Raw genomic sequence first — 452,221 nt, 5'->3', positions numbered from 1 at the left:
GTGGCCTCGTCCTGCGGGATCGCCAGAAGCCAGTCCAGCGCATCGTCCGGGTCGGCGAGGAACCCGTTCACAGTCGAGGCGGTGTAGAAGATCGCGCGTGTCATGGGGGAGACCCTACGTGTGGCCGCCGACATCGGCCTCCGCTGCGCGACGCTTCCGATGCAGCTGCCACTCGCGAGCGGTGAGTGCCACGATGAAGACGTCGAAGAGGGTGAGGGCGAGCATCCACCAGCTGAAGTGGACGACGAGCTCGTAGCCCTGAATGACGATGAAGACGCCGAGCGCCGCGAGCATCCACGGATACGCCCAGAGCTGCTGCTTCAGCAATGCCCAGACCAGCACGACCTTGATGATCCCGTGCAGCAGCAGGTAGGCCGCCGCGAAGAGCGTCGTCCTGGTGCCCCAGGAATCGCCCAGATGGATGGCCCAGTGGAACACGGGGGAGCGCTCGTGCCCGACGAGGACGAACGAGACCACGTCCCCGAGCCAATCGCGCAGCCGGGCCGGCGAGATGAAGAGCAGGGCGAGTCCGCCGATGAGCTCTACGACGCCGTCGAGACCCTTGAGCACGATGCTCACGGCGAAGACCCGATCGAGGGTGCGGTGCTGTCCGGACGCGGCCATGTGCTCGATGCTACGAAGACCGTCTCTTAGACTGCCCTGAGATGAGCGATATCGAGATGCGGGCGCTGCCCGGCGGCACCGTCGGCTTGCATGATGCGCGCACGAAGCGTCGCTGGCAGGTGGCCCTGCAGCCGTTCGAGATCGGTGTCTACGCCGTCACCGAGGAGCAGGTCTCCGAGCTCCTCGGTATCGCGGCGGAGCGGCCGGACCAGCCCGCCGTGGACGTCTCCTGGCAGCGCGCCGTCCGGTTCTGCAACGCCGCCTCGGAGTGGGAGGGGCTGGATCCGGTATATCGGTTCGACGGACCGGAGGTGCGCTGGGACGTCTCGGCGGATGGATTCCGCCTCCCCACGGAGGCGGAGTGGGAGTACGCCTGCCGCGCCGGGTCCACGACCCCGCACTACGGACCGCTTCCGGACATCGCCTGGACAGCCGCCGACGGCGTACGGCATCCGCAGCGTGTGGGGGAGCGGATGCCGAACCTGAACGGACTGTTCGACACGCTCGGCAACGTGTGGGAGTGGTGCTGGGATCTGCTGGATCCGGCCCGCTACGGCGAGTACCGGGTGTTCCGCGGCGGCGGATTCGCCGACGACGCGTGGAACGTGCGTGCCTCGGTGCGCAGGGGCGGGGATCCGCGGACCGCACAGGACGACCTCGGCTTCCGCGTCGCGCGCGGCGGCTTCGACGGTCACGACGCCGCTCAGGGCTGGTCGCTCGCCGCCGACGAGGAACGCGCGCTGTTCTCGGGCCCGCTGCCGACGGGGTGGACCCCGCGGCGCTGACAACCTCTTCGCAGCGACGCTCACCCTCCTGGGCAGTCGCAGACCTCACCGCTCGAACACTGGCACGGGAGCGCCGGATAGTCGGTCTCGTCGACGTGAGACCGCACCTCAAGATCTGTGAGCGGCACGATCGTGGCCTCCCTCAGCGGCTCGGGAGCCCGGCCCGCGGCAGCACCCTCATCGCAGTCCGCAGCCTCAGTGTCGATCCGCGTGCCGTCGGGCGCGACGATGAGCGTCCAGCATGTGCGCAGGGAGACCTGCGCGTAGAACAGCCCGCCGCCGGACTCGCCCCCTGCTGAGGTCGTCAGCGTCATCGCTGTCCCGGAGTCGTCTCGGCGGAGGTCGGTGAGCAGCCAAGATCCTTCCGCGCTGTGCAGGCGGAGGTCTACCAGACCGTCGATGTCCGGCAGCGCGGATTCAGGATCACGCGACAGAAGTGCCCGGAACTGCCAGATCTGATCCTGGGACTTCTCGACCATGGCCGCGAGCCCCTGTCGCGCGCTGCGCTCCGCATCCGCCTGGGGCGACCACGCCGCACAACCGGAGATGAGCGCTGCGCACGCCCCCACCATCAGCGCCCCGATGATCCGGGTCGTCCTCGACCTGTGCATGTCGTCATCGTGACACGGACCACATGCCTCCAGCGGAATCCGTCGGCACGTCACTGTCCGCGTACGCTCTCGAGCACGTCACGGATCGCCGACACGACCAGGGCGGGCCGCTCCACCTGGATCCCGTGGCCGCTGTTCGTCGTGCTGACATGCGTCGCGTGCCATGAGCGTGCGAGATCGTCCTGCGCGGCCAGCCATCCGGGCCAGGTCGACGCGCCGGGCGTCACCCCGAGGTCCCACGGCTGATCCGAGGAGAGCACGGTGGTCGGCACGTCGGGCACCGGTGCGGCTGCGGCGAACTCCTGCATCGTCGGGTCGTAAGCGGGGCTCTCCGCGGTGCCATCCGTACGGGCCGCGGCGATGACGGCCATCCAGGCCCGCCATTGCGCAGGGCTGAACGTCTGGGCGAGCCAGGTGGACGCCGAATCGACGAGGACCAGACCGACGACGCGCTGCGGGTCCTCGCGCGTGAAGAGTTGCGCGATCAAGCCGCCCCAGGACGCACCGACCAGGACGAGCGGACCGTCCTCGCCGGCGGCGCGGAGCAGATCTCGGAGATCGCGGACACCGTCCTCCGCCGTCGTCGGCTGCGTCACGGGCGTCGACGGGGACGTCGCTCCGTCCTCGCGGATCGTGCCGGGGCGATCATAGGCGCAGACGCGCACGTCCGCGGAGAGCGAGGGCAGCACGGCGGTGGGGTCTGCTGCGGGGGTGGCTGTCGTGAGCGGCGTCTGCGGGCGCGGCAGCGTCGTCCACTCGTCGGCCGCACCGCCCGTGCCGGAGATCAGGACGACAGTCGGGGAGCCGGATCCGCGACAGGTCAGGAACACCTCTCGCGACGTCGAGATGCGCACCATTCCTCCGCGATCGGGGGCGGAGGACGGGGACGAGGCGGGCGCGCCGGGAGGCATCGGGGCACAGCCGCACAACAGCACGAACATCAGCACCGCGGCGACCGACGTCACGCCCCTGCACCGCATCACGTGCCTCCCGGAGACGGATGATCCTGGCGGCAGGCTATTCCTCCTCGGGGCGCTCGGGAAGTCAGGGGAGGGCGCGGACGAGGACGAGCGACCCCTCGAACCTCGCCCTGTGGCGCCACTCGCCGTGTCGGCGATCCCACTCACCCGAGTCGAGCGCTCGGCGGAGGCGATCGGCGCAGTCCTCCGCGCTCGTCGGGCTCACGAAGCTCCAGGCCGAGCAGGCCGCCCGTGCACCGGCATCGAGCAGCGCCTCGGGGCGCCCGTAGTAGGCCTCGTTGAACCCGTCGGTGCAGTCCAGCGGGATGGGCACCGGCTCGACGGTGACGCTGCCGCCGAGTCCGTCGGCCAGCGCCGCCAAGGAGGGATAGCGTCGTCGTTCGGTCTCGATGACCTCGGGCGCGTATTCGACGAGCCAGAACCGGTCCAGCAGATCCGGATCGCAGGTGAGGATCGCGACCGGACCGCGGGTGACCCGTCGTATCTCCGCCAGCCCCGCCGGCAGATCCGCCCACTGGTGCACGGAGAAGGTCGTCATCGCCGCGTCGAAGAAAGCATCGGTGAAGGGCAGCGACTCTGCGACGGCGTCGAGCGCAGGGGCGAGGTGGGCCGGTCGTTGCGCGCGCATGCTCGCGGACGGTTCGACCGCCGTGACGTCCAGGCCGACCGGCTCATAGCCGCCCGCACCCGCACCGACGTTGAGCACCGACTGCGCGTCGCCGAGAGCGTCACGCACGATCGCCGCGATCCGAGGATCCGGCCGCCGGAAGTCGCTGTAAGTCCCGCCGATGAGCCCGTAGTCCGCGTCACCCGCGCTGCCGTCCTGAGTCCGTGCACGATCCGTCATGCGTCGATCCTCACACGACGGCACTCGGGAGCACGGGGCGTGCGCGAGCGGTGCGATGATGAGGCCATGCCCGTAGACCCGCGTGCGACGACGCTGACGACCGACCGCTTGGTCCTGCGGCCGCAGCGGGTGCAGGACGCCGCCGTGTTCCATCGGTTGTGGACCGAGCGTGACGAGCGGGTTCCCGCGCACCGCAGACTCGACGCGGACGGGCATCCGACAGAGGCCGAGATCGTCGATGACATCCGTCAGCGGCGGCGCGGCCCTGCGCGCCTGGGACTGCTGACCGTCGTGCAGAAGGAGAGCGGCGAACCGATCGGATACTGCGGCGTGGTCTGGGATGCGGAGGGCGATCGGCCGGAGCTCGCGTTCGAACTGCTGCGCTCCACGCACAACCGCGGGTATGCAACGGAAGCCGGCGGCGCCGTCATCGGCTGGGCCGGCGACGCGGGCATAGCCCGGCTGTGGGCGAGCGTGTGGGATTGGAACATCGCGTCGCGCCGCGCTCTTGAGAAGCTCGGATTCGTCGAGACCGGGACGGTGATCGCCGAGAATGCGCACGGCCGCTCGCTCATGACGATGCGCGAGATCTCGCGCTGATCGGCCTATCGTCGAGCCGGAGGAGGTTGCGCATGGCGACGATCGAGGACGTGCGGGCACTCGGATCCGCACTGGAGCGCTCCTACGAGGTCTACGTCCGCGGGCGGCTGAAGTTCCGGGTGGGACAGCTCGTGTACGTCGCCTTCTCGGCCGACGAGCGCATCATGGAGTTCGGCTTCCCGAAGGAGCTGCGCGAGGGGCTTGTCGGGGGCCAGCCCGAGAAGTTCCAGCTGCCGTCGCCATCGGACATGCGGTTCCACTGGGTGCGATCCGACCTCGCGGCGCTCGAGCCGGGCGAGGCCCGCGAGTTCGTGGTCGACGCCTGGCGCATGGTCGTGCCGAAGAAGCTCGCACGCGCCTACGATCTGGCCTTTCCCGACGGCCCGGCATGATCCGCGCGTCGGCGCGGTGCGCGCGTTCCCGGATCCTGTGGCACCAGAGCCCCGGGACTTCGGGCCGATGTTCAGCCTGGAGGGGATAGGGTTGTGCCCAGGTTGTTGAAGTTGTGGTTTCTGCCGGGGTTCTGCTCCGGACCAGCTTCTGGGCTCGGACATCGGCCGAGCGGGTATTCAGTTCAGTGACTCTGGTTGCGTCAGCCATCGTGATGCGCTCCCCACCGGTTGGTTCTCTGATCTCTCCTGCTGTTCCCACTTCCGTCTCGTCGCCCACGCCGGCGCCGAGACCCATGTGGAGCCCGGCCGACACGTCTGATCGTGGCCGACACCGAGCGCCGAACGGCGCCACCCCAGATTTCCCGACGGCATCGTCGCGGATTCGCGGACCGTTCAACGGGTCCCAGACAAGAAGGAACGACGACATGGCCACTGGCACCGTCAAATGGTTCAACACCGAAAAGGGCTTCGGATTCATCGCCCCCGACGACGGCACCGCTGACGTCTTCGCGCACTTCAGCGCGATCACGGGCGACGGTTACCGCAACCTCGAGGAGAACCAGAAGGTCTCGTTCGATTCCGAGCGTGGCCCCAAGGGCATGCAGGCCGCCAACATCCAGGTGATCTGAGCCTCACGGCAGCGAGCGGGCGTCCCGGCAGTCACATGCCGGGACGCCCGCTTTCTTCTGGGCGCGAGGTTATCCATGTACTGACAGTCCCTGTTCATCCGTTTTCGGCAGGCCTACGGTCGAGTTCATGAGCACCCGCACTCTCACCCTGAACAACGGCGTCATCATGCCGGCCCTCGGCTTCGGCGTCTTCCAGACGCCGCCCGACGAGACCAGGGACGCCGTCGCCACGGCCCTTGCGACCGGGTACCGGCTGATCGACACCGCGGCCGCATATGCGAACGAACGCGGAGTCGGCGATGCGATCCGCGAGTCCGGCGTCGCCCGTGACGATGTCTTCATCGAGACGAAGATCTGGATCAGCGACTACGGCTACGACCGCACCCTGCACGCGTTCGACAAGAGCGCCCGCAAGCTCGGCGTCGACCGGATCGACCTACTCCTGCTGCACCAGGCGCTTCCGGGCGAGTTCGACAGAACTCTCGACGCGTACCGGGCCCTCGAGCGGCTGTACAAGGACGGCCGGGTTCGCGCGATCGGGATCAGCAACTTCATGCCCATCCACCTGAATGCCCTGCTTGCGGAGACCGACGTGGTATCGGCGGTGAACCAGGTCGAGGTGCACCCGTTCTTCACCCAGCCGGTCGTGCAGTCAGCCAACGCCGAGCACGGGATCCTCACCCAGGCCTGGTCTCCGATCGGTGGAATCACGTCCTACCGCGGCGAGGGCGGCATGAGCACGTTCACCGACCCGTCGATCCTCGAGATCGCGGGCAGGTACGGGAAGAGTGCGGCACAGGTGATGCTGCGGTGGCATCTGCAGGAGGGGCGCTCCGCGATCCCCAAGTCCGTCAAGGCCGGCCGCATCGCGGAGAACTTCGACGTGTTCGACTTCGAGCTCACGGGTGATGAGCTGCGCCGTATCGATGCGCTCGACCGGGGCGTGCGTGGTGGCCCGGAACCGGAGATGATCACGCTCGAGGCGTTCGGTCGGGACATCCCCGAAGCTTGAAACGCGGGGGAGAGGCTGTGTCCTCTCTCCCCGGCTCCAGAGACGGAACATGAACACATGAACAATCAGAGCGAGGTGCGCGAGTTCCTGATGACCCGTCGTGCACGTCTCACCCCGGAGCAGGCGGGGATCATCGGCGGCGGCCGCCGCCGCGTCGCAGGTCTGCGGCGGGAGGAGGTCGCGATGCTCGCCGGAATGAGCGTGGACTACTACGCCAAGATGGAGCGCGGAAACCTCTCCGGCGTCTCCCCGGAGGTCCTCAACGCCCTCGCCCGCGCCTTGCGGCTCGACGATGCGGAGATCTCCCACCTGCAGGACCTGGCCGCTGCAGCTGCACCGGTCGGGGTAGTGCGAAGGAGGAAACCGAGGGTGGAAGCGTCGGTGCGACCGACCCTGCAGCGTTTCCTCGACACCATCATCGACACCCCGGTGTACGTGACGAACCCGTGCAAGGACTTCCTCGCGACGAACGTGCTCGGCGCCGCCGTGTTCGCACCGATCATCGATGATCCCGCGAACGGCCGCAACAACGCCCGGTTCGTCTTCCTCAACCCCTTCGCCCGGACCTACTACCCGGACTGGGAGGCGGGCGCCCGCAGCATCGTCGCGACGCTGCGCATCGCCGCGGGCCAGAACCCCCACGACAGAGCACTCACCGATCTCATCGGCGAACTCGTCACCCGCAGCAACACGTTCCGCACCATGTGGGCCGCGCACGACGTCCGCTTCCACCGCTCCGGCACCAAGCGCATCAACCATCCGGTCGTCGGCGACCTCCAGTTCCACTACGAAGCCTTCGACCTTCCCGGCAGCGACGGGCTCGTCATGTACGCCTGCACCGTCGACCCTGCGTCGCCCAGCGCCGAACGACTGCAATTGCTCGGCAGCCTCGCCTCGACCTCCCGAGCAGTGTCGTGATGCGCCTGCAGGGGGATCCGTCGAGCAGCAAGGGCCCGGCGGCGAGGTTCACGGGGGAGGTGCAGGTCCCCCCGATCCCCAGTGGCGATCTGCCCCACGGTGATGGACCGGCCGTCACCTGGGCCGAGCACGTCACCGACCAGGAATACCGCGAGGCTGCACGGGCAGCCGAGAAGGACTGACCCCATGACTGATCCCACCCCTGCGCAGCGGGCGATCGGCGACTTCGCCCCCAAGCTGGTCGAACTCACCGACACCGTCTTGTTCGGCGACGTCTGGGCCCGACCCGAGTTGAACCGACGCGACCGCAGCCTCGTCACCGTCGCCGCGCTCGTCGCGAGCGGCGCATTCGAGCAGCTGCCCAATCACCTCCGCCTCGCCCGCGACAACGGGCTCACCGAAGACGAGGTGAAGGAAGCGATCATCCACCTCGCGTTCTACGCCGGCTGGCCCAAAGCCATGTCAGCGATCCAGATCGCCAAAACCGTCTTCACCGACTGACCGAAGGACCAACCCGCATGGCCTCCACGACCGCTCCGATCGCTGTCATCACCGGCGCATCCTCCGGCATCGGCGCCGCCACGGCCCGGGCCCTCCACGCCACGGGCCATCACGTCGTCCTCCTCGCTCGACGCACTGACCGGATCACCGCCCTCTCCGACGAGCTCGGCGACCGAGCCACCGCCATATCCGCCGACGTCACCGACCACGATGCGCTCCGTGCGGCAGCTGACCACGTCGCCGCTCTCGGGGGAGCGGACGTCCTCGTGAACAACGCCGGGATCATGCTGCTCGGCCCCTTCGCGACCGCGCAGCGCGACGACTACCGCGCGATGATCGAAGTCAACCTCCTCGGCGCGATCTCGGCCACCGAGGTGTTCCTGGATCAGCTCAAGACCAGCGGCGCGGCCGACATCGTCAACATCTCCTCGGTCGCGGGGCGTACTGCGCGTGCCGGCAACGGCGTCTACGCCGCGACCAAATGGGGGATCAACGGCTGGTCCGAATCCCTTCGCCAGGAACTCCTTCCGGACGTGCGGGTCACGCTGATCGAGCCCGGCGTGGTCGCGACCGAATTGCCGACCCACATCACCCATGCGGACACGAACGCCGCCGTCAACGAGCTGTACAGCCACGCCGAGGTCACGGCGGACGACATCGCCGAAGTCATCGCCTTCGCGATCAGCCGACCGAGGCACCTCGCGATCAACGAGATCCTGCTCCGCCCGGCGGGACAGATCTGAACGAGCGACCGCGCCTACCGCGCGGGCGGCGCGGGCGGCGCGTCGTCGTGGTCGTCGTGGTCGTCGTGGTCGTCTTCGAGGATCATCCCGACTGACGTCGCGCAGGCGTCCCCCCGCCACGCTTCGACGCCCTCTCGGACGGCCAATCCGGCGATGACGAGCCCTGCGATCGGATCCGCCCACCACCACCCGAACAGGCTGTTCAGCACGAGCCCGACCAGGACGGCCCCGGAAAGGTAAGTGCAGATGAGCGTCTGCTTGGAGTCCGCGATGGCGGTCGCTGAGCCGAGTTCACGGCCCGCACGCCGTTCCGCGAGAGACAGGAACGGCATGACGAGCACGCTCAGCGCGGTGATGACGATGCCGAGAGTCGAGTGTTGGACATCGACACGGCCGAGCAGCGCCAGTACCGACGTGGTGGTGACGTACGCGGCCAAGGCGAAGAAGGCGACGGCGATGACGCGCAGCGTCCCCTTCTCCCACCTCTCCGGATCACGGCGGGTGAACTGCCATGCGACCGCCGCCGCCGAGAGCACTTCGATCGTGGAGTCCAGACCGAATCCGATGAGCGCCGTGGAGGACGCAACCGTGCCGGCGGAGATCGCCACGGCGGCCTCCACGACGTTGTAACCGATGGTCGCGGCCACGATCCAGCGGATGCGTCGCTGGAGCCGGTGACGGCGGTCGACCGTGAGGCGAGCAGCTGTGCCACTCATGCGCAGTTGCAGCTCTCTCCGGCACAGCACCCCGGCTCGACGAAGAGCACCACGCGCATCAACTCATCGAGTGCCGGCGCGAGATGCGAATCCGCGAGCCGGTACCAGGTGCGCCGGCCGTCGGGAATCGCCTCGACGAGTCCGCAGCCTCTCAAGCAGGCAAGCTGGTTCGACATCACCTGACGTGAAACACCCAGAGCCTCCGCAAGGTCGGAGGGGTACCGGGGCGATTCACGGAGCGCCAGCAGCACACCGGCCCGCGTGGGATCGGACAGCGCGTGTCCGAGACGCGCCAGGGCAGCCGTGTGCGTCGCTGCGGCGAGGGGAGTGGGCATGGGTCAATAGTACACACAGGCGTGAATTAACGAGATTGTGTATCTTCGAGGGAAGCCCCCCGCCCGAAAGCCGTGGCCCGTGCCGCCTGCGCCCTGCCCGACGCCGAGCACAGCGATCACCAGAGACACCCTGGAGACACCTGGGGGACAGGTCACTCGACCGTCGAGGAGCTGAGCATCGGCGCAAAGATGATGATGCCGGCACCCAGAAGGCAGATCGCCGAGCCGACGTAGTCCCACTGCGTGGGCTTGAACCCGTCGACGATGATTCCCCAGGCCAAGGATCCTGCGACGAAGATCCCGCCATACGCGGCCAGCACGCGCCCGAAGTTGGCATCAGGCTGGAACGCCGCGACGAACCCGTAGGCGCCGAGGGCCACGATGCCGAGGAGCGCCAACCACCAACCGCGATTCTCGCGCACCGCCTGCCAGATCAACCATGCTCCGCCGATCTCAGCAGCAGCCGCGACGAGGAACAGGATGATGATTCGAGCGGCCGTCATGCTGCCAGCCTGCCACCTGCGCGGATGGCGATGAGTCGGCAGCAGGGGAGCAAGGCCACCAGATCCATTTGCGGATCGTCGAGGACACGTGCTCCGCGTACTGACATAATGTGCATTATCGGCGATATCCCGAACGAAATCGCGGAACTCATCTGAATCGTGCGATTGCACTGTACGGCCTGCTGTGGGCGATCCCAGGGACTCATTCCGCTCTGCACGCGTACGCCTGCGTGGCTGCGGCACAGCCATCACGCCACGCTGGTCCAGCGCGCTGTCAGCGGCGACGCCCACGAGGCGCCCCACAAGATCCAACTGTTCGACCCTCCAGATCCACGCCGACGAGCCTGAGCCTGAGCCTGAATCGCATCATCGCCCGGGCGGAGCTCTTCCCCGCAGCACTCCGCCTGGGAAAGGAACCCGAAGCTGACATAACAGCGCGGCGTCGTTATCGCGTTCTGCCGATCACCTGGTCGCCGCCCGCTGCCGTACCGCCTCATAGAGCATCAGCGTGGCGGCGCTCGAGGCGTTCAGCGAGCTCGCGGATCCGCTCATCGGCACGCGCACGATCACGTCCGCGGCGTCTCGCCACCCGCGCGCCAATCCGGTCGTCTCGTTGCCGATCAGCACCAGCGAAGGCTGGGTGAAGTCGTAGTCCCACACATCCACGTCGCCGTGCTCGTCGGTCGCGACCAGCGTGAGCGGCGTGCCGTGTGCCCGAACCTCTCGCACCCAGTCGAACACCGGACCACCCGAGGCCGCCCGTACCACGGGCGTCGCGAACAGCGACCCGGTCGACGCGCGGACCGACTTCGGATCGTACGGATCCGCCGCATGCCCCGAGACGATCAGGCCGTGCCCGCCGAGCGCGTCCATCGAGCGCAGGATGGATCCGATGTTGCCGGGTTGCGTGGGGCGGTCGAACACCATCCCCAGGAAGTCCCGCGGCACCGGGATCCGCGACAGCTCATCCGAGGGCATCCTCACGACGGCGATGATCTCCGTGGCGCCCTCGTCCTTGTCGGCCAGCTCAGCCAGCAGCGCCGAGCTCATCGCGATCGTCTCCGGCGCCCGCTGCACCATCTCCCGCGCCCACGGCGACAGCGTGCGCTGCGCGTCGTGGATCACAGTGAGGATCGTCCAGCCATGCTCGACCGCCTGGGAGATCGGACGCACACCCTGCACGACGAACCGATGCTCGCGTGAACGGTGGTTGCGGTTGCGCGTCAGCGCCTCGAGCAGCTGGAACCGCGAGTTGCGCGTCGTGATCCGAAGGTCCGCCATGGTGGATCTCCTCTCAGGCGCCGACGTAGGCGGCGAGGTGCTCGCCCGTCACGGTCGACTTCGCCGCCACCAGGTCGGCCGGGGTGCCTTCGTAGACGATGCGCCCGCCGTCGTGGCCGGCACCCGGACCGACGTCGATGATCCAGTCGGCATGCGCCATCACGGCCTGGTGGTGCTCGATCACGATCACCGACTTGCCGGAGTCGACCAGACGGTCCAGCAGCCCCAGCAGGTTCTGCACATCCGCCAGGTGCAGGCCGGTCGTCGGCTCATCCAGCACGTACGTCGCGGCGCCGTCGGCCATCTGCGTCGCGAGCTTGATGCGCTGACGCTCTCCACCGGACAGCGTCGACAGCGGCTGACCCAGCGAGAGGTAGCCGAGCCCGACGTCCTCGAGGCGGCTCAGGATCGTCACCGCGGCGGGGATCTTGGCCTCTCCCCCGCGGAAGAACTCGTGCGCTTGCGCGACCGGCATGTCCAGCACCTCGGTGATGTCCTTGCCGGCGAGCTTGTACTGGAGAACAGCCGCCTGAAAGCGCTTACCGCCGCAATCCTCGCAGGGGCTCTCCACAGTGTCCATGAAGCCCAGCTCGGTGACGATCACGCCTGCCCCCTTGCACGTCGGGCAAGCGCCCTCGGAATTCGCGCTGAACAGCGCCGGCTTCACGCCGTTCGCCTTCGCGAACGCCTTTCGGATCGGCTCCAGCAGCCCCGTGTACGTGGCGGGGTTGCTGCGTCGCGAGCCCTTGATCGAGGTCTGATCGATCGAGATGACGCCCTCGCCCTTGGCCACGGAACCGTGGATCAGCGAGCTCTTGCCCGAGCCCGCGACACCTGTCACGACCGTCAGGACCCCGAGTGGCACGTCGATGTCGACATCCCGCAGGTTGTTCGTCGTGGCGCCGCGCACCTCGATCGCCCCGGTGCGCTCGCGCACCTCCGGTTTGAGAGCCGCTCGGTCATCGAGATGCCGTCCGGTGAGCGTGCCGCTGGCCCGCAGCCCCTCGACCGTGCCCTCGAAGCAGATCTCGCCGCCGGCGCTTCCCGCGCCGGGCCCGAGGTCGACCACATGGTCGGCGATCGCGATGGTCTCGGGCTTGTGCTCGACCACGAGAACCGTGTTGCCCTTGTCCCGCAGGCGTTCGAGGAGGCCGTTCATTCGTTGGATGTCGTGCGGATGCAGCCCGATCGTGGGCTCGTCGAACACGTAGGTGACATCGGTGAGCGAGGATCCCAGGTGGCGGAGCATCTTGATCCGCTGCGCCTCTCCCCCGCTCAGCGTGCCGCTGGGCCGCTCCAGCGAGAGGTAGCCGAGACCCAGGGTGACGAAGGCATCGAGGTTCGCCCGCAGCGCGTCGAGCAGTGGTCCCGCGCCCGGCAGGTCGAGCGATCGCACCCACGCCGCGAGATCCGTCACCTGCATGCGGCAGGCGTCCGCGATGCTCACGCCGTCGATCTTCGAGGACCGCGCCCCCTCGGTGAGGCGCGTGCCGTCGCACTCCGGGCAGACGGCGAACGTCGCGACCCGCTCGACGAAGGCGCGGATGTGCGGCTGCAGGGCGTCGATGTCCTTCGACAGCATGGACTTCGTGATCTTCGGGATGAGCCCCTCGTACGTGATGTTGATCCCGTTGATCTTGACCTTGGTGATCTCGCCGTACAGGAACAGCTGGCGCTGCTTCTCCGTGAACGTCGAGACCGGCTTCGCCGCCGGGTAGAAGCCCGACTCGGCGAACTGGCGCACCATCCAGCCGTCCGCCGTATAACCCGGCACCATGATCGCACCATCGTTCAGCGACTTGGTCTCGTCGACGATCTGCGTGAGATCCAGATCGGACACCGCTCCCCTGCCTTCGCATCGCGGGCACATGCCGCCGAGGTAGATCGCATCCTTGACGATCTTCTTCTCGCCGCCGGGGCCGGTCATCACGCCGCTGGCCTTCTGCGTCGGGATGTTGAAGGAGAACGCCGTCGGCCCGCCGATGTAGGGGGTTCCGAGCTTCGAGAACAGGATCCGCAGCATCGCGTTCGCGTCGGTGACGGTGCCGACGGTCGAGCGCGGGTTCGCACCGAGGCGCTCCTGATCGACGAGGATCGCGGTGGTCAGACCCTCGAGCACGTCGACGTCCGGGCGGGGCACCGACGGCATGAACCCCTGGACGAAGGCGCTGTAGGTCTCGTCGATCATGCGCCGGGACTCGGCGGCGATCGTATCGAAGACGAGAGAGCTCTTGCCGGAGCCGGACACCCCCGTGAACACCGTCAGTCGGCGTTTCGGCAGCTCGATCGAGACGTCCTTGAGGTTGTTCTCACGGGCGCCCTGCACCCGGATCGCATCGTGGGTGTCGGCGACGTGCTGCTCGGTCATCGGCGTGTCTCTCCGTATCGGACGGGACGGCAAGGGGCGCGTCAAAGGATAGCGGTGCGCCCCGACGTCGTCGCAGGCACCGCGCAGGGTTCAGGCGACCTGCTGCAGACGGATCATGTTGCCCGCCGGGTCGCGGAACGCGCAGTCGCGGATCCCGTAGGGCTGGTCGATCGGCTCCTGCACGACGTCCGCGCCGCGCGCCTCGATCTCAGCGAACGCCGCATCCACGTTCTCCGTGGCGAGCACCACGCCGCCGAAGCTGCCCTTCGCCATGAGCTCCAGGATCGTGCGTCGCTCGTCGTCGTTGATGCCGGGGTCCACGGCGGGAGGCGTGAGCACGATCGAGGTGTCGGGCTGATTCGCCGGTCCTACGGTGAGCCAGCGCATCTGCTGATAGCCGACGTCCTTGCGCAGTTCCCAGCCGAGCACGTCGCGGTAGAAGCGCAGCGACTCCTCGGCGTCGGTGTGCGGGAGGAAGCTGGCGTTGATCATGATGTCCATGCCGCTCACGCTACGCCGGAGGATCCTGCGGGGCTTCTCGATTCCTGATCGGTCTGGTCGCCTGCTTCTCTATCCATGACGGGATCCCCGGTCCCAGACCGGGATCCGCGCGGTAGCGACTCGGCGAGACGCCGACGAGCTCGGAGAATCGGGTGCTGAACGTGCCCAGCGACTGGAACCCGACGGCGAAGCACGCCTCCGTCACCGACACGTCGCCGCGGCGCAGCAGGGCCATGGCCCGCTCGATCCTGCGCGTCATCAGATACGAGTACGGCGGCTCGCCGTAGACCAGCTTGAACTGCCTGCTCAGGTGCCCCGCCGACATGTGCACCCCTGCCGCGAGGGCCTCGACGTCGAGCGGTTGCGCGTACTCCCGGTCGATGCGGTCGCGCACCTTCCGCAGGGCCGCGAGATCGCGCAGGCGATCGTCGTCAGCGGCCGGATTCATCTCACGATCCTCGCACGAGGGGGCCAAGGGACACGGAATCCCCAGATCCGGGCACTCTCACAGGTGCCGCTGTACAGTGAGGGCATCCCCAATTCCCAGGGATTACTCAGAAAGGGTCATCCTCATGTCCGAAGCAGTTTCCGAAGCGAAGAGCCTCGTGAAGTCGCTCCGAGTCTTCCTCGCCGTCTCGGGCGTCATCGCCCTCATCGCAGGCATCGTCATGCTGGTGTGGCCGGTCAAGACCGCGTTCGTCCTCACCGGCATCATCGCCGCCTATCTGATCGTCGCCGGTGTCGTCTACATCGGGCTCGGCATCTTCAGCGCCGGCAAGTCCGGCTGGGCCCGGATCGGTCACATCGTGCTCGGTCTCCTGTACATCGTCGCGGGCGTCATCGCGTTCACGAACATCCAGACCGCCGCGATCGCCTTCGCCCTCGTCACGGTGATCTTCATCGGCGTGAGCTGGATCTTCGACGGCGTCATCTCTCTGACGCTCATGGGCACGGACGGGTCGAAGACCTGGACCCTGCTCTACGCCCTGCTCAGCATCATCGCCGGCATCGCGGTGATCAGCCTCGGACTGGCCGCCGTGCCGTTCTTCTGGCTGTTCCTGGCGATCTCGCTCGTGGTGCTCGGCATCGCGCAGATCGTGCGCGCGATCACCATCGGCAAGGACGCGAAGGCCGTAGCCGCGGCCGCGGGAGTCTGATCCCTCGGATCCACGCGAAAGCGGCCCGGAGCCTCTGAGGCTCCGGGCCGCTTTCGGCGTCTTCGACGCCTATTCGGCGACGAACCCGCTGACGTCGCCGATCAGCCGCGTGTGGTCGGCCGGGACCGGCTCGACGGCGGCCTGCGCGACCTCGGCGGCGAACTCCGCAACGTTGTACAGACGTCCCGCCGACTCGCGCCGCTGGGAGATCGCGCCGGGATTGGCCCGTTCCAGCAGTGTGGCGGTGATGGTCCCCTCGATCATGTCGCCCGAGACGACGACGAACTCGACGCCCTGCGCCTCGACCGCCGGGATCAGCTCGCGCAGCGCGTCCTCGCCCGCGCGCTTGGAGAGCGCCACCGGCTCGTACTCGGGCATGGTCGGCGTGGTGCGGATGAAGTGCGCCTGGTGGCTCGTCACGAAGACGATGCGCCCGCCCTCGCGCAGCAGCGGCAGTGCGGTCTCCAGCACGTTGACCTGCGCATCGCGGTTGAGGCGCAGCGCGTAGTCCTCGCCCATGTTCGCCTCCATGCCGCCGGAGGCGTTCAGGACCAGCACGTCCAGTCCGCCGAACTCCGCCTTGACCGCGTCGAACATCTCGGCGACCGACGCCGGGTCGGTCAGATCGGCACCGACCACCAGAGCGCGGCGGCCGAGCGCTCGCACCTCGCCCGCGAGCTTCTCCGCGCGGGGTGCCTTGTTGCGGAAGTTGATGACGACGTCCGCCCCGGCCTCAGCGAAGTACCGGATCGTGTCGGCGCCGATGCCACGGGAGGATCCGGTGACGAGGGCGACCTTGCCGGTCAGCGAATCGGCGGGAAGGGTCTGAGACACGAGGACTCCTCGAGAGGGTGCGCACGCGGCGCGCGGGTGGGACCAGAACACCCTACCAATCCGCGTGATTCCGCGGCGAGTGACGCGGTGAGGGCACGCTGACCGCGTGATAGGTTGGCAAAAAGAAGGGGCGGTATGGACACGATCCTGCAGATGTTCCAGGACTCGGCGTGGATCGGCTGGCTGGTCCTCATGGTCTTGTTCTTCGTCATCGAGATCTTCACGCTCGACATGACCTTCCTCATGCTCGGGCTCGGCTCCGCGGTGGGCCTGCTCTCGACGCTCACGGGATGGCCGGTCTGGGTGCAGGTGATCATCGCCGCCCTCGCGTCCGTGCTGCTCATCTTCGTCCTGCGACCGCCGCTGCTGCGCCGTCTTCATCGCGGCGAGGACCAGACCCGCTCGAACGTCGACGCACTGATCGGACTGCACGGTACCGTGCTGCTCGAGGTCACGTCGCTCACCGGGCAGGTCAAGCTGAGCAACGGCGAAACCTGGACCGCCCGTCTCGCCTCGGAGGCTCCCGTCATCGCGCCCCTCTCCCCCGGCGCCCCGGTGACGGTGGAGCGGATCGAAGGCGCCACCGCATACGTCCGTTCCGCCCACGTCTAGGAGAAACAGGAGCAGCCCTTCATGGACAGTGCGTCCTTCATCCCCACCGCCATCGGATGGATCCTGGCGATCGCCGTCATCATCTTCGTGCTGGTGACCATCGCCCGATCGGTCAGGATCATCCCCCAGGCCACCGCCGGGGTCGTCGAGCGGCTCGGCAGGTACCACAAGACCCTGATGCCGGGCCTGAACCTGCTCGTGCCGTTCATCGACCGTCTGCGCCCCCTCATCGACATGCGCGAGCAGGTCGTCTCGTTCCCGCCGCAGCCCGTGATCACCGAGGACAACCTGGTGGTGTCGATCGACACGGTCGTGTACTTCCAGGTGACCGACGCCCGCGCCGCGACCTACGAGATCGCCAACTACCTCGGCGCAGTCGAGCAGCTGACGACCACCACACTGCGCAACGTGGTCGGCGGTCTGAACCTCGAGGAAGCGCTGACCAGCCGCGACAACATCAACGGCCAGCTGCGCATCGTTCTCGACGAGGCGACCGGCAAGTGGGGCATCCGGGTCGGGCGCGTCGAGCTGAAGGCCATCGACCCGCCCGTCTCCATCCAGGACTCGATGGAGAAGCAGATGCGCGCCGAGCGCGACCGTCGCGCGGCGATCCTCACCGCGGAGGGCACCAAGCAGTCGCAGATCCTGGAGGCCGAAGGTCAGCGGCAGGCGGACATCCTCCGCGCCGAGGGCGAGAAGCAGGCCGCCGTGCTGCGCGCCGAGGGCGAGGCGGAGGCGATCCAGAACGTCTTCAACGCCATCCACCAGGGCCAGCCCGACGACAAGCTGCTCGCGTACCAGTACCTGCAGATGCTGCCGAAGATCAGCGAGAGCGCATCCAGCAAGCTGTGGATCATCCCGAGCGAGTTCACGGAAGCGCTGAAGAACTTCGGCGGCGCGTTCACGCCGGGTTCCGGCGGATCCACGCCCTTCACCCCGAACGCCCCCGTGGCGCCGGCCGTCCCGACCACGCGCGCGGCGGCTTCCCCTGCCGTGGCTCCCGCACCCGCCTCAGACGGCGCCGCGTGACCCACCCGTACTTCCAGGGCGCCTCGGCGCCGCGAGTCCTCGCTCACCGCGGTCTGGTGGGCGAGGACTCGTCCGTGTTCGACAACTCCGCCCTCGCCCTCGCCGCCGCCGACGCCGCCGGTGCGGAGTACGTGGAGACCGACTGCCGGGCCACCGCCGACGGTGACGCCGTGCTGTTCCACGACGAGACGCTGCAACGTCTGCTCGGAGATCCCCGTCCCGTGGCCGAGGTCCCGACGGCCGAGCTCGTCAAGCTGTTCGCCGCCCACGGCGGCCTGCTCACGCTCGCCGACGCCCTCGAGTCCTTCCCTCTGCTGCGGTTCAACGTCGATGTGAAGTCGCGTGCAGCTGCAGGGGACGTGGGGCGCGCAGTCGCCGCCCACGGGCACCGGGTCCTCCTCACCAGCTTCGACGACCGCAATCGCCGGGCCGCGCTGGAAGCCGCCGCGGAGGCCGGTGCCGATGTGCTGCCGGCGTCCTCGGGAGGGCGGACCGCGATCGCGCTGCTCCTCCTCGCATCCGCGCTGCGTCTGCGCGGGGTGGCCCGTCGGGTCCTGCGGGGACTGGACGCCGTGCAGATCCCCGAGCGGTTCGGCGCGCTGCGCGTGTTCACCCCGGCACTCGTCCGCGCCGCGCACGACGCCGGGGTCGAGGTGCACGTGTGGACCGTGAACGACCCCGAGCGCATGCGGACGCTGGTGTCCGCCGGCGCCGACGGCATCGTCACGGACCGCGCGGACGTGGCGATCAGGACCCTCTCCCCGCGCTGAGATCCAGTCCCACGGTTCTGCGGATCCGGTCCCATCTCTCGCGCCGTGCGCTCCTGGGCTGGGTATCGACTGTGAAAGCGTTCATGGTTTGCCCCCTTCGCACCTTCTGCACAGCCCGGGCCGATATACCTGAGGGCGACGAGAGGACCACACAATGGCAGATCGCAGCCTTCGAGGAATCCGACTCGGCGCCCAGAGCCTTCAGAGCGAAGAGGGCGTCGTCTTCATGGAACGCCAGCAGACCGCATACTCCTGCGACTCCTGCGGCCACGTGACCACCCTGATGTTCGCGGCCGACGCAGAGCCGCCGGCAACCTGGGAGTGCCGCACGTGCGGCGCCGATGCCCGACTTCAGATCGACGGCAAGTCCGTCGAGATCGCGGAGGACGGCGACAAGAGCGGACGCACGCACTGGGACATGCTTCTGGAGCGCCGCACCCGTGCGGAGCTGGAGGAGCTCCTGGAGGAGCGCCTCGCGTTCATCCGCGCGCGTCGCGGTGCCGGCGAGGACCCGACCCGCGAGAGGATCGGCGCCTAAGCCACCCACCGGCCCCGTCGTATGCGGGCGAGCACGCCCGCCACGACGACCAGGAGCAACCCGCCCCACAGCAGGATCTGCTCCAGCCAGGGCCCGATGACAACACCCGCGGTCGCCCCGGTGTGCAGCTCGACATCCTCGAGCAGCGCACCGGGGCGATCCTCGTTCAGCGAGGCCTGCGTCGAGCCGTCTGCGCGGATCACCTGACTGGTTCCGACCGTGGAGATGTTCACGACCGCCCGCCCGGTCTCGACGGCACGCATGCGCGCGATCCCGAGCTGCTGCAGATTCTCCACCGTGCCGCGGAAGTCGGCGTTGTTGGTCTGGAAGACGAGGACCTGCGCGCCGGAGTCGATCCCCTGCGCGATCAGTTCGTCATAGATCACGTCGAAGCAGATCGCAAGCCCCACGGGGGTGTCTCCGACGCGGACGACCGGCGCATCCGTACCCGGCGTGTATTCGCGTCCGATCAGGCCGATGAGATCCGGCACGATCGCGTTGAAGAACGCCCGATCGGGCACATACTCCCCGAACGGCACCGGGTGGCGCTTGGCGTGGGTCTGCACATCGTCCCTCGCCAGTGAACGGTGGTTGTCGGCCGGCCACAGGAACGAGGTGTTGTAGAACAGATCGCCCTTCTGCGTGGCCGCGTTCGCGAGGATCGGTGCGTGCACGCGCGCAGAGATCTCATCGAGCGCATCGGCGAGCACAGGGTACTGGAACGGGTCCCCATCGAGGCCGCCTTCCGGCCAGACCAGGAGATCCATGCGCTTGCCGAACAGGGGCTCCGTCGCCGCCGTCTGCGCATTCAGCACGGCGAGCGGTTCCCGTTCGTCGAAGTACCCGGTCGGACCGTTGCCCTGCACCGCGCCGATGCGCATCGTGCCGTTCGCCGACGTCGGGAAGGCCGGCAGGAAGGCGAGCAGCGCGACGAGCGCTGCGGGCATCACGAGCGCCGCCGCGCGCGGGCGCCGTCCCCTGCGTGCGACCTCGACCAGGAGCGCGACGAGGAGCACCATGAGGAAGCCGAGCCCGCTGATCCCGATCCAGCTCGTCACCCGCGCCGCCGCCGTGTCGGACATCGTGTAGGCGATGCGCGCCCACGGGAATCCGCCGTACGGCCAGTTCCCGAGGAACAGTTCGCGGCCGATCCACAGCGCAGCCACCACCGCGGACACCGCGCCGGCGCGGAGCAGACCCGGACGGACGAGGACGGGGATCCATCGATATGCGAGCGTCACCGGAACCAGAGCGACCGCTGTCAGAGCCGCCTCGAGGAGACCGAGCGCGAGCCACGGAACGGGACCGAGATAGCGCGCCGTCCACGAGACGAGGACCAGGTAGAACACCGCCCCGTACACGAAGCCGACCAGCAGGGCGGACCAGGTGCGGCGGCCGATCAGTGCGACCAGCAGGAGCGCCACGGCGGGGAAGGCCGCGATCCAGATCGAGAGTGCGGGAAACGCCAGGTTGAGGAGTCCGCCGGCCGCCGCCGCGGCGAGCAGCGCCGCCCAGAGCGGGAGCACAGGGCGGGGTGCGGGGGCTGCGGCGCGTGCCTCGGGTGGCGTGATGGTGCGGGTGGTCACGGTCACATCGACGAGTAGGCGACGATGCCACGGCGGACACCGTCGAGTGCGGTACGGGCGGTGCGCGCCGTGTCGGCGTTCGGCGCGACGATGGAGAGCTGGTCCAGCAAGTCGATGGTCTGCTTCGCCCAGCGCACGAAGTCGCCCGCCGCCATGTCCGCGTCTTCCAGGACGGCGTCGAGGGACATCCCGCGCGCCCAGGCGTGCATCGCCCCGGCGAGTCCGGCGGAGGGGCGATCGGATCCGGGCAGCCGGTTGTCGTGCTCGAGGTCGTCGAGTTCCGCCCAGAGTTCCTGCGTGCGCTCCCAGGCGATGCGGAAGCGACCCCGCGGCAGATCCCGGGGGTCGATCGATCCGTCGTCGCGCCGCGGCTCGTAGACGAGGGCGCAGGCCATCGCCGCGAGAGACGGCGCGTCCAGCCCGTCCCACAATCCGCGCCGAAGCGACTCCGCGACGAGCAGGTCGCGCTCCCCGTAGATGCGCTGCATGGTGCGCCCCGCGTCGGTGAGGGTCAGCTGATCCCCGCTCCCCTGCACGTAGCCGACCTCGGTGAGCACATCGAGAACCCGGTCGAAGACACGGGCGACGGTGCCCGTGCGGGTCTCGATCTGCCGACGGGTGCGGTCTGTCTCCCGCTTGAGCTTCCAGTACCGCTCGGCCCACCGCGCATGCTGTTCGCGATCCGGGCAGCGGTGGCAGGCATGACGCTGCATCGCGCGGCGGAGCGACTCGATCTGACGCAGCCGCTTCTCGCGCACCGCGCGCGGGGCCTGCTGATCGGCACGGTTCTTCTTCTCCAGATCGCTGAGCTCCCGCCGGATCCCCGAGTACTCGGTGAAGTCGCCCCGGTCGCAGGTCATCGATCCGAGATAGCCTTCGAGCGACGCCTCGGCCTCGCGAACGGTGCGCGCGAGCCCCACGACGGCGCGATCCGCCTGGAACTGGGCGAACGACGACTCGAGGACCTCCCGGGAGCGGTTGCGCCCGAACCGGTCCAGCAGGTTCACCGCCATGTTGTACGTCGGCCGGAAGCTGGAGTTCAGCGGGTAAGTGCGTCGGGAGGCGAGCGCGGCGACGGCCTGCGGATCCATGCCCTCGGTCCACTGCACGACGGCGTGTCCCTCGACATCGATGCCGCGGCGGCCCGCACGACCGGTCAACTGGGTGTACTCCCCCGACGTGATCGCGACGCGCGCCTCGCCGTTGAACTTCTCCATGCGCTCGAGCACGACGGTGCGCGCCGGCATGTTGATCCCCAAGGCGAGCGTCTCGGTCGCGAAGACGACCTTGAGCAGACGCTGCTGGAAGAGCTCCTCGACGATCTCCTTGAACGCGGGGAGCAATCCCGCATGGTGGGCGGCGACACCGCGTTCGAGATTGTCCAGCCAGTCCCAGTAGCCGAGCACGGCGAGGTCTTCATCGCGCAGCGTGCGCACCCGGTCCTCGACGATCGCGCGGATCTCCTTGCGCTCCTCGGCCGTGGTCAGCCGCAGCCCGGAGCGGCGGACCTGCTGCACCGCGGAGTCGCAGCCGACGCGGCTGAAGATGAAGAAGATCGCGGGCAGCAGGTTCGCACGGTCGAGCAGATCCACGACCTGAGGGCGGTCCAGCCGCTCGATGCGACGCACATTCGCGGAGCGGACCGGGCGCTTTCCGCCGCGTTGCGGGCGCCGTCCCTGCGCTCCCGCATGGCGTGCGCTGCGGAACTGCTGCGCATCGCGGTTGCGCTCGTAGTTCGCACCGCCGAACGAACGGATCCGCAGCAGCTCCTGGTTGACCTGCGCCGTGGCGATGCCGGCGCGGTCGTCGAAGAGCGGGAGCAGGTCGTCCCGCACGAGCACGTGCTGCTCGAGCGGGACCGGACGGGTCTCGGACACGATGACCTCGGTGCCGCCGCGGACCGTGTCCAGCCAGTCGCCGAACTCCTCGGCGTTCGACACCGTCGCGCTGAGCGCCACGATCCGCACGCTCCGCGGCAAGTGGATGATGACCTCTTCCCAAACCGCGCCGCGGAAGCGATCGGCGAGGTAGTGCACCTCGTCCATGATCACGTAGCGGAGATCGTCGAGGGCACGGGAGTCCGCGTAGATCATGTTTCGCAGCACCTCGGTGGTCATCACCACGATGCGCGCGGAGCCGTTGATGTTGACGTCTCCGGTGAGCAGCCCGACCTGGTCCGCCCCGTACACGTCGACCAGTTCACGGAACTTCTGGTTCGACAGCGCCTTCATCGGCGTCGTGTAGAACGCCTTGTCCGACGGGGTCGACATCGCCTGGTGGATCGCGAACTCGCCGACGATCGTCTTGCCGGCGCCGGTCGGCGCCGCCACGAGCACACTGCTGCCGCGCTCCAGGGCGTGGCAGCCTTCGATCTGGAACGGGTCCAGCTGGAAGCGCTGCATCGCCGCGAAGGCGGTCGTGGCGGGGTGGTCCTGAGCGGCGCGGGCGGCGGCGTAGCGATCCGCCGGCGACGTCATGCCGTGGACTCCTCGAGGAACTCCTGCTGACGCTTGTGCTTGCGCCTGTCGAAGAGCAACGACAGGGACGCCGCCGCGAAGTACAGCACGATCAGGATGCCGGCGAGCATCAGCATGCTGACAACGTCGGCGGCGGGGGTCGCCAGGGCCGCGAACAGGCACGCGATCAGGATCGCGATCCGCCAGGCCTTGAGGATCGCCCGCCCTGACATGATGCCGGCGAAATTCAACGCGACGAGAAATACCGGGATGATGAACGAGATCCCGATCACGAGCATCAGCTTGAAGACGAAGTCGTAGTAGTCCTGCGCGTTGTAGAGGTTGGCCGCGCCCTTCGGCGTGAAGCCCCACATGAGTTCGACGATGTGCGGCATGACGAGCACGCCCACATAGCAGCCGGCGAAGAACAGCGGCACGGCGGAGGCGACGAAACCGACCGTGTAGCGGATCTCCTTCTTCGTCAGGCCGGGCATGATGAACGCCCAGATCTGCCACAGCCAGACCGGCGCCGACAGGAAGATGCCGATCGAGAACGCGATCCTCATCCGCATGTCGAATGCGGCAGTCACCGTTCCGAAGTTCAGCGCAGCGAAGTTGTCACCACGTTCCTTCGCAACCTGACGGATCGGTTCGGTGACGAAGCTGATGATCGGGTCCGTCACGAGGAACGCGACGATCATCCCGACGAGGAGAGCGGCGGCTGCGATGACCAGCCGCTTCCTCAGCTCGACGAGGTGCCCCGCGAGGGGCATGGTTTTGTCGCGACGCGGCTTCCGCCCCTTCGTCGCCGGTGACGCGTCGGTCACGCCCGTCAGCGCTGGGTACCGGCGTCGTGCGGCGGGTTGACGGCGGTGGTGTCGGCCGTGTTCTGCACGGGAGTCGGCAGAGCCGTCGTGGCGGGCGCCTGCGTGGATGCGGCGGCGTCGGTCGCGGAGGCCGCGGCATCCTCGTCCTTCATGGCCTTCATCTCACCCTTGAAGACGCGGGCCGACTGCCCCATGCTCTTCGCGAGCGCGGGAAGCTTGGCCGCGCCGAACAACAGCAGGATGACGGCGAGGATGATGACCAGATGCCATCCGTTGAGTCCGGCGAACATGATGATCTCCCTTGATGGATCGGGTGTTGCGCACAGTCTACCGTGACTGCGAGGTGGTTTGTTCGGAGTACAGCGCAAGTGCTGCGGCAGCCCATTCCCGAGCGGCGCAACGCGCCGATGCGGGTTCGAGGATCTCCACCGCGCCGCCGAAACGAGCGGCCAGCCGTTTGAGGCTGAGCGGATCCCCTACATGAAGCGTAGCGGTCATGGAGGCGCCCTGGACGCCGGCATCGGCGCGGCGCAGATAGTCGCGCAGGAGCGGTGCGAGGCGCTCCGGGAAGCGGATCACCGCCTCGTCGCTCTCCCCGTCGCCGGCGAACAGCTCGGGCACGGGCTCGTCGCCGTGCGTGATCGCGATGTCGGTGAGTCGCGGCTCGCTGACACGGTCCAGGTGGAATGTGCGCATCGCGCGGCGCAGGTGGCACCAGCCCTGCAGGTACCACTGCCCGTTCGTGATGAGCACCGTGACCGGGTCGACCGTGCGCGTCGTCGGTGCCGCGTCCGGCGCACGGTAGGTGAACGACACCGCGACGTGCTCGTTCAGAGCGGTCGCGACGACCGTGCGGACCTCGTCGACCGGCCCCGGCGCGACGATGACGTCCGCGGGCAGCCCTGCGGCACCCCGCGAGAGCTTCGTGATGAGAGTCTGCACCACGGTGGAGTCCGCGACACCCGGCACCGCCGAGGCGAGCTGCAGGCCGGCGACCAGCGCGGCGGCCTCGCGAGCGGTGAACTTCGGCACGCGTCGCAGGCCCACGTCGTTGGTGATCTCGATGATGCCCTGCTCGTCCAGCAGGTCCCAGTTGATGTCGAACAGCTCCTGCGGCGCCTGCCAGTAGCCCTCGTCCCCGGGCAGCCCGATCACCGTGAGTTTCTCGACCATGGCCCGCATCTGCGCCTCGGTCATGTCGAACTCCGCCGCGGCCTCGGCCAGCGACACCTCGCCGCGCTCGAGCAGATACGGAACGAGCGTGAGGTAGGCGCGGACGCGGTCCGAGCTCAGCAGAGGTCTGCGCTGCGCCATCATGAACGCTCCTTCAGGTCTGCATGCGCCGCGACCGCCGCACGCAGACGCACGATCACGGCATCGCGGAGCACGGCGGGCTCCACGACGCGCACCTCCGGCCCGTACGAGGCCAGTTCATCCGCGAAGATGTGCAGATCCACGTAGCGCACGCGGATGCCCTGCACGGCCGGCTCAGCGCGCCGGCCGAGACGCAGCGCCGCCTCCGTGCCGGGGGTGACCTCCAGCAGGGCGGAGTGCGCGGCGGCGACGGCTTCCAGGCTCGCGAGCGCCCGCTCCCCGGCGCCCTCCCGCAGCTCGGCGGGGAAGGCATCGTTCGTGACCGTCACGTCTCCCACGATGCGGGTGAGGAGGAACATGCGGTCGCCCTCGGCGTCCACGTCGCGGCCGAACACATGCCAGCGCGCCTCGTACTCCACCAGGGCGAGCGGCTGCACACGGCGCCGACGAGGCGCCTGCTCCCCCGGCTTCAGGTACTCGAAGGCGACGCCGACGCTGCGCTCGATCGCGCCCTGCAGCGGGGCGAAGGCCGCATCGCGCGCGGTGATGCGCGGTGCGAAGCCGATGATCGGCTCATCCACATCGATCCCCAGAGCTCGGATCTTGCGCACTCCGGCCTGGGCATCGGCGGACAGCGACTCCTCGCTCCAGACGCTTCCGGCCAGGCGGAGCACGGCGAGCTCGGCCGGGGTGAACTCGATGTCGACGGGCAGGTCGTATTCCGCTTTCGGAATGCGGTAGCGCGCCTCACGCAGATCATTCGGATCGGCGTGGTCGCCCAGCGTCTCGATCGGGATGCCCAGCGCGCGCAGCTCCTCCTTGTCGCGCTCGAACATCTTGTCCAGTGCGTCCGCCTTGCCCTCCGCACGCTGGCGGTAACCCGAGACGGACGCGAGGATCTGCTGCTTGGTCAGCCCGATCTCCGTGGCCATGAGCGCCACGACGAGATTCGTCAGACGCTCCTCCGCGGGGATCCGTTCCGCCATCTACTGGCCCGTCGTGGAGGAGTTGTCGATGCCGAGGATGTCGACGACGATCGCCTGGGTGCCGTTGCCGTCGCTGCCCGTGCCCGTGCTCGCGTCGGCCGGCGGAATGATCAGGAGCACCTGGGATCCGACGGTCTGCCCCTCGATGCCGGCGGCACCGGAGATCACCGCGGACTGGGAGTCCCACGTGCTGTTGACGACCTTGCGGGTGTCCCAGTCCACACTGGTGAACTGCACGCGGACTCCGTCGGTCTTCTTCACCTTGGGCCCGTCGCCGTGGATGAGGGTCTGGACGACCTGCTTGGTGGGCTTCTTGGCGTCAGGGATGATGATGCCAGGGCGTCCGTCGGGCGCGCGGACGACGGTGGGCAGGCCCAGGGCGTCGTTGTACTCCAGCGAGCCCTCTGCATGCGGCAGGAACACCGTGCGCACGTCGAGCACCGCGACAGCCGCGTCCTCCGCGGCGGTGCCCGCGGGGAAGCCGACGAGCAGACGCGACCCCGCGGTCGCGCACTGGAGCGCGTCGCCGAGCGGCTTCGCCTGGGACGCCAGGCTGTTCACGTCCGAGGCCGCCGTCGTCTTGTCGAAACCGGTCGCGCCGATCTTCTGCCCGGTCCGCGCGTCGTACAGCGCGATGTCCACGACGATCGGCTGGTTCTTCGCGGTGATGGGAGCGCCCGTCCCGACGATGAGGTCGTCGACGCTCGCCTTCTGCACCTTGGTGGGTGACGCGATGGTGACGGTCGGCTCGGCGCCGAAGTCGCCCTTCACCGTCACGGAGTCGGTGAGGCCGGACGATTTCGGCTGCGTCGGGCAGGCCTGTCCGGCGAAGGACGGACCTGCGGAGCAGCCGGCCAACGCGAGGGCGGCCAGGCCGAGGGTGATCAGAGCAGCGGCAGTCTTACGCACGCGCTCCAGTCTATGCGGACGGATCCGCCCCTTCGGTTCCTTCCGCCTCCGCGTCGCCGGACGCCGCCAGTCGCGCACCGCCTGCTGCCCGCTGGGCCTCGCGGACGCGCTTGCGCAGGTTCTTGTCGGTGATCTCGCGATCGCCGACCGCGCCGGGAGTCCACAGCTCCACGTCCTCGTCGCCGTAGCTGGGCTTCTTCGCCGCACGGCGCTTCACATCAGGCGGAATGGCGCCGGGGGCGAGTCGGCGCGCGGTGATGAGGAAGCCCGTGTGCGCGACCATCCGGTGATCCGGCCGCACCGCCAGGCCTTCGACGTGCCAGCCGCGGACCATGGTCTCCGAGGACTCCGGCTCGGTGAACAGGCCCGTACCGCGGACGTACTCGGCGACCCGGGAGAGCTGCGTGGCGGTGGCGATGTAACAGAGCACCACGCCGCCGGGGGCGAGCGCCTCCGCGACCGCGTCGATGCACTCCCACGGCGCGAGCATGTCCAGCACGACCCGATCGACGGTGCCGGCCGAGAACTCGGTGGACAGCTGCTCCTGAAGATCGCCCACGACGACGCTCCAGGTCTCGGGGAGCTCACCCAGGAAGGTCTCCACGTTGGCGCGCGCGACGTCGGCGAAGTCGTCGCGACGCTCGAAGGACACCAGGCGTCCGCTCGGTCCGATCGCTCGCAGCAGGGACAACGAGAGGGCCCCGGACCCGACACCGGCTTCGACGACGGTCGCACCGGGGAAGATGTCGGCCTGGGTCAGGATCTGCGCCGCATCCTTGGGATACACGATGGCCGCGCCGCGCGGCATGGACATGACGAAGTCGCGCAGCAGCGGACGCAGCGCGAGGTATTCGTTGCCCGAGCTGTTGGCGACGACGGAGCCGTCCGGCAGGCCGATGAGATCGCGGTGACGCAGAACGCCGTGGTGCGTGTGCAGCTCGCCCTCCGCGCGCAGCGTGACGGTGTGCATCCGGCCCTTGGGGCCCGTCAGCTGCACGCGATCGCCCTCACGGAACGGGCCGCTGGGCCTCTGCGCGCTCACAGGGCCGCCTCCGCGCGGGCGGCGCGGACACGGGTGAACTCGACGGCGAGGTCATCGACTCCGCGCCCGTCCAGCGAGTCCCAGATGGCATCCGCATCGAGACCGTCGAGGGCGACGATGTGCGGCACGCCGATCGCGACCGTACGGGCGGATACGGCGGCCTGCAATCCGGTGCGCGAATCCTCGAGCGCCACGGTGTCGGCGATGTCGACGCCGAGCGCGTCGGCCGCCTGCAGATAGGGGTCCGGGAAGGGCTTGGGACGTTCGACGTCATCGCCGCCGACGATCACGTCGAACGCGTCGAAACCGATGAGCGACACGATGTCCTCGGCCATGCGACGCAGCGACATGGTGACCAGGGCCGTGCGGATGCCCGCCTCGCGCAGCTCGCGCAGCAGCTCCCGCGCGCCCGGCCGGAACGGCACGCCGTCCTGCTGCAGACGCACGCGCACGCGCTCGGTGAGCTCGTCCACGATCTCCTGGGCACCCATCTCGACACCGGCGCCCTGGAGGATGATCGCGCTGTCGATCAGGCCGTTGCCGACCAGCTGCAGAGCCTGCTCATGGGTCCAGGTGCCGCCGAAGGACTCGATGAGATCGGTCTCGGCGTCCATCCAGTACGGTTCGGTGTCGACAAGGGTTCCGTCCATGTCCCAGAGGACCGCGCGAGGGTGCTGATTCACTCCCCCATCGTACCGGCGGCCCGCGCCGCCGACGGTGGCGGGGACTAGCCTGGACGGAACACACGGCGCAGGTCGCCGCAGGAAGGAACACTGTGCAGGTACTCGGAACCCGGATCGTCGTCGCCGCCTTCGACGGCTGGAACGACGCCGGAGAGGCCGCATCAGCCGCTGCCGAGCAGATCGACGACGGCGGCTACTCCCTCGTGCACGCGGCCGATCCCGAGCTGTACTTCGACTACCAGTGGGCCCGCCCGACGCTCGAACGCGACCAGGCGGGCAATCGCAGCCTCCGCTGGCCCTCGGCACGGATGCTGCGGCCCGCCGGAGCCCCGGAGAGCACCGAGCCGAGGCTGTGGCTGCTGACCGGCACCGAGCCCGCGCGGGCATGGCAGGCGTTCAGCGCCGAGTTCATCGACGCGGCACTCAGCGAGGACGTCACGGGCTTCGTGACACTCGGCGCGATGCTCTCGGACGTGCCGCACACCCGCCCCATCTCGATCTTCGCGTCGAGCGAGAACGCCGAGGTCCGCGAGGCGCTCGGCATCGAGCGCTCGACGTACGAGGGCCCGATCGGAATACTCTCCGCTCTCGAGCACGCTGCGGAGGAGGCCGGGATCCCCGCGCTGTCGCTCTGGGCCAACGTGCCCCATTACGTGCAGACCGGCGGCTCGTCCCCCAAGGCGACGCTGGCCCTGTTGGACCGGCTGCACGAGGTGACCGGGGTCGACGTGCCGCGAGGATCGCTGTCGACCGAAGCCGCCATGTGGGAGGCGACGATCGACGCCGCCGCCGCGGAGGACGAGGAGATGGCCGCCTACATCGCGCAGCTCGAGACGAAGCGCGACACCTGGGAATCCCCCGACGCCTCGGGCGAGGCGATCGCACAGGCCTTCGAGCGGTTCTTCCGTCGCAACGGCGAGGGTCCGGGCGAGCACAAGCGCTGAGCCGTCGCGCCCGCACGGATTCCGATCCGCCCGCGCGGGCGGACGCGCGGTCAGGGCTTGATCACGCCGAGCGCGAGCAGGACGATGAGCACGATGCCGAGCAGGATCCGGTAGACCACGAACGGCAGGAAGCTGCGCTGCGAGATCCAGCGCATGAAGAACGCGATGACGCCCAGGCCCACGACGAAGGCGATGCCCGTGGCGGCGAGGGTCTCGCCCGCGGAGAACACGCTCGGCTCGCCGATGCTCTTGACCGCCTGATAGACGCCGGATCCGAAGACGGCCGGGATCGCGAGCAGGAACGCGTAGCGCGCGGCCGCCTCGCGCTCATAGCCGAGCAGCAGGCCCGCCGTGATCGTGCCGCCCGACCGGGACACGCCGGGGATCAGCGCGAGCGACTGCGCGAGGCCGTACACGATGCCGTGACCGAGGGTGAGGTCCTTGAGGGTGCGCCGACGCGCCCCGATCGCATCCGCGACGCCGAGCAGCACGCCGAACACGATGAGCATGATCGCGACCAGCCACAGCGAACGGAACACGGTCTCGATCTGGTCCTTGAAGACCAGACCGAGCACGACGATCGGGATGCTGCCGATGATGATCAGCCATCCCATCCTGGCATCGGGGTCGTTGCGCGGGATCCGGCCGATCAGGGCGGCCCACCAGTTCCCGATGATCCGGACGATGTCGCGCCAGAAGAACACCACGACGGCCGCCTCGGTGCCGATCTGGGTGATCGCGGTGAACGCGGCGCCGGGATCCTGTGCGCTCGGCAGGAAGGCGCCGACGATGCGGAGGTGCGCGCTGGAGGAGATCGGCAGGAACTCGGTGAGGCCCTGGACGATCCCCAGGAAGATGGCTTCGAGAAGGTGCATGGATCGCTTTCGCGTCGTGCGCAGGCTCGCGCGGGGAGGTCGGTCTGTGGTCGTGAACCGGAGCGGCGGTCAGTAGGTGCGCAGCAGGTCGGTCAGCACGCGCTGCCCGAACACCAGCGAATCGATCGGCACGCGCTCGTCCACGCCGTGGAACATGCCGGTGAAGTCGAGATCGGCGGGCAGTCTCAGCGGCGCGAAGCCGTAGCCCGTGATGCCGAGGAACGCGAGCGCCTTGTTGTCCGTGCCCGCGCCGAGCAGGTACGGGATGACGGGGACGCCCGGATCGTGCCGCTCGAGCGCCGCGACCATGGCGTCGACGAGAGGACCGGCGAACGGCGTCTCCATGCCGATGTCCTGCACCACCATCTCGAGCTCGATGTCGTCGCCGACGAGTGCGCGCAGCTGCCTGAGCACGTCCTCTTCCTGGCCCGGGATCACACGCACGTCGATGAGCGCCTCGGCGCGCTCGGGAATGACGTTGTGCTTGTAACCGGCCTGCAGCACGGTGGGGTTCGTCGTCGTGCGCAGCGTGGAGCGCAGGAACGCCTCGGCGGGGCCCGCCGTCGCGGCCAGGGCATCGGGGTCGTCCACGGGAAGGCCTGTCAGCGCGCTCATCCGGTCGAGGAAGTCGCGAGTGGTGTCGGTGAGCTGGATCGGCCACGAGGTGCGGCCGATCGCGGCGACGGCGTCGGCGAGTTTCGTCACCGCGTTGTCGGGATGGAAGCGGCTGCCGTGCCCGGCACGCCCCTTCGCGATGAGGCGGATCCACATCAGCGCCTTCTCCCCCACCTGCAGCAGGTAGGCGCGCTGGTCTCCGACGGGGATCGAATATCCGCCGACCTCACTGATCGCCTCGGACGCCCCCGCGAACCACTCGGGCCGGTTCTGCACGACAAGAGCGGAGCCCTCGACGCCGCCGTTCTCCTCATCGGCGAAGAACACCAGGATCAGGTCGCGCTCGGGCTGCTCGCCCGCCCGCAGGATCTCCGCCACGGACGTGAGGATCATCGCGTCCATGTTCTTCATGTCGACCGCGCCGCGGCCCCAGAGCATGCCGTCCTGCACGATGCCGGCGAACGGGTCCACGCTCCAATCCCGCGCCATCGCGGGCACGACGTCGAGATGCCCGTGCACGACGAGCGCCGGCTTGTCCTTGTTCCGACCCTCCACCCGCGCCATGACGTTCGTCCGCCGCGGGATCGGCTCGTAGTACTCCGGCTGCAGGCCGAGCGACTCCAGGTAGGCCCCGACGTACTCCGCGGCCTCCCGCTCGCCCTTCGCGTCGCCGCCGCCGAAGTTGGACGTGTCGAAACGGATGAGCTCGGCGGCGATCCGCGCGACCTCGGGAAGTCCGGCATCCGTCTGGGGCATGGCACCAGGCTATCGAACCCCTGCGACGCGCCCGACGTGCACCCTGGTTCGAGCAGGCCCCAGGATCGTGCTAATCTCGATCTTCGGTTGGGAACAGCCGAAAACACCAGCGCGGGTGGCGGAATAGGTAGACGCGCTAGCTTGAGGTGCTAGTGCCCGAATAGGGCGTGGGGGTTCAAGTCCCCCCTCGCGCACGCTGGTAAGAAGGCCCCGGGTCCGAAAGGATCCGGGGCCTTCTTCGTGCCCGGTCAGTCGATGGGCGGATACGAGGAGAGCCGGGATCAGCGATCCCGGCTCTCCTCGTATCCGCCGTGGGTCAGCCGACGCTGACGTTGAACAGCAGACCCAGCACGTAGGTGACGGCGGCGGCGCCGAATCCGATCGCCAACTGGCGCAGACCGCGCCGCAGCGGCGGCCCGCCGGAGAGCACCCCGACGGTCGCACCGGTGCCGAGCAGGGCGATCCCGACGAGCGTGAGGGCCAGGAGCACCGCCGGCGTGCCCTGCATCCCGAAGATCCACGGCAGCACCGGCACGATCGCGCCGGACGCGAAGAGCAGGAAGCTCGAGATCGCGGCCGGCCAGGCGTTGCCGATGATCTCGTGCTCGTCGCCATCGGCGATCGGCACGCGCAGCGGGCCGGTGGCCCGCTGCGCCATTCCGGCCTTGGCCGCGCTCACGACGCGGCGGGCGCGCTGCAGCGACTCGTCGGCGTCCATGCCCCTCGCCCGGTACACGAGCGCGAGCTCGTTCTCATCGAGGTCGAGGTCGCTCGCGGTGGCGTCGCCGTGCCCGTTCTCCTCGGTGGCCTCCAGCAGCTCGCGCTGCGAGCGCACGGACACGAACTCGCCCGCCCCCATCGAGAGCGCCCCGGCGAGCAGGCCCGCGAAGCCGCTGAACAGCACGAACCCGCTGCTCACACCGGTGGCGCCGATGCCGAGCACGAGCGCCAGGTTGCTCACCAGACCATCGTTCGCGCCGAACACCGCGGCCCGGAAGGACCCTGAGAGCTGGCGCCGACCACGCGCGGCGAGCCCGCGGACCACTTCGAAGTGCACCTTCTCATCCGCACGCATGGCCGGTGTGGCGTATGCCTCGGAGTCGTACGGGGATCGCGCTTCGGCGCTCTGCGCGAGTGCGAGCACGAAGATGGATCCGAAGCGCCCCGCCATCCAGCCGAGGATCCGGGTGCGCAGGCCGGGACGCGGAAGACGGTGCGGCTCTCCGCCGAGCAGCTCGAGCCAGTGCGCCTCGTGACGCCCCTCGGCGGCGGCGAGCTCGAGCAGGATCTCGCGTTCCTCGCCTTCGCGGCGCTGGGCGAGCTGTTGATAGACATGCGCCTCCGCGCGCTCCTCGACGAGGTAGCGCGCCCAGCGACGGCGGTCGGCCGCTGTGGGCTCGGCGGGGACAGGAGCAGGGGTGTTCATGACGTCCTTCACGGATCGGGGCAACCGTTCCACGCTATCGATCCAGGCCCCGAGGATCCGCGCCAGGACGGGGATTGACAGCATTTCGGGGATCCGAACCGGGAGATTCCGGGCGCGTCCGTACGACCTGCTCAGCGGCCGATCGCTCCGAGACGGAATCGGCTCAGGAGCGCACGCGTCGGCGCAGCAGATCGATGCGCGACTGCAGCTGCGTCACGGTGGCCTGCGCGACCGCGGGGCCGCCGCACAGCCGACGCAGTTCGGCGTGCACGGCGCCGTGCGGGTCGCCGGTCTGGCGCGCATAGACGCCGACGAGACTGTTCAGCAGCTGCCGCTGCTCGCGCAGGGTGCGGTGCAGCGGCTCCGGCAGCGTCGTGGTCGGCGCCGGGGTGACGGCCTCGCGCGCTTCCCGCAGCCGCGACTGCCGCGACTGCCGCTGCATGAGCAGCTCGTGCACGTGCTCGGGTTCGAGCAGGCCCGGGATCCCGATGAACTCCTCCTCCTCGGGCGTGCCCGGCTCGGCGAGCTGGCCGAACTCCTTGCCGTCGAAGACGACGCGGTCGAAATGCGCGAGCGAGGAGATCGCCTGATAGCTGAACTCCTGGGTGAGTGCATCAGAGGCGTCCTCCTCGCGGTTCGCGTTCTCCAGCAGCGAATCCTCGAGCCCGTCCTCGTCCTTCGACTGCCGATCCAGGGCGTGGTCCCGCTGCCGCTCGAGCTCGTTGGCGAGCTTCATGAGCACGGGGACGTTGGGCAGGAACACGCTCGCCGCCTCGCCGCGACGGCGGGCGCGCACGAAGCGGCCGATGGCCTGCGCGAAGAAGAGCGGCGTCGACGACGACGTGGCGTACACGCCGACCGCGAGGCGGGGCACGTCCACGCCCTCGGACACCATGCGCACGGCCACCATCCAACGGTCGCCCGACGCGCTGAACTTCTCGATCCGCTCCGAGGCGGTCGCATCGTCGCTCAGCACGACGGTGGGGCGCTGCCCCGTGAGCGAGTGCAGGATCTTGGCATACGCGCGGGCGACCGTCTGATCGGTCGCGAGCACGAGACCGCCCGCATCGGGGACATGATGGCGGATCTCGGTGAGCCGCCGATCGGCGGCAGAGAGCACGGCGGGCATCCACTCCCCCTCCGGGTCCAGCGCCGTGCGCCAGGCCTGAGAGGTGACGTCCTTGGTGTTGTCCTGGCCGAGGTGCGCCTCGAGCTCGTCGCCGGCGCTCGTGCGCCAGCGCATCTTTCCCGCGTACATGTGGAACAGCACGGGGCGGACCACGCCGTCCTGCAGCGCCCGCCCGTAGCCGTACGCGTAATCCGTGCTGGAGATCCGGGCACCCGATTCGTCGGGCAGGTACTCGACGAACGGGATCGGCGCAGTGTCGCTGCGGAACGGGGTTCCCGACAGCAGCAGACGTCGCTTCGCCGACCCGTAGGCGTCGCGGATGGCGTCGCCCCAGCTGAGGGCATCACCGCCGTGGTGCACCTCGTCGAGGATGACGAGCGTGCGCGCGTCCTCCGTGAGGTGTTTGTGCACCGATGACTTCGCAGCGACCTGCGCGTACGTGACGACGACGCCGTGGTACTGGCGGGAGGGCGCCCAATGGCTGTTGCGGAACCGCGGATCCAGGCGGATGTGCACCCGCGCGGCGGCGTCGGCCCACTGCGTCTTGAGGTGCTCGGTCGGCGCGACCACGATCACCCGGTCGACCTCGTTCGTGCGCAGCAGCTCGACCGCGAGCGTGAGCGCGAACGTGGTCTTGCCGGCGCCCGGCGTCGCGGCGACGAGGAAGTCCCGGCGCTCGGGGATCCGGAAGTACTCCTCCAGAGCTTCGCGCTGCCATGCCCTCAGCCTGTCTGCGGTGCCCCAGGGCGCGCGCTGAGGGAAGGACGGGGAGAGCATGGGATTCCACGATAGACGAGGCGGCTGACATTCCCGGGCGCGTCGGATCCCCTGACGCCGGTCTCAGCATTCCCAAGGGATCGGCTCAGCGGATCCACGACGGGCGACCCTAGAGTGCGAGCCGGCATTCCATTCGGAGCGCCCTGCCCGAAGGAATCTCTGTGACACGACACCGTTCGGCGCGCCCGATCGCCCAGCACAGCTCTGCACGACGGCCACGCGCTTGGGCGCGAGCACTCCGCGCGCTCGGCATCGCCCTCGCCGTGGTCCTGGTGAGCACCGCGGCCGTGGTCGGATATGTGGTCAGCGATCTCACCGCAGCGGTGGCGCACAACAGCGTGCAGCTCGAAGGCGGTCCCACGACCGCGCCCGACATCGGCGCGTACAAGAACGGCTTCAACCTGCTCGTCGTCGGCATCGACGCCTGCGAACCGAAGTACGCGGACCTGTTCCCCGGCCGTTGCGATGGCCCCGACGCGTCGAGCGTGAACAACGACGTGACCGTGCTCATGCACGTCTCGAACTCACCGCGCCGCATCACGGTCGTGAGCTTCCCGCGCGACATGATCGTGCCCGTGCCGTCGTGCACGACGAAGGACGGCACGAACGTGTCCGCGCAGAGCGCCGCCCAGATCAACACGACCTATGACGAGGGCGGGCTGTCCTGCGTCGCCAAGACGGTGTCGGCGCTGTCCGGGCAGCAGGTCGACTTCGCCGCCGCAGTGAACTTCGGCACCGTGATCGACATAACGAACGCGATCGGCGGAGTCCAGGTCTGCCTCGCCACCCCGATCGACGACGCCTACACGGGCCTCAACCTGAGCACCGGCGAGCACACGATCCAGGGCCTCCAGGCGCTGCAGTTCCTGCGCACCAGGCATGGCCTCGTGAGCGGCAGCGACCTCGCGCGCATCGGCAACCAGCAGCAGTATCTGGCCAGCCTCGCCCGCCAGCTCACGAGTGGGAAGGTGCTGTCGAACGTGCCCGAAGTGCTCAAGATCGCCACGATCGCGCTGACGAACCTCGAGGCCAGCACGACTCTCAAGAACCCGGCCACGATCCTTCAGCTCGCCCTCGCCGTCAAGGACGTGCAGCCCTCAGACATCACGTTCATCCAGTATCCGAACGTCACCGACCCCGACAACCCCAACCGCGTCATCCCGGATGCCCCCTCCGCGCAGACGCTCTGGTCCGCCGTCGCGGCGAACCAACCGGTCCTGATCACGCACCAGAACACGGTGAACGACGGAGTCACGGTCGAACCGACGACGCCCACGGACGCGCCGACGCCCGGTCCCGCCGGCTCGGCGGCTCCGACCTCGACGCCGACGCCGGCCGCTTCTGCGGTCCCGCTCTCCGACAACGTGCGCGGCAGTACGGCGGCCCAGCAGACCTGCACGAACGGCGACACCAGCGGCTGATCCCCACGTGCGCGGGTAGTCTCGGATGCTGTGCCGCGCCGAGCAGGCGCCCGCGAGGAGGAGAGGATCATGTCCGGTCACGAACCGCGCACCCCGTACGTCCCCAATGAGACGCCGCACCCGTGGCATCGCTATGTGGCGATCGGCGACTCGTTCACCGAAGGCATCGGCGACCCCGATCCGACGGCCCCGGGGGGCCACCGCGGCTGGGCCGATCGCGTCGCGGAGGTGCTCGGCGCGCAGAGCGAGGACTTCGCGTACGCCAACCTCGCCGTGCGCGGCAAGCTCATCGGACAGATCAGCGATGAGCAGATCGCCCCGGCGATCGCGCTGAACCCCGATCTGATCACGCTCTGCGCCGGGGGGAACGACGTCATCCGCCCGGGGACCGATCCCGACGAGATCGCCGTGCTGCTCGACGACATGGTCACGCGCCTCGATCGCACGGGCGCCGCGATCGTGCTGTTCACCGGCATCGACACGAACTTCACCCCCGTGTTCCGCCCGTTCCGCGGAAAGGTCGCGATCTACAACGAGAACGTGCGCGCGATCGCCGAGCGGCACGACTGCATCGTCGCCGATCAGTGGGGCCTGAAGATCATCCAGGATCCGCGTTTCTTCGCCGACGACCGGCTGCACATGAACCCGCTCGGCCATCACGAGGTCGCCCGTATGGTGCTGCGCGCCCTGAATGTGCCCAGCGACCTGCGGGAGATGGTCGCCGACCCGTTCCCCGCCCGCACCTGGCGGGAGGCCCGCAGCGAGGACCTGATCTGGGCGCGCACGCACCTGGTGCCGTGGGTGCTGCGACGCCTGCGCCACCAGTCGTCCGGAGACAGCATCGAGGCCAAGCGTCCCGAGCCGCTGCCCGTGGTGCTGCCGCACGACGAGTGACCCGGAGACCGCGTGGGCGGGACGGCGAACGGCCGTTCAGCCGCGCGGCGGATGCTGCAGCGCCCAGAGCGCGACAGCCGCGGTCGAGGCGACGTTGAGCGAGTCCACGCCACCGGCCATGGGGATGGTCACCACGGCGTCCGCGGCCGCCAGCGCCTGGGCGGTCAGGCCGGGCCCCTCGGATCCGAACGCGAGTGCGACACGTTCGGGACGCCGTGCGGCATAGGCGTCGAGCGTCTCGGCGTCGTCCCGCAGCGCCAGTGCGGCGAGCCGGATCCCCTCGCTCCGCAGGATCGGCACCAGCTCGTCCCAGCTGTCGAACCGCGTCCACGGCACCTGGAACACCGTGCCGGTGCTGACCTTCACGCTGCGGCGGTACAGCGGGTCCGCGCAGCGGGCGGAGACCAGCACCGCATCGGCGCCGAGGGCCGCCGCGGCGCGGAAGGCCGATCCGACGTTCTGGTGCTCGATGAGATCCTCCAGCACCAGCATCGTGCGCGACCCGCGCACCACCTCTGCGAGCGGCGGCAGCGAGGGCCGGTGCATGGCCGCCAGCGCGCCGCGGTGCACGGGGAACCCGGCCACGGCCTCGACCACCGCGTCGGGGCAGACGTACGCTTCGACGTCGGCATACCCGAAGAGCGCGCGCAGACCGTCCAGCCAGCGCTCCTGGGTCAGGACGGAGCGCGGGCGATGCCCCGCGCGCACAGCGCGCTCGATGACCTTGAGCGATTCGGCGATGTACAGCCCGCCGTCGACGTCGCCGCGAGTGCGCAACGCCGTGTCGGTGAGCCCGCGGTAGTCGTCGAGTCGAGGATCTGCGGGGTCGTCGATGCGGGTCTCATGCACGGATCCACTCTTCCAGGTCGCTCGGGTCCGACGAGTTCTGCACGCCATCGGCACGCATCGGCGACTCGGCCGCTGTCCGTCAACGCGCCCGTAGACTCGGGCGAGGAGGTCGGATGAACACCAGCACGCCGTCGCTGCACGCGCAGCTCGAGCCCGTCGCGGAACTCCTCGCCGACCGCCGCATCGCGTTCCTCACCGGCGCCGGCCTCTCCACCGACTCGGGCATCCCGGCGTATCGCGGCGCCGGATCGATGCGACGGCGCACGCCCATGACCGTGCAGACGTTCCTGGGCTCGCAGGAGGCGCAGCGTCGGTATTGGCTGGGCAGCCATCTCGGCTGGCGCTCGTTCGGCACCGCTGCGGCGAACCCCGGCCACCACGCCATCGCCGGACTCGAGAGAGACGGGCATGCGGTCGGCGTCATCACGCAGAACGTGGACGGCCTGCATCTGGCCGCCGGTTCCGCACGCGTGGTCGAGCTGCACGGCACCATGCGCACCGTGCTGTGCCTGCAGTGCGGCCAGAGCTTCTCCCGCGACGCCGTGGCCGCGCAGATCGAGAGTCGCAACGCCTGGCTCGACGTTCCGGACGACGTGCTGCTCGGCCCGGACGGCGATGTCAGGCCCGAGACGACCGCGGGCTTCGTCCTGCCGGTCTGCACGGTCTGCGCAGGGCCGCTCAAGCCCGACGTCGTCTTCTTCGGCGAGTTCATCCCGGCCCAGCGGTTCGCGACTGCGGAGGCACTGCTGCGCTCGGGCGACGCATTGGTCGTCGCCGGTTCCTCGCTGGTGGTGAACTCCGGCATCCGCATCATCGAGCGCGCACGCCGCCGCAGCCTCCCCATCGTCATCGTCAACCTCGAGCCCACCAGGGCCGATGCCTGGGCCTCCGCGACCATCGCGGCATCCACGAGCGTCGTCCTCCCCGCCCTCCAGGAGCTGCTCACGTGACCCTCATCACTCTCATCCGCCACGGCCAGACCGACTGGAATCTGGAGGGACGGATCCAGGGGTCCACCGACATCCCGCTGAACGACACCGGTCGCGCCCAGGCGCGCGCCGCCGCCGTGCGCCTCGCCGGCCGGCCCTTCGATCACGTCTATGCGAGCCCGCTCGTCCGCGCCCTCGAGACCGCGGAGATCATCGCCCGCGAGCTCGGGCTCGCGGTGCCGCTGATCACCGTGGGGATGCGCGAGCACGAGTTCGGCGAGGCGGAAGGGCTGCTCTGGGATCAGTACCGGGAGCGGTTCGGAGCACGTCACGATGACGTGCCCGGAGCCGAGACCACCGCACAGCTGACGGACCGCGCGCTCGCCTCGCTCGCCCGTATCGACCTCGCGGCCCGCCGACGCTCCGCCCCGCGAGTGGAGTCCGTGCTCGTGTGCACCCACGGCGGCGTCATCCGCGCCCTGCTCGAGCACGCCTCGGGCGGCACGCTGCCGGCACCCGGCGAGCGGCTCGGCAACGGATCCGTGCACCGCTTCGCGATGGACGGCGGCGGCCTGAGACTGCTCGACGCCGCCGTCGTCTGAACGTGGCTCCCGCGGGGCGGCGCCCCGATCGGGAACGGCGCCGGGCGTAGGATCGAAGACGCCGCCGACCCGAGGAGAGCCGTGAATCCCGCCCCTGCACCGACCTGGCGGATGTGGCTGATCTGGATCGTGGGTGTGTCGGCCTACGTCGTGTCGATCACGAATCGCACGTCGCTGTCCGCGGTCGGGGTGGACGCCGCGCACCTGTTCCAAGCGGATGCGTCGACCCTGTCGCTCTTCGCCGTGCTCCAGCTCGCGGTGTACGGACTCATGCAGATCCCGGTCGGCCTGCTGCTGGACCGCTTCGGTTCCCGGCCGATCATGGTCGCCGGAATGCTGCTGATGGCGGTGGGCCAGCTCGTGATGGCGTTCGCGCCGAATGTCGGCGTCGCGATCGTCGCGCGCATGATCCTCGGCGCCGGCGACGCCGCGATCTTCCCCGGCGTGCTGCGCCTCGTCGCGATCTGGTTCCCGGCGCAACGGGGCCCGCTGATGGCGCAGCTGACCGGCATCGTCGGCCAGCTCGGGCAGCTCGTCGCGCTCCTCCCCCTGCCCGTACTGCTGCACTCGACCTCGTGGTCCGTCACGTTCGGTTCTCTCGCCGGGCTCGGCGTGCTGTTCACCGTGCTCGTGTTCGCGCTGATCCGCAACCGCCCTCCCGAGCTCACCCAGGACGTCTCGGTGAACACCGACACCGGTGCGATCCGCGTCGTCACCTCCCAGGCGGACCTGCGCGTGTCGCTGCGCGAGGCGCTGGCCCACCCCGGCACCCGGCTGGGCTTCTGGACGCACTTCACGACCCCGTTCGCCGGCACGGCCTTCATGATGCTGTGGGGCATCCCGTTCCTCACGAACGGCGAGGGACTCTCGATCGGCGCGGCCTCGCTGGTGACCACGGTCTACGTCATCTTCGGGATCCTGTTCGGTCCCGTCCTCGGTGCACTGTCCGCCCGTCATCCGACGAGCCGGTCCCTCATGCTCGTGCTGCCGACGATCGCGCTCCAGGTGCTCGTCTGGCTCGCCGTGATCCTGTGGCCCGGCACGGCGCCGCTGTGGCTGCTGATCCTGCTGGCGATCGCACTCGCCACCGGCGGACCCGCGTCGATGGTCGCGTTCGACCACGCGCGCACGCACAATCCGCAGCATCGGCTGAGCACCGCCACCGGCGTGGTCAACGGCGGCGGCTTCCTGGCCGCCCTCATCGCGATCTTCCTGATCGGTCTCGCGCTCGATCTGCAGGGCGCGGGCACGCCGGCCACTTACTCGCTCGACGCGTTCCGGTGGGCGTTCCTCACCCAGATCCCGCTCTGGGTGCTCGGCACGGTCTTCATCGTGCGGGAGCGGCGCCTGACCCGGCGGGTCCTGGGTCTGGACCGCCATCCCCGGAACGACTGACCGCGCGATCAGCGACCGCGCGGCCAGCGACGTTCAACCGAGCAGCATCGCCCGGCCGGGCTCCTGCAGCACATCGGCGACGGCCTTGAGGAACTGCGCGCCCTCGGCCCCGTCCACGATCCGGTGATCGAACGACAGGCTGAGCGTCATCACATCGCGCAGCGCGACCTCGCCCTTGTGCTCCCACGGCAGGCGCCGCACCGCGCCGAGCGCGAGGATGCCGGTCTGCCCTGGCGGCAGGATCGGGGTGCCGGCATCGATCCCGAACACGCCGATGTTGGTGAGCGAGAACGTGCCCCCGACGAGGTCGGCCGGCGGAGTCTTGCCGCTGCGCGCCGTACGGGTGAGCTCGGCGACCGCCGCCGCGAGCTCCCCCAGGGGCATGCGCTCGGCATCGCGGATGATCGGCACGATCAGCCCGCGCTCCGTGGCCGCGGCGATGCCCAGATCCACGAAGTGCTGCTGCACGATCTCGCCCGCCTCGCCGTCCCATCGCGAGTTCAGCCCCGGGAAGGCCGAGAGCGCCAGGCACACGGCCTTCGCGACCACGGTGAGCACCCCGATCCGCGGCGCGTCCGGTTTGGCGCTCGCCCGCAGCGAGGCGATGAGGTCGGTCGTCGCGGTGACGTCGACGGTGTGGAACGTGGTCACGTGCGGAGCCGTGAACGCGCTCTGCACCATCGCCTCGGCCGTGTGCTTGCGCACGCCTCTGATGGGGATGCGGGTGGTGGCGCGCTCCCCCCGCACGGCCTGGGCGGGCGCTGCGGACGGAGTCGAGACCTCGACCGTTTCGAGAGGGCCGCCAGCGCCGCGCTGACCGATGCGCTCACGGTAGGCGTCCACGTCGGCACGGGTGATCACCCGGTCGCCGAGTTCGGCGGAGACGAGCACGAGGTCCACGCCCAGGCCCTTCGCGTAGGCGCGTACCGGCGGGGTGGATCGCGGACGCTCGCCGCGCACGGGCGGGGCCGGCATCACGGCGATGTCGTCGTGCGGTGCGGCGACCCGCACGTCGACGTCGGAGGCGACCGCGGTCGCCGCGGAGACGGCCCGGCGTGCTCGGCGCTGCGGCCGACCGGTCGAGGGCGCGGCGCCGTAGCCTACGAGGTTCGGCCCCGAGCCCTCCTCGACCTCGGCGGTCGCCGGAGTCCCGGGCGTCGTCACGGCCTGACCCTCGATCTCGAAGCCGACCAGCGGTGCTCCCACCAGCACGACGTCGCCGGCCGCGGCGTGCAGCGAGGTGATCACACCGGCGTGCGGCGAAGGCAGCTCGACGATCGCCTTGGCGGTCTCGACCTCCGCGAGAGTCTGGTTCAGGGTGACGGTGTCGCCCTCGGCGACGAGCCACTGCACGATCTCGGCCTCGGTGAGACCCTCGCCGAGGTCGGGGAGAAGGAACTCCTGCTTCATCGGTCCACTCCCTCCAGCAGCTGCTCGTCGTCGCAGACGCGGTCGACCGCGTCGAGGATCCTGTCGAGGTCCGGCAGATGGAACTTCTCCAGCTTGGCCGGCGGGTAGGGGATGTCGTGGCCGGTGACGCGAAGCGGCGCCGCCTCGAGCCAGGTGAAGCACTTCTCCGTGATGCTGGCGATGACCTCGGCGGCGACACCCGCCTCGCGCGCGGCCTCGTGCACGACCACGACGCGGCCCGTACGGCGCACCGAGGCGCACACCGTGCCGTAGTCGACCGGCGACAGCGAGCGCAGGTCGATGACCTCGAGCGAACGCCCCTCCGCCTCCGCGGCCTCCGCGGCATCGAGCGCGGTGCGTACCATGGCCCCGTAGGTCACGACCGTGACGTCGGTGCCCTCGCGCACCACCCGGGCGAGCCCCATGGGCGGCGCGTCCGCGAGCGGGGTCTCCAGATCCACCTCGCCCTTGGCGTGATACAGGCGCTTCGGCTCGAAGAAGATCACGGGGTCCTCGCTCGCGATGGCCTGGCGCAGGCACGTGTACGCGTCCTGCGGGTTCGACACGGCGACCACGCGCAGGCCCGCCGTGTGCACGAAGTAGGCCTCGGGCGACTCGGAGTGGTGCTCGGCGGCGCCGATCCCGCCGCCCCAGGGGATCCGGATGGTGATCGGCATGGGAACCGTGCCCTGGGTGCGGTAGTGCAGCTTGGCCACCTGGGACACGATCTGGTCGAACGCGGGGTAGACGAATCCGTCGAACTGGATCTCGACCACGGGCCGGTAGCCGCGCATCGCGAGGCCCACCGCCGTGCCGACGATGCCGGACTCGGCCAGCGGCGTGTCGATCACCCGCTCCGCGCCGAACTCGTCCAGCAGCCCGTCCGTGATGCGGAAGACGCCGCCGAGCTTGCCGATGTCCTCGCCGAGCAGCACGACCTTCGGGTCGTCGGCCAGTGCCTGCGAGAGGGCGGCGCCGAGCGCCTTGCCCATCGTCATCTGCGTCATGTCACGCCTCCGCGAGGGTTGCGAGGTAGCGCTCGTAGTCGGCGCGCTCCTCGGCGATGCCGGTGTGCGGCTCGGCGTACACCCCGTCGAACACGGCGAGCGGGCCGCGAGTCTCGAGGCCGAGGCATGCCGCCCGCATCTGCATGGCGGCTTCGTCCGCCTCCGCCGCGATACCGGCGGCGATCTCGTCGGTGAGCGCGCCCTCGGCGCGCAGCAGGGCCTCGACCCGAGCCAGCGGGTCCTTGCCGCGCCAGTAGTCGAGCTCGGCAGGATCCCGGTAGCGGGTCGGGTCGTCGGCGGTGGTGTGCGGGCCCATCCGATAGGTGACGAGCTCGAGGAACGCCGGTGAGCCGCCGCGGGCCTGCTCCAGTGCCCAGCGGGTCGCGGCGAACACGGCGAGCACGTCGTTGCCGTCCACGCGCATGCTGGGAATGCCGAAGCCCGGGGCCCGCCCGGCGATCGGGTGCTGCGACTGCACGGCGACCGGCTCGGAGATCGCCCAGTGGTTGTTCTGGCAGATGAAGACGACCGGGGCGCGGTAGGAGGACGCGAAGACCATGGCCTCGTTGACGTCGCCCTGGCTGGTGGCCCCGTCGCCGAAGTAGGTGACCGCGACCTGGTCGGAGCCGTCGTGGAGGATGCCGAGCGCGTAGCCGACCGCGTGCAGGGTCTGCGCGCCGATGATGATCTGCAGCGGTGCCATGTGCATCACGGCGGGGTCGTAGGACGCCCCCTCCTCCCCGCGCCACATCCGCACGTAGTCGCCGGGCTGCGCGCCACGCGCCAGCATCACACCGGTCTCACGGTAGCTGGGGAACACCACGTCGTCGTTCTTCAGGGCGCGCGCGGAGCCGATCTGCGCGGCCTCCTGCCCCTGGCACGGTGCCCACAGGCCCAGCTGCCCCTGCCGCTGCAGCGCCACGCCCTCGGTGTCCAGGCGACGCAGCACGATCATGTCGCGCAGCAGTGACAGCAGCTGCGCGGAGCTGACGTCGGCCGCGTACGGGGACAAGCGCGTGTCGTTGCGGCGCCGGCCGTGGGCGTCGATGAGGCCGGCGGGCTCGTCGAGCCCGATACCGGTGACCGTGATCGGATCAAGGTGGGTTGACATCTTCGTCCTCCTCAGTGGATCCGCCCTCGTGAGGAGGATCCGGTGCGTCTTCGCTACGCCTTGAGAGTACGTCCGCTTGACACGTCGCTCAAGCATTCTCAATCGCCTTGAGCATGTTGACAAATGGGCGCCTACGGCAGGGTGCTAGCCTTTGGCAACATGGCAACTCTCGATCGCACCGATCTCGACATCCTCGAGATGCTCTCGGCCGACCCCCGCACCACGGTGGTCGCGATGGCCGAGAAACTGCGGCTCTCGCGCAACACGATCCAGGCCCGGATGGCCCGCCTCGAGGGGACCGGGGTGTTCCTCCCGTACGAGCGGGCCTTCTCCCCCGCCGTGCTCGGCTATCCGCTGCAGGCGTTCGTGAGCATCGGGGTCCGTCAGACCGAGCTACCGCGGATCATCGCCGAGCTGGCGCGCGTGCCGGAGGTCGTGCAGGCGCACGGGCTGAGCGGCTCGATCGATCTGCTCGCCCTGGTCGCGTGCCGCGACGCCCGCCATCTCTTCGACACCGACGCACGGATCCTCTCCATCGACGGCGTCGAGCGGACCGAGACATCGCTCGCGATGGGCGAGGTCATCCCGTTCCGCGTCGGCGGCCTCATGGGGCTGGCACGGCGAGAGGCCGGAGGAACCGCCTGATCGCGCCCGCCGCCTCGGCAGGGGTCTCGTAGTGGATCAGGTGCCCGACATGGGCGATCTCGACCAGCTCGGCGTCGGGGAAGAGGGTGGCCAGGTGGCGCTCGGCCTCGATCGGCGTGATGTCGTCGCGCTGCGCCGCGACGAGCAGCGTCGGCACGGTGATCCGCGGCGCGAACTCTCGGACGTCATGGGAGACGCTCGTGCGGAACGCCTGACTCAGGACCTCGCGGTCCGCGAACCGTGAGAAGTAGGTGTCGTGCTGATCGTGCACGAACCGGCGCAGTTCCGGATCGCTGGTCTTCGCCATCGCGATGCTCATGCCCCGCACGATGATCCTGTTGCGCAGGAGCTCGGTGCCGATGCCCTCCGGAAGCCGCGCCCCGAGGGCGTAGTAGAGGATCGCGAGACGTGTGAGCACCGCCTTCGGGCCCTCCAACGCCGGCGCGCCGATCGGATTGACCAGGATCAGCCGCGGCGTCTCCAGCCCGCGCGAGACGGCAGCCGATGCCACGATCGAGCCGAACGAGTGCCCGAGGACGACCGCGCCCGGGGCCGCCACCGCGGCGAAGTCGATGAGCCACTGCGCGTAGGCGTCGATGTCGTGCACGCGGCCCGGCAGGGGTGCGGTCTCGCCGAATCCCGGGAGATCGGGCATGATCACGCGAATGCCGGGCAGGTGCGCGACCACCGGCTCCAATCCGTGGTGCTCGCCGCGGAAACCGTGCACCGCGAGAACGGTGAGCTCGGCATCGTCAGGGCCGTAGCTCCAGTACGCCGTGCGTCCGCCGAGAACCTCGGCCTCCTGCCGACGCACGGAGATGCGATCCAGGCGTGCGGCATAGGGCGAGGGCGCGGGCATGGTTCGAGTCTACGGGCGGGATCGGCACTGCCTGAGCGCACTGCCGCGTGCCGGGACGGCGATGTCCGGGCCGCACCCTACGGTGGCGTCATGACCGCTTCGACGCCGCTTCCGCCCTGGTTGACCCGCGTCGGGGTGTTCGACCTGGAGACCACGGGAATCGACGTCACCCGGGACCGCATCGTCACCGCGCACGTCGGTGTGCTCGACCACCACGGCGCCGAGATCGCCGCCCGCACCTGGCTGGCCGACCCTGGAATCCCCATCCCCGCCGGCGCCACAGCGATCCACGGCATCACCTCCGAACGCGCCTTCCGCGACGGCGCACCCGCCGCACAGGTCATCGCCGGCGTCGTGACCGCGCTGCGTTCGCTGCTCGATCAGGGTGTGCCGGTGGTGGCGTACAACGCCGCCTTCGACTTCTCGCTGCTCGCGCACGAGGCGCGCCGGCACCGGATCGCCCCTCTGGAGAACCCCGCCCCGGTGATCGATCCTCTGATCATCGACAAGACCTACGACCGGTATCGCCCCGGCAAACGGACGCTGGAGATCGTGGCCGCGCACTACGGCGTCGACCTGACCGGTGCGCACGATGCCTCGGCCGACGCTGTCGCCGCAGGCCGGGTCGCCCAGGCGCTGGCCCAGCGTTTCCCCCTGCCGGCGAGCGCGGGTGAGCTGCACACCCGCCAGATCGGCTGGGCCCGCGCACAGGCCGCGAGCCTGACCGATTATTTCGTGCGGATCGGCCGGATCGAGCCCACCGAACGCGTCGACGGCCGCTGGCCGGTGCGCGACGGCGACGCCGCCCGTCAGAGCGCGCCCACCAGGTCCTTCTGACAGATCCGGATCCTGCGGCGTAGCCTGCAGGGGTGAATGCGACCCTGAACGCGGTGCTGGGCTGGAGCACGGCAGCCCTCCCGGTCGCGCTAGGGCTCTACGTCCTCGGCTATGCCGCCTGGGTGCTCGTTCGTCGCAGGCCGCTCGAGAAGCGCTACGTGGGAGGCGGAGGAGGGATCGGCGGCGCCTTCGACAGCGTGTTCGCACCTTCATCGATGGAGGCCGAGGCCGAACGCGACCGGCAGACGAGGCGGACCGCCCCCGCGCCGGCGCCCGGCGACACTCCCTGGGGCATCGACGGCGACAGGATCCGGATCGACCTCTGACCGGCACGTTCCGCACCGGCAGATCCTCGCGCGGTAAACTGGGCGGTTACCCGACCGAGGGAGGCGCGACCGCCATGACGACCGACACCGCACGCATCGAGATCCTGGAACAGGAGATCGAGAGGATGCAGACCGTCATCGACTTCCTGCAGGTGACGTTCGCCCAGGAGCCGAAGCGCAAGAACCGTTTCCGCCGCGTGATCCGCCATGCCGAGGGCAAGATCGACGGCATCCGGTTCGCCCTCGAGACGATCCGGTCGACGGCGCCCGCCATCGACGGCCCGGGCTCGGCGTAGACAGCAGAAGACCCCCGCCTCGACCGAGGACGGGGGTCTTCGCAGCGGCGATTACTTGGAGGAACCGCCGAAGTTCTTGAAGCGCTGGTTGAACTTCTCGACGCGGCCGGCCGAGTCCATGATGCGCTGCTTGCCCGTGTAGAACGGGTGCGAGGCCGAGGAGATCTCGACGTCGATGACGGGGTACTCCACGCCGTCCAGCTCGATCGTCTTGTCGCTCGTGACCGTCGAACGGGTCAGGAAGGTGTCGCCCGAGCCGAGGTCGCGGAACACGACGGCCTGGTACGTGGGGTGGATGTCAGTCTTCATGGGGTTCCTTACGTGGTGCCCTGGATTGTGCCAGGGGCGAGGGAAGTCTGCGGTGCCGAGAGCACCAAGGATCGATTCTAACAGATCAGGCGGCGCGGGCCGCGTAGCGCCCGTCGGCCCGGTCCAGAGAGATCGGCATGCCGAACGCCTCGCTCAGAGTCTCCGCAGTGAGCGTCTGCTCGATCGGACCCGCCGCGACGATCGCACCGTCGCGCAGCAGCAGCACATGCGTGAAGCCGACGGGGATCTCCTCGACGTGATGCGTCACCATGACCATGGCCGGCGTCGTCGGCGACTGGGCGAATCCACCGAGCAGGCCCAGCAGCTCTTCGCGCGCGCCGAGATCGAGGCTCGCGCTGGGCTCGTCCAGCAGCAGCAGTTCGGGGTCGGTCATCACGGCGCGGGCGATCTGCACACGCTTCTGCTCGCCATCGCTGAGCGTGCCGAAATGGCGCTCGGCGAGGTGCTCCAGGTGCCACTGCTCGAGCACCCGCATCGCACGGCGCTCGTCGATCGACTCGTACGACTCGTTCCAACGACCCATGACCGAGTATGCGGCGGTCATGACGGTGTTCAACACGGTCTCGTCCGCCGGGATCCGGCGCGCCATCGCCGAGGAGGCGAAGCCGATCCGGGGGCGGATCTCGAACACGTCGGTGCGGCCGAGCGTCTCCCCCAGGATGTCCACCTTCCCCTGCGTCGGGTGCATCAGCGTGTCAGCGAGCTGCAGGAGCGTCGTCTTGCCTGCGCCGTTGGGTCCCAGCACCACCCAGCGCTGGTCGTCCTCGACGGTCCAGGAGAGATGATCGACGATGTTGCGGCCGTCGCGGCGCACCACGACGTCCGAGAATTCGAGGACGGCAGACATGCGCCCAGCCTATCGGTCAGGCCGTGAGCTGCTCGTAGAGCGCCCTCGTCGTGTCGGCGATCGCAGCCCAGCTGAACTCCTCCGCGGCGCGACGCCGACCGGCCTCGCCATAGGCGCGCGCCTGCTCCCGGTCCGACACCACCTCGGTCAGCACCGCCGCGAGATCCGCCACGAACCGCTCCGGATCCACCGGCGTCCCCGTGCCGTCCTGCACCTGATCGATCGGCACTAGCCGGCCCGTCACGCCGTCGACGACGACCTCGGGGATCCCGCCCGTCGCGGTGCCCACGACCGCGGCACCGCAGGCCATCGCCTCCAGGTTCACGATGCCCAGCGGCTCGTACACCGACGGGCAGACGAACGTCGTCGCAGCCGTGAGGATGGCGGACAGCTCGTGGCGCGGCAGGAACTCCTCGATCCAGACCACTCCGGTGCGCGTCGCGGTGAGTTCGGCCACCAGACCGCGCACCTCGTCCATGATCTCCGGAGTGTCCGGCGCCCCTGCGCAGAGCACGAGCTGCACCTCGGACGGCAGCTTCTCGGCGGCGCGCAGGAAGTAGGGCAGGCCCTTCTGCCTCGTGATGCGACCGACGAAGACGACCGAAGGGCGCGACGGATCGATGCCGTGCTTCGCGAGCACGCCCGGATCCTCGACGGGACGCCACGCATCGACGTCGATCCCGTTGTAGATCACGTGCACCTTCGCGGGGTCGACCTGCGGATAGGCCCGCAGGATGTCGTTGCGCATGCCCCCGCTCACGGCGATGATCGCGGCCGCGTTCTCGTAGGCGAGCCGCTCGATGCCGCTCGAGACGGCGTAGCCCCCACCGAGCTGCTCGGCCTTCCAAGGACGCAGCGGTTCCAGGCTGTGCGCGGTGAGGACGTGCGGGATGCCGTGCAGCTGCGCGGCGATGTGCCCGGCGAAGTTCGCGTACCAGGTGTGACTGTGCACGACGTCGGCTCCTGCGATGTCCGGCACCATGTCGAGATCCGTGCCGAGCGTCTGCAGCGCGGCGTTCGCACCGGCGAGTTCGACGGGTGTCCGATAAGCCGTAACCCCCTGTTCATCCCGGTCCGCGCCGAACGCCCTGACCCGCACATCCACGCTTCCGCGCAACGCTTTCACCAGTTCCGCGGCGTGCACCCCGGCCCCTCCGTAGATCTCAGGCGGGTACTCCTTGGTGATGATGTCGACGCGCATGTCCTGAAGGTAGTACATCGCGGCGACGGGGCTCTATGGTGGACGCATGTCGGCACCAAAGAAGGTTTTCGGGATCATCCTCGCCGGCGGCGAGGGCAAGCGACTCATGCCTCTGACGGCGGATCGGGCCAAGCCCGCGGTCCCGTTCGGCGGGCAGTACCGACTGATCGATTTCGCGATCTCCAACCTGATCAATTCGGGCCTGCGGCAGATCGTGGTGCTCACCCAGTACAAGTCGCACAGCCTCGATCGGCACATCTCGCAGACGTGGCGGATGTCCGCTCTGCTCGACTCCTACGTGACCTCGGTGCCCGCTCAGCAGCGTCTCGGCAAGCGCTGGTTCTCCGGATCCGCCGACGCGATCCTGCAGAGCCTGAATCTGATCCTGGACGAGAAGCCGGACATCGTCGTCGTGATCGGCGCCGATCACGTCTACCGGATGGACTTCACCCAGATGATCGAGGCGCACATCGCCTCCGGCGCACGGGCCACGGTCGCCGGCATCCGTCAGCCGCTCGCGCTCGCCTCGCAGTTCGGCGTCATCGACGTCGCGGAAGGCGACTCCGGCCGCATCAACGAGTTCCTGGAGAAGCCCTCCGATCCGACGGGGCTGCCGGACTCGCCGCACGAGGTGCTCGCGTCGATGGGCAACTACGTCTTCGACGCCGACGCTCTCATCGAGGCCGTCGAGGCCGACGGCGAGCTCGCCGGGTCCGACCATGACATGGGCGGCGACATCATCCCGTACTTCGTGAACCGCGGCGAGGCGGGGTTCTACGACATGAAGCAGAACGAGGTACCGGGATCCTCCCCGCGCGACCGCTCCTACTGGCGGGACGTGGGCACGATCGAGTCCTTCTTCGACGCGCACATGGATCTCATCTCGACCCTGCCGATCTTCAACCTCTACAACATGGAGTGGCCCATCCACTCCCAGGCGGTGAACTCGCCGCCGGCCAAGTTCGTGCGGGACTCTGTGGGGCGGATCGGCAATGCGATCGATTCCATCGTCTCGCTGGGATCCGTGCTCTCCGGCACGCACCTGGAGCGCAGCGTGGTCGGCCCTTGGACTCTCGCCGCCGGCGGATCGACCATCACCGACTCGGTGCTCTTCGATGGCGTGCGAGTGGGTCAGGGCGCGCGAGTGCACCGGGCGATCCTCGACAAGAACGTGGTGCTGCTCGACGGCGCGACGGTCGGCGTCGATCGCGAACGCGATCTCGAGCGCGGCTTCACGATCACGGAGACCGGGCTCACGGTGGTGGGGAAGGGCCAGCGCATCGAGCGGTGACCGCTCCCCTGCCGCAGCGTCACAGCGGCTCGGGCCTGCCGACGCGGCCGCTACGCTCGTCGGGTGACCACCGCGCGCTTCCTCGTCGTCCTCGATGCAGATTCCACGCTGATCCGCAACGAGGTGATCGAGCTCCTCGCCGAGGAGGCGGGGCGCCGCGCGGAAGTGCAGGCCGCGACCGAGGCCGCCATGCGCGGCGAGGTCGACTTCGCGACGAGCCTGCGCACGCGCGTCGAAGCACTGGCGGGCGTCCCCACGGCGGCGTTCGAGCGTGTGCGCAGCCGTATCGAACCCACCCCCGGCGTGCAGGAGCTCACCGCGGCGGTGCACGCGCGCGGCGGTGTGGTCGGCGTGGTCTCCGGGGGCTTCCACGAGATCCTCGACGCCGTCGCACCCGCCCTCGGTGTGGACCGGTGGCGCGCGAACCGTCTCGAAGTCCGAGGCGACGCCCTGACCGGGCGGGTCGACGGCGCCATCGTGGACGCCGCGGCCAAGGCGGCCTCGCTGCGGGAATGGGCCGCAGAGCTCGGCGTCGCGCCCCGCGCCACGATCGCGATCGGCGACGGCGCGAACGATCTGCAGATGATGGCAGCCGCCGGGCTCGGGCTCGCCTTCAACGCCAAACCCGCCGTCCGCGCGAAGGCTTCGCTCGTGGTCGGGCGCGTGGATCTGTCCGAGGTCATCCCGCTGCTCCCCTGAGCAGGCCCGCGCCCCCCGGCCTGGCGGCATCGACTCTGGCGCTTTGTCGGCGGACCTGCCTAGCGTGGACGCATGGACATCATCCTCGTTCCCGGTCTGTGGCTCGACGCCGATTCGTGGGAGCCGGTGCTCGCACCGCTCCGCGCCGCGGGACACGCACCACGGCCGCTGACCATGCCCGGGGTCGGAGCCCCTGCGGCGGACTCGTCCGAGATCCGCATGAGCGATTGGGTCGATGCGGTGGTCGCCGCGATCGACGAGTCCGTCGGCGAGGTGGTGCTCGTCGGCCACTCCGGAGGCGGCAACGTCATCTGGGGCGCCGTCGATGCCCGCCCCGATCGTGTCCGCCGCGCCGTGTTCGTCGACACCGTGCCTCCGCCGAACGGAATCGGCATCAGCGAGTTTCCCGTGAGCGATGGCGTGATCCCGTTCCCCGGCTGGGACTTCTTCGACGCCGAGGACGTCGCCGATCTCGACGCGAGCACTCGCTCCGCCGCCGCGCGCACGGTGCGGAGCGTGCCCGCGCGTGTGCCGACGGATCCGATCGCGCTCTCCGACCCGCGTCGGTACGACGTCCCGGCGACGCTGCTCATGGGCACGCTCACGCAGGAGGCGCTCGAGGGATACCTCGAACAGTGGGGCTCCTACGGCGACGAGTACCGCAGCATCCGCGACGCCGAGGTCGTGCGCATCGGATCCGGCCACTGGCCGCAGTACTCGGTCCCCGATCGGCTCGCGGAGCTGCTGGTCGCGTCCGCGCGCTGAACCGCCGGGCTTCCTGCGGACCGTGGGTTCAGTGCCCCATGCCGAGGCCGCCGTCGACGGGGATCACCGCACCGGAGATGTATGCGGCGTCGTCGGAGGCGAGCCAGGTGACCACCCCGGCCACCTCGTCGGCCGAGGCGAAGCGCCCCGCGGGGATGCTGGCCTTGTACTGCTTCTGCGTGTCCTCGGGCAGCTCGGAGGTCATGTCCGTCTCGATGAATCCCGGCGCGACCACGTTCGCGGTGATGCCGCGGGCGCCGAGCTCGCGGGTGAGGGAGCGGGCGAAGCCGACCAGCGCGCTCTTCGACGCGGCGTAGTTGATCTGACCCGCGGAACCGTAGAGCCCGACCACGCTGGAGATGAGGATGACCCGGCCGAACCGCGCCTTGAGCATCCCCTTCGACGCGCGCTTCACGACGCGGAAGGATCCGCCCAGGTTCGTCGAGACGACGCTGTCGAAGTCGTCCTCGCTCATCCTCAGCAGGAGCGTGTCCTTCGTGATGCCGGCGTTGGCGACGACGACCTCCACGGGTCCGAGCTTCTGCTCGACCTCCGTGAACGCCGCGTCCACGGCCGCGGCGTCGGTGACGTCGGCGCGCACGGTCAGCGTGCCCTCGGGCCCTTCCCCGCTGCGGGCGGTGACGGCGACGCGGTAGCCGTCACGCACGAAGCGCTCGGCGATCGCGCGACCGATGCCGCGGTTTCCGCCGGTGACGAGGACGACGCGATCAGTGCTCATGCGGGGCTCCCAAGATTCGAGGTGTACGGCACGCAAGCCTATCGAGCAGAAGTGGCGGCAGGAATTGACAGAGCACCGGTGGCACGGAAATCTGTGAGGTGACCATCCGTGTGATCGACCGCGAGGAACAGCATGAGCAACGACAACGGCGGGATCCCGCCCCAAGGCCAGCAGCCCCCCGCCTATCCCGGTGCGCCGGTGCCCCCGCAGCAGCCGGCCTACCCTGCCGCCGCGCCCGCCCCGCAGTCACCGGTCCCGCCGGCTCCGGCCTACCCGGCTTCGGCTCCCCAGCAGCCGGCCGCCCCCGCCTACCCCGGTGCCGCCCCGCAGCAGCCGGCCGCGCCGTCCTATCCGGGTGCCGCTCCGGCGTCTCCCGGGTACCCGGCGCCGTCGTACGCGCAGCCGTACGGGCAGCCCTACCCCGCGCCGTTGAAGTCGAACGGTCTCGCGATCACGGCTCTCATCTGCGGTATCGCGGGTGTGCTCCTGTGCTGGCTCGCCTACATCGTCATCCCCTTCCTCGCGTCGGTCACCGCGATCATCACGGGCCACATGGCGCTCGGGAAGATCAAGCGCGACGCCGCGCTCGGCGGCAAGGGGCTGGCCATCACCGGCCTGGTGCTCGGCTACGTCGGCGCGGTCCTCAACCTGCTCATCGGGGTCGGCTTCCTGCTGCTCATCGCCTACGGCATCTCGCAGGGCAGCAGCTACTGATCCGACGCCCCGCGGCGTCCGGCCCGGTCGCGGCGGCGTAGGCTGGAGTCATCGTGAGAAGGACTCCTGACGCCGCCGTGACCTCCCTGCCGCGCGCACCGCGCGACGAGGCGAGAGACCGCGTGCGCCACTACGTCATCACGATGTCGATCCGCATGATCTGCTTCGTGCTGATGTTCGTGGTGCAGCCGATGGGGTGGTGGACCTGGGCTTTCGGGATCGCCGCCGCGGTGCTGCCGTATATCGCGGTCGTCTTCGCCAACGCCGGTGACGACTCCGTGCCCACCGGGGTCGAGTCCCCGCGGATCGAGATCGAGGCTCCCGCCGAAGCGGCGCCCTCCGCGTCGCAGGAACCCCCGGTGATCACGATCGCCGAGACCGTCGCGCATCCGGCCGAGCCGCGCTCGTGAACGCCCCGGATCCTGCCCTGAAATGCTCGCGCGCCGGCTGCCGGGCGGCGGCGACCCATCGCATCGTGTGGCGCAACCCGCGAATACACGGACCCGAGCGCGAGAAGGTCTGGCTCGCGTGCGGCGAGCACCTGAGATTCCTGTACGACTACCTGCGCGCCCGCGACTTCCCGGCGCGCATCGACACGGCCGTGGGTGAGGGCGAACCCGAATGATGCGACAGCGCCTGCTCCGCTGGAGCGCCTACCTCGCCGTCGCGATCGTCTTCGCGGTCGTGTGCGCCTTTCTGTCGAACTGGCAGTTCTCGCGCAACGACGGCCGACAGACCCAGCTCGAACTGGTGCAGCAGAACTACGACGCCAAGCCCGTCCCCCTCGATCAGCTGCTTGCCCCCGGGGAGACCCTCCCGGAGAAGTCGCAGTGGCACCCCGTGCAACTGCACGGGCAGTACGAGCCGTCGGGGCAGCTCCTGGTGCGCAACCGCCCGCACGGCGGCACCAGCGCCTTCGAGGTGCTCGTGCCGTTCCGCACGGATGACGGGCGCGTCTTCATCGTGAACCGCGGGTGGGCCATCGCCGGAGACGGATCCGACGTGCCGACGTCGATACCCGCGCCGCCCTCGGGAGAGACCACGGTCATCGCCCGGCTGCGTCCGGCCGAGCCTCTCCCGCCGTCCGGCCGAGGTGCGCCCGAAGGGCAGGTGCCCAGCATCAACCTCGCCCTCGTGGCGGACAAGATCGGTGGCGGCAGCGCAGTCGACACCGGGGCCTACGGGGAACTCGTCAGCGAATCCCCCGCGCCCGCCACGCGCCCGCACGCCTTCGAGGCGCCGTCCGACGACCCGGGCCCGTTCCTGTCCTACGCCATCCAGTGGATCCTGTTCGCGATCATGGGCTTCATCTTCATCGGCTACGTGATCCGCACCGAGGTCCACAAGCACCGCGACGAGGCGGCCGGACGGCCCCCACGGGGCCCCCGACGCCGCCGCGACCGCGACATGGACGACGAGGACGCGCTGCTGGACGCCGTGGAGCCGCGCTGAGCCTCTCACCGCGACACCCGGGTCGCCCCGGGGGTCGGCAGCGAGCGAGATTCAGGCGAGCTCGATGAGGTCCTGGTAGTCCTTCGACCAGATGTCCTCGACGCCGTCGGGCAGGATCAGGACGCGCTCCGGGTTCAGCGAGGCGACGGCGCCCGGGTCGTGCGAGACGAGCACCACGGCGCCCTCGTAGTGCGCGAGCGCACCCAGGATCTCCTCGCGGGACGCCGGGTCGAGGTTGTTCGTGGGCTCGTCGAGGAGCAGCATGTTGGCCGAGGAGACGACCAGCGTCGCGAGGGAGAGGCGGGTCTTCTCCCCTCCGGAGAGGACGCCGGCGGGCTTGAGCACGTCATCACCGGTGAATAGGAAGGATCCGAGCACCTTGCGCGCCTCGGTCTCGTTGATGTCGGGCGCGGCCGACATCATGTTCTCCAGCACCGAGCGCGACACATCGAGGTTCTCGTGCTCCTGCGCGTAGTAGCCGACCTTCAGGCCGTGCCCCGGTTCGAGCTGGCCGGTGTCGGGCTCGTCGACGCCGGCGAGGATCCGCAGCAGCGTCGTCTTCCCGGCGCCGTTGAGGCCCAGCACGACCACCTTGGAGCCGCGGTCGATCGCCAGGTCGACGTCGGTGAAGATCTCGAGCGAGCCGTACGACTTCGACAGTCCTGAGGCCATGAGGGGGGTCTTCCCGCACGGGGCGGGCTTGGGGAACCGCAGCTTGGCGACGCGGTCAACCTGACGCACCTCCTCGAGACCGGCGAGCAGCTTCTCGGCGCGGGCGACCATCTGATGCGCGGCGGCCGCCTTGCTCGCCTTCGCGCCGAAGCGCGCGGCCTGCTGCTGCAGGGTCGTCGCCTTCTTCTCGGCGTTGGCGCGCTCCTTCTTGCGCCGCTCCTCGTCTGCCACCCGCTGGCGCAGGTAGTTCTTCCAGTTCATGTTGTAGATGTCGATCATCTGGCGGTTCGCGTCCAGGTAGAACACCCGGTTCACGGTCTCGCCGACCAGCTCGACGTCGTGGCTGATCACGATCAGCCCGCCCTTGTAGCCCTTGAGGAACTCGCGCAGCCAGACCACACTGTCCGCGTCGAGGTGGTTGGTGGGCTCGTCCAGGATCATCGTCTCGGCGTCCGAGAACAGGATCCGGGCGAGCTCGATGCGCCGGCGCTGACCACCGGAGAGCGTCTTCAGCGGCTGGTCGAGGATCCGGTCCGGCAGCGAGAGATTGTTCGCGATCGACGCGGCTTCGGCCTCGGCCGCGTACCCGCCCAGCGCCTCGAACCGCTCGGTGAGGTTGCCGAAGCGCTTCATCGCCTTCTCGGCGACGGCCGGGTCGGCGGAGCCCATCTGCTCGGACGCCTCGCGCATGCCCAGCTGCAGGGAGCCGAGGCCGCGCGCGTCGAGGATCCGGGTGCGCGCGAGCATCTCCGGGTCTCCGGAACGCGGGTCCTGCGGCAGATAGCCCAGCTCGCCACTGCGCTCGACCTTGCCGTCGGCGGAGATCAGGTCCCCCGCCAGCACCTTCGTCAGTGTCGTCTTGCCGGCGCCGTTGCGGCCGACGAGACCGATCTTGTCGCCATCGGCGACGCGGAAGGAGACGTTCTCCATGAGGAGACGCGCTCCCACGCGGATCTCGAGGTCGTGCACGGCGAGCACAGCGGACGTCCGTTCTTCAGAGGGGGGTGAGCGGCCGGATGGCCAGCCTCCCAGTATAGGACGCGCGACGGGACCGGATCTGCGTGTCCGCGGCGGGAGGGACGCTCATCCGAGTCCGCGCGCCGCGAGCGCCTCCCCCACCGCGTCGGCGTGCCGAAGGGTGCGCACGAGCAGCGGAACCGCCACCCTCGGTCCCAGTCGCACGCCTCGGGCGTCCTGGGCCTCGCGGACGGCGCGCACGAAACCGCCGACGACCGGAACCATGGTGAGGGTGAGCGAGAGCACCAGCGCGACCGATTCCGCATCGACGCCGAGCGGCCGCAGTGGTCTGAGGAGCCGCGCGATGACCGCCATCAGGGCGCTTGTCGAGGTAGTACGGGTGAGCAGCTCCGCGAGCAGCAGGAGCGCCACGAGTCTTCCCGTGTTCACGATCGCCGCCGGCACCCCGACGAAGACCACGAGTGCCGCGCCGAGGATGAGCACGAGCCAGCGCAGGCGCCACCATGCCTGTCCCAGGGCGCGCAGGCCGAGTCGCGCGAGCAGGAACAGCGCACTGACCGCCACCGCCGCGCCGCATGCGACGACAGCGGCCCCCTGCGTCGCCGGGAGGAACGAGAGGACGAGCGCGCTCAGTGCCAGCAGCGCGAGCTTCACTCCGGCGGGTGTCCGGTGCAGGAAGCCGGATCCGGGACGGTAGAGCGAGATCATCGCGATGCCTCAGGCGCAGACCTGCAGGTACGCCGAGATCACATCGTCGGGCGCGCCCTGTGCGAGCACCCGCCCCTGCTCGATCAGCACGACCTCATCGCAGCGTCGGGCCAGGTCGAGGTCGTGGGTGACCAGGACGAGGGGCATCTCCAGCCCCAGCAGGGCATCGCCGATGCGACGGCTGTTGCGGAGGTCCAAGCGCGTGGTGGGCTCGTCGGCGACCACGAGATCCGGACGGCCGATCAGCACGGACGCCAGCGCCAGCAGCTGCTTCTGACCGCCGGACAGCTCCGTCGCCGGCGCGTCGCGCAGCGCCCCCAGGCCGCACCATTCCAGCGCCTCCTCCACGCGCGCGGTGCGCTCCGGTGCGGGGACATCGCGCAACGACAGCGCCAGGTCCTCGGCGGGCGTCGGCATCAGGATCTGCGCGTCCGGATCCGCGAACACGAATCCCACTCTGCGTCGCACGTCCCGGGTGTTCCGCACCGGATCGAGCCCGGCCACGCGCACCGACCCGGTGGTCGCCACATGAAGCCCGTTCAGCAGCCGGACCAGACTGGATTTGCCGGATCCGTTCGCGCCGATCACCGCGGTCCGTCGCGCGGTCAGCCGCAGCGAGACGTCCTCGAGGATCCTCCGCCCGTCGAGGTGCAGCGAGACCGCGCTCAGCTCGACGTCAGGCGACACGCGCGGTCGTCCGCAGGAATGCCCGCGGGTACGCGCGCTGCAGCGCGACGCACAGCACGGTGGCGACGACCGCCTTGAGGAGATCGCCCGGGAGGAACGCGAGACTCGACAGCGCCGTCACCCCGAGTGGCACCCCTGTGGCGAACGCCTGCACGGGGATCCCGAACAGATACACGACGCCGATGCCGCCAAGCACCGCGGCGAGACCGGCTCGCCACCACGTGACACGTCGCGCGCCCATGATCAGTCCGATCACGACGACACCCGCGAGCCAGCCGAGGAGGTAGCCGGCGCTCGGCCCGGCGAAGACCGCGAGGCCGCCTCGTCCGCCCGCCAGCACCGGGAGGCCGACCGCGGCGAGAGCGAGCACGGCGAGCACCGACAGCGGGGCCAGACGCGGACCGAGGATGAGTCCTGCGAGCATCACGCCGAGAGTCTGCGCCGTGATCGGCACGCCCCCGGGCAGCGGCACGATCACCAGCCCCAACGCGATGATCAGTGCGGCGAAGACGGCGATGCGGGCGGCGTCCGCGCCCCAGGGCCGGGAGGTCGAGGTCATGGGTTCCCCTTCGGATGTGCATGCGCGACGGATCCGGGCCGGCCGGCGCGCTACCTGAACAGTGTTCACCTGAACGCCGTTCAGTATACTCATCCGCATGACTCCCCCGCGCACCGGACGCCACGACCGCGATCACATCATCGGCGTCGCGCTCGACCTGCTCGACCGCTACGGCTTGCCCGATCTCACGATGCGCCGTCTGGCCACGGAGCTCGACGTGCAGCCCAGCGCCCTCTACTGGCACTTCGACAGCAAGCAGGACCTGCTCGCGGCGGTGTCGGACCGGATCCTCGCAGGCATCCCCGATCCGGCACCCGGCGACGACCTTCTCGGCGCGGCGCACGCGGTGCGGGATGCGCTGCTGTCGTACCGCGACGGCGCCGAGATCGTGATGAGCTCCGCGGCGCTGCGCCCGGGGAACTCTCGCGCGGAGGACGCGCTCCGCGCCGTGCTGTCGCCGACCGTTCCCGATGCAGACCTCGCGGCGACGGCCGTGCTGCAGTTCGTCCTGGGCCACACCACACTCGTGCAGCAGCGCATGCACGGCGAGAGCTACGGCGCTGCGAGCTCCACGGACACCCTGGACGGGCACGGCCGCGACGCGGCGGTGTTCGAAGCGGGCATCGCCCTGCTCAGCCGCGGAGCGGATCGGACGCCGGCACCGCGCTGACGGCATCTGCACGGGCTGCCCCGGGCCCGTCCCCGATGCGCAGTCCGGGGAGCACCGCGATCAGGATCGCCGCAGCCGAGACGGCGAAGACCACGGGGAATCCGGAGCCGGCGATCGGCAGGCTCACGAACAGCAGTCCGGCGAGGGCGATCGTCACCGCGGAGCCCGTCGAATCCGAGATCGAGAGCGCCGACGAGTTGAACCCCTCATCGACCGGCGACGAGTAGGCCAGGGTGAGCACGTTCAGACGGGGGTAGAGCAGCCCGATGCCGCCGCCCGCGATCCCCCAGAGTGCCACGACGGCCCACGGCATCGATCTCGACACGGCCAGGCCGATGAGCCCGAGGAGCGAGACCGACAGCAGCGCCAGGCCGATGACGACCATCCGCCGGCTGCCCAGTCTCTCGCCGTACCGGCCCTGCACCGCGGACGCACCCGACCAGGCGAGAGCAGACATGGTCAGGGCGAGTCCCGCGATCGTGGGGCTGAACTCGAACCGCTCCATGAGCATCCTCGGAACGTAGGCCTCGGCCGCGAAGAAGGCGCCGGCGACGAGCCCGCGCATCAGCACGACGCTGGGAAGCCCCGGTGCCGCGCGCAGCGTGCCGGCCGGCAGCAGCGGCCGGATCGCGAGAGCGATCGCGACGATGGCCGCGAGTGCGACCGGCCAGCCGATCTCCGGGGCGGCGTCGGAGGCGAACCCCACGGCGACAGCGGCGACCGCGACGACGACGGCGAGCAGGATCCGCACCCCGATCCGCCCGGCGGACGGCGGCGCAGGATCCTCGCCGCTGAGATCCCGATGCGTGCGCAGGTCGACCGCGCGGAGCCGGACGATGACCAGCAGGAAGGCGATCACGTTCAGCACGGCGACGCCGAGGAAGGTCCAGCGCCAGTGCAGGAACTGCGCGACGGCGCCGGCGAGGAACGGGCCGATCATCGAAGGGACGACCCAGGCGGCCGCGAAGGCGGCGAAGATGCGCCCGTGCAGCGACGGCGGGTAGACGCGGGCCACCACGACATACAACGCGACCGTCTGGCCACCGCCGCCGAGCCCCTGGATGAGCCGGCCCAGGACCAGCGTGTACATGTCCGTGGCGGCGCCCGCGATCACCAGACCCACGATGAACAGCGCGACCGCGGTGTACAACGGCGCCCGCGGTCCGGCTCTGTCACTCCACGCCCCGCTCGCCACCATGCCGATGACCCCGGTCGCGAGGGTCCCGGCGAAGGCCACCGCGTACAGCGCGTCGCCGTGCAGATCCGCCGCAACCAGGGGCATGACCGTGGTCACGGCCAGCGCCTCGATCGCACCGAGGAAGATGAGCACGACGGACCCGACCGTGATGCCGAGTCGATGCCGGTCCCAGATGGTCGCTGCGGCGACCGGTGCCGTCACCGCTGCACCAGCGCCGCGATCCGGAGCACCGCTTCGGTCAGCACTTCCGGCGAGCAGCCCAGGTTGATGCGGACGTGGCCACGACCTTCCGCGCCGAAGGTCGGGCCGCGGTTGAGCGCGACCTTCGCCTCGCGCAGGATCCGGCCGGCGGGGTCGTCCCCCCAGCCGAGGTCACGGAGGTCGACCCAGGCGAGGTAGCCCGCGTCCGGCAGCCGGTAGCGCGCGCCCGGGATGTGCTCGGCGAGCAGACGACCGAGCAGGCGCCTGTTGTCGTCGAGGGCGACGAGGAGCCCGTCCAGCCAGGCGTCGCTCGCAGGGTCCCAGGCAGCCACGGCCGCCATCGCGCCGAAGAGTCCTGTGCGCCACTCCACCTCGGGCGGGAGCCCGTGCACCATGGCGGCGGTCTGCTCGCTCGCGGTGACCATCACCGCGCACTTCAGGCCGGCGAGATTGTACGCCTTGCTCGCGCTGGTGACCGTGTAGCCGACCTCCGCCGCGAGCGGCGACGCGGCGAGGAACGGGGTGTAGTCGATCCCCGGCTGCACCAAGGGCGCGTGGATCTCGTCGCTCACCACAACCGCACCGTGCGCGGCGGCGATCTCCGCCAGGCGCGCCAGCACGGCGTGGCTGTGCACCGTGCCGGTGGGGTTGTGCGGGTTGCACAGCAGCACGGCGCGCGCGCCGTCGGCGAGAGCCCGTTCGATGCCGTCGAGGTCGAGCGTCCAGGATCCGTCCGCGTCGACGAGCGGGACGCGCTCGACGACGCCGCCGGCCTCCTCGATGCAGTCGAAGAACGGCGGGTACACCGGCGGCGCCACGACCACCCGGTCTCCCGGGGTCAGCACCGCACGCAGGATCTCGACGACGCCCATCATCACGTCGCACGTGGACCTGATGTGGGCGGGCTGCACACTCCAGCCGAAGCGACGCTGCGCATACGCGACGAACGCATCCCGGAGACCGGGGTCTGGAGGGGTGTACCCGGTGTCGCCCTGCTCGACCGCTTCGTGCAGGCGCCGGGTGATCGCGTCGGCGAGGGGGAAGTCCGTCTCCGCCACGAACAGCGGCAGCACGTCGTCAGGATACGTGCGCCATTTGGTGCTGGAGCGGCGGCGGAGCTGATCGAGCGGCAGCGCCCGGAGGGCTGCGGTGCGTGCGGCGGCGAAGGTCACCCTTCGAGCCTATCGACGCGGGAGCGCCGAAGGGCCCGACCCCGTCATACGGCGTCAGACCCTTCGATCGTGCGTGTCAGATCGCGAAGCCGAGCGCGCGCATCTGGTCGCGGCCGTCATCGGTGATCCGCTCCGGACCCCACGGCGGCATCCAGACCCAGTTGATGCGGAATCGGTCGACGACATCGTCCAGCGCCTGACCGGTCTGCTCCTCGAGCACATCGGTCAGGGGGCACCCGGCGCTCGTGAGCGTCATGTGGATGACGAGGGCGTCGTTCTCCTCGTCCCAGGAGAGATCGTAGATGAGGCCGAGGTCGACGACGTTGATCCCGAGCTCCGGGTCCACGACGTCCTTGAGCGCCTCGGTGACCTCGTCGTACTTCTCTCCGGTCAGCGTTGCCGTCATGCCTTCAGCCTACGCTTCGATGGGAGCGGCGGGGTCGAGGAAGCGGTCGTAGCCCTCGTCCTCGAGACGGTCGGCGAGCTCCGCACCGCCCTCTTCCACGATCTTGCCGGCGACGACCACGTGCACGTAGTCGGGGCGGATGTAGCGCAGGATGCGCGTGTAGTGCGTGATCAGCAGCACGCCGAGGTTCGTGTGCTCCTTCGCGCGGTTGACGCCCTCGGAGACGATCTTCAGAGCGTCGACATCGAGGCCGGAATCGGTCTCGTCGAGCACGGCGATCTTCGGCTTGAGCACCTCGAGCTGGAGGATCTCGTGACGCTTCTTCTCTCCACCCGAGAAGCCCTCGTTGACGTTGCGCTGTGCGAACTTCGGGTCCATGCGCAGGTTCGCCATCGACGCCTTGACGTCCTTGGTCCACTGGCGGATGGAGGGTGCCTCGCCATCCAGCGCGGTCTTCGCCGTGCGCAGGAAGTTGGTGACCGTGACGCCGGGGATCTCGACCGGGTACTGCATGGCGAGGAACAGGCCGGCGCGGGCGCGCTCGTCGACGCTCATCGCGAGGACGTCCTCGCCGTCGAGCGTGATCGAACCGCTGGTGACGGTGTACTTGGGGTGGCCGGCGATCGTGTACGCGAGCGTCGACTTGCCGGACCCGTTCGGGCCCATGATCGCGTGGGTCTCCCCCGTGCGCATGGTGAGGGTGATGCCGTTGAGGATCGGCGTGGTGCCCGCCTCGGTCTCGACGGTGACGTGCAGATCGGTGATCTCCAGGACAGTCATGGATGGTTCCTTCGTATTCGTGAAGCTTCGTGTACGGGCGCCGGGCTCAGAGGCCACTGACGTCCTTCGTGACGGTGGGGTCGATCATGAGGTCGTCTCCGACGATCTCCGTGACGTACACCGGGACCGGCTCGTAGGCCGGAAGGTTCAGCGGCTTGCCCGAGCACAGCGAGAACGCCGAGCCGTGCGCCCAGCACTCCAGCGTGGTGCCCTCGACGAACCCCTCGGACAGCGAGATGTCGCCGTGCGTGCAGGTGTCGCCGATCGCGTGGATCTCGCCCTCGGAATCGAGCACGACCGCGATCGGGACGCCGTCCAGCTCGACGCGCAGCGGAGTGTCCTCCTGCAGGTCGCTCACGGCGCAGGCCCGCTGGGGGGTCACGCGTTCACCGCCTGCAGCTCCAGCTCGATCGCGGCGAGCAGCTCCTCCTCCAGGGAGGGCACGCCGAGACGCTGCACGATGTCGCTGAGGAAGCCGAGGACGACGAGGCGACGAGCCTCCTCCTCGGTGATCCCCCGCGCCTGCAGGTAGAACAGCTGCTCGTCGTCGAAGCGTCCGGTCGCGCTCGCGTGGCCCGCACCGAGGATGTCCCCGGTCTCGATCTCGAGGTTCGGGATCGAGTCGGCGCGTGCACCCTCGGTGAGCACCAGGTTGCGGTTGGCCTCGTACGAGTCGGTGCCCGTCGCGTCGGGGCCGATCAGCACGTCGCCGATCCACACGCTGTGCGCGCCTTCGCCCTGCAGCGCGCCCTTGTACAGGACGTCGCCGACCGTGTGAGCGCCCTTGTGGTGCAGGTAGACCTGGCTCTCCAGGTGCTGTCCGGCATCCGCGTAGGACAGGCCGTACAGACGCGTCTCGGATCCGGCCCCCGCGAGCTCGACGTTCGGGTTGACCCGGACGACGCCGCCGCCGAAGCTGACGACGAAGTGCGTGAGCGTGGCGTCGCGGTCGACCCGGGCCTGGTGCGAGGCGGCGTGGATGGCGTCATCGGCCCAGCGCTGCACGCTGACCACGGTGAGCCGGGAGCCGTCGCGGGCGATGATCTCCACGTTCTGCGCGTACTGCGCGGCGCCGTGGTGATCGAGCACGACCGTTGCGCGGGAGTTCGGCATCGCCTCGATGAGGATCTGGCCGAACGCGCGCTTGCCCGCGTCCGTGCCGTCGATGTGGAGCACGATCGGCGCGTCGATCTCGTCGTTCTGCGGGATACGCAGGTGCAGGCCGCGGCGGGCGTGCTTCCAGGCCAGGGCGCTGGGCAGATCCTCCGGACGGAAGAACTCGCCGTAGGCGTCGGCCTCGTCGGGGACGAGGAAGGCCTCGACCCCGTCCAGGTCGATCGCCACGGCGTCATCGTCGCCGGGCTCGTCCGCCAGCAGCCCGGCGAGCTGGGCCACCGGCGTGTGCTTCCAGTTGACCTCGCGCCCCGTGGGAGCGCCGAAGTCGGCCGGGTCGTACGAGTGCGGGCGCTCCGAGCGGGTCTGCACCGGGACGGTCTTGTCCGCAGCCACGAGCTGGGCCGCGGGGTCGATGTGGGCGTGCGTGTCCTGCGCCTCCGCGGGCGCGGCAGTGGGGGCCGTCATCTCAGCCGACCGATCCTTCCATGCCCATCTCGATGAGCTTGTTCAGTTCCATCGCGTACTCCATGGGCAGCTCGCGCGCGATCGGCTCGATGAAGCCGCGCACGATCATCGCCATCGCCTCATCCTCGGGCATGCCGCGGGACTGCAGGTAGAAGAGCTGCTCCTCGCTGACCTTCGACACGGTGGCCTCGTGGCCGAGCTGCACGTCGTCGACGCGGATGTCGATCGCCGGGTAGGTGTCGCTGCGGGACTTCGTGTCCACGAGCAGCGCGTCGCAGCGCACCGTGTTGGCCGAGTGGTGCGCGTTCGCGTCCACCCTGACCTCGCCGCGGTAGCCGGCGCGCCCGCCGCCGCGGGCGATCGACTTCGACACGATCGAGGACTGCGTGTAGGGCGCCATGTGGATCATCTTCGCGCCGGCGTCCTGGTGCTGACCGGGACCGGCGAAGGCCACCGAGAGGGTCTCGCCCTTGGCGTGCTCGCCCATCAGGTAGATCGACGGGTACTTCATCGTCACCTTGGAGCCGATGTTGCCGTCCACCCACTCCATGGTCGCGCCCTCGTGCGCGACCGCGCGCTTGGTGACCAGGTTGTAGACGTTGTTCGACCAGTTCTGGATCGTCGTGTAGCGCACGCGGGCGTTCTTCTTCACGATGATCTCGACGACGGCGGAGTGCAGCGAGTCGCTCTTGTAGATCGGAGCGGTGCAGCCCTCGATGTAGTGCACATAGCTGTCCTCATCGGCGATGATCAGCGTGCGCTCGAACTGGCCCATGTTCTCGGTGTTGATCCGGAAGTAGGCCTGCAGCGGGATCTCCACGTGCACGCCCTTGGGGACGTAGACGAACGAGCCGCCGGACCAGACCGCGGTGTTCAGCGCGGCGAACTTGTTGTCGCCGGCCGGGATCACCGTGCCGAAGTACTCCTCGAAGAACTCGGGGTGCTCGCGCAGCGCGGTATCGGTGTCCATGAAGATGACGCCCTGCGCCTCCAGATCCTCGCGGATCTGGTGGTAGACGACCTCGGACTCGTACTGCGCGGCGACGCCGGCGACGAGGCGCTGACGCTCGGCCTCGGGGATGCCGAGGCGCTCGTAGGTCTCGCGGATGTCCTCCGGGAGGTCCTCCCAGCTCTGCGCCTGCTTCTCCGTGGAGCGCACGAAGTACTTGATGTTGTCGAAGTCGATCTCACTGAGGTCGGCGCCCCAGGTCGGCATCGGCTTGCGGCCGAAGAGCTGCAGACCCTTCAGACGGGTCTTCAGCATCCACTCCGGTTCGCTCTTGAGCGCCGAGATGCCCCGCACCACATCCTCGGACAGACCGCGTCGCGCGGTCGCGCCGGCGGCATCCGTGTCGTGCCAGCCGAACTCGTACACCCCCAGACCATCAAGCTCCGGGCGGTCGATCAGCACATCCGACATCACACTCTCCTCTTGGGCCGTAACGGTTCATCCGCCCCGGCACACCGTCGCTCCCGTCGAGTCTGCGGGGAACGGGTGCCGCTCATGGGCCCTCATCATGGACGCAAAGCATTCGCGCCTAAACTGTGTTGTCGATGGCAGAGCCATGCGCGTTCCGCGCTCCTGCGACCATCGCCAACACCTGAGATTCTACAGGTTCCCTCCGACATCCGGGCCGCAGTGCGCCCGCCGGAAGGGTTCCGGAGGAGCCATGCCCGAGATCGCACCACAGCCCGCCCCCCGCACCCGCTCCGGATTCCTGGGCCGAGTCCATGATTGGCTCCCCGATCGCGTCGACCTCCGCGTGCGGATCGCGGCCTGGGTCTCGCTCATCCTCGAGGTCGCGATCGTCGGCACCGGAGGCGCCGTGCGCCTCACCGATTCGGGCCTCGGCTGCGAGTGGCCGCTGTGCACGCCGGACTCGCTCTTCCCCACTGCCGCACAGAGCTACCACTCGCTCATCGAGTTCGGGAACCGCGGGCTCAGCTTCTTCGTGGGCCTCGCCGCGATCGCGGTGATCGTGCTCGTCTCGCGCCTCCGATCCGAGCGCCGTGATCTCTGGATCATGTCCTGGATCGTCTTCGCGGGCGTGCTCGTTCAGGCCGTCGTCGGCGGGATCCTGGTGATCTTCCAGCTGCACCCGAACATGGTCGCCTTCCACTACCTGGTCTCGCTGGCGCTCGTCGCGGTGTCGGCGGCATTCGTGGTGAGGATGGGACAGCTTCGGGGCGCGCGGGAGCGCGCCGTGCCCAAGGGCGTCGCCATCCTGGTGCACGTCACCTCCTTCGTCCTGGCGCTGACGGTGATCTTCGGCGTGCTCACGACCGGCGCGGGACCGCACTCCGGCGACCCTGCGGTGACGCTGCGGAACGGCTTCGACGCGACGATCCTCGAGCACGTGCACTCGTGGCCCGCCTACGCGCTGTTCGCGCTGACTCTGACGCTGCTCGTGATCGCGCTGACGAACTCGCTCGCCGCGATCCGCAACGCGGTGATCACGCTGCTCGCGATCGAGCTGGTCCAGATCGCCGTCGGCCTCTACCAGGCGCGCAACGCCCTGCCCCCGCTCGCCGTGGGCGTGCACATGGTGCTCGCCGCGATCCTCGTCGCGGCCTGCACGGCCCTCGTGCTGCGGCTGAAGCGCCCCGCCGCGACCTGGCCCGCAGCGGCGAGCGTGCAGGGCGCCGCTGCCGCGGACACCGAGTCCTCGAGCTCTCTCGGCTGAGCTGCTCGTCCGTCAGCCGGCGCTCCGATCGGCGCCCGGGCTGCCGTCCTGCGCCCAGGCGACCCCGAGGGCGAACAGCGTGGCGACACCGTAGCGCTCCATCGCCGCCGCGATCCTGCGCCTGCCGGTGCGCGGCGTGATGCCGAGCGAGCGGGACGCCGCATCGAGGGTCATCCCCCGCCGCATCCGGTGCAGCAGCTGACCGTACCCGCCGGGATCCCTCTCGACGGGACTGGCCTGCTGCCAGAGCTCCGCGAAATAGGCCTTCGCGAGCCCGGCGATCACCGGGCTCGCGACCGCCAGCACGCTCTGCGGCGCCGCCTCGCCCCACACCAGCGGCACCCCCGTGACATCCAGGTCGTCCACCCAGAACCAGCCCGGAGGGTCCGGCAGCATGCGGAACTCCACGCCGGAGTCGCGGAAGGCGCGCACCATGCCGGTCAGGTGCTCGTCGAGCGGCATCGCCGGGATGATCGCCTGCACCGAGGAGTAGGTCGACATCGCCGTGGCGAACGCCCTGCTGCGCTCGGGGCTGCTCGCACGATATCGATCGAGGTCGGTCAGCACCGCCCGCACCCGGCCACCGGACCCCACCCGGGATGCCTGGACGGCGAACCACAGGTCCTCAGCGGCGTGCGGACCGTGCGCGCTCTGCAGTGAGAGCCGGTCCTGGGCGACCGCCTCACCGAAGTTCCAGGACGAGGTGCGGCGCGCGACGGCGTCCAGGATCGCCGCGAGCTGATCGCTGCGGGCCTGCGCCTGGGCGCGTTCCGACTGAAGCACCCGCTCGATCGCGATCGCCGCGGCGTGAACCGGAGGATTGAGCAGGATCACCCCGTCCTGCAGGGCCAGGGCTCCCACGTCCGCGAGCCGCTCCAGGCTCGTCCGCACCGGACCGTGATCGAGTCCTGAACGCGCGACGACCGCATCCACGTCGAAGAGCCGCTCCCGCAGCAGTAGATCCAGCAGTTCGTCGTCGGTCATCTCATGTCCTCTTGCGGACAGTGCACGTATCGGTCCTTGCGCCGTCCTGATCAGGTCAGGTGGAATATGTCCTGGACGCTAGCAGGAGGCACGGGATCAGGGACGGATCCGCACCTGCATGCTGGGGACGCGGGTCCCGGCGCAGGGACGCCGGGACCTCACCTCGTCTCCCCCGGGGCGGCAGTCGACGCACCGGGCGGGCCTCGCCGACGCGACGGACACATACCGCCCTCATAGGCGACGCAGATCGGACGCACGAGTTCGCCGGTGAGGCTGGATCCATGACACGCGCATTGAATCGCAGCCTCCCGTTCTGGATCCTCGTGGTCGCCTCGATCGGCCTCGTCGCCGCAGGGCTTCTCACCGTCCTGGATCACCTCGCCACCATGACCGCCACCCTCAAGGACGGCAGCGCGACCGGACTCGAGGTGTACGGAGGTCAGTCCTGGATCGTGCTCGGTTCAGCCCTGATCGGAGCGGGAGCGCTGGGCGTTCTGCTCGCGCTCGCGCTCGCGGTCGTCTCGACGCTGCTCGGCGCCGCCACGGCACGGCCGGTCGACATCGCGCCGCTCGCGTTCGAGGACGTCGATGACATCGACGACGAGACCGGATCCGAGGCCGCCGACCCCGCAGGAGCGCTCGACGCTCCTGCCGCTCCGCACGAGATCGAGAAGCAGCAGCGGCAGAACCCGGCCGAGGTCGATGACGCGTCGGCCGACGAGGCTCAGAAGGGCAGCAGCGGGTCGACCGCGACGGCCACGAAGATCAGCGTCAAGTAGGTGATGGAGGCGTGGAAGACGCGCATCGGCTTGGCCGATGCGCCCTTCACCGCCTGCGCGTACAGCCGGTGCGACTCGTACACGAACCAGCCGCCGAAGACCAGCGCCGACACCGTGTAGACCAGGCCCATGCCGGCCACGGGGATCAGCAGCAGTGAGCACGCCAGCGTCGCCCACGCGTACAGGATGACCTGCAGGCCCACCTGCGAGGCGGAGCGGGTGACGCCGAGCATGGGCACGTCGACGTCGTCGTAGTCGTCCTTGTACTTCATCGACAGCGGCCAGTAGTGCGCCGGGGTCCACAGGAACACCAGCACGAAGAGCACGAAGGCCGGCCAGTCCAGCGAGCCGGTCACCGCCGCCCAGCCGATGAGGACCGGGAAGCACCCGGCGATGCCGCCCCAGATGATGTTCTGCTCGGTGCGACGCTTGAGGATCATCGTGTAGATGACGACGTAGAAGAAGATCGCGGCGGCCGAGAGCACGGCGGCGACCCAGTTGGTGGTCAGCCAGAGCCACCCGGTGGAGGCGACGGCGAGCACCCAGGAGAACACCAGGGCGCCGCGCGGAGAGACCTCCCCGGTGACCAGCGGGCGCTTCTCGGTGCGGTGCATGTGCGCATCGATGTCACGGTCGATGTACATGTTGAACGCCGCGGCGGATCCGGCGCTCATGGACCCGCCGATCACCGTCGCGGCAACCAGCCACAGGTTCGGCAGACCGTGCTGGGCGAGGAACATCACCGGCACGGTTGAGACGAGCAGGAGCTCGAGAACGCGGGGCTTGGTCAGTTCGACGTAGGCCTTGATGGTCCGCTTCAGAGAGCGCTCAGCGGCGACGGGCTCGATGGTGGTCGCGATGCTGACCGCCTCCTTCATGCGCACAAGGGAACAGTCTCATCCTACGGCACCGGGCGTAACACTCCGCCGCCTGAGAGAGGGGCGCGCAGAGGCGACCACCGTCCCGCGAAGCATGAGTGGACTGCCCTTCGATGGCATCGACACAGTTGGTCGCGACCAGACCCGTGCGGCGCGGGTCCGCACTATGCTGAAATCGCTCGCGCGCCCGTCAACGTGCCTCGCCCTTCCGTGAAGTCGCGGTCTGCGCGCAGACGATCGGGCGCTCTCATGTCTTGGAAAGGACTCCGGAGTGTCGGAACTGCTGTGGGAAGAGATCGATCGGCGCGCGGTAGACACCGCCCGGGTTCTGGCGGCGGACGCCGTGCAGAAGGTCGGCAACGGCCATCCGGGCACGGCCATGAGCCTGGCACCCGTGGCGTATCTGCTCTACCAGCGCGTGCTGCGTCACGACCCGGCCGACACCCACTGGATCGGCCGTGACCGGTTCGTCCTCTCCGTCGGGCACTCCTCGCTCACCCAGTACATCCAGCTCTACCTGGGCGGATTCGGCCTCGAGCTGACCGACCTCGAGGCGCTGCGCACCTGGGGCTCGCTGACCCCGGGCCACCCGGAGTACGGCCACACGAAGGGCGTGGAGATCACGACCGGCCCGCTCGGCCAGGGACTCGCCTCGGCCGTGGGCTTCGCGTACGCCGCCCGCTACGAGCGCGGCCTGTTCGACCCGGACGCCGCAGCGGGCACGAGCCCGTTCGACCACCACGTGTACGTGATCGCCGGCGACGGCGACCTGCAGGAGGGCGTGACCAGCGAGGCGTCCTCGCTCGCGGGCCACCAGCAGCTCGGCAACCTCATCGCCATCTACGACTCCAACCGCATCTCGATCGAGGGCGACACGAACGTCGCCTTCACCGAGGGCGTCCGCGAGCGCTACGAGTCCTACGGCTGGCAGGTGCAGCACGTGGACTGGGTGCGCACCGGCACCTACGTCGAGGACGTGAAGGAGCTCTTCGACGCGATCGAGCAGGCCAAGGCGGAGACCTCCAAGCCGTCCCTGATCATCCTGAACACGATCATCGGCTGGCCGGCGCCCAACAAGAAGGGCACCGAGTCGGTGCACGGGAACGCGCTGGGCGCGGACGAGGTCGCCGAGACCAAGGTCGTCCTGGGCTTCGATCCCGAGAAGTCCTTCGTCGTCGAGGACGCCGTGATCGAGCACACCCGCGAACTCGGCGCACGCGCGGCCGATGGCCGTGCCGCCTGGCAGCAGGACTTCGATGCCTGGGCCGCGGCCAACCCCGAGCGCAAGGCGCTGCTGGACCGCCTCGAGGCGCACGAGCTCCCCGAGGGCATCGAGGACGCACTCCCCGTGTTCGAGGCCGGGACCGAGCTCGCGACCCGCGCGGCCTCCGGCAAGGTCATCAATGCGCTGGCGCCCGAGCTCCCCGAGCTGTGGGGCGGATCCGCGGACCTCGCCGGATCCAACAACACCACGATCGCGGGTGCCAAGTCCTTCATCCCCGAGACCTGGTCCACGCACGACTGGAACGGCAGCCCCTACGGCCGCGTGCTGCACTTCGGCATCCGCGAGCACGCGATGGGCTCGATCCTGAACGGCATCGTGCTGCACGGCCCCACCCGGCCGTTCGGCGGCACGTTCCTGATCTTCAGCGACTACATGCGTCCCGCCGTGCGCCTGGCCGCGCTCATGAACGTGCCGAGCGTGTTCGTGTGGACGCACGACTCGGTCGCCCTCGGCGAGGACGGCCCCACGCACCAGCCGATCGAGCAGCTCGCCTCGCTGCGCGCGATCCCCAACCTCACCGTGGTGCGCCCGGCCGACGGCAACGAGACCGCGGCGGCCTGGCTGGAGATCCTGCGCCGCCACGGCGGCCCCACGGGCATCGCGCTGACCCGCCAGAACGTCCCTAACTTCGCGCGCGGGACCGGAGACGCCACCGGCGACACGTTCGCCGCCGCGTCGAACACGGTCAAGGGCGCATACGTCCTGGCCGAGGCGCCGAGCGGCACCCCGGATGTCATCCTCATCGCCACCGGCTCCGAGGTCCAGCTCGCCGTCGCCGCCCGCGAGACGCTGGCAGCGGAAGGCGTCAACGCCCGCGTGGTGTCCGCGCCGTCGCTGGAGTGGTTCGCCGAGCAGGACGAGGCTTACCGCGAGTCGGTGCTGCCGTCCGGAGTCAGGGCCCGCGTCTCCGTCGAGGCCGGTTCCACGCTGACCTGGCACGGCATCGTGGGCTCGACCGGTCGCTCGGTCGGCATCGACCACTTCGGAGCCTCGGCCGACTACAAGACGCTGTTCCAGAAGTTCGGCATCACCGCCGAGGCCGTCGTCGCCGCGGCCCACGAGACCATCGCCGCCAATGCGGCCGCATAAGCACGGATCCGAGGAGAACGCATGACCACCCCCACCGCCGCACTCGCCGACGCCGGAGTCTCGATCTGGCTGGACGACCTGTCCCGCACCCGGATCCAGTCCGGCAACCTCGCCGAACTCATCGGCACCCGCAACGTCGTGGGCGTGACCACGAACCCGACGATCTTCGCGAACTCGATCACGAACCCCTCCGACACGTCGTACGACGCGCAGGTCGCGGAGCTCGCCGCCCGTGGCGCCACCGCCGAGGAGGCCATCCTGGAGGCGACCACGCAGGACGTCCGCGACGCGCTCGACGTCTTCCGTCCCGTGTGGGAGCAGACCGGGCACGTCGATGGCCGCGTGTCGATCGAGGTCTCCCCCGACCTCGCGCACGACACCGAGGGCACCACCGCGCAGGCCAAGGAGCTGTGGACGAAGGTCGACCGGCCGAACCTGCTCGTGAAGATCCCGGCCACCAAGGCCGGTCTTCCGGCGATCACGGCGGCGATCGCGGAGGGGATCAGCATCAACGTCACGCTGATCTTCAGCCTGGAGCGCTACGCCGAGGTCATCGACGCCTACCTCACCGGCCTCGAGCAGGCCGCGGCGGCCGGCCACGACCTGTCCACGATCCACTCGGTCGCCTCGTTCTTCGTGTCGCGCGTCGACACCGAGACGGACAAGCGCCTCACTGCGATCGGCACCGATGAGGCCACGGCCCTCAAGAGCAAGGCCGGTCTCGCGAACGCCCGCCTCGCCTACGAGCTCTACGAGCAGACCTTCGCCGGCGACCGCGCCGCCGCGCTGCTGGCCGCCGGCGCCAACCGCCAGCGGCCGCTCTGGGCCTCCACCGGCGTGAAGGACCCGGCACTGCCGGACACCCTCTACGTCACCGAGCTGGTCGCCCCGAACGTCGTCAACACGATGCCGGAGAAGACCCTCGAAGCGACCTACGACCACGGTGTGATCACCGGCGACACCGTCACGGGCGCGTACGAGGAGTCCCGCGAGGTGTTCGCGGGACTCGCCGCCGTCGGCGTGGACTTCGCCGACGTGACCCAGGTGCTCGAGGACGAGGGAGTCGAGAAGTTCATCGACTCCTGGCACGGCCTGCTCACCCAGGTTCGTGAGGGTCTGGACGCCCAGCGGTGAGTTTCCAGATCCACACGTCCGGAGCGCCGAAGGCCGCGATCGATGAGGTCGTGCCCCGGCTGGTGGGCGAACTGATCGCGTCCCGGATCACCGGCGGCGACCCCACCGTCTGGGGCGAGGCCGCCGAGGCCGAGGCGAGCGTCCGCCTCGGCTGGGTCGACGCCGTCTCGGTGTCGCGTCCACTGCTGCCGGAGATCCACGCGCTGCGCGACGAGCTGGCGGGCAAGGGCATCACGCGGGTCGTGCTGGCCGGGATGGGAGGATCCTCGCTCGCCCCCGAGGTCATCTCGCAGACCGCGGGCATCGACCTCACGATCCTCGATTCGACGTCGCCGGGGCAGGTGCTGGCCGCGATCGACGCAGGGCTCTCCGACGTGGTTCTGGTGGTGTCGTCCAAGTCCGGATCCACGGTCGAGACGGACTCGCAGCGCCGCACCTTCGAGACTGCGTTCCGCGATGTCGGGATCGACCCCGTCGAGCGCATCGTCGTGGTCACCGACCCCGGATCGCCGCTCGACGAGTCGGCGCGCGCCGCCGGCTACCGGGTCTTCAACGCCGACCCGAACGTCGGCGGCCGATACTCTGCGCTCACCGCCTTCGGACTGGTTCCGTCTGGTCTCGCCGGCGTGGACATCGCGGAGCTGCTCGACGAGGCCGAGGCCACGCTGCTGCAGGTCGCGATCGACTCTGCCGAGAACCCGGCTCTTCTGCTGGGTGCGGCGATCGCCGCCAGCGCGCAGACTCCGGACGGTCCGCGACGGGACAAGCTGGGGCTGATCACCGACGGCACCCACATCGTGGGTCTGCCCGACTGGATCGAGCAGCTCGTCGCCGAGTCGACCGGCAAGGAGGGCACCGGGATCCTTCCCGTCGTGCTGCTCCCCGTCTCCCCCGAGGTGGAGGCGCAGCCCGCAGACCTGCAGCTGGTGCGCCTGGTCGACGAGGCCGACGAGTTCCACCTCCGCGAACGCCACCCCGGCGAGATCCTCGTCAGCGGCACGCTCGGCGCGCAGTTCGTGGTCTGGGAGCACGCCACCGCGATCGCGGGCTACCTGCTCGGGATCAACCCGTTCGACCAGCCCGACGTCGAGTCGGCGAAGGTCGCCACCCGAGGCCTGCTGGACGCGCGGCCGGAGCCGTCGCCGGCGGCCTTCGTGCAGGACGGGGTCGAGGTGCGCGCCTCCGACGCCGCTCTGCTCGCGCCGGGCACGATCGCCGGGGTGCTCGATGCTCTGTGGCGGACGCTGCCGGCAGACGGCTACGTGTCCATCCAGGCCTACGTGAACCGCCTCGAGATGCCGCAGCTGCAGGGCCTCCGCGAGCTCGTGGCCGCCGACTCCGGTCGACCCACCACGTTCGGCTGGGGTCCGCGGTTCCTGCATTCGACGGGCCAGTATCACAAGGGCGGCCCCGCCCAGGGCGTGTTCCTGCAGATCCTGGAGCGCACGGACGTGGACCTGGAGATCCCCGGCCGTCCGTTCACGTTCGGCCAGCTCATCGAGGCACAGGCCGCCGGCGATGCCGGCGTGCTCGCCGCGCACGGCCGCCCCGTCGTCACGCTGACGATCACCGAACCACAGGACGATGTGCTCGACCTCTTCGAGGCCGCGCAGTAGGCATCACCCAGAGAGCACTCAGGAGAATCCCCCACCGATGACTGTTCCCGTCTCCCGCGGCCGCAACCCGCTGCGCGATCCCGACGACCGCCGGCTGAGCCGGATCGCAGGGCCCAGCGCTCTGGTGATCTTCGGCGTCACCGGCGACCTGTCGCGCAAGAAGCTGATGCCCGCCGTCTACGACCTCGCCAATCGCGGCCTCCTGCCCCCCGGGTTCGCCCTGGTCGGGTTCGCCCGCCGCGACTGGGAGGACCAGGACTTCGCCCAGGTCGTCTACGACGCCGTCAAGGAGCACGCGCGCACCCCGTTCCGTGAGGAGACGTGGGCCCAGCTGCTGCAGGGCATCCGCTTCGTCTCCGGCGAGTTCGGCGATCCCGACGCGTTCCGGCGCCTGCGCGAGACCGTCGAGAAGCTCGACGTCGAACGCGGCACCATGGGCAATCACGCGTACTACCTGTCGATCCCGCCGAACCAGTTCCCGCTCGTGGCGCAGCAGCTGCGCGACTCCGGACTCGTCGAGGGCCATGAGGACGCGGATCACTGGCGACGCGTGGTGATCGAGAAGCCGTTCGGGCACGACCTCGCTTCGGCCCGGGCGCTGAACGACGCGCTCGAGGGAACCTTCCCCGCCGACTCGATCTTCCGCATCGATCACTACCTCGGCAAGGAGACGGTGCAGAACATCCTGGCACTGCGCTTCGCGAACGAGCTGTACGAGCCGATCTGGAACCGCAACTACGTCGACCACGTGCAGATCACGATGGCCGAGGACATCGGCGTCGGCGGCCGTGCCGGATACTACGACGGCATCGGCGCGGCCCGGGACGTCATCCAGAACCATCTGCTGCAGCTGCTCGCGCTCACCGCGATGGAGGAGCCGATCAGCCTTTCCGCCGAACACCTGCGTGCCGAGAAGGAGAAGGTGCTGGCGGCGGTGTCACTGCCCGACGATCTCTCCCTCGCGACGGCTCGTGGACAGTATGCGGGTGGCTGGCAGGGCGGCGAGCAGGTCACCGGGTTCCTCGACGAGGACGGCATGGATCCGGAATCCGCCACGGAGACCTACGCCGCGGTGAAGCTCGAGATCAACACCCGGCGCTGGGCGGAAGTGCCCTTCTACCTGCGCACCGGCAAGCGCCTCGGTCGTCGTGTCACCGAGATCGCCGTCGTCTTCAAGCGCGCGCCGGAGCATCTGTTCGGCAGCGGCCAGACCTCCGAACTCGGCCAGAACGCGCTGGTCATCCGCGTGCAGCCGGACGAGGGCGTCACCCTCCGATTCGGTTCGAAGGTTCCGGGCAGCGGCAGCAACGTCCGTGACGTGACGATGGACTTCGGCTACGGCCACGCGTTCACCGAGGCCAGCCCCGAGGCGTACGAGCGGCTCATCCTGGACGTGCTGCTCGGCGACCCGCCGCTGTTCCCGCGCCACGAGGAGGTCGAGCTCAGCTGGAAGATCCTCGACCCGGTGGAGCAGTACTGGGCTGCCGAGGGCGGCCCTGTGGAGCAGTACGCTCCCGGATCCTGGGGTCCGGCCTCCGCCGACGCCCTGCTCGCCCGCGACGGACGTGTCTGGAGGCGCCCGTGATCATCGATCTGCCCGACACCACCACCAGCCAGGTCGCGAAGAACCTGGTGAAGGCGCGCGAGGAGGGCGGCGTCGTCGCCCTCGGCCGCGTGCTGACGCTCATCATCGCCGCGACGGACGACGTCGCCGAATCCGCGATCGACGCCGCCAACGACGCGTCGCGCGAGCACCCGATGCGCGTGATCGTGCTGACCACCAGCGAGGGGGACTCGCGCCTCGACGCGCAGATCCGCGTCGGCGGCGACGCGGGCGCGAGCGAAGTCGTGGTGCTGCACGCCTACGGCGACGCCGCGAGCAACGAGGAGAGCCTCGTCACCGGTCTGCTGCTGCCCGACGCCCCCGTAGTGGTGTGGTGGCCCCGCGAAGCTCCGGAGGCCCCGGCTGCCTCTCCCCTGGGCCGCATCGCGCAGCGCCGCATCACCGATGCCGCGACCGCGCAGGACGTGCGCGCCCAGCTCGAGGTGCTCGGCCGCACGCACGTGCCCGGCGACACCGACCTCGCGTGGACCCGGCTCACGCACTGGCGGGAGCAGCTCGCGGCGGTGCTGGATCAGCCGCCGTACGAAGAGGTCACCGCCGTCGAGGTGCGCGGATCCGCGGCTTCTCCGTCCACGGCGCTGCTGGCCGGCTGGCTGCGTCTCGCGCTGGACGTGCCGGTGCGCTGGGCCTACGAGAGCCCGCAGGTGTGGCAGGAGGGCATCAAGTCGGTGCGTCTGACCCGTGCGAACGGTGACATCCTGCTGGAGCGGCCCGTGCCGGGTTCGGCCGTGCTCACGCAGCCCGGGCAGCCCGACCATGAGCTGCACCTGCCGCGGCGCACCCTCCGCGAGTGCTTGGCGGAGGAGCTGCGTCGCCTCGACCCCGACGTGCTCTACGGGCGCGTGATCACCGAGGGCTGGGAGCGGCTCGAGGCTCCGGAGCCGGTGGCCTGACGATGGCTGCGGATTCGCCCGCCAAGCGGGTCGTCATCAGCGAGGACCCGGCGTCACTCGCCCGGCTCGTCGCCGACCGGTTCCTCGTCCGCGTGCAGGCGCGGATCAGGGACGGACGACTCGCCCACGTCGCTCTCACCGGCGGCAGCATGGGATCCGCCGTGCTGAGGGCCGTCGCGGAGGACGCGCGCACGCCCCAGGTGGACTGGTCGCTCGTGCACTTCTGGTGGGGCGATGAACGTTTCGTGCCGGCGCAGGACCCCGACCGCAACGCAGGACAGGCCAGGACGGCGCTGCTGGACAGGATCCCTGTGCCTGCGGAGAACGTGCACGAGATGGCCGCGAGCGACGCAGGGCTGAGCCTGGATGAGGGCGCCGCGGCCTACGCCGCAGAGCTCGCACGCTTCGGTGATGCGGAGCGCGCCTGGCCGTCGTTCGCCGTGTGCTTCCTCGGAGTCGGGCCGGACGGACACATCGCCTCGCTCTTCCCGGACCACGCGGAGATCAGGGTGACCGATGCCGCGGTGCTGCCCGTGCGGAACTCGCCGAAGCCGCCGCCGGAGCGGATCACGCTGACCCGCCCGGTGATCAACTCCTCGAAGCGGGTGTGGCTCGTGCTCACCGGCGCCGAGAAGGCATCGGCTCTCGGGCTCGCCCTGGCGGGCGCGAACTACGAGAACGTACCGGCCGCGGGCGCCAAGGGACGCAAGCGCACCGTGTTCTTCGTCGATGAGGCAGCGGCCTCCGAGGTCGCGCCCGAGCTCATCGACGTCGACTACTGATGGACCATCGCCGGACCCGGTCCGGCGCCCGTCAGATCCGCGAGGATCCGTTTCCGCGCTCGTCGGCGTCGCCGCCGGTGCGGGGCGGGTCCTCGCGGCGTATCGGCGCGACGTTCGACGGCCACCCGGACTCCTCGAGCGGACTCGCGGGGGGCGTGGGGGGCACTGTGTCGTCGGAGGAGACGCGCGGCGCCGGGGCATCGATCCCAGCGGCCCCGGATGCGCTGACCCCACCGGAGCTCCCCCGCTCGATCGGCAGCTCCTGGCTCTCGCTGACGACCTGCGGATGGTAGCGGGCGAGCGTGACGACGCCCCACCCTGCGATCAGGCCGGAGACCCCGAAGGCGACGAACACCCAGACGGGTGCGGCGGCGCCCTCCTCCAGCACGAGCAGGCCGATCAGCACGGCCACCATCGGATCGATCACGGTGAGCCCGGCGATCACCAGGTCCGGCGGACCGGATCCGTACGCGGTCTGCACGAAATAGGCGCCCGCGGCGCCGGCCGCGATCAGCGCGATCACGCACACGGCGGTCAGCCAGTCGAACTGACCGGACTGGATGCGGCTGATCACCGCCTTCGCGAGCGTCGCCACGAAACCGTACAGGATGCCCGCACCGGTGACGTAGAAGAGCGCGCGCATGCGATGCCGGAGGATCAGCCAGCACGTGCCGAGCAGGATGATCACGAGCAGCAGGATCGTGAGGATCGTGAACAGCTGGGTCTCGCTGATCTTCCGCTCGACGGCGAACAGTGCGGCGAACAGCACGAAGATGAAGATGCCGCCCACGCACGCGAAGATCGACACCACGGAGCGCTTCGTCGGCGCGACGCCGCTCACCCGCGCGTTGAGCAGCGTGGTGATCACGAGCGCGATGGCACCGAGCGGCTGGACCACGATCAGGGGCGCCTTGGTGAGCGCTGCGAGCTGGCAGACGATCGCCAGGGCCAGCATGAGCGTGCCGACGATCCAGGACGGGCGCGTCAGCAGGCCTTTGACCTGCACCCAGCTGAGCCCGGTCGCCGCGTCCGATCCGCTCAGGCGCTCCACCTTCTCGACGCCGCGGTGCTGATACTGCGCACCGAGCGACATGAACACGGCCCCGGCGAGGGCCAGCGGGATGCCCATCAGCAGGCCAGGGTTCGCGAACACGCCGGCGAGGTGTTCGCCGACGTCCGCGGCCCCCATTTCCCTCGTCAGGTCCTCAAGCACCCTTCGAGCCTACCTGCCGTGATGCGCCGACTAGGGTTGACGCGTGGCTGTGCTTCCGATTCGCATCATGGGCGATCCCGTCCTGCATTCCCCCGCCGACCCCGTCGGCGAGATCACCGATGAGATCCGCACCCTGGTGGCGGACATGCACGAGACGATGGACGTGGCCCCCGGCGTCGGGCTCGCCGCGCCGCAGGTCGGTGTCGGCCTGCGGATCTACGTCTACTCGTACGTCGACGACGACGAGAACCCGTGGCGTGGCGAGATCATCAACCCCGTGCTGTGGATGGCGCCCCTGGAGCCCGGCTCCCCCGACCCCGACCTCGAGTCCGAAGGCTGCCTCTCCTTCCCCGGCGAGCGGTTCCCCCTGCGCCGCTCGGAGCGCGTGCTGGTGACGGGCGTGGATCTGAACGGCGACGCCGTGCGCATCGAGGTCGACGGGTGGCGCGCCCGCATCATGCAGCACGAGTTCGATCATCTCGACGGCATTCTCTATGTCGACCGCCTCGACGACGGCGACTGGAAGACCGTGCAGAAGATCGCCCGCAAGCGCGGCTGGGGCCGCCCCGGCGCCAGCTGGCTGCCCGGCGTGGACGATCTCGAGGGCTGACCCCCGAGAAGTTCCACCCTGCACAGAAATTCCCCGGTACAGCGGGGTTTTCACGCAGGTTTGAGATTTCCTCTTCGACACCGGTACGTTCGTAGCGGTCCCGCGTTCTGCGTGGATTCATAGCTTCTAGAGGGGGAATTCCCATGAACGACCGCGCTCTTCTCCGTCGCGCCGCCGTCGTCGGCGCCGCGCTGGCGCTGGCCGCCGGGCTCAGCGGCTGCAGCGTGCTCAACAGCGTCCTCGGCAACGGGGGCGGCGATGCGCCGCGTAACGACAAGGCCGAGGTGACCGAGAGCTCGAGCATCGGCATCTTCAATCTCAAGCTCGGCGACTGCAAGATGAGCGACTCGGGGACCACCGTCAGCGACACCGACGTCGTCCCCTGCGACAAGCCGCACGACGAAGAGGTCTTCTACGAGTTCAAGCTCGAAGGCGCCGAGTACGACTCCGCCGCGATCGACAAGGAGGTCGAGAAGTGCGCCGGTGACGCCTTCACGACGTTCATCGGCATCGCCTTCGACGACTCCACCCTCGACGTCGCCTACATGACGCCCACGAAGGACACCTGGGACGAGATGAACGACCGTCTCGTGCAGTGCATCGTGAGCGACCCGGCCGGGCAGACCACCGGCTCCCTCAAGGGCTCCGCGCGCTGAGCAGGCCGGATCCCGCGTCTTCCGGAGGGGCTCGCCACGGCGGGCCCCTCCGTCGTCTCCGCCGCGGGCGCCGACGCGCCCGGGCGTCGCGCCGTGGCGGAGTCATGACCCAACCTTTGCTATAGTTGACGAGTTGCCCGCGCAGCGGGAAGCATTCCTCGGTAGCTCAATTGGCAGAGCAGCCGGCTGTTAACCGGCAGGTTCTTGGTTCGAGTCCAAGCCGGGGAGCAATCCCCCGAAGGCCCCGTCTCATGACGGGGCCTTCGTCGTTCCCGGGGTCTCCCGGGGCCACCACGCCATCTTCGCCGCATCGGACGCATACCGTGCCCTGATCGCGCTTCGCGGCGGCTCCAGGCTGTGGTGCGGCTGTTGCGATACGCGCAGAGAACTGGCATCTCTTCGTGACGTCGGAAAGCGTACGGAACAGATGAACAGCGACACCGATTCACCTGTCGCGCGTCATTCTCCGCAGAGGATGGGCAGTTCGCGTAATGCAGGCGCATCGGCCCCGTCTCTCCAGTGCACGGAGTCCGCGCTGCGAGGTTCCCAGACGCCGATCAGTGCCACCCAGGGCCGTGCGAACGCCAAGGGGGGTGGCAGGTGCGGCCGGCCCAGCGCCGGCCGCACCGCCGATGACGCGGAATGTCACCGGGGCGGTCGAAGGCGCCGATCGCATCATGGTCCGCAACCCGCCCGATGCATGGTGCCGAAGCCGATGTCCGACGCGGCGTCGTCGAGTGACCGCGCGAGGCTCTGTCGACGATCAGCGCGCGTGCTCGGCACCAGGGGTCCAGAGCAGATCCGCCCCCGCGCCGCGAGCGACCACGTGGCCCTCGCGGATCATGAGCGTCTCCGCGCCCAGCTCTCGCGCGAACGCGGCGTCGTTGCTGACCAGCAGCGCCGCCATCCCCCGTTCGGTGCGGCGCCGCGTGATCGCCGCGAACACCACCGGCCGCACCTCCAGATCGAGGTTCGCGAGGGGCTCGTCGGCGATCAGCACGGTCGGATCGAGCACCAGAGCCCGGGCGATGGCGACGCGCTGGCGCATGCCCGCGCTGAGCTCGTAGGGGAACGAAGCGGCGAGGCCCAGCGGCAGGTGCAGCTCGTCGAGCAGCGTCGCCACCCGGATCGCCAGCGCCTTCACGTTCACGCGGCGCTCACGCTGCAGGATCGGCTCCGCGATGATCTCCTGCACGGTCAGCTGCGGCGTGAGCAGCGCCCCGGCGTTCTGCGGAAGGTAGCCGGCACGATAGGTGAGCTCTCGCAGCCGGCGTCCGGGGTGGCGTACGGAGACGCCGCACACGGTCGCGGAGCCTCCGACGACCCGGATCGAGGGGTCGGCGGCGCCGGCGAGGGCACCGACCAGCGTCGACTTCCCGGCCCCGGTGGCACCGGCGATGCACATCAGCTCCCCCGCGGGCAGCGCGAACGTCACGCCGTCGATCGCCCTGGTGGGCGCGGAGTGCCCGATCCGGTCGATCACGAGGTCCTCGCAGACGATCGCTGTGGATGCATCCGCCGTCGCACGTGCCATGCACCCATCCTGCCCGATGGCCGCCGGCGCCGGGCCCCGTTCCGCGGCGGGCCTCAGTACTCGATGAAGCGCTGTCGCTCGGCGTCGATCTCGACGATGCGGCGTGCGATCGAACGCGCGCCCTCCGAGTCGGCGGGCAGCCGCTGGATCGCTCCCAGCAGCTCGTGCTTCTCCCGCTCCAGCCCCTTCACGATGAGCCGGCGGCACAGATCCGTCGCCGAGGCCCTCGCACCCTGCTCGTCACGCGCGGGAAAAGCCGCCATCAGGAGCTCTCCGCCCAGGGCACGGTACGGCTCCCTCACCGCATCCACCGCCTGCAGCGCCCAGCCCGGTCGCTGCCGGTCCGGGACCTGCGCGACCGCCTCGCGCACCGCATCCAGGGCCGGCACGGAGAACGGCGCGGTCATCGCGCGCTGCAGCAGCTCCGCGTCGAGCTGATGCCCGTACTGCAGCGCCCCCATGAGGGCGTCGCGCTCGAGCGGAGCGTCCCCGGTACGGGGAAGCGTGGCGAGCGTCACGACGGGAGCGGCGGCCGGGGCGGCCTGACCGTCGAGGGCGCCAGGTCGCGAGCCGACGGCCGGAGTCGCCGACCGCTGCTCGTGAGCCGCCGCGTCGCTCTGCCGGCGGCGCTCATGACGACGCACCTCCGCGTGCACGTCCGTGGGATCCATGCCGAGACGGCGGGCGAGGATCCGCTCGTACTCGGGACGCAGCAGAGCGTCGCGGATCTCGGCGACGATCGGCGCCGCCGCACGCAGCGCACCCACGCGCCCCTCCGCGGTGCCGAGATCGAACGACCCGATCTTCCGATCGATGACGAACTCGAACATCGGCACCTTGGCCGACATGAGGCCGCGCACGGCCTGATCGCCGCGCTGCAGACGCAGGTCGCACGGATCCAGGCCGTCCGGCGCCACGGCGACGAAGGTCTGGGCGTTGAACCGGTCGTCCTCCGTGAAGGCGCGCAGTGCGGCCTTCTGTCCTGCCTCGTCGCCGTCGAACGTGAACACGACCTCGCCGGCCGCGGAGTCGTCGCCCATCACCCGGCGCAGGAGCTTGATGTGCTCGGCGCCGAAGGCCGTGCCACAGGTGGCGATGGCCGTGGTGACGCCGGCGAGGTGGCACGCCATCACGTCGGTGTACCCCTCGACCACCACGACCCGCTTGGGATCGCCACGGGAGATGTCGCGTTTGGCCAGATCCAGCCCGTAGAGCACCTGGGCCTTCTTGTAGATCGGCGTCTCCGGGGTGTTCAGGTACTTCGGACCCTGATCGTCGTCGTAGAGCTTGCGCGCGCCGAACCCGATGGTCTGGCCCGTGACGTCGCGGATCGGCCACACCACGCGTCCACGGAACCGGTCGTAGACCCCGCGCTGACCTGCGGAAACGAGTCCGGCCGCGGTGAGCTCGTCGCGGGTGAACCCCTGCGCGCTGAGCGCCTTGAGCATGCCATCCCAGCCGCGCGGCGCATAGCCCACGCCGAAATGGGCTGCGGCGCCCGCGTCGAATCCGCGCTGGCCGAGGAACGCGCGAGCCGACTCGGCCTCCGGGCTGAGCAGCTGACCGCGGAAGAACTCCGCGGCTGCCGTGTTCGCGGCGTAGAGCCGGCTGCGTCCGCTCGTCTCGGGCGCGGGGCCGCCATCCTCGTAGTGCAGGGTGTACCCGACGCGGCCGGCGAGGCGCTCGACCGCCTCGGTGAAGCTGACGTGGTCCATCTCGCGCAGGAACGAGTACACATCGCCCGAGGCGCCGCAGCCGAAGCAGTGGTAGTAGCCGACCTGCGGGCGCACGTGGAAGCTGGGGCTCTTCTCGTCGTGGAACGGGCACAGCCCCTTCATCGAACCCACGCCCGCGGACTTCAGCGAGACCCGCTCCCCCACGATGTCGGCGATGTTGGTGCGCGACTTGACCTCGTCGACGTCGGCCTGCAGGATCCGGGGCATCAGCGCGCGCCGTGTTCTGCGTCGACCAGCGCGGCCCGTGGAGAGTGCGCCGGACGCGGCCGCGCGTGCCGGGGCGACCAGATGCCGACCTCGGCGGGGTCGATGTCCCCGACCAGTCGGTTATGCCAGTCCACCGCGGTCTGGTCCGTCAGGCTGGCGACCTGGTCGACGACCACCCTGGCGCGCTCCGCATCGGATCCGGCCGCGTGGAAGTCCGCGGCGAAGGCGGGCTCGAGCACATCGGCTCCTGCGGTCCACAGCGCGTCCGTCGACCACAGCGCGTCGGCCAGGCGCTTGAGCACCCGGCGCTGCTCCTTGTAGACGCCACGACGGGCATCGATCGTGACGATCGACTGGCCCATGATCCCCTTGAGCACGGCGATCTCGGCCTCGATGACCTTCGGCACCACCACGTGCGCGCTGTACCGGGCGAGGCTCGGGCCGGGATAGGCCTCGCGCGTCGCAGACACCGCGGCCCGCGCGAAACGGCCGATCATGTCGCTGGTCAGGTTCTTCAGTCGCGCCAGATCGCGCCGGGACCGGTCGAACGAGCTCAGCCACATCGGCTGACGGGTGAGCCGGTACAGTGCATCCGCGAGATCCTCGCGGGTGAAGTCGTAGCCGACCCACTGCTGGACGCGCCCGACGAGCGCATGATGCTCAGCCGGATCCGCCAGCTGAGCGACGTCCAGGTAGCCGTTGACGATCGCGTCCTCGAAGTCGTGCACCGAGTAGGCGATGTCGTCGGAGAGATCCATGATCTCGGCCTCGATGCAGCGCAGCCGCCCTGGGGCGCCCTCGCGCATCCAGCGGAACACGTCCTCGTCCTCGGGGTAGACGCCGAACTTGAGCCGGCCGCCGGGATCGGGCAGCGGACTGTCCGCGGTCCACGGGTACTTGCAGGTCGCGTCGAGGCTGGCTCTGGTGAGGTTGAGCCCGACCGAACGATCACGGTCGTCGAGCACCTTCGCCTCGAGGCGCGTGAGGATCCGCAGGGACTGCGCGTTGCCCTCGAAACCCCCGATGTCCTCGGCCCAGTCGTTGAGCGCGCGTTCCCCGTTGTGCCCGAACGGCGGATGCCCGAGATCGTGGCTGAGACACGCGGTGTCGACGACGTCGGCGGAGACGCCGAGGGCGACCGCGAGTTCGCGGCCCACCTGCGCCACCTCGAGCGAGTGCGTGAGCCGGTTGCGTGCGAAGTCCGCGGTGCTCGCCGGGCTCAGCACCTGGGTCTTCGCCGCCAGGCGGCGCAGACCCGCCGAGTGCAGCACGCGGGCGCGGTCGCGGGCGAAGTCGTCCCGTTCCGATCGGTGGGTCTCGGCGAAGAAGCGCGCAGCATCGTGCGCGCCGTAGCCGTCGACGCGCACCGCGGTCTCAGCCGCCACTGTTCTCGACCTCTGCGCCGCGCATCATGTCGGTGACATCGGTGGCGACCTCGCGCGAGTCCAGCCACCCGTCCGGCAGCGCCGTGCGCTTCGGCGTGCCCGCGCGACCACGCTGCCCCTCGGCCGCGGCTCCCGGATACGGCGCGTCGCCGAGGGTGCCCAGGATGTCGTCGATCTCCTGCAGGGTCGACACGCGGGCGAGAGCCGATCGGGTCTCGCCACCGACGGGGTAGCCCTTGAAGTACCAGGCGACGTGCTTGCGGATGTCCTTGCAGCCGCGGTCCTCGTCCTCGAAGAACTCGACCAGGAGCTCGGCATGCCGACGGAACGCGTCCTTGACGAAGCCCAGGGTCGCGTCGACCTGGACCGCGTTCTCATCGCCGAAGGCTCCCGCGAGCTCGCCGAAGAGCCACGGCCGGCCGAGGCAGCCGCGTCCGACCACGACACCGTCGCAGCCTGTCTCCGTCATCATCCGGATGGCGTCGTCCGCGCTCCAGATGTCGCCGTTGCCGAGTACCGGGATCGTGGTCACCGCCTGCTTGAGCTCGCCGATCGCCGACCAGTCCGCGTGGCCGGAGTAGTACTCACCGGCCGTGCGCGCATGCAGCGCCACCGCGGCCGCACCGGCGTCCTCCGCGGCACGTCCCGCATCGAGGAACGTGAGGTGGTCCTTGTTGATGCCCTTGCGCATCTTGACCGTGAGCGGCACGTCGCCCGCCGCCTTCACGGCACGATCGACGATGTCGGCGAACAGCCCGATCTTCCAGGGCAGCGCCGCTCCGCCGCCCTTGCGCGTGACCTTGGGCACCGGACAGCCGAAGTTCAGGTCGATGTGGTCGGCTCTGTCCTCCGCCACGATGATCCGCACGGCCTCGGCGATCGTGGCCGGATCCACCCCGTAGAGCTGGATCGATCGGGGCGTCTCGCTCTCGTGATGCTGGATGAGACGCATGGTGATCGCGTTGCGCTCCACGAGCGCCCGCGAGGTGATCATCTCGCTCACGTAGAGCCCGGCGCCGTACTCGCGGCACAGGCGACGGAACGCGGTGTTGGTGATGCCCGCCATCGGCGCGAGCACGACGGGGACGTCGATGCGCAGCGGGCCGATCTGCAGGGGCCGGACGGAGGCAGGGGCGAGAGTCATATCCTGTCCATTGTCCCAGATCCGAGGCCATCGATCCCCGTCGCTCCTAGGCTTGGGGATATGTCCGACACCGCGCTGCGCCAGATCCCCTTCACCGATGCCGATGGCGGCACCCGCACCCTCGACGACTACGGCACCGGCCCCGTGCTGGTCGTCAACGTCGCCTCGAAGTGCGGGCTGACCCCGCAGTACGCGCAGCTCGAGGAGCTGCAGCGCCGTTTCGGCGAGCGGGGCCTCACCGTGGTCGGCTTCCCCTGCAACCAGTTCTTCGGGCAGGAACCCGGATCCATGGATCAGATCCTCGAGTTCTGCTCCACGACGTACGGGATCTCGTTCCCGATCAACGACAAGGTCAAGGTCAACGGGCGCAGCGCGGCCGACCTCTACAAGAGCCTCAAGCAGACCGAGGACGGTCACGGCAAGGCGGGCCGTGTGGAGTGGAACTTCGAGAAGTTCCTGGTCTCGCCGGACGGATCCGTGCAGCGATTCCGCCCGCGCCAGGTGCCCGACGACCCCGAGATCCTCGCCGCGATCGAGGACGCCCTGGCCTGAACGCCGCCGCGCGGTGATGCGGCGGCGGCCAGGGAGCGCCGTCAGCCCTCGAGCACCTCTGCGGTGTCGCCGCGCTTCGCCCACAGCTCGCGCAGCACGCCGGCGAACGCCTCGGGCGGCTGCGCGCCGCTGACGCCGTACTGGCCGTCGATCACGAAGAACGGCACGCCCTGGATGCCGTACGCCTGGGCCTGAGCCTGGTCCGCGCGCACGTCTTCGAGGTGCCGCTCCGTGTGCAGCGCCTCGAGCGCCGCCTCCCGGTCGAGGCCGATCTCTGCGGCGAGGTCGGCAAGATCGTCGATGCGACCGACGTGGCGCCCCTCGATGAAGTACGCGGACATCAGCCGCTCCTCCATGTCGTGCTGACGTCCCTGCGCCTTCGCGTGGTGCAGCAGCTCGTGCGCCTTGACCGTGTTCGTGTGCTGCAGCAGGTCGAAGCGGTAATCGAGCCCGGCCTCCTTGGCGACCCCGGTCACACGGTCGAGCATCTGCTCCACCTGCGCGCGCGGCATGCCCTTGTGACCGGCGAGGAAGTCGGCCTCGTCGCCCTCGAAGTCGACGGGCGTGTCCGGCGAGAGTTCGAACGAGTGGAACGTGATCGACACCTGCGGTGCGTCGTCATCCTCCGCGGTGGCCGCGAGCCCCGCTTCGAGGTTGCGCTTGCCGATGTAGCACCAGGGGCAGGCGATGTCGGACCAGATGTCGATCGAGATGGGTTCGCTCACACATCGATTCAACCGCATACTCCCACGGATATTCCGGATGCTAGCCTCATCCGATGCCCGACGACGCCGCTCCCGTTCCGGCCGCGCCGCAGCGGATCCTCATCGCGGGCGTGACCGGAAGCGGGAAGACGACGCTGGCGCGCCGCGTGGGGGCGATCCGGGGGCTGCCCCACATCGAGATGGACGCGCTGTTCCACGGGCCCGACTGGACGCCCCGGCCCGCGTTCCTCGACGACGTGCGGGAGTTCGTCCGGACCGACCGCTGGGTGACGGAGTGGCAGTACTCGAGCAAGGGCACGGATCCGATCCTCGCCCCGCGCGCGGACCTGATGATCTGGCTCGACTACCCGTATCGCATCGTGCGCACACGCCTGATCCGGCGCACGATGTCCCGCAGCGTGCGCCGCACCGAACTGTGGAACGGCAACCGCGAGAGGCCGCTCTGGGACATGCTCCGCCGCGGGCCCGAGGAGAACATCCTGCGTTGGCAGACCACGACGCTGCACAAATGGCGCGACCGCATGCCCGCGATCGCCGCCGCGCATCCGGATCTTCCGATCCTGCGGTTCGCGCACCCCCGTGAGGCGGAGCGCTGGATGCGGGCGCTGCCGCCCGGCCCCTGATCGGGTTCGGGAACGGTCAGAACAGCAGCGTGGCGAGGCGCCTGCGCGCCGCGACGACGCGCGCATCCGCGTCGCCGACCAACCCGAACAGCTCGACGAGGCGCTCGCGGACGAGGCCCTTCTCATCCGACGGAACCGCGCTGAAGAGGTCGAGCAGCCGGTCGAACGCGTCAGCGACATGCCCACCCGCGACATCGAGGTCCGCCACCGCGAACTGCGCGGGGATGTCCGTCGGCGCTGCCGCGGCCGCCGCGCGCGCCTCGTTCAGGTCGAGATCCTGCGTGCGGAACAGCAGACGGACCTGTCCGAGACCGGAACGCGCATCCTCGTCGCGCGGATTCTCCGCCAGAGCCTGCTCGTACGCCTCGATGGCCGCGGCGAAGTCGCCGCGCTCGATCGCATCGAACGCCTCCTGGTGCAACGGCGCGAGCGGCTGCTCGACCGGCTCCGCCGACTCGTCATCCGCCGCCGGCTCACCGACCGGGATCGTGCCCGTCACACCGTGCTGTGCGGCCAGCTGCAGCAGTTGCGCGAACACCTCGCGCACCTGCTCCTCCGGCACCGCACCCGTGAACAGCGGCACGGGCTGACCCGCCACGAGCGCGACCACCATCGGGATGGACTGCGCGCGGAAGCCCTGGGCGAGCTGCGGATTGGCGTCCACGTCGACCTTCGCGAGAACCACTCGGCCCGCGAGCTCGGTGACGACCTTCTCCAGCACCGGGCTGAGCTGCTTGCAGGGACCGCACCACTCGGCCCACAGATCGACGACGACGGGCACGCTCTGGGACAGTTCGAGCACCTGCCCGAACGTGGCGTCCGTGACGTCGACGATCAGAGGGACGGCCGTGCCGTCGACCGGCCCCTGCTCCGGCGCGCCCGGTGCCGGAGCGGCGGGACGGTTGCGCAGTGAGGACAGGTCGACGGCGCCGCGGAGGGCGGCGGCGGACAGCTCGGTCATTTGATCTCCGTCACACTCTGAAGCTGCTGAGAGGCCGCCAGCAGCGTGATCTTGGCCTCGGATCCCTGGGCGGGCACCGCGAAGAACAGCTGCATCCCGTACACCGACACGAAGCCCGTCTTCGACTCGTCCACCCCTGTCAGCGCCTTCGCGGGGGCGTTCACGACGGTGCCGTTCGTGTCGACGTTCTTGATCGAGGCGTCGGCGCTGGTCGGCTTGATGGTCTGCGAGTCATCGACGGTCACCGAGACGATCGCGCCGCTGTCGATGCTCGACATCGACACGGGCGCCCCGGCGCCGGCGGTCGCGGCGAAGGCGAGACTCGAGGTGGTATCGGCGCCCTTGTCCTTCAGCGCCTGGAGCACGGTCGCGCGGCTGTCCTGGACGGCCTTCGCGAAGGCGAGCGCGGACTTGTCGAACTTGTCGTAGAACTCGCTCTTGTCGCCCTGGTCGATCACGTTCGCGAACTCCGCGGCCAACTCGTCCGGCGCAGCCACGAGGAACGGCGAATCCGGCGGGGTGAGTTTGGCGCCCAGCCAGGCGGGAGCCATGTTCGGCAGCTTCGCGGACGCCTGCATCTCGGCGACCGAGGAGATCTTGTAGTCGGACCACGGATCCGGCTGGGTCATCATCATGATCAGCGGCGCGACCTTGTCGTCGCTACCGTGCTCGACGAGCATCAGCACCGTACGCGGCCATGAGTCGTATGCCTGGGGCACGAGGATCTTGACCTTGTCGGCCGGGATCTTCGCGGGCAGCGCGAAGTCCGCGACGCTCTTGCGGACGGCGTACGCGGTCTTGCGAGCCTCGAGGGCCGCGCCCTCCAACCGGGTCTCCGCCTTGGCCGCGTCCATGTTCTTGTCGGCGTCGGCCAGCGTGCCGGAGATGCTCTCCAGGATCCGTGCGGCCTGCGCCTCGGTCACGGCGGGAGCCTGCTGGCCCGCCTCGACGGCCTGAGTCTCGGTGGGCGTCGGCGTCGGCGTCGTCGCGGAATGCGGCCAGATGTCCGGCGTGCAGCCGCTGAGCAGGGCGGCGGTCACGCCGACGGCGGGGAGCAGCAGAAGCGCCCGCCGACGTTTCGGGCTCGCCGCACGACGCTCGCGCACGGCGCCGTCCTGGTTCGACGACGCGGGATCGGTCTCCGACGGCGTCTCGCCGTCGGACGGAGCGGCGGCCTCGGGGCCGGCGTCGATGGCGGCGCGGTCCGCCACGTCGATCGGCTCGGTCACGGGGAGGGGCGGCGGCGCCTTGCGACGCGGGCCGCGGCCCCGGCGCGAATGCCGGATCGCGAGCACGTACAGGACCAGCCCGACCAGGAGGAGGATTCCGCCCGCGACCATGAGGGGGCCGGCCCACGGCGTCGCCGTGTCGAGCGGCCATTTCAGCACCACGTCGGTCGGCGCTTCGGCCTTGCCGTCGGACGCGACCAGCACGCTCACCCCGTCCGGCACCTGCATCCGATCGATCAGCGAGTTCTTGTCCGTGAAGCTGTCCAGCCACAGATCGGAGCCGGCGGGGTTGCGCTGTGCGTTCTCGGCGCCGTCGCCCGTGACGGTCGGCTCGACCACCTTCGCCGTGGTGGTGCCGTCCTTCGCCAGGGTGATCCGGTTGTAGCTCGCGTCGCTCAGCCAGGCTTCGAGATCGGCGGTGCGGGCCTGGGCGACGAAGATCGTGCCATCGCCGTGCGCGACGAGCGTCTGCTCCCCCGGGTGCGCGCGGAGGACGGCGGAGTCGATCACCGTGTACGTCTGGGGTGCCTTGACAGTCAACTCGGCTGCGACGTCCTTGGGGCCGAGGAAGATGGTCCGCTGCGCGATGCCCGTCCCGATCAGGACGGCCGCCAGCACGAAGGCTAGAACAGCCCATACAAAACGCACGAAAAGTCTCCTCCGCGATCCACGGGCAGGCGCCCGGGATCTCCGCTCGACGTTTCAGACTAGCGAAACGACCTGTATGGATGCCACGAGAGGCCCCTCGGCGCGCTCAGCCGCGGCCATGCGGCGATGCTCAGGGGCACGGCGGGACGCGCCCGTTACGCTGGAGGACCGAGCCCGAAGGATCCCATGAAGCTGCACAACCCGTTCCGCACCGCCCTCGTGGCGACCCTCGGCGTGGGCCTGGGCATCATGCTCATCCAGGGCGTGCAGTCCCTGTCGACGATCCTCCTGTATGTCGGAACCGCCTTGTTCCTGAGTCTCGGCCTGGATCCGATGGTGAGCTGGCTGACCCGTCGTCGTCTGCCTCGCTGGGCCGCGGTGCTCATCACGATCCTGGTCGTGCTCGGCGTGTTCGCCGGCATCGTGCTGATGGTGATCCCGATCCTGGTGAGCCAGATCTCTCAGCTCGTCCAGCAGATCACGCAGATCGTGAACAGCGGCACCGCGTTGGCCGATTTCAAGCACTGGCTGGAGGGCCTGCTGCCGAATCTCGACGTCGACACCGTGTTCGGCTACATCAACGACTGGCTGAACAAGAACCTCGGCGACATCAGCAGCTCGATCGGACAGGGCGTGATCGTGGTCGGGGGTGCCCTCTTCGCGGGGATCAGCGGCACGTTCATCGTGCTGATCCTGACGATCTACTTCACGGCGGCGATCCCCTCGCTCAAGGGCGCCGTCTACCAGGTGGTTCCGGCCTCCAAGCGCGACCGCTTCATCGACCTCGCCGAGCAGATCACGGCCTCGGTCGGGCACTACGTCATGGGTCAGGTCGCGATGGGCGTGATCAACGGCGTGCTGAGCTTCATCTTCCTGTCGATCATCCAAGCGCCCTTCCCGATCGTGCTCGCCGTGATCGCGTTCTTCTTCTCCCTGATCCCTCTGGTCGGCACGCTGACGGGATCGACGCTCATCGTCCTGCTCTGCCTCATCCCGGGGCTCGGCTCTCCTCCGTGGGCCTGGCTGATCGCCGCGGCCTATTACCTCGTGTACATGCAGGTCGAGGCCTACGTCATCTCGCCCCGCGTGATGAACCGTGCGGTCGCCGTGCCCGGAGCCGTGGTCGTGATCGCGGCACTGTCGGGCGGAGCACTGCTCGGCCTGCTCGGCGCGCTCATCGCGATCCCGGTCGCGGCCAGCGTCCTGATCATCTACCGCCAGGTGCTCATCCCGCGGATGAACGAGAGATAGCCGCTCTCAGGCCGCAGGCCATTCCCGCGCCAGCGGAAGCGCGGCAGGGTTCACGGCCGCGACGATCTCGTCCAGCACCCGACGGGTCTGGGTCTCCCCCACCCAGAGATGCTTGCCGCCGTCCACGGCGATGAGCTCGACGTGCGGGATCGCCGCGAACCGCGTCACGGCCTCGGCCGGACGCAGGTAGTCGTCGAGTTCGGGGACCAGCACCACCACGCGCCGGTCGTCGTGCGCCCAGGCGGCCACCTCTGCGGCGGTGGCGCGATGCAAGGGCGGCGACAGCAGGATCACGCCCTCGACGTCGTGGTCCCGGCCGTACTTGAGCGCCAGTTCCGTGCCGAAGGACCAGCCCACCAGCCACGGCCGGGGCAGACCGCGCTCGCGCACGCATGCCATGGCGGCCGCCACATCGTGGCGCTCCGCCGTCCCGCCGTCGAACGCGCCGTCGCTCGTGCCGCGCGGCGAACTCGTGCCGCGCGTGTTGAAGCGCAGCACGGCGAGGTCGGCGAGAGCCGGCAGCCTCGCCGCCGCCTTGCGCAGGATGTGCGAGTCCATGAAGCCGCCGGCCGTGGGCAGCGGATGCAGGGTGACGAGCGTCGCCACGGGAGCCGCCTGGTCGGGCAGGGCGAGCTCTCCGACCAGTCGCAATCCATCGGCGGTGCGCAGCTCGATGTCCTCGCGCCGTGCGGGCAGAGGGCGCGGTCCTCGGATCTCCACCTCAGCTCCTGTTCCAGCAGCCGTTGTGCCAGTGCCGTCGAGCGGCCAGATCAGCCGCGTCGCCCAGCACGCCGTCCGCGCGCCAGACCACGACATGCGCCGTGCCGGTGGAGATCGCGCCCCTGCACCCCGGGCAGATGTACTCCTTCTGCGCCTGCGCCGCCGTCAGCGGCTGGACGTACCATTCCGCGCCCCCGCGCACCTCGGTGCGCTTCCACCCGGCGATCAGCCGGTCGAGGGAGTCCTCGTGCGGGCGCTCCTGACGTCGTCGATGCGGGCGTGGCATGGGTGAGCGCTGCTCACCACCAGTTGTTGGCCGACCAGAACGCCACCGCGGCGCCCCAGCTGCCGTAGCGACCGACGGCGTAGCCGTTGCCCCAGCGCAGGTTGTCGACGGGGTCGTAGCCGTTGCCGGGCACCTTGCTGCACGGCAGCGCCTGCACCAGACCGCACGCGCCGGATCCGCTGTTGGTGGCGTTCGGGTTCCAACCGCTCTCGCGACTCACGATGTAGTCGACGTAACCCCAGTCGCTGGATGCGATGCCCGCCGCGGCCATCCACTCCGCAGGTGCGCCACCGCCGCTGTAGTACATCGGGCCTGCATCGCCCGATGAGCCGGAGGACGAGGAGGAGGAGTCGCTGGAGGCGACCACGGGCTCAGGGGTCGGGGTCGGCTTCGGGGTGACGTACACCTCGAACGCGTCGCGCGTCTGCGACGTCGGCGTCGCACCGTGCACCGAGACGGTGATGTTCTGCGCGTCGCGCGCCGCCAGCGAGTACGCAGTGGTCACCGCGGCGTGCGCCGGCTCGGAGGCCGACATCGCGAACCCTGCGGGCGCCACGATCGCGACGGAGAATCCCACGACGGCCAGCCCTGCCAGCACCGCGGAAGTCCCCCGCCGATGAGAGTGCGCCTTCGAGGTCGGTCGGGGTGCTGTGGCTGCTGCGTTCTGCACGGCGGTTCGGGGGCGCGCCGCAATCGAATCGTTCTCGGGAGTCACAATGGCTCCGAGTTTAGCCAGCCGAACCTGAATTCGCCATGAGAATCGCTCAACGGATCGCCAGCAGGACGTCGATCGTGGCGTCGAGCAGCGCGTCGACCTGCTCCTCGCGATACCCGCGACGCTGCATCCGGAACGCGGTCTGCCGCACCTGCTCCGCCGTCAGCGCGTCGCCGTCGCGGAGAAAGCGCACGATCCGCTTGGCCACGTGATCGACCTCGTCGATGCGGTAGCCGAAGGTCAGCATCCCGGTCCGTGCGAACTTGTGCCCGGGGGCCCGGGTGAGGTGATCCAGGATCACCTGCGCGTCGGTGCGCGCACGCCCGACCCACGCCGAGGCGCCGTCCGTGGAGACGACGAGGGCGCGCTCGCGCTGTGCGAACGCCTCCTCGACCCTGGCCAGCGCCGCATCCACGGCGGGTACGTCATAGCCGCCGCGCACCATCGGAAACGAGGCCGCGCGGATGTCGGCGGATCCGATCCCCTCGGCATCGTCCTCGAACGCGCGACGCGCACGGGCCAGGAACGTGTCGACGGCGGCGCGCTGATAGCCCTTCTCCCTTCGCGGGAGCACGGGGAAGCTCGGCGCGACGGCCGAGGCGTCGCGGTCGGATCGTGCGGAATCGGTCATGCTGCCGCCAGAGGGGTGAGGAGGAGGTACAGGGCGAGGGCGACCACGGCCGAGGGAAGCATGCTGTCGAGCCGGTCCAGCAGACCGCCATGTCCCGGGATCCAGGAGCTCATGTCCTTGATGCCGAGATCGCGCTTGAGCAGCGACTCCCCCAGGTCTCCGATGGTCGCGGAGGCCACGAGGACGGCGCCGAAGATGAGGCCGGCCCACCACGGCACGCCCAGGAGGTAGACGCCGACCAGGGCGCCGGCGAGCAGGGATCCGACCACCGCGCCGGCGAAGCCCTCCCACGTCTTCTTCGGGCTGACGCGCGGCGCCATCGGATGCCGCCCGCCGCGCCCGAACAGCAGGCCGGACGCGTAGGCGCAGGTATCGGCCACCACGACGACGACGATGAGCGAGAGCACCCACCATTCGCCGCGCGGCTGACGCAGCAGCATGAGCATGAGGGCACCGAGGAACGGCACGTACACCTGGATGAATCCGCCGGCGAGGGCGTCGGTGAGGACGTCGCCGTAGGTGCGTCCGTCCTTCGTGACCATCTGCGCGACCAGGCGCCACACGACGACGCCGAACACGGCGACGAACAGCATCACCCAGGTCAGCCACGGTTCGGCGAAATATCCGCCCGCGGCCAGTGCCGCGCCGAGCACGAGCTGCGGCCACAGGTCGACCTTGCGACCGCCGGAGCGCAGCGCGAGCACGAGCTCCCAGACGGCGATCAGGATGATGGCGAGGCCGATCACCACGAACGACCATTTCGCGAATAGCAGCGAGGCGAGGATCACCCCGCCGATCAGGAGGCCCACGCCGATCGCGACCACCAGGTCGCGCCCGGTGCGCTCCTTGATGCGCTCGTTCGCCTGGTCCAGCTGGTCGCGGGCATGCGAGACGTGCGTCTCGATCTCGGCCTTCTTCGCCCGGAACTGCGCCTGCAGATTCTCACCGCTGCGCGCAGGCGGGTTCTCCTCGCCGCGCGAAGACAGGGTCTCGTCACCGCGCCGCCGCTGCGCGTCGCGCGTGCGCGGCGGAAGAGGCGGTCGTGGGGGGATCCTCGACGCGTCGTCGTCGTCGGACGGGGTGCTCATAGGCGGTCTCAGACCTCGAGCAGCTCGGCCTCTTTGCGCTTGACAGCCTCGTCGATGAGGTCGACGTGCTGGCGCGTGAGGGCATCGAGCTCCTTCTCCCCGCGGGCGATCTCGTCCTCGCCGAGATCGCTCTTCAGGGCGTCCAGCTCATCCTTCGCCTTGCGACGGATGCCGCGGACGTGCACCTTTGCGTCCTCGCCCTTGCTCTTCACGAGCTTCACGTACTCCTTGCGGCGCTCGGCGGTGAGCTCAGGCATCGTGACGCGCACGATGTTGCCGTCGTTGGAGGGGTTGGCCCCCAGGTTCGGCATGTCGCGGATGGCCTGCTCGATGGCCTTGAGTGCCGACTTGTCATAGGGCGTGACGTTGAGCGTGCGAGCCTCGGGGTTGGCCAGCGAGGCAAGCTGCGCGAGAGGCGTCGGCGTGCCGTAGTAGTCCACCAGGACCTTCTGGAACATCTGCGGGTTGGCACGGCCGGTGCGCACCGTGCTGAAGTCCTCCTTGGCGGCCTCGACGGCGCGCTGCATGCGGGAGGTGGTGTCGGCGAGGACATCCGCGATCACGGTGACTCCTATTCGTCAGGGGGTTGCGATGCAAGTCTATCGGGGAGGATGTGCGGATCCCCGGCCCGACGCCCAGCGGCGCGGCCCGGGGATCCGATGACATCAGGCGATGACGCGGGTTCCGATCGGTTCGCCCAGGAGCGCGCGGGTGATGTTGCCGGCGGGCTCCATGCCGAAGACGCGCATGTCCATGCCGTTGTCCATGCACAGGCTGAACGCCGTGGAATCGACGACCTTGAGGCCGCGCACGAGCGCATCCTGGAAGGTGATCTCCTCGATCCGCTCCGCCGAGGCGTCCTTCTTGGGGTCGGCGGTGTAGATCGCGTCCACGCCGTTCTTGGCGACCAGGACCTCGTCGGCGCCGATCTCCAGCGCGCGCTGAGCCGCGACGGTGTCCGTGGAGAAGTACGGCAGGCCGGCGCCGGCGCCGAAGATCACGACGCGGCTCTTCTCCATGTGCCGTTCGGCACGCAGCGGCAGGTACGGCTCGGCGACCTGGGTCATGGCGATCGCGGACTGCACGCGCGGCGACGCTCCCGCCTGCTCGAGGAAGTCCTGCAGGGCGAGCGCGTTCATGACGGTGCCGAGCATTCCCATGTAGTCGGCTCGGGCGCGGTCCATGCCGCGCTGGCTCAGCTCCGCTCCGCGGAAGAAGTTGCCACCGCCGACGACGACCGCGATCTCGACCCGGTCGGTGGCGGCTGCGATCTCTCGCGCGATCTGGCTGACGATGTCCGGGTTGACCCCGAGCTGGCCGCCGCCGAAGGCCTCACCGGAGAGCTTGAGGACGACGCGCCGTCGTCCCTGTCGTTCGGTCATGGAGTACTTCCTCTCGTCTGGGAAAAGATATCGTCTGCAGCCCCCGCACAAGAGCGGGGGCATGACGAAGGGGTCCGGATCCTGGTGGATCCGAACCCCTTCGATGCTGTTACGCGCCGACCTTGAAGCGGGCGAAGCCGGTCACGTTCAGACCGGCGTCCTTCGCGACCTGGCCCACGGACAGCTTGTTGTCCTTGGCGTAGTCCTGCTCGAGCAGGGCGACCTGCTTGAAGAACGCGGTCACGCGACCCTCGACGATCTTCGGCAGGGCGGCCTCGGGCTTGCCCTCGTTGCGGGAGATCTCGGTGACGATCTCGCGCTCCTTCTCCACGTCCGCGGCCGGGACGTCCTCACGGGTGAGGTAGGACGGGTTCGCGAACGAGATGTGCTGCGCGATGCTGCGAGCGGTCTCCGCGTCGTCACCCGTGTAGGCGACGACGACGCCGATCTGCGGCGGGAGGTCCTTGCTCGTGCGGTGCAGGTAGACCTCGGTGCGCTCGCCCGAGATGGTCGCGACGCGACGCAGCTCGACCTTCTCGCCGATGATCGCCGCCTCGTCCGAGATCAGCTGCTCGACGGTCTGACCACCGGCGTCCGCCGCGAGGGCGGCCTCGACGGAGTCGGCCTTGATGGCGGCCGCGGCGTCGGCGACCTTGTCGGCCAGAGCGATGAAGCGCTCGTTCTTCGCGACGAAGTCCGTCTCGCAGGCGAGCTCGACGAGCGTCACGGCGCCGTCCTGCTCGCGCGCGACGACCAGGCCCTCGCTGGTGGAACGGTCAGCGCGCTTGGCGTTGCCCTTCGCACCCTTCAGGCGAAGGATCTCGACGGCCTTCTCGACGTCTCCGTCGGCCTCCTCGAGCGCCTTCTTGGTGTCGACCATTCCCGTTCCGAGCTGCTCACGCAGCGCCTTGATGTCGGCGATGGTGAAGTTGGCCATGTTGTGGTGGCTCCTTGCTTCGTATGTGTGCGTGGTGGTTGCGGGTCGGAGGGCTTACACCCTCCGACGGACCGCGATTACTTGTCGGCCGACTCGGCGTCGGCGACCTCGGTCGCCGTCTCGTCCGCAGCAGCGGCGATCGCCTCGTCGTGCGCCTCGGCGCCGGCCTCGTCCGCAGCGGACTCGGTGGCGGCGGTCTGCGCGTCGACGCCCTCGAGGAGCTCCTGCTCCCACTCGGCGAGCGGCTCGGCGTCGCCGGCGTCCGGGTTGTGCTTGAGCTGCAGGCCCTCGGCCGCGGCGTCGGCGATGATGCGGGTCAGCAGCGAGACGGAGCGGATCGCGTCGTCGTTGCCGGGGATCGGGTACTGGAAGTCATCCGGGTCCGCGTTGGTGTCGAGGATGCCGATCACCGGGATGCCGAGCTTCTTGGCCTCGTCGATGGCGAGGTGCTCGCGCTTGGCGTCGACGACCCACAGGGCCGACGGGGTCTTGGTCAGGTTGCGGATGCCACCCAGCGACTTGTGCAGCTTGTCGAGCTCGCGCTTCTTGAGCAGCAGCTCCTTCTTCGTGAAGCCCGAGGCGGCCGGGTTCTCGTAGTCGAGCTCCTCGAGCTCCTTCATGCGGGCGAGACGCTTCGCGATGGTGGTGAAGTTCGTGAGAAGACCACCGAGCCAGCGCTGGTTGACGTAGGGCTGGCCCACGCGGGTGGCCTGCTCGGCGAGGATCTCCTGCGCCTGCTTCTTGGTGCCCACGAAGAGGATGGTGCCGCCGTGCGCGACCGTCTCCTTGACGAAGTCGTAGGCCTTGTCGATGTAGCCGAGCGACTGCTGCAGGTCGATGATGTGGATTCCGCTGCGCTCCGTGAGGATGAAGCGCTTCACCTTCGGGTTCCACCGGCGGGTCTGGTGTCCGAAGTGAACGCCGCTGTCGAGCAGCTGGCGGATGGTGACGACGGCCATGGTCGTGCTCCTTGCTTGTTGAGGTTGTGCTGCCGATCGGGCGATCGGCGATCCTGGTGCCCGGCGCGCACTCCGCTCTCTTCCGAGAGACCTTTGGAGTGTTCGCCACGTTGAACGCTGTGGGCACGCGTAGTCACCCCGATAGACGGGATGCCCTGCAAGCATATCAGGGTCGCGACGGGGGGGTCGCACCCGATCCGTCCGCACAATCCGGCGGCCGCACCGACTCTGCACCGATCGCGCGGAACGCACGCCGCGCGATCGCCGCGCGGCGCAGGATCAGGGGATGGGCTCCCTTCGCACCCCTCGCTGCTCGGCGGCGATCCGTCGCCGGCCGATCCGGCTGCTCGCGATCGCGGCCGCGCTGCTCGGCGGACTCATCCCTGTGACGCTGCCGGCTGCGGCGCCCACGGCGGCCGCCTGCGGGCATCCTGCCCGGGCGGACGGCGGAGCCCCGCTCCAGAGAGGCGGGCCGTCCCCTGGTCTGACCCCGGCGGCGGGGTCGGGCCCTGCGGCGGGGCGCGGCTCGGGCAGCGCCCCCTCTCCCCTGCCGGACCATGACTGGCTCTGGCCCGCCGAGGGCGCCCGCTCGGTGATCGTGCCGTTCCGAGCTCCCGCGCACGACTACGGACCGGGACACCGCGGCATGGACATCGCCGCGATCGACGACGTCAGGGCTCCGGCCGATGGCGTGGTCGCTTACCTGGGCACGGTCGTCGATCGCCCGCTGCTGACGATCGACCACGGCAACGGCTTGGTCACCACGCTCGAGCCCGCACAGTCGGCGCTCGCTCCCGGCGCGACGGTGCATCGCGGGGACGTGATCGCGACGGTCTCCACCGGCGGGCACACGCCGGCGGGGGCGCTGCACATCGGCGTGCGCTGGAACGGCGCCTACGTCAATCCGATGCTGCTGTTCGGCGACGTGCCGCGGGCGGTGCTGCTGCCCTGCGGCTCCCGTGGCTGCTGACGATCGTCCCGCCGCGACGAGAGCCGTTATCGCCGCCCCGTCACGCCCGTGGATGCGCGAGCCGGTAACTCGCCGCGAGGCGCTCCGCCGAGACGTGCGTGTAGATCTGGGTGGTCCCCAGACTCGCGTGACCGAGGATCTCCTGCACCGCTCGCAGGTCTGCTCCCCCGTCGAGCAGGTGCGTGGCAGCGGAGTGGCGGAGCGCATGCGGTCCGACCGTCTCCGCACCGATGACCGGCGCGAGCACGCGGGCGACCAGCTCGTACACCGCGCGCGATCCCAGCGCTCCCCCGCGCGCGCCGCGGAACAGCGCAGGACCGGTCTCCTCCGCACGAGCGACGAGCACGGGGCGGGCGCGGCGCAGGTACGAGGCGACCGCATCACGAGCCGGGGCGCCGAAGGGGACGACCCGCTCCCTGCCGCCCTTCCCGAGCACGCGAGCAGTGCCGCGGTCGAGGTCGATGTCGTCGACGGCGAGCCCGCACAACTCGGAGACGCGCATGCCCGACCCGTACAGCAGCTCCAGGATCGCGCTGTCCCTCAGTCGGACAGGATCCCCGTCGAGGGCGGCGTCGCGCGCCTCGTCGAGCAGGACGCGCATCGCGTCGGCCGACGCCACCGCCGGCAGCGTGCGTCCGCGCTTGGGCGTCACGAGGCGCAATGCGGGGTCGTGCGGGACCAGCCCCGCCTCGGTGGCCCAGGCGAAGAACGAGCGCACCGCGGCCGTGCGACGCGCCAGCGTCGATCGTGCGTCACCTCTTTGCGTGGCGCGCCACAGCCAGTCCCGCAGCGCTTCGAGATCCACGTCGCCGAGGGGAGCGTCCGCCGTCGCCGCCGCGAGATCGGCGAGATCCGACCGGTACGCGCGCACCGTCGCCGGTGACAGCCGCCGCACCTGAGCGAGGTGCGTCGTGAACGCCGTGGCGGCTTCTGATACGCGCATGGCTCCAGCATGCGCTCCGCAGCCCGGCACCGGCGGGAGCACGCGCGGGACCCATGATCTCGAGCTGCAGGACCTCACTGCACGATGCTGCGCCACCCCCGCTCGGAGCGGACCGCGCTGCCGTCCAGTTCCAGGATGCCGAGGAGCGCCTCGACTCGATCCGCGCTCAGTCCGCTGCGCTGCGCCAATTCGGCGATGCTGCGCGGCGTGCGCACGTTCAGGGCATCGGCGAGGCGCACCATATCCGGATCCTCGGTGGTGATCATCGGCGGCGCAGCCGTGGCGATGCCGAGCAACTCGCGCACGTCGGCGACAGAGGTGATGCAGCGCGCGTCGTAGTCCCGCAGCAGCCGGTGGCAGCCCTCCGACGCCGTCGACGTGATCGGCCCCGGGACGGCGCCGAGCGGTCTGCCGAGCGCGGCCGCGTGCCCCGCCGTGTTCAACGACCCGCTGCGCTGTCCGGCCTCGACCACGACGGTCGCGGCGGAGAGCGCGCTGATCAGACGATTGCGCGCAGGAACCGTAGGCTATATGTATGACCGAATCTGTCAAGGCCGCGATCTACGTTCGCCAGTCTGTAGACCAGGCCGAGGGCATCACCCGCGGTATCAAGCGCTGTGAGGCGCTGCTGAAGTCGCGCGGCTGGACTCTCGTGGAGACCTACGCGGACAACGCCGTGAGCGCGTCCAAGAGCCGCGCTAAGAGCCGTTGGGCGGATCTTCTCCGGGACGCCAAGGCGGGTCGCTTCACGCACATTGTTGGCGTGGACATGGACCGCCTTGTGCGTAGCGTGTCGGATCTCCTCGCGCTCACCGACACGGGGGCCAAGGTGTTGACCGTTGACGGTGAGATCGACCTCACGACGGCTGACGGTGAGTTCCGCGCAACCATGCTCGCCAGCATCGCCCGCTTCGAGGTTCGGCGTAAGGCCGAGCGCCAGAAGCGCGCGAACATCGACCGGGTAACCCGGCGCGGTCTGCCGGTCCCCGGCAAGCGTCGGTTCGGGTATGAGCCGGGGAACATCGAGGAGCGCACCGAGGAGGCCGACCGCGTGCGGTGGGCGTTCGCAGAGGTACTGTCGGGCGGCTCGATCTTCGGTATCGCGAAGGCCTTCGGCAAGCCGCCTGTCCGGATCCGGGAAATGCTCACCAACCCGGCTTACGCGGGCTGGATCCCGTTTGGGGGCGAGCGCTACGAGGCCGCGCCGGAGGTTGCCCGCATCGTGAGCCGCGAGGACTGGGAGAAGGTTCAGGCGGTCCTTGCGGCCCCCGAGCGTCGGACCTCACCGGGCAACACGATTCAGTACCTTGCGAGCGGCATTGCGCGCTGTGGAATCTGTGACGCCCGCATGGTGAAGCAGGGGGCGTATTACTTGTGCAAGGGCGACCTGTCGCACCCGGCGATCAAGCGGGAGATCCTGGACGATGTGCTCATGTGGGAGGCCTTCTCGTACCTGCTGAGGCTCGATCCCGGCGCGGAGCCGGAGGAGCTACAGGAGGCCGTGCAGAAGCTCGCAGAGGCGCAGCGGAAGCGTGGTGCGGTGCAAGCCATGTTTGAGCTGGAGGGCGCAGACACCGCCGCCCTGACCAAGCGGCTTGCTGTGCTCGGGCGTGAGGTCACGCAGCTTACGGCTGAGGTTGACGCCCTGCGCGTGCGCACCGTGGCGGGCGATGTGGTGGGCCGAATCCGCGCCAAGCTCGCCGGGACGCTCAACGACGAGGAGGGCGCGGCATGGTGGGCCGAGGAGTGGGCGGAGCTGCCCCTGTCCGATAAGCGCGAGGTCATCGGCAATCTGACAATCAAGGTGCACAAGGGCCGTGGCCCGGATCGCGTAGAGGTCGCGTAACGAGAAAGACCCCCGGTTTCCCGGGGGTCTTTTCATTCGCCGTAAATCGAGCTGTAACAGCGAGCGGCCTTCGCGTCGAGAGACTCGCCCGTGTTCGCCGTGACGCACGAACGGTAGTCGGCTTCCAAGTTCGCATTGTGCATGTTGACCAAGACGGCGATGAGGATACCGCCGACAACCGCGATGACGACGGCGAGGGAGATTACAGCGGCTTTCAGACTCATGAGCGCACCTTAACAAACAACAGGGCGAGCGCGGAACCGAGCGCCGCGAAGAATCCGATTGCGATCCCGAGGGCGATCACTGGACACCCGCCATTCCTGGAATGTAGACCCGGATCCCGACCACGTAGCGATTACCGTTCGACTTGTGGTCCGTGTTGTATCCCAGGCCCTTGAGGCTCTTGTAGAACTCACCGGAGTTACTGGAGTGCTTGTAGTCGTTCGCCTGGCACCACGTCTTGTAGCGGGCGAAGAGATCCGCGCGCTTCGTGCGCAGGCTCTCATTGCCTCTGTCGGCGTCCACAAGATCATCCTGTGCAAGCCATAGACGCATCGGGTCGGAATCCTGCTCGAACTCTTCGCGTGCCTCTCGTGCGGTCCCGCGTACGTCGAACTCTCCACGTTCGTGGAGGTCGCGCAGGGCGTCCATCGCACGATTGAAGATCCCCGGTGTCTCCGCGTACAGCTTGCCCTCATCGAACCTCTGAGAGCGATCCAGCTTCGTCGTAAACGGCAGGACGGTCCAACGTCGAAAGTAGCCGTCTGAATCGTCAGACGACCGCCAGACCTTATTGGCAGAGAAGACCGGCACCGCATACGGGCGGAACGGGAAAGAGTCGCGGTACTTCCGCTCAGCGGTGAGGGTGTCACCTCCGGTGATCGCCTTGAACAGGCTCGCGTCCTTGAGGTATGAGTCGTCCAGGTCGCCGAGGATATTCGCCGTCTTGCCGTACAGGGAGGCCGCAGCGAACCTGTTTTCGCTGAGGCTCTTAAGGCTCTCGGTCGCGATGTTCTCCCGGCCTAGCATCTCCTCCAACACCCGCAGAAACGTGCTCTTGCCGGTGCCGCCAGGGCCGAGGAGAAGAATCGCCGTCGAAAGCGGGTTACCGATCATGAGCATGTAGCCGATGACCTCCCACACAAGGGCGTGCATGTCACCCGGCACAACCTCATCAAGCCACTTCAGGAAGTTGGGGCAGTCAGCGCCCTTTCGGTATGTGATCGGAAGTTGCAGCGTAGACAGGTGCTCAGGACTGTGGCCCTGGAAGTAGTCCGTCTGCCAGTTGTAGACGCCATTCTTCAGGTTGATAAGCGGAGCCCACTTCACGCCGCCCTGAGGCTCCGCAGGGATACGCGGGATGCCTGAGGACTTCACCGTGTCTTCGACCGAGGCGACATAGCTACGGCGGTAGCGGTTCCCCAACTCAGAGACGATGCGGCGGACAAGCTCTTCCGGGGCCGGACGCCATACGCCGGACTCGTACAGCCACAGCTCACCGTCAGGGCCGACGCCAAGATCGTGCGCAACAGCCTTCGCGAGCTTGAGCGTCATGAATCCGTGCTTCGGGTCGAAGTAGTTGTCGCCACGGTATGCGGGCGTTCCGGCGCTCATCGGGCAACCTCAACTCTCAGGTTGAGGCTCATGCCGTGCATGATCGTCCAGCCGCTCAGCTCAACGCCGAGGCCGTTCGTCCAGGCGTTCAGATAGGGATCGTAGGTGTACGGCTTGTCGTCGATGAGGAGGCGAGTCGGGAGGTTGAACTCCGTGTGTCTGTCCTGCGCGGGCAACTCCCGCGCGGTTGGGTGGGTGTCCATTGTGGACCTTTCAAAGAGAGTGGGGACGCCCTGCTACCGGACCAACAACAGGAGAGCGTCCCCGGCTTGTGGGTTGGTCTTACAGTCCGGGTTTAAGAGGTTCGGAGCGGACTTCCGGCGTTTAGCCCTGGGCGGCTCCGTATAACCATTATGGCACCTATTGCACAATGTGATTCTGGCCGTTTATATAATCAAACGGCGCTTGACATGGTGTATACCCAATATGTAGTGGTGGAGCTCTGGACTACGCGCTAATTGCCAGGATTACAATAGGCAAACTCTCAGCTTCGCGCATTCAGATCCAGGGCAGGCACGGGGCAAGTGAAAGTGCCCTGTAGGGCAGGCGATGGGGCAGGACCTTTCCCTACTCTCCTAAGGCATAGGGCAGGTAGGGCACCCTTTCTCTTAAAGTCTAAGGGGACTATATAAAAAGGGGGTAGTAGAGAGAGGTTGCGCTGTGCCCTGCCCTGCCCTGCTGCCCTTGACAAACAACAAACCCGCCCTACACCGGGGAGCATGTGCGTATGCGTCCCTACTCCGGTTCAGGCGGGTCTGTCTTGTCGAGGTTATTCAACACCGGCCCCGTATCAAGGAGTGTGTTGCAGTACACACTATCCACGGATGGATAATGAGCTTCCATAATATCACCTTGTGCAATTGCCGGTAAAATAGTTCACATGGAAAAGAACAACACTCTGCGCGCATACTACGACAACCCCGGCCCTGAGGCCCTGGCCATGCTGGAAGAGTTTGCGAGACGCGCAATCGCCGCGGGGCTAACGGCACGCGACGTTGCAGTCATGGGATATGAGGCATTCGTAGCCGAGCTAGAGGCTTACGAGGGTGATGCAGCGTGACAGACGACGTTCCACTACCCAGCCGATCCGGGGCGGCTATTCCCCGAGAACCAAGACACGGAACCATCGGCACCTACAACAACCATCGCTGTCGTCAGGATTGCCCTGGCGATCCTGAGACCGGCCTAACGTGCCGACAGGCTAACGCTGCCTACCGCATGGTCTACCGCGCGCGTAAGCGTGAGGCGGTAGCCGAGTGACCCGCTTCCATCGCAGCAAAGAGTGGGCTGCATTCAGCAAGAAGGCGCGGCCCATCCTCGCTGCCTCGCTGCCTGCACCCTGTGTGAACGCCTATCGTGCGCCAGGGTGCCGAGGCGTGGTGTATCCCGGCGAGGCGTTCGACGTGGCGCACATCGTCAGTCACAACGTGGACCCCACGCAGCCCCTGGACATGAGCCGGGTAGGTGCAGCACACCGCGCGTGCAACCGCAGGGCGGGGGCGGCGGAGGGTGGAGCCAAGCGCGCAGCCCAACGCCGTGCTGCTGACGACAAGCGTCTACCTCCTACCGGGTCGGGGTGGTGAGCGTGGAGTACGCACACGACATCACATTCCCTGTGCTGCTCGCTGCTATCAACACCGAGGCCGCAGCTATCCGCGAGAGTACGGACGCTGACGATCAAGCTCGAAGATTCTCGCGCATCCGTATGTATCTCGATGCGTTGAGTGCGTTGGTCGGTGATTCTTTTGAGTGACCGTGACAACCCGCTTAACGCTGCCAGCGAGAAATCCTCACGAGAAACGCTCGAATCCCTCAGGAGCGAAGAGGGCTGGATTTCGTACCGTGAGACCGCGCTGAAGCCACTCAATTGCACAGAGCTTGTGACGACTCAACAGAGCCGGGATGAGTTCATTCGCGGTTGCGAGCTGCTGGGCGTGGAGTTCCCCAAGGCGCACCAGCTCATCATCTCAGACATGCTCACGGCGGGCCGTGAGGAGTCGGCGATCCTGATTCCGCGCCAGGCAGGCAAGACGACAACCCTCGCGATCATCCTTGTGGGCCGGTGCGCCCTGAGACCGCGCTACAACGCAGCGCTGACGCTGACCACGCTCGCGAACAAGACGGGCGAGGTCTTCGAACAGACGATCCAGGACGTGCTGGAGCTTGCGCACGGCGAGGATGTGGACTCCCGCCCCTTCCGGAACTACCGAGGCAAGGGCGCGATGTACGTCAAGTTCCCGAACGGCTCACGCCTCACAGCGAAGACCGCGAAGGGCGCAGCCTTCCGCGGTAGTTCCTACGATGCGGTCTGGATCGATGAGGCTGGAGAGGCGAGCCCCGAGCAGGCCGACGACCTGAAGGGCGCGATCCTCTCCACCTTCGACACCCGAGACGGGCAGATGATCCTCACGGGTACCGCTGGAGACTTCCGCAAGGGGCAGATGCTCTTTGAGGGTCTGGAGAATCCCGAGTACGGCGTAGTCCGCTACGCGATCCCCGAGGACACCGAGCCCGACGCTATGAGCGCATGGGAGCCGGACGACGAACACCCGTTCGCGCGTGGCCGTGAGCTAACCGAGGCAATGCACCCCGGCATCGCATCCGGGCTGACGACCGTGGAGAAGGTGCGTAAGCGCTTTGTGGCGTACCTCAATAGACCGGGACGATTCGCGCGAGAGTACGGCGGCATCTTCGGCACGCTCGGTGAGGGTGCGGGGCCGATCAACGTTCAAGCCTGGATCGACGCTGGACGCACCGATACACCGGACGTGCCTGAGCACTTCGCGTTGGTCATGGGTACGTCCTTCTTCGGTGACTTCGGCTCTCTCGTGGCCGTGTGGCGCGATGACGACGGCAAGGCGTGCGGATACGTCATCGACCATCGCAAGGGCGTTACCTGGCTCGCTGACGCGGCGGCGAAGAAGAGTCGCGAGCACGGGCACCCGGTGATCTTCGACGGCGGCAACAAGAGCACCCGCGCCGAGGTCGAGATTATGGCTCGGTTCGTTCCCGCGCCGCACATGGTGGAGCGAGGTTTCACTGAGGTACCCGTTGCTCACGCGCTGCTGACCAAGGAAATCAACGCGGGCAACGCTGTGCACTGGACGCAAGGCCCGCTTGACACCGCAGCGAAGAGTGCCGTACGCCGGCCCGCTGGCGCTAACTCGTGGGCGTTCGGTCGCGGCAAGCAAGCGGGACTCGACCTCAGCACGCTAGAAGCCTTTGCGCTCGGGCTGCACTATTACGACGAGACTGCGCAAGCGATCTCATTCGGGCCTGTCATGGCTGCATAACCTATTGCACATTTCCAGCAAATAGCCCTGTGCATTATGCCGGATAATTGTATGTAACATGACATGGCTTTCTAACCTCTTCTTCGGCTCCGGGGGCGGTGTGGTTTCTTCCACCGCCTCTGGAGTGCAGGTGCCCTATTCTCTGTGGCCCGTCGAGTCCAATGTCACCACGCTTGTGTACAGTGACCATTTCGCTTCCGTGGACGCAGTGGATCGCAATGCGGCAATGACTGTTCCTCCGGTAAAGCGTGGCCGTGCGATCATCACCGGTTCATGCGCCGATCTTCCCCTTGAGCTTGGCAAGCTCGACGGCAGCGGTTGGACCGCCGCAAAGCGCCAGCCGAATTGGTTCTCTAATACAGGCACGTTTCAGACGCCGTGGCACCGAATGGCGCTCACGCTCGATGACCTGATCTTCAACGGCTGGAGCCTCTGGGGCGTCCGCCGTGGAGCCAAGACTGAGGGGGCAGCACACGCACCGATTCTCGACGCCGTGCGCATTGCCCCTCAGCGCTGGACGTTCGACGCCAATTCTCCGACCGGCGTGAGCGTCAACGGCGCACACGTCCAGGATCCCGACTCCGTGATCCTCTTCCAAGGGCCGGATGAGGGCGTGCTCACGACCAGCGCAGACACGATCCGCGCATGGCGAGCCTTGAGCCGTACCCGCGTTTCCAAGGCCCGCAACCCCATCCCGATGACCGTCCTTCAGGAGACAACGCCGAACACGGTCACACAGGCCGAGGCTGAGGCGTTCGTAGAAGCCTGGGGCAACAAGCGCGCACAGGAAAACGGCATGGTCGGATTCCTGCCTGCCAAGGTCACCATGCAGACGCACGGCGACACAAAGCCGGAGATGTTCGACACGGCATTCAACGCCCTACGTCTGGACGTTGCGAACGCGCTCAATCTCCCCGCATCCCTGCTCGACGGCTCGACCGCTACAGCGTCCCTGACCTACGTGACGACCGAGGGACAGCGCACGAGTCTTATCGACTGGCTGGAGTACTGGCTAGCTCCGATTGAGGCGCGCCTGTCCATGCCGGACGTGACGCCTCTCGGGTCCGTCGTGCGCTTCGACCGTTCCAACCTCATCAATGTCCCGAACGACCGCCACGGCGCAGCGTCGGACGAGACCCAGCCGGTAGAGACTCCCGCGTCTCCCGCCCCTCAGGAGTAACCCCATGTCCGAAGAACTAGCCCCTTCCGACTCTCTTATTGAGAATGATTCCGCTTCTCATCTAGAGAGCTACGGCGATTTCACCTACGACCCCGAGGCGCGCACCCTTCGCGGTCTGCTCGTGCCGTTCGGTGAGCCGAGCCGTACTAACAGCACGGGACAGACGGGCGTGGTCTTCACCGCCGACACCATCAACATCCCGCGTGATGTGTCCGTCGTCACTCTGAACCGCGAGCACGACCGATACGACCCGGTAGGCCGCGCAACCGAGCTGAAGAAGACCGAGCGCGGCGTAGAAGCAACCTTCCAACTCGCCGACACCGATGAGGCCGACTCATGGCTGAGCCGTCAGAAGGACAAGCTCCGCAAGCTCAGCGCCGAAGTGCGGTTCGCCGCTGACGGCTTGAGCGCCCGTATCTCAGGCGCGGCCCTCGTGACCGAAGGCGCATTCGCCTCTGCCGGTCTATTCGCCCTCGCGCCCGACGCCGAGGAAGACCCCGAAACCCCCGAGGCCGAAGAGGCCGAGGACAAGACCCCTGACGCCGCCCCGGCGCAGGAGAACCCAACTAACGAAATGGAGGAAGACACCGTGTCTTCTATCGTTCCTGACGCGCCGGGCGCAGTATCACCGGCAGCCAACGACAACGAGGCCGCACTATTCGCGGCAATTGCCAACCGACAGAGCAACCCTGAAGCTCTCGCCCCGTTCGCAAACGCGGGTGCCGCGTTCGCCGTTCAGAACCTCCAGGCGTCCGGTCCTTCGACCGTGACGATTGAGGCGGACGTTACCGTCCCGCAGGCTGTCCGCGAGCTGTGGCAGCGCCGCCCCTACCGCAGCCGCTACACGCCGCTCATTAACTCCGGAACGCTGCTCTCCCCGACAGTGACCGGCTGGAAGTGGGACGCCACCAAGGAGCCGACCGTAGGCGACTACGCCGGTAACCTCGCCGAGGTTCCCACCAGCGCGCTTGACACCATTCCTGTAACCGCACAGGCCGCGATCATCGCGGGTGGAAACAAGATTGACCGCAAGTACTACGACTTTGGAAACACCGAAGTTATTGCGTCCTACATGCGTCTCCAGACTGAGGATGTCGCTCGCAAGCTCGATGCCAAGGTGCTTTCGACCATTACCGGTGCCGCTACGGTTACCGCGCCCGGAACCGTCCCTGCCGGTGTGCCGAAGGGTCTCGCCGCAATCGTCGACGGTGCTCTCGGTGTTATCAACACGGACAACGCGCCGAGCTTCGCCATTGTCTCGCCTGAGCTGTGGCGCGACATCGTAATGATGGCCGACAAGGACAAGCTGGCATACCTGAACGCTGGATTCGGTCTTGAGGCTGGAGACGTTGAGTCGTTCAGCATTCAGCCCGGAAACGTCGGTACCGGAAAGGTCATCGTCGGTGCCAAGGAAGCGGCCACGTTCTACACCCTGGGTGGCGGAGCTCCGATCCGCGTTGAGGGTCTGGCTGTGCACAACGGTGGAGTTGACGTTGCGGTGTTCGCCTACTGGGCTGCAATCGTTAACAACGCTGCTGCTATCCGCTCTGTGACTGTCGTCTAAACGGCTGGGGCGTAAGCAATGTCGTACACATTCCCGACACCTACAACGGCAGCGCCATACTGGCGCGATATGCCGGGTGATTTGGCGACCGCAGAAATGTATCTGTCGGTGGCCAAATCGCAGTGCCTTGCTTACGCCCCTCCGCTCCCGGTCAACCCCGTCAACGGCACGATCGTTCTCGGTCCGCCTACGGTGATGAGTCGGAACCTCTTCCCGGATCCGTCCATCGGCACGGCGGGCAACACGGTTGTCCTGCGCCAGAACGTCATTCGCAATCCGAGCTTCGAGACCGACGCTTCTCTGTGGACGGTCACAAACTCCGCCACGATCTCGCGCGTCACCACGCAGGCGCACCGAGGCACAGCGTCTCTCCAGGTAGTTACCGCGGGAGCAACGTCGGGTGAGGGTGTGTACTCCAGCACGTACACCGTCCCGGGGATGTACCTGAATCGGCCCTATGCGGCGTCAGTGTGGGTATTCGCCCCGGTCGGCGCGAACATGGAGGCGCTAGGCAACTCCACGGGTGGGCCGAGCACGAGCGTTCCCTTCACCGGCACGGGTGCTTGGCAGCTCGTGACGATGCCGAACAACCGCGCGAACAGCGGACTCAACCCGTACATCATCGTGCGTACGCGCAGCACCGCGCAGGCGATCACGTTCTATGTGGACGAGGCGCTACTAGAGCTAGACGTAGCGACCCCTGGACCGTACTTCGACGGTGCCGGACAGAGCGCGCCGGACGCCGACTTCTCTACTCGGTGGGTCGGTGCGGCGAACGCGAGCATAAGCGAGCTGACCGCCGTTCTCGTGCCTGGTGTCGTCGCATCCAACTGTGTGCCGATCCGTTCCGGTATCTGGGCGACAGACGGCAACATGTCGATGCGGACGATCCCGACCGGCGCGAACCCGACCGTCACGGTAGCGAACATCCCCGGCGCTAATACGCTGCTCGCCACGCGCCGAGACCCCGGGGACGTAATCAGCGAGGTCCGGGAGAACATCAACGGTCCCGCGGTGCTCTACCCGTCCGCGACACAGAACACGTGGTTTGACCAGATCGGCATCTTCGCGGGTGACTATGCGGGGCTGTGGTTCTCCGGAGACACACCCACGCGCCTAGGCCGCACCTACGCATGGGAGGGCGCGGTAAACGCGTCAGCATCCGCCGAGACCTACCGACCGAACGTGTTCGTTCCGGCTCCGCCCGAGATTCCAGAGAACTACTTCCTGGCGATCATCACGCAGGCCCGCAACATGGCGAACGCCGGAGTTGCGCCCGTGTCTGGTGGCGACTTCGACGGCAGCGGATACGGCGTCAACACGTACCCGCTCGACTGGGCAGTTAAGCAGATGCTCCGCCCCGAACAAGGACTAGGAGCAATCGCATGAGCCTTCGTAAGGACATAGAAGCACTGTTCCGCGAGGACTGGGCCGAGGATCCGATCCTCTCTCAGCTCCGCGTCATCGCCACCGAGCGCGAGCTAGACCAGCTCGCACAGGACACCGCACTTATCCGCCTCAAGGGTTTGCGCCGGGAGCCCACCGCGCCGCTGAGAGCTAAGCGCGTGGAGCTTCTTCTCACGATCATCTCTGCACGCACCGATTTGGATCGGGCCGGAGACGACCTTGAGGAATACATGAACGCAGCCGAGGACTATCTAGGCCCGCGGTTCATGCACGATGCGCCGAGCATTGTCGGTTACAACGACCGCCTGGCAATCGACATCCCCCTTTACATCACCACAACCCCCGCAGAGGTATCCCCGATGTTCCTCGCCGCGGACACACCAACAGAGCCGGAGGAATAAATCATGGCCGCAATTCCAGTACAGCCCATCTTTCTAAACGACGTGTCGGTGAAGATCGGAACCGATACATATGAGGCGAGCCTCACAACGGTGCGTTTCGAGCCGACCTCCAACATTGTGCGGTGGAAGGGAATGTCGCCCGCATCTCAGTATGCGTTCATGTCGACACCCGTCTACGACGGAACCCTTACCTTCGCGCAGGACTGGACCACGTCAAACAGCCTGTCTCAGTACCTGAAGACGAATCAGGGTAAGCCCGTAACTATCGAGTTCAAGCCAAAGAAGCCCGCCACAGGAACCGCCGCAACCGTAACCGCGACGATCATTGTTGCCCCGGGAACCATCGGTGGAGATATCGACACTGTCGCAACAGCAACAATTCAGGTTGCCGTTGTCGGTGAGCCGTCCGTAACTATCGCGTAAGGCCCGTCATGAGGATTGACGTTTTCAAGTCTCCAGAGCTTATGGCGACAATCCTCGCGATTCGCGGTCTGGACAAGACGATACAGAAACAGATTCGAGTGCATTCGAAGGCTCTCGCTACTCCCGAGTTCAAGAAGGAACTAGCCGAGCGTTCTAATACAAGGCTCGAATCTGCGGTCATCGTGAACACCGCTGTGGTGTCCGTGTCGAATCAGAACATGCGCCTACAGAGCGCGGCCAAGGGTCGCGCTCTGTCGGGCGGTCTGAACCCGAAGACCGATTACGCAGCCGTGGAGTTCGGACGTGAGCAGAAGCCCGTGACCTATCAGCGCAAGAGCAAGAAGGGCGGATCCCATTCCGTCACCCGCTCTATGCCGCAGATCAAGCCGCGCCGCAGCAAGGGATACGTATTCTTCCCCGCGGTTCGCAATTACATTCCGCGTGCAGCGTCACTGTACGTGCAGACAACCGTTAAGACCATCGCCAAGGCCCTGGAAGGAGTTCAGGAATAATGGCACTCTCCGTTGATATTCTCGCGAACACTCGCCAGGCACAGAGCAACGTCAAGGATCTATCGAAGGAGTTCGACAAGGTAGCCGACTCGCTCGACGACATGGCGCGCGATGCCGACCGGAACGCGGACAAGGTAGAGCGCAGCTTCCGTGAGATGTCTCGCGCAGCCGAGAAGCTGGACGACTCCGTAAGGGACATCAAGCCTGACCCGCTCCGCAAGCTCGGGGACGCGGGTGAAGAGGTCTCCGGCGAGCTGAAGCAGAACCTTGGAGAGACGTTCTCCAGCTTCCGCGGCGACCTTGAAGACCTGCCGCAGGTAGCTCAGGACGTGTTCGGTGGTCTCGCCGGATCGGTCGGCGGGCTCGGTGCGTCCCTCGCGCTCGCGGGTGGAGCCGCAGGTATCGGTCTTCTCATCGCTGGATTCCAAGAGATCCAGAAGCAAGAGGAGGAGCGTCAACAGCGAATCGCGGATTGGACCGCCGCCTACATTGGTGGGCTCTCCACGATGGAGGGCGCGCTAGCCGACTTCGCCACGGTCGAAGCGATCTACACCGACAAGGACCGTTACGCCGAGGCCGTCAAGAACGCCAAGAATTGGCACGTCTCGACCTCTGACGCGATCAACGCTATGGCCGGAGACATGACCGCGCTCGGTGTCGTGGAGGACAACCTAGCGTCCAACTCTCAGACGGTCAGCGATGCTATCGAGACCGTGGGCGGCAACACCCGCGGGCTCAGCCACGAGATGCGCACCCTCAAGGACGAGACATCGCAGGGCTACGACGCATTCAACAAGCTGACCGGCGAGATGTCCGCGGGTGCGGCTCGCGCGGATGAGTACTCGCAGTCGCTTCTAAACATCGTCTCTCACGCCGACAACGCTTCCATCGAGATTGACGCGGTGGGTAATAGCGTCTTCACCCTGCCGGACGGCAAGCAAGTTCTCATCGACGCGCAGACCGGTAAGGCGACCGCGGATCTCTCCAAGTTCAAGGGTGACGCCGACGGCATCATCAACTCTGTCAATGGCCGTGACGTTGTTCTCAATCTGAACGCGGCTGTCTGGAATGCACAGCAGGCCGTCAACCGATTCATGAGCGATAACGACGGACGCAGCTTCACAATGTATGGCCGCGTGAAGGTCGATTCCGGAGGTACCTGGGACTAATGGCTACGACAATCACAGCCGGTGCTACAACCATCACACCTATCCTGATCGATGGTTTCGAGGCGTCCCGCTCGGGCGGCTCTATCGTGCATCCCATCCTTGGGCGCACGAACCCGGACATCACGCTCCGCCCTGCCGGAATGAAGACGGGTACGCTCTCGCTACTCTTCGCCGTCGAGGCCGATGCAAACATGGCATGGAACGCCCTGAGCGATCCCGCCGTGTTCGTGCTGTCCTCTGACGAACGCACCGTGAGCATGTCGTTCGTGGTGCCCGAATCGCAGGCGCTATCCCTGAAGCTCGACCCTGAGACCCGCGATCACTGGACTCTGAGCGTCCCCTTCCAAGAGGTGACGCCTTGACCGTCTCGCTACACACCTACTCCGCCGCTCTCGTGCTCGGGGTGCCGTACGCCAACGTGCCGCTCTCAATCAAGGCCGGACGCATCACACTCGATGTCGCACGCTTTCCGCACGTAGACGCTTCTCTGACGGTGCCCGTCACCGACACGGCGCAGCTCGTGAACTTCGATCCGCGGCTGAAGCGCCGCGTCATCATCACGGCTGGGTCCAAGACCGGTGCCCTCATCAAGAGCCGCACGTTCAATCTGTCACTCCGCAAGGTGCGCCCGAACCGTGCGACCGGTGACGTAGAGCTGTCCCTTGCGTCCGATGAGGCCGTGCTTCAGGATGTGGGGCCGCTCGCGGATGACACCACGCCGCGCCAGTACGCCAGCTCTATCCGCGCTCTGACGAACTATGTGCTCTCCAAGATCGGCGCGAGCCTGGAGCCGGGTACCGACGACGCTAACGTCACGCCCTATTGGGATGCCGTCAACCTCATCAAGGATCCGCGCTACATCGGCACGGCGGGCCAGTGGTCACAGGCGAATGTCACGACAGCCGTTGACACCGCGCAGCCGGGGCCGATCAACGGCGTAGCTCACAACGGTGTGCACATCCACACGCCGACGAGCAATGACGGGTATGTGACGGTCGGCGCGGTCAACGGAATGAACTTCGGCGTCCAGATCGGAAAGACCTACGTATTCTCCGCGAACGGCGCAGTACGAACGGTCATCGGCGGTTCCGGCCCCGTAGACACGGACATGAACACCGGCACCACACTCCCGCGCCAGCGTGCGCTTGTCGTGCACGCGACAGGCGGCGGCTTCTCACCGGCTTACAAGGTCTGGCACAGCCCGCAGGTACCCAACACGGCATCCTCTGGAGCCGTTGCCGGTACTCGCGTCTCGGTCAAGTTCACGGTCCCGCAGGGCACTTCCGATGTGTTCTTCCGCGTCTACCACGGCGGTACCTCGGGCAACATCACATGGTCACAGTTCAGCCTGCAAGAGGTTGATCCCGCCATGCCCGAGGCGGACGGCGCAGAGTACTTCTTCGGTAGCCGCCCGAGCACGCCCGCGTACGGCTACAAGTGGCGCGACACGGCAGACAACAGCCCCTCCGAGCGTGAGGCCGTGGTCGAGCGTCCACGAGAGTTGTTCACATGGCGCGCCGGTCAGGGCGGCGTGGACTTCCTGAGTCCGATTCTCCAGAGCCAAGGCTTCCGCCTTGTGTGTGACGAGAATCAGAAGTGGACCCTGCGCAAGGACGGATACCGTGCGCCGGGTGCCCTGAACCTCTCGTACGGCGTGAACATCATTGCCGCCGACGAGGAGACCTCGCGCGAGTCTGACGATTGGTTCGACGGTGCGGTTTACTCGTACGCCTGGCCAGACGCTAACGGCGCTGAGCGGCGACAGGACGACTCGTACTTCCTCACGCCCACGCCGACCAAGATCGTTCGCCGTGAGGTCCGCAGAGAGTATCCAGGGCCGGGACGCGCCCGCTATGCCGTGGAGCGCGCACAGGCGAAGGGGCGCACTCTGACGCTGGAGACCGTCTCCGACTGGGACGCGCGCGCAGAGCAAGAGCTACTTGTCCGCCTAGACGGCACACCTATCCAGCTCGGTACGACGGACTCCGTTGAGTTCGACCTGAGCAACGACCGTATGCGGATCTCATCCCGAACCGCAGACACCCCCGAGGGCGCAATCGACCTCGCTACAGGAACCATCGATGCCGCTATCGGCTCTATCGACTCGAACTAAGGAGGAACAACATGGCCATTGGAGATGATGCGCTAGCCGAGGGCATGGACCTAGTGCCCGGTAGCGCGCTACTGAACACGATTGACACGGAAGAGAACAAGACCCGTGACTACATCGCACAGGAGAAGCGCCGCATCCGTGTGAGCGCGACCGCGCCGACGACGAACCTTGTCGTAGGCACGCTATGGGCGCAGCCGGTGTAAGCGCATGGCAGACCACGCAGTAGGAGCGGCAGGAACGCTCAGCATCGTAGATAACGGTTGGGACCGTGTGGAGTTGTGGGTACGCTGCTCCGACCCCGCAACCAACGACGGCGGTTATCAGTGGGGCGGTGTCGTCAACGGTGTAGGTGTCGGTGGCACCGTCTCCCTAGGCGCAGGCTTCGGCTCACGCCTACTCGGTGCCTGGACCGTGACGACCTCTCAGAACGTCACCATTTCGCAGTACAACACCGGCACCTACGGCCTCGGTGGAGCCGCGAGCTTCACGGACTTTGTGTTCCGCTCGACCGTGCCCGCAACGCCGGGTGCGCCCGTGGCATCTGAGCTTGGACCGACGTCCATGCGTCTGACGTGGACGATCCCTGGCAACGGCGGTTCGAGCATCGATCAGATGTTGCTCCGCCGCTCAACCGATCCGGCCTTCGGCACCTACACCGACTTCCCGCAGAGCGCTGGCGCGACGACCGCCGTTGTCTCCGGCCTGACACCGGGAACCAAGTACTACTGGAGGGTTTACGCGCACAACGCCCGCGGGTACAGCGCGTCCTCCGCAATCACCAACGCAACAACTCTGTCCGGCTTCAAGCATTGGAACGGCACCACGTGGCAGCCCACGATCCTACGAGCGTGGGACGGCACTCAGTGGAAGGTCTGCCAGCTCAAGGCCTGGGACGGCACTACATGGAAGGTATGCGGATGAACAAGACCGCTGTATTCATCACGTTCGTTTGCCTGGCCGCAGTCGGGCTGCTCGGTGCGGTCGCTATGGCGATCTTCGCGCCAGAGGGCGCCAAGGACTTCGCTACGCTGCTCATCACGATCCTGGGTCTAGCGACCACAGCGGGCGGTACGTTCTATGCCCTGGGCCGTCAGGGTGAGCAGATTCAGAAGATCGACAAGCAAACGAACGGCACCCTCTCCGCGCTCCGCGAGGAGAACGATCGCTTGACGCGGAAGCTTGAGGAGCTGGCCCGCGGAAACACGGGGCCGATCAACACGGCTGACGGCGACTAGTTGACGCTCAAACGCTCATACATATAACTTGCGTTTCTCGGCCAGGAATCGCCATCTGGTCGGCGCGACGCCGCAAGCCACCTCCGTCACCAGCGCACCACTCGACACGATCCGCTCGAACAGCTGCGCATGCCCGCTCGGATAGGGCCGGTCCACTCCTCCCGCGAGCACCGCCACGGTCTCCCCTCCGGCGCGAAGCGCTGCGCGGTGCGCCGTGCCGTCGATCCCGTACGCCCCTCCGGAGAAGATCACGCGCCCCTCGGCGGCGAGCTCCCCGGCCAGTTCTCCCGCGACGTGCTCGCCGTAGCTCGAGGACGCCCTGGCGCCGACGAGCGCGACGCCGTGGCTGGCCAGCACCGCCGCATCTCCGCGCAGCCACAGCGCGAGCGGAGCATGCGCGCCCAGGTCTGCGGCGCACGACGGCCACTCCGCGTCAGCCGGCAGCAGCAGGGTCGCACCGATGCGCGCAGCGGTGCGCAACGCGCCGAGATGCAGCAGAGGGTCGAGCCGGGGCGCCCAGCGGCGCCGCCCGTCCCGCAGCGCTCCCCGTGCGGGCCGAGCCTCGTCCTCCGCCCCGTCGTCGCCGTAGCCGTTCGCCATGACATCCAGCGCCTCCTCGGCTCCGAGCGCCGCCACGAGTGCGCCCGCGACGCCATCGCCGGGCTCCGTGATGAGGCTCCAGATCATGCTGTCCCGCACCGCGGGCAGTTCCGCATCGGGACGGACACGGGCGGCCGCCTCGCGGAAGCGCTCGTCCTCACGCACGGCGCGCAGCCGGGCCACGAGCTCCGCGGCACCGAGTGCGCGCCTCGCCCCATCCGCCGCGTTCGCCGCCGTCGAGCCCCGTTCCGTCATGCTCATGCCGTCATCCCCTTCTTCAGGAACAGGGCGCGCCCCACATGGTCGAGCCCGGGAGCATCCGCCCCTGCCAGATCGGCCACCGACCATGCCAGCCGTAGAACCCTGTCGTATCCGCGCAGCGTGAGCGCCCCGCGCTGCAGCGCGCGGTCCAGGGGCGCACGCGCCTCGACCGGAAGCCGGAAGTCGCCCTGCCGCAACCATGTCCCCGGCACATGCGCGTTGAGCCGCCAGGGCGTGCCCTTCCAGCGCCGCGCCGCGCGGTGGCGGGCCTCCTCGACCTGTCCTCGTGCGTCGAGTGTCGAGAGCGCGCCGCGCTCCTGCGTGCTGACCTGAGCGGCGGAGACGCGGGCGACCCGCACCTCGATGTCGAGCCGGTCCCGAATCGGACCGGAGAGTCGCCCCGCATAGCGCCGGATCGCGGAGGGCGGGCAGATGCACTCCTCACCGACCACGCCGAAGACCCCGCACGGACACGGGTTCGTGGCCAACACGAGCTGGAACCGCGCGGGGAAGCGCGTGGTGAACTCCGCACGATGGATCTCGATCATGCCCGCCTCCAGCGGCTGCCGGAGTGCGTCCAGGACGCCGCCCGGTGCCTCGGCCGCCTCGTCGAGGAAGAGCAGCCCACCGTGTGCGCGGGCGATCGCACCCGGCCGGGCCGCCCGGGATCCGCCCCCGATCATGGCCGCGACCGACGCGCTGTGATGAGGCGCCACGAACGGCGGGCGCCGGTCCAGCCGGGTCAGGTTCTCCCCCATCAAGGAGCGGATCGACGCCGCCTCGAGTGCCAGTTCCTCGTCGAGGTCGGGCAGGATCCCCGCGAGTCTGCGCGCGAGCATGGTCTTGCCGGCACCGGGCGGACCGGACAGGAGCAGATGGTGCCCTCCCGCCGCCGCGGCCACGAGGGCGGCGACCGCCTCGTCCTGCCCGATCACATCCGCCAGCTCCGGCGCGGGGCCGCTCGTCGCCGGCGTGACCGCGGCGAGCACCGGTTCCGGCTCGCCGAGGTCCGCGAGGTCGGCGCCGTGCAGCAGCGCCACGTGGGCGAGGCTCACCGCAGCATGCACGTCGAGGCCCGGCACCAGTCGCGCCTCCGCCTCGTTCGCCACGGGCACCACCGCCCGCTCGAAGCCGGCCTCCCGTGCCGCGTGCAGGGCCGGCAGCACGCCCGGAATCGGACGCAGCCGCCCGTCCAGTCCGAGTTCGCCGAGGTGCACGGTGCGGGCGAGGGAGACCTCGTCGAGCGCCCCGGTCGTACCGAACGCCGCGATCGCGATAGCGAGGTCGAACGCCGAGCCGTGTTTGGGCAGGCTCGCAGGTGACAGGTTCACCGTGAGCTTGCGCCGCGGCAGGTCGAGACCGCTGTTGCGGCAGGCGTTGTGCACGCGACGCACGGCCTCGCCGAGCGCGCGATCCGCCAGCCCGATGAGATCGAACCCGGGGGTCTGCTGGGAGAGGTCGGCCTCGACGTCGACCATGTGCCCGTTCAGCCCGGTCAGGGCCACCGCCCAGGTGCGCGCGGTCATCGCAGGTCCTGCAGGTGCTCGAGGGATCCGATCGCCGGGTCCGCGCCCACGATCCCGATGGCCTCGAGCCGCAGCGCCCGCCCCCTGCTCGCCATCGGGTGCTCCCGCACCCACACGTGCACGAGCCGCCACAGTCGCTGTCGTTTGCGCTCGTCGATCGCCTCGAACGGGTGGCCGTAGTCGAGGGTGCGCCGGGTCTTCACCTCGACGAACGCCAACGCGTCGCCGCGCTGCGCGACGATGTCGAGCTCGCCCTGATCGCACCGCCAGTTGCGGTCGATGATCCGGTATCCGAGTCGGGTCAGGTGCGCGGCGGCGCGGTCCTCCCCCGCGCGTCCGAGATCGTCCTTGGCTGCCATGACCGACAGCCTGGCCGCCGCCATGCAGGCGTGGAGCGCCGTCCGCGCAACCCGTGCGCAATCGGCGGGATCATCCGCCTGGGGAGGACGATCACGCCCGGAGCGGCAGGCGCGTCAGACGCGATCGCGCGGCGCCATCGCTCGCATCACTCGCCGTCGAGCGAGAGCTCCTGCGGCAGCTCGAACTCGCGGCGCGACAGCTCCTCGACGTTCACGTCCTTGAACGTGAGGACGCGCACGGACTTCACGAAGCGGTCGGCGCGATAGATGTCCCACACCCAGACGTCGTTCATGGACACTTCGAAGTAGAAGTCGTGCTCGGTGTCCCGGCGCACGACGTTGACCTCGTTGGCGAGATAGAAGCGGCGCTCGGTCTCGACCACGTACTGGAACTGCAGGACGACGTCGCGGTACTCGCGGTACAGGGCGAGTTCGAGCTCACGGTCGTAGTCGTCGAAGGCGTCGTCATCCATGATCCCCCCATCCTACGAGAGCCGGATCCGCGAGGCCGCATCCTCGCGCCGCGGTCAGAACAGAGTGGGCGCGTCGGCGATCGCCCAGGATGAGCGGTGGTGGCGGGTCAGACCGCGCAGGCGGATCGCCTCGCGGTGCTCGATGCTGGCGTAGCCCTTGTTCCGATCCCACTGGTAGTCGGGGAACTCCGGGGCGAGGTCGACCATGAGAGCGTCACGGGCCACCTTGGCCAGCACCGAGGCGGCAGCCACGGAGGCGCAGTCGCGGTCGGCCTTGATGATCGAGCGCACGGTCAGGCGGCCGGGGTGCACCGCCGAGACGTAGTCGTGGTTGCCGTCGAGGATCACCAGCGCCGATGACGCCTCCCACGCGTCCCCGCAGGCGGCGATGATCGCACGGGATGCGGCGAGTCCCAGCGCGCGCATGATGCCGACCTCGTCGATCTCCGCGCTCGAGGCCCAGCCCACGGCGTTCGCCGGCGCCCATGCACCGGCGCGCTCGGCGACCTCGGGCCGGCGCCTCTCCGGCACGAGCTTCGAGTCCCGCAGCCCCTGCGGCACGCGTCGACGTGCAGCCGCGGCATCGACGACCGTCGCGCCCACGGCCACGGGTCCCGCCAGCGCGCCCCGCCCCACCTCGTCCAGGGCGATCAGATGCGGGTGCTCTCGCAGCAGTCGCCGTTCGAGGACGAGGCTAGGCTCGACGACCGCCACGACGGCGCCCCTGCTGCTTCGGAGTGGACACCCCGTTGAACACGGCGTAGTGGCCGTCGATGAGGCCGAATCGGTCGAACGGCCAGGTGGTCAGGAAGGCACGCCCGACGATGTTCCCCATCGGCACGAACCCGCCTCCGGGCTGATCCTGGTGATAGCGGGAGTCCTCGGAACGGGTGCGGTTGTCACCGAGCACCCAGACGGCGCCCTTGGGCACCGTGACATCGAACGGGATGCTGGAGGCACGCGCGTCGCCCACGCCCGGCTTGAGATACGACGACTCATCGATCGGGGCGCCGTTGACGGTGATCTGGCCCAGCGAGTTGCAGCACACGACATGGTCGCCGGGCAGACCGATGAGGCGCTTGACGAGATGGTCGTCCGAGTCGGGGGCGGCGACCCCGATCAGGGTGAGGAACCACTCCCCTGCCTCGAGCAGCGGGGATCGCGGCGGCTGCGGCGGCGCCGGCGGCAGCCAGCCACCCGGATCCTTGAAGACCACGACGTCGCCGCGGTGATAGCCGTTCCAGTGCGGGGTGATCTCATCGACGAGGATCCGGTCCTTGACGAGCAGCGTGTTCTCCATCGAACCGGAGGGGATGTAGAAACTGCGCACGACGAAGGTCTTCACGAGGAAGGAGACCAGCACCGCGATGAGCAGGATGACGACGACGTCGCGGAGGAAGATCACCCAGCCGCGTCGTCGCGGTGCCGTCTGCTCCCGCACCGCGTCGGCGGTTCCGGCCGCCGCGATCTCTTCCGTCATGCGCCATCCTTCACAGACCTCGGCCGTCGGCTGACGGCGCCTTCCAGCTTCTCATGTCCGGAGACGAACAAGCGCCCCGAGAACCGTGTCTCGGGGCGCTTGTTCGAAAGCGGATCGGGTCAGCGCGCGTCGCGCTTCTCCTTGATCTTCGCCTTCTTGCCGCGCAGGTTGCGGAGGTAGTACAGCTTGGCGCGGCGCACGTCACCGCGGGTGACGACCTCGATGTGGTCGATCACCGGGGAGTGCACCGGGAAGGTGCGCTCGACGCCCACCTGGAAGCTGATCTTGCGGACCGTGAAGGTCTCGCGCACGCCGTCGCCCGAGCGGCCGATGACGACGCCCTGGAAGACCTGGATACGGGAGCGGCTGCCCTCGATGATGTTGACGTGCACCTTGACGGTGTCGCCGGGGAAGAACTCGGGGATGTCGGAGCGGAGCGAAGCCGCATCGACGACGTCGAGGATCTGCATGATCGTCTCTCTCTGCACTCGCCTCAGGTCGCATGCATGTAGGAAGGGATGAAGGTGTGGTGTGTGCCGAACGGAGCGCTGGGCGTCCGCGGGCTCCCCTGAGGCAGAACCGGGTCACGGCACAAGGAACCATTCTGCCATGGATCCGGATCCGCACCAAAACGGGATCCGATGCCGGAACGGCGGGCTCAGTGCTCGGAACGACCGTCCCCGGGGCGACCCGTCTCGCTGATGACGATGACCTCGGCGTGCTGCCGCGCCCGTTCCCGGACGGCGTCGCTCTGATCGCCGTACGTCGTGGCGTGCATCGCGTCGCCGTCGAAGCCCGCCCTGCCGCGCTCCGCCACGTCCTTCCAGAGCTGCCGGAGAGTCGACCAGAACAGGCCGAGGAACGCGACGATCGTGCCGGTGAGGAGCCAGCCGAACGCGTCCTTCGGGAAGAAGCCGAGGGCGATCGTGAGGGCGTGCCAGACAGCGAACCCCACGACGTCGCGCCAGGAGACCGCGCGCTCCTCGCGGACGGTCGGACGTGCGCGCACGAGCAGCCCCAGCGCGACCTCCCCGACCAGCACGGAGGGCAGCGCGACGAACAGCACCCAGAGGAAGGCCCATCCGCCGGCCTGGAACACGCCCCAGCCGATGAACAGCCATAGCGGCAGCACCAGGGCGGCCGGGAACAGCCAGGAGTAGAAAGCGCGCCGGATCCACATACCGCGATGCTACGTCGGCGGCACCGGCCGGGATCCGCACGTTCGCTGTGAGCGTCGCCTGTAGAGCAGTAGGAGAGAATGGACACGACGAGAGGACTGGGAATGATCGAACTGCGCACCCCCGCCGAGATCGAGGAGATGCGGGCGGCCGGACGCTTCGTGGCGGAGACGCTGGCGACGCTGCGCGCCGAGACCAAGGTGGGCACGAACCTGCTCTCGATCGACCGGCGCGCGCACGACATGATCCGCAAGGCCGGCGCCGAGTCCTGCTACATCGACTACCACCCCTCCTTCGGCGCGAGCCCGTTCGGGAAGGTCATCTGCACGTCGGTGAACGACGCGGTGCTGCATGGACTCCCGCACGACTACACGCTGCGCGACGGTGACCTCGTCTCCCTCGATTTCGCGGTCTCCGTCGACGGCTGGGTCGCGGACTCCGCTGTGTCGTTCGTGGTGGGCACCCCGCGCGATGAGGATCTGCGTCTCATCGACACCACCGAGCGCGCTCTGGATGCGGCGATCGCGGCGGCCCTGGTCGGCAACCGCATCGGCGACATCTCAGCCTCGATCGCCGCCGTCGCGCATGGCGAGGGCTACTCGATCAACACCGACTTCGGCGGGCACGGCGTCGGGCGCATCATGCACGGCGACCCGCACGTGCCCAACGACGGCCGCCCTGGACGCGGGTTCCCGCTGCGCGCGGGCCTCGTGATGGCCCTGGAGCCCTGGTTCCTCGCGACCACGGACGAGCTCATCACCGACCCGGACGGCTGGACGCTGCGCAGTGTCGACGGCTCCCGCGGTTCGCACTCGGAGCACACGGTCGCGATCACCGAGGACGGTCCGATCGTCCTCACCGACCGCACCTTCCTCGGCGTCGACTGATCCCGGCCGGGCGTCGTCCACGCCGACCGCACGCGGCGATCGGGGCGGCGCTCAGCCCTCGTCGTCGGGGAGCAGGTCGGGGCGGCGGCGGCGGGTGCGCTCGATCTGCTGCTCGCGCCGCCAGGCCGCGATCGCACCGTGGTTGCCGCTCAGGAGGATCGGCGGCACCTCGCGGTCGCGCCAGACGGACGGCTTCGTGTACGACGGGTACTCGAGCAGGCCGTCCTCGTGCGACTCCTCGACGAGGCTCTCCGGATTGCCGACGACGCCGGGGATGAGCCGACCGATCGCTTCGACCATCGCCATGACGGCGACCTCTCCCCCGTTGAGCACGTAGTCGCCCAGACTGATCAGCCGCACCTCGCCGAGCCCCGCGGCCTCTTCGAACACGCGCTCGTCGATGCCCTCGTAGCGCCCGCAGCCGAAGATCAGGTGCTCGCGGTCCGCGAGCTCGCGGGCCGTCGACTGATGGAACACCTCGCCGGCCGGAGAGGGGAAGATGATGGTGGGGCGCCCTTCGGCAGCGTCCGCAGCCGAGAGCTGATCGAGGGCGAGCCCCCACGGCTCCGGTTTCATGACCATGCCTGCGCCGCCGCCGTATGGCGTGTCATCGACGGTGCGATGCCGGTCGCTGGTCCAGTCGCGCAGATCGTGGACGTTCAGATCCAGGATCCCGGCGCCCTGCGCCCTGCCGAGCAGGGAGAGGGTCAGCCCGTCGAAGTACGACGGGAAGATCGAGACGACGTCAATCCGCACCGGGCGCATCCTGCTCGGAGGCGTCCGCAGGTGCGTCGTCCTCGACGAGCTCCTCGAAGAGGCCGGCCGGAGGCGTGACGATGATCCGACCCGCAGCGATGTCCACGGTCGGCACGATCGCCGAGACGAACGGGACCATGATCTCGCCGGTCCCCGATGCGGGCCGGACGATGAGCAGATCCTGCGCGGGCAGGTGATCCACGCGGATCACACGCCCGACGACGACATCGTCGCGGACGACGTCCAGCCCGGTGAGCTGGTGGTCGTACCAGGCGTCGTCCTCGGGCTCCTCGGTCTCGTCCTGATCGATCCAGAGGATCGCCTTGACCAGGCCCTCGGCCGCGGTGCGGTCGTCCACGCCCTCGAAGAACACGACGGAGCTGCCGTTCATCACCCGGTGCTCACGGACGGTGATGGACTTGCCGTGCCACGGAGATGCCTCGGGCACCTGCAACGTGAACTCGGCGCCGGGCACGAAGCGTCCGGCCGGATCGTCGGTGTACAGCTCCAGCTTGAGCGCGCCCTTGAGCCCGTGCGCCTTGACGAGGCGCCCCACGCGCAGCTGGTTGCGGCCTGACGGGCGGTCTGCGGTGGCCACGCTCAGTCGTCCGCGACGTCGACGCGAACGCGACGTCCGTCCGCGAGTGCGGTGATCAGCGTCCGCAGGGCCTTGGCGGTGCGGCCGCCGCGCCCGATCACGCGACCCCTGTCGTCGGGGTGCACATGCACCTCGAGGACGTCGCCGCGGGGCGACGAGGTGGCGGTGATGGTGACATCCTCCGGGTGATCGACGATCCCCGAGACGATGTGCTCGAGCGCGGCAGCCAGCACGACGGATTACTCCGCGTCGGCCGCAGCGTCCGCTGCGTCCTCGGCGGGGGTCTCGACGGGAGCCTCCTCGGCGGGAGTCTCCTTCTTCTCGACCTTGGGCTTGATGACCGACTTCTTGGAGGAGTCGGCCTCGAAGGCGACCTTCTCGCCGGCGACCTTGAGGGTGGACTTCGCGTCCTTGTCGCCCTTGAAGATGCCCCAGTCGCCCGTGATCTTGAGGATGGCGGCGACCTGCTCGGTCGGCTGCGCGCCGACGGACAGCCAGTACTGCGCCCGCTCGGAGTCGACCTCGATGAACGAGGGCTCCTCAGTGGGGTGGTACTTGCCGATCTCCTCGATCACGCGACCATCGCGCTTGGTGCGCGAGTCGGCGACGACGATGCGGTAGTAGGGCGCACGGATCTTGCCCAGGCGCTTGAGACGGATCTTGACAGCCACGATTCTCCTGAATGGTGTGGAAGCTATTGCTAGCGAAAGAGTGGCGAACTGATCACCAGAAGCGTGGGGTGCACACCCGGTGGAAGCTCTAAGGGTGGATCACGGCCGGATAGAGGGTCGAGCGGCGATCCAGCTGTCCATTCTGCCAGATCCCCGGCGCTGAGGCGAAACGACGCGGATCCGTGTCGCCTTGACCTTCCGGCGAACTGTACTGCATGACATATTACCTAGTAGGATGGCAACATGTCCGATGTCATCGCCGACCTCGTCCTCGTCGACGCCCCTTCCCTCTCCGCCCGCGTGGACATGCCCACGGCGATCCGTGCGATCAGCGACGTGCTGCGCGGCGGGTTCGATCCCGAAGAGGACCTCCCCCGCACGATCCTGGATGTTCCGCACGGCCAGCTCCTGCTCATGCCGGCGGCGATCGACGGCATGGTCGGACAGAAGCTCGCCTCGGTCGCCCCGGAGAACCCGGCTCGCGGCCTGGAGCGCATCCAGGGCGTCTACGTGGTGCTGGACGGAGCGACGCTCGCTCCGATCGCGGTCATGGACGGCACGGCCCTCACCTCGCTGCGCACACCGGCCGTGAGCGCCGCTGTCGTCGATGTCGTCGCGGGTGCGCACGCGGGCGACCTCGTCGTCTTCGGGACCGGCCCGCAGGCGGTGCGGCACGTGCAGGCGATCGGCGCGGTTCGCACGCTGCGGTCCGTGCGCATGATCGGGCGCGACCCGCAGCGCACCGCGGCCGCCGTCGCCGAGGCGCGCACCCTGGTGCCGACCGCCGACATCGCCGCCGGAGGACTCGACGACCTCCCCGGCGCCGACCTGATCGTGTGTGCGACGACGGCAGCGGATCCGCTCCTGTCCGCGGACGCGGTCCGTGTAGACGCGACCGTCGTCGCGATCGGCTCGCACGAGCCGGCCAAGGCCGAACTGCCGGCAGAGCTCCTCGGCCGCGCCCAGGTCATCGTGGAGAGCCGTCGCGTCGCCGCGACCGAGGCCGGGGATGTCATTCGGGCGGTCGCCGCCGGTGCGGTGCGCTCTGAGGACCTCGTCACGATGCACGAGCTGTTCCGCGGGGCGATCGCCCCCGCGTCCGATCGACCGCGGGTCATCAAGACGTGCGGCATGGGCTGGCAGGATCTCGCGGTGGCCGCGCTGGCCGTCCGCCGCGGAGAGGAGCGATGATGACTCAGGTGTGGACGACCGAGGATTGGCACACGGCAGGCGAGCCGTTCCGCATCGTGGCGGGCGTGCCCACGCACGGCGCAACCGTCGCCGAACGCCGCGTCGAGGCGATCGGCGGCGAGGCGGACGCGGTACGACGCTTCCTCTGCCTCGAGCCGCGTGGCCACGACGACATGTACGGCGGATTCGTCACCGAACCGGACGACGACGGCGCCGATCTCGGCGTGCTGTTCTGGCACAAGGACGGCTTCTCGACCGCCTGCGGTCACGGCACCATCGCGCTCGGCGCCTGGGCGGTGCGCACTGGTCGTGTGCCCTCGGATCCGGACGGCGAGACGATCGTCACGATCGATGTGCCGAGTGGCCGCGTGCAGGCCCGCGTCCGCCAGGAGGGCGGCCGGATCACCGAGGTCGTGTTCCGCAACGTCGAGTCACGGGTACTCGCCCGCGGCATCCCTCTCGCGACGTCGCGCGGATTCGTCGACGTCGACCTGATCTTCGGCGGGGCCGTGTACGCGACGCTGCCGGCCTCCGTGATCGGCCTCTCGGTGCTCGCGGAGCACACCGCGGACCTCATCCGCATCGGGCGCGAGATCAAGTGGGCGCTGAACGACCACCCCGCCGCCCAGCTCGCCGACCCGCGCCTGAGCGGCGTCTACGGCACGATCCTGTTCGACGACCTCGGACGCACCGAGCGCGGACCGTGGCAGCGCAACGTCACGGTGTTCGCGGACGGCGAGGTGGATCGGAGCCCGTGCGGATCCGGCACGGCCGCCCGCGTCGCGCTGCTGGCCGCGACGGGCGAGCTGGCCGACGGCGAGGAGCTCACCCACGACTCCATCATCGGCACGCGCTTCCACGCCACCGTCGCCGTTCGCACCGCGGACGGCGTGATCCCCGAGGTGCGCGGCCTCGCGCACCGGGTCGGATCCTGCAGCTTCGAGCTCGACGATTCAGACCCGCTGCCCGAAGGATTCAGCCTGCGCTGAGCTTCCCGCGGCCTCGCCCCTCTCCCCGCGAACCACCCCCGACACCACTCACCAAGGAGCAGTCCATGCGCACCGGATCCGTCAGCATCCTCGGAGCAGCCGTCTGGAACGGCGAACAGTTCGTCGACCGCGATCTGCACATCGTGGACGGCGCTGTGTCAGAACGCGGAGAGGCAGGGGCCGCGACGATCGACGGGCGCGGACGATGGCTCATCCCCGGCCTCATCGATGCGCACTTCCACGCCTATGCGACGAGCCAGGACGGCTTCGAGGACGAGCGGGGGCCGCTCAGTTTTGCCGCCATCAACGGCACCCGGCGACTGCACGCGGCGCTGCGACGCGGCTTCACGACCGTCCGCGATGTCGCCGGCGGCGACATCGGACTGGCCCGTGCGATCGACGCCGACCTGTTCTCCTCTCCGCGCTACCTGTTCACCGGCCCCGCCCTGAGCCAGACCGGCGGGCACGGGGATCCGCGTTCCGCACATATCGACCTCTGCTTCGCGCACGGGCACCTCAGCGAGATCGTCGACGGCGTGGATCCCCTCCGTGTCGCCGTGCGAAATCGCCTGCGCACGGGCGCGCACGCGATCAAGCTGATGGCCTCGGGCGGCGTCTTCTCCCTCACGGACCCGATCCGCGTTCCGCAGTACTCCGCCGACGAGCTTCGTGCGGTCGTCGACGAGGCGACGAGGCGCGGATCGTACGTCGCCGCGCACGCGTACTCCTCCGAGGCCGTGCAGCACGCGATCGACAACGGCGTGCGCTCGATCGAGCACGGCAACCTCATCGATGCCGCGACCGCCGCGAACATGGCCGCCGCCGGCGCCTACCTCGTGCCCACGCTCGCCGCCTACGACGCGATGGATCGGCGCGGCGCGGGGATCGGTCTGAACGCCGTCTCGCTCGCGAAGAACGCCGAGGTGCTCTCCCACGGGCAGGAGGCGGTGCGGCTCGCGCACGCGGCGGGCGTGCGCGTCGGCTTCGGCACGGATCTCATGGGCGAGCTCGAGGACGACCAGCTCTGCGGCGTGCGCCTGCAGATCGAGGCCGCCGGCGCCGCGGAGACGCTGCGCTCGATGACCACGGTCAACGCCGCTCTCATCCGCGACCCGCGCGCGGGCCACCTGGACGCCGGCGCGTACGGCGATGCCGTGCTGCTCTCGGCGGACCCGCTCACGGAGCCCTCGGCACTCTGGGAACAGGACGCCCGCACCGTCGTGATCCGCGGCGGGATCGCCGTCGACTGAGCCGGATCCGGGTCGTCGTGCGGGGACGGCCACGGCGACCGACGCGAAACGTGGTCATCCGAGAGGATGACCACGTTTCGTCCGTCTCCGGTTCCCCGGTGCTCGCTCAGCGCCCCCGCGCGGTCAGTGCGCGAACGCGCCCCACTGCGTCGAGCCACCGGCCTCGCTGCGTCGCTGCGGAACCCCCCACGGGTTGTCGTCGCGCAGCGGCGCCGGGAGCAGCTCCTGAGGCGCGTTCTGGTAGGCGACGCCGCGCAGGAACCGGGTGATGCCCGCGGTCCCGACGCTCGTGGCGTCGGTCGTGGTCGCCGGGTACGGACCGCCGTGCTGCATCGCGGGAGTCACGGACACCCCGGTGGGCCAGCCTCCGAAGAGCACCCGCCCGCTCGTGGCGGCGAGAGCGCCGACCAGGTCGTCGAGGGATCCGTCGGCGAACTCCTCGGGGCGCGCGTGCAGCGTCGAGGTGAGGTTCCCGGGGAAGAGCTCCTCGTGAACGGCGGGCAGTTCCGCGGCGTCGGTGTAGCGGACGATGACCGACAGCGGACCGAACGACTCCTCGAGCAGCTCCTCCCGGTGCGCACGCAGCGTGTCCAGATCCACGGCGACGACGGCCGGGGTGGCGAAGCGCTGCCCGTCCTCGTCCTCGCGGATCTCCCCCGCGGCCAGCACGTCGGAACCCTGCGCCGAGAGCACGGCCGTCCGCCGGCCCTCGAACGCGCGCCCGATCCCAGGGTTCAGCAGGCGGTGCTCCGGCACGCCGCCGGCCGCCGGCGCGACCGAGGACAGGTCGGCATCGGCCGGCACGAACAGGAACCCGGGCTTGGTGCACAGCTGGCCGGCGGATCCGGCCACGGAGGCGACGAACCCCTGCAGTAGCTCGGCATCGACGTAAGTCGCGTACACGGGATTGACGCTGCCCAGCTCGCCGTAGAACGGGATCGGGCGGGGCCGGGCGGCGGCGATGTCCGCGAGCAGGCGACCGACATGCGTGGAACCCGTGAAGGCTCCCGCGCGGATCCGCTCGTCCTGCAGCAGCTCGACGCCGTTCTGCTGCCCCTCGATGAGCTGGAACACACCGGCCGGCATTCCGGCGCCTTCGAGCGCTTCCGCCACGATGGCCGCGGTGCGGCGAGACAGCTCGGGATGCCCCGAGTGCGCCTTGACCACGACCGGGCAGCCGGCGGCGAGGGCCGCGGCGGAGTCGCCGCCGGCCACGGAGAACGCGAACGGGAAGTTCGATGCGGCGAAGTTCAGCACGGGTCCGACCGGCTCCAGCACGCGGCGCACGTCCGGACGCGGGCCGATCACGTACTCGGGATCGGCGGCGTCGATCCGGGCGTCGAGGTAGGCACCGTCGACGATCGTGTCGGCGAACAGTCGCAGTTGCCAGGAGGTGCGCTTCACCTCGCCGGTGAGCCGCGCCTCGGTGAGACCCGTCTCCCGCATCGCGATCGCGATGAGCTCACCCGCCTGGACGTCGAGGGAGTCGGCGACCGCGACGAGCGCCGCGCCGCGGTCCGCCGGAGAGCTGGCCGCGAAGGCACGAGCGGCGGATGCCGCCCGTGCGGCGACATCGGACACGGCGGTGATGGAGTCGTTCATGCATCTCCTCCTAGAAGACGAAGCCCTCGGGGAACGGGTCGTCCCCGTCGAGGATGTACTGGCCGAGCCCGGTCACCCAGGCCCGACCCGTGATCGTGGGGACGACGGCGGGCCGCTCCCCCACACGGGTCTCGCCGACGAGGCGACCGATGAACTCCGTGCCGATGAACGACTCGTTCACGAACGGGGTGTCCAGCGCGAGCTCGCCGCGGGCGTGCAGCTCGGCCATGCGGGCACTCGTTCCGGTGCCGCAGGGCGACCGGTCGAACCACCCGGGGTGGATGGCCATCGCGTGCCGTGAGCGGACGGCGTCGGATCCCGGTGCGATGAACTCCACGTGGTGCACGTGGTTCGCGCCCTCGAGCACGGGGTGCACGGGCGGTGCCTGCGTGTTGATCGCCTCCATGATCTGGAGGCCGGCGCGGACGATGTCGTCCTGCCGGGCACGGTCGAACGGCAGTCCGACCTCCTCCAGATCGACCAGCGCGTAGAAGTTGCCCCCGAACGCGACGGAGTAGGTGATCTCACCGATTCCCGGAACCTGGATCCTCTCGTCGAGACGGTCCAAGAAGCTCGGGACGTTCTCGATCGTGACGTTCACGGCACGCCCGTCCTCGACGGCGACCCGTGCGATCACGAGTCCTGCCGGGACGTCCAGACGGATCTCCGTGACCGGCTCGGTCACCTCGACCATGCCGGTCTCGACGAGCACCGTCGCCACCCCGATCGTGCCGTGCCCGCACATGGGCAGGAAGCCGGAGGCCTCGATGAACACGACCCCCCAGTCCGCGTCGTCCCGCGCGGGGGGCTGCAGCAGCGCACCCGACATCGATGCGTGCCCGCGCGGCTCGTTCATCAGGAACCCGCGCAGACCGTCGAGATGCTCCATCGCATAGAGGCGACGGTCGTTCATGGTGGCGCCGGGGATCCTCCCCACGCCGCCGGTGACGACGCGGGTCGGCATGCCCTCGGTATGGGAATCGACCGCCTGGATCACCCGACGAGCTCGCATCAGTGCGCTCCCCGTGCGCGCGGGAATCGAGCGCACGGACGCTTCGCCCCGCGCAGCCCCCGCATCAGGCGACCGCCGCGCGGCGCGTAGCGAGCGCGGCGAGGGCGCGTTCGGTGTCCGCCGTGACCTGCGCGCGCTGCTCGACCGAGAGCGGACCGCGCGGCGGGCGCGTGGGGCCGCCGTACGAGTTGCCGCAGATGTCCATGGAGAGCTTGATCGCCTGCACGAACTCGGTGCGCGAGTCCCAGCGGAACACGGCCACGAGCTGCTCGTACAGCGCCTTGGCCTCGTGCCACTTCCCTTCGGCGCAGAGGTTGTAGAGCTCGACGGCCTCGCGCGGGAACGCGTTCGGGTAGCCCGCGAACCAGCCGACGGCGCCGTTCACCATCAGCTCGAACAGCACGTCGTCGGCACCGGCGATGATGTCGATGTCGCAGAGCTCCTTGATCTCGTAGACGCGGCGCACGTCTCCGGAGAACTCCTTGATCGCGACGACCTCGGGGATCTGCGCGAGCTTGGCGACAAGCGAGGGGACCAGGTCCACCTTGGTGTCGAACGGGTTGTTGTACGCCATGATCGGCAGGCCGGCCTTCGCGACCTCCTCGAAGTGCGCGATGACCTCGCCCTCGTTGGCGCGGTAGATCGTGGGCGGCAGCAGCAGGACGCCGTCCGCGCCGTCCTCGCGAGCGAGCTCCGCCCACTTCCGCGCCTGGTGGCTGCCCACGCCGTGCACGCCGGCGATCACGATGCCGCGACCGTCCACGGCTTCGACGGCGACCTGGATGACCTTGCGGCGTTCCTCATCCGTGAGTGAGGAGTACTCCCCCAGCGAGCCGTTCGGGCCGACCCCGCGGCAGCCGTTGGACATCAGGAAGTCGACGTGCTCGCCGAACTTGTCGTAGTCGACGGCGAGGCCGGCCGGGGCCGAGGCGTCCTCGGTGAACGCCAGCGTGGTCGCGACGACGACGCCGCCGAGGTCCATGGTCTGCTCAGTCATTGCGATGTCCATTCTCTCTGGTTCGCGGCCACAAGGGCCGGTTCTCGTGCGGGATCCGAGCGGAGTCAGCGGCAGCGCTGCTCCCCGGAAGGCGGCCGGTGGTCGCGTGGTCACCGGTAGTACGTAACATATCACCCACTACTCAACGTCGGCAAGCGATGTCCTTCTCCTCAGGCGTCGGGATCGGTCCGCGCTGCGGCGAGCTCGCCGATGCGCACCGAGCTCAGTACGGGACGGCGGTCGTAGCCGACCCGTTCGCCGAGGATGTCCTCCACACTGCGACCGCAGGTACGCCCCTGGCAGGCGCCGAGCCCCGCTCGAGTGGCCAGCCGCATTCCCCGGGAGGAAGCCCCGACGAACGCGTCGAGAGTCCCCTTGCGCACCGATTCGCACCGGCAGACGATGGTGTGCTCGTCGAGCCATCCGGTCCATCCGGATCCGATCCGATGCGTCTCCAGTCGCGCGGCGAAGGCGCGCATCCGGCGGCGAGCGGCGAGCGGTGCGCGATAGCGCAGGTCGGCCGGGGCCAAGCCCGCCGCCGCCAGTCCGGCGATCGCGCCCTCGGCGAGCGCCGCGTCGGCCCCGCCGATCCCGGTGGTCTCACCCGCGGCGTAGACGCCGGGCACGCTCGTCTCCTGCTGGGATCCGACCCGCACGAACCGATCGGAGCCGATGTCGCACCCCGCCTGGATCGCGGCCTCGAGCCGTGGCGTGAAGCCGTGCCCGAGTGCGACCGAGTCGCACTCCACCGTCCGGGCGGTGCCGTGGATCGGACGCCAGTCGCCGTCGATGCGCTGCACGGTCACCGCCTCCACCGCGGTGCCCCCGTGGATCCGGGTCACCGCCGCGCCGAACCGGTACGGCGTGCGCCGGCCGGCGAGAGACCCCAGATACGATGCCAGCTCGCCCGCCTTGCCGGCGGCCGCCGTCAGCTCCCAGGGGCGACGGCCCCATCCGCGCAGGATCGTCCCGACGCTCGCCGCTTCCACGACCTCGGCGACCTCGCCCCCGACGAGTCCGATGCTCTGCGCGACCGGCAGCAGGAACGGGCCTGCGCCGGCAACGACGGTGCGCGCACCGAGCCGCACCCCATCACGCTTGGCCAGTGCCTGCGCGGCGCCGGCCGAGGTGACGCCGGGCAGATGCCCGCCGGGAACCGGGAGAACACGGTCATGTGCGCCGGTGGCGATCACGAATGCGTCGGCGTCGAAGGTCTCGCCGTGGCGCTGTCCGGCATCCGCCGGCCCCACCAGGGCGTGCACTCGCGAGGGCGTTCCGGGTTCGATCCGCCAGACCGACGCCGACGATACGATCCGCGCGTCCGCGAGCTGCTCCTGCAACTCGCGGAATCGACCGGTCTGATGCTGCAACCGCGGATCCGTGAGCTCGGGGTGGTGCCGCCAGAACTGTCCGCCGACGCGCTCCCCCTCGTCCAGCAGGACGACCTCCGCACCGGCCGACGTCGCCGCCGCGGCGGCGGCGAGACCCGCCGGCCCCGCACCGATGACGACAACTCGACGCCCGTTCACGCCCGCACCTCCCGCTCCACCACGTCTCCTTCACATGCCGCACGCTGACAGGCCCGCACGCCCTCGACGCCGTTGACGGTCAGCACGCAGTCCTGGCAGATGCCCATCCCGCAGAAGATGCCCCGCTCCTGGCCGGCCGCGGTGCGCCACGTACGGTGCCCCGCACCGAGCAGCACGCCCGCGATCGTCTGGCCGTCCCGCCCGGTCACGTCGGTTCCGTCGACGCTGATCGTCACGCTCATGCGGCTGCTCCGTTCTCCTGCGTCGCGCTCGTGATCTCCCGTCCGCCCGCCCCCTGCAGGCTCGCCCGCGAGGGCAGGAACGGTGCCGGGTCCAGGGGCGCCGGCGTACCCAGCAGGGCGTGCGCGATGAGGGCGCCCGTGGTCGGGGCGAGCCCGATGCCCGCGCCCTCGTGACCGGCCGCGTGGAAGAGCCCCGCGATCGTCGCGTCCGCCCCGATCGCCGGCAGATGGTCGGGCGCGTACGGCCGGAAGCCGTGATACGTCCGCAACAGCATCGTGTCCCGCAGGAACGGGAACACCCTCGCCGCCTTCGCCGCGATCTCGGACAGCGGAGCGAGCAGCCCCTCGTCGGAGAATCCGACCCGCTCCCGGCTGGATCCGATCAGCACCGTGCCGGACGGCGTGGACTCGACCACGGTCGACGTCTGCAGCGTCGCGTCTCCGGATCCGACCGCACTGACGTAGTCCGCGTCGTAGACCTTGTGGAACACGCGCTGCGGCATCGCGGTGGTCACGAGGATCGTGCCGCGACGTGGCCGGATGTCGAGCACGGCGCCGAACAGCGCCGCCGCCTCCCCCGCCCACGGCCCCGCGCAGTTCACCACGGCGTCGGCCTCGATCACGCCGGTCCGCGTGCGCACACCGGCGGCGCGCCCCGCGAGGACGACCCCGGCGACGACCTCATCCCGCACGAGCCGTGTCCCCAGGTGCACGGCGCGAGCGAGCATCGCCTGCGTCGCGAGGCTGGGCTGCACCTGGGCGTCATCGGGGTAGTGCACGCCGAGCGCGACTCCGGGACTCAGGTGCGGCTCGGCGGCGCGCAGCGCCCGCTCGTCGAGCGCTTCGGAGCGGATGCCGATGCCGCGCTGGGAATCGGCGAAGGAGCGCAGCGCCTCGGCCCCGCGGTCGAACGCGACGACGATCCCGCCCTTCGCCTCGAACTCGGTCGCGGGCTGCCCTGGCACGCGTTCGGCGTCCAGCCGTGCGGCGAGCGCACGCCAGGCCCGGTTCGCCTCGATCGCCAGAACCGCCTCGGATCCCGGCTCCTTGTCCGAGACGAGGATGTTGCCCTCGCATCGGCTCGAGGTCTCCCCCGCCACGCCCGCACGGTCGATCACGACCACCTCGGCGCCGGCTTCGGTCAGCATGAGCGCACACGCAGCGCCGATCGCCCCGGCGCCGATCACGACGACCCTCATCCACGCCTCCTGCTCTCGCAGCGAAGACTCGCCGCGTTCGTACCGTGTGACATATTACAGTGATCCGCGGGCTTCGCGCAGGTGACCGGCGGACGCCTCGCCGAGCTCAGTCCTCGTCGCGCCCGCTCCACACGCCGCCGACGTGACCGAGGTGTCGGCGCATGAGCGCCTCCGCACCGTCGCCGTCTCCGGCCACAAGCAGGTCGACGAGCTCCGCGTGCTCCTGCGCGGTCGGCACCAGGGTGTCGGAGTCCGCCAGCCGCACGAGCCCCACCAGCCTCGTCTGCTGCCTGAGTTCCCGCACGGTGTCGACGAGCTTCTGGTTTCCGGTGACCGCGAGGATGCGCAGGTGGAAGGCAGTGTCCGCCTCGAGGTACTCCTCGAACCGGCGCTCCTTTCCTGCCGCCACGATGCGGTCGGCGAGCTCGCGGAGTTCCTTCTCGAGCGCGCCGTCGATCGCACCGGCCACGCGGCGCATCGGCGGCGCCTCCAGCAGCAGCCGCACGTCCGTGAGCTGGTTCAGCTCCTCGGCGGAGACCTCGGTGACCTCGAAGCCGCGGTTGCGGATGGGGCGGAGGAAACCGCGCCGCGCGAGGTTGAGCATCGCCTCGCGCACCGGCGTGGCGCTCACACCGAAGTCGCCGGCCAGGGTGGGCACGGTCAGCACCTCACCCGGGGGCGTCTCCCCCGACACGATCCGTGCCCCGATCATGCGCTCGACCTGCTCGCGCAGGCTCTCCGCAGGAACGAGAATGGAGCCGGCGCTCATGTCCGGCACCCGTCGCAAAACGTCATACGGCACATGCTAGCGCCGCGCATGCCATCATTGGCCGACGACCTCCTGCACCGAATCGAGGCCCCATGCCGATCGAGTTCGCCACCTCGCCGCGTTCCACGGTCGGACTGGAGTGGGAGCTCATGCTCGCCGATCCGGCCACCGGCGATCTGGTCGGGCGCGCGCCCGAACTCCTGCGCGATCTCGAGGGGGCGAGCGCCGGCGAGCGGCACACCGTCACCGGAGAGCTGCTCACCAACACGATCGAGGTCACGAGCGGCATCGGATCCACCGTGTCCTCCGCGGTGGCCGACATCGCCGCCGCGATCGCGGCCGTGCGCGGCGCGACGGATCCGGCCGGCATCGAGCTGCTCTCGGCAGGCAGCCACCCGTTCGCGCAGTGGTACGACCAGCAGGTCACGGACAAGACCCGCTATCACTCGCTCATCGAAAAGACGCAGTGGTGGGGCCGCAACATGATGATCTGGGGCATCCACGTGCACGTCGGGGTCGAGGACCGCGACAAGGTGCTGCCGATCATCGGCGCGCTCACGTCGTATCTGCCCCATCTGCAGGCACTCGCCGCCTCGAGTCCGTTCTGGGCCGGAGAGCGCACGGGCTACGCCTCGAACCGTGCTCTCGTGTTCCAGCAGCTGCCGACGGCCGGACTGCCCTGGCCGCTCCCGGACTGGGCGGCCTACGAGGGCTACCTCGACGACATGGTCCGCACCGGGGTGATGGCCGACGCGACCGAGGTGCGCTGGGACATCCGTCCCGCCCCGCGCTGGGGCACGATCGAGGTGCGTGCCTGCGACGGCATGTCCACTCTGCGCGAGCTCGCAGCCGTCGCCGCCCTCACCCAGGTGCTCGTCGAGTCCTTCTCCCGCGACCTCGACGAGGGGCGCACGCTGACGCCTCTCGCGCCGTGGTTCCACAGGGAGAACAAGTGGCGCACGGCCCGCTACGGACTCGACGCCGAGGTCATCGTGTCGGCCGCCGGCGCACAGCGCTCCGTGCGGGAGCATCTGGCCGAAGAGCTGGAGCGGCTCGCACCGGTCGCGGCGGACTTGCAATGCTCCGCGCAGTTCGGCGGGGTCGCCGACATCCTGCGCGACGGTGCCAGCTATGAGCGCCAGGTCGCCGTGGCCGATGCGACCGGAGGCGACCTGCACGAGGTGGTCGATCATCTGATCCGCGAGTTCCGCTCCGGTCCCGAGACGCTCTGAGACGGCGACGCCCGAGGCGCCCGGGGATCCGTTCCGAGCGCGATCGCAGGGTCAGCCCTCCACGAGCTGACGCGCGAGTCCTTCGTCCAGCACGACGTCGGTGACCAGTCGCGCTCCGATCGCCGCCCGCAGGGACGGCAGCTTCTGCGCACCCGCCACGACGCAGAATCGCCGCGCGACGCGGCGCAGCCGGTCAAGGCCCGGCCCGGTCGCACGAGCGTTCACGGCGATGTCCTTCCAGGTGCCGTCGGCGCGGAAGAACACGGTCGCCACGTCCCCGATGGCCCGGTCATCGCGCAGGCTCCGATAGTCTTCCCGACCCAGATATCCGCCCACATACACGCGGCTGGGCACTTCGGCACTCGGCGACCCCACGCTGAACACGGCGAGATCCATCTTCGCCTGCAGGTCCAGCACCCGCAGCGTGCTGCGTTCGCGCCACATCGCCTCCCGCGTGCGCGGGTCGTCGAAGAAGGCGGGGACGGGGAACTGCTGGACCTGCGCACCGAAGGCGGATCCGAAGCGCTGCAGGATCTCGCTCGAGTACTCCACACCGCTGGTCAGCGTGTTGCCGGCACCGTTCAGCTGCACGATGGTCGTGCCGCGGGTCTCCTTCTGTCCGAGCGCGCGACTGACCGCGCTGATCGTGGATCCCCAGGCGAGTCCGACCACCATGTTCGAGTCGATGACCTGCGTCAGCAGCCGGCCGGCCGTCAGCGCCACGCGCTCGAGGCGCTCCACTTCGGTGACGCTCTCCGGCATGGGAACCACGTGGGCGGTGACCTGGAGCCGGTCGTGCAGCTGCTGCTCCAGCTCCCCCGCATGCTCGAGCGGCGAGTTGATCCGGATGTCGACGAGACCCACCTCGCGTGCATAGCTCAGCAGGCGGGACACCGAGGAGCGGGATGTCCCGAGCTCCTCGGCGATGACGTCCATCGTCTTGTCCTGGAGGTAGTAGAGCCGGGCCGCCGTGAGAGCCGCGACGGCCTTCGACTGGCGCTTCCGTTCAGCCATTTCGGATCCTTCGCGTATCGATTCGACCGATTCTTGCACATTCGTGCAGCTTGCTTGACCATACGGGCGGCTGGGGGAATGCTGTGAGAAATCCGGAAGGAGAAGATGATGACCGACCACATCCACCAGGCCGCAGAACGTCCCGAGGTGAGCCGCGTCCGCGAGGCCGGCCGCACCACCGTGCTGGTGATCGGCGGCGGGATCAACGGCATCTCCACCTTCCGCGACCTCGCCCTGCAGGGGATCGATGTGGTCCTCGTCGAGCGCGGAGACTTCGCCTCCGGAGCATCGTCCGCCTCCAGCCACATGATCCACGGCGGCATCCGCTACCTCGAGAACGGCGAGTTCCGCCTGGTCAAGGAGTCGGTCACCGAGCGCAACGGCCTGCTCCGGATCGCCCCGCACTACGTCAAGCCCCTCGAGACGACGATCCCGATCTACTCCACCTTCTCGGGGATCCTGTCCGCGCCGCTGCGGTTCCTCACGCACAAGTCCGGGAAGCCGCAGGAGCGCGGCGCGTTCCTCATCAAGATGGGCCTGACCATCTATGACACGTTCTCGCGGGACGGCGGCATGGTCCCGCGCCACAAGTTCCTCGGGCGCAAGAAGTCGCTCGCCGAGCTTCCCGCGATGGATCCGAAGATCAAGTACACCGCGACCTACTACGACGCCTCGATGCACGACCCGGAGCGTCTCGCGCTGGACGTGTTGCAGGACGGGCGCGCCGCGCATCCCGGTGCCGTGGCGCTGAACTACGTCGAGGCCGTCGGACACGACGGCGACGCGGTGCTGGTGCGCGACCGTGAGAGCGGCACCGAGTTCCCGATCGCCGCGGACGTCGTCGTGAACACCTCCGGCCCCTGGACCGACCTCACCAACGAGGCCATGGGCGAGCTGACCCGGTTCATGGGCGGCACGAAGGGTTCGCACATCGTGCTGGACAACCCCGAGCTGCTCGCCGCGACCCGCGGTCGCGAGATCTTCTTCGAGCACTCCGACGGCCGGATCGTGCTGATCTACCCGCTCAAGGGCAAGGTCATGGTCGGCACCACCGACATCGACGCGGACCCGCGCGAGGTGCCGCTGTGCACCGAGGAGGAGATCGACTACTTCTTCGACCTCGTGCACCACGTCTTCCCGACGATCGACGTGAACCGCGACCAGATCGTGTACCGGTTCAGCGGGATCCGCCCGCTCCCCCGGCATGAGGACACGGCCCCGGGATTCGTCTCCCGCGACTACCGCGTCGAACTCGACGACAGTCACGCCGTCCCGCACCTCAGCCTCGTCGGCGGCAAGTGGACCACCTTCCGCGCCCTCGGCGAATCGCTCTCCGACAGGATCCTCGAGCTGCTGGGCCGTACGCGCGTCGTGTCGACCCTGGGCCGGGCGATCGGCGGAGGAAAGGACTACCCGCAGGACGCCACCGCGCGCACGGCCTGGATCTCGCGGAACCTGCCCGGCGCCGGAGACAGGGCAGAACCGCTGCTGAAGCGCTACGGCACCCGCGCCGCCGAGGTGTGGCAGTTCGTCGAGCACGGGCCCGACGCCGCACTGGCAGGCGGTCAGCTATCCACGCGCGAACTCGAATGGATGGTGCAGAACGAACTGATCGTGCGCCTCGAGGACGTGATCCTGCGACGCACGAGCCTCGCGTTCACCGGTGACGTCACGGAGGAGATCCTCGAAGAGGTCGCCGAAGCCCTGGCGCCGCTCAAGGGCTGGGACCGCGCGCGTACCGCGCGTGAGATCGAACTGACCCGCGAACTGCTGAACACCCGGCACGGACTTACCCTCGCCGCCCGCGCTCGCGGGTAGCGAGATCCCAGCGCCGCCCTTCTCGGCGTCTACTCGAACACCGCACCGGCAGAGGGGCCGGTGCTCTGCGAAAGGTCAATGGCGACATGCCTGATGTGAATATGGGCCTCTACTTCGTGTCCGAGCTGGTCGGCACCGCGATGCTGCTGCTGCTCGGCTGCGGCGTCGTGGCGAACGTCGCCCTGGTGAAGAACAAGGGCTTCAACGGCGGCTTCCTGATGGTCAACTGGGGATGGGGTCTGGCGGTCTTCGCCGGTGTTCTCGTCTCCGCCTACTCCGGTGCGATCCTGAACCCCGCGGTCGGCATCGGGCTGTTCGTGCAGCACCTGCTCGACCCCGCCAAGGGAATCGACTTCTCCCACTACGCGGTCGCCACGGCCGCGGAGCTGCTCGGGGCGATCCTCGGAGCGGTGCTCTGCTGGCTCGCGTACAAGCAGCACTTCGACGAGGAGCCCGACCCGGCGAACAAGCTCGGCGTCTTCTCGACGGGCCCGGCGATCCGCTCCTACGGCTGGAACCTCGTCACCGAGATCATCGGCACCTTCGTCCTGGTGTTCGTGATCTTCGCGTTCGCCGACTACGGCGATGTCAAGATCGGCACCCCCGGTGGCCTCGGCGCACTGTCGGCCCTCCCCGTCGCGCTCCTCGTGGTCGCGATCGGCGCCTCGCTCGGCGGCCCGACCGGATACGCGATCAACCCCGCCCGTGACCTCGGCCCACGCATCGCGCACGCGATCCTCCCGATCAAGGGCAAGGGCTCGAGCGACTGGGCGTACTCCTGGGTGCCCGTCGTGGGCCCGCTCCTCGGTGGCACCATCGCCGCGCTGCTCTCGCCGGTGCTGCTGCACCTCGCAAAGTAACCCGAACCGCTATTCAAAGGAGAACTGCACATGGCTGACTACGTCCTCGCCATCGACCAGGGCACGACCTCGAGCCGCGCCATCATCTTCGACCGCAAGGGCAGCATCATCGCCACCGGTCAGAAGGAGCACGAGCAGATCCTGCCGCAGGCCGGCTGGGTCGAGCACGACGCCGCCGAGATCTGGGCCAACGTCCAGGAGGTCATCGGCCTCGCTCTCACCCGCGCGCACCTGACCCGTCACGACATCGCCGCGGTCGGCATCACCAACCAGCGCGAGACCGCGGTCGTCTGGGACAAGACCACCGGCAAGCCGGTCTACAACGCGATCGTCTGGCAGGACACCCGCACGCAGCCCATCGTCGACCGCCTGGCGGCCGACGGCGGCGTCGAGCGGTTCAAGCAGATCGTCGGCCTGCCCCTGGCGACCTACTTCTCCGGCACGAAGATCGCCTGGATCCTCGAGAACGTCGAGGGCGCGCGGGAGAAGGCTGAGGCGGGCGACCTCCTCTTCGGCACGACCGACTGCTGGGTGCTGTGGAACCTCACGGGCGGAGTGCACGGCGGCGTGCACGCGACCGACGTCACCAACGCCTCGCGGACCATGTTCATGGACCTCGAGACCCTGCAGTGGCGCGACGACATCCTCGAGGCCTTCGGCGTGCCGAAGTCGATGATGCCCTCGATCCGCTCCTCCTCCGAGGTGTACGGCGCGGCCGAGGACTCCTCGCTGCTGCGGGAGACCCCGATCGCGGGCATCCTGGGCGACCAGCAGGCGGCGACGTTCGGCCAGGCCGCGTTCAACTCCGGTGAGAGCAAGAACACGTACGGCACGGGCTGCTTCCTCATCTTCAACACGGGCGAGGAGATCGTCCACTCGAAGAACGGGCTGCTGACGACCGTCGGCTACAAGCTCGGCGACGGCCCCACGCACTACGCGCTGGAGGGCTCGATCGCGGTCACCGGATCCCTCATCCAGTGGCTGCGCGACCAGCTCGGCATCATCGACTCCGCCCCCGAGGTGGAGGAGCTGGCCCGTCAGGTCGAGGACAACGGCGGCGTGTACATCGTCCCGGCGTTCTCCGGTCTGTTCGCGCCGTACTGGCGGCCGGACGCCCGCGGCGCGATCGTGGGTCTGACCCGCTACGCGAACAAGAACCACATCGCTCGCGCGGCCCTCGAGGCGGTGGCGTTCCAGACCCGCGACGTGCTCGACGCGGTCAACGCCGACGCCGGAGTGGACCTCACCGAGCTCAAGGTCGACGGCGGCATGGTCGCGAACGATGCGCTCATGCAGTTCCAGGCCGACGTGCTCGGAGTGCCTGTCGTCCGCCCCGTGGTCGCCGAGACCACGGCCCTGGGCGCCGCCTACGCCGCCGGTCTCGCCGTCGGCTTCTGGACGGGCCTGGACGACCTGTCCGCGAACTGGCAGGAGGATCGCCGCTGGGAGCCGAGCATGGACGGCGCCGAGCGCGACCGCCAGCTGCGGCTGTGGCACAAGGCCGTCACCAAGTCGATGGACTGGGTCGACGACGACGTGAAGTGACCTGAGATGAACAAGGCGGGCCCGGAGGAACGATCCTCCGGGCCCGCCTTTCACGTCCGGACTGCGGGATGCGCCGGACCCGTCAGAGAGTCAGCGCCGCCTTGACCGGGGCGCTGCGATGGAGGTCGCCGCCGAACGCGACGAGCTGGAACTGCCGTCCGCCGGCGAGATCGACCGCCTCGGCGAAGAACACATCACGGTGCACCCGGCCCAGCCACGTGGTGCCGGCGTCCCCGATCTGCAGCACGTCGTAGCCGACGGCGTCGGACTGCAGATCCCAGGCGAAGCTCAGGTGCCGTCGCCCGCCTCCGGCATCCCCCGCGTCGGCGACCTGGAAGCCGGTCGGCGTCGCGGGCTTCAGCGGCTTGCCGGCCTCTCGCAGCGACACCCGTCCGAGACGGCCGTCCCCGCCGGTCCGTAGCGAGATCCGCGCGATGCGTCGGCCACGTACGTCGACCCCGCCCGTCCAGCTGTTCCAGCCCGCCGACGTCGACGTCGTCAGCGGCCGCCAGTCGATCTCCGCGGGCGCGTCCTGCCACGTGATCCCGAGGTCGATCGACGACAGCCCCTGGGCGCGGACGTCGACCGCCATCGCCTTCGCCGCCGTCAGGTCGGTCTTGAACAGGTGCGTCACTCCCCCGCCGCGCAGAGCGAGGCTGTGCCCGCTGCCGTAGCTGGTGGACTCGTCGAGCGTGACGACGACATCGCCTTCGGTCCAGAACTGCCAGGTGAGCGCCCTGTCGGCGCTGCCCATGTTGTCCCAGCCCCGATCGCGCACGTTCGCGCCCTCGAGAAAGAACGCGGATCCCACGCCGACGTTGAAGTCGGTCGCGATCGGCAGCGCGCTGTAAGGAGAGCGCTCGGTGATCCAGTGCGCGATGCCGTCCCATTGCCGATAGTTCAGCGTGTCGGTCCGATACGGAGGCATGCGGGGCTCGACCCGCCCCGATGTGCCAGGGTTCCCCGTGGGGCCGGACCAGAACCGCTGCTCCAGGTCGCGATACGTCGCGCGTCCATCCGCGGTCGACGTGGCGCCGTCCCACGACCCGTTCAACCAGATCTGAGAGTCCACGAACAGCGCGACCGAGGTCGGCGCGGGCCGGCCTGGGCCGGCGACGCTGCCGAAGTCCTCCTCGGGCCGGAACCCGCCCTTCTGATGCTCGACGCCGGCGAAACCCACCACGCGCGGATCGCGGCCGGCGGCGACGGCCGATGCAGCGCTCTTGCTGAGATCGCGGTCCGCGCCCCCGGTCGTCGCCTGCCACCAGTAGTTCATGAACAGCGAGTCGTAGATCGGCGCGTCCGGGGTGCCCAGCCAGCGCAGGTTGTTCTCGCTGAGCCGGTTCTCGTAGCTCACCTCGCCGCTGTCGAAGTCCGCCGAGTCGTAGCCCTGCAGGTAGAAGTCGGGATCCGTGCGCTTCAGATAGCGCAGGAAGTCCTGGAACTTCTTGATCTGCGCGGCGCTGACGCTGCGCTCCTGGTTGATGAACAGCCCATCGAATCCGAAGTACTTGCGGATCTCGATCATCTTGTCCGCGACCGGGAAGGATCCGTCACCCGCCTGAACGAGGAACGCGTCGAAGTCGACGGGTCGAGGCCAGAACCAGCCGCCGATGGAGCGGGCGCCGTTCTTGTGGGCCGCCTCGGTCCAGCCCGGATTGGGGATGTCGATCACGCCGTACGGTCGTCCGGGTGTGCGCTTCCCGTCGATCATCTCGATGGGCGCCGACCCCTTGACCTGCCCGTGCCAGGTGCCCCAGATGTCGATGTACGACCAGTACCGCTGCGTGTACACCTGCGCCTCCAGGCCGATCGCCTGGTTTTGCCCCTCATAGATGCTCCCCGCATCGTCGATCGTGAGCGTGGACAGCTGCACCGCGGGGTCGAGATCGGGATGCGCCTGCGTGGCGGCGAAGGGCGCGATGCGTGCAGCCCGTGGGATCAGACAGCGCAGGTGCCGCGCCCACGGCGTCGAACCGGGGTCGAAGGCGAGCAGGTCGTCGGCGGCCCAGCCGAACGTGTAGGGGCCGGGCGGCGTTCCTCCGGATGCCGGCACGGGCGCGGCCGGGCCGGTTCCGGCGGCGGGACGTTCTGCGGCGCCGGCGAGACCGGGCACACCGGTCAGCAGCGCCGCCAGCCCGACACCTCCGACGGTCAGGAATGTTCTGCGATTCAGATCAGCCATGTGCACCCTCCAGGTTGCGCTCCGTTGCGTGGCGGATCCGCGCCCGTGACGCGACGCGAAGCCGCGCCAAGGCTATAACGCTTTAGTGTCAGAGGGCGAGGTTCGGACTCGGCGGGTCGAGGCGCGTGTCGCCGGGAGATCCGTCATCTCCGCGCCGGGCGCCGTCGCCGCACGCAACGCGGGCGCCGGGCCGGATCGGCCACGGCGCCCGCGCGCGTCGGTGTCAGTTCTTGCCGAACAGCTTCTGGATCTCGGCCATGTCGGCCTCGCTCGGCGCCGGACGACCACCCAGGCCGAAGCCCGACCCGGTCGCGGCCTCGCCGCTGCCGACGCCGGCGTTCTCGGCGGCGCGCTTGGCCGGGTTGCCGGAGCGGGACCCGGACCCCTTGCCCTTCTTGCCGCGCTTCGAGGAGGCTCCGGGCCGCCCCATCCCGGGCACCGGCCCCATGCCGGGGATGTTCGGGGTACCACCGCGGGCGACGGTCTTCATCATCTTCGCCGCCTGATCGAACCGCTGCACGAGCTGGTTCACGTCGGTCACGGTCATACCCGAACCGCGCGCGATGCGCAGGCGGCGGGAGCCGTTGAGGATCTTGGGGTTGCGGCGCTCCCCCGGCGTCATCGAGCGGATGATCGCCTCGGTGCGATCGATCTCGCGCTCGTCGAAGTCCTCGAGCTGCTGCTTCATCTGGCCCATGCCCGGGAGCATCCCGAGCATCTTCTTCATCGAGCCCATCTTCTTGAGCTGCTGCATCTGCTCGAGGAAGTCCTCGAGGGTGAACGTCTCGGTCGCGAGCTTCTCTGCGACCTTGAGCGCTTCAGCTTCATCGAACGCGCTCTGAGCCTGCTCGATGAGGGTGAGGATGTCGCCGAGGTCGAGGATCCGGCTCGCCATGCGGTCGGGGTGGAACGGCTCGAGGTCGTCGAGGCCCTCGCCCGTCGATGCGAACATGATCGGACGGCCCGTGACGGAGGCGACCGAGAGCGCCGCGCCGCCGCGGGCGTCGCCGTCGAGCTTGGAGAGCACGACGCCGGTGAATTCCACGCCGTCCTGGAACGCCTTGGCGGTGTTGACCGCGTCCTGACCGATCATCGCGTCGATGACGAACAGCACCTCGTCGGGGTTCACCGCGGAGCGGATGTCGGCGGCCTGCTTCATGAGCTCGGCGTCGACGCCGAGGCGTCCTGCGGTGTCGATGATGACGATGTCGTGCTGCTGCCGGCGCGCGTGCTCGACGCCGTCGCGCGAGACGCGCACGGGGTCACCGACGCCGTTGCCGGGCTCGGGAGCGTAGATGGTCGCTCCGGCCTGCTCGGCGACGACGGTGAGCTGGGTCACGGCGTTCGGACGCTGCAGGTCGGCGGCGACGAGCAGCGGCGTGTGCCCCTCGCCCTGCAGCTGCTTGGCGAGCTTTCCGGCGAAGGTCGTCTTTCCGGACCCCTGGAGTCCCGCGAGCATGATGACGGTCGGCGGGTTCTTCGCGAATTCGAGACGGCGCTGCTCGCCGCCGAGGATCGCGACGAGCTCCTCGTTGACGATCTGGACCACCTGCTGAGCGGGGTTCAGCGCCTTGTTGACCTCGTCGCCCAGTGCGCGCTCGCGCACCTTCGCCGTGAAGTCCTTGACGACCGGCAGCGCGACGTCGGCGTCGAGCAGGGCGCGCCGGATCTCGCGGACGGTGCCGTCGACATCGGCGGCGGACAGCTTGCCCTTCGTGCGCAGGTTGCGGAAGGTCTCGGTGAGCCGATCGGAGAGGGTGCCAAAAGTAGCCATGGTGCTCCGATTCTACGCGAGCGGATCCCCCGCTCGCGGCGCCGTCACCCCCAGTGCAGATCGGCGATCCGAGGCAGCGCGTGCTGCAGCTGCGCGAGTGGCGACCCGTGGCCCGCGCCACCCTCGGCCCAGACCCGCAGCGAGGAGAGCACGACGACCGCGTAGGCGGCACCGAGCACGTCCGCACGGATCCGCTCGACGCCGGCACCGCGCGCGGCCTCGGAGAGGGCGACGGCGAGCCGGCCCTGGCGCAGGGCGGATTCGCGCTGCAGTTCCTCCCCGAGACCCATGGCCTGCGCGTTGCCGAACGCGAGCGCCAGCGGATCCGGCTCGAGCCCCTGCAGGATCGCCGCGAGCACCGCCTCGATCCGGACCGAGTCGGCGCCCGCATCCGGCTCCGCGAGCGCCGCGACGGCATGGTCGAGACGCTCGTCGAAACCCGACCAGAGCACATCGCTCTTGGAGGAGAAGTAGTTGAAGAAGCTCGACCGGCTCACCCCTGCGCGCTGCGCGATGCCGGCGATCGACGTGCCCTCGTACCCGGACTCCAGGAACAGCTCGCAGGCCGCCTCGGCGATCGTCTCGCGCGAGGAGACCCGGGGGCGGCCGACGCCGCGGGCAGGGGTGGTCACCACGACACCGTATCGCGATGCGCCGATCCGGCGATTCACCCCTATTATTGAACCGCATACAACAACTCGATCAGAAGGATCGGTCATGCTCGACATCCAGACGGTGGGCCTCGCCCCCGCGTTCGTCCCGTATCTCGACGGCTGGGATCTGCAGCGCCGTGTTCATGCCGAGGTCGTCGCCGGCACCCGCCCCGACACGCTGCTGCTCCTCGAGCACGAAGCGGTCTACACGGCCGGCAAGCGCACGGAGCCGCAGGAGCGCCCCCAGGACGGCACGCCGGTGGTCGATGTCGATCGCGGCGGCAAGATCACCTGGCACGGCCCGGGGCAGCTGGTGGGCTATCCGATCGTCCGCCTCACGGAGCCCATGGACGTGGTCGCTCACGTCCGCCGGCTGGAGCGGCTGCTGATCGAAGTGCTGCGTCCCCTGGGCGTGGACGGGTACCAGGTCGAGGGCCGCAGCGGTGTGTGGGTGCGCCGACCGCTCAGCGAGGACAAGGTGGCGGCGATCGGCGTGCGCGTGCAGCAGGGCGTGACCATGCACGGCTTCGCGATCAACTGCGACAACACGCTCGCGGGATTCCGCGGCATCATCCCGTGCGGCATCACCGATGCCGGTGTCACCACGGTGAGCGAGGTGGTCGGCCGAGAGGTCGCCCCCGCCGACATCGCCGACGCGGTCGCCATGGCGTTCGCCGCGGAGTACGCGACGGAGGTGGCCGCATGAGCGCCGCTCCCGAGGGCCGCAAGCTCCTGCGTCTGGAGATCCGCAATGCGGAGACCCCGATCGAGCGCAAGCCGGAGTGGATCAAGACCAAGGCGCGGATGGGGCCGGAGTACAAGGCCCTGCACTCGCTCGTGAAGGACGAGGGTCTGCACACCGTGTGCCAGGAGGCCGGCTGCCCGAACATCTTCGAGTGCTGGGAGGACAAGGAGGCCACGTTCCTCATCGGCGGCTCCCAGTGCACCCGCCGCTGCGACTTCTGCCAGATCGACACCGGCAAGCCTGACGCCTACGACACCGATGAGCCCCGCCGCGTGGCCGAGAGCGTGCAGCAGATGGGTCTGCGCTACGCAACGGTCACCAGCGTCGCGCGCGACGACCTGCCCGACACCGGCGCATGGCTCAACGCCGAGACCGTGCGCAAGATCCACGAGCTCAACCCGAACACCGGTGTCGAGCTGCTCGCGAACGAGCACAACGCCGACCCCGCGTTCCTCGGCCAGATCTTCGACGCCCGCCCGGAGGTCTTCGCGCACAACGTCGAGACCGTGCCGCGCATCTTCAAGCGGATCCGCCCGGCGTTCAAGTACGAGCGCTCCCTCAACGTGATCACGCAGGGCCATGAGGCCGGTCTCATCACGAAGTCGAACCTCATCCTCGGCATGGGCGAGGAGCCGGAGGAAGTCGTGCAGGCACTGCAGGACCTGCACGACGCCGGCTGCGACATCATCACGATCACGCAGTACCTGCGCCCCACACCTCGTCACCTGCCGGTGTCGCGATGGGTGAAGCCCGACGAGTTCGTCGCCTTCAAGGAGGAGGCGGAGCGGATCGGCTTCCTCGGCGTGCTCGCCGGCCCACTCGTGCGCTCGTCCTACCGCGCGGGGCGACTGTGGGCGCAGTCGATGACGTCCAAGGGCCGTGAGATCCCGCCGCACCTGGCGCACATCGCCGCCAGCGCAGACCTCGGCTTCGCGCAGGCCGTCTGAGACAGCCCTCCTCGCGGTCGTTGAGCGAGCCCCGAGCGCAGCGAGGAGCGAGACGAAACGCGGTCACTTTCATGCGGCGGCGTTTCGTCTCGGTCGCCTTCGGCGTCCTCGCTCAACGACCCCGATAAGACTCAGTCGGCGCTCATGACCGAGAGCACCGAGCCGTCGGATCCGAAGTTCACCAGCAGAACGTCGTCGTCGCCGTCCGCGTCGAGGGCGTACTCGAGCACCGCGAACGGCTCGCTTCCGCCGTGCTCGTCGACGAGCAGGGTCATGCTCATCAGGCGGAGCGAGCGGATGATGTCGACGGCGGCGTCACCGCTCACATCGACGAGATAGTCGGTGAGCTCGTCGCCGAATTCCTCCTGCTGCTGCAGGATGTACTCGGTGACCTCGCTGGTGCGGTCGTCGACCTCGGCGAGCATGCCGCGACGGGCCTTGTCGTCGATGGCTTCCAGGCCGGACACGAAGGCTGCCGCGATGTCGAGCGACTCGCGGGACACGTCCTCCTGGTCGGGCGCCGTCAGATCCACGGTGAGGGCATGGTCGCCGAACTCCACCGTCTCGGACCAGAAGATCGATCCGTCCGGTCCCGAGGACAGCAGTCCGAAGAAGTCGTGTTCGATCGCCATACCGCTATAAAACCAGCCTTGTCCGCAGGGCGGTAGTCCGTCGCGCGCGTGCCGCCGACAGGTTCTTCCGCATCATCTGATCAGGACCCGACGAGCGCCTGCACGAACACGTGCGGCGTGAAGCCGGTCAGGTCGTCGATGCCCTCGCCCTGGCCGAGGAGCTTGACCGGGATGCCGGTGCGCTCCTGCACGGCGAGCACGAATCCGCCCTTCGCGGAGCCGTCGAGTTTGGTGAGCACGAGGCCGGTGACCCCGGCGTGCTCGAGGAAGGCCTCCGCCTGCATGACGCCGTTCTGCCCCGTCGTCGCGTCCAGCACGAGCAGCACCTCGCTGATCGGCGCCTGCTTCTCCACGACCCGGCGGATCTTGGACAGCTCGTCCATCAGCCCGCCCTTGGTGTGCAGGCGTCCTGCCGTGTCGATGATGACGATCTCGGTGCCCTCGCGTTTGGCGTAGTCCACGGTCTGAAAAGCGACAGAGGCGGGATCCTGCCCGTGCTGCTGCGGGCGCACGATCGCGGCGCCCGCGCGCTGCGCCCAGGTCGCCAGCTGCTCGACGGCCGCCGCACGGAAGGTGTCGGCGGCGCCCACCACGACCGAGCGCTGGTAGCCGCGGAGGAACTTCGTGAACTTGCCGATGGTGGTGGTCTTGCCCACGCCGTTCACTCCGACGACGAGCACGACGGCCGGACGCTCGGTGAGCTTGAGCGTGGTGTCGAACTTCGCGAAGTGCTCCTCGAGCGTCTCCCGCAGCATGCGCTGCAGATCCTTCGGATCGGTCGTGCGGTACTTCTCGACCTTGGCGCGCAGCTCCTCGACGAGCCGCTCGGTGATGTCCGGACCGAAGTCGGCGGTGAGCAGCGCGGTCTCGAGATCGTCCCAGGTCTCCTCATCGATCGTGGGCTTGACGAACATGCCGCGCAGCGCGCGGCCGAGGGACCAGGACTTCTCCGCCATGCCTCCAGCCTACGGGGAGGAGCCCGTCGGATCCGGAGTGTTCGCCGACGGCGCGCGGCCGTCGCCTGCTGCCGTCCGGAGCTGCTGCCTAGACCGTCGCGGCGGCGCGATCGCCGACACGCTGGCCGACCACGGCCGACACCCCGTCCTGGCGCATCGAGACGCCGTAGAGCGCGTCCGCGATCTCCATGGTGCGTTTCTGGTGCGTGATGACGAGCAGCTGGGAGCTGGCGCGGAGCTGCTCGAACACCGTGAGCAGGCGGCCGAGGTTGGCGTCATCGAGCGCCGCCTCGACCTCGTCCAGGATGTAGAACGGGCTGGGGCGGGCCTTGAAGATCGCGACGAGCAGCGCGACGGCGGCGAGCGATCGCTCCCCACCGGAGAGCAGCGAGAGGCGCTCGATCTTCTTGCCGACCGGGCGCACCGCGACCTCGATGCCGGTGTTCAGCAGATCGTCGGGATTCGTGAGCGAGATGCTGCCGGCGCCACCAGGGAACAGCAGCGGGAAAACCTCGCCGAAGGCCTGCCGCGTGTCCTCGAACGCGGACGCGAAGATCGTCTGCATGCGCTCGTCGAGCTCGGCGATGATCGTCAGCAGGTCCTGCCGGGTCTTCGTGAGATCCGCGAGCTGTTCGGTGAGGAACGCGTGGCGCTGCTCGAGCGCCGCGAACTCCTCGAGGGCGAGCGGGTTCACCCGGCCGAGCTGGGCGAGCTTGCGCTCCGCATCCTGCAGCCGGCGCTGCTGGATGCGGCGGTCGAACGGAATGCCGTCCGCGATCGGGACGCTCACGTCGCGAAGGGGCGGGTCGCCGGCGTCGTCCGCGTCGTCGCCCTCAGCGGCCTCTTCCGCCATGGCGGCCGCGAGCAGGTCCTTGGAATCGCGGGTCGCACCGGGATCGCGCGGAACCAGCTGCTCAGGTCCATATTCCGCGATCAGAATATCTTCGTCCAGAGCGAGCTCGGACTGGACACGCTCGAGCAGGCTGGACAGGTGCAGCTTCTTCTCGTGGATCTGCAGCTCGAGACCGTGCACGCTCTCGGTGAGCCCCGCGAGGCGCTCGCGGATCGAGGAGTCCTGCCGCCGCAGCTCGCCCAGCTCCTCGTTCTGCGCCGAACGGGCGGACTCGGCGGCGGCGAGTGCCAGACGCGCCTCCGCGACCGAGCGGTCCAACGAGTCGAGGATGCGCGGCAGCTCGGCGGCCACCCCGGAGGCGGTCTCCCGCTGGGCACGGCGGACGACCGCGCGTCGTGCGGCTTCCGCCGCGGCCTCGCGTTCCCGCTCGCGCTGTCGTTCCAGCGACGCCACCCTCGCCTCCGCGGCACGGACCCGCTCGCGCAGGGTCTCGACACCGAGGCGCGCCTCGATCTCGGCTTCGCGGGACGCCTCGAGGGCTTCCAGCAGACCGTCTCTCGCCGAGCCGTCGAGCACGGGGCGCGGCGTGGCCTCGGCCCCGGCCAGGGCGTTCTTCGCGGTGTCCGCGTGGGCCTCGGCGTCGGCGACGGCCGACTGCGCCTGAGCGAGACCGGCCTCGAGGCGCTCGCATTCGGCGACGGCCGACTCGTGCTGCACGACCACCCTGTTGACCTGCTCGGTGTGCGCGGCCAGCGCGGCGTCGTGCTCGCGCAACGTCCGCAGCGCGTCGCGGGACACGCGTCGCGCGATCTCGAGCGTCTCGGTCGCATCCTCGCGCGCCTCGCGCAGCGAGTCGACGACGACCCGCACCTCGTCGAGGCGGTCGACGGCCGCGTCGCGCTCCGCGATAAGCTCCAGGCGCGAGCGCTCCCCACCGGATCCGGTGTGCAGAGTGTGCGCCGTGAGCACTTCACCGGAGCGCGTGACGATCGTGAGCGGCGTCCCGGAGGAGTTCGCGGCGGCGGCGGCATGCGCGCCACGGGCTGCAGCCAAATCCTCGACGACGACAACGTGCGAGAGGATTCCCAGGATGCCGGCCGGTGCGGTCACGACCTGCACTGCCGGCGTCGCCCCGGCGATGCCGGCATCGCTGACGGCCACGGCCGCGCCTTCGGCGATGACGATGTCGTACGCACCCGCGGTCGCGTCGTCGCCGGCGAGGAGGAAGGCCGCGGCCACGTCGTCCACCAGCACGCCCTCGGCGAGCGGGCCGAGCACGGCGGCGATCGCCGCCTCGAACCCCGGCTTCACCTGCACCGCGTCGCCGACGAGTCCGCGCACACCGGCGAAGCCGGCCGCGACGATCTCCGCAGCGCCGCCGGTGACAGCGATGGCGCTGCCCAGAGCGGAGGCCTTCGCAGTCAGCGCCTCGGATTCGCGCTCGGCAGCGTGCAGCCGCTCGCGCAGTTCGCCGAGTGCCGTCTCGGACGCGACGGCTCTGGCCTGCGCTCGCTCGTACGCCTCGGCGTGCTCCGCGGCCGTACCCTCGGGTGCCTCGCCCTCCTCGATCCGCTCGCGCGCCTCCGCGGATTCGCGCCGACGCCCGTGCGCGGCCTCCAGCGCGTTCTCCTGACGCAGCACCGCGCCGCGGACGGCGGCCAGCGCCGACGCGGCCGCCTCCGCCTGCCCGCGCAGGGCCGTGAGGCGCATGTCGTGCGCGGAGACGAGGGCGCTCTGTTCAGCGATGTCGACGTCGAGCGCATCCAGCTCCGCCCGCGCGTTCGCGACCTCGCGGGTCGCCTCGTGCGCGGCATCCTGTGCGCGGCCGATCCCTGACGAGATCTCCTCGGCCTCGTGCCTCGCCTCGTCGATCGTCGCCTGCGTGACGGTGACAGCCGCGACCGCGGCATCGTCGTCGTCGGATCCGAGCAGCGCGAGCTTCTGGTTGGCGAGCGTGAACAGGCCGCGCATGCGTTCCTGCACCTGTTCCAGCCCGAACGAGATCCGCCGCGCCTCGTCGACGGCCGCGGAATTCTGCAGTGCCTCGAGCCGGATGATCTCGGCACGGACCCGGTCGCCCTGCTCGCTGAGCACCACGCGCTCGGCGTGACGCTCGTGCTCATTGCGGGTGTGGTCGGCGAGCGCTGTCCGAAGCGTCACCACGTCGTCGGCGAAGAGCCTCGCCTTGGCGTCGCGCACGACCGCGGCGATGGTCTGCGCCTCGCGTGCGATCTCGGCCTGACGTCCGAGCGGCTTCAGCTGGCGGCGGATCTCCCCCGCGAGGTCGCTGAGCCGCGTCAGGTTCGTCTCCATCGCATCGAGCTTGCGGAGGGTCTTCTCCTTGCGGCGCCGATGCTTGAGGATCCCTGCGGCCTCCTCGATGAAGCCGCGCCGATCCTCCGGCGAGGCCTGCAGCACCGTGTCCAGCCGGCCCTGCCCGACGATGACATGCATCTCCCGGCCGAGCCCGGAGTCGCTGAGCAGCTCCTGCACGTCGAGCAGGCGGCAGTTCTCGCCGTTGATCGCGTACTCGCTCGATCCATTGCGGAACAGCGTTCGACTGATCGTCACCTCGGCGTACTCGATCGGCAGCGCGCCGTCGCTGTTGTCGATCGTCAGCTGTACCTCCGCGCGTCCGAGCGGACCACGCGTGGAGGTGCCGGCGAAGATGACGTCCTCCATCTTGCCGCCGCGCAGGGTCTTCGCCCCCTGCTCCCCCATGACCCAGGCGAGCGCGTCCACGACATTCGACTTGCCGGATCCGTTCGGTCCGACGATGCAGGTGACGCCCGGCTCGAAGGCGAACGTGGTCGGCTGCGCGAAGGACTTGAACCCCTTGAGGGTCAGGCTCTTCAGGTGCATGGGCACGCTCGGCGGTCGGCGAAGTTCACGGCGTCTACGCTATCGCGGCGGCTCCCCCGGAACGCGAGGGAAACGCCCGAGGTCCAGGCTTTTCTGAGTGCGCGCTTGACGTCTGCTGTGAAACTTCGCTAGCGTTGCAGGTCCTGAGCCGAGAAAGGAGGTTGCCGACATGATGATTCGCTCTGATTTCACCCCATTCCGTGGGATCGATGCGCTCTCGGCGACTTCCGCCGGCCTCCGCGCGCGCCACGCCGCGTAGCAGGCGCATTCTCCCTCGCCCCGGCTTCTGGCCGGCCTGACGCTTCGTGCGTCTGCGATCCGATCCGCGACCATCTCGTCGCAGGCTGGTCGCCCACCCGATCCGGGACTCCGCGTCCCCGGATCCCTGACGGTCCTGACTCCGTTTCCCGGACCGCCTCCACACCCGTGACACGTCGCGGCACCCCACCGGGTGGCCGTGACGTGGAGCGAAACCGCCTTTCCGGCACGACCAACGAAAGCGAACCACCGTGAATACCGCATTGCACGCTTCGCCTCCCACCGAGTCGACGCACAGCGCTCCCGCCGAGCGCGAACTGTCCATCCAGCTTCCCCGTGAGGAGGAGCTGCGCAACCTGTCACTAGCCCAGCGAGTGGCCCTGCGTGTCGCCCTGCAGCTCATCGTGCGGTCGCGTCCTTCGACGCAGGACCGGGCTCACGCCGCCCAGGCCGAGGCCCGTCGCCTCCGCCTGCTCGAGCAGTACGAGGCCGACCGCCTGACCCGCACCGCCCCGCGGCAGGTGCTCTGATGATCGACGCCCGCACCGACGACCCGATCATCTCCCTCACCGCCGGCGCGACCCTGCGTCCGCTCGTGCTCCCCGCACGGGCGGATGCGGGGGCGCCCGGCCCGTTCCGCGACTACGCCGAGGTGCGCAACCGCGTCCTCGAGGAGGCGTCCGGCCGCGATGACGACAGCTTCACCGCGGAGGAACTGCTTCCGCTGCTCACGTCGGACGCCTACACGAATCGCCGGCAATGGCGCATCCTCATCGGGGAGCGCACGATCGGCGTGGCCTTCCTGAACATCTCGCGCGACGGCGGCGGCGACACCGCAATGTCGGCGATCAGCGTGCTCCGCGACGAGCAGGGCCGCGGGATCGCGACCTCCGTCGCCGGCTATCTCGAACCGCTCGCGCGCAGCGAGGGTGTGCGCACCCTGCAGATGTGGACGGAGCACCTCGCATCGAGCGGACCGACGCTGGATCCGCCCACGGGGTTCGGCAGCATTCCCCGCGATCACACCGCACGCTTCCTTCTCGCGCAGGGCTGGACCCTCGAGCAGGTCGACCGCGTCAGCGAGTACCGCTGGGGGGAGGACGAGCACCTGCCCGCGCTGCGGGCCGCCGCCGAGGAGGCGGCATCCGGATACCGCGTCGTGCAATGGCTGCTGCCGACCCCGGACGAGCGGCTCGACGGGTATGCGTGGATGAAGTCCCGCATGTCGACCGATGCGCCGGACGCGGCGATGGACTCTCCCGAGGAGACGTGGGACGCCGATCGCGTCCGCGAACAGGATGCGCGCTGGATCGACATGGGACACACCGTGCAGGTGACGGCAGCCGAGCACATCGAGACCGGTGAGCTCTGTGCGTACAACGAGCTCTCGCTGAAGGGAGCGGACGACAGTGTCACCCAGCAGAACGACACCCTGGTGCTGGCCGAGCACCGCGGCCACCGGCTGGGCCTGATCGTGAAGGCCGCAGGCCTGCTCTCCTGGCATGAGCGCTATCCGCGCTCGACTCGGGTCGTCACCTACAACGCCGAGGAGAACCGTCCGATGCTGTCGATCAACGAGCAGCTCGGATTCGTCCCGATCGCCTATGGCGGAGCGTGGAAGAAGGTGCTGGATTGATCCATCGGCCAGGATCATCCCGGAGGATGACGCTCCGTCACGATCCTCACTCCGGCGACCGATGATCCGCCGGGCGGTGCCGACCAGGCTGGAGGCATGAGCACAGCAGTCATCGAAGCACACGGTCTGATCAAGTCGTTCGGATCCACCCGCGCCCTGGCCGGCGTCGACCTCCGGATCGCCTCCGGGGAATCGGTCGCGATCATGGGGGCATCCGGATCCGGGAAGACGACCCTGCTGCACGTGCTCGCAGGGATCACCAAGCCGGATGGGGGCCGCGTGACCTTCCAGCCGCCCGCCGGCGGACCCGTCGAGGTGAGTGCGCTGAGCGAATCCGCGCGATCTCGCCTGCGCCGCGAGTCGTTCGGCTTCGTGTTCCAGCAGGGCCTGCTGATGCCGGAGCTCACCGCGGTGGAGAACGTCGCGCTCGCCGCGATGATCACGGGGATCTCCCGCGCGGAGGCCACCCAGCGTGCAGCCGGGTGGCTCGCGGCGCTCGGGCTGCAGGGCATGGAGGACCGCCGCATCGGCGAGCTCTCCGGCGGACAGGCGCAGCGTGTCGCCATCGCCCGCGCCCAGGTCACCGGTGCGAGCGTGGTTTTCGCGGACGAGCCGACCGGCGCACTGGACTCGGCGACCTCCTCTGAGGTCATGGATGCTCTCCTGTGGTCGACCACCGGCCAGGGACGCACGCTCGTGGTCGTCACGCACGACCCGCAGGTCGCCGCCCGATGCTCCCGGACCGTCGCGGTCCGCGACGGCCGGGTGCTGGGCACGGTGGTGAACGCATGAACGCCTCGACGCTGCGCCTGCTGCTGCGCCCCGCCCCCGGGTCCGCCGGGGTCGTGGTGATCCCGATGATCGCGTTCGCCGTGGTGTCCGCGCTCGTGCTGACAGTCGTCGGCGGCGCGCAGGCGTTCTGGCGGTGGACCGACCAGGACGCGATGATCTATCAGATCCTGGCGGCGGTCGCCCTCGTGCTGCTCGTGCTACCGCTCGCCACGCTCGGCGGCGCCGCGGCGCGGCTCTCCGCCCGTCGTCGCGATGAGCGGCTGTCGACGCTGCGCCTCCTCGGCGTCACCGGGTTCGGCGTCGGCGTGGTCGCCGTGGTCGAGTCGACCCTGGTCGCGGTGATCGGCGTGCTGGGCGGAGTCGTGCTGGCGCTCGGCCTCGCGCCGCTCGTCGGGCTCATCCCGTTCCGCGGTGCCCCGCTGGGCACGGCCGTGCTGCTGTCGCCGGGGCTCATCGCCGCCATCGCGACCGGCACCGTGCTGCTCGCGACCGTGAGCGCGGTGATCGGGCTTCGCCGCGTGGTGATCTCACCGCTCGGCGTCCGGACCAGGACCACGCCGCCGACACCGCACTGGGCGCGCGCGGTCATCGCGATCGTCGCCATCGCCGCGGGGTTCGCGGCGGGCCGGGTCGTCCCCGGGATCGGCGGCGCGATCGCCATGATCACCGGCCTGGTCGCGATCTTCGGCGTCGGGCTGCTGGTATTGAACCTGATCGGCCCTTGGGTCCTGAAGATCGGCGCCAGGATGCAGCTGCGCGGCGCCAAGACGCCCTCGCGTCTGCTCGCAGCACGCATCGTGCTGGACGATCCGAAGGCAGCGTGGCGTCAGGTCAGCGGCGTGGCGATGGCGAGCTTCATGGCCGTGTTCGCCGGCACCGGCGTCGCCCTCATGGATGCGATCAGCTCGGGCGAGCCCTCGGCGCAGCAACTGATGCTCGTCGCGGACATGCGCACCGGCCTCATCATCACGCTGGTCGCCTCGTTCCTCATGGTCGGATGCTCCGTGGCCGTGACGCAGGCCTCCGACATCCTCGACCAGCGCGACCTGCACCGCAGTCTGCACTACCTCGGCGTTCCGGCCGACACCGTGGACTCCGCACGACGGCGCGCCGTGATGTCGCCATTGCTGATCACCGCCCTCGGCTCCGCCCTCTGCGCCGCCGTGCTCATCTTCCCGCTGCTCGGCATGGCGCTCATCACCGCGCCGCTGTCCATCGCGACGATCGCCGCGGTGCTGCTCGCCGGCATCGCGCTCGTGTGGACCGCGACTCGACTCACCCGGCCGCTGCTGATGCGCGCGTTCGCCGGCTGAACGGGCTGATCTCAGGATCGGGTCGCGGCCGTCAGGAACTCCTCGACGGCCGCGACCGTCGTGGCGTTGTCGACATGCACCACTCCACGGATGCCGACGCGCGCGGCGAGTGCGAGTGAGAGGGATGTGTCGCAGAATGGACCCGTCCCGCCAGCGACCCGAGGAGCACCGAATGAGCAGCATCGTCGACTTCGCGACCGTCTCGACCGCCGGGCTCGAATCCTCTCCCATCCCGGATGCGCTGGCAGGCCTGCGCGCGAACGAGGCGCGGTACATCACGAACAAGTACGGCTCCCCGTTCACCGTGAGCACGCCCGAAGAGGACCCGGAGACGCTGCACTGGGTGACGGAGATCCTGCGTGAGGAACGCGACATCGTGATCGCGAGTCCCGCACTCGAGGTGAGCGGCTTCGAGGCGGACGGGATCCGCTTCGGCTACGTCTTCTACGCCTCGGGTCTCGCGATCAACGTGATGTACACGCTCGCCGACGCGGGTAAGCGCGCGGTCGGTTTCAAGCTGTCGCTCGGCATGGAGATTCCGGAGGAGTTGTCCGCCTTCAAGTTCGCCCGGCAGCGGTCGAAACTCGCCGGCGAGATCCGCGGGTCCTACTTCGTCATCAAGGGCGAGCACTAGCTGCGCGGGGCGAGCTCTTCTGCTCTGACCACGGTTCTGAGTGTCTCACAGGACCCTCAGTTCGGCAGAGTCGCCTTGTAGATGGTCGCCGTGCCGGTGCCGATGAACACCGTGCTCCCCGAGACGGCGATGCTCTCGGCGTTGCCGGTGATGCCGCTGACGTCCGCGCGCTTCGTCCAGGTCGACCCGTCGGTGGACGAGTAGACGGCGGGAACGGTCGGCGAGTTCGCCAGCATGTACGTGGTGCCGCCGTCCTGGTAGGTGTCCAGGACGGCGCTGAGACCGGGGCCCGAGATGGTGGTGTACTTCCCCGTGGCCGTGTCGAAGGCCGCGAGACCGGCCGAGCCGTTCACAGAGATCACGTCGCCGCGGAGCGTCGACTTGGAGAAGACGATCTTCGAGCCCACCGCATCCGCATGGTAGGGGTGCGGCAGCGTGGCGATCACCGGGCCCGGGTCCACCGTGCTCCAGCCGGATCCGGGCGTGTAGACGTCGAGTCCCGTGCTGTTGTACGCCGTGTGCTGCACGCCGTCCTTGCCGGGGTACTGGAACGCGAGCGAGGCGGCGCCCGTGGCCGACATCGTGCTCGCCCGTGTGTAGAGCTTCCCGTTCACGACGGACATCCAGTAGTAGCGGGCGTACTCGCCGTCACCGGGATAGGTCGCCAGTACCGCGGGGTCGTCCGCCGCCGTGCGCTCGATGGTCCAGGTCGCACCGCCGTCGACGGACTTCTTGATCGCGGCGATGGTGTTGGTCGGCCCGTACGCGGTCTTGTCCGGATTCTGTATCGACCCGGCCAGGAACAGCTCGCCTCCGAGCTTGGCGGCGTCGAACACGTGCACGAACGGCGTGTTCGCCACGTAGCTGCCGGCATGCGTCGCCGAGTCGTACAGACCGTAGTTCGCCGGCGAGGTCCAGCTGACCCGCGGGTCCATGTTCGGGGCGTAGACCTTGCCGTCCCACACCCGCAGCGCGTGGATCTCCTCGGCCGGCATGCCCATGACCTCGTGCTTCTCGGCTCCGGTCGCGATCGAGTACGAGTTCAGGCTCACCGGCCCGGTGTTGATGTTGTAGTCGCCGTAGCCGGCGAAGACCTTGCCATCGGCGACGGCCAGGTCGTGGATCCCCGAGTGGAACGTGCTCTGCGTCCCGACCCAGCTCGGGACCGCCTTCGCATCGCTGTTCGTCGCGAAAAGGGATGCCTTCACCGCCGAGGTCGTCGTGGTTCCGCCTGGCTTGGACGGGCCTTTCGCCGGGTGCACGGATGCCGTCGGCTGCGCATTTCCGGATGCCGGAACGGCGTTCGCGGGCGCTGCGATGCCCAGCGTGCACGCCGCAACCAGGGCGAGGGCAGGAACTGCGCGAAGAGCGGTGCGGGAGAGCCGGCTGCCGGCGCGAGATCCGGAATTCTCGATGGACCGCATGAGCGTTGGGCCTTTCGACATGGGTGGCTGGTGCGGAGCAAGACGAATGTCGAGGATTATTCTGCTATATCGGCAGTCGTGGGAGGAAGCCGGACGAAGCCCGATGCGAATTCGGTCATCGTCGGCGCTGGCACCTCGGGCAGAAGTGCGACGAGCGGTTCATGAACGACACGCGCTTGATCGGTGTTCCGCAGCGAGAACACGGGATTCCTTCGCGCCCGTACGCCTCGAGAGAGTGCGCGAAATAGCCGGCCTCGCCGTTCACGTTGACGTACTGGGCGTCGAAGCTCGTGCCGCCTTCGGCCAGAGCTTTCTCCAGCACGGCCCGCACCTCGGCCAGCAGCCGGTTCGCGGCCACGGTCGACAGCGCGGAGGCCGGCGTCTCGGGATGGATGCGGGCAGCCCAGAGCGACTCGTCGGCGTAGATGTTCCCGACGCCGCTGATGAGGTTCTGGTCCAGAAGGACGCGCTTGATGGCGCTCGACCGCGTCCGAAGTGCGCGGCGGAACACGCTGTCCTGAAACGCCTCGTCCATGGGATCGCGCGCAATGTGCGAGACCTGCGATGGCAGGAGTGGCGCCTCGCTCCCCCAGCCTGCAGCGTGGCCGTCGGATGTCGGCACCAGCGCATCGACGGCGAGCGATCCGAAGGTGCGCTGATCGGCGAACACGACGGCGAGCTCGCCGTGCTGCGGGTGCTCGGCGAAGAGCCGGATCCGCTCGTGCCGTTCGGCGGGCGCGTCGGGGCGGCGCAGCAGCAGTTGCCCCGACATGCCCAGGTGTCCGACGATCGCCGAGCTGCTTTCGGGCCCGGCGGTTGCGAGCGGCATCCAGAGGAACTTCCCTCGGCGCGCGACCGTGACGACCTCGGATCCTTCGAGCCGGGCGACGAAGTCGGCGGCACCCGCCGCGTGCCGCGTGAGGGCGCGCTCGTCGTGCACCGCCACCGCGAGGATGCGTGCGCCCGTCAACGCCGGCGCGAGGCCCGCGCGGACGACCTCCACCTCGGGAAGCTCAGGCACGGTCGCTGAGCGTGTGCCAGGCGGCCAGCGCCGCGGCCATCTCGGCTGTCTTCTTGCTCGTGCCCGAGCCCGAGCTCGCCAGGTCGCCCGTCGTCACGGTCGCGGTGAAGCGCCGATCGTGATCGGGACCTGTCGAGACCACCGCGTACGCGGGGGCGCTGAGCCCGAGATGCGCGGACAGCTCCTGCAGCGCGGTCTTCGGATCCATCGCCGCGCCGTACCTCTCCGGATCGGCGAGGAGCGGCTCGATGAGTCGCAGCACCAGCGCGGTCGCCGCCTCGGGCCCCGCGGACAGGTAGGTGGCCCCGAACACGGCCTCCATGGTGTCGGCGAGGATCGAGTCCTTGTCACGACCGCCGGTGCGCTCCTCGCCGTTTCCGAGCAGGATGTGCGCGCCGAGCCCGATGCCGCGGGCGACCTCCGCGAGAGCGACGGTCGACACCACGCTCGCGCGTCGCTTCGCCAGCGAACCCTCGTCGAGGTCGGGAAGCGTCGTGTAGAGCATCACAGTCACGGCCTGGCCGAGCACGGAGTCGCCGAGGAACTCGAGACGCTCGTTGTGCGGGAGCGCGCCGTTCTCGTACGCGTACGAGCGATGCGTGAGCGCAAGCTGAAGCAGCTCGGGGTCGATGTCGACTCCGAGCTGCTCAGAAAGAGGGCGCGTCCCTACGGGGACTTCTGCCATGATCGAGGATCGATCAGACGTCGGCGACCTTGCGGCCCTTGTACTCGAGGAACAGCTCGGTGCCCTGCGAGTCGGTGACGACCTTCGCCTGGTGGGGACGGCTGTAGACGACCTTGCCGTTCTCGATGGTCTTGACGAGGGCAGGAGCCTCCGCCTTCCACTGCGCGCGACGCGAGCGGGTGTTCGAACGGGAGACCTTGCGCTTCGGGGGGTTACCGGCCATGGTTGCTTACCTTCTGTGTTCTGGGCGCGCAGCTATTTCGCTGCGTTTCCGTGGTCTGTGATCTGCTGGAGCGCGGCCCATCGAGGATCGACAGGAGCGTCCTGCTCTTTCCCGGCGCTTCCGGTCAGCCGCTCGCCGGTCTCGGGATCGAGTCCAGGGCAATCCGGCTGACACACCGGCTGAAACGGGAGCGCCAAAACCACCGCGTCCCTGACCAGAGTTTCAAGATCCACGTGGTCGTCTTGAACCTCGAAGTCGTTCGCTTCCTCTCCAGGGTACGCGAAAAGCTCTTGAAACTCGACTTCGACAGGCTCTTCGATCGGATTCAGGCATCGACCGCACTCTCCGCGGTACGTCGAATCGACCTCGCCGGTGACGAGGATCCCCTCGTGCACGGACTCCAGCCGGACGTCGAGATCGAGTTCCTCGCCCTTCTCGACCGAGACGAGACCCTCGCCCCACTGCTCGGGCAGAGGAATCGTCATCCGGAACTCCCGCATCTCACCGGGTCGACGAACGATGTCGTGCGCGGACAGCGAGAATGGTCCTTTGCGTCGGGTCTTCACCGGTTCAGTCTACCGGGCGCACCTGGGCGGAGGCCGGGCCCTCCGACGGGCTCAGGGACCGGCGGGCGGGCGTTCAGATGCCGCGGGCTCCGGTGTCGAGGAAGCGCGCGACCGCCGGCGGTACGAACGGGGACACGTCGCCGCCGAGCGCGGCGACCTGGCGCACGAGCGAACTGGAGACGAGAGCGTGCGCCGGATCAGGCAGCAGGAACACGGTCTCGATGTCGGCGAGATGGCGGTTCACGATCGCCATCGGCGACTCGTAGGCCACGTCGATCTGGGACCGGATGCCCTTCACCAGCACGCTCGCGTTCACGTCCCTGGCGTAGTCGACCAGCAGGCCCATGCTCCAGGATCCGACGATGACGGTTCCCACGACGCCGGCCTCGGCGATCGACTCCTCCAGCAGCGCGAGGCGCTGAGCCACCGGCAGCATGGCCTGCTTGTCGGGGTTGTGCACCACCAGCACGTGCAACTCGTCGTAGAGCGCGGCGGCGCGTCGGATGACGTCCAGGTGGCCGAGGGTCGGCGGGTCGAAGGAACCGGGGACGACGGCGATCCGAGCGCTCATGCCTCAACCCTAGCGGCGCGGATCTCTGCATCCGCCGAGCGGGCGCCGCAGAGCGTGCTCAGTTCTTGGCGAGCGCCGCACGATCGTCGATGCTGAGTCGCTGCGCCATCGCCTCGCGCAGGCCGTCGTGCGTCTGCAGCGCCGGATCGGCCTCGATGATCTCCTCGGCGATCGCGCGGGCCTGCGCGATCAGATCCGCGTCCTTGATGACGCGCAGCAGCTTCAGCGACGACTTCGCCCCGGACTGACGCGCTCCGAGCACGTCACCCTCGCCGCGCAGATCGAGGTCGACCTCGGCGAGCACGAAGCCATCGAGCGTCGCGGCGACCGCATCGACCCGATCGCGGGCCGGGGTGCCCTGCTCGGCCTCGGTGACCAGCAGGCACAGGCCCGGCACGCCACCGCGCCCGATACGGCCGCGCAGCTGGTGCAGCTGGGAGACGCCGAACCGGTCGGCCTCGAGCACGATCATCGTCGAGGCGTTCGGCACGTCGACGCCGACCTCGATCACGGTCGTCGCGACGAGAAGGTCGATCTCGCCGCGGGCGAAGGACTGCATGATCGCGTCCTTCTCATCCGCGGCCATGCGCCCGTGCAGGCCGGCGACACGCACGGAGCCCAGCTTCGGGTGCGTGCTGAGTGCGGCAAGCAGCTGCACCACGCCCCAGCGCGGACCGCGGCTCTCCTCCTCCTCGTCCGCGAAATGCTCCTGATCCGCCTCCTCGGCGCCATCGTCGGTGTCGATCGCCGCGCACACGGCGAACACCTGACGGCCTTTCTCGATTTCCTCGGCGGCGCGCTCCCACACCCGGGCGAACCAACCGGGGTGGTCGGCGAGCGGAGCGACGAACGTCTCGATGCCCGCTCGCCCGCTCGGCATCGTGCGGATCACCGAGGTGTCGAGATCGCCGAACACGGTCATCGCGACGGTGCGCGGGATCGGGGTGGCCGTGAGCACCAGTGCGTGCGGACTCGTGCCCTTGGCGCGCAGCGCCTCGCGCTGCTCGACGCCGAAGCGATGCTGTTCGTCGACCACCACCAGCCCGAGGTCGGCGAAGGTCGTCTTCTCCCCGAGCAGGGCGTGCGTGCCCACCACGATGAGCGCCTGCCCCGCCGCGACGCGCAGCGCGGCCTTGCGCCGTTCGGGCGCGGACATCTGCCCCGTGAGCAGCGTGGGCATCACGAGCGGGGCGAGCTTCGGGCCGAGCATCTTCGTGATCGAGCGCAGGTGCTGCCCGGCGAGCACCTCGGTCGGCGCGATGAGCGCCGCCTGGCCGCCCGACTCCGCGACCTGCAGCATGGCGCGCAGGGCGACCAGCGTCTTGCCGGATCCGACCTCTCCCTGGACCAGCCGGTTCATCGGCGCCCCGCCGACGAGGTCCGCGGCGATCGTCTCGCCGACCGCCTCCTGATCGGGTGTGAGCTCGAACGGCAGCGCGGCGTCGAAGCGCTCCAGCAGTCCTCCGGGTTTCGCCGGCCGAGCCGTGGCGTCGAGCATGCGCACGAGGTAGCGCTGCTGCATGAGGGCGCTCTGCAGCGTGAGCGCCTCGTGCATGCGCAGCGTGCGGATCGCCGGCGCGATCTCGTCCTTGGTGCTCGGCCGGTGGATGCGCTCCAGCGCCGCACGGGCATCGAGCAGGCCCTCCTGGAGGCGCACGGCGTCGGGGATGGGCTCCGGCACCGGTCCGAGCTCGTCCAGGACCGTGCCGACCATCTTCTCGATCTGCCACGTGGTGAGAGCCGCCGTGGCCGGGTAGATGGGCAGCGGTGTGGTCACCAGCACATCGGCCTGCGTGCGCGCGCGCAGCTCGTCGTCGAACATCTCGTACTGGGGGTGCGCGAACTGCGTGACACCGCGGTAGTCGCCGACCTTGCCGGTGAACACCCCGCGGCGACCGATCCGCAGTTCCTTCTCCCGCCACTCGAGCTGACCGCGGTACTTGGCGAAGAACGTCAGCACCATGCGGCCGACCCCGTCGCCGATGTCGACCGTCATCATCGCGCCGCGACGGTTCTTCATGTCGCGCACGTCGACCTTCATCACCTCGGCGACGATCGTGACCGTCTCGCCCTTCGGGAGGTCGAGGATCGGTGTGAGCTCACCGCGGTTGGCGTAGCGGCGCGGGTAGTGCGAGAGCAGATCCCAGACCGTGCTCATGCCGAAGGCCTTCTGCAGCGCCTTCGCGTTCCCGTCGCCGACCGCGACAGCAAGCGGCGAATCGAGGCGGAGCGGCATGCTCAGAAGTCTAGAACGGGCCTCGGACGGCCGGATCCCGCTTTGCACACGTCCGCTCCGCGGCGAGGCGCTCCTCAGCTGCCGAGGAACTCCAGCGCGGCATCACGGAAGGCCTTCGAGCCCGGGGCGTTGAAATGGTGCCGGCCCGGGATCTCGAAGAAGGATCCGTTCGGCGCCGCTTCGGCGAGGCGGCGCGAACCGTCGATGATGGGATCCTCGGATCCGGTCGAGAAGAGGATCGGCTGGCCGGGTGCGGTCGCCGGATCCGGATCGATCGTGCGCGCCTCGCCGCGCATGCCGAGTGCGAGCGCGAGCATCACGTCGAGATCGTTTCCCGGCACGCGCTCGGTGAGCGCGATGTAGTCCCGCGTGGCGGGATCGGTGACCGGCGTGCCCGCGGTGATGTACGCGCGCACCTCGGCGACGTCGAGCCGCTCCAGCGGACGTCCGTCGGGGATGCCGCCGAGCACGGCGCGCGGGACCCTGTCGCCGAGGTCGCGCAGCACCTCCCATCCCACGCGGGCTCCCAGGGAGTAGCCGATGTAGAGCGCCTCGTCGACGAGGTAGGTGTCGAGCACCTGCTCGATGTCGCCCGCGAGAGTGCGCATCGTGTAGTCCTCGGGCTGATGCGGCTTCTCACTGGCGCCGTGACCGCGCTGGTCGACCGCCAGCACACGATAGCCGGCACGCTCCAGCGTGCGCGCCCAGCCCGTCAGCACCCAGTTGTCGCGTGCGCTGGAGGCGAAGCCGTGCACCAGCAGCACGACCGGAGCGTCCGGTTCGCCCCAGGTGTAGGTCGCGAGGCCCACGCCCTCACCCGCCTCGATGATCTGCGGACGGGGCATGCTGATCAGTGCTGCAAGAGGTTCGGCCACTCGTCCATCTTGCCCCTGTCGCACCCGCCGAGGGGCCGGGAGCGGCCTCTGTGACACGGACCGGCGGGCGGATCCGCGCCGTGCGTCGAAGATCCTCGGGCGAATAGGGTGAACGGGTGACGAGAATCATCGCCGGACCCGCCGGCGGCACCCGGCTGGAAGTACCGGGGCAGGGCACGAGGCCCACGAGCGATCGGGTGCGCGAGTCGCTGTTCGGGGCTCTCGAATCGATGGATGCGATCGCCGATGCACGCGTGCTCGATCTGTACGCCGGATCCGGAGCCCTGGGCCTGGAGGCACTCAGCCGAGGCGCGCGCAGCACGGTGCTCGTCGAGAGGGGACGCGGCGCCGCTGCGGTGATCCGCCGCAACGCGTCCGCGGTCTCCAGGGCGCTGGGCCCAGACACGTCGGGGAGCACGACCGTGCAGGAGTCGTCCGTGCACGGGTATCTCGTCCGGGCCACGGGCCCGTTCGACCTGGTCTTCACCGACCCGCCCTACGACCTGTCCGATGCCGAGATGACGGCCGACCTGGTGGCGCTCACCCCGCTCCTCTCCCCCGACGCCGTCGTCGTCATCGAGCGGGCGAAACGCTCCACGCCGCCGGAACTCAGCACAGCCGGCCTCGCCCTCATCCGGGAGAAGGCCTACGGCGACACCGTCCTGTGGTGGGCGGAGCCCACCGCTTCGTGAACGTCCGTCAGTGCGGAGCGTCGGCTCCCGCGTCGCGGTAGGGGTCCCAGCCGAGAGGGCCCACGGGCTCGCCGTCACACAGCACGGGGGCGTCGGGGACGGCGGAGATCACGGCCCCGATCGGGCGGAATCCCGGCGGGAGCATCCCCGGGGAGAACGTGGCGAGCAGGGCGTGATCCTCGCCGCCCGCGAGCGCCCGATGCGGATGCGCGCCGAGGGCCGACCGTTCCAGGGCGATCGTCACTCGGGAGGCCTCCGCCATGCGGCCCGCATCGAGGGCGAGGCCGTCGGAGACGTCCATCATCGCGGTGGCTCCGGCGATCGCGGCGATCGGGCCGAGCCCGATCGGCGGCGCGGGGCGCAACTGAGCGGCGATCGCGTCCGCTTCGCCCTCCGTCAGCGCCGCGGCGACCACGGGCACCGCCGCCCCGTCGCGGTGGAAGCGCCGGAACAGCACGGAGAGGCCGTGTCCGGCGAGACCCATCTCCCCGGCGATCGCGACCTCGTCGCCCACGCGAGCACCGGCCCGGGTGACGGCAGGGCGACCTTCCAGGTCGCCGAGCGCCGTCACGGCGACCATCAAGGTCGCCGACACGGTCAGATCACCGCCGACGACCGCGCACCCCGGGGCGAGTGCGGCGCAGGCATCGCGGAAGCCGTCGGCGAGCGCCGCCACGAAGGAGAGCCGTCGGTCCTTCGGCACCGCGAGGGCCACGAGCAGCGCCGTCGGGCGCGCGCCCATCGCTGCGACGTCAGCGAGGTTCACGGCCGCCGACTTCCAGCCCAGGTCGTAGCCGCTCGACCACGCCGCGCGGAAGTCCGGCCCCTCCACGAGGGTGTCGGTGGTCGCGACGACCGATCCGGAGGGCGCGGCGATCACCGCGGCGTCGTCGCCCGGCCCCAGCAGCGCATCGCGCCCCGCGGGCGTCCGCGCCAGGATCGTGCGCAGCACGCGCCCCTCGCTCACTTCGCCGATCATCGGATCGTCGGATGCCGGAGCCCCCGCGGTCGGGACGGATCCGGGAGCTGAAAGGTCCACCATGCTCTCAACGGTAGCCTGGAGGGATGCCCCGCCGTCTCTCCGTCGCCACTGTCCTCGTGCTCGGGACGGCGCTGCTGGCCGGGTGCAGTTCGACGGTGCATCTGAATCCCGCCGACGATGCGAACGACCCGCGCTGCGCAGATGTCTCGGTGCGGTTGAGCAACGTCCCGTCGATCGACGGGCACGACCGGCGCTGGACGGACGCGCAGGCGACGGCGGCCTGGGGAGACCCCTCCGTGGTGCTGCTCACCTGCGGTCTGCCGGAGGCGGAGCCGACCAGTGCCCTGCAGTGCATCTCCCTGCAGGGCATCGACTGGCTCGTGGACGACTCGAAGAGCCCGTATCTGACGCTCACCACCTACGGGCGGAAGCCCGCCGTGCAGCTCTACATCAACAGCAAGCCCGATGAGCCGAACAAGGGCGTCAGCGCCAACGATGTGATCGGAAACAAGAGCCTCGCCGCGGCGATCGCGACGATCCCCGCCACGCATGCCTGCACCGACCGCCCGGGCGCCGACACGGCCACACCGACGCCGACGCCGAACAAGGCAGGCTGACGCACGTTCGCTCCGACCGGCTCAGACGCCCGAGCCGCGCGCGGCCCGAACGGCCGCCGCGTTCGACCGCTCCGGATCCGCTTCAGGTCGCTCTGCTCCTCGGGGACTCTGCAGGACGATCTCGACGAGCGCCGGCACCCAGATGAGGGCGCCGAGCAGGACGGTCAGCCATGCCCCGTGCGGCGTCGTCACGTCGGAGACGACGGCGACGCCGATCGGCACGCCCACGAGCAGAGTCAGCGAGGGGAGCCCCGCGAGCAGCCGCAACCCGCGCCGGCTGCGGCGTGAGAACAGGAAGCCCGCGCCGACGAAGGCGGCGAGCAGCGGGAGCGTCGCCGGATCCGCGAGCATCGCGAACGGCGCGAACACCAGCCACACGGCCCCGCGGCGTTCGCCGGCGATCCGGCGGGCGAACGCCCAGCCGAACAGGGCTCCCATGATCGTCCCCGGCACGAGGATGAAGCCGAACGTTCCCAGCCAGTGGAACTCCGACTCGAAGCCTGCGAGCTGCGCCATCATGCCGCGCATCGATGCCGCCCACGCGAGCCCGCCGACGGCGCCGACCACGATCGGCAGCACCACCCGTGTTCGCATCGTCGCGCCCATGACCGCTCCTTCTCGCGCCCCACGACGCCGCACCGCGCATCGCGGTCGGATCATGCTGACGTTCTACCAGGGAAGCGGGTCTCCCGTCGGATCGTTTCCTCCGCGGAAACGGAGGCGACTGATCCGATCGGCTCAGTGCCGCGCGGACGGCGCCGCGCGGGTGATCGCCTCGGTGAAGTCCGCGAAAAGCGCGATCATCGCCAGCAGCTCGGGTCTGACGTCCGCCGAGCGATGGTGCATGTAGTACCAGCACGCCGGAACGCCGTCGAGCTCGACCCAGGTCAACGCGGGCGGAAGCGCCGCTGCCAGGGCCGCCGGAACCACCGTGATCCCGGGCCCCACGAGCAGCTGCCCGGCGACGTCCGATGTCCGCGACGCCGGCAGCCGGACCAGCGAGGCTTCGGCGAGCGGTCGGACGTCGGCGAGGACGAACGGATCCATGTAGCTCGGCGGGAGCTCCGGCGAGTACAGCAGCGGCTGCTGCGCGAACTCGGCGACGGGAACGCGGCGCCGATGCGTATAGGGATGCCCGGTAGGGATGAGGCCGACGCGCCGCAGCTCTCCGAGCCGGGTGGAGGTCACCCCGGCGGCCTCCGCGACACCGAACGTGAGCACGGCGTCCACCGCGCCGGCGGTCAGGTCCGGATCGAGCCGATCGAATGCGGTCGGCACGAGAACGACCCCGACCCCCGGATGGGCGTGCGAGAGCGCGAGCTCGAGCGTTGCGAGCGCGGCCGGCATGAGTGGAGCGACCGCGTCCACTCCGGCGGGGAACGCCACGCGCAACCGCTCCGCGGGCTCCGCGACCGCCGCCAGCTGAGCGGCCTGAGCGGCTTCCAGCACCCGGGGCGCGAACTGGAGGAACCGGCGCCCCGCGGCGGTGAGCCCGATGACGCCTCCGGAGTCCCGCTCGATCAGCGGGATCCCGAGGTCGGCCTCCAGCCGCTGAACCCGTTTGGTGACCGCCGAGATCGACACCCCGAGCTCGGCCGCGGCGTGTCCGAAATGCCGATGGCGGACCACGGCGAGGAAGGCGGTCAGCGCGATGATGTCCATCGCATCCTCCCCTCGGCGCGGGCATGGCAGAACGCCAGGATGCCGCTGCGCCGAGGGGCGCGCAAGAGGCGGCTCAGCGGCGCAGCCCCGCCTCGATCAGCTCGGTGATGAGATCGCGGTAGCTGAGCCCCGAGGCGACCCAGCACTTCGGGAACATCGAGATCGGCGTGAAGCCGGGCATCGTGTTCAGCTCGTTCACGACGAGGGTGCCGTCGGCCGTGAGGAACATGTCGACGCGCGCGAGACCGCGTCCGTCGACCGCCTCGAACGCCTTGATGCCGGCGTCCTGGATCGCGACGACCTCGGCCTCCCCCAGCTCGGCCGGGCAGACCACGTCCACACCGTCGCCGCCGAGGTACTTGCCCTCGAAATCGTAGAAGCCCCGGGACGTCAGCACGATCTCGCCCGGCACGGAAGCACGCGGCCCTTCCACGCCCTCGAGGATCGCCACCTCGATCTCGCGGCCGACGACCCCGGTCTCCACGAGCACCTTGTCGTCCTCGGCGAGAGCGATCCGCATCGCCTCGTCGAACTCGGCCGGGTCGGTCACCTTCGAGACGCCGACGCTCGACCCCGCGCGGGCCGGCTTCACGAAGAGCGGCGATCCGAGCCCGGCCGCGGCAGCGCGCACGCCGTCCGGATCCTGCGCCCATTCCCGCGCGCGCACGGTGATCCAGGGCGCCACGTCGATGCCGGCGGCCTGCAGCGCGACCTTCATGAAGTGCTTGTCCATGCACAGCGCGGAATCCAGCACTCCGCCTCCGGCATACGGGACCTCGAGGGTGTCGAAGTAGCCCTGCAGCGTGCCGTCCTCGCCGTGCGGTCCGTGCAGCAGCGGCAGCACCACGTCGATCGGGCCGAGATCCTCGGTCGATCCGTCCGCGCGCGTCACGCGCAGCGTGCGGATCCCGCCCGGCTCCGGCCACTGGATCCGCGTGCCGTTGTCCACGACCTCGGGCAGGTGCGCCGCGTCGAGCGGGAACTTCTCCGGCTCGTCGTCTTCGAGCACGAACGCGCCGGCGCGAGTGATCCCGACGGGGATGACGTCGTAGCGCTCCCGATCAAGGGCGCGCAGCACCCCTCCCGCCGTGGCGGAGCTGATCGAGTGCTCGCTGGAGCGCCCTCCGAAGAGCACCACCACCGTCTGCTTGTCCATTGCCCGTCCCTTCCCCCTGCGGGGTGTCGTCGTCGGTGGTCAGATGGGGGGCGATGTCGCGCGGATCCATGGCGCCGTCCAGCACCATCTTCACCTGCTCGACGATCGGCATCTCCACGCCGGCGGCGCGGGCCAGCTGCAGGATCGGCGCGACGGACGCGAGTCCCTCGGCTGTCTGCTGCATCTGCTTGACCACGTCCTGGAAGCTGTATCCCTGACCGAGCAGACGCCCGGCCGTGTTGTTGCGGCTGAGCGGCGACTGGCATGTCGCGATCAGGTCGCCGAGGCCGGCCAGACCCTGCAGGGTCCCCGGCTGTGCGCCGTTCGCCACGGCGAAGTCGGTCATCTCGACCAGGCCGCGGGTGATGATCGACGCCTTGGTGTTCTCGCCGTAGCCGACGCCGTCGACGATGCCGATGGCGACCGCGATCAGATTCTTCAGCACGCCGCCGAACTCCGTGCCGATCACGTCGGTGTTCACGAAGCTGCGGAAGTAGCGGTTGCGCGCCGTCCGCGCCACGATGTCGGCCGTCTCCTGGCTGGTGGAGGCGATGACGGCGGCTGTGGGCTGCTCACGAGCGATCTCGAGCGCCAGGTTCGGTCCGCTCGCCACGGCGATCCGGTCGGGGTCGCAGCGCAGCTCCTGCTCGATGACCTGGCTCATCCGCAGTCCGGTGCGCTTCTCGACGCCCTTCATGAGGCTGACCACGGGAATGTCCGAGTTCTGCAGCAGCGGGCGCAGCGCCTTGAGGTTCTCCCGCAGCGTCTGGCTGGGCACCGACAGGTACACCTGCTCGGCGCCTTGGATCGCCTCGGCCAGGTGATGCGTGGCCGTCATCGAGCGTGGCAGGTTGATGCCGGACAGGTACTGCGAGTTGCGCTTGGCCTCGGCGATCTCGTGCGCCAGCTCCTGCCGGCGCGCCCACATCGTCACCTGTGCTCCGCCGTCGGCCAGGATCTTGCCGAAGGTCGTGCCCCAGCTCCCGGCACCGATCACGGTGACGCGGGGGCCGAGCGGGACCGAGGCGGTGCGCGGGGCCGCGTTCCTAGGAGTCAAGACGCCCCGTCTCCTTCTGGCCGTGTTCGGCCGGGTTCCAGCGCTCGGCGGGAGCCTTCTCGCCGCGGAGCTCCTCCAGGAGCGCCGTGACAGCGGCCATGAGGCGGTCGTTCGCCTCCACCAGCGCGGCGCGCTCCCCTCCTCGACCGTAGAGGTCGGAGAGATCGACCGGATCCCCGATCAGCACGTCGACCTTCTTGCGCGGCGGCCAGAGGCTGAGCCCCTTCTGATAGCGGCCCATGATGTTCTGGGTGCCCCACTGCGCCATCGGGATCAGCGGGATCCGTCCGGCGAGGGCGAGGCGGACGGCACCCGTCTTGCCGCGCATCGGCCAGAGCTCCGGATCCCGGGTGAGGGTGCCCTCCGGGTAGACGATGACTCCGCGCCCGTGCTCCACGAGCTCCTCGGACTGCACCAGGGTCTGCTTCGCCGCAGCGGCGGATGAGGCCCGGGCGACCGGGATCATCCCCGTGCCGCGCAGCGCCCAGCCCAGGACGGGGACGCGGAACAGGCTCTCCTTCGCCATGAAGCGCGGCGCGCGGCCGAGCCGCCACACGGCGACGGCGACGATCAGCGGGTCGAACTCGGAGTAGTGGTTCGGCGCCAGCACGAAAGCGCCAGCGCGAGGCAGCTTCTCCGCGCCGCGGATCCGGATCTTCGCCAGGAACGAGACGAACGGCACCACGAAGACCGCCAGGAACCAGAACAGGCTCGGGCGGGTCTTCTCGGCGGTCGCGCGCATCTCAGCCGATCACGTCGAAGTCGGCGCCGAGCGCGGTGAGCTTGTCGAGGAACTTCTCGTAGCCGCGGCTGAGGATGTCGACGCCGGAGACCCTCGACTCGCCGGTCGCGGTGAGCGCGGCGATGACGTGGCTGTAGCCGCCGCGCAGGTCGGGCACCACGATGTCCGCGCCGTGCAGCGGCGTCGGGCCCGTGATGACCGCGGCCTGCTCGAGGTCGCGACGCGCCACACGACGCGGGCCGTCCTGCAGGCCGTGCGGGTGCACGACGATGTCCGCGCCCATCTTGATCAGCGCGCCGGTGAAGCCCATCCGGTTCTCGTACACGGTCTCGTGCACCACCGAACGGCCGCGCGCCTGCGTGAGCGCGACAACGAGCGGCTGCTGCCAGTCGGTCATGAAGCCCGGGTGCACGTCGGTCTCGACGATCACCGGCTTGAGCTCGCCGTCGCGGCGGAACAGGATCCCGTCCTCGCGCACGTCGAACCAGCCGCCCGCCTTGCGGAACACGTTGAGGAACGTCAGCATCTCCTGCTGCTTGGCGCCGCCGACGAAGATCTCGCCGTCGGTCGCGAGCGCCGCCGAGGCCCAGGACGCGGCCTCGTTGCGGTCGAAGATCGAACGGTGGTCGTAACCGCGCAGCTTCTCCACTCCCTCGATGAGGATCACGCGGTTGGGCTCGTAGGAGATGATCGCGCCCATCTTCTGCAGCACCGCGATGAGATCCATGATCTCGGGCTCGATGGCCGCGTTGCGCAGCTCGGTCGTGCCTTCGGCCCGTACCGCGGTCAGGAGGACCTGCTCGGTCGCACCGACGCTCGGGTACGGCAGGTGGATGTTGGCGCCGTGCAGGCGGCTGCCGCCCGTGGACAGCCGGATGCCGCTGGGCAGCTTCTCGACGGTCGCGCCGAACTTGCGCAGCGCGTCGAGGTGGAAGTCGATCGGGCGGTCGCCGATGCGGCAGCCGCCGAGGTCCGGGATGAAGGCCTGTCCCAGCCGGTGCAGCAGAGGGCCGCAGAACAGGATCGGGATGCGCGAGGCACCCGCGTGGGCGTCGATCTCCTCGAAGTGCGCGGACTCGACCTCGCTCGGGTCGAAGATCAGCGCCCCGGGCTCGTCGCCCTCGGTGACCCGCACGCCGTGCACTTCGAGCAGCGAGCGCACCACGGCGACGTCGCTGAGGTCGGGGACGTCGCGGAGCGTGCTCGCGGTCTCCCCGAGGAGGGTCGCCACCATCGCCTTGGTCGCGAGGTTCTTCGCGCCCTTCACGTCCACCCGGCCGTGCAGTGGCCGTCCGCCGCGGATTGCCAGGACATCGCCCGAAGGCTTCGAAGCGAGCGTGGTCTCGTGCAGCGGTGTCGTCATTCAGGGCCTCTTCTTGTGGAACGGGCGCGGCCGGAGCCGCCGGGCGGATGCCCTAGGCTCACGGCCGCGTCCGATTCAGAGAACAGGAAGCGTACGTGGCCGCCACGACTCGCGACGGGCCTCGAACTGCGCGATCTTGTCTTCGTTGCGCAGCGTAAGCCCGATGTCATCGAGCCCTTCGAGGAGCCGCCATCTAGTGTAATCGTCGATCCCGATGGAGGTCTGGAAGTCGCCGATCGTGGCGGTGCGCGCCTCCAGGTCGACGGTGATCTCCCGGCCGGGATCCTCGTCGATCAGGGCCCAGATCCGCTCGATGTCGGCCTCGTCGACGGTCGCGGCGAGCAGGCCCTGCTTGCCAGAGTTCCCGCGGAAGATGTCGGCGAAGCGGGGGCTCAGCACGACGGCGAAGCCGTAGTCGCGCAAGGCCCAGACCGCGTGCTCGCGACTGGATCCGGTGCCGAAGTCGGGACCCGCCACGAGCACGGACGCGTTCCGGAAGGCGTCCTGGTTGAGCACGAACTCGGGGTCCTGACGCCAGGCGTGGAAGAGCGCGTCCTCGAAGCCGGTCTTGGTGACCCGCTTGAGGAACACCGCCGGGATGATCTGGTCCGTGTCGACGTTGGAGCGCTTCAGGGGCGCCGCGACACCCGTATGGGTAGTGAACTTCTCCACGATCAGGCCTCCAGATCGCTCGGGCTGGACAGGGTGCCGCGCACGGCGGTGGCGGCGGCGACGAGGGGCGAGACGAGGTGCGTGCGACCGCCCTTGCCCTGGCGGCCCTCGAAGTTGCGGTTCGAGGTCGACGCGCAGCGCTCCCCCGGAGCCAGCTGGTCGGGATTCATGCCCAGGCACATCGAGCAGCCGGCGAACCGCCACTCGGCACCGAAGTCGGTGAAGACCTTGTCGAGCCCTTCGGCCTCCGCCTCCAGGCGCACCCGGGCGGATCCGGGGACGACCATGACGCGCACGCCATCGGCCTTCGTCTTGCCCTTGATGACCGACGCGAAGGCGCGTAGATCCTCGATCCGGCTGTTCGTGCAGGAGCCCATGAAGACCGCGTCGACCTTCACCTCCTTCAACGGAGTGCCGGGAGTCAGGTCCATGTACTCGAGAGCCCGCTCGGCGGCGCTGCGTTCGTTCGGGTCGGCGATCCGGGCCGGATCCGGGACCGTGGAGGACAGCGAGCTGCCCTGGCCGGGGTTGGTGCCCCACGTCACGAACGGCTCCAGCTCATCCGCATCGATGAACACCTCGGCGTCGAACGTCGCGCCCTCGTCGGTCGGCAGCGTCTTCCAGTAGGCGACGGCGTCGTCCCAGTCCTGCCCCTGCGGCGCGTGGGGCTTGCCCTGCACATACGCGAAGGTGGTCTCGTCCGGCGCGACCATGCCCGCCCGCGCGCCGGCTTCGATCGACATGTTGCAGATCGTCATCCGACCCTCCATCGAGAGGGCGCGGATGGCACTGCCGCGGTACTCGAGCACGTAGCCCTGCCCGCCGCCGGTGCCGATCTTCGCGATCACTGCGAGGATGATGTCCTTCGCCGTGACACCGGGGCGCAGCGTGCCCTCGACGGTGATCGCCATGGTCTTGAACGGCTTCAGCGGCAGCGTCTGCGTGGCCATGACATGCTCGACCTCGCTCGTGCCGATGCCGAAGGCCATGGCGCCGAACGCGCCGTGGGTGGACGTGTGCGAGTCGCCGCAGACGACGGTGATGCCGGGCATGGTCAGGCCGAGCTGCGGGCCGACGACGTGCACGATCCCCTGCTCGGCGTCGCCCAGCGAGTGCAGCCGCACACCGAACTCTGCGGCGTTGCGGCGCAGCGTCTCGATCTGGGTGCGGCTCGTGAGATCGGCGATGGGCTTGTCGATGGCGAGGGTCGGGGTGTTGTGATCCTCGGTGGCGATCGTCAGATCGAGGCGTCGCAGCGGGCGCCCTTCGCTGCGCAGACCGTCGAAGGCCTGCGGGCTGGTGACCTCGTGCACGAGGTGGAGGTCGATGTAGATGAGGTCGGGCTCGCCGTTCTCGCCCTTCACCACGAGGTGGTCGTCCCAGACCTTCTCGGCCAGCGTGCGGGGTCGGGGGGATGCGTCGTTCATGCGTTGCTTCTCCTGGGTAGTGGTGCGGCCGTCCCCTGAAGAGCAGGGCGCGACTCCGCGGCGAGAGAGGCCTAGATCGAGGTCTCGCCGCGGCTGCTAAGGAGAAGCTGCACCGCCTGCATGGCCACGAGTTTACCCCCGGTCAGGGTGGGTGTTTCCCACCCACCCTGACCGCTTCGCCGCTCGGACCAGGCGCGCTGCCACGATGATGCACAGCATTCTCCGCGATCGGATCGTCATGTTGCGAATAACTCTTCGCATCATTACTGTGGCCGCATGCTCGCCGAGGAACTCACCACTGCCCAACTTCGCGTGCTGTCGCACCCCGTGCGACTGGCCTTCCTGCGCCGGCTGCGGGATCACGGTCCCGCGACCTCGCGAGCTCTCGGGCGTGAGTTCGAGCTCGACTCGGGAGCCGCCAGCTACCACCTCCGCCGGCTCGAGGCAGGGCGCCTCATCCGAGAGGATCCGGAACTCGGCACCCGCCGAGAGCGGTGGTGGCGCGCCGTCGACGACATGTCCCAGTTCGATCCCTCTGTGCACGACGATGACGCCGCGGCCCGGCAGTACGTCCAGTCCGTCGTGCTGTCGGCCGCAGAGGAGCTGCACCGAGTCGCAGCCGCCGTACCCGACGCGGATCGGACCTGGCTGTCCGAAGCCGCCTTCGTCGACCTTCGTCTCCCGCTCGACGGCCCGGGACGCCGCGCGCTCCTGGCCGAGCTCATGACGGTCGTGGACCGGTATCGCGATGCCGGCGATCCCGCCACGGCCCCGGCCACCCAGGTGAACCTCCAGATCTACGCGCAGCGCTGATGGGCGCAGCGTTCCCTCGCGACGGCGCCATCTGGGTTCTGGCCTACACACTGGCCGTGCTCGGCGATGTCGCCTACTACCTTGTCCTCACCTGGGCGGCGGCGGAAGCCGGAGGGGCGAGCGGGTCTGCAGCCATCCTCGCCGCGGGCTCCATCCCCCGATTGCTGCTCCTCCTCGCGGGCGGCATGCTCGCCGATCGGGTCGACCCTCGGCGGATAGCGATCTGGACCGATACCGCACGGGCTGCGACGTTGATCGCTGCTGCTCTGCTGACGTTCTCTCTCGGCTCGCAGCTCTGGTGGCTGATCGTCGTCGCGGTGATCTTCGGGATGATCGACGCGTGCTTCCTCCCTGCCGTCGGGGCGATGCCGGCGCGGCTCGTGCCGCCCGAGGCGCTGGCCCGACTGCAAGGCTGGCGGATCACCGGACTGCGAATCGCCAACGCCGTCGGCCCTGTGGCGGGCGGCGTGCTGCTCGGGGTCGGCGGCGAGATCGCCTTCGGGGCGCTGGCGGTGCTCTTCGCCGTGTCCGTGCTGCTGCTGCGCCGCATCCGGCCGCGATCCGCCGGCGTCGCAGTGCGGAACTCCGATCCGCAGATCGGTGCGGCCGGCTGGCGCGACATCCAGCGGCTGAGGATCGTCCCGCTGGTGATCGGTACCGCACTCTCGGAGCTGCCATTTGCCGGGCCCGTGGCCGCGGCGATCGTGTTGATGGTCAATGATCGCGAATGGCCGGCGGGCATCGCCGGAGTGATCCTGGCAGGATTCAGCGTCGGCGCTCTCGTCACGAGCCTGGCCATGTCCACGATGCGGCGGACGGGCGGACGTGCCGTCGTGCTCGTCTCCGTGGCGGCGACCGCCGGGCTGCTGCTCTTCTTCGGCGGGGCTGCCGACGTCGGGACCGCCATCCTCTCCGGCGCCGGACTGGGCGTCACCAGCGGCACCACGATGGTGCTGTGCCAGGGACAGGTGCAGCGCTCGACCCCGCCGGCCCTCCTCGGTCGGGTGACGGCGGTGCTGACCCTGCTCACATTCGGGCTCAGCCCGCTCGCCTACGCGGGCGTCGGTCTCGTCGCCGATACCGCCGGGCTGCCGATGTTCTTCGCCGCGACGTCCGCCGTGGTCGTAGCGGCGGGTGTCGTGCTGGCGACGGTGCGCTTCGGCTCTCCTGAGCCGACTGCTGCCGCCGATCGGTGAGGCCGCGCCCCATTGCGACCCGCGTCGTGATCGACGGTGGCCGGCCCAATGGCCGCTCGGCTGAGCCCTCCCTCGACTGAGCCGCCCTCGGCTCACTCCGCGAGGGCGCGCTCCCGGCGCTTCTCGCGACCGGAGGCGATGAGGCTCGCCCCGGTGGCGCCGAGCATGGCGGCCACGATCACGGTAAGCGACAGCCAGATCGGCACATCGGGCGCCCATTCGATGGGCTTGCCGCCGTTGATGAACGGGACGCTGTTCTCGTGCATTGCGTGCAGCACGAGCTTCACACCGATGAACGCGAGGATCACGGCGATGCCGTAGTGCAGGTAGCGCAGCCGGTCGAGGAGGTCCCCGAGCAGGAAGTAGAGCTGGCGCAGCCCCATCAAGGCGAAGATGTTCGCCGTGAACACCAGGAAGCTGTTCTGCGTGATGCTGAAGATCGCCGGGATCGAGTCGATCGCGAACATCAGATCCGTCACGCCGATCGTGACGAACACGATGATCATCGGGGTCCAGATCTTCTTGCCGTCGACCGTGGTGCGCAGCTTCGGACCGTCGAACTCATCGCTGACGGGCACGAGTCGGCGCACCAGGCGCACGGCGAAGCCCTCCTTCGCAGCCGTCTCGTCCTCCTGCTCCTTCTCCGGCATCGCCTGACGGATCGCGGTCCAGATGAGGAACGCGCCGAAGAGGTAGAACACCGGGGCGAAGTTCTCGATGATCGTGACGCCGAGCAGGATGAAGATGCCGCGCAGCACGAGCGCGATGATGATGCCCACCATCAGCACCTCCTGCTGCAGCTTCCGCGGCACCGAGAACTGCGCCATGATCAGCACGAACACGAAGAGGTTGTCGATCGAGAGGCTGTACTCCAGCGCCCAGCCGGTGAGGAACTCCCCCGCGTGCTGGCCGCCGGCCACGGCGAGCAGGAGGCCCGCGAATCCGAGCGCCAAGGCGACGTAGAACACCACCCAGAGCGTGGACTCCTTGGTCGAGGGGATGTGCGGGCGCCAGCGCACGATCAGCAGGTCGCCGATCAGGATCAGCAGCAGGACGGCGAGCGAGACGACTTCGAACCAGACGGGAACGTCCACAGGGGCCTTTCGAGGGGGTCGGTCAACGGCCGAAAGTCTCTTCCCCGCAGATCAGCGGTCACGCGCCCGGAGGCCCGGCGGCGGGCCTCGTGATGACGATCGCGTGAAGTCGGAATACTCCCCTTCGCGGGGTCCATTCTACCGGATCCCGACTGAGCACGGTTCGCGACGGCGCTCGCCTCCCCGGTTCACCGACCGGAGACGACCTCATCGGGCGTGTCCACGGCGCCGCCGAACCGACGGTCGCGGGAGAGGTAGATCCCGATCGCGCGCCACAGCTCCTCGCGGGAGAAGTCCGGCCACAGCGTGTCGAGGAACACCATCTCGGCGTAGGCCGACTGCCACAGCAGGAAGTTCGACGTGCGCTGCTCCCCCGAGCTGCGCAGGAACAGATCCACGTCCGGCATGTCCGGGATGTACAAGTGCCGGCGGATCGCCTTCTCGGTGATCGCGCTCGGACGCATCCTCCCGGCCTTCACGTCCTCGGCGATCGCGCGCATCGCGTCCACGAGCTCCACGCGGCCGCCGTAGTTGATGCACATGGTGAGGGTGAGGGTGCCGTTGCCGCGGGTCAGCTCGGACGCGTACTCCAGCTCCTTGATGACGGAGCCCCACAGGCGCGGCCTGCGCCCCGCCCAGCGGATCCGCACGCCCCACTCGTTGAGCTGATCGCGGCGGCGGTGCAGCACATCGCGGTTGTAGCCCATGAGGAAGCGCACCTCCTCCGGAGATCGCGCCCAGTTCTCCGTCGAGAACGCGTACACGCTGAGGTGCTTGACGCCCGCCTGGATCGCGCCGGCGACCACGTCGAGCAGCACCTCCTCCCCGGCCTTGTGCCCCTCGATGCGGTTGAGCCCCCGCCGGTTGGCCCAGCGGCCGTTGCCGTCCATGACGATCGCGATGTGGTTCGGAACGGCGGGGAACGCCGGCGGCTGCACCCCGGTCCAGTCCAGCGGGCGATACGGCACCGCATCCTTGTGCGTGTACGGCTTGGGGCTCAACGTGTTCCCTCCAGGAGCGAGAGCGAGCGGATCCCCCGCTCGAGATGCCACTGCGCATAGGCGGCGATCAGGCCGGATGCCGCGGCGGTGTCGCGGACGATGGCGGAATCGACCCGGTCCCAGTCCCCCGCGATCAGCGCGCGGAGCACATCCAGCGCGGTGGCCGGGATCCGCGGACTGCCGACGGGAGCGCAGTCGTCGCAGACGATGCCACCCATCTGCGCGACGAACACCGTGTGCGATCCGGGCTTCGCACAGCGCGCGCAGTCGTCGAACGACGGCGCCCAGCCCGACAGTGCCATGACGCGCAGCAGATAGGAGTCCAAGATGCTGCGGGCGGCATGTTCGCCGCGCGCGAGGGCGCGCAGCCCGCCGACGAGCAGCAGGTACTGCTCGGGCGTCGCCTCGGCGTCGTTCAGCCGATCGGCCGTCTCGACCATGGCGTTCGCCGCCGTGTAGCGGTCGTAGTGCAGGGCGATGTCGGCGCCGTAGGATCCGAGCGACTCGGCCTGCTGCACGATGTCGAGCGATCTGCCCTGGTACAGCTGCACGTCCGCGACCATGAACGGCTCGAGACGCGAGCCGAACTTCGATGAGGTGCGGCGCACTCCCTTCGCCACGGCCCTGACCTTGCCGTGCGCACGCGAGAGCATCGTGACGATCCGGTCCGCCTCACCGAGCTTGTGGGTGCGCAGGATCACCGCTTCGTCTCGGTATGTGGGCATTCCTCGATCATCCCACTCCCGGGGACAATAGAGCTGTGACCGAACCGACCTTCACCATCCCGCTGTGGGCCGATCTGCTGGGCGTGGGCCTGGGCGGCGTGCAGGGCGCCATGTTCGCGAGCGGCTTCCGGGGCGAACGCCGTCTGGATCTGCTCGGGGTGGCCATCATCGGGATCATGATCGGAATGGGCGGTGGGCTCATCCGCGACATCCTGCTGGGTCAGCCTCCCGCATCGCTGCACAGCAACTGGTACCTGCTCACCGCCGGCGGCGCCGCCCTGTTCGGCATGCTGCTGGCGGGGGTGTTCCAGCGGCTGAACGCCGTGGTCGTCGGCCTCGACGCCGTCGTGATCGGCATGTTCGGCGCGTTCGGCACGAGTAAGGCGATCGCGTTCGGGCTGCCCGAGGTCCCCGCAGTGTTCATCGGCGTCTGCGCCGCCGCCGGCGGAGGCGTGCTCCGCGACATGCTCATGGGCCTGCCGGTGTCGATCATGCACGTCGGCTCGCTCTACGCGGTCGCAGCCGGCGCGGGCTGCGCCTTCATCGTGGTCGCGCATGCCCTCGGGATGGGGATCGTGCTCGCGGCGATCATCGGCATCGTCCTGACGGCCGTCATCCGCGTGCTCGCCGTGGTCTTCGATCTCTCGCTTCCGGAGCAGCGTGCCCTGTACCGCCGACGCGTCGCCGCGGAGACCGGGATGATCCCGATCATCCGTCCGTGAGACATGACTGCGCCCCGGGGCACGGCATGTTCTGCCGGGCACCGGGGCGCAGGCTCAGTCACGCGGACGGTTGTGCCGCGGACAGGCCCTCCGCACGCGGGGTGCCGGTGCGGAGAATTCTCGGGCGACTGCTCAGGCGGTGACGAGGTCCGCTTCGGCGGCCTGACGCGCGCGGATGGAGCGGTTCACGCAGGACACGATGGCCTTGAGCGACGCCGTGGAGATGTCCCCGTCGATGCCGACGCCCCACAGGCGCTGGTCTCCGACCTGCAGCTCGACGTAGGCCGCCGCCTGGGCGTCGCCGCCGGTCGAGAGCGTGTGCTCGACGTAGTCGTACAGCGAGATCTCGAAGCCGCGCTCACGCAGCACCTCGATGAACGCCGCGACAGGGCCGTTGCCCCGGCCTTCGGCCTCGACTCGCTCCTCATCGTCGCGCAGCACGACATCGAGGGTGACCTCGCCGGACATGTCGCTGTTGGTCCGCGTGCCCAGCAGTTCGAACCGACCCCACTTGGCGTCGTCGGCCGACGCCGGCAGGTACTCGTCGGTGAAGATCTCCCAGATCTGCTCGCTGGTGACCTCGCCACCCTCGGCGTCGGTCTTTCCCTGGACGACACCGGAGAACTCGATCTGCAGCTTGCGGGGCAGGTCGAGCGCGTGATCGGTCTTCAGGAGGTAGGCGACGCCGCCCTTGCCGGACTGCGAGTTGACCCGGATGACCGCCTCGTAGGATCGACCCAGATCCTTGGGATCGACCGGCAGATAGGGCACACCCCACTCGATGTCGTCGACCGTCACGCCCTGCGCCTCGGCCTTGGCGGCCATCGCCTCGAAGCCCTTCTTGATGGCGTCCTGGTGCGATCCGCTGAACGCGGTGAAGACGAGGTCGCCGGCCCAGGGGCTGCGCTCGGGCACGGGCAGCTGGTTGCAGTACTCGGCAGTGCGCTTGACCTGGTCGATGTCGCTGAAGTCGATCTCGGGATCGATGCCCTGCGTGAACAGGTTGATGCCCAGCGCGACGAGGTCGACATTGCCGGTGCGCTCCCCGTTGCCGAACAGGCATCCCTCGATGCGGTCGGCTCCGGCCATGTAGCCCAGCTCCGCGGCGGCAATCGCGGTGCCGCGGTCGTTGTGCGGATGCAGCGAGAGGATCACGTTCTCGCGGTGGTTCAGGTGACGGCTCATCCACTCGATCGAGTCGGCGTAGACGTTGGGCGTGGCCATCTCGACGGTGGCGGGCAGGTTGATGATGACCTTGCGGCCGGGGCTCGGCTCCAGGATCTCCAGCACCTCGTTGCAGACCTCGACCGCGTACTCGAGCTCGGTGCCGGTGTAGCTCTCGGGCGAGTACTCGTAGTAGACCTCAGTGTCGGGGATCCGCTTCTCGAACTCGCGGCAGAGACGCGCACCCTCGAGCGCGATCTGCTTGACGCCCTCGCGATCGGAGCGGAAGACGACTTCGCGCTGCAGCACGCTGGTGGAGTTGTAGAAGTGCACGATCGCCTGCTTGGCGCCGGCGATCGCCTCGTAGGTGCGCTCGATGAGGTGCTCGCGGCACTGGGTCAGAACCTGGATCGTGACGTCGTCCGGAATCAGGTCCTCTTCGATGAGCTGGCGCACGAAATCGAAGTCGGTCTGGCTCGCGGACGGGAAGCCGACCTCGATCTCCTTGTAGCCCATGCCGACGAGCAGCTCGAACATGACGCGCTTGCGCTCGGGCGACATCGGGTCGATGAGCGCCTGGTTGCCGTCGCGCAGGTCGACCGCGCACCAGCGCGGCGCCTTCGTGATGCGGGCCGACGGCCAGGTGCGGTCGGGCAGATCGACGGGGATCTGCTCGTGGAACGGCCGGTACTTGTGGACCGGCATCGCAGTGGGGCGCTGGTTGTTCTTCATGAGGGGTGCTCTTCTCGTCGCTTCAAGTGTGGGAGCGGGCCAACACGAACACCGCGACGAGTGGGGCCCTCAGAGACGGGACTCGTCGCGGCAGCTAAGAAGGAGCAGACCGCCTGCGCGCATGCCGCCATGCTAGCACGGCGTGTCGGGTGCCCTGTCCCGATGCCGAACGCCCGCCGACGCGACGTCACGCGTCTCATGACGGTGGACGGAACCTGCGAGAATCGTTGGACGCGGATCCGCGCCTGTGCGGACGGATCCGAGACGCCCGACTTCCGAGGAGCAGCTCGTGCAGTACATCTCCACCCGCGGTGGCGGGGAGCCGAAGACCTACAGCGAAGCACTGCTGGAGGGGCTCGCCGTCGACGGCGGCCTGCTCGTTCCGGAACAGTTGCCGACGGTCGACGCGGCGACCCTCGAGTCCTGGCGCGGACTCGACTACGCCGCCCTCGCGACGGAGGTCCTCGGCCTGTTCGCCACCGACATCCCCCGCGATGACCTCGCAGCGCTCTGCGCGGCCGCCTACTCGCCCTCGGTCTTCGCGGCGCCCGTGCCGCTCAGGCCGATCGGCGGCGGGATCACCCTCGTCGGGCTGTCCGAGGGGCCGACGCTCGCGTTCAAGGACATGGCGATGCAGTTCCTCGGGCAGGCACTCGAGTACGCGCTCGAGCGCACCGGCGGCGTCCTGAACATCGTGGGCGCGACGTCGGGCGACACCGGGTCGGCCGCCGAGCACGCCCTCCGAGGCAAGGACCGGATCAGCGTCTTCATGCTCTCGCCGCAGGGCCGGATGAGCCCCTTCCAGCGCGCGCAGATGTACTCGCTGCAGGACGCGAACGTGCACAACATCGCGGTCGACGGCGTCTTCGACGACTGCCAGAACCTGGTCAAGGACCTCGCCGGCGACCTCGACTTCAAGAACGCCCAGCACCTCGGCGCGGTCAACTCGATCAACCTCGCCCGCATCACGGCGCAGGTCGTCTACTACTTCTGGGCATGGCTGCGCGCGACCGACGGCCTCGGTTCTGCCGAGCGCGAGGGCTTCGAGGTGTCGTTCGCGGTGCCGTCGGGGAACTTCGGCAACATCCTCTCCGGCTTCTTCGCCCGGGGCATGGGGCTGCCGATCCGCCGTCTCGTGCTCGCCGCGAACGAGAACAACGTGCTGGACGAGTTCTTCCGCACCGGGGTCTACCGTCCGCGCAGCGCCGCACAGACGCTCGCCACCTCCAGCCCGTCGATGGACATCTCCAAGGCGTCGAACCTGGAGCGCTTCATCTACGACCTCGTGGGCCGCGACCCGCAGCGCGTCGCCCAGGCATGGGACGACCTCGCCCGCACCGGCGCGTTCGACTTCACCGCGGATCTGCCGCGCTTCGCCGACGACTTCGGCATCGTGAGCGGCACCAGCACGCACGCCGACCGGCTCGCCACGATCCGCGCCGTGCACGAGACGAGCGGCACGATCATCGATCCGCACACCGCCGACGGCGTGAAGGTGGCGGGGTCGTTCCTCGAGGACGGCGTGCCCATGCTCGTGCTCGAGACGGCCAAGCCGGAGAAGTTCGGCGAGACCATCACCGAGGCGCTCGGCATCGAGCTGCCGCTGTCGGACGAGCTGAAGGCCCTGCTCGCCGCACCGCAGCGCGTCACCGAGATCGCGAACGACGAAGCCACGCTGCGCACGATCATCGAGACCAGCGCGCTGCACTGACCGGCCGCGATCCAGGGTTCGACGCCGCGCGGCACAACGCGTCGGAGAGCGGGGAGCGAAGGGCGCGACGGATAGTCTGGCTGGCATGACGGCTCGACTGCGTGCCCGGCTGCTCGCCGTGCTCGGCGCCCTCGCCTTCGTGCTGGCCCCGCTGCTGGCGGCACCCGCCGCGCACGCCGACACGAACGACTTCTCCTATGCGTCCTGGGACGCGCAGTATCTGCTCAGCCGTGATGCCGACGGCCGCGCGATGCTGGCGGTAACCGAGACGCTGGTCGCCGATTTCCCGGACTTCGACCAGAACCACGGGATCATCCGCGGACTGCCCACCTGGTACGAGGGCGCGCCGCTCGGGCTGCATGTCGTCTCGATCACCGACGGCGCCGGCAAGGCTGTGCCGTACGACGACAGCGAGACGGACGACGGCGAGCGTCAGCTGAAGATCGGTGACCCGGACGCGTTCGCGCACGGACGCACCACGTACGTGATCCGCTACACGATGCGCGACGTCGTGCACCGCCCTACGGACCGGGCGATCGACGAATGGTACTGGAACCTGCTCCCGTTGAACTCCACGCAGCCGATCACGCACTTCTCGGCCGAACTGTCCTTCGCCCCGGAGGTCGAATCGGCCAGGATCGGCGATCCCTCCTGCTACGCCGGACCCGCCGGCTCCACGACGCCGTGCACCCTCTCCCCCGCGCCCGCGATCCACGGGTTCACCGTGTCCCAGGACGACGTCCCCGCCGGATCCGGCGTCACGGTCGCGTTCCCGATGAAGGCGGACTCCTTCGCACAGGCCCCCGCCCGGCAGCCGGATCCGATGACCGATGTGGCGCCGTACCCCGTTGCCGCCCTCGCCGCGCTTCTGGCGATCGGCGGCCCGATCCTCGGCATCGGGCTGCTGCGCCGGAGCGGGCGCCGCAGCGGCCGCGGCATCGTGGTCGCCCAGTACGACGTGCCCGAGGCGCTTCCGCCGGTCCTCGCCGCCCAGATCGAGGGACGCAGGCCTGTCGCGGGCTCCGCGGAGATGGTGCACCTCGCCGTCCACAAGGCGATCCGCATCTCCGACGGCGAGAGCAAGCCCGTGCTGGAGCTGCTCGACCCGTCGATCGCTCCCGATGCCCTGGACGCGGAGGCACTGCACGCGCTGTTCCCCGGCGACCCCGTCGGCACGACGCTGCATCTCGAGGTGCCGAACGATCCGCTGGTCACCCGGCTCAAGGCCCTGTCCGGATCCGCGCACGTCGCCGCGTTCGAGCGCGGCCTGCTCACCAAGCAGCGCTCGACGACGGCGGTGGCGCTGAGCGCCGTCGGGCTCGCCGCCGGCCTGGGCGCGGTCGCGCTGGCCGTGCCCGGCATGGCGGTAGGACGCCCTGCTGCCATCGCGACCTTCGTCGTCGCGATCGTCGCATCGGCGGTCGCGGTCGTCGCACTCCTCGTGTCACTGCCCCGCCGCGCCGTGCTCACGCCGCAGGGAGCCGAGACGCGCGAATACCTGCTCGGCGTGCGCGAGTACATCCGACTGGCGGAGGCGGACCGGATCCGCATGCTGCAGTCCTACCGCGGTGCCGAACGCCGCGCGGACGGCACCGCGGACGTCATCGTGCTGTACGAGCGCCTCCTCCCCTTCGCGATGCTGTTCGGCATGGAACGCGAATGGGGACAGGTGCTGGCCGTGCAGTACGAGCACGACGGCGTCACTCCCGGCTGGTACTACGGGTACACGGGCGCGAGCTTCGCGGGTTCGCTCAGCGGGATGAACAGCTCACTCAGCCCCACGCCCACGCCGAGCACGTCGTCGAGTTCCAGCGGCTCCTTCGGCGGCGGATTCTCCGGCGGGGGCGGCGGAGGCGGGTCATCCGGCGGGTGGTGAGACGCCGCGTGCGAGAGCACCGCGTCTCGTCTCGCTCGGCCTGAGGCCGCGCCCGCTCGACGCCCCCCGTGGACGCCTAGGGGATCAGCGCGAGCTTGCCGCCGGGGTGCCCCTCCGCGAGGAATCGCGTGGCTTCGAGGGCCTCGACGAGCGGATAGGTGCGCGCGAGCGGGACCGTCAGCCGTCCCTCGTCGGCGAGTCGGACGAGTTCCGCGCGGATCCCGTCGCGGAAGACCGCGCTGGAGGGCTGGGAGCCCGCGATGGCCACGAAGCCGTGCTCTGCGGCACGACCGGGAGCAGCGATCGTGACGATCCGCGAGCGGTCCTCGACGAGCGCGAGGGAGACGTCGACGGCCTCGTCCGTGCCGACCGCGTCCAGCGCCGCGTCCACGGCGGGGCCCGTCGCGCGGACCCGGCCCAGAAGACCCTCACCGTAGGCCAGGGGGATGCCGCCGAACCGGCGCACGCGCTCGGCGCCGGCCGAACTCGTGGTGCCGATGACGCGGATGCCGAGCAGTGCGGCCAGTTGCAGCACCATGACGCCGACCGCGCCGGAGGCGCCGTGCAGCAGGATCGTCTCCCCCGCCTGCGCGTGCACGCGCTCGAGCATCTCCGCCGCCGTGGTGCCGGCGAGAAGCAGGTTCGCCGCCTCGGCGTGCGACAGCGGTTCGGGCTTGTGGAACGCCTTGTCCGCGGGGATCGTGAGGGCGGTCGCATAGCCGCCCTGCACTCGGAAGGCCACGACCTCGTCGCCGACCAGCGCCTCACCGGATCCGATCCGGGTGCCGGGTCCGATCGCGAGGATCTCGCCGGAGACCTCGTAGCCGATCGGCACCGGAAGCTCGACACCCGGCCTCGGCGCGGCCACGTGCTTGCGATCGGCGGGGTTCATCCCTGCCGCGCGCACGCGGATCGTCACCTCGCCCTGTCGCGGATCCGGTGCGGTGGTATCTTCGAGCCTCCAGCCCTGCGGGCCGCCCCACTCCGCAGCGATCCACTGCTGCGCGGCGACGCCCACGTCAGAACCCCAGCCGCCCGAGCTGCTTCGGGTCGCGCTGCCATTCCTTGGCCACCTTGACGTGAAGGCCGAGGAACACCCGGGTGCCGAGCAGCTCCTCGATTCCTGCGCGAGCGGTGGCGCCGACCTCGCGGAGTCGGGCGCCCTTGCGTCCGATGATGATCGCCTTCTGGCTGTCGCGCTCGACGACGATCGAGGCGTGCACGTCGGTCAGGTCGGAGTCCTCGCGCGGCGAGATGTCGTCGACGACGACCGCGATCGAGTGCGGCAGCTCGTCGCGGACGCCCTCGAGCGCCGCTTCGCGGATCATCTCGGCGATGCGGTCCTCAGTGGACTCGTCCGTGACGATGTCGTCCTCGTACAGCGACGGCCCCTCCGGCATGAGGGAGAGCACCTCGTCGGCGAGCACGTCCAGTTGCACCCGCGTGAGTGCGGAGAGCGGGATCACCGCTGCCCAATCCTCGCGCAGCGAGTCGACCTCCATGAGCCGCTCGGTGATCTCGTCGCGCTCGGCGATGTCGACCTTGGTCACGATCGCGATCTTCTTCGCCCTCGGGTAGCCGTCCAGAGACGCGGCGATGCGCTTGTCGCCCGGGCCGACCTTCTCCGTCGCCGGCACGCAGAAGCCGATCACGTCGACGTCGCCGAGCACCTGCCCGACGAGGTCGTTGAGGCGCTCGCCCAGCAGGGTGCGGGGACGGTGGATCCCCGGGGTGTCCACGATCACGAGCTGCCCGTCCGGGCGGTTCACGATGCCGCGGATGGCGCGCCGCGTCGTCTGCGGCTTCTCGCTGGTGATCGCGATCTTCTCGCCGACCAGCGCGTTGGTGAGTGTGGACTTGCCGACGTTCGGCCGACCCACGAACGTCACGAACCCGCTGCGGTGCGGGGTCGGGGTCTCGGTGTCGCGCTCATCGCTCATCGTGGTTCTCCTTGCTGGATCGCTCGGATCCGTTCTGATCCCCCGCGAGCGGCTCCTCGGCCCGCTCCACGAAGACGTGTTCGATGCCGCGGCCGCGACCCCGCGAGGCGCCGCCGGTGAGGAGAAGCCCGCGTACGACGGCCGTCGCGCCGGGCGTCGGGATGCGGCCGAGCTCCTTGCCCAGGAGCCCGCCGATGGAGTCGACATCGTCGTCCTCGAGCTCGACGCCGAACAGCTCGCCGACATCCTCGAGGCTCATCCGACCGCTCACCCGGTAGTGCCCCGGTTCGAGCTCCACGACCTCCGAACCGGGTCGGTCGTACTCGTCGGAGATCTCGCCGACGAGCTCCTCGATCAGGTCCTCCATCGTGACGAGCCCGGCGATCCCGCCGTGCTCGTCGATGACGATGCAGACGTGGACGGCCTCGCGCTTCATCTGCTGCAGCAGGGTCTCCGCACGCATCGATTCCGGCACGAACACCGCGGGGCGGGCGAGCCTGCGCACCGAGGCGGCCCGCCAGCTGCGATCGTCACGGTAGGCGAACTGCACCAGATCCTTGAGATAGAGCACCCCGACGACATCGTCCGCCTCGTCGTCGACGACTGGGATCCGCGAGACGCCCCGACTCAGGAAGAGGTCCATCGCCTCGGACGTCGTCGCCGTCGCGTCGACGGTGACCATGTCGGTGCGGGGCACCATGACGGCCCGCACGAACTGGTCGGTGAAGTCGAACACGGAGTGGATCAGCTCGCGATCATCCGCCTCGATGAGATCGTGCGAGGCCGCCTCGTCGACCATGCTCAGCAGCTGGGTCTCGGTCGCGAACGTGCTCCGCCCGGCGCCCGGCGTGACCCGGCTGCCGAAGACGGCGAGTCCCTGCGCGATCGGGCCGAGGATGACACGGACCGCCCGGATGGTGGGAGCGCACGCCCGCAGCATCGCGTCCGCGTGCTGCCGGCCGAAGGAGCGAGGGCTCGCTCCGACGAGGACGAAGGTGATACCGGTCATGATCACCGCGGCGGCGAGCATCGCCCACCAGATCTGGTCGTCGAACAGCAGCACCAGGGCGACGGTGACGAGCACTGCCGCCGCCGTCTCGACGAACACGCGCATGAAGGCGACCGCGTTCGCGTGGGGTTCCGGATCCGCGGCGATCCTGGCGAGGGCCGGCGCGTTGCGCCCCTCGGATCCCATCTCCTCCAGGTCGGCCCGAGAGGTCACGGACAGGGCCGCATCGATCGCGGCCATGAGCCCGCCGAAGGCGACGAGCAGGATCGCGCCGGCGAGCAGCAGGAATGGAGTCATCGACCGTGGGAGCGCTCGTCGGCGGCGAAGCCGGCGATGAGCTCGCGCTGCAGGCCGAACATCTCCTTCTCGTCCTCGGGCTCGGCGTGATCGAAGCCCAGGAGGTGCAGCAGCCCGTGCGTCGTGAGCAGGATCAACTCGTCCATGAGCGTGTGCTTGGCCGTGGCGGCCTGGGCCTCTGCGACCTGCGGGCACAGCACGATGTCGCCGAGCAGCCCGGGCGGCGTCGGGCGGTCCATCGTGCCGGGACGAAGCTCGTCCATCGGGAAGCTCAGCACGTCCGTGGGACCGGGCTCGTCCATCCACTGGACGTGCAGCGCCTCCATGGCGCCCTCGTCGACGAGGACGATCGCGACGTCGGCATCGGCGCTCACGTTGAGCTGGCCGAGGTTGCGCTCGGTGAGGCGCAGGAGCACCGTCTCGTCGATCGCGATGGCCGACTCGTTGTTGATCTCGATCATTTCAGGCCTCGTTTCGGCATGCGGTCTCGGGGTCCGGGGCGCTGCTGCCCCGCGCGGTTGGCGAACTCCGCCGCCTGCTCGCGCTCGGTGCGGGCCGCCGTGCGCTGCTCGTCGTACTCGGTGTACGCATCGACGATGCGCCCGACCAGCGAGTGGCGCACGACGTCGTCGCTCGTGAGCCGGGAGAAGTGGATGTCGTCGATGTCCTTCAGCACCCGGGTCACCACGCGGAGACCGGACGCCCCCTGCGGCAGATCGATCTGGGTGATGTCGCCCGTGACGACCATGCGCGTGCCGAACCCGAGCCGGGTGAGGAACATCTTCATCTGCTCCGGCGTGGTGTTCTGCGCCTCGTCGAGCACCACGAACGAGTCGTTCAGCGTCCGGCCGCGCATGTACGCGAGCGGGGCGACCTCGATCGTGCCGCTCGCCATGAGCTTGGGGACGATCTCGGGATCCATCATCTCGTTCAGCGCGTCGTAGAGCGGGCGCAGATACGGATCGATCTTGTCGGTGAGCGTGCCGGGAAGGAACCCGAGCCGCTCCCCCGCCTCGACGGCGGGGCGGGTGAGGATGATCCGCTCGACCTCCTTGCGCTGCAGGGCCTGCACCGCCTTGGCCATCGCGAGGTAGGTCTTGCCCGTTCCGGCGGGGCCGATGCCGAAGACGATCGTGTTCTCGTCGATCGCGTCGACGTACTCCTTCTGACCGAGTGTCTTCGGCCGGATCACCCGACCGCGCGTGGACAGGATCGCCTCCCCGAGGACCTCGCTCGGGCGGACCCCCTCGCGCTCCAGCATGCGCGCGGACTGGGCGACGTCGCTGGGGGCGAGGGCGTGCCCGGAGCGGGTCAGCTCGATGAGCTCGTCCACGAGCTTCTGGGCCGAGCGCACGGCGGCGGGCTCACCGGTGAGGGTGACCTCGTTGCCGCGCACCAGCACGTCGACCGCAGGGTGCTCCTTCTCGAGCATGCGCAGCAGCCGATCCTGGGGCCCGAGCAGCTGCACCATCGCGACCCCGTCCACCTCGATGCGGGCGGAGGTCACGGTCTGGGAGGGCGCCATGCCCTCGGCCGTGTCGTCAGAAGCCAACGAGCTTGTTCTCCTCGAGATTGCCGAGCACATGGGCGTGCACGTGGAAGACGGATTGAGCGACGCTCGCGCCGTTGTTGAAGATCAGGCGGTACTCGCCGTTCGCGTGCTCGTCGGCGATCTCCTTCGCCGCGGCCACCATCTTCGCCATGAGCCCCGGGTCGCCCGCGGCGAGCTCGGTGACGTCGCGGAACTGCTCGGACTTGGGGATCACGAGCACGTGCAACGGCGCCTGCGGGTTGATGTCGCGGATCGCGAAGACGTCCTCGGTCTCCAGCAGGATCTCGCCGGGGATCTCCCCGTTCAGGATGCGCGTGAAGATCGAGGGTTCGCTCATGGAGTCAGTCTATCCGCGCCGTGCCGGCGGGCGTCTGCTACCAGCGCCCGCGCGCCACGTTCAGCACGGCGATCGCGGCGGGACCCGCGGTCGAGGTGCGCAGCACCGTGCTGCCCAGCAGCACGCGCTCCGCCCCGGCAGCGACGAGTCGCTCGATCTCCTCGGGGGCGATCCCACCCTCCGGGCCCACGACCAGCACGATGTCGCGCTCGTCCGGGATCAGGGCGGACAGCGCCGCGGGCGCGGTCGGATCGAGGATCAGCACGCGCTGCGTCGCCGCGCGGCGGGCCAGGTCTCCGGTCGTCTCGACGTCCGCGACCTCCGGGATCCAGGCCCGGTGCGCCTGCTTCGCGGCCTCGCGCACGATGCTCGCCCAGCGCTCCCGGCCCTTCCCGGCCTTGGCGCCGTCCCACCGGGAGACGCTGCGCGTCGCCTGCCACGGCACGATCTCGTCGACACCGAGCTCGCACGCCGCCTGCACCGCGAGTTCGTCGCGATCGCCCTTGGCGAGTGCCTGTGCGAGCAGGATCCGCGGATCAGGCCTCGGTTCCTCCCGGCGCGAGAGGATGCGCACCTCGACGAGAGCGGGCGCCGCCGAGGCGACCTCGCCCTCGAGCCAGACGCCCGACCCGTCGCCGAGCGTGATCGGCTCGCCCAGCCGCACCCGGCGCACCACGGCGGCGTGCTTGGCCTCCGCACCGGTGAGGGCGACGACGGAACCCGCCGAGGCCGCCGTCGCATCGGGCGTCACGAAGTGCAGGGCCATCGCGGATCAGCCCCGGAAGCGGTCGCGCAGCTTGGAGAACAGCCCCTGATGGAACTCGGCGAGCTTCGGCGCCGGCGCCTTGGTGCGCTTGGCGAAGTCCTCGATGAGCTGGCGCTCCTTGTGGTCGAGCTTGGTCGGCGTGAGCACCTGGACGCCCACACGCAGGTCGCCGCGCTGGGTTCCGCGCAACGGCGTCACGCCGCGACCCTTGATCGTCAGCACGTCGCCCGACTGCAGGCCCTGACGGATCTCCAGGTCGACGGGCCCGTCGAGCGACTCGATGGTCGTCGTCGCTCCGAGGATCGCGTCGCTCATGGCCACTTCGAGCGTCGCGAGCAGGTCATCGCCGTCGCGGCTGAAGCGGGCGTGCGGGGAGACGGTCACCTCGACGTACAGATCGCCGTTCGGTCCTCCCGCCCGGCCGACCTCGCCGGATCCGGGCAGCTGCAGGCGCAGGCCCGTCTCGACGCCGGCAGGGATGTCGAGCCCGACCGTGCGGCGCGAGCGCACCCGTCCCTGGCCGTTGCAGGTCTGGCACGGGAACGGGATCGTCGTGCCGAAGCCCTCGCAGGATCCACAGGGCGCGGTGGTGATGACGTTGCCGAGGAGGCTGCGCACCTGCTGCTGCACGTGGCCGGATCCGCCGCAGATGTCGCAGGTGACCGGCGAGGTGCCTTCCTGGCAGCAGGATCCCTGACAGGTCTCGCAGAGCACCGCCGTGTCCACCTCGATATCGCGGTGCACCCCGAACACGACGTCGCCGAGCTCGAGAGTGACACGGACCAGGGCGTCCTGCCCGCGCTCCCGGCGCGAACGAGGACGTGCCGCGCGCGCCCCTCCGCCGCCGAAGAAGGTCTCGAAGATGTCGCCGAATCCGCCGAACCCTCCGAAGCCGCCGTTGCCGTTCTGGTCGCCGCCCATGTCGTAGCGGCGTCGCGAGTCGGCGTCGCTCAGCACGTCGTACGCGTGCGTGACGAGCTTGAAGCGCTCCGCCGCGTCCTCGCTGGGGTTCACGTCGGGGTGAAGCTGACGTGCGAGCCGCCGGTACGCCTTCTTGATCTCGTCCTCGCTCGCATCGCGCGAGACGCCGAGGACCTCGTAGTGATCCGTCACCATCGCCTTTCCGGGCCGCCATCGGCGGCATGCGTGTTCGTGCGGCCGATCAGCGGCCGGTCTCATCCTCTTCGAGCAACTGCGACAGGTAGCGGGCCACGGCCCGCGCCGCCGCGAGGTTGCTCGGATAGTCCATGCGGGTCGGCCCCATCACGCCTACGCGTGCGGTACCGCCGTGCGTCAGGTAATCGCTCGCCACGATCGAGGCCTCGCCGAGGCCGAACGCGGCGTTCTCCGTGCCGATGCTCGCCGCGAGTCCGTGCTCGTCGACGTGCATCTCGCTCATCAGGCGCAGCAGCGTGACCTGCTCCTCGATGGCCTCGAGGAGCGGATGGATGCTGCCGCGGAAGTCGTGCTCGCGGCGGGCCAGGGTCGCCGCTCCCGCCATCACCAGCCGCTCCTGACGGAACTCCGCGAGCTCCTCGGCCACGGCCCGCAGCAGAGTGCCCCGGGCCGCATCGATGCGGGGGCCGTACGACGTGTCCGCCGCCGCCTCCACGCGCTCGGCGCCGCGCCGCACGGAGCGTCCGGTCAGCAGCTCCGTGATGACTGCGCGGAGCACGGCGAGCTCGGCCTCGTCGAGCTCGACCGGCAGCGGCACGATGCGCTGCGACACCCCGCCGGCGTCGGTGACCAGCACGATCAGCAGCCGGCTGGGACCGAGGGCCACGAGCTCGACGTGCGTGACGTGGGCACGGGCGAAGGACGGGTACTGCGCGAGCGCGACCTGTCCGGTGAGGCGCGTCAGCACGCGCACCGTGCGCACCATGAGATCGTCGAGATCGGCGGGATCCGCGAGGAAGGCCGTGATCGCGCTGCGCTGAGCCGCCGAGAGCGGTCGCACCTGAGCGAGGTGATCGACGAAGACGCGGTAGCCCTTGTCGGTCGGCACCCGCCCCGATGACGTGTGCGGCGCCGCGATGAGGTCCTCATCCTCGAGCTGGGCCATGTCGTTGCGGATCGTGGCCGCGGACACGCCGAACGCGTGCCGCTCCACGATCGACTTGCTGCCGACCGGCTCGTTCGTCTCCACGTAGTCCTCGACGATGGCGCGGAGCACCTGGAGTCCGCGTTCTGAGACCATCGCTCCTCCTCACCGTTGGCACTCGTGCGACCTGAGTGCCAATCCTATCCTGCCGGGCCGGGAGCGGGCCGAGGATGCGACACTCCCTAGGATGTGGCCATGAGTCAGGACGCGCGTACCAGGATCTCCTCCGGCGAGCTGATCGGCCGACGCAGCGACGGCATCGACCGCTATCTCGGCGTGCCCTATGCCGCACCGCCCTTCGGCGGACACCGTTTCCGCTCCCCGCAGCCGCCGGAGCCGTGGTCCGCACCGCGCGACGCCGGGGAGTTCGGCCCGACGGCGCCGCAGCTGCCCTATGCGGGCGCCACCGCGGAGATCCTGGGCAGCGTCCGCATCGACGGCGACGACATCCTCACGGCGAACGTCTGGGCCCCGGCCGACGCGAGCGCGGCCCCCGTCGTGCTGTGGATCCACGGCGGCGCGCTGGAGCGCGGCACGGCGGCGCTGTCGATGTACGACGGCACGGCCTTCGCACGGGACGGCGTGGTGTTCGTCAGCGTCGGCTACCGCCTGGGATCGGAGGGCTTCTCGGTGCTCGAGGATGCGCCGCGCAATCTGGGTCTGCAGGACGTCGCCGCCGCCCTGCACTGGGTGCGGGACGAGATCGCCGCGTTCGGCGGCGATCCGAGCCGGATCACGCTCATGGGCGAGTCCGCGGGCGGCGCACTCGTCGCCGCGCTGCTCTCCCGGCCGGACACCAGGGCCCTGGTGCGCGGCGGGATCGTCCAGTCGGGTCCGCTCGACGCTCAGACCCCGCAACGCGGAGGAAGAGTGACCCGCCAGCTCGCGAAACGCCTCGGCGTCGCGGCGACGCGCGAGGGTTTCGCATCCATCGCTCCGGACGCCCTGCTCGAGGCGAGGCGCGCCCAGTCCGCCGGGTCCTCCCCGCTCGGCGGTGCCCCGGGCTTCCAGCTCGTTCAGGATCCCGATTCGCTGCCGCAGTCGCCGCATGAGGCGCTCGTCGACGGGGACGTGCCCGTGCTGATCGGCGCCAACACCGACGAGTACCGCCTCTGGTTCCCGCCGGACGCGCTCGCCGCGATCCGGCCGTCGAAGCTCCTGCTCGCCCGCCTCGCTCTCCGGATACCCGCCGCGGCCGCCAGGGCGGTGCGCGCCGACCACCCCGGCGCGAGCACCGGAGAGGTGTTCGGCCAGCTTGCGACAGACCTGCTGCTGCGCGCGCCGGCCACCAGGGTCGCCCGCGCCCGCACCGCGCCGACGTTCCTGTACGAGTTCTCGTGGCCGAGCCCGGTGCGCGACCTGCGCGCCGCGCACGCCCTGGAGATCCCGTTCGTGTTCGACCGGCTGCACGACCCGGAGAGCGCCAAGATCGCCGGCGCTGCACCCCCGCAGCCGCTCGCCACTGCGATGCACGACGCCTGGGTGCGCTTCATCCGCGACGGGGATCCCGGCTGGCCGGTCTTCGATGCGCAGCGCACGGCAGCGCTGTTCGACGGTGCGGGCGACGAGCCCGTGATCGGCCCGCAACGGCGGACCGCCGTGGTGGACCTGCTCCCCTCACTCCGGGACTGAACGCGCTCCTGGCACCGACCGCTGGAGACTGCTGCGACGCGATGTCCGCAGGACCGCGCGACGGCGGCAGGACCCAACGACCGGATTGATCGTGCACCCGTCGCGGGATCCTGCAGCCGGCGCAGGCCTCAATCGGTCAGGGCGCGCACCACGGCATCGGCGAGCAGCCGTCCGCGCAGCGTGAGCACGAGCGTGCCGCGCAATGCGGGAACGGCCTCGACGAGGCCGTCCGCGATCAGCCCTGCGACCCTGGTGCGGGCGTCGGCTGCGATCGCATCCAACGGCATGCCCTCCGCCATACGCGAGCGCAGCAGGATCCGCTCCAGTTGCGCGGCCTCGGCGTCGGGCCGCTCGGTGCCTGCGGCCGGAGACTCCCCCGCAGCCAGCCGCTGCGCATACGCCGCGGGGTGCTTCACGTTCCACCACCGCAGTCCGGCGACGTGGCTGTGCGCACCGGGCCCGAAGCCCCACCAGTCCGTGCCGCGCCAGTACGCCATGTTGTGCCGCGAGCGCTGGTCCGCGCCGCCGAGGTCCGACGGTCGACGAGCCCAGTTGCTCACCTCGTACCAGTCGAACCCGGCCTCGCCCAGCAGGGCGTCGGCGAGCTCGTACATGTCGGCCTGCAGGTCGTCGTCCGGAGCGGGCACCTCCCCGCGGCGGATCTGACGCGCGAGCTTGGTACCGTCCTCGATGATCAGCGCATACGCGGAGATGTGATCCGGATCCAGATCGATCGCGGTCGTCAGCGAGGAGCGCCAGTCCTCCAGCGACTCCCCCGGTGCGCCGTAGATGAGATCGACGCTGACCGCGAGCCCCGCGACCCGGGCAGCCTCGACGGCGGTGCGCACGTTCTCCGGCCGGTGCGTGCGGTCGAGCGCCGCCAGCACGTGCGGCACCGCGGACTGCATGCCGATCGACATCCGCGTCACCCCGGCTGCCGCGAGCTCCTCGGCGACCTCGGCCGTCACCGTATCGGGGTTGGCCTCGACCGTCACCTCGGCGCCATCGGCGATGCCGAACGCACCGATGACGGCGCCGAGCATGCGGCCGAGGTCGCCCGCCGGCAGCAACGTCGGCGTGCCGCCTCCGAAGAACACGGTGCTCAGCGGACGCAGGGCACCCCGTTCGGCGAGCACGCCGCGCGCGAGGTCGATCTCCTGGATCAGCGTGTCGGCGTACGCGTCCTGACGTGCCCCACGCAGCTCGGAAGCCGTGTAGGTGTTGAAATCGCAGTAGCCGCAGCGCACGCGGCAGAAGGGCACGTGCAGATACGCGGAGAACGGCGCATCCGGATCGATCCGCAGATCGGCGGGCAGCCGGCCGTCCGAAGGGGCCGGGTCCCCGAGCGGGAGGGGGCCGGCCATCAGGCCGTCCTCCCCATCAGCACGCACCCATCAGACGGGCGTCGCGTACAGCGGGGAGATCGCCCGCAGATACCGGGCGAACAGCTCGCGGCGGCGGCGCTTCACCAGATACGGGAAGCTGCGGTACAGGAAGCTGTTCGGGCGGTCGAAGGCGCGCACAGTGAACCACACCTCGTCGGCGTCGTTCCACTCGATGTCGAAGGACTCCTCGCCGCTCACGACGGATCCTGCGACCGTGCCCAGCACGAAGCCGATCCGGTGCGTCTGCTCGGTCACCGAGATCACGCGCAGTTCGGCGTCCGCGCGCATGCCGGACACCCGCCCGTGCAGCTTGAGCGTCATCCCGGGGCCCACCCACGGCGTGCCGTCCTCGTCGTAGCGCGGCTCGACCTCGGTGCGACTCGGAGCGATCGGGGCGCCCTCCGCATCGAAGCTGACCCCGGCGTACCCGGGGCTCGCGGCAGGGCGCACATCCGTGAGCTGGAGACCCGCCGCACGCTGTGCCGTCCAGGCCAGCAGGGCGTCACCGGCGGTGCGGAACCGCTCCTCGCCGCTGCCGAGCCGCCAGGACTCCTCGGCGGGGATGCTCCGCTCCGGCGGATACTGCATCAGGTCGGGCGCGTGGGTCGCGCCCACGGCGGCATAATCCACCGTTCCTTCTCGGAATGTCCCGCGACGCATGTCAACCACCCTACTTGCTGGTCCCGGCTCCCCACCCAGGTTCCCCCAAGGGGGGAGTGCTTCGCGCGCGGGGCCTACTTCTTGTCCTTGCCCTCGACGTCGCCGGAGAGCGCGGCGATGAACGCCTCCTGGGGGACCTCGACGCGACCGACCATCTTCATGCGCTTCTTGCCCTCCTTCTGCTTCTCGAGGAGCTTGCGCTTACGGGTGATGTCACCGCCGTAGCACTTGGCGAGCACGTCCTTGCGGATGGCGCGGATGGTCTCGCGGGCGATGATCCTGGCGCCGATCGCGGCCTGGATCGGCACCTCGAACTGCTGGCGCGGGATCAGCTTGCGCAGCCGCTCGGCCATCATCGTGCCGTAGGCGTAAGCCTTGTCGCGGTGCACGATCGAGCTGAACGCATCGACCTTGTCACCCTGCAGCAGGATGTCGACCTTGACCAGGTCCGCCTCCTGGGATCCGGCGGGTTCGTAGTCGAGGGACGCGTACCCCTGCGTCTTCGACTTCAGCTGGTCGAAGAAGTCGAACACGATCTCGCCGAGCGGGATGTTGTAGCGCAGCTCGACCCGCTCTTCGGAGAAGTACTCCATGCCCAGCAGCGACCCGCGGCGGGACTGGCAGAGTTCCATGACGGTGCCGACGTAGTCCTTGGGCAGCAGGATGGCCGCCTTCACCATCGGCTCCGAGACGGATCCGATCCGCCCGTCCGGGTACTCGCTGGGGTTCGTGACGGTGACCGTCTCCCCCGTATCGGAGGTGAGGACCTCGTAGATCACGCTCGGCGCGGTCGTGATGAGGTCGAGCCCGAACTCGCGGGACAGCCGCTCGGTGATGATCTCCAGGTGCAGCAGGCCGAGGAAGCCGCAGCGGAAACCGAAGCCGAGCGCGACCGAGGTCTCCGGCTCGTACTGCAGCGACGCGTCGGAGAGCTTGAGCTTGTCGAGCGCCTCGCGCAGCTCCGCGTAGTCGCTGCCGTCGATCGGGTAGATGCCGCTGAACACCATCGGCTTCGGGTCGGTGTATCCGGCCAGGGCGTCGGTCGCCGGCTTGCGTGCAGTCGTGACGGTGTCACCGACCTTCGACTGGCGCACGTCCTTCACGCCCGTGATGAGGTAGCCCACCTCGCCGACGCCGAGGCCCTTGGTGGGCACCGGCTCCGGGCTCGAGACGCCGATCTCGAGCAGCTCGTGGTTGGCCCCGGTGGACATCATCTGGATCCGCTCGCGCGGCGAGAGCTTGCCGTCCACCATGCGCACGTAGGTGACGACGCCGCGGTACGCGTCGTAGACGGAGTCGAAGATCATCGCCCGCGCAGGGGCGTCGGCATCGCCGACGGGCGCGGGGATCTCCTGGACGAGGCGGTCGAGCAGCTCCTCGACGCCGGCCCCGGTCTTGCCGGAGACCCGCAGCACATCATCGGGGCTGCCGCCGATGAGGTCGGCGAGCTCCTTCGCGTACTTCTCCGGCTCGGCCGCCGGCAGGTCGATCTTGTTCAGCACCGGGATGATCGTGAGGTCGTTCTCGAGCGCGAGGTACAGGTTCGCGAGCGTCTGGGCCTCGATGCCCTGCGCGGCGTCGACGAGCAGGATCGCGCCCTCGCACGCGGCGAGCGAGCGCGACACCTCGTACGTGAAGTCGACGTGCCCGGGCGTGTCGATCATGTTCAGCGCGAACGTCTCGCCGTCGATCTGCCAGGGCATGCGCACCGCCTGGCTCTTGATGGTGATGCCGCGTTCGCGCTCGATGTCCATGCGGTCGAGGTACTGGGCGCGCATGTCGCGGTCGGAGACCACGCCGGTGATCTGGAGCATCCGGTCGGCCAGCGTCGACTTGCCGTGGTCGATGTGGGCGATGATGCAGAAATTGCGGATCTGCTGCGGGGGCGTGGCGGCCGGCTGCAGCGGAGTGAGGGCGCGAGGTGACATGAGGTCCTGAACGATGCGGGGTCCGGCGGGCGGATCGGGCTGTCCCGGGAGTGAACCGGGTATCCCGACGATTCTACGGGAGCGCCCGGAGCGGCCGCCCCCTGCGCCTCTCCGCCGCCGTCGACGTGCGCCGGGCGAGGCGTGCCACTTCCCCCCTCGCGTCCGGCCGGTGATAGTCTCGCGAAGTTGCCGCGTCCCGGAACCGGGTCTCAGCGGCGACAGCACTCCGTCTCGCGCTGCGCGGGGCGGAGCACCGCGTCACCGGTTTCGGGTCGTGTTGATATGGCATCGACCCAGCGCTGCGTCGGAGATCCCGCGCGGCGTCCGTGACAAGAGAGAGAACATCCATCTTGATCAAGTACCTGCTGCGCCGAACTCTCGGCTGGCTTCTCATGATCGTGGTGGCGACCAACGTCACGTACTTCCTCGCGTGGGCCTTCCTGGATCCGCGCAGCAACTACATCGGACGTCGCCCTCCGCTGAGCGAAGACCAGATCAACCGCCTCCTCGAACCCCGCAACCTCAGCGACACCGTGCCGCTCCTGCAGCGCTGGTGGCACTGGTTCACCGACATCGTCCTGCATTGGAACTGGGGCGTGAGCCCGGTCGGGCAGTCCGTGAACGACCAGATCGCCTACCGGATGTGGGTCTCCGGCGAGCTCGTGCTCGGCGCCACCATCATCACCGCGGTGCTCGGCATCGCGATCGGCGTGTACACCGCGTCGCGGCAGTACAAGGTCGCCGACCGGGTGTGGCAGGGCATCTCGATCGTCACGATGAACATCCCGATCATCGTCGCGGCGCTCGGCATCGTGATCATCGCGATCGCGATCAACGACGCGCTCGGCTTCCGGCTGTTCTACGTCACCGGGGCGCGCAGCGACGGGGTGACCGGCTTCTTCCCGGTGCTGATCGACACCCTGCAGCATCTGATCCTTCCGACCATCGCGCTGGTGTTCATCGGCTACTCCAGTTACCACTTCCTGCAGCGTTCCCTGCTGCTGGACAACATCAAGGCCGACTACGTCCGCACCGCGCGGGCCAAGGGGCTGACGAAGCCGCAGGCGATCCGCAAGCACGCGCTGCGCACCTCGCTGATCCCCGTCGCGACGCAGCTGGCCTTCAGCATTCCGACGGTGTTCACCGGCGCGGTGCTGACCGAGACGATCTTCGCGTGGAACGGCATGGGCCGGTACTTCGTTCAGACCATCGGCACGAACGACGTGCACGGCGTGGTGGCGATCGCCGCCTTCAGCGCTGTCCTGACGGCGATCGGCGCCATCCTCGCCGACGTCGCCGTCGTGGTCCTCGATCCGCGAGTGAGGGTGAGCTGACATGACCTCTGCAACCGTTCAGCCCCCCGTCGGGCCCGACACCACGGCCGCGCGCATCCCGCGCAAGCGGATCGGCACGTTCCGGCTCTACTATCGCCGCTTCGTGCGCAACCGTCCCGCCGTCGCCGGTGTGTTCATCTTCGCCTTCCTCGTGCTGTTCGCGGTGTTCGGGCCTCTGATCGCGCACTTCAGCTTCAGCGAGCTCGACTTCCTCGCGCTCGGCACTCCCCCGGACGGCACGCACTGGTTCGGCACCGCCGCCGACGGCGGCGACCTGTTCGCGCAGACCGCCGTGGGCCTCCAGCGCTCGCTGATGATCGCGCTCACGGTCTCGATCGGCACCACGGTGATCTCCGCGATCGTCGGCACCGCGGCTGCCTACTTCGGTGGCACGACCGAGCGGATCATCCTGCTGATCATCCACTTCCTCATGGTCGTGCCGACGTTCCTGATCCTCGCCCTGGTGTCCTCGAACGCCGGTGGCGACTGGCGCGTGATCTCGGCCGCGATGATCTTCATCAGCTGGTTCTTCCCGGCCCGCGTGATCTGGACGATGGCTCTGTCGCTCCGCGAGCGCGAGTACGTGCATGCCGCACGTTACATGGGAGTCCCCGGGATGAAGATCGTGCTGCGGCACCTGCTGCCGAACATCGGCTCGCTGCTGGTGATCAACTTCACCCTCGGCGTGGTCGGGGCCGTTATCACCGAGACCGGCCTGTCCTTCATCGGCTTCGGTGTGAAGATCCCCGACGTCTCGCTCGGATCCCTCATCGGCATCGGCGCGAACTCCCTCGCCAGCGCCCCCTGGACGTTCTACTTCCCCGCACTCGCGCTGACGCTGCTGACCGTCTCGATGGCGCTCGTCGCCGACGGCCTGCGCGACGCGCTCGACCCCACCTCGGCGGCGGGAGGCCGCGCATGAACGCTCCTCTTCTCTCCGTCCGCGATCTCAACGTCAGCTTCGCCTCCGAGTCCGGGCGCGTCGACGCCGTCCGCGGCGTCTCCTTCGATCTCGAGCCGGGTCGCACGCTCAGCATCGTGGGCGAGTCCGGCTCCGGCAAGTCCGTCACGTCGCTCGCGATCATGGGGCTGCTCGACGAGAACGCGAAGGTCAGCGGGTCGATCATGTTCGACGGCATCGAGCTCGTCGGCAAGAGCGACAAGGAGCTCTCGGCGCTGCGCGGCAACGGCATCGCGATGATCTTCCAGGATCCGCTGACCTCGCTCACTCCGGTGTTCACGGTCGGCGACCAGCTCATCGAGGCGCTCACGGTGCACCGCAGCATGTCGCACGCGGACGCCACCGCGCGCGCGATCGAGCTGCTACGACTCGTCGGCATCCCCAGCCCGGAACGCCGCCTGAAGTCGTTCCCTCATGAGTTCTCCGGCGGCATGCGCCAGCGTGTCGTGATCGCGATCGCCATGGCGAACAACCCGAAGCTGATCATCGCCGACGAGCCCACCACGGCCCTCGACGTGACGATCCAGGCTCAGATCCTCGATCTCATCGCCACGGCGCAGCGCGAGACCGGCGCCGCAGTCATCATGATCACGCACGACATGGGCGTGGTCGCCAAGACCGCCGACGACGTGCTCGTGATGTACGCCGGCAAGCCCGTGGAGCAGGCCCCCGTGCGCGAGCTGTTCCACGAGACCCGGATGCCGTACTCGATCGGCCTGCTCGGCGCGATCCCGCGCGTGGACAAGGCCGAGAAGCAGCCGCTCGTGCCGATCAAGGGCAACCCGCCGCTGCTGATCAACCTGCCCGACGAGTGCCCGTTCGTGGCGCGCTGCCCCATCGCCACCGAGGCGTGCCGGACCAGGGAGCCCGAGCTGCGACCGATCGCGACGAGCGAGGGTGGGGACCACAAGGTCGCCTGCGTGCGCGCCGACGAGATCGAGAACGGTCTCATCGGCGGCCTGCCCGTGTACCCCGTTCCGGAACTGCCCACGAGTGCACTGGATCGCATCCCGCGCACGGAGCGCCCGATCACCCTCGACGTCCGCAACATGCACAAGACGTTCCCGCTCACCCGGGGCGCGTTCCTCAAGCGCAAAGTCGGCGAAGTGCACGCGGTCAAGGGATTGACCTTCGACATCCGCGAGGGCGAGACGATGGCCATCGTCGGGGAGTCCGGCTGCGGCAAGACCACGACGCTGCTGCAGATCATGGATCTGGTGAAGCAGACCGACGGCGAGATCACGATCGCCGGCACCAAGGTGTCCGAGCTGCACGGCGGCAAGGCGGAGCGCACCGTCCGTCGTGACCTGCAGATCGTCTTCCAGGATCCGATGGGCGCACTCGACCCGCGACTGACGGTCGCGGATGTCATCGCCGAGCCGCTGCGAGCGATCGGTGTCTCCCGGGCGGAGGCGGACCTCCGCGTCGACGAGCTCATGGATCTCGTCGGTCTCGACCCGGCACACGCGAGCCGGTTCCCCGGCGCGTTCTCCGGCGGCCAGCGCCAGCGCATCGGCATCGCTCGCGCGCTCGCGACGAACCCCAAGATCGTGGTCCTGGACGAGCCGGTCTCCGCGCTGGACGTGTCGATCCAGGCCGGGGTGATCAATCTCCTCGACGAGCTCAAGGTCAAGCTCGGGCTCTCCTATCTCTTCGTCGCGCACGACCTCTCGGTGGTGCGGCACATCGCCGACCGCGTCGGGGTCATGTACCTCGGCGAGTTCGTCGAGCACGGCGACGTCGATGAGATCTTCGACGACCCGCAGCACCCGTACACGCAGGCGCTGCTGTCGGCGATCCCCGTCCCGGATCCCGACATCGAGCGCACCCGCGAGCGCATCGTCCTGCAGGGCGATCTGCCGAGCCCGGCGGATCGCCGCGACGGCTGCTCGTTCACCTCGCGGTGCCCGCTGTACAAGCTGCTCCCCGAAGAACAGCGCACCCGCTGCGAGACCGTGGCTCCGGCGCTGCACGGCTCTGAATCGCACGCGAACGCCTGCCACTGGCGCTGAACCCAGCCCCTGCGTTGACATCGGAACGGTAACGGTTGCTTCGATGTGCCAGGAAGTTCCGGTTCACGCAGGTTAACTGTCCCCTGTCCCCAAAAAGCCGAAAGGCATCGAAGGAGAACCATGAAAAGGCAGCACAAGCTGTGGGGCGTTGTCGCCCTCAGCGGGGCGCTGGCAATCGCCATCAGCGGTTGCTCGGCGACCGGAGGAACGACCGGCAGCACCGACAAGCCGGCTGAGACCAAGACCGCGGACTACAACCCGCAGCCGCGCGAGAACCTCAAGCAGGGTGGCGAGGCGCACTTCTGGATCAGCGAAGTTCCGGCCCAGATGAACTTCATGAACGGTGACGGCACGGCCGACACCTCGCGCCTGGCGGCCTGGTACACCCCGCAGGTGTTCCTGATGGACCCTGACGGCACCGTCAAGGCCAACCCGGCGTACCTCGACAAGTGGGACACCTCCGTCAAGGACGGCAAGACGGTCGTCACCATGAAGATCAACGAGAAGGCTGTCTGGAACGACGGCTCTCCGATCGACTGGACGGCGTTCGAGACCACCTGGAAGGACAACAACGGGTCGAACCCGGACTTCAAGGCGAGCGCGACCGATGGGTACAAGGACATCGAGTCCGTCACCAAGGGCGACACCGACAAGGACGTCATCGTGACGTTCGACCGCGAGTTCGCCTGGCCGGCCATGCCGTTCCTCACCGGCATCCTGAACCCCAAGGTGAACACGCCGGAGCTCTACAACGACGCGTACAACGGCAACGCGCACCCCGAGTGGGGCGCCGGACCGTACAAGATCACCAACTTCGACGTGAACGGCCAGAAGGTCACCCTCGAGCCGAACGACAAGTGGTGGGGCGACAAGCCCATGCTCGACAAGGTCACCTTCTCGGGCATGGACCGTGCGGCCTCGCTGAACGCCTTCAAGAACGGCGAGATCGACCAGGTCGAGACCGCCTCTGCGGACGCGATCAAGCAGGTGAAGGACGTCAAGGACGCCGTCATCTACCGCGCCCAGCAGACGGCCAAGACCGTCATCCAGCTCGACGGCTCCAAGCCGCAGCTGAAGGACCCGAAGGTGCGTCAGGCCTTCTTCATGGCGATCGACATCGACCAGCAGAAGAAGATCGCCTGGAACGGTCTGGGCTACACCGAGCCGGCCGCCGGCTCGCTGATCCTCTACCCGTTCCAGAAGGGCTACGACGACTCGTTCAAGGCTGCGGGGCTGAAGTTCGACACCGCCGCCGCGAAGAAGCTGCTCGACGACGCCGGCTGGAAGGCCGGTTCGGACGGCGTGCGGGAGAAGGACGGCGTCAAGCTGACCGTCACCTACCCGGTGTTCAGCGACAGCCCGGTCCAGGCCGCGCTCGCCAAGGCGCTGCAGCAGCAGGAGAAGGCCGTCGGCATCGACCTGAAGATCGACACGCGCGCGCCGTCGAACTTCTCGAACGACGTCGCCACGAAGAACTGGGACGCCCTCGGCCTCCGGTTCACCGACTCCGACCCGTTCGGCCCCGCCTGGTTCTGCCAGATGTACTGCTCCGACAGCAACCTGAACCTGTCGAGCACCGGCACCGCTGACATCGACAAGAAGATCAAGAGCGACGTCGAATCGCAGACCACCACCGAGTCGTGGACCAAGGCTGCGATGAAGCTCGAGCCGGAGATCATCAAGGAGACCTGGGGCGTCATCCCGCTCTACAACGGTCCCTCGATCCAGGTCGCCAAGAAGGGCCTCGCCAACCTGACCCCGGAGACCTACGTCGGTCTCGACCTCTACCGGGTCGGCCCGGTCGAGAACGTGGGCTGGGAGAAGTAAGCACCCGCTGTTGTTGCGGAGCGGGGTCGGTGGTTCGCCACCGGCCCCGCTTCGTCGTTCGCCGGTTGGCAGCGAGGCCGCGATCCCGATCTCCGTGGTGGCGTCCGGGGCGCGATTCCACGGCATGCGAACGGGGATCCTGTCGGTTCGCACCTCTTAGACTGGCGGCCATGAGCCGCTCCCCGGTGTCCGTGGTCCTCGTGCACGGGATCCGCACCTCCGCAACGATGTGGCGCGCGCAGGAGGAGTTCCTCGCCGAACGCGGCAATCCGGTGGTCGCCGTCGATCTGCCCGGTCACGGCACCCGCATGGACGAGCCGTTCACCCTCGACGAGGCGATGGGCACGATCGATGCCGCCGTGCGCGACGCCGCCGGTCCCGTACTGCTGGTGGGGCACTCGATGGGCGGCCTGCTCTCGACCGCGTACGCCGGGGCGGATCCGGCCCCGCCGATCGCCGGCTTCGTCGGGGCCTCCTGCACGGCGCTCCCCCGCGGCGCAGGGCTCGCCGCCTATCGGGTGCTGGCGGGCGCCTTGAACGCGATGCCGGATCGCGGCATGTGGCTGAGTCGGCAGGTGCTGGACGCGACGCTGCCCGCCTCGACGCGCGAGGACTTCGGCGCGGGCGGATACGCCATGGCCACGCAGGACGACGCGCTGCGCTCGCTCGTCGAGCTGGATCTGATCGCCGCCGTACCCCGCATCCGGGTGCCCACCTGGTTCGTGAACGGGCAGTTCGACCAGCTCCGCACCCACGAGACGCTGTACCGCCGGCTCGCGCCCGATGCGGAGTTCATCATCGTGCCGCGCACGACGCACCTGGTGACCGCGATGCGGCCCCGGGTGTTCAATGCGGTGCTGCAGCTGGCACTGGCGACGCTGGAGACGGCGCCCTGACCGCATAGGTCATCGCGGCGCCCACGACCGACAGCACGGCCGCGGCGCCGAACAGCAGCCCGAATCCGCCGACCAGGGCGACGAGGCCGGCGCCGAGCAGCGGCCCCAGCAGCTGCCCCAGCTGCGCCGACACGTTCACGAGCCCGAGGTCTCGCGCATGGTCGTCCGGATCCTGCAGCAGATCCGTCGCGAATGCCAGGCTCACCGCCATGTACGCGCCGTACCCCGCGCCCATGATCCCGGCGGCGACCGCGGTCATCTCGAACGAGGGGCTGATCAGGATCACCACGCCGGAGACCGCCTGCACGACCGCCGAGACCGCGGTGATGGTGCGACGACGGCGCAGCGGACTCGCCGACGGGCGGTCGGAGAGCATGCCCGCGATGATCGACGCGATCACGACGAACACCGTGTAGATCACGATCAGGATGAGCAGGTCGTCCTGGGCCGCGGCCGACGGGACGCGGACGCCGTAGAGCAGGAAGAACAGCAGCAGCGAGGTGCCGAACGCGTTGCCGATGTTCACGACGAGACGGCTCACGAGCAGCCACAGGAAGTCGCGGTCGCGCCACGACGCGCGGCGCGCGGCCGTGCGCGGGGCGGGCAGCGCGAGCTCATGCGCCGGCGCGTCCGGCAGCAGCAGCGCCGTTCCGGTCCCGATCACGGCGATGATGGCCGCCATCAGGAAGTAGGACTGCTGCACGTTCAGGCCGATCAGGACGACCGCGCCCACGCCGACGACGATGCCGACCGCCTGGGCCGAGCTCGCCGCCGCCGAGGCAGCACCGCGCTGGGTGGTGAGCTGGTCCGCGATCATCGCGGTGAGGGCCGCCGAGGCGACTGAGACCCCGACCGAGACGACGATCCAGGCGCCGCCGACGGCGGCCGGCCCCGCCACCATGCCGGTCAGCACCAGCCCGATCGCGGCGAGCAGGGATCCGCCGATCGCCCACGGCCGCCGGCGTCCCCACCGTGAACGGGTGCGATCCGACCATCGACCGGAGACGGGCGCCGCGATGATGCCGACGAGTCCGCCCACCGACAGCACGACGCCGGCCCAGACCACGCCGGCGATCCAGTTCTCACCAGGGGCGCCGGTGTCGAGCTGCAGCGGCAGCAGGAGCTGGATCGGGGTGAGCTGGACCGTCCAGATCGCCAGCCACGCGAGCGTGAACAGGGTCATCCAGATCGGGCCGACCCGCTTCCCCGCACTCGGAGCAGGGGTGCCGGGGTGTTCGATCATGAGCGTGCCTCCTCGATGAGCGCGCGGTACCAGGCGTACGAGGCCTTCGGGGTGCGCTGCCCCGTGTCCATGTCGACGTGCACGAGCCCGAACCGCTGCGTGTACCCGTCGGCCCATTCGAAGTTGTCCAGTAGCGACCACACGGTGTACGCGTCGATGCGCACGCCCGCGCGCATCGCCGAGAGCACCGCCGCGAGGTGTCCGCGCAGATAGGCGACGCGCGCGGCGTCGTCGATCGGCTGGTCGATGTGGTCGGGCTCGGGGAACGAGGCGCCGTTCTCGGCGATGACCACCGGGGGCAGCGACGCGCCGTAGCGCTCTCTCGCATCGACCAGGAACGCGGTCAGCGCCTCGGGCACGATCGGCCACAGCGGGCCGAATCCGGTGACCGGGGCACCGGGCGTCGGCACCACGTCGAAGGGAATCGGTCCCGCCGACGCCGCCACCGTCGTCGGGTTGTAGTAGTTCACGCCGTAGACCTCGCAGGGCGCGCTGATCAATGCGAGGTCGCCGTCCTCCACCGGGAGCGTCACCCCGAGCGGCTCCAGGTCCGGGTAGCGGCCGAGCAGCACCGGATCCGCGTACATCCTGTTGTGGATGAGGTCATAGAGGTACGCCGCCTGCTGGTCGGCCTCGGAGTCCGATGCCGGCAGCACCTGCGTGTGGTTGTTGACGATCCCGACGCTGTTCGCACCGCGCGCGTGCAGGATCCGCGCCGCGTAACCGTGTGCGAGAAGCTGATGATGCACCGTCGGAAGCGCGTCGAAGAGCAGCGTGCGCCCCGGCGCGAGTTCACCGATCGCGTAGCCCTGCAGAGTCGTGGAGACGGGCTCGTTGATCGTGTACCACTGCCGCACCCGGTCGCCGAGCGCATCGGCGACCACCTCGGTGTATTGCGCGAACCGTTCGGCGGTGGAGCGGTTCAGCCAGCCGCCGGCCTCCTCGAGGCGGGACGGCAGATCCCAGTGGTACAGCGTCGGCGTGGGCACGATCCCGGCGTCGAGAAGTCGATCCACGAGCCGGTCGTAGTAGGCGAGCCCCTGCGGACTCGGCCGTCCGTCGGGCAGCACGCGCACCCAGGAGATCGAGAACCGGTACTCGTCGACGCCGAGTCGGGTCAGCAGCGCGACGTCCTCGGCAGCGCGGTGGTAGCTGTCGGGCCCTGGATCCGCCGTGCCGGCGTCGCGCACCCGGCCCGGGGCGTCGACGAAGTCGTCCCAGATGGATCTGCCCCGACCGTCCTCGGTTCTCGCCCCCTCGATCTGGAACGCCGCCGTCGCGGCGGAGAAGCGCAGCCGGCGCAGCAGGGCACGATCGAGCGCGGGCACGTCAGCGGTGACGAGTTCGGGCATGGACGACTCCTTCGGGTCCTTCGCCAGCATGCACCATCCACTGCTGCCGCCCTGCACGCGACGCGCCCGGGATTCGCCGGGTCCGAGGTGTGTCGCCGGCTCGGCATCGGACACGTGGCGGGCGTCTTGACTGCGCGCATCCCGGACGCACGGGCCGGTTCGGCATCGGACCGGATCCCTGATAAGATCGGTGATTGGCTTGCGTGTCAGGTCCCACCCCTGCACGCTGCCGGAGGCGCCCCTCTACCGCCAGGCCGGCATGACCATCCATCACTCGAACGAAGGTTCCATCCGTGGCGAACATCAAGTCGCAGATCAAGCGCAACAAGACCAACGAGAAGGCGCACGAGCGCAACAAGGCCGTCAAGAGCGAGCTGAAGACCGCCGTCCGCAACACCCGCAAGGCCATCGCCGGTGGCGACAAGGCCGCCGCCGAGGCCGCGCTGAAGACGGCGTCGAAGAAGCTCGACAAGGCCGTCAGCAAGGGCGTCATCCACTCGAACCAGGCCGCGAACCGCAAGTCGTCGATCGCGAAGCAGGTCTCCGCTCTCTGAGCCGGAACTTCCGAAGGCCCGCCCCGATCCGGGGCGGGCCTTCGTCGTTGCCGGGTCCCTCCCCGTTACCGGATGCCGCGTCCGGGCCCCTGGTCCGAATTGAGCAGGTTTTGGGGCGCGCTACCCCGTTTGGGGCGCACACCGCCACCGAATCGTGGCCTGGCACGCCCCAAAACGTGAGAATGCGCCCCAAACGGAGAGGGTTCCCGCGCAGCCGCGGTCAACCGCCGTACGGTGCGCGGGTCGCGATCACCGTGATCATGCGCTCGAGCGCGAAGATCGGGTCGCGGGCGGCGCCCTTGACGTCGGCGTCGGCCCGCGCGGTCGCCTGGATCGCGAGCCCCAGGGTGCGCTCGTTCCAGCCGCTCAGATCGCGGCGGGCACGGTCCACCTGCCAGTCCTTCATCCCGAGGCGGGCGGCCAGCGCCGCGTTCGACTCCCGGGATCCCGCCACCCGCGCCATCGACCGCAGCTTCATCGCGAACGCCGCGACCATGGGCACCGGATCGGCGCCGGAGGACAGTGCGTGCCGGAGCGCGATGAGCGCCTCGCCCAGGCGCCCCGCGATCGCGGTGTCGGCGACGACGAACGCGGAGACCTCGACGCGTCCGCCGTAGTAGCGCTCGACGAGATCGGGCGTGACGTCGCCCTGCACGTCGTTGATGAGCTGCTGGCAGGCCGCGGCGAGTTCGGTAATGTCGTCGGAGAACGCGGAGACCAGGGCGCGCAGCGCCTGCGGCTGGATGCGTCGGCCTGCGGCGCGGAACTCGCCCGCGGCGAAATCGGCCTTCTCGTCATCGCGCTTGATCGCGGGGCAGGCGATCTCGATCCCGCCGCCGGTGCCGGCGCGGATCGCATCGAGCAGCTTCTTGCCGCGTACGGTCGCACCGGTGTGGCGGAGCACGACGGTGGCACCTTCCTGCGGATGCTCGAGGTAGGCGATGGCCTCGGCGAGGAACGCGTCCGTGCAGCGCTCGACGCCGGAGATGCGCAGCAGGCGCGGCTCGCCGAACAGCGACGGCGAGGCGAGACCGAGCAGGCTGCCCGACTCGTAGTCGGAGGCCACCAGGTCGCTGACCTCGAGCGCCGGGTCCTCGGCGCGCAGGTAGGCGCGCACGCCGGCAATCGCGCGCTCGGCGCAGATCTCCTCGGGACCGGATACCAGCACGATCGGCGCCGGCCGGGGATCGCGCCACGACACCTGCGGGATGTTCGTCGCCTTCCCTCCGCGTCGTGCGGCAGAAGTCGAGCGCGGTGCGGGCATACCCCCAGCGTACCGGCGGGCGCGGACGTTCACGGCGCCCGCGCTGTCGAGGTCGCCAGGGGTTCCGGCGCCGGCTGCCCGGCGCGACCCGTACTCGTGGCGGGCCCCCTGGTCGGGCTCTCGGTCGGCGCCGGCGTAGCGGGTCCGTCCGGCGGACCGCTGCCCGTCGGTGCTGGGCGCTGGGTCCAGACGTGCAGGCCATCCTCCCCCTCCGACACGAGGATCGTGCCGCGCTGGTCGGTCCGCACGATCGGCGTGCGAAGGGCGCGCAGCATGTCCAGGGTGCTCGCACGCGGGTGCCCGTAGTCGTTGCCCGCTCCCACCGAGATCAGCGCCAGCGCGGGATCCAGATCCGCGTAGAGCAGCGGATCCTGATCGGCACTGCCGTGATGGGCGACCTTGACGACGGTCTCGTCGTGCGGGTGCGCGAGACGACGCAGCATGCCCTGCGACTCGGCCGACAGATCGGCCAGGAACAGGCTCCGCGGCACGCCGCCGCCGGTGACCTGCAGGATCACGCCCGCGTCGTTGCCCGGCGGGAAGACCTTCTCGGCGCGGCGGGGCCAGAGCACGCGCCAGTCCGCCCCGCCCAGGCGTCCGGTCGTTCCCGCCGCGGCTTCGAGGATCTCCGCCCCTCCGCGCTCGAGTCGGTCGAGCTGGTGCTGGTGCGCGGCCGTGTCGACCGGTCCGTGCAGCACGATGTCGGCCCGGCCCACGACCACGTCCGACGCGCCGGCGTGATCGTGATCGAAGTGGGTCAGCACCAGCAGATCGAGTCGCGTGACCCCGAGGTCGTCGAGACAGCGCCGCAACGGTTCCGGATCCGGACCGGTGTCGATGAGCATGGTGCGTCCGGAGGAGCGCACCAGCACGGCGTCGCCCTGCCCGATGTCGCACACCGCGATCGCCCAGTCCGCGGGGCGCTGCAGCAGGGCGACCGGGCCAGTCACGATGCCCCAGCCGGCGGCCGCGCCGATCGCCACGGCCAGGAGACCGCCGACGAAGACCCGCCACGGACCGCGGAGCGGTCTCCGCCGCACGATCACCCAGAAGACGCCCGCGCTGAGCGCCGCTACGGCGATGGCCGTGCCGATGCCGGCGGGGGCCTCGATCGTCGCGAGCGGCAGCGCGGCCGTGGTCACGGCGGTCTGCGCGATCCACGCGGAGGGCAGCCAGGCCGCGGCGGCGAACAGGTCGGCGAGCGCGGGGACAGGCATGGCCAGGCACGCGAGCAGACCCAGTATCGTCGCGATCGGCGAGGCGGGCTCGGCCAGGAGATTCGCCACCACGGAGACCAGGGACTGCTGTGTCGCGAACAGGGCGATGATGGGCCCGCAGGCGAGCTGCGCCGACAGCGGAACCGCGATCGCCAGCGCGACCGGCCCAGGAAGCCGGCGCCCGAGCCCGGCGGCCAGCGGCGGGGCGAGCACGATGAGCCCCGCGGTGGCGGCGGCCGACAACGCGAACCCGGGAGCCGCAGCCAGGCGCGGATCCGCGAGCAGCAGCACGGTGACCGCGAGCAGCAGCACCGAGAGGCCGGCACGCGGACGCCCGAGCAGCAGTGCGGCCATGGCGACCCCGGCCATGGCCGCGGCCCGGATGACGCTCGGCTGCGGCGTCACCAGCACCACGAATCCGGCGAGGGCGAGAGCCGCCACCACGATGCGCGTCGTCCGGCCGCCACCGCACAGCGCGACGATCCCGAAACCCGCGGCGGCCACGAGCGCGAGGTTGCTGCCGCTCACGGCGGTCAGGTGCGAGAGCCCGCTGGCCTTCATGGCCGTGTCGAGGTCGTCGCTCACCGCGCGCACGTCGCCCACGGCGAGACCCGGGAGCAGCTCGGAACCCGGTTCCGGCAGGCGCTGGCTGCGCTCGATGAAAGCCGCGCGCACGTCCCCTGCGAGTCGCTCGACCGGGCCTCCGCGCGACAGCTGCTCGACATCGCCGCTCGCGAACAGCACCAGCGCCGCGCGCTCGCCCGGATCCGTGCCCTTCGCCTCCGCCGTGAGCCGCAGCACGGTTCCAGGACCCAGCGTGGCGGCGTGCGCGTCGGGCGGGATCCCGATCCGCACCGGCACCTGCAGCGGCCCGGGATCCTCCCCCGGCCCGAGCCGGAGCGTGTCCGCATCGGCCCACAGCCGGCCGTCGGCACCGAACGAGGGCAGCGACCGCACGCTCACCTCAGCGGTCACCGCATGCCCCGCCAGCCCCGCTGCCTGATCGCGGGCCGGTGCCGCCGCCGCGGCAGCGCCGGCGATGGCGGCCGCGATGGCGAGACACACGATCGCGAGCGGCGCCGCCCGGGCGACGACGTCGAGCGTCCTCGCGCCGAGCGAGGGAGAGCCCGGCCGGGGAGAGCCCGGCCGGGAACCCGCGGATGCCGTCCCTCGAACCTCAGGAGACGGATCCGTCCTCTTCGCGAGACGCGGTGGCCACCGCTCCCCTCCGCCCGCGCGGGTCCGGCAGCGGCGGATGGCGAGCGCGGCCACGGCGCCCGGCGCCGCCGTCGCGATCACGACTCCCGCGGCACCGGGAAGGAACGAGACCAGCAGTGCGACAGCCCAGGCCGTGACGGCGACCGGCACCATCCGCACGTCCCTGAGCCGATGCCCGAGCGGGCGGGCCGGTTCATCGGAGAGTACTTCCGACGGCACGACGCCGCCCCGGGCCGCTGCCCGTGCGACCGGGCGGGAGGCGCTCACACCCGCACCAGGTCGCGGATCCCTGCCAGCATCTTCTCGCCGATGCCGGAGACCCCCAGGAGGTCGTCCACGCTCGTGAACCGCCCATTGCTCGTGCGCCATTCGATGATGCGCTGGGCGAGCGCGGGACCGATACGCGGCAGCTGCTCGAGCGCAGCGGCGTCGGCCGTGTTGAGGTCGATGAGTCCGTCTGCGCCGGGGCGGGAAGCGTCCCCGCCCGGCGGACCGGATCCGCCGGCGCCCGGACCCGGCAACGCGCCGGCCGCGCCGACGGCCGGTACCTGGATCTGCTCGCCGTCGGCCACGGGGCGCGCGAGGTTCACCGCCGCCAGATCCGCGGTCGGCAGCGTGCCGCCCGCCGCGGCCAGCCCCTCGGCCACGCGCGCCCCGTCATCGAGCACGTACAGGCCGGGCTTCGCCACCTCGCCCAGGACGTGCACGTAGACCGAGCCCGCGGAGATCCCGGAACCGCTCGAGCGGGGCTCCGGTGTCACGGCGATGCTCTCCGGCGCCGTGGACCGGCTCAGCAGGCCGATGCCGACCGTGACAGAGACGGCCACGAGCGCCACCACCACCGCCGCGCCGAGCCCCAGGCGGAGCCGTCGTGGCGTACGCACGACCACCGTCGGCGACGCGCCCTCAGACTCCGATTGCTCGCTCACACGCCGACGCTAGGTGCGCGGGATGGTGCGCGGAACGTGCCCTGCGCAACCCGTGCACAACCCGGGAGGCTCTCGTGCTGTGGAGGACGAGCGTGCACGGCGCACAGGCTCCTCGACCCGCGTCGACCGATACGCTGATCGCACCGATCGATCGACCCGGAGCCGCCATGCGCCTGCACGACTTCCTCCCGCCCGACACTGCTGCCGCCCGTGGGGCGCACGAACTGGTGATGCGGTTCCAGTCCCCTGCGCTCGTCAACCACGTGCTGCGCAGCTGGCTGTGGGCCGAGGCGTTCGCCGTCGTCGAGGGGCGCCGCGGTATCGATCACGAGCTTCTGTACACCGGAGCCGTGCTGCACGACATCGGGCTCGCCCCTGCGTACGACAACCACGTCCTCGGCTACGAGGAGGCGGGTGGCTTCGTCGGCGAGGCGCTGGCGGCCGGCGCAGGATGGTCCGCCGGACGGCAGCGCCGCGTCAACGAGATCATCGTGCGGCACAACTGGCCGTCCGTGGACCCCGACGAGGACCTCGAGGGATACCTGCTCGAGACGTCGACGGGGCTCGACATCTCAGGGCGCCGCGATGAGGAGATCCCCCTCGACTTCCGCCGCGAGGTGCTCGCGGTGTACCCCCGGCTCGGCCTCGCCGAGGAGTTCGGCGACCGCGTCCAGCAGCAGTCGGCGCGCAAGCCGCACAGCCACGCGCGACGCCTCGTCGACGGCGGCCTGCTGGGCAAGCTCGCCGACAACCCGCTCGAGCGGATCTGACCGGATCCACTCCCGTCCGCGCGCGGCGACCGGCGCAGCTGCTGGTGCGCATGCCCGCGGCACGTTCTCTCCGGACCGCGTTCGGCGCCACGGGCGGCCCGCGTACCGGTGGTCAGCGCCCGAGTGCCGCGCGCAGAGCCTCCGCGTAATGCGGAGCGATCCGCGCATGACCGGCCGGCGTCAGATGCACGGCATCCGCCTGGGGCGCGGAGTAGTCACTGACCCAGCCCGCGACCGAGATCGCGGCGACGCCCTGGTTCCGCGCCTCCTCGGTGACCACGGCGTCCATCGTGCGCCGTGCGGCGTGCGCGGCGTCGCTGCGACTCATGACGCCGTTCACGACGATCGGGGCGTTCGGGTAGGCCTGCCGCAGCAGACCGATCAGCTGGTCCTCTGCGGCGACGACCTCGGCCGCGGGGCGCTTCTGCGCCGTGTCGTTGCCGCCGAGGGTGACGATCACGACGCCCGGGTCTCCTTCGGGCAGCAGCACGCGGTTGCGCGCCACGCTCTCGACGACGCCCGCTGTGCTTCCCGCGATCGGAGCCAGGTAGCCGGATCCCGGATATCCGAACTTCGCGATGTTCGGGAACCCCGCGCTGCGCGCGCCCTGATCGATCCAGGAGTCGCCCGAGCACTGGGAGTCGCAGATGAGCACGGCGGTGGATCCGTCGACCGCCGTCGCGGGGACGGTGAGCAGGCGCCCCGCGCGCAGCACCGTCTGCGCCTTCTCCCAGTCCTGGTGCGCGCCGCGGTCATCGACCCGGGTGTCCTTCGTCGGCCAGCCGAAACGAGCCGGATCCGCCGCCCAGATCGCGAAGTTCTCCGCATCGAGGCGGAACACCCCGGCACCCTCGTGCCATACCAGCACACCACCCGCGAAGGCCTGATAGCGGCCGCCCGCGACGTCGATCTTCTCCCCCGCCGGCAGGCCGAGCTCGCCCTCAGGACCGCCCAGCTCCTCGTACCGGTTCTGGATGTCGCCCGCCGCGGTCGCGACGACCGCCTCGTCCTTGTCGGAGCGGTACAGCGCGCCGCCCTGGAACGTCTGCATCGAGCCGCCCTGGAGCCGTGACGCGTCGGCCGTCGGCAGGCCGAGCGCACCGCCCGCCCCGCCGCGATCGTGGTACGCGGCCAGGAACGGCGCCTGCACCGAGGCCGCGCCCGTGCCGGCGGACCACCACACCTCGCCGCCGTCGAACTCCTGCACAAGACGATCGCCGACCGCCCGCTGCGTGCTCTTCGGGTAGCCCAGCGGTCCGGACGCGCCCGCCGCGCGACGATGAGCGTCTGCGATGTCCGAGATGGTGGGCACGGCCCTGCCGTCGCGCATGTAGATCATGCCGTTCACGAACTCCTGGACGACCGTGCCACGCCGGTCCGCGTGCTCAGCCCCCTTCGGGAACCCGAGCCCGCCGCGCTCCTGGGAGTAGCGCAGCCACGACCGCCAGAGCGCGCCGCGCACCAGGATCGGGGCGTCGTCGCCGTTCGCGAAGATGCCGGCGTGCTGGAACGCCTGCCACGGCCGGTCGGCGGATCCGCTCTGCTCCGCGATCGGCATGCCCAGCCTCGCCACCCCGCCGAGCTCGTCGAACGCCGCGCCGACCGCGCCGGCCCGCACGATGTGCGCGAAGCCGTTCACAGCCGCGTAGATCGTGCCCGCGCGGAAGTCCTGCCGGCACACTCCCGCCCTGCACGTCTCGTGGTTCCATGCGGCGCCGAGCTCGTCATCGTGATGGTGCCAGAGCACGCCGATCGCGCTGGTGGTGCTGACCGGACGCGGCAGCTGCCACGCCAGCAGCAGGCCGGCGCCGGCGAGCACGGCGACCAGGACCATCGTGCCGAGCACGCGCCGCATCACCCGGAGGGCGCGCGCTCCCTTCCCCCCGGAGCGCAACGGAACTCAGCCCTTGACGGCGAAGTTCACGATCTTCGGGGCGCGCACGATGACGCGCACGATCTCCTTGCCGTCCAGCGCGCGCTGCACCTTCTCGTCCGCGCGGGCCAGCGCCTCGAGGTCCGCGTCGCCGATCTTGGCCGGCACCTCGAGCGTCGCGCGCACCTTGCCGTTGACCTGCACCGCACAGGTGGCGGTGTCCTCGACGAGCAGCAGCGGGTCGGCCTGGCGCCACGTCACGAGTCCCACGGACGGCTCGTGCCCGAGGATCTCCCAGATCTCCTCGGCCGTGTGCGGCGCGACGAGGTCCAGCATGACGGCGACCGTCTCGGCGGCCTCGCGTACAGCGGGGTCGGCGGGGCCCGATCCGGCATCGATCGTCTTGCGGATCGCGTTCACGAGCTCCATCAGGCGCGCGACGAGCACGTTGAACTTGGTCTGCTCCACGAGCGCGGGCGCGTCGGCCAGCAGATGGTGGGTGACCCGGCGCAGCGCCGCATCCCCGCCGTCGAAGACGACGTCCACGGGGCTCGCGACGTCGTGCGCCGCACGCAGCGCACGTGCCAGGAACTTCTGCGCACCGGTGGTCGAGACGTCCTTCCAGTCCTTGTCGTCCTCCACGGGGCCGGCGAAGGCCAGCGCCACGCGCAGGGCGTCGGCGCCGTAGGCGTCGAGCTCCTCCTGGAAGAGCACCAGGTTCCCCTTGCTCTTCGACATCTTCGCCCCGTCGAGGATCACCATGCCCTGGTTGATGAGGCTGGAGAACGGCTCGGTGAAGTCGATCAGGCCCATGTCGAAGAGGACCTTGGTGATGAACCGGGCGTACAGCAGGTGCAGGATCGCGTGCTCGACTCCGCCGATGTAGGAGTCGATGGGCGCCCACCGGCGCGCCTCGTCCGGGTCGAAGGCGACGGTGTCGCTGTTCGGCGAGAGGAAGCGCAGGTAGTACCAGGAGCTGTCCACGAAGGTGTCCATGGTGTCCGGATCGCGCAGCGCCGGCTCGCCCGTGCCGGGCACGGTCGTCTGCACCCAGCTGGTGGCGGCGCCCAGCGGCGAGGAACCCTTCGGCGACAGGTCCAGACCCTCGATGCTGGGCAGGCGCACCGGCAGGTGCTCCTCGGGAACCGGGACGATCTCGCCGTCCTGCGTGTGCAGCATCGGGATCGGGGTGCCCCAGAAGCGCTGGCGGGAGATCAGCCAGTCGCGCAGACGGTAGTTCTTCGCGGCACGTCCGGTGCCGGCCGCCTCCAGCTGCTCGATCGCGCGGGCGATCGCGTTGCGCTTGGACAGGCCGTTCAGTTCATCGGAGTTGATCATCCGCCCGTCGCCGGTCAGGGCGATCCCGGTCTTCGCCGGATGCTGGTCGTCGAGCGATTCCAGCGGCTCGATCGGCACGCCGTCCTCGTCGACCTCGATCACCGGCAGGGCGCCGGTGATCGGGGCGGTCGTGTCGACCACGACCTTCACGGGCAGGTCGAAGGCGCGGGCGAAGTCGAGGTCGCGCTGGTCATGCGCGGGCACGGCCATGACCGCGCCGTGTCCGTAGTCGGCCAGCACGTAGTCGGCAGCCCAGATCGGCAGCCGTTCGCCGTTGACGGGATTGATCGCGAAGCGGTCCAGGAACACGCCGGTCTTCGGCCGGTCGGTCGCCTGCCGGTCGATCTCGCTCGTCTTCTGCACCTGCGCGAGGTACTCCGCGAAGCGCGTCCGCACCTCGGGCGACGAGCCGGCGGCCAGCTCCGCGGCCAGATCCGAATCGGGGGCGACGACCATGAAGGTCGCGCCGTGCAGGGTGTCCGGACGAGTGGAGAACACGGTGACGACGCCTTCGCGACCCTCGATCGCGAAGTCGACGTCGGCGCCCACCGAACGGCCGATCCAGTTGCGCTGCATCTGCAGCACCTTGTGCGGCCAGAAGCCCTCGAGCTGGTTCAGGTCGTCGAGCAGACGGTCGGCGTAGTCGGTGATCTTGAAGTACCACTGGGTGAGGTTCTTCTTCACGACCTCGGCGCCGCAGCGCTCGCAGCGCCCGTCGACGACCTGCTCGTTGGCGAGCACCGTCTGGTCGTTCGGGCACCAGTTCACCGGGCTCTTCTTGCGGTACGCCAGCCCCCGCTCGTACAGCTTCAGGAACAGCCACTGGTTCCAGCGGTAGTACTCCTCGTCGGAGGTGTGCAGCTCGCGCGACCAGTCGAACGAGACGCCGTAGGTCTGGAAGCTCGCCTTCTGCTGCGCGATGTTCTGGTACGTCCATTCGCGCGGATCCGCTCCACGGCGGATGGCGGCGTTCTCCGCGGGCAGGCCGAACGAGTCCCAGCCGATGGGGTTGAGGACGTTGTGCCCGCGGTGCCGCCAGAAGCGCGCCACGATGTCGCTGTAGAGGTAGTTCTCGGCGTGCCCCATGTGCAGGTCGCCGGACGGGTACGGGAACATCGCCAGCACGTACTTGCGCGGACGCACGTCCTCGACGCCGCCCGCCTTGAAGGTCTCGTTCTCGGCCCAGTACTTCTGCCATTTGGCCTGAAGCCGCTGCACCTGGTGCGCCTGAAGCTCGTGCGCCGACTGCGACTCGTCGTCATTCGACGGGGATGCGGCGTGGGACGGGTTCTCAGACAACGCGACGACCATTCTCTGCGGCAGGGGAAAAGAATGCCCCGAACAGGGCAACCTCCAGATTATCCCAGCCCGCGAGGGGGCGCGTTCCGTCCCGGAGGAGGCGTCTGCGGCGGAACGTGAAAGACTAGAGCCGCTATGCCCTCGTCCTCATCCCGACCGGAGCGGATCCACTGGTTCGCCCGCCTGGAGCACCGCTTCCACGCGTGGCGTGAACGGCGCGCCCGCAGACGGGGCCGCACCGCGAGTGTCGTGCCCTTCCCCGGTTACGGCGGACCCGGCTGGATCCGGGTGGTCGGCCGCGTGCTGATCCTGCCGAAGACGCGCGGGCGAGGCAAGGACGCGAGCGTGCGCGGCTGGCGCAGCTTCGTGGGTATCCCGGTGAGCTTCGCCACCGTCACGATCACCGTCGCGGGACGCACGCACGAGGTCGCCGCCGATCGCGGCGGAGTGATCGACTGCCGCATCGAGGCCGACCTGTCCAGCGGGTGGCAGCAGGTCACGATGGCGGTCGAGGGACAGGATCCGATCCCCGCACGGGTGTTCGTCGTCGCCGACGACGTGCGCTTCGGCGTCGTATCCGATGTCGACGACACCGTGATGGTGACCGCCCTGCCGCGCCCGCTGATCGCGGCCTGGAACTCCTTCGTCGTCGACGAGCACGCCCGCACTCCGGTCCCCGGAATGGCGGTGCTGCTCGAACGTCTCATGCGGGACAATCCGGGCTCGCCGATGATCTACCTCTCCACGGGCGCCTGGAACGTGGCGCCGACGTTGAACCGCTTCCTCTCCCGGCATCTGTTCCCGGCCGGATCCATGCTGCTCACCGACTGGGGCCCGACGCACGAGCGCTGGTTCCGCAGCGGGCGCGAGCACAAGCTGCAGAACCTCGGACGGCTCGCCGAGGAGTTCCCGCACATGCGGTGGCTGCTGATCGGCGACGACGGGCAGCACGACGAGGCCATCTACGGACAGTTCCTCGTCGATCACCCCGAGAACGTCGCGGCGGTCGCGATCCGTCGTCTGCTCCCCGCGGAAGGCGTGCTCGCCGGACGTCGTGCGGCGGCCCGGGCCGACGGCGACGCCGCCGACACGGAGGCACGGGACGAGGATCTCGCGCCCTGGGTGAGCGCGGAGGACGGCGCCGGGATCCTCGACGAGCTCATCGACGCCGGCGTCGTGCGCTCGGAGCCATGAGCCCCGCCGACGGCGAACCGGCCCTCGCTCCCCTGCCATCGGAGATCACGGTCGCCGCCACGGTCGCACCCCCGCGCCTCGACCGCGCCACGTGGTCGGCACGCGCCGAGGCCCGCGCGGAGCGCGCCGATGCGCTGACCGCGGAGCATCGCGACCGTCAGGCGCGGCGCGAGAAGCACCCGGTCCACGATTTCCTGTTCACGTACTACGGCTACAAGCCGGGGCAGCTGCGGCGCTGGCACCCCGGTGCCGGCGTGGTGCTGGACGACGCCCCCGAGCGCGCGGAGTGGCGCTGGTACTCCCCTGCGCCCGCGACGGAGCCCGGCACCGTATCCGTGATGCCCGATGCCACCGCTTTCGCCGCGGAGAAACCCGAGCTCGCGCGCCTCGTGCACGCGATGCTCGCCCGCACGGCCGCCCGTCCCGGCCAGTTCGGCTGCTTCGGTCTGCACGAATGGGCGATGGTCTATCGCACCCCGGAGCACCGGCACGAGGTGCCGCTGCGACTCGGCCAGGCGGGCACCGACGCCGTCGTGGAACAGGGCGAGCTGCGCTGCACGCACATCGACGCGTACCGGTTCTTCACCCCGGAGGCGGCGCCGCGCAACCGGCTCGTCCCGACCCGTGAGACGCAGCCGCTGACGGAGCAGCCCGGATGCCTGCATGCGGGCATGGACGTGTACAAGTGGGCGATGAAGCTCGGCCCGCTCGTGCCGGGCGAGATCCTGCTGGACGCCTTCGAGCTGGCCCGGGACATCCGGATCCTGGACATGGAGGCCGCCCCCTACGATCTGAGCGCGTGGGGCGTGGTCCCCGTGCGGATCGAGACCGCGGACGGCAAGGCCGAGTACGTGCGCCGGCAGCGCGACTTCGCCGAGCGGGGCACCGCGCTGCGCCTCCGGATCCTCGAGGCCTGGCTGGGTGCAGCGGACTGACGAACACCGCCCGCGGCGCCGGACCCCTCAGCGGCTGCGATCGGCGATGTCCAGGCGGAGCGCGACCACCCGGGAGGCGGCGTCGCTGAGGCGCGCTGCGGGGAGCGCTCCGCTGTGCACGGCCGCGACCAGTCCGTCGGCGATCTTCTGCGCCGTGTCCGGCCCCGCGCCGTCCAGGGCCAGCACGAGGTCGCTTCCGGCCACGACCGACCGCACGGCGTCGGCCACCTCGTCGGCATAGGCCGCGTCACCGGAGTCGACGAGCATGTCGAGGTCATCGGTGACGATGACGCCCTGGAAGCCGAGCTCGTCGCGCAGGATCTGATGCCAGCGCGGTGACAGGGACGCCGGCTGCGCGTCGACGGCGGTGTACGCGAGATGCCCCATCATCACGATCGGCGCGCCCGCACGGATCCCGGCGAGGAACGGCGGTGCCACCTGAGCGCGCCAGGTGGCGAGGTCCATCCCGGTGCTCGGGATCATGTGGTGCGAGTCGCCCTCGGCGGCGCCGTGCCCCGGGAAGTGCTTGAGGGTGGCGGAGACCCAGGGCGCCTGCCCGCGCACAGCGGCGTCGACCCGTTCGGCCGCTGCGGCAGGATCCGTCCCGAACGACCGGTCGTAGATGAACGACTCCGGCGATCCGGCGACGTCCGCGACCACGCCGAAGTTGACGGTCACGCCGGATTGCGCGAGCAGCTGCCCGCGCTGGGCGAACGCGGCTCGGGTGGCGTCCGCCGGTTGCGCTTTGAGCACGTCCGCGCCGGGCTGGTCGTCCCAGGGCAGGCGGACCACGTCGCCGCCTTCCTCGTCCGTCGCGATCAGCGGCGGCAGCGAGGGGTCGATCATGAGCGCCGCGGTCATCGCATGCAGCTCCTCGGGGGTGCCGGGCATGTTGGAGCCCATCAGGATGAACCCCCCGAAGCCGCCGCTCATCATCACGCGCATCGATGCCGGATCCGTTCCCGGCACGTTGCCCATCACCACGCTGGACGCCTGCTGGGCGAGATCCATCCGGTTCACGATCTCCCGCACGCGGGATCCTCCGTCGGCGCCGGGCGACGGCGCGGGGCTCTGCGTCTGCGCGGAGGGCGTCGTCGTGCGGGGACCGTCCGAGGCAACGCCCGACCCGCACGCCGTGACGGCGAGCAGCGTCGTGAGCAGCAGGAGCGCCGTGCCCGCGCGCCGCGCCGGGTGCGGCGCAACGGGACGTACCGGGAGCAGCCGCATCCCTCCAGCCTAAGGCCGCCGTCGATGCGCGCCTTCATCGCGGGGGCCGGCCACAGGTTTTACGATTTCAAGTGATGTCCGACCCGATCTCCCCCGACGTCGCGCTCGGCGATCTCGGCGCGCTGCTGCTGGACGCCGGTGTGTCCGTGACCGACGTGCGCGGCACGCTCGAGCGCGCCCGCGACGCCACCGCTCCCGGCGCCGAGCTCGCATTCGCCGTCCTCCCCGAGCACGTGTTCGTGAGCCGTCCCGGCGTGCCAGGCGCGACCACGATCTCGGCCGGCGGCGGACCAGGGCTGACCTTCCGCCAGACCGCGCACGCCTCGCGTCTCGCCCGGCGGCTGGAGGCCGGCCGCGTCACCCTGGATCAGGTGCCGGCGCACATCGCGCACATCCGGGGTCTGCAGCGGCGCCACCCGGTCTTGCAGACGGCCCTCGGCGGCGGGCTGCTGGCCGCCGGGCTCGCCGTGCTGTTCCGCTGCCCGTGGTGGGCCGTGGTGCTCGCCCTCGTGGTCGGCGGTCTCGTCGCCGCCATCGTGATGGCGACGGAGCGGATCCGGGCCGCGGCCGCAGTCATCCCGTTCGTCGCCTCGCTCATCTCCACCCTCGTCGTCGGGGTGGTCGCCGATCGGCTCGACTTCGGCGCCGTGCCGCTGTTCGCCGTGTGCGCGCCGGTGGCGCTCCTGGTCCCGGGCGCGCTGATCACGAACGCACTGCTGGAGCTCACCGCCGCAGACATCGTCACCGGGGCGTCGCGTCTCGTGTACGGCCTGATCATGCTCACGTTCATGGCCGCGGGGATCTTCACCGGCGCTGCGGCGACCGGCCTGCGCGTGGATCCGCACTCCGCCGCCCTGGTCGGGGAGACCTCGCTGGTCACCGGCCACAACGGCTGGGAGGCGGTGCCGCCGCTCGCCTGGAGCTGGGTCGGCGTGGTGGTGCTCGCGATCGGGATCGGGCTGAGCTTCGGATCCGGGTTCCGGCTCACGATCGCGACGGTGATCGTGATGATCTGCACCTACGGGGCGCTCATGCTGCTGAGCCCGTTCACAGGGAGTACCATCGCCACCGGCATCACGGCGGGGCTGCTGTTCCTCGCCGCGCGCGTGCTGGAGCGGATGACGCTGGCGGTGCCCGCGACGGTCTCGTTCCAGCCCGCGTTCCTGCTGCTCGTCCCCGGTACGGTCGGGCTCGTGGCGCTCGCGTCGTTCGATGCGGCGGCACTTGCGGCCGCCCCGATGATCTTCATCAGCCTGTGCATCGGGACGAAGGTCGGAGCGCTTCTCGCCGATGCGCTGCGGATCACCCGCCCCGTTTCCCCGACCACCATGACGGGGTCGATCCGCATCATCCGCTGAGCCCGTCGCCGGATCAGCCGGCCCCGACCGTCGCCGATGTCCGCGCGAGGTACCGCTGCACGCCGCGCGCCGCGACTCGTCCCGCACGGTTCGCCCCGATCGTGCTCGCGGACGGGCCGTAGCCGACGAGTTGGATCCGAGGGTCCTTGACGGCCGTGGTGCCGCGCCCGTCGTGATCGAGTCGGATCCCGCCGCGGTCGCTGCGCAGGTGCAGCGGAGCGAGGTGTCCGATCGCGGGTCGGAACCCGGTGGCCCACAGGATCGCGTCCACCGGCTCGAACGAACCGTCCGCCCAGCGCACACCGTCGGGCTCGACGCGCTCGAACATGGGCCGGCGCGCGGCGTAGACGCCGAGTCGGGACGCCGCCTGCTCCTGCGGCCGCAGCATGAGGCCGGTCACGCTGACGACGCTCTGCGGAGCGAGCCCCTGTGCGACGCGCTGCTCGACGAGCGCCACTGCCGCAGCGCCCGCCTCGGGGGTGAAGTCGTCGGTGCGCCACACCGGCGGACGACGCGTGGCCCACAGCACATCGGTGAGCGGGGCGAGCGCGCCGAGGAACTGCACGGCCGAGGCGCCCCCTCCGACCACGAGCACCCGCTTGCCGCGGAAGTGCTCCGGCCCGGGGTAGTCGACCGTGTGGAACTGCTCGCCGAGGAAGGTCTCCATGCCGGGGTAGTGCGGCAGGAACGGCTGCGTCCAGGTGCCGGTGGCGTTGACCAGGGTGCGCGAACGCCAGGTCCGCTCCCCTGCGTGCACCACGAGGATGCCGTCCTCATCCGTCACGCGATCGACGCGCACCGGCCGGATCACCGGCAGCTCCTGGGCGCGCTCGTAGGCGGCGAAGTACGACGGCACCGCGCGGTTCGCCTGCTCCGTCGTACGCGGCGGCGGGACTTCTCCGGGAAGCTCTGCGACGCCGTGCACGTCCTGCATGGTGAGGGCGTCCCAGCGGTGCTGCCACGCCCCGCCCGGCGCCTCGTCCGCGTCCAGGACCACGTGCTCGATACCGAGCCGGCGCAGATGGTGCGAACTCGACAGGCCGGCCTGGCCGGCTCCGATCACGATGCTGTCGAGGATGTCCACGGCCTGTGCAACGTCCCGGAGCCCTCCGCTGTTCCCCGACTGCACCGCCACACCCAGGAGATTCCCCGACTGCACCGCCACACCCAGGAGATTCCCAGGCTCCCACGCGTCACTTCCGAGTCCTTTTGGACTCTCCAGAGTCGGCAGCCTCCGCGAGGGTGCGACGCCCGGCACGGACGGGCGGGACAGGAGTGAACATGAGCGAACACGAGACGGCCGACGCAGGACGCTCGACGTCGGGCCCGGCCGCCCCCGAAATCGAAGCGTCCGCGAACGTGCGTCGGCTCCGGCCGAGCGCGGCCTGGAACCTGTCCGTGATCGCCGCCGTGATCGCCGCGGACGAGATCGCCATGGCGGACGACGCCGGAGCCGCGGTCCACCCGCAGCGGGGCGGCTCGCCGGCCCCTGGACGGAGCGATCGGAAACCCGCGGGTCGCGCCGCTAGGGAAGACCGATCTGGAGCTCGACGGTGACGCCCGGACATCCCCCGGAGGGAGTCGCGAACGTGGCCACGCCCCACAGATCCCCGCCGAGCACGGATCCGTCGGGCACGGATCCGATCAGCGGCGATCCGACCAGCGGGAGTCCGGCCGGCAGGGATCCGTCCGACTCCGCCTCCATCGATCCGGTACTCGACGGCGCCGACGCCTCCATCGCGGCCGAGAACGTGGCGGCGAAGGCGCCGGCGGGAGGGAGGGATCCGTCCGCGTCCGCAACCGCCGGTACCCGGCCGGCTTCGGCGGCGAAAGCCGCCTGAACTCCGGCAACGGACCCGATGGCGCGGAGGTTCGAGGTCACCGTCGCGGGGAGTGCGCCCGGCACGGCGGGCGCGAGCTCGGGACCGTCAGGAAGCACCGCCGGGACGGGCACCGCATCCGGGCCTCCTGACTGCGCGAGCGGAGGCGCGGGCGCGCCGACCGGCACGGGAAGTGCCGCAGGATCGTCCGGGACCGGCACGTCGTCCGGCGCGGGTACCGGCACCGGGGTCACCAGCGCCGTCGGCTGCTCGGGCGGCGCGGAGACGGTGAACAGCGATGTCAGCACGAGCCCGCCCACTGTGGCCGTGGCCACCCCCGCGCCGATCGCCCAGGCAGCGAGGCCAGACCCTGCGGTGGTGACCACGGCCGCCGCCGCGGTCGTCGTCGACAAGGACGCGGCGACGGGCAGGCCGGCGCCGAGCGCCCCGAGCAGAACGACCGAGAGCGCCCCGCCCTGCACCCGGGTCACGGATCCGCGCATCCCTCTGAGCAGATCGTCGCAGTCGAGGCAGCCGACGACGTGCACGGCGACCGCGGTCGCGAGCGCCGCATCCGCGGGATCGGACAGGTGCCGCGGAAGCAGCCGGGCCACATGAGCGGGATCTTGGCGCAGCGCGCTCGGCACCTGCCGGTCGAGCCAGCGGAGCTTCATGCCGGTTCGTGCGCGGCGCTGCAGCGCCGACACCGCGTTCGGTCTGATTCCGAGCTCCCGTGCGATGGCGGAGCGCCCGGCCTCCTCGACCTCGGAGAGCCAGAGCACGCGCTGCCACCGGTCCGGGAGCTCGCCGAACGTCGCCAGGATCTCCGCGGACTCCGCCTGCCGCTCCACCCGGCTGAGCCCGTCCCTGTGGTCCACCGGCTCCAGATCTTCCGTGTCGACCAGCCGGGCCGCGTCTCGGCGCCAGTGGGCCGCCGTGTTGCGGATCACGGCCTTCAGATAGGGCCGGAACACCGACTCGGGGCCCGTGCCCGCCACGCCGACCTGCTGATAGATCGACAGGAAGGACTCGGAGACCAGATCCTCCGCGCGCGACGGGAAGAGGCGGCGCGCATATCTCAGACCGGAATCGAAGTGCCGGTGCCAGAGCTCTTCGTAGGCGTGCGGGTCTCCCGATCTCATCGCATCCAGCAGGTCCGCATCGCTGCGGTCTTCGGGCATGCTCCCTCCCCGGGACATGTCGCTCTCCTCGTCTAGTGCGTCATCAGCAGGTCGCGCGGCGTCGCGACCGAGACCGGATCCGGATCCACGGCAGATGCGTCGCACGCGTACGACCGACGATAGGCGCTCGGGGCGATCCCGACCTCACGCGTGAAGTGATGCCGGAAAAGCGTCGCACTTCCGAACCCGCAGGTCGCGGCGATCTCCTCGATCGACGCATCGCTCGTCTCGAGTGCCAGCCGGGCGTGCAGCACACGCTGGGCGATGAGCCACTGCATCGGCGTCACACCGGTCTCCGCGACGAACCTCCGCGCGAAGGTGCGGGTGGACATGTGGGCGCGCTGCGCGAGCGTCGCGACCGAGTGCGGGGCGCCGAGTCGGTCGCTCATGTATGCCAGGACGTCGCCCAGGGCGTCGGAGTCCGCCTGCGGGACCGGGCGCTCGATGTACTGGCGCTGCCCCCCGTCGCGCTGCGGCGGCACGACCATGTTCCGGGCGATCACGTTCGCGATCGCGCTTCCCAGCTCGCGGCGCACGAGGTGCAGGCTGGCGTCGATGCCCGCCGCGGTCCCGGCGCTCGTGATCAGATCCCCGTCGTCCACGAAGAGCACATCGGGATCGATGCGGGCGGTCGGGTAGCGACGCTGCAGCTCCTCGGCGTACCGCCAGTGCGTGGTGCACGGCCTGCCGTCGAGCAGCCCGGCGGCACCCAGCACGAACGCACCGGAGCACGCGCTCAGCAGGATCGCACCGCGGTCGGCGGCTCGGCGCAGCGCCTGCAGCAGCTCCGCTGGATACTCGTCGGCGGGGCGCACACGCGCGGCCGGCACCGCGATCACGTCGGCGTTCTCCATCGCCTCGAGCCCGTGAGCGGGGATGACCTGCGCACCCACTTCCGTGCTCACCGGCTTGCCCGCCTCGATGCCGCACACGCGGAAGTCGAAGGCCGGCACGTCCGAGTAGACGCTGCGGTCGAGCCCGAACACCTCGCTGAGGAGGCCGAACTCGAACACGGCGAGCCCGTCGATCACGGGAAGAGTGACGCTCTGCAGCATGGGGCGATTGTACTGGCTGGATCTTTATGCCAAAAGTCTTTCCGCCATCTGGTGGCAGGATCCTGTCGCTCGTAGCTTTGAAGCCATGACCGAGACCGCCACGAACCCCGCCCCTTTCCGCATCCCCCTGACCCGCGCGGACGCCTCCCCGCGACCCGCGACGGAGGCCGCGCCGCGCCGTTCGCGCCGCACTCTGCCGGCGTGGCTGCCTCGGGCGGTCCTGCGTCGCGGAGCGACCTTCACCCGCGAGGACGAGCGCGCGCTGCGCGACCTGCGGGCCGCGCAGGACCGCAGCGAGTGGTGACGGCGCTGCCGCTCGCGGGCACCGCCATCGAGCCGACGCGCCGGTCGCTCAGCGCGCCTCGGGCATCGCGACCTTGAGCTTCGCCCAGGACCGCCCCTGGGTGTCCTTCAGGATGTCGTACTCCACGTCGACGTGCGGTTCGATCGCACTGTACTTGTCGTTGGGCGCACCGATGACGAGCTGGAACCCGAGCCCACGCCACGCGCCGATCGCGCGCTTGGTGAAGTGCGCGTCGGCCTTGATGAGGGCCTCGTCCATGAACACCGGGGCGTAGCGCGGACGCTCGGCCCCGGCGTCGCCGAGCTGATACCGGAGCGCCGCGCCGACGATGAAGGCGATGAGCTCCTGCGACTCGCCCCCGGACTTCTCGCCGATGTGGTCGTACAGCGCGACGTGGACCTTCGCATCGGCGGTGACCCGCTCGGCGCTCACCCGCACGTGGTTGCGCACGTCGATGAGATCGGCGAAGTCGGGCGCGGAGCGCCGCAGGTGGCCGATCAGACGGGACATCCGGCGATAGGCCTGCTCGCGCTCCTGATCGGTGGAGGCGGCCTCGATGAGGCCGCGCACCTCGCGCAGATCACGACGGAAGCGCTTGCGCGCCTCGGATTGGCTCTCGCGGGTCGTGATCTGCAGGCGGTGGTGGTCGTCGTAGAACGGCAGGTCCTGCATGATCCGGTTGATCGGCTCGATCCGCTCGCGGATCTCCCGCAGCGCCCGGCCGAGTGTGGAGTCGAGATTGGTCAGATCGTTGCCCGAGAGGTGCACCAGGCTGTCCCGCCACTCGCTCTCCAGACGGTGCAGCCCGCTCGTCTCGAGGGCGGTGAGGATGCTCTCGAAGTCGTCGACGTACAGGTCCGGATCCGGGAGCAGGTTCGGGTTCTCCCAGCGCTCCAGGAAACCGCTCATCAGCCGGCACATGGCCTCGCGCTGCTCGTGGTGGGCGTCGAACGCCGCCGTGCGGTCCTCGGTGAGCCGGGCGCCGGCGGTCTGCAGTGCGCCGTCGAAGCGCTCCAGCAGCACGGAGGGCGCCGCCTTGGCCGACACGGGTGTGGCGAAGCGGGCGTCGAGATACTGCGCCTGCTCGGCATCCACCGCGCGATCGGATCCGGCCGCCGCCGCGATGAGGGTCTGCCCGGCGTCCACGTCGTCGGTGACCTCGCCCCAGCGTTCCTCGACCTGGTGTCGTTCCGCGACGGCCGCGCCGATCTCCTCCCGCAGCCGTCCGGCGAGCCGCTTGGCCTTCTCGATCTGCGCACCGATCCCGGCGATGTCGGGGTTCTTCTCGGCGACCTCGGCCTCCACGCTGCGCCAGCGCTCCTGTTCGGCGACGAGCGCCTCGACGTCGACCCGGTCCCAGACGACGTCCGCGATGCGGGCGAAGGCCGCTCGTTCGACGTCGAACCGGTCGAGTGCGGACTCGGCCGCGGCGACCGCCTCCTCGGCGCGCTCCAGGCCGGGCCGCAGCTCGTCCACCGCTTCTTCCAGCTCGCGCAGCCGGGTGCGGTTGGAGAATCCGAGCACGTTGGTGCGGCCGTGACCGCCGTGCGCGCCCTGATCACCGCGCGAGACCTGGCCGGTGATCGTGAGCGCCTGCTCATGCGCGGCGAGATCGGCGGCGGTGGTCACGCACACGAAGCCGAACCGTTCGGCGAGCCGCACCTGCAGCCAGCCCGTGAACGGGGTGTCGGCGTAGTCGAGCCGGCCCGGAAGCCGGTCATCCGCTCCCCCGCCGCTCGCCCGGAGTCCGGTGTGCACGCCGTGGTAGGTGAGCCTGCGCGGCGTGCGCACGCCGTCGATCGCGGTGCGGAACCGATCGACGTCGGCCAGGTCGAGGAGCACGGTCGTCGCGAAGCCGCCGAGTGCGAGGTTGAAGGCCTCCCGCCACGGCTCGTACTCCGTGCGGACCTCGATGAGCTCGCCCACGAACGGGAGCTGATGCGGCTCGAGCCCCGCTGCCGCGGCGAGCAGCTCGCGCGAGCGGTACAGATCGCCCGGGATGTTGCCGGCGAACGCGGAAGCCTCGTCGAGCGCCCGCTCCCGCTGCGCGAACTCGGCTCTGAGCGCGTCCCTCGTGCGCCGCGCCTCCGCCCACGCGTCGCGGGCGCTGCCCTTCGCATTCGCGTCGGAGAGGGCGACGCGGGCGCGCGCCACGAGCTTCTCGAACTGCGCCCGGCTGTGCACCTCGACGCCGAGCCCGCGCACATCGTCGTCGAACCTCGCGCGCAGCGCCCGTGCGTCCTCGAGGCGCCGCTCCACACCGCGCAGCTCGCGCTGGGCGGTCTCCAGCCGGTCGCCGCCGCGTTCGCGCAGCAGGTCGCGCAGGCCGTCGTGCTCGACCTCCGCCGCCTCAGCCTGCACACGCTTCTCCCGCACGAGCACGTCCAGGGTGTGCGTGCGGTCGCGCAGTTCGGCCTCGACATCGCGGAGCAGATCCATGCGCCGCTCGGCACGCCAGAGGGAGGCGATCGAGCCGGGATCCTCGAACACGCCCACCGCGTCGATGAGGGACATCCGCGCCGCCGCCGCATCGATGCGGTGACGCAGATCACGGATCGGTTCGAGTGCCGCGACCTGCTGGCGCGCGACGAGCATGCGCTGCTTCGTGCTCTCGAGCTCGTCGAAGTGCACGACCACCGCATCCGCGGTGCGCATGGTCTCGGGCTCCTCGAGCACGAGTCGCTTGTACAGGTCGTCGACCGTGGTGATCTGCTGCCCCGCCTGGATGCGGGCGAGCAGGCTCATGGCATTCGCGCCGGCTCCCGCGGCCCCGATGCCCAGCACCGAGTGCAGCCGCGCCGAGAACTCGCGGTCCGTGCCCACGGGCTCCAGTCCCGCGGCGCGCACGGAGGCGTCGGTCAGGCGCTGCGTGGCGGCTCGCTCGAGCGACGCCAGGTCGAACGCGGCGTTCGTCGTGGCGCGCACGCGCACCGTGTCCTCGAGCACGCGCGCGCCGGCCGGGATGTACCAGGCGCGCACGGCGGTGAAGCGCGAACCGTCGTGGTCGCGCCACGTCATCGCGATCGCGGTCCAGGTGTCCTCGCCGTCACCGCGGAGCACCTGCACCTTCGTGCCCTCCTCGGTGCGCGTCTCGTCGAGCTTGCCGCGACCGTAGGAGAGCACGTTGCGCTGCTCGTCGCCACGCGGACGCCCCGTGACGCCGCCGTTCGAGGCGCCGTTGAACGGCGTCGTGTGCGGCATCATCAGCGCGATGTACGCGTCCATCAACGTCGACTTGCCGGATCCGGATCCGCCGCAGAGGAGGGTGGCAGCGGGCGAGAATCGCACGCGGTGCGGCCCGCCGTCGTAGCCGCCCCAGTTCACGAGCTGGAGGTCCTCGGCGACCCATTGCTGGCCGCGGGAGGCTTCGGGGATGAGCCCGAAGAGCGTGTCGATCATGGTCATGACAGGACGTCCTCCAGGTCTTCCTCAGCGGCGTCGAGCCCGACGGCGCCCGTGCCGGCACGTCGTTCGGCCGCGGTCTCGCGCAGCCAGTCGCGCAGCTCGGTGAGCTTCTCGGCGCTCAGCACGACCTCGACGAGCGGGCCGATCCGGTATCGGCCGGTGGTCTCCTCGCTGATGATCCCGTCGTTCGAGAGCTTGCGCATCGCATCGCGCACGGCCTTCTGGCGTCGCGAGATGTCGCCGTCCGCATCCGTGAAGTAGCTGAGCACCGTCGCCTCGACGTCCTCGATGTCGATGCGGGGCGCCGCCTCGCCTGACGCGTTCTCGCGTTCGTAGACGGTGCGCAGGTGCACGAGCACGAGGGTCTCGGAGCGCGTGTACGGCGTATCCCGCAGCAGGATCGGGATGTCGAGTTCGTCGACGCGGACCTGCTGCTTGTAGGCGAGGCCGTGCCCGTGGTCCACGACCAGGCGGATGTAGAGGTCGTTGAGCCGCGACTCGATCACGGTCTGGTGGTCGAGCAGGGTGCGCCACTCGGTGCGGTTGCGATCGGCGAGCAGGAAACGCCGGTGCAGGATCAGCGCGAGCGTGCGCCGCACCTCAGGGTCGAGCACGCCGCGGTCGCCTGGGAACAGCTCGGCGAGGTCGTCCTCCATCGCGACGGGCTCGATGAACCCGGAGGTCTCTGTGGCATCGGAGGTCATCGTTCCTCTTCCTTCCTCGCATGCGCGGTCACGGATCCGAAGGCGAACCGCCGCGCCGTGCCGTCGGGACGAACCGCTTCCACGATCGAGATCCCATCGCCGTCGGCGAGTCCGTTGCGGTGGGCGATCTCGAGCAGGCCGAGCAGATCCACCGGGCGACGGGTGCCCTGCTCGGCGATCGCCTGGAACGCCTCGCCGAGATCGAACGTCTCGCCGAGTCCGGAGACATGCGCCTCGAGCTCGGCGTAGTGCGGGCCGCCCCAGGCGCGCGTGTCCGCATCGACGAACTCGACGTCCTGGCCCTGGGTGGTCAACGCCGCCGGCACCCCGGGAGGACGGATGTCGCCGAGCGACTGGCGCAGGTGGCCGATGCTCGCCACCGGGAGGCGACGGAGCGGATCCACGGGAGTCTCGGGTGTTCGCGTCTGCGTCCAGGCCTGCATCCCCGCGATGACGTCGCGCAGCAGTTCGTCCACCTGGCGGTCGCGCGCAGGGTCGTGCGTGCGCACCTGGCCCGCGATGACGTGCGAGGCGCGGCGCTGGGCCGTCAGCACCTCCTGCACACCGAGTTCCATGCGACGGCCGATCATGTCGAGTTCCGTGCGCTGCGTGCCGTCGAGCAGCCGCGCGAACGGGCGCGAGAGGAGCCCGTGCAGCTGATCGGTGAGCTCGTCGATCCGCTCCGGGTCGCCGATGAGCCGCAGCGCGCCGGCGAACGCCTGCCCTTCGCGGGTGGACTGCATGACCTGCTGGCCGCGCAGCAGGTATTCCCGCAGCACCTCGCCGGTCGGACGCTCGTCGCGACGCAGATCGCGGATCACGTCGCGCTGCATGGCCTTGATCGACTCCGCGACCCGCGTGAAGTCCGCGGGCAGCCCTCGGGAGAGGAGCAGCACGTTCTCGGCCTCTTCGAGCAGCTCGTCGTCCGGGACGGGATCCGCCGGACCGTCCTCGAGCGCAGCGATCTGGGCGTCGAGCGCCGCCCGCTCCGCACGAAGTCGCCTCAGGCGCCGCGCCGGATCGTCATCCGCGTTCCCCGCGAGGCGCTCCACCGCCTCGAGCAGGGTGCGCACCCGGGAGTTGGAGACGCGCGAGCCGCCGCCGGTGAGGTCGGCGATCTCGAGCGCGCGCACGGCGTGCGCCGTCAGCCGGTAGACCTCGCTCTCACCCTCGATCTGCTGCCCGAGCCAGCCGACCTTGACCCAGTACCGGCAGACCTCGCGGCCGGACGTGGCGGGCAGTCTCCGGTCTTCGCGCTCGTAGCCCGCTGCGCGCAGCTGGTCCAGCATCTCACCGACCTCGACATGCGCGTCGGCGACCGCGACGGTCGGCCGGTCGGCGGAGAACATCTGACTGAGCGCCGCGACGACGAAGGGCGCGTACCGGCCGTGCAGCAGATCGAGCGTCGGCGTCTTGAACGCCGCAAGGGCGCGCAGATAGGCGCCCTCTGCCCTGCTTCCGGTCACGATCGCTCCCTCACGGCTGACGCCCATACGCTCCGGGCTGCCCATCCGTCCGGTGCACCGGTCGCGACGACGAGAACGTGCACGACCTCGTCGCCGGACGACGAAAGCCCCCGGCGAACCGAGGGCTTTCATTGGTGGACCTGAGGGGACTCGAACCCCTGACCCCCTGCATGCCATGCAGGTGCGCTACCAGCTGCGCCACAGGCCCAGATGCTGTTCGCGGCTTCCCGCGACAACTCATTCAGCCTACAACATGGCTGTCTCACCGCGCCAATCGAGGCGGCACGTGCGGGCCGCCGGGCGTGTCACGCGGATGCGGCGGTCATGCGGAGGGCAGCGCGCTGAAGGCGTCGCGGATCGCCAGCACCAGTTGACGGACCGCGGTGGACGGGCCGCGCGTCGAGCCCTCCGCCGAGGTCGCGACGAGCACGGAGCGCACGAAGGACGGATCCTCGATCGGGCGCAGGACGATCCCGGGATGGGATCCGCCGACGGCAAGGCTGGGCAGGAGACCGACGGCGAGGCGGGCCGCGATCATCCCGAGCATGACCTGGAAGTCGTCCGTGCGGATCGCGACGTCGAGCGTGTGCCCGCGTGCGGCGAAGGCATCGATCACGATCGTGTCCATCGGATCGTTCCCCGCCGCGGCGAAGAGCCAGCGCTCCTGCCACAGCGTCAGCAGCGTCGGCACGTCGATCGGTCTCGGCGTCGCGAGCGGATGCCCGGCCGGGAGGGCCAGCAGGAGCGGATCGCGATGCACCTCCCTCGTCGCGACCTGCGTCCGGAACGGCAGCTCGTATCCGGGGACCGTATACACGAGCGCGGCATCCAGTCCTCCGCGGTTGATCCTGTCCACGAGCGTCGGCACCTCCTCGAGCATCGCGTCGACCTCGATCCCCAGGTCGTCGACACGGCCCACGACTGCCGGGAGGATCTTCGCCGCGGCGGTCGGGAAGGTCCCGAATCGCAGGCGCACCCGCCCCATCGACGTCAGTTCTCTGGCATCCCGGATCGCGCGCTCGCCCAGGGTCAGGATCTCCTGCGCGCGTTCGAGCAGCAGTGTGCCGACGGGGGTCAGCCTGCTGCCGCGCGACGAGCGGATCAGCACGGGCGAGCCGACGAGGCGTTCGAGGTTCTTGAGGTGGTAATCGACGGTCGGCTGCCCCCAGCCGAGGCGTCGCGCCGCCGCGGTCACCGAGCCCTCGGCGTGCACCGCACGGAGCGCTTCCAGCTGTCGCAGATCGAGCATGGGCACCAACCTCCTATGTCAGCGAACGTGTGATACGGCCCTTCGTCACATACAGAGTATGTGAGCCAGGAGAATTTACGGGGATTCCGTCCTCGCCGGGCAGGCCGCACCATGGACCAATGCCGTCCCCCGCCTCACTCGCCCTCGACCCGTCCGCAACGCCGATCGCGGATGCCCGCCACCGCGAGACCCCGTACGCCGACGCGCTCGAGCGCCACGCGAGCCGGTCGCCGATCCAGCTGATGGTCCCGGGTCACAGCGGCAACGGCCGCGGCATCAGCGCACGCCTGGCGGAGTACTTCGGCGAGCGCGTGCTGCAGCTCGACGTGCCGATGCTCCTCGACGACATCGACCTCGGCGAGAACTCACCCCTCTCCCAGGCGCTCGAGCTCGCGGCCGACGCCTGGGGCGCGCGGCGCACTTGGTTCCTCGCCGGCGGCGCTTCGCAGGCCAATCGGATCGCGGCGCTCGCGGTCCGCGGCCTCGGCGCGAACATCCTCTCCCAGCGCAGCGCGCACTCGAGCTTCAGCGACGGCGTGCTCACCGCGGGGCTCACGCCCTCCTTCGTGCTCCCCTCGGTGGATGCCCGGTACGGGATCGCGCACGGTGTCTCTCCCGCCGCCCTCGACGACGCCTTGACCAGTGCGGCCGACCGCGGCCAGCCGGCGAACGCCGTGTACATCGTGTCGCCGAGCTACTTCGGATCGGTGGCCGACGTCGCGGGCCTCGCCGAGGTCGCGCACGCGCACGGCGCCCCGCTGATCGTGGACGGGGCCTGGGGACCGCATTTCGGCTTCCATCCCGACCTGCCGGAATCACCCACCCGTCTCGGCGCAGATCTGGTCGTGTCGAGCACCCACAAGCTCGCCGGATCCCTCACCCAGTCGGCCATGCTGCACCTCGGTGACGGCCCCTTCGCGGAACGCCTCGAACCGCTCATCGAGCGCGCCGTCTCCACCACGTCCTCGACATCCTCCTCGGCGCTGCTCACGGCATCCCTCGACATCGCCCGGCACGCGCTCATGACCGAGACGGACACGATCGGCCGGTCGATCGCCGGGGCGAACGCCTTCCGCGCCGCGTTGCGCGAGGATCCGCGGTTCGCGGTCGTCAGCGACGGCTTCGGCGCCTTCGACGACATCGTCGCGACCGACCCGCTCCGCGTGCCGATCGACGTGTCGGCCACCGGGGTGAGCGGGCACTGGCTGCGCCAGCATCTGCTCGAGGTCGAGGGCATCTACTTCGAGATCTCGACCGCCACCGCCCTCGTCGCCCTCATCGGCGCCGGCAAGACGCCCGACCTGGAGCACGTGCACCGCGTGCTGTCGGCGGCGGTCGACTCCGACGAGGCGCACGCCGAGCGCGCCCAGGCCGACACCGCCGCCTTCCCCCCGCTGCCGCCCTCCGGCGTCCTGCGCATGCTCCCCCGCGATGCGTACTTCGCGGCGACAGAACTCGTCCCCGCCGCGCAGGCGATCGGCCGCGTCTCGGCCGACACCCTCGCTGCCTACCCCCCGGGGATCCCGAACGTCATCCCGGGAGAGGAGATCACGGCGCAGACCGTGGCCTTCCTTCAGGCCGTGGCCGCGTCACCGAGCGGATACGTCCGCGGCGCGGTCGATCCCGATGTCGCGCGATTCCGGGTGACGAAAGAAGACTGACTCCCGATCCTGCCGAACCCGGATCGTGCAGGATCACACATCCAATCAAAGGAGACTGGAATGACCACCATCGCCCAGCAGTTGCTGCGCCGGAAGCCGACCACGCCGGTCGGCACCGGCGAGGTCCACCTGAAACGAAGCATCGGGCTGTTCTCGCTGACCATGATCGGCGTCGGCGGCACGCTCGGTACAGGAATCTTCTTCATCCTGTCTCAGGCCGTGCCCGTGGCCGGCCCGGCCGTGATCTGGTCGTTCGTCATCGGCGGCGTCGTGGCGGGCCTCACCGCCCTCTGCTACGCCGAGATGGCGGGCGCCGTGCCGGTGTCCGGATCGACCTACTCCTACGCCTACGCGACGCTCGGCGAGGGAACGGCCATGGCGGTCGGCGCGTGCCTGCTGCTCGAATACGGCGTCTCGACGGCGGCGGTCGCGGTCGGCTGGTCCCAGTACGTCAATCAGCTGCTGCAGAACCTGTTCGGCTGGCAGATCCCGGTGCAGCTGTCGCAGGCTCCCGAGCAGGGCGGCATCATCAACGTCCCCGCCGTCATCGTGATCGTGCTGTGCGGACTGCTGCTGATGCGCGGCGCCCGCGAGTCGACCCTGGTCAACAGTGTGATGGTGGTCATCAAGATCTCGGTCGTGCTGTTCTTCTGCGCGGTCGCCTTCACCGGCTGGAACTCGGACCACTTCCAGAACTTCGCCCCTGCGGGCTTCGCCGGCATCGTCGGCGGCGCCGGCATCATCTTCTTCTCGTTCGTCGGTCTCGACGCCGTCTCGACCGCCGGTGACGAGGCGAAGAACCCGAAGCGCAATCTGCCCCTCGCCATCATCTTCGCCCTCGGCATCATCATCACGCTGTACGTGCTCACCTGCCTCGCGGCGCTCGGCGCGCAGGCGCCGGCGAAGTTCGAGAACCAGGACGCCGGCCTGTCCGCGATCCTGCAGAACATCATCGGATCCACCTGGCCGGGCACCGTCGTGGCTGTCGGCGCGATCATCTCGATCTTCTCGGTCACCCTGGTCTGCCTCTACGGCCAGACGCGGATCCTGTTCGCGATGTCGCGCGACGGCATGATCCCCCCGGTGTTCGCGAAGGTCGACCCGCGCACCCTCTCCCCCGTGAACAACACGATCATCGTGGTGATCGCGACGAGCGTCCTCGCCGCGGTCGTCCCGATCAACTTCCTCGCCGAGATGACCAGTATCGGCACCCTGGTCGCGTTCCTCGTGGTGTCGATCGGCGTGATCATCCTGCGCGTGCGCGAGCCCGAGCTGGAGCGCGGCTTCCGCCTGCCGCTCGGCTGGACGATCCCGATCCTGTCGATCATCGGCTGCATCGCGATCATCACGCAGCTGCGCCTCATCACGATCCTGGTGTTCCTCGCGTGGGCGGCCGTGTTCCTCGTCTTCTACTGGTTCTACGGGCGCAAGCGCTCGGCGCTGGCGGTCGGCCACCCCGTCGTCGCCGCCCCGGACGTCCCGTACACCACCGCCGTCGCCCAGCCCAGCACGGGCGAGGTGCGCCAGGCTGCAGCCGAACGCCGGACGGACGGCGAGCGATGAGCCTCCTCGTCGGCCTGAATCCTGCGAGCCGCTCAGCGTCGGTGCTGCACCTCGCGGCGATGCTGGCGCGGTCTGCGAACACCGACCTGATCGTCACGACGGTGATCCCGGAGACCTGGCCGCGCGCGGCGACCGCCCGCGACGACGCCGAATGGCAGGCCTACACCCACGACGCCGCCAACACCGTGCTCGACCACGCCGCCGCCGTGCTCGGCGGATCGGTACCCGCGCAGTTCGTCCTGCACGAGGCATCGTCCGCCCGGCGCGGGCTGCTCGAGCTCGCCGAGAGGCGCGACGTCGGCATGATCGTGATCGGCTCCTCCTCCGCGGCCCCGCTCGGGCGGATCGCCCTCGGATCCGAGAGCGATGCGCTGCTGCACGCGGCGGCGGTTCCGGTCGCGATCGCACCGCGCGGCTTCCGCACCAAGGGCGATGTCCGGGTCGGTCGCGTCACCGCGGCCTACCGTGGCACGGACTCCTCGGCGGACCTCGTGTTCGGCGCGGCGACCGTGGCGGGCTCGGTCGGGGCAGCCTTGCGCATCGCGTCGTTCGCCATCGTGCCGAACGTCTCCGGCACGGCCGGGGCGGGGTTCGACGCCGAGCGGAGCATCGCCGAGCAGTGGGCCGACGACATCCAGGCCCACGCCGCGCAGCTGCTCTCGGAGGTGTCCGCGCTGCCGGGCGCGCCCGAACTCGCCGGCACCGTGATCGGCCTCGGCGACACGTGGGAGTCCGCCGTGGACGACGTGGAGTGGGACGCGGACGAGGTGCTGGTCGTAGGATCGAGCAGTCTCGGGCCGATCGCCCGGGTCTTCCTCGGATCCAACGCGACCAAGGTCGTGCGGCACTCCCCCGTACCGGTCGTGGTCGTCCCGCGCCGGGCCCTGGATCCCGCCTGACACCGCCCGCCTGACCTGGCCACACCGACGAGAAGGACGCAGACCATGCCGCACCCGATCCTCGACCTGTTCCCCGCCGGGACCACCGTGGACCCCGACGGCACCCTGCGCTTCGGGGGGTGCCGGGTCGACGACCTGGCGCGCGAGTTCGGCACCCCCGCGATCGTGGTCGACGAGACCGCCCTGCGCGCCCGCGCCAGGGAGTACCGCACCGAGCTGACCTCGCGCTGGCCGAAGGCGCGCGTCGTGTTCGCCTCGAAGTCCTTCCCGGCGACCGCCGTGCAGCGTGTCATGGTCGAGGAGGGGCTCGGGCTCGACGTCGCCGGCGGCGGCGAGATCCTCAGTGCGCTCCGCGCGGGTGTGGATCCGGCCCTCCTCGTCCTGCACGGCAACGCCAAGTCGACCGAGGAGCTGCAGATCGCGGTGGAGGCCGGCCTCGGCCTGGTCGTGGTCGACAACGCGGACGATGTCGACCGGCTCGAGCAGCTGGTGCCCGAGGGCCGCCGGCAGGACGTGCTCGTGCGAATCATCCCCGAGGTCGAGTCCTCCACCCACCCACATGTGCAGACCGGGCAGATCGGATCCAAGTTCGGGCTCACGGTTCCCGCCGCGAAGGAGCTCATCACCCGGATCGAAGCCAGTCCGAAGCTCGCGATGCGCGGCGTGCATGCGCACGTCGGCTCGCAGATCATGGACCCGTCGGAGCTCGCCGCTGCTGTCGCCCCGCTCGCCGAGCTCGGCACCTTCCCGGTGTACGACCTGGGCGGCGGGCTCGGCGCGCGCTACACCTACGACGAGCACCCCGCGAGCGTCGCCGAGTACGTCGAGGCCCTGCTCGCCGCCGCGCGGGAGCACCTTCCCGCCGACGCCGAGCTCATCATCGAGCCCGGCCGCAGCATGGTGAACGGCTCCGCCATGACGCTGTACTCCGTCACGACGGTGAAGCGCGACGCGCGCACGTTCGTGGCCGTCGACGGCGGGATGGGCGACAACCTCGAGGTGGCGCTGTTCTCGCAGCGCTACGAAGGCGCGCTCGCCACCCGCCTCGACGAGGAGGCGGCGGAGGACGTCGTGGTGGTCGGCCGGCACTGCGAGTCGGGCGACGTCCTCATCGACCCGCTGCGCCTTCCCGAGGTCCGCGTGGGCGACCTCCTCGCGGTGCCCGCGACGGGCGCCTACACGCACACCATGGCGAACAACTACAACGGCTATCGACGGCCTCCGGTCGTCTTCGTGCGCGACGGCCAGGCGCGCGCGGTCATCCGCCGGGAGACCTGGGACGACCTCTTCGACCGGGATCTCTGAGGGAGCACATGGAGACTCCACTTCGGGGTCGTTGAGCGAGCACGGCCGAAGGTCGAGGGAGACGAAACGCGGTGCTCTCGCGAGGTGCCGCGTTTCGCCTCCCTCGCCTCGGCCTGACCGCGTGACGACCCGGGCAGGACTCAGGCCGCCGACGGAGTGACCGTGACCTGGATGCTCTTCATGAGCGGCTGGTCGCTCTGCACGCTGAAGTCGGCGTGCCCGATGAGCACGTTCATCTCGGGCATGTAGCCGGCGGCGCACCCCTGGGGCAGGTCGTACGGGACCGCGCGGAAGCCGTGCACGATCCGGGTGGATCCGTCCTTCGACGTCGAGCGGATGTCGACGAGATCCCCCTCGGCGATGCCGCGCTCGCGCATGTCGTCGAGGTGCAGGAAGACCAGCTCGCGCAGGTTCTTCACGCCGCGGTAACGATCGTTGTTGGAGTAGATCGTCGTGTTCCACTGGTCGTGGGACCGCATGGTCTGCAGCACCAGGGTCTCGGCGGAGGCGGGGATCACATCGGGCAGCGGGGCATGCGAGAACTCGGCCTGCCCGGAATCCGTCTCGAACACGCGCTCGCGGGCGGGCTGCGGAATCCGGAAGCCGTGTCGGCTCTGCACGCGCTGGTTGAATTCCTCGAAGCCCGGAAGGACCTGAGCCATCACATCGCGAATACGGTCATAGTCCGCGATGTAGGCGTCCCACGGAGTCTGCGTCTCGGGGAGCGTCGCCTTCGCGATCCCTGCGATGATCGCGGGCTCGGAGCGCAGATACGCGGACGCGGGCCGCTTGCGCCCCACGGAGAGGTGCACCATGCTCATCGCATCCTCGACGGTGACGCCCTGCGGCCCGGCTTCCTGCTGGTCGCGCTCGGTGCGTCCGAGGCACGGCAGGATCAGCGCCTTCTCCCCGTGCACGAGGTGGCTGCGGTTGAGCTTGGTGCTCACCTGCACCGTCAGCGCGCAGCGACTGAGCCCCTCCGCGGTGTACGGCGTGTCGGGGGCAGCGAGCACGAAGTTGCCACCCATGCCGACGAAGACCTTGACCGTGCCGTCGTGCATGCCGCGGATCGTCTTGACCGTGTCCAGGCCCTGGTGGCGGGGCGGGTCGATGCGGCAGACCTCCGCCAGCCGATCCGTCCAGGCGGGCGGCCGGTGGTCGATGCCGCAGGTGCGGTTGCCCTGCACGTTGCTGTGCCCGCGCACGGGGGACGGCCCGGTTCCCGGGCGCCCGATGTTGCCGCGCAGCAGCAGCAGGTTCACGATCTCGCGCACCGTGTCCACGCCGTGCTCGTGCTGGCTCACGCCGAGGCACCAGCTGATGATCGTGCGCTCCGAGCCGAGGTAGACGGCGGCCGCCTCGCGGATCCGCTCCTCGCTGAGGCCGGACTGACGCACGAGCTCGGCCCAGGGCGTCGCCTCGACGAGCGCCCTGTAGTCCTCGAGCCCGTTGGTGTACTCGCGCAGGAACGCAGTGTCCAGGACGGTCGGATCCGTCCGGGCCGCCTCGAACACGACCTTGGACATGCCGCGGATCAGGGCGAGGTCACCGCCGAGGCGCACCTGAAGGTTCATCGTGCTGGTGTCGGTGCTCTTGAACAGCGCCATGTCGACGAACTCGTGCGGCACGATCGTGCGCGTCGCACCGGCCTCGACCAGGGGGTTCACGTGCACCACCTGCGCGCCGCGGCGGACCGCGTCGGACAGCGCGGTCAGCATGCGCGGGGCGTTCGACGCCGCGTTCACGCCGAGGACGAAGAGCGCGTCGCACTCCTCCCAGTCGCGCAGATCCGCCGTGCCCTTGCCCGTGGCCAGCGACGCCTTCAGCGCGCGACCGGAGGCCTCGTGGCACATGTTCGAGCAGTCCGGGAGGTTGTTGGTGCCGTACTCGCGCACCATGAGCTGGTACAGGAACGTCGCTTCGTTGCTCAGCCGGCCGGAGGTGTAGAAGCTGGCCTCGTCCGGGCTGTCCAGACCGCGCAGCTCCTCTCCGATCAGGGCGAACGCGTCATCCCAGCTGATCGGCACGTACCGATCGGTCGCGGCGTCATAGCTCATCGGCTCCGTGAGGCGCCCCTGGTCCTCGAGGTCGAAGTCCGTCCACCCGGAGAGCTCCGCGACCGTGTGCAAGGCGAAGAACTGACGATCCACGCGCTTGTGCGTCATCTCCCAGGTGACGTGCTTGATCCCGTTCTCGCAGATGTCCAGCCGCAGGTTGCCGAGATCGTCGGGCCAGGCGCAGCCGGGGCAGTCGTATCCCGACCTGCCATGGTTCATGATGAGCATCGCGCCGGAGCCCGCGATCGGTTCGCGCTCGCGGAGCAGAACCTGACCGACCGACTTCGCGGCGCCCCAGCCCGCCGCCGGGTGGTGATACGGCTTGCGAGACCAGGGAGCGGTCGTGCGCGGCCCGTATCCGCCCTGCCGGGGCTCTCGCGGCATGAGGCCGAAGGCCGTTCCTCCGCGTGCGTCCACGTCGTCGTTCATCGTTCCGCCCGTCCTTCCCGCGCGGCGATCTCCCCGCGCGTCGCCGCATCGATCCGCACGCGCTGCACGTGCGCGTACACGTTCATGGAGTTCCCTCGGACGAAGCCGATCAGCGTCAGCCCCGACTCGTCCGCCAGCTCGACGGCGAGGGAGGAGGGCGCAGAGACCGCGGAGAGCACCGGTATACCCGCCATGACGGCCTTCTGCACCAGTTCGAAGCTCGCCCGGCCCGATACCTGCAGCACGGTCGACCGCAACGGCAGCCGGTCCGCCTGGAGCGCCCAGCCGATCACCTTGTCCACGGCGTTGTGCCGGCCGACGTCCTCGCGGATCACCAGCAGCTCGCCCGTGGCGGCGTCGAAGAGTGCGGCCGCGTGCAGTCCACCGGTCTTGTCGAAGGCGGCCTGCTCGGCGCGGAGCCGGTCGGGCAGCTCCGCGATCCACGCGGCGTCGACCTCGAGGTCGTCGTGCGACACGGCGTGATGCGAGGTCGTGCGCACGGCGTCGATGCTGGCCTTGCCGCACACGCCGCACGAGCTGGTCGTGTAGAAACGGCGCGCCTCGTCGGCGCCGGGAAGCCGCACGCCCGGTGCGAGTGCCACGTCGAGCACGTTGTACGTGTTCTCCGCTCCGCCGGTGCCCGGACCACCGCAGTGGATCGCGGCACGGAAGTCGGAGCTCTTCGAGATCACACCCTCTGAGACGAGGAATCCGATGGCGAGCTCGACGTCATGGCCAGGCGTGCGCATCGTGACCGCGAGCGGAGCACCCGCAATCCGGATCTCCAGCGGCTCCTCGACCGCGAGCGTGTCGGCGCGACGACGCACGCCCTCTCCCAGGGCGATCCGGGTGACCGGCCGCAGCGTCGTGATCCGTCCCACGGCTCGACCCTACTCGCGGATCCGGTGTCCGCGGGCTCGAGCACCGGGTGTTCGTCGATCCGTGCGACGACACGGTGCTCCGGCACAGCTCATCGACCCCGATCCCGCGTGCGCAGGCGCGCGCGAGGCATGGATCCGCGGCGCTCCGAAAGCACCGATGGTGCGGACGGCGCCGGTCTTCCGGTGCGGTCAGTCCCGCTCGGAGGACGCACCCAGAGGCGTGGGCTCCGCGATCGGCACGACCGGGCAGTCCTTCCAGAGGCGCTCGAGACCGTAGTAGGTGCGCTCCTCCTCGTGGAAGACGTGCACGATCAGGTCACCGAAGTCCAGCAGAACCCAACGGGCTTCGCTGCGTCCCTCGCGGCGCACGCGCTTGTAGCCCGCCTCGATCATCTTGTCCTCGACCTCATCGGCGATCGCGGCGACGTTGCGCTCGCTGTTGCCGGTGACGAGCAGGAAGATGTCCACGAGCGGCAGCGGCTCGGACACGTTCAGCGCGAGCAGGTCCTCTCCGCCCTTGGAACGGGCCGCGTCGGCGGCGATCTGCAGCATGTCTGCGGCGGAGGGCGACTGCATCAAGAGAAGGCTCCTGTGGTGATGGCGACGATGAGCGCCCCGACCAGGGCGACGGCGAGCGCGCCGGCGGTGATGGTCAGTGCGAGCATGAGCTTGTTGCCCTTTTCGGGCTCGGGCGGGCGGATGACCTCGCCGGCGGGCTTGATCGTTCCGATCGCCGCGCTGGCGGCGATCGGCGTGGGGGAAGAGGCAGGGGCGAGTTCGCCGTCGACGAGGACCGCGTCGACCTCCTTGCCGTCGGCGACGCCGTCGGCGTGACCGCGCGAGCCGAGACCCGAGGGCAGCTCGTAGCTGCCGGTGACGAGGATCTCACCGGTCGAGGCGACGGGACCCGACAGCGACAGCCCGGCCGGCGCCTGCTGGAAGATCAGGGCGTTCGGCGCCGCGTGGTGCGACCCCGTGGAGTCGCCGATGAGCGCGTCGAACGAGTCGGCCTGCGGCGTGCGAGGCTGCTGCGCGAGCACCCGCTCGCCGAAGCCCGGGTTGACCGTGGAGCCGGCCCCGCCGGCGGGAGCCGCCTGCGGCAGGGGGCGCGGCGCCTCTTCGGCCGGAGCAGCCGACGCCGGAGCAGCAGCTGCCGCCGGCTCGGGTTCGGTCGCGGCGGACCACAGTGCGGTCTGCTCGGACGAGAACGGCAGCGCGACGGGTGCGGGATCGGGCTCGGCAGCCGGTGCGGCGGCGGGAACCGCGGGCAGCAGCGGCGCGGAAGAGGGCTCTGCCGGACGGGCGGGAACGACGAGACGCTCTTCGGGTGCGGTCTCGGGCACGGCCGAGACGGGATCGGCGTGCCAGGTGCGTCCGGTCTCCTCCTCAGCGCGCATGACCGAGGAGACCGAGACGGGCGCGACGCCCTGTTCGGCGTCGTCCACGCCGTCCTGCTCGTCGGGGACCCGCGTCTGCACGGGAGTCGTCGAGGTCTCGTAGGAGCGGCGACGGCTCGGATAACTGGGTCGGGGCACGTCCGTGATCATCCCCGCCGGCTCGGGCGTGGTGTCGGCAGGTGGGGCGGGCGTGACGGGCGCCGGTGCCGGCGGGGCGCTCTGGGATGACGGATCGGACACCGGAACCGCGCCGGTGCGGATCCGCTCCTGCTCCCGCACCTGGCGGCGGGTGAGCGGCTCCTCGCCCGCGACGGAGTCCTGGGGTTCAACGGCGCTCGGCCCAGCCGTGCTCTCGGCGACGTTGTCCGCCGCCGGCGCAGCCGGCGTCTCGGCGACGGGCTCCGGAGCGGCCGGGACCGCCGGAGCGGACGGTGCGGCTTCGGCCTGCTGGCGCGCAGCCTCGGCCTCCTCCGGAGTGACGATCGGGGTCGATCCGGTGAGGCGGGCCTCCCGCATCTGCTTGCGGGTCAGCTGACCGTGCTGATCCGATGTGCTCATGACGTGCTCCGATAAAGATGATGCTTCGCGATGTACTGGACCACTCCATCCGGCACGAGGTACCAGACCGGATCCCCCTCGCGGACACGGGATCGACAGTCCGTCGACGAGATCGCGAGGGCGGGGACTTCCAATTGGCTGACGTCACCGGGGGGCAGACCGTCCGTGCTCAGCACGTGACCGGGTCGGGATACGGCGACGAAATGGGCCAGGTCCCACAGTTCATCATGATCCCTCCAGCTGAGAATCTGCGCCACGGCGTCCGCGCCGGTGATGAAGAAGAACTCCGCCCCGGGACGCTGGGCCTTCAGATCCCGCAGCGTGTCGATCGTGTAGGTGGGCCCGTCACGGTCGATGTCCACGCGGCTGACCGTGAACGACGGGTTCGACGCCGTCGCGATCACCGTCATAAGGTAGCGATGCTCGCTGTCCGACACACCGCTCTTCTGCCAGGGCTGCCCGGTGGGCACGAAGACGACCTCGTCCAGTCCGAACGAGTGCGCCACCTCGCTCGCGGCGACGAGGTGCCCGTGATGGATGGGATCGAACGTCCCGCCCATCACACCGATCCGCGGCACCGGAGTGGTCGTCATCGGATCAGCTCAGTGACCGTGTCCGGCCCCGTGTCCTTCGTGTCCGTGCTCCGCGGCCCACGCCTCCGCCTTGCGGGCGTGACGGTTGGCGACGTTGCGGTAGGAGAGCGCGACCAGGCCGAGAAGTGCGAACACGCCGGCAGCGATGAAGAAGAACGGAAGGGTCTGCAGCGTCACGTTGCCGTGGTGCTCCGTGGTCTCTGCGGCGGCCTGCACGAACTGTGCGACGAGGTTCATCGATTCTCCAGAGTGATCAGGGTGGATCTCAGCTCCTCAGTCTAGCCCTCAGGCGCGGGTCTGCCCCGACCCGCGCGCCAGCCACTTGGTGCTGGTCAGCTCGGCGAGTCCCATCGGGCCTCTGGCGTGCAGCTTCTGCGTGGAGATGCCGACCTCGGCGCCGAAGCCGAACTCGCCGCCGTCCGTGAACCGCGTCGACGCGTTCGCCATCACGACCGCGGAGTCGACCTCGGCCAGGAAGCGCTCGATCACAAGGGCGTCCGTGCTGATGATCGACTCGGTATGCCCGGTGCTGTACCGCCGGATATGCGCGAGCGCCTCGTCGAGATCCTCCACCACGCGCATCGACAGATCGAGGCTCATGTGCTCGGTCGCCCAGTCCTCGTCCGTCGTCGCCACGGCCTCCGGCACGAGCCGGCGGATGTCCTCGTCGCCGTGGATCGTGACGCCCTGCGCGATCAGCGCCTCCGCGACCTCGGGGACGAGCCGGTCAGCGGCACCGCGGAGCACGAGCACCGTCTCCACGGCGTTGCACACGCTCGGACGCTGCACCTTCGCATTCACGACGATGTCGCGCGCCCAGTCCAGCGGCGCCGTGTCGTCGAGCACGATGTGCACCACACCGGCGCCAGTCTCGATGACGGGCACGGTCGACTCCGTCACCACGGTCTCGATGAGCCCCGCACTGCCGCGCGGCACGAGCACGTCGATGAGTCCTCGGGCGTGCATCATCGCGGTGGCGCCCGCGCGGCCGAAGTCGTCCACGGTCTGGATCGCCTCGGCGGTGACCCCGGCCGACACCAGTGCGTCGCGCATCACTCGCACCAGCACCGTGTTGCTCTCCCTGGCGGCGCTGCCCCCGCGCAGCACGGCCGCGTTGCCGGAGCGCAGGGCGAGCGCGGCGATGTCGACCGTGACGTTCGGGCGCGCCTCGTAGATCGCGCCGACCACGCCGAACGGCACCCGCACCTGCTCCAAGGCGACGCCATTGGGCATCCGGTGCCCGCCGACGACACGGCCGACCGGATCCGGCAGGGCCGCCACCTCGCGCACCGCGGCGGCGAGAGCCTCGATCCGCTTCTCGTCCAGGCGCAGGCGGTCCAGGAGGGCATCGCCGATGCCCTCTGCCGCACCGCGGGCGAGGTCACGGGCGTTGGCGGCGATGATGTCGTCCGCGGCGGCCACGAGTGCGGCGGCGATCGCCTGCAACGCTGCGACCTTGCCGTCGCTCGTGAGCCGTGCGGTCTCGCGCGACGCCTCCTTCGCCGCGCGCATCCGCGCCTCAGGGGAATCCGGCCCGTCCTGTGCGGAGGCGTCGGCGGGCACGGCGAAGTCGGCGATCAGGGTGGACATGCGGTCAGTGTACCGACGCCGCGCACCCGGGCGGCCCGGATGACGGATTCAGACCGCCGGCTCGAACCAGGTGCCGATCTCCGCGCCGGAGAGCGCCTCGGAGACCAGATCCGCGCTGGTCACCAGCACGCCGATGCCGCTGGCCGCGGCCAGGCGCGCGGCCGACACCTTGGTCGCCGCTCCCCCGGTGCCGACGCCGTTCACCACGGTCGCGCCGAACTCGAGACCGGAAAGATCGGCGCCCGCGGCCACGACGTCGAGCGGCTCTGCCGCCGGGTCGGAGGGCGGTCGGGTGTACAGCGACTCGACGTCGCTGAGGAGCACGAGCGCGTCGGCCCCGGTCAGCTGCGCCACCAGCGCGCCGAGCCGGTCGTTGTCGCCGAAGCGGATCTCCTGCGTGGCGACGGTGTCGTTCTCGTTCACGATCGGCAGCACCCGCAGCCCGAGCAGACGCTCCATGGCGCGGCGGGCGTTGCTGCGGGAGGTCGGATGCTCCAGATCGCCGGTGGTCAGCAGCACCTGCCCGGCCACGATGCCGTGCGGGCGCAGGGCCTCCTGGTAGCGGTAGATGAGCAGGTTCTGGCCGACAGCGGCCGCGGCCTGCTGCGTGGCGAGGTCGGTGGGCCGCGCGTCGAGCTGCAGGAACGGGATCCCTGTGGCGATCGCGCCGGAGGAGACGAGCACGATCTCGGTGCCGCGCGCGTGCGCCGCAGCCAGTGCCTCCACCAGCAGGGGGATGCGCCAGGCGGCCTCGCCGCTGATCGACGACGATCCGACCTTCACGACGATGCGCGCCGCCGCGGGCAGATCCGCCCGCGTCAGCGCCGTCATTCGACGTCCTCGCTGCCGGCGTCCTCTCCGGCTGCGGTACCCCGGGCGAGGCGCTGCTCCTCGAGCTCGGCGCGCGCCGCCGCCTTCGCGTCCATGCGCTCGTGGTACCGCTCGCGGCGCTCGTTGGTGGTGCGTCGCGTGTTCGGGTCGAAGCGCGAGTCCAGACCGCGCGGCGACGTGATCAGCTCTGCCGCGGAGGACATCTGCGGCTCCCAGTCGAACACGATGCTCTCGCCGGGGCCGATCACGACCGTGGATCCGCGCACCGCGCCCAGGCGGAACAGCTCGTCCTCGACGCCGAGCTTCTCGAGACGGTCGGCCAGGTAGCCCACGGCCTCCTCGTTCTGGAAGTCGGTCTGCTGCACCCAGCGCACCGGCTTGTCGCCGAGGATCCGGTACACGTTGCCGTAGCTGCCGCCCTCGACGCGGATCTCGAACTCGCGCTTCGACCCTCGGGGCCGGATGACGATGCGCTCCTTCGGTGCGGCGGCGGACGCAGCCAGTTCCGCTCGGTGTTCGTCGACGATCTCGCCGAGCGCGAAGGTCAGCGGACGCAGGCCCTCGTGCGAGACCGTGGAGATCTCGAACACGCGGAACCCGCGCTGCTCCAGCTCCGGGCGCACGAAGTCGGCGAGCTCGCGCGCCTCCGGCACATCGATCTTGTTGAGCGCCACCACCTGCGGCCGTTCCAGCAGCGGCACCTGTCCTTCCGGAACCTCGTAGGCGGCGAGCTCGGCGAGGATCACGTCGAGATCGCTGAGCGGGTCACGACCGGGCTCGAGCGTGGCGCAGTCGAGCACATGCAGGAGCGCGGAGCATCGCTCCACGTGCCGGAGGAACTGCAGACCGAGCCCACGCCCCTCGCTCGCGCCCTCGATGAGGCCGGGCACGTCGGCCACGGTGTAGCGGGAGTCGCCGGCCTGCACGACGCCGAGGTTGGGGTGCAGCGTGGTGAACGGGTAGTCGGCGATCTTCGGCCGTGCGGCGGAGATCGCGGCGATGAGGCTCGACTTGCCGGCCGACGGGTAGCCGACCAGCGCGACGTCGGCGACGGTCTTGAGCTCGAGAACGACGTCGCCCTCGAAGCCGGGCGTGCCCAGCAGTGCGAATCCGGGAGCCTTGCGCTTGGGCGTCGCCAGCGCGGCGTTGCCGAGGCCGCCGTGGCCTCCCGCTGCGGCCACATAGCGCTCGCCCGGGGTGACCAGGTCGGCCAGGACCGTGCCGTCGGGCGCCTTGACGACCGTGCCGACCGGCACGAGCAGCTCGAGGTCCTCACCGTCGTAGCCGGCGCGGTGGTCGCCCATGCCGAAGCCGCCGTTCTGCGACGTGCGGTGCGGCGAGTGGTGGTAGGACAGCAGCGTGCCGGTCTGCGGGTCGGCGACGAGCACGATGTCGCCGCCGTCACCGCCCTTGCCGCCGTCAGGGCCGCCGAGGGGCTTGAACTTCTCCCGGTGCACCGACACGCAGCCATTGCCGCCCTTGCCCGCGCGCAGGTGCAGCGTCACCCTGTCGACGAACGTGACCATGCGGATCCTCCTGGGTTGCGGGATGGCACTGACCGAAGCGTGCCGGGATATGGAAACGGGGCGAGCCGAAGCCCGCCCCGTTGCCGAAAGTCTGCGCTGCGATTACTCGGCAGCTGCGACGATGTTGACGACCTTGCGGCCGCCCTTCGCGCCGAACTCGACCGCGCCGGCGGCGAGGGCGAACAGCGTGTCGTCGCCACCACGGCCGACGTTCACGCCGGGGTGGAAGTGCGTGCCGCGCTGACGGACGAGGATCTCGCCGGCGCTGACGGTCTGACCGCCGAAGCGCTTCACGCCGAGTCGCTGTGCGTTGGAGTCACGACCGTTGCGGGTCGAGCTCGCACCCTTTTTGTGTGCCATTTCTCAGCTCCTCTTCGTGCTTACTTGATGCCGGTGATCTTGACGCGCGTGAGGTCCTGACGGTGGCCCTGGCGCTTCTTGTAACCGGTCTTGTTCTTGAACTTCTGGATGACGATCTTCGGGCCGCGGAGGTGGCTGACGACCTCTGCCGTGACCTTGACCTTCGCGAGCTTGTCGGCGTCGGTGGTGATCTTGTCACCGTCGACGAGGAGCACCGCGGCCAGCTCGACCTTGTCGCCCTGGGCCGCCTTCAGACGGTCGAGCTGAACGATCGTGCCGACCTCGACCTTCTCCTGGCGTCCACCGGCGCGCACTACTGCGTAAACCACTTCATACCTGTTTCGTTGGGGAGCGGGACCGCTCCGTAATCTCACGGGAAGACTGTGCGTGCATCGCGCCACAGCAGAGGGATCCGCAGTGGCGGGCGCGAGTTGCATGATCCCGCGGCGGCCGAGTGGGGCGTCCGGCGCGGTGCACCAAGGAGCTACTTTACCGGATGCGCCCTCGCCTCGCAAAGCGAGCACGACCGTGTCGGGATCCGGATCCGATCGCCGGGCGCATGAGCCCCGGCACCCGTCGTCGCGTCTAGGATCGCGGAATGGCGATCCTCGTGGACGACGCGATCTGGCCGGCGCACGGCCGCCTCTGGGCGCACATGGTCAGCGACACCAGCGTCGCCGAACTGCACGCGTTCGCCGCGCGTCACGAGATCCCGCCTCGGGCGTTCGACCTGGACCACTACGACGTCCCCGCCGACGCCCTGGACCGGCTCGTCGCAGGCGGCGCGGAGCGCGTGGGGGGCAAGGAGCTCACCCGCCGGCTGATCGCATCCGGCCTGCGCGTCCCGGCCCGCGATCGCACCGGCGGGCACGACCACGACACGAGGATCCCGCGATGACCTCGAGCAGGCTGGAGGCGTTCAGCGACGGGGTGCTCGCGATCATCATCACCGTGATGGTGCTCGGGCTCGCCGTTCCGAAGGGCTCGACCTGGACAGACCTCGTGCACACCTCCGGGCTGGGTCTGCTCACCTATCTGCTGAGCTTCGTCTACGTCGGGATCTACTGGAGCAACCACCACCACCTGTTCCAGTTGCGTCCCACGGTGAACGGCGCCGTGCTCTGGGCCAACCTGCACCTGCTGCTCTGGCTGTCGCTGTACCCCTTCACGACCGCGTGGCTGACCGAGACCCGCGTCGCCCAGGTTCCCACCATCGTCTACGGGCTCAACCTGCTCGGCGCCGCCATCGCGTACACGATCCTGCAGCGCACGATCGCGCGTCAGCCCGGCGGGGACAGGATCCGCGAGGCGTTCGGGCACGATGTCAAGGGCATCGTCTCGCCGCTGCTGTATCTGAGCGGTCTGAGCCTGTCGTTCGTCGTTCCATGGCTGGGCCTGATCCCCTATGTCATCGTCGCCGTGGTCTGGCTGGCGCCGGACCGGCGCGTCGAGCGATACCTGCGCACGCACGCGACCGATGTCTCGGAGCGGGCCGCCGACGACGAGGAGGACCCGGCACCGTAGCGCCGAGCCCTCCTGACGTGGTCCTGCGGCCGGGTCAGCCCTGCTCCGCCTGGGGTGCGGCCTCGGTGGTGTGCACGACGGCCGTGCCCGCGGAAAGCGCGGCGGTGGTCACCCGGCGACGGTTGCGGCCCTGTCCCGGCGCCTTGGGCTCGGGAAGCGCATCCAGCACCGAGTCGAGCAGCTGCTCGGCCTCCGTCCTGGGCGCCTTGCTGCGGTCGGAACCGCGCTTCTTCCGCGGCTTCTTGGATCGTTCCTGCGCCGAGCGCTCGGCCGGAGCGTCCGCCACCGGCTCCGCGGGCGCGTCGCCGGCGGCCGCGGGCGTCTCCCCCGCGGCACGGCTGGAGGCGGCGATCTGGGCGAGAGCGGACTTCGCGCCCTCCGGAATGACGTGCGTGCCGCCGTTCGCGGGCGCGGCGGACGCGGCCGGCGTGGTGCCGTTGCCGTTGCCGTTCCCGTTGCCGTTCGAGGGGGCGTTGCCGCCGCGCTGGCGACGGTTGGAGCTCTGCTGGGGGGCCGCCGCGCGGTGCTTCACGACGGGGTCATGGTGCACGATCACTCCGCGGCCCGCGCACACCTCGCAGGGCTCGCTGAAGGTCTCCAGCAGACCGAGGCCCAGCTTCTTGCGCGTCATCTGCACGAGCCCCAGCGAGGTCACCTCGGCGACCTGGTGCTTGGTGCGGTCGCGGCTCAGGCACTCCACCAGACGGCGCAGCACGAGGTCGCGGTTGGACTCGAGCACCATGTCGATGAAGTCGACGACGATGATGCCGCCGATGTCGCGCAGGCGCAGCTGGCGGACGATCTCCTCCGCGGCCTCGAGGTTGTTCTTGGTGACCGTCTCCTCGAGATTTCCACCCGAGCCGACGAACTTGCCGGTGTTGACGTCGACGACGGTCATGGCCTCGGTGCGGTCGATCACGAGGGATCCCCCCGACGGCAGCCACACCTTGCGGTCCAGCGCCTTCTCGATCTGCTCGGTCACCCGGTAGACGTCGAACGGGTCGCTGGTGTCCTCGTACGCCTCGACACGATCCAGCAGGTCGGGCGCGACGCTCTCCAGGTACGAGCGGATGGTGCGGCCGGCGTCGGCGCCCTGGATGCGCATCCGCGTGAAGTCCTCGTTGAAAACGTCGCGGACGATCTTGACGAGCAGGTCGGGCTCGGCATGCAGCAACGCAGGCGCCTGCTGGGTCTCGACCTGCTTCTGGATGTAGCTCCACTGCGCGGTCAGGCGCTGCACGTCGTTGGTCAGCTGCTCCTCGGTCGCGCCCTCGGCCGCCGTGCGCACGATCACGCCGCTGGACTCCGGGAGCACCTCCTTGAGGATGCGCTTGAGGCGCGCGCGCTCGGTGTCGGGCAGCTTGCGCGAGATGCCGTTCATGGATCCGTTCGGCACGTACACGAGGTAGCGGCCGGGCAGCGAGATCTGGCTGGTGAGGCGGGCGCCCTTGTGGCCCACCGGGTCCTTGGTGACCTGCACCAGCACGCGATCGCCAGCCTTGAGGGCGAGCTCGATACGGCGCGGCTGGTTGCCGGTCTCCACGCCGTCCCAGTCCACCTCGCCCGAGTACAGCACCGCGTTGCGGCCGCGACCGATGTCGACGAACGCGGCCTCCATGCTGGGCAGGACGTTCTGCACGCGGCCCAGGTACACGTTGCCGATGAGGGACGCGTCCTGGTTGCGGGCGACGTAGTGCTCGACGAGCACGTTGTCCTCGAGAACGGCGATCTGGGTGCGGCCGTTCTTGGAGCGCACGATCATCTCGCGATCGACGGCCTCGCGGCGGGCGAGGAACTCGGCCTCGGTGACGACGGGGCGACGACGGCCGGCATCGCGGCCGTCTCGGCGGCGCTGCTTCTTGGCCTCGAGCCGGGTGGATCCCTTGATCGCCTTCGGCTCCGTGATGTACTCGACGACCCGCTGGCGCTGACGCGGCTGCTCGATATCGCCGCCGCGGCCGCGCGAACGCCGTCCGAAGGAGTCGTCGGCGTCGTTGTCGTCCCGTGCGTCACGGCTGTCGCGCGCACCGCGGGAGGAGCGGGCCGGGAGCGGGACGATCGTGGGAGCGTGGAAGTGCAGCTGCGTCGAGACACGGGAGACGAAGATCTCCGGCAGCAGACCGAGGCTCACGGCGGTGACGGCCTCGGGCTCCGCCTCCGGGGCGGATCCGGCGGCGCCGTCAGTCGCGGGCTCGTTCGCCGGGGCGGTCTCGGGCTCGGACTCCACGAGCGGCTCCGCCACGAGCTCGGGCTCAGCGGCCGTCTCGACCTCGGTGACGGACTCGACCTCGGGCTCCACGGGAGCCGCGCTCTCGGCGGCGGGCTCCGCGGCGCTCTCCGCGTCGCTGTCGACATCGGCGGGCACGGCTGCGTCCTCGTCGGATGCGGCCGGGGTCACCGCCTCGTCCACGACCTCGGCGGAAGCGGTGTCCTCGTCCGTCGGCGCGGGCGTCGGCTCCGCGGGCTCGGGAGCTACCGGCGCCTGCAGCGCGTCGAGGTCGAGGGTAGGGGCGTTGTCATTGTTCTCGTCGGCCATCTCTGGCGTACTCCCTGCACGACGGCCGGGCCGTCGTGAATTCTCTCGTGCGACACCCTCGGCGTCGCGAACTCAATCGGTCTGCGATCGGCATGTGCTCTGATCGCTGGGGGCAGGAGCCCCCGAAGTCTGTATCCGTCGGCCGCCATCACGGCGACGCGACCCGTCCATTATCGCACCATCGCGGCCGGATGCCCGCCTTGACGCGAACCGATGCATCCGCATGCATCCCGCACAGAACGGCGACTGCGATAATCGCGGCATGTCTGCACAGCGCAACCTCGCGGGGACCAGGCCCGTCGGCTACGCCATCTGGCTCATCGTCGCGAGCGTCGTCGGGTGGTGGGCCGCCTTCCAGCTCACCCTCGACAAGTTCGCCACCCTGGAGAATCCGACCGCCGATCTCAGCTGCAACGTCAGCGTGTTCGTGCAGTGCGGGAAGAACCTGGATTCCTGGCAGGGCTCGGTGTTCGGCTTCCCGAACCCGCTCATCGGCCTCACCGGGTGGATGGCCCCGCTCGTCGTGGGCGTGGCGATCCTCGCGGGCGCCCGCTTCCCCCGCTGGTTCTGGGGGCTCTTCGGCCTCGGCATCACCGGCGCCTTCGTCTTCATCGCATGGCTGATCTGGCAGAGCTTCTTCGATCTGCACACGCTGTGCCCCTGGTGCGGCCTGACGTACCTCGTGGTGATCCCCACGTTCCTGGCGACCGTCCAGCAGCTCTTCGCGAACGGGACGTTCCCGATCAGCCGGGGCGCCCAGCAGGCGGCGCGTCGACTCGGCTCCTGGGTGCCGCTCGCATCGATCCTGGCGTTCGCGATCGTGGTGCTGCTCGCCCAGATCGCCGGAGTGGATCTGATCGGCGAGGTCGTCCGGATGTTCTGAGCCCGGTCGCACCGCCGCATCCTGCGAGCAGAACGCCCCGGTCCTCGATGAGAGGACCGGGGCGTTCACGTCTGCGGAGCTGTGGGGATCAGCCGAACCAGATCCCGAGCTCGCGCGCGGCGGACTCGGGCGAGTCGGAGCCGTGCACCAGGTTCTGCTGCACCTTCAGGCCCCAGTCGCGACCGAAGTCGCCGCGGATCGTGCCGGGCGCGGCCGTGGTCGGGTCGGTGGTGCCGGCCAGCGAGCGGAAGCCCTCGATGACGCGGTTCCCAGCCAGGCGGATCGCGACGGACGGGCCTGAGAGCATGAACTCGAGGAGCGGCTCGTAGAACGGCTTGCCCTCGTGCTCGGCGTAGTGCGCGGCGAGGAGGTCGCGGTCGGGGTCGACGAGGCGGATGTCGACGAGGGCGTAGCCCTTCGCCTCGATGCGGGCGAGGATCGCGCCGGTGAGGCCGCGGGCGACGCCGTCGGGCTTGACCAGGACGAGGGTCTCTTCGGTGGGCATGTCAGTCACTCTCTGTCGTCTTTCCAGCGGTGTCGGTGGAGGAGGTGGTGTCGGCGGTGGGGGTGGTGGGATCCGCGCGGCGGGCGGAGGCGGCGGCGCGGTCCGCGCGTCCGCCGACGATCATCGCGTAGGCCCACATGCCGCCGAACACGATCGCGACCAGCAGGATCGCGGGCACGAGGATGGCGGACAGCAGGACGATGACCTGCAGGATCCATCCCATCACGATTCCGGTCCTGCTGCCCATCATCCCTGCGGCGGCGAGCATCGCGACGCCGACCACGGCGCCGCCCACGATGCCCCACCACGGCTCGATGCCGGGGCCGAGCGCCTTCAGCCCGTAGACGGTGAGCCCTGCCAGGCCCACGACGATCGCCTCGAACGCGAGGATGATCGACCCGAGCTTCTGCGCGAGCCCCCGCGGTTTCCGGGTGCGGCGGGGACGCACGGCGCGCGCGTCGGTCGCGGAGTGGTCGGTCACGCGCGCCATCCGCTCTTCCAGTCCTCATCGGCGGCGAGCGAGATCGCCTCGCCCGCGAGCACGACGGATCCTGCGATCACAACCGCGCGGCGATCCGCGGAGGCTGCCCATTCACGGGCCGCGTCTGCGGCCTCGGCCAGGGTCGGATGCACCGTGGCCCGGCCGCCGGCGCGCTCCACCAGATCGGCGATCGCGTCGGGTTCGCTCGCCCGGTCGGAGTCGGGGGCGGTCGCGAACACGTGATCGACGGCCGGCAGCAGCGTCTGGACGATGCCCGCCGCGTCCTTGTCTCCGAGCACGCCGAGCACGAGGCCCCACTCGTCGAAGTCGAAGCTGTCCTTCAGCGCGGCCGCGAGGGCGCGTGCGCCGTGCGGGTTGTGCGCCGCGTCCACGACCACGGTCGGGGCGATGCCCAGCAGCTGCAGGCGGCCGGGCGAGGTGGCGCCCTGCAGTCCCTCGGCGAGCACGTCACCGACGATCGCGTGCTGCGCTCCGCCGATGAGCGACTCGACGGCCGCGATCGCGAGGGCCGCGTTGAACCCCTGGTGCTCGCCGTACAGGGGCAGATACTCCTCGGCATACTGCCCCGCGAGGCCCCGCACCGTGATCTGCTGGCCGCCCACGGCGAGGCGCTGCTCGACGAGGGCGAAGTCCTGCCCCTCGAAGGCGATGCTCGCGCCCCGCTCCGCCGCGACCCGGCGCAGCACGGCCTCGGCCTCGGGCGTCTGCCGCGAGGAGACCACGGCGGCGCCGTCCTTGATGATCCCGGCCTTGACCTCCGCGATCTTCGCGATCGTGTCGCCCAGGCGGTCGGCGTGGTCGAGGTCGATCGGGGTGAAGACCGCCGCATCGCCGTCGGCGGTGTTCGTGGAATCCCAGGATCCGCCCATGCCCACCTCGAGCACGAGCACGTCGATGGGGGCGTCCGCGCAGGCCACGAAGGCCAGCACGGTGAGCAGCTCGAAGAAGGTCAGCGGCGCGTCGCCGGAGGCCTCGAGCTCGGCGTCGACGATCCCGACGAAGGGCTCGATCTCCTCCCACGCATCGGCGACGGCGGCATCGGCGATCGGCTCGCCGTCGATCATGATCCGCTCGGTGAACCGCTCCAGGTGCGGGCTCGTGAACAGGCCGGTACGCAGACCGTGCGCGCGCAGCAGGCTCTCGATCATGCGTGCCGTCGAGGTCTTGCCGTTCGTGCCGGTCAGGTGCACCACCCGGTACGTCCGCTGCGGGTCGTCCATGAGCTCGAGCAGGCGGGCCGTGCGCTCCTTGCGAGGCTGCACCCACCGCTCCCCCGCCCGCTCCAGCAGTGCGGAGTAGACGGCGTCCGCGCGTTCGCGGTCATCGGTCACGATGCATCTCCGATCCGGCTCACGGCGACGGCGAATCCGCCGCGGTTCGCGTAGGTGCCCTGGTCGATGTCGGCCACGAACTCCGCCGTGGCGAACTCGGCGGCTGCGTCCAGCACGTCCGCCTCGATCGCGAGCGTCTCCTCGGCCACCGCGGCGACATCGAACGCCGAACGGACCGCCGCGGCATCCTCCGCATCAGCGAAGCGCAGCTGCAGGCGAATACGGTCGCTCACGTCGAAGCCGGCGTTCTTGCGGGTGTCCTGCACGGCGCGGATCACGTCGCGCGCCAGCCCCTCCGCCTCGAGCTCAGGGGTGGTCGCGGTGTCGAGCAGCACGAAGCCGCCGGTCGGGACGACGGCCAGCGCCTCGCCCTCCGGGCGCCCCGTGGTCTCCAGCGCGAGCTCGTACTCGTGCGGTTCGAGGGCGATGCCATCCGCCGTCACCACGCCGGATTCCTCGGTCCAGAAGCCGTCCTTCGCGGCGCGGATCACGCGCTGCACGTCCTTGCCGAGGCGCGGACCAGCGGCGCGGGCGTTGACGCTGAGGCGGTGACTGATGCCGTACTCCGCCGCCGTTCCCTCGCCCTGGGCGACCAGCTCGACGCTCTTCACGTTCAGCTCTTCGCGGAGGATGTCCTCGAACGGCGCCAGCGCAGCCGCCTGCGGCGAGACGACGGTGAAGCGGGCCAGCGGCAGGCGCACGCGCAGCTTCTCCTTCTTGCGCAGCGCGTTGCCGACGCTGGACAGCTCGCGCACCGCGTCCATCGCGTCGCGCACGTCGTCCGCGTGCGGGAACAGCTCGGCATCGGGCCAGTCGGTCAGGTGCACGCTGCGCCCGCCGGTGAGCCCCTGCCAGACGCGCTCGCCGATGAGCGGCACGAGCGGCGCCGCCACGCGGGTCAGCGTCTCCAGCACGGTGTAGAGCGTGTCGAAGGCCTCGGTGGTCGTGGGGTCGGACGGGTCGACGCCCACCCAGAACCGATCGCGCGAGCGGCGGATGTACCAGTTCGTGAGCACCTCGGCGAATTCGCGCAGGCGCGAGGCCGCGGTGGTCGAGTCGAGGCCCTCCAGGTCCTCCTGCACGCCGCGGACGAGATCGCCCGTGCGGGCCAGGATGTACCGGTCCAGCACGTCGGTCGAGTCCGTACGCCAGCGCGCCTCGTAGCCGGAGCCCTCCGGGCCGGCGGCGGCGTTCGCGTAGGTCGCGAAGAAGTACCACGAGTTCCACAGCGGCAGGATGAACTCGCGCACGCCGGCGCGGATCCCCTCCTCCGTCACGGACAGGTTGCCGCCGCGCAGCACCGAGCTCGACATCAGGAACCAGCGCATCGCGTCGGATCCGTTCCGGTCGAACACCTCGGAGACGTCGGGGTAGTTGCGCAGCGACTTCGACATCTTGTAGCCGTCGGATCCCAGCACGATGCCGTGGCAGCTCACGCCCGTGAAAGCGGGGCGGTCGAACAGCGCGGTCGACAGCACGTGCATGAGGTAGAACCAGCCGCGGGTCTGCCCGATGTACTCGACGATGAAGTCGGCGGGCGAGTGCGAGTCGAACCACTCCTGGTTCTCGAACGGGTAGTGCACCTGCGCGAAGGGCATGGACCCCGAGTCGAACCACACGTCGAAGACGTCCTCGATGCGCCGCATCGTGCTCCGCCCGGTGGGGTCATCGGGGTTCGGCCGCGTCAGCTCGTCGATGTACGGACGGTGCAGATCCACCTGTCCCTCGGCGTTGCGCGGCAGGCGACCGAAGTCGCGCTCCATGTCCGCGAGGGATCCGTAGGCGTCGACGCGCGGGTGCTCGGGGTCGTCGCTCTTCCAGATCGGGATCGGGGATCCCCAGTAGCGGTTGCGGCTGATCGACCAGTCTCGCGCGCCCTCGAGCCACTTGCCGAACTGGCCGTGCTTGACGTTCTCCGGCACCCAGGTGATCTGCTCGTTGTTCGCGAGCATGTCGTCCTTGAAGTCAGTGACGCGCACGAACCAGCTGGACACCGCCTTGTAGATGAGAGGGTTCCGGCACCGCCAGCAGTGCGGGTAGGAGTGCAGGTAGCTCTGCAGGCGCAGCAGGCGCCCGTTCGCACGCAGCAGGCGTACGAGCGGCGTGTTCGCGTCCATCCAGAGCTCTCCCGCCACGTCGGTGACGTTCGGCAGGAACCGCCCGCCCTCGTCGAGCGAGAGGATCGTGGGGATCCCCGCGGCGCCCGCGACGCGCTGGTCGTCCTCACCGTAGGCGGGCGCCTGGTGCACGATGCCGGTGCCGTCGCTCGTCGTGACGTAGTCGTCGACGAGGATCTGCCAGGCGTTCTCGGTGCCCCAGGTCTCGGTGTCGGCGTAGTAGTCGAAGAGGCGGTCGTACGTCACGCCCGCCAGCTCGGCGCCGGTCACGGTGGTGGCGACCGCGGCGAGCGCGTCCTCCGCGGTGTCGTAGCCGAGGTCCTTCGCATAGCCGCCGAGCAGGTCCCGCGCGAGCAGGAAGCGGTCGCCCTGCGCCCCCTCCGAGGTTCCGTTCGGCCCCGCGGGCAGCACGGCGTAGACGATCTCCGGCCCCACCGCGAGCGCGAGGTTGGTCGGCAGGGTCCACGGGGTCGTGGTCCAGGCCAGTGCCCTGGCTCCCTCGAGATCGAGGGCCGCCGCCTTCTCCCCGGAAAGCGGGAAGCTCACGGTGACGGAGGGATCCTGGCGCTCCTTGTAGACGTCGTCGTCCATGCGCAGCTCGTGCGCGCTGAGCGGCGTCTCGTCGCGCCAGCAGTACGGGAGCACCCGGTACCCCTCATAGGCGAGGCCCTTGTCGTGCAGGGTCTTGAAGGCCCAGAGCACGCTCTCCATGTAGCCGAGGTCGAGCGTCTTGTAGCCGCGCTCGAAGTCGACCCAGCGCGCCTGGCGGGTGACGTAGTCCTGCCACTCGTGCGTGTAGGCGAGCACCGACTCGCGAGCCTTCGCGTTGAAGACGTCGATCCCCATCTGCTCGATCTCGTCCTTCTCGGTGATCCCGAGCTGCTTCATCGCCTCGAGCTCGGCCGGGAGGCCGTGCGTGTCCCACCCGAACACGCGGTCGACCTTCTTGCCGAGCATGGTCTGGAAGCGCGGGAACAGGTCCTTCGCGTAGCCCGTGAGCAGGTGGCCGTAGTGCGGCAGGCCGTTGGCGAACGGCGGGCCGTCGTAGAAGACCCACTCCTCGGCGCCGTCGCGCTGGGCGATCGAGGCGCGGAAGGTGTCGTCGGCCTCCCAGAACGCGAGCACGTCGCGCTCGATCTCGGGGAAGCGCGGGCTCGGGGTGACGGCGTCGGCGGCGGGGCCGAAGGATCCGGCGGATGAGGTGCGCGGGTAGGTCATCGTGTCTCGCAGTGTCGGTGGCGGGCGGGAGCTGCGCGCCGGGACGATCCTGCGCCGGTTCAGGCGAAGGGACCGCGGTACCACCCTGCATTGCCCGAACCATGAACCTGTCGGTTGACAGCTCAGACCACTTTCACTGCGGCTGTGACGGGCCTGCCCCGCTCGGTTCTACTGATTCCGGCTCCGGCGCTTCGACAGGCTCAGCGACCGCAGGGCGGAACGTTCTTCCGAGAGCTCCCCGGTGATGGCCGGATCGATGCTCGTGCTGTCCAGTCTAACGCCGCCTCTCGGGCCGCCGCGCCGCCGTGCGGAAGAGGGCCGGGTAGGGCATCGAACCATGAGCCGCTGTCGGCGAGAGGTCCTAGGGTCGTGGCATGGCCCGCAGCACCGAACGCCCCCAGCCGCCCCGCGCCTCGCCGCCCGATCTGCCGGACGAGCTCGAAGACGCGGTCGGCCGTCGTCACGGCGACCACGTCGGCCAGAGGATCCCGCTCGCCGAGGATCTCGCGCACGCGCAGTTCGAGCAGTGCTCGCTGTCGGGCGCGGCGGACCGCGTCGACCTGACCGGGGCGACGCTGCTGGATGTCGAGATCGTGGACGCGCGCACGCCTGTGCTGTCGCTCAAGGATGCGACGATCCGGCGGCTGCGCATCGCGGGCGGGCGGATCGGCACGCTCGACCTGTCCGGCGCGCACGTCGCGGAGCTGATGCTCGAGCACGCCCGTATCGACTATCTGTCGCTCGCGGCAGCGAAGATCCAGGACTCCGTCATCGCCGACTGCACGCTCGCGACCGTGGATCTCCCGTCGGCCACGGCCACCCGCGTGAGATTCGAGCGCTGCAGCGCAGACGAGGTCGACACTCGGGGCCTCAGGGCCGACGCTCTCGATCTGCGCGGGCTCGACGCCCTCGCGTTCCTGGACGTGACGGCCCTGCGCGGCACCACGCTGTCGGCACGGCAGGTCGAGCTGCTCGCCCCGGTCTTCGCCCGCGCGGCCGGCATCGAAGTCCAGGACTAGTCGGAGGAGGACGACGCGGCGAGCAGCTCCCGCGTGAACGAGTGCTGCGGCTTGGCCAGCACCTGGGCGGCCGGGCCCTGTTCGACGATCGCCCCGTCCTGCATCACGAGCAGATCGTCGGCCACGGAGGCGATCACGCCGAGGTCGTGCGAGACGAGGAGCATCGTCAGCCCGCGATCGCGCTGCAGGCGGTCCAGCAGCGCGAGGATGCGCGCCCGCACGGTCGCGTCCAGCGCCGAGACCGGCTCATCGAGCACGAGCACTTCGGGCTCCGCCGCGAGCGCACGGGCGATCGCGGCCCGCTGCCGTTGACCGCCCGACAGCGCGGCAGGGCGCCGTGCCGCGAGCGCAGGATCCAGGCCGACCTCGCGCAGCAGGTCGGCTGCGCGCGCCACCCGCTGCCCGCGGGGAACGCCGCCGGCGGCGAGCGCCTCGCGGAGCGAGCGTCCGATCGACCAGCGCGGGTCGAACGCGCCCAGCGGGTTCTGATGCACGAGCTGGATCCGCGGTCGCACACCGGCGGCCCACGTGACCGTGCCGGTGTCGGCGCGCTCGACCCCGAGGACGACACGGGCCAGCGTGGTCTTCCCCGACCCGGATTCCCCGACCACGCCGAGTGTGCGTCCGCGACGCCACGCGAAGGAGATGTCACGGAGCGCGGGCCGGTCGAAGCTCTTGCCGACGGCGGCCACGGTCGCGAGCAGCGGCGCGTCGCCGAGGGGCGCGGTGCGCGGTGCCGGGGTCGAGGCGAGCACGAGGTCTCGCGTGTACGCGTCCTTCGGGGCGGCGAGCACCTGGCCCGCCGCCCCGTGCTCGACGACGCGCCCGTCCTTGAGCACCACCACGCGGTCGGCGATCCGGCGCACCGCCGCCATGTCGTGACTCACGAACACGACCGCGGTGCCGTCGTCGGCGATCCGGCGCAGCAGCGTCAGCACCCGCGCCTGCACGGTGGCGTCCAGCGCCGTGGTCGGTTCGTCGGCGACCAGCACCGTGGGCGCGGCGGCGAGGGCGCTCGCGATGAGGGCCCGTTGACGCAGCCCGCCGGAGAGCTCGTGCGGTCGCTGCCGGGCGCGACGCTCCGGTTCCGGAATGGCGACGTCGGCGAGCAGCTCCCGCACCCGCGCGCCCCGTGCCGCACGCGGAACGGATCCATGGATCTCCAGCGGCTCGGCGACCTCGGCGCTGATGCGGCGCAGCGGATCCAGGGACACGAGCGCATCCTGCGAGACCAGGGCGATGCGTGCTCCGCGGAGCGTCCGCCAGCCGCGCTCGGGCAGCGCCACGGCATCGACACCGTCCACCTCGAGCGTTGCCGCGGAGACCACGGCGTGCTCCGGCAGCAGGCCGAGCAGCGCCCGGACCGTGAGGGACTTGCCGGCCCCCGACTCCCCGACGAGCGCGACGCACTCCCCCGGCGCGACCGTGAACGCGACGTCGTCCACGAGCACTCGCCGGTCGATGCGGATGCGCAGGCCCTCAACCCGGAGAACGGACCGGGCGCCGCCCGCGGGAGCCTCGGCGCTCATGCGCGCCTCCCCTCGGCTCGGGCCCGCAGCGTGCGCCCGACGAAGGTCGCCGCGAGCACGGTCAGCGTGATCGCCAGCCCGGGGAACACGGCGATCCACCAGGCCTGGCCGAGCACGTTGCGCCCGCCCGCGAGCATCAGCCCCCACTCGGGCGACGGCTCCGCGGGGCCGAGCCCGAGGAAGCTGAGGCCCGCGGCGGCGAGGATGCTGGAACCGAGCCCGATCGTTGCGAGCACGCTGAGCGCGCCGAGCACACCGGGCGCGACGTGCCGTCGGAACGTCGTGAACGCTCCGACGCCGAGGATGCGCGCCGCCTCCACATGCTCGGCGCGCCGCAGCACCTGGGTCTGCGCGCGGGCGAGCCGCACGTACACGGGGATCGCGGCGAGCGTCACGCCGATGGCGACGTTGGCGACTCCGGGGCCGAGGATCGCCACGACGACCAGGGCCAGCAGGAACTCGGGGAACGCCATCAGCACGTCGTTCGTGCGCATCAGGGCGGCGTCGACCGGCCGCGGCGCCACCCCGGCGAGCGCACCGACCATCAGACCGACCACGAGTGCCAGAGCAGTGGCCAGGACACCGATGCCGAGCGAGCGCCCGGCCCCGTGCACGACCCTGGCGTACACGTCGCGCCCGCTCTGATCCGTACCGAACGGGTGCCCCGGTCCCGGCGGCAGCAACGCGTCGCGCACATGGGTCTGCAGCGGATCCGCCGGGGCGAGCAGGGACGGCACGAGGGCGGCCAGCACGAACGCGGCCAGCACGAGCACGGCGACCGCGAGCAGGGCGCGCCGCACCGGCCTCATGCCGCGGCCTCCGGGCGCGCGGGTGCAGCCTCGGCCGGGCGACCCGCGGATGCCCGCAGGCGCGGATCCAGGAACGGCGCCGCGAGCTCGACGAGGGTGTTCACGATCACGTACACGAGGGCGCTGAACAGGATGATCCCGGTCACCACCGGCAGGTCGCGCCCGGTGATCGCCGCCAGCGTCACCCGCCCCAGTCCCGGCCGGGCGAACACCGTCTCCACCAGCACCGCACCGCCCAGCAGCGACCCCACGAGGTATGCGCTCAGGGTCAGCGCCCCGATCGAGCCGTGCCGCAGGGTGTGCCGCAGCGTGAGCCGGGCATGGTCGGCGCCGCGTGCGCGCACCGTCAGCGCCCACGGCTGCCGCTCGGCCGCCTCCACGCCGTCGCGAAGCACCTGGCCGAGCAGCGCCGCGACGGGCAGCGCCAGGGTGACCGCCGGCAGCACGAGGCTCGCCCCGGTCCGTGAGCCCGCGACGGGGAACCATCCCAGCCCGAAGGCGAACACCGTGAGCAGCAGCAGCCCGATCCAGAACACGGGCGAGGACAGCACGATCAGCTCCCCTGCCGCGACGAGCCCTCGGGCGAACGGCCGGCGGGCGATCAGCACTCCGGCGAGCGCGAGCAGCACCGCGATCGCGAGGGCGAGGGCCGTGAGCTGCAGCGTGGCGCCCAGCTGACGGCCGATCACCTCGCTCACCGGCATCCGCAGCTGATAGGACGTGCCGAGATCACCGTGCAGCAGATCGGACAGCATCGACAGATACTGCTGCCAGAGCGGCCGGTCCAGCCCGAGTTCCGCCCGGATCCGCTCCTTGACCGCCTCGCCCACCTGGGCCTGCGGGCCGAGCATGACGCTCACCGGGTCGCCGGGCAGCACCCGGAACGCGAGGAACGAGAGGGTCGCCGCGCCCCACAGCACGAGCACGACCGACAGCGCCGTCCCGCCGATCCGGCGCAACACGGCACCGGATCGGCGGGCGGACCTGTTCTGGAGTCGCTGTCGATCCCTCACGAGCGGACGATATCGCGAACCGCGCTCACTTCACGCTGGTGCCGAAGAACAGCGGCCGCCCGTAGATGTCGAAGCCGAGACCCGTCACCTTGTCGCCCACGGCCGTGATCGCGGAGGTGACGTACAGCGGGACGATAGCGTCGTCCTTCGCGTTCCACTGCTGGATCTGCGCGTAGACGTCGGCCCGCTTGGTCGCATCGGTCGTGGCGATGCCGTCCTTCAGGAGCTGGTCGAGCTTCGGGTCGCTCACCGAGGACGCGTTCTGGAAGCCGTCGGTCGCCAGATGGCTGCGCAGCAGATCGGGGTCGACGCCGGAGAAGTCCCAGTCGGTGATGTCGAAGGTCTTGGGGCCGTACTTCTCGTTGTAGGCGCCCGGTTCCAGCGTCTCGCGCGTGACCTCGAACCCGACGGCCTTGAGGTCCGACTGGATCGCGTTCGCGAGGGCCGCGTGGTCATCGGAGACGGGGGTCCAGGCGATCCAGTTCGCCGTGAGGCGCTTCCCGTCCTTGACGCGGATGCCGTCCGCTCCGCGCTGGGTCCAGCCGGCCTCGTCGAGGAGCTTGTTCGCGAGATCCTTGTCGAAGGGCCAGCTCTTCTCGAGGCTCTTGTCGTAGCCGGGCGTGGTCGGTCCGAGGATGCTCCACGCGCGCGGGAACTGGCCGAAGAAGATCTTGTCGACAGCGGCGTCCACGTCGATCGCCCGGGTGACGGCCTCGCGCACCTTCTGATCCGCGAACACCCCGTTGCGCTCGTTGAGGAAGAGCGAGTACGGCAGGCCGGGCACCTGCACGGACTTCACGGTCGCGGATCCCTTGATCTGCGACACGAGGTTCGGCGGCAGCTGCGAGGCGAGGTCGATCTCGCCCGAGGTCACGGATCCGCTGCGCACGGACGCCTCCGGCAGGATCTGGACCCGCAGCGTCTTGAACGCGGGCGCCTTCTGCCCCTCCGGCGCCCAGGCGTACTTCGCGTTGCGGGTGTACACGATCTCCTGATCGGGCGTGTACGACGAGATCTGGAACGGGCCGGTGCCCACGGTGATGCCCTTGCCGCCGGCGGCGAGATCCGCCGAGTGCTCGGTGAGCGACTTCGGCGCGTAGAAGCCGAGCTGCGCGGTGCTCGCCGCCTGCAGGAACGGCGCGTAGGGCTGCGAGAACGTGACCTTCACGGTGGTCGGGTCCACCACTTCGGTGCCCTTGTAGAGGTCGCCGCCGAGCATGCTCGCGGCCTGCGCGGACTTGGTCGCGGGATCCGCGATGCGATCGAAGTTCGCCTTCACGGCCGCCGCGTCGAACTTCTCGCCGTCGGTGAAGGTGACATCGTCGCGCAGGTGGAACGTGTAGACGGTCCCGTCCGCGGAGACCTCCCACTTCTTCGCGAGCCATGGCACGAAGGTTCCGTCCGCCTTCTGGAACACCAGCGAGTCCAGCACGGCGCGCTGCACCATGGCGGTCACGTCGAGCTGGCTGGTCTGCGGATCCATCTTGCCGCTGGAGAGCAGGCTGCCGTCGACACCCCAGACGAGCTCGCCGTTCGCGTCACCGGATCCGGATCCGCTCGAGGCGGAGCAGGCGCTGAGAGCGAGCGCGGCGGCCGCGGCGAGCGCGGTGAAGGGCAGGAGTCGACGCCGAAGCGGAGAAGGCATGAGGAATCCTCGGGGTGCGGTGAGGGGTGCTGAGTGCGGGACACTCCAGGCTACCGGTTTGTGGACGGGGTGGATCTATCGGTGGCGTTCCGTGCAGGCCTGCCCGGTAGACTGTCGCCACACCCCACACTCAGGCACGCTCACACAGTGCCGCACACATCGAACGAGGAGATCCATGTCGTCGTTGAACGCCATCCCGGACAAGCCCGCACTGGAAGGCCTCGAAGCGAAGTGGGGTGAGCGCTGGTCCACGGACGGCACGTTCCTCTTCGATCGCCTCCGCGCCGCGCAGGACGGCCGTGACGGCGTCTACTCGATCGACACTCCGCCGCCGACGGCGAGCGGCAGCCTGCACATCGGCCACGTGTTCTCCTACACGCACACCGACATCAAGGCGCGCTTCGAGCGCATGCGCGGCAAGAACGTGTTCTACCCGATGGGCTGGGACGACAACGGCCTGCCCACCGAGCGCCGCGTGCAGAACTACTACGGCGTGCGCTGCGACCCGTCGCTGGGCTACGACCCCGACTTCACTCCCCCGTTCGAGGGTGGCGACAACAAGTCCTCCCGGGCAGCGGATCAGCTGCCCATCAGCCGGCGCAACTTCATCGAGCTGTGCGAGAAGCTCACCGAGGAGGATGAGAAGCACTTCGAGGCCCTCTTCCGTCAGCTCGGACTGAGCGTCGACTGGACCCAGACATACCGCACCATCTCGAACGAGTCGATCCGGCAGAGCCAGCTGGCGTTCCTGCGCAACCTCGAGCGCGGTGAGGCCTACCAGTCCCTCGCACCGACCCTGTGGGACGTCGATTTCCGCTCCGCGATCGCGCAGGCCGAGCTCGAGGACCGCGACCAGCAGGCCGCGTATCACACCATCGATTTCCCGTTCGCGGACGGATCGGGCCACATCACGATCGAGACGACGCGTCCCGAGCTGCTGCCCGCGTGCGTGGCGATCGTCACGCACCCGGAGGGCCCGCACAAGCACCTCATCGGCACGAAGGTGCGCACACCCTTCTTCGACGCCGACATCGAGATCCACGGCCACCACCTCGCCCAGCCCGACAAGGGCACCGGCGCCGCCATGGTCTGCACCTTCGGCGACGTGACCGACATCGTGTGGTGGCGCGAGCTGCGCACGACCGACGGCCGCGACCTGCCGAACATGACCACGATCGGCCTCGACGGGCGCTTCCTGCCCGACGCCCCCGCCTCGGTGGGCCACGCGGACGCGGCCGCCTGGTATGTGGAGAACATGGCCGGCAAGACGGTGTTCTCGGCCCGCAAGGCGCTCGTGGAGAAGCTCCAGGAGACCGGAGCCATGACCGCGGTCGGCAAGCCGTTCAACCACGCGGTGAAGTTCTTCGAGAAGGGCGACCGCCCGCTCGAGATCGTCTCCACCCGCCAGTGGTACATCCGCAACGGCGCGCGCGACGCCGGGCTCCGCGACCAGCTGCTCGCGCATGGCGCCGAACTGAGCTGGCACCCGGAGTTCATGCGCGTGCGCTACGAGAACTGGGTGGGCGGCCTGACCGGCGACTGGCTGGTCTCCCGGCAGCGCTTCTTCGGCGTGCCGATCCCGCTGTGGTACGCGCTCGACGAGAACGGCGAGCGCGACTACGACCGCGTCCTGACCCCCGCTCACGCGACCCTGCCGATCGATCCCACGAGCGACGTGCCCGCCGGCTACACCGCAGACCAGCGCGGCGTGCCGGGCGGTTTCGACGCTGAAGCGGACATCCTCGACACCTGGGCGACCTCGTCCCTCACCCCCCAGCTCGCGGGCGGCTGGGAGCGCGACGGCGAGCTCTGGGATCTCGTGTCGCCGATGGACCTGCGTCCGCAGGGACAGGACATCATCCGCACCTGGCTGTTCTCGACCATGCTGCGCTCGACGCTCGAGGACGGCCGCACCCCCTGGCGGAACGCCGCGATCAGCGGCTTCATCGTCGACCCCGACCGCAAGAAGATGTCCAAGTCCAAGGGCAACGTGGTCACCCCCGCCGACATCCTCGACGCGCACGGATCCGATGCGGTGCGGTACTGGTCGGCTTCCAGCCGGCTCGGGGCCGACGCCGCGTTCGACCCGCAGAACCCGACGCAGGTGAAGATCGGTCGCCGCCTGGCGATCAAGATCCTCAACGCCGCGAAGTTCGTGCTGTCCTTCCCCGTGCCCGAGGGCGCCGAGATCACGCACGCCCTGGACGCCTCGATGCTCGCCACCCTGGACGGCGTGGTGCGCGATGCGACCACGGCGTTCGAGAACTACGACCAGGCCAGGGCGCTGGAGATCACCGAGGCGTTCTTCTGGACCTTCTGCGACGACTATCTCGAGCTCGTCAAGGAGCGCGCCTACGACCGCACGAACGTCGGTCAGGCGTCCGCGGCCCTCGCGCTGCGTCTCGCGCTGTCGACGCTGCTGCGCCTGCTCGCCCCGATCGTCTCGTTCGCGACCGAGGAGGCCTGGAGCTGGTTCGAGGACGGCTCGGTGCACACTGCGGCCTGGCCTGAGCCGCTCGGCCCCGTGCCGGGATCGACCGAAGCAGGCGACCCCGTCGTCCTCGCGACCGCGAGCAAGGCGCTGATCGGCATCCGCCGGGCGAAGACCGAGGCCAAGGCCTCCCAGAAGACCCCGGTGTCCTCCGCGACGATCGCCGCCCCGCCGGCCGAGATCGCGGCCCTCGAGGCCGCAGCCGACGACCTCCGGGCCGTGGGTCGCATCTCGGAGATCGCCTTCGTCGAGGCCGACGCGCTCGAGGTCACAGCCATCGAGCTGGCACCGGCCGAGGAGGCATGATGCAGCTCGGGACACGCTGGGCCGCCGGATCCGAGCCGCCGGCATCGGTTCCCGCGGCCCTGCGCCCGGCCATCGCCGACGCTGAGGCGCGCAGCGTCGCGGGCGGCACGCTGAGCCTGCACACCGGGGCGCTGAACCTGCTGCGCGGGACTTGGACCCTCACCTGGCTGGAGGGCCGGCCGATCGCCGAGCTCGACACGGGCTGGGAGGTCTCGCGCACCGCCTCGGGCGAGGTCGTGGTCCGTCCGTTCGAAGACTGATCGGTCCCCTCCCGGGGTCGTCGAGCGAGCACCGACGCAGTCGGAGCGAGACGAGACGCCGCCCGCGCGGGGCTCTCAGCGCGAGCGTGAGCCGATCATCTGCAGCGCCTGCTCGAGGACGTACGGATCCGCGGTCCTGCGCGCCTGCTGCTCGCGAAGCATGTCGATGGCGAGCGCGCGTCGCTCCGCCCGGCGCTCGATGCGCCGGCGGACGTGAGCGGTGATCGCGTCGGCGACGCGGAGCCCCGTGCGCTCGACGAAGGTGGGGGCGGCGATGTGCAGCGTCGCGGCGGTCATGACAGCTCCTCGGTCTCGGTGGTGCGGTGTTCCGCGGCGCCGCGGGGGCGAGCGTCGGGAAGGTCGAACAGGTCTGCGCGGATCGTGACGCGGCGCACGTCGGGGCCGGTCTGGTCCCGATAGCGCTGCACGGCCGCCTCGACGACCTCATCGATCTGCCGTGCGAGCTCCTGCAGCTGCGGCGCGGTCATGTCGAGCATCGTCGTCATGTGGTGTGCGGCGTCGCGCCATTCCTGCGGCACCTCGGACTGCGGGCGATGCAGATGATCCATGAGGCGCTGGTGCCGGTTGCGGAAGAACTCGTCCTCCACGATCTGGGCGGCGGCCCGGCCGGACGGCGTCATCTCATCGTTCGGCCCGGAGAAGGACATCCGGCCGCGTGGGCGCTCCCACCACCGCTCGCGCGCCGTGCCGCGATCGGCGACCTCGTGGATGAGGTCACGCGCGGCGAGCGCCCGCAGGTGGTAGCTGGTGACGCCGGAGCTCTCCCCGATCAGCCCGGCGAGCGAACTCGCCGTCTGCGGGCCGCGCTCTGCGAGCAGATCGAGGATCCGCACCCGCAGCGGGTGCGCGAGAGCTTTCAGCGCACTCGCGTCGAGCGTGCGATCGTCGGACGTCGCTTCTCGTCGAGGTGTCTCGTTCTCCGTCATGCATGCAAAGATACCTTTGCAAGAGACTCTTTGCAAGTATTTCTTTGCACACTTCCCCGTCGGCGACTCAGCCTGCGGTCACGTGCCGCGTCCAGGACAGGATCGCCATGACCGCGTCGGGGTCGAGCCTCGTCCCCTCCTCGTTGTAGTTCGTCCCCGGGACGATCTCGGCGCGCGGGCGGAGTTCGTGCTTGAGCACGTGGTTCGCGTTCGCGGGGAACGAGAACGTCACCAGCGGATTGCCCGCGGCGGCCATCCGCAGTGGCTCCCCGTCGGCGGCGGCATCGATCTGCAGGTCCTTCTCCCCGATGAGCACGAGCGCGGGGATCGCGACCTCCCCGATGCTGTCGGCGACGCTCTCGCTCCACAGTTCACGTGCGAACGGGAGGTTCACGGGACTGTCGAAGCTGCGCAGCACGTTCGCGACGGCGTCGGGGATGGCTTCGTCCGGATCCATCGAACCGCCCGCCGAGAAACGGGTCGTCGCCTCTCGTACGAGAGCGAGGATCTTCTGTCCCCCGGGTACCGCGGAGAGCTGCGCGCTCAGCTGCATGCCCAGCACCGCGCCGACGCTGCGCCCGGGAGGCGCGGCGAGCACCAGTCCGCAGAACGGGATCGGAAGCCGCTGCTCTGCCTGCGCGAGCGCATAGTGCAGCACGTGCACGCACCCCTCGCTGTTGCCCAGCCCCACGATGCGGCTCCGATCCACCCGAGGATCGGCGACGAGCACGTCGACCGCCGCGGCAAGCTCAGCGAGATGCGACGCCATGCTGAACGTGCCCGCGAGGCGCGGCAGGTTCTCGACGACGTGCGGGCCCGACGCCCGCTTGTCGTAGCGCAGCGTGATGAAGCCGTTCTCGGCGAACGACTCGGCGAGCAGCCTGCCGGATCCGTTCGTCCCGGGCAGCATCGGCGAGTTCCAGTCCCGGTCCGTCGGCCCGCTGCCGGCGACGAGGACGACTGCGGGGAACGGGCCGTCTCCGTCCGGCGCCATGATCGTGCCGAACATGTCGATGCCGTCGAGGGTCCAGCCCACCTCTGCAGAGTGCGTCATGAGCAGAGTCTGACGTGCGTTCCTCTCGAACTCCGAGGAATCGACGGAGAGTCTCTCGCGCCGACATCTCTCACAGCGCCGACGCCGCCTCGCAGGAACGGCGCTCAGAGGGGGCGCCGACGCGGCGAGGGGGCGTCGAGGGGATCGGTCAGGCGGCAGCGCGTGCGGCGACGAACGCCGAGACGCAGCGCTCGACCTGCTCCGGGGTGTGCGCGGCGGAGAGCTGCACCCGGATGCGAGCGAGACCGCGCGGCACCACCGGGAAACTGAACGCGGTCACGTACACGCCCTGCTTCTGCATCTCCGAGGCGACCCGTGCGGTCAGCGCGGCATCGCCGAACATGACCGGGACGATCGCGTGCTCCCCCGGGAGCAGGTCGAACCCCTCCTCGGTCATGCGACGCCGGAACAGCGCGGCGTTGGACTGCAGCTGCGCGCGCAGGGACCCCGATCCCTCGACGAGGTCGAGCGCGCGCAGGGTGCCCGCGACGATCGACGGGGCGAGCGTGTTGGAGAACAGGTACGGCCGGGCACGCTGGCGCAGCAGAGCCACGATGTCTCGGTGACCCGCGACGTAGCCGCCGCTCGCGCCACCGAGCGCCTTGCCGAAGGTGCCGGTGTAGATGTCCACACGACCCTCGACGCCGCACAGCTCCGGCGTGCCGCGTCCGTGCTCGCCGATGAATCCGACCGCGTGCGAGTCGTCCACGAAGACCAGGGCGTCGTAGCGCTCCGCGAGGTCACAGATCTCGGCGAGCGGCGCGATGTAGCCGTCCATGGAGAACACGCCGTCCGTCACGATCACCCTGAATCGGGCGTCGGCCGCGGCCTGGAGCTGCTCCTCGAGGTCGCCCATGTCGCGGTTCCGGTAGCGCAGCCGGCGCGCCTTGGAGAGCCGGATCCCGTCGATGATCGACGCATGATTGAGCTCGTCCGAGATGATCGCATCCTCGGCCGAGAACAGCGTCTCGAAGACGCCGCCGTTCGCATCGAAGCAGGATGAGAACAGGATCGCGTCCTCGGTGCCGAGGAACGCCGACAGACGCCGCTCGAGTTCGAGGTGCTGCTCCTGCGTGCCGCAGATGAATCGCACGCTCGCCAGGCCATAGCCCCACTCGTCGAGCGCGCCCTTGGCGGCAGCGACGAGGCGCTCGTCGTCGGCGAGCCCCAGGTAGTTGTTGGCGCAGAAGTTCAGCACCTCGGCGCCGTCCGCGATGATCTCGGCGCGCTGCGGACCGCGGATCCCGCGCTCGTGCTTGGTGAGCCCTGCCTCGTCGATACCGGCGAGTTCGCCGGCGAGGTGCTGCTGGAATGCTCCGTACATCGTCGTCTCCTACAGTTCGGTCCAGTCGAGGATGATCTTGCCCGTGCCCGCCGATGCAGCGGCCGCGAAGCCCTTCTCCCAGTCGCGGGCCGGAAGGACCTCGGCGATGATGCGGGTGATCGAGTCGCGCAGCACGGGGCTGGTCTGCAGCATCGCGCCCATCGCGTTCCAGGTCTCGAACATCTCGCGACCGTAGATGCCCTTCACGGTGAGCATGTGGGTGACGATCTTGCCCCAGTCCACGCTGAACGGTCCGGTCGGCAGGCCGAGCATGGCGATCCGGCCGCCGTGGTTCATGTTGTCGATCATCGCGGGCAGCGCGCTCGGCGCTCCGCTCATCTCGAAGCCGATGTCGAAGCCCTCGCGCATGCCGAGCGCGCGCTGCGCGTCCGCGATGTCCTCGCGGGAGACGTCGACGACGGCGTCGGCGCCCATCTCACGCGCAAGCTGCAGTCGTGGCGCGCTCACATCGGTCGCGGTGATGAAGCGTGCACCCACGTGCCGGGCGATCGCGATCGCCATGAGGCCGATCGGGCCGCAGCCGGTGACGAGCACGTCCTCTCCGACGAGCGGGAAGGCGAGCGCGGTGTGCACGGCGTTGCCGAGAGGGTCGAAGATCGCGCCGAGCTCGGGCGTCACATCGGCGTGATGCACCCAGACGTTCGTGGCGGGAAGGGTGAGGTACTCCGCATACGCGCCGTCGCGCTGCACGCCGAGTCCGATCGTGCGGATGCACATCTGCCGGCGGCCGGCGCGGCAGTTGCGGCACATTCCGCACACGATGTGCCCCTCGCCGGAGACGCGGTCGCCGACCGAGATGTCGTGCACCAGCGGGCCCACCTCGACGACCTCGCCGTAGAACTCGTGCCCGGGAATGAGCGGCGCCTTCACCGCGGAGGCGGCCCAGTCGTCCCAGCGCTGGATGTGCAGATCGGTGCCGCAGATGCCGGTGCGCAGCACGCGGATGACCACCTCGTCGGGTCCGGCCACGGGGTCGGGCTGGTCGACGAGCGCGAGGCCCGCGTGCGGGCCGTCCTTGTAGAGAGCCTTCATGCTTCGATCCCACCGCGAACAACCCTGTAGATCAATCCCCACTGTCTGGACTGAGCTTTAAGCATCGCTACATGCTTGACTGGACATATGCAGTTGCAGCAGCTTCAGATCCTCCGCGAGCTCGGCGCGCTCGGCAGCGTGACCGCCGTCGCAGAGGCCCTGCGCGTCACGCCGTCCGCCGTCTCCCAGCAGCTCGCCGCGCTGCAGCGCGGAGTCCGGGCGCCGCTGACGAGAAAGCAGGGCCGCACGCTCGTGCTGACGCCCGCCGGAGAAGCTCTCGCCGAGGCCGGTGCCGCAGCGCTCGACGCGATGGCCGCGGCGCGATCGGCGGTGGACGAGTTCGAGGCGACCGAGGGCGGTGTCGTCACGGTCAGCGGCTTCCTCAGCGCCGCGCAGGCGCTGTTCGGCCCGCTGATCCGGGCGCTCGGATCCGGACCCGACGTCCCGGCGATCCGCTTCACCGACGAGGATGTCGCGCAGAGCGACTTCCCTGCCCTCACCGCACGCTACGACCTCGTGCTCGCGCACCGCATGGAGCACAGTCCGCCCTGGCCCAAGACCGGGATCCGCGTGCTGACGCTCGCCGCCGAGCCGCTGGACGTGGCGCTCTCCCCTGAGCACCCGCTCGCGCAGCGCGCCTCGCTGCGCCCGGCCGATGTGGTGGGCGAGCGCTGGGTGACGAGCCGAGCCGGCTACTCCCCCGACGACGTGCTGCGCACGATCTCCGCCATCACGAACCAGCCTGCCGAGATCGTGCATCGCATCAACGACTACGGCGTCGCCGCCTCCGTGATCGCGACGGGCGACGTGATCGGGGTCCTCCCCCGCTACACCTCGCCGGGCACCGACGCCGTCGTGCGCCGCCCGCTGCAGTACGTCAGCACCAACCGGATGATCGACGTGCTCGCCCGGCCGGAGAACCTGCGCCGGCGTTCCGTGCGTCTCGTGTCCGACGCGCTGCGCCGGGTCATGGCGGATCTGACCGGCTGAGCGCCGCGCGGCCGGGCACTCCCTCTGGTCCGAGCCATCTTCTAGGCTCGGACCATGACGGTCGAGACCAACCCGCTGCTCACGCCCTCCACCCTCCCGTACGCGCTACCCGACTACGGATTGATCCGCGCGGAGCACTATCTCCCCGCATTCCGGCAGGGATTCGAGGAGCAGCTCGTCCAGATCCGCCGGATCACGATGGTGCGGTCGATGCCGACGTTCGAGAACACGATGGTCGCGCTGGAGCGCAGCGGAGAGCTTCTGGACCGGACCTCGCACGCGTTCTACACCGTGAGCTCCGCCGATGCGACCCCTGAGATCCAGGCGATCGATGAGGAACTCGCCCCGCTGATGGCGGCGCACCAGGATGCGATCCTGCTCGACGCCGCCCTGTACTGGCGCATCTCGCAGCTGCACGAGCAGATCGGCGCACTGTCGCTGGACCCTGAGCAGCATCGGCTCGTCGAGCGCTGGCATCGCGAGATGACGCTGGCCGGGGCGGCGCTCGACGACGAGGCGAAGGCTCGACTCACCGAGCTGAACCAGCGGATCTCCTCGCTGAGCACGACCTTCGAGAGGAACCTGCTCGCCGACACGAACGCGCTGGCCGTCGTGTTCGACGACGCGATCGAACTCGACGGCCTGAGCGACGGTGAGCTGTCCGCTGCCGCGCGCGCCGCCGTCGAGCGCGGCCTCGACGGCAAGCACCTGCTCACGCTCCCGCTCTTCACCGGCCACCCCGCCCTGGCGGCGCTGACGAACCGCGAGAGCCGTCGTCGGATCATGGCGGCATCGCTCTCTCGCGGCGCCCGAGGGGGCGACCACGACAACCGCGCTGTCCTCGTCGAGATCGCCCGTCTCCGCGCCGAGCGCGCGGAACTGCTCGGTTACCCCTCGCATGCCGCTGCCGTGACCGCCGACGAGACCGCGGGCACGCCCGAAGCCGTGGAGCGCATGCTCCGAGATCTCGCCGCGCCGGCCGCACGCAACGCGACAGCGGAGCGGGCCGCCCTGCAGGGACTCATCGACGAGACCGAGCCCGAGCCGTTCCCCCTGGAGGCGCACGACTGGGCCTTCTACACCGAGAAGCTGCGCACGGCGCAGTATGAGATCGACACCGCGGCGCTGCGCCCCTGGTTCGAGGCGGAGCGAGTGCTCCGCGACGGCGTGTTCGCCGCCGCCGGCCGACTGTACGGGCTCTCGTTCACGGAGCGCCCCGACCTGCCCGTCTACCACCCCGGCGCGCGGACCTTCGAGGTGTTCCAGGAGGACGGGTCCGCGCTCGGGCTCTTCGTGCTGGATCTGTACACCCGCGACAGCAAACGCGGCGGTGCGTGGATGAATCCGATCGTCAGCCAGTCCGCGCTGCGTGGCACTCTGCCGGTCGTTGCGAACAATCTCAACGTGGCCAAGCCCGCCGACGGCCAGCCGACGCTGCTCACGCTCGACGAGGTGAACACGTTGTTCCACGAGTTCGGTCATGCGCTGCACGGTCTCTTCTCCGATGTGGCCTACCCGCACTTCTCCGGCACGAACGTGTTCCGCGACTTCGTCGAGTTCCCCAGTCAGGTCAACGAGATGTGGATGCTCTGGCCCGAGATCGTCGGCTCGTACGCACGGCATCACGAGACCGGAGAGCCGCTCCCGGTCGGTCTCATCGACCGTCTGCAGGCGACCGGGACCTTCAACCAGGGGTTCGAGACCAGCGAGTACCTCGCCGCAGCCTGGCTCGACCAGGCGCTGCACACACTGCCGGCAGGCGGCTCGATCGACGATGTCGCGGCGTTCGAGGCAGCGGCCCTCGCCGACATCGGGCTGAACGATCCGGCGGTGCCCACCCGATACTCCTCGGCGTATCTCGCGCACGTGTTCTCCGGCGGCTACAGCGCCGGCTATTACTCGTACATCTGGAGCGAGGTGCTCGATGCCGACACCGTGGAGTGGTTCCGCGAGAACGGCGGGCTCACCCGGGAGAACGGGGAGCGCTTCCGGCGTCGCCTGCTGGGCGTCGGCGGGTCGAAGGATCCGCTCGAGGCCTATCGAGACTTCCGCGGCCGTGCCGCCGAGATCGGCCCGCTGCTCAAACGACGCGGACTCGACAGCTGACGGCACCGGTCCCGGCGGTCTGCTGCGCTCTTGCGCCCCGAGCGGGCATCGCGCATGCTGAGCACGGCGTGCGCGTATCGGACGTGCCCGATCGAGGAGGAGTCCCCATGACCGCGTTCCCCGCCGAGCCGTTCGACGGCGTTCAGGAGATCACCGTCGAGGCCGCACCGCTCGCTGTCGTGCGGCATTCCGGACTCCGCCTGAGCAGCCTCTCGGACGTCTTCGATCCCGCCTACGCCGCGCTCGGCCGGGCGATCGCCGATGCCTCGTTCTCTCCGGCGGGTCCGGCGCTGGCCGTCTATCACGGCGACCCCATGGGCGTCTTCGACCTGGAGATCGGATTCCCGGTGACCGCGCCGATCAGCGAGGTCCTCTCGGTCGACGGCGTCGAGATCGCTCCCTCCGCGCTGCCCGCGGGGCCTGCTCTCGCCGCCAGTCACATCGGCGCCTACGACGGGCTCGGCCCCGCGTGGGGACGCCTGTACGGTGACGTTGCGCAGCGCCAGCGCCGGGGAACGGGCGATTGGATCGAGATCTACGTCACGGATCCGCGGAGCGCCGCGCCGGCCGAGCCGCGCACGGATCTGGTGCTGCGCACGGTCTGACGCACCGACACGCGGCTGCGTGGGGGCGAGGTCCTCGGCGGGGCTGTGCCGGTGATGCCGGACGGGACCGTCAGGCGCTCTTGCGCTTGCGCGCGAGCACGAGCGTCGGTGCCGCGCCTTCCTCGACCGCCGCGCGCGTGACGACGACCTTCTGCACATCCTCCGCGGAGGGGATCTCGAACATGATCGGCCCGAGGACGTCCTCGAGGATCGCCCGGAGTCCGCGCGCGCCGGTCTTGCGCAGCACGGCGAGGTCGGCGATCGACTTCAACGCGTCGTCCTCGAACTCCAGCTCCACGCCGTCGAGCTGGAACATGCGCTGATACTGCTTGACCAGCGCGTTGCGCGGCCCGGTGAGGATGTCGATCAGAGCCGCCTGGTCGAGCGGCGAGACCGAGGCCACGACCGGCAGCCGGCCGATGAACTCGGGGATGAGACCGAACTTGTGCAGGTCCTCGGGGAGCACCTCGCTGAACAGATCCAGGTCCTTGCCCTTGTCGTGCAGCGGCGCGCCGAATCCGACGCCGTGCTTGCCGACACGGGAGGAGACGATGTCCTCGAGGCCGGCGAAGGCGCCGGCGACGATGAACAGGACGTTCGTGGTGTCGATCTGCAGGAACTCCTGGTGCGGGTGCTTGCGGCCGCCCTGCGGGGGCACCGACGCGACCGTGCCCTCGAGGATCTTGAGCAGCGCCTGCTGCACGCCCTCTCCCGAGACGTCGCGGGTGATCGACGGGTTCTCCGCCTTGCGGGCGATCTTGTCGATCTCGTCGATGTAGATGATGCCCTGCTCCGCGCGCTTGACGTCGTAGTCGGCCGCCTGGATCAGCTTGAGAAGGATGTTCTCCACGTCCTCGCCGACATAGCCGGCCTCGGTGAGCGCTGTGGCGTCGGCGACCGCGAACGGGACGTTCAGGCGCTTCGCGAGCGTCTGCGCGAGGTAGGTCTTGCCGCACCCGGTCGGGCCGATCATAAGGATGTTGCTCTTGGCGATCTCGATGTCCTCGGCCTTCTGCTCGGCCGGCTGCAGGGTGCCGCGGGCGCGAACCCGCTTGTAGTGGTTGTAGACCGCGACGGCGAGGGCCTTCTTGGCCGGCTCCTGACCGACCACGTACTCCTCGAGGAAGGAGAAGATCTCGCGGGGCTTGGGCAGATCGAACTCGGCGACCTCGCCGTTCGCGGACTCCGCCATCCGCTCTTCGATGATCTCGTTGCAGAGCTCGACGCACTCGTCGCAGATGTACACGCCGGGACCGGCGATGAGCTGCTGCACCTGCTTCTGACTCTTGCCGCAGAACGAGCACTTGAACAGGTCGGCGCTCTCACCGATGCGTGCCATGTGCGTCCTCCTTCGAGACGTGGTCCGCGGTCGCCTCCGTGCTGTCACGACGGGCGATCGCGGCGTGGGAACACCGTGCGGCGATGCCGCTGTTCGAGCCTAACCGCTGCATCCGACATCCGCCCGCATCGCCACGGATCCCCCACGACGCGTCGCTCCGCGCACGGCGAACAGGCTCCCATCCACCCTTGCATGACGAATGGCCCGCCCCGTGTGACGCGGGACGGGCCATTCGAAACAATCAATCAGACCATGCTCTTCGGGTGCCACACGGTCTTCACCTCGGTGAAGGCGGCGATCCGCTGCGGAGAGGCGACGACCTCGCCCGGGGCCAGCACGCGCTTGAGCGTGTCGGCGGCGGCGATCTGCAGGTCGATCCAGTCGATGCCGCCTGCGCCCGCCAGATCCAGCGCGTTGACGTCGGCGTGCGAGGCGAGCCACGGCGCGAGCTCCGCCGGGGCTCCGGTGAGCACGTTCACCACGCCGCCGGGAACATCGCTCGTCGCGAGCACCTCGGCCAGGCTGATCGCCGACAGCGGGTACTGCTCGCTCGCCACGACGACCACCGTGTTCCCGGCGACGAGCGCCGGCGCGACGACCGAGACGAGGCCCAGCAGCGCGTCCTCCTGCGGCGCGACGATCGCGACGACGCCGGTCGGCTCGGGCGCGGAGATGTTGAAGTAGGCCCCCGCGACCGGGTTCAGGTTTCCGGCGATCTGGGCGTACTTGTCGCACCAGCCCGCGTACCAGACCCACAGATCGATCGCCTCGTCGACCTGCGCTCCCGCCGCGGCGGCCGACACGCCCTGCTGCGCGACGATCTCGTCGACGAACTGCGCCTTGCGGCCCTCCAGCACCTCGGCGACGCGGTACAGCACCTGTCCCCGGTTGTACGCGGTGGCCTTGGCCCAGCCGGCCTGCGCGGTGCGCGCGGCCTTGACCGCGTCGCGCGCATCCTTGCGCGAGGCCTGGGCGGCGTTCGCCAGGAACGCGCCCTTGGGCGTGGTGACCTCGTAGGTGCGTCCCGATTCGCTGCGCGGGAACGCGCCGCCGATCGCGAGCTTGTAGGTCTTGGGAACGGTGAGTCGCGCGCTCATGCGGCGGATCCCTTCTTCGGTGCCTTGGCCTCGATCTGGCGGGCGACCCCGGACGGACGCAGGTACGCGGTCAAGCCCTGCTTGCCGCCCTCGCGGCCGTAGCCGGACTCCTTGTAGCCGCCGAACGGGCTGGACGGATCGAACCGGTTGAACGTGTTCGCCCACACCACGCCGGCGCGCAGGCGATCGGCGACGGCGAGGATCCGGGATCCCTTGTCGCTCCAGATCCCCGCAGACAGACCGTAGGGGGTGTTGTTCGCCTTCGCGATCGCCTCGGCCGGAGTGCGGAAGGTGAGCACCGACAGCACGGGGCCGAACACCTCCTCGCGGGCGATGCGATGCGATGCCTCGACACCGGTGAAGATCGTCGGGGCGAACCAGAACCCCTTCTCCGGAATCGCGCAGTCGGCGGTCCAGCGTTCGGCGCCCTCGTCCTCACCGATCTGGCTGAGCTCCCTGATGCGGGCGAGCTGCTCCGCGGAGTTGATGGCGCCGATGTCGGTGTTCTTGTCGAGCGGATCGCCCAGGCGCAGCGTCGACAGGCGCTCCTTCAGCCGGTCGATCACCTCGTCGTGGATGGACTCCTGCACCAGCAGCCGGCTGCCGGCGCAGCACACATGGCCCTGGTTGAAGAAGATCCCGTTGACGATCCCCTCGATCGCCTGATCGATCGGGGCGTCGTCGAACACGATGTTCGCGGCCTTGCCGCCGAGCTCGAGGGTGAGTGCCTTTCCGGTGCCGGCCACGGCGCGGGCGATCTCGCGACCCACCGCGGTGGAACCGGTGAAGGCCACCTTGTCGACGTCGGGGTGGCGCACCAGCGCGGCGCCGGTCGCACCGGCGCCCGTGACGATGTTCACCACGCCTGCAGGCAGGTCGGCCTGCTGCAGGATCTCGGCGAAGATCAGCGCGGTGAGCGACGTCGTCTCCGCGGGCTTCAGCACCACCGTGTTGCCTGCGGCGAGGGCCGGGGCGACCTTCCACGCGAGCATGAGCAGCGGGAAGTTCCACGGGATGACCTGACCCGCGACGCCGTGCGCGGCCGGATCCGGTCCCGCTCCGGCGTAGTCGAGCTTGTCCGCCCAGCCTGCGTAATAGAAGAACCAGGAGGCGACGAGCGGCACGTCGACGTCGCGGGACTCCTTGATCGGCTTGCCGTTGTCGAGGCTCTCCGCCACCGCGAGCTCGCGGGCGCGCTCCTGCACGAGGCGCGCGATGCGGAACAGGTACTTGCCGCGGTCGCGGCCGCTCATCTTCGACCACACCTTGGTGTAGGCGCGACGCGCGGCGGCGACGGCGAGGTCGACGTCCTCATCGGACGCGTGCGCGATCGTCGCGATGCGCGACTCGTCCGCCGGGGAGATCGTGCCGAACGAGGCGCCGCGGCCCTCGACGAACTCGCCGTCGATGAAGAGCCCGTACTCGTCCTTCAGGTTGAGGATGCTCCGCGACTCGGGCGCGGGCGCGTATTCCAGGAATCCCATGAACAGTCCTTCGTCAGTCGATCGTGACGTAGTCGGGGCCGGAGTAGTGGCCGGTGGTCAGCTTCTGCCGCTGCAGCAGCACGTCGTTCAGCAGGCTCGAAGCGCCGAAGCGGAACAGGTGCGGCTGCAGCCACTCCTCCCCCACGGTCTCGGCGACGTGCACGAGGTACTTCACCGCGTCCTTCGAGGAGCGGATCCCGCCCGCGGGCTTCACGCCGATCTTCTCGCCTGTGAGCCGGTGCCAATCGCGCACGGCTTCGAGCATGAGGAGCGTGACCGGCAGCGTGGCCGCCGGGGCGACCTTGCCGGTGGACGTCTTGATGAAGTCGCCGCCGGCCAGCATGCCCAGCCACGACGCGCGCTTGATGTTGTCGTAGGTGTTCAGCTCTCCGGTCTCGAGGATGATCTTGAGCGAGGCGGAGGTGCCGTCCTCTCGACGGCAGGCGTCCTTGACGGCCACGATCTGGTCGAACACCTGGCCGTAGCGCCCGGCGAGGAACGCACCTCTGTCGATCACCATGTCGATCTCGTCGGCGCCGGCCTCCACGGCGTCACGGGTGTCGGCCAGCTTCACCGCAAGGGACGCGCGGCCGCTCGGGAACGCGGTGGCGACCGCCGCGACGGAGATCGCACCGTCATCCGGATCACCGTGCCGGGCGCCCAGCGCCTCGACGGCATAGGACACCATGTCGCCGTACACGCAGACCGCGGCCACGGACGGACAGGTCGGATCCGAGGCGTCGGGCTGCTTGGCCTTGGAGACCAGCGAGCGCACCTTTCCCGGGGTGTCCGCGCCCTCCAGCGTCGTGAGGTCGATGAGCCGCACGATCGTGTCGAGAGCCCAGGCCTTCGACGTCGTCTTGATCGAGCGCGTGCCGAGCGCGGCGGAGCGCTGCTCCAGGCCCACCGCGTCCACGCCGGGCAGGCCGTGCAGGAATCGGCGCAGCGTGAGGTCGTCGGGGTCCCCGCCGAGCACCTCCAGCGCCGTGCGCCGTGCGAGTTCGGTCGTCGTCACTGGTCCTCCAAGAGGGTCCGGGCGGTCGCCTCGTCGGTGACCACCATCGTGCACAGGTTCGCGGTCACGACCGTGCGGGCGATGTCGTGCTTCGCCTCTCCGGCCGTGACGAAGACGGAGGTGCGCGCCTCGCGCAGTCGCTCCAGGCTGAGTCCGACGGTGCGGGCGTCGAGTTCGGGATCGACGATGTTGCCGTCGGCATCGATGTAGCGGCCCAGGACGTCGCCGACCGCACCGCGACGGCCCAGTTCGTCGATGTCCCGGACGCTCAGGTAGCCGTTCTCGACGTGGGCGGATCCCGCGTCGCAGACACCCGCGGTGAAGAGGTAGGCGTCGGCCTGCGCCGCCTGCTCGAGCACTCCCGCGACGGTGCGGTCGCGCTCGATGGCCTGCTTGGTCTCGAGCCGCTCCAGGATCGCGGGGCTGGGCAGCAGCGCGACGTGCCCCGAGGCGCGCTGCGCGATCGTCGCAGCGAGCGAGGCGGCACCTCCGGGGCGGCGATTCACGCTCACGCCGCCGTTCATCTGCACCACGGTGACGCCGCGGGCCCACCCCTCCGCCATGCGGTCGGCGATCGCGGTGAGCGTGCGCCCCCAGCTCACGGCGAGGGTCTTCGGCACCGGCCGGAGAGCGGCGAGGTGGTCGGCAGCGCCCTGCGCGACTCGTCCGAGCGTCTCGGCATCGCTCGGCCCGTTCGGGACGACGACCGCGTCCGCGAGCCCGAAACGCTCGCGCAGCTCCCGCTCGATGCCGAGCTTGCGAGCGCGCGGGTGCACGATCTCGATCCGCACGATCCCGGAGGTTCGCGCCTGCTGCAGGAGCCGCCCGACCTTCCAGCGCGAGACGCCGAGCAGACCGCCGATCTCGTCCTGGGTCTTGTCCTCGTCGTAGTAGAGCTCCGCAACGCGGACGGCGAGCAGCTCGTCGTCGTCGATGGCGGATCGGGGCATGCTCCGAGAGTACCCCTCGCCACGCGCACGCGCACGGCAATGCTCATATGAGCAGGCCGCACCACTCACTCGCGCAACGGGAGCGGGGACGGGAAAGGGCGGGCCGGAATCAGATCCGGACCGCCCTCTCGCGGGACGTCAGCAGGTCAGCTCAGCGACTGGCGCTTGCGGCTCGTCAGCACCTGGTCGACGATGCCGTAGGCCTTGGCCTGCTCCGCCGAGAGGATGTTGTCGCGATCGATGTCACGGTTGACCTTCTCGACCGGCTGACCGGTGTGGTGCGCCATCGTCTCCTCGAGCCAGGTGCGCATCCGGAGGATCTCCGCCGCCTGGATCTCGATGTCGGACGCCTGGCCCTGACCGGCCTCGCCCATCGCCGGCTGGTGCATCAGCACGCGGGCGTTCGGCAGCGCGAGGCGCTTGCCCGGGGCACCGGCCGCGAGCAGCACCGAGGCGGCGGAGGCGGCCTGTCCGAGCACGACGGTCTGGATCTGCGGTGCCACGTACTGCATGGTGTCGTAGATCGCCGTCATGGCCGTGAAGGATCCGCCGGGCGAGTTGATGTACATCGTGATGTCGCGCTCGGAGTCCTGGCTCTCCAGGACCAGCAGCTGGGCCATCACGTCATCGGCCGACGCGTCGTCGACCTGCACGCCGAGGAAGATCACGCGATCCTCGAACAGCTTGTTGTACGGGTCCTGACGCTTGAAGCCGTAGGCGGTGCGCTCCTCGAACTGAGGAAGGACGTAGCGGCTCGAGGGCAGGGTGCCGGCGGACCGGAACGTGGGTGTGTACATGAGTGTCCTCTCCAGCCTTACTTGTCCGCGCCCGTGCCGCCGCCGCCGTGCACGTCGCTGGCGTGCTCGCGCATGTGGTCGACGAAGCCGTACTCGAGGGCCTCGGTGGCGGTGAACCAGCGGTCGCGGTCGCCGTCCTCGTTGATCTGCTCGACCGACTTGCCGGTCTGCGAGGCCGTGATCTCGGCGAGGCGCTGCTTCATCGACAGGATGAGCTGCGCCTGCGTCTGGATGTCGCTGGACGTGCCGCCGAAGCCGCCGTGCGGCTGGTGCAGCAGCACGCGCGCGTTGGGCGTGATGTAGCGCTTGCCCTTGGTTCCGCTGGTCAGCAGCAGCTGCCCCATCGAGGCCGCCATGCCGATGCCCACCGTGACGATGTCGTTCGGCACGAACTGCATCGTGTCGTAGATCGCCATGCCGGCGGTGATGGATCCGCCGGGCGAGTTGATGTAGAGGTAGATGTCCTTCTCGGGGTCCTCAGCGGCGAGAAGGAGGATCTTGGCGCAGATCTCGTTGGCGTTCTCGTCCCGCACCTCGGATCCCAGCCAGATGATGCGATCCTTGAGCAGCCTGTCGAAGACGCTCGTCGCGACCAGGGGTTCAGCCATTTCCGCTCCTGTTTCCGTGTTCGGTGATTCGAATCTACCGGCGACAACGCGCGTGCCCGGCCGTGTTCGCCGTCGGCATATCAGGCGTCGCGGCCCGCGATCTCGTGCGCGTAGGCCGTCATCGACCGGTGGTAGCGGGGCATGTGCGGCACGAGGGCCAGAACGGCCACGGCGAGCCCGCGCTCGGGCTGTCCGCTGCTGGCCAGCGCGAGCGCGTGCATGGCGGCGATCGCATCGCGGTAGACGGAATCAGGGTGCGCGGCATGCTCGGCCTCGATGAGTTCGAGCGCGCCCGGCACGTCGCCGAGATTGCGCAGCGAACTGGCCAGCTGGATCGTCGCCTGGGCGCGCCGGTCGTCGTCGAGCCCGAGCTCGAGCGCACGCTGGTAGAGCGGCACGGCCTCGTCGGGCCGTCCCGCCGAGTCGCGGGCGCCGGCACGTTCGAAGGCGGCTTCGGCATCATCGGGGCCGCGCTCCGCCGCGATCGCGTCGATCCGCGTGATCACCTCGTCGTCGACAAGACCGCCCGAGGCGGCCTCCCACACGGCGTCGATCCGCTCCTGCCAGTCGTTCATGTCTGTCCTCGGTCTCATCGTCGGTGGATGCGAAGAGGGCGGGTGCATGTCGCACCCGCCCTCTTCCGGATCGTGGATCCGGTGCTTACTCGGCAGCAGCCTTGTCGGCGGCCTTCTTCGCCGGAGCCTTGCGCGCGGCCGGCTTCTTGGCGGCGGGCTTCTCCTCGACGGCGGCCTCGGCGGCAGGAGCCTCGTCGGCCTCGGCGACCTTCTTGGCCGGAGCCTTCTTGGCGGGAGCCTTCTTGGCCGGAGCCTTCTTCGCGGGCTTCTCCTCGGCCGGGGCCTCCGCGGAGTCCTCGGCCTCGTCGTCGGTGGCGACGAAGCCGGTCAGGTCCACGGCCTTGCCGTTGGAGTCGACCACGGTGACCTTGCCCAGCGCGACTGCCAGCGCCTTGTTGCGGGCGACCTCGCCGACCAGCACGGGCAGCTGGTTCGCGGACTGGAGCGCCTCGACGAACTCCTGGGGAGCCATGCCGTACTGCGCGGCGGACTGGATCAGGTACTGGCTGAGCTCGTCCTGCGAGACCTGGACGTTCGCGTCCTCGGCGATGGAGTCGAGCAGCACCTGGGTGCGGAACTGCTTGGTGCTCGCCTCCGTGACCTCGGCGCGGTGCTCGTCGTCCTCCAGGCGGCCCTCGCCCTCGAGGTGGTTGTGCACCTCGTCCTCGATGAGCTGCGGCGGGACGGGGATGTCGATCTGCTCGAGCAGCGTCTCGACGAGCTTGTCGCGCGCGGCGGACGCCTGCGTGAACACGCCCTGCTGCTCGACCGACTCGCGCAGGCTGTCGCGCAGCTCGGCGATCGTGTCGAACTCGCTCGCGATCTGCGCGAAGTCGTCGTCCGCCTCGGGCAGCTCGCGCTCCTTGACGGCCTTGACGGTCACGGAGACCTCGGCCTCCTCGCCGGCGTGGTCGCCGCCCACGAGCTTCGAACGGAAGGTGGTGTCCTCGCCGGCGGTGAGCGAGTCGATCGCGTCGTCGATGCCCTCGAGCAGCTCGCCGGAGCCGATCTCGTAGGAGACGCCCTCAGCGCGGTCGATCTCGGCGTCGTCGATCGCGGCGACGAGGTCCAGTTCGACGAAGTCGCCGGCCTTCGCGGGACGGTCGACGGGGACCAGGGTTCCGAAGCGGGCGCGCAGGCGGTCGAGCTCTGCGTCCAGCGCGGCGTCATCGGCCTCGACGGCGTCGACGGTCACGGTGATGCCCTCGAGCGAGGGGACCTCGATCTCGGGACGGACGTCGACCTCGACCTCGACCTTGAGGTCGCCGGAGAAGTCCTTCTCATTGGGCCACTCGATGACCTCGGCCGAGGGGCGGCCGACGATGCGGAGGTTGTGCTCGAGCGATGCCTCACGGAAGAAGGTGTCCAGGCCCTCGTTGACGGCGTGCTCGATGACCGCGCCGCGACCGACGCGCTGGTCGATGATCGGCGCGGGCACCTTGCCCTTGCGGAAGCCCGGGATCTGCACGTCCTGCGCGATGTGCTCGTACGCGTGAGCGATGCTGGGCTTGAGGTCCTCGGGGGTGACCGTGATGTGCAGCTTGACCCGGGTCGGGGCAAGCTTCTCGACGGTGCTGTTCGCCATGCTGGTGTGTCTCCTTGTGAATGTCCCGCGCGGAGATCCACGCGAGTGCGACGTATCTGAACGTCGGGGCGACAGGATTTGAACCTGCGACCTCCCGCTCCCAAAGCGGGCGCTCTACCAAGCTGAGCTACGCCCCGGATAGGACCCGCGCGCGCGGGAACGGCCTCCACGAGTCTAACGGAACAGAGCACCCCCGGCAGTCAGGTATGCTCGTGGAAGTCCCGCGGCGTCGTATCGCGGGCCGGTCCCCTCGCTCGCCGAGGGGCCCGGGGGTGTAGCTCAATGGTAGAGTCTCAGTCTTCCAAACTGATTGCGCGGGTTCGATTCCCGTCACCCCCTCCACACTTTCTCCCCCGTTCTGCAGAGGAACGCGAGGTCCGATCCTGCGGCTCGACGCCGTGATGCGGTCGCGTCGCGACGCCTTCGTTCCCGGGCGGTCGGCGTAGAGTTCGCTCCGTCGATGGGAGCGGACATGGAGATCACTCCGACGCGCATCACCGCGCTCGATGCGGACCAGGTGTTCGTCTTCGGCTCGAATGCGGACGGCCGTCATGGCGGCGGTGCCGCCCGGATCGCGTACGAGACCTTCGGAGCGGTCTGGGGTGAGGGGCACGGTCATCATGGTCAGACGTATGCCATCGACACGATGAGCGGCCTCGACGTCCTCGCCGCCGAGGCGCAGACGTTCGTGGCCTACGCGACCGCGCATCCCGCTCTGCGGTTTCTGCTGACCCCGGTCGGGTGCGGGATCGCCGGCTACGCACCGGATCAGGTCGCGCCCGCATTCGTCGGCCTGCCCGCCAACGTCTCGGTGCCGGCGAGCTTCGTCCCGTTCCTCTGAGATCGCCGCGACGGCACGGCTCCGCATACGCCCAGGGCCCGCCCGGTCCGCATGAGAGGATGTCCGCACGTGCGACGACGTCGAGCCGTCGCACCCGCATCACCCGGCCCCTCGGCCCCGAGCGACAGGACCGTGATGGAAGAGCCCCACCCGCCGCACCGCGACGATGCCGCACCGGATGAAGACCTCGGCACGACGGAGGCCGGCGTCACCATGCCGGACGCCGACGATGCCCGGCCACCGGGCCCGAGCACCTCGCACCTCGTACCGGGTGCGCAGGACGCCGATGCACCACCGGCTTCTCCGTCCGACTCCGCGGCGCGAACGCGCCGCCGGCGCCGCGTCCTCGCCTGGGTGCTCCCTCCGGTGGCCGCCGTACTGGTCCTGGGTGCGCTCGCGATACTCGAGCTCACCGCGTGGCAGAGCTTCGAGCACGAGAGCGCTGCGCTGAGCAAAGCCCTCGACGATCAGGACGAGGCCGCACGCCAGGTGCAGGGAGCGCTGGCCGGGTCGCGCAGTGTGAGTGACGCGGCGACCGCCGTGCTCGCCGTTCAGGACGGCGGCCTGCTCACCGGCGAGGAGCGCACGGCCCTCGCCGACGCTGCCCATCAGGCCGCCGAGCGCTCCAAGGCTGCCTCCGCCCTGCTCCCCGGCAGCCGACCTCATACGAGCCCCCGGAGATTCTGGTTCTGGGAGGTGAATGCCGACACCGCGAGACTCGAGAAGCTCGGCGCGAACGCGCACGAGCGGGCGAAGAAGCTCGACGCCGCCGAGGGACCGCTGCGATCCGCCACGGAAACGGTGCGCACCATCGCGTCGGCCACGCTGACCACAGCGGCCGACCGCGCCGCCGGCGCGGAAGCCGCGAATGTGCCCGCCGACAACGACGCCGTGCTCGACCTCCGAGCCGCTGCGACGCAGGTGAAGCAGCACGCGTCCGTCTTCCGGCCCTACGCCGCTGCGGAGTACACGACACTCGTCGCAGCCGTTCAGAAGCTGCAGGATTCGCACACCGCCACCCTCGCAGCCGAATCGGGCCCCCTGGAGCAGTCGCGCCTCGACCTGGAGGCATTCGCCCGGTCTCTCGCACCGGGCATCCTCATGGACTTCGAATGGGCCGATCTCATCAACGGCCTGGGCGAATCCAACGGCTACCTCTCCGGAGAGACCGCGTGGTGGTACGACCGGGGCGGGTACGCCACCATCCGGCTGTCGAACTCGATCGCCCAGGACTGGCCGAGCGACGCCGCGCATGCGATCGTCGCCCACGAGGTCGGGCACGCCATCACGATCCGCTGTCGCACGATGTACGACACCACGAACGATCAGACGGCGGAGGCTTGGGCCACCGCATGGGCGATCAGCATGGGCTTCACATCCGATGCCAACGGCACCTCCGCGTACGGCTCTCCCCCCGATTCGCTGATCCAGACCGCGTCCGCCTGCCGCTGAACCCGCACAGTCTCGCTCCAGCGCTCCGGATAGCGCGCGGATACGACGAGAGCCCCTGCCGAAGCAGGGGCTCTCGTCGTATCCGGTGCGTGCAGGATCAGGACTGACCGCGCCGCTCGCGCAGCTGAGCGAGGGCGTCGCCGAGAAGCTGCTCGGCCTCCTCGTCGGTACGGCGCTCCTTCACGTACGCGAGGTGGGTCTTGTAGGGCTCCGCCTTCGCGATCTCCGGCGGGTTCTCCTTGTCCCGCCCGGCGGGAAGGCCGGAGTGCGGGTGGTCGATGATGTCGGGGATCTCTTCCTCGGGCAGGCCCGCCGCGAAGTAGCGCACGGTCTCGTTGCCGAGTCCGTCCCAGTACGAGATCGCGATGCGGTCGGCGTGATAGCCGTGGTCCTGCTCGCCCATGGGGCCGGATCCGACCCTCGTTCCACGGATCGCGTTGCCACCGGTCGCCATCAGATGGCCTCGAACTTCGTGATGAGGCCGAGTCCGACGACCGCGACGAACCAGGCCAGGGCGAGCACGACCGTGAACCGGTTGAGGTTCCGCTCGGCGAGACCGCTGGACCCGACAGCGGAGGACATGCCGCCGCCGAACATGTCGGAGAGGCCTCCGCCGCGCCCCTTGTGGAGCAGGATCAGAAGGGTCAGCAGGACGCTGGTGATGCCCAGCAGCACCTGCAGGATGAACTGGAGAATATCCACGGATCGGCCTTTCGCTCGGGCCCGCACGGGCGTGCGGGATCCCGGGTAACGGTCAATTATACGTCGAGACGTCCCCGCCCCTCGGGGCGGGGACGCGTGTCACACGCCGACGTGCTTCTGATAGCGCACGATCGCGGCGAACTCGTCGACGACCAGGCTCGCTCCGCCCACCAGCGCACCGTCGACGTCGGGCTCGCGCATGAAGCCGGCGATGTTCGCGGACTTCACCGAGCCGCCGTACAGGATCCGGGTGCGCGCGGCGGCCTCGTCGCCGAGAACGGTCGCGATCACGCCGCGCAGCACGGCGCAGACGTCCTGCGCCTGCTGCGGGGTCGCCGCCTGTCCCGAGCCGATCGCCCAGACCGGCTCGTACGCGACGACGATGTCCGCCTTCGCATCCAGACCCTGCAGCGCCGCCTCGAGCTGACCGGCGGGAACGGCGCTCGCGCCGAACTTCTCCAGGTCCTCCGCGGTCTCACCGACGCAGATCACCGGCACCAGACCGTGCTTGAGCGCGGCCCTGGTCTTGGCCGCCACCACCTCATCGCTCTCCGCGTGGTACTCGCGCCGCTCTGAGTGACCGATGATGACGTAGCTCGCGTCGAGCTTGGCCAGAAACGCGCCGGAGATCTCGCCGGTGTACGCTCCGGCGTCGTGCTCGGACAGATCCTGCGCGCCGAACGCGAACGGGATCTTGTCCGCGTCGATCAGCGTCTGGACGCTGCGCAGGTCGGTGAACGGCGGGAACACCGCCACCTCGACCGTTCCGTCCTCGTGCTTCGCGTCCTTGAGCGTCCAGTGCAGCTTCTGCACGAACGCGACCGCCTGCAGGTGGTCGAGGTTCATCTTCCAGTTGCCCGCAATCAGCGGGGTGCGGGTCGTTACGCCCATCCGAGGACCTCCAGTCCGGGAAGCTTCTTGCCCTCGAGGAACTCGAGGCTCGCGCCTCCGCCCGTCGAGATGTGACCGAACTGGTCGTCCGCGAAACCGAGCTGGCGCACGGCCGCGGCGGAGTCGCCGCCGCCGACGACACTCAGGCCGTCGGTCTCGGTGAGCGCCTGCGCGACCGCCTTGGTGCCGGCGGCGAACGCCGGGAACTCGAACACGCCCATCGGGCCGTTCCAGAACACGGTCTTGGATCCGCGGATCGCGTCCGCGAAGCGCGCCGCAGTGTCGGGGCCGATGTCGAGCCCGATGCCGGAGGCGCCGAACGACGTCGCCTCGATCGCGTCGGCCGCGGCGATCTCGTGCGCCGCATCCGCGGAGAACGAGGCCGCGACCACCACGTCGGTCGGGAGCACGAGCTCCACACCGCGCTCGGCCGCTTCGGCGATGTACCCGCGCACGGTGTCGAGCTGGTCCTTCTCCAGCAGGCTGGAGGCGACCGCGTGGCCCTGGGCCGCGAGGAAGGTGAACAGCATCCCGCCGCCGACGAGCAGACGGTCGACACGCGGAAGCAGGTGCGAGATCACACCGAGCTTGTCCGAGACCTTCGAGCCGCCGAGCACGACCGTGTAGGGGCGCTCGGGGTTCTCGGTGAGGCGGTCGAGCACGGTGAGCTCGGCCTCGATGAGCAGGCCGGCCGCGGACGGCAGGATCTGCGCGAGGTCGTAGACGCTGGCCTGCTTGCGGTGCACGACACCGAAGCCGTCCGAGACGAGCGCGTCGCCGAGTGCGGCGAGCTGCTCGGCGAAGGCACGGCGCTCCGCGTCGTCCTTGGAGGTCTCCCCCGGGTTGAAACGGAGGTTCTCCAGCACGACGACACCGCCGGACGGCAGGGCCGCGACGGCGTCCTGCGCCGCGGCGCCGACAGTGTCGGCCGCGAACGCGACCGGCTGCCCGAGCAGTTCGCCGAGGCGCACCGCGACGGGGGCCAGGCTGTACTGCGGATCCGGGGCGCCCTCAGGACGACCGAGGTGGGAGCACACGATCACGCGAGCCCCCTGGTCGATGAGGGCCTTGAGAGTCGGCACCGACGCACGAACACGGCCATCGTCCGTGATGACCCCGTCCCGCAGGGGGACGTTGAGGTCACAACGGACGATGACGCGCGTTCCGTCGAGCGAACCGACCGATTCCTTCAGGGATTCGAGGGTGCGCAGAGTCATGGATATGAGCTTAGAGGCGCTCGGCCACGTACTCGGTGAGGTCGACCAGACGGTTCGAGTAGCCCCACTCGTTGTCGTACCAGCTGGAGACCTTCACCAGGTTGCCGGAGACGTTGGTGAGGGTCGAGTCGAAGATCGACGAGAACGGGTTGCCCTGGATGTCGCTGGAGACGATCTGGTCCTCGTTGTACTGCAGGTAGCCGTTGAGGCGCCCGTCGGCCGCGGCCTTCGCGTAGGCGGCGTTGACCTCGTCGGCCGTCAGGTCCTCGCGCTCGGTGATGAGCGTCAGGTCGACGATCGAGCCGGTGGGAACGGGCACGCGGTAGGAGGAACCGCTGAGCTTCCCGTTCAGCTCCGGCAGCACCAGGCCGATGGCCTTGGCGGCTCCGGTCGAGGCCGGGACGATGTTGATCGCGGCAGCGCGGGCGCGACGCAGGTCACTGTGCGGGCCGTCCTGCAGGTTCTGGTCGGCGGTGTACGCGTGCGCCGTCATCATGAAGCCGCGGACGATGCCGAACTCGTCGTTGAACACCTTGGCCAGCGGCGCGAGGCAGTTCGTGGTGCAAGACGCATTGGAGATGATGTGGTCGGTCTCCGGGTTGTACGTCTCTTCGTTCACGCCCATCACGATGGTCGCGTCGTCGCCGGTCGCGGGAGCGGAGATCAGCACCTTCTTGGCGCCGGCCTCGATGTGCTTCTTCGCGAGCTCGGCCTTGGTGAAGAATCCAGTCGACTCGATGACGATGTCGACGCCCAGCTCGCCCCACGGCAGGTTCGCGGGGTCGCGCTCGGCGAATGCCTTGATGTGGTGCCCGTCGACGGTGATGCTCTCGTCGTCGTAGCTCACGTCAGCCTTGAGCACGCCACCCACGGAGTCGTACTTCAGCAGGTGGGCGAGGGTCTTGTTGTCGGTGAGGTCGTTGACCGCGACGATCTCGAGGTCGGCGCCCTGCTCGAGGGCTGCGCGGAAGTAGTTGCGTCCGATTCGGCCGAAGCCGTTGATACCGATCTTGACAGACACGAAAGTCTCCTGGTTCTTACTCAAGGAAAAGCGTGATTCTTGCAGATTGCGCGGACAACGGCGTCCTGATGGGAATATCGCCCATCAGGACGCCCATCTTTTACGACAGTACCAGCAGTCCGTTGGTCTTCTCGCGCGCAGCAGCGAGGCGCTGGGCGACGTTCTCCCAGTTCGCGATGTTCCAGGCGGCCTTGACGTAGTCGGCCTTGACGTTCAGGTAGTCCAGGTAGAACGCGTGCTCCCACATGTCCAGCTGGAACAGCGGCACCGTGCCCTGCGCCGTGTTGCCCTGCTGGTCGAAGAGCTGCTGGATGATGAGGCGGGCGCCGATCGGGTCCCAGCTCAGGACCGACCAGCCGGATCCCTGGATGCCCATCGCGGCCGCGGTGAAGTGCGCCTGGAACTTCTCGAAAGAGCCGAAGAACTCGTCGATGGCCGCCTTCAGCTCGCCCTCGGGCTGACCGCCTCCGTTGGGCGACAGGTTGGTCCAGAAGATCGAGTGGTTGACGTGTCCGCCGAGGTTGAACGCGAGGTCCTTCTCGAGCTTGTTCACGTTCGCGAGGTTTCCGCTCTCGCGGGCCTCAGCGAGGGACTCGAGCGCCGCGTTCGCTCCCGCGACGTAGGCGGCGTGGTGCTTGTCATGGTGCAGCTCCATGATCTTGCCGCTGATGTGCGGCTCGAGAGCCGCGAAGTCGTAGGGAAGGTCGGGCAGCGTGTAGATCGCCATGTCGATGTCATCCAATCCGCGCCGCGCTCGCGGCGCTTGCCGGTCCCCCGAAGCGCGGTGGTGCGCACGGGGCGGACGTCTTTCATCCTAATGACGGCAACGCGCGGAATGTCCGGATCCTTCCGGATGTGACGCCATCGCGAGGGCCGTTCCGGGCGTGTTTCCGCAGACCGGAACGCGGGCCCCCGCTGGCGCGCCTCAGACGTCGAGACCGGCGGGCACGGCGGCCTCGGTGCCGGGGATCCCGTCGGTCTGCGCGCGCTTGTCGGCCATCGCGAGAAGGCGACGGATCCGGCCGGCGACGGCGTCCTTGGTCAGGGGCGGATCGGCGTGATGGCCGAGCTCGTCGAGGCTGGCGTCGCGGTGGGCGAGGCGCAGCGCGCCGGCCGTGCGGAGGTGCTCCGGGACGTCCTCGCCGAGGATCTCGAGTGCGCGCTCGACGCGGGCGCAGGCGGCGACCGCGGCCTGCGCGGAACGGCGCAGGTTCGCGTCGTCGAAGTTCACCAGGCGGTTGACGCCGGCGCGCACCTCGCGACGCTGTCGCATCTCCTCCCACGCGGCGGCGGTCTTGGATGCACCCATCAGGGCGAGCACGGCACGGATGCCCTCGGGCTCGCGGATCACCACGCGCGGCATCCCGCGCACCTCGCGCGCCTTGGCGGCGATACCGATCCGGTGTGCGGCGCCCACGAGCGCCATGGCGGCCTCGGACGAGGGGCACGCCACCTCGAGCACCGCGGAACGGCCGGGCTCGCTGAGCGATCCGGCGGCGAGGAAGGCTCCGCGCCAAAGGCCGGCGAGCTCTTCGCGCGATCCGGTGGTGAGACGGTTAGGGAGGCCGCGCACGGGACGGCGGCGCTGGTCGAGCAGACCCGTCTGACGGGCGAGGGTCTCGCCCGCGGCGATCACCCGCACGGCGTACTTGGCGCCGTCGTGGCTGGAAGCGCCCTGGATCGGGGCGATCTCGGGACGGACGCCGAACAGCTCGGCGAGGTCACGCGCGACGCGCCGTGCGAGCAGCTCCGCGTCCACCTCCGCCTCGACCGCGATGCGGTTGGCGATCTGGTGCAGCCCGCCGGCGAACCTCAGCACGGCCGTCACCTCCGCGACGCGCACCGAGGGGGGTGCGTTCCGGATGCTGACGAGCTCGGCCTTGACGTCGGTGGTGAGTGCCACGGGTCTCCTTCTCACGGGCGGCGCCGGATCTCGGCACAAGGGATCAGCTTACCCGGCCGCGGCGCTCACCACCGGCCGGGCCGGCCTCACTCTCGCCCGAGGTCGCGGTGACGAACGGTCACCGCGACTCCCGGGATCTGCCCCAGGCGTGCGGCGAGCTCCTCGACCATCGCGACCGAACGGTGCTTGCCGCCCGTGCAGCCGATGGCGACCATCGAGTGGCTCTTGTTCTCGCGCTGGTATCCCTCCAGCACGGGGCGCAGTGCGGCCGTGTAAGCGTCCAGGAACTCCTGCGCGCCGTCGCGGGTGAGCACGTAGTCGCGCACCTCGGAGTCCAGGCCCGTCGAGCCGCGCAGCTCATCGATCCAGAACGGGTTGGGCAGGAACCGCATGTCGGCGACCAGGTCCGCGTCCGAGGGCAGACCGTACTTGAACCCGAAGCTCATGACGGTCAGCTTGTGGCGCGCGGCACCCTCCTCCGCGAACACCTCGTTGACCTTGGTGGCCAGCTGATGGACGTTCAGGCTCGAGGTGTCGATGATGATGTCGGCGGCTTCGCGCAGAGGCGCGACCCTGGTCCGCTCCGTGCGGATGCCGTCGAGGAGCGTCCCGTCGGCCTGCAGCGGGTGCGGACGTCGGACCGACTCGAAACGGCGCACCAGCACGTCGTCGGCCGCATCCAGGAACACCACCTGCACGGATCCGTGCTCGCGCAGCGCGCGGGCCACTCCGGGGAAGCCGTCGAAGAGATCACGCCCGCGCACATCCACGACCGCGGCCACCTTGGGCAGAGCCGCTCCGCCGAGGTTGGCGAGATCCAGCAGCGGACGGAGCATCTGGGGCGGGAGGTTGTCGACCACGTACCAGCCGAGGTCCTCGAGCGCATTCGCGACTGTCGAGCGCCCGGCGCCCGACATTCCGGTGACGATCAGGAACTCACCCTGGTCGGCGCTCATGTGCTCTCCTCCTCGCTCGGATCCAGCCTAGCCAGAAGGCGGAGTCTCCGAGGCATCGGAATCGGATCCGCCGCCGGCGACCACGGATTCCCGCCTGTTCTCGGATCCGGATGTGGTCGAGGTTCCCGCCAGGTGCACCCGGATCGCCTCGGCGAGGGCCGGGCCGATGCCCTGCACCTCCTGGATCTCCTCGGCTGCCGCACGCCGAAGCGCGGCGACGGATCCGAAGTGCCGTAGCAGCGACTTGATCCGCGCGGCTCCCAGCCCGGGGACCTCGCCCAGGATCGACGTGATGTCACGCCGGCGCCGTTTGCGCTGATGGGTGATCGCGAAGCGGTGAGCCTCGTCGCGCAGACGCTGCACCAGGTAGAGAGCCTCGCTGGTGCGGGGCAGGATCACCGGGTAGTCCTCCCCCGGGAGCCACAGCTCCTCGAGCCGCTTGGCGATGCCGCACAGGCCGATGTCGCTGCGGCCGGCGTCGCGGAGCGCACGCGCGGCCGCCTCGACCTGCGGCTTGCCACCGTCGACGATGAGCAGTTGCGGCGGGTAGGCGAAGCGGGGCCTGCGGCGCTCCGTGACGACGAGTTCATCGCCGTCCGCGTCGAGCGTCGGCGCGTCCGCGGGCTCCTCGGGTGCGTCGATGTGCGCGAGGCGGCGGGTGAGCACCTGGTACATCGAATCGGTGTCGTCGGTGGTCTCGGCGATGTTGAACGAGCGGTACTGATCCTTGCGGGGAAGCCCGTCCTCGAAGACCACCATCGAGGCCACCACGTTCGTGCCGCCCAGGTGGGAGATGTCGTAGCACTCGATCCGCAGCGGCGCCTCATCGAGGCCGAGTGCGTCCTGCAGGTCGGTGAGGGCCTGTGTGCGCGTCGTGTAGTCGCTGGAGCGCCGGGTCTTGTGACGGATGAGAGCCTGCTGCGCATTGAGGGTGGCGTTGCGCATGAGCTCCGCCCGCTGACCGCGCTGCACCACCGCGATCTCCACCTTCCTGCCGCGGCGATCCCGCAGCCACTCCTCGAGCTCGGCGGTGTCGTCCGGCAGCGACGGCACCAGCACGCGTCGCGGAACCTGCTCACCGCTCGCCTCGCCGTACACCCGCTGCAGGATCTGATCCACGAGCTCGGCGCCGGAGATGTCGATCTCCTTGTCGAGCGTCGATGCACGCACACCGCGCACGCGGCCGCCGCGGATCACGAAGTGCTGGATGGCCGCCGACAGCTCGTCCTCCGCGATGCCGAACAGATCGGCGTCCTCGTCCTGCGGCAGCACCAGGGCGCTGCGGCCCAGCACCGCGTCGATCGAGGCGAGCCGGTCACGGTGCTTCGCGGCGTTCTCGTAGTCCATCGCCGCCGACGCCTCATGCATGCGCCGGGTCAGGTCGCGGGTGAACCGCTCGTCTCCGCCCTCCATGAAGGCGATGAAGTCATCGACCATCGCGCGGTGCTCGGCGATCGTGACCGTCATCGAACAGGGGCCGCCGCACTTGCCGATCTGGCCCGGAAAGCACGGCCGGCCGGTCGCCATCGCCTTGCGGTAGCTCGCATCGCTGCAGGTTCGGATCGGGAAGACCTTGATCATCTGGTCGATGGTGTCGTGGACGGTCCAGACCTTCGGATACGGGCCGAAGTACTTCGCCCCGGGGATCCGCCGGTTGCGCGTCACGATGACCCTCGGGGCCTCGTCTGCGAGGGTGATCGCCATGAACGGGTAGGACTTGTCGTCCTTGTAGCGCACGTTGAACGGCGGATCGAACTCCTTGATCCACATGTACTCGAGCTGCAGCGAGTCGACGTCGGTCGGCACCACCGTCCACTCCACCGACGCGGCCGTGGTGACCATGCGCCGGGTGCGCTCATGCAGGGTGCGCAGCGGCGCGAAGTAGTTCGACAGCCGCTGACGCAGGTTCTTCGCCTTCCCGACGTAGAGCACCCGGCCCTGCGCATCGCGGAACCGGTACACCCCGGGGTCGGTGGGGATCTCCCCCTGCCGCGGCTTGTACGGGAGTTCCTCGGCCATCAACCCGCCTTGCGCTCGAGCACCCGCTGCGCGCCGGGACGCGCCCCCGCGGGCGCCGTGCCGAGGATCTCCGCGAGGAACACGCCGGTGTGACTGTCGGCATTGCGCGCCACCTGCTCCGGTGTGCCGGTCGCGATGACCTGCCCGCCGCCGGATCCGCCCTCGGGGCCGAGGTCGATCACCCAGTCCGCCGACTTGATGACGTCGAGGTTGTGCTCGATGACGATGACGGTGTTGCCCTTGTCCACGAGCCCGTTCAGCACCTCGAGGAGCTTGCGCACGTCCTCGAAGTGCAGGCCCGTGGTGGGCTCGTCGAGCACGTAGATCGAACGGCCGTTGCTGCGGCGCTGGAGCTCGGTGGCGAGCTTGACGCGTTGCGCCTCACCGCCCGAGAGCGTCGTCGCCGACTGGCCCAGGCGCACATAGCCGAGTCCGACGTCGACCAACGTCTTCATGTAGCGGTGGATCGCCTGGATCGGCTCGAAGAACTCCGCGGCCTCTTCGATCGGCATCTCCAGCACCTCGGCGATGTTCTTGCCCTTGTAGTGCACCGCCAGGGTGTCGCGGTTGTAGCGCTTGCCGTGGCAGACCTCGCAGTCGACGTACACGTCGGGCAGGAAGTTCATCTCGATCTTGATCGTGCCGTCGCCCGAGCACGCCTCGCAGCGCCCGCCCTTGACGTTGAAGCTGAACCGGCCCGGCTGATAGCCGCGCACCTTGGCCTCGGGCGTCTCGCTGAACAGCGTGCGGATCCTGTCGAAGACGCCCGTGTAGGTGGCCGGGTTCGACCGCGGGGTGCGTCCGATCGGCGCCTGGTCGACGTGCACGACCTTGTCCAGGTTGTCGAGGCCGGTGACCCTCGTGTGCTTGCCCGGGACTTTGCGCGCCCCGTTCAGCCGCGACGCGAGCACCCGGTACAGGATGTCGTTCACGAGGGAGGACTTGCCGGATCCGCTCACACCGGTCACGGCGGTGAGCACCCCGAGCGGGAAGTCCGCGGTGACGTTGCGGAGGTTATTCTCCTTCGCCCCGACCACGCTGAGCATGCGCTTGCGGTCGATCCGGCGGCGCTTCTTCGGCGTGACGATCTCACGACGACCCGCCAGATAGTCACTCGTCATCGAGGCCCTCTCGCGCAGCAGCGCCTCGTACGGGCCGGAGTGCACGACCAGACCGCCGTTCACGCCGGCGCCGGGGCCGATGTCCACCACCCAGTCCGCGGCCTCGATCGTCTCCTCGTCGTGCTCCACGACGATGAGGGTGTTGCCGAGGTCTCGGAGCGTCAGCAACGTCTCGATCAGCCGCCGGTTGTCACGCTGGTGCAGGCCGATCGACGGCTCGTCGAGCACGTAGAGCACGCCCGTGAGCCCGGAGCCGATCTGCGTCGCGAGGCGGATGCGCTGCGCCTCGCCGCCGGAGAGCGAACCGGCCGAACGGCTCAGGTTCAGGTAGGACAGGCCGACCTGGAGCAGGAAGTCCAGCCTCAGACGGATCTCGCGCAGCACCTGCGCCGCGATCTTGGCCTCGCGAGGTGTCAGCTCGAGACGCTGCATGAACTCCTGCGCCTCGGCGAGGCTCTTGTGCGAGACCTCGGCGATCGAGTGCCCGTGCACCTGCACCGCGAGCACCTCGGGCTTGAGCCGATCGCCATCGCACACCGGGCAGGGCACCTCGCGCAGGTACTCGCCCCAGCGGCTGCGCTGGGTGTCGCTCTCGGCCTGCTGGTACTGCCGCTCGATGTAGGGCACCACGCCCTCGAAACCGGAGGAGTAGCGCATCTCGCGGCCGTACCGGTTCTTCCACTTCACGGTGACCTTGTAGTTCTCACCGTGCAGCACCGCCTCCTTCACATCGGAGTGCAGCTTGTGCCAGGGCGTGTCGAGCGAGAAGTCGAGATCCACGGCGAGTCCCTCGAGCAGGCGCTCGTAGTACTGGAACAGGCCCTTGCCCTGCGTCGTCCAGGGGATGATCGCGCCCTCGCGGATCGACAGGCTCTCGTCGCCGAGCATGAGCTCCGGGTCCACCGACATCCGGGTGCCGAGACCGGAGCAGGCGGGGCAGGCGCCGAACGGCGCATTGAAGGAGAACGTGCGCGGCTCGATCTCGGTGAGCGTGATCGCGTGCCCGTTGGGACACGCGAGCTTCTCGGAGAACGACTGCCAGGCGTCGTCGCCGTCCTCGTCCACGAGGTTCACCTGGACGACGCCCCCCGCAAGACCCAGTGCGGTCTCCACCGAGTCGGTGACCCTGCCCAGGATGTCGGGTGCGGCCACGAGGCGGTCCACGACCACGCCGATGTCGTGCTTGTAGCTCTTCTTCAGCACAGGGGGCTCGGCCAGCTGCACGAGCTCGCCGTCGACGATCGCGCGCGCATAGCCCTTGGCTCCGAGCTCGCGGAACAGGTCGACGAACTCGCCCTTCTTCTGGCTCACCACGGGTGCGACGATCTGGTACCGCGTGCGCTCGGGCAGCTCCATGAGCTGGTCCGCGATCTGCTGCACCGTCTGGCGCTGGATCCGCTCGCCGCACTGCGGGCAGTGCGGCACGCCGATGCGCGCCCACAGCAGGCGCATGTAGTCGTAGATCTCGGTGATCGTGCCGACCGTGGAGCGCGGGTTGCGGTTCGTCGACTTCTGGTCGATCGACACCGCAGGGCTCAGCCCCTCGATGAAGTCGACGTCGGGCCGGTCGACCTGGCCGAGGAACTGGCGGGCGTAAGCGCTCAGGGACTCGACGTAGCGGCGTTGTCCCTCCGCGAAGATCGTGTCGAACGCGAGGCTCGACTTGCCGGACCCGGAAAGCCCGGTGAAGACCACCAGCGAGTCGCGCGGGATCTCGAGGTCGACGTTGCGGAGGTTATGGACACGAGCGCCTCGGACGCTGAGTCTTCCAGGGCTGGTTACGGGTACGATCGGCACCCGTCAAGTCTAGGAGCGGCCACCGACATTGGATCCGGCGGGCCCCTCAGCGCCTCCCGGCGGAGAGCCGGACGGCCTCCTCGACGCGGGCCCCGGTCCCCATGACACCCGCAGGACGGCGGCGCTCACTCCGGTGAGGACAGCGGCCCCGAGCGGCGCCAGCCACGCGAATCCCGGTCCGTGCAGCGGTGGCACGGCGAGCAGCATGAGCGCCGCGACCGACTGCGCGATCGCCTGGATCAGAAGCAGACGGCGCACGCCGGGCAGCAGCACGGCAGGCCGGATGCGGGAGCGCCACGGCACGGCCCATGCCCAGGCGGCGAGGACGTGCGCCGCGTGGATCAGCAGGATCGCCAGCGCCGTGCGCGCCGCCGACGGCTCGGTCAGGACCATGCCCACCGCCATGCAGGCGATGCCGATCCACGACCCCATCGATCGCGGGGCCAGCACGGACACGAGCGACGCACCTCCGGCGACCCACCACCACAGCGGATACGGGTTCAGCAGCAGGACGCCCCCGACGATGATCACCGCGGCGCCGATCCGCAGCACCGGGGCAGGGAGGGAACCCGGTGCGATCAGCTCGTGCGGCCCCCTCATCGTCGCGCTCCTCGGCCGCGATCGCGCCGCCCGGTGCGAGCCGCGATCCGCAGCGCCGCCATCGGATCGTCCGCGTCCCAGGAGACCACCTCGACCCCGGCACCGCGGAGGTCGTCGAGCACGCCGGCGCGCTCGAGCAGCAGCGTGCGCATGGCGAGGTTCTGCGCCGGGGTCAGCCGCTGCGTCCGCGGTGCCGGCAGCACGTCGATCGCCACGACGGCCTGTCCCCCCGCGCTCCAGCGCAGCGCCAGATCCGCCGCTGCCCCGTCGAAGAACGTCGACAGCACGAACACGATCGACCCCGGCGGCACCGGCGGCGTGCGCCGGTACCGCGTGCCGTCGCCGTCCGCGCCGGTGCCCGCGATCACGCCGCGCAGCCGCTCCAGGTGCCGGGCTCCGGAACCGCTGCGCAGGGAGCGGCCGCCGGGTGACAGGGCATGGAACGCGACGCGGTCACCCGCCCCGATCGCCGCTGCCGCGACCGACAGCGCGGCCTCCCGGCCGAGGTCCATCGACGTGGGTCCGCTGTGCGCGGTCGCGCCGCTGCCCCAGGTGGCGACCACGGCCCCCAGGTCATCCGCGGTGTCCAGTGCGATGACGACAGCGCTGTCGCTCAGCGCGTTCGTGCGTCGCACCAGCAGCTCGCCGGGACGCCGCGCCACCCGCGCCGTCGCCCGCCAGTCGATACGGCGCAGCTCATCGCCCGGCGCGTACGGATGGATGTCGCGGAAGTCCCCGCCTGTGCCTCCGCGGCGCCCGTCATGGGCTCCGTGCAGACCGATCAGCCGAGACGAGAGCGGCAGCTCGGCGATGCGTCTCGTCCGCGGCGACGCGGCCCAGACCGCGGAGAACCGCGGCGTCGGCGCGCTGGCCCAGGCGCCGTCATGGTGCAGGGCGCGAGCCGAGACGGCCAGCGCTTCGGACGGACCGGAATGCAGGGTGCGGGTGCGCGTGCGCGCCGCCTCCCCCGGAGGCGTCTCGACCTCGCCCGTGCGCTCGCCGCCCTGATCGACGGCGAGCTGGATCCATTCCGCCGTCGTGACGACCTCGATCCCACCCTGGACCGCCTCCCGGTCTGCGGCAGCGTCCACGCGCAGCACGATCTCCACCGAAGACGCGCCCGGGGGCCGCCACAGCGCCCAGACGGCGGCGAGCGCGAGCGGAAGACCCGCCGCGATCACATCGGGACGGCCGAACACCAGGCCCGCGCCCGCGAGAAGCACGGATCCGGCGAACGCCGCCGCCAGGATAGGCGTGCGCTGCCAGTCCAACCACGCGCGCAGCGTCGAGCGGGTCTCGGTCATGTGCGGATCGCACCGGTCTCCGCCACCGTCGGAGGTGCGGGCGTCGCGTTCACGACCCCGGCGACGACGCCGGTCGGATCCACGCCCTGCGCCCAGGCCTGAGGGGTCAGGGTCAGCCGGTGCGCGAGCACCGGGATCGCGATGCGCTTGACGTCGTCGGGGCGCACGTAGCCGCGACCCTCGATGGCCGCGACGGCTCGTGCGAGCAGGATCAGCGCCTGGGATCCGCGCGGCGAGGCCCCCACCGCGACGTTCTGCGCGGTGCGGGTCCCCCGCGCGAGATGGACGGCGTAGCGGATCAGGTCGTCCTCGACATGGATCCGCTCGACCGCCGCCTGAAGCGCGAGCAGTTCCGCGGTGTCGATCACGGGGTCCACTTCGGTGTGCTCCCGCTGCCGCCGGATGCGCTGCTCGACGATGCCGGCCTCGTTCTCGGGCTCCGGATACCCGACGGCGAGCCGGACCATGAACCGGTCCAGTTGCGCTTCGGGCAGCGCGTATGTGCCCTCGTACTCGATGGGGTTGGACGTCGCGATCACGTGGAACGGCTCGGGCAGGGCGTACCGCCGTCCCTCGACCGTCACCTGGCGCTCCGCCATCGCCTCCAGCATCGCGGACTGGGTCTTCGGGGTGGTTCGGTTGATCTCGTCCGCGAGCAGCAAGCCGGTGAAGATCGGACCGGGGCGGAACCGGAACTCCCCCGAGTCGGGCGCATAGACGAAGGATCCGGTGACATCGCCCGGGAGCATGTCGGGCGTGCACTGCAACCGGCGGAACTCCAACCCGAGCGCCGCCGCGAGGCTGCGCGCGGCGAGCGTCTTGCCCAGGCCCGGGACGTCCTCGAACAGCACGTGGCCACCGGCGAGGATCGTGGCCAGGGCGAGTGTCAGCGGCTCGTCCATGCCGACGACGGCGGTGCGCACGCCCGCGAGGACCCGCGCCGCCGTGTCGGTGATGGCGGCGATGTCGCCGTCTCTCGTGTGATCGATGCTCATGCTCGCTCCGGGGTCGTGGTGGCGGACGGGGATCGGTTCGGACGGACCGGCGGTTCCTCCAGGGCGCGCAGGAGCCGCTCCAGATCGGGACGGCGCATCTCGGCGGCCACGAGCGCGGCGTGCGCGCCGGGTCCGAGGATCGCGTCGACCTCGTCGGCGTCCGCGGCGTGCGCCGACAGCCCGTACTCCCCGAGACGCCGATCGGCGAGCGCGCTCACCCGACGGCGCAGGGCCATCCCCACGACCCCGGTGCGCGCGTCCACGGCCCACGCGAGACGGGAGACATCGGATCCGCGCTGGAACTGCTCAGGAGGAGGCGGCGGCCACGGACCGGACTCGTCCAGGAAGCTCTGCTGAGCGATCAGCAGCGCTGCGGCGAAGGCGAGGATCCAGGCGATTCCGAACGGGAGCGGGACACCGAGGAATCCGAGAAGCAGCACGACCGGAACGCCGACGACGATCCACAGCACGACCAGCACGATCCAGCGCTTCACCGCCAGGCCTCCTCGATGGTCGCGAGGCACCGGCGCGCGGTCGCGCGTGCGGCCTCGTCGGCCCGCTCGCCGCCGAAGCGCACGGATTCGTACAGTCCGAGCAGCGTCTCCAGCTCGCCGTCCAGCCCCGGCCTCCGGCGCAGGATCCGCAGAGCGAACTCCCCCGGGGTCTCGGAGGGCACGCGGGCGCGCCCGGCGCGCGCCGACGCCTCCTCCAGCTGCACCCATGCGGCGACGATCGCGTCGCCGGGGTCGCGGTGCGCGTCGATCTCCTCCTGTGCGCTCGCCGCCGCGGTGCGGATCGTCCCGGCGTCCACCGCTTCCTCCCCGGTGGCCGAGGCCTCGCCGACCTCGACCGCGCTGCCTGCCTCGCGGCTCATCGGACGGGCGATCCAGAGCGCGCGAGCCATACGCCAGAACAGCCACCCGAGCAGCAGCAGGAAGCCGAGAGCGATGACGAGCTCGATCACGACCACGATGACACCCAGGATCGGGCTGTCGAGAAGCCCTGTCTCTCCGGCGCCGGGCGTCTGCGTGCCGGCCGTGGGCGTGGGCGCCGGGATCCGATGCTCGAACGCGATGTCACCGAACCGGGGAACGCCCTGCAAGGACGCGATGGCCATGAGCAGCGCGGCGAGAAGCACCACACCCACGAACATTCCGGAAAGCGGCGGGGTGCGAACGAGCGGGTCGTCGCGGACCATTCCCTCACCCTATGCGCTGCCACCGGCCGCGGCGATCATCGTGAGCCGCCGATCGCCGCGGGAGTCCTCACGCCGAGCACATCAGAGGTCGACGGCGCCGGCGAATCGGTTCAAGGCGTCGCGCACGACCTCCACCTCGGACACCGTCATGCCGAGCCGCGCCATCACCTGCCGAGGCACGTCCAGGGCCCGTGCCCTGAGTGCCGCTCCCTTCGGCGTGAGGGCGATGTCGAGGCGGCGTTCGTCGGCGGCGCTGCGCTGCCGCTCGATCAGCCCGTCGGACTCGAGTCGCTTCACGAGCGGCGAGGCCGTCGCCGGATCCATGGCCAAAGCCGTCGCCAGCTCGCCGAGCGATCGCGGCGACCGCTCCCACAGTGCCAGCATCGCCAGATACTGGGGATGCGTGAGGCCGAGCGGCTCGAGGATCGGACGGTAGACGCCGACCACGTTGCGCGCCGCCGTCACGAGGGCGAAGCACAACTGGTTGTCCAGGCGGAGCAGATCGTCGGGGCTGGGATCGGTCACCTAACGATGTTACCAATCACCCTAATCATTAGTACACTAATCATCATGACGAACAGTCCCGTGGAGCACCCGCCGCTCCGCCAGCGCATCCGCGAGGCGGGTGGCCTCTACGCATGGATCAACACGAACCTCATCCGCTTCGCCGGCCCCGCCTCGGTCGGTCCCTATGAGGCGACGCCGCCCCCGTCGGCCGCGGAGCGCGCGCAACGCGGCTGCCCGCTGTGCGGCGCGCCGATGACGGCGCACGAGATCGACCGCAGCGGGCCGAAACCGCTCATGCACTGCCCCTGAGCCCGGCCGCCGATGACGCGACCGGCTCGTCGGCCGAGCGCGGCGCTCCGCACATCAGGCCGCGCCGGCATCCTCCCGAGCGAGATCGATCCACTCCATGAGCCCCCTGTCGTCCGAGACGACCTCGGGTGCCACGTCGAGCCAGTTCTCACTCATCGTGCGCGCACCCATGACGGCGCGAGCGACTCCCGGCTCGGTCAGCAGCACGGCGGCGCGCTCCGCGCCGACGCGCACCAGCAGCGTCCCGCCCTTGCGCGCTCCGACCAGGATCCGCCCTTCGCTCAGGAAGGCGCGACTGCCGAACATCCCGCGCTCCTCGATCTCACCCGCACCGCCGAGCAGCGCGCGGATCCGATCCGCCAGTTCGACCACCGCCGCGTCCACCAAGTCGCCTCCTCCGTCACCCCGCACGACGCGGGTCAGGCATGCCCGGCCCGCTCCATGGCGCGCAGCTCCTTCTTCAGGTCCTGCACTTCATCCCGCAGGCGCGCGGCGAGCTCGAACTTGAGCTCTCCCGCCGCCGCCAGCATCTGAGCGGACAGATCCGCGATCGTGTCCTCGAGCTGCTCCGCGCCCTCCGCCGCGATGCCCACGCGCCGCAGGTTCGGAGTCGGCGACTTGCCTCGCCCCGATTTGGTGCGTTTGGCGAGCATCTCCGCCGTGTCGGCGCCTTCGCGCGCGAGCACATCGGTAATGTCTGCAATGCGCTTCCTCAGCGGCTGCGGATCGATGCCGTTCGCGGTGTTGTACGCGATCTGCTTCTCGCGGCGCCGCTCGGTCTCCTCGATCGCGTTCCGCATCGAATCCGTCATGTTGTCGGCGTACATGTGCACCTGGCCGGACACGTTGCGCGCCGCTCGGCCGATGGTCTGGATGAGCGAAGTGCCGCTGCGGAGGAACCCCTCCTTGTCGGCGTCGAGGATCGCGACCAGCGACACCTCCGGCAGGTCGAGGCCCTCGCGGAGCAGGTTGATGCCGACGAGCACGTCATAGACGCCTGCGCGCAGCTCGGTGAGCAGTTCGACGCGTCGGAGGGTGTCGACATCGGAGTGCAGGTAGCGGACCCGGACCCCGTGCTCTCCGAGGAAGTCGGTGAGCTCCTCGGCCATCTTCTTCGTGAGCGTGGTGACCAGCACGCGTTCGTCGCGTTCGACACGCAGGCGGATCTCCTCCAGCAGGTCGTCGATCTGACCCTTCGAGGGCTTCACGACGATCTGCGGATCCACGAGGCCGGTCGGGCGGATGATCTGCTCGACGACGCCGTCGGCGATGCCCATCTCGTACTTGCCGGGCGTGGCGGAGAGGTAGACCGTCTGCCCGATCCGATTCTTGAACTCGTCCCACCGCAGCGGCCGGTTGTCCAGCGCGCTGGGCAGACGGAAGCCGTGATCGACGAGGGTGCGCTTGCGAGACGCATCGCCCTCGTACATCGCGCCGATCTGGGGAACTGTCGCGTGCGACTCGTCGATGACGAGGAGGAAGTCGTCGGGGAAGAAGTCCAGCAGCGTGTGCGGCGGCTCGCCCGCCTCGCGGCCGTCCATGTGCCGCGAGTAGTTCTCGATGCCGGAGCAGAATCCGAGCTGCTGCAGCATCTCCAGATCGAACGACGTCCGCATGCGCAGGCGCTGCGCCTCGAGCAGCTTGCCCTGACGCTCGAGCTCGGCGAGCCGCTCCGTGAGCTCGTCCTCGATCTGACCGATCGCGCGCTGCACGACGTCGGTGCCCGCGACGTAGTGCGACGCCGGGAAGATCGGCACGGAGTCGAGCTTGGCGATCACCTCTCCGGTGAGCGGATGCAGCGAGTACAGGGCTTCGATCTCATCGCCGAACAGCTCGATCCGGATCGCGTGCTCCTCGTAGACGGGGATGATCTCGATCGTGTCCCCGCGCACGCGGAAGTTGCCGCGCGAGAAGTCGACGTCGTTGCGGTTGTACTGCATGGCGATGAACTGGCGGATCAGCGCGTCGCGGTCGTACCTCTCCCCCACCTGCAGCGCGACCATGGCGCGCAGATACTCCTCAGGCGCGCCGAGGCCGTAGATGCAGGAGACCGTCGAGACGACCACCACGTCACGGCGACTGAGCAGCGAGTTCGTCGTGGAGTGGCGCAGTCGCTCCACCTCGGCGTTGACCGACGAGTCCTTCTCGATGAACGTGTCCGTCTGCGGGACGTATGCCTCGGGCTGGTAGTAGTCGTAGTACGAGACGAAGTACTCGACCGCGTTGTTCGGCATCAGGTCGCGGAACTCGTTCGCGAGCTGTGCGGCGAGCGTCTTGTTGTGCGCGAGCACGAGGGTGGGCCGCTGCACCTGCTCGATGAGCCATGCCGTCGTCGCGGACTTGCCGGTTCCGGTCGCACCGAGCAGCACCACGTCGGTCTCCCCGGCGTTGATGCGCGCAGCGAGCTCGGCGATGGCCTGCGGCTGATCACCGGCGGGCACATATTCCGAGACGACTTCGAACGGTCGGACCGAACGCGTGGGTTGCATCCCTTAACACTACGAGGAGCCTCCGACATCGGCGTCGGAGGCTCCTCATCGGATCGGGCGGATCAGACGTCGTGCACCTTCGGACCGACGACCGGCGTGTACCCGTCCAGCGCCGAGACGAGACCGTCGATCTTCCGCGTGCCGTCGGCGCTCACGCCCGAGATGTTGAGCGTCATCGACTTCAGCCCCGGCTGCGAGCCCAGCACGTTGTTGTAGTCCAGCTCGAAGCCGGTGATCCCGCTGAAGCACGACACCGCCTGAGTGGACGCGAGCGTGACGAGCGTGGCCGTGGCCGATACGATCCGCCAGGCGTTGCCGGCGGACCGGACACCGCTGCCCGCCAGCGTGAAGCCGGGGACGCCGTCCGCCGTGCCGTCCCATGCCACGGTCGCCGTGAGGTTGAACGTGACGTTCTGGAAGTTGTCGGTGGCGAAGCAGCTCTCGACTCGAGAACTCGATGCGGACAGCGTCGTGTCCTTGATGTTGGGTGAGGACTCCACGAGCGAGCCCACGCTCGTCGGCTGGCCGCTGGCCGCTGCCATCGGTGCCGCAGCGGCGATGGCGATGACGGGCACCGACCACGCTGCGCCCTTGATCACGGTGCGGCGCGAGAGGCCGCTCTTGACGTCGGTCATGATTGCACTCCAGATATCGGTTGAGCGGTGGCTCAGAAACCGAGATCGCGCACGGCGCGGGTTCGACGCGCACGACGGAGACGCAATGCGTCCAGCCCCCAGACTTCCCCAGAGCTTTTCCCCATTGTCCCCACAGCGCTTCCCCGCACTGCCCCACGAGCGAAGATATATGATCCTCTCGAATATTGCAAACCATATGAACAAACTGTCCGATCGGTTGGCTCCTCCGATCGTCGACGTCAGTACATCCTGATCAGCGCGCAATATGTGGCATATCACCGGTGGTCCCCTACAGTGGTGCCGTGATCGAGTTCGTGATCGGATCCAGCCTTGCCGCGGCCGCCGACCTGAACGCCTGGATCCCGCTGTTCCTGCTCGGCCTGGCGGCGAAGCTCCTGCCCGCCGTGGCCCTCCCCGCGGGCTGGTCCTGGCTGGGCAGCGACATCGCACTCTGGATCATCGGCGCCCTGCTCGTCCTGGAGATCGTGGCGGACAAGATCCCCGCGCTGGACTCGCTGAACGACATCGTGCACAGCATCGTCCGGCCCGCCGCCGGCGGCATCGCGTTCGGTGCCGGCGCGAGCGCGCGGACCGTCGCCGTCGACGACCCCGGCACGTTCTTCTCCGAGCACACCTGGATCCCCATCGTCGCCGGAATCGTCATCGCCCTCGCCGTGCACGCGGTCAAAGCGACCGGGCGAGTCGCCGCGAACGCGGCCACGGCGGGCGTCGCCGCCCCCGTGCTCAGCACGACGGAGGACATCGCGGCGTTCCTCCTGAGCGCGACGGCGATCATCGTGCCGGTGGTCGCCGCGATCCTGCTGGTCGCCCTGATCGTCGGGATCGCCGTCGTGGTGCGCCGACGATCCCGACGGCGCGACGCCCGTGCGGTCGCCGAGTAGCCGTCAGCCCCCGCGCGTCCAGACGTACGGCGTGGTGGTCGTGACCTTGCGCATGCCGGACCGCTCGAGGATCGGTCGGGAGAACTCGGTCGAATCGGAGTGCAGATAGCGCAGCCCGCGCTGCAGAGCAGCCTGGGCGCGCTTCGCCGTCAGAGCCCGGTACACGCCTCGGCCCCGCCACTCCGGCACGGTCGCACCACCCCAGACCCCTGCGAACTCGGTTCCGCCGACAGGTTCGAGGCGCCCGGCACTGATCACGCGCCCCTCGGCCTCCGCGACCCAGAGCACGACATCGTCGCCGGCCGCGACACGGGCGATCATGTGCTGCGCCCGCTGCTCGCCGTCGCCGTGCCCGAACACGGCCGCCTGCATCCGCTCCATCGCGACGATGCCCTCGTCGTCGCGCACCTCGCGCAGCACCACGCCCTCGGGCACCGGCACGTCGACCGCGAGGGCGGCCGCCTCCCCGAGCATCACCGACTCGACCTCCTCCGGGAAGAAACCGGCATCACGCAGCGCGGTCTCGAGGCCGGGTGCGACGTCGTGTCCGCGGGTCTTCCACTCCGCCGAGCCCACTCCGGGGAGCGCCTCGAAATGCGCGCGCACCTCCTGAACCAGCGATCGGATGCGGCGCTCCCCCAGCCCCGCGAGATCGGCATAGCTCGCGAAACCGGCGCCGCCCGGGAACACGCCGACCCAGGCCGGACCGATCCTCCGGATGCTCTCGGCGCCCGCCAGCTCCGCCTCGCCGCGCAGCTGCCGGTCGTACTCAGCCAGCAATGGGGTCACGCCCGAGACTCGGTCTGCAGCCGCTGCCACAGCTCGTCCGCCTGCCGGAGAGTATCCGCCAGCGACCCCGCCGTGTCGACGAGAACGTCCGCGATCTCGCGACGACGCTCGTCCGGCACCTGCGACGCGATCCGCTTCCGCGCCTCGTCGCGGTCGAGACCACGTTCTCGCACGAGCCGGTCCTCGCGCTCGGAGGCCGGGGCGTCGGCGACCACGATCAGGTCCCAGGGGTCGTCCACGCGCGCCTCCACCAGCAGCGGGACGTCGTACACCACGACGGCGGAAGGATCCGCGGTCAGCGCCTCGGCGAACCGCCGCTGCGACTCCGCCTTCACGGCGGGATGCACGATGGCGTTCAGACGGCCGAGCGCATCCGCGTCGCCGAAGACCCGCGCTCCGAGTCTCGCCCGGTCCAGAGCCCCGTCGGCCTGGATCATCTCGGTGCCGAACTCGGCCGCGATGCGCGCGAGCACGGGCGAGCCCGGTGCTTGCACGTCGCGGACGATCCGATCGGCGTCGATGACGACGGCGCCGTGCGCGGCGAGCTGCGCCGCGATCGTGGACTTGCCCGACGCGATGCCGCCGGTGAGCGCGATGAGGGGCATGCTGCCAGTCTCGCACGGGATCCGCACCCGCCGTCAGGGCCACCCGTTCCGCACTCCGGCCGATGGATCCGCCGCGCGCAGTGCGATGACCGCGGCCAGGGCGGCGGACGCGCACATCCCGATCACGATCCCCCCGAACCACGCCCAACCCCATGCCGCGAACGCGATGCCGAGCGCCCACCCGAACAGGCTCGAGCCCGTGTAGTAGGCGAAGTAGTAGAGCGACGACGCCTGCGCGCGGCTCTCCGCGGAGGCGGCGACCGGAGTCCACCCGGATGCCACCGCGTGGGCGCCGAAGAATCCCGCCGTGAAGAGCACCAGGCCCAGCAGCACGACGGCGGTCAGCGGCACCAGCATGAGCGCGGCGCCGCCGGCCATCACCGCGATCGATCCCAGCAGCACGGGGTACCGCCCCGCCCGCGAGGCCAGGACGCCGGCCCACGGCGACGATGCCGTCCCCGCGAGATAGGCGAGGAAGAGCAGCGTCACGAACCATGCGGGCAGCGCGAACGGCGCAGCGGAGAGACGGAAGCCGAGGTAGTTGTACACCGCCACGAACGCACCCATCAGCAGGAACGCCTGGGCGTACAGCGCCAGCTGGCGGGGAGAGCGCAGCAGGGCGAGCAGTCGTGTCGCGACCCCGGATCCGCGGTCCGCGCCCAGCCGCAGCGGCACGAAGCCCTGCGACCGCGGCGCGAGCCACAGGAACAGGCCGGCGGCCACCGCGCAGAGTCCCGTCGCGGCCCACACTCCCGCCTGCCACCCCGTGGCCTCGGCGACGAGACCCGACACGATCCGCCCTGCGAGCCCGCCGACCGTCGTGCCCGCGATATAGCTGCCCGCGGCCGCGGCCGCGTGGCGGGGACCCACCTCCTCGGCGAGGTAGGCGAGCGCGACGGCGGGCACGGCCCCCAGCGCCACCCCCTCGGCGCAGCGCAGGGCGAGCAGGACGACGATGTCGCCGCCGAAAGGCGCGAGCATCCCCAGCACGGTCGCCGTGATCACTCCGACCGCCATCGCGGGCACTCTGCCGATCCGGTCCGCGACGACGGACCAGCCGATCACCGACGCCGCCAACCCCAGCGTGGCGGCGGAGACGCTCAACGCGGCGGTCGCCGGATCCACGGCGAGGTCGCGGGCAAGCTGCGGCAGCACCGCCTGCGGCGCATACAACTGCGCGAACGTCGCGATGCCCGCGAAGAACAGGCCGAGGATGAGCCGCCGGTACGCAGGGGATCCCGGGGCGTGACCGACGAACGTCACCGAACGCGGATCCGACGTCGCGCAGCTCGGGGACACAGCGCGATCGGATCCATGTTCTCCATCCTCACACGTCCGCGGGGCGCCGTCCGCGGCGAGCCGGCGAAGGCGCTGGGGCCGCGTTTCCAGCACATATGGAACGGGCCGCCACCTGCCCGGAGGCGAGGTGACGGCCCGTTCGTCGAAGGGTGACGCTTACGCGTTGCCGCCCGAGAGCTTCTCGCGCAGAGCCGCGAGAGCCTCGTCGTCGGCCAGCGTGCCGGCGCCGGCGGAGTCGCTCGAGAACGACTGCGCGCTCGCGCTGAAGTCGTCGCCCGCAGCGGCCTCGGCCTCGGCGGCCTTGATGACCTGCGCCTTGTGCGCCTCCCAGCGAGCCTGGGCAGCCGCGTACTCCTGCTCCCATGCCTCGCGCTGGGCGTCGAAGCCGTCCTTCCACGCACCGGTCTCGGCGTCGAAGCCCTCCGGGTACTTGTACTCGCCGTTCTCGTCGTACTCTGCGAGCATGCCGTACAGGGCCGGGTCGAACTCGGTGCCGTACGGGTCGACCGACTCGTTGGCCTGCTTCAGCGACAGCGAGATGCGGCGACGCTCGAGGTCGATGTCGATGACCTTGACGAAGACCTCTTCGCCCACCGAGACGACCTGCTCGGCCAGCTCGACGTGCTTGCTGGACAGCTCGGAGATGTGCACGAGGCCCTCGATGCCGTCCGCGACGCGCACGAACGCACCGAACGGAACGAGCTTGGTGACCTTGCCCGGGGTGACCTGGCCGATGGCGTGGGTGCGGGCGAAGACCTGCCACGGGTCCTCCTGCGTCGCCTTCAGCGACAGGGAGACGCGCTCGCGGTCGAGGTCGACCTCGAGGATCTCGACGGTGACCTCCTGGCCCACCTCGACGACCTCGGAGGCGTGCTCGATGTGCTTCCAGGACAGCTCGGAGACGTGCACGAGGCCGTCCACGCCGCCGAGGTCGACGAACGCACCGAAGTTCACGATCGACGACACGACGCCCTTGCGGACCTGACCCTTGTGCAGGTTGTTGAGGAACGTGGTGCGCGACTCGGACTGCGTCTGCTCGAGCAGGGCGCGGCGCGAGAGGACCACGTTGTTGCGGTTCTTGTCGAGCTCGAGGATCTTGGCCTCGAGCTCCTGACCGAGGTACGGCGTCAGGTCGCGGACGCGGCGCAGCTCGATGAGCGATGCCGGCAGGAAGCCGCGGAGGCCGATGTCGACGATGAGTCCACCCTTGACGACCTCGATGACCTGACCGGTGACGACGCCGTCGTTCTCCTTGATCTTCTCCACGTCGCCCCAGGCGCGCTCGTACTGGGCGCGCTTCTTGGACAGGATCAGACGGCCTTCCTTGTCCTCCTTCTGGAGGACGAGGGCCTCGACCTGGTCGCCGACGGAGACGACCTCGTTGGGGTCGACGTCGTGCTTGATGCTCAGCTCACGCGAGGGGATGACGCCCTCGGTCTTGTAGCCGACGTCGAGGAGGACCTCGTCGCGGTCGATCTTGACGATCGTGCCCTCGATGATGTCGCCGTCGTTGAAGAACTTCAGGGTCTTCTCGACCGCAGCCAGGAAGTCCTCGGCAGATCCGATGTCGTTGATCGCGACCTGCTTGGTGGCCGGGGCGGCCGTTGCGGTAGTCATGTAGTGGGTTGTCCTTGTTGATGGATACTCGGGCCGCGGCACGCGCTCAGCAGAGCACAGGATCGCGCCGCGGCGAATTGAATGTGTCTTGGTCGTCACGCACGCAGGAGGAACCCCCCACCGGTGACACCTCATGCTATCAGGTCGCTGAGCGTTCCGGTGACCGCATTCTCGCGGCCCGCGCCCCTCGACCGTCCGGCACAGCAGTGACCAACGCCGCGCTTCCGCGTGATGTTCCCCGGGCCGGCTTACCGCACTCATGGACGGATGCGATGACCGCCCTGGCAGACTGTGGGGATGACCGATGCCGCTCCGAAGCTGCTCCTCCTCGACACCGCCAGCCTCTACTTCCGCGCCTTCTACGGCGTGCCCGACGCGGTCAAGGCGCCGGACGGCACCTCGGTGAACGCAGCCCGCGGGCTGCTGGACATGATCGCGAGGCTCGTCACGGCCTACCGACCCACTCACCTCGTCGCCTGCTGGGACGACGACTGGCGTCCGCAGTGGCGGGTCGACCTCATTCCCAGCTACAAGGCGCACCGCGTCGTCGAGGTGGTCTCGGGCGGAGCCGACGTCGAGGAGGTGCCGGATCCCCTCGAGGCGCAGATCCCGATCATCCGGGAAGCGCTCGGCGCACTCCGGATCCCTATCATCGGGGTCGCCGCACATGAGGCCGACGACGTGATCGGCACGCTGGCGACCGTCGCGGAGATGCCCGTCGACATCATCACCGGGGACCGGGACCTGTTCCAGCTCGTGGACGACGCCCGAGGCGTCCGGGTGATCTACACCGGTCGCGGCATGAGCAACCTCGAGGACCTCACCGAGGAGGCGGTGGTGCGCAAGTACGGGGTGCTCCCGAGCCAGTACGCCGACTTCGCGACGATGCGCGGCGACGCCTCCGATGGGCTCCCCGGCGTGGCCGGGGTCGGCGAGAAGACCGCGGCGAACCTCCTCGCCGTGCACGGCGACCTCGCCGCGATCCGCGCCGCCGCAGAGGGCGCGGAGGGCATGTCGGCAGGCGTGGCGAAGAAGATCCTCGCCGCCTCGGACTACCTCGATGTCGCCCCCACCGTGGTGCGCGTCGCGACCGCGTTGCCGATCGCCGTCCCCGCCGAGCCGCTGCGGCCGCTCGACGCCGCCGAGACCGCCGCCGCCGTCGGGGTGGCCGAGCGGTGGAACCTCGGCACCTCGATGGCCCGCGCGCTGGAGGCGCTCAGCCGCACCGCGTGAGGGCGCCCGCCGGCAGCCCGCGTTCAGCCCGCCCAGCGCAGCAGCCGCTCGAGCCCCCAGGTCGTCACGATCCGCTCCGTCGGAATCCCGGCGCGCTCGGCCCGCTCGGCCCCGTGGTCCAGCAGCGAAAGCTGTCCCGGCGCGTGCGCGTCGGAGTCGATCGAGAACAGGCAGCCGATGTCCAGAGCGAGCGCGAGCAGATCGTCCGGCGGATCATGGCGCTCCGGTCGGGAGTTGATCTCGACCGCGACGCCGTTCTCGGCGCACGCCTCGAACACGGCACGGGCGTCGAACCTCGACGGCGGCCGGGTGCCTCGCTCCCCCTGCACGAGCTGCCCCGTGACATGTCCGAGCACGCTCACGCGCGGGTTCGAGACCGCGGCGACCATGCGCCGCGTCATCGGCCCCGGATCCATGGCCAGCTTGGAATGCACGGACGCGACCACGATGTCGAGTTCCCCGAGCAGTCCGTCCTCCTGATCCAGACCCCCGTCATCGAGGATGTCGACCTCAATCCCGGTGAGCATCGTGAGCCCGTCGCCGCTGAGCGCGCGCACCTGGGGCAGCTGCGTGCGCAGCCGCTCGGAGCTGAGCCCGCGCGCGACGCGCAACCGCGGTGAGTGGTCGGTGATCGCGAGGTACTCGTGTCCCAGGGCGCGCGCGGCATCGGCCATCGCGGCGATCGGCGTCGTGCCGTCCGACCACTCCGTGTGCGCATGCAGATCGCCGCGCAGCCGGGACCGCAGCTCCGACACGATCTCCGGCTCGACCTCGCCGCGCAGCTCGACGAGATAGGACGGCGTCCGCCCGTCGAGCGCCTGTCGGATGACCTCGAACGTCGAGGATCCGATTCCCTTCGCCTGCTGGATCCGGTTCAGATCCGACCTGGCATCCTCGGGGAGTTCGGCATACGTGGCCGCGGCGGCGCGGAACGCCTTGGCCCGGTAGCGCGAGGCCCGCTCGCGCTCGAGCAGCCTGGCGATCTCGAGCAGCGCCTCCTGCGGATCCATGTCGGCCCTCCCCGGCCCGTCAGCTCGCGGCGAGCTCCTGGGACGCCGCGACCCATGCGTCCAGCTTCGCGATCGCGCGCCCGTCGTCGACGGCGGCCTCCGCTCGCACGAGTGCCGCACGCAGACGGTCCACGATCGCGACCTGCGCCTGTGCGGGGTCGTGGGACAGCTCGTAGGCGACGATGCCCGCCGCCGCGTTCAGCAGCACGATGTCGCGCACCGCACCGCGCTCGCCCTCCAGCGTGCGGCGCAGCACGCCGGCATTGTGCTCCGGGGATCCGCCGATCAGGTCGGTCAGCTCCGCGAGCGGGATCCCCAGGTCGCGCGGATCGAGGTCGTGCTCGTGGATGTCACCGCGGGTGACCTCCCAGATGCGGCTGTGCCCGGTGGTCGTGAGCTCATCCAGCCCGTCATCGCCGCGGAACACGAGCGCCGTGGCACCGCGGGTACGGAACACGCCCGTGATCAGCGGCACCCGATCGAGCTGTGCGACGCCCACCGCGTTCGCCTCCGCACGCGCCGGATTGCAGAGCGGGCCCAGCATGTTGAACACGGTCGGCACGCCGAGCTCCGCTCGCACGCCGCCCGCGTTCTTGAACCCGGGATGGAAGGCCCCCGCCCAGGCGAAGGTGATGCCGGTGCGGTCGAGGATCTCGGCGACCGCCTGGGGGTCGAGCGTGAGCTGGAGTCCCAGCGCGCCGAGGACGTCGGAGGACCCGGATGCCGAGCTCGCCGCGCGGTTCCCGTGCTTGACGACGGGGATGCCGGTCGCCCCGATGATGATGGCGGCCGTCGTGGACACGTTCACGGTCCCGATCCGGTCTCCCCCGGTGCCCACGATGTCCAGCACGTCCGAGGACACCGGGAGCGGCACGGCCGCCTCCAGGATGGCGTCGCGGAAGCCGACCACCTCATCGATGGTCTCCCCCTTCGCACGCAGCCCGACGAGGAAACCGGCCAGCTGCGCCTGGGTCGCCTGCCCGCGCATCACCTGACGCATCGCCCAGGTCGACTCGTAGACGCTCAGATCGCGTCCGGCGAGGAGCGTGGAGAGGACATCGGGCCAGGTCAGAGCATCCGCCATGCCAGCGATCCTAGCGATGTGATGCAGTCGTGATCCCCGCTCCGGCACTCCGCGACCCGCCCGCAAGCCCGCGTCTCTCAGGGGATTCGCGGCTGCTTCCGAGGTCACACCGAAGCCCGGACGAGCTGAACCGCCGTCGCCGGTGCGACAATCGGCGTCTCGGATCGGCCATAATGGACAGGTGACGACCTCAGCGACGTATGCCCCGGTGGCGAGAACGATCAAGCGCCCCAACCCGGTGGCTGTGGGAACCATTGTCTGGCTCGGCAGTGAGGTGATGTTCTTCGCGGGACTCTTCGCGATCTACTTCACCCTGCGCAGCACCTCTCCGGAGCTGTGGGCCGCGCGAACCGAGCAGCTGAACGTGCCGTTCGCCGCGATCAACACCCTGGTGCTGGTGGCGTCCTCGTTCACCTGCCAGATGGGTGTGTTCGCCGCCGAGCGCATGCAGCCCTACACGTCGGTGAACGACAAGGGTCGCAAGCGCTGGGGCATGGTGCCGTGGTTCTGGCTGACCTTCGCCATGGGCGCCTTCTTCGTGTCTGGTCAGGTCTGGGAGTACTCGACGCTGGTGGCCGAGGGGATGCCGATCTCGGCCGACTCCTACGCCTCGGCGTTCTACATCACCACCGGCTTCCACGCCCTGCACGTCACCGGCGGTCTGGTCGCGTTCCTGCTGACCCTCGGCCGCGCCTTCGCCGTCAAGAACTTCACGCACAAGGAGGCGACGACCGCGATCGTGGTGTCCTATTACTGGCACTTCGTCGACGTCGTCTGGATCGTGCTGTTCTTCGTCATCTATTTCCTCAAGTAAGAAGCGGAGCGGATTCCCGACATGGCACGTGAGAAGAAGCGCCGTACCGGCCGTCGCAGCCCCCTGGCTGCCGCGGCACTGATCGGCGCAGGCCTGATGATCACCGGCGGCGTCTACGCCGGTGCGAGTGCGGCGTTCGCCGCGACCGAGCCGGCGTCCGTCACCGCCGCGGTCTCGACCGAGGACGGGCAGAAGCTGTTCCAGGCGAACTGCGCCACCTGTCACGGCATGAACCTGCAGGGCACCGCCACCGGGCCCAGCCTGTACGGCGTCGGCGAGCTCGCGGTCGAGTTCCAGATGTCCACCGGGCGCATGCCGCTGCAGATGCAGGGCCCGCAGGCTCCGCAGAAGCACCCGCAGTTCTCCGAGGAGCAGATCAAGAACGTCGCCGCGTGGGTGCAGTCCGTGGCTCCCGGCCCGACCTACCCCGAGGAGAAGATCCTCGATGGCAAGGGCGACGTGGCGCACGGCGCCGAGCTGTTCCGCATCAACTGCGCGATGTGCCACAACGTCGCCGGCGCCGGCGGCGCCCTGACCGAGGGCAAGTACGCACCGGGCCTGATGAAGACCAGCGCGCTGCACATGTACGCGGCCATGGTCACCGGACCTCAGAACATGCCGGTCTTCGGCAACATGAACCTTTCGGCCGAAGACAAGCGCGACATCATCTCGGCGCTGCTCTTCCAGCAGAACGCGCCGCAGGTCGGCGGCATGGACCTCGGATCCCTCGGACCCGTCTCGGAAGGTCTGTTCATCTGGATCTTCGGCATCGGCGCATTGGTCGCCATCACCGTGTGGATCACGGCGAAGTCCAACTGACGCCGGCATATCGCAGAACGTACGAGGAGAACCATGGCACACGACGACCCGCACGCTCTTGACCGGACCTATCAGGCACCGGCCGGGCTGAGCGTCGACGTCAGCGACCCCGCGCACAACCCGGGGCTGCCCGCGCACCGCGAGCGCATCACCGACCAGGATCCGAAGGCGATGAACGCCGCGGTCCGCACGGTCTACACGCTCTTCTACCTCTCCCTCGCGGGCAGCATCTGGGCGGTCGCCGCCTACATGCTGTTCCCGATCGAGAGCGGCTCGCTCATCGATGTGCGCTACAACAACCTGTTCATCGGCCTCGGAATCGCGCTCGCCCTGCTCGCGCTGGGTATCGGCGCGATCCACTGGTCGAAGGCGATCATGGCGGACCACGAGCACATCGAGTACCGCCACCCCACTCGTGGCCGCGACTCCACCCGCGAGGCTGCGATCAAGGCCTTCGCCGACGCGAACGAGGAGTCCGGTTTCGGACGCCGCGTGATGATCCGCAACTCGCTCATCGCCGCGGTGGTCGCCTCGGTCGTCCCCGGTCTCGCGCTCTTCCGCGGCCTGGCGCCGCACAGCACCCCCGAGAACCCGATCGCGGGCGACCCGGTGCAGCTGCTCAAGCACACCATGTGGGAGAAGGGCATGCGTCTCGCGCACGACCCCGACGGCACGCCGATCCGCGCCGCAGACATCGTGCTCGGCTCCGCCGTGCACGTGATCCCCGAGCCGCTCAGCAAGGTCGGCCACGAGGACGGCTACCTCGAGGAGAAGGCCAAGGCGATCGTGCTGCTCGTCCGTCTGCTTCCCGAGCAGCTCCATCCCTCCGAGGCGCGCAAGGACTGGGCGTACAACGGCATCGTCGCGTACTCCAAGGTCTGCACCCACGTCGGCTGCCCCGTCGCGCTGTACGAGCAGCAGACGCACCACCTGCTCTGCCCCTGCCACCAGTCGCAGTTCGACATCACCGAAGAGGCCAAGGTCATCTTCGGTCCGGCGGCGCGCCCGCTGCCGCAGCTGCCGATCACGGTCGATGACGAGGGCTACCTCGTCGCGCAGAGCGATTTCCACGAACCCGTCGGTCCGAGCTTCTGGGAGCGTCATTGAGCACCGCAACTGTTACCGAGCAGAAGTCCTCGGAGAAGCCTTCGGAGGCGCCCCTGGGCGGCCGATTCGTCGGCGGTCTCTCCAACTACATCGATGAGCGGACGAGCCTCTCCGGTTTCGTCAAGGAGCTCGGCCGGAAGATCTTCCCCGATCACTGGTCGTTCATGCTCGGCGAGATCGCTCTGTGGAGCTTCGTCGTGGTGCTGCTGTCCGGCACCTTCCTGACGTTCTTCTTCCAGGCGTCGATGGTGCCCACGCACTACGCCGGGGCCTACGCGCCCATGCGGGGCGTGGAGATGTCCGCCGCACTCGACTCGACACTGCGCATCTCGTTCGATCTGCGCGGCGGCCTGCTGGTCCGTCAGATCCACCACTGGGCGGCGCTGACGTTCGTGGCCGGCATCGGCGTCCACATGCTGCGCGTGTTCTTCACGGGCGCGTTCCGCAAGCCGCGTGAGCTGAACTGGGTGATCGGCTTCGTGCTGTTCGTCCTCGCCATGGCCGAGGGCTTCACCGGATACTCGCTCCCCGACGACCTGCTCTCGGGTAACGGCCTCCGCATCATCGACGGCATGATCAAGGGCCTGCCCCTCATCGGCACCTGGACCTCGTTCATGCTGTTCGGCGGCGAGTTCCCGGGCGACCAGATCGTGGGACGCCTCTACACGCTGCACATCCTGATCCTGCCGCTCCTGGTGATCGGCCTGGTCGTACTGCACCTCATGCTCATGGTGATCAACAAGCACACGCAGTTCGCCGGCCCCGGCCGCACGGACGAGAACGTCGTGGGCTACCCGATGATGCCGATCTACATGTCGAAGATGGGCGGCTTCCTGTTCATCACGTTCGGCGTGATCGTGCTGATCGCCTCGCTGTTCCAGATCAACCCCATCTGGAACTACGGCCCCTACGATCCCTCCCCCGTGTCGGCGGGTACCCAGCCGGACTGGTACATCGGCTTCGCGGACGGCGCACTGCGTCTGGCGCCGTCGAACCTCGATGTCGTTTTCCTCGACCACACATGGTCGTTCGGGATCATCCTCCCGGTGCTGGTTCTGGGCCTGTTCATCGTGCTGGTCGCGGTCTACCCCTTCATCGAGGCGTGGATCACGGGCGACAAGCGCGAGCACCACATCGCGCAGCGTCCTCGCACCTCCGCCACGCGTACTGCGATCGGCGTGGCCGGTGTGATCTTCTACGCGACGCTGTGGGCTGCGGCCTCGTCCGACCTGATCGCGACGCACTTCTCGCTGACGATGGAGGGCGTGATCCACACGCTCCAGGCCCTGCTGTTCATCGGCCCGGTGCTCGGCTACTTCGTCACGAAGCGCATCTGCATCGCCCTGCAGAAGAAGGACCGCGAGATCGTCCTGCACGGCTACGAGTCCGGTCGGATCGTGCGCCTCCCCGGAGGCGAGTTCATCGAGGTCCACAAGCCGGTCGACGTGTACGATCGCTGGAAGCTCATCGACACCGAGGTGTACGAGCCTCTCGTGGTCCGCCCGAACGCCAAGGGCCGCATCCCGTGGACGCAGAACCTGCGTTCCTCGATGTCGCGCTGGTTCTTCGAGGACCGTCTCTCGCCGCTCACTCAGACCGAGGTCGCTGCAGCTGACGCGCACCAGCGTCACGCGCTGCACGACACGGACGAGGCCGCTCACGACGAGATCGTGGCGTCCCACACCCGTGCCGGTGTGAGCGAGGACCAGATCGCACCGGTCGACACCACGCACGTCAGCGAGACGCCGAACACGCCGAGCTCCGCGCTCGCCCCGGAGTCGCTACCGACGAAGGAGGGCGGCGAGTAGGCCGCTCCCCCACCTCGATCGAAGGCCCCGTCACACGACGGGGCCTTCGTCGTTCCCGGACCTCTCCCCGGAGTAGCCTGGCCGCATGACTTCTGCAATGGACCACTTCGCCGCAAAGCTCGCTCACGAGACCGATGCGAGCGACGTGCACGCCGCCCGCAAGGCCGGCGAACAGCTCGCCGTCGTCGACGTCCGCAGCGACGAGGCCTGGGCGCAGGGACGCGTCGTCGATGCGATCCACATGCACTACAGCGAGATCGCCGAGAGGGCGCCGCAGGAGATCCCCCCGGGCACCTCCGTGGTGGTCTACTGCTGGAGCCCCGGGTGCAACGCCGCAGACAAGGGAGCCCTCGAGTTCGCCAAGCTCGGCTACGACGTGAAGCTCATGATCGGCGGCTTCGAGTACTGGGTGCGCGAAGGCTACCCCGTCGCGGACGCCGATGGCGTGCACCGGCGCCCTGTGGATCCCCTCACCGGGGTGGCCCGCGTGCGCTCACGTGCCTGACATCCACGACGCCCGGACCGCAGCGGCGGACGAGTCCGAAGACGCCGCAGCGGCGCACGAGCCCGACGATGAGCTGCGGGAGTCTCTCCGTGCCCGGGAGAGCGCACTGCACTCCCCTGCGGTCCGAGGCGATGCAGCCGCCCTGGACCGGATCCTGCATCAGGACTTCCGGGAGATCGGTCGCAGCGGCAGGCTCTGGACCCGATCGGCCATCATCGGCGCACTCGTCGCGGAAGAGCGCGGCGCGGCACCCGAGGAGACCCGAGACTGGACGATCGAGCGTCTCGGACGGCGGCATGCCCTGCTGACCTACACGATCTCCGGAGCGTCCGGCGCGAGCCGCCATTCGTCCCTGTGGGAGCACGATGGTCTGGAGTGGCGTCTGCGCTTCCACCAGGGGACGTACATCACGCCAACGCCCTGACTCTCCACCGAAGCACACCCGGGCGGCGCTCCCACGGCTTCACGCCACCGCATCCGTAGCGGCTGCATGGACCCCCGGAAAGATGCTGACACACGAAGAAGGCCCTGGAGCGGTGCTCCAGGGCCTTCTCACACGGCAGTCCGCTCAGCGGGCGAAGTGCCCGCGGTAGTACTCGTAGACCCACCCGACGATCGCGACCACGAAGATGGCCAGCGCGACCGGGAAGAGGAACACGCCCACAGCCAGCGCGATCATTCCGACCGCGGCCGCACCGGCGAGCACGATCGGCCACCAGGACCACGGGCTGAACTCTCCGAGCTCCGGGTCGCCGTCATCGATGTCGCTCGTGAGGATGTCCTCGGGCAGCGTGCCGCCCTGGGCCTTGTGCGTGCGGTCGAGGTAGAACGCGATCATGGCGCCCATGAACGCGGCGAAGAACAGGGCGACGGTGCCGACCCACTCGATCGCCTTCACGGGCGGCTCACCGGCGTGCGCGACCAGGTTCCAGACCGTGTAGGTCACGCCCACGAAGGCGAAGAACGCGGTGAGGATCCACCACAGGACGATGTTGTCGCGCATGGGTCAGTGGGCCTTTCCATCAGCGGCCGCAGCAACCGGGTGCTCGGCGGCCTCCGGGTGGTTCAGGTCGAACGCCGGACGCTCGCTGCGGATACGCGGGATCGAGGTGAAGTTGTGCCGAGGCGGCGGGCAGGACGTCGCCCACTCGAGCGAGGCGCCGTATCCCCACGGGTCGTTCACGGTCACCTTCGGAGCCTTGCGCGCGGTCAGCCACACGTTCAGGAAGAACGGCAGCATCGAGGCGCCCAGGATGATGGCGCCGATCGTCGAGACCTGGTTCTCCCACGTCCAGTTGTCGTACGCCGAGTAGTCGGCGTAACGACGCGGCATGCCGTCGACGCCCAGCCAGTGCTGGATGAGGAACGTCATGTGGAAGCCGATGAACAGCATCCAGAAGTGCACGTAGCCGAGGCGCTCGTTGAGCATGCGGCCGGTCCACTTCGGCCACCAGAAGTAGAAGCCGGCGAACATGGCGAACACGACCGTGCCGAACACCACGTAGTGGAAGTGCGCGACGACGAAGTACGAGTCGGAGAGGAAGAAGTCCAGCGGCGGGGACGCCAGGATCACGCCGGTCAGACCACCGAAGACGAACGACACCAGGAAGCCGAGGGCGAACACCATCGGCGTCTCAAAGGTGACGGATCCTCGCCAGAGCGTGCCGATCCAGTTGAAGATCTTCACGCCCGTGGGGACCGCGATGAGCATGGTCATCAGTGCGAAGAACGGCAGCAGCACACCGCCGGTGACGTACATGTGGTGCGCCCACACCGCCACGGACAGCGCGGCGATCGCGATCGTCGCGTAGACGAGGGTCTTGTATCCGAAGATCGGCTTGCGGCTGAACACCGGGAAGATCTCCGAGACGATGCCGAAGAACGGCAGCGCGATGATGTAGACCTCGGGGTGGCCGAAGAACCAGAACAGGTGCTGCCAGAGGAGGACGCCACCATTGGCGGGGTCGTAGATGTGCGCGCCGAGCACGCGGTCGGCCGCGGCGGCCAGCATGGCGGCGGCCAGCACCGGGAACGCCATCAGGACCAGGAGGCTGGTGATCAGCGTGTTCCACGAGAAGATCGGCATGCGCCACATGGTCATGCCCGGCGCGCGCATGGTGATGATCGTGGTGATGAAGTTCACGGCGCCGAGGATCGTGCCGAAACCGGACATGCCGAGTCCCAGCATCCACAGGTTGCCGCCGGCACCAGGGGTGAACGACGCGCTCGCGAGCGGCTGATAGGCGAACCAGCCGAACGAGGCAGCGCCCTGCGGCGTGAGGAAGCCCGCGACCGCGATGGTCGAGCCGAACAGGAAGAGCCAGAACGCGAAGGCGTTCAGACGCGGGAACGCGACGTCGGGGGCGCCGATCTGCAGCGGGAGGATCGCGTTCGCGAAGCCCGCGAACAGCGGGGTCGCGAACATCAGCAGCATGATCGTGCCGTGCATCGTGAACAGCTGGTTGTACTGCTCCTTCGTCGGCACGATCTGCATGCCCGGCGAGAACAGCTCAGCGCGGATGATGAGGGCCATCACGCCACCGAGGAGGAAGAACAGCACCGAAGCGATCAGATACATGTATCCGATCGTCTTGTGGTCCGTGGAGGTGATCCACTTGACGACGATGTTGCCCTTCTGCTCGACGCGGGTCGAGCTGAGCAGAGCCGCCTGACGCGGCGGGATCGTCGTCGGACGCGCGCCGGTCTCTGACGTGTCGGGAAGAGTGCTCGTCATTCTGCTTACTTCGCTTCCGAGTCAGTCGCGGGCTTCCCGGTGCCGGGGAAGTTGGTGAGGCGGTCGTAGGCGTCGGTGATGTCGCCGGTGTTGCCCTCGTCCTTGAGCTTGGTCAGGTACGACTGGTACTCCGCGTCGCTGACGACCTTCACGTTGAAGAGCATCATCGAGTGGTACTCGCCGCAGAGCTCGGCGCACTTGCCCTGGTAGGTGCCCTCACGGGTCGGCGTGAACGACCAGGAGTTGTCCTTGCCGATGTACATGTCCTTCTTGTAGAGGAAGTCGATGATCCAGAACGAGTGGATGACATCGCGCGACTGGAGGGTGATCTTCACCTTCTTGTCGACCGGCAGGTACAGAGTGGGCAGGGCGGCCTGATCGATGTTGCCGGCCTTGTCGGGCTGGGCCTGGACGCCCATGGTCCAGACGGCGTCGGAGTTGTCCTTCTCCGTGCCGTCGTACTGGAAGTCCCACGCCCACTGCTTGCCGATCGCGGTGATCGACACATCGGGCTTGTCGTACTGCGTCTCGATGATCGTCTGATCACGCGCCGTGAAGGCGAACATGCCGAAGATCAGGATCAGCGGAACGAGGGTGTAGAAGATCTCGATCGGCATGTTGTAGCGCAGCTGCACCGGCAGGCCGGTCTGCCCCTTGCGACGCCGGTAGGCGATCGCGGCCCAGCCCATCAGACCCCAGGTGATGAGGCCGACGATGAGCAGGACGATCCAGGAGTTGACCCAGAGCGCGGCGACCCGATCGGTCTGGTTGGTGGCCGGTGTGCCATCGGCGACGAAGCCCGGAAGGAATCCGTGGAGCTCTGTGGGAGAGCATCCCGCGAGGGCCACGGCTGCCGCTACTCCCAAGGGGAGTGCGGCCCAACGAAGGCGGCGTTTCGAGGGCACGATGCACCTTTCAGATCACGGACGTGGGCTACCCCAGTCTAGGGCAACCTCACACCCGATTCACGCCATCCACGCAGGTTCGGCGTGGTTGGCGCAGGGGTGGAAGAAGGGATTCCGCGGGTCAGTGGAAGCTGTCGCCGCAGGCGCAGGAGCCCTGCGCGTTGGGGTTGTCGATCGTGAACCCCTGCTCCGAGATGGTGTCCTTGAAGTCGATCGCAGCGCCGTCGAGATACGGCACGCTCATGTTGTCGACGATCACCTCGACGCCGTCGAAATCGACGGTCTCGTCGCCTTCGAGGTAGCGCTCGTCGAAGTAGAGCTGATAGATCAGGCCGGAGCATCCGCCGGGCTGCACGGCGACGCGCAGGCGGAGGTCGTCGCGACCCTCCTGCTCCAACAGACTCTTCACCTTCGCCGCGGCGGCGTCGGTGAGCTTCACGCCGTGGGCGGTGGTCTCGGGGGTGAGGGTGATGTCGCTCATGTCGCTCCTTGGATCGGCCGTGCACCGGCACGGTTCCCGTGCTTCGAGTCTACCGCCGCGCACGAGGGCGGCATCGATCGCGACCGGCCGTGACCGCGATCGATGCGCCCGGACTCGTCAGAGGGTGATCTCGTTCATCCGGGTGAGCAGCAGCGCCTCGGTGGCCACGGCGTGGCGGAAGGTGTCCAGATGCAGCGACTCGTTGGGACTGTGGGCGCGCGAGTGAGGGTCCTCCACGCCCGTGACGAGGATCTCCGCGCCGGGGAAGCGCTCCACGAGGTCCGCGATGAACGGGATGGATCCGCCGATGCCGAGGTCGACGGGTGCGGTGCCGTAGCCGTCCTCCATGGCGCCGCGCACCAGCCCCACGGCCCAGCCGCTCGTGTCGACCAGGAACGGGTTGCCGAGATCGGCGTCGGAGAAGGAGAGCTCCGCACCGAAGGGCGCATGGGCGCGCAGGTGTGTCTGCAGCGCGGCGTAGGCGTCGTCCGCACTCTGCCCCGGCGCGATGCGGCAGCTCAGCACGACGGTGGTCTCCGGTGCGAGCGTGTTGGACGCGGCGGCCACGGAGGTGGCGTCCACCCCGATCACGGTGACCGAGGGCTTGTTCCAGATGCGGCTGAGGATCGTGCCGTCGCCGATGGGCGTGACGCCCGGCAGCAGCCCGGTCTCGTCGCGCAGCGTCTCCTCGCTGTACTCGGGCGTTGCGGCGTCGCGCACCGTGAGGCCCTCGACCGCGACGGATCCGTTCTCGTCCCAGAGCGTGTTCAGCAGCCGGATGGTCGCGAGCATGGCATCGGGCACCGCTCCCCCGAACATGCCGGAGTGCGAGGCGTGGTCGAGCGTGCGCACAGTCAGGGTGAATCGCACGGCGCCGCGCAGTGAGACCGTCAGACCCGGCGTGGCGGAGTCCCAGTTGCCCGAATCGGCCACGACGATCGCGTCGGCGCGCAGGGCGTCCTCGTTGTCGCTGAGGAACTGCGCGAACGAACGGGATCCGTACTCCTCTTCGCCCTCGATGAACATCGCGATCCCGAGGTCCAGGTCGTCGCCGAGCGTCTCCGCGACCGCGCGGATGGACGCGATGTGCGCCATGATCCCGGCCTTGTCGTCGGCGGCGCCGCGACCGTACAGACGTCCGTCACGGACGGTGGGCTCGAACGGCGGGGTCTCCCACAGCTCGTCGTCGCCGGGGGGCTGCACGTCGTGGTGCGCGTAGAGCAGGATCGTGGGCTTGCCGTTGCGCGCGGCGCGGCGCGCCAGGATCGCAGGCTGCCCGACCTCGTCGGTGCCGGGGATCGCGGCCCGCAGCACGCGCACGCTGTCGAACACGCCGGTGGCTTCGACGAGCTCGGAGATCGCCGCGGCGCTGCGCACGAGCTGGGTCTGATCGAACGCGGGCCAGGCGACCCCGGGAATGCGCACGAGGGTGCCGAGATCGCTGAGCGCGGCGGGGATCCCGGTGCTCACGGCTGCGGTGACGGCGGCTTCGATGTCACCGGGTGCGGTGACCGAGGAGGAGGGAGAAGTCATGCAGGTAATCTTAGAGAACACCCTTTTCCCGCTCTCTCGACATCAGGAGCCTTCGTGCCCAGCACTCCCACCCCCGCACCAGAGGACTCCTCCTCCGCCGACGCGAGCGGCAAGGGGCGCCGTACGCCGACGCGGGCCGAGCAGGAGGCCGCCCGACGCCGCCCTCTCGTGCCGGACACCAAGGAGGCCAAGGCGCAGGCCCGCGCCGACCTGCGCGTCCGTCAGGAGCGCCAGCGCGTCGGCATGGCCAACGGCGAGGAGAAGTACCTCCCCGTCCGCGACCGCGGCCCGCAGCGGCGCTGGGTGCGGGACTACGTCGACGCCGGCTGGCACGTCAGCGAGTGGATCATGGCCCTCATGGTCGTCGTGATCGTCGTGTCTCTGATCCCGAACACCCTGGTCGCCTACTGGGCGTTCATCGGCCTGTGGGGCTTCATCGCGATCGCGATCATCGACATGGTCTTCCTCGGCATCCGCGTGAACCGTCGGATCGCCGACAAGTTCGGCAAGGACAAGCGCGAGCGCGGCCTGGCCTGGTATGCCGCCATGCGGTCGCTGCAGATGCGCTTCATGCGTCTGCCGAAGCCCCAGGTGAAGCGCGGGCAGTACCCGGATTGATCCGGACCCCCTCGACATGAGAGAAGGATCCCGTGCGCGACGCGCCGGGATCCTTCTTCGTGTACGGCGTGGCCCGCACCGCTCGCCGAACGGGATCAGCGACGGGAAAGTCCCGCGCGGATCTGGCGCGCCCAGAGCGGCCCCCGGTACAGGAACGCCGTGTAGCCCTGCACGAGGGTCGCGCCGGCGTCGAGTCGCTCCCGCACCTCGGCTCCCGTCTCGATGCCGCCCACCGAGATCACGCAGAAGTCGGCGGGCACGGCGTCGCGCACGAGGCGGAGGACGGCGAGCGAACGCGCCTTGAGCGGCGCGCCGGAGAGACCGCCCTCCCCCGCCGCGACGACCTTCGCCGGATCCGTGGTAAGGCCTTCGCGCGAGATCGTGGTGTTGGTGGCGATGAGCCCGTCCAGCCCTTCGGCGACGGCCAGCTCCGCGATCGCGGTGACCTCGTCGTCGGGAAGATCGGGGGCGATCTTCACCAGAAGCGGGGTCGCACCCGCCGCGACCTTCACCGCGCGCAGCAGCGGCGCGAGGGTCTCCACGGCCTGCAGCCCGCGCAGACCCGGCGTGTTCGGAGACGAGACATTGATCGCGAGATAGTCGGCGAGCGGCGCGAGGCGCACGGCCGATGCGACGTAGTCCGCGGTGGCGTCCTCGACGGCGACCACGCGGCTCTTGCCGATGTTGACGCCGATGACGGCGGAGGGCCGGCGCCGCCGCAGCTTCCAGAGCCGCTTCTCCGCAGCCTCCGCACCGGCGTTGTTGAAGCCCATGCGGTTCACCACGGCGCGGTCGGGAATGAGGCGGAACAGGCGGGGCTTGGGATTGCCCGGCTGCGGAATGGCCGTGACCGTCCCGACCTCCACATGCCCGAAGCCGAGCGCGGACAGCCCGCGCACGCCGACGGCGTTCTTGTCGAATCCGGCGGCGATGCCGAACGGGGTGGGGAACGTGAGCCCGAGCGCGTGCACCTCGTCGCCCGCGGCGGGGCGGGTCAGCGCACGCGCCACCCAGGAGAATGGCGGCACGCCGAGGATCCGCACCACGACCATGCCGGCATGGTGGGCGAATTCGGGATCGAAGCGCGCGAGGACGAGGCGGAAGAGCAGAGGATACATCCCTGCCAGGCTACCGGGGTCCGGACCCTGATCCCGACCTGTCGCTCAGAGCGCGGTGTGCGCGGCCGTCCTGTGATGGTCGGCACGCAGTTCGGCGATCGACGCCTCGAAGTCCTCGAGGGAGTCGAACGCCTGGTAGACGCTCGCGAAACGGAGGTAGGCGACTTCGTCCAGATCCCGCAGCGGGCCGAGGATGGCCAGGCCGATCTCGTTGGTGTCCAGTTGAGACACGCCGGTCTGACGCACGGCCTCCTCGACGCGCTGCGCGAGGATCGCCAGATCCGCCTCGGTGACGGGGCGGCCCTGGCAGGCCTTGCGGACGCCGGAGATCACCTTCTCGCGGCTGAACGGCTCCATCACGCCGGAGCGCTTGATGACGTTGAGGCTCGCGGTCTCGGTCGTCGAGAAGCGTCCGCCGCACTCCGGGCACTGACGGCGACGACGGATCGACAGACCGTCATCGCTCGTGCGCGAGTCGATGACGCGGGAGTCCGGGTGACGGCAGAACGGGCAGTGCATTCGAGAAAGCCTACGCCCCGGCCACCGCGGCGGGCGCGGCCGCGGCTGTGAACCGGGCCTCGACGGCCTCGCCGTGGGCCGGGAGGATCTCGGCGTCGGCGAGCGCCACGACGCCCTTGCGAGCACGCGCCAGCGCATCACGGTCGTACGAGATCACCTGTTGCGGGCGAAGGAACGTGTAGGCGCCGAGGCCGGACGCGTAGCGCGCCTGTCCCCCGGTCGGGAGCACGTGATTGCTGCCCGCCATGTAGTCGCCCAGGCTCACCGGCGTCTGGTCTCCGACGAACACGGCGCCGGCGCTCGTGAAGGCGGCGGCCGCCTCCTCGGCGTCGACGAGGTGCAGTTCGAGGTGCTCGGGGGCGTAGGCGTTGCTGAACGCCACGGCGGCAGCACGATCGTCGACCAGGACGATCGCCGACTGGGGGCCGTCGAGCGCCGTCTGCACGCGCACGCTGTGCCGGGTGACGGCAGCGGCCGTCGCGACCTCGGCCGCGACGCGGTCCGCGAGCTCCGCCGAGTCCGTGACGAGAACGGCGGAGGCCTGCTCATCGTGCTCGGCCTGGCTGATCAGGTCGACAGCGATGAGACGAGGGTCGGCCTTGGCGTCGGCGACGACGAGGATCTCGGTCGCACCCGCCTCGGAGTCCGTCCCGACGACACCGGCGACGGCGCGCTTGGCGGAGGCGACATAGTTGTTGCCCGGGCCGGAGATCACGTCGACCGGGTCGAGTCCGATCGCCGCGACGCCGTGTGCGAGCGCGCCGATCGCGCCGGCGCCGCCGATCGCATAGACCTCGTCCACGTCGAGCAGAGCCGCCGCGGCCAGGATGGTCGGGTGGATGCGGCCGTCCTCGTCCGCCTGCGGCGGGGAGGCCAGCGCGATGCTGTCGACGCCGGCGACCTGGGCAGGGACCACGTTCATCACGACGCTCGAGGCGAGCGGCGCCTTGCCGCCGGGGATGTAGACGCCGACCCGGCCGACCGGCTGCCAGCGCTGGACGATGCGCGCGCCCGGACCGATCTCGGTGACCTGCGACGCGGGCACCTGCGCGGCAGAACCCTGGCGCACGCGATCGATCGCGGCCTCCAGCGCCTCGCGCACCTGCGGGTCGACTCCGGCGAGCGCCTCGTCGAGGTGCTCTCGAGGGACTCGGATCGCGTGCCCGCTGACCCGGTCGAAGCGCTCGGCCTGCTCGCGCAGCGCCTCTTCGCCACGGACGCGCACGTCCTCCACGATCGCGGTGGCGGTCGCCAGAGCCTCGGCGCGGGCAGCCGTGGCGCGCGGCACGGCGGCCAGCATCTCGGCGGTGGAGAGGGTGCGACCCCTCAGGTCGATCGTCTGCATGCGTCCTCAGCCTCGGGTCATGTTCTCGGTGTCGTGCAGGTAGCCCACGCGACCGTCGTCGTGGCGCACCACGAAGGCGCCGCCGCGATCCTCGAGAACAAGGATCCACGCATCGGGCCCGATCTTGAAAATCGTGTCTCCGCGTGCGTCATGAACGACCCGCGTGTCGGGCGCGAGCGCCCAGAACGGCTGGGGCTGCTCACCCTGCCCCGCCGACCCCGAAGCGACCTCGCGGCCGTCGTTCTGCGGCACGACGTCGACCGCGTGCGTGGCCACCTCGTCCGCCGAAGGTTCGAGCAGCTCGCCGAGCACCTCGGTCATGGTGTCGGACAGGTCGTGCGGCGCGGTCGCCGCGTCCGGCTCCTGCTCGGATCCGCGAGCGGCGTCCGTTTCGGGCCCCGACTCCGTCGCTTCCTCGACATCGGCGACGGCGCGCCGGGCGTCCGCCCGGGTGGCGGGCTCGCCCTGCTCCTGCGGGTCCTCAGCGGAGGCCGGCGTCATGGAGGCCTGGCGATCCACGGGAGCCGAGTCCAGAATCGCCTCGGTCGGTGCATCGTCGGCCGGCACGACATCGGACGGGGCGTCGGCGGCCGGCATCGCCGTCTCCACCGCGACCGATGTCTCCCCGTGCGCAGACGCCGCAACGTCGTTCTCCTCCGACACGAGGAAGGACTCACGATGGTGCTCCGGCACGTAGCCCGCCTCTCCCTGGACCACCGCGCCGGTGACCCCGGTGGCGGAGAGATGCCCTGCGGCTCCGACCTCGTTCTCGTGCAGCAGACCCGGATCCACGTCGTCCTCGTTCTGCGGGTCGGAGATGCTTCCCCTCGCCCGCACCGGCCGCGGTCGGGTGAACACCGGACGCACCGGGTTCGCGTTGCGGTGCGCGAGGGTCTCGATGCGGTCCTCGAAGTCCTCGCGGATCCCGGGGATGAGCGTTGCGAACACGGTGACGCCGACGAGCACCAGCATCAGCAGGATCTCCAGCCACAGCGGCCACGTGACCAGCGCAGACCGCCGGGTCGCGGCGACGAGATCCAGCTGCTGCCACAGCATCACGGCCCAGCTGACCAGGGCGACGGAGAAGGCCACCGAGGCGAACTGATCGATGCCGAGGGAGCCGACCCGGCGGATCCCCTCGGGCGAGAGGCGTCGCAGCACGACGAGGAACACCGCCGCGGTGGGCACGCCGATCGCCAGTGCCCAGGCGCCGTTCATCGTCCAGACGGTCGCCGAGGCGTCGAGGACGCTGCCGGCACCAGGCACGAAGGACAGCGCGAACGCGATCACCCATGCGGCGATCACGATCAGCTCGCGCAGCGTGAAACCGAACCAGCCCTGCTGCGGAGCCGCAGTGGGCAGGGCCGCGTCGTCGACTTCCGTGTCGGACGGAGCGAGAGTGCTCGATGTCGGATCCTGTTCGTCCTGCGCCATCTCAGCGAAGGGGACGTCGCCGGTCATCAGTACTTCCTTTCGTCGTGCGGCCGCTGGGGACTTCGGCCGTCGAACGGGACCAGATACTACCTGGCGGCGGTGGGGACCCCCTGAGCGGCCTGCGCCCGCGCGACAGCGCGCGCGTGCTCGGGCAGAGAAGCGCGGTTCCCGGCTCAGCCCAGGCACTGCGGGCCGAGCAGCGACTTCAGGTCGCCGAACAGGTCCGCCGTGACAGTCACCGGCATGGGCACTTCGAACACCTTCGCGCGGCCGCCGCGATGCATCTTCAGCATGACCTCGGTCTCGCCGGCATGCCGGCGCAGCACGTCGGCCAGATCCTCGATGACACGCTCCGTGGCGCGCTGCTCCGGGACGAGCAGAGACAGCGGGCCGGCGGCGTCGAAGGACCCGATGTCGGGAGTGAACGCCGACTGCGCATGCAGGTTCATACCGTCGTCGCGGCGGGAGACGCGCCCGCGCACCGCGAGGATCGTGTCCTGCTGGAGCGTGCTCTGGAACTCCAGATACGTCTTGCCCATGAACATGATGGTGATCTCGCCGCCGAAGTCCTCGACGGTGATCATGCCGTAGGGGTTGCCGCTCGCCTTGGCCACGCGGTGCTGGACGCTCGTGACGAGCCCCGCGACGGTGACCTGGTCGCCGTCCTGCAGATCCTCCGACTCCAGCAGGCTGTTGATGGCGATCGAGGCATGCTTCGCGAGCGGCACCTCGAGCCCGGCGAGCGGATGGTCGGAGACGTACAACCCGAGCATTTCGCGTTCGAACGCGAGCTTGTCCTTCTTCGTCCATTCCGGACGAACCGGTACCTTGGGCGGCGCGACCTCCTCGATCTCGTCGTAGAGGCTGTCGAAATCGAACCCGATCGCGCCCTGCGCCTCGTTGCGCTTCTGCCCCACGGACGCCTCGACGGCGTCCTCATGGATCTCCACCAGCGCCCGGCGGGTGTCGCCCATCGAATCGAACGCCCCGGCCTTGATCAGAGACTCGACCGTGCGCTTGTTCGCGACGTGCAGCGGCACCTTCTTCAGGAAGTCGTGGAACGACGCGAAGTTCTCCTCCTGACGCCCCTGGACGATGCCCTCGACGACGTTGGATCCGACGTTGCGCACCGCGCCGAGGCCGAAGCGGATGTCCTCGCCGACGGCCGCGAAGAAGTTGATCGACTCGCGCACATCGGGCGGCAGCACCTTGATGCCCATCCGACGGCACTCGTTCAGGTACAGCGCCATCTTGTCCTTGGAGTCGCCGACGCTCGTGAGCAGCGCGGCCATGTACTCGGCGGGATAGTGCGCTTTGAGGTACGCCGTCCAGTACGAGATGACGCCGTACGCCGCGGAGTGGGCTTTGTTGAAGGCGTAGTCGGAGAACGGCAGCAGGATCTCCCAGAGCGCGTTCACGGCCCCGTCCGAGTAGCCGTTCGCGTGCATTCCGGCCTGGAAGCCCTCGAACTGCTTGTCCAGCTCCGACTTCTTCTTCTTGCCCATCGCGCGGCGCAGGATGTCGGCTTGACCGAGGGAGAACCCTGCCACGCGCTGCGCGATCGCCATCACCTGCTCCTGGTAGATGATGAGGCCGTAGCTCTCCTCCAGGATGTCCTTGAGCGATTCGGCGAACTCCGGGTGGATCGGGGTGATCTCCTGCAGACCGTTCTTGCGCAGCGCGTAGTTCGTGTGCGAGTTGGCGCCCATCGGGCCCGGACGGTACAGCGCGATGAGTGCCGAGATGTCGCCGAAGTTGTCCGGCTTCATCAGACGCATGAGTGCGCGCATCGGACCGCCGTCGAGCTGGAACACGCCCAGCGAGTCACCGCGGGTGAGCAGGTCGTAGGACGGGCGGTCATCGAGTGCGAGGTCCTCGAGCACGAGCTCCTCACCCCGGTTCATCCGGATGTTCGCGAGGGCGTCGGAGATGATCGTGAGGTTGCGGAGCCCCAGGAAGTCCATCTTGATCAGGCCGAGGGACTCGCAGGACGGATAGTCGAACTGCGTGACGATCTGCCCGTCCTGCTCGCGCTTCATGATCGGGATGATGTCGATCAGCGGGTGCGAGGACATGATCACGCCGGCCGCGTGCACGCCCCACTGGCGCTTCAGGTTCTCGAGGCCCAGCGCCGTGTCGAACACGGTCTTCGCCTCGGGGTCCGACTCGATGACCACGCGGAACTCGCTGGCCTCCTTGTACCGTGGGTGCTGCGGATCGAACATGCCGTCCAGCGGCATGTCCTTGCCCATCACCGCGGGCGGCATCGCCTTGGTGAGCTTCTCCCCCATGCTGAACGGGAAGCCGAGCACGCGGCCTGCGTCCTTCAGCGCCTGCTTGGCCTTGATCGTGCCGTACGTGACGATCTGCGCGACGCGCTCGTCGCCGTACTTCTCGGTGACGTACTGGATCACCTCACCACGACGACGGTCGTCGAAGTCGACGTCGAAGTCGGGCATCGAGACGCGGTCGGGGTTGAGGAAGCGCTCGAAGATCAGGCCGTGCTCGAGCGGGTCGAGGTCGGTGATCTTCATCGCGTAGGCCGCCATGGATCCGGCACCGGATCCACGTCCGGGACCCACTCGCACGCCGTTGTCCTTGGCCCAGTTGATGAAGTCGGCGACGACGAGGAAGTAGCCAGGGAACCCCATGGACGAGATGACCTCGACCTCATAGTTCGCCTGCTTGCGCACCGCATCGGAGATGCCGCCCGGGTAGCGGAACTGGAGGCCCTTCTCCACCTCCTTGATGAACCAGCTCTCCTCCGTCTCTCCGGGCGGGACCGGGAAGCGCGGCATGAAGTTGGCACTGGTGTTGAACGAGACGTCGCAGCGCTCGGCGATGAGAAGCGTGTTGTCGCATGCCTCTGGGTGATCGCGGAAGACCTGGCGCATCTCCGCGGCGGACTTCACGTAGTAGCCGTCGCCGTCGAATTTGAACCGGTTCGGGTCGTCGAGGGTCGAGCCCGACTGCACGCAGAGCAGTGCGGCGTGACTGGTCGAGTCGTGCTGGTGCGTGTAGTGCAGATCGTTCGTCCCGACGAGCGGGATCCCCAGGTCCTTCGCGATCTTCAGCAGGTCGCCGGTGACGCGACGCTCGATCTCGAGGCCGTGATCCATGATCTCGGCGAAGTAGTTCTCCTTGCCGAAGATGTCCTGGAACTCTGCGGCGGCGGCGCGGGCCGCGTCGTACTGCCCCAGACGCAACCGGGTCTGGATCTCGCCCGAGGGGCAACCGGTGGTGGCGATCAGACCCTTGGAGTACTTCTGCAGGATCTCGCGGTCCATGCGCGGCTTGAAGTAGTAGCCCTCCAGGCTCGAGGTCGAGGAGAGGCGGAACAGGTTGTGCATGCCCTCGGTCGTCTCGGAGAGCAGCGTCATGTGCGTGTATGCGCCGGATCCGGAGACGTCGTCGCGACGCTGCTCGGGCGAGCCCCACTGCACGCGCGACTTGTCGCTGCGGTGCGTGCCGGGGGTGACGTAGGCCTCGATGCCGATGATCGGCTTGACGCCGGCAGCCTGGGCCGCCTTGTAGAACTCGAACGCGGCGAACGTGTTGCCATGGTCGGTGACCGCGACGGCCGGCATGCCCTGCGCGACGGCCTCCTGCACGAGCGGCCCGATGCGCGCAGCCCCGTCCAACATCGAGTACTCGCTGTGCACGTGCAGGTGGACGAAGGAGTCTGATGCCATGCCTTCGAGTCTACTTTCGGGTGCCGACGTCGGGCACCGGAGTCCCGTCGCCACGAACGGCGACGGGGCTCCACGCCCCCTACTGAGCTCTCCCTCTACGGAGCAGAATCGACAATCTCCTGCGACAGAGTGAATCGCAGATCCGGCACGCTCTCGGGGACGAGGCCGCCGTCGTCCCGATGCACCGAGAGAGTGTACTCCGTCGCCCACCCCGTTCTCGCGTCGATCGTGATCGTCTCGCGCCGCACACCGGTGGTCACGTAGTCCACCGCGTAGGTGGTGATCGGTCCCTCCGTGGAGACGACGGTGCTCTTCCCCGAGAGCTCCAGGGCTTCGATGAACGTCTTGCGCAGCGGTGCGGGCGCGAGGTTGCCCCTGAGCACTCCGACCATCGCCATCATCATCTGCTCATCGACGTCCGGACCCGACTCCGCGAACTGTGCACGGAGATAATCGAGCAGGGCGGACGGGTCGCCGGGATAGACGGAGAAGTCAGTCGGCGTCGACCGTTCGGAGAACCGGCCCCCTGCCGCCCGGGCGATCGAGTCACCGCTTCCCGCCGGCAACAGGGCGTCCCAGGCGGCTGCGTCCTCGGGCGACTGCGGCTCCGGAAACGGGCGCACCCTCTGCGAGGGAGGGCCGGAGACCTGCACCCACTCCGATGCGCGGTCGGCGGGGACGTAGAGCGTCCCGTCCGTGCGCACCAACAGGGCGGAGAACGGCATGCCAACGGTCGGGTACCGGTACCCCCATTCATAGGCAGTGCCTTCGGGGCCGCGGTAGACCAGCACCTCGGTCTTCGTCGTCAGCCGCAGGTACTGCCCCTCCTGCGGAGTCGTACCGGGGAACGGCTCCTGCGGGCTGGTGCCCGCCCCCGTGCTTGCGGACGGATAGGGCGCAGGAGTCGCCGCCCCCGACGGAGCAGGGCTTGCACTCGGGGCAGGAATCGCCTCGACCCGGGGCGCCGGCGTTGCGACGTGCGTGACGACCAGCGCCGTCGCCGTGACCGCAGCGGCCCCGACGACTGCTCCGGCGATCAGGAACGCCGGGCGCCGCGCCGCATGCTTGCGTGCCGCCACCGTACTCTCATCGATCCCTCCCAGGAGGCAGGACCGCGCTGCGGTGATCTGCTCCGCCGTGAGGGCCGCCCCCGCGTTGACCTCACGCACGCGCTCGAAAACGTCCATCGACCTCTCCTTCCTTCGTCTTGGCTCGTTCGGACGTGGTGGTCCGAGCGGGGTTCAGCTTCGTGCGCACGCGGTTCATCCTCGATCGCACGGTCCCGACCGGCACCCCCAGAGCCGCGGCGATCTCCTCGTAGGTCAGGTCGCCCCAGGCATACAGCAGCAGCGTCTCGCGTTCCTTCGCCGGCAGCGCTGCGATGCTGGGCGCCAGCTCTCTCGTCGAGAGCTCGGCGTCGAGCCGGGCGATCGTCGCGTCGAGATCGCCGTGGGAGACGTGCTCTTCACGGCCTGACAGCTCCACGCTCGATCGGAAGTACTTGGCCTCCGTCGCCCGATGCTTCCGGATGAGTCGCGACGCGATCCCGTACAGCCAGGGAAGCGCCGACTCCCAGGTCGAATCGAACGACGCCCGCCGCGCGAACGCGACCAGGAACGTCTCGCTCAGGATGTCCTGGCCCGCGTCAGGGCCGAGGCGACGGGCGGCGTAGCCGCCGAGTGCCCCGGCATGCCTGTCGAACAGTTCGGCGAACGCCCGGGGCTGCCCGAGCGACCGCTGAATGATCTCGCTGTCTGTGCTCACACTATGTATTGCCTGAATATTGGAGGACGGTTCGAAATTCGTCACGAAGCCGTTGCGGCCGTGCTGCTCGTATTCTCCGGCACAGCGATAGCTATCCACGCTCCCGGCGCGGATAGCCTGGATCGTATGACCACCCCCGACTTCGTTCTTGCGCTCCGTGAACAGCTGGGCCACGCCCCGCTGAGTCTTGTCGGCGTCACCGCGATCGTGTTCCGCGACGAGAAGGTGCTGCTCGGCAAGCGCGCTGACAACGGCGCCTGGCAAGCGGTGTCCGGGATCGTCGAGCCGGGCGAAGAACCCGCCGACGCGGCCGCGCGGGAGTGCCTCGAGGAGGCGGGCGTGGCCGTGAAGGTCGAGCGGCTCGCCCTCGTCCAGCAGCTCCCTCGGGTGACCTACGCGAACGGCGACGAGGTCGACTACCTGGATCTGGTGTTCCGCTGCGCCTGGACCTCGGGCGAACCGCACCCTGCCGACGGCGAACTCACCGAGGTCGGCTTCTACGACCTCGCCGCGATGGGCGACGTCGACGATGCCCACGTCCGCAAGATCGCCCTCGCCGTGGCCGAGGACGATCCTGCGCACTTCCGCGGAGGGCGCCCGCCGAAGGCCTGAGGGTCCGCCGCGCGCCGTCGTCACCGGCGTTGGGACGGATCAGTCCGGCAGCCCATCCACGATCTCGACGGCGTAGTCGTTGCGCTCATCGACGACACCGTCGGGAACGATGGTCCCGCCGGGATTCGTGCTGTCGGACGTGCCGATGACCCGTCCGGTGGAGACATCGACCGTGATCGTCTGGTGCCGCTGAGGCTCTCCGGGTTCCTCGCCGAAGGTCGATTCGAATGCGACCGTACGAATGGAACCGCGGCTGTCGACGATCGATGAACCGGGGAGATCCGCCAGCGCCTGCAGCATGGCAGCGCGCACTTCGCCCGTTCCCGCGTTGCTCGCCAGCAAGGTCATCAGCGTCCAGCCGACCATCGCACGCTGGTGAAGTTCGGATGTGCCGCTCTGTCGGGCGCGGAACCAGGCCAGCACCCCATCGGCGTCGTCGGGCAAGGACGTGAGGATCTCCCCGCGAAGAGTCCCGTCGCCCTCGGGAAGCGCGCCTCCCCCCGCACGAAACCCGTCGAGCCCAGCCGCGGTGCTCCACCGGTCCAGATACTGCTGCATCTGCGGGTCGGTTGCCGCATCCTGTCCATAGGCCGCCATCACCACGGGTGCGGCGGACGGTGAGAAGTACCAGTCGCCTCCCACATCGGCCGGGACGAAGAAGGAGCCGCTCGTCCGGACCACCCACGCTCTCGTCGCCATCGAGTACGACAGGCCCTGACCCGGCTGCGCAATTGTGGTGCCGTCGCTGAGCAACAGCACATCCGTCGTCCACATGACACGCAAGTACTGCCCGGCCTGTGGGGACATTCCTCCGTGGATCGCTGACGCGGACGCCGCGCCGAGCGCTGCTTGGGGTGTCTCCAGCCCCACGGTGACCATCGGAGTCGGAGTCAGTGTCGAGGGAGGAGTCGTCTGAAGCGGCGGAGTCGGGTCTGCCACGATCGACGGCGCGGGCGTCGATACGCCCCCGACGATGAGCGCTCCGGCGGTCACCGCCGCCAGGGCGCAGCCCGCTCCCAGGGCGAGCAGCCATGGCCGTCGCCCAGCGCGAGAACGCACCGGGTTCCTCGCACCGCTGATCTCGATCATCAGAGCCGCGCGCGCGGAAGTGAGGTTCCCTTCGGCATCTGCGATCTCGGGTCTGGTCTCGGCGACCTGATCAAACACGTCCAACGGTCTCTCCTCTCTGCTGAGTCTTCTCGAATGCTGCGATCCTGCGTCCCGGGTCCAGCCGGCGACGCACACGGTTGAGCCGCGAACGCACCGTACCGACCGGGACGCCGAGGGCCACCGCGACCTCGTCGTACGTCAACCCCTGCCAGGCGTAGAGCAGGAGTGTCTCCCTGTCCCTCGGTGCGAGCGCGGCGATCCGGGTCTTGAGCGCCGCCACCGCGCGCTCGGCGTCGACTCGCTTCAGCGCCTCATCGACCCCGCCCGATGTGACGAGCTCCTCGCGTTGCGCCGATGCGGCGAACGACTTCCACTGCCTCGCCTCCACCGCGCGATATCGGCGGATCAACCGGGCCGCGATGCCGAGGAGCCAGGGGATGCCCGACTCGGCGGTGAGGTCGAAGTCGAAGCGGCGACGGAACGCGGTGAGGAACGTCTCGCTCAGCACGTCCTCCGCAGCCACGTACCCGACGCGATAGGTCGCGAAGGCGTTGACGCTGGCCGCATGTCGGTCGAAGAACTCGGCGAACGCCTCCGGCCGTTCGAGAGACCTCCGGATGATCTCGCTGTCTGTGCTCACGCTATGTATTGTCTGAGCGTGTCCATCCGGTTCACGGTATTTACGGAGCCGTGCTCGCCCAGATCCGGCCTACGGACGCTCAACGCAGGTCAAGACGCATCAGCACCCGGGGGAACCCGTTGATCACGGATCCGGTGTCGGACGCCTTGGTGAAGCCGGCGGACTCGAACAGCGCGCGGGTACCGACGTAGGCCATGGTGAGATCGACCTTGGCACCCTGGTTGTCGACCGGGTATCCCTCGATCGCCGGCGCGCCGCGGCCCCGTGCATAGTCGACGGCTCCCTCGATGAGCGCGTGTGAGATCCCCTGCTTCCTGTGGCCGGGGCGCACGCGGAAGCACCACAGCGACCAGACGTCGAGATCGTCGACGTGTGGGATCAGTCGGTTTCGTGCGAACGACGTGTCCCTGCGCGGGTGCACCGCCGCCCAGCCGACCGGCTCGTCGTCCAGGTACGCGATCACGCCCGGAGAGGGATCCTGTTCGCACAGCTCGCGAACCCTCGCTGCTCTGGCCTCGCCGCGCAGCGCCTGGCTCTCCTTGCTGGGGATCCGATAGCTCAAGCAGAAACAGGACTGCGATGTCGGGTTCTTCGGCCCCACGAGCGTCGCGACGTCGTCGAAGACGGTGGCGGGGCGAACCTCGATGTTCATGTCCCCAGTCTGCCCCGGAGGGCCGACATCACGGCTCGACGATGCGCTGGTCGGTGTTCGTGTAGCTGATCGAGTCCGCGACGGTGCCCACGAGGCCCATCGTGACGCGCAGCAGGCCGGGTTTGACATCGTCCAGGGGCGGAGGCGTGTCGGTCCCCAGGGTCAGTCCACGGCCGTCCTGCGTGGTCGCCGTGATCGAGCCCAGGTACACGCTCACATGCCCGGTGAGGGTCATGGTGTCGGCGTTCGTCACCAGTCCGGCCTTGTCCGGCGGACGGACCGTGAGTGAGAACCCGGTGATCGTGATCGAGTCCGCAGAGATCTTCAGCGCGCGCACCGTGCCGCCGTCGATCGTCGGCACATCCACGATCGCGATGCCGCTCAGCCCGGTGAACGACAGCCCTTGGGAGCCCATGGAGGCCGGGGTCTTCGTGAAGACCGGCGCGCTCTCGTCCTTGGCGGCGATGACCGGCGTCGGTGCAGGTGTGGGCGCCGCTGCACCCGGAGCGCCGGGCGCCGTGGCACCGGGCGTCGCCGGAGCTCCCGGTAGCGCCGGCAGTCCCGGCACCGGAGAACCGGGCGTTCCCGACGTCGGAGGGGGCGTCGTCGGCGACGGGCTCGGCGAGGGGCACCAGAGCAACGGGATGCACAGCCCTGTCGGCTCTGACGCCGGAGCCGTGGCGGCCCCCAGGGTCAGTGGGGCGACGAGGGCGAGCGATGCCAGGAGCACGGCAGCGTGGCGACGCCGCGGCCTCACGATGCGCCCTCCTCTGGCTCGCCCGCGGGCGCAGGATCGCGGGGCCCCATCCAGGCGACGACCAGCACAGCCCCGGTGCCCGCCAGGAGCATCCCCACGATGAAGCCGCCGAGATTCACCCCGATCAGCGAGTAGATGGCGACGACGAGCGCGAGGATGCCGTAGAAGACGTGGTGAGCGGGCATCGTGATCGCGAGGATCCCGAGCAGCAGCAGTGCGATCGGGATGATCGTCGCCTGCAGTCCCTCGATGCCGAGCTGCACGTGCAGATGGCCGATGTCGAGCTGCCCGGAGAAGAACATCTCCACGCCGCCGATCGCCACCAGCAGCCCCCCGATGAAGGGGCGTTGACGCCGCCAGTGCCGGAACCCCCGTACGGCCGTCTCATCCGCGGACATGCTGGCCGCATCCACGGAATCGTCGGCGCCGTGGGGATCGACATCGGGCGAGGGCTCGGGACGCACCGGCCTCAACCCCGGAGCCTCGGCATCACGACGATCGCGCCGCGCGGACCCCGACGCGCTCGTCTCATCGGTCATCGGAGTGCCGTTCAGAAGCATCCCTGCGAACCGTCCGTCAGCTCCAGCGTCATACCCGTGAGGGTGAACACCGAAGCCTGGGTGCTCCAGGCCGTCTGCTGCAGATTCTTGATCGAGACGGTGTCGGCGTCCTGAGCGAAGTCGCCCGCCGTCCCCTTCGCCTCGGTGTTCACGGTGGACGCGTCCACGCCGATGCGGATCGCTCCGAATGAGGCGTCGCCCTTGAGCCCGGTCATGCCGATCTGCAGATCGCTGGCGGATGCCGGGTTCCCGTTGCCGCCCGCCTTGATGAGCACCCCGACCTTGCCGAGGGGCGTGTCGGTGATCACCGACTGGCAGAGGTCGCTGAGGGTCGCGCTCTTGATGTTCGCGATGGCGACGGTGTGCTCCTTGCCCTCCGTGTCCTTCGCGACGCCGGCGTACTGCGAGAAGCCGGATCCCTCCAGCTGGGAGGCTCCGATCTGGAACTGGCTTCCCGAGACGGCGAACGACACGGGCACGGCGCCCTGAGCGACACCGCCCATCAACGCTGCGGCGACCACTCCCGCCGGAATCGCGACAAGAGCGATACGACCGGCGTGGGACGACCCGAGCTTGCGAACGCGTTCGGACTTCGGGAACTTCATCGATCCTCCTCCAGTGCGCCGACTGCGATGGCGACGCTCACTGGTCGAGTATATTGCCCGTTGACTCAGAGTCAATACTGGACGCGGCGGCTGCCCCGCCCCACTAGGCTCGGGACATGCCCGACCTGCGACGCGCCCGACTCACGCCCGAGGAGCGTCGTGCGCAGCTCGTCGCGACAGGAGTGAACTTCCTCGCCGAGCATTCCCTGGACGAGCTCACGATGGACGTGCTCGCCCAGCGCGCCGGAGTGTCGCGGCCTCTGCTGTTCCACTACTTCGAGACCCGGCAGGGCATGCACCTCGCGGTGGTGACCATGGCGAGGGACAGCCTGCTGCTCGCCTCGGAGCCGCGCGACGACCTGGAACCCCGGGCGCGCGTGCGCGACACGCTCCTGCGCATCACGGAGTTCGTGCGCCAGCACCAGGGCACGTTCCACTCTCTCGTGCGCGGCATCGCGAGCGGAGATCCCGCCGTCCGCCGGGTGGTGGACGAATCGCGCGACCTCAACGCCGAGCGTCTTCTCGACGCGTTCACCGAGCTCGGCGCCCCGGACACGCCGGGGCTGCGCGTCGCTCTGCGCTCGTGGGTGTCGTTCACCGAAGAGACCCTGATCAGCCTGGTCATCGACCGGGATGAGGATCCGGAGGTGGTCGTCCGGTTCCTGGAGGCGACCCTCGACGGCGTGGTCTCGGCGACGGGCGAACTGCCCCTCTGACCCCGAGGAGTCAGACCGCGTTGCTCAGTCCTCGTCGCGGAGCACGTCCAGCGCATGCTGGAAGTCGGCGGGGTACGGCGATTCCGTCTGCACCCACTCCCCTGTGATCGGATGGGCGAACCCGAGCCGGTGCGCGTGCAGCCACTGCCTCGTCAGGCCCAGCCGCGCTGAAAGGGTCGGGTCCGCGCCGTACAGCGGATCACCCACGCACGGATGGCGGTGGGCGGCCATGTGCACCCGGATCTGGTGCGTCCGGCCGGTCTCGAGGTGGATCTCCAGCAGCGATGCGCCCGGGAAGGCCTCGAGCGTCTCGTAGTGCGTGACCGAGGGCTTGCCGTCGGGGATCACGGCGAACTTCCAGGAGTGGCTCGGGTGCCGCCCGATCGGCGCGTCGATCGTGCCGGCGAGCGGATCCGGGTGTCCCTGCACGACAGCGTGGTAGATCTTCTCGACCGTCCGCTCCTTGAAGGCGCGCTTGAGAGCCGAGTAGGCGTCCTCGGTCTTCGCGACCACCATGAGCCCGCTGGTTCCCACGTCGAGGCGATGCACGACGCCCTGCCGTTCCGGGGCGCCGCTGGTGGCGATCCGGAAGCCGGCCGCCGCGAGAGCGCCGACCACGGTCGGCCCCTCCCAGCCCACAGACGGGTGCGCGGCGACGCCGGTGGGCTTGTCGACCACCACGATGTCGTCATCGTCGTAGACGATGCCGAGGTCCGGCACCGCGATGGGTTCGATCCGGACCTCCTGCTTGGGGGCCCATTCCACGTCGAGCCAGCCACCGGCGCGCAGCTTGTCCGATTTGCCCAGGACGACGCCGTCGAGCGCCGCACCTCCGGCTTCGGTGACCTCTGCCGCGAAGGTGCGGGAGAAGCCCAGCATCTTGGCCAGCGCCGCATCGACGCGGACGCCGTCGAGTCCGTCCGGAACGGGCAGAGAACGGGATTCCATGATCAGCCCTCTGATCCGGCGCCTTCGCGCGGCGCAGGACTCTTCGGATCCGCGCTCGTCGCGACGTCATCCGCGACGATGTGCGCGGAGGAGCTCTCGATGCCGGAGGAGCCCTCTTCGACACCGGCGAGTCCGGACGTCTCGCCGGCGGAGGAATCGGAGACCGGCTCGTCCTTGTGGTCGCGCTCGCGGGTGCCGTCGAGGCGGAGACCCGTGATGATCAGCAGCGCGATCGAGATCATGCCGCTGACGATGAAGATGTCGGCGACGTTGAAGATCGCCGGAAGCATCCACGGCATCGAGATCATGTCGACGACGTGTCCGACGCCGAATCCCGGTTCACGGAAGATCCGGTCGGTGAGGTTCCCGAGCACGCCGCCCAGCAGCGCTCCGAGCACGACGGCCCACAGCCGCGCGCGCACCGAGAACGCCTTCCACACGATCACGCACGCGACCACGGCCAGCGCGATCGTGAAGATCCAGGTGTAGCCCGCGCCGATCGAGAACGCCGCCCCGGAATTGCGGATGTAGAAGAGTTGCAGGAAGCCCCCGAGCACGGGAACGACCTGCTCCTGGGGCAGGTGGGCGATGGTGAGGTACTTCACAAACTGGTCGGCGGCCAGCACGAGCACTGCGAGAATCGCAATGATCGCGCCGGCCGCCGAACCGTGAAGCGGTTGACGCCGGGTCAACGGGGCCCCTTACTGCGCGGAGGAGGCGTCCCCGTTGGGGCCGCCCTTCTCGTCGAGGTCGCGGAGCTGACCCTCGATGTAGCTGCGCAGCTGCGTGCGGTAAGAGCGCTCGAAGTCGTGCAGCTCGGTGATCTTGCCCTCGAGCACATTGCGCTCGCGCTCGAGACGTGCGGTCTCCTCGCGCTGCTTCTGCTCCGCGTCGGCGAGGATCTTCGAGGCCTGGGCCTTCGCGTCGGCGATGAGCTGGTCGCGCTGCGACTTGCCCTCGGCGACGTGCTCGTCGTGCAGACGCTGGGCCAGCTCGATGATGCCGGCGGTCGCGGCAGCCGGCGCACCGGTCTCCGCGATCGGAGCGGCGACGGGCGCGGGGGCTGCCGCAGCCGGGGCCTCGGCCACGGGAGCGGCCTTCTCGCCCGACTCGTAGGCGGCGAGCTTCGCCTTCAGCTCGGCGTTCTCGTCGAGGGCCTTGCGCCACTCGAGCACGACCTCGTCGAGGAAGTCGTCGACCTCGTCCGGGTCGAAGCCGTCCTTGAATCGGACGTGCTGGAACTGCTTGGTGACGACGTCATCCGGGGTCAGTGCCATGGGTGGCTCCTCTTTCGATGAGTTCTCGGTGGCCGGGTGGAAATGGCGCCTGCCCCTCGGCGTGCACCTTCAGAAAAGCATAGCCGTCCGATCCCTGCGCCGCGAAGGCGCACGGGAACCGGCGGTCAGATGAACGATCTGGTGATCGACATCAGGATGAGCACGATGATCATCGTGAGGGTGAAGCCCAGGTCGAGCGCGACAGGTCCGATCCTCAGCGGAGGAATGAGGCGTCGGAACATCCTGATCGGCGGATCCGTGAGCGTGTAGATGATCTCGGCCGCGATCAACCCCGCGCCACGCGGGCGCCACGAGCGGTTGAAGATGGGGATGTACTCCAGGATCAACCGTGCGAACAGCGTGAGCAGGTACAGCAGCAGCAGGATGTTGAGGATCGCTGCGATCACAGAGACCGCGGGCGGCACCACCACGTGTCAGGAGTGCGCGAGCGCGGGCTCGTCGCCCCCGGCGATCCCGCCCTGTCCCGACACCGCGATGCTCTCCGGCGACAGCAGGAAGACCTTGCTCGTCACGCGCTCGATGCGCCCGTAGAGGCCGAGCGAGAGCCCGCTCGCGAAGTCGATCAGACGGCGCGCGTCGGCGTCGCTCATCTGCGAGAGGTTGATGATCACCGGAATCCCGTCACGGAAGCTCTCCGCGATGACCTGGGCGTCGCGGTACTGCTTCGGATGCACGGTGAGGATCTCGTTCACGGCCCCGGCGGAGGGCTGACGCACAGCCGTCGGACGACGCAGCGGCGTCACCGGGGCGGGCTTGGCCTCCTCCCGCTCACGACGCACCTCATCCCGGCGGACGGGCTCGTGACGGATCTGCTCCTGGCGTACGCTGTGCGCGGCCGGGGCAGCCTCCTCGTAGACCTCTTCCTCATCGGCGAGGCCGAGGTACACCATGGTCTTCTTCAACGGGTTCCCCATCGTGTCCTCCGAACGTGTAGGGGTGGTTCTGTTTCGAGGCTAACCCTGGGCGGGTCGCGGCCCCGTGATTGCCGAGCCGATGCGAAGGTGTGTCGCGCCGGCGGCGATCGCCTCGGCGAAGTCTCCCGTCATGCCTGCGGAGATCCAGTCGGCTCCGGGCGCCACGGCGCGCACCCGCTCCGCATACTCATGCACGCGGGCGAAGGCCGCCGCAGGGTCCTCGTCGAGCGGTGCGACGGCCATCACGCCGCGCAGCCGCAGCGTCGGCAGTGCGAGCACCTGCTCGGCGAGCTCCTCGAGCTCTCCCGGCGCGACTCCGCCACGACCGGGATCGTTGGTGAGGTTGATCTGCAGCAGCACGTCGAGCAGCTGATCGTCGACCGCGGCGCGGTCGAGCGCTTCGGCGATGCGCAGGCGGTCCACCGAATGGACCGCCTGGGCCGCGCGGCGGATCGCGCCGGCCTTGTTCGTCTGCGCCTGGCCGATGAAGTGCCAGCGCAGGCCGTCGAGGCCGGCGAGGGAGGCCGCCTTGGCGGAGAGCTCCTGCTGCCGGTTCTCCCCCACTTCCCGGACCCCGAGATCGTACAGCTCGCTCACGAGCGAAACCGGGTGGAACTTCGTCACGACGATGCGGGTGATCTCCACGGGATCGCGTCCCGCGCGCCGCGCGGCGTCCGCGATCGCTGCATCGATCGCGGACAGCCGCCCGGCGACGGAGCTCACTTCAGGAACTCGGGGATGTCGAGGTCGCTCTCATCGAAGGCCGGCTCGATGCTGGTGTGCACCGGCGGAATCGACGGCGCGGCCACCGAAACCGTCTCGCGCGGCGCCTCCTCGGCCTGCGCCGAGTCCTCGCGCTCCTCGACGGAGGGCTTCTCGGTGACGGCGGGTGCCGTCGTACGCGAGAAGATCTGCGGGTCGAGACGCAGCGTGGGTTCGCCGCTGTCGAAGCCGGCCGCGATCACCGTGACGCGCACCTCGTCGCCGAGGGTGTCGTCGATGACCGTTCCGAAGATGATGTTGGCCTCGGGGTGCGCGGCTTCCTTGACCAGATCCGCGGCGTCGTGGATCTCGAAGATGCCGAGGTTCGATCCGCCCTGGATCGACAGCAACACGCCGTGCGCGCCTTCGATCGACGCCTCCAGCAGAGGCGACTCGACGGCGAGCTCAGCGGCCTTGATCGCACGGTCCGCACCGCGCGCCGAGCCGATGCCCATGAGCGCGGAACCGGCTCCCTGCATGACCGACTTGACGTCGTTGAAGTCCAGGTTGATGAGACCGGGCGTCGTGATGAGGTCCGTGATGCCCTGCACACCGGCGAGGAGCACCTGATCGGCGGTCGCGAACGCCTCGATCATCGAGATACCGCGATCGCTGATCTCGAGCAGACGGTCGTTCGGCACCACGATGAGGGTGTCGACCTCTTCCTTCAGCTTCGCCACGCCGGCGTCGGCCTGGCTCTGCCGACGGCGTCCCTCGAACGAGAATGGCTTGGTCACGACACCGATGGTCAGGGCGCCGATCGACTTCGCGATGCGCGCCACGATCGGTGCGCCGCCGGTGCCGGTGCCGCCGCCCTCGCCCGCGGTGACGAAGACCATGTCGGCGCCGGTCAGGGCCTGCTCGATCTCCTCCGCGTGGTCCTCGGCGGCGCGTCGGCCGACCTCCGGGTCGGCGCCGGCTCCGAGGCCGCGGGTGAGGTCGCGGCCGACGTCGAGCTTGACGTCCGCGTCACTCATGAGCAACGCCTGCGCATCGGTGTTGATCGCGATGAACTCGACGCCGCGCAGGCCGAGATCGATCATGCGATTGACGGCATTGACGCCGCCACCGCCGACACCGACGACCTTGATCACGGCAAGGTAGTTCTGGTTCTGGCTCATCCCGTCCTCCGATGTTGTCGAGCCCCGGGCCGGAAACCTTAAACCTCAAGCAGAAGGTTAAAGTATTTCCCGGTATTGCTTTCTCTTGGATCGAAGGTAAGCGGCGCAAGGCGCCCAGGAGCCAAGCGACACGCACCTGCGCGCGATCGAGGCGGATATTGGTGCTCAGCCGACGACGCCGACGCCCGGTGAGGACACGTCGTACGACGCGGCGGCGGGGTTCGCCTTCATCAGGGCCTGCAGGGAGCGGGTCTTGAGCGCCGACTGCTCGGCACTCCCCCACACCACCTTGGCGCCGCCGGTCAGCTGCAGGACGATGTCGTCCGGAGTGGATGCGGTGGCGCCGTCGACCTGCGCGCGCAACTCGGCGGGCAGCGTGCGCAGCGCGGTGCCCACCGCCGCGAACGCCGGGGATGCCGTGCCGCCGCTGACGTCGATCAACGCGTATCCGGCCGGCCGTCCTTCACTGGTCGAGAGCACGACCCCTGCGGCGTCGACGACGGTGAAGCGCCCGTCGCTCTGCTGGATCACGCCGACGGGCGTGCGCTCCACGATCCGCACCACGAGGTCGTGCGGAGGGTGCGCCTCGAGGCGGTACGTCTCGATCAGCGGGAATCTGACCAGCGCGGCCTTGACCGCACTGGCGTCCACGAGCGCGAGCGGCCGGCCCACCTGCTCCGAGAGCGCCTTCTGCACGTCGGCGGCCTTGAGGGAGCTCGCCCCCTCCACGGTGATGGTCTGCACCGCGAACAGCGGGCTGTACGCCGCGCCGACGCTGCCTCCCACGATGAGGAGTGCCAGAGCGGCAGCGATGACCCAGCCGATCCGGCGGCGTCGGGAGCGCTGGGTGAAGCGGCGGATCTCCGTGCGCAGCGCCTTCCGGCGCGCACGGGTGGCCTGCCAGAGGTCGCGCGCGGTCAGGGGCGCGTCATCCTGGGACGTCGAGCGGTCCGCCTCCTCCGTGCGGTCCGGCGCGATCGTCGGATCAGCCGCCCCGCGCCCGAGAAGGATCGGCGCGGTCGCGTTCTCCTCGTCCGGCAGGCCCGTGACCGCCTCGGACTCCACCGGATCGTTCCCCGTGCCTGCCCGCGCCCCCCACGCACGCGTCGGCGCGCCACCGGACGGCTGCGCGCGGACCGGGCGCTCCGGCTCGACCGGAGGCGCCGAAGCGGGGATCGCGGACGGCCGGCGCACGGTCAGCCTTCGGCGGTGGCGCGCAGCGCGTCCAGCACCTGCGGGATGATCTGGTAGACGTTGCCGCAGCCCAGGGTGATCACGTAGTCTCCCTCGCGCGCCACGGACGCGGTGTAGTCCGCGGCCTGCTGCCAGTCCGCGACGTAGTGCACGTGGTGCGGGTCCGCGAACGCGCCACTGACCAGCTCGCCGGTGACGCCCGGAACCGGATCCTCGCGCGCACCGTAGACGTCCAGCATCACGGTGTGGTCCGCACCGGACTCCAGCACCTCCGCGAATTCGCGGTACATGTGCTGGGTCCGCGAGTACGTGTGCGGCTGCTGGATCGCGATGATGCGGCCGTCGCCGACGATCGTGCGCATGGCATCCAGCGCGGCGCGGACCTCGGTCGGATGGTGCGAGTAGTCGTCGTAGACGCTCACCCCGCGTGCGCTGCCGTGCAGCTCGAGGCGGCGGACGGTGCCTGCGAAGCCCTCCATCGCGCGGGCGGCGTCCGCGAGCCCGTAGCCGAGCGTCGTGAGCACCGCCACGGCACCGGCCGCGTTGATCGCGTTGTGCACGCCGGGAACCGCGAGCTGCATGCGGGCCGAGGAGCCGTGCATTGTCAGCGTCGCGGCGACCGGGCCGTCCGTGACGATGTCGGTGACCCGCAGATCCGCATCCTCCGCGAGACCGAACGAGATCACGTTCGGATGAGTGATCCCCGCCCGGACGTGGAGGGCGCCGGGGTCGTCGCTGGAGATCACGACGGCCTCGCTCGCGGCGTTCGCGAAGGTCACGAACGCGTCGTGGAAGGCCTCGTCGGATCCGTAGTGGTCCAGGTGGTCGGGATCGACGTTCGTGATCAGCGCGACCGAGGTGTCGTAGAGCAGGAAGGTGCCGTCGGACTCGTCGGCCTCGATCACGAAGAGGTCGTCGGCACCGGAGGAGCTGGAAGCGCCCAGTTGCTCGATCACACCGCCGTTGACGAAGTTCGGATCGGCGCCGAGCTCGCGCAGCGCGGTCACGATCATGCCCGTCGAGCTGGTCTTGCCGTGGGCGCCCGCCACCGAGACGAGGCGACGTCCGCGGATCAGCCAGTGCAGCGCCTGCGACCGGTGGATGACGTGCAGTCCACGCTCTTTGGCCAGCACGAATTCCGGGTTCTCCGGCCAGATCGCACCGGTGTGCACGACCGTGTCGGCATCGCCCAGGTTCGCTGCGTCGTGGCCGACATGCACGTCGGCGCCGAGTGCGGCCAGGGCCTGGAGGTTGGCGCTGTCCGCGCGATCGCTGCCGGACACGCGGATCCCCGCGTCGATGAACATGCGGGCGAGGCCCGACATGCCGGATCCGCCGATGCCGATGAAGTGCGCGGCGGTGATGTCTTCCGGGATCGGCAGGGAGAGGTCGGGTCTGATCATGGCTGAATCATCCTAAGTCGGGGCGAGCGGGCCGGAGGCCTGGCTCGCCGGGTCAGGGCGGGGGCGGCTCTCAGTGTGCGAGTGCGCGGTCGGCGAGGGCGATGAGGTCCTCGGTCCCGGTGCGCGATCCGACGAGCTCGGCGGCCTGCCGCATCGAGGCACGGCGGACGTCGTCGCCCAGCAGCGGGACCACCTCGCTCCGTACGCGCTCCGGGGTGAGCTGGCCGTCCTCGATCAGCACGGCGGCGCCCGCCTCGATCGCGGCCGCCGCATTCAGACGCTGCTCGCCGTTGCCGACGGCGTAGGGCACGTAGACGGCAGGGATCCCGAGAGCGCTGATCTCGCTGACGGTCGCCGAACCGGAGCGGGACAGGATCAGATCCGCCAGGGCGAACGCCAGATCCATCCGATCCAGGTAGCGACGCATCGCATAACCCGAAGCGCCAGGATCCGGCATGTCCGAGCGGTCGCCGGTCGCATGCAGGATCTGCCACCCCGCGTCGAGGATGTCCCGCCAGGATCCGGCGATCGCCTCGTTCAGGCGCTGCGCGCCGAGCGAGCCGCCGAACACGAGCAGCACGGGCCGCTCCGGATCCAGACCGAACTCCGCCGCGGCCTCCGCGCGGAGAGCGGCGCGGTCCAGATCGACGATCTCCCGGCGCAACGGCATGCCGACGAGCTCGCCCCGGCGCAGAGGCGTGCCGGGGAATGCGACGCCGACCGCCGCCGCGGTGCGGGCGCCCAGCACGTTCGCCATGCCAGGACGGGCGTTGGCCTCGTGCACGACGAACGGGACGCGTTCGCGCCGCGCGGCCACGTACGCGGGGGCCGAGGCGTAGCCGCCGAAGCCGATCACCGCCTCGACGCCGTGCTCGCGGATGTAGGTGCGCACCTGCTTGACGGCACGTGCGAACCGCGCCGGGAACGCCAGGGCCGCACCGTTCGGGCGGCGAGGGAAGGGGACCTTGTCGATCGTGAGCAGCTCGTACCCGCGCTGCGGCACCAGCCGCGCCTCGAGGCCTTCGCGGGTGCCGAGGACCAGCACGGTCGCCTCGGGATCACGGGCGCGCAGGCCGTCGGCGACGGCGAGCAGCGGGTTGACATGCCCGGCGGTCCCGCCGCCGGCCAGAAGATACGTGGTCACTTCAGGAGGGTACCGGACCGACCTGCGGCCGATCCCTGCGCGGGCGCCGGCAGCGTCCGCGCGAATGACAGCAGCACACCGCAGGCCAGCAGTACGGACAGCAGCGACGTGCCGCCCTGAGACATGAACGGCAGCGGGACACCCAGAACCGGGAACACGCGCAGGACGACGCCGATGTTGATGAGCGCCTGGGAGAGGATCCACACGACGATGCCGCCGGATGTGATGCGGACGAACAGGTCGTCCGTCTTGCGGATCATCCGGAAGACGGCGACAGCGAAGAGCACGAACAGCGCCAGCACGAGCGCACAGCCGATCAGCCCCAGCTCCTCCCCCACGATCGCGAAGATGTAGTCGTTGGACGCGGCGGGGAGCCAGCCGTACTTCTCGCGCGAGTTGCCCAGACCGAGCCCGAAGATGCCACCGTTGGCCATGCCCCAGATCGCGTGCACCTGCTGGTAACACGTGGTGAGGTAGCAACTGGTGTCGCTCTTGCTGCTGAACATGCTGAGGATGAGCAGCCGCCGCCGTTCGTCGGTCAGGGCGAAAAGCAGCACCGCGGTGCCGATAGCCAGCAGCGGCATCAGGATGACCCGCACCCGGACGCCGGCGAAGAACATCGCTCCCAGCAGGATCAGGAACAGCACCATCGATGTGCCGAGATCGCCGCCGCCGTAGACGGATCCGATGGCGAGGAATGCAACGGGCAGAAGCGGGATGTAGACGTGCTGCCAGCGGCCGAGCAGATCCTGCTTGCGCCACAGGATGAACCCGGCCCAGATGGCCAGCGACAGCTTGATGAACTCCGAGGGCTGGATCACCTGCCCGGCGATCCTCACCCAGTTGGTATTGCCGTCGTTGGTCCAGCCCAGGGGCGTGTAGATCAGCATCTGCAGAGCCACGGCCCCGATCAGCACGACCCATGCCATGCGCTTCCAGAACAGGACGGGCAGCCGGCTCACGAGGAACATCATCGGCACGCCGAGGGCCGCCACGATCGCCTGGGTCAGGACGATCGAGAACGGGCCCAGTCCCTGGTCGACCGCGTTCGCGCTCGACGCCGACAGGATCATCACCAGACCGAACACCGTCAACAGCAGCGACGTCGACGTGATCAGCGCGAACTCGGTGGACACCGGGCGGAACACGCGACCGAGCCTCACTCGCGCGGCGAGCCCGTCGACGCGCGGCTCAGGCGTCGACGCCGGACGTGCTCCCACCTGCGTCACCGGCACTCCCCTGATCGATCCACTGCCGCACCGCCTCGGCGAAGCGGTGGCCACGATCCGCATAGCTGGCGAACTGATCGAAGGACGCCGCCGCAGGAGCGAGGAGCACGGTGTCCCCCTCCTGGGCGATGCCCGCGGCCAGTTCCACCACCCGGGTCATGACCTCTTCAGTGTCGCCGGGGACTACCTCCAGGACCTGCACCGCGGGCGCGTGTCGTGCGAACGCCTCGAGCAGATGCGTCCGGTCGACGCCGATGACGAGGGCCGCGCGGGCGGTCGCCCCCGCTCCGGCCACGAGCTCCGACAGGTCGACGCCCTTCAGGTCACCGCCGACGACCCAGATCGCGCCCGGGAACGCCCGCAGCGACGACTGCGCGGCGTGCGGGTTCGTCGCCTTCGAATCGTCCACCCAGGTGATCCCCGCAGAACGGGCGACGACCTCGATGCGATGCGCATCGAGGCGAAAGCCGTCGAGCGCCGTCCTGATCGCGGCGGGCTCGACGCCGAGCGACCGGCTGAGAGCCGCCGCGGCGAGAATGTTCTGCACGATGTGGGGGGCGTTCAGCCCGTGCGCGGCGAGATCCGCCACAGTCGTGAGCTCGAGGGCGCTGTGATGGCGGTCGTCGAGGAAGGCGCGGTCGGCGAGGATCCCCTCCACCACGCCCAGGTCGCTGGGGCCGGGGATTCCGAGCCCGAATCCGATCGCACGGGCGCCGTCGATGACGTCGGCGTCCTCGACCATGCGCTGCGTGGCCGCATCGGCCTTGTTGTATACGCAGGCGATGCGGGTGTTGCGGTACACGACGGCTTTGGCTTCGCGGTACGCCTCCGCACTGCCGTGCCACACGAGGTGGTCGTCGGCGAGATTGAGGCACGTGGCCGCCCACGGCACCGGCTGACCGACCGCGTCGGAGAGCCCCAGGTACCAGAGCTGGTGGCTGGACAGCTCGACCACGAGCACGTCGAAGCCGCCCGGGTCGCGCACCGCGTCGAGCACGGGCACGCCGATGTTGCCGCAGGGAGCAGCGCGCAGGCCGCCCGCCACGAGCATCGTCGCGGTGAGCTGGGTCGTCGTGGTCTTGCCGTTCGTCCCCGTGATCAGCACCCATTCCGCGGGGGTGCCGTCGTCACGGAGGACCTTGTCCCGCACCCGCCAGGCGAGCTCGATGTCGCCCCACAGCGCGATCGAGCTCGCGCGGGTCCATGCGATGACCGGATGCGCGGGCGCGAACCCCGGCGACGCGATGACGACCTCCGGTGCGAACTCGACGAGTCGCTCGGGGACGGATCCGAGGTCTCCGATCCACAGCTCGGCGCCGATCAGCGGCACCAGGCGCTCGTACTCCTCGGTGGCGCTCTCGGAGAGCACCAGCACCTCCGCGCCGAGCTCGGCCAGGGTGTCGGCGACCGAGAATCCGGTCACGGACAGCCCGAGCACCGCGACCCGCAGTCCTCGCCAGTCGGCGTGCCAGCTGGTCAGCGCATCGAGATCGCGCGTCATGAGCTGGTCAGCCTCAGCCACTCGACGTAGAACAGGCCGAACGCCGACACGGAGAGCAGACCGGCGATGATCCACATGCGGACCACGATCGTCGCCTCCGGCCAGCCGCGCATCTCGAGATGATGATGGAACGGGCTCTGCAGGAACAGGCGCTTGCCACGGGTTAGCTTGAAGTAGGCCAGCTGCACGATGACCGAGCCCGACGCGATGATGAAGACGCCCGCGAGCAGCACGAGCAGCAGCTCGGTGCGGGTGAGGATCGCGAGTGCGGCGATCACGCCGCCGATAGACATGGATCCGACGTCGCCCATGAAGACCTTCGCCTTGGGCGCGTTCCACCACAGGAAGCCGATCAGCGCGCCGACGAAGGACGCGGAGATGACGGCCAGATCGAACGGGTGCGCGACGTCGTAGCAGCCGGCCAGCGACGACGGCGAGAGCGACTCGGCGGCGCAGGACTGCTTGAACTGCCAGAACGAGATGAGGCTGTACGCGCCGATCACGAACACTGCGCACCCCGCGGCGAGGCCGTCCAGGCCGTCGGTGAGGTTGACGCTGTTGGAGGTGGCGATGCCGATCACCGAGATCCAGAGCAGGTACAGCAGCCAGCCGACGATGGGGCCCAGGGCGAACAGCCACAGCACGGGGATGTCGCGGAAGAGCGACACGAACCCGCTGGCCGGGGTGTTGCCCGACGGGCTGCGCACCGTGAGCGCCACGATGCCGAACGGGACCATGACCAGCACCTGGCCGAGGATCTTGCGCCAGCCCGAGAGCCCGAGGCTGTTGCGCTGTCGCAGCTTCATGTAGTCGTCGATGAAGCCGACCGCGCCGAAGCCCAGCATGAGCCAGATGACCAGCAGTCCGGAGACCGTCGGATAGCTGCCTCCGGTGAAGGTGCCGACGCCGTACCCGACGACGGTGCCGAGGATGAAGATGACGCCGCCCATGGTCGGCGTGCCCCGCTTCGCCTGATGGCTGGGGTTGCTGATCGATTCCGGCGTGCGGATGACCTGCCCCCAGCCCCACTTCCGGAACAGCCGGAGGAACACCGGCGTCAGCAGGAGCGTGAACGCGAGGGAGATCGCGGCGGAGGTAAGCAGGGATCTCACGAGAACGATTCTCCCAGACGATCGCCGAGGAACCGGAGCCCGGCGGAATTGGACGACTTCACGAGCACCCGATCACCGGGGCGCAGCTCGCGCTGGAGGTACTCGAAGGCGGCGTCGGCGTCCGCAAGATGCACGGCTTCGCCGTCCCACGAGCCCTCGCCCACGGCAGCCAGGTAGAGCCGGCGCGCCTCGGCGCCGACCACGACGATGCGCTGGATGTTCAGACGCACGGCGAGCAGGCCGATCCGGTCGTGCTCGTCGCCGGCCGTCTCGCCGAGCTCGCTCATCGCACCCAGCACGGCGACCGTGCGCTCGTCGGGACCGGTGATCTGCGCGAGCGTGCGCAGGGCGGCGGCCATCGAGTCCGGGCTCGCGTTGTACGCGTCGTTGATGATGCGCACGTCCGTACCGCCCATGGGCTGCATGCGCCACCGTTCAGCCAGCTGCACGGTCTCCAGGCGCGCGATGGCGTCAGCGGGTGCGACGCCGAGGGCGCCGGTCGCGGCGATCGCGGCGATCGCGTTGTTCACGTGATGCGCCCCGAGCACCTGCAGACGCAACGGCAGCGCCTGCCCGTCCACGTGGACGATGCACGACGTGCCGGACGGGGTGACGTCGATCTCGGCGGCGCGCACGTCTGCCGCGGTCCCCTGGCCGAAGCCGACGATCCGCAGTCCGCGCTCCTCGGCGAGGGACGCCATGCCCGCCACGCGCGGGTCGTCCAGGTTCAGCACCGCGGTGCCGCCGGGCGCGGCGACCTCGACCAGTTCGGCCTTTGCCCGCGCGGTCTCCTCGATGCCGCCGAAGCCGCCGGCGTGCGCGAGCCCGACCATGAGCTCGATCACGACGTCGGGGGTCACGAGACCGGCCAGGCGGGCGATCTCCCGCGGCGCGCTGGCGCCGAACTCGCATACCAGGAAGCGCGTGGTGTCGGTGATCCGCAGCATCGTGAGCGGCGCGCCGACCTCGTTGTTGTACGACGCGATCGGAGCGATCGTCTCGCCCTCGTCCTGAAGGATCCGCGCCAGGAAGTTCTTCGTCGTGGTCTTGCCGTTGGATCCGGTCACGCCGACGATGCGCAGGCCGCCGGCGGCACGGACCCTGGCGACGACCGCACGGGCGAGCTCCGCGATGGCGTCGACGACATCGGGCACGACGATCTGCGAGATCGCCTCGGCGACGGGGTGCTCGACGAGCGCCAGCACCGCACCGTTCTCCAGCGCCGCGCCCACGAACCGGTGGCCGTCGGTGTGCTCACCGGGCTTGGCGACGAAGACACCGCCCTGGGTCATCTGGCGCGAGTCGGTGTCGACGACACCGGAGACGATCGATGCGGGATCGTGACCTGCAGCGGGGCGCAGATCACCGCCGACGATCTCGGCGATCTCCGCGAGGGACAGACCGATCATGGGAAGGGATCCTCCGAGGGCGATGCCGCCACCTCGAGGCGACGGCAGCCATCACTAGTACTTGGGCAGCAGCGGTTCCATGGGGGTGGTGGACGGCTGCACGCGATAGGTCTTCAGCACCTGCGTCATCGCCTTCTGGAAGGCGGGCGCGGTGGCCGCAGACGAGGTTACCCTAGTGGGCTCGTCGAGGGTGACCACGACGACGTACTCGGGATGGTCGGCGGGGGCGTATCCCACCATGCTGGTGAAGTAGATCCCCTCCTTGTAGGCGCCCGTCTCCGGATCCGGCTTCTGGGCGGTTCCGGTCTTGGCCGCGATGCGGTAGCCGGGGACCTTGATCAGGTCGGAGACGCTGCCCTGCTCGGCGACGTTCTCGATCATGCGGCTGAGTTCGGCGTCCTTGGTCGCGTCGAACACGCGCTGCGGCTTGGGCGCCGGCGCTTTCGTGACCTTGCCCGCCGCGTCGGTGCAGGACTCCACCAGGGACAGCGGGACCTTCACCCCGCCGTTCGCGATGGCCTGGTACGCGCTCGCAACCTGCGGCGCGGTGACCGTGTAGTACTGCCCGAAGGTGGTCGTGTAGTGCGACTGGTAGTCCCAGTCCTTGACCGGGTGGATGACGCCGGAGGCTTCGCCGGGGAAGTCGATGGCGGTCTTGCTGCCCACCCCGAACTTGACCAGCTCGTCATAGCGCTGCTGGTCGGTGACCATGTCGCCGAATTTGGACAGCGCCACGTTCGAGGAGTCGATCAGGGCCCCCGCGAGCGTGTAGTCGTAGGCCGGGTGCTCGAACGCGTCGTTGATCACGGCGCCGTTCGGGAACTCCTCATGGCTGGAGGCTCCCGTGATCCTCGTCGAGGCGTTCGCGTTCGCATACTCCATGACCGATGCGGCGGTGATGGCCTTGAAGGTGGATCCGGGCTCGAAGCTCGTCGAGAAGATCCGGGATCCTCGGTCCTCGGGGTTCGCGGCGCCGGGGTCGTTGGGGTCGACGCTCGGGAACTCGGCGGCCGCACGGATCTTGCCCGTGCCGACCTCGACGACCGTCACCGTGCCCGCTTTGGCCGCCTGCGTCTTGACCTCTTCGGAGATCATCTGCTGCAGGTACCACTGCAGCTCCGTGTTGATCGTGAGCTGCACCGTGCCGCCGTCGACCGCGGGCGTCTCGCTCTGACTGCCGGGGATGACGACGCCGTCTTTGCCCTGGAGGTAGCTCTCCTTGCCCTTGGTGGCGCTCAGGCAGCTGTTCTGCGTCTGTTCGAGTCCGGTGAGCTCGCCGTCGCCCGAGATGAACCCGAGGAGGTTGCCTGCGACGGCGCCGTTCGGATAGACCCTGATCGAGCGCGGCTTCGGCCAGAGGTAGGCCAGATCGAGCGCGCGGAGCTTGAGGAACTGGTCGGTGTCGACGCCCTTCTTCAGCTCGACGTACTGCGACTCCGGGTTCGCCTTGAGCGAGTCGGAGACTTCCTTGCGCACGGTGTCGCCGCTCTCGCCGATGATCTCGGCGATCTTCTCCGAGGCTTTCGCCCAAGGGAGCTTCGGCTTCGACTTCGCCTCCTCCAGCCCCTTCATCGCCGAGGGATCCATGGTGATGTCGTACACCAGCTGACTCTCGGCGAGGACGGTGCCGTTCGAGTCCACGATCGTGCCCCGGGCGCCGTCGATGTCGCGCGTGGTGCCGAGGCTCCAGTCCATCGATTCCTTGACGTTCGCGGAGGCGCTGACGACCTGGATGTCGACCAGTCGGACCAGGAAACCGCAGATGATCGCGGCGATCACAGCGAGGGCGAGGACGGTCCGCCGGCGCGGTGTCCGGCTGGCTCGGGGTGTCATCGGATCTCCGTCCGGGGCTCGCGGTCTGTCATCGTCTCGGGCTGGTCGTCGGCGGCTCGGGTCAGCGGATGGTCGGACTCGGCAGGCCCTCTGCCGTCGGCGGGGCCTCCACCTGCACGGGAGCCTTCTCCTGTGTCTTCGGTTCTACGCCTGCTCCCCCCGGCTTCGTCGCGGTGGCGGGCGGCGTGTCGCGGACCAGGGCGTTCGGCACGGCGTTCCCGCCGGTGGGGTTGACCGTGGACGCCCACGGCGCGGGGCCCGCGGCGCCGATGACGCCGCCGTCGCTCAGCCGCAGGTAGCTCGCACTGCCGCCGACCACGAGCCCGAGTTTGCTCGCCTCCGCCGCGAGTGACTGCGGCGAGCTGATCCCGTCGAGGTCCTGAGCCGCGGCCTGCGCCTGCCAGGTCAGCTGCTTGTTCTGCTGGGTCAGCTTCGCGACCGCGAACGAGTCCTGCGTGGTCGCGATGGTCAGCGCGATCTGCGCGCCGGCGATGAGGGCCGCTCCGGCCAGCGCCACGATGGCGTACGCCAGACGAGGACGGCGGCGTCGGGCGGGGCGTTCGATCGCACGGAGGTGGCGCGACCGCTGCGGGTCGTCGAACTCGGGCTGCAGCAGGGCGTTCTCGGCCAGGCTCATCGCGCGGCGCTCCTCTGATCGTCTCTCACACGTTCTGCGGCGCGCAGGCGCACCGGGATGGCGCGGGGGTTGGCCGCGCGCTCCTCCTCGTCGGCGAGCTCCGCGCCCTTCGTCAGGTTCTTGAATCGCGGCGCGTGCTCCGGCAGCTCGACCGGCAGGCCCGCCGGAGCCGTCGATGCCGAAGCCGCGGCGAACGCCTGCTTGACCAGCCGGTCCTCCAGGGATTGGTAGGACATGACGACGATCCGCCCGCCCAGGACGAGCGCGTCCATGGCGGCGGGGATCGCGTCGGCGAGCACGTTCAGTTCGCGGTTCACTTCGATGCGCAGCGCCTGGAACACGCGCTTCGCGGGGTGCCCTGCGCGCGCCACCGCTGCCGGGGTGGCGTCCTGCAGCACCTCGACCAGGCGTCCGGAGCGCTCCAGCGGCGCGGACTGGCGGGCCTGCACGATCGCTCGGGCATAGCGGCCGGCGAGCTTCTCCTCGCCGTAGCGCTCGAAGATGCGGCGCAGCTGCCCCTCGCTGTAGGTCGCGAGCACCTCGGCGGCGGTGACGCCGCTCGACTGGTCCATCCGCATGTCCAGCGGCGCGTCCTTGGCGTAGGCGAAGCCGCGCTCGGCCTCGTCCAGTTGCAGTGAGGAGACCCCCAGGTCGAACAGGATCCCCGACGCACCCTGGGCGTGGGTGCCGATCGCGTCGTAGACCGTGTGCACGAGGGTCACGCGATCGCCGAAGCGGGCCAGCCGCTCCCCCGCGATCCGCAGCGCGTCGGTGTCGCGGTCGAGTCCGACCAGGCGGATGTTCGGCAGACGCTCGAGGAACGCCTCGGAGTGCCCGCCCATTCCGAGCGTGGCATCGACGAGGACCGCGCCGTCGTGCTGCAGCGCAGGAGCCAGCAGCTCGACGCAGCGCTCGAGCATCACGGGGGTGTGTATGCGACGGATGTCCATGGTTCCTTCGGCCTTCCAGTCCCTGACCCTGATCCCCATCCGCTCGACCCGGCACCGGGGAAGGTGCGCCGGGGCGGGAGCGGCTGGGAGTCACAGCCAGGGGCCGGTTCAGAACAGGCCGGGGATCACCTCCTCCTCGAGTTCGGCGAAGGCGTCTTCGTGTCCTTCGGCGTACGCGTTCCACGCCGCCGCGTCCCAGATCTCGGCGTGCGCGCCGACGCCGGTGACGATGAGCTCCTTGCCCAGGCCCGCGTACGTGCGCAGGTGAGCGGGGATGGTGATGCGGTTCTGGCTGTCCGGCATCTCCGCGCTCGCTCCCGAGAGGAACATGCGCAGGAACGCGCGCGCCTCCTTGTTCGCGAGAGGCGCCTGCCGGATGCGTTCGTGCACGCTCTCGAACTCCGCCGTGCTGAACACGTACAGACAGCGGTCCTGTCCGCGGGTGACGACGATGCCCCCGGCCAGATCCTCGCGGAATTTGGCGGGAAGGATGACGCGGCCCTTGTCGTCGAGCTTGGGGGAATGCGTGCCGAGCAACATGCGCCTATCCCCCTTTCGCCGCCGTTTCCTCCACTTTACTCCACTTCCCTCCATTTCGATACCTATTCGTGTCTCGGCGGGCACCGCGCGGGGCACGACGAAGGCCCCGGTTCCGCGAGATCACGCGGAACCGGGGCCTGTGGAGTGAAGTGGAGGGAGTGGTGGAGCGAAGGGGAGGATGCCGGGGCCGATCGGACCCGCGGACGACTGAGGGTCCGGCGGCCGAAGCCGCCGGACCCTCAGGAGGTCACAGTGAGGAGATCAGCGCTCCTCATGCCGACGGTCCCACCGATCGTTCATGCGGTCCATGAACGACGGGGACGGCTCTTTGCTCTTGGAGCTGGGGCCTGCGTCGCGTCCGCCGCTGTGGTGCACCGGCGTGAGGGCGAGCATCAGCCCCCCGAGCATGGCGGCGAAGGCGACCACGCCGATGATGATCCCGCCGATGTTGCCCACCACGACGCCCACGATCAGGCCGCCGACGCCGGCGAGCAGCAGCACGGCTCCGTAGATGAGATTGCGATAGCTGAGCGCGCGGTCTCCTGCGTGCGCGGAAACGACGTCGGCGTCGTTCTGCATGAGATGGCGCTCCATCTCATCGAGCAGGCGCTGCTCCTGTTCGGAGAGTGGCATTTCGTCCCCCTCGGGTGGTCTTCCGCCCAGTCTACGCGCGCCGGGATGCCCCGGGGTAGGGATTCGCCTGGGAGTTGCGCATCACCTTGCAGAATCCGCGCCCGTCCGGCTCGATCGCGCTGAGTAGGCTGATCCGGTGGCATCCTCATCCGCTGTGATCGACCAGGTCTCCGCCCGTCTCGACGCCTTCGTCGCCCGGATGCGCGAGGAGACCGCGACGTACGGCCCCGATGCCTCGGCCTTCGTCTCGTCCGCCGAGGCGACCCTGCGCGGCGGCAAGCGCCTGCGTGCGCGGTTCTGCCATGCGGGATGGGCCTCGGTTGCGGGCCTTGACGGGATCGACGCTCCGCCGACCGCGCTCTGGGACGCCTGCGCCGCGCTCGAGGTGTTCCAGTCCGCCGCACTCGTGCATGACGATCTGATCGACAACTCCGACACGCGCCGAGGCCGGCCCTCGGCGCACCGCGCCCTGGAGGCCGCGCACGTCGGACAGGGATGGAGCGGCAACGCCGTCGAGTTCGGTCGCGCCGCCGCCGTACTGCTCGGCGACCTGCTCGTGGCGTGGAGCGATGACCTGCTGGAGGCCGGGATCTCGACGAGTCCGCACGCCGGCGCCGTCCGCGCGGAGTACGCCCGGATGCGCCGTGACGTCACGATCGGACAGTTCCTCGACATCGCCGAGGAGTCGGCGTGGAGTGTGAACCTCGACGACGGCCATTCCGAACGCGCCCTGCGCGTCGTCTCGTTGAAGGCGGCGCGGTACAGCGTCGAGCAGCCGCTGCTGATCGGAGCGGTGATCGCCGGCGCCGATCAGGCCCAGCAGGCCGCCCTGCGCGCCTTCGGGCACCCGCTCGGCATGGCCTTCCAGCTGCGCGACGACGTGCTCGGCGTCTTCGGCGACGAGCAGGTCACCGGCAAGCCGGCCGGCGACGACCTGCGCGAGGGCAAGCGCACCCTGCTCATCGCGTGGACCCGGCAGGCGCTCGCACCCCAGGGCCGGCGTCTCGTCGACGAGCTGCTGGGCGATCCCCAGCTGACCGCGGATCAGATCTCGAGCCTGCAGGCGATCATCATGGAGTCCGGCGCACTCACCCGCATGGAACAGCTCATCGTGGAATACGCCGAAGCCGGCGAAGCCGCCCTGCGGGAGGCGCCGCTGGATGCCGGGGCGCTCGACCTGCTGCGCGGGCTCGCCCGCGATGCGACACAGCGCACGGCCTGACCGCAGCGACGACCGGCCGGATGTCCCGCCGACCGCCGTGCTGATCGAGCTCGGCACGAACCCGATCAGGCTCGGCGGACCCGACCTGGGCTCTGCGGTTCAGGCCAGGGCGCGTGCGACCCGCCGGACCTCGCTCTTGTGGCCATCGCGCAGAGCCGCGATCGGGGCACGACCGATGGACTCCTCCTCGGCGAGCAGCCAGTCGATGACCTCGTCGTCGCTGAACCCGGCGTCCTTGAGCACGATGATGGTGCCGCGCAGCGAGCCCAGCGGCTGGTCGTCCTTCAGGAAGACGGCCGGAACCGCGAGCGGCCCGTTGCGCCGGGAGCCGACGAGATGCTGCTCGTCGAAGAGCCGGTGCACACGCCCCAGCGGCTCGCCGAGGATCTCGACGAGTTCAGGAAGGGTCAGCCATTCGGCCGCGGGGGCCGCCGTTTCCGTTTCAGACACCCAGCAATGTTCTCATCCCCCGGCCGGGGCGGCGGTCACGGCGCCCATTTCCCACGCTGATCTCATCTTTCACATTTGTCACTTCGGTTGACTTGCCTTTACATCCGTGACAACGTCGTAGGGCCGACGCGCGATGCCGCGCACCGGTGCCAGACGTCAGAATCGGGGGATCCATGACGACCACACCGAGTACGCGCCGTGCTCTCGGCCTCGCCGTACCGACCGTGCTGCTGACCACGGTGGCGACCGCGCTCGTCGCGACGCCCGCTCAGGCGCACACGCCCGCTCGCGTCCCCGCGCCTGGGCTGACCGCGTTGCCGACCGGAGCGGCCGCGGCTGCTCTCGCAGCGAGGACCGTGCCGGTCGAGCTCGCCCCGGTGACCGCCTACACGGTGCAGGACGGCGACACGCTGTGGGACATCGCTCGGGCCCACGGAACCAGCGTCGCGGCCCTCTACGCGGCCAACGGGCTCGGATCCGATTCGATCATCTACCCCGGCCAGGTGCTCGCCCTGGGCGGCACGGCGCCGGCCCCCTCCCCCGCCGCGTCCGAGTCGGCGACGCCGGCCCCCGCAGCGGACGCCGCCGGTCCCGGGTACGCCGTGGTCGCCGGCGACACGCTGTGGTCGATCGCGCACGAGCACGGGATCTCCCTCGCCGAGCTCTACGCGGCCAACGGGCTCTCCCCCGACTCGATCATCTACCCCGGCCAGACTCTGCGATTCGCTGCGCCCGCGCCTGCGCCTGCTCCCGCGCCCGCACCCGCTGCGGCCGATCCTGCGCCTCAGCCTGCACCGGACACCTACACCGCCCCGCAGGTCGTGCTCGACGATGTGCAGACGGCCAACGCGCAGCACATCATCCGCGTCGGCCGCGAGCTGGGCGTGAGCGATCGTGGAATCGCGATCGCCCTGGCCACGGCGATGGTCGAATCCGGTCTGGTGAACACGCCGTCCGGAGATCGCGACTCGATCGGACTGTTCCAGCAGCGCCCCAGCACCGGCTGGGGATCCCCGGAGCAGATCGCCGACGCGGACTACGCGATCAGGGCGTTCTACGTGGGCACCGCGCACACCAACGGCCTGCTGGACATCCCCGGCTGGGAGAGCCTCGGCTTCAGCGAGGCCGCCCAGGAGGTGCAGATCTCCGCGTTCCCCGCCCGCTACGGACTGTGGGAACCGCAGGCCGACGGCTGGCTCGCCGCACTCGGCTGAGCGGCTGCGGATCGCTCCCCCGGTGAACGGAAAAGCCCCCGCACGCGAGCCGTTCCCCGGGCTCTCAGCGAGTTCTCCATAGACTCTTGCCGTGACGACCAGCCAACAAGCCGACCCCCTCATCGGGCGGCTCGTCGACGGTCGCTACCGCGTCCGCGCACGGATCGCGCGTGGCGGCATGGCCACCGTGTACGTCGCCACCGACCTGCGGCTCGAACGCCGCATCGCCCTGAAGGTCATGCACGGCCACCTCAGCGACGACTCCGTGTTCCAGAGCCGCTTCATCCAGGAGGCCCGCGCGGCCGCGCGACTCGCCGATCCGCACGTCGTCAACGTCTTCGACCAGGGTCAGGACGGCGAGCTCGCCTATCTCGTCATGGAGTATCTGCCCGGCATCACGCTGCGCGAGCTCATGCGCGAGCAGCGCCGCCTCACCGTCCCGCAGACCATCACGATCATGGACGCGGTGCTGTCGGGTCTCGCGGCCGCGCATCGCGCCGGCATCGTGCACCGGGACGTCAAGCCGGAGAACGTGCTGCTGGCGGAGGACGGCCGGATCAAGATCGGCGACTTCGGCCTGGCGCGTGCGACCACGGCGAACACCGCCTCGGGTGCCCAGCTGATGGGCACGATCGCCTACCTCGCCCCGGAGCTCGTCACGCGCGGCACCGCGGACGCCCGCAGTGACATCTACGCGCTCGGGATCATGCTGTACGAGATGCTCGTCGGCGAGCAGCCCTACAAGGGCGAGCAGCCGATGCAGATCGCGTTCCAGCACGCCACCGATTCGGTCCCCCGCCCCAGCGTGCGCAATCCCGGGGTGCCGGAGCAGCTCGACGAGCTCGTGCTGTGGGCGACCGAGAAGACACCGGACGAACGGCCGGACGACGCGCAGGCGATGCTCGACCGGTTGCGCGTGATCGAACGCGAACTGGGCGTGACGCCCGCCCCGACCACCGCGAAGACGACGGTCGTGCCGATGCGCGACACCGGGGATCAGACCCTCGTGCTGCCAGGCATCCCGGCCACGACCGCCCCAGCCCCCGCGGCAGAGGCGCCGCTCGACAACGCGACGCTACTGCGCCGCCGCACCGCGCACCGGCGCTCCCGCGGCGCGCTGCTGCTGGTGCTCGTGCTGCTGCTGGCCGTGGCGGCGGGTGGGACCGGCTGGTGGTTCGGATCCGGTCCCGGCTCGAAGCTCTCGGTTCCGGAGGTCGCGGGAAAGACCTGGGAGGTCGCCGCCGCGGCGATCACGAAGGAGGGGCTCACCCCCGTCCAGGGCGGGGAGAACTCGCTCAATGTGCCGCAGGGCCAGGCGATCCGCACGGATCCGCCCGCGGGGTCACGCGTGGACAAGAAGGCCAAGGTCACCGTGCTGATCTCGACCGGTCCCGCCAAGCACGATCTCCCGAAGCTCGACGCGATGACCGAGGACCAGGCGAAGAAGGCGCTCGCACCGTTCCACCTGAAGCTGCAGGATTCCGTGGCGCTGTTCTCCGGGGCCGACAGCGGACTCGTCATCAACGCCGAGGTCACCCCGCGCGCGGGCGGCGACGCCTACGAGTGCGGCGGAGGCTGCAGCATCTTCGAGGGCGACCAGATCCGCCTCCTGACCTCCCTGGGTCCGGTTCCGGACGTGACGGGCCTGACCGTGGACGACGCCACGAGCAAGCTCAAGGCCGTGGGTCTCGGCGTCGACTCCGGCTCGGTCTCCTCCTACAGCGACAGCGTGCCGAAGGGTCGCGTGATCGGCATCGGTGATCGCGAGGGCGGCGGCAACTGGCGACCGGGCGACACCATCGTGCTGAACGTGTCCAAGGGGCCGGAGCCCGTGACGGTGCCCGACGTCGTCGGGAAGAACCTCGCCGAGGCCATGCAGACCCTCACGAATGCGGGTCTGAACCCGCAGACCAGCGTGCCCGAGATCGCGTGGAGCCTGTTCCAGGTGACCGGGACGGATCCGAAGGCCGGCGACAGCGTGGAGAAGAACTCGACGATCCGGGTCAAGGTCTCCGGCTGATCGGAGCGTCCTCAGCCGGATGACCGGCCCGTCCCGGTCACGACGAAGGCCCGGATCCGCTGCGCGCAGTGCCGGGCCTTCGGACGATGTCAGCGCTTCTCGAGCTCCTCGGCGACGAGGAACGCGAGCTCGAGCGACTGCATGTGGTTCAGGCGCGGGTCGCACAGCGACTCGTAGCGCGTCGCGAGCGCGGCCTCGTCGATCTGCTCGGATCCGCCCAGGCACTCGGTCACGTCATCGCCGGTGAGCTCCACGTGGATCCCGCCGGGGAAGGTGCCGACGGCGCGGTGCGCCTCGAAGAAGCCGCGCACCTCGTCGACCACGTCATCGAAGCGCCGGGTCTTGTATCCGGTCGGCGTGGTGATGCCGTTGCCGTGCATCGGGTCGGTGACCCACAGCGGCTGCGCGCCGGAGTCCTTCACGGCCTGCAGCAGCGGCGGCAGCGCCTCGCGGATCTTGCCCGCACCCATGCGCGTGATGAACGTGAGCCGGCCGGGCTCGCGGTTCGGGTCGAGCTTGTCGATGAGGGCGAGCGCGGTGTCGGTCGTCGTGGTGGGACCGAGCTTCACGCCGATGGGGTTGCGGACCTTCGAGAAGTAGTCGACGTGCGCACCGTCCAGCTCGCGGGTGCGCTCCCCGATCCAGAGGAAGTGCGCCGAGGTGTTGTACGGCGTCAGGGTGCGGGAGTCGATGCGGGTCATCGGGCGCTCGTAGTCCATGAGCAGACCCTCATGGCCGGTGAAGAACTCGACGCGCTTGAGCTCATCGAAGTCGGCGCCCGCCGCCTCCATGAACTTGATGGCGCGGTCGATCTCGGCCGCCATGCGCTCGTAGCGCTGGTTGGCGGGGTTCTTCGCGAAGCCCTGGTTCCAGGAGTGCACCTCGCGGAGGTCCGCGAATCCACCCTGGGTGAAGGCGCGGATGAGGTTCAGCGTCGAGGCGGCCGTGTGGTAGCCCTGCAGCAGTCGCGAGGGGTTCGCCTCGCGGGAGCCCTCCGTGAAGTCGTAGCCGTTGACGATGTCGCCGCGGTACGCGGGCAGCGTCACGTCGCCGCGGGTCTCCGTGTCGCTCGAACGCGGCTTGGCGAACTGCCCGGCCATGCGTCCCATCTTCACCACGGGCATGGACGCGCCGTAGGTGAGCACGACCGCCATCTGCAGCACCGTCTTGATGCGGTCGCGGATCTGGTCGGCGGTGGCACCGGCGAAGGTCTCGGCGCAGTCGCCGCCCTGCAGCAGGAACGCCTGCCCGGAGGCAGCACGGGCGAGACGCTCGCGGAGGTTGTCCACCTCACCGGCGAACACGAGCGGCGGAAGTGCGGCGATCTGCGAGGAGACCTCGGCGACGCGCTCGGCGTCGGGCCACTGGGGCTGCTGCTTGATCGGGAGGGCGCGCCACGAGTCGAGATCGAGAGGCTGAGGCATCCCCCCATCCTAGGGTGCGGGGACGGGGGCGGATCGCTCTATGAAGCCCGCACGGCGCCGGCTACGACGCCTGCGCGGCGAGGCGGTCCTTGACGGTGGAGGCGTAGACGTCCTCGTAGTGCTGCTCGCCCAGCCGCTGCAGCGCGATCATGATCTCGTCGGTCACCGAGCGCAGGATGTAGCGGTCGTTCTCCATGCCCGCATATCGGGAGAAGTCCAGGGGCTCCCCGATCACGATGCCCACGCGCATGATCTTGGGGATGCGCTGCCCGGTCGGCATCGCGACGTCGGTGTCGACCATCACGACAGGGACCACCGGGACCTTCGCCTCCAGCGCCATCCGCGCGATGCCGGTGCGACCGCGGTACAGCTTGCCGTCGGGGCTGCGAGTGCCCTCGGGGTAGATGCCGAGCAGGTCGCCGCGGCCGAGCACGCCGAGCCCGGTGTTCAGCGAAGCCTCGGAGGCTTTGCCGCCCGAGCGGTCGATGGGCAGCTGACCTGTGCCCTTCATGAACATCCGCGTGGCCCAGCCCTTGAGGCCGCGGCCGGTGAAGTAGTCGCTCTTGGCGAGGAACGACATCTTCCGATCCAGCATCAGCGGCAGGAAGATCGAGTCGGAGAAGGACAGGTGGTTGCTCGCCATGATCGCGGCACCCGACACCGGAACATGCGCCCTGCCCACGATCCACGGGCGGAAGATCGCCTTCACCAGCGGCCCGATGGCGACGTACTTCATGAACCAGTAGATCATCGCCCGCAGTCTATCCCGCTGCAGGGACGAGGACGAGAGCCGCGTCCGCAGGGTGCGACGCAGTTTCACTGATCGTGCGACTCAATCTCACCGTGGATGCCCCGACCCCAGACGCCGCATGGCATAGACTCCTGGGAAGCATGTACCCGTCCGGCCCCGAAGGAGTTGCCGTGGTCCAGTTCGAAGTCCCCGCGATCGTCAAAGCCGCACCCGAGGACAACATCACCGACCTCCTCGAGCAGCGGGTGCAGAAGACCCCGAATCTCGCGCTGTTCTCCGTGCCCGAGGGTGCCGGCTGGCGCGACATCACCGCCGCTGAGTTCCGCACGGCGGTGATCGCCCTCGCGAAGGGCTTCGTGGCGGCCGGCATCCAGCCCGGCGAGAAGGTGGGCTTCCTCGCGCGCACGACGTATGAGTGGACCCTGGTCGACTTCGCCCTGTTCTACGCCGGTGCCGTCATGGTGCCGATCTACGAGACCAGCTCCCCGTCGCAGATCCAGTGGATCCTCGAGGACTCGGCGGCGATCTCGCTCATGGTCGAGTCCCCCGAGCACTTCACCCGCTTCGACGAGGTCCGCGGCGACCTGCCGCTGGTCCGCGACGTCTGGCAGATGCACCTCGGCGCGATCGCGCAGCTCACCGCGCAGGGGGTCGACGTGCCCGACGAGGAGATCGAGCGCCGCCGCGTCATCGCCAACGGCACGGACATCGCCACGCTCATCTACACCTCGGGTTCGACCGGGCGCCCCAAGGGTTGCGTCCTCACGCACAGCAACTTCGTCGAGCTGTCCCGCAATGCGGCGAAGTCGCTCGACGACGTCGTGTCGATCCAGGGCGCGTCGACCGTGCTGTTCATCACGACCGCACACGTGTTCGCGCGCTTCATCTCCATCCTCGACATCCACGCCGGCGTCCGCACCGGCCACCAGCCGGACACCAAGCAGCTGCTCCCCGCGCTCGGATCCTTCAAGCCCACCTTCCTCCTCGCCGTGCCGCGCGTCTTCGAGAAGGTCTACAACTCGGCCGAGCAGAAGGCCGAGGCCGGTGGCAAGGGCAAGATCTTCCGCGCCGCCGCGGCGACCGCCATCGAGCACTCCCGCCTCGTCGAGGAGGGCGCGAAGATTCCGCTCGGCATGAGGATCAAGTTCGCCCTGTTCGACAGGCTCGTCTACGCGAAGCTGCGTGAGGCGATGGGCGGCAACGTGCAGTATGCGATCTCCGGATCCGCGCCGCTCGGGGCGCGCCTCGGCCACTTCTTCCACAGCCTGGGGATCACGATCCTGGAGGGATACGGGCTCACCGAGACCACGGCCCCCGCGACCGTGAACACCGCGCACAAGGCGAAGATCGGCACCGTCGGTCCCGCGCTGCCCGGAGTGGGCATCCGCCTCGCCGACGACGGCGAGATCGAGGTGCGCGGCATCAACGTCTTCAAGGAGTACTGGAACAACCCGGAGGCCACCGAGGCCGCGTTCCACGACAGCTGGTTCCGCACCGGTGACCTCGGCTCCTTCGACGACGAGGGTTTCCTGACCATCACCGGCCGCAAGAAGGAGATCATCGTCACCGCAGGCGGCAAGAACGTCTCCCCCGCCGCGCTCGAGGATCCGATCCGCGCCAACCCGATCGTCGGCCAGGTGGTCGTGGTCGGCGACCAGAAGCCGTTCATCGCGGCGCTCGTCACGCTCGACCCGGAGATGCTGCCGTCCTGGCTGGCGAACAACGGTCTGGACGCGGGCATGTCGCTCGCCGATGCCGCCACGAACGACGCTGTCCGCGCCGAGGTGCAGCGCGCCATCGACGTCGCCAACACCCGCGTGTCGCGCGCCGAGTCGATCCGCAAGTTCACGATCCTGCCCTCCGAGTGGACCGAGGCGAGCGGGCACCTCACGCCCAAGCTCTCGATCAAGCGCAACGTGATCATGAAGGACTTCGCACCGCAGGTCGCCGAGATCTACAACGAGACCACGGCCACCACGACGGTGCCGCTGGGCTGATCGCAGGACAACGGAGAAGGGCCCCGGGATCTTCCCCGGGGCCCTTCTCCGTTCTCAGATCCCCGTTCTCAGAACCAGGAGCTCTCGCGGACCTCACGCATCGCGATCTTGCGGGTCTCGGGATCCAGCCGGGAGAGGTACACCGTGCCGTCCAGGTGGTCGGTCTCGTGCTGCAGCGCCTGGGCGAGCAGCCCCTCCCCCTCCAGCACCACGGGCTCGCCGTCGAGGTCGATCCCCTCCACGCGCGCCCACGGGTGGCGCAGTGCGTCGTGCCAGAGGCCGGGCACGGAGAGGCAGCCCTCACCGGTGGGCACCGGCTCGCCGCGCACCTCGACCAGCACGGGGTTCAGCACGTAGCCGATGTCGCCGTCGATGTTGTAGCTGAACGCGCGCAGCGCCACACCGATCTGCGGCGCCGCGACTCCGGCACGACCGGGCAGCTCGACACTGTCGACCAGGTCGGCGACGAGCGCACGGACGCCGTCATCGATCGTCCCGATCTCCGCGCACACCGTGCGCAGCACAGGGTCTCCGAAGAGCCGGATCTCACGGACCGCCATCAGGCCGCCTGCGCTCTCAGGCCCTCGACCACGATCGCGGCGAGCTCCCGCGCGGCCTGGCGCGTCTCGGGCTGCAGGGCAGCGAAGGTGATCGCGCTGCCTGCCGCGATGCGGGCGTCGTACGGGATGCGCAGCACGTGCGCGACACGGGTGCGGAAGTGCGCCTCCAGTTCTCCCAGGCGCACCATGGGAGAGCCCGGGGTCGACTGGTTGAGCACCACGACCGCCTCGCGGACCTTGCCGGCATAGCCGTTCGTCTCGAGCCAGGTGAGCGTCTCGGACGCGAGGCGCGCCTCGTCGACGCTGAGCCCCGCGACGATCACGAGCGTGTCCGCGCGGTCCAGGGTCGCGCCCATCACCGAATGCACGATGCCGGTGCCGGTGTCGGTCAGCACGAGCGAGTAGTAGTGCGCGGCGACGGAGGCGACCTGGTCGTAATCCTCGTCGCTGAACGCCTCGGAGACGCGAGGGTCGGCGTCCGAAGCCAGCACATCGAGGCGCGTGGCATCGCGCGAGACCACGGCGGAGATGTCGTGATAGCCGGTGACCTGATCGTGGATGCGCACCAGGTCGCGCACGGTCTTGCTGTTCGTGCGTGCGATGCGGTCGGCGAGCGTGCCGCGGTCGGGGTTCGCGTCGACCGCGATGACCCTGTCCTCCCGTGCGTCGGCGAGAGCCATTCCGAGCAGCGCCGTCACCGTGGTCTTGCCGACGCCGCCCTTGCGGCTCAGCACCGGGACGAACCGGGCCGTTCCCGACAGCGGCGCGGCGATGCGCGCGCTCAGAGCCTTGCGCTGCTGGGCGCGTTTGCCGTCGCCGAGGTTGATGCGGCGGCCGGACACCGTGTAGAGCAGATGGCTCCACAGGCCCTCCGGCTCGGGACCGGCGAGTCTGCTCGCGTCCAGCAGCCGGTCGGCGGTGAGCAGGTCCGCGCTCTCCCGTTCCCGGTCGCCGAGCTGATCCAGCCGGCGCGAGGTGAGGTCGGGGTCGGACGTGCGGGCCTGGTCGTCGGTCATGATCTCTTCCTCCGCAGCAGCGACGGGCACGGTGTTCCTATCGAGCACCCGGACCGGCGCGGGCCCCGATCCGTCGACGGCGCGGAGCACCGGCTCCTCGGGGCGGACCGATGCCGCAGGATCATCGGTCCTCTCGGGCTCGCGAGTGGCGACGAAGGTGCGCACCGGCAGCGGGTACGAGTCCTGCGGCGGCACCGGGTCGGGCTCCGCTCCGGCATCCGCGTGGCGGACCCAGGAAGCGCCCTCTTCGTCGAGAGATCCCGCGGGGCCTTCTACGGCTGCGACGGCGTCCGTGTCGCTCTCGGCGGCGTCGTCGTCGGCAGCGCGCTCGACGTCCTCGCGGACCTCTGCGTCCTCGGCGACCGCCGCGACCTGGATCTCGGGCTCTCCCGCGTCCACGTTCTCGTCGGCAGCGGCCTCGAGTGCGACGTCAGGGATCCGGTGATCGGCTCCGCCGGCGGCGGACTCCACGACCGTCTCCACGACCGCATCGAGTGCTTCAGAGGATGGCGTCAGCCGCGACGGGCCGTCGGGATCCTCGACCTCCCCGACGACGTCGTGCCCGTGCTCGTCGTCGTGTTCGGGGGCAGGAGCCTCCTCGACGAGCTCTGCGACGAGGACGTCCTCGGCGGCGACCGCCGGGATCTCGATCACGATGTCCGAGATGCCCGCGCCCTGATGGATCCTCCCGATGCCGTCGTCCGGGCGGACGAGGTCGGCGGGGTCGGCGTCGAGGACGAGGTCGGCGAACGCCTCCCCGTCGGTGACGTCGTCGTCGACGAGGTCATCGTCGTCCTGGACCGGCAGCGCGACGGAGACCTGGGCGTTCGGTTCTCCGAGCAGCCCGATGTCCGCCGTGCCGATGGCGCCGGTGCTGTCGAGGACACCGAGGGCGTCCTCGGCATCCTCGCTCTGTGTATTCCTGCGTTCTGTGCTCATGATGCTTCTCCCCCGTGATACGCCCTGTCGGCGCGCATCACAACGCCCAAGGTTAGTGCACATCGCCGCGCCCCGACGCGGCGGGCCGGGGCGGAGGGCGTCCGACGCGCGGGGCCCTCCGCCGCTCTCAGTCCGTGTGCGACGGGCGGATCACGACCAGGAGATCGCCCGCATCGACCTGCTGCGTGGCGCCGATCGCGAGGCGCTCGACGACGCCGTCCACGGGGGCCGTGATCGCCGCCTCCATCTTCATCGCCTCGATGGAGGCGACCGCCTCGCCGGCGCGGACGGCATCACCGACCTCGGCCTTCAGGGTCACCACGCCCGAGAACGGCGCAGCCACCTGCCCCGGCTTCGAGGTGTCCGCCTTCTCGACCTCGTGCACCGTGATCTTGAGGGAGCGATCCCGCACGAACACCGGCCGGAGCTGACCGTTCAGCGTCGTCATGACGGTGCGGAAGCCCTTCTCGTCCGCTTCGCCGATGGCCTCGAGACCCACGTAGAGCTGCACCCCCGGATCGATCTCGGCGACGTGCTCCTCGCCGGGGACCAGGCCGTAGAGGTAGTCCGGCGTGCCGAGCGCGGACAGATCGCCGAACGCGGCGCGGTTGCGCTCGAACTCCGCGGCAGGTCCCGGGAAGAGCAGACGGTTCAGCGCCTGCCGCCGCTCGAGGCTCTCGCCGTCGAGTGCGCGCTGCTCGTCCGGTGAGATCGGGACGACGTCGATCGACACCTGTCGTCCCGCCAGCACCTTCGTGCGGAACGGCTCCGGCCATCCGCCGGGCAGGTCTCCCAGCTCTCCGGCCATGAAGCCGATCACCGAGTCGGGGATGTCGTAGTTCTGCGGATTCTGCTCGAAGTCCGCCGGATCGGCTCCCGCCGCGACGAGCGCCAGGGCGAGATCGCCGACGACCTTCGAAGACGGGGTCACCTTGGGGATCCGGCCGAGGATCCGGTCCGCCGCGGCGTACATGTCCTCGATGCGCTCGAAATCGTCCGCGAGTCCCAGCGCGATGGCCTGCTGGCGCAGGTTGGAGAGCTGGCCACCGGGGATCTCGTGGTGGTACACGCGCCCCGTGGGCGCGGGCAGACCCGACTCGAAGGGGCGGTAGAGCTGGCGCACGCCCTCCCAGTACGGCTCCAGATCGCCGATCGCCTGCAGATCCAGCCCGGTGTCGCGGTCGGTGTGCGCAAGTGCCGCCACGAGGGCCGACAGCGACGGCTGGCTCGTCGTGCCGGACATCGGTGCGGCGGCCGCATCCACCGCGTCGGCACCGGCGGCGCTGGCGGCCAGCAGCGTCGCGAGCTGCCCGCCCGCGGTGTCGTGCGTGTGCACCTGGACGGGCAGATCGAACCGCTCGCGCAACGCGGCCACGAGACGCGCCGCCGCCGCGGGCCGGAGGAGACCCGCCATGTCCTTGATCGCGAGGATGTGCGCGCCGGACTCCACGATCTGCTCCGCGAGGCGCAGGTAGTAGTCCAGCGTGTAGAGCTGTTCCGCGGGGTCCAGCAGATCCCCGGTGTAGCAGAGCGCCACCTCGGCGACCGCGCTGCCCGTCTCCAGCACGGCGTCGATCGCGGGACGCATCTGCGACACGTCGTTGAGCGCGTCGAAGATGCGGAAGATGTCCACCCCCGTCGACGCCGCCTCACGCACGAACGCGTTCGTCACCTCGACCGGCCGCGGCGTGTACCCGACCGTGTTGCGGCCGCGCAGCAGCATCTGCAGCGGGATGTTCGGGATGGCGGTACGCAGCGCCTCGAGGCGCTCCCACGGGTCCTCCGCGAGGAAGCGCAGCGCGACGTCGTAGGTCGCCCCGCCCCAGGCCTCGATCGAGAGCAGCTGCGGCGTCATGCGCGCCGCGTGCGGGCCCACGCGCACCAGGTCCCTGGTGCGCACGCGCGTGGCCAGCAGCGACTGGTGCGCGTCGCGGTAGGTGGTCTCGGTGACGGCGAGCGCGGTCTGCTCGCGGAGCGCACGGGCGAACCCTGCCGGCCCGAGGCGGAGCAGCCGCTCGCGGGCTCCGGCGGGCGGCTCGACGCTCAGATCGATCTTCGGGAGCTTGCTGCCCGGCGACGGCGACAACGGCTTCGGTCCGTACGGCTTGTTCACCGTGACGTCGCCGAGCCAGTTCAGCAGTCGCGTCGCCCGGTCCCTCGAGGGGTTGCTGGTGAGCAGTTGCGGCCGCTCCTCGATGAAGAGCGTCGACACGTCGCCGGCGACGAACGCCGGATCGTCCAGCACGGCGCGCAGGAACGGGATGTTGGTCGCGACACCGCGGATGCGGAACTCGGCGAGGGCACGCTTCGCCCGGGCCACTGCCGCCGGGAAGTCCCGGCCTCGACAGGTGAGCTTCGCGAGCATCGAGTCGAAATGCGGGCTGATCTGCGAGCCGGCCGCCGTGGTGCCGCCGTCGAGTCGGATGCCGGCGCCGCCGGGCGACCGGTAGGTCGTGATCCGCCCGGTGTCGGGGCGGAAGCCCTGCGCCGGGTCCTCGGTCGTGATGCGGCACTGCAGCGCAGCGCCGCGCAGCTGGATCTGGTCCTGTTCGAGGCCCAGGTCGGCGAGCGTCTCGCCGGCCGCGATCCTGATCTGCGACTGCACGAGGTCGACGTCGGTGACCTCCTCCGTCACGGTGTGCTCGACCTGGATCCGTGGGTTCATCTCGATGAAGACGACCTCGCCGGCCCGCTCGCCGGCCGTCTCCAGGAGGAACTCGACGGTGCCGGCGTTCTCGTAGCCGATGGACTTCGCGAAGGCCACCGCGTAGCCGTGCAGAGCCTTGCGGATCGTGTCGTCGAGGTTCGGCGCCGGGGCGATCTCGACCACCTTCTGATGGCGGCGCTGCACCGAGCAGTCCCGCTCGAACAGGTGCACGGTATGGCCCGTGCCGTCTGCGAGCACCTGCACCTCGATGTGCCGCGGCCGCTGCACGGCCTGTTCGAGGAAGACACGGGCGTCGCCGAACGCGCTCCCCGCCTCGCGCATGGCCTCGGCCAGGGCGGGAGCCAGCTCGCCGATCGTCTCCACCCGGCGCATCCCGCGGCCTCCGCCGCCCGCGACGGCCTTGACGAAGATCGGGAACCCGATCCCCTCGGCCTGCGCGACCAGCTCGTCCACGTCGTCCGAGGCGCCGGTCGAGCGCAGCACCGGCACGCCTGCGGCGACCGCGTGCTGCTTCGCGGTCACCTTGTTGCCGGCCATCTCCAGCACATGCGCCGGAGGCCCGATGAAGGCGATGCCGTTCTCGGCCGCGCGCGCCGCCAGCTCCGGGTTCTCGGAGAGGAAGCCGTAGCCGGGGTAGATCGCGTCCGCGCCGCACTCGCGTGCCACCCGGATGATCTCCTCCACGTCGAGGTAGGCCCGCACCGGGTGCCCGACCTCGCCGATCTGATACGACTCATCGGCTTTCTGCCGGTGGATGGATCCGCGATCCTCCCAGGGGAAGACCGCGACGGTCCTGGCCCCTACCTCGAACGCGGCTCTGAAGGCCCGGATCGCGATCTCTCCACGATTGGCCACAAGGATCTTCTGGAACATGGCACCTCGAACACTGGTTGCGCAACGACGCGCATCGGGGGGCTGAGTGTTTCCTCAGCCTAGAGGAAGGTAACGTGGTCTCCGTGCACGTACTCAGCGTCAGTTCCCTCAAGGGCGGTGTCGGCAAGACGACCGTGACCCTCGGCCTCGCCTCGGCGGCGTTCGCCCGCGGCGTCCGGACCCTCGTGGTCGACCTCGACCCGCAGTCCGACGTCTCCACCGGCATGGACATCCAGGTCGCCGGGCGCCTCAACATCGCCGATGTCCTGGCGAACCCGAAGGAGAAGGTGGTCCGACAGGCGATCACGTCCTCGGGCTGGGCCAAGGTGCACCCCGGCACGATCGACGTGCTGATCGGCAGCCCGTCCGCGATCAACTTCGACGGCCCGCACCCGAGCGTGCGCGACGTCTGGAAGCTCGAGGAGGCACTCGCCGCCGTCGAGGCCGACTACGACCTCGTGCTGATCGACTGCGCCCCGTCGCTGAACGCGCTCACGCGCACCGCATGGGCCGCGAGCGACCGTGTCATGGTCGTGACCGAGCCCGGACTGTTCTCGGTGGCCGCCGCCGACCGCGCCCTGCGCGCGATCGAGGAGATCCGCCGCGGCCTCTCCCCCCGACTGCAGCCGCTCGGCATCGTGGTCAACCGCGTGCGCCCGCAGTCGATCGAGCACCAGTTCCGCATCAAGGAGCTGCGCGACATGTTCGGCCCGCTCGTGCTCTCGCCCCAGCTGCCCGAGCGCACCTCTCTGCAGCAGGCCCAGGGCGCCGCGAAGCCGCTGCACATCTGGCCCGGCGACTCCGCGCAGGAACTCGCCGCCGACTTCGACACGCTGCTGGACCGGGTGATCCGCACCGGGCGCATCGCCCTGCCCGACGACACCCGCGTCTGAGCGGACTCCGCGGTTCGCAGGAACCTCCGAGACGACGAGAGCCGGTCCCCGAGGGGCCGGCTCTTTCCGTCTGTCGCGCCGCGCGGTCAGGCGGTACGACGGGAGCGGCGTGCGGCGAGGTCGTCCATCGGCTCCGGCGCGAGGGCGTCGAACTCGACGAGCGTCGCCTCGACCTCGTGGAACACCTTGCCCACGGCGATGCCGAAGACGCCCTGGCCGCGGCTGAGCAGGTCGATCACCTCGTCGTTCGAGGTGCACAGGTAGACCGAGGCGCCATCGCTCATGAGCGTGGTGCCGGCGAGGTCGCGGATGCCGGCAGCGCGGAGCTGGTCGACGGCGGTGCGGATCTGCTGCAGCGAGATACCGGTGTTCAGCAGCTCCTTGACGAGCTTCAGCACGAGGATGTCGCGGAAGCCGTAGAGCCGCTGGGATCCGGATCCGCTCGCGCCGCGGACGGTGGGGACGACCAGCTCGGTGCGCGCCCAGTAGTCCAGCTGGCGATACGTGATGCCGGCCGCGCGGGCGGCCACGGCACCGCGATAGCCGACCTCGTCGTCCATCGCGGGAAGCCCGTCGGTGAAGAGGAGATCGTCCCCGAACGACGGTGCATCGCCCCGTTCCTCGGCGCTCATGGCATCCTCCTCATCCTGAAGGCACAGCATCCTTCAACCACAACCTGAAAGTCGATGACTCCACGCTAGAACAGCGCGGACCCCCCGACAACGACATCCGTCCCGGGAGGGGGGTGTGTCGCAATCAGTTCGTTACGACAGCAGTCGGCCGATGCCGTCCTTGACCAGGAGCGAGCGCACCTCGTCCAGGCGGGACGCCAGTTCGGGAGCCATCTCGCTGGCGCGCGCCCGCGACGGGGTGTCGGTGCGGCGCAGCAGAGCGGACAGCGCCGACTGGACCAGGGCGATGTCGCGTTCGGCGCTCTGGCGCAGCGGCCGCAGATGGCGCGGCCCGATGCCGTGGCCGTCCAGGGCAGCGAGCGCGCGCAGCAGGGAGACCGCGGATTCGGGATAGGTCTCGGCCGCGGGCAGCATGCCGCTGGACACCGCGTCGCCGAGGAGCGCGTGCGACGCACCCGCCGCATGGATCAGCTCGTCGCGACGGTACCGCCGCGGCCCCTGCACGATCGACGTGGGCAGCTCCGGCGAGCCGCCGGACTCCTCGAGGGCGTCGAGGTGCTCGCGGATGACCTTGAGCGGCAGGTACTGATCGCGCTGCAGCGTGAGCGCGATGCGGATCCGCTCCAGGTCGGCGGCGGAGAACTTGCGGTACCCGGATGCGGTGCGCACCGGGTTGACGATCCCCTTCTCCTCCAGGAAGCGGAGCTTGGAGGCGCGCACGTCGGGGAACTCCGGCGTGAGGCGTGCGAGCACCTGGCCGATGCTCAGCAACCCGGTGGGGGCGGAACGCTCGGCGGCCGACGCCGCCATCAGTCGTTCGCCTGCGCGAGATCCACGGGCGAGGCGAAGAAGTTCAGCCGGAACTTGCCGACGCGCACCTCGTAGCCGTTGTGAAGCTCGCTGCGATCGACCCGCTCGCCGTTGACGTAGGTTCCGTTCAGCGAGCGCTGGTCGACGATCTCGAACGCCGTGCCGGTGCGGATGACCTCGGCATGCCGCCGGGAGACCGTCACGTCGTCGAAGAAGATGTCCGCCTCCGGGTGGCGGCCGACCGTGGTGACCGCCGTATCCAGCAGGTAGCGGGCGCCCGCGAGCGCACCGGAGCGGACCAGCAGCAGCGCGGAACCCGAAGGGAGCGCGGCGATCGCCGCCAGCTCGACCTCGGTCAGCTCGGCGCCGAACGGGACGAACGACAGGTCGGAGTCGTGGCCGAACGTCTGCGTGGTGTCGTGCAGGGGCTCACCGCCGCGGCGGACGGCGCCTTCGGGAACGTCGTTCTCAGTCACTGTTCTCCCCCTCCTCTGGCGTTCCAGCCTATCGGAAGCGCGCGCCCCCCGGGAGCCGGATCCGCGCTGTCTCACCTGCCCGAGCCCGCCCGCGCGGACGATAGGCTGGAAGCATGCCACACTACGACGTCGTCATCCTCGGCGCTGGCCCCGGCGGCTACGTCGCCGCCGTCCGCAGCGCCCAGCTCGGCCTTTCCACCGCGATCATCGAGGAGAAGTACTGGGGCGGCATCTGCCTCAACGTGGGGTGCATCCCCTCGAAGTCGCTCCTCAAGAACGCGGAGATCGCGCACACGTTCAACCACAAGGCCGAGTTCTTCGGCATCTCGGGCGACGTGCACTTCGACTTCGGTGCGGCGTTCGACCGCAGCCGCAAGGTCGCGGACACCCATGTCAAGGGCATCCACTTCCTGATGAAGAAGAACAAGGTCGTCGAGTACGACGGCCGCGGCACCTTCACGGGCCCCAAGGCGATCTCCGTGGCGAAATCCGACGGCACGACCGAAGAGGTCACGTTCGACAACGTCATCATCGCGACCGGATCCACCGTCCGTCTGCTGCCGGGCGTGCAGCTGAGCGACAACGTCGTCACCTTCGAGGAGCAGATCCTCACGCGCGACCTGCCCGAGTCGATCGTCATCGTGGGCGCCGGCGCCATCGGCATGGAGTTCGGCTACGTGCTGACCAACTACGGCGTGAAGGTCACCATCATCGAGTTCCTCGACCGGGCGCTGCCCAACGAGGACGTCGAGGTCTCCAAGGAGATCCAGAAGCAGTACAAGAAGCTCGGCGTCGACATCCTCACCTCGACCGCGGTGAAGACGGTGACCGACAACGGCTCCTCCGTGCACGTCACCTATGAGACCCGTGACGGCCAGCCGGGCGAGATCACCGCGGGCAAGGTCCTCATGTCCGTCGGCTTCGCCCCGAACGTGAACGGCTACGGCCTGGAGAACACGGGCGTGGCTCTCACCGACCGCGGCGCGATCGACATCGACGACCACATGCGCACCAACGTCGAGGGCATCTACGCCATCGGCGACGTGACCGCCAAGCTGCAGCTCGCCCACGTCGCCGAGGCGCAGGCCGTCGTCGCCGCCGAGACCATCGGCAAGGCGGAGACCATGACGCTGGGCGACTACAGGATGATGCCGCGTGCGACGTTCTGCCAGCCGCAGGTCGCCAGCTTCGGTCTCACCGAGGAGCAGGCCAGGGCCGAGGGCCGCGAGATCAAGGTCGCGAAGTTCCCGTTCAGCGCGAACGGCAAGGCGAACGGCCTCGGCGAGCCCGTGGGCTTCGTCAAGCTCATCGCCGATGCCGAGCATCTCGAACTCATCGGCGGCCACCTGATCGGCCCGGACGTGTCCGAGCTCCTGCCCGAGCTGACCCTCGCGCAGAAGTGGGACCTCACGGCACTCGAAGCCGCCCGCAACGTGCACACGCACCCGACCCTGTCGGAGGCGCTGCAGGAGGCGTTCCACGGGCTCGCGGGCCACATGATCAACCTCTGATCGGATCCGATCGAGCTGAGGGCCGGTCACGCCATGGGCGTGGCCGGCCCTCTGCCGTCCCGCCGGTCGCGTTGTCACTGATGAGCGGGCGACATCCGAGTCCCGGTCCCTGTCGTGAAGCGCCCGGATGAGGCTCCGACCGGAGCCTCAGACGCCGTGCATCGTCACCAGACCCGCTGCCCATGGACGCAACGGCGCCGAGCCCAGGGCCCGGATGAGCGTCTCCTTCGCGACCATCGGCACGCCCCGTGCGGGGGCGCCCATGGTCATGTAGAAGGCACTGCGTCGCTGGGCGGCGCGGGCGGCGCGCAGCGCCCCGCGCGCATAGCCGCCGAGATCAGCCTCGCCCTCGACCAGCGCGGCGCGCAGTGCCGTCGCCAGCCTTCCCGCGTTCACCCAGCCGAGGTTCATGCCCTGCCCGCCGATCGGGCTGATCTCGTGCGCGGCATCGCCGAGCAGCGCCACGCGGCCTCGGACGACGGTACGGCTCAGATGCTGGGTCGCGACGAAACCGGTGGGCTGGATGTCATCCTCGATCTCCGGATCCCGCCCGATCCGCTCTGCGATCGCCTCCCGGAACTCCGCCCCGGTGTGCACTCCGCTGCCGCGCAGCACCCAGCGCCGCATGCCGCCGGGCAGCGGGAACGCCTCGACGATCCCCCCGGGCTCGCAGTGCAGCTGGGCGCGCACTCCGGCCGCGGCGTCGGGGACGTCGGCCATCGTGTACGCCGCGCGGCCAGGGCGGCGCCGCCAGCCGAGGCCGACCTGGTGCCGCAGGGCGCTGTGCACGCCGTCCGCGAGCACGACGAACGCCGCGGTGACCTCCTGCCGGCCTGCCGGCCGCTCCACGGCGAGCCGCACGAACTCCCCCTCGTCCCGCACCGCCCGCACGCTGCAGCCGGGACGCAGGGCGCCGGCGGACAGCGACTGCAGTCTCTTCCGCAGCAGCGCGTGGGTGCGCTGCTGCGGGAGCACGCGCACAGGGCGGTGCGCGGAGAAGTCGAGCGACGCGAGGATCCGGCCTCGGCAGAGCACATCGCCGCCCTCGAGCGCGAGCGACGCGGAGCGCACCATCGCCCCCACGCCGGCGCGGTCGAGCATCTGCAGGCCTGGCGCGTGCACTCCGATCGCCCGGCTGCGCGGATCATCTCCTTGGCGGCGTTCGCAAACAGCGACGTCGATGCCGTCCTGGGCGAGCAGGCAGGCCAGGAGCAGCCCCACCGGCCCCGCCCCGACGATCACGATGTCATGGTCGAGCAGCGTGGCGCGCTCCCGCGGGGCTTCAGGGTCTGTCATCGCCCGGCTCCCGGCGCAATTCCAGTCGTGCGGGGACCCCGCGCCGCACGACCCACCCCGCCGGCGCGACGGCCGCGAGCTCCCTGGCCGTGTAGGAGCGCCGGATGCTGGTCAGCCCATCGGCGCGGATGAAGGATCCGGCCAGCAGATTCGCGGCGAACGGCCACGTCCCCGTCGCGAACAGCGCGTACGCGGCGCGGCTGCGCGCGATGTCGCGGTGCACGACGAGCCCGGTCCTGCCGGCGAGACGCGCGGTGTCGGCGAGCATCTCCTGCAGCTGTATCCGCCCCAGGTGGTGCAGCACGTGATTGGACAGCACGATGTCGTAGGTCTCGCCGGCTCGGACCAGGTCGGCGACGAACGCGCATCGGTAGACGACGCCGGCGCCGTCGTCATGCGCGGCTGCCCAGGCCGTGGCCCGCGCATCGGCATCCAGCGCCGTGATCTCGACGGCGAGCCGATCTCGGGAGAGCCGCGACGCGAGAGCGCGGCAGAGATCCCCGCCGCCCGCGCCGACATCCAGGATCCGCACCCGCCCCGTTCGGGCCCGCGGTCGGATGTCGCGCCGGTACAGCGCACCGGGGCGGGACACCACGGCGTTCACCGCGCCGAAGCGCCGGTAGGTGCGCGCCAGCATCTGCGCATCCGCGGCGGGGTCGTCCATCAGCTCGCGCACGTCGACGGCGCGTGCCGACAGGTCAGCGCCCATCGCCCTCCGCGCCGACGACCGTCATCAGCGCGCTCTCCGCCGTCAGACCGGGCCCGAACGCCATCGCCGACGCACGGTCGCCGTCGTGCGCGCCCTCCTCCTCCAGGATCCGCTGCAGCACGAACAGGATCGTCGCGCTGGACATGTTGCCGTGCGTCCGCAGCGTCTCCCTGGCGGGGTGCAGCTGCAGGTCACTGAGGCCGAGGCGGTCCTGGACGCGGTCCAGGATGCTGCGTCCGCCGGGATGGATCGCCCAGTGCCGGATCTCCTCGCCGATCCTGCCGTCCTCGAAGGGCGCCTCCAGCTCCCCCGCGTACAGCGGGTGCAGCGCATCGACGATCGTCTCGCCGATGATCTGCGGCACGGCGGTGGACAGGGTCATCTCGAAGCCGTGGTCCCCGATGGTCCACGCCATGTCCTTCTCCCCCTGCGGGGCGATCGCGGTGTGGAACCGGTCGAGGCGCAGCCCGGGGCCGGCGGACGGGCGGGCGGTGACGATGCCGGCCGCCGCTCCGTCGGCGAAAAGGGAGGAGGCGACGATCACGTCCGGATCCTCGGACGAGCGCAGATGTAGGGTGCACAGCTCGACGCTGACCACCAGCACCACGGCGTCCGGATCCGCGGCGCAGAACTGGCTCGCCGCGCGCAGCGCCGGCATCGAGGCGTAGCAGCCCATGAAGCCGAGGTGATAGCGCTGCACGGAGTCGGAGAGGCCCAGCGCGCGCACGATCCCGTACTCCGGTCCCGGGGCGTGGAACCCCGTGCAGGAGACCGTGACGACATGGGTGATGTCTGCGGGCCCGACCTCGGGGTCGGCGTCGAGAGCGGCCCGGGCCGCGGCGACGAACAGCCGCCCGGCCTCGCGGACGTAGACATCGTTGCGGACGCCGGTGGCCGGGGACAGCAGTTCCCCCGTCGCGTGATCGAAGAACACCGGCTCCGCATCGGTCGCCGCGAGCGTCAGCTCGTCGAGCACGGTGCGGCGGGTGTCGATGCCGGATCCGTCGAAGGAGGCGGTGACGATACGGCGGGCGAGCCGGCTCAGGTCCGGCTGCGCCGCGAAGACGTCGCGCACTTCGCTCTGATGCAGGACCGTGTCCGGCACCACCGTCTGCAGGGACCTCAGCACCGCCGGGCTGCTCATGGTGACACTCAAGCATCCCGTCCGCGTGGCGGGAAGGGGCTTGCGGATTCCCGTCCCCTCTGCGACATCGCCGGATGACGGCGGCCGGCTCCCCCAGCGGAGCCCAGAGGCCTGCGAGATGTTCCGTTCAGAACCCGAGCGCGCGACCGAGCTTGGATCCGGAGGGGGACTTCCGGCCGCCCGCGGCGATGACCGCCTGCTCCACCGCGTGGAAGAAGGCCACCCGCCCCGCCTCGTCCGCCGGGGCCGCAGGGCCCAGCTCCATCTCCCACTCGCGCCATTCCCGCTGGCCGCCGTGACGCAGGTCCGTGCCGCGGACGCGATCGTCCACGAACTCGGCCACCACGCCACCGGGACCGATGAGCAGGTAGGCAGTGCGGGCGTTCTCGATGCGCGCGAGCGGGAGGACGGGGTGCGACGTCCACTGGGCGACGATCTCCGCGACGGCCGACGGCATCTCCTCGTCCTCGCCGAGCGGCCAGCCCAGCTCGACGCGACCGTCGCCGCTGCGAGGGCCTTTCACGTGCCATCCCTCGTCCGGTCCTCCGGTGCGACGCCGCAGCGCCACGCCCGCACGGGCGAGATCGCCCGCGGCCGTGTCGAAGTAGCGGGCGTCCAGCGCTCGGGCCTCACCCTCCGTCACCGAGTCCACGCCGGGGACCGCATCCCACGACGGCAGCGGCGTGCTGCCGTCGACGTCGTACTTGCGCTCGACCTCGACGGTGCGGGACGGCTCAGACATCCGCGGGATTGAGATCGTCCTGGGACCCCTGGTACCAGTACGCGTACTCGGTGGGCCCGTCGTGCTCCCCCGTGTGCGTGGGTTCGCCGCGCTTGTTGTAGACGAGCAGCGTCTCGCTGTAGGGGACGGCGATCTCGTCGTCCGCCGACCCGAGGGGGATGATCTGCCCGTCCAGCGGGCCGCCGTGAAGCCGTGCGAGTGCCATGTGCTCACCCTAATCCCCCGGCCACCCGCGGGACGCGTTCCTCGTTCTTCGCGCCCGCCGGCACCGGGTCCTCACACCACTGCCACGCCGAGGGCGCCGCCCATGATCATCCACGGCCCGAACGCGATGTGCGTCGAACCGGTCGCACGGCGCAGCACGATGAGTCCGAGCGCATGCACGGCGCCCAGCACGAACGCCGCAGCGGCGCCGACCACGAGCGCCTGCCATCCGTGCCATCCCAGGACCAAGCCGATGAGGGCCGCGAGCTTCACATCGCCGCCGCCCATGCCCTCGCGACTCAGCGCCCGCAGCAGGGCGTAGAAGCCGCCGAGGATCAGCATCCCCCACAGCGCTCCGAGGAGCCGCGCACCCCCGCCCGCGAGCACGGCGTCGGCGAGCGCGAGCAGGAGAGCGCCCGCCAGCGTCGGCAGCACGATCCGGTCGGGGAGCCGGTGCGTCGCGATGTCGACGGCGATCAGCCGGGCCCCGATCCCGAGCAGCGCGAGGTGCGCCAGCACGACGATCACCGCAGCAGGATCCATGCTCCGACGGTAGAGGATCGGCCCGAGCGGCGTGACGAGCCTGTGGACAACCCGTCGGAGGACCGCCCGACGTCGCCTCTCAGGCGGATCGGAGCAGGATCCGGCCGTCCTCGACCTTCGCCTCCCAGCGCGGTTGCGGCACGCTCGCCGGACCTCGCTGCACGGACCCGTCCTCGATGCGGAACCTGCTGCCGTGCCAGGGACAGGTGACGCAGCCGTCCGCGCCGAGCCTCCCCTCGTCGAGGGGGCCGCCGGCGTGGCTGCAGACGGCGGAGATCGCGCGCAGTTCGCTGTTGACGCGGATGAGCAGCACGGGGACGTCACCCACGAGCACCCGCGATCGCGTCCCCTCGGCGAGGTCGGCGTCCGCGCCGACGTCCGTCCAGCGCCGCACCGAGCCCTGGAACGCCGTGTGGTTCACGCCGGTGCCGCGGACGAAGGAGAGGTGCCCGCCGAGATACGACGATCCCAGGGTGAGGCTCAGCCCGAGCAGGCTGAGCGCGGCGCCGGCGCCGTGGTGCCCGCGCCGGCGCACGAGCCAGGAGGTGATCTGCAGCACGGACGCGGTCGCGTTCGCGGCGGCGTGGATCAGGCCGACCCGTTTGGCGGGACCGTACAGGGCCGACCAGTCGGAGGCGCCCGCCGCCGCGGTCGGCGCGGAGGCGAGGATGCCGAGGCCGACGAGGCGCCGCGATGCGGCCGGATCCGCCCCGGTGAGATCGAGCACCGTGGCCGCGCCCCACGCCCCGATCGGCAGATCCGAGAGCATGGGATGCACCTGGTGACCCAGCCAGGAACCGGACAGCGCGTTCTTCACGGGCGTGGGGCGGGTGGCGGCGTCGACCCAGCCGCTCAGCTTCTCCGCCGCGGGATCGAGTCCCCTGCTCCTCCCGATCGTCCGGATCAGGGACTGCATCGCCGCTGTCACTCGCATGGATCGCTCCTCCGCACCGTTCCGTGGGAACCTCCTGTCTACCCCCGCGGTCGGCAGGGGTCAACGGCTGGACGGGCAGCGGGTGCTGCGCAAGCTGATAGCCTCGCCGCGATGGACCCGACCGCCCGCTCCCTGCCCCTCGAGGACGTTCATCGCCTGCTGACGGGGATGTACGACGACTATCTGCGCGGCGACTCCACCGCGATCGACGACCGCCTCGCGGAGGACGTGACGATCTTCGACTCCGCCGCCGACGCCCTGGTGACGGGACTCGAGGAGCTCGCCGCCCTTCGCCGGGCCCGCGCCTCCGCGCCGGCTGCTCCGCCGCCGTGGGCCTGGACGGAGAACTCCCTGACCGTCGAGGATCTCCGTGTGCGCGAGGTCGGCGACATCCTCATCGCGACCTGGTGGCTGCGTGTGGACGGGACGGATTCTCACGGCGCCGCGATCTCCCCCGAGCTGTCCCGCAACACCGCCGTGCTGCAGCGCCGACAGGACGGCGCGCTGCGCATCGCGCACCTGCACGAGGACGTGCGCCAGGAGGCCCGCCCCGTCGTCTGAGGATGCGGATCGCCGTCTGCCGACCGGCGGGCGGTCCGTGCTCGACCCCTCTCCCGTTCTTCTCGGCATCCATGTCGGATGTACGAGTTATCGTCGTCTCTGCTGTTGCAGTATTAGAAGAGATCTTCGAGAATGGAGTTCATGGGATGACGCTCGCTTCCATGATCGCCCCCGACGCCGACACCCGCGCCGAGGATGTGCTGCGGCTGCGCCGCGAGATCACCCGCATGCAGCGCCGGCGCAGCGACCTGCCGCTGATCCCGGTCCCCCCTCCCCTCGAGGCGATCCTTCCCGAAGGCGGTCTGCAGGTCGGCACGACGTATACGCTCTCCCCCTCCCCCGGGCTCATCGGGGCGCTCCTCGCCGGGGCCTCGCGCACCGGCGCGTGGTGCGCCGCCGTCGGCATGCCCACTCTGGGCGTGGAAGCGCTGGCCGGGCACGGCGTGGATCTGGACCGTCTCCTCCTCGTCCCCGCCCCGGGGTCGCGCTGGCTCTCCGTCGTCTCGGCGCTGAGCGAGGTGATCCCGCTCATCGCGATCCGCCCCTCCTCCGCAGTGCGGGACGCGGAGCTGAGCCGGCTGAGCGCCCGGCTCCGCGATCGCGGCTGCACGCTGCTGGTCGTCTCTGGGACGTCGGGCGCCTCCGCCACCTGGCCGCAGAGCGAGGGATCCCTTCAGGTGCACGATCCGCACTGGCGAGGGCTGGGATCCGGCTGGGGTGCGCTGGAGGAGTGCGAGGTGACGGTCACCGCGCGCACCCGGCGCTCCCCCGCGCCGCAGAGCGTGCGCGTGCGACTTCCCGGCATCAACGGCATGGTCGAGGCCGTCGCCCCCGCGGCGCCCCGCCTCATCCCGCTCCCCCCCATGCACGTCGCCCCGCGTCCGCTCGTCGATGCGCCCGCGCTCCTGGCGGTGGCGGGATGAGCCCCGCGGTGCGGGAGCCGGTCCGGGTGATCGTGCTGTGGTTCCCGGACTGGCCGCTGCGCGCGGCCCTGGGCGCCGAGGCGGGTGAGCCCGCGGCGATCCTGCATGCGAACAGGGTCGTCGCCTGCAGCGCGGCCGCACGCGCACAGGGCGTGCGGGTCGGGCAGCGCCGCAGGGAGGCGCAGGGGCTGCTGCCGAACCTGCGCATCCTGCCCGCGGATCCGGCCAGGGACGAACGGGCGTTCCTGCCCGTCCTGCGTCTGATCGAGGAGCAGGCGCCCGGGGCGCAGCTGCTCCGGCCGGGGCTCGCCCTGCTCCGCGCCCGCGGTGTCGCACGCTTCCACGGCGGGGAGGACGAGGCGGCGCGCGCTCTGCACGTCCGACTCACGGACGAGGGACACCCCGAGGTGCGGATCGGGATCGCGGACGGGCCGTTCACCGCCGAGCTCGCGGCGCGCGGCGCGGATCCGGTGCTCGTGGTCGGGGCGGGAGCCTCCGCCGCCTTCCTCGCTCCGCTGCCCGTGCAGGCCCTGCAGGATCCGGAGGTGACGGCGCTGCTGCTCCGCCTCGGCGTGCGCACCCTCGGCGAGCTCACCGCCCTCGGCGCGGAACGGCTGCGGGCGCGGTTCGGCGAGCACGGCGCGCGCCTGCACGCCTTGGCCGCGGGCGCGGACTCCCGCCCCGTCGTGCCGCGCCCACCGGACCCGGAGCTGGTGGCGGAGGTCGAGTTCGAGTCACCCCTGGGACAGTCCGATCAGATCGCATTCGCCGTCCGGCAGAGTGCCGACGCCGTCATCCTCGCCCTCGCGAAGGCCTCGCTGGTGTGCACCGAGGTGCGCATCGATCTCACGGACGACGACGAGCAGGTGACGTCGCGCACCTGGCTGCACCCCACCTGCTTCGAGGCCTCCGACCTGGTCGACCGGGTGCGCTGGCAGCTGGAGTCGCTGGCCGCCGAGACCGCCGCCGCGGGCGACGACGACGAGGCGCACCGGTTCCGCGGCATCGTCCGGGTGCGGATCGCCCCCATCGCCGTCGACGACGCCGCGCACCACCAGCCCGGCCTGTTCGGATCCGGTACCGATGAGCGGCTGCACCACGCCGTCTCCCGCGTGCAGACCCTGCTCGGGCACGAGGGCGTGGTCACCGCCGTCGTGGCCGGCGGGCGCCTCGTCTCCGACCGGCAGCAGCTGACGCCCTGGGGCGAGCGGGTCGTGCCGGCCCGCCCTGCGGATCAGCCCTGGCCGGGGCAGCTGCCGGATCCGCTGCCGGCCGAGGTGTTCGCCCCGCCACGGCCGATCACAGTGACCGCAGCCGACGGCAGCCCGATCGACATCGACGGCCGCGGGCTGCTCACCGCCGAGCCTGCCGCCGTGGATGAGTGCGCGGTGCTGTCCTGGGCGGGCCCCTGGCCGGTGCGGGACCGGCGCGGGGATCCGGCGGGCTCGTTCCGCGGCGAGCGCCTGCAGCTCGTCGACGAGCAGGATCGGGCCTGGCTGGTGCTCCATGTTGCCGACGCCGGCGGAGCCGGTGGCGCGCAGTGGTGGGCCGAGGGGAGGTATCACTGATGGGCTTCCACAACCCCGACATGTCGTGGGCCGCGCTGGAGCGCACCCTCAGCGGCAAGGCTCCCCGAGCCGGCGGGCCACTGCATCAGCAGATCGCGATCGACGCTCCCTCCCGCATGCACAAGCGCCCGCCCATCCGGCTGGACGGGATCGAGCGTCCGAAGAACGCCGTCCCCTACGCCGAGCTGCACGTGCACTCCTCGTACTCCTTCCTCGATGGCGCCTCCTCCCCCGAGGACCTCATCGCCGAGGCTCAGCGGCTCGGACTCACCGCCCTGGCGATCACCGACCACGACGGCTTCTACGGTGCCGCGAGCTTCGCCGAGGCCGCCGCATCCCTCACGGATCCGGAGAAGAACACGAAGGCGGAGAGCACCGAGGACGCCGGGCCGCCGCTGCAGACCGTGTTCGGAGCGGAGCTGTCCCTCCCCGGCCCGGAGGCGCGTGGTCCCGGCGCACGAGGCCGCGCCGGTCTCCTCCCGCCCCCGGAGCGCCGGGGACTGCCGGATCCGCTCGGCGAGCACCTGCTCGTGCTGGCCCGTGGCGAGGAGGGCTACCACCGCCTCTCCGCCGCGATCACCGCGGCGCAGCTGCGCGGGGGTGAGAAGGGGCGGCCGTTCTACGAGATCGAGTCGCTGGCGAACCGCGCCGGGGGGCATTGGACGATCCTCACCGGCTGCCGCAAGGGAGGCGTCCGCAGCGCTCTCGAACGGGAGGGACCGGAGGGTGCGGAGCGGGCACTGCTCACCCTCGTCGACCTGTTCGGCACCGATCGGGTCGCCGTCGAGCTCATCGACCACGGCGATCCGCTCGACAGCCGTCGCAACGACGCCCTCGCCGCCCTCGCGCTCCGCTACGGCCTGCCCGTGGTCGCGACGAACAACGTGCACTACGCCGCACCGGAACGTGCCCAGCTCGCCGAGGCGATCGCCGCCGTGCGCGCCACCCGCAGCATGCGCGAGCTCGAGGGGTGGCTGCCCGCGCATGGCACCGCGCACCTGCGTTCGGGGGCGGAGATGACGGCGCGCTTCGCCCGCTATCCCGGGGCGATCGCAGCGGGCCTCGAGATCGCCGAGGCCTGTGCCTTCCCGTTGCGCCGCGCCAAGCCCGCCCTGCCGACCATGAGGGTGCCCGAGGGCGAGACCCCGATGAGCCACCTGCGGGCGCTGGTCTGGGCGGCGGTGCCCTCGGCCTACCCCGACGGCACCCCGAAAGAGCTCACCGACGAGGGGAGGCGCCGCATCGAACGGGAGCTGAACGTGATCGAGGAGAAGGATTTCCCCGGCTACTTCCTCATCGTGCACGGGATCGTCAAAGAGGCGAAGGATCGCGGGATCCTCTGTCAGGGCCGCGGATCGGCGGCGGCGAGCGTGGTCTGCTATCTGCTCGGCATCACCGCGGTGGATCCGATCCTCTACGGCCTGCCCTTCGAGCGCTTCCTCGCCACGACCCGCACCGAGGAGCCCGACATCGACGTCGACTTCGACTCGGGGCGCCGCGAGGAGATCATCCAGTGGGTCTATGACGAATACGGTCGGGAGAACGCGGCGCAGGTCGCGAACGTCATCCAGTACCGGCCGAAGAACGCGGTGCGGGACATGGCCCGGGCTCTCGGGCATTCCCCGGGTCAGCAGGATGCCTGGTCGCGCCAGGTGGAGCGCTGGGGGCTGGATCTGAGCCCCGTGCCCGATCACGACATCCCGGAGCAGGTGGTCGCCTACGCCGATGAGCTGCTGCGCGCGCCCCGCCATCTGGGAATCCACTCCGGCGGCATGGTGCTCACCCGGCGCCCGGTCGGCGAGGTCGTCCCCGTCGAGCACGCCCGGATGGAGAAGCGCACCGTCATCCAATGGGACAAGGACGCGGCGGCGTGGATGGGCCTGGTGAAGTTCGATCTGCTCGGGCTCGGGATGCTCTCCGCCCTGCGGCACTGCTTCGACCTGGTCCGCGACGCCACCGGCGAGGAGTGGACGCTGGACTCCCTGCCGAAGGAGGAGCCCGCGGTCTACGACATGCTCTGCCGCGCCGACACGATCGGGGTCTTCCAGGTCGAGTCCCGCGCGCAGATGGGGCTGCTCCCCCGCCTGCAGCCGAGGGAGTTCTACGAGCTGGCGGTCCAGATCGCCCTCATCCGCCCCGGTCCCATCCAGGGCGGTGCGGTGCACCCGTTCGTGCGGCGCAAGCTCGGCCAGGAGACGGTGACCTACGCGCATCCGGTGCTGGAGCCGGTGCTGAGCCGCACGCTGGGCATCCCGGTCTTCCAGGAGCAGCTCATCCAGATGGCGACCACGCTCGGCGACTGCACCGCCGACGAGGCCGACACGCTGCGTCGGGCGATGGGGTCCAAGCGCGGACTGGAGAAGATCGACAGCATCAGGGAGAGCCTGTACACAGGCATGCGCCGGCACGGACTGGACGCGGAGACCTCGGACCGCATCTACGCGCAGATCCAGGCCTTCTCCGACTTCGGCTTCGCGGAATCCCACTCGCTCTCGTTCGCGCTGCTCGTGTACGCCAGCTCCTGGCTCAAGCTGCACTACCCTGCCGCGTTCCTCGCCGGGCTCCTGCGCTCCCAGCCCATGGGGTTCTACTCCGCCGCGACCCTCACCGGCGACGCCCGCCGGCACGGGGTCGAGGTGCGTCGGCCCGACATCCGCCTCTCCGGAGCGACGGAGACCCTGGAGCCGGTGGATCCGGCCGTGGCAGGGCTGACGGGGCTGGAGGCCTGCACGCATCAGCTCCCGGCGAGGCCTCCTGGAGTGAAGGCGGATCCGTTCGACCCCAAGGCTCCCGACGAGACCGCCGCGCACCGCAGGGACGGCCGCTTCGCCGTGCGTCTCGGGCTCGCCGGCGTCACCGGGATCGGCGAGAAGACGGCCGAGCGGATCGTCGCCGAACGCGACGCCCGCGGTCCGTACCGGGATCTGAACGACCTCGTGCGCCGCACCGACCTCACCGCCTCACAGGTGGAGGCCCTCGCCACCGCCGGGGCCTTCGACTCCCTCGGGCTGCAGCGCCGGGAGGCGATCTGGTTGGCCGGCTCCGCGGCGGAGGATCGCGCCCGCTACCTGCCCGACACGGTGGTCGCGGTGCAGCCGCCTCTGTTCGGCGACCAGACCAGCTACGAGATCCTCACCGCCGACCTCTGGGCGACCGGGGTGTCCACCGACGACCACCCGCTCGCGCATTTCCGCCCGGTGCTCGACGCGCGCGGGGTGCTGACCTCCTCCGCACTGCGCACATACGAGAACGGCCGGCGGGTCGAGACGGCGGGCCTCGTGACCCATCGTCAGCGTCCGTCCACCGCGGGCGGTGTGACCTTCCTCAACCTCGAGGACGAGCACGGCCTGGTGAACGTCATCTGCACGCAGGGCGTGTGGCTGCGCTATCGCCGGATCGCCCGGGAGTCGCCCGCGCTGATCGTGCGCGGCATCCTGGAGCGCTCCCCCGAGGGCGTCACCAATCTGCTGGCCGATGCGTTCGAGCAGCTCGCGGTGGGCGTGACGCACCACTCCCGTGACTTCCAATGAACAGGGACCCGGTCCCCGGATGGAGCGGTTCTGAGGCGCTCGTCCGCGCCCCTGCCACGCTCACCAGAAGCGCTCGGGCACCTCGTGCGCGCGCCGATCGGTGCCTCCCCAGTTCGCGGCCTGGTCCCGGGCGTCGTCCGCCGCTCGCTGCGCCCCGCGGAGCGCGTCGGCCGCGCCGCGACGCTCCGCACCCACCGGGTTGGCGTCGAGCACGAGCTCCGTGACCACGCCCTCCTCCGTCGCCAGCACCGTGCAGGCCTCCACCCGGCCGCGCCAGGGCAGCGCCCCGAGCTCCGGCAGGACGGATCCGGGCACGCGGTAGACGATCCCCGTGGTCAGGTCGCGGATCCGCACCGTGCCGCTCTCCTCATCGACCGTGATGATGCGGCCGACGCCGAGCGGCGCGGTCAGAGGGAGGATCAGCGTGACGGCCATGGCTCCACCTTCGTTCAGAACGGCTGCAGGGGCAAGCGCCTCGACGTCGGCCGGATGCGCTCAACCCTGCGGTGCCGGCGCCTGCGCGCTCGCCGAGACGAGGCTGTCGTAGTGCCGGTCGACATAGAGCAGCGGCGCACCGGGAGTGCCCTCGACCACATCGAGCACATCGAGCAGCACGAGCGCCGAGGGCCCGACCGGGTGCGTCTCCCGGATGGTCCCGCGCACGGCGACCCGGGCCGACGGCAGGAAGGGCTCGCCGGTGGGCAGCATCCGGAACCCCTGCTCGGGGGTGAATCGGGGCTGACCCGACCGGGCGAAGGCGTCGGCGATGGGCTCCTGACCCGCGACCAGGAAGTGCACGAGCACGCTGGGCGCCGAGAGGATCCCGCCCGCGCTTCCGGTCGCACGCGTGACCGAGAAGACGAGCACGGCGGGGTCGGCGCTCACCGAGGCGACACTCGACAGCGTGAGGCCCACGGGACCGTCCGGGGCGATTCCCGTCACCAGCGCGACTCCGGCGGGGTGATGCCGGAACGCTCCCTTGAACTTCTCGGTGACGTCCTCTTCCAGACCGGGGGTGCTCATCGTGCTTCTCTCTGTCGTTGCCGGGGGCACAGCGCTGGTGCCCACCCTCAACGGTATGCCCGTTCTCGAGGTGCCGGCTCCGATCCGATGTCCGACCCGCGTGCTGGAATGACCCCATGACGACGGGGACCAAGACCGATCTCGCCAAGAGCCTGGACGGCTACCGCGCCCGCACCGGCGAGTTCCGCCTCGTGGACCTGCCCGCGAGCCGCTATCTCGCGATCGACGGGCACGGCGACCCCAACACGGCTCCCGCGTACGCCGAAGCCCTCGAGACCCTCTACCCGGTGGCCTACGCACTCAAGTTCGCCAGCAGGCGCGAGCTCGACAGGGATTACGTCGTTCCGCCGCTGGAAGGGTTGTGGTGGGCGGACGAGATGGACGCGTTCACGACCGCACGCGACAAGTCGCGCTGGGACTGGACGATGCTGATCCTCATCCCCGAGTGGATCCAGGGCGCGCTCGTGGACGACTCGATCGCCGCCGTCCGTGCGAAGAAGGCACCGGCCCGACTCGACGATCTTCGAGTGCTTCCTCTGTCGGAAGGGCTCTGCATGCAGACGCTGCACATCGGAACCTTCGACGACGAGGCGCCGCTCCTCGAGCGCATGCACGACGAGATCATCCCGGAGCAGGGGCTGCGCCTGGCGGGCCTGCACCACGAGGTCTATCTGAGCGACGCCCGCCGGGTGGCTCCCGAGAAGCGCCGCACGATCCTGCGTCAGCCCGTGGCGCCCGCCTGATCGCGACCCAGGATCTCAAGAGGCCGCTCGCAGATCCCGGCCTGCCGCCCCCTTGCGTGTCGGTCGTGTCGACCCAGTGCTCGATCAGCTGCGCATCGGGCGAACCGTGAGGATCTGCTGCACCGTCCCGATCGGGCCTCGTTCGTCGTGCAGCACGGTCTCGGTCAGGCCGAGGCCGGTCGGACCGATCGAGACCGTCGTGTCGAAGCCGATCCAGTCGCCCTCGGGTGCGGCGAACAGGTGGCAGGTGAGATCGACGTTCGGGAATGCGACCTCCGTCGGCGCCAGCCGCAGGGTGAGGCCGTTCGCGAAGTCGACCATGCCCAGCAGCCGGGCGATCCGGCCGATCGGCTCTCCTTGCACGAGCGGGATCCGCGGCCGCAGCCACGCCCACGCATGCCCCGGCTGCCGCTGTCCGCGGTGGAAGTCCACGCTGCGCACGGCCCCGCCCTGCCAGTGATCGCCCATCTCCCACGGGTCGAGTTCGTCGCGGCCCGGCATCGCGGGCAGCGCGCTGCCGGCGAGCGCGCGGGTGTCCGCGGCCTGCATGAACCACGCCCGCGCGATCACGGCGGCACGCCCGTCGTGGCTCAGCACCGCCTCCACGAGCTCGATCGTGCGGCCGGGGCGCAGGATCCGGATGTCGAGGTCGACGCGTTCTATCGGGATCGTGCCGAGGATGTCGTACGAGATCCGTCCGAGCTGCAGGTCGCCGCCCCGGCGCTCGGCATGCTCCCGCTCGATCGCATGCGCGATGAGCCCCAGCGACGGGGCGATGTGCTGCTCCGTGGTGCTCCACGCGCCCTCGACGGCGGCGGTCGGGCGGAAGGCGGACGCGTCGATGCGCTCGAAGTAGGCGGGCATGTTCGGATCCTATGTCGGCCGCGGCTGTTGCAGAGACCGGTCGGAACGACGTCACGCGGAGATCCTCCGCCGCTCAGGCCGCGGCACTGGGCGTCGTCGAGCAGTCGGAGAAGCTCCTGAGCGCCTGACGCTCCCACCGGCATCGGCATACCGCATTCGGAGTACACGCAATGCATCCCGTGAGACGATGCGGGTCCCCCGGCGATCAGGAATCCTGAAGGCGGCGGATCCGCCACCGAGTCCTGGAGCGCGAATGACGAGCCCTGCCCCCACTCCCCCCGCACCGCCTGCGCCAGTGATCTCCGTGCGCGACGTGCAGAAGTCCTACGGCCGCGGAAGCGGTCGCTTCGACGCCTTGAAGGGGGTGAGCCTGGACATCGCGGCCGGCGAGAGCATCGCGATCATCGGCAAGAGCGGATCCGGCAAGTCCACGCTCATGCACCTGATGGCCTTGATGGATGAGCCGAGCTCCGGGGCCATCGCGCTGAGCGGCCAGGACACGGCGACGTTGAAGGGGGCGGCGCTGAACCGGATCCGCAACAAGACCTTCGGGTTCGTCTTCCAGCAGTTCTTCCTGACCCCGAATCAGAGCGTTCTCGAGAACGTGGTGCTGCCGCTGAAGATCGCCGGGGTCGGTGCAGGTGAGCGGAGGCGACGCGGCATGGCCGCCCTCACGCAGCTCGATCTCGCCGACAAGGCCAGGAACAAGGCCGTGAACCTCTCCGGCGGGCAGAAGCAGCGCACCGTCATCGCTCGCGCGCTGGTCAACGACCCGCGCATCATCTTCGCCGACGAGCCGACCGGCAACCTCGATTCCGTGACCGGGCGCGTCGTCGAGGACATCCTGTTCGCCCTGAACCGGGAACACGGGATCACCCTCGTGATCGTCACCCACGACGAGGATCTCGCCGCGAAATGCGACCGGCGCGTGCATATCAAGGACGGTCTGATCGAGGAGCCGGCGGCATGAGGACGCTCGATCTCATCGGCACCGCGATCTCGAGCACCTTCCGCTCGAAGACGCGCACCACGCTCACCATTCTCGCGATCTTCGTGGGCGCCTTCACGCTGACGATCACCAACGGGCTCGGCACGGGAATCAACAGGTACATCGACGACACGGTCTCCGGCTTCGGCGCGAGCGACGTCCTGACCGTCACGAAGAAGGCCGACTCCAGCACCGCACCGGGCAGCACGGCGCCGAGGGAGTACGACCCGAACACGGCGACGGCGGGAGGAGGGCGAGGCGGCGCCACCACCGTGGCCGTTCTGACGCAGAGCGACCTGGACGCGCTCGCGAGAGTGGACGGCGTGACCGCGGTGAAGCCGGTCCGCGCCGTCTCGGTCGACTACGTGCAGTTCGGCGACGGCAAGAAGTACATGATCAGCGCCGGCGGTCTCGTCGCAGGACAGACCGTGAAGCTCGCCGCGGGCTCCGCGCCGAGCGATTCGACCGGCGATCTGCAGCTCGCGCTGCCCACCGACTTCGTCACTCCGCTCGGCTTCTCGAGCGCCGCAGATGCCGTCGGAAAGACCGTGACGCTCGCGGTGACGGATGCGACCCGCACGCAGCACACGATCGAGGCGACGGTCTCCGGCGTCTCCGAATCGACCTTCAGCCTGACCGGGGGCGCCGCGAGCATGCTGCCGAATGATGCGCTGACCGGAGCGCTCTACGATGCCCAGCAGACGGGCGTGCACGCGGATCAGCAGAACCGCTACACACAGGCCAGGGCCTGGTTCGCCCCCTCGTCCTCCCCCGCGCAGGTGACCGCACTGCAGCATCGCCTCACCACGGCCGGCTTCAGTTCGACGACGGTCGCGCAGCAGCTCGGCACCTTCAAGGCGGTGATCGACGGGATCGTGCTGGTCCTCAACGCCTTCGCGATCATCGCGCTGCTCGCCGCGAGCTTCGGCATCATCAACACCCTCTACATGTCGGTGCAGGAACGGACCCGCGAGATCGGTCTGATGAAGGCGATGGGCATGGGCTCCGGGCGCGTGTTCGGGCTCTTCAGCCTGGAGGCGACATTCATCGGCTTCCTCGGCAGCGCCCTCGGCGTGCTCGGCGGCATGCTGGTCGGCAGCGTCGTGAGCCGGATCCTGGGGCGCACGCTGCTGTCCGATCTGTCCGGACTGCAGCTCGTCGCATTCGACGCGAGGTCCATCGTGTCGGTGATCCTGCTGGTCATGGTGATCGCCTTCCTCGCCGGCACCCTCCCCGCGGCACGGGCCGCGCGCCAGGATCCCGTCGAGTCGCTCCGCTACGAGTAGCCGGGGCACCGGCCGGTCCGGAGGCGCCGGCGCCGTGGGAACACCTCGCCGCGCGCGGTACGGTGAACTCGTCGAGCATCGACGTCGCATGAGAGGAACAGAATGCGCCCCTACCTGGACAAGGCGATCCCCGACGCATGGAAGGCCGCGTCCGAGTACTCGGACGCGGTCGCGAGGGCGACAGCGGCTCGCGGCCTCACCACCGCCGAGGCCGAGTTCATCAAGGTGCGCGCGTCGCAGATCAACGCGTGCGCGTTCTGCCTCGACCTGCACGCCCGCGAGGCGCGGGGGGCCGGCATCACCCAGCAGAAACTCGATGCGCTGCCCGCGTGGCGCGAATCCGACCTCTACACCGAGCGCGAGAAGGCCGTGCTCGCGATCGCCGAGGCCGCGACCCGGATGCCGCTCGGTGAGGAGGCGAAGGCCGATCTCGCCGCCGCCCGCGGGCTGCTGGGCGACGACGTCTTCGCCGCCGCCGAGTGGGTCGCGCTGACCATCAACATGTTCAACCGCCTCTCGATCCTCAGCGAGCATCCCGTGCGCCCGCGCGACGCCGAAGGCAACCTCATCCGCTGATCCGCACTTCGGAGGTGGGAGATGATCCAGGGAACCGACACGCGGCGACCGCCGTCAGGGCCGGGCTGCGCCGAGTGCGAGCACGACGCCGGCTGGTGGTTCCACCTGCGCCGATGCGTGGAATGCGGGCATGTGGGCTGCTGCGACGACTCCCTCGGGCAGCACGCCACGGCGCACTTCACCCAGACGGGCCACCGCTTCATCCAGAGCTACGAGCCCGGCGAGGACTGGTTCTGGGACTACCGCACCGCGCAGGTGGTCGACGGTCCCGAACTCGCCCCGCCGCGGAGCCACCCCGCGGATCAGACCGCACCCGGTCCGGCCGAGCGCGTGCCGGCGGATTGGCAGGACCAGCTTCTCCGCGCCAGAGCGGAGCGTGCTGCGGACTGACCGGGCTCAGCCGGTCTGCCCTGCCCGTCCGCGCCGTGACGCCGCTCCGATCGTCACGGCGAGTGCGGCCAGCACCACCGCCGCCCCGAGCAGCGCGCCATCGCCGAGCCACTGATGCGCGGCCGCGCCGGCGACGGCTCCGGCGGCCAGCGAGGCCCAGAGCAGCAGCGGACGACGCCACGCGGTCGCGGAACGGCCCGTGACGAGGGCGGCGAGCGCAAGGCCGAGGCTGACGAGCGTGCCCGTCGCGTAGGTGATCGCGATCCGTGCCCTGCCCTCGGCCAGGTAGAGGGTGTTCAGCGCGCCCATCGCACCAGCCAGCAACGCGAAACGCCACACGGTGTGCGGGAACGCGAATCCGACGGACGCGCACACCGCCACGGCGACGGCGCTCGCCGCGACCACGAGGCCGCGACGCCGCGCCTGCGGCCCCACGACGACCCCGCCCGCGGTGACGCCGATCACGAAGGCGGCGACGAGCGCGAGCGGGAGCAGGGCGCGCAGCGGGCCGTCCGCCCAGATCTCGACTCCCGCCTGCGTGGAGTTGCCGCTCATGAACGAGACGAAGAGCCCGCCGGTCTCGATGAAGCCGACGGCGTCGACGAACCCGGCGACGGCGCTGAGCGCCAGGGAGAGCGCGACCCCGCGCCGAGAGACCTCTCTCACGATTCGGATCCGCTCACTCGCACCGGTCCATCCTGAGGCCGGGTGCGGCTCCGCGGCAAACCGGGAACGACGTCGGGCCCGCCGGAGGATCCGACGGGCCCGACGCGCGGACGGCGCTCTATTGCGCGACAGCCTCGTTCCGACGCGGCAGCACCCATCCCGCGCGCGGGAAGTGGCACGTGTAGCCGTCGGGGTACCTCACGAGGTAGTCCTGATGCTCGGGCTCGGCCTCCCAGAACGGGCCCTTCGGCTCGATCGTGGTCACGGCCTTGGCCGGCCACAGTCCCGAGGCGTCGACGTCGGCGATCGTGTCGCGGGCGACGCGCTCCTGTTCGGGGCTGAGCGGGAAGATCGCCGAGCGGTAGCTCGTGCCGATGTCGTTGCCCTGGCGGTTCATGGTCGACGGGTCGTGGATCTGGAAGAAGAACGCGAGGATGTCGCGGTACGTGGTCTTCGACGGATCGAAGACGATCTCCACGGCCTCAGCGTGTCCTGGGTGGTTCCGGTAGGTGGCGTGATCGTTGCTGCCGCCCGTGTAGCCGACGCGCGTGCCGAGCACGCCCGGCTGGCGGCGGATCAGATCCTCCACCCCCCAGAAGCAGCCGCCGGCGAGGACGGCGGTCTCGGCGCCAGGAACCTGGGCGATGGATCCGGTGTCGGCGGGTCCGCTGGTCATGATGCGTTCTCCTCTGGGGTCTGCGGGGTGGTGGTCTCGAACAGTCCACGGTACGCGCCGTAGCCCTGCTCCTCGAGCTCGGCGGCGGGGATGAAGCGGAGAGAGGCCGAGTTCATGCAGTATCTCAGCCCTCCGGCGTCCCGCGGGCCGTCGTCGAACACGTGACCGAGGTGGCTGCCGGCTCCGGCGGAGATCGCCTCCGTGCGCACCATGCCGAAGGTGCGGTCGGTCTTGGTGGTGACGGCGTCCGCGTCGATCGGCCTGGTGAAGCTCGGCCAGCCTGTTCCGCTGTCGAACTTGTCCGTCGACGAGAACAGCGGCTGTCCGGAGACGACGTCGACGTAGATGCCGGGATCGTGGTTGTCCCAGTAGGCGTTGCGGAACGGCGGCTCGGTGCCGCCCTCCTGCGTCACCGCGTACTGGTGCGCGGTGAGCGCGCTCAGCGCCTCATCGGTCCTGCGATAGTCGGTGGGATTCATCGTGATGCTCCTCCTCTGACGCCGCTGGCTGCGGCGTCATCAGGAAGAACCACGATCGCGGCGGATTTGGTCCCGCGAAGCTGTGGCCCTGCTGTGAGTTCCCGGCCCGCGGCTCAGTCGCTCGCGCCGACCGCGTCCCTCGACGTGCGCCCGCCGGCGAGCAGCAGCGTGAACGAGACCAGCACGCACAGGGCGGTCAGGGCGAGGAACGACAGGGTGAACGAGGTTCCCGCCGCGAGCGCGCCGATCGCCAGCGCACCGATCCCGGTGCCCGCGTCGAACGCGACGTTCCACGCGGTGCTGGCGACGCCCTTCGCGTGCTCCCCCGCGACCTCGAACGCACGCACCAGAGTCACGTTCTGCATGGTGCCGAACGCCGTGCCGACGAGGAGCGCACCGCCGATGAGAACAACCGGGCTCGCGGGACCCGCCACCCCCGAGATCGCGGCCGCGATGGCTCCGAGGCCGAGCGCCGCGATCGCGAGCCCGGGCAGCACGAACCGATCCGCGCCGAACCGGTCGGCGGGACCCCCGACCGCCCAGCGCGCGACCGCCGCGGCCGCGGTGTAGAGGAACAGGGCGACGACCGTGAGCGCCGCATCGGGCACGAACTGAGGCGTGAAGGTGGTGATCGCACCGCCGGCGCACGTGACCGCGGTGAGCGCGAGGATGGGCGGCCAGAGCCGCACGAGTGCGCGACGCTCCTCGGACGGGCTCTCCCGTGGATCAGCCGCCGGTCCGGCACCACCCGGGAGCCCACCCGCTGCGGCGGCGCGCGCATGCCGCGCGATCGCGCCGCCCGCGGCGAGCGCGAACGGGACTCCGACCAACGGCAGCCCGGCGACGGTCAGGGCGACCGGCATGCCGGCCTGATCTGCGATCCATGGGGAGATCGGGGTGAGCACGAGCTGGGCGCCGGCGACCGCGAGGCCGTAGGCGCCGATCGCCCGTCCGCGTCGCTCGGGCGGGAACAGCGCGCCGATGGCGGAGGACCCGCTGACGGTGACGATGCCGAACCCGATGCCGCGCACCGCCGCGAGGGCCAGCACCTGCCCGGGCGTCGTCGCGAGGATCTCACCGAGCGCCGGCAGGCCGAGCAGCAGGCATGCGAGCGCGAGGCTGACCCGCCAGCCCATCCACGAACGCATCCGCTCCACCACGAGCTGGGTGAGGATCGTGGCGGCCATCAACACCGCGTTGACGAGCCCCGCAAGGAGCTCGTCCCCGCCGAGCGCGACCATGTGCATCGGCGCCACCGGCAGCATCACCGCGAACCCTGCGAAGGCGAACGTCGTCATCGCCAGCAGCGCGGGCATGCCGGGCTCACGCCACGGCGGGCCCGCGGGGTTCGCGATCCGCACCGCGTCACCCTGATCCTGAGCGCTCATCACCGCGCCACCCTATCGAGTCCTGCGCCAGTGGGTCTCGCCCGCCACTGCCGCGCGGCATCGACAGCACGGCCTGCCGGTGCCAGAATTCGGCGTACGGGGGCTGGACGAGGGGACGTCGTCATGGGCAGAGTTCCGAGCGCCCTGCGGATCCGCCCCCGTGCACACGGCGTCTGCGCCGTGGTCGTGCTTGCTCTGCTGCTGCCGGCGTGCACGGCCGGTGAGGCGCGACCGCAGTCGTCCGCGACGACCACCTCTTCCGCGACGCCGGCAGCTCCCATCGCGGGTCGCTTCGACGTCGGCGGCGGACGCAGGATCTATCTCGAGTGCCGCGGGAGCGGACCGGCGACGGTCGTCCTGATCGGCGGACTGCGTGCCGCCGCCGACTACTGGAACCGCACGGACACCAAGCCGATCACGGTGATGCAGGGCATCGGCGAGAGCGCGCGGGTGTGCGCCTACGACCGCCCCGGCACCGTGCGCGAGGGGAACGCGTTCAGCAGATCGGATCCGATCCCGCAGCCTTCCAGCGAGCGCTCCGCAGTCGCCGACCTCCATGCGCTCCTCGCCGCCGCCGACGTGCACGGCCCGTTCGTGCTCGTCGGCCATTCGTACGGCGGCTGCATCGCGCGGTTGTACGCGTCGACCTACCCCGACCAGGTGACAGGGATGGTGCTGGTCGACGCGCTCTCCGAGGCGGTCGCCGATGCGATGTCGCCTGAACAGTACGCGCAGCTGCAGACGTCCCAGCAGGTGCCCCCGGAGGACATCGCCGCATACCCGGGGATCGAACGGCTGGATTCCGGGGCCGTGAACGCTGAGCTCCGCACGGGACCGCCGATCCGGCCGATGCCGCTCACGGTGCTGTCCGCCGACCGGCTCATCGCCCCGCAGTGGCAGGCGATGATCGACTCCGGCCAGCTGCCGCCCGGGACGCCGAGCGATCTCGGCGCGGCGGTGGACAAGGCGCAGCAGGTCTCGCAGGCCTTTCAGGCTCATCTCGTCCCCGGCGCGGTGCACATCACCGACACGCACAGCGGACACGACATCCCGCTGGACAATCCCGTGATCGTGATCGACGCCATCCGCGACGTCGTCGCCAGGACGCGCTGACTTCGCGCCGTCCCGGCGGGTCAGCCCGCCGCGATCCAGGGCCGGGTGAATCCCAGCACGCGCTCGCCGTCGAGATCGGCGAGCGAGACGCCGACGAATGCGGTCGCCGCCTCCGAGCTCTGCCAGCGGAAGCGGTACTCGTCCGCCATGACCGCTTCGGCGATCGCGGCACCGGCGGACTCCGCGGTCTGCGCGTTCGCGAAAGCCCCCGACGAGCGCGCGACGTAGGCGGCGAGGAGGGATGCGTAGGGGCCGCCCTCTTCGGGACGGACGACGTTCGCCACGAAGGAGCTGGCGACCGCCGCCGGCTCGATGACGCTGACGCGGACGCCGAAGCGCTCGGCGACGACGGCGAGGGACTGCATGAACCCCTCGACGGCGAACTTCGCTCCGCAGTACGCGTCCGCGAAGGGCTGCCCGACGGTGCCGCCGACGCTCGTGATGGTGAGGATGCGGCCGCTGCCGCGCTCGCGCATGCCCGGCAGTACGAGCTTGGTGAGGTTCACCGGCGCCAGGTAGTTGACGTCGAGCTGATCCTGCACCTGCTGCATGCTGAGCTGCTCGGCCGTGGCGACGCTGCCGCGGCCGGCGTTGTTCACCAGCACGTGGATTCCGCCGTGTTCCGCCTCGATCTCGGCGACGAGCCGTGCGGCGGCGGCATGGTCCACGACATCGAGCGCGCGCACCTCGACCTCGACGCCGGCCGCGGCGGCCGCCTCATGCAGCTCCTCCGCGCGGCCCACATCGCGCATCGTGGCGACCACGTGCAGCCCTCGGCGCGCGAGTTCGACCGCGGCGTGCAGCCCCATGCCGGAGGAAGTTCCTGTGATCAGTGCGACGTCGGTCATGCGAGAACACTATGCCCGTCGCGCCCACGCGGAACACCGGATTCTCGCCGCCCGTCCGTGGTCGGCGGGGCTCACTCCCGCCGTGGGGGCGCCGCGCCCCGCGGGTACCCGCCGGGCAGGCGGTCCGGCGTCCAAGGACCCCAGTGCGGGGGCGGTCCCTCGCTCGGGCTGAGCGGGGCGTACCGTCGCCAGGCAGTGACGTAACGGAAGCCGGCGTACCAGACGGCCAGCGCCACCACGCAGAGCCCGATCAGCACGCCGGCCACGACCGCGATGACCATCGGCGCGCCGAGCGCGGTGCACATCCCTCCGACGAACATCCCCGTCACGGTCGCGTTCACGAGCACGCTCAGCATCATCGACGAGCCCAGGATCTGCTCGATCCCGCTGCGATGCCGGAAGAACGAGTACGTCACCCTCATGCCCAGCTCGTCGTCATGCGTCGAGGCGAGGAAGTAGGCGGCGGCACCCGGATCCACGTCCGCGTAGCCGGCACGGATCCGGTTCATCGCCGTGACGTACATGAAGTCCTCTTCCGAAACCACAAGCACGCGCATCAGCGTCAGCAGCCCGACGGCGGCGAGGAAGCCGAGGATCCCGAGAGCGGCCGGAGGGAACCAGTCCGCGAAGTGCGACGCCTGGCCGAGGAGCCCGATCGTGACCAGTCCGGCGGAGACGAGCGTCAGGTGGATCGTGATCCGGGTGAGCACTTCGCTCTGCGCCGTGCTGCGCGCGGCGAGCAGCCCCCAGTGCTCGGTCGCGAGTATCTGCAGCCGGCGCGCGAGGGCCGCGTCGGCGGTGCCATCGTCGACATCCGTCCCCATGATCCATGGTCCCACCGAGGCGGGGACGGCGGAAGGGGCGACGGCCGCGGGACGATGGATCCGGCGGCACGAACCCGGCCCGGTGTCCCGCCGGGCGTGCAGGATGGGGGCATGACATCGCACACCCCCTCCCCGCGGCAGCTGCGCCTGATCATCGAGACTGACGATTTCGACAGCGCGATCCGGTTCTATCGCGACGTGCTCGGGATGCCGGAGCAGCTCGCCTTCGCCACCGAGGGTGACGACCGAGTGGCGATCCTGCATGCCGGCGTCGCCACGATCGAGCTGGCGACGCCGACGCACGCGAAGAACATCGATGACGTCGAGGGGGCGCCGCACACGCCGGGAGTGCTGCGGATCGCCCTGGAGGTCGCCGACACCGAACAGGCCGTCGCGGCCGCGCGAGACGACGGCGCCGAGGTGATCGCCCCGCCCGTGAAGACCCCCTTCCAGAGCCTCAACGCCCGCGTGCAGGGCCCCGCCGGCTGGCAGGTGACCTTCTTCCAGGAGCTCGAGACGCTCGATGAGCGCGCCGCACGGGAGGGCTTCACGACGGACGACGTACGCGACCGGTGAACGGCGCGTGACGGACGCCGCGGTCAGGTCGTGGTCAGCGCGGCCTGGAGTTCGCGGATGGTGACAGCCAGATCTCCGCGCGCGAGCAGTCCGGCACCGAGCGGCCCCGCCCGGTCCTCCCCCAGCGCAGGCAGCTGGGCGAGCGCCGCCCGGACGGGCGCGGTGAGGTGCGCGAGCTGCCAGCGGACCTCGTCCTCCCGCGCATTGTCGCGATCAGGCGCCACCAGGCCGGCCGCCTTCGCGGCGTAGGCCGCCGCACCGAGGGCGTGCGCACCCATGTGCGCCACACCGGACGCCTGGCCCGCCGCGCGTGCCGCGGCGACCGCGGCGGGACCGAGCGCCGCCTGAGCCGCCCGGCCGGCGACGAAGCGTCGGCGGATCTCTCCCGCCGCATCGAGCTCGCCCCGCGCGAACGCCCTGGCCCGTGCGATCCCGTCCCGCGGGCGGTCGTCATCGGGCGCCTCAGCCTCGAACAGACCGAGCACGCGCTCGGCGCAGTCCGCGGCCCACAGAGCCACGACCCGCCGTTCCGCCTCGCTGAGCGCCTGCCGAGATGCCATCGCCGCCATTCTCGCGCGCAGACGACGGAACGGCGAACGGCGCAGCGGGTCGAGGCGGGTCAGCCGATCGGCCTGCTGTGCCCGCGGCGGGCATCGCGGTCGAATACGCCGAGGATGTCGGCCGGTCCGCCGGCCGCGCCGATCGCGTGCGGGATCATCGTGGGGAACTCGGCGGCCTGGTCCGCCTCGATGAGGAACCGTCGGTTACCCAGGCGCAGGGTGACGGCTCCCGAGAGGACCATCAGCCACTCCTTGCCCGCGTGCGCGCGCAGACCGGTCGGACCATCGGACACCGGGTCGACGAGGCGTCGGCGCAAGACCGTCAGGTTCGGATCGGATCGCATCGGCCAGCGCAGCAGACGTCCGCCCTCCTCCCGGGTGGGTCGGATCACCACATCGGCGACGTCCGTCTCGACGAGCTGGTCGAGAGTGGTGTCGAGCGCCCGCGCGAGGGACGTGAGCTGGTCCAGCGCCAGGCGGCGCTGTCCGTTCTCGATGCGACTCAACGTCGAAGCGCTGAGGTGAGAGCGTTCGGCCAGCTCGTCGAGCGACCAGCCCTGCGCGAGCCGGAGCGCACGAAGGCGCTGGCGCACCAGGGCATCCACCGAACCATCTTCTTGCGTCATGCGCAAGATTATATGCGCGTGAGGCATGCATCGTCCTAGCCTGAGGGGCCGAGCCGCCCGCCGGCGATCGACCGAACGGCCCGGAGAAGCGGGGAAGAACGTGGAGAGGAATGGGATGACGGAGACCGAGGAACTGCCCCAGGAGATCGTGGATGCCGTGGTGATCGGTGCGGGCCCGGCCGGCCTGAGCGGCGCGGTCGCCCTCGCCCGATCACGCCGATCGGTCGTCGTGATCGACAGCGGCGAGCCGCGCAACGCCCCAGCTGACGGCGTGCACGTACTGCTCGGCCGCGAAGGCATCGCTCCTCTCGAGCTGCAGGCCCTGGGGCGAGAAGAGGTGCGCGGCTACGGCGGCCGCGTCGCGCATGGGACCGTGGCATCCGTGCTGCCCGGAGACCCCGACAGCGCAAAGCCGTTCACCGTCGAGCTCGACGGCGGGCGGATCGCCCGCGCGCGACGTCTGCTCGCGGCGACTGGAGTCCGCGACACCCTCCCGGAGATTCCCGGGCTGGCCGAGAACTGGGGCCGCGGCGTCGTGCACTGCCCGTACTGCCACGGCTGGGAGGTGCGGGAGCAGCCGATCGGCGTCCTCGCGACCGCAGCCGGATCCGTGCACCAGGCGCTGCTGTTCCGGCAGCTGTCGGACGACGTCGTCTTCTACGCCGCAGGCAGGGACCTCGACGCGGACACGCGAGCACGGTTCGCCGCACGCGGCATCCGGATCGTGGAGGCCCCGGTGGCGGCCGTCGAGTTCGCCGCGAACGGCGTCACCGGCGTCCGCCTCGCGGACGGCAGCGTCGAACCCCGCCGCGCGATCGCCGTCGCGAGCATCGTCGAACCGCGCCTGACCGGACTCGACGGGCTCGCATTGCCGCTGGAGGACCTGCCGGGCGGCGCGGGGCGGCGCGTCCTCAGCGGCCCGGCCGGCGCCACCACGGTCGCCGGAGTGTGGGTCGCGGGCAACGTCACCGATCCGTTCGCCCAGGTCGGCGCGTCCGCAGCGGCCGGGGTCATGGCCGGGGCGCACATCAACGCGGACCTGATCGCCGCAGAGACGGACCGCGCGCTTCGCGACCGCGACAGCGCGGCGGCGTGAGCTAGGCGGACCGCTGAGCCAGGCTCTGACGGCCGACGGCACGCAGAAGGCCCGGAGACTCTGGCGAGTTTCCGGGCCTTTCTCGGTCGGGCTGACAGGATTTGAACCTGCGACCCCTTGACCCCCAGTCAAGTGCGCTACCAAGCTGCGCCACAGCCCGTGGACGACCGCGCCGGAGCGCGGGCAACTCCCTTATCGTAGCCGACTCCTGAGGGCTCCGCGAAACCGGCGCGGTCCGGGCGCGGCGCGGATGTCGACGGCGCCGCGTAGGGTCGGGATCATGACCACGATCACGACGAAGGCAGCGACGCCCACGGAGTGGGACGACGTGCAGCGGACGCTCACCGGAGGCGGCGACGGGGCCTCATGCCAGTGCGTCTGGCCGGTGCTCCGCAGCAAGGACTGGAACGCGACCACGAAGGAGCAGCGGGTCGAGATCCTGCGCGATGAGATCACGAGCGGCCCGCCGCCGGGCATCGTGGCCTATGTCGACGGCGAGGCCGCGGGCTGGATCCGCATCGGTCCTCGACCGGCGCAGGCCCGGCTCGGGTACACGCGCACCATCGTCGCCGCGACGCAGGAGCCGCTCGACGACGGCGACGTATGGGCGGTGAGCTGCTTCTCAGTGCGCCGCGACCAGCGCGGCAAGGGGCTGAACGCGGCACTCCTGGCAGCGGCGGTCGACTACGCCCGCGAGTCGGGCGCCCGCGTCATCGAGGGCTACCCGGTCGACACCTCCGCCGTGAAGGCGTCGTCGAACGACCTGTTCCACGGGGCGCTGTCGACCTTCCTCACCGCAGGATTCTCGGTCGTCGGCGAGCTGCGCTCGGGGCGTCCGCTGGTGGCCCTGAACGTCGCCGCATAGCGATACGGGTGGATCCGGTCACGGCGAGCGGCACGGCAGCGCACTCCTACGATGGAGGGATGCAGAGCCGCACCCGACTTCGCGCCCTGTGGCCGTTCGCGCCGTACATCGTCGTCTCGGCGATCCACGTGATCGCGAACGCGACGCACAGCCCGCTCACGACGCCGACCAAGGCGCTCCTCATGCCGCTGCTGGCCCTGCCCGTCCTGCTGGCGTGGAAGACGCTGGCACCGCGGGGCGCCGCTGTCCTGCTGACGGCGGCGTTGGCCTTCTCCTGGCTGGGCGACGAGGCCGGCCTGTTCTTCCCGTTCGCGCCCGAGCTGCCGCTCATGCTGGGCTTCTTCGGCCTTGCGCACATCGCCTACATCCTGCTGTTCCTGCGTCACCTCCGCGTGCGCCGACTGCCGATGTGGACCGTCGTCTTCGTGCTCTGGTGGCTGTTCATGATCGCGATCCTCGGCCCGCACACCGGATCCCTGCTCGTCGCCGTCGGCGCGTACGGCATCGTTCTGGCGGGCACGGCGGCGACGTCCGCCCGCTGCCGGACGATGATCGCCTGGGGAGGCGTCTTCTTCCTCTCCAGCGACTCGATCCTCGCGTTCCGCCTGTTCCAGCCCGAGGCGATGCCCGACTGGACCAGCCCCGCGGTCATGGTCACGTACACGATCGGACAGGGCCTGATCGTCGCCGGAGCGCTGCTCGCACTGCGTCGCGAGGATCCAGCCCCGGCGCACACCCGCGCCGCACTCGCCGACCGCGACAGGGAGTCGCTCGCATGAGCGTCGAACCGTGGGCGAGCGGGCCCGTTCGCATCGACAGCTGGCTCTGGGCAGTGCGCCTATTCAAGACGCGCTCCGCCGCGACGACCGCCTGCCGCGCCGGACATGTGCGACTCAACGGCGATCGGGTCAAGGCCGCGCAGACCGTGAAGATCGGCGACGAGCTGCGGATCCGCATCAGCGGGTTCGATCGGATCCTGATCGTCCGCCAGACGCTCGTCAAACGGGTCGGCGCACCCCTCGCCGCCGTCGCTGCCGAGGACCGCACTCCCCCGCGCGACCCGGTCGCCGCCGCAGGCCTCCGAGACCGCGGCGCGGGCCGGCCCACCAAGCGCGAGCGCCGCGACATCGACCGCCTGCGCGGACGCGAGCACGACGGACAGCGCACCGAGTGGTGATGGATAATTCTCCCTTGATCAGGGAGAAAGTCCGCCCGCACCTCTTCCGTTCATCGAACATTTGTTCTATACTGGGAGCATGACCGAAGCCCAGCTCCCGCCCGCCGCAGAACGCGGCGCGCTCCTGGATGCGTGGGTCGTGAAGCGGGCCGAGATCGCGCGGCTCGAGGGCGAGGCATCCGAGCTGCTCGCCTCCAGGGCCGAGCTCTTCGACGCGGACGTTCGTGCCGATCCTCAGCACCGCGACATGATCCGCCGGTCGATGATCGCGGAGTACTCCGCTGCCGGGCGCATCTCGAAGACCGCCGCGGAACTCGGCTTCAACGACGCGGCGGCGCTGGTCGAGTTCTTCCCCGCGCTGCGGCACGCTCTGCGACAGGGCGCGATCACAGCGCAGCACGTCCGTGTGCTCGTCGCCGCTGCCGCTCCCGTCCGCGAGGCGGTGCTCAACGGGCTCCTCGATGCCGATGCGCTCGCGGTGTACGAGATTGCCGCACTCACGATCGCCGAGCACGAGACACCCGCACGCACCCGACCGCACGCTCGGCAGATCGCCGCGACCCTCGCCGGGGAGAGCATCAGGGAGCGCCACGCCAGGGCTGCGTCCGAACGCCAGATCACGATCCGGCCCCTCGATGATGGTCTGGCTCTGCTGACAGCGGTGCTGCCCGAGTTGTATGCCGTCGCGATCATGGATCGTCTTCGCAGTCTCGCGACGGCCGTCGCGGCTGCGGGGCGGACCCGCCGCGAGAACGATCTCGATCTGATCTTCTCCGATCCGATCTCGGAGCGCTTCGCGGGCGCGGATCCCGACGAGTTCCCGCTCCCCGAGGATCTCCTCCCCGACGACCCGCGGCTGGAGACGTACGACCGCATCGCCGCAGCGGGAACATACGCCCTCGACCCGGACCATGACCTGCACGATCCCCAGACCGACACGTGCGCAGCCACCAAGGTCGGCCCCGACGCCCGACCCGAGTTCGTCGCGGCTGACGGCCGGACCCGTCGTGAGATCGAAGCCGATGCCTTCATCGATCTGCTGCTCGCATCGACGCCCTCCGAGGCGCTCGGCACGGGCCTGGATCGGATCACCGCGACCGTGCAGGTCACGATCGCCGGCACCACTCTCGCCGGGGAGGACGACCGACTCGCCGAGCTCGACGGACATGGTCCGCTGCATCCCGACATCGCCCGGGATCTCGCCCGCCGGACCGGCGGGTGGAATCGGCTGTTCCTGGATGACACCGGCATGGTCACGAAGGTCGACCGCTACACGCCGTCGACGGCGATGAAGCGGTTCCTCCGGGCAAGGGATCAGCGGTGCCGTTTCCCGGGGTGCCAGACTCCCGCCCGCCGCTGCGAGATCGATCACAACGACGACTTCGCCCGGGGCGGACCGACGGAGATCACCAATCTGAGCGACTTCTGTCCGGGGCATCACGCGCTCAAGCATCCCGATATCGACGACGGCCACCGCTGGACCGCTCGGCAGCTCCCCGATGGAACCCTGCGCTGGACGAGTCCGACCGGCCGCACGTACGACGACCACGCGCCGCGCCGCGTCATGTTCGCCTGAACGCACCCCGCGGACGTGTGCCCCGTCGGCGGCTGCCGAGGCTACGCGCCCGCCGGCTGCGTCGCCTCATCCAGCTGATCGAGCAGCCAGCGCACCGGCCGCACCTCGGCCGGATCTCCCTCGCCCGACAGCGCCTCGATGCGGGCGGTCAGGCCGCGATCGCTCGTGACGACGAACACGCGGTCGCCCGAAGCCAGGTGTTCGGCGGCGACGTCGACGATCACGTCATCACCGGCTGCGGGAGCCCGCACGACCTCGACGGCGCACGCCACGTCGGCGTTGTCGGCGGGATCCGAGACGTCCCGCGCCGCACCTTCGGCGACGAGCACCACCCGTGGATGCCAGCGCGTCGAGTCCAGCGCGACCCGATCGGCGGAGACGCCTCGACGCGCCCAGGCGTCCAGCCGGTCGCGGAGACGTGCCGTCGCGGAGGCACGGTCCTTCCACCAGCCGTCCGGCACGGATCCGACGACGTTCGCGGCATCGACGACCACCACCGGTCGCACGTCCAGCAGGGCGCGCAGTTCCGGCCACGCGGCGGCGAAGCCCGGATGCAGCGAGCGACGATCCACCCCATCGACGGGCACCCATTGCAGCGCCAGGCTCTCGGGATCGCTGATCACCGGCTCGAACGGCACCACCACGTCCGCCACCACGGTCGTGTAGCTCCAGATCCCCAGATCCAGTACGCTCTCGAAGCGCGCGCGGACGGCGCCGTCCGGAACGCCGGCCTCCTCCTGCGCCTCACGGATCGCCCCCTCGCGGGCCGACTCCCCGTCATGCAGGGCGCCCCCGGGCAGCGCCCAGGTTCCGCCGTGGTGCGACCACGCGACCCGATGCTGCAGCAGCACGCCGCGCTCGCGGTCGTACGCGAGCAGCCCCGCGGCTCCGTACCTGCCCCAGTACCGCTCCCCCGTCGGAGCCGCCACCCAGGCGTCGCCGCTGTTCAGCGGGCCATGTGGGCGGCGAGGCTCGCCAGGCTCCGGGGGGACGATCGTCACTCCTCCACCTTTTCACACGCCGCCGATCGATGCCTCCGTGCGACGGATCGTTGCACGCCCGCACCGTTGCGAGAATGGTGGGCATGAACGACGCCTACGAGCTGGACGACGATCCCTCCCGCATCCAGACCGAAGCCGTGTGGATCTGGCTCTCGACCGAGGTCTACTGGGGGCGCTGGCGCACGCGCGCCGACGTCGAGACCCAGCTCGCGAACGCGTGGCGCGTCGTCGGCGTCTATCGCGCCGACACCGGCGAGCAGGTGGGTTTCGCCCGCGCGGTCTCGGACGGCGTCGGGTTCGCCTACCTCGCCGACGTCTACATCGACCACGCGCACCGCGGCCACGGCCTCGGCAAGCGCATGATGCAGCTCATGATCGACGACGGCCCGGGTGCGGACATGCGCTGGACGCTGTTCACGAGCGACGCGCACGGCCTCTATCGTCAGTTCGGATTCACCGAGCCCGACCGCACCGCGATGGTGCGCGCCGCGCGCCAGGGCTGACCGGACAGGAACGGCGCCGACTCGGAAGTCGGCGCCGTGTCCCTCAGCGCTGCCGGCGCTCGCGCACCCGCATGTTGATCACGATCGGAGTGCCCTCGAAGTCGTAGAGCTCGCGCAGGCGCCGCTGGATGAACCGGCGGTAGCCCGGGTCGAGGAACCCGGTCGTGAACAGCACGAATGTCGGCGGACGCGTGGTCGCCTGCGTGCCGAAGAGGATCCTGGGCTGCTTGCCGCCCCGCAGCGGGTGCGGGTGGGCGGCGACGAGCTCGGTGAGGAACGCGTTGAACTTGCCCGTCGGAATGCGGCGGTCCCAGTTCTCCAGCGCCGTCTCCAGCGCCGGGACCAGCTTGTCCAGGTGCCGGCCGGTTCTCGCCGAGATGTTCACGCGCGGCGCCCAGGCGACGTGCGCCAGGTCCTGCTCGATCTCGCGCTCCAGATACCGGCGACGGTCCTGGTTCTCCATGTCGTCGTCGAACAGGCGGTCCCACTTGTTGAACGCGAGCACGAGGGCCCGGCCCGACTCGAGCACCATGTCGATGATGTTCAGATCCTGCACGCTGATCGACTGACTCACGTCCAGCACGACGACGGCGACTTCGGCCTTCTCCAGCGCCGTCGACGTGCGCAGCGAGGCGTAGAAGTCCGCACCCTGCTGCAGGTGCACGCGGCGGCGGATACCGGCCGTGTCCACGAAGCGCCACAGCCTGCCGCCCAGCTCCACGATCTCGTCCACGGGATCGCGGGTGGTGCCGGCGAGCTCGTTGACGACGACCCGCTCCTCGCCCGCCGCCTTGTTCAGCAGCGAGGACTTGCCCACGTTCGGACGGCCCAGGATCGCCACGCGGCGCGGTCCGCCGATCTCGCCCTTGGCGACGGCGGAGACCTCGGGCAGCTTCTCCATGATCGCGTCGAGCAGGTCGGCGACGCCGCGTCCGTGGATCGCGGACACCGGATACGGCTCGCCGAGGCCGAGGTTCCAGAGCGCCGCAGCCTCGGGCTCCAGCCGGGCGTCGTCGATCTTGTTCGCGACGAGGAAGACGGGCTTGCCGCTCTTGCGCAGCAGCTTCACGACGTGCTCATCGGTCGAGGTGGCCCCGACCATCGCGTCGACGACGAACAGCACCACGTCGCTGAGGTCGATCGCGACCTCGGCCTGCGCGGCGACCGAACGGTCGATGCCCTTCGCGTCGGGCTCCCAGCCGCCGGTGTCGACCAGCGTGAAGCGCCGGTCCATCCACTCGGCCTTGTACGTGACGCGGTCGCGCGTGACACCGGGAGTGTCCTCGACGACCGCCTCGCGGCGACCCAGGATCCGGTTCACGAGCGCGGACTTGCCCACGTTCGGGCGCCCGACGATCGCCACCACGGGCAGCGCGGGCAGGTACTCGATCCCGTCCTCGCCGGCAATGAGGCCGGCGAGGAGCTCGGCGTCCTCATCATCCAGGTCGTAGTCGTCGAGGCCCGCACGCAGAGTCGCGGCGCGCGATTCGACGAGCTCCTCGTCCATCGCGTCCAGCTTCTCCGCGAGGCGGTCTTCGCCGCCCTCGTATTCTTCGTCAGCCATTCTCGGCTCCTCGCTGCGCTCCTGGCGCACGTCGCTCGATCACCGCGATCACGGCATCGATGGTCTCCTGGAAGTCGAGGTCGGTCGAATCCACGACCTCCACTCCCTCTGCGGCGGTGAGGAAGTCCACCACCGCACTGTCTTTGGCATCCCGGTGGTGCAGGGCGGCGGCGACCGCACCGGCGTCCTCCGCATCCAGCTCCGCGGCCCGGCGCGCGGCACGCACCTCGGGCGCCGCGGTGAGCAGGATCCGCACGGGCGCATCCGGGGCCACCACGGTCGTGATGTCGCGCCCTTCCACCACCACGGCCGGGTACTCCGCCTCTCGTGCGATCCTGCGGAACGCGTCGTTCACCTGCACGCGCACGGCCGGAACGCGGGCCACGCCGCTCACGGCACCCGAGACGCGCGGTTCGCGGATCGCGTCGGTCACGTCGGCCTCTCCGACGTGCACGAGGCGGTCGTCCGGATCGAGCCCCTGCGCGAACGGGAAGTCGGCGGCCGCGGCCAGCACGGCGGCCTCGTCGGCGGTGTCGTCGCCCCGCTCCAGCACGTGCCAGGCCAGAGCGCGGTACGCGGCGCCCGTGTCCAGGAAGCCGTAGCCCAGGCGTCGCGCGACGGCCTTGGACACGCTGGACTTGCCGGATCCGGCAGGGCCGTCGATCGCGACGATGAACGGCGCCTGCGGCGCGGTCCCGGAGCTCGTCGAAGGGTCAGTCATCGGGCATGCTCGCAATCCGCCAGCCTCTGGCCTCGAGACCTTCGACCGCGCCGCGGAGCGCGGCCGGGGTGACGCTGATCTCGGCGAGACCGAACTGCGCGCCCGGGGAGTGCTCCAGGCGCAGGTCCTCGACGTTGACCTCGAGTTCGCCGAGTTCGCCGAACAGGCGTCCGAGCTGGCCCGCGGTGTCGTCGATCATCACGACGAACGACTCGAAGCGCCGGTTCTGGCCGTGCTTGCCGGGCAGGCGCTCCACGCCCTCGTTGCCGTGCCGGATCGCTTCGGCGACCGTGCGCCGGGATCCGGTGCGGTCCGGGTCGCGCAGCGCGTCGGCGACCTCGGCGAGGTCCGCGGCGAGCGCGTCGAGCACCGAGACGACCGGTGCCGCATTGGCGCCGAGGATCTGCACCCACAGCTCGGGCGCGGAGGCGGCGATGCGTGTCGTGTCGCGCACGCCCTGCCCGGCCAGCCGGAGCGAGCCGTCCTCAGCATCGGCGAGGCGTGCCGCGAGCAGGCTCGCCACGACCTGCGGCACGTGCGAGGTCAGCGCCACCGCGCGGTCGTGCTCCTCGGGCGTCATCTCGAGCGGCATCGCCTCGAGGTCGAGAGCCAGGCCCTCGACGAGTGCGAGGTCCGCCGCCCGGGTCTCCTCGTCGCGGCAGACCACCCACGGTCGGCCGATGAAGATGTCGGCCCGCGCCGAGATCGCTCCCCCGCGCTCGCGACCCGCGAGCGGATGGGATCCGATGTAGCGCGTGAGGTCGACGCCGCGGTCACGGAGCACGCGCAGCGGCTCGAGCTTGACGCTCGCCACATCGGTGACCACCGCGTCGGGGAACCGCGAAAGCTCGGCCTCGATGACGTCGGCCGTCACATCCGGCGGCACGGCCACGACCACGAGCGACGGGGTGTCGTCGGTCCGTGCGGCGCGGCCCGCGCCGTAGTCGATCGCGAGGCGCAACTGCGCGGGAGAGGTGTCGGCGAGGGCGACATCGACGCCCTTCGCGGTCAGGGCGTGCCCGATGCTGGCGCCGAGAAGCCCCGCGCCGACGATCCGGATGGTTCCGGACAGCCGCGCGGCACGCTCGTTCGGCGTCCTGCTCGTGTCGCTCACTCGTTCTCCTGCGCGTCTCCCCGGTCGTCCGCCGACGCATTCGAAGCGTCGTCCTCCGGAGATTCCTGGCGCGACAGGGTCAGAAGCGCGCCGAGTTCGATTTTAGTCAGTTCGCGCGACTTCCCCGCCGGGAGGGTTCCCAGGTGCAGCGGACCGAACTGGCGCCGCACGAGCTCGGTGACCGGATGACCGACCGCCGCGAGCATCCGTCGCACGATCCGGTTGCGTCCGGAATGCAGGGTGAGCTCGACGAGACTGGAGCTCGCGGACGAGTCCAGCAGACGGGCCTTGTCCGCGGCGATCGGTCCGTCCTCGAGCTCGATGCCCCGCGTGAGCTTCGCGATCGTCTGCGCGGTCACCACGCCCTCGACCTTGGCGATGTAGACCTTGGTCACCCCGAACGAGGGGTGCGCGAGCACGTGGGCGAGATCTCCGTCGTTCGTGAGGATGAGCAGCCCGCTGGTCTCGGCGTCCAGCCGCCCGACGTTGTACAGGCGCTCCTCGTAGTCCTTCGTGAAGCGGCGCAGGTCCGGCCGCCCCTTCTCGTCCTTCATCGAGGAGACCACGCCGGTGGGCTTGTTCAGCATGACGTAGCGCTTGCCGGTGTCCAGCTGCACGGCCGTGCCGTCCACGTCGACGAGATCCTTCTCCGGGTCGATCCGTCGCCCGAGCTCGGTGACGACGGATCCGTTCACCCTGATGCGCCCCTCGACGATGTACTGCTCGATCACGCGTCGGGACGCGACGCCGGCATTCGCGAGCACCTTCTGCAGGCGCACGCCCTCGGGGGCGGCGAACGGGTCTGCGGGGGCGGGGGTCATCGGGCGATCCTCTCGTCGAAGCCTTCGGAGCCGTCGTCCAATAGCGGGGAGATCGGCGGCAGCTCGTCGAGCGAGTTGATGCCGAGGTTCTGCAGCAGGGCGTCGGTGGTGCCGTAGTTGATGGCGCCGGTCTCGGAGTCCTGGAAGAGCTCGGTGATGAGCCCGCGGCCCAGCAGCGTGCGCACGACGGAGTCGACGTTCACGGCGCGGATCGAGGCCACCTGGCTTCGCGTGACCGGCTGCTTGTAGGCGATCACCGCGAGCGTCTCGAGCGCCGCCTGCGACAGCCGCGCCGGGGCCTGTCCGCCCACGAAGTCGGCGACCAGGTCGTCGTAGTCCTCGCGCACGTAGAGCCGCCAGCCTCCGCCGACCTCGCGCAGCTCGAAGCCGCGCCGCGGTCCCTGCCCTCGACCGTCGTACTCGTCGACGAGGGACTCGATCGCCTGCCGCACCGCCGGCACCGGCGCACCGACGGCGGCCGCGAGGGAGACGAGGCTGTGCGGCTCATCGATGATGAGCAGGATCGCCTCGAGTTTCTCCGTCAGCGGCAGCTCCACGGCCACGGCGTCATCGGTCATGGTCTCATCGGTCATAGTCGGCTCCCAACGTCGCCAGCATCTCGTCGGTCCAGTGCTCGGCCGACCAGCGCAGGGTCAGCTCGCCCAGCGGCTCCAGCTGCTCGAAGCTCAGTGCCGCATGCCGGTACAGCTCGAGCACGGAGAGGAAGCGCGCCACCACGACCCCGGGCTCCACCGCACCCGCCACGATCTCGCGGAAGGTCACGGATTCGGCGCTGCGCAGCAGCGTCACCACGATCGCGGCCTGCTCGCGGATGCTGACGAGCGGCGCATGCAGGTGGTCGAGGCCGACCGTGGGAATCTCCTTCGGAGCGAACGCGAGGAGCGCGAGCGTGCCGAAATCGGCGGCACTGAGCGTCCACACCAGCTCCGGGGTGCGCGCGCGATGCTTCTCGTCCAGCCGCACGGCGCGGGCGTGGCGCCGATCCTCGTACTGCAGGCTGCGGGCGAACCAGACGGAGACCTCCTTGAACGCGCGGTACTGCAGCAGCCGCGCGAACAGCAGGTCCCTGGCCTCCAGCAGTGCGACGGACTCCGCATCCACGAGCTCGCCCTGCGGCAGGAGCCCGGCGACCTTCATGTCGAGCAGGGTCGCCGCGACCACGAGGAACTCGCTGGTCTCGTCGAGATCCTCATCGGAGCCCAGCTCCCGCAGATACGCGATGAACTCGTTCGTGACCTTGCTCAGCGACACCTCGGTGATGTCCATCTCATGCTTCGAGATGAGGTTCAGCAGCAGGTCGAACGGCCCGTCGAAGTTGGACAATGAGACGCGGAACCCGGAGGCGTCCTCGGCGACCGATTCGAGCTCCGCAGCGTCCGGAGCGGGAGCGCTCTCGTCAGGCGACGGCGCCACGGGCGACCAGCTCCCGGGCCAGTCGCAGGTACGCCTGTGCGGCGGGGTGCTCCGGCGCGAACTCGGTGATCGGCACTCCCGACACCGAGGCGTCGGGGAACTTGACGGTGCGCCCGATCACGGTCTCCAGCACATCGTCTCCGAACGCCTCGACCACCCGTTCCAGCACCTCGCGGGAGTGCAGGGTGCGCGCGTCGTACATCGTGGCGAGCAGTCCGTCGAGCGTGATCGAGGGGTTGAGGCGGTCCCGCACCTTGTCGATCGTCTCGATGAGCAGAGCCACGCCGCGCAGGGCGAAGAACTCGCACTCCAGCGGGATCAGCACGCCGTGCGCCGCGGTGAGCGCGTTCACCGTGAGCAGACCCAGCGAGGGCTGGCAGTCGATCAGGATGACGTCGTACTCCCCCGCGACCTGGCGCAGCACGCGCGACAGGATCGTCTCCCGGGCGACCTCGTTGACGAGGTGCACCTCAGCCGCGGACAGATCGATGTTCGCGGGGATCAAGTCGAGGCCCTCGACATGCGTGTGCACGATCACCTCGCGCGGATCGCGCTTGGTGTCCAGTAGCAGGTCGTAGATCGTCGGGATGTCGTGCGTCGGGATCCCGAGACCCGCCGACAGCGCGCCCTGGGGGTCGAAGTCGACGGCGAGCACCTTGCGCCCGTACTCGGCGAAAGCGGCGGCGAGGTTGATCGACGTCGTGGTCTTGCCGACGCCGCCCTTCTGGTTGCAGAGGGCGATGATGCGCGCGGGGCCGTGAGCCTTCAGCGGAGCGGGGATGGGGAAGCCCTGGTAGGGACGCCCGGTCGGCCCGATCGGGGTGTCGTCCTTCGTCTTCTTCGCCACGTTTCTCCTGCTCGTCGTGCTCGATCGATCATAGCCGCCGACGAGGTTGCAGCCCCGGCCCCACACGCCGATCCGGCGGATCAGCCGACGCGCATGCGTTCCCTCGCCGCGGCGATCAGTCCGTCGAAGAGGCCGGGATCCGCATCCGTCTCGGGGTGCCACTGCACCCCGACCGCGAACCGATCGCCCTCGCCCTCCATGGCCTGCAGCACGCCGTCCGCGTCGTGCGCGACCGGGCGATAGCCGGGATGCTGCGCGACGGCCTGGTGATGATGCACGGGAACCGTGATCTCCGTGGCCACCAGTCCGGCCACCCGCCCCTCGGCATCCACCCGCACCGAGGCCGAGCCGTACGACGTCGGCCCTCCCCCGTGCTCGCCGTGGCCGACCACGTCCGGCAGATGCTGGACGAGCGATCCGCCGGCCGCGACGGCCATGAGCTGCATGCCGCGGCAGATCCCGAGCAGAGGCAGGCGGATCCGCTCGGCCTCCGTGAGCAGCGCGAGCTCCCACGCGTCGCGATCGTCGTACCAGCGCACCACGCTCGGGTCGGGCTCCTGCCCGTATCGCGCGGGGTTCACATCCGCCCCGCCCGCGATGAGGAGTCCGTCCAGGCGCGCGAGCGCGTCGGCAGCCGCGCCCGCTGCCGCGACCGGGGGCAGCAGCAGCGGCACGCCGCCGGCGCGCTCGATCGAACGCGCGTAGTCGCTCGGCAGGAGGTCGGCCTCGACCTGCCGCCAGGTGCCCCAGTCGGCGGCCTGGCGGTAGGTCGTGAGCCCGATGACGGGGCGCGGCTCAGACACGGTCCGACTCACTCGAAGTCGGAATCCAGCGGGGTCACGTACGCGTTCGAGAGCCCGCCGTCGACGAGGAAGTCCATCGCCGTGATGAAGCTCGACTCATCGCTGCCGAGGAACGCCACCGCATTCGCGATCTCCTCGGGCTCGGCGAAACGCCCCATCGGCACGTGCACGAGCCGGCGCGCGGCGCGCTCGGGGTCCTTCGCGAAGAGCTCCTGCAGCAGTGGCGTGTTCACCGGGCCGGGGCAGAGCGCGTTGACGCGGATGCCCTTGCGGGCGAACTGCACGCCGAGCTCGCGGGTCATCGCCAGCACGCCGCCCTTCGACGCCGTGTACGAGATCTGCGAAGTGGCGGCGCCCATGATCGCGACGAACGACGCGGTGTTGATGATGGATCCGCTGCCCTGCTCCAGCATGTAGGGCAGCACGGCCTTGCAGCAGTAGTAGACGCTGGTGAGGTTGACGTCCTGCACCAGGTTCCACGCGTCGATCCCGGTCTTCAGGATCGAGTCGTCGGACGCCGGCGAGATCCCGGCGTTGTTGAAGGCGATGTCGATGCGGCCGTAGGTGTCGTGCGCGACGGCGAAGAGGTTCTCCACCTCGGCCTGGTCCGTGACGTTGACCTTCACGAACACACCGCCGAGCTCCTCCGCGATGCGGGGGCCGTTGGCCTCGTCGAGGTCGCCGATCACGACCTTCGCACCCTCTGCGACGAACTTCTTCGCCGTCGCCAGACCGATGCCGCTGCAGCCGCCGGTGATGACGCCGACCTTGCCTTCGAGCTTTCCCATTCCTGTGTTGCCTTTCGCTGTGTGGGGAGGAGTTCAGTACGTCGTCGAGATGAACACGTTCTTCACCTCGGAGAAGGAGTCCGGCGCGTCCGGTCCGAGCTCGCGCCCCAGCCCGGACTGATTGAACCCGCCGAAGGGGGTCCAGTACCGCACCGACGAGTGCGAGTTGATCGAGAGGTTGCCGCTCTCGACGCCGCGGGCGACGCGCAGGGCGCGGCCGATGTCCCGGCTGAAGATGGATCCGCTCAGGCCGTACTCCGTGTCGTTGGCCTTGGCGATCGCGTCGGCCTCGTCACGGAACGGCATCACGGCGAGCACCGGCCCGAACAGCTCCTGCGACCACACCGGGTCGCTCACGCTGCGCGGGAGCACCACGGCGGGAGCGAGCCAGAACCCGCCGTCCCAGTCCGCGCCCGCCGCACTCTGCCCGCGGAAGGCGATGTCCGCGCCGTCCAGGTGCGCCGCGACCGCATCGCGCTGTGCCGCGGAGACCATCGGGCCCATCTCCGCGTCCTCCGCGGACGGATCCTTGACCCGGAACTCCTCGACCGCGGGCTGCAGCAAGTCGAGGAAGCGTTCGTAGACGTTCTCCTGCACGAGGATCCGCGAGCGGGCGCAGCAGTCCTGGCCGGCGTTGTCCAGACCTCCGCCGGGGGCTGCAGCGGCGGCGGCCTCGAGATCCGCGTCGTCGAACACGATGTTCGCGTTCTTGCCGCCGAGTTCGAGGGTGAGGCGCTTGACCTGGTCCGCGCACCCACGCATGATCCCCTTGCCGACCTCGGTCGACCCGGTGAAGCACACCTTGCGCACGAGCGGGTTCGTGACGAAGCGATCGCCGACCACGCTGCCCTTGCCGGTGATGACCGTGAACACGCCCTCCGGAAGTCCGGCTTCGAGGGCGAGCTCGCCCAGGCGCATCGCGGTGAGCGGAGTGAGCTCGGCAGGCTTGAGCACCACCGTGTTGCCCGCGGCGAGTGCCGGGGCGAACCCCCAGCCGGCGATCGGCATCGGGAAGTTCCACGGCACGATGATGCCGACGACGCCCAGCGGCTCGTGGAACGTGACGTCGATGCCGCCGGCGACCGGGATCTGCTTGCCGAAGTGGCGCTCGGGACTCGCGCTGTAGTAGTTCAGCACGTCGCGCACGTTGCCGGCCTCCCAGCGCGCGTTGCCGATCGTGTGGCCGGCGTTCGCGACCTCGAGGGCGGCAAGCTCGTCGATGTGCGCCTCGACGACGCTCGCGAACGCGCGCAGCAGCCGGGCGCGATCGCCGGGGGCGATCGCCCGCCACGCGGGGTACGCCCGGTGAGCGCGCTCGATCGCCGCGTCCGTCTCGCCGAGATCCGCGAGCCCGACCTCGCCCACCGGCTGCCCGGTCGCGGGATTCAGGACGGTGAAGGCGCCGCCCGCGCCGAATCGAGAAGAAGGGATCCTCATGCGCTCAGCCTTTCGAAGTCTCCGATGAACCCGTTCACAGCCGCTCGAAACCGCGGCGCAGTTCCCAGTCGGTGACGGCCGCGTCGAAAGCCGCGATCTCGACGTCCGCGTAGTTCACGTAGTGGCGCACCACGTCCTCGCCGAAGACCTCGTTCGCGATCGCGGACTGCGCGAGGGCCTCGCGCGCCTCATGCATCGTGGACGGCACCGTCGGGGCGCCGGACTCGTAGGCGTTGCCCTTCGTCTCCGGCTCCAGCGGCAGCTCGTGCTCGATGCCGTAAAGGCCTCCCGCGAGCATTGCGGCGAGTCCCAGATACGGGTTCATGTCGCCGCCGGGCAGGCGGTTCTCCATGCGAGCCCCCGCGCCGCGCCCCACCAGACGCACCGAGCTCGTGCGGTTGTCGATGCCCCAGGCCACCGCGGTCGGCGCGAACGATCCCTTCACGAAGCGCTTGTACGAGTTGATGTTCGGCGCGTAGAAGAGCGTGAAGTCGCGCATGGTCGCGAGCACACCGGCGATGAAGTGGTCATAGAGCGCGGAGCGGGCTCCGCGCTCCGCATCCCAGAACACGAGGCCGTCATCGTCCTTGCCGCGCAGCGACATGTGCACGTGGCAGGAGTTGCCCTCGCGCTGATTCGGCTTGGCCATGAACGTGATCGACTGGCCGTGCTGACAGGCGATGTCCTTCGAGGCCGTCTTGTAGTACGCGTGGTTGTCCGCCGTGGTGATGACCTCGTCGTAGAGGAACGCGATCTCGTGCTGACCGAAGTTGCACTCCCCCTTCGCCGACTCCACGTTCAGCCCCGAGGCGTACATCGTGTTGCGGATCTCGCGCAGCAGCGGCTCGACGAGCGTGGATCCGAGGATCGAGTAGTCGATGTTGTAGCGGTTGGCGGGCTCGAGGTCGCGATAGCCGGAGTCCCACGCGCGGTCGTACGGCGTGTTGAAGATCACGAACTCGAGCTCGGTGCCGGCGAGCGCCTTCCACCCGTGGGAGGCGGCGCGCTCCGTCTGCGCCCGCAGGATCTCGCGCGGCGAGACCCGCACCGCGTCGCCGTTCGTCCCCGCGAGGTCGCACTGGATCATGACCGTGCCGGGGCGGTGCGGCAGGAGCCGGATGGTCGCCAGATCCAGCACGAACTCCATGTCGCCGTAGCCGTCGGCCCAGGAGGCGTGCGCGTAGCCGTCGACCGTGTTCATCTCGACATCCACGGCGAGCAGGTAGTTGCACCCCTCGGTCCCATGGCCGAGGACCGAGTCGAGGAAGAAGCGCGCGTGCAGGAGCTTGCCCTGCAGCCGCCCCTGCATATCGGTGAACGCGAGGATCACGGTGTCGAGCGAGCCGTCGAGGATCCGCGCGCGCATCTGCTCGACCGTGAGCATCCGGTCGTTGCGGGCGGGGACGAGGAGATCGGAGGAGTTCATGTGCAACGGTGTCCTTTACTTCAGAAGGCCCTTGAGGAGCGCGGCAGTGGCGTCGCAGTGCGCCGTCATGATGTCACGGGCCTGATCGGCGGAGCCGTCCAGGATCGCCGCGACGATCGCACGGTGCTCGGTCTCGGAATGGTCGATGTTGGTCTTGAGGAAGGGGATCTCGGCGAGGAGCTGGTGGATCCGCACCTGCACGGCACTGCAGGAGCGGGACAGTTCGTCGGATCCGCAGACGGTGGCGATCGCGAGGTGCAGCCGGGCGTCGGCCTGCCGGTAGTCGGCCGGCGTCTCGGCCGCGGCGAGGTCGGCGAGGCTGTCGGTGAGGAGCGTGCGCTGTCCCTCGTCCAGGGGGGTCAGCGCCGCCCGGTAGGCGGCTCCCGGCTCGATGACCGAGCGGAAGACGATCACGTCATCGATCTCGGCCCGGCGCGGCGGGGTCTGGTCGGCCGGCCACTGCTCCGCGGCCGGAAGGACGACGGTGCCCCCTCCGCGCCCCCGGGTCGTCGTGACGAGCCCGGCGGCGCGGAGAGCGCTGATGGCCTCCCTCAGGGTGGCGCGGGAGACGCTGAGCCTCTCGGCGAGTTCGCGCTCGCCGGGGAGCTTCGTCCCCACCCGGAAGATCCCGAGCCTGATGGCCGAGCCCAGCTGCTCCACGCAGCTCTCGAAGGCCATATGCCCCCGGACCGGGTGCAGCGCGGCGTCCACCAGAGGGGAGTCCATCGCGGACGTCTCCACTCGGATCATTCCTCCAAGAGCTTGTCCGGCGCCATCGTCAGATGCTCGGCCTCGGCCGTGGATGCCATGAAGTCCCTCTTGCCGTAGGCGTACCACAACACGATCGCGAGGATCGCGACCACGGCGACGGCGATCGGGGCGTAGTTGAACGTGTCGATCGTGATCGGGTTCACGGGCGGGAGCACGAACAGGATGATGATGAAGATCACCCAGACCACGGCGATCCATCCCACGATCGTGCTCCACTTGCCGAGATGCCACGGCCCGGGAGTGAAGCCCTTGTCCAGCCGACGCAGGAACACCGGCGTGACGTAGGCGATGTAGAGCCCGATCACCGCGACCGAGGTGACGGCGAGATAGGCGGTGGTGTTGAACAGCGCGGGCGTGGTCAGGATGATCGAGAGCACGACGCACAGCCAGATCGAGTTGGTCGGCGTGCCCGTGCGCTTGTTGACCTTCGCCCACAGCCGCGCCCCGGGGATCGCGTTGTCCCGGGAGAACGCGTAGCTCATCCGGGAGTTCGCCGTGACCGAGGCCATGCCGCAGAAGAACTGCGCGCCGCAGACGATGAAGAGCAGGAACTTCGCCATCGTCGGGTTGTTCAGCGCGTCGAGGAAGATCTGGGCCGGGGGCAGACCGGTCTCGGATCCGAGCAGGCCTGCGATTCCCTTGTCGCTGCCGTCCTGGATCGCCGCGGTGATCGAGAAGAGCAGGATCCAGCCGCCGATGATCGAGATCACGACGCTCATCACGATGCCCTTGGGAGCGGCGACGGCGGCGTTCTTGGTCTCCTCGGCGACGTGGGCGGAGGCGTCGTACCCGGTGTAGGTGTACTGCGCCATGAGCAGGCCCATGAGGAACACGTACGGGCCGAACGACCAGCCGGTGCCGTTGTACCAGTGCGTGAACGTCCAGCCGACGTCCTGGTGCTGGGTGGGCATGATCCACAGCGCGCCGACGATCACGAGCACGCCGACGATGTGCCACCAGGCGGACACGTTCGAGAGCAGGCTCACGATGTTGACGCCGAAGGTGTTCAGGAGACCGTGGATGACGATGAGGACGACGAACAGGCCGAAGGTGCTGGCCTTCGTCGGCTCGATCCCCCAGACGAGGTTCGCGAACGCCATCATCGTCGTCGCGGCGCCGAAGTCGATCGCCGCGGTGACCGCGACCTCGCCGAGGAAGTTGAACCAGCCGACGCCCCATGCCCACTGCCGCTTGTTGCGCTTGGCGAGGCGGCCGGCCCAGAAGTACAGCCCGCCGGCAGTCGGGTACTTCGAGCACACCTCCGCCATGGCGAGGGCGACCATGAGCACGAAGACGCCGACGAGCGGCCAGCCGATCGTGATCGCCGAGGGGCCGCCCGAGTTCAGGGCGATGGCGTACGAGGTGATGCATCCCGCAAGGATGGAGATGATCGAGAAGGAGACGGCGAAGTTGCTGAACCCCGACATCCCCCGGTGCAGTTCCTGCTTGTAGCCCAGGGCGGCCAGGGCTGCGGCGTCGTCGTCGATCGGGTGCGAGTCCGGCGCCTTTGTCGATTCGCTCATGGAGTGCTGCCTGCTTTCAGTGGAGGGAGCGTGTGCAGCGATTCTCGCAATGCGAAAGACCAACTGTCAATGGTCTGACTTCAAACCATTAGCGTGCCCGCGGATGCGCGGTCGCGTAGACGTCGCGCAGCGTGTCCACCGAGACGTGCGTGTAGATCTGCGTCGTCGCGACCGACGCGTGCCCGAGCAGTTCCTGCACGACGCGGACGTCGGCACCGCCCTGCAGCAGATGGGTCGCGAAGGAATGCCGGAGCGTGTGCGGAGAGACCTCCGCCGTGATCTGAGCCCCCTCGGCGGCCGCGCGGATGATCAGCCAGGCGCTCTGACGGCTGAGGGGCGCGCCTCGGGCACCGAGGAACAGCTTCGACGATGCGCGTCCCCTCGCGGCCAGTGCGGGACGCACCCTCGTGAGGTAGGCGTCGACCGCCGCGCGCGCGTACGAGCCCACCGGGACGATCCGCTCCTTGGATCCTTTTCCGCGCAACCGCAGCACCTCGCCGTGCGCGAGGTCGTCGACGTCGAGTGAGACCGCTTCGGAGACGCGTGCACCCGTGGCGTAGAGCAGTTCGAGGAGGGCGCGATCGCGGATCCCGATCGGATCCTCCGCCGACGGGGCGGCCAGCAGGCGCTCGACCTGATCGATCGTGAGCGCCTTCGGCAGCCGCCGAGGCTGCTTCGGCGGGCGGAGCCTGGCGCTCGGATCCGCGTCGGCGATGCCCTCCCGGGCGAGGAAGCGATGCCAGCCGCGCACCGAGGACTGCAGCCGGGCGAGGCTCGATGCGGCCGGGGGCGGTTCGGAGCCGGCGCGCTCCGCAGCGAACGCCGCGACGGTCTCCGCGGTGATCGCCCCGGTGTCGGCGATGCCCTGCGCGCCCAGCCACGTCACGTACCCGCCCAGATCGCGCCGGTACGCGGCGAGCGTGTGGCCTGCGAGCCCTCGTTCGATCGTCACGTGCCGGAGATACGCATCGAGCGCCCGGTCGAGCTGCACCTCAGGCTCCGGGGTTCTGCCGCTCCGACGACGACAGGCGCCGTTCGGCGGCCAGGATGCCCACCGCGAGGATCCCGTTGCGCAGCCGCCCGGCCAGCACTCCGTCCGCGGCCTCGCGCAGCGGCACCCACGCGAGCCGGATGTCGGCCTCCTCGTCGGTGCGCGCGAAGGTCTCCCCCGCCGGGCTCAGGCCCGTGGCGAGGTAGATGTGGACGATCTCGGAGTTACTGCCCGGTGTCGTATACGTGGAGACGAGCGGCTCCCAGCCGGTCGCGACGAGATCCGCCTCCTCCGCGAGCTCGCGCCGTGCGGCGTCCATCGGATCCTCGCCCACGACATCGAGCAGCCCGGCGGGCAGCTCCCAGTCGCGCTGCCGGATCGGGTGCCGGTACTGCTGGAGGAGCAGCACTCGTCCGCCCTCGTCGACCGCGACGACCGCCGCCGCACCGGAGTGGTCGATGTACTGCCGCACGATCTCGCCATCACCGTAGCGGACGCGATCCTCACGGACTCCCCACACCGCGCCGCGATACACCTCGGAGCTCGAGAGCACTTCCGGAGTGAACGACTCGTCGTGCGGCGCGGTGGAGGTCCCGGTCACGTCAGTCCTCGTCGTCGAACAGCTCGCTGGAGCGGTGCCGCTCGATCGCCGCGCCGACGAGCCCGCGGAACAGCGGGTGCGGGTCGGTGGGACGCGAGCGCAGCTCGGGGTGCGCCTGCGTGGCGATGTAGAACGGGTGGACGTCGCGCGGCAGCTCGACGTACTCGACGAGGTCGAGCTCCGGGTTGAGACCCGAGAACGACAGCCCGGCCCCCGCAAGACGATCGCGGTAGGCGTTGTTCACCTCGTAGCGGTGACGGTGGCGCTCCGACGCCTCGGCCGCGCCGTAGAGCTCGGCGGCGAGTGAACCCTCGCCGAGCGCCGCCTTGTACAGGCCCAGGCGCATGGTGCCGCCCAGGTCGCCGCCGTCGAGGATCTCGACCTGCTCGGCCATGGTCGCGATGACCGGCTCAGCCGTGTCCGGGTCGAACTCGCTCGAGGACGCCCCGTCGATGCCTGCGACATGGCGCGCGTACTCGATCACCATGCACTGCAGGCCCAGGCACAGACCCAGAGTGGGGATGCCCTGCTCGCGGGCGAAGCGGAGAGCCCCGAGCTTGCCCTCGATGCCGCGGATGCCGAAGCCGCCGGGCACGCAGATGCCGTCGACGTCGCTCAGCGCCTTGGCCGCTCCCTCGGGGGTCTCGCAGGAGTCGGACGGGATCCAGCGGATCTTCACGGCGACCTCGTGGGCGAAGCCGCCGGCCTTGAGCGCCTCGGTGACCGAGAGGTAGGCGTCCGGAAGGTCGATGTACTTGCCGACGAGGCCGATCGTGACCTCGTGCTTCGGGTTGTGCACGGCCTGCAGGACCTTCTGCCAGCGGGACCAATCCACGTCGGCGGCCTTGTCGAGGCCGAGCGCCTCGACGATGTAGGTGTCGAGTCCCTGGTCGTTGAGCATGGTCGGGATGTCGTAGATGCTGGGCACGTCGATCGCGTTCACGACCGCGTCCTCGTCGACGTCGCACATGAGAGCGATCTTGCGCTTGTTGGACTCGGTGACGGGCCGGTCGCTGCGCAGCACGAGCGCGTCAGGCTGGATGCCGATCGAGCGCAGCGTCGCGACGGAGTGCTGGGTCGGCTTGGTCTTCTGCTCGCCGGACGCGCCCATGAACGGCACCAGCGACACGTGCACGAAGAACACGTTCTTACGGCCCAGCTCGTGGCGGATCTGCCGTGCCGACTCGATGAACGGCTGCGACTCGATGTCGCCGACCGTGCCGCCGATCTCGGTGATGATCACGTCGGGTCGAGGCGTCTCGTCGGCCTGCAGGCGCATACGACGCTTGATCTCGTCGGTGATGTGCGGGATGACCTGCACCGTGTCGCCGAGGTACTCGCCGCGTCGCTCCTTGGCGATCACCTGCGAGTAGATCTGACCGGTCGTCACGTTCGCGGCCTGGCTCAGCTCGATGTCGAGGAAGCGCTCGTAGTGCCCGATGTCGAGGTCGGTCTCGGCGCCGTCATCCGTCACGAACACCTCGCCGTGCTGGAAGGGGTTCATCGTGCCCGGATCCACGTTCAGATAGGGATCCAGCTTCTGCATCACGACGCGCAGTCCGCGGGCGGTGAGCAAGTTGCCGAGGCTGGCCGCCGTCAGGCCCTTACCCAAAGAGGAAACGACACCGCCCGTCACGAAGATGTGCTTGGTGGTGTCGTTGTCTGTCCGCGCGGCTGAGTTCTGCATCACGGGCTTTTATCTTATCAGCAGGATCAGCGGTCGTCACCGTCCGACACGTCGCGCGTCGCCGCGAGGCGCGCCTCCAGCTCGGCCCGATGCGGCGGGTTGGCCCCCGCGCGTGACACGGTGATCGCCCCGGAGGCGAGCGCGGTGTCGAGCGCCGCGACGACGTTCTCAGCCGGGATCGGCGCGCCGGTGACGAGGAGGCGGTCCGTGCCGTCGCGGAGCAGCCCGAACAGCAGTCCGGACATGAACGCGTCGCCGGCGCCGATCGTGTCGACCACCGACACCGGCAGGGCGGGACGCACGTAGTGCACCCCGTCGACGAGCGCGACGACCCCCTGCGCCCCGCGAGTGACCGCGACGAAACGAGCACCGGCCGCGGCGAGCTCCTCCAGGACCTCGTCGGCACCCGCGTCCGGCCGCAGCCATGCCGCGTCCTCGTCGCTGAGCTTGACGACGTGCGAGACGGCGGCCAGCTCGAAGACGCGCCGGCGCGCGGCGTCCGCCGGGCCGATGACGTCCACCCGGATGTTCGGATCGAACGAACGCAGGGTGCTGTCGGGAGCGCCGCGGTAGGCCGCGAGCAGGGCGCTCGACCCTGGCTCCCGCAGTGCGCCGATCGATCCGGTGTGCACGAGCGCGAGTCCGTCCAGTTCGGGCACCGTGATCTCGCCGGTCAGCGCGAACTCGTACTCCGCGCTCCCGTCCTCGGCGAGTGTCGCCGTCGCCGTCCATGATTCGCCGGCCACGAGCGTGTCGGCACCGACACCGACGCGGTCCGCCGCGAGGTGCGCCCGGATCATGTCGCCGTACGCGTCGTCGCCGATCCGGGCGTGCAGGACCGGCGGCCGACCCAGCCGCGCGAGACCGACGGCGACGTTCATGGGCGAGCCGCCCGCGTGCGCCGCTCCGCCCACGACGATGTCCACGAGGGCCTCGCCGATCACCGTGATCCGCGGATGCGTCATGCCGGGTCCACCTCTCCTGCTTCCACGATCAACTCGTCGATCCGCACACTACCGCCCACCGCGTGCAGAGTGACGCAGTCGGAGGATCGCTCGGCCAGGCGATCGGTGAGCACGGCGGTCCCGTCGTCGGCGAACAGCTCGATCGAACCGTTGTCCAGCCAGAGCACGGCATCCAGGCCGCCTCCGCGCACGGGCATGCGCTCGACGCTGCCGAACGCGTCCGGGAACTCTGCGGCGCCGATCCGGCGATCCAGGGCGAGCTCGCCGTCGTGCAGGTGAAGGACCGCGGCCGGCGCGAGCTCCTCGCCGAAGCGCAACTGGGCCGATGCGCCGTGATCCAGCCGCAGGCGCAGCCGGATCCGCGACGGGGTCGGCACATCGAGAGTCAGTGGCGCACCGGGCCTCACCTCCGCCTCGGCGACGGCGCCGATCGGCCTCAGCGCCGGCCCGATCGGCTCCTGACGAAGGCGGATCCGGCCGTCCGCCGTGACGAGCGACAGTCTGCGGGCGAGCGTCATCGCGCCGCGCTGCGGCTCGGCGCCGAGCGGCGGCATCTGCTCCGCATAGTCCCAGTTGCTCATCCACGCCATCAGGATGCGGTCTTCGTCGGGAAGCCCGGCGAACGTCACACCGGCGTAGCAGTCCCGCCCGTAGTCGACCCAGTCCAGGGCGGCCAGCTCGGCCTCCGACGACTCCGCACCGGCCTCGACCTCGGGGATCGCGAGGTCCGGCGTGAAGCGGACACCGTCGAACGACCCGACGACGTACATCGTGCCGGATCCGCCGGCCAGTCCACCGGGGTTCATGCTCACGATCAGCACCCAGCGCACCTCACGGGGATCCCCGTCCACCGGCAGCGGGAACAGATCCGGGCATTCCCACACCCCGAACGCGGTGCCGCGCGGGCCGTACTCGGAGAGGAACTCCCACCGGCGCAGGTCGTCGGAGCGGTAGAGGACGACCTTCCGCTGCATGGCCTCGACGGCCACCATGACCCAGTACTCCCCGCGGGCGCCCGAATAGCGGAACACCTTGGGGTCGCGGAAATCGGCGGATCCGCGATCCAGCACGGGGTTCCCGGGGAACATCGACCAGGTCAGGCCGCCGTCCGCACTGGATGCGATCCCCTGCGACTGATGCCCGGCCGCCCGGTCGGCGAGCGTGAACACGGCCACGAGCGGGGCCGCGCCGTCGGCGGCCAAGCCGCTGGTGTTGCTCGCATCGAAGACCGCAGACCCCGAGAAGATCTCATGCTCCGCCGTGTAGCGGATCGCGATCGGGAGCTCCTGCCACGCCACCAGGTCCGTGCTGGAGGCATGACCCCAGCTCATGAATCCGTGGTCGGCGCCGTGCGGGTTGTACTGGAAGTACAGGTGGTAGCGCCCGTCGTGGAAGATCAGCCCGTTCGGGTCGTTCAGCCAGTTGCGCGCTGAGGAGAAGTGGATGAGCGGGCGTGTCATGGGCGGATCCTCCAGGAGGGCTGCGGTCGTCATCGTCGGGTGCGGATCTCGAGGGACAGCAGTTCGGCGACGCCACCGTTGACGAAGAAGCCGACGTGTTCGCCCGCACGCCGGTAGAGGCGGGTGCTCAGCGCGACGCGACGGTCCACGACCGCGACGAGGATGTCCTCCGACACGACGATCTCGACCCGGTGCCGCCCGGCCGGCAAGGTGCAGCGTCGTTCGAAGACGAACGGCACGTCGCCGGAGATCTGCCACTGCTCGCCGCCGGTGACCGTGCGCGGCCAGCGATCGAACACCACCCGGTCGCGACGCGGCTCCAGCCGGATCGCCCCGGCCTCGTCGCCGTCCGCGGTCGAGCGCACCAGGAGCCCCACCTCCTCCGTGCCCTCGGCGATGTCCAGTTCTGCCGTGAGCAGGTAGGTGTCGGGCAGCTCGGCGTCGCCGATGGCCTGCGCGAAGCCGTCCGTGCCGTCCAGACGCACCGGCACCGGCATCGTGCCGGGCGCCACGGGCACGGAGAACGACGCGAGGAACTCGTCCGGCAGCCGGAAGGACAGGGTGCCGTCCGTTCCCTGCGTCGCCTCGAGGGTCGAGAGCGTTCCCGCCCACTGCCAGGCGCCGTCGTCGGTGGCTCCGTCACGGCTCGCGATCCAGCCGACGAAGAAGCGCCGCCCGTCGCGTTCGACGGTCTTCGCCGCGTAGAAGGACCGCGCATCGACCGTGTCGTCGTCGGGAACGAGCCAGGGTCCGTCGACGGAGCGGGAGATCCGGTATCGGGTGCAGAACGCGTCGGAGAACTCCGAGTAGACCAGGTACCACCAGTCCCCCCAGCGGAACACGTCGGGGCACTCGTGAGCGATGTAGCGGCGCGGATCCCAGAACGGCGCGACCGGGGTCCACGCCATGAGGTCCGTGGAGGTCAGCTGCGCGATGGTGCCACGCCGGCGCGTCGGCCCCTCGGCGTGCCGTGCCGCGACCAGCATCCGCCAGGCATCCCCATCGCGGAACACGAACGGATCCCGCCAGTCCCCCGTCTCGTACCCTTCGGGGGCGCCGAACGTGAGTTCGGGGTGCTTGACCCACCCGGTGAGTCCCACGGCACTCGTGGCATGTGCGACCAGCTGCAGCGGGCGCCCGTCGTCGCCGAGCCGCCACGGGTTGTTGGCGGTGGAGAACAGATGCGCGACGCCGTCATCGTCGATCACGACGGATCCCGTGTAGACGTTGAAGTCCTCGGCGTCCGGTCCGCCACTCGGGACCGCGACGCCGTGATCCTCGAAGTGCACGAAGTCGGTGGTGGTCACCAGATGCCAGGGCATCCCGCTCTTCGGCACCTTCCGATCATCGAAGAGATACCAGAGGTGGAAGACGTCGTCGCGCTGGAACGGGATGACATCTCCGACCCAGCCGCCGTCGGGACGGAAGAACACGGTGTCGGTCATCGGTGCGAGCTCCGTTCAGGGGTCGGAAGGGGACGGCGCCGCCCGCACCACAGGACCGCAACAGGTCCTGCGGCACGGCGCGCGGGATCGCGTTCTAGCGGGACGAGCCCGCTGTGACGCCGGAGATGAAGTAGCGCTGCGCGAAGATGAACAGCAGCACGCTCGGGATCATCGCGAGCACCACGCCGGCCAGGACGACCGAGATCGACCCTGTGCCGAGATTTCCCTGCAACCCGACCAGTCCGAGCGGCAGAGTGAAGTTGCTCTGGGACTGGAGGAAGATCAGCGGGCGGTAGAACTCGGCCCAGAATCCCGAGAAGTTCAGGATCGCAAGGGTCGAGATCGCAGGGGCCGCCATCCGTGCGTACACGTGGAAGAAGACGCCCCACTGGCTCGCCCCGTCGATGCGAGCGGCTTCGCCCAGCTCTTTCGGCATCTGCATGAAGTACTGCCTCATGAGGAACGTGCCGAAGGCGCTGCCGAGAGCCGGGATGATCAGCGACGCGAGGCTGTCCGTGAGCCCGAGCGTCTTGATGATCAGGAACACGGGGATGATGATCGTCTGCAGCGGAACCATCATCGTCGCCAGGAAGGCGCCGAAGATCCAGTTCTTCCCGGGGAACGAGATCATCGCGAAGGCGTACCCGGACAGCGTGCAGGTGATGGTCTGCCCGACGACGATGACGAGCGTGACGATCGTGCTGTTCAGGAAGAACTGCCCGATGGGGATCTGCTCGAAGACGGCGGCGTAGTTGCCGAAGTCAGGAGCGAACGGGATCCACTGCGGCGGGTTGGTGAAGGCATCGGCGGGTGTCCGCAGGGATGTGGAGAACGCCCACAACAGCGGTCCCAGCGCGAAGACGGCGGCGATGATGAGGGTGATCAGACCGGCGATCCTGCCGAAGACCCGCCGTCTTCCGACGACCGCCCGCCGCATGGGCCGACGACCGGTCACGAGTGTGGTGGTCGCGCTCATTGGTAGAACACCACCTTCCGGGAGGCGAGGAACTGGATGCCGGTGATCGCGAGGATCAGCAGCAGGAGGATGATGGCGATCGCCGACGAGTAGCCGAACTGGAGGTTCTGGAACCCTGTCTGGTACATCGAGATGGTCGCGGTCATGGTCGCTATCCCCGGCCCGCCCTTGGTCATGATGTAGGGCTGGTCGAACAGCTGCATCGCGTTGATCAACGCGATCACCGCCGCGAACAGGATCGTCGGGCTGATCAACGGGATCTTGATCCGGAACAGCGTGCGCAGCGGGCCGGCTCCGTCGATCGAGGACGCTTCCAGCACGTCCGTGGGGACCGCCATCAACGCGGACACGAACAGCACGAAGGTGAAGCCCACCTGCTGCCAGACCACGATCAGGACGATCGTCACCTGCGCACCGAACGGGCTGGTGAGCCACGGGACGTTGGAGAGCCCGAGCAGGTTCAGGTAGTAGTTGATCGCGCCGAACTTGTTGTCGAACAGGTAGCCCATGAAGATCGCCACGGCCGCCGTGGAGGCGAGCAGCGGTAGATAGAAGGCCGTGCGGAAGAAGGTGCGCCCGAAGGTGGAGGTGCGCTGGTTGACCAGCACCGCGAGGAACAGCCCGAGCGACAGCTGCAGCACGACGATCGCGATTGCCATGCAGATGGTGACGCCGAACGACTGCAGCACCGGACTGTCCGAGAAGAAGCGCTCGTAGTTGCCCAGCCCTGCCCAGGTCGGCGGGGAGATGACGTCCCAGTCGAAGAACGACAGGCCGAGCGACGCGAGGATCGGCGCGAACGTGAACACGGTCACGAACAGCATCGCCAGCCCGATCATCGCGAAGCCGAACGTCGCCTCCCGCCGGGCCGTCCGCCGCGCACCGGGGCGACGGACGGGCCGGGGAGGCTTCGCACCGCGGGGCGTCGCACGAGGTGCGACGTGCGCAGGAGAAGCGGTGGTAGACATCAGCTGCCCTTCGCCACCTTCTCGAGATCGCTCTGCATGGCGTCGAGAGCGGCCTTCGCGTTTCCGGACGAGATGGCCTCGGTGGTGCGCTGATTCAGCGATGTCGCGAGGGCGTTGTAGTACGACGGCGCCGAGATCGGCACGGATCCGTCGAGCTGGTCGTAGAACACGGACCAGTTCTTCGGCCCGGTCGTCTTGTAGCGCTCAGCGGTCATCAGCGACTTGCGTCCCGGTGTCGTGACGTTGCCCGGGAACATGATGTCGAAGCTCTCCGGCTCGATCATCATCTTGATGACCTCCCACGCGGCGTCCTTCTTCTGCGACGACTGGAAGATCGAGTAGCCTCCTGTGCCGAACAGGCTCTTGTTGCCCTTCCACGTGGGGAACGCCTGCACGTCGAAGCTGCCGTCCTTCATCCCCGCGTTGTGCAGGCCGCCTGCCCAGAACCCGCCGCCGATGGTCATCCCGACCCGTCCGGAGGAGAACAGCCCCTGCAGGGTAGCGCCGCCGCCGACGTCGGGCGACGGGGAGTAGCCGGCCTTCTGCAAGTCGATGACGTACTGCAGCGCCTCGATGGACGCGTCGGAGTTCGCCGTCGGCGCCCCCCACTTCCAGCCGCCCTTGCGGCCTTCGATGCTCTTGTCGCCCGCGTCGTAGGCCTTGTTCCACAGCCAGTCGCCGCCCGAGTACTTGCCCTCCTCCACGAGATTGCCGCCGTTGGCGTAGAGGAAGGAGGTCCAGCTGCCCCACAGCCGCACCACCCAGTCGAACGGGAGGATGTCGCCGCCGACCTTGGAGATCTTCTCCGCCGTGGTGTGGAAGTCATCGATGCTCCACCCGGTGGCGGGAGCCGACGCGCCCGCACGCTGCAGCACGTCGTTGTTGAAGAACATGCTGCCCGCGTTGAAGCTGTCGGGCATGTTGTAGAGATGGCCGTCGACCATCATCGCCTCGATCAGCGCGGGGTGGATGTCGTTGAAGTAGCTCGACTTCAGGCTCGACATGTCCTTGCTGACGTAGTCGTCGAGCGGGACGATGAGCTTCTTGCCCGCCATCAGTTGCAGGCCCTCGGTCGCGACGCTCACGATGTCCGGCGCCTGGCCGGCTGCGATGAGCGTCAGCACCTTCGCGAGGAAATCGTTCCAGTCGGTGCCGTTGATGGCGGTGATCTTCAGGCTCAGGTCCTTGTCGATCTTCTTGATCTTGGGCTGCAGCGCGGTCTGCAGCGTGGTCGCCGCCTTCTGGTCGCCGAAGTACAGCATCGTCAGCGTGCCGGTCTTGGATCCCCCGCCGGAGGGTGCGCAGCCCGTCAGGCTCGCCCCCATTCCCAGCAGCGCAGCACTCGCCAGGCCATAGCCTCCGAGCCGCAGAAGATCACGTCGACCCATCACAGGTCTGAACTCGCGTGCCATCAACTTCTCCTCTCTGAGAGTGAATCGGCTTGCACCTTCTTGTGCAGATCAGGGTGTGGTGAACCGATTTATCCGACGCTAACACCTACCAGCAAAGGCACGCAAGCGATGTTGCTAAATTAATTCACCACAAGTGACTGATCCGCTAGGTTAGGAGGAGGCGATGGAGAGGAGGCTGACGATGTCGACAGCGCCGAGGCCCACACTTGCGGACGTCGCACGGTTGTCCGGCCTGTCCAAGACCGCAGTCAGCCTCATCCTCAACGACAGGCCGTCCCGGTTGTCGGACGACGCCGTCGACCGGGTCAGGACCGCAGCGGCACAACTGGGCTACAAGCCAAATCCTGCCGCGCAGAGCCTGCGCTCCGGGAAGACCCGTTCGATCGGGTTCATCTCCGACCAGGTCACGATCACGCGCTTCGCCTCGGCGATGGTGCGCGGGACGCTCCGTGCCGCCAAGGAGCTCGACCACACCGTCCTCATCACCGAGACCGGTGACGACCCCTCGCAGCTGGCCGCCGCCTTCGATGAGCTCATAGACCGTCGCGTCGACGGTGTGATCGTCGGCCTGATGGCCGCGCGGATGGTCGACGTACCGGCGGCTCCTCGCGGCATCCCGGTCGTGATCGTCAACGGACGCACGCCGGACGATCTGCCCAGCGTGCTGCCCGACGAGTACGCCGCGGGTCACGCTGTGGCCTCGGTGCTGCTGGATGCCGGCCACTCACGCGTCGGATTCATCGGGGACGTGCCGCACATCGCCGGCGACCCGCGTCGGTCCGTCACGATCGCGCGGCGCCTCGCGGGCATACGCGACGCCTTCGCCGAACGCGGCGTCGCCGGCCCTGTCGACGTCGTCGTCGAGGACTGGACGACGGCCATCGGCTTCGGGCAGACCCAGCGGATGCTGGACATGCACTCCGACCTGACCGCGATCATCGCTGCCACCGACGGGGTCGCGTTCGGCATCTATCAAGCCCTGAGCGAGCGCGGTCTGAGCATCCCCGCCGACATCTCCGTGGTGTCGTTCGACGATGAGGACCTCGCCGGACTGGTACGCCCAGGCCTCACCACCGCGCGGTTGCCGTATGAGCAGATGGCGCGGGTCGGCGTCGAGATGCTGCTCGGTGAGCGCGACCTCGCCCATGAGCTGCTGCCCATGCCGCTGATCGTCCGGGACTCCGTGCGCGACCTGCACTGACCTGCCTCGGGGCCGCCGGATCCGCGGACGTGGGCCTCAGCCCTCCCGCAGGGCGAGCAGCTCGCGGGCGTGCTCGAGCGCAGCCCCCGAGTCGGCGAGACCGGAGAGCAGGCGCGCCATCTCGGCCTCGCGGTCCTCTCCGTCGAGGCGGCGGACGCTGGAAGCCGTCACCTGACCGTCATTCGCCTTCACCACACTCAGGTGGTTGTTCGCGAAGGCCGCAACCTGGGCGAGGTGCGTGACGGCGATCACCTGGGAGGTGCGGGCGAGCCGGGCCAGTCGGCGCCCCACCTCGATCGCGGCCGCACCGCCGATGCCGGCGTCGACCTCGTCGAACACGAAGGTCGGGACCGGATCCGTGCCGGCGATGACGACCTCGATCGCGAGCATCACGCGCGACAGCTCGCCTCCCGACGCGCCCTTCGCGACGGATCGCGGATCCGCGCCGGGGTGAGGAGCGAGCAGGATGGCGACGTCGTCGCGCCCGTGAGTGCTCTCGGGCCCCTCGGTGACCGCGACCACGAGACGAGCATCCGGCATGGCGAGGGCGTGCAGCTCCTCGGTCACGGCGGCGCCGAGCCGGCCGGCGGCCTCGGTGCGCGTCGCGGTGAGGGCCGTGGCCGCCTCGTCGAGCGTCGCCCGAGCGGTGTCGCGCTCGACGGTGAGCCGTTCGATGTGGTCGGAGTCGTCATCGAGCTCGGCGAGTCGTGCGGATCCGGTGTTCCAGAGCTCCAGCGCTGCGTCGAGGGTGCCGTGGGCGCGGACCAGACCCGCGAGAGCGGCCCTGCGCTCCTCGACCGCCGCCAGCTCATGAGGGCCTGACTCGTCGAGATCGGCGAGATAGCCGCTCAGCTGCGCCGCGATGTCGGTGGCGCGGTAGCCGATCTCGGCGATGCTCTCCGCGATCGAGGTCAGCTCGGGATCGCCCGCACGTTCCAGAGCGCGTCGGGCCTCCGCCGCCAGGGTCGTCACGTCGCTGGCGCCGTCCTCGTCCGACAGCGCCGCACGAGCGATGGCGGCGGACTGACGCAGCTCCTCCGCGTTCGCGAGGCGCTCCGCACGCTCGGCGAGAGCGTCGTCCTCCCCCGGCTGCGGATCAGTGGCCTCGATCAGCGCGAGAGCCTCGCGAAGATCCCCGGCCTCTCTCCTGCGACGCTCCTGGTTGCCGCTGATCTCCTCGAGCTCGGCGGACAGGGCGCGCCAGCGCTCCCAGGCAGCCTCGTACTCGGCCTTGACGAGCGCGATCGCGGATCCGCCGAAGCGATCCAGCGCGTCCCGCTGCGCGGCGGCGGACCGCAGCCGCAGCTGTTCGGACTGGCCGTGCACGACGACCAGGTCGTCGGCCAGATCCGCGAGCACTCCGGCCGGGGCCGCGCGACCGCCGACGCTCGCCCGGCTGCGTCCCTCCGCGGTGAGCGTGCGGGAGACGTACAGCTCGCCGCGCTCGTCATCGTAGGGCTCGAGCTCGCCGCCGGCATCGGCGACGGTGTCCGCGACCGATCCGGCACTCGGTACGATCCACACGCCGGCGACCGAGGCCTGGGCCGCCCCCGCGCGCACGGCGCCCGAATCGGCCCTGGCTCCCAGCAGGAGTCCGAGGCCCGTCACGACCATGGTCTTGCCCGCGCCGGTCTCGCCCGTGATCGCGGTGAATCCCGGCCCGATCTGCAGCACCGCCTCGGCGATGACACCGAGATCGCGCAGGCGCATCTCCTCGATCACGCGTCCGCCCCCCGCCAGCCGGAGACCGGCAGCTGGAACTTGCGCACGAGCCGGTCGGTGAACACGCTCGGGTGCAGCCGTGCAAGGCGCACCGGGCGCGAGGAACGGCGCACGATGACCCGCGCGCCGCGTGGGAGCTCGTGCGAACGCCGCCCGTCGCACCAGAGGATCGCGGTGCCGTCGTTGCGATCCAGCAGCTCGATCGCGACGGGTGCGCCCGGTGCGACCACGAGCGGTCGCGCGAACAGGGCATGGGCCGACAACGGCACCACGGCGATGGCCTCGACACCCGGCCAGATCACCGGGCCACCCGCCGAGAAGTTGTACGCCGTCGCGCCGGTCGGCGTCGACACGACCATCCCGTCGCAGCCGAAGGTGGTCAGCGGGCGCCCGTCGATCTCGACGACCACCTCGATCATGCGCTCGCGACTGGCCTTCTCCACGGTCGCCTCATTCAGCGCCCAGGTGCTGTAGAGCACGGATCCGTCGGCATCCTTCACGCGCACCGCGAGCGCCATGCGCTCCTCAACGGAGTAGTCGCGGTCGATGACGCGCGCCACCGCGGCGTCCATGTCGTCGCGCTCGATCTCGGCGAGGAAGCCCACGTGCCCCATGTTGATGCCGAGGACGGGTGCCGTGCCGTCGCGCACGAGTTCGGCCGCACGAAGGATGGTGCCGTCGCCCCCCAGCACGATGGCCAGTTCGATGTCCTCGACGGGAATGTCCGTCCCCAGCACGTCGACGTCGGCGAAGAACGCGTCCTCCGCCGCCAGCTCGGCCCGGTCGTCACCGGAGAGAACCGGCCGGGCACCCGCGCTGCGGAGCGCGGTGACAACCCGTCGGGCGGCCTGCACGGTCTCATCCCGGCGCGCATGTGCGACGACGAGGATCCTGCGCTCGTTCATCGTGCTCCTGCCATCTCGTCGATCGTGCTCATCCATTCTGTCGGATTGCCTTCGGCGCCGCGGGAACGATCCCCCGCTCGCAGATGCACCAGGTACTCGGCGTTGCCGTGCGTGCCGAGGATCGGCGAGGGCAGGAGCCCACGGACACCGAATCCCTGATCCCACGCGCTCCACAGCACGCGGGCCACAGCATCGGCGCGGATCGCGGGGTTGGTCACGAGCCCGCCGCGCACCGCGGTCCGCCCCACCTCGAACTGCGGCTTGATCAGCAGCACGACGTCGGCGTCGGCGTCGGCCGTGACCGCGATCGCGGGGAGTACGAGCGTCAGGGAGATGAAGGACAGATCTCCGACCACGAGCGACGGCTTGACGCCCTCCCCCGTCGCCGCCGCCAGAGCCGCGGCGTCCATGTGACGGACATTGAACCCTTCCACGGCGATGACACCGGGATCCAGGCGGATCGATGCCGCGAGCTGGTCGTGCCCCACGTCCACCGCCAGCACCGCACGAGCACCGCGCTCACGCAGGACCTGGGTGAAGCCGCCCGTGGACGCGCCCATGTCCAGCGCGAGCCGCCCCGCAGGATCGATGCCGAAGCCGTCCAGCGCGGCGATGAGCTTGTGCGCGCCGCGGCTGACGTAGTGATCGGCGCCGGCGACGTCGATCGCGTCGCCGTCCTCGACCTTCGTGGACGCCTTGACCACGGGCCTCCCGTTGACGGTGACCAGACCGCCATCGATGAGCGTCACCGCATGCGTACGGGACCGGGCGAGGCCGCGTTCCGCCAGAGCGGCATCCAGACGAGCCGTCATCCGCGATCGGGACCCGGCTGCGTGGACGTGGCGGCCCGCGGCGCGCTCTCCAGCCGACGCGCCAGGTCGTCGTGCAGGGTCTGGTAGGCCGCGGCGCGAGAGTCCAGCGGCTGCCCTTCGATCAGGCGCAGTCGACTCCAGAGCCCGTCCGAGGGATCCGGTTCCGTGTTCTCGCTCACCCCCTCAGCCTACGGCGAGATGGTGACGTTCCGACGGATTACGGGCGGTGGAACGGATCCGCGTACAGGCGCTCGGGCACGCGGAAGCCGAAGATCTGCCGGCCGGTGCGCCAGATCGCCGCCGTGCCCGCGCGCACGAGATCGATCGGCCGATCGCCCTCGCTGAGGATCGTGATGTCGGGACCGTCCACTCGGACGGACGCGCCCCGCACCGTGACCGTGTCGCCCTTGATCTGCGTCGAGGGGTACGGTTCGTCCAGTTCGCGCAGGTCGCCGAGGATGTACGTCGGACGCGAGCCCTCGGCGGCGGCCAGAAGGTGCTTGGGCCGATCGATGCCGGTGAGCACGAGCACGGACTCGATTCCCGCGCGGGACGCTCCGGCGATGTCCGTGTCGAGACGGTCGCCGATGAACAGCGGGTGTTTCGCACCGAACCGCGCGACGGCCTCCTCGAAGATCGGCGTCTCCGGCTTGCCCGCGACGGTCGCGAGGCGGCCGATGGCCGTGTGCACGGCCGAGACCAGCGTCCCGTTCCCGGGGGCGACACCGCGCGACTGCGGGATCGTCCAGTCCGTGTTCGTCGCGATCCACGGGATACCGCCCTCGTCCTCGGGCAGCTTCAAGGCGAACGCCGCTTCGGCGAGGTCCTTCCAGCCGACCTCGGGAGCGAACCCCTGAACAACCGCGGCGGGAGCGTCATCCGCGCTGCGCGTGACGCGGAATCCGGCCTTGTGCACCTCGTCGACGAGGCCCTCCCCGCCGACGACGAGAACCGTCGATCCCGCCGGGATGAGGGTGCTGACGAGGCGCATCGCGGCCTGCGGACTGGTGACGACCTCGTTCGGGGCGACAGTCAGCCCGAGCTCGGAGAGGTGAGCGGCGACCGATGCATCGGTGCGCGAGGCGTTGTTGGTGATGTAGCCGAGGCGGCGCGACGCTTCGACCTTCTTCAGGCTCTCGATCGCGTGCGGGATCGCGCCGGCGCCCGCGTAGACCACGCCGTCAAGGTCGGCGAGCACCACGTCGACGTCGGTCAGCGGCGTGCGCTTGTCCCGGGAGAACAGGCTCACTCGGCCCTCTCCGCGTCCTCCGGATGCGTTGCCTCTGCCGGTTCGGCCTGCGGGATCACGTCCCCAGCGGACTCGCGTTCGGCGCTCTCGGACTGAGCACCGGCCTCGTCGATGCCGTCGGACTCGACGGTCTCATCGTCTTCGCCAGCCTCCGCGGCCTCGTCGTCTTCGCCGGCCTCGTTCTCGTCGTGGGCGATGTCGATGCTCTCCGACCCCTCAGCGAGATCCTCATAGGCGTCCTCGACGATCAGTTCCTCGTCGTCGCCGTGACCGAGCGCCGCAGACGCGACCTCTGCGCGCTCCTGCCAGAACGCCGCCTCCTCGACGCGGCCGAGGTCCTCGAGCACCGCGGCACGCGCGGCGAAGAGTGCAGGGCTCCAGTCGAAGGCCAGGTCGGGATTGAGCTCGGGGATCTCGAGCTCGCCGAGTGCCAGCTCCGTCTCGCCGCGATCCAGGCGAGCGCCCGACATCGCAATGGCGAGCGCCACGCGCGTCGCGGTCGGGAGCGCAGCCCGGTCGACCGAGCGCGCCTCTTCCAGGGCACGGTCGGGGCGCCCCATGCCGCGCTCGCTGTCGACGATCAGTGCGATCTGGTCGTCGCTCCCGGAGATCCGACGGTAGGTGCGCAGCTCCCGCAGGGCCAGGGCGAAATCGCCCATCGCGTACGCCGTGATGGCCACGGACTCCCGCACCACCGCGACCCGGCCGGCACGGCGCGACGCCGCAAGGGCATGCAGGTGCGCGCGTTCGGGGTCCTCATTGATGAGCTGGGCTGCCATGGCGAGGTGACGCGCGACCTGCTCAGCGTTCTCCTTGCTGAGGGTCTTCAGCTCGTTCCGGGCAGAGGGATGAAGATCGCGCGCCGTGACGTCGTCCGGAAGCTCCGGGTCGCGCGGTCGGTCAGCAGCGAAAGTGTCACGACGAGGCCGGTCGCCTTCGCGGCGCGGACGGTCGTCGCCACTGCGGAACGGCCGATCTCCATCGCGGCGCGGTCGGTCGTCGCCTCCACGGTAGGGGCGGTCGCCGTCACGGCGCGGGCGGTCGGTGCGATCCGAGGACCCCCGGTAAGGGCGGTCGCCATCCCGACGCGGTCGGTCGTCGCCACTGCGGAACGGCCGGTCACCGTCACGACGCGGTCGGTCGTCGCCACTGCGGAACGGCCGGTCACCGTCACGACGCGGTCGGTCGGTGCGATCCGAGGCCGCCTGGTAGGGGCGGTCGCCGTCGCGGCGCGGGCGGTCGTCGCCGCCACGGTAGGGACGGTCGCCGTCACGGCGCGGACGGTCGGTGCGATCCGAGGTACCGCGGTAAGGGCGGTAACCATCCCGACGCGGACGGTCATCGCCACTGCGGAACGGCCGGTCGCCATCGCGGCGCGGACGGTCATCGCCGGTGCGGAGCGGGCGGTCCCCATCGCGACGCGGACGGTCGGTGCGATCCGAGGACCCCCGGTAAGGGCGGTCGCCATCGCGACGTGGGCGGTCGTCGCCGCCACGGTAGGGGCGGTCGCCATCGCGGCGCGGGCGGTCGTCGCCGCCACGGTAGGGGCGGTCTCCGTCACGGCGCGGACGATCGTCGCCACTGCGGAACGGCCGATCTCCATCGCGGCGCGGTCGGTCGTCGCCTCCACGGTAGGGACGGTCGCCGTCACGGCGCGGGCGGTCGGTGCGATCCGAAGACCCCCGGTAAGGGCGGTCACCATCGCGACGCGGGCGATCGTCGCCGCTACGGAACGGTCGGTCGCCATCACGACGCGGACGATCCGAGGAATCGCGGTAAGGGCGGTCGCCGCCACTGCCCTGCGGACGGTCACCGCGCGCAGGGCCCTGACGGAAAGAACGTTCGGAACGGTCGCCGTCGACATAGCGACGGGGCCGCCTCGCGTCGTCATCCTTGCGGTCGCGCGAGGGCTTGCCGTCTTCGGCCATGTCGGGACTCCTTCCGTTGAGCATGTTAAC

At 69.7% G+C, this 452,221-nt stretch carries 443 protein-coding genes, 6 tRNA genes and 1 pseudogene (1 of these 450 cut by a window edge); 150 read left to right on the top strand and 300 right to left on the bottom strand.

The features are described 5' to 3' along the window. Both LXM50_RS02245 and LXM50_RS02240 read right to left on the bottom strand, forming a co-directional pair. Positions 1–104 carry the 5' portion of a dihydrofolate reductase family protein gene (locus LXM50_RS02245; protein ID WP_233309474.1) on the bottom strand. It extends 469 nt beyond the left edge of the window, so the window shows 104 of its 573 coding nt (coding positions 1–104); the start codon lies at positions 102–104; the stop codon falls past the left edge of the window. Between the two features lie 10 nt (positions 105–114). After that, positions 115–624 (bottom strand): DUF2127 domain-containing protein, encoded by a 510-nt coding sequence (locus LXM50_RS02240; protein WP_233309473.1) that lies wholly within the window; start codon positions 622–624, stop codon positions 115–117. A gap of 41 nt (positions 625–665) precedes the next feature. Here LXM50_RS02240 and LXM50_RS02235 point away from each other — a divergent pair, with 41 nt between their 5' ends. Beyond that, positions 666–1,409, top strand: coding sequence for an SUMF1/EgtB/PvdO family nonheme iron enzyme (locus tag LXM50_RS02235; protein ID WP_233309472.1), 744 nt, complete (start codon positions 666–668; stop codon positions 1,407–1,409). Positions 1,410–1,429: 20 nt separating this feature from the next. On the opposite strand, the gene LXM50_RS02230 is transcribed toward LXM50_RS02235, so the two are convergent. From LXM50_RS02230 to LXM50_RS02220, 3 genes are all read right to left on the bottom strand, one after another. Next, positions 1,430–2,020, bottom strand: coding sequence for a hypothetical protein (locus LXM50_RS02230; RefSeq protein WP_233309471.1), 591 nt, complete (start codon positions 2,018–2,020; stop codon positions 1,430–1,432). 50 nt (positions 2,021–2,070) lie between these two features. Further along, entirely contained in the window at positions 2,071–2,874 is an 804-nt protein-coding gene (locus tag LXM50_RS02225) for an alpha/beta fold hydrolase (RefSeq protein ID WP_233309470.1), read from the bottom strand. Between the two features lie 190 nt (positions 2,875–3,064). Then, positions 3,065–3,847, bottom strand: a complete 783-nt coding sequence (locus LXM50_RS02220; protein ID WP_233309469.1) for a class I SAM-dependent methyltransferase — start codon at positions 3,845–3,847, stop codon at positions 3,065–3,067. A gap of 66 nt (positions 3,848–3,913) precedes the next feature. On the opposite strand from LXM50_RS02220, the gene LXM50_RS02215 reads away from it, so the two are divergent. From LXM50_RS02215 to LXM50_RS02180, 8 genes are all read left to right on the top strand, one after another. Beyond that, on the top strand, positions 3,914–4,447 hold the full coding sequence (locus tag LXM50_RS02215; protein WP_233309468.1) for a GNAT family N-acetyltransferase: 534 nt from the start codon (positions 3,914–3,916) through the stop codon (positions 4,445–4,447). Positions 4,448–4,479: 32 nt separating this feature from the next. Next, entirely contained in the window at positions 4,480–4,839 is a 360-nt protein-coding gene (locus tag LXM50_RS02210) for a hypothetical protein (protein WP_233309467.1), read from the top strand. Positions 4,840–5,264: 425 nt separating this feature from the next. Next, positions 5,265–5,468: a cold-shock protein gene (locus tag LXM50_RS02205; protein ID WP_233309466.1), complete on the top strand. Its 204-nt coding sequence runs from the start codon at positions 5,265–5,267 to the stop codon at positions 5,466–5,468. A gap of 127 nt (positions 5,469–5,595) precedes the next feature. Next, the gene (locus LXM50_RS02200; protein ID WP_233309465.1) at positions 5,596–6,480 is read left to right on the top strand and encodes an aldo/keto reductase; all 885 of its coding nucleotides are present in this window, start codon (positions 5,596–5,598) and stop codon (positions 6,478–6,480) included. A 57-nt stretch (positions 6,481–6,537) separates the two neighbouring features. Further along, positions 6,538–7,398, top strand: a complete 861-nt coding sequence (locus LXM50_RS02195; protein WP_233309464.1) for a helix-turn-helix transcriptional regulator — start codon at positions 6,538–6,540, stop codon at positions 7,396–7,398. Further along, complete coding sequence (locus LXM50_RS02190) at positions 7,395–7,580, top strand: hypothetical protein (RefSeq protein WP_233309463.1); 186 nt, start codon at positions 7,395–7,397, stop codon at positions 7,578–7,580. Before LXM50_RS02195 ends, LXM50_RS02190 begins: the two co-directional genes overlap by 4 nt. Positions 7,581–7,584: 4 nt before the next feature. Then, complete coding sequence (locus LXM50_RS02185) at positions 7,585–7,899, top strand: carboxymuconolactone decarboxylase family protein (protein ID WP_233309462.1); 315 nt, start codon at positions 7,585–7,587, stop codon at positions 7,897–7,899. Between the two features lie 17 nt (positions 7,900–7,916). After that, a complete protein-coding gene (locus LXM50_RS02180; RefSeq protein ID WP_233309461.1) occupies positions 7,917–8,642 on the top strand; it encodes an SDR family oxidoreductase in 726 nt (241 codons plus the stop codon). 14 nt (positions 8,643–8,656) lie between these two features. Here LXM50_RS02180 and LXM50_RS02175 read toward each other — a convergent pair whose 3' ends face one another. The 7 genes from LXM50_RS02175 to LXM50_RS02145 all read right to left on the bottom strand — a co-directional run bounded on the left by LXM50_RS02175 (position 8,657) and on the right by LXM50_RS02145 (position 14,794). Further along, positions 8,657–9,358 carry a cation diffusion facilitator family transporter gene (locus tag LXM50_RS02175; protein ID WP_233309460.1) on the bottom strand — a complete coding sequence of 234 codons (702 nt, stop codon included), beginning with the start codon at positions 9,356–9,358 and terminating at the stop codon, positions 8,657–8,659. Continuing rightward, positions 9,355–9,693, bottom strand: a complete 339-nt coding sequence (locus LXM50_RS02170) for a helix-turn-helix transcriptional regulator (RefSeq protein WP_233309459.1) — start codon at positions 9,691–9,693, stop codon at positions 9,355–9,357. Before LXM50_RS02170 ends, LXM50_RS02175 begins: the two co-directional genes overlap by 4 nt. Before the next feature lie 152 nt (positions 9,694–9,845). After that, entirely contained in the window at positions 9,846–10,196 is a 351-nt protein-coding gene (locus LXM50_RS02165; protein ID WP_233309458.1) for a YnfA family protein, read from the bottom strand. Positions 10,197–10,658: 462 nt separating this feature from the next. Then, complete coding sequence (locus LXM50_RS02160) at positions 10,659–11,477, bottom strand: TrmH family RNA methyltransferase (protein ID WP_233309457.1); 819 nt, start codon at positions 11,475–11,477, stop codon at positions 10,659–10,661. A gap of 13 nt (positions 11,478–11,490) precedes the next feature. Continuing rightward, complete coding sequence (locus LXM50_RS02155) at positions 11,491–13,845, bottom strand: excinuclease ABC subunit UvrA (RefSeq protein ID WP_233309456.1); 2,355 nt, start codon at positions 13,843–13,845, stop codon at positions 11,491–11,493. Positions 13,846–13,935: 90 nt separating this feature from the next. Continuing rightward, the gene (locus tag LXM50_RS02150; protein WP_233309455.1) at positions 13,936–14,346 is read right to left on the bottom strand and encodes a VOC family protein; all 411 of its coding nucleotides are present in this window, start codon (positions 14,344–14,346) and stop codon (positions 13,936–13,938) included. Positions 14,347–14,356: 10 nt separating this feature from the next. Next, positions 14,357–14,794, bottom strand: a complete 438-nt coding sequence (locus tag LXM50_RS02145) for a helix-turn-helix transcriptional regulator (protein ID WP_233309454.1) — start codon at positions 14,792–14,794, stop codon at positions 14,357–14,359. Between the two features lie 124 nt (positions 14,795–14,918). Between LXM50_RS02145 and LXM50_RS02140 the strand changes: the two genes are divergently transcribed. Further along, complete coding sequence (locus tag LXM50_RS02140; RefSeq protein WP_233309453.1) at positions 14,919–15,503, top strand: HdeD family acid-resistance protein; 585 nt, start codon at positions 14,919–14,921, stop codon at positions 15,501–15,503. Positions 15,504–15,572: 69 nt separating this feature from the next. Here LXM50_RS02140 and LXM50_RS02135 read toward each other — a convergent pair whose 3' ends face one another. Next, complete coding sequence (locus LXM50_RS02135; RefSeq protein WP_233309452.1) at positions 15,573–16,337, bottom strand: SDR family oxidoreductase; 765 nt, start codon at positions 16,335–16,337, stop codon at positions 15,573–15,575. 135 nt (positions 16,338–16,472) lie between these two features. On the opposite strand from LXM50_RS02135, the gene LXM50_RS02130 reads away from it, so the two are divergent. From LXM50_RS02130 to LXM50_RS02115, 4 genes are all read left to right on the top strand, one after another. Then, positions 16,473–16,949, top strand: coding sequence for an NfeD family protein (locus tag LXM50_RS02130; protein WP_233309451.1), 477 nt, complete (start codon positions 16,473–16,475; stop codon positions 16,947–16,949). A gap of 21 nt (positions 16,950–16,970) precedes the next feature. Then, positions 16,971–17,978 carry an SPFH domain-containing protein gene (locus tag LXM50_RS02125; RefSeq protein ID WP_233309450.1) on the top strand — a complete coding sequence of 336 codons (1,008 nt, stop codon included), beginning with the start codon at positions 16,971–16,973 and terminating at the stop codon, positions 17,976–17,978. Continuing rightward, positions 17,975–18,748, top strand: coding sequence for a glycerophosphodiester phosphodiesterase family protein (locus LXM50_RS02120; protein WP_233309449.1), 774 nt, complete (start codon positions 17,975–17,977; stop codon positions 18,746–18,748). The genes LXM50_RS02125 and LXM50_RS02120 overlap by 4 nt, the downstream gene beginning before the upstream one ends. A 154-nt stretch (positions 18,749–18,902) precedes the next feature. Beyond that, positions 18,903–19,286, top strand: a complete 384-nt coding sequence (locus LXM50_RS02115; RefSeq protein ID WP_233309448.1) for an RNA polymerase-binding protein RbpA — start codon at positions 18,903–18,905, stop codon at positions 19,284–19,286. Here the strand turns inward: LXM50_RS02115 and lnt are convergent. The 9 genes from lnt to LXM50_RS02070 are packed head-to-tail and all read right to left on the bottom strand — an operon-like array spanning position 19,283 to position 29,089. Beyond that, the gene (gene lnt / locus LXM50_RS02110; RefSeq protein ID WP_233309447.1) at positions 19,283–20,872 is read right to left on the bottom strand and encodes an apolipoprotein N-acyltransferase; all 1,590 of its coding nucleotides are present in this window, start codon (positions 20,870–20,872) and stop codon (positions 19,283–19,285) included. The two genes, LXM50_RS02115 and lnt, sit on opposite strands and share 4 nt — an antisense overlap. A 2-nt stretch (positions 20,873–20,874) precedes the next feature. Continuing rightward, positions 20,875–23,349: an RNA helicase gene (locus tag LXM50_RS02105; RefSeq protein WP_233309446.1), complete on the bottom strand. Its 2,475-nt coding sequence runs from the start codon at positions 23,347–23,349 to the stop codon at positions 20,875–20,877. Continuing rightward, positions 23,346–24,101 carry a twin-arginine translocase subunit TatC gene (gene tatC, locus LXM50_RS02100; protein WP_233309445.1) on the bottom strand — a complete coding sequence of 252 codons (756 nt, stop codon included), beginning with the start codon at positions 24,099–24,101 and terminating at the stop codon, positions 23,346–23,348. Before tatC ends, LXM50_RS02105 begins: the two co-directional genes overlap by 4 nt. 59 nt (positions 24,102–24,160) lie before the next feature. After that, on the bottom strand, positions 24,161–24,445 hold the full coding sequence (tatA, locus tag LXM50_RS02095) for a Sec-independent protein translocase subunit TatA (RefSeq protein ID WP_233309444.1): 285 nt from the start codon (positions 24,443–24,445) through the stop codon (positions 24,161–24,163). Between the two features lie 37 nt (positions 24,446–24,482). After that, a complete protein-coding gene (locus tag LXM50_RS02090) occupies positions 24,483–25,469 on the bottom strand; it encodes a WYL domain-containing protein (RefSeq protein ID WP_308192501.1) in 987 nt (328 codons plus the stop codon). Then, positions 25,469–26,455: a YafY family protein gene (locus LXM50_RS02085; protein ID WP_233309442.1), complete on the bottom strand. Its 987-nt coding sequence runs from the start codon at positions 26,453–26,455 to the stop codon at positions 25,469–25,471. Before LXM50_RS02085 ends, LXM50_RS02090 begins: the two co-directional genes overlap by 1 nt. Continuing rightward, positions 26,456–27,364, bottom strand: a complete 909-nt coding sequence (locus tag LXM50_RS02080) for an FKBP-type peptidyl-prolyl cis-trans isomerase (protein ID WP_233309441.1) — start codon at positions 27,362–27,364, stop codon at positions 26,456–26,458. Between the two features lie 10 nt (positions 27,365–27,374). Further along, positions 27,375–28,406, bottom strand: a complete 1,032-nt coding sequence (locus LXM50_RS02075) for a tRNA (adenine-N1)-methyltransferase (protein WP_233309440.1) — start codon at positions 28,404–28,406, stop codon at positions 27,375–27,377. Continuing rightward, a complete protein-coding gene (locus LXM50_RS02070) occupies positions 28,403–29,089 on the bottom strand; it encodes an HAD family phosphatase (RefSeq protein WP_308192500.1) in 687 nt (228 codons plus the stop codon). Before LXM50_RS02070 ends, LXM50_RS02075 begins: the two co-directional genes overlap by 4 nt. 92 nt (positions 29,090–29,181) lie before the next feature. Between LXM50_RS02070 and LXM50_RS02065 the strand changes: the two genes are divergently transcribed. Beyond that, positions 29,182–30,033, top strand: coding sequence for a PAC2 family protein (locus LXM50_RS02065; RefSeq protein ID WP_233309439.1), 852 nt, complete (start codon positions 29,182–29,184; stop codon positions 30,031–30,033). A gap of 50 nt (positions 30,034–30,083) precedes the next feature. On the opposite strand, the gene LXM50_RS02060 is transcribed toward LXM50_RS02065, so the two are convergent. Beyond that, positions 30,084–30,908, bottom strand: coding sequence for an undecaprenyl-diphosphate phosphatase (locus LXM50_RS02060; protein ID WP_233309438.1), 825 nt, complete (start codon positions 30,906–30,908; stop codon positions 30,084–30,086). 69 nt (positions 30,909–30,977) lie between these two features. Continuing rightward, entirely contained in the window at positions 30,978–32,279 is a 1,302-nt protein-coding gene (locus LXM50_RS02055; protein ID WP_233309437.1) for a M20/M25/M40 family metallo-hydrolase, read from the bottom strand. 109 nt (positions 32,280–32,388) lie between these two features. Between LXM50_RS02055 and LXM50_RS02050 the strand changes: the two genes are divergently transcribed. Further along, positions 32,389–32,473, top strand: a tRNA-Leu gene (locus LXM50_RS02050). A gap of 122 nt (positions 32,474–32,595) precedes the next feature. Here LXM50_RS02050 and LXM50_RS02045 read toward each other — a convergent pair. Both LXM50_RS02045 and LXM50_RS02040 read right to left on the bottom strand, forming a co-directional pair. Beyond that, positions 32,596–33,705, bottom strand: coding sequence for a VIT1/CCC1 transporter family protein (locus tag LXM50_RS02045; protein ID WP_233309436.1), 1,110 nt, complete (start codon positions 33,703–33,705; stop codon positions 32,596–32,598). A 163-nt stretch (positions 33,706–33,868) separates the two neighbouring features. Next, a complete protein-coding gene (locus LXM50_RS02040; RefSeq protein WP_233309435.1) occupies positions 33,869–35,611 on the bottom strand; it encodes a DEAD/DEAH box helicase in 1,743 nt (580 codons plus the stop codon). A gap of 161 nt (positions 35,612–35,772) precedes the next feature. Between LXM50_RS02040 and LXM50_RS02035 the strand changes: the two genes are divergently transcribed. Both LXM50_RS02035 and LXM50_RS02030 read left to right on the top strand, forming a co-directional pair. Continuing rightward, on the top strand, positions 35,773–37,032 hold the full coding sequence (locus tag LXM50_RS02035; RefSeq protein ID WP_233309434.1) for an LCP family protein: 1,260 nt from the start codon (positions 35,773–35,775) through the stop codon (positions 37,030–37,032). A 69-nt stretch (positions 37,033–37,101) separates the two neighbouring features. Further along, the gene (locus LXM50_RS02030) at positions 37,102–37,926 is read left to right on the top strand and encodes an SGNH/GDSL hydrolase family protein (RefSeq protein ID WP_233309433.1); all 825 of its coding nucleotides are present in this window, start codon (positions 37,102–37,104) and stop codon (positions 37,924–37,926) included. A 36-nt stretch (positions 37,927–37,962) separates the two neighbouring features. Here LXM50_RS02030 and LXM50_RS02025 read toward each other — a convergent pair whose 3' ends face one another. Beyond that, positions 37,963–38,775: an RNA methyltransferase gene (locus LXM50_RS02025; RefSeq protein WP_233309432.1), complete on the bottom strand. Its 813-nt coding sequence runs from the start codon at positions 38,773–38,775 to the stop codon at positions 37,963–37,965. A gap of 113 nt (positions 38,776–38,888) precedes the next feature. Here LXM50_RS02025 and LXM50_RS02020 point away from each other — a divergent pair, with 113 nt between their 5' ends. The 3 genes from LXM50_RS02020 to LXM50_RS02010 all read left to right on the top strand — a co-directional run bounded on the left by LXM50_RS02020 (position 38,889) and on the right by LXM50_RS02010 (position 41,701). Continuing rightward, positions 38,889–39,725, top strand: coding sequence for a Sir2 family NAD-dependent protein deacetylase (locus LXM50_RS02020; RefSeq protein ID WP_233309431.1), 837 nt, complete (start codon positions 38,889–38,891; stop codon positions 39,723–39,725). Next, a complete protein-coding gene (locus LXM50_RS02015; RefSeq protein ID WP_233309430.1) occupies positions 39,722–40,306 on the top strand; it encodes a histidine phosphatase family protein in 585 nt (194 codons plus the stop codon). The genes LXM50_RS02020 and LXM50_RS02015 overlap by 4 nt, the downstream gene beginning before the upstream one ends. Positions 40,307–40,417: 111 nt before the next feature. Then, complete coding sequence (locus LXM50_RS02010) at positions 40,418–41,701, top strand: nitrate/nitrite transporter (protein WP_233309550.1); 1,284 nt, start codon at positions 40,418–40,420, stop codon at positions 41,699–41,701. 33 nt (positions 41,702–41,734) lie between these two features. Here the strand turns inward: LXM50_RS02010 and LXM50_RS02005 are convergent, their stop codons facing one another. From LXM50_RS02005 to LXM50_RS01995, 3 genes are read right to left on the bottom strand one after another with little or no spacing between them, the layout of a single operon-like run. Continuing rightward, complete coding sequence (locus tag LXM50_RS02005; RefSeq protein ID WP_233309429.1) at positions 41,735–43,111, bottom strand: dihydrolipoamide acetyltransferase family protein; 1,377 nt, start codon at positions 43,109–43,111, stop codon at positions 41,735–41,737. Further along, positions 43,108–44,118: an alpha-ketoacid dehydrogenase subunit beta gene (locus tag LXM50_RS02000; protein ID WP_233309428.1), complete on the bottom strand. Its 1,011-nt coding sequence runs from the start codon at positions 44,116–44,118 to the stop codon at positions 43,108–43,110. Before LXM50_RS02000 ends, LXM50_RS02005 begins: the two co-directional genes overlap by 4 nt. Before the next feature lies 1 nt (position 44,119). Continuing rightward, positions 44,120–45,229, bottom strand: a complete 1,110-nt coding sequence (locus tag LXM50_RS01995) for a thiamine pyrophosphate-dependent enzyme (RefSeq protein WP_233309427.1) — start codon at positions 45,227–45,229, stop codon at positions 44,120–44,122. Between the two features lie 159 nt (positions 45,230–45,388). On the opposite strand from LXM50_RS01995, the gene LXM50_RS01990 reads away from it, so the two are divergent. Further along, positions 45,389–45,874 (top strand): Lrp/AsnC family transcriptional regulator, encoded by a 486-nt coding sequence (locus LXM50_RS01990; protein ID WP_233309426.1) that lies wholly within the window; start codon positions 45,389–45,391, stop codon positions 45,872–45,874. Here the strand turns inward: LXM50_RS01990 and LXM50_RS01985 are convergent. Next, a complete protein-coding gene (locus LXM50_RS01985) occupies positions 45,834–46,733 on the bottom strand; it encodes an alpha/beta fold hydrolase (RefSeq protein WP_233309425.1) in 900 nt (299 codons plus the stop codon). The genes LXM50_RS01990 and LXM50_RS01985 overlap by 41 nt on opposite strands. A 90-nt stretch (positions 46,734–46,823) precedes the next feature. Between LXM50_RS01985 and LXM50_RS01980 the strand changes: the two genes are divergently transcribed. From LXM50_RS01980 to LXM50_RS01970, 3 genes are all read left to right on the top strand, one after another. Beyond that, positions 46,824–47,570: a 3'-5' exonuclease gene (locus tag LXM50_RS01980; protein WP_233309424.1), complete on the top strand. Its 747-nt coding sequence runs from the start codon at positions 46,824–46,826 to the stop codon at positions 47,568–47,570. Between the two features lie 32 nt (positions 47,571–47,602). Beyond that, positions 47,603–47,896 (top strand): hypothetical protein, encoded by a 294-nt coding sequence (locus tag LXM50_RS01975; RefSeq protein ID WP_233309423.1) that lies wholly within the window; start codon positions 47,603–47,605, stop codon positions 47,894–47,896. Positions 47,897–47,970: 74 nt separating this feature from the next. Continuing rightward, positions 47,971–48,192 (top strand): hypothetical protein, encoded by a 222-nt coding sequence (locus LXM50_RS01970; RefSeq protein ID WP_233309422.1) that lies wholly within the window; start codon positions 47,971–47,973, stop codon positions 48,190–48,192. A gap of 51 nt (positions 48,193–48,243) precedes the next feature. On the opposite strand, the gene LXM50_RS01965 is transcribed toward LXM50_RS01970, so the two are convergent. The 3 genes from LXM50_RS01965 to glgA form a co-directional block, all read right to left on the bottom strand. Next, positions 48,244–48,501 (bottom strand): type B 50S ribosomal protein L31, encoded by a 258-nt coding sequence (locus LXM50_RS01965; RefSeq protein WP_233309421.1) that lies wholly within the window; start codon positions 48,499–48,501, stop codon positions 48,244–48,246. 85 nt (positions 48,502–48,586) lie between these two features. Continuing rightward, positions 48,587–49,369, bottom strand: a complete 783-nt coding sequence (locus LXM50_RS01960; protein WP_233309420.1) for an ABC transporter ATP-binding protein — start codon at positions 49,367–49,369, stop codon at positions 48,587–48,589. Positions 49,370–49,385: 16 nt separating this feature from the next. Next, positions 49,386–50,570, bottom strand: a complete 1,185-nt coding sequence (gene glgA / locus LXM50_RS01955) for a glycogen synthase (RefSeq protein WP_233309419.1) — start codon at positions 50,568–50,570, stop codon at positions 49,386–49,388. A gap of 46 nt (positions 50,571–50,616) precedes the next feature. On the opposite strand from glgA, the gene LXM50_RS01950 reads away from it, so the two are divergent. From LXM50_RS01950 to LXM50_RS01940, 3 genes are all read left to right on the top strand, one after another. Continuing rightward, a complete protein-coding gene (locus tag LXM50_RS01950; protein WP_233309418.1) occupies positions 50,617–51,861 on the top strand; it encodes a glucose-1-phosphate adenylyltransferase in 1,245 nt (414 codons plus the stop codon). 63 nt (positions 51,862–51,924) lie between these two features. After that, a complete protein-coding gene (gene serB, locus LXM50_RS01945) occupies positions 51,925–52,560 on the top strand; it encodes a phosphoserine phosphatase SerB (RefSeq protein WP_233309417.1) in 636 nt (211 codons plus the stop codon). Between the two features lie 72 nt (positions 52,561–52,632). Next, positions 52,633–53,325: an alpha/beta fold hydrolase gene (locus LXM50_RS01940; protein WP_233309416.1), complete on the top strand. Its 693-nt coding sequence runs from the start codon at positions 52,633–52,635 to the stop codon at positions 53,323–53,325. Positions 53,326–53,353: 28 nt separating this feature from the next. Here LXM50_RS01940 and fabG read toward each other — a convergent pair whose 3' ends face one another. Further along, positions 53,354–54,064, bottom strand: coding sequence for a 3-oxoacyl-ACP reductase FabG (fabG, locus tag LXM50_RS01935; protein WP_233309415.1), 711 nt, complete (start codon positions 54,062–54,064; stop codon positions 53,354–53,356). A 132-nt stretch (positions 54,065–54,196) separates the two neighbouring features. On the opposite strand from fabG, the gene LXM50_RS01930 reads away from it, so the two are divergent. From LXM50_RS01930 to LXM50_RS01915, 4 genes are read left to right on the top strand one after another with little or no spacing between them, the layout of a single operon-like run. Continuing rightward, on the top strand, positions 54,197–54,778 hold the full coding sequence (locus LXM50_RS01930; RefSeq protein ID WP_233309414.1) for a DUF4190 domain-containing protein: 582 nt from the start codon (positions 54,197–54,199) through the stop codon (positions 54,776–54,778). A gap of 53 nt (positions 54,779–54,831) precedes the next feature. After that, on the top strand, positions 54,832–55,188 hold the full coding sequence (locus LXM50_RS01925) for a DUF3099 domain-containing protein (protein WP_233309413.1): 357 nt from the start codon (positions 54,832–54,834) through the stop codon (positions 55,186–55,188). Beyond that, positions 55,185–55,403 (top strand): hypothetical protein, encoded by a 219-nt coding sequence (locus LXM50_RS01920; protein WP_233309412.1) that lies wholly within the window; start codon positions 55,185–55,187, stop codon positions 55,401–55,403. The genes LXM50_RS01925 and LXM50_RS01920 overlap by 4 nt, the downstream gene beginning before the upstream one ends. Next, a complete protein-coding gene (locus LXM50_RS01915; RefSeq protein ID WP_233309411.1) occupies positions 55,400–56,230 on the top strand; it encodes an SURF1 family protein in 831 nt (276 codons plus the stop codon). The genes LXM50_RS01920 and LXM50_RS01915 overlap by 4 nt, the downstream gene beginning before the upstream one ends. A gap of 51 nt (positions 56,231–56,281) precedes the next feature. Here LXM50_RS01915 and LXM50_RS01910 read toward each other — a convergent pair whose 3' ends face one another. The 4 genes from LXM50_RS01910 to LXM50_RS01895 form a co-directional block, all read right to left on the bottom strand. Beyond that, entirely contained in the window at positions 56,282–57,880 is a 1,599-nt protein-coding gene (locus LXM50_RS01910; protein ID WP_308192499.1) for an ABC-F family ATP-binding cassette domain-containing protein, read from the bottom strand. A gap of 105 nt (positions 57,881–57,985) precedes the next feature. After that, positions 57,986–58,588 (bottom strand): energy-coupling factor transporter transmembrane component T, encoded by a 603-nt coding sequence (locus LXM50_RS01905; RefSeq protein ID WP_233309410.1) that lies wholly within the window; start codon positions 58,586–58,588, stop codon positions 57,986–57,988. A 9-nt stretch (positions 58,589–58,597) separates the two neighbouring features. After that, entirely contained in the window at positions 58,598–59,275 is a 678-nt protein-coding gene (locus LXM50_RS01900) for an energy-coupling factor ABC transporter ATP-binding protein (RefSeq protein WP_233309409.1), read from the bottom strand. After that, positions 59,265–59,834 carry a biotin transporter BioY gene (locus LXM50_RS01895; RefSeq protein ID WP_233309408.1) on the bottom strand — a complete coding sequence of 190 codons (570 nt, stop codon included), beginning with the start codon at positions 59,832–59,834 and terminating at the stop codon, positions 59,265–59,267. Before LXM50_RS01895 ends, LXM50_RS01900 begins: the two co-directional genes overlap by 11 nt. Before the next feature lie 97 nt (positions 59,835–59,931). Here LXM50_RS01895 and LXM50_RS01890 point away from each other — a divergent pair, with 97 nt between their 5' ends. After that, a complete protein-coding gene (locus tag LXM50_RS01890) occupies positions 59,932–60,504 on the top strand; it encodes a TetR family transcriptional regulator (protein ID WP_233309407.1) in 573 nt (190 codons plus the stop codon). Here LXM50_RS01890 and LXM50_RS01885 read toward each other — a convergent pair. The 7 genes from LXM50_RS01885 to sufB form a co-directional block, all read right to left on the bottom strand. Beyond that, positions 60,467–61,903 (bottom strand): MFS transporter, encoded by a 1,437-nt coding sequence (locus tag LXM50_RS01885; protein ID WP_233309406.1) that lies wholly within the window; start codon positions 61,901–61,903, stop codon positions 60,467–60,469. The genes LXM50_RS01890 and LXM50_RS01885 overlap by 38 nt on opposite strands. After that, entirely contained in the window at positions 61,900–63,075 is a 1,176-nt protein-coding gene (locus LXM50_RS01880) for a MalY/PatB family protein (RefSeq protein WP_233309405.1), read from the bottom strand. The genes LXM50_RS01885 and LXM50_RS01880 overlap by 4 nt, the downstream gene beginning before the upstream one ends. A 76-nt stretch (positions 63,076–63,151) precedes the next feature. Beyond that, on the bottom strand, positions 63,152–63,481 hold the full coding sequence (locus LXM50_RS01875) for a metal-sulfur cluster assembly factor (RefSeq protein ID WP_045252088.1): 330 nt from the start codon (positions 63,479–63,481) through the stop codon (positions 63,152–63,154). Positions 63,482–63,490: 9 nt separating this feature from the next. Further along, the gene (gene sufC, locus LXM50_RS01870; RefSeq protein WP_233309404.1) at positions 63,491–64,261 is read right to left on the bottom strand and encodes a Fe-S cluster assembly ATPase SufC; all 771 of its coding nucleotides are present in this window, start codon (positions 64,259–64,261) and stop codon (positions 63,491–63,493) included. A 46-nt stretch (positions 64,262–64,307) separates the two neighbouring features. After that, entirely contained in the window at positions 64,308–64,643 is a 336-nt protein-coding gene (locus tag LXM50_RS01865) for a non-heme iron oxygenase ferredoxin subunit (protein ID WP_233309403.1), read from the bottom strand. Then, the gene (gene sufD, locus LXM50_RS01860; protein WP_233309402.1) at positions 64,640–65,842 is read right to left on the bottom strand and encodes a Fe-S cluster assembly protein SufD; all 1,203 of its coding nucleotides are present in this window, start codon (positions 65,840–65,842) and stop codon (positions 64,640–64,642) included. The genes LXM50_RS01865 and sufD overlap by 4 nt, the downstream gene beginning before the upstream one ends. A gap of 1 nt (position 65,843) precedes the next feature. Next, a complete protein-coding gene (gene sufB, locus LXM50_RS01855) occupies positions 65,844–67,262 on the bottom strand; it encodes a Fe-S cluster assembly protein SufB (protein WP_105687815.1) in 1,419 nt (472 codons plus the stop codon). Positions 67,263–67,512: 250 nt separating this feature from the next. Here sufB and LXM50_RS01850 point away from each other — a divergent pair, with 250 nt between their 5' ends. Continuing rightward, positions 67,513–68,526: a heme A synthase gene (locus LXM50_RS01850; protein ID WP_233309401.1), complete on the top strand. Its 1,014-nt coding sequence runs from the start codon at positions 67,513–67,515 to the stop codon at positions 68,524–68,526. 12 nt (positions 68,527–68,538) lie between these two features. Here the strand turns inward: LXM50_RS01850 and LXM50_RS01845 are convergent, their stop codons facing one another. Next, complete coding sequence (locus tag LXM50_RS01845; RefSeq protein ID WP_233309400.1) at positions 68,539–69,510, bottom strand: hypothetical protein; 972 nt, start codon at positions 69,508–69,510, stop codon at positions 68,539–68,541. 281 nt (positions 69,511–69,791) lie between these two features. Here LXM50_RS01845 and LXM50_RS01840 point away from each other — a divergent pair, with 281 nt between their 5' ends. After that, positions 69,792–70,289: a hypothetical protein gene (locus LXM50_RS01840; protein ID WP_233309399.1), complete on the top strand. Its 498-nt coding sequence runs from the start codon at positions 69,792–69,794 to the stop codon at positions 70,287–70,289. On the opposite strand, the gene LXM50_RS01835 is transcribed toward LXM50_RS01840, so the two are convergent. Further along, the gene (locus LXM50_RS01835; protein WP_233309398.1) at positions 70,235–71,167 is read right to left on the bottom strand and encodes a heme o synthase; all 933 of its coding nucleotides are present in this window, start codon (positions 71,165–71,167) and stop codon (positions 70,235–70,237) included. The genes LXM50_RS01840 and LXM50_RS01835 overlap by 55 nt on opposite strands. Before the next feature lie 271 nt (positions 71,168–71,438). Between LXM50_RS01835 and tkt the strand changes: the two genes are divergently transcribed. From tkt to pgl, 6 genes are read left to right on the top strand one after another with little or no spacing between them, the layout of a single operon-like run. Continuing rightward, positions 71,439–73,541, top strand: coding sequence for a transketolase (tkt, locus tag LXM50_RS01830; protein WP_233309397.1), 2,103 nt, complete (start codon positions 71,439–71,441; stop codon positions 73,539–73,541). A 21-nt stretch (positions 73,542–73,562) separates the two neighbouring features. Beyond that, positions 73,563–74,675: a transaldolase gene (gene tal, locus LXM50_RS01825; protein ID WP_233309396.1), complete on the top strand. Its 1,113-nt coding sequence runs from the start codon at positions 73,563–73,565 to the stop codon at positions 74,673–74,675. Then, a complete protein-coding gene (locus tag LXM50_RS01820; RefSeq protein ID WP_233309395.1) occupies positions 74,672–76,291 on the top strand; it encodes a glucose-6-phosphate isomerase in 1,620 nt (539 codons plus the stop codon). Before tal ends, LXM50_RS01820 begins: the two co-directional genes overlap by 4 nt. 37 nt (positions 76,292–76,328) lie before the next feature. Then, a complete protein-coding gene (zwf, locus tag LXM50_RS01815) occupies positions 76,329–77,876 on the top strand; it encodes a glucose-6-phosphate dehydrogenase (protein WP_233309394.1) in 1,548 nt (515 codons plus the stop codon). Further along, on the top strand, positions 77,873–78,808 hold the full coding sequence (locus tag LXM50_RS01810; protein ID WP_233309393.1) for a glucose-6-phosphate dehydrogenase assembly protein OpcA: 936 nt from the start codon (positions 77,873–77,875) through the stop codon (positions 78,806–78,808). The genes zwf and LXM50_RS01810 overlap by 4 nt, the downstream gene beginning before the upstream one ends. 2 nt (positions 78,809–78,810) lie before the next feature. Next, entirely contained in the window at positions 78,811–79,590 is a 780-nt protein-coding gene (pgl, locus tag LXM50_RS01805) for a 6-phosphogluconolactonase (RefSeq protein ID WP_233309392.1), read from the top strand. Positions 79,591–79,621: 31 nt separating this feature from the next. Here the strand turns inward: pgl and LXM50_RS01800 are convergent, their stop codons facing one another. Beyond that, positions 79,622–80,779 carry a DMT family transporter gene (locus LXM50_RS01800; protein WP_233309547.1) on the bottom strand — a complete coding sequence of 386 codons (1,158 nt, stop codon included), beginning with the start codon at positions 80,777–80,779 and terminating at the stop codon, positions 79,622–79,624. A gap of 67 nt (positions 80,780–80,846) precedes the next feature. Between LXM50_RS01800 and def the strand changes: the two genes are divergently transcribed. The 3 genes from def (at position 80,847) to LXM50_RS01785 (ending at position 82,297) form a co-directional block, all read left to right on the top strand. Next, entirely contained in the window at positions 80,847–81,413 is a 567-nt protein-coding gene (def, locus tag LXM50_RS01795) for a peptide deformylase (protein WP_233309391.1), read from the top strand. Positions 81,414–81,556: 143 nt separating this feature from the next. Next, positions 81,557–82,069 carry a septum formation family protein gene (locus tag LXM50_RS01790; RefSeq protein WP_233309390.1) on the top strand — a complete coding sequence of 171 codons (513 nt, stop codon included), beginning with the start codon at positions 81,557–81,559 and terminating at the stop codon, positions 82,067–82,069. 155 nt (positions 82,070–82,224) lie between these two features. Continuing rightward, positions 82,225–82,297, top strand: a tRNA-Asn gene (locus LXM50_RS01785). Positions 82,298–82,832: 535 nt separating this feature from the next. Here LXM50_RS01785 and LXM50_RS01780 read toward each other — a convergent pair. From LXM50_RS01780 to dusB, 4 genes are read right to left on the bottom strand one after another with little or no spacing between them, the layout of a single operon-like run. After that, positions 82,833–83,603, bottom strand: a complete 771-nt coding sequence (locus LXM50_RS01780; RefSeq protein WP_233309389.1) for an ATP-binding cassette domain-containing protein — start codon at positions 83,601–83,603, stop codon at positions 82,833–82,835. A 53-nt stretch (positions 83,604–83,656) separates the two neighbouring features. Then, on the bottom strand, positions 83,657–85,546 hold the full coding sequence (gene dnaG / locus LXM50_RS01775) for a DNA primase (RefSeq protein ID WP_233309388.1): 1,890 nt from the start codon (positions 85,544–85,546) through the stop codon (positions 83,657–83,659). Further along, positions 85,546–86,931 (bottom strand): deoxyguanosinetriphosphate triphosphohydrolase, encoded by a 1,386-nt coding sequence (locus LXM50_RS01770; RefSeq protein WP_233309387.1) that lies wholly within the window; start codon positions 86,929–86,931, stop codon positions 85,546–85,548. Before LXM50_RS01770 ends, dnaG begins: the two co-directional genes overlap by 1 nt. Further along, on the bottom strand, positions 86,921–88,075 hold the full coding sequence (gene dusB, locus LXM50_RS01765; protein ID WP_233309386.1) for a tRNA dihydrouridine synthase DusB: 1,155 nt from the start codon (positions 88,073–88,075) through the stop codon (positions 86,921–86,923). The genes LXM50_RS01770 and dusB overlap by 11 nt, the downstream gene beginning before the upstream one ends. 60 nt (positions 88,076–88,135) lie before the next feature. Here dusB and LXM50_RS01760 point away from each other — a divergent pair, with 60 nt between their 5' ends. Beyond that, the gene (locus LXM50_RS01760) at positions 88,136–88,627 is read left to right on the top strand and encodes a glutathione peroxidase (RefSeq protein WP_233309385.1); all 492 of its coding nucleotides are present in this window, start codon (positions 88,136–88,138) and stop codon (positions 88,625–88,627) included. A gap of 41 nt (positions 88,628–88,668) precedes the next feature. Here LXM50_RS01760 and LXM50_RS01755 read toward each other — a convergent pair whose 3' ends face one another. Then, positions 88,669–89,352 (bottom strand): DsbA family protein, encoded by a 684-nt coding sequence (locus LXM50_RS01755; protein WP_233309384.1) that lies wholly within the window; start codon positions 89,350–89,352, stop codon positions 88,669–88,671. A 53-nt stretch (positions 89,353–89,405) separates the two neighbouring features. Between LXM50_RS01755 and LXM50_RS01750 the strand changes: the two genes are divergently transcribed. Then, complete coding sequence (locus tag LXM50_RS01750) at positions 89,406–89,975, top strand: AAA family ATPase (RefSeq protein WP_233309383.1); 570 nt, start codon at positions 89,406–89,408, stop codon at positions 89,973–89,975. Positions 89,976–89,991: 16 nt separating this feature from the next. Here LXM50_RS01750 and LXM50_RS01745 read toward each other — a convergent pair whose 3' ends face one another. Together LXM50_RS01745 and LXM50_RS01740 are read right to left on the bottom strand one after the other, a co-directional pair. Beyond that, positions 89,992–90,936 carry a tetratricopeptide repeat protein gene (locus LXM50_RS01745; RefSeq protein WP_233309382.1) on the bottom strand — a complete coding sequence of 315 codons (945 nt, stop codon included), beginning with the start codon at positions 90,934–90,936 and terminating at the stop codon, positions 89,992–89,994. Next, on the bottom strand, positions 90,933–92,813 hold the full coding sequence (locus LXM50_RS01740) for a glycosyl transferase (protein WP_233309381.1): 1,881 nt from the start codon (positions 92,811–92,813) through the stop codon (positions 90,933–90,935). Before LXM50_RS01740 ends, LXM50_RS01745 begins: the two co-directional genes overlap by 4 nt. 186 nt (positions 92,814–92,999) lie before the next feature. Between LXM50_RS01740 and LXM50_RS01735 the strand changes: the two genes are divergently transcribed. Beyond that, positions 93,000–94,064, top strand: a complete 1,065-nt coding sequence (locus LXM50_RS01735) for an AI-2E family transporter (RefSeq protein ID WP_233309380.1) — start codon at positions 93,000–93,002, stop codon at positions 94,062–94,064. A gap of 6 nt (positions 94,065–94,070) precedes the next feature. Here the strand turns inward: LXM50_RS01735 and LXM50_RS01730 are convergent, their stop codons facing one another. The 9 genes from LXM50_RS01730 to rpsB form a co-directional block, all read right to left on the bottom strand. Next, positions 94,071–94,784, bottom strand: a complete 714-nt coding sequence (locus LXM50_RS01730; protein WP_233309379.1) for an alpha/beta hydrolase — start codon at positions 94,782–94,784, stop codon at positions 94,071–94,073. 1 nt (position 94,785) lies between these two features. Further along, positions 94,786–95,070, bottom strand: a complete 285-nt coding sequence (locus LXM50_RS01725) for a hypothetical protein (RefSeq protein WP_233309378.1) — start codon at positions 95,068–95,070, stop codon at positions 94,786–94,788. A gap of 13 nt (positions 95,071–95,083) precedes the next feature. Then, positions 95,084–95,668, bottom strand: coding sequence for a transglycosylase SLT domain-containing protein (locus LXM50_RS01720; RefSeq protein WP_308192498.1), 585 nt, complete (start codon positions 95,666–95,668; stop codon positions 95,084–95,086). A gap of 166 nt (positions 95,669–95,834) precedes the next feature. Next, positions 95,835–96,416, bottom strand: a complete 582-nt coding sequence (locus tag LXM50_RS01715; RefSeq protein ID WP_233309377.1) for a DivIVA domain-containing protein — start codon at positions 96,414–96,416, stop codon at positions 95,835–95,837. Further along, the gene (locus LXM50_RS01710; protein WP_233309376.1) at positions 96,413–97,504 is read right to left on the bottom strand and encodes a phosphatidate cytidylyltransferase; all 1,092 of its coding nucleotides are present in this window, start codon (positions 97,502–97,504) and stop codon (positions 96,413–96,415) included. Before LXM50_RS01710 ends, LXM50_RS01715 begins: the two co-directional genes overlap by 4 nt. Before the next feature lie 8 nt (positions 97,505–97,512). Then, on the bottom strand, positions 97,513–98,067 hold the full coding sequence (gene frr, locus LXM50_RS01705; protein ID WP_233309375.1) for a ribosome recycling factor: 555 nt from the start codon (positions 98,065–98,067) through the stop codon (positions 97,513–97,515). A 102-nt stretch (positions 98,068–98,169) separates the two neighbouring features. Beyond that, positions 98,170–98,886: a UMP kinase gene (gene pyrH, locus LXM50_RS01700; RefSeq protein WP_233309374.1), complete on the bottom strand. Its 717-nt coding sequence runs from the start codon at positions 98,884–98,886 to the stop codon at positions 98,170–98,172. Positions 98,887–98,995: 109 nt separating this feature from the next. Then, positions 98,996–99,823 carry a translation elongation factor Ts gene (gene tsf, locus LXM50_RS01695; protein WP_233309373.1) on the bottom strand — a complete coding sequence of 276 codons (828 nt, stop codon included), beginning with the start codon at positions 99,821–99,823 and terminating at the stop codon, positions 98,996–98,998. Positions 99,824–99,900: 77 nt separating this feature from the next. After that, on the bottom strand, positions 99,901–100,782 hold the full coding sequence (rpsB, locus tag LXM50_RS01690; protein WP_233309372.1) for a 30S ribosomal protein S2: 882 nt from the start codon (positions 100,780–100,782) through the stop codon (positions 99,901–99,903). A gap of 286 nt (positions 100,783–101,068) precedes the next feature. Between rpsB and LXM50_RS01685 the strand changes: the two genes are divergently transcribed. Further along, complete coding sequence (locus LXM50_RS01685; RefSeq protein ID WP_233309371.1) at positions 101,069–101,752, top strand: murein hydrolase activator EnvC; 684 nt, start codon at positions 101,069–101,071, stop codon at positions 101,750–101,752. A gap of 40 nt (positions 101,753–101,792) precedes the next feature. Here LXM50_RS01685 and LXM50_RS01680 read toward each other — a convergent pair whose 3' ends face one another. The 3 genes and pseudogenes from LXM50_RS01680 to LXM50_RS18805 all read right to left on the bottom strand — a co-directional run. After that, a complete protein-coding gene (locus LXM50_RS01680) occupies positions 101,793–102,695 on the bottom strand; it encodes a tyrosine recombinase XerC (protein ID WP_233309370.1) in 903 nt (300 codons plus the stop codon). Positions 102,696–102,769: 74 nt separating this feature from the next. Then, the gene (locus LXM50_RS18810) at positions 102,770–102,961 is read right to left on the bottom strand and encodes a hypothetical protein (protein ID WP_374107792.1); all 192 of its coding nucleotides are present in this window, start codon (positions 102,959–102,961) and stop codon (positions 102,770–102,772) included. Between the two features lie 66 nt (positions 102,962–103,027). Further along, a pseudogene (locus LXM50_RS18805) lies at positions 103,028–103,204 on the bottom strand (DNA-processing protein DprA); the annotation flags it as partial. A 26-nt stretch (positions 103,205–103,230) separates the two neighbouring features. On the opposite strand from LXM50_RS18805, the gene LXM50_RS01670 reads away from it, so the two are divergent. Then, complete coding sequence (locus LXM50_RS01670) at positions 103,231–104,541, top strand: recombinase family protein (protein ID WP_233309368.1); 1,311 nt, start codon at positions 103,231–103,233, stop codon at positions 104,539–104,541. Between the two features lie 32 nt (positions 104,542–104,573). Here LXM50_RS01670 and LXM50_RS01665 read toward each other — a convergent pair whose 3' ends face one another. The 3 genes from LXM50_RS01665 to LXM50_RS01655 form a co-directional block, all read right to left on the bottom strand. Continuing rightward, a complete protein-coding gene (locus LXM50_RS01665) occupies positions 104,574–104,765 on the bottom strand; it encodes a hypothetical protein (RefSeq protein ID WP_233309367.1) in 192 nt (63 codons plus the stop codon). A gap of 76 nt (positions 104,766–104,841) precedes the next feature. After that, positions 104,842–106,155, bottom strand: a complete 1,314-nt coding sequence (locus LXM50_RS01660; protein ID WP_233309366.1) for a phage/plasmid primase, P4 family — start codon at positions 106,153–106,155, stop codon at positions 104,842–104,844. Beyond that, complete coding sequence (locus LXM50_RS01655) at positions 106,152–106,358, bottom strand: hypothetical protein (protein ID WP_233309365.1); 207 nt, start codon at positions 106,356–106,358, stop codon at positions 106,152–106,154. Before LXM50_RS01655 ends, LXM50_RS01660 begins: the two co-directional genes overlap by 4 nt. A gap of 677 nt (positions 106,359–107,035) precedes the next feature. On the opposite strand from LXM50_RS01655, the gene LXM50_RS01650 reads away from it, so the two are divergent. The 14 genes from LXM50_RS01650 to LXM50_RS01585 all read left to right on the top strand — a co-directional run bounded on the left by LXM50_RS01650 (position 107,036) and on the right by LXM50_RS01585 (position 119,452). Next, positions 107,036–107,215 (top strand): hypothetical protein, encoded by a 180-nt coding sequence (locus LXM50_RS01650; RefSeq protein ID WP_233309364.1) that lies wholly within the window; start codon positions 107,036–107,038, stop codon positions 107,213–107,215. Between the two features lie 676 nt (positions 107,216–107,891). After that, positions 107,892–109,448, top strand: coding sequence for a terminase large subunit domain-containing protein (locus tag LXM50_RS01645; protein WP_233309363.1), 1,557 nt, complete (start codon positions 107,892–107,894; stop codon positions 109,446–109,448). Between the two features lie 58 nt (positions 109,449–109,506). Continuing rightward, entirely contained in the window at positions 109,507–110,628 is a 1,122-nt protein-coding gene (locus tag LXM50_RS01640; protein ID WP_233309362.1) for a hypothetical protein, read from the top strand. A gap of 4 nt (positions 110,629–110,632) precedes the next feature. After that, a complete protein-coding gene (locus tag LXM50_RS01635) occupies positions 110,633–112,192 on the top strand; it encodes a hypothetical protein (RefSeq protein WP_233309361.1) in 1,560 nt (519 codons plus the stop codon). A 69-nt stretch (positions 112,193–112,261) separates the two neighbouring features. Continuing rightward, positions 112,262–113,581 carry an LpqB family beta-propeller domain-containing protein gene (locus LXM50_RS01630; RefSeq protein ID WP_233309360.1) on the top strand — a complete coding sequence of 440 codons (1,320 nt, stop codon included), beginning with the start codon at positions 112,262–112,264 and terminating at the stop codon, positions 113,579–113,581. After that, entirely contained in the window at positions 113,578–114,000 is a 423-nt protein-coding gene (locus LXM50_RS01625) for a hypothetical protein (RefSeq protein ID WP_233309359.1), read from the top strand. The genes LXM50_RS01630 and LXM50_RS01625 overlap by 4 nt, the downstream gene beginning before the upstream one ends. A 3-nt stretch (positions 114,001–114,003) precedes the next feature. After that, positions 114,004–114,423, top strand: a complete 420-nt coding sequence (locus tag LXM50_RS01620) for a hypothetical protein (protein ID WP_233309358.1) — start codon at positions 114,004–114,006, stop codon at positions 114,421–114,423. 8 nt (positions 114,424–114,431) lie between these two features. Then, a complete protein-coding gene (locus LXM50_RS01615; protein ID WP_233309357.1) occupies positions 114,432–114,935 on the top strand; it encodes a hypothetical protein in 504 nt (167 codons plus the stop codon). Continuing rightward, a complete protein-coding gene (locus LXM50_RS01610) occupies positions 114,935–116,104 on the top strand; it encodes a hypothetical protein (protein ID WP_233309356.1) in 1,170 nt (389 codons plus the stop codon). The genes LXM50_RS01615 and LXM50_RS01610 overlap by 1 nt, the downstream gene beginning before the upstream one ends. Next, on the top strand, positions 116,104–116,466 hold the full coding sequence (locus LXM50_RS01605; protein ID WP_233309355.1) for a hypothetical protein: 363 nt from the start codon (positions 116,104–116,106) through the stop codon (positions 116,464–116,466). Before LXM50_RS01610 ends, LXM50_RS01605 begins: the two co-directional genes overlap by 1 nt. Further along, complete coding sequence (locus tag LXM50_RS01600; protein WP_233309354.1) at positions 116,463–118,217, top strand: hypothetical protein; 1,755 nt, start codon at positions 116,463–116,465, stop codon at positions 118,215–118,217. Before LXM50_RS01605 ends, LXM50_RS01600 begins: the two co-directional genes overlap by 4 nt. 11 nt (positions 118,218–118,228) lie before the next feature. Beyond that, positions 118,229–118,420, top strand: a complete 192-nt coding sequence (locus LXM50_RS01595; RefSeq protein ID WP_233309353.1) for a hypothetical protein — start codon at positions 118,229–118,231, stop codon at positions 118,418–118,420. 4 nt (positions 118,421–118,424) lie between these two features. Further along, positions 118,425–119,138 carry a fibronectin type III domain-containing protein gene (locus LXM50_RS01590; RefSeq protein WP_233309352.1) on the top strand — a complete coding sequence of 238 codons (714 nt, stop codon included), beginning with the start codon at positions 118,425–118,427 and terminating at the stop codon, positions 119,136–119,138. Then, entirely contained in the window at positions 119,135–119,452 is a 318-nt protein-coding gene (locus LXM50_RS01585; protein ID WP_233309351.1) for a hypothetical protein, read from the top strand. The genes LXM50_RS01590 and LXM50_RS01585 overlap by 4 nt, the downstream gene beginning before the upstream one ends. Before the next feature lie 15 nt (positions 119,453–119,467). Here LXM50_RS01585 and LXM50_RS01580 read toward each other — a convergent pair whose 3' ends face one another. From LXM50_RS01580 to LXM50_RS01545, 8 genes are all read right to left on the bottom strand, one after another. Further along, entirely contained in the window at positions 119,468–120,313 is an 846-nt protein-coding gene (locus LXM50_RS01580) for a DNA-processing protein DprA (protein WP_233309350.1), read from the bottom strand. Beyond that, on the bottom strand, positions 120,310–121,839 hold the full coding sequence (locus LXM50_RS01575) for a YifB family Mg chelatase-like AAA ATPase (protein ID WP_233309349.1): 1,530 nt from the start codon (positions 121,837–121,839) through the stop codon (positions 120,310–120,312). The genes LXM50_RS01580 and LXM50_RS01575 overlap by 4 nt, the downstream gene beginning before the upstream one ends. Beyond that, positions 121,836–122,198, bottom strand: a complete 363-nt coding sequence (locus LXM50_RS01570; protein WP_374107786.1) for a YraN family protein — start codon at positions 122,196–122,198, stop codon at positions 121,836–121,838. The genes LXM50_RS01575 and LXM50_RS01570 overlap by 4 nt, the downstream gene beginning before the upstream one ends. 146 nt (positions 122,199–122,344) lie before the next feature. Then, positions 122,345–122,671 carry a DUF2469 family protein gene (locus LXM50_RS01565; protein WP_045273217.1) on the bottom strand — a complete coding sequence of 109 codons (327 nt, stop codon included), beginning with the start codon at positions 122,669–122,671 and terminating at the stop codon, positions 122,345–122,347. Between the two features lie 54 nt (positions 122,672–122,725). After that, positions 122,726–123,385, bottom strand: a complete 660-nt coding sequence (locus LXM50_RS01560) for a ribonuclease HII (RefSeq protein WP_233309348.1) — start codon at positions 123,383–123,385, stop codon at positions 122,726–122,728. Continuing rightward, positions 123,366–124,151 carry a signal peptidase I gene (lepB, locus tag LXM50_RS01555; protein WP_233309347.1) on the bottom strand — a complete coding sequence of 262 codons (786 nt, stop codon included), beginning with the start codon at positions 124,149–124,151 and terminating at the stop codon, positions 123,366–123,368. Before lepB ends, LXM50_RS01560 begins: the two co-directional genes overlap by 20 nt. A gap of 119 nt (positions 124,152–124,270) precedes the next feature. Beyond that, positions 124,271–124,621: a 50S ribosomal protein L19 gene (rplS, locus tag LXM50_RS01550; RefSeq protein ID WP_233309346.1), complete on the bottom strand. Its 351-nt coding sequence runs from the start codon at positions 124,619–124,621 to the stop codon at positions 124,271–124,273. Between the two features lie 188 nt (positions 124,622–124,809). After that, positions 124,810–125,331, bottom strand: coding sequence for an MFS transporter permease (locus LXM50_RS01545; protein ID WP_233309345.1), 522 nt, complete (start codon positions 125,329–125,331; stop codon positions 124,810–124,812). 102 nt (positions 125,332–125,433) lie between these two features. On the opposite strand from LXM50_RS01545, the gene map reads away from it, so the two are divergent. Next, the gene (map, locus tag LXM50_RS01540; RefSeq protein ID WP_233309543.1) at positions 125,434–126,216 is read left to right on the top strand and encodes a type I methionyl aminopeptidase; all 783 of its coding nucleotides are present in this window, start codon (positions 125,434–125,436) and stop codon (positions 126,214–126,216) included. Positions 126,217–126,267: 51 nt separating this feature from the next. On the opposite strand, the gene trmD is transcribed toward map, so the two are convergent. Genes trmD through rpsP form a run of 4 tightly spaced genes read right to left on the bottom strand, consistent with a single transcriptional unit; the run spans position 126,268 to position 128,241 of the window. Then, on the bottom strand, positions 126,268–126,972 hold the full coding sequence (gene trmD / locus LXM50_RS01535) for a tRNA (guanosine(37)-N1)-methyltransferase TrmD (RefSeq protein ID WP_233309344.1): 705 nt from the start codon (positions 126,970–126,972) through the stop codon (positions 126,268–126,270). Beyond that, on the bottom strand, positions 126,962–127,570 hold the full coding sequence (rimM, locus tag LXM50_RS01530; protein ID WP_233309343.1) for a ribosome maturation factor RimM: 609 nt from the start codon (positions 127,568–127,570) through the stop codon (positions 126,962–126,964). The genes trmD and rimM overlap by 11 nt, the downstream gene beginning before the upstream one ends. Positions 127,571–127,572: 2 nt before the next feature. Then, the gene (locus LXM50_RS01525) at positions 127,573–127,803 is read right to left on the bottom strand and encodes an RNA-binding protein (RefSeq protein WP_045273224.1); all 231 of its coding nucleotides are present in this window, start codon (positions 127,801–127,803) and stop codon (positions 127,573–127,575) included. Between the two features lie 6 nt (positions 127,804–127,809). Next, positions 127,810–128,241: a 30S ribosomal protein S16 gene (gene rpsP / locus LXM50_RS01520; protein ID WP_233309342.1), complete on the bottom strand. Its 432-nt coding sequence runs from the start codon at positions 128,239–128,241 to the stop codon at positions 127,810–127,812. 243 nt (positions 128,242–128,484) lie between these two features. Here rpsP and LXM50_RS01515 point away from each other — a divergent pair, with 243 nt between their 5' ends. The 3 genes from LXM50_RS01515 to LXM50_RS01505 all read left to right on the top strand — a co-directional run bounded on the left by LXM50_RS01515 (position 128,485) and on the right by LXM50_RS01505 (position 131,671). Then, entirely contained in the window at positions 128,485–129,432 is a 948-nt protein-coding gene (locus LXM50_RS01515) for an ornithine cyclodeaminase family protein (RefSeq protein WP_233309341.1), read from the top strand. Further along, positions 129,432–130,421 (top strand): proline racemase family protein, encoded by a 990-nt coding sequence (locus LXM50_RS01510; RefSeq protein ID WP_233309340.1) that lies wholly within the window; start codon positions 129,432–129,434, stop codon positions 130,419–130,421. Before LXM50_RS01515 ends, LXM50_RS01510 begins: the two co-directional genes overlap by 1 nt. Positions 130,422–130,486: 65 nt before the next feature. Next, the gene (locus LXM50_RS01505; RefSeq protein WP_233309339.1) at positions 130,487–131,671 is read left to right on the top strand and encodes an amidohydrolase family protein; all 1,185 of its coding nucleotides are present in this window, start codon (positions 130,487–130,489) and stop codon (positions 131,669–131,671) included. Positions 131,672–131,794: 123 nt separating this feature from the next. On the opposite strand, the gene LXM50_RS01500 is transcribed toward LXM50_RS01505, so the two are convergent. The 7 genes from LXM50_RS01500 to LXM50_RS01470 form a co-directional block, all read right to left on the bottom strand. Continuing rightward, entirely contained in the window at positions 131,795–133,273 is a 1,479-nt protein-coding gene (locus LXM50_RS01500) for an aldehyde dehydrogenase (NADP(+)) (protein WP_233309338.1), read from the bottom strand. A gap of 10 nt (positions 133,274–133,283) precedes the next feature. Then, on the bottom strand, positions 133,284–134,285 hold the full coding sequence (locus LXM50_RS01495) for a proline racemase family protein (RefSeq protein ID WP_233309337.1): 1,002 nt from the start codon (positions 134,283–134,285) through the stop codon (positions 133,284–133,286). A 64-nt stretch (positions 134,286–134,349) separates the two neighbouring features. Then, entirely contained in the window at positions 134,350–135,282 is a 933-nt protein-coding gene (locus LXM50_RS01490; protein ID WP_233309336.1) for a dihydrodipicolinate synthase family protein, read from the bottom strand. 170 nt (positions 135,283–135,452) lie between these two features. Next, complete coding sequence (locus LXM50_RS01485) at positions 135,453–136,811, bottom strand: FAD-dependent oxidoreductase (RefSeq protein WP_233309335.1); 1,359 nt, start codon at positions 136,809–136,811, stop codon at positions 135,453–135,455. Further along, a complete protein-coding gene (locus tag LXM50_RS01480; RefSeq protein WP_233309334.1) occupies positions 136,808–137,053 on the bottom strand; it encodes a (2Fe-2S)-binding protein in 246 nt (81 codons plus the stop codon). Before LXM50_RS01480 ends, LXM50_RS01485 begins: the two co-directional genes overlap by 4 nt. Then, the gene (locus LXM50_RS01475) at positions 137,050–138,252 is read right to left on the bottom strand and encodes an FAD-binding oxidoreductase (protein ID WP_233309333.1); all 1,203 of its coding nucleotides are present in this window, start codon (positions 138,250–138,252) and stop codon (positions 137,050–137,052) included. Before LXM50_RS01475 ends, LXM50_RS01480 begins: the two co-directional genes overlap by 4 nt. A gap of 106 nt (positions 138,253–138,358) precedes the next feature. Further along, complete coding sequence (locus LXM50_RS01470) at positions 138,359–139,021, bottom strand: GntR family transcriptional regulator (RefSeq protein ID WP_233309332.1); 663 nt, start codon at positions 139,019–139,021, stop codon at positions 138,359–138,361. A 92-nt stretch (positions 139,022–139,113) separates the two neighbouring features. On the opposite strand from LXM50_RS01470, the gene LXM50_RS01465 reads away from it, so the two are divergent. Then, positions 139,114–140,253 carry a glutamate--cysteine ligase gene (locus tag LXM50_RS01465; protein WP_233309331.1) on the top strand — a complete coding sequence of 380 codons (1,140 nt, stop codon included), beginning with the start codon at positions 139,114–139,116 and terminating at the stop codon, positions 140,251–140,253. Between the two features lie 51 nt (positions 140,254–140,304). Here the strand turns inward: LXM50_RS01465 and LXM50_RS01460 are convergent, their stop codons facing one another. Continuing rightward, positions 140,305–141,267, bottom strand: coding sequence for a sugar-binding transcriptional regulator (locus LXM50_RS01460; RefSeq protein ID WP_233309330.1), 963 nt, complete (start codon positions 141,265–141,267; stop codon positions 140,305–140,307). A gap of 108 nt (positions 141,268–141,375) precedes the next feature. Here LXM50_RS01460 and LXM50_RS01455 point away from each other — a divergent pair, with 108 nt between their 5' ends. The 3 genes from LXM50_RS01455 to glpK all read left to right on the top strand — a co-directional run bounded on the left by LXM50_RS01455 (position 141,376) and on the right by glpK (position 145,490). Further along, on the top strand, positions 141,376–143,085 hold the full coding sequence (locus LXM50_RS01455; protein WP_233309329.1) for a glycerol-3-phosphate dehydrogenase/oxidase: 1,710 nt from the start codon (positions 141,376–141,378) through the stop codon (positions 143,083–143,085). 86 nt (positions 143,086–143,171) lie between these two features. Then, complete coding sequence (locus LXM50_RS01450) at positions 143,172–143,945, top strand: MIP/aquaporin family protein (protein WP_233309328.1); 774 nt, start codon at positions 143,172–143,174, stop codon at positions 143,943–143,945. A gap of 30 nt (positions 143,946–143,975) precedes the next feature. Beyond that, the gene (gene glpK / locus LXM50_RS01445) at positions 143,976–145,490 is read left to right on the top strand and encodes a glycerol kinase GlpK (protein WP_233309327.1); all 1,515 of its coding nucleotides are present in this window, start codon (positions 143,976–143,978) and stop codon (positions 145,488–145,490) included. Positions 145,491–145,572: 82 nt separating this feature from the next. Here the strand turns inward: glpK and LXM50_RS01440 are convergent, their stop codons facing one another. The 3 genes from LXM50_RS01440 to LXM50_RS01430 all read right to left on the bottom strand — a co-directional run bounded on the left by LXM50_RS01440 (position 145,573) and on the right by LXM50_RS01430 (position 150,081). Further along, the gene (locus LXM50_RS01440; RefSeq protein WP_233309326.1) at positions 145,573–147,675 is read right to left on the bottom strand and encodes a hypothetical protein; all 2,103 of its coding nucleotides are present in this window, start codon (positions 147,673–147,675) and stop codon (positions 145,573–145,575) included. 223 nt (positions 147,676–147,898) lie between these two features. After that, positions 147,899–149,449, bottom strand: coding sequence for a signal recognition particle protein (gene ffh, locus LXM50_RS01435; protein WP_233309325.1), 1,551 nt, complete (start codon positions 149,447–149,449; stop codon positions 147,899–147,901). Between the two features lie 44 nt (positions 149,450–149,493). Further along, positions 149,494–150,081 carry a TetR/AcrR family transcriptional regulator gene (locus tag LXM50_RS01430; protein WP_233309324.1) on the bottom strand — a complete coding sequence of 196 codons (588 nt, stop codon included), beginning with the start codon at positions 150,079–150,081 and terminating at the stop codon, positions 149,494–149,496. An 85-nt stretch (positions 150,082–150,166) separates the two neighbouring features. Between LXM50_RS01430 and lipB the strand changes: the two genes are divergently transcribed. Beyond that, entirely contained in the window at positions 150,167–150,808 is a 642-nt protein-coding gene (lipB, locus tag LXM50_RS01425) for a lipoyl(octanoyl) transferase LipB (RefSeq protein WP_233309323.1), read from the top strand. Continuing rightward, a complete protein-coding gene (lipA, locus tag LXM50_RS01420) occupies positions 150,805–151,794 on the top strand; it encodes a lipoyl synthase (protein ID WP_233309322.1) in 990 nt (329 codons plus the stop codon). The genes lipB and lipA overlap by 4 nt, the downstream gene beginning before the upstream one ends. Before the next feature lie 131 nt (positions 151,795–151,925). On the opposite strand, the gene LXM50_RS01415 is transcribed toward lipA, so the two are convergent. From LXM50_RS01415 to smc, 3 genes are all read right to left on the bottom strand, one after another. Then, positions 151,926–152,426, bottom strand: coding sequence for a DUF2004 domain-containing protein (locus LXM50_RS01415; RefSeq protein WP_233309321.1), 501 nt, complete (start codon positions 152,424–152,426; stop codon positions 151,926–151,928). 80 nt (positions 152,427–152,506) lie between these two features. Next, complete coding sequence (gene ftsY / locus LXM50_RS01410) at positions 152,507–153,382, bottom strand: signal recognition particle-docking protein FtsY (RefSeq protein ID WP_233309320.1); 876 nt, start codon at positions 153,380–153,382, stop codon at positions 152,507–152,509. A gap of 88 nt (positions 153,383–153,470) precedes the next feature. Then, positions 153,471–157,097, bottom strand: coding sequence for a chromosome segregation protein SMC (gene smc, locus LXM50_RS01405; protein WP_233309319.1), 3,627 nt, complete (start codon positions 157,095–157,097; stop codon positions 153,471–153,473). 509 nt (positions 157,098–157,606) lie between these two features. Between smc and LXM50_RS01400 the strand changes: the two genes are divergently transcribed. The 5 genes from LXM50_RS01400 (at position 157,607) to LXM50_RS01380 (ending at position 161,730) form a co-directional block, all read left to right on the top strand. After that, positions 157,607–157,885, top strand: coding sequence for a hypothetical protein (locus LXM50_RS01400; protein ID WP_233309318.1), 279 nt, complete (start codon positions 157,607–157,609; stop codon positions 157,883–157,885). Continuing rightward, positions 157,885–158,991 (top strand): GNAT family N-acetyltransferase, encoded by a 1,107-nt coding sequence (locus LXM50_RS01395; RefSeq protein WP_233309317.1) that lies wholly within the window; start codon positions 157,885–157,887, stop codon positions 158,989–158,991. The genes LXM50_RS01400 and LXM50_RS01395 overlap by 1 nt, the downstream gene beginning before the upstream one ends. A 96-nt stretch (positions 158,992–159,087) precedes the next feature. Then, positions 159,088–159,783 carry an ABC transporter ATP-binding protein gene (locus LXM50_RS01390; RefSeq protein ID WP_233309316.1) on the top strand — a complete coding sequence of 232 codons (696 nt, stop codon included), beginning with the start codon at positions 159,088–159,090 and terminating at the stop codon, positions 159,781–159,783. After that, positions 159,780–161,096 (top strand): permease, encoded by a 1,317-nt coding sequence (locus tag LXM50_RS01385; protein WP_233309315.1) that lies wholly within the window; start codon positions 159,780–159,782, stop codon positions 161,094–161,096. Before LXM50_RS01390 ends, LXM50_RS01385 begins: the two co-directional genes overlap by 4 nt. A gap of 172 nt (positions 161,097–161,268) precedes the next feature. Continuing rightward, positions 161,269–161,730, top strand: a complete 462-nt coding sequence (locus LXM50_RS01380) for a phage tail protein (RefSeq protein WP_233309314.1) — start codon at positions 161,269–161,271, stop codon at positions 161,728–161,730. Positions 161,731–161,786: 56 nt separating this feature from the next. On the opposite strand, the gene LXM50_RS01375 is transcribed toward LXM50_RS01380, so the two are convergent. The 8 genes from LXM50_RS01375 to LXM50_RS01340 all read right to left on the bottom strand — a co-directional run bounded on the left by LXM50_RS01375 (position 161,787) and on the right by LXM50_RS01340 (position 169,331). Beyond that, a complete protein-coding gene (locus tag LXM50_RS01375) occupies positions 161,787–162,938 on the bottom strand; it encodes a hypothetical protein (RefSeq protein WP_233309313.1) in 1,152 nt (383 codons plus the stop codon). Positions 162,939–163,269: 331 nt separating this feature from the next. Next, a complete protein-coding gene (mutM, locus tag LXM50_RS01370; protein ID WP_233309312.1) occupies positions 163,270–164,175 on the bottom strand; it encodes a bifunctional DNA-formamidopyrimidine glycosylase/DNA-(apurinic or apyrimidinic site) lyase in 906 nt (301 codons plus the stop codon). Further along, on the bottom strand, positions 164,168–164,860 hold the full coding sequence (gene rnc, locus LXM50_RS01365) for a ribonuclease III (RefSeq protein ID WP_233309311.1): 693 nt from the start codon (positions 164,858–164,860) through the stop codon (positions 164,168–164,170). The genes mutM and rnc overlap by 8 nt, the downstream gene beginning before the upstream one ends. 13 nt (positions 164,861–164,873) lie before the next feature. Then, entirely contained in the window at positions 164,874–165,083 is a 210-nt protein-coding gene (gene rpmF, locus LXM50_RS01360; protein ID WP_013586329.1) for a 50S ribosomal protein L32, read from the bottom strand. A 32-nt stretch (positions 165,084–165,115) separates the two neighbouring features. Next, positions 165,116–165,583: a DUF177 domain-containing protein gene (locus LXM50_RS01355; protein ID WP_233309541.1), complete on the bottom strand. Its 468-nt coding sequence runs from the start codon at positions 165,581–165,583 to the stop codon at positions 165,116–165,118. Positions 165,584–165,722: 139 nt separating this feature from the next. Beyond that, on the bottom strand, positions 165,723–166,220 hold the full coding sequence (gene coaD, locus LXM50_RS01350) for a pantetheine-phosphate adenylyltransferase (protein WP_233309310.1): 498 nt from the start codon (positions 166,218–166,220) through the stop codon (positions 165,723–165,725). A 58-nt stretch (positions 166,221–166,278) separates the two neighbouring features. Then, positions 166,279–168,456 (bottom strand): ATP-dependent DNA helicase RecG, encoded by a 2,178-nt coding sequence (locus tag LXM50_RS01345; RefSeq protein ID WP_233309309.1) that lies wholly within the window; start codon positions 168,454–168,456, stop codon positions 166,279–166,281. A 74-nt stretch (positions 168,457–168,530) separates the two neighbouring features. Then, a complete protein-coding gene (locus tag LXM50_RS01340) occupies positions 168,531–169,331 on the bottom strand; it encodes an alpha/beta fold hydrolase (RefSeq protein ID WP_374107782.1) in 801 nt (266 codons plus the stop codon). A 116-nt stretch (positions 169,332–169,447) separates the two neighbouring features. Between LXM50_RS01340 and rsmD the strand changes: the two genes are divergently transcribed. Continuing rightward, positions 169,448–170,023, top strand: a complete 576-nt coding sequence (gene rsmD, locus LXM50_RS01335) for a 16S rRNA (guanine(966)-N(2))-methyltransferase RsmD (RefSeq protein WP_233309308.1) — start codon at positions 169,448–169,450, stop codon at positions 170,021–170,023. 7 nt (positions 170,024–170,030) lie between these two features. Here the strand turns inward: rsmD and thiL are convergent, their stop codons facing one another. Continuing rightward, positions 170,031–171,065, bottom strand: a complete 1,035-nt coding sequence (gene thiL, locus LXM50_RS01330; protein ID WP_233309307.1) for a thiamine-phosphate kinase — start codon at positions 171,063–171,065, stop codon at positions 170,031–170,033. A 23-nt stretch (positions 171,066–171,088) separates the two neighbouring features. Here thiL and LXM50_RS01325 point away from each other — a divergent pair, with 23 nt between their 5' ends. Beyond that, a complete protein-coding gene (locus LXM50_RS01325; protein WP_233309306.1) occupies positions 171,089–171,622 on the top strand; it encodes a DUF3515 domain-containing protein in 534 nt (177 codons plus the stop codon). A 21-nt stretch (positions 171,623–171,643) separates the two neighbouring features. Here the strand turns inward: LXM50_RS01325 and LXM50_RS01320 are convergent, their stop codons facing one another. The 8 genes from LXM50_RS01320 to leuC all read right to left on the bottom strand — a co-directional run bounded on the left by LXM50_RS01320 (position 171,644) and on the right by leuC (position 179,701). After that, positions 171,644–172,228, bottom strand: a complete 585-nt coding sequence (locus LXM50_RS01320) for a hypothetical protein (protein WP_233309305.1) — start codon at positions 172,226–172,228, stop codon at positions 171,644–171,646. Between the two features lie 132 nt (positions 172,229–172,360). Next, positions 172,361–173,284 (bottom strand): LysR family transcriptional regulator, encoded by a 924-nt coding sequence (locus LXM50_RS01315; protein ID WP_233309304.1) that lies wholly within the window; start codon positions 173,282–173,284, stop codon positions 172,361–172,363. A gap of 73 nt (positions 173,285–173,357) precedes the next feature. Further along, positions 173,358–174,440 carry a D-alanine--D-alanine ligase family protein gene (locus LXM50_RS01310; protein WP_233309303.1) on the bottom strand — a complete coding sequence of 361 codons (1,083 nt, stop codon included), beginning with the start codon at positions 174,438–174,440 and terminating at the stop codon, positions 173,358–173,360. After that, on the bottom strand, positions 174,346–175,497 hold the full coding sequence (locus LXM50_RS01305; protein ID WP_233309302.1) for an NAD(P)H-dependent glycerol-3-phosphate dehydrogenase: 1,152 nt from the start codon (positions 175,495–175,497) through the stop codon (positions 174,346–174,348). The genes LXM50_RS01310 and LXM50_RS01305 overlap by 95 nt, the downstream gene beginning before the upstream one ends. Continuing rightward, a complete protein-coding gene (locus LXM50_RS01300) occupies positions 175,487–176,239 on the bottom strand; it encodes a 1-acyl-sn-glycerol-3-phosphate acyltransferase (protein WP_233309301.1) in 753 nt (250 codons plus the stop codon). The genes LXM50_RS01305 and LXM50_RS01300 overlap by 11 nt, the downstream gene beginning before the upstream one ends. A 1-nt stretch (position 176,240) precedes the next feature. Continuing rightward, the gene (gene murA / locus LXM50_RS01295) at positions 176,241–177,602 is read right to left on the bottom strand and encodes a UDP-N-acetylglucosamine 1-carboxyvinyltransferase (RefSeq protein ID WP_233309300.1); all 1,362 of its coding nucleotides are present in this window, start codon (positions 177,600–177,602) and stop codon (positions 176,241–176,243) included. Between the two features lie 75 nt (positions 177,603–177,677). Beyond that, on the bottom strand, positions 177,678–178,274 hold the full coding sequence (gene leuD, locus LXM50_RS01290; RefSeq protein WP_233309299.1) for a 3-isopropylmalate dehydratase small subunit: 597 nt from the start codon (positions 178,272–178,274) through the stop codon (positions 177,678–177,680). Positions 178,275–178,276: 2 nt separating this feature from the next. Further along, positions 178,277–179,701: a 3-isopropylmalate dehydratase large subunit gene (leuC, locus tag LXM50_RS01285; protein WP_233309298.1), complete on the bottom strand. Its 1,425-nt coding sequence runs from the start codon at positions 179,699–179,701 to the stop codon at positions 178,277–178,279. 276 nt (positions 179,702–179,977) lie between these two features. On the opposite strand from leuC, the gene LXM50_RS01280 reads away from it, so the two are divergent. Both LXM50_RS01280 and LXM50_RS01275 read left to right on the top strand, forming a co-directional pair. Beyond that, on the top strand, positions 179,978–180,514 hold the full coding sequence (locus LXM50_RS01280; RefSeq protein WP_233309297.1) for a helix-turn-helix domain-containing protein: 537 nt from the start codon (positions 179,978–179,980) through the stop codon (positions 180,512–180,514). After that, complete coding sequence (locus LXM50_RS01275) at positions 180,514–181,710, top strand: MFS transporter (protein ID WP_233309296.1); 1,197 nt, start codon at positions 180,514–180,516, stop codon at positions 181,708–181,710. The genes LXM50_RS01280 and LXM50_RS01275 overlap by 1 nt, the downstream gene beginning before the upstream one ends. Before the next feature lie 92 nt (positions 181,711–181,802). Here the strand turns inward: LXM50_RS01275 and LXM50_RS01270 are convergent, their stop codons facing one another. The 3 genes from LXM50_RS01270 to recO form a co-directional block, all read right to left on the bottom strand. Continuing rightward, entirely contained in the window at positions 181,803–182,804 is a 1,002-nt protein-coding gene (locus LXM50_RS01270; protein ID WP_233309295.1) for a TerC/Alx family metal homeostasis membrane protein, read from the bottom strand. Positions 182,805–182,992: 188 nt separating this feature from the next. Continuing rightward, positions 182,993–183,805, bottom strand: a complete 813-nt coding sequence (locus LXM50_RS01265) for an isoprenyl transferase (protein ID WP_233309294.1) — start codon at positions 183,803–183,805, stop codon at positions 182,993–182,995. Beyond that, positions 183,802–184,530 carry a DNA repair protein RecO gene (gene recO / locus LXM50_RS01260; RefSeq protein ID WP_233309293.1) on the bottom strand — a complete coding sequence of 243 codons (729 nt, stop codon included), beginning with the start codon at positions 184,528–184,530 and terminating at the stop codon, positions 183,802–183,804. The genes LXM50_RS01265 and recO overlap by 4 nt, the downstream gene beginning before the upstream one ends. A gap of 35 nt (positions 184,531–184,565) precedes the next feature. On the opposite strand from recO, the gene LXM50_RS01255 reads away from it, so the two are divergent. Further along, positions 184,566–185,252: a trimeric intracellular cation channel family protein gene (locus LXM50_RS01255; RefSeq protein ID WP_233309292.1), complete on the top strand. Its 687-nt coding sequence runs from the start codon at positions 184,566–184,568 to the stop codon at positions 185,250–185,252. A 132-nt stretch (positions 185,253–185,384) separates the two neighbouring features. Here the strand turns inward: LXM50_RS01255 and leuA are convergent, their stop codons facing one another. Next, positions 185,385–187,148: a 2-isopropylmalate synthase gene (gene leuA / locus LXM50_RS01250; protein WP_233309291.1), complete on the bottom strand. Its 1,764-nt coding sequence runs from the start codon at positions 187,146–187,148 to the stop codon at positions 185,385–185,387. 289 nt (positions 187,149–187,437) lie between these two features. On the opposite strand from leuA, the gene thrC reads away from it, so the two are divergent. Then, a complete protein-coding gene (gene thrC / locus LXM50_RS01245; RefSeq protein WP_233309290.1) occupies positions 187,438–188,859 on the top strand; it encodes a threonine synthase in 1,422 nt (473 codons plus the stop codon). 85 nt (positions 188,860–188,944) lie between these two features. After that, positions 188,945–190,735: a DUF2207 domain-containing protein gene (locus tag LXM50_RS01240; RefSeq protein WP_233309289.1), complete on the top strand. Its 1,791-nt coding sequence runs from the start codon at positions 188,945–188,947 to the stop codon at positions 190,733–190,735. Positions 190,736–190,811: 76 nt separating this feature from the next. Here LXM50_RS01240 and LXM50_RS01235 read toward each other — a convergent pair whose 3' ends face one another. Genes LXM50_RS01235 through hrcA form a run of 9 tightly spaced genes read right to left on the bottom strand, consistent with a single transcriptional unit; the run spans position 190,812 to position 198,833 of the window. Next, complete coding sequence (locus LXM50_RS01235) at positions 190,812–191,753, bottom strand: NADP-dependent oxidoreductase (RefSeq protein ID WP_233309288.1); 942 nt, start codon at positions 191,751–191,753, stop codon at positions 190,812–190,814. A gap of 1 nt (position 191,754) precedes the next feature. Next, on the bottom strand, positions 191,755–192,675 hold the full coding sequence (gene era, locus LXM50_RS01230; RefSeq protein ID WP_105689606.1) for a GTPase Era: 921 nt from the start codon (positions 192,673–192,675) through the stop codon (positions 191,755–191,757). Continuing rightward, on the bottom strand, positions 192,665–193,981 hold the full coding sequence (locus tag LXM50_RS01225) for a hemolysin family protein (RefSeq protein WP_233309287.1): 1,317 nt from the start codon (positions 193,979–193,981) through the stop codon (positions 192,665–192,667). The genes era and LXM50_RS01225 overlap by 11 nt, the downstream gene beginning before the upstream one ends. Further along, a complete protein-coding gene (ybeY, locus tag LXM50_RS01220) occupies positions 193,978–194,442 on the bottom strand; it encodes an rRNA maturation RNase YbeY (protein ID WP_233309286.1) in 465 nt (154 codons plus the stop codon). The genes LXM50_RS01225 and ybeY overlap by 4 nt, the downstream gene beginning before the upstream one ends. Then, entirely contained in the window at positions 194,439–195,506 is a 1,068-nt protein-coding gene (locus tag LXM50_RS01215) for a PhoH family protein (protein WP_233309538.1), read from the bottom strand. Before LXM50_RS01215 ends, ybeY begins: the two co-directional genes overlap by 4 nt. A gap of 16 nt (positions 195,507–195,522) precedes the next feature. Beyond that, positions 195,523–195,870 (bottom strand): HIT domain-containing protein, encoded by a 348-nt coding sequence (locus LXM50_RS01210; protein ID WP_233309285.1) that lies wholly within the window; start codon positions 195,868–195,870, stop codon positions 195,523–195,525. 37 nt (positions 195,871–195,907) lie between these two features. Next, positions 195,908–196,636 (bottom strand): 16S rRNA (uracil(1498)-N(3))-methyltransferase, encoded by a 729-nt coding sequence (locus LXM50_RS01205; protein ID WP_233309284.1) that lies wholly within the window; start codon positions 196,634–196,636, stop codon positions 195,908–195,910. Positions 196,637–196,642: 6 nt separating this feature from the next. Then, complete coding sequence (gene dnaJ / locus LXM50_RS01200) at positions 196,643–197,749, bottom strand: molecular chaperone DnaJ (RefSeq protein WP_233309283.1); 1,107 nt, start codon at positions 197,747–197,749, stop codon at positions 196,643–196,645. Positions 197,750–197,798: 49 nt separating this feature from the next. Then, positions 197,799–198,833 (bottom strand): heat-inducible transcriptional repressor HrcA, encoded by a 1,035-nt coding sequence (hrcA, locus tag LXM50_RS01195; RefSeq protein ID WP_233309282.1) that lies wholly within the window; start codon positions 198,831–198,833, stop codon positions 197,799–197,801. 99 nt (positions 198,834–198,932) lie between these two features. Between hrcA and LXM50_RS01190 the strand changes: the two genes are divergently transcribed. Further along, positions 198,933–200,369, top strand: coding sequence for a carboxylesterase/lipase family protein (locus tag LXM50_RS01190; RefSeq protein ID WP_233309281.1), 1,437 nt, complete (start codon positions 198,933–198,935; stop codon positions 200,367–200,369). Between the two features lie 128 nt (positions 200,370–200,497). Here the strand turns inward: LXM50_RS01190 and hemW are convergent, their stop codons facing one another. The 3 genes from hemW to lepA all read right to left on the bottom strand — a co-directional run bounded on the left by hemW (position 200,498) and on the right by lepA (position 204,342). Further along, the gene (gene hemW, locus LXM50_RS01185; RefSeq protein ID WP_233309280.1) at positions 200,498–201,733 is read right to left on the bottom strand and encodes a radical SAM family heme chaperone HemW; all 1,236 of its coding nucleotides are present in this window, start codon (positions 201,731–201,733) and stop codon (positions 200,498–200,500) included. Between the two features lie 30 nt (positions 201,734–201,763). Further along, on the bottom strand, positions 201,764–202,414 hold the full coding sequence (locus tag LXM50_RS01180) for a DUF1990 family protein (protein WP_233309279.1): 651 nt from the start codon (positions 202,412–202,414) through the stop codon (positions 201,764–201,766). 74 nt (positions 202,415–202,488) lie between these two features. Beyond that, a complete protein-coding gene (gene lepA / locus LXM50_RS01175) occupies positions 202,489–204,342 on the bottom strand; it encodes a translation elongation factor 4 (RefSeq protein WP_233309278.1) in 1,854 nt (617 codons plus the stop codon). Between the two features lie 350 nt (positions 204,343–204,692). Between lepA and LXM50_RS01170 the strand changes: the two genes are divergently transcribed. The 5 genes from LXM50_RS01170 (at position 204,693) to LXM50_RS01150 (ending at position 211,372) form a co-directional block, all read left to right on the top strand. Beyond that, entirely contained in the window at positions 204,693–205,676 is a 984-nt protein-coding gene (locus LXM50_RS01170) for an ABC transporter permease (protein ID WP_233309277.1), read from the top strand. 1 nt (position 205,677) lies between these two features. Then, positions 205,678–206,598, top strand: a complete 921-nt coding sequence (locus LXM50_RS01165; protein ID WP_233309276.1) for an ABC transporter permease — start codon at positions 205,678–205,680, stop codon at positions 206,596–206,598. After that, positions 206,595–208,649 (top strand): ABC transporter ATP-binding protein, encoded by a 2,055-nt coding sequence (locus LXM50_RS01160; protein WP_233309275.1) that lies wholly within the window; start codon positions 206,595–206,597, stop codon positions 208,647–208,649. Before LXM50_RS01165 ends, LXM50_RS01160 begins: the two co-directional genes overlap by 4 nt. Before the next feature lie 120 nt (positions 208,650–208,769). Further along, a complete protein-coding gene (locus LXM50_RS01155; RefSeq protein WP_233309274.1) occupies positions 208,770–210,476 on the top strand; it encodes an ABC transporter family substrate-binding protein in 1,707 nt (568 codons plus the stop codon). 170 nt (positions 210,477–210,646) lie between these two features. Further along, a complete protein-coding gene (locus LXM50_RS01150; RefSeq protein WP_233309273.1) occupies positions 210,647–211,372 on the top strand; it encodes an alpha/beta fold hydrolase in 726 nt (241 codons plus the stop codon). On the opposite strand, the gene LXM50_RS01145 is transcribed toward LXM50_RS01150, so the two are convergent. Both LXM50_RS01145 and LXM50_RS01140 read right to left on the bottom strand, forming a co-directional pair. Beyond that, entirely contained in the window at positions 211,323–212,615 is a 1,293-nt protein-coding gene (locus tag LXM50_RS01145) for an MFS transporter (protein WP_233309272.1), read from the bottom strand. The two genes, LXM50_RS01150 and LXM50_RS01145, sit on opposite strands and share 50 nt — an antisense overlap. Then, the gene (locus tag LXM50_RS01140) at positions 212,612–213,967 is read right to left on the bottom strand and encodes a GH1 family beta-glucosidase (RefSeq protein ID WP_233309271.1); all 1,356 of its coding nucleotides are present in this window, start codon (positions 213,965–213,967) and stop codon (positions 212,612–212,614) included. Before LXM50_RS01140 ends, LXM50_RS01145 begins: the two co-directional genes overlap by 4 nt. 293 nt (positions 213,968–214,260) lie before the next feature. Between LXM50_RS01140 and rpsT the strand changes: the two genes are divergently transcribed. After that, positions 214,261–214,521, top strand: a complete 261-nt coding sequence (gene rpsT / locus LXM50_RS01135; protein ID WP_045270507.1) for a 30S ribosomal protein S20 — start codon at positions 214,261–214,263, stop codon at positions 214,519–214,521. Between the two features lie 220 nt (positions 214,522–214,741). Here the strand turns inward: rpsT and holA are convergent, their stop codons facing one another. The 3 genes from holA to LXM50_RS01120 form a co-directional block, all read right to left on the bottom strand. Further along, positions 214,742–215,785, bottom strand: a complete 1,044-nt coding sequence (holA, locus tag LXM50_RS01130; protein WP_233309270.1) for a DNA polymerase III subunit delta — start codon at positions 215,783–215,785, stop codon at positions 214,742–214,744. Between the two features lie 29 nt (positions 215,786–215,814). Beyond that, the gene (locus LXM50_RS01125; RefSeq protein WP_233309269.1) at positions 215,815–218,373 is read right to left on the bottom strand and encodes a ComEC/Rec2 family competence protein; all 2,559 of its coding nucleotides are present in this window, start codon (positions 218,371–218,373) and stop codon (positions 215,815–215,817) included. 110 nt (positions 218,374–218,483) lie between these two features. Beyond that, positions 218,484–219,149 (bottom strand): ComEA family DNA-binding protein, encoded by a 666-nt coding sequence (locus LXM50_RS01120; protein WP_233309268.1) that lies wholly within the window; start codon positions 219,147–219,149, stop codon positions 218,484–218,486. Between the two features lie 167 nt (positions 219,150–219,316). On the opposite strand from LXM50_RS01120, the gene LXM50_RS01115 reads away from it, so the two are divergent. Beyond that, positions 219,317–219,919, top strand: coding sequence for an HD domain-containing protein (locus tag LXM50_RS01115; protein ID WP_233309267.1), 603 nt, complete (start codon positions 219,317–219,319; stop codon positions 219,917–219,919). A gap of 112 nt (positions 219,920–220,031) precedes the next feature. Here the strand turns inward: LXM50_RS01115 and LXM50_RS01110 are convergent, their stop codons facing one another. Continuing rightward, positions 220,032–221,765, bottom strand: coding sequence for a GDSL-type esterase/lipase family protein (locus LXM50_RS01110; RefSeq protein WP_233309266.1), 1,734 nt, complete (start codon positions 221,763–221,765; stop codon positions 220,032–220,034). 54 nt (positions 221,766–221,819) lie between these two features. Then, a complete protein-coding gene (gene leuS / locus LXM50_RS01105; RefSeq protein WP_233309265.1) occupies positions 221,820–224,441 on the bottom strand; it encodes a leucine--tRNA ligase in 2,622 nt (873 codons plus the stop codon). A 123-nt stretch (positions 224,442–224,564) separates the two neighbouring features. Between leuS and LXM50_RS01100 the strand changes: the two genes are divergently transcribed. Together LXM50_RS01100 and LXM50_RS01095 are read left to right on the top strand one after the other, a co-directional pair. Continuing rightward, positions 224,565–225,623: an App1 family protein gene (locus LXM50_RS01100; protein WP_233309264.1), complete on the top strand. Its 1,059-nt coding sequence runs from the start codon at positions 224,565–224,567 to the stop codon at positions 225,621–225,623. Next, entirely contained in the window at positions 225,620–226,558 is a 939-nt protein-coding gene (locus LXM50_RS01095) for a 3-methyladenine DNA glycosylase (RefSeq protein ID WP_233309263.1), read from the top strand. The genes LXM50_RS01100 and LXM50_RS01095 overlap by 4 nt, the downstream gene beginning before the upstream one ends. Before the next feature lie 27 nt (positions 226,559–226,585). Here LXM50_RS01095 and LXM50_RS01090 read toward each other — a convergent pair whose 3' ends face one another. Next, positions 226,586–227,785 carry a glycoside hydrolase family 3 N-terminal domain-containing protein gene (locus tag LXM50_RS01090; RefSeq protein WP_233309262.1) on the bottom strand — a complete coding sequence of 400 codons (1,200 nt, stop codon included), beginning with the start codon at positions 227,783–227,785 and terminating at the stop codon, positions 226,586–226,588. A 74-nt stretch (positions 227,786–227,859) separates the two neighbouring features. Between LXM50_RS01090 and LXM50_RS01085 the strand changes: the two genes are divergently transcribed. Next, positions 227,860–229,143 (top strand): threonine/serine exporter family protein, encoded by a 1,284-nt coding sequence (locus tag LXM50_RS01085; RefSeq protein WP_233309261.1) that lies wholly within the window; start codon positions 227,860–227,862, stop codon positions 229,141–229,143. Between the two features lie 13 nt (positions 229,144–229,156). On the opposite strand, the gene LXM50_RS01080 is transcribed toward LXM50_RS01085, so the two are convergent. The 3 genes from LXM50_RS01080 to LXM50_RS01070 all read right to left on the bottom strand — a co-directional run bounded on the left by LXM50_RS01080 (position 229,157) and on the right by LXM50_RS01070 (position 233,199). Next, positions 229,157–230,227: an NAD(P)/FAD-dependent oxidoreductase gene (locus LXM50_RS01080; RefSeq protein ID WP_233309260.1), complete on the bottom strand. Its 1,071-nt coding sequence runs from the start codon at positions 230,225–230,227 to the stop codon at positions 229,157–229,159. Positions 230,228–230,668: 441 nt separating this feature from the next. After that, entirely contained in the window at positions 230,669–232,144 is a 1,476-nt protein-coding gene (locus LXM50_RS01075) for an RNA polymerase sigma factor (protein ID WP_233309259.1), read from the bottom strand. A 32-nt stretch (positions 232,145–232,176) separates the two neighbouring features. Then, positions 232,177–233,199: a helix-turn-helix domain-containing protein gene (locus LXM50_RS01070; protein WP_233309258.1), complete on the bottom strand. Its 1,023-nt coding sequence runs from the start codon at positions 233,197–233,199 to the stop codon at positions 232,177–232,179. Between the two features lie 85 nt (positions 233,200–233,284). Between LXM50_RS01070 and LXM50_RS01065 the strand changes: the two genes are divergently transcribed. After that, positions 233,285–233,503, top strand: a complete 219-nt coding sequence (locus LXM50_RS01065; RefSeq protein ID WP_233309257.1) for a hypothetical protein — start codon at positions 233,285–233,287, stop codon at positions 233,501–233,503. Between the two features lie 48 nt (positions 233,504–233,551). Here the strand turns inward: LXM50_RS01065 and LXM50_RS01060 are convergent, their stop codons facing one another. The 5 genes from LXM50_RS01060 to LXM50_RS01040 form a co-directional block, all read right to left on the bottom strand. Then, positions 233,552–236,908 carry an ATP-binding protein gene (locus tag LXM50_RS01060; protein WP_233309256.1) on the bottom strand — a complete coding sequence of 1,119 codons (3,357 nt, stop codon included), beginning with the start codon at positions 236,906–236,908 and terminating at the stop codon, positions 233,552–233,554. Then, positions 236,905–237,612, bottom strand: coding sequence for a DUF4194 domain-containing protein (locus tag LXM50_RS01055; protein WP_233309255.1), 708 nt, complete (start codon positions 237,610–237,612; stop codon positions 236,905–236,907). Before LXM50_RS01055 ends, LXM50_RS01060 begins: the two co-directional genes overlap by 4 nt. Continuing rightward, positions 237,609–239,078, bottom strand: coding sequence for a DUF3375 domain-containing protein (locus LXM50_RS01050; RefSeq protein WP_233309254.1), 1,470 nt, complete (start codon positions 239,076–239,078; stop codon positions 237,609–237,611). The genes LXM50_RS01055 and LXM50_RS01050 overlap by 4 nt, the downstream gene beginning before the upstream one ends. 132 nt (positions 239,079–239,210) lie before the next feature. Next, a tRNA-Ala gene (locus tag LXM50_RS01045) sits at positions 239,211–239,286 on the bottom strand. A 114-nt stretch (positions 239,287–239,400) separates the two neighbouring features. After that, positions 239,401–240,327 carry a LysR family transcriptional regulator gene (locus LXM50_RS01040; RefSeq protein WP_233309253.1) on the bottom strand — a complete coding sequence of 309 codons (927 nt, stop codon included), beginning with the start codon at positions 240,325–240,327 and terminating at the stop codon, positions 239,401–239,403. 119 nt (positions 240,328–240,446) lie between these two features. Between LXM50_RS01040 and LXM50_RS01035 the strand changes: the two genes are divergently transcribed. The 4 genes from LXM50_RS01035 to lysA are packed head-to-tail and all read left to right on the top strand — an operon-like array spanning position 240,447 to position 245,755. Next, positions 240,447–241,988, top strand: a complete 1,542-nt coding sequence (locus LXM50_RS01035; RefSeq protein WP_233309252.1) for an aminotransferase class I/II-fold pyridoxal phosphate-dependent enzyme — start codon at positions 240,447–240,449, stop codon at positions 241,986–241,988. Positions 241,989–242,048: 60 nt separating this feature from the next. Next, positions 242,049–243,551 carry an amino acid permease gene (locus LXM50_RS01030; protein ID WP_233309251.1) on the top strand — a complete coding sequence of 501 codons (1,503 nt, stop codon included), beginning with the start codon at positions 242,049–242,051 and terminating at the stop codon, positions 243,549–243,551. Next, the gene (locus LXM50_RS01025) at positions 243,548–244,450 is read left to right on the top strand and encodes a universal stress protein (protein WP_233309250.1); all 903 of its coding nucleotides are present in this window, start codon (positions 243,548–243,550) and stop codon (positions 244,448–244,450) included. Before LXM50_RS01030 ends, LXM50_RS01025 begins: the two co-directional genes overlap by 4 nt. Positions 244,451–244,495: 45 nt before the next feature. Next, a complete protein-coding gene (lysA, locus tag LXM50_RS01020; RefSeq protein WP_233309249.1) occupies positions 244,496–245,755 on the top strand; it encodes a diaminopimelate decarboxylase in 1,260 nt (419 codons plus the stop codon). Positions 245,756–245,895: 140 nt separating this feature from the next. Here the strand turns inward: lysA and LXM50_RS01015 are convergent, their stop codons facing one another. From LXM50_RS01015 to rplU, 11 genes are all read right to left on the bottom strand, one after another. Further along, complete coding sequence (locus LXM50_RS01015) at positions 245,896–248,241, bottom strand: FdhF/YdeP family oxidoreductase (protein ID WP_233309248.1); 2,346 nt, start codon at positions 248,239–248,241, stop codon at positions 245,896–245,898. After that, positions 248,238–249,122: a formate dehydrogenase accessory sulfurtransferase FdhD gene (gene fdhD / locus LXM50_RS01010; protein ID WP_233309247.1), complete on the bottom strand. Its 885-nt coding sequence runs from the start codon at positions 249,120–249,122 to the stop codon at positions 248,238–248,240. The genes LXM50_RS01015 and fdhD overlap by 4 nt, the downstream gene beginning before the upstream one ends. Before the next feature lie 189 nt (positions 249,123–249,311). Next, a complete protein-coding gene (gene rsfS / locus LXM50_RS01005) occupies positions 249,312–249,698 on the bottom strand; it encodes a ribosome silencing factor (protein ID WP_233309246.1) in 387 nt (128 codons plus the stop codon). Further along, complete coding sequence (locus LXM50_RS01000; protein ID WP_233309245.1) at positions 249,698–251,077, bottom strand: hypothetical protein; 1,380 nt, start codon at positions 251,075–251,077, stop codon at positions 249,698–249,700. Before LXM50_RS01000 ends, rsfS begins: the two co-directional genes overlap by 1 nt. Further along, positions 251,074–251,670: a nicotinate-nucleotide adenylyltransferase gene (nadD, locus tag LXM50_RS00995; RefSeq protein ID WP_233309244.1), complete on the bottom strand. Its 597-nt coding sequence runs from the start codon at positions 251,668–251,670 to the stop codon at positions 251,074–251,076. The genes LXM50_RS01000 and nadD overlap by 4 nt, the downstream gene beginning before the upstream one ends. 9 nt (positions 251,671–251,679) lie before the next feature. Then, complete coding sequence (locus tag LXM50_RS00990) at positions 251,680–251,907, bottom strand: hypothetical protein (protein ID WP_233309243.1); 228 nt, start codon at positions 251,905–251,907, stop codon at positions 251,680–251,682. A 48-nt stretch (positions 251,908–251,955) separates the two neighbouring features. Beyond that, entirely contained in the window at positions 251,956–253,182 is a 1,227-nt protein-coding gene (locus LXM50_RS00985) for a glutamate-5-semialdehyde dehydrogenase (protein ID WP_233309536.1), read from the bottom strand. 126 nt (positions 253,183–253,308) lie between these two features. Then, the gene (gene proB / locus LXM50_RS00980) at positions 253,309–254,091 is read right to left on the bottom strand and encodes a glutamate 5-kinase (RefSeq protein ID WP_233309242.1); all 783 of its coding nucleotides are present in this window, start codon (positions 254,089–254,091) and stop codon (positions 253,309–253,311) included. Next, positions 254,088–255,617, bottom strand: a complete 1,530-nt coding sequence (gene obgE, locus LXM50_RS00975; protein WP_233309241.1) for a GTPase ObgE — start codon at positions 255,615–255,617, stop codon at positions 254,088–254,090. The genes proB and obgE overlap by 4 nt, the downstream gene beginning before the upstream one ends. Positions 255,618–255,719: 102 nt before the next feature. Continuing rightward, on the bottom strand, positions 255,720–255,977 hold the full coding sequence (rpmA, locus tag LXM50_RS00970) for a 50S ribosomal protein L27 (RefSeq protein ID WP_159575753.1): 258 nt from the start codon (positions 255,975–255,977) through the stop codon (positions 255,720–255,722). A 20-nt stretch (positions 255,978–255,997) separates the two neighbouring features. Beyond that, on the bottom strand, positions 255,998–256,306 hold the full coding sequence (gene rplU / locus LXM50_RS00965) for a 50S ribosomal protein L21 (RefSeq protein WP_233309240.1): 309 nt from the start codon (positions 256,304–256,306) through the stop codon (positions 255,998–256,000). Positions 256,307–256,575: 269 nt separating this feature from the next. On the opposite strand from rplU, the gene LXM50_RS00960 reads away from it, so the two are divergent. Beyond that, positions 256,576–256,875: a DUF4031 domain-containing protein gene (locus LXM50_RS00960; RefSeq protein WP_233309239.1), complete on the top strand. Its 300-nt coding sequence runs from the start codon at positions 256,576–256,578 to the stop codon at positions 256,873–256,875. Next, entirely contained in the window at positions 256,872–257,501 is a 630-nt protein-coding gene (locus LXM50_RS00955; RefSeq protein WP_233309238.1) for a TMEM175 family protein, read from the top strand. The genes LXM50_RS00960 and LXM50_RS00955 overlap by 4 nt, the downstream gene beginning before the upstream one ends. Before the next feature lie 34 nt (positions 257,502–257,535). Here the strand turns inward: LXM50_RS00955 and LXM50_RS00950 are convergent, their stop codons facing one another. Further along, positions 257,536–260,037 (bottom strand): Rne/Rng family ribonuclease, encoded by a 2,502-nt coding sequence (locus LXM50_RS00950; RefSeq protein WP_233309237.1) that lies wholly within the window; start codon positions 260,035–260,037, stop codon positions 257,536–257,538. Positions 260,038–260,299: 262 nt separating this feature from the next. Here LXM50_RS00950 and LXM50_RS00945 point away from each other — a divergent pair, with 262 nt between their 5' ends. Next, complete coding sequence (locus tag LXM50_RS00945) at positions 260,300–260,920, top strand: vitamin K epoxide reductase family protein (protein ID WP_233309236.1); 621 nt, start codon at positions 260,300–260,302, stop codon at positions 260,918–260,920. A gap of 88 nt (positions 260,921–261,008) precedes the next feature. Here LXM50_RS00945 and ndk read toward each other — a convergent pair whose 3' ends face one another. The 4 genes from ndk to ileS are packed head-to-tail and all read right to left on the bottom strand — an operon-like array spanning position 261,009 to position 266,593. Further along, positions 261,009–261,425 carry a nucleoside-diphosphate kinase gene (ndk, locus tag LXM50_RS00940; RefSeq protein WP_045272553.1) on the bottom strand — a complete coding sequence of 139 codons (417 nt, stop codon included), beginning with the start codon at positions 261,423–261,425 and terminating at the stop codon, positions 261,009–261,011. A gap of 1 nt (position 261,426) precedes the next feature. Next, positions 261,427–261,915 (bottom strand): DUF4233 domain-containing protein, encoded by a 489-nt coding sequence (locus LXM50_RS00935; RefSeq protein WP_233309235.1) that lies wholly within the window; start codon positions 261,913–261,915, stop codon positions 261,427–261,429. Continuing rightward, positions 261,903–263,258: a folylpolyglutamate synthase/dihydrofolate synthase family protein gene (locus LXM50_RS00930; RefSeq protein WP_233309234.1), complete on the bottom strand. Its 1,356-nt coding sequence runs from the start codon at positions 263,256–263,258 to the stop codon at positions 261,903–261,905. The genes LXM50_RS00935 and LXM50_RS00930 overlap by 13 nt, the downstream gene beginning before the upstream one ends. Next, complete coding sequence (gene ileS / locus LXM50_RS00925) at positions 263,255–266,593, bottom strand: isoleucine--tRNA ligase (protein WP_233309233.1); 3,339 nt, start codon at positions 266,591–266,593, stop codon at positions 263,255–263,257. Before ileS ends, LXM50_RS00930 begins: the two co-directional genes overlap by 4 nt. 374 nt (positions 266,594–266,967) lie before the next feature. On the opposite strand from ileS, the gene LXM50_RS00920 reads away from it, so the two are divergent. Beyond that, positions 266,968–267,612, top strand: a complete 645-nt coding sequence (locus tag LXM50_RS00920) for a pentapeptide repeat-containing protein (protein ID WP_233309232.1) — start codon at positions 266,968–266,970, stop codon at positions 267,610–267,612. Here the strand turns inward: LXM50_RS00920 and LXM50_RS00915 are convergent. From LXM50_RS00915 to LXM50_RS00900, 4 genes are read right to left on the bottom strand one after another with little or no spacing between them, the layout of a single operon-like run. Continuing rightward, the gene (locus tag LXM50_RS00915) at positions 267,609–269,141 is read right to left on the bottom strand and encodes an ABC transporter ATP-binding protein (RefSeq protein ID WP_233309231.1); all 1,533 of its coding nucleotides are present in this window, start codon (positions 269,139–269,141) and stop codon (positions 267,609–267,611) included. The genes LXM50_RS00920 and LXM50_RS00915 overlap by 4 nt on opposite strands. After that, entirely contained in the window at positions 269,138–269,950 is an 813-nt protein-coding gene (locus LXM50_RS00910; RefSeq protein WP_233309230.1) for an ABC transporter permease, read from the bottom strand. The genes LXM50_RS00915 and LXM50_RS00910 overlap by 4 nt, the downstream gene beginning before the upstream one ends. Further along, positions 269,947–270,963, bottom strand: a complete 1,017-nt coding sequence (locus LXM50_RS00905) for an ABC transporter permease (RefSeq protein ID WP_233309229.1) — start codon at positions 270,961–270,963, stop codon at positions 269,947–269,949. Before LXM50_RS00905 ends, LXM50_RS00910 begins: the two co-directional genes overlap by 4 nt. 25 nt (positions 270,964–270,988) lie before the next feature. After that, positions 270,989–272,608 (bottom strand): ABC transporter substrate-binding protein, encoded by a 1,620-nt coding sequence (locus tag LXM50_RS00900; protein ID WP_233309228.1) that lies wholly within the window; start codon positions 272,606–272,608, stop codon positions 270,989–270,991. A gap of 175 nt (positions 272,609–272,783) precedes the next feature. On the opposite strand from LXM50_RS00900, the gene valS reads away from it, so the two are divergent. Together valS and LXM50_RS00890 are read left to right on the top strand one after the other, a co-directional pair. Then, positions 272,784–275,405: a valine--tRNA ligase gene (gene valS, locus LXM50_RS00895; RefSeq protein ID WP_233309227.1), complete on the top strand. Its 2,622-nt coding sequence runs from the start codon at positions 272,784–272,786 to the stop codon at positions 275,403–275,405. Continuing rightward, positions 275,405–275,665 (top strand): hypothetical protein, encoded by a 261-nt coding sequence (locus tag LXM50_RS00890; protein ID WP_233309226.1) that lies wholly within the window; start codon positions 275,405–275,407, stop codon positions 275,663–275,665. Before valS ends, LXM50_RS00890 begins: the two co-directional genes overlap by 1 nt. A 75-nt stretch (positions 275,666–275,740) precedes the next feature. Here LXM50_RS00890 and LXM50_RS00885 read toward each other — a convergent pair whose 3' ends face one another. From LXM50_RS00885 to tdh, 5 genes are all read right to left on the bottom strand, one after another. Beyond that, positions 275,741–275,962, bottom strand: a complete 222-nt coding sequence (locus tag LXM50_RS00885) for a hypothetical protein (protein WP_233309225.1) — start codon at positions 275,960–275,962, stop codon at positions 275,741–275,743. Further along, positions 275,959–276,612, bottom strand: coding sequence for a helix-turn-helix domain-containing protein (locus tag LXM50_RS00880; RefSeq protein ID WP_233309224.1), 654 nt, complete (start codon positions 276,610–276,612; stop codon positions 275,959–275,961). The genes LXM50_RS00885 and LXM50_RS00880 overlap by 4 nt, the downstream gene beginning before the upstream one ends. 67 nt (positions 276,613–276,679) lie before the next feature. Then, the gene (locus LXM50_RS00875; protein ID WP_233309223.1) at positions 276,680–277,666 is read right to left on the bottom strand and encodes an alpha/beta fold hydrolase; all 987 of its coding nucleotides are present in this window, start codon (positions 277,664–277,666) and stop codon (positions 276,680–276,682) included. A 148-nt stretch (positions 277,667–277,814) separates the two neighbouring features. Next, entirely contained in the window at positions 277,815–278,990 is a 1,176-nt protein-coding gene (locus tag LXM50_RS00870) for a glycine C-acetyltransferase (RefSeq protein ID WP_233309222.1), read from the bottom strand. 9 nt (positions 278,991–278,999) lie between these two features. Beyond that, positions 279,000–280,043, bottom strand: coding sequence for an L-threonine 3-dehydrogenase (gene tdh, locus LXM50_RS00865; protein WP_233309221.1), 1,044 nt, complete (start codon positions 280,041–280,043; stop codon positions 279,000–279,002). Between the two features lie 87 nt (positions 280,044–280,130). On the opposite strand from tdh, the gene LXM50_RS00860 reads away from it, so the two are divergent. The 3 genes from LXM50_RS00860 (at position 280,131) to LXM50_RS00850 (ending at position 283,744) form a co-directional block, all read left to right on the top strand. Beyond that, positions 280,131–281,033 carry a LysR family transcriptional regulator gene (locus LXM50_RS00860; protein ID WP_233309220.1) on the top strand — a complete coding sequence of 301 codons (903 nt, stop codon included), beginning with the start codon at positions 280,131–280,133 and terminating at the stop codon, positions 281,031–281,033. Positions 281,034–281,087: 54 nt separating this feature from the next. Next, positions 281,088–283,139, top strand: a complete 2,052-nt coding sequence (locus LXM50_RS00855) for a M3 family metallopeptidase (RefSeq protein ID WP_233309219.1) — start codon at positions 281,088–281,090, stop codon at positions 283,137–283,139. Positions 283,140–283,246: 107 nt separating this feature from the next. Continuing rightward, positions 283,247–283,744 carry a GyrI-like domain-containing protein gene (locus tag LXM50_RS00850; RefSeq protein WP_233309218.1) on the top strand — a complete coding sequence of 166 codons (498 nt, stop codon included), beginning with the start codon at positions 283,247–283,249 and terminating at the stop codon, positions 283,742–283,744. Between the two features lie 70 nt (positions 283,745–283,814). On the opposite strand, the gene clpX is transcribed toward LXM50_RS00850, so the two are convergent. The 10 genes from clpX to LXM50_RS00800 all read right to left on the bottom strand — a co-directional run bounded on the left by clpX (position 283,815) and on the right by LXM50_RS00800 (position 293,331). Next, positions 283,815–285,083, bottom strand: coding sequence for an ATP-dependent Clp protease ATP-binding subunit ClpX (gene clpX / locus LXM50_RS00845; RefSeq protein WP_233309217.1), 1,269 nt, complete (start codon positions 285,081–285,083; stop codon positions 283,815–283,817). A 245-nt stretch (positions 285,084–285,328) separates the two neighbouring features. Continuing rightward, positions 285,329–286,180 carry an aldehyde dehydrogenase gene (locus LXM50_RS00840; RefSeq protein ID WP_233309216.1) on the bottom strand — a complete coding sequence of 284 codons (852 nt, stop codon included), beginning with the start codon at positions 286,178–286,180 and terminating at the stop codon, positions 285,329–285,331. After that, on the bottom strand, positions 286,177–287,664 hold the full coding sequence (locus tag LXM50_RS00835; protein ID WP_233309215.1) for an aldehyde dehydrogenase family protein: 1,488 nt from the start codon (positions 287,662–287,664) through the stop codon (positions 286,177–286,179). Before LXM50_RS00835 ends, LXM50_RS00840 begins: the two co-directional genes overlap by 4 nt. Positions 287,665–287,677: 13 nt before the next feature. Continuing rightward, the gene (deoC, locus tag LXM50_RS00830) at positions 287,678–288,646 is read right to left on the bottom strand and encodes a deoxyribose-phosphate aldolase (RefSeq protein WP_267920484.1); all 969 of its coding nucleotides are present in this window, start codon (positions 288,644–288,646) and stop codon (positions 287,678–287,680) included. 29 nt (positions 288,647–288,675) lie between these two features. Further along, on the bottom strand, positions 288,676–289,629 hold the full coding sequence (locus LXM50_RS00825) for a sugar-binding transcriptional regulator (RefSeq protein WP_233309213.1): 954 nt from the start codon (positions 289,627–289,629) through the stop codon (positions 288,676–288,678). Between the two features lie 146 nt (positions 289,630–289,775). Further along, positions 289,776–290,426, bottom strand: a complete 651-nt coding sequence (locus tag LXM50_RS00820; protein ID WP_233309212.1) for an ATP-dependent Clp protease proteolytic subunit — start codon at positions 290,424–290,426, stop codon at positions 289,776–289,778. Positions 290,427–290,443: 17 nt separating this feature from the next. Beyond that, positions 290,444–291,034 carry an ATP-dependent Clp protease proteolytic subunit gene (locus LXM50_RS00815; protein ID WP_233309211.1) on the bottom strand — a complete coding sequence of 197 codons (591 nt, stop codon included), beginning with the start codon at positions 291,032–291,034 and terminating at the stop codon, positions 290,444–290,446. 80 nt (positions 291,035–291,114) lie between these two features. Continuing rightward, a complete protein-coding gene (locus LXM50_RS00810) occupies positions 291,115–291,609 on the bottom strand; it encodes a tetratricopeptide repeat protein (protein ID WP_233309210.1) in 495 nt (164 codons plus the stop codon). A gap of 85 nt (positions 291,610–291,694) precedes the next feature. After that, positions 291,695–293,194, bottom strand: coding sequence for a trigger factor (gene tig / locus LXM50_RS00805; protein ID WP_233309209.1), 1,500 nt, complete (start codon positions 293,192–293,194; stop codon positions 291,695–291,697). A gap of 63 nt (positions 293,195–293,257) precedes the next feature. Next, a tRNA-Pro gene (locus LXM50_RS00800) sits at positions 293,258–293,331 on the bottom strand. Between the two features lie 131 nt (positions 293,332–293,462). Here LXM50_RS00800 and LXM50_RS00795 point away from each other — a divergent pair. The 3 genes from LXM50_RS00795 (at position 293,463) to LXM50_RS00785 (ending at position 295,487) form a co-directional block, all read left to right on the top strand. After that, positions 293,463–293,536, top strand: a tRNA-Gly gene (locus LXM50_RS00795). A gap of 130 nt (positions 293,537–293,666) precedes the next feature. Further along, positions 293,667–294,035: a hypothetical protein gene (locus LXM50_RS00790; RefSeq protein ID WP_233309208.1), complete on the top strand. Its 369-nt coding sequence runs from the start codon at positions 293,667–293,669 to the stop codon at positions 294,033–294,035. A 135-nt stretch (positions 294,036–294,170) separates the two neighbouring features. Continuing rightward, positions 294,171–295,487, top strand: a complete 1,317-nt coding sequence (locus LXM50_RS00785; RefSeq protein ID WP_233309207.1) for a hypothetical protein — start codon at positions 294,171–294,173, stop codon at positions 295,485–295,487. Positions 295,488–295,584: 97 nt separating this feature from the next. On the opposite strand, the gene LXM50_RS00780 is transcribed toward LXM50_RS00785, so the two are convergent. The 16 genes from LXM50_RS00780 to LXM50_RS00705 all read right to left on the bottom strand — a co-directional run bounded on the left by LXM50_RS00780 (position 295,585) and on the right by LXM50_RS00705 (position 311,736). After that, positions 295,585–295,941 carry an RNA polymerase-binding protein RbpA gene (locus LXM50_RS00780; RefSeq protein WP_045272527.1) on the bottom strand — a complete coding sequence of 119 codons (357 nt, stop codon included), beginning with the start codon at positions 295,939–295,941 and terminating at the stop codon, positions 295,585–295,587. After that, the gene (gene secG, locus LXM50_RS00775; RefSeq protein WP_233309206.1) at positions 295,941–296,189 is read right to left on the bottom strand and encodes a preprotein translocase subunit SecG; all 249 of its coding nucleotides are present in this window, start codon (positions 296,187–296,189) and stop codon (positions 295,941–295,943) included. The genes LXM50_RS00780 and secG overlap by 1 nt, the downstream gene beginning before the upstream one ends. Before the next feature lie 99 nt (positions 296,190–296,288). Beyond that, positions 296,289–297,080 (bottom strand): triose-phosphate isomerase, encoded by a 792-nt coding sequence (tpiA, locus tag LXM50_RS00770; protein ID WP_233309205.1) that lies wholly within the window; start codon positions 297,078–297,080, stop codon positions 296,289–296,291. After that, positions 297,071–298,297 carry a phosphoglycerate kinase gene (gene pgk, locus LXM50_RS00765; RefSeq protein WP_233309204.1) on the bottom strand — a complete coding sequence of 409 codons (1,227 nt, stop codon included), beginning with the start codon at positions 298,295–298,297 and terminating at the stop codon, positions 297,071–297,073. The genes tpiA and pgk overlap by 10 nt, the downstream gene beginning before the upstream one ends. 10 nt (positions 298,298–298,307) lie before the next feature. Continuing rightward, positions 298,308–299,318: a type I glyceraldehyde-3-phosphate dehydrogenase gene (gap, locus tag LXM50_RS00760; protein WP_233309203.1), complete on the bottom strand. Its 1,011-nt coding sequence runs from the start codon at positions 299,316–299,318 to the stop codon at positions 298,308–298,310. 100 nt (positions 299,319–299,418) lie between these two features. Continuing rightward, on the bottom strand, positions 299,419–300,045 hold the full coding sequence (locus tag LXM50_RS00755) for a superoxide dismutase (protein ID WP_233309202.1): 627 nt from the start codon (positions 300,043–300,045) through the stop codon (positions 299,419–299,421). 198 nt (positions 300,046–300,243) lie between these two features. Further along, positions 300,244–301,221 (bottom strand): DNA-binding protein WhiA, encoded by a 978-nt coding sequence (gene whiA / locus LXM50_RS00750; protein ID WP_233309201.1) that lies wholly within the window; start codon positions 301,219–301,221, stop codon positions 300,244–300,246. Positions 301,222–301,307: 86 nt separating this feature from the next. Then, complete coding sequence (gene rapZ, locus LXM50_RS00745; RefSeq protein ID WP_233309200.1) at positions 301,308–302,177, bottom strand: RNase adapter RapZ; 870 nt, start codon at positions 302,175–302,177, stop codon at positions 301,308–301,310. Positions 302,178–302,204: 27 nt separating this feature from the next. Beyond that, complete coding sequence (uvrC, locus tag LXM50_RS00740; RefSeq protein ID WP_233309199.1) at positions 302,205–304,196, bottom strand: excinuclease ABC subunit UvrC; 1,992 nt, start codon at positions 304,194–304,196, stop codon at positions 302,205–302,207. Next, positions 304,196–307,114 (bottom strand): excinuclease ABC subunit UvrA, encoded by a 2,919-nt coding sequence (gene uvrA / locus LXM50_RS00735; protein ID WP_233309198.1) that lies wholly within the window; start codon positions 307,112–307,114, stop codon positions 304,196–304,198. The genes uvrC and uvrA overlap by 1 nt, the downstream gene beginning before the upstream one ends. 9 nt (positions 307,115–307,123) lie before the next feature. Beyond that, positions 307,124–307,714 (bottom strand): hypothetical protein, encoded by a 591-nt coding sequence (locus tag LXM50_RS00730; protein ID WP_233309197.1) that lies wholly within the window; start codon positions 307,712–307,714, stop codon positions 307,124–307,126. After that, positions 307,711–309,018, bottom strand: a complete 1,308-nt coding sequence (locus LXM50_RS00725) for a DUF58 domain-containing protein (protein WP_233309196.1) — start codon at positions 309,016–309,018, stop codon at positions 307,711–307,713. The genes LXM50_RS00730 and LXM50_RS00725 overlap by 4 nt, the downstream gene beginning before the upstream one ends. Continuing rightward, positions 309,015–310,013: a MoxR family ATPase gene (locus LXM50_RS00720; RefSeq protein WP_233309195.1), complete on the bottom strand. Its 999-nt coding sequence runs from the start codon at positions 310,011–310,013 to the stop codon at positions 309,015–309,017. Before LXM50_RS00720 ends, LXM50_RS00725 begins: the two co-directional genes overlap by 4 nt. Further along, a complete protein-coding gene (locus LXM50_RS00715) occupies positions 310,010–310,507 on the bottom strand; it encodes a hypothetical protein (RefSeq protein ID WP_233309194.1) in 498 nt (165 codons plus the stop codon). Before LXM50_RS00715 ends, LXM50_RS00720 begins: the two co-directional genes overlap by 4 nt. After that, complete coding sequence (locus LXM50_RS00710) at positions 310,504–311,211, bottom strand: DUF4129 domain-containing protein (RefSeq protein ID WP_233309193.1); 708 nt, start codon at positions 311,209–311,211, stop codon at positions 310,504–310,506. Before LXM50_RS00710 ends, LXM50_RS00715 begins: the two co-directional genes overlap by 4 nt. A gap of 81 nt (positions 311,212–311,292) precedes the next feature. Beyond that, positions 311,293–311,736: a MarR family winged helix-turn-helix transcriptional regulator gene (locus LXM50_RS00705; protein WP_233309192.1), complete on the bottom strand. Its 444-nt coding sequence runs from the start codon at positions 311,734–311,736 to the stop codon at positions 311,293–311,295. A gap of 45 nt (positions 311,737–311,781) precedes the next feature. Between LXM50_RS00705 and LXM50_RS00700 the strand changes: the two genes are divergently transcribed. Beyond that, on the top strand, positions 311,782–312,027 hold the full coding sequence (locus LXM50_RS00700; protein ID WP_233309191.1) for a hypothetical protein: 246 nt from the start codon (positions 311,782–311,784) through the stop codon (positions 312,025–312,027). A gap of 54 nt (positions 312,028–312,081) precedes the next feature. Here the strand turns inward: LXM50_RS00700 and LXM50_RS00695 are convergent, their stop codons facing one another. From LXM50_RS00695 to LXM50_RS00685, 3 genes are all read right to left on the bottom strand, one after another. Continuing rightward, on the bottom strand, positions 312,082–312,411 hold the full coding sequence (locus tag LXM50_RS00695) for a TfoX/Sxy family protein (RefSeq protein ID WP_233309535.1): 330 nt from the start codon (positions 312,409–312,411) through the stop codon (positions 312,082–312,084). A 35-nt stretch (positions 312,412–312,446) separates the two neighbouring features. Further along, positions 312,447–314,516: an excinuclease ABC subunit UvrB gene (gene uvrB / locus LXM50_RS00690; RefSeq protein WP_233309190.1), complete on the bottom strand. Its 2,070-nt coding sequence runs from the start codon at positions 314,514–314,516 to the stop codon at positions 312,447–312,449. 62 nt (positions 314,517–314,578) lie between these two features. Next, positions 314,579–315,151, bottom strand: coding sequence for a hypothetical protein (locus LXM50_RS00685; protein WP_233309189.1), 573 nt, complete (start codon positions 315,149–315,151; stop codon positions 314,579–314,581). 302 nt (positions 315,152–315,453) lie between these two features. Between LXM50_RS00685 and LXM50_RS00680 the strand changes: the two genes are divergently transcribed. After that, positions 315,454–316,053, top strand: a complete 600-nt coding sequence (locus LXM50_RS00680; protein WP_233309188.1) for a DUF4126 domain-containing protein — start codon at positions 315,454–315,456, stop codon at positions 316,051–316,053. 3 nt (positions 316,054–316,056) lie between these two features. On the opposite strand, the gene LXM50_RS00675 is transcribed toward LXM50_RS00680, so the two are convergent. From LXM50_RS00675 to rpsA, 4 genes are all read right to left on the bottom strand, one after another. Further along, on the bottom strand, positions 316,057–316,842 hold the full coding sequence (locus tag LXM50_RS00675; protein ID WP_233309187.1) for a GNAT family N-acetyltransferase: 786 nt from the start codon (positions 316,840–316,842) through the stop codon (positions 316,057–316,059). Then, the gene (coaE, locus tag LXM50_RS00670) at positions 316,839–317,447 is read right to left on the bottom strand and encodes a dephospho-CoA kinase (RefSeq protein ID WP_233309186.1); all 609 of its coding nucleotides are present in this window, start codon (positions 317,445–317,447) and stop codon (positions 316,839–316,841) included. The genes LXM50_RS00675 and coaE overlap by 4 nt, the downstream gene beginning before the upstream one ends. 33 nt (positions 317,448–317,480) lie before the next feature. Beyond that, on the bottom strand, positions 317,481–318,710 hold the full coding sequence (locus LXM50_RS00665; RefSeq protein ID WP_233309185.1) for an MFS transporter: 1,230 nt from the start codon (positions 318,708–318,710) through the stop codon (positions 317,481–317,483). A gap of 192 nt (positions 318,711–318,902) precedes the next feature. Continuing rightward, positions 318,903–320,363: a 30S ribosomal protein S1 gene (rpsA, locus tag LXM50_RS00660; protein ID WP_233309184.1), complete on the bottom strand. Its 1,461-nt coding sequence runs from the start codon at positions 320,361–320,363 to the stop codon at positions 318,903–318,905. Between the two features lie 297 nt (positions 320,364–320,660). On the opposite strand from rpsA, the gene LXM50_RS00655 reads away from it, so the two are divergent. After that, complete coding sequence (locus LXM50_RS00655; RefSeq protein ID WP_233309183.1) at positions 320,661–321,596, top strand: 5'-3' exonuclease; 936 nt, start codon at positions 320,661–320,663, stop codon at positions 321,594–321,596. A gap of 23 nt (positions 321,597–321,619) precedes the next feature. Here the strand turns inward: LXM50_RS00655 and LXM50_RS00650 are convergent, their stop codons facing one another. Further along, positions 321,620–322,606 (bottom strand): PHP domain-containing protein, encoded by a 987-nt coding sequence (locus LXM50_RS00650; protein WP_233309182.1) that lies wholly within the window; start codon positions 322,604–322,606, stop codon positions 321,620–321,622. A gap of 19 nt (positions 322,607–322,625) precedes the next feature. Further along, a complete protein-coding gene (gene trpD, locus LXM50_RS00645; protein ID WP_233309181.1) occupies positions 322,626–323,690 on the bottom strand; it encodes an anthranilate phosphoribosyltransferase in 1,065 nt (354 codons plus the stop codon). Positions 323,691–323,871: 181 nt separating this feature from the next. Here trpD and LXM50_RS00640 point away from each other — a divergent pair, with 181 nt between their 5' ends. The 6 genes from LXM50_RS00640 (at position 323,872) to LXM50_RS00615 (ending at position 329,167) form a co-directional block, all read left to right on the top strand. Continuing rightward, on the top strand, positions 323,872–324,504 hold the full coding sequence (locus LXM50_RS00640; protein ID WP_308192497.1) for a heme-copper oxidase subunit III: 633 nt from the start codon (positions 323,872–323,874) through the stop codon (positions 324,502–324,504). A gap of 21 nt (positions 324,505–324,525) precedes the next feature. Further along, on the top strand, positions 324,526–325,323 hold the full coding sequence (locus LXM50_RS00635; protein WP_233309180.1) for a c-type cytochrome: 798 nt from the start codon (positions 324,526–324,528) through the stop codon (positions 325,321–325,323). Positions 325,324–325,356: 33 nt separating this feature from the next. Further along, on the top strand, positions 325,357–326,430 hold the full coding sequence (locus tag LXM50_RS00630) for a ubiquinol-cytochrome c reductase iron-sulfur subunit (protein ID WP_233309179.1): 1,074 nt from the start codon (positions 325,357–325,359) through the stop codon (positions 326,428–326,430). Continuing rightward, complete coding sequence (locus LXM50_RS00625; protein WP_233309178.1) at positions 326,427–328,238, top strand: cytochrome bc complex cytochrome b subunit; 1,812 nt, start codon at positions 326,427–326,429, stop codon at positions 328,236–328,238. Before LXM50_RS00630 ends, LXM50_RS00625 begins: the two co-directional genes overlap by 4 nt. A gap of 85 nt (positions 328,239–328,323) precedes the next feature. Next, the gene (locus tag LXM50_RS00620) at positions 328,324–328,743 is read left to right on the top strand and encodes a rhodanese-like domain-containing protein (protein WP_233309177.1); all 420 of its coding nucleotides are present in this window, start codon (positions 328,324–328,326) and stop codon (positions 328,741–328,743) included. After that, positions 328,736–329,167, top strand: a complete 432-nt coding sequence (locus LXM50_RS00615) for a DUF4440 domain-containing protein (RefSeq protein ID WP_233309176.1) — start codon at positions 328,736–328,738, stop codon at positions 329,165–329,167. Before LXM50_RS00620 ends, LXM50_RS00615 begins: the two co-directional genes overlap by 8 nt. A gap of 144 nt (positions 329,168–329,311) precedes the next feature. Here the strand turns inward: LXM50_RS00615 and LXM50_RS00610 are convergent, their stop codons facing one another. The 5 genes from LXM50_RS00610 to LXM50_RS00590 all read right to left on the bottom strand — a co-directional run bounded on the left by LXM50_RS00610 (position 329,312) and on the right by LXM50_RS00590 (position 334,396). Then, positions 329,312–329,746: a cytochrome c oxidase subunit 4 gene (locus tag LXM50_RS00610; protein WP_233309175.1), complete on the bottom strand. Its 435-nt coding sequence runs from the start codon at positions 329,744–329,746 to the stop codon at positions 329,312–329,314. Positions 329,747–329,749: 3 nt separating this feature from the next. Further along, complete coding sequence (ctaD, locus tag LXM50_RS00605) at positions 329,750–331,477, bottom strand: cytochrome c oxidase subunit I (RefSeq protein WP_233309174.1); 1,728 nt, start codon at positions 331,475–331,477, stop codon at positions 329,750–329,752. Between the two features lie 5 nt (positions 331,478–331,482). Beyond that, on the bottom strand, positions 331,483–332,382 hold the full coding sequence (gene coxB, locus LXM50_RS00600; protein ID WP_233309173.1) for a cytochrome c oxidase subunit II: 900 nt from the start codon (positions 332,380–332,382) through the stop codon (positions 331,483–331,485). 121 nt (positions 332,383–332,503) lie between these two features. Continuing rightward, the gene (erpA, locus tag LXM50_RS00595; RefSeq protein ID WP_233309172.1) at positions 332,504–332,863 is read right to left on the bottom strand and encodes an iron-sulfur cluster insertion protein ErpA; all 360 of its coding nucleotides are present in this window, start codon (positions 332,861–332,863) and stop codon (positions 332,504–332,506) included. Positions 332,864–332,980: 117 nt separating this feature from the next. Further along, entirely contained in the window at positions 332,981–334,396 is a 1,416-nt protein-coding gene (locus tag LXM50_RS00590) for a dipeptidase (protein ID WP_233309171.1), read from the bottom strand. A gap of 54 nt (positions 334,397–334,450) precedes the next feature. On the opposite strand from LXM50_RS00590, the gene LXM50_RS00585 reads away from it, so the two are divergent. Continuing rightward, positions 334,451–335,014 (top strand): DUF3043 domain-containing protein, encoded by a 564-nt coding sequence (locus tag LXM50_RS00585; RefSeq protein ID WP_233309170.1) that lies wholly within the window; start codon positions 334,451–334,453, stop codon positions 335,012–335,014. A gap of 95 nt (positions 335,015–335,109) precedes the next feature. Here the strand turns inward: LXM50_RS00585 and LXM50_RS00580 are convergent, their stop codons facing one another. The 7 genes from LXM50_RS00580 to LXM50_RS00550 all read right to left on the bottom strand — a co-directional run bounded on the left by LXM50_RS00580 (position 335,110) and on the right by LXM50_RS00550 (position 345,060). Then, entirely contained in the window at positions 335,110–336,132 is a 1,023-nt protein-coding gene (locus tag LXM50_RS00580) for a quinone-dependent dihydroorotate dehydrogenase (RefSeq protein ID WP_233309169.1), read from the bottom strand. Positions 336,133–336,177: 45 nt separating this feature from the next. Continuing rightward, the gene (gene nrdR, locus LXM50_RS00575) at positions 336,178–336,651 is read right to left on the bottom strand and encodes a transcriptional regulator NrdR (protein WP_233309168.1); all 474 of its coding nucleotides are present in this window, start codon (positions 336,649–336,651) and stop codon (positions 336,178–336,180) included. A 10-nt stretch (positions 336,652–336,661) separates the two neighbouring features. Then, on the bottom strand, positions 336,662–337,996 hold the full coding sequence (gene hisD, locus LXM50_RS00570) for a histidinol dehydrogenase (RefSeq protein WP_233309167.1): 1,335 nt from the start codon (positions 337,994–337,996) through the stop codon (positions 336,662–336,664). 6 nt (positions 337,997–338,002) lie between these two features. After that, positions 338,003–339,457 carry a hypothetical protein gene (locus LXM50_RS00565; RefSeq protein ID WP_233309166.1) on the bottom strand — a complete coding sequence of 485 codons (1,455 nt, stop codon included), beginning with the start codon at positions 339,455–339,457 and terminating at the stop codon, positions 338,003–338,005. 146 nt (positions 339,458–339,603) lie between these two features. Beyond that, on the bottom strand, positions 339,604–343,122 hold the full coding sequence (gene dnaE, locus LXM50_RS00560; RefSeq protein ID WP_233309165.1) for a DNA polymerase III subunit alpha: 3,519 nt from the start codon (positions 343,120–343,122) through the stop codon (positions 339,604–339,606). Between the two features lie 95 nt (positions 343,123–343,217). Continuing rightward, positions 343,218–344,309 carry a hypothetical protein gene (locus tag LXM50_RS00555; RefSeq protein ID WP_233309164.1) on the bottom strand — a complete coding sequence of 364 codons (1,092 nt, stop codon included), beginning with the start codon at positions 344,307–344,309 and terminating at the stop codon, positions 343,218–343,220. Then, the gene (locus tag LXM50_RS00550) at positions 344,284–345,060 is read right to left on the bottom strand and encodes an RNA polymerase sigma factor (RefSeq protein WP_233309163.1); all 777 of its coding nucleotides are present in this window, start codon (positions 345,058–345,060) and stop codon (positions 344,284–344,286) included. Before LXM50_RS00550 ends, LXM50_RS00555 begins: the two co-directional genes overlap by 26 nt. Between LXM50_RS00550 and LXM50_RS00545 the strand changes: the two genes are divergently transcribed. Next, positions 345,013–345,498 (top strand): NUDIX domain-containing protein, encoded by a 486-nt coding sequence (locus tag LXM50_RS00545; protein ID WP_233309162.1) that lies wholly within the window; start codon positions 345,013–345,015, stop codon positions 345,496–345,498. The two genes, LXM50_RS00550 and LXM50_RS00545, sit on opposite strands and share 48 nt — an antisense overlap. A gap of 39 nt (positions 345,499–345,537) precedes the next feature. Here LXM50_RS00545 and LXM50_RS00540 read toward each other — a convergent pair whose 3' ends face one another. The 6 genes from LXM50_RS00540 to LXM50_RS00515 form a co-directional block, all read right to left on the bottom strand. Next, positions 345,538–346,377, bottom strand: coding sequence for a hypothetical protein (locus LXM50_RS00540; RefSeq protein ID WP_233309161.1), 840 nt, complete (start codon positions 346,375–346,377; stop codon positions 345,538–345,540). A 280-nt stretch (positions 346,378–346,657) separates the two neighbouring features. Then, positions 346,658–347,248, bottom strand: coding sequence for an RNA polymerase sigma factor (locus tag LXM50_RS00535; protein WP_233309160.1), 591 nt, complete (start codon positions 347,246–347,248; stop codon positions 346,658–346,660). A 79-nt stretch (positions 347,249–347,327) separates the two neighbouring features. Beyond that, on the bottom strand, positions 347,328–347,900 hold the full coding sequence (locus tag LXM50_RS00530) for a GNAT family N-acetyltransferase (protein ID WP_233309159.1): 573 nt from the start codon (positions 347,898–347,900) through the stop codon (positions 347,328–347,330). 28 nt (positions 347,901–347,928) lie between these two features. Further along, entirely contained in the window at positions 347,929–348,657 is a 729-nt protein-coding gene (locus LXM50_RS00525) for a hypothetical protein (RefSeq protein ID WP_233309158.1), read from the bottom strand. Continuing rightward, the gene (locus LXM50_RS00520) at positions 348,654–349,055 is read right to left on the bottom strand and encodes a DUF6114 domain-containing protein (RefSeq protein WP_233309157.1); all 402 of its coding nucleotides are present in this window, start codon (positions 349,053–349,055) and stop codon (positions 348,654–348,656) included. Before LXM50_RS00520 ends, LXM50_RS00525 begins: the two co-directional genes overlap by 4 nt. Positions 349,056–349,207: 152 nt before the next feature. Continuing rightward, positions 349,208–349,822 (bottom strand): DUF6230 family protein, encoded by a 615-nt coding sequence (locus LXM50_RS00515; RefSeq protein ID WP_233309156.1) that lies wholly within the window; start codon positions 349,820–349,822, stop codon positions 349,208–349,210. A gap of 116 nt (positions 349,823–349,938) precedes the next feature. Here LXM50_RS00515 and LXM50_RS00510 point away from each other — a divergent pair, with 116 nt between their 5' ends. After that, positions 349,939–350,538: a TetR/AcrR family transcriptional regulator gene (locus LXM50_RS00510; protein ID WP_233309155.1), complete on the top strand. Its 600-nt coding sequence runs from the start codon at positions 349,939–349,941 to the stop codon at positions 350,536–350,538. Positions 350,539–350,562: 24 nt separating this feature from the next. On the opposite strand, the gene LXM50_RS00505 is transcribed toward LXM50_RS00510, so the two are convergent. The 19 genes from LXM50_RS00505 to LXM50_RS00415 all read right to left on the bottom strand — a co-directional run bounded on the left by LXM50_RS00505 (position 350,563) and on the right by LXM50_RS00415 (position 369,166). After that, entirely contained in the window at positions 350,563–351,486 is a 924-nt protein-coding gene (locus LXM50_RS00505; protein WP_233309154.1) for an RluA family pseudouridine synthase, read from the bottom strand. A 2-nt stretch (positions 351,487–351,488) separates the two neighbouring features. Beyond that, positions 351,489–352,178: a signal peptidase II gene (lspA, locus tag LXM50_RS00500; RefSeq protein WP_267920450.1), complete on the bottom strand. Its 690-nt coding sequence runs from the start codon at positions 352,176–352,178 to the stop codon at positions 351,489–351,491. A gap of 9 nt (positions 352,179–352,187) precedes the next feature. After that, positions 352,188–352,763 carry a DivIVA domain-containing protein gene (locus LXM50_RS00495; RefSeq protein ID WP_233309153.1) on the bottom strand — a complete coding sequence of 192 codons (576 nt, stop codon included), beginning with the start codon at positions 352,761–352,763 and terminating at the stop codon, positions 352,188–352,190. 125 nt (positions 352,764–352,888) lie between these two features. Continuing rightward, positions 352,889–353,194: a YggT family protein gene (locus tag LXM50_RS00490; RefSeq protein ID WP_233309152.1), complete on the bottom strand. Its 306-nt coding sequence runs from the start codon at positions 353,192–353,194 to the stop codon at positions 352,889–352,891. 3 nt (positions 353,195–353,197) lie between these two features. After that, entirely contained in the window at positions 353,198–353,698 is a 501-nt protein-coding gene (locus tag LXM50_RS00485; protein ID WP_233309151.1) for a cell division protein SepF, read from the bottom strand. 39 nt (positions 353,699–353,737) lie between these two features. Next, a complete protein-coding gene (locus LXM50_RS00480) occupies positions 353,738–354,421 on the bottom strand; it encodes a YggS family pyridoxal phosphate-dependent enzyme (RefSeq protein WP_233309150.1) in 684 nt (227 codons plus the stop codon). Beyond that, positions 354,418–355,581 carry a cell division protein FtsZ gene (gene ftsZ, locus LXM50_RS00475; protein ID WP_233309149.1) on the bottom strand — a complete coding sequence of 388 codons (1,164 nt, stop codon included), beginning with the start codon at positions 355,579–355,581 and terminating at the stop codon, positions 354,418–354,420. The genes LXM50_RS00480 and ftsZ overlap by 4 nt, the downstream gene beginning before the upstream one ends. A gap of 165 nt (positions 355,582–355,746) precedes the next feature. Then, positions 355,747–356,646 (bottom strand): FtsQ-type POTRA domain-containing protein, encoded by a 900-nt coding sequence (locus LXM50_RS00470; protein WP_233309148.1) that lies wholly within the window; start codon positions 356,644–356,646, stop codon positions 355,747–355,749. Between the two features lie 131 nt (positions 356,647–356,777). Then, positions 356,778–358,178, bottom strand: a complete 1,401-nt coding sequence (gene murC / locus LXM50_RS00465) for a UDP-N-acetylmuramate--L-alanine ligase (RefSeq protein ID WP_233309147.1) — start codon at positions 358,176–358,178, stop codon at positions 356,778–356,780. Positions 358,179–358,248: 70 nt separating this feature from the next. Next, positions 358,249–359,322 (bottom strand): glycosyltransferase, encoded by a 1,074-nt coding sequence (locus tag LXM50_RS00460; RefSeq protein ID WP_233309146.1) that lies wholly within the window; start codon positions 359,320–359,322, stop codon positions 358,249–358,251. Beyond that, complete coding sequence (locus tag LXM50_RS00455; RefSeq protein WP_233309145.1) at positions 359,319–360,551, bottom strand: putative peptidoglycan glycosyltransferase FtsW; 1,233 nt, start codon at positions 360,549–360,551, stop codon at positions 359,319–359,321. Before LXM50_RS00455 ends, LXM50_RS00460 begins: the two co-directional genes overlap by 4 nt. Then, complete coding sequence (gene murD, locus LXM50_RS00450) at positions 360,514–362,052, bottom strand: UDP-N-acetylmuramoyl-L-alanine--D-glutamate ligase (RefSeq protein WP_233309144.1); 1,539 nt, start codon at positions 362,050–362,052, stop codon at positions 360,514–360,516. Before murD ends, LXM50_RS00455 begins: the two co-directional genes overlap by 38 nt. Beyond that, complete coding sequence (gene mraY, locus LXM50_RS00445) at positions 362,049–363,164, bottom strand: phospho-N-acetylmuramoyl-pentapeptide-transferase (RefSeq protein WP_233309143.1); 1,116 nt, start codon at positions 363,162–363,164, stop codon at positions 362,049–362,051. Before mraY ends, murD begins: the two co-directional genes overlap by 4 nt. After that, a complete protein-coding gene (gene murF / locus LXM50_RS00440; RefSeq protein WP_233309142.1) occupies positions 363,161–364,573 on the bottom strand; it encodes a UDP-N-acetylmuramoyl-tripeptide--D-alanyl-D-alanine ligase in 1,413 nt (470 codons plus the stop codon). The genes mraY and murF overlap by 4 nt, the downstream gene beginning before the upstream one ends. 54 nt (positions 364,574–364,627) lie before the next feature. Further along, positions 364,628–366,406 (bottom strand): penicillin-binding protein 2, encoded by a 1,779-nt coding sequence (locus LXM50_RS00435; RefSeq protein ID WP_233309141.1) that lies wholly within the window; start codon positions 366,404–366,406, stop codon positions 364,628–364,630. 61 nt (positions 366,407–366,467) lie between these two features. After that, the gene (locus LXM50_RS00430; protein ID WP_233309140.1) at positions 366,468–367,043 is read right to left on the bottom strand and encodes a hypothetical protein; all 576 of its coding nucleotides are present in this window, start codon (positions 367,041–367,043) and stop codon (positions 366,468–366,470) included. Then, the gene (gene rsmH / locus LXM50_RS00425; protein WP_233309139.1) at positions 367,040–367,993 is read right to left on the bottom strand and encodes a 16S rRNA (cytosine(1402)-N(4))-methyltransferase RsmH; all 954 of its coding nucleotides are present in this window, start codon (positions 367,991–367,993) and stop codon (positions 367,040–367,042) included. Before rsmH ends, LXM50_RS00430 begins: the two co-directional genes overlap by 4 nt. A 108-nt stretch (positions 367,994–368,101) precedes the next feature. Further along, complete coding sequence (gene mraZ / locus LXM50_RS00420) at positions 368,102–368,533, bottom strand: division/cell wall cluster transcriptional repressor MraZ (RefSeq protein WP_233309138.1); 432 nt, start codon at positions 368,531–368,533, stop codon at positions 368,102–368,104. Positions 368,534–368,794: 261 nt separating this feature from the next. After that, the gene (locus LXM50_RS00415; RefSeq protein WP_233309137.1) at positions 368,795–369,166 is read right to left on the bottom strand and encodes a DUF3040 domain-containing protein; all 372 of its coding nucleotides are present in this window, start codon (positions 369,164–369,166) and stop codon (positions 368,795–368,797) included. Between the two features lie 136 nt (positions 369,167–369,302). On the opposite strand from LXM50_RS00415, the gene LXM50_RS00410 reads away from it, so the two are divergent. Continuing rightward, positions 369,303–370,388: a polyprenyl synthetase family protein gene (locus LXM50_RS00410; RefSeq protein ID WP_233309136.1), complete on the top strand. Its 1,086-nt coding sequence runs from the start codon at positions 369,303–369,305 to the stop codon at positions 370,386–370,388. Positions 370,389–370,487: 99 nt separating this feature from the next. Here LXM50_RS00410 and LXM50_RS00405 read toward each other — a convergent pair whose 3' ends face one another. Next, positions 370,488–370,838 (bottom strand): Rv2175c family DNA-binding protein, encoded by a 351-nt coding sequence (locus LXM50_RS00405; protein WP_233309135.1) that lies wholly within the window; start codon positions 370,836–370,838, stop codon positions 370,488–370,490. A 173-nt stretch (positions 370,839–371,011) separates the two neighbouring features. Between LXM50_RS00405 and LXM50_RS00400 the strand changes: the two genes are divergently transcribed. Both LXM50_RS00400 and pknB read left to right on the top strand, forming a co-directional pair. Next, positions 371,012–372,052, top strand: a complete 1,041-nt coding sequence (locus tag LXM50_RS00400; protein ID WP_233309134.1) for a LysM peptidoglycan-binding domain-containing protein — start codon at positions 371,012–371,014, stop codon at positions 372,050–372,052. Positions 372,053–372,143: 91 nt separating this feature from the next. Further along, the gene (gene pknB, locus LXM50_RS00395) at positions 372,144–374,072 is read left to right on the top strand and encodes a Stk1 family PASTA domain-containing Ser/Thr kinase (protein WP_233309133.1); all 1,929 of its coding nucleotides are present in this window, start codon (positions 372,144–372,146) and stop codon (positions 374,070–374,072) included. Between the two features lie 89 nt (positions 374,073–374,161). On the opposite strand, the gene LXM50_RS00390 is transcribed toward pknB, so the two are convergent. Further along, the gene (locus LXM50_RS00390; protein WP_233309132.1) at positions 374,162–375,496 is read right to left on the bottom strand and encodes a class II 3-deoxy-7-phosphoheptulonate synthase; all 1,335 of its coding nucleotides are present in this window, start codon (positions 375,494–375,496) and stop codon (positions 374,162–374,164) included. Between the two features lie 61 nt (positions 375,497–375,557). Continuing rightward, on the bottom strand, positions 375,558–376,247 hold the full coding sequence (locus LXM50_RS00385; RefSeq protein WP_233309131.1) for a 1-acyl-sn-glycerol-3-phosphate acyltransferase: 690 nt from the start codon (positions 376,245–376,247) through the stop codon (positions 375,558–375,560). A 170-nt stretch (positions 376,248–376,417) separates the two neighbouring features. Between LXM50_RS00385 and LXM50_RS00380 the strand changes: the two genes are divergently transcribed. Next, on the top strand, positions 376,418–378,244 hold the full coding sequence (locus LXM50_RS00380; protein ID WP_233309130.1) for a long-chain fatty acid--CoA ligase: 1,827 nt from the start codon (positions 376,418–376,420) through the stop codon (positions 378,242–378,244). 68 nt (positions 378,245–378,312) lie between these two features. Here LXM50_RS00380 and LXM50_RS00375 read toward each other — a convergent pair whose 3' ends face one another. The 3 genes from LXM50_RS00375 to LXM50_RS00365 all read right to left on the bottom strand — a co-directional run bounded on the left by LXM50_RS00375 (position 378,313) and on the right by LXM50_RS00365 (position 384,300). Then, complete coding sequence (locus tag LXM50_RS00375) at positions 378,313–378,804, bottom strand: peptide deformylase (RefSeq protein WP_233309129.1); 492 nt, start codon at positions 378,802–378,804, stop codon at positions 378,313–378,315. Further along, a complete protein-coding gene (locus LXM50_RS00370; RefSeq protein WP_267920448.1) occupies positions 378,804–380,759 on the bottom strand; it encodes a MinD/ParA family protein in 1,956 nt (651 codons plus the stop codon). The genes LXM50_RS00375 and LXM50_RS00370 overlap by 1 nt, the downstream gene beginning before the upstream one ends. A 127-nt stretch (positions 380,760–380,886) precedes the next feature. Continuing rightward, positions 380,887–384,300 carry a pyruvate carboxylase gene (locus LXM50_RS00365; RefSeq protein ID WP_233309128.1) on the bottom strand — a complete coding sequence of 1,138 codons (3,414 nt, stop codon included), beginning with the start codon at positions 384,298–384,300 and terminating at the stop codon, positions 380,887–380,889. Between the two features lie 83 nt (positions 384,301–384,383). Here LXM50_RS00365 and LXM50_RS00360 point away from each other — a divergent pair, with 83 nt between their 5' ends. Beyond that, positions 384,384–385,193: a ParA family protein gene (locus LXM50_RS00360; protein ID WP_045252454.1), complete on the top strand. Its 810-nt coding sequence runs from the start codon at positions 384,384–384,386 to the stop codon at positions 385,191–385,193. Between the two features lie 86 nt (positions 385,194–385,279). Here LXM50_RS00360 and LXM50_RS00355 read toward each other — a convergent pair whose 3' ends face one another. The 3 genes from LXM50_RS00355 to LXM50_RS00345 all read right to left on the bottom strand — a co-directional run bounded on the left by LXM50_RS00355 (position 385,280) and on the right by LXM50_RS00345 (position 387,111). Continuing rightward, on the bottom strand, positions 385,280–385,825 hold the full coding sequence (locus tag LXM50_RS00355) for a MerR family transcriptional regulator (protein ID WP_045272640.1): 546 nt from the start codon (positions 385,823–385,825) through the stop codon (positions 385,280–385,282). 132 nt (positions 385,826–385,957) lie between these two features. Continuing rightward, entirely contained in the window at positions 385,958–386,635 is a 678-nt protein-coding gene (locus LXM50_RS00350; RefSeq protein WP_233309127.1) for a MerR family transcriptional regulator, read from the bottom strand. After that, complete coding sequence (locus LXM50_RS00345; protein WP_233309126.1) at positions 386,635–387,111, bottom strand: FHA domain-containing protein; 477 nt, start codon at positions 387,109–387,111, stop codon at positions 386,635–386,637. Before LXM50_RS00345 ends, LXM50_RS00350 begins: the two co-directional genes overlap by 1 nt. Positions 387,112–387,224: 113 nt before the next feature. On the opposite strand from LXM50_RS00345, the gene lpdA reads away from it, so the two are divergent. Beyond that, positions 387,225–388,622 carry a dihydrolipoyl dehydrogenase gene (lpdA, locus tag LXM50_RS00340; protein WP_233309125.1) on the top strand — a complete coding sequence of 466 codons (1,398 nt, stop codon included), beginning with the start codon at positions 387,225–387,227 and terminating at the stop codon, positions 388,620–388,622. A 147-nt stretch (positions 388,623–388,769) separates the two neighbouring features. Here lpdA and LXM50_RS00335 read toward each other — a convergent pair whose 3' ends face one another. The 7 genes from LXM50_RS00335 to LXM50_RS00305 all read right to left on the bottom strand — a co-directional run bounded on the left by LXM50_RS00335 (position 388,770) and on the right by LXM50_RS00305 (position 394,194). Continuing rightward, entirely contained in the window at positions 388,770–389,918 is a 1,149-nt protein-coding gene (locus tag LXM50_RS00335) for an NAD(P)/FAD-dependent oxidoreductase (RefSeq protein WP_233309124.1), read from the bottom strand. After that, a complete protein-coding gene (locus LXM50_RS00330) occupies positions 389,905–390,627 on the bottom strand; it encodes a methyltransferase domain-containing protein (RefSeq protein ID WP_233309123.1) in 723 nt (240 codons plus the stop codon). Before LXM50_RS00330 ends, LXM50_RS00335 begins: the two co-directional genes overlap by 14 nt. Next, positions 390,617–391,771 carry a type III polyketide synthase gene (locus LXM50_RS00325; protein WP_233309122.1) on the bottom strand — a complete coding sequence of 385 codons (1,155 nt, stop codon included), beginning with the start codon at positions 391,769–391,771 and terminating at the stop codon, positions 390,617–390,619. The genes LXM50_RS00330 and LXM50_RS00325 overlap by 11 nt, the downstream gene beginning before the upstream one ends. Before the next feature lie 127 nt (positions 391,772–391,898). Then, positions 391,899–392,513 carry a CYTH domain-containing protein gene (locus LXM50_RS00320; protein ID WP_233309121.1) on the bottom strand — a complete coding sequence of 205 codons (615 nt, stop codon included), beginning with the start codon at positions 392,511–392,513 and terminating at the stop codon, positions 391,899–391,901. Then, positions 392,506–392,718, bottom strand: a complete 213-nt coding sequence (locus tag LXM50_RS00315) for a hypothetical protein (RefSeq protein WP_045252387.1) — start codon at positions 392,716–392,718, stop codon at positions 392,506–392,508. The genes LXM50_RS00320 and LXM50_RS00315 overlap by 8 nt, the downstream gene beginning before the upstream one ends. Positions 392,719–392,789: 71 nt before the next feature. Next, on the bottom strand, positions 392,790–393,260 hold the full coding sequence (locus LXM50_RS00310) for an A24 family peptidase (protein ID WP_233309120.1): 471 nt from the start codon (positions 393,258–393,260) through the stop codon (positions 392,790–392,792). Positions 393,261–393,339: 79 nt separating this feature from the next. After that, positions 393,340–394,194, bottom strand: a complete 855-nt coding sequence (locus LXM50_RS00305) for a Rieske (2Fe-2S) protein (RefSeq protein WP_233309119.1) — start codon at positions 394,192–394,194, stop codon at positions 393,340–393,342. 111 nt (positions 394,195–394,305) lie between these two features. Between LXM50_RS00305 and LXM50_RS00300 the strand changes: the two genes are divergently transcribed. The 4 genes from LXM50_RS00300 to LXM50_RS00285 all read left to right on the top strand — a co-directional run bounded on the left by LXM50_RS00300 (position 394,306) and on the right by LXM50_RS00285 (position 400,776). Beyond that, positions 394,306–394,755 (top strand): nuclear transport factor 2 family protein, encoded by a 450-nt coding sequence (locus tag LXM50_RS00300; RefSeq protein WP_233309118.1) that lies wholly within the window; start codon positions 394,306–394,308, stop codon positions 394,753–394,755. Positions 394,756–394,901: 146 nt separating this feature from the next. Then, positions 394,902–395,678, top strand: coding sequence for a hypothetical protein (locus LXM50_RS00295; protein WP_233309117.1), 777 nt, complete (start codon positions 394,902–394,904; stop codon positions 395,676–395,678). After that, positions 395,675–397,246 carry a DNA polymerase Y family protein gene (locus LXM50_RS00290; protein ID WP_233309116.1) on the top strand — a complete coding sequence of 524 codons (1,572 nt, stop codon included), beginning with the start codon at positions 395,675–395,677 and terminating at the stop codon, positions 397,244–397,246. The genes LXM50_RS00295 and LXM50_RS00290 overlap by 4 nt, the downstream gene beginning before the upstream one ends. Then, positions 397,246–400,776: an error-prone DNA polymerase gene (locus tag LXM50_RS00285; protein ID WP_233309115.1), complete on the top strand. Its 3,531-nt coding sequence runs from the start codon at positions 397,246–397,248 to the stop codon at positions 400,774–400,776. The genes LXM50_RS00290 and LXM50_RS00285 overlap by 1 nt, the downstream gene beginning before the upstream one ends. Before the next feature lie 60 nt (positions 400,777–400,836). Here the strand turns inward: LXM50_RS00285 and LXM50_RS00280 are convergent, their stop codons facing one another. Together LXM50_RS00280 and LXM50_RS00275 are read right to left on the bottom strand one after the other, a co-directional pair. Further along, on the bottom strand, positions 400,837–401,211 hold the full coding sequence (locus LXM50_RS00280; protein WP_233309114.1) for a hypothetical protein: 375 nt from the start codon (positions 401,209–401,211) through the stop codon (positions 400,837–400,839). Positions 401,212–401,271: 60 nt separating this feature from the next. After that, positions 401,272–401,799, bottom strand: a complete 528-nt coding sequence (locus LXM50_RS00275; RefSeq protein WP_233309113.1) for a flavin reductase family protein — start codon at positions 401,797–401,799, stop codon at positions 401,272–401,274. Between the two features lie 116 nt (positions 401,800–401,915). Between LXM50_RS00275 and LXM50_RS00270 the strand changes: the two genes are divergently transcribed. Then, positions 401,916–402,542, top strand: coding sequence for a GyrI-like domain-containing protein (locus LXM50_RS00270; RefSeq protein ID WP_233309112.1), 627 nt, complete (start codon positions 401,916–401,918; stop codon positions 402,540–402,542). A gap of 84 nt (positions 402,543–402,626) precedes the next feature. On the opposite strand, the gene LXM50_RS00265 is transcribed toward LXM50_RS00270, so the two are convergent. After that, positions 402,627–403,406, bottom strand: a complete 780-nt coding sequence (locus LXM50_RS00265; protein WP_233309111.1) for a thioesterase family protein — start codon at positions 403,404–403,406, stop codon at positions 402,627–402,629. Positions 403,407–403,659: 253 nt separating this feature from the next. Between LXM50_RS00265 and LXM50_RS00260 the strand changes: the two genes are divergently transcribed. The 4 genes from LXM50_RS00260 (at position 403,660) to LXM50_RS00245 (ending at position 406,646) form a co-directional block, all read left to right on the top strand. Beyond that, positions 403,660–404,376, top strand: a complete 717-nt coding sequence (locus tag LXM50_RS00260; RefSeq protein WP_233309110.1) for an ABC transporter ATP-binding protein — start codon at positions 403,660–403,662, stop codon at positions 404,374–404,376. Continuing rightward, the gene (locus LXM50_RS00255; protein WP_233309109.1) at positions 404,373–405,680 is read left to right on the top strand and encodes an ABC transporter permease; all 1,308 of its coding nucleotides are present in this window, start codon (positions 404,373–404,375) and stop codon (positions 405,678–405,680) included. Before LXM50_RS00260 ends, LXM50_RS00255 begins: the two co-directional genes overlap by 4 nt. Positions 405,681–405,782: 102 nt before the next feature. Next, positions 405,783–406,256, top strand: a complete 474-nt coding sequence (locus tag LXM50_RS00250; RefSeq protein WP_233309108.1) for a carboxymuconolactone decarboxylase family protein — start codon at positions 405,783–405,785, stop codon at positions 406,254–406,256. Positions 406,257–406,277: 21 nt separating this feature from the next. Then, on the top strand, positions 406,278–406,646 hold the full coding sequence (locus LXM50_RS00245; protein WP_233309107.1) for a UBP-type zinc finger domain-containing protein: 369 nt from the start codon (positions 406,278–406,280) through the stop codon (positions 406,644–406,646). A gap of 6 nt (positions 406,647–406,652) precedes the next feature. Here the strand turns inward: LXM50_RS00245 and LXM50_RS00240 are convergent, their stop codons facing one another. From LXM50_RS00240 to LXM50_RS00225, 4 genes are all read right to left on the bottom strand, one after another. Further along, a complete protein-coding gene (locus LXM50_RS00240; protein WP_233309106.1) occupies positions 406,653–407,312 on the bottom strand; it encodes a DUF1275 family protein in 660 nt (219 codons plus the stop codon). Between the two features lie 118 nt (positions 407,313–407,430). Beyond that, positions 407,431–407,988: a peptide-methionine (S)-S-oxide reductase MsrA gene (gene msrA, locus LXM50_RS00235; protein ID WP_233309105.1), complete on the bottom strand. Its 558-nt coding sequence runs from the start codon at positions 407,986–407,988 to the stop codon at positions 407,431–407,433. Next, positions 407,985–408,467, bottom strand: coding sequence for a peptide-methionine (R)-S-oxide reductase MsrB (gene msrB, locus LXM50_RS00230; protein WP_233309104.1), 483 nt, complete (start codon positions 408,465–408,467; stop codon positions 407,985–407,987). The genes msrA and msrB overlap by 4 nt, the downstream gene beginning before the upstream one ends. 113 nt (positions 408,468–408,580) lie before the next feature. Continuing rightward, positions 408,581–409,855, bottom strand: a complete 1,275-nt coding sequence (locus LXM50_RS00225) for an MFS transporter (RefSeq protein ID WP_233309103.1) — start codon at positions 409,853–409,855, stop codon at positions 408,581–408,583. Between the two features lie 123 nt (positions 409,856–409,978). Here LXM50_RS00225 and LXM50_RS00220 point away from each other — a divergent pair, with 123 nt between their 5' ends. Next, positions 409,979–410,968: an alpha/beta fold hydrolase gene (locus tag LXM50_RS00220; RefSeq protein WP_233309102.1), complete on the top strand. Its 990-nt coding sequence runs from the start codon at positions 409,979–409,981 to the stop codon at positions 410,966–410,968. A gap of 20 nt (positions 410,969–410,988) precedes the next feature. On the opposite strand, the gene LXM50_RS00215 is transcribed toward LXM50_RS00220, so the two are convergent. After that, positions 410,989–411,816 (bottom strand): SDR family NAD(P)-dependent oxidoreductase, encoded by an 828-nt coding sequence (locus LXM50_RS00215; RefSeq protein ID WP_233309101.1) that lies wholly within the window; start codon positions 411,814–411,816, stop codon positions 410,989–410,991. A 71-nt stretch (positions 411,817–411,887) separates the two neighbouring features. After that, a complete protein-coding gene (locus LXM50_RS00210; protein WP_233309100.1) occupies positions 411,888–412,640 on the bottom strand; it encodes a hypothetical protein in 753 nt (250 codons plus the stop codon). Positions 412,641–412,751: 111 nt separating this feature from the next. Between LXM50_RS00210 and LXM50_RS00205 the strand changes: the two genes are divergently transcribed. Further along, complete coding sequence (locus tag LXM50_RS00205) at positions 412,752–413,216, top strand: glyoxalase/bleomycin resistance/extradiol dioxygenase family protein (RefSeq protein WP_233309099.1); 465 nt, start codon at positions 412,752–412,754, stop codon at positions 413,214–413,216. Positions 413,217–413,239: 23 nt separating this feature from the next. Here LXM50_RS00205 and LXM50_RS00200 read toward each other — a convergent pair whose 3' ends face one another. Together LXM50_RS00200 and LXM50_RS00195 are read right to left on the bottom strand one after the other, a co-directional pair. Beyond that, a complete protein-coding gene (locus LXM50_RS00200) occupies positions 413,240–413,776 on the bottom strand; it encodes a putative immunity protein (RefSeq protein ID WP_233309098.1) in 537 nt (178 codons plus the stop codon). Between the two features lie 59 nt (positions 413,777–413,835). Beyond that, entirely contained in the window at positions 413,836–414,402 is a 567-nt protein-coding gene (locus LXM50_RS00195; RefSeq protein ID WP_233309097.1) for a helix-turn-helix domain-containing protein, read from the bottom strand. Between the two features lie 115 nt (positions 414,403–414,517). On the opposite strand from LXM50_RS00195, the gene LXM50_RS00190 reads away from it, so the two are divergent. Next, complete coding sequence (locus LXM50_RS00190; protein ID WP_233309096.1) at positions 414,518–415,498, top strand: NAD(P)/FAD-dependent oxidoreductase; 981 nt, start codon at positions 414,518–414,520, stop codon at positions 415,496–415,498. 86 nt (positions 415,499–415,584) lie between these two features. Here LXM50_RS00190 and LXM50_RS00185 read toward each other — a convergent pair. Continuing rightward, positions 415,585–415,658, bottom strand: a tRNA-Pro gene (locus LXM50_RS00185). A gap of 120 nt (positions 415,659–415,778) precedes the next feature. On the opposite strand from LXM50_RS00185, the gene LXM50_RS00180 reads away from it, so the two are divergent. The 4 genes from LXM50_RS00180 (at position 415,779) to LXM50_RS00165 (ending at position 419,116) form a co-directional block, all read left to right on the top strand. Continuing rightward, positions 415,779–416,363: a GNAT family N-acetyltransferase gene (locus LXM50_RS00180; protein WP_233309095.1), complete on the top strand. Its 585-nt coding sequence runs from the start codon at positions 415,779–415,781 to the stop codon at positions 416,361–416,363. 59 nt (positions 416,364–416,422) lie between these two features. Further along, positions 416,423–417,142 (top strand): lysoplasmalogenase, encoded by a 720-nt coding sequence (locus tag LXM50_RS00175; RefSeq protein ID WP_233309094.1) that lies wholly within the window; start codon positions 416,423–416,425, stop codon positions 417,140–417,142. Continuing rightward, positions 417,139–417,540: an RNA-binding S4 domain-containing protein gene (locus tag LXM50_RS00170; RefSeq protein WP_233309093.1), complete on the top strand. Its 402-nt coding sequence runs from the start codon at positions 417,139–417,141 to the stop codon at positions 417,538–417,540. The genes LXM50_RS00175 and LXM50_RS00170 overlap by 4 nt, the downstream gene beginning before the upstream one ends. A 79-nt stretch (positions 417,541–417,619) precedes the next feature. Then, a complete protein-coding gene (locus tag LXM50_RS00165; protein ID WP_233309092.1) occupies positions 417,620–419,116 on the top strand; it encodes an HNH endonuclease signature motif containing protein in 1,497 nt (498 codons plus the stop codon). Positions 419,117–419,157: 41 nt separating this feature from the next. Here the strand turns inward: LXM50_RS00165 and LXM50_RS00160 are convergent, their stop codons facing one another. Beyond that, positions 419,158–420,117 carry an NUDIX domain-containing protein gene (locus LXM50_RS00160; protein ID WP_233309091.1) on the bottom strand — a complete coding sequence of 320 codons (960 nt, stop codon included), beginning with the start codon at positions 420,115–420,117 and terminating at the stop codon, positions 419,158–419,160. Between the two features lie 83 nt (positions 420,118–420,200). Here LXM50_RS00160 and LXM50_RS00155 point away from each other — a divergent pair, with 83 nt between their 5' ends. Beyond that, entirely contained in the window at positions 420,201–420,620 is a 420-nt protein-coding gene (locus tag LXM50_RS00155) for a GNAT family N-acetyltransferase (protein ID WP_233309090.1), read from the top strand. Positions 420,621–420,663: 43 nt separating this feature from the next. Here the strand turns inward: LXM50_RS00155 and der are convergent, their stop codons facing one another. From der to LXM50_RS00045, 22 genes are all read right to left on the bottom strand, one after another. Beyond that, complete coding sequence (gene der / locus LXM50_RS00150) at positions 420,664–422,184, bottom strand: ribosome biogenesis GTPase Der (RefSeq protein ID WP_233309089.1); 1,521 nt, start codon at positions 422,182–422,184, stop codon at positions 420,664–420,666. Then, a complete protein-coding gene (gene cmk / locus LXM50_RS00145) occupies positions 422,177–422,905 on the bottom strand; it encodes a (d)CMP kinase (RefSeq protein ID WP_233309088.1) in 729 nt (242 codons plus the stop codon). The genes der and cmk overlap by 8 nt, the downstream gene beginning before the upstream one ends. Further along, a complete protein-coding gene (locus LXM50_RS00140) occupies positions 422,898–424,019 on the bottom strand; it encodes a prephenate dehydrogenase (protein WP_233309087.1) in 1,122 nt (373 codons plus the stop codon). The genes cmk and LXM50_RS00140 overlap by 8 nt, the downstream gene beginning before the upstream one ends. After that, a complete protein-coding gene (locus LXM50_RS00135; protein WP_233309086.1) occupies positions 424,016–424,840 on the bottom strand; it encodes a pseudouridine synthase in 825 nt (274 codons plus the stop codon). Before LXM50_RS00135 ends, LXM50_RS00140 begins: the two co-directional genes overlap by 4 nt. Next, the gene (gene scpB, locus LXM50_RS00130; RefSeq protein ID WP_233309085.1) at positions 424,837–425,433 is read right to left on the bottom strand and encodes an SMC-Scp complex subunit ScpB; all 597 of its coding nucleotides are present in this window, start codon (positions 425,431–425,433) and stop codon (positions 424,837–424,839) included. Before scpB ends, LXM50_RS00135 begins: the two co-directional genes overlap by 4 nt. Then, positions 425,423–426,274: a ScpA family protein gene (locus LXM50_RS00125; protein WP_233309084.1), complete on the bottom strand. Its 852-nt coding sequence runs from the start codon at positions 426,272–426,274 to the stop codon at positions 425,423–425,425. Before LXM50_RS00125 ends, scpB begins: the two co-directional genes overlap by 11 nt. After that, positions 426,258–427,121, bottom strand: a complete 864-nt coding sequence (locus LXM50_RS00120) for a ParA family protein (RefSeq protein ID WP_233309083.1) — start codon at positions 427,119–427,121, stop codon at positions 426,258–426,260. The genes LXM50_RS00125 and LXM50_RS00120 overlap by 17 nt, the downstream gene beginning before the upstream one ends. A gap of 80 nt (positions 427,122–427,201) precedes the next feature. Then, positions 427,202–427,924: a gamma-glutamyl-gamma-aminobutyrate hydrolase family protein gene (locus LXM50_RS00115; protein WP_233309082.1), complete on the bottom strand. Its 723-nt coding sequence runs from the start codon at positions 427,922–427,924 to the stop codon at positions 427,202–427,204. 8 nt (positions 427,925–427,932) lie between these two features. Next, positions 427,933–428,712 carry a 3-oxoacyl-ACP reductase gene (locus LXM50_RS00110; protein ID WP_233309081.1) on the bottom strand — a complete coding sequence of 260 codons (780 nt, stop codon included), beginning with the start codon at positions 428,710–428,712 and terminating at the stop codon, positions 427,933–427,935. Between the two features lie 33 nt (positions 428,713–428,745). After that, complete coding sequence (locus tag LXM50_RS00105) at positions 428,746–430,149, bottom strand: aldehyde dehydrogenase (RefSeq protein WP_233309080.1); 1,404 nt, start codon at positions 430,147–430,149, stop codon at positions 428,746–428,748. Between the two features lie 34 nt (positions 430,150–430,183). Next, positions 430,184–431,575 carry a glutamine synthetase family protein gene (locus LXM50_RS00100; RefSeq protein ID WP_233309079.1) on the bottom strand — a complete coding sequence of 464 codons (1,392 nt, stop codon included), beginning with the start codon at positions 431,573–431,575 and terminating at the stop codon, positions 430,184–430,186. Positions 431,576–431,590: 15 nt separating this feature from the next. After that, complete coding sequence (locus LXM50_RS00095) at positions 431,591–432,301, bottom strand: FadR/GntR family transcriptional regulator (RefSeq protein WP_233309078.1); 711 nt, start codon at positions 432,299–432,301, stop codon at positions 431,591–431,593. A 20-nt stretch (positions 432,302–432,321) separates the two neighbouring features. Beyond that, positions 432,322–433,869, bottom strand: coding sequence for an amino acid permease (locus tag LXM50_RS00090; RefSeq protein ID WP_233309077.1), 1,548 nt, complete (start codon positions 433,867–433,869; stop codon positions 432,322–432,324). Positions 433,870–433,957: 88 nt separating this feature from the next. After that, positions 433,958–434,860 (bottom strand): site-specific tyrosine recombinase XerD, encoded by a 903-nt coding sequence (gene xerD, locus LXM50_RS00085; RefSeq protein WP_233309076.1) that lies wholly within the window; start codon positions 434,858–434,860, stop codon positions 433,958–433,960. A 1-nt stretch (position 434,861) separates the two neighbouring features. Beyond that, positions 434,862–435,461 (bottom strand): NUDIX hydrolase, encoded by a 600-nt coding sequence (locus LXM50_RS00080; RefSeq protein ID WP_233309075.1) that lies wholly within the window; start codon positions 435,459–435,461, stop codon positions 434,862–434,864. Between the two features lies 1 nt (position 435,462). Then, positions 435,463–437,148: a CTP synthase gene (locus LXM50_RS00075; protein WP_233309527.1), complete on the bottom strand. Its 1,686-nt coding sequence runs from the start codon at positions 437,146–437,148 to the stop codon at positions 435,463–435,465. Positions 437,149–437,174: 26 nt separating this feature from the next. After that, on the bottom strand, positions 437,175–438,113 hold the full coding sequence (locus tag LXM50_RS00070) for a carbohydrate kinase (RefSeq protein ID WP_233309074.1): 939 nt from the start codon (positions 438,111–438,113) through the stop codon (positions 437,175–437,177). Beyond that, positions 438,110–439,573, bottom strand: coding sequence for a glycoside hydrolase family 32 protein (locus LXM50_RS00065; protein ID WP_233309073.1), 1,464 nt, complete (start codon positions 439,571–439,573; stop codon positions 438,110–438,112). The genes LXM50_RS00070 and LXM50_RS00065 overlap by 4 nt, the downstream gene beginning before the upstream one ends. Positions 439,574–439,602: 29 nt before the next feature. Then, positions 439,603–441,018 (bottom strand): glycoside hydrolase family 32 protein, encoded by a 1,416-nt coding sequence (locus LXM50_RS00060; RefSeq protein WP_233309072.1) that lies wholly within the window; start codon positions 441,016–441,018, stop codon positions 439,603–439,605. Between the two features lie 94 nt (positions 441,019–441,112). Beyond that, positions 441,113–441,994: a carbohydrate ABC transporter permease gene (locus LXM50_RS00055; RefSeq protein ID WP_233309071.1), complete on the bottom strand. Its 882-nt coding sequence runs from the start codon at positions 441,992–441,994 to the stop codon at positions 441,113–441,115. Next, on the bottom strand, positions 441,991–442,962 hold the full coding sequence (locus LXM50_RS00050; protein WP_233309070.1) for a carbohydrate ABC transporter permease: 972 nt from the start codon (positions 442,960–442,962) through the stop codon (positions 441,991–441,993). The genes LXM50_RS00055 and LXM50_RS00050 overlap by 4 nt, the downstream gene beginning before the upstream one ends. Next, positions 442,962–444,374 carry a sugar ABC transporter substrate-binding protein gene (locus LXM50_RS00045; RefSeq protein WP_233309069.1) on the bottom strand — a complete coding sequence of 471 codons (1,413 nt, stop codon included), beginning with the start codon at positions 444,372–444,374 and terminating at the stop codon, positions 442,962–442,964. The genes LXM50_RS00050 and LXM50_RS00045 overlap by 1 nt, the downstream gene beginning before the upstream one ends. 181 nt (positions 444,375–444,555) lie before the next feature. On the opposite strand from LXM50_RS00045, the gene LXM50_RS00040 reads away from it, so the two are divergent. Beyond that, positions 444,556–445,575: a LacI family DNA-binding transcriptional regulator gene (locus LXM50_RS00040; protein WP_233309068.1), complete on the top strand. Its 1,020-nt coding sequence runs from the start codon at positions 444,556–444,558 to the stop codon at positions 445,573–445,575. Positions 445,576–445,611: 36 nt separating this feature from the next. On the opposite strand, the gene recN is transcribed toward LXM50_RS00040, so the two are convergent. The 6 genes from recN to LXM50_RS00010 are packed head-to-tail and all read right to left on the bottom strand — an operon-like array spanning position 445,612 to position 451,042. Beyond that, entirely contained in the window at positions 445,612–447,297 is a 1,686-nt protein-coding gene (gene recN, locus LXM50_RS00035) for a DNA repair protein RecN (RefSeq protein ID WP_233309067.1), read from the bottom strand. Further along, the gene (locus LXM50_RS00030) at positions 447,294–448,202 is read right to left on the bottom strand and encodes an NAD kinase (protein WP_233309066.1); all 909 of its coding nucleotides are present in this window, start codon (positions 448,200–448,202) and stop codon (positions 447,294–447,296) included. Before LXM50_RS00030 ends, recN begins: the two co-directional genes overlap by 4 nt. After that, on the bottom strand, positions 448,199–449,014 hold the full coding sequence (locus LXM50_RS00025) for a TlyA family RNA methyltransferase (RefSeq protein ID WP_233309065.1): 816 nt from the start codon (positions 449,012–449,014) through the stop codon (positions 448,199–448,201). Before LXM50_RS00025 ends, LXM50_RS00030 begins: the two co-directional genes overlap by 4 nt. Further along, positions 449,011–449,193, bottom strand: a complete 183-nt coding sequence (locus LXM50_RS00020; protein ID WP_233309064.1) for a hypothetical protein — start codon at positions 449,191–449,193, stop codon at positions 449,011–449,013. Before LXM50_RS00020 ends, LXM50_RS00025 begins: the two co-directional genes overlap by 4 nt. Positions 449,194–449,231: 38 nt before the next feature. After that, positions 449,232–450,263: an HAD-IIA family hydrolase gene (locus LXM50_RS00015; protein WP_233309063.1), complete on the bottom strand. Its 1,032-nt coding sequence runs from the start codon at positions 450,261–450,263 to the stop codon at positions 449,232–449,234. Further along, on the bottom strand, positions 450,260–451,042 hold the full coding sequence (locus LXM50_RS00010) for a DNA polymerase V family protein (protein WP_233309526.1): 783 nt from the start codon (positions 451,040–451,042) through the stop codon (positions 450,260–450,262). Before LXM50_RS00010 ends, LXM50_RS00015 begins: the two co-directional genes overlap by 4 nt. Before the next feature lie 6 nt (positions 451,043–451,048). Here LXM50_RS00010 and LXM50_RS18655 point away from each other — a divergent pair. Beyond that, positions 451,049–452,221: hypothetical protein (locus tag LXM50_RS18655; protein ID WP_308192496.1), on the top strand; the 1,173-nt coding region annotated here is incomplete at its 3' end.

The sequence above is a fragment of the Microbacterium sp. Au-Mic1 genome (assembly GCF_021341785.1).
Lineage (GTDB): Bacteria > Actinomycetota > Actinomycetes > Actinomycetales > Microbacteriaceae > Microbacterium.
The sequence above is the reverse complement of the archived record's forward strand: the minus strand, read 5'-3'. Positions and strand labels throughout refer to the sequence as shown.

Bases quoted from the DNA above. Each gene is read 5' to 3' on its own strand.
- LXM50_RS01140 (WP_233309271.1), bottom strand. From the start codon at position 213,967: ATGCCCGAACTCGTCACCGCTGACGTGCCCGCGCTCGATCGTGCCCTG.
- LXM50_RS00945 (WP_233309236.1), top strand. From the start codon at position 260,300: ATGTCTGCACAGCGCAACCTCGCGGGGACCAGGCCCGTCGGCTACGCC.
- LXM50_RS00365 (WP_233309128.1), bottom strand. From the start codon at position 384,300: ATGTTCCAGAAGATCCTTGTGGCCAATCGTGGAGAGATCGCGATCCGG.
- LXM50_RS00920 (WP_233309232.1), top strand. From the start codon at position 266,968: ATGGCCCGCAGCACCGAACGCCCCCAGCCGCCCCGCGCCTCGCCGCCC.
- LXM50_RS00630 (WP_233309179.1), top strand. From the start codon at position 325,357: ATGGCACACGACGACCCGCACGCTCTTGACCGGACCTATCAGGCACCG.
- LXM50_RS00305 (WP_233309119.1), bottom strand. From the start codon at position 394,194: ATGCGAGTGACAGCGGCGATGCAGTCCCTGATCCGGACGATCGGGAGG.
- LXM50_RS01840 (WP_233309399.1), top strand. From the start codon at position 69,792: ATGACACGCGCATTGAATCGCAGCCTCCCGTTCTGGATCCTCGTGGTC.
- LXM50_RS01465 (WP_233309331.1), top strand. From the start codon at position 139,114: ATGCCGATCGAGTTCGCCACCTCGCCGCGTTCCACGGTCGGACTGGAG.
- LXM50_RS01970 (WP_233309422.1), top strand. From the start codon at position 47,971: ATGACGACCGACACCGCACGCATCGAGATCCTGGAACAGGAGATCGAG.
- holA (WP_233309270.1), bottom strand. From the start codon at position 215,785: ATGCCCGCACCGCGCTCGACTTCTGCCGCACGACGCGGAGGGAAGGCG.
- LXM50_RS01605 (WP_233309355.1), top strand. From the start codon at position 116,104: ATGGCTACGACAATCACAGCCGGTGCTACAACCATCACACCTATCCTG.
- LXM50_RS01225 (WP_233309287.1), bottom strand. From the start codon at position 193,981: ATGACTCCATTCCTGCTGCTCGCCGGCGCGATCCTGCTCGTCGCCTTC.
- cmk (WP_233309088.1), bottom strand. From the start codon at position 422,905: ATGACTGACCCTTCGACGAGCTCCGGGACCGCGCCGCAGGCGCCGTTC.
- ftsY (WP_233309320.1), bottom strand. From the start codon at position 153,382: ATGGCGGAGAAGTCCTGGTCCCTCGGCCGCGCGCTGCGCGGCATGTTC.
- valS (WP_233309227.1), top strand. From the start codon at position 272,784: ATGTCGTCGTTGAACGCCATCCCGGACAAGCCCGCACTGGAAGGCCTC.
- LXM50_RS00165 (WP_233309092.1), top strand. From the start codon at position 417,620: ATGACCGAAGCCCAGCTCCCGCCCGCCGCAGAACGCGGCGCGCTCCTG.
- LXM50_RS00510 (WP_233309155.1), top strand. From the start codon at position 349,939: ATGCCCGACCTGCGACGCGCCCGACTCACGCCCGAGGAGCGTCGTGCG.
- LXM50_RS01415 (WP_233309321.1), bottom strand. From the start codon at position 152,426: ATGGCGATCGAACACGACTTCTTCGGACTGCTGTCCTCGGGACCGGAC.
- LXM50_RS02140 (WP_233309453.1), top strand. From the start codon at position 14,919: ATGTCCGAAGCAGTTTCCGAAGCGAAGAGCCTCGTGAAGTCGCTCCGA.
- LXM50_RS01845 (WP_233309400.1), bottom strand. From the start codon at position 69,510: ATGACCGACGACGAACTGCTGGATCTACTGCTGCGGGAGCGGCTCTTC.
- LXM50_RS01985 (WP_233309425.1), bottom strand. From the start codon at position 46,733: ATGCCCGCGCCCTCGCCCTATGCCGCACGCCTGGATCGCATCTCCGTG.
- LXM50_RS00960 (WP_233309239.1), top strand. From the start codon at position 256,576: ATGGCGATCCTCGTGGACGACGCGATCTGGCCGGCGCACGGCCGCCTC.
- LXM50_RS01450 (WP_233309328.1), top strand. From the start codon at position 143,172: ATGCCTGATGTGAATATGGGCCTCTACTTCGTGTCCGAGCTGGTCGGC.
- tdh (WP_233309221.1), bottom strand. From the start codon at position 280,043: ATGAAGGCTCTCTACAAGGACGGCCCGCACGCGGGCCTCGCGCTCGTC.
- lpdA (WP_233309125.1), top strand. From the start codon at position 387,225: ATGCCACACTACGACGTCGTCATCCTCGGCGCTGGCCCCGGCGGCTAC.
- ybeY (WP_233309286.1), bottom strand. From the start codon at position 194,442: ATGATCGAGATCAACAACGAGTCGGCCATCGCGATCGACGAGACGGTG.
- LXM50_RS00430 (WP_233309140.1), bottom strand. From the start codon at position 367,043: ATGAGCCTGGCCGAGAACGCCCTGCTGCAGCCCGAGTTCGACGACCCG.
- LXM50_RS00720 (WP_233309195.1), bottom strand. From the start codon at position 310,013: ATGAGCATCGATCACACGAGAGACGGCGACATCGCCGCCATCACCGAC.
- dnaE (WP_233309165.1), bottom strand. From the start codon at position 343,122: ATGGCATCAGACTCCTTCGTCCACCTGCACGTGCACAGCGAGTACTCG.
- uvrC (WP_233309199.1), bottom strand. From the start codon at position 304,196: ATGGCCGAGGAACTCCCGTACAAGCCGCGGCAGGGGGAGATCCCCACC.
- LXM50_RS01660 (WP_233309366.1), bottom strand. From the start codon at position 106,155: ATGAGCGCCGGAACGCCCGCATACCGTGGCGACAACTACTTCGACCCG.
- LXM50_RS01090 (WP_233309262.1), bottom strand. From the start codon at position 227,785: ATGCGGCTGCTCCCGGTACGTCCCGTTGCGCCGCACCCGGCGCGGCGC.
- era (WP_105689606.1), bottom strand. From the start codon at position 192,675: ATGAGCGATGAGCGCGACACCGAGACCCCGACCCCGCACCGCAGCGGG.
- LXM50_RS01210 (WP_233309285.1), bottom strand. From the start codon at position 195,870: ATGAGCGAACCCTCGATCTTCACGCGCATCCTGAACGGGGAGATCCCC.
- LXM50_RS01215 (WP_233309538.1), bottom strand. From the start codon at position 195,506: ATGGCGCCCTCCCAGACCGTGACCTCCGCCCGCATCGAGGTGGACGGG.
- LXM50_RS01025 (WP_233309250.1), top strand. From the start codon at position 243,548: ATGAGCCTCCTCGTCGGCCTGAATCCTGCGAGCCGCTCAGCGTCGGTG.
- LXM50_RS01165 (WP_233309276.1), top strand. From the start codon at position 205,678: ATGACCTCTGCAACCGTTCAGCCCCCCGTCGGGCCCGACACCACGGCC.
- LXM50_RS01670 (WP_233309368.1), top strand. From the start codon at position 103,231: ATGACCGAATCTGTCAAGGCCGCGATCTACGTTCGCCAGTCTGTAGAC.
- LXM50_RS00590 (WP_233309171.1), bottom strand. From the start codon at position 334,396: ATGACTTCTCCCTCCTCCTCGGTCACCGCACCCGGTGACATCGAAGCC.
- LXM50_RS02170 (WP_233309459.1), bottom strand. From the start codon at position 9,693: ATGCCCACTCCCCTCGCCGCAGCGACGCACACGGCTGCCCTGGCGCGT.
- leuC (WP_233309298.1), bottom strand. From the start codon at position 179,701: ATGAACGACGCATCCCCCCGACCCCGCACGCTGGCCGAGAAGGTCTGG.
- LXM50_RS00210 (WP_233309100.1), bottom strand. From the start codon at position 412,640: ATGGGGACGGATGTCGACGATGGCACCGCCGACGCGGCCCTCGCGCGC.
- LXM50_RS01980 (WP_233309424.1), top strand. From the start codon at position 46,824: ATGACCGCTTCGACGCCGCTTCCGCCCTGGTTGACCCGCGTCGGGGTG.
- LXM50_RS00520 (WP_233309157.1), bottom strand. From the start codon at position 349,055: ATGTCCGCGGATGAGACGGCCGTACGGGGGTTCCGGCACTGGCGGCGT.
- LXM50_RS01495 (WP_233309337.1), bottom strand. From the start codon at position 134,285: ATGCGAGCTCGTCGGGTGATCCAGGCGGTCGATTCCCATACCGAGGGC.
- LXM50_RS00530 (WP_233309159.1), bottom strand. From the start codon at position 347,900: ATGAACATCGAGGTTCGCCCCGCCACCGTCTTCGACGACGTCGCGACG.
- LXM50_RS01035 (WP_233309252.1), top strand. From the start codon at position 240,447: ATGCCGTCCCCCGCCTCACTCGCCCTCGACCCGTCCGCAACGCCGATC.
- LXM50_RS01630 (WP_233309360.1), top strand. From the start codon at position 112,262: ATGCCGGGTGATTTGGCGACCGCAGAAATGTATCTGTCGGTGGCCAAA.
- LXM50_RS00825 (WP_233309213.1), bottom strand. From the start codon at position 289,629: ATGCCCCGATCCGCCATCGACGACGACGAGCTGCTCGCCGTCCGCGTT.
- LXM50_RS00170 (WP_233309093.1), top strand. From the start codon at position 417,139: ATGAGCGTCGAACCGTGGGCGAGCGGGCCCGTTCGCATCGACAGCTGG.
- LXM50_RS00955 (WP_233309238.1), top strand. From the start codon at position 256,872: ATGACCTCGAGCAGGCTGGAGGCGTTCAGCGACGGGGTGCTCGCGATC.
- LXM50_RS00285 (WP_233309115.1), top strand. From the start codon at position 397,246: ATGGGCTTCCACAACCCCGACATGTCGTGGGCCGCGCTGGAGCGCACC.
- LXM50_RS01475 (WP_233309333.1), bottom strand. From the start codon at position 138,252: ATGAGGGTCGTCGTGATCGGCGCCGGGGCGATCGGCGCTGCGTGTGCG.
- LXM50_RS00075 (WP_233309527.1), bottom strand. From the start codon at position 437,148: ATGCAGAACTCAGCCGCGCGGACAGACAACGACACCACCAAGCACATC.
- LXM50_RS18810 (WP_374107792.1), bottom strand. From the start codon at position 102,961: ATGATCACCACCGAGGATCCGGATATGGTGCGCCTCGCCGATGCCCTG.
- LXM50_RS00810 (WP_233309210.1), bottom strand. From the start codon at position 291,609: ATGAACGACTGGCAGGAGCGGATCGACGCCGTGTGGGAGGCCGCCTCG.
- LXM50_RS02005 (WP_233309429.1), bottom strand. From the start codon at position 43,111: ATGAAGCAGGAGTTCCTTCTCCCCGACCTCGGCGAGGGTCTCACCGAG.
- LXM50_RS01545 (WP_233309345.1), bottom strand. From the start codon at position 125,331: ATGTGGATCCGGCGCGCTTTCTACTCCTGGCTGTTCCCGGCCGCCCTG.
- LXM50_RS01585 (WP_233309351.1), top strand. From the start codon at position 119,135: ATGAACAAGACCGCTGTATTCATCACGTTCGTTTGCCTGGCCGCAGTC.
- LXM50_RS00355 (WP_045272640.1), bottom strand. From the start codon at position 385,825: ATGAGCGCCGAGGAACGGGGCGATGCACCGTCGTTCGGGGACGATCTC.
- der (WP_233309089.1), bottom strand. From the start codon at position 422,184: ATGGCTGACGAAGAATACGAGGGCGGCGAAGACCGCCTCGCGGAGAAG.
- LXM50_RS01385 (WP_233309315.1), top strand. From the start codon at position 159,780: ATGAACGCCTCGACGCTGCGCCTGCTGCTGCGCCCCGCCCCCGGGTCC.
- LXM50_RS01115 (WP_233309267.1), top strand. From the start codon at position 219,317: ATGCGCCTGCACGACTTCCTCCCGCCCGACACTGCTGCCGCCCGTGGG.
- LXM50_RS00180 (WP_233309095.1), top strand. From the start codon at position 415,779: ATGACCACGATCACGACGAAGGCAGCGACGCCCACGGAGTGGGACGAC.
- LXM50_RS02060 (WP_233309438.1), bottom strand. From the start codon at position 30,908: ATGCACCTTCTCGAAGCCATCTTCCTGGGGATCGTCCAGGGCCTCACC.
- LXM50_RS02215 (WP_233309468.1), top strand. From the start codon at position 3,914: ATGCCCGTAGACCCGCGTGCGACGACGCTGACGACCGACCGCTTGGTC.
- LXM50_RS01070 (WP_233309258.1), bottom strand. From the start codon at position 233,199: ATGCTGCAGAGCGTCACTCTTCCCGTGATCGACGGGCTCGCCGTGTTC.
- LXM50_RS00090 (WP_233309077.1), bottom strand. From the start codon at position 433,869: ATGAGCGAATCGACAAAGGCGCCGGACTCGCACCCGATCGACGACGAC.
- LXM50_RS00890 (WP_233309226.1), top strand. From the start codon at position 275,405: ATGCAGCTCGGGACACGCTGGGCCGCCGGATCCGAGCCGCCGGCATCG.
- LXM50_RS01055 (WP_233309255.1), bottom strand. From the start codon at position 237,612: ATGACCTCCGATGCCACAGAGACCTCCGGGTTCATCGAGCCCGTCGCG.
- rnc (WP_233309311.1), bottom strand. From the start codon at position 164,860: ATGGCAGAAGTCCCCGTAGGGACGCGCCCTCTTTCTGAGCAGCTCGGA.
- murC (WP_233309147.1), bottom strand. From the start codon at position 358,178: ATGATCAGACCCGACCTCTCCCTGCCGATCCCGGAAGACATCACCGCC.
- tsf (WP_233309373.1), bottom strand. From the start codon at position 99,823: ATGGCCAACTTCACCATCGCCGACATCAAGGCGCTGCGTGAGCAGCTC.
- LXM50_RS01570 (WP_374107786.1), bottom strand. From the start codon at position 122,198: ATGGCAGCCAAGGACGATCTCGGACGCGCGGGGGAGGACCGCGCCGCC.
- LXM50_RS01440 (WP_233309326.1), bottom strand. From the start codon at position 147,675: ATGGCTGATCTGAATCGCAGAACATTCCTGACCGTCGGAGGTGTCGGG.
- LXM50_RS01760 (WP_233309385.1), top strand. From the start codon at position 88,136: ATGTCCGACACCGCGCTGCGCCAGATCCCCTTCACCGATGCCGATGGC.
- LXM50_RS00250 (WP_233309108.1), top strand. From the start codon at position 405,783: ATGCGCCCCTACCTGGACAAGGCGATCCCCGACGCATGGAAGGCCGCG.
- LXM50_RS00220 (WP_233309102.1), top strand. From the start codon at position 409,979: ATGGGCAGAGTTCCGAGCGCCCTGCGGATCCGCCCCCGTGCACACGGC.
- glgA (WP_233309419.1), bottom strand. From the start codon at position 50,570: ATGCGCGTCGACATCATCACCAAGGAGTACCCGCCTGAGATCTACGGA.
- pgl (WP_233309392.1), top strand. From the start codon at position 78,811: ATGGCTGCGGATTCGCCCGCCAAGCGGGTCGTCATCAGCGAGGACCCG.
- LXM50_RS01595 (WP_233309353.1), top strand. From the start codon at position 118,229: ATGGCCATTGGAGATGATGCGCTAGCCGAGGGCATGGACCTAGTGCCC.
- LXM50_RS00915 (WP_233309231.1), bottom strand. From the start codon at position 269,141: ATGAGCGCCGAGGCTCCCGCGGGCGGCGCCCGGTCCGTTCTCCGGGTT.
- msrB (WP_233309104.1), bottom strand. From the start codon at position 408,467: ATGAATCCCACCGACTATCGCAGGACCGATGAGGCGCTGAGCGCGCTC.
- LXM50_RS00040 (WP_233309068.1), top strand. From the start codon at position 444,556: ATGTCGACAGCGCCGAGGCCCACACTTGCGGACGTCGCACGGTTGTCC.
- LXM50_RS00685 (WP_233309189.1), bottom strand. From the start codon at position 315,151: ATGACCGACGTCAAGAGCGGCCTCTCGCGCCGCACCGTGATCAAGGGC.
- LXM50_RS00910 (WP_233309230.1), bottom strand. From the start codon at position 269,950: ATGAGGCCGGTGCGGCGCGCCCTGCTCGCGGTCGCCGTGCTCGTGCTG.
- rpmA (WP_159575753.1), bottom strand. From the start codon at position 255,977: ATGGCACACAAAAAGGGTGCGAGCTCGACCCGCAACGGTCGTGACTCC.
- LXM50_RS01100 (WP_233309264.1), top strand. From the start codon at position 224,565: ATGCCCTCGTCCTCATCCCGACCGGAGCGGATCCACTGGTTCGCCCGC.
- rapZ (WP_233309200.1), bottom strand. From the start codon at position 302,177: ATGAGCGCCGACCAGGGTGAGTTCCTGATCGTCACCGGAATGTCGGGC.
- LXM50_RS00045 (WP_233309069.1), bottom strand. From the start codon at position 444,374: ATGGCACGCGAGTTCAGACCTGTGATGGGTCGACGTGATCTTCTGCGG.
- LXM50_RS00105 (WP_233309080.1), bottom strand. From the start codon at position 430,149: ATGAGGATCCCTTCTTCTCGATTCGGCGCGGGCGGCGCCTTCACCGTC.
- LXM50_RS00270 (WP_233309112.1), top strand. From the start codon at position 401,916: ATGACGACGGGGACCAAGACCGATCTCGCCAAGAGCCTGGACGGCTAC.
- LXM50_RS02045 (WP_233309436.1), bottom strand. From the start codon at position 33,705: ATGAACACCCCTGCTCCTGTCCCCGCCGAGCCCACAGCGGCCGACCGC.
- coaE (WP_233309186.1), bottom strand. From the start codon at position 317,447: ATGCCCCTCATCGCGCTCACCGGCGGCATCGCGTCGGGCAAGTCCACG.
- lysA (WP_233309249.1), top strand. From the start codon at position 244,496: ATGCCGCACCCGATCCTCGACCTGTTCCCCGCCGGGACCACCGTGGAC.
- LXM50_RS01650 (WP_233309364.1), top strand. From the start codon at position 107,036: ATGGAAAAGAACAACACTCTGCGCGCATACTACGACAACCCCGGCCCT.
- LXM50_RS02105 (WP_233309446.1), bottom strand. From the start codon at position 23,349: ATGACGTCGCCGGCGGATCGCTACGCCGCCGCCCGCGCCGCTCAGGAC.
- LXM50_RS00135 (WP_233309086.1), bottom strand. From the start codon at position 424,840: ATGACCCCCGCCCCCGCAGACCCGTTCGCCGCCCCCGAGGGCGTGCGC.
- LXM50_RS01280 (WP_233309297.1), top strand. From the start codon at position 179,978: ATGCTCGCCGAGGAACTCACCACTGCCCAACTTCGCGTGCTGTCGCAC.
- ffh (WP_233309325.1), bottom strand. From the start codon at position 149,449: ATGGCTACTTTTGGCACCCTCTCCGATCGGCTCACCGAGACCTTCCGC.
- LXM50_RS01315 (WP_233309304.1), bottom strand. From the start codon at position 173,284: ATGGACATCATCGCGCTGACCGCCTTCCTCGCCGTGGTCCGCCATCGG.
- LXM50_RS00070 (WP_233309074.1), bottom strand. From the start codon at position 438,113: ATGACGCATCCGCGGATCACGGTGATCGGCGAGGCCCTCGTGGACATC.
- glpK (WP_233309327.1), top strand. From the start codon at position 143,976: ATGGCTGACTACGTCCTCGCCATCGACCAGGGCACGACCTCGAGCCGC.
- LXM50_RS01125 (WP_233309269.1), bottom strand. From the start codon at position 218,373: ATGGTGCCGGTCGCCGTCACGGCCTGGGCTGTCGCACTGCTGGTCTCG.
- dusB (WP_233309386.1), bottom strand. From the start codon at position 88,075: ATGACTCTCGCCCCTGCCTCCGTCCGGCCCCTGCAGATCGGCCCGCTG.
- LXM50_RS01565 (WP_045273217.1), bottom strand. From the start codon at position 122,671: ATGGATGACGACGCCTTCGACGACTACGACCGTGAGCTCGAACTCGCC.
- LXM50_RS00195 (WP_233309097.1), bottom strand. From the start codon at position 414,402: ATGACGCAAGAAGATGGTTCGGTGGATGCCCTGGTGCGCCAGCGCCTT.
- LXM50_RS01930 (WP_233309414.1), top strand. From the start codon at position 54,197: ATGAGCAACGACAACGGCGGGATCCCGCCCCAAGGCCAGCAGCCCCCC.
- LXM50_RS01580 (WP_233309350.1), bottom strand. From the start codon at position 120,313: ATGAGCATGACGGAACGGGGCTCGACGGCGGCGAACGCGGCGGATGGG.
- LXM50_RS00710 (WP_233309193.1), bottom strand. From the start codon at position 311,211: ATGGTCCGCGACGACCCGCTCGTTCGCACCCCGCCGCTTTCCGGAATG.
- LXM50_RS00245 (WP_233309107.1), top strand. From the start codon at position 406,278: ATGATCCAGGGAACCGACACGCGGCGACCGCCGTCAGGGCCGGGCTGC.
- LXM50_RS01640 (WP_233309362.1), top strand. From the start codon at position 109,507: ATGACATGGCTTTCTAACCTCTTCTTCGGCTCCGGGGGCGGTGTGGTT.
- LXM50_RS01460 (WP_233309330.1), bottom strand. From the start codon at position 141,267: ATGGCTGAACGGAAGCGCCAGTCGAAGGCCGTCGCGGCTCTCACGGCG.
- lepB (WP_233309347.1), bottom strand. From the start codon at position 124,151: ATGACGGAAGAGATCGCGGCGGCCGGAACCGCCGACGCGGTGCGGGAG.
- LXM50_RS00385 (WP_233309131.1), bottom strand. From the start codon at position 376,247: ATGATCTACTGGTTCATGAAGTACGTCGCCATCGGGCCGCTGGTGAAG.
- LXM50_RS01300 (WP_233309301.1), bottom strand. From the start codon at position 176,239: ATGCGCGCGACCGCCGAGAAGACCCGCCCGAGCCTGTTCTGGTTCCTG.
- LXM50_RS01205 (WP_233309284.1), bottom strand. From the start codon at position 196,636: ATGGCCCTGCACTTCGTGACGCCCGATGCGACGGCGGCCTCGGCGGGT.
- LXM50_RS00065 (WP_233309073.1), bottom strand. From the start codon at position 439,573: ATGACACGCCCGCTCATCCACTTCTCCTCAGCGCGCAACTGGCTGAAC.
- LXM50_RS01615 (WP_233309357.1), top strand. From the start codon at position 114,432: ATGAGGATTGACGTTTTCAAGTCTCCAGAGCTTATGGCGACAATCCTC.
- LXM50_RS02010 (WP_233309550.1), top strand. From the start codon at position 40,418: ATGTGGCTGATCTGGATCGTGGGTGTGTCGGCCTACGTCGTGTCGATC.
- LXM50_RS01610 (WP_233309356.1), top strand. From the start codon at position 114,935: ATGGCACTCTCCGTTGATATTCTCGCGAACACTCGCCAGGCACAGAGC.
- rpsA (WP_233309184.1), bottom strand. From the start codon at position 320,363: ATGACTACCGCAACGGCCGCCCCGGCCACCAAGCAGGTCGCGATCAAC.
- ftsZ (WP_233309149.1), bottom strand. From the start codon at position 355,581: ATGAGCCAGAACCAGAACTACCTTGCCGTGATCAAGGTCGTCGGTGTC.
- LXM50_RS00415 (WP_233309137.1), bottom strand. From the start codon at position 369,166: ATGCCACTCTCCGAACAGGAGCAGCGCCTGCTCGATGAGATGGAGCGC.
- LXM50_RS00840 (WP_233309216.1), bottom strand. From the start codon at position 286,180: ATGAGCGCGCGACTCACCGTTCCCAAGACCTACAAGCTCGCGATCGGC.
- LXM50_RS00310 (WP_233309120.1), bottom strand. From the start codon at position 393,260: ATGGATCCTGCTGCGGTGATCGTCGTGCTGGCGCACCTCGCGCTGCTC.
- thiL (WP_233309307.1), bottom strand. From the start codon at position 171,065: ATGGTGGACCTTTCAGCTCCCGGATCCGTCCCGACCGCGGGGGCTCCG.
- LXM50_RS00055 (WP_233309071.1), bottom strand. From the start codon at position 441,994: ATGAGCGCGACCACCACACTCGTGACCGGTCGTCGGCCCATGCGGCGG.
- LXM50_RS00700 (WP_233309191.1), top strand. From the start codon at position 311,782: ATGACGAACAGTCCCGTGGAGCACCCGCCGCTCCGCCAGCGCATCCGC.
- trpD (WP_233309181.1), bottom strand. From the start codon at position 323,690: ATGGCGGATGCTCTGACCTGGCCCGATGTCCTCTCCACGCTCCTCGCC.
- LXM50_RS01790 (WP_233309390.1), top strand. From the start codon at position 81,557: ATGAACGACCGCGCTCTTCTCCGTCGCGCCGCCGTCGTCGGCGCCGCG.
- rsfS (WP_233309246.1), bottom strand. From the start codon at position 249,698: ATGCAGTCGCCCTCCGCCGCAGACATGCTGCAGATCGCCGCCGACGCG.
- ndk (WP_045272553.1), bottom strand. From the start codon at position 261,425: ATGCCCACCGAAGAGACCCTCGTCCTGGTCAAGCCCGACGGCGTCGCC.
- LXM50_RS00025 (WP_233309065.1), bottom strand. From the start codon at position 449,014: ATGACGGCTCGTCTGGATGCCGCTCTGGCGGAACGCGGCCTCGCCCGG.
- LXM50_RS01150 (WP_233309273.1), top strand. From the start codon at position 210,647: ATGAGCCGCTCCCCGGTGTCCGTGGTCCTCGTGCACGGGATCCGCACC.
- LXM50_RS02030 (WP_233309433.1), top strand. From the start codon at position 37,102: ATGTCCGGTCACGAACCGCGCACCCCGTACGTCCCCAATGAGACGCCG.
- scpB (WP_233309085.1), bottom strand. From the start codon at position 425,433: ATGACCGATGAGACCATGACCGATGACGCCGTGGCCGTGGAGCTGCCG.
- LXM50_RS01355 (WP_233309541.1), bottom strand. From the start codon at position 165,583: ATGCGGGAGTTCCGGATGACGATTCCTCTGCCCGAGCAGTGGGGCGAG.
- LXM50_RS01275 (WP_233309296.1), top strand. From the start codon at position 180,514: ATGGGCGCAGCGTTCCCTCGCGACGGCGCCATCTGGGTTCTGGCCTAC.
- LXM50_RS01455 (WP_233309329.1), top strand. From the start codon at position 141,376: ATGACCGACCACATCCACCAGGCCGCAGAACGTCCCGAGGTGAGCCGC.
- LXM50_RS01240 (WP_233309289.1), top strand. From the start codon at position 188,945: ATGACGGCTCGACTGCGTGCCCGGCTGCTCGCCGTGCTCGGCGCCCTC.
- clpX (WP_233309217.1), bottom strand. From the start codon at position 285,083: ATGGCACGCATCGGTGAGAGCGCCGACCTGTTCAAGTGCTCGTTCTGC.
- LXM50_RS00225 (WP_233309103.1), bottom strand. From the start codon at position 409,855: ATGAGCGCTCAGGATCAGGGTGACGCGGTGCGGATCGCGAACCCCGCG.
- leuS (WP_233309265.1), bottom strand. From the start codon at position 224,441: ATGGTCGTCGCGTTGTCTGAGAACCCGTCCCACGCCGCATCCCCGTCG.
- LXM50_RS01075 (WP_233309259.1), bottom strand. From the start codon at position 232,144: ATGCCCGAAGACCGCAGCGATGCGGACCTGCTGGATGCGATGAGATCG.
- LXM50_RS00265 (WP_233309111.1), bottom strand. From the start codon at position 403,406: ATGCCCGCCTACTTCGAGCGCATCGACGCGTCCGCCTTCCGCCCGACC.
- LXM50_RS00870 (WP_233309222.1), bottom strand. From the start codon at position 278,990: ATGTACGGAGCATTCCAGCAGCACCTCGCCGGCGAACTCGCCGGTATC.
- LXM50_RS00610 (WP_233309175.1), bottom strand. From the start codon at position 329,746: ATGCGCGACAACATCGTCCTGTGGTGGATCCTCACCGCGTTCTTCGCC.
- pgk (WP_233309204.1), bottom strand. From the start codon at position 298,297: ATGACTCTGCGCACCCTCGAATCCCTGAAGGAATCGGTCGGTTCGCTC.
- LXM50_RS00205 (WP_233309099.1), top strand. From the start codon at position 412,752: ATGACATCGCACACCCCCTCCCCGCGGCAGCTGCGCCTGATCATCGAG.
- LXM50_RS00435 (WP_233309141.1), bottom strand. From the start codon at position 366,406: ATGACACCCCGAGCCAGCCGGACACCGCGCCGGCGGACCGTCCTCGCC.
- hrcA (WP_233309282.1), bottom strand. From the start codon at position 198,833: ATGGTCTCAGAACGCGGACTCCAGGTGCTCCGCGCCATCGTCGAGGAC.
- LXM50_RS00725 (WP_233309196.1), bottom strand. From the start codon at position 309,018: ATGACCGAGACCCGCTCGACGCTGCGCGCGTGGTTGGACTGGCAGCGC.
- LXM50_RS01715 (WP_233309377.1), bottom strand. From the start codon at position 96,416: ATGACCGATTCCGCACGATCCGACCGCGACGCCTCGGCCGTCGCGCCG.
- proB (WP_233309242.1), bottom strand. From the start codon at position 254,091: ATGACGGCGCTGACGCGGGCGGATCTGCCCGCGGCGGCGCGCATCGTC.
- LXM50_RS02125 (WP_233309450.1), top strand. From the start codon at position 16,971: ATGGACAGTGCGTCCTTCATCCCCACCGCCATCGGATGGATCCTGGCG.
- LXM50_RS01995 (WP_233309427.1), bottom strand. From the start codon at position 45,229: ATGTCAACCCACCTTGATCCGATCACGGTCACCGGTATCGGGCTCGAC.
- LXM50_RS01040 (WP_233309253.1), bottom strand. From the start codon at position 240,327: ATGCTCGATCTGCGACAGCTGGAAGCGCTCCGTGCGGTGCACGCCGAG.
- LXM50_RS02195 (WP_233309464.1), top strand. From the start codon at position 6,538: ATGAACAATCAGAGCGAGGTGCGCGAGTTCCTGATGACCCGTCGTGCA.
- LXM50_RS01380 (WP_233309314.1), top strand. From the start codon at position 161,269: ATGAGCAGCATCGTCGACTTCGCGACCGTCTCGACCGCCGGGCTCGAA.
- erpA (WP_233309172.1), bottom strand. From the start codon at position 332,863: ATGAGCGACATCACCCTCACCCCCGAGACCACCGCCCACGGCGTGAAG.
- LXM50_RS02160 (WP_233309457.1), bottom strand. From the start codon at position 11,477: ATGGCGGACCTTCGGATCACGACGCGCAACTCGCGGTTCCAGCTGCTC.
- LXM50_RS00885 (WP_233309225.1), bottom strand. From the start codon at position 275,962: ATGACCGCCGCGACGCTGCACATCGCCGCCCCCACCTTCGTCGAGCGC.
- LXM50_RS00260 (WP_233309110.1), top strand. From the start codon at position 403,660: ATGACGAGCCCTGCCCCCACTCCCCCCGCACCGCCTGCGCCAGTGATC.
- hemW (WP_233309280.1), bottom strand. From the start codon at position 201,733: ATGGCCGGCCCCCTCCCGCTCGGGGACCCGGCCCCTTCGGACGGCCGG.
- LXM50_RS00620 (WP_233309177.1), top strand. From the start codon at position 328,324: ATGACTTCTGCAATGGACCACTTCGCCGCAAAGCTCGCTCACGAGACC.
- LXM50_RS00555 (WP_233309164.1), bottom strand. From the start codon at position 344,309: ATGGACGTTTTCGAGCGCGTGCGTGAGGTCAACGCGGGGGCGGCCCTC.
- LXM50_RS02205 (WP_233309466.1), top strand. From the start codon at position 5,265: ATGGCCACTGGCACCGTCAAATGGTTCAACACCGAAAAGGGCTTCGGA.
- LXM50_RS00545 (WP_233309162.1), top strand. From the start codon at position 345,013: ATGACCACCCCCGACTTCGTTCTTGCGCTCCGTGAACAGCTGGGCCAC.
- LXM50_RS02155 (WP_233309456.1), bottom strand. From the start codon at position 13,845: ATGACCGAGCAGCACGTCGCCGACACCCACGATGCGATCCGGGTGCAG.
- LXM50_RS00505 (WP_233309154.1), bottom strand. From the start codon at position 351,486: ATGGAATCCCGTTCTCTGCCCGTTCCGGACGGACTCGACGGCGTCCGC.
- LXM50_RS01655 (WP_233309365.1), bottom strand. From the start codon at position 106,358: ATGGACACCCACCCAACCGCGCGGGAGTTGCCCGCGCAGGACAGACAC.
- sufC (WP_233309404.1), bottom strand. From the start codon at position 64,261: ATGACTGTCCTGGAGATCACCGATCTGCACGTCACCGTCGAGACCGAG.
- LXM50_RS01395 (WP_233309317.1), top strand. From the start codon at position 157,885: ATGATCGACGCCCGCACCGACGACCCGATCATCTCCCTCACCGCCGGC.
- LXM50_RS02220 (WP_233309469.1), bottom strand. From the start codon at position 3,847: ATGACGGATCGTGCACGGACTCAGGACGGCAGCGCGGGTGACGCGGAC.
- LXM50_RS01620 (WP_233309358.1), top strand. From the start codon at position 114,004: ATGGCCGCAATTCCAGTACAGCCCATCTTTCTAAACGACGTGTCGGTG.
- LXM50_RS01500 (WP_233309338.1), bottom strand. From the start codon at position 133,273: ATGAACGACTCCATCACCGCCGTGTCCGATGTCGCCGCACGGGCGGCA.
- nrdR (WP_233309168.1), bottom strand. From the start codon at position 336,651: ATGCACTGCCCGTTCTGCCGTCACCCGGACTCCCGCGTCATCGACTCG.
- LXM50_RS02020 (WP_233309431.1), top strand. From the start codon at position 38,889: ATGAACACCAGCACGCCGTCGCTGCACGCGCAGCTCGAGCCCGTCGCG.
- LXM50_RS00175 (WP_233309094.1), top strand. From the start codon at position 416,423: ATGCAGAGCCGCACCCGACTTCGCGCCCTGTGGCCGTTCGCGCCGTAC.
- LXM50_RS01065 (WP_233309257.1), top strand. From the start codon at position 233,285: ATGACCGAGACCGCCACGAACCCCGCCCCTTTCCGCATCCCCCTGACC.
- LXM50_RS02115 (WP_233309448.1), top strand. From the start codon at position 18,903: ATGGCAGATCGCAGCCTTCGAGGAATCCGACTCGGCGCCCAGAGCCTT.
- lipB (WP_233309323.1), top strand. From the start codon at position 150,167: ATGCTCGACATCCAGACGGTGGGCCTCGCCCCCGCGTTCGTCCCGTAT.
- zwf (WP_233309394.1), top strand. From the start codon at position 76,329: ATGACTGTTCCCGTCTCCCGCGGCCGCAACCCGCTGCGCGATCCCGAC.
- sufB (WP_105687815.1), bottom strand. From the start codon at position 67,262: ATGTCGGATGTGCTGATCGACCGCCCGGAGCTTGATGGTCTGGGGGTG.
- msrA (WP_233309105.1), bottom strand. From the start codon at position 407,988: ATGACCAGCGGACCCGCCGACACCGGATCCATCGCCCAGGTTCCTGGC.
- LXM50_RS00485 (WP_233309151.1), bottom strand. From the start codon at position 353,698: ATGGGGAACCCGTTGAAGAAGACCATGGTGTACCTCGGCCTCGCCGAT.
- recO (WP_233309293.1), bottom strand. From the start codon at position 184,530: ATGCCCACATACCGAGACGAAGCGGTGATCCTGCGCACCCACAAGCTC.
- LXM50_RS00880 (WP_233309224.1), bottom strand. From the start codon at position 276,612: ATGACGGAGAACGAGACACCTCGACGAGAAGCGACGTCCGACGATCGC.
- LXM50_RS02175 (WP_233309460.1), bottom strand. From the start codon at position 9,358: ATGAGTGGCACAGCTGCTCGCCTCACGGTCGACCGCCGTCACCGGCTC.
- LXM50_RS02185 (WP_233309462.1), top strand. From the start codon at position 7,585: ATGACTGATCCCACCCCTGCGCAGCGGGCGATCGGCGACTTCGCCCCC.
- LXM50_RS00540 (WP_233309161.1), bottom strand. From the start codon at position 346,377: ATGGTCACCGTGGGGCTGGAGACACCCCAAGCAGCGCTCGGCGCGGCG.
- uvrB (WP_233309190.1), bottom strand. From the start codon at position 314,516: ATGCAACCCACGCGTTCGGTCCGACCGTTCGAAGTCGTCTCGGAATAT.
- LXM50_RS01890 (WP_233309407.1), top strand. From the start codon at position 59,932: ATGACTCCCCCGCGCACCGGACGCCACGACCGCGATCACATCATCGGC.
- rpsB (WP_233309372.1), bottom strand. From the start codon at position 100,782: ATGGCCGTCGTCACCATCCGCCAGCTGCTCGACAGCGGCGTTCACTTC.
- LXM50_RS01875 (WP_045252088.1), bottom strand. From the start codon at position 63,481: ATGACGGCAACGCTGACCGGAGAGAAGTACGACGAGGTCACCGAGGCG.
- tal (WP_233309396.1), top strand. From the start codon at position 73,563: ATGACCACCCCCACCGCCGCACTCGCCGACGCCGGAGTCTCGATCTGG.
- LXM50_RS02230 (WP_233309471.1), bottom strand. From the start codon at position 2,020: ATGCACAGGTCGAGGACGACCCGGATCATCGGGGCGCTGATGGTGGGG.
- LXM50_RS00155 (WP_233309090.1), top strand. From the start codon at position 420,201: ATGAACGACGCCTACGAGCTGGACGACGATCCCTCCCGCATCCAGACC.
- LXM50_RS01345 (WP_233309309.1), bottom strand. From the start codon at position 168,456: ATGCCGCTCCGCCTCGATTCGCCGCTTGCTGTCGCGGTCGGCGACGGG.
- fabG (WP_233309415.1), bottom strand. From the start codon at position 54,064: ATGAGCACTGATCGCGTCGTCCTCGTCACCGGCGGAAACCGCGGCATC.
- LXM50_RS00935 (WP_233309235.1), bottom strand. From the start codon at position 261,915: ATGGCGCGCGTGACCGACCACTCCGCGACCGACGCGCGCGCCGTGCGT.
- LXM50_RS00050 (WP_233309070.1), bottom strand. From the start codon at position 442,962: ATGTCTACCACCGCTTCTCCTGCGCACGTCGCACCTCGTGCGACGCCC.
- rpmF (WP_013586329.1), bottom strand. From the start codon at position 165,083: ATGGCCGGTAACCCCCCGAAGCGCAAGGTCTCCCGTTCGAACACCCGC.
- LXM50_RS01490 (WP_233309336.1), bottom strand. From the start codon at position 135,282: ATGACTGAGCAGACCATGGACCTCGGCGGCGTCGTCGTCGCGACCACG.
- LXM50_RS00875 (WP_233309223.1), bottom strand. From the start codon at position 277,666: ATGACGCACTCTGCAGAGGTGGGCTGGACCCTCGACGGCATCGACATG.
- LXM50_RS00900 (WP_233309228.1), bottom strand. From the start codon at position 272,608: ATGCCTTCTCCGCTTCGGCGTCGACTCCTGCCCTTCACCGCGCTCGCC.
- LXM50_RS01745 (WP_233309382.1), bottom strand. From the start codon at position 90,936: ATGACCGAGCTGTCCGCCGCCGCCCTCCGCGGCGCCGTCGACCTGTCC.
- LXM50_RS01780 (WP_233309389.1), bottom strand. From the start codon at position 83,603: ATGGCACGTGCGACGGCGGATGCATCCACAGCGATCGTCTGCGAGGAC.
- LXM50_RS00255 (WP_233309109.1), top strand. From the start codon at position 404,373: ATGAGGACGCTCGATCTCATCGGCACCGCGATCTCGAGCACCTTCCGC.
- murD (WP_233309144.1), bottom strand. From the start codon at position 362,052: ATGACGCGCGATCTCGATGCGCTGACCAGCTGGCACGCCGACTGGCGA.
- smc (WP_233309319.1), bottom strand. From the start codon at position 157,097: ATGCACCTGAAGAGCCTGACCCTCAAGGGGTTCAAGTCCTTCGCGCAG.
- LXM50_RS02090 (WP_308192501.1), bottom strand. From the start codon at position 25,469: ATGGCGCAGCGCAGACCTCTGCTGAGCTCGGACCGCGTCCGCGCCTAC.
- sufD (WP_233309402.1), bottom strand. From the start codon at position 65,842: ATGACGGCCCCCACTGCCGCGCCCGCGGAGGCGCAGGACACGCACGCC.
- LXM50_RS00985 (WP_233309536.1), bottom strand. From the start codon at position 253,182: ATGCGCGCGGCGAAGGAGGCGTCGCGCGAGACCGCACGGCTCACGAGC.
- hisD (WP_233309167.1), bottom strand. From the start codon at position 337,996: ATGCAGACGATCGACCTGAGGGGTCGCACCCTCTCCACCGCCGAGATG.
- LXM50_RS01590 (WP_233309352.1), top strand. From the start codon at position 118,425: ATGGCAGACCACGCAGTAGGAGCGGCAGGAACGCTCAGCATCGTAGAT.
- rplS (WP_233309346.1), bottom strand. From the start codon at position 124,621: ATGCAGATCCTCGACGTCGTCGATGCGGCTTCGCTCCGCTCCGACATC.
- LXM50_RS01710 (WP_233309376.1), bottom strand. From the start codon at position 97,504: ATGAGCACCCCGTCCGACGACGACGACGCGTCGAGGATCCCCCCACGA.
- LXM50_RS00950 (WP_233309237.1), bottom strand. From the start codon at position 260,037: ATGGCCGACGAGAACAATGACAACGCCCCTACCCTCGACCTCGACGCG.
- LXM50_RS01625 (WP_233309359.1), top strand. From the start codon at position 113,578: ATGAGCCTTCGTAAGGACATAGAAGCACTGTTCCGCGAGGACTGGGCC.
- map (WP_233309543.1), top strand. From the start codon at position 125,434: ATGATCGAACTGCGCACCCCCGCCGAGATCGAGGAGATGCGGGCGGCC.
- LXM50_RS00370 (WP_267920448.1), bottom strand. From the start codon at position 380,759: ATGAGCACAGAACGCAGGAATACACAGAGCGAGGATGCCGAGGACGCC.
- LXM50_RS01510 (WP_233309340.1), top strand. From the start codon at position 129,432: ATGACTCAGGTGTGGACGACCGAGGATTGGCACACGGCAGGCGAGCCG.
- LXM50_RS02150 (WP_233309455.1), bottom strand. From the start codon at position 14,346: ATGGACATCATGATCAACGCCAGCTTCCTCCCGCACACCGACGCCGAG.
- pyrH (WP_233309374.1), bottom strand. From the start codon at position 98,886: ATGACCGAACGACAGGGACGACGGCGCGTCGTCCTCAAGCTCTCCGGT.
- LXM50_RS01030 (WP_233309251.1), top strand. From the start codon at position 242,049: ATGACCACCATCGCCCAGCAGTTGCTGCGCCGGAAGCCGACCACGCCG.
- LXM50_RS02130 (WP_233309451.1), top strand. From the start codon at position 16,473: ATGGACACGATCCTGCAGATGTTCCAGGACTCGGCGTGGATCGGCTGG.
- LXM50_RS00565 (WP_233309166.1), bottom strand. From the start codon at position 339,457: ATGACCGGCGACGTCCCCTTCGCTGAGATGGCGCAGGACGAACAGGAT.
- leuA (WP_233309291.1), bottom strand. From the start codon at position 187,148: ATGAAGAACAACCAGCGCCCCACTGCGATGCCGGTCCACAAGTACCGG.
- LXM50_RS00330 (WP_233309123.1), bottom strand. From the start codon at position 390,627: ATGGGCGCTGACCTGTCGGCACGCGCCGTCGACGTGCGCGAGCTGATG.
- LXM50_RS02085 (WP_233309442.1), bottom strand. From the start codon at position 26,455: ATGGCGGAACGGATCCCCGCGGAGGAGCGTCTGACGAATCTCGTCGTG.
- LXM50_RS01725 (WP_233309378.1), bottom strand. From the start codon at position 95,070: ATGCCACGCCCGCATCGACGACGTCAGGAGCGCCCGCACGAGGACTCC.
- LXM50_RS00495 (WP_233309153.1), bottom strand. From the start codon at position 352,763: ATGGCACTGACCCCGGATGACGTCGTCACCAAGCAGTTCCAGCACGTC.
- LXM50_RS02040 (WP_233309435.1), bottom strand. From the start codon at position 35,611: ATGCTCTCCCCGTCCTTCCCTCAGCGCGCGCCCTGGGGCACCGCAGAC.
- LXM50_RS00100 (WP_233309079.1), bottom strand. From the start codon at position 431,575: ATGAACTCCTCCGATCTCCTCGTCCCCGCCCGCAACGACCGGATGCTC.
- LXM50_RS01680 (WP_233309370.1), bottom strand. From the start codon at position 102,695: ATGCGCGTATCAGAAGCCGCCACGGCGTTCACGACGCACCTCGCTCAG.
- LXM50_RS01325 (WP_233309306.1), top strand. From the start codon at position 171,089: ATGCCCCGCCGTCTCTCCGTCGCCACTGTCCTCGTGCTCGGGACGGCG.
- nadD (WP_233309244.1), bottom strand. From the start codon at position 251,670: ATGACGACCACTCCGGTGCCGCGGATCGGTGTGATGGGCGGGACGTTC.
- mraZ (WP_233309138.1), bottom strand. From the start codon at position 368,533: ATGTTGCTCGGCACGCATTCCCCCAAGCTCGACGACAAGGGCCGCGTC.
- LXM50_RS00400 (WP_233309134.1), top strand. From the start codon at position 371,012: ATGACGACCACACCGAGTACGCGCCGTGCTCTCGGCCTCGCCGTACCG.
- LXM50_RS00990 (WP_233309243.1), bottom strand. From the start codon at position 251,907: ATGAACCTCGTCGCACAGTTCGTGCAGGCCGCCGCAGAGACCACGGAG.
- LXM50_RS00580 (WP_233309169.1), bottom strand. From the start codon at position 336,132: ATGTATCCTCTGCTCTTCCGCCTCGTCCTCGCGCGCTTCGATCCCGAA.
- lipA (WP_233309322.1), top strand. From the start codon at position 150,805: ATGAGCGCCGCTCCCGAGGGCCGCAAGCTCCTGCGTCTGGAGATCCGC.
- LXM50_RS00315 (WP_045252387.1), bottom strand. From the start codon at position 392,718: ATGGCACTCGCACGGCTTCACGGCGGCCCGCTGGACGGGCAGATCATC.
- LXM50_RS01905 (WP_233309410.1), bottom strand. From the start codon at position 58,588: ATGATCTCGCTCTACCGTCCCGGATCCGGCTTCCTGCACCGGACACCC.
- LXM50_RS01750 (WP_233309383.1), top strand. From the start codon at position 89,406: ATGCCCGACGACGCCGCTCCCGTTCCGGCCGCGCCGCAGCGGATCCTC.
- LXM50_RS00755 (WP_233309202.1), bottom strand. From the start codon at position 300,045: ATGGCGATCTACACGCTGCCCGACCTTCCCTACGACTTCGCGGCTCTC.
- LXM50_RS02180 (WP_233309461.1), top strand. From the start codon at position 7,917: ATGGCCTCCACGACCGCTCCGATCGCTGTCATCACCGGCGCATCCTCC.
- LXM50_RS01575 (WP_233309349.1), bottom strand. From the start codon at position 121,839: ATGACCGCGCGCACCTGGGCGGTGGCCCTGACCGGGCTGAACGGGCAC.
- LXM50_RS01735 (WP_233309380.1), top strand. From the start codon at position 93,000: ATGAAGCTGCACAACCCGTTCCGCACCGCCCTCGTGGCGACCCTCGGC.
- LXM50_RS00860 (WP_233309220.1), top strand. From the start codon at position 280,131: ATGCAGTTGCAGCAGCTTCAGATCCTCCGCGAGCTCGGCGCGCTCGGC.
- LXM50_RS01940 (WP_233309416.1), top strand. From the start codon at position 52,633: ATGGACATCATCCTCGTTCCCGGTCTGTGGCTCGACGCCGATTCGTGG.
- LXM50_RS01155 (WP_233309274.1), top strand. From the start codon at position 208,770: ATGAAAAGGCAGCACAAGCTGTGGGGCGTTGTCGCCCTCAGCGGGGCG.
- coaD (WP_233309310.1), bottom strand. From the start codon at position 166,220: ATGAGCGCTCGGATCGCCGTCGTCCCCGGTTCCTTCGACCCGCCGACC.
- LXM50_RS01990 (WP_233309426.1), top strand. From the start codon at position 45,389: ATGGCAACTCTCGATCGCACCGATCTCGACATCCTCGAGATGCTCTCG.
- LXM50_RS01635 (WP_233309361.1), top strand. From the start codon at position 110,633: ATGTCCGAAGAACTAGCCCCTTCCGACTCTCTTATTGAGAATGATTCC.
- LXM50_RS02200 (WP_233309465.1), top strand. From the start codon at position 5,596: ATGAGCACCCGCACTCTCACCCTGAACAACGGCGTCATCATGCCGGCC.
- LXM50_RS01480 (WP_233309334.1), bottom strand. From the start codon at position 137,053: ATGAGCGTGACGATCAGCGTCGACGGAACCGACGTGACCGGGCGGGAC.
- LXM50_RS00350 (WP_233309127.1), bottom strand. From the start codon at position 386,635: ATGGCGGCGTCGGCCGCCGAGCGTTCCGCCCCCACCGGGTTGCTGAGC.
- LXM50_RS00855 (WP_233309219.1), top strand. From the start codon at position 281,088: ATGACGGTCGAGACCAACCCGCTGCTCACGCCCTCCACCCTCCCGTAC.
- LXM50_RS01060 (WP_233309256.1), bottom strand. From the start codon at position 236,908: ATGACCATGATCGACACGCTCTTCGGGCTCATCCCCGAAGCCTCCCGC.
- LXM50_RS00295 (WP_233309117.1), top strand. From the start codon at position 394,902: ATGACGCTCGCTTCCATGATCGCCCCCGACGCCGACACCCGCGCCGAG.
- LXM50_RS01160 (WP_233309275.1), top strand. From the start codon at position 206,595: ATGAACGCTCCTCTTCTCTCCGTCCGCGATCTCAACGTCAGCTTCGCC.
- tatA (WP_233309444.1), bottom strand. From the start codon at position 24,445: ATGTTCGCCGGACTCAACGGATGGCATCTGGTCATCATCCTCGCCGTC.
- LXM50_RS00390 (WP_233309132.1), bottom strand. From the start codon at position 375,496: ATGCCTCAGCCTCTCGATCTCGACTCGTGGCGCGCCCTCCCGATCAAG.
- LXM50_RS00030 (WP_233309066.1), bottom strand. From the start codon at position 448,202: ATGAACGAGCGCAGGATCCTCGTCGTCGCACATGCGCGCCGGGATGAG.
- lepA (WP_233309278.1), bottom strand. From the start codon at position 204,342: ATGTCACCTCGCGCCCTCACTCCGCTGCAGCCGGCCGCCACGCCCCCG.
- LXM50_RS00850 (WP_233309218.1), top strand. From the start codon at position 283,247: ATGACCGCGTTCCCCGCCGAGCCGTTCGACGGCGTTCAGGAGATCACC.
- LXM50_RS02210 (WP_233309467.1), top strand. From the start codon at position 4,480: ATGGCGACGATCGAGGACGTGCGGGCACTCGGATCCGCACTGGAGCGC.
- LXM50_RS01685 (WP_233309371.1), top strand. From the start codon at position 101,069: ATGGGCTCCCTTCGCACCCCTCGCTGCTCGGCGGCGATCCGTCGCCGG.
- LXM50_RS01190 (WP_233309281.1), top strand. From the start codon at position 198,933: ATGAGTCAGGACGCGCGTACCAGGATCTCCTCCGGCGAGCTGATCGGC.
- tpiA (WP_233309205.1), bottom strand. From the start codon at position 297,080: ATGGGCGTAACGACCCGCACCCCGCTGATTGCGGGCAACTGGAAGATG.
- LXM50_RS00655 (WP_233309183.1), top strand. From the start codon at position 320,661: ATGACCGATGCCGCTCCGAAGCTGCTCCTCCTCGACACCGCCAGCCTC.
- LXM50_RS00785 (WP_233309207.1), top strand. From the start codon at position 294,171: ATGGAAGAGCCCCACCCGCCGCACCGCGACGATGCCGCACCGGATGAA.
- rsmH (WP_233309139.1), bottom strand. From the start codon at position 367,993: ATGGACATCCGTCGCATACACACCCCCGTGATGCTCGAGCGCTGCGTC.
- LXM50_RS00325 (WP_233309122.1), bottom strand. From the start codon at position 391,771: ATGAGCAGCCCGGCGGTGCTGAGGTCCCTGCAGACGGTGGTGCCGGAC.
- LXM50_RS01835 (WP_233309398.1), bottom strand. From the start codon at position 71,167: ATGAAGGAGGCGGTCAGCATCGCGACCACCATCGAGCCCGTCGCCGCT.
- ileS (WP_233309233.1), bottom strand. From the start codon at position 266,593: ATGACCTACCCGCGCACCTCATCCGCCGGATCCTTCGGCCCCGCCGCC.
- LXM50_RS02055 (WP_233309437.1), bottom strand. From the start codon at position 32,279: ATGCCCCAGACGGATGCCGGACTTCCCGAGGTCGCGCGGATCGCCGCC.
- LXM50_RS01320 (WP_233309305.1), bottom strand. From the start codon at position 172,228: ATGGGCGCGACGATGCGAACACGGGTGGTGCTGCCGATCGTGGTCGGC.
- LXM50_RS00375 (WP_233309129.1), bottom strand. From the start codon at position 378,804: ATGGCGGTCCGTGAGATCCGGCTCTTCGGAGACCCTGTGCTGCGCACG.
- LXM50_RS00635 (WP_233309180.1), top strand. From the start codon at position 324,526: ATGGCACGTGAGAAGAAGCGCCGTACCGGCCGTCGCAGCCCCCTGGCT.
- LXM50_RS00300 (WP_233309118.1), top strand. From the start codon at position 394,306: ATGGACCCGACCGCCCGCTCCCTGCCCCTCGAGGACGTTCATCGCCTG.
- LXM50_RS01915 (WP_233309411.1), top strand. From the start codon at position 55,400: ATGATGCGACAGCGCCTGCTCCGCTGGAGCGCCTACCTCGCCGTCGCG.
- LXM50_RS00515 (WP_233309156.1), bottom strand. From the start codon at position 349,822: ATGAAGTTCCCGAAGTCCGAACGCGTTCGCAAGCTCGGGTCGTCCCAC.
- LXM50_RS01145 (WP_233309272.1), bottom strand. From the start codon at position 212,615: ATGATCGAACACCCCGGCACCCCTGCTCCGAGTGCGGGGAAGCGGGTC.
- LXM50_RS01390 (WP_233309316.1), top strand. From the start codon at position 159,088: ATGAGCACAGCAGTCATCGAAGCACACGGTCTGATCAAGTCGTTCGGA.
- LXM50_RS02165 (WP_233309458.1), bottom strand. From the start codon at position 10,196: ATGACGGCCGCTCGAATCATCATCCTGTTCCTCGTCGCGGCTGCTGCT.
- LXM50_RS01015 (WP_233309248.1), bottom strand. From the start codon at position 248,241: ATGAACGACGACGTGGACGCACGCGGAGGAACGGCCTTCGGCCTCATG.
- LXM50_RS01515 (WP_233309341.1), top strand. From the start codon at position 128,485: ATGTCCGATGTCATCGCCGACCTCGTCCTCGTCGACGCCCCTTCCCTC.
- LXM50_RS00320 (WP_233309121.1), bottom strand. From the start codon at position 392,513: ATGTCTGAGCCGTCCCGCACCGTCGAGGTCGAGCGCAAGTACGACGTC.
- LXM50_RS00335 (WP_233309124.1), bottom strand. From the start codon at position 389,918: ATGACAGACCCTGAAGCCCCGCGGGAGCGCGCCACGCTGCTCGACCAT.
- LXM50_RS02235 (WP_233309472.1), top strand. From the start codon at position 666: ATGAGCGATATCGAGATGCGGGCGCTGCCCGGCGGCACCGTCGGCTTG.
- LXM50_RS01085 (WP_233309261.1), top strand. From the start codon at position 227,860: ATGTCCGACCCGATCTCCCCCGACGTCGCGCTCGGCGATCTCGGCGCG.
- LXM50_RS01665 (WP_233309367.1), bottom strand. From the start codon at position 104,765: ATGAGTCTGAAAGCCGCTGTAATCTCCCTCGCCGTCGTCATCGCGGTT.
- LXM50_RS00010 (WP_233309526.1), bottom strand. From the start codon at position 451,042: ATGGCAGCCCAGCTCATCAATGAGGACCCCGAACGCGCGCACCTGCAT.
- murF (WP_233309142.1), bottom strand. From the start codon at position 364,573: ATGATCGGTCTGTCCCTCGCGGAGATCGCCGAGATCGTCGGCGGTGAT.
- tatC (WP_233309445.1), bottom strand. From the start codon at position 24,101: ATGCCCCTCGCGGGGCACCTCGTCGAGCTGAGGAAGCGGCTGGTCATC.
- LXM50_RS00835 (WP_233309215.1), bottom strand. From the start codon at position 287,664: ATGGGATTCCTGGAATACGCGCCCGCGCCCGAGTCGCGGAGCATCCTC.
- LXM50_RS01950 (WP_233309418.1), top strand. From the start codon at position 50,617: ATGTCGGCACCAAAGAAGGTTTTCGGGATCATCCTCGCCGGCGGCGAG.
- LXM50_RS02145 (WP_233309454.1), bottom strand. From the start codon at position 14,794: ATGAATCCGGCCGCTGACGACGATCGCCTGCGCGATCTCGCGGCCCTG.
- LXM50_RS01965 (WP_233309421.1), bottom strand. From the start codon at position 48,501: ATGAAGACTGACATCCACCCCACGTACCAGGCCGTCGTGTTCCGCGAC.
- LXM50_RS00110 (WP_233309081.1), bottom strand. From the start codon at position 428,712: ATGGGAAAGCTCGAAGGCAAGGTCGGCGTCATCACCGGCGGCTGCAGC.
- LXM50_RS00780 (WP_045272527.1), bottom strand. From the start codon at position 295,941: ATGGCGACCGGTGGCAACGCGATCCGTGGAACGAGGGTCGGATCCGGC.
- ctaD (WP_233309174.1), bottom strand. From the start codon at position 331,477: ATGACGAGCACTCTTCCCGACACGTCAGAGACCGGCGCGCGTCCGACG.
- LXM50_RS00650 (WP_233309182.1), bottom strand. From the start codon at position 322,606: ATGGATCCGCAGGAGGCGCTGCTCGAGATCGCCAGGCTGCTCGAGCGC.
- LXM50_RS01960 (WP_233309420.1), bottom strand. From the start codon at position 49,369: ATGTCTGCCGTCCTCGAATTCTCGGACGTCGTGGTGCGCCGCGACGGC.
- LXM50_RS00215 (WP_233309101.1), bottom strand. From the start codon at position 411,816: ATGACCGACGTCGCACTGATCACAGGAACTTCCTCCGGCATGGGGCTG.
- LXM50_RS00060 (WP_233309072.1), bottom strand. From the start codon at position 441,018: ATGACCGACACCGTGTTCTTCCGTCCCGACGGCGGCTGGGTCGGAGAT.
- LXM50_RS00815 (WP_233309211.1), bottom strand. From the start codon at position 291,034: ATGGCTGAACCCCTGGTCGCGACGAGCGTCTTCGACAGGCTGCTCAAG.
- LXM50_RS01895 (WP_233309408.1), bottom strand. From the start codon at position 59,834: ATGACCTCGACCTCCCGGCCCTGGGGCGCGGACGCCGCCCGCATCGCC.
- LXM50_RS01095 (WP_233309263.1), top strand. From the start codon at position 225,620: ATGAGCCCCGCCGACGGCGAACCGGCCCTCGCTCCCCTGCCATCGGAG.
- tig (WP_233309209.1), bottom strand. From the start codon at position 293,194: ATGGCGAACAGCACCGTCGAGAAGCTTGCCCCGACCCGGGTCAAGCTG.
- LXM50_RS00200 (WP_233309098.1), bottom strand. From the start codon at position 413,776: ATGGCATCTCGGCAGGCGCTCAGCGAGGCGGAACGGCGGGTCGTGGCT.
- LXM50_RS02000 (WP_233309428.1), bottom strand. From the start codon at position 44,118: ATGACGCAGATGACGATGGGCAAGGCGCTCGGCGCCGCCCTCTCGCAG.
- LXM50_RS00730 (WP_233309197.1), bottom strand. From the start codon at position 307,714: ATGAGGGGGCCGCACGAGCTGATCGCACCGGGTTCCCTCCCTGCCCCG.
- obgE (WP_233309241.1), bottom strand. From the start codon at position 255,617: ATGGTCACGTTCGTCGACAGGGTGACGCTGCACCTGCGCGCGGGCAAG.
- LXM50_RS01505 (WP_233309339.1), top strand. From the start codon at position 130,487: ATGCGCACCGGATCCGTCAGCATCCTCGGAGCAGCCGTCTGGAACGGC.
- LXM50_RS01000 (WP_233309245.1), bottom strand. From the start codon at position 251,077: ATGAGCACATCGGATCAGCACGGTCAGCTGACCCGCAAGCAGATGCGG.
- LXM50_RS00275 (WP_233309113.1), bottom strand. From the start codon at position 401,799: ATGAGCACCCCCGGTCTGGAAGAGGACGTCACCGAGAAGTTCAAGGGA.
- LXM50_RS01800 (WP_233309547.1), bottom strand. From the start codon at position 80,779: ATGGGGGCCGCGGACGTCGGCGAACACCTCGCCGGCGTGTTCGCGAAC.
- LXM50_RS00190 (WP_233309096.1), top strand. From the start codon at position 414,518: ATGACGGAGACCGAGGAACTGCCCCAGGAGATCGTGGATGCCGTGGTG.
- LXM50_RS01180 (WP_233309279.1), bottom strand. From the start codon at position 202,414: ATGCGTCGCGGGACATTCCGAGAAGGAACGGTGGATTATGCCGCCGTG.
- murA (WP_233309300.1), bottom strand. From the start codon at position 177,602: ATGACGACACCGCTGCACGAGACCACGCTCGCTTCGAAGCCTTCGGGC.
- dnaG (WP_233309388.1), bottom strand. From the start codon at position 85,546: ATGCCCCGGATCCTGCAGGCCGACGTCGACGAGGTCAAGTCGCGCACC.
- LXM50_RS00790 (WP_233309208.1), top strand. From the start codon at position 293,667: ATGGAGATCACTCCGACGCGCATCACCGCGCTCGATGCGGACCAGGTG.
- LXM50_RS01470 (WP_233309332.1), bottom strand. From the start codon at position 139,021: ATGAGCGCCGGCTCCATTCTCGTTCCTGCGGAGAGCCTGCGCGAGCAG.
- LXM50_RS00095 (WP_233309078.1), bottom strand. From the start codon at position 432,301: ATGGACTCCCCTCTGGTGGACGCCGCGCTGCACCCGGTCCGGGGGCAT.
- LXM50_RS02240 (WP_233309473.1), bottom strand. From the start codon at position 624: ATGGCCGCGTCCGGACAGCACCGCACCCTCGATCGGGTCTTCGCCGTG.
- LXM50_RS00290 (WP_233309116.1), top strand. From the start codon at position 395,675: ATGAGCCCCGCGGTGCGGGAGCCGGTCCGGGTGATCGTGCTGTGGTTC.
- LXM50_RS00820 (WP_233309212.1), bottom strand. From the start codon at position 290,426: ATGTACACACCCACGTTCCGGTCCGCCGGCACCCTGCCCTCGAGCCGC.
- LXM50_RS00280 (WP_233309114.1), bottom strand. From the start codon at position 401,211: ATGGCCGTCACGCTGATCCTCCCTCTGACCGCGCCGCTCGGCGTCGGC.
- LXM50_RS01310 (WP_233309303.1), bottom strand. From the start codon at position 174,440: ATGGACAAGCAGACGGTGGTGGTGCTCTTCGGAGGGCGCTCCAGCGAG.
- LXM50_RS01850 (WP_233309401.1), top strand. From the start codon at position 67,513: ATGCCCGAGATCGCACCACAGCCCGCCCCCCGCACCCGCTCCGGATTC.